This window comes from Bacillus sp. SRL337 (assembly GCF_984799155.1).
Genome location: NZ_OZ481793.1, coordinates 2,758,590 through 3,219,962 on the forward strand (window position 1 = coordinate 2,758,590; position 461,373 = coordinate 3,219,962).

The window sequence follows — 461,373 nt, forward strand, 5'->3', positions numbered from 1 at the left end:
CGATCACCTGAAGATTATCTTTGAGGAACTCCTCCTGCATTTCGTTCCTCTCGACATCACTCATGCCGCCATGATACTTTCCAACGGCTACTCCCTGCCTTTTCAATTTACTGTATAAGGAATCGACTTCCTTCCGGGTCGCCGCGTAAATGATACCCGACTCATCCTCATTGGCTTTTACATATTGCAGCGCATATTTGCTTCTGTCCTGTCCCTTTATGACCTTAAAAGACAAGTTTTCTCTTGAAAATCCAGTGATATAAGTATTCTCTTCTTCAATCTCAAGAGAGGCACATATGTCATTTTGCACTTGAGGTGTTGCGGTTGCTGTCAGTGCCAATACAACCGGGCTGCTCGGAAGTTTCTGCAGCAGGTCACTGATTTTCAAATAACTCGGTCTGAAGTCATGCCCCCATTGCGAAATACAATGGGCTTCATCAACAGCAACCAGCGGTATTGGCAAGTTCTTCAGATACTGAACAAAGTAGGGAGACTCCAGCCTTTCGGGTGCAATGTAAATCAGCTTGTACACCCCCAGCTCTGCTTCACTCAACCTCCGCTCAATTTCTGCTTGTGTCAAAGAGCTGTTTATAAAGGTTGCCGAGATGCCTGCCTGGTTTAATGCATCAACTTGATCTTTCATCAAAGATATTAACGGGGAAACCACGAGGGTGATCCCTTCCATAAGAAGGGCAGGAATTTGATAACAAATCGATTTCCCGCCGCCTGTAGGCATGATTCCAGCTGTATTGTTCCCAAACAACACACTTTGAATGATCTCATCCTGTCCGGGCCTGAAATTCTCGTAACCGAAATATTCTTTTAGATAACTCCTGGCATGAAATATATTCATTGCTTGTAAAACCCCTTATTATAACCAAATCGGTATGTTCTGTTCTTATATAACCATTATAAACCCCAGCGGCGCAGAGGTCGATGGAAGCAGGGAATTTGTTTAATTTTTCAATTGGCCAATGCTTTTCTATTCATTGCTACTAGGTGTTTCTTTCTGCCAGGGAGATCAACTCTTATCTTTGTTGCTTACAGCGATTTGAATTATGACGGGATTAGTCGAAATTCATGTTGCATAAAAAAAAGACCCATTGAACGACTCAACAGGTCTTGCCCCAACATTATTAAAACCAGCGGAAATGCGGTTGTCCGCCTTCTGTTTTCTCTTCTTGTTCTTCTTGTTCTGCTTGTTCTTCTTCCACTTCTGATCTTGGAGTCCCTCTCCAAAAAATATCCCATACATTATGGCTCGGTTTCTCTTCAGCCGAATTAACTTCTTTTTCTATATCAACATTTTTCTTAGACATGGATATACCTCCTTTAAATATGCTTCCGGTATAGGCCGGTAGGTAATCGACATTACATACTATTCAAGAAGAGGCATATCGTTTAGGCAAATGCCTTAATTTTGTTTAATTTCCTCTATTAACATACTTAAAACACTTTTCAAGAAATCCTCATATTTAAAATTGATGTTAATGAAATGGTTCGCTTCAGGATCGTTTTCCATATTCCTGAAATCGGCATACGTGAATCCCTGTGTTTGCTCATCAGTGGAAATGGAGACTTTTTTCTGTATGATCGTGGTGTTCTCCAGGTTGGATAATAAGTACAACGTGTATAAATCATGCAGGGGGACACCGTTCAATCCCGGCTGCAGCTCTTCATATGCCCTTTGATAATAAGTGAATATCGGTTTGAAGATATCCTTGAAAGGATTTTTGCTTTCTTCTGCCAATAACCTGATATGTTCTTCCTTTAACTGAGCATATTGTGTCACATTTAATGGTGCCACATATACTGGCAGGCCCGACTCGAGGACGAAATTGGTGGCGGTTGGGTCTCCATGAAAATTAGCTTCTGCAATTTCCGTCACATTTCCCGGAACCAGGAAAGCTCCTCCCATTAGAAACACTTCTTTTATACTATCTTTGATAAACGGATATAAATTGAAGGATAATGCCATGGATGTGTTGCGGCCGATATCCACGAAATACAAATCATCCTGTTCAGATGTAATATCCAGGATTGAACTGAAAGGCATAGCTTGATACGTAAAAGATTCAGGAATCTCAACAGGCCCTATACCCTCTTGGCCATGAATCTCGGGGTAATAGGGTTCATATTCCCCTGTCAATGGCCTGGAGGCTCCAGTGATGACTGGAATGTCTTCCCTGCCGGCTACAGAGAGGATGTATGCAGCATTTTGGGCTGCATCCTCTTGGCTGACATTGCCAAAACCCGTCACAATTGCCTGCAATTGAATATCTGGACTGCTTAAGGCATAGATGATGGCAAAGGTATCATCTATGCCGGGGTCTGCAAATAGGACAACCTTCTTCATGCCAATTCCACCTTCCGTAGAATTTCCTGATAAATTAGCCTATTCATTGAAATGGGATTTTAACCATAATTTTCTGAAAATGCTACTATCAAAGCAGCCTGGGCATATCCGCGGCTGCTTGAAGTGATAAAGTTTCAGCACAAAATAAAAAACTTCCTACTAAATAGGAAGTTGAATGATCACGGAACTATTTTGTTGTCGGATGAGGGTTATCCACAACTTGAAGAACTTCTGATGAAGGGACCATTTCGCTTTTGCAAATCGGGCAATGAGGTGTTTCTTCACTTTTGAAGTTATCCCTCATCCAGCCTTTGCAATCTTCAGATGAACATTTCCAAATCTTTGTTTCCTCTGTTTTGATTTCTTCTTCATTTCTTCTTCCAAATGCCATCGTGTCATTACCTCCTTTATCATTCCGAGACGGGTCAAGCCACTGTTACAGAAATAGCTACCCTGTTTCTGGCGGGTAGCTATTTTTTAGCATCAGCGTGCTAAAATTATAATTTTACAACGTTAGCTGCTTGTGGTCCGCGGTTGCCTTCAACCACTTCGAATTCCACACGCTGACCTTCGTCAAGAGATTTGAATCCTTCGCCAGTGATTGCACTGAAGTGAACGAATACGTCGTTTTCGCCTTCAACTTCGATGAATCCGAAACCTTTTTCTGCATTGAACCATTTTACTGTACCTTGTTTCATGAGTAGAAACCTCCAAAAAATAAAAAAAATTTTAATATGTTACTTTTTAAAATAAAAATTCACATATTATAAAAAGTACCGGCTGAGAAAGGCGATCACTTTTTATAATATGTGAATAGCTTTCAATTTTGCGGTGTGACGGTTATTAATTCTGATACTCCTATTATAGTACATTAATTGATTTTGTCAAATATGTAAATGGTAATGGTTTCCGGTTCAGCCGCAAAGGAACCGAAGAGCATCAGTATAAGTCGATGAAACGGAAGGAATGCGCCATCCTTATTCACGTCGTGATTTCGTCATGCTGTTATTTATATTTACTTAACCATCTCACTCTCGCACGTGTGGAATAATTTCCACACGTGCGAGAGAATTCAATAGGAAATCCTTTCGTTTTAGACCGGCAATCCCACTACCTATTTCTTATTTCTTTTTCTTGAAGACTCAACCTGGATTCCGCCAGGAAGTTCACTAGTTGTTGTGCCCTGCCCTTCAACTTGTGCAGAGCCCAGTCCTGCTTTTGATGTGTCTTGTTTCTTTTTTGCCATTTTATCACCTCAAGATTAGTATGACAAATTCCACACTTCCTTATGTCATCTATTTTTCTGAAGGTGTCTTCACTTTCCACCCGTCGATTGAAAAGCCGCCCATCTTGGTCAGTACATGGCTGCTCTGTCTTTTAAAAGTCAGAAACTTTTCTTCTCTCCCAGAAACGTTCAACGCTTGCAGAAATAAGCTTGAAAATTCTTCGTCAGGAAAAGGAACTTTTAAATATTTTTTCAAGTAGCTTTCTTCACTCAAGTATGAACCGATTTGATAATAAGGAATTTGCTCAACTGACAGGAATTTACAGTACTCGTCAAAAAGGACCCTCAACGAATTGTGGTATACGAACTCCCATGCATCCGCTCCTTTATCATAGAGATCTTCAAGATTATCAAGAGTATCCCAGAGCCCGTATTTCATGAGTTCCAGTCCTGCTTCACCATTTTTTTTAAACGGTTTTTCCAGCCACTTCCCTGCCTCTTCCTTTAAACCCAAAATGGTCCCTTCCCTGTCCATCACTATTTCACCAGTTGCAAATTGAACAGCAGCATGTGTACTTCTTTCTAGATGATCCTCTTCAAAATATTTATGTATTTGAGCAGGGGGATTACAGAAATACTCAATCAAATATCCATCAATGATCCGATTGCCGCGCTCCCTCCACTCCTCTCCTTCATTCAAAACCAAATGCACATCAATATCCGAGTGCTCGGAAGGGTTTCCTGTAATATAGCTGCCGCAGACCAATACTCCTTGCAACTCATTAAGATATGGCCATTCTTCCAGAAATCGTTCAAGTGCTGCTCTCCAGTTCTTCATGACTCTCCTGCTTTCTGTTTTATATTCCAAGAAACAAACGGTCATATTTTATGTTTTCCTGGACAAAATACTAAAAAATTCTAGTTAAGGGTGTTTGGGCATGGTATTCAAGTGGCGTGAAAAGAAACGAAGAGAGGAAGAAAAATCGATTGCCCACAGCCTCAACCTCGAAGATCTAAAAGCCGAACTAAAAGATTCCTTAAAACAAAGTGATGACCTCGCCTTTCATGAAATTGAAAAAGAGCATCACCATATCTTGATCGTCTATTTAGAAAATATCATAAATAACGACCAACTTCATCAACATATTGTCAAACCGCTGGAACGGACAGCAGATGAAGCGGACCCCAAATCCATCGCAAATAATATTAATATCGGGGCCATTTCCATAACCAACCGCCTTATTGATATAACGGAGGCGATCATAAATGGAAATGCCTATATCTATGTGGAGGGTCAGCCATGCGGTGTACTGGCTGATATTTCCGAGAAGGCCAGCCGTTCTTTAGAGAAGGCCGAAACAGAATCACTTGTCTTCGGCCCAAAAGTTGCGTTCACAGAAAGTTTGTCAACGAACATGAACGTCATTCGGACTAACATCAACGACCCGAATCTTTGTGTTGAAGAATTTATTCTTGGTTCAAGAGTCAAAACCAAAACATACCTTATCTATATTAGTGACATCGCCGAAGAAGAAAATGTGAATACATTCAGACAACGGATGAAAGATCTTGAAGTGGATAGTATTATTGACAGCTCCGTCCTGGCACAGATGATTGAAGATAATTCGTATACTGTGTTTCCGCAGCTGGTCACAACTGAATTGCCCGATCGTTTCAGCATCTCCCTATTACACGGCAAGATCGGGATCCTGGTAGATAGAAGCCCCCAGGCCATCATCGGTCCTTCTACATTCCTGAATTTCTTTGAATCAACCGAAGACATATATATGCGTTGGAACATGGGAACCTTTTTGAGGATGCTGAGATTCATAGCCATCCTCCTCTCGGTCCTTTTGACACCTGCCTATGTTGCCGTCTTAACCTACCATTATGAAGTCATCCCGTCTTCTCTTCTGGTTTCACTGGGAGAGTCACGTTCCAAAGTACCGTTTCCGCCAGTGTTTGAAGCCCTTCTGCTGGAATTCATCATCGAATTGCTTCGGGAGGCAGGTGCACGCTTGCCTACCAAAGTCGGACAAACGATGGGTATCGTAGGAGGTATCGTAATCGGGCAGGCAGCAGTGGAAGCCGGCTTTACCAGCAACATTTTAATCATTATCATCGCCATCAGTGCCTTGGGTTCTTTTACAGCCCCAAGCTATGCAATCGGAACTGCGGTCCGGATCATCCGCTTTCCCATCATTATTATGGCAGGATTATATGGCGGTGTTGGAATTGTGTACGCCTTTTCTTTCTTGATGATTCATCTACTGAAGCTGACGACAATCGGCCGCCCTTATTTATCACCGATATACCCGCTTTCTATATCTGATTTGAGGTACAGTTTAATTAGAATGCCTTTTCAATTCATGGGCAAACGGCCGGAAGCCAATTCGACCATCGATTCTGAAAAAATGAAAGCTAAAAAGAAAACCGAAAAGAAAGATGTAGACGAATAAAAAAAGGATTGTGTCTATGAAAATTAATGTAGATCCCCCCAAAGCTTTAATGTTCAACTCATTTTTCATTATGTTTGTCATTCATGTTGCACAAACTGGTGTTGGCATCGCCGGCCTTCCGCGAGTCGTTTTTATTGAGGCAGGGTATGATGCCTGGATTTCCGTATTACTCTCCGTATTTGTCGTTGCCACTTCGACAATCTGCATTATTCTCTTATTAAAGAATTATGACAGCGCCGACTTGTTCGGGATACATAGGGACATATTCGGAAAGTGGATCGGTTCCTTTTTAAGCATCATTTATATGGGGTATCTGTTCGTAATTGCTTACCTCGTGATCATGCATTATACCGAAATGGTACAGGCGTGGATATTCCCGCAAATGCCCACATGGCTATTATCGGGCCTCCTTATTTTCCTGGCTGTTTATGCAGTATTAGGAGGAGTCCGAATTCTCGTGGGTGTCTGTTTTATCACATTCATCCTGACGGCATGGCTTGTGTTCATCCTTTCTGTCCCTCTTCAATATATGGATTACACGCACTTCTTTCCTATCTGGAACCACAGCTTAAAAGAAATCGGCATGGGTGTCTATAAGACCTCTTTTTCAGTGATAGGATTTGAACTGCTGCTATTTTTTTACCCTTATATTAAAGACAAGAAGAAAGTGATGAAGTATTCATTATTCGGAATTGGTTATACGACATTGCTTTACTTTGTTGTTACATTTGTTTCCATTGGCTTTTTCTCTGAAACCGTTCTGGAAAGGACGATTTGGCCAGTCTTGTCGATGTTCAAGATCGTTAGAATTCCGAACTTGGAAAGGTTTGAATTCATTGCCGTTTCTTACTGGATGCTCATTGTCCTTCCAAATATATGTCTGTATTTTTGGGCAGCTACGAGGGGGATCAAAAGAGTATTTGGCTTCAAACAGAGAAAAATGATTTATCTGTTTGCAGTAGTAATATGGTTGGGTAATTTCTTCATTGATCAAAGGGTTGAAATGAACACCTTCACCGACCGAGTGGCAACATTTAGTTTTGGTTTGACATTCGTCTATCCAATAGTACTTCTTGTCCTGGTCTTCGGAAAAAAAATCTTCAAGAAACGAAAAGGGGGTTCTGCATGAGGAATTTAACTCTTTTATCCGTTGTCTTTTCCGTCTCCCTCCTGCTTGGCAGCTGTGTTCAAACACGGTATCTTGAAAAACAGGGTTTAATCACTGGTATTGGTTACGATAAGTCAGAGAAGGAAAACAAGATTTCCGGAACCATTGTGTTCTATCAGTTCAATCCTTCCATGCAGAATCTGACAACGGTCATTACAGGAGAAGCGGATACAAGTAAGGGAATCAGAATGTCCGCAAATATGGAGACTGACCACAATCTGGTTTCAGGCCAGCTGAGGGTAGCTTTATATGGCGAAGAGATAGCCAGGAAAGGAATCAGTTCATTGGTTGACTCCCTTTCAAGGGACGCTGCAATCGGGAATATGACTTATTTGGGAGTAGCGGATCCCAGCGCCAAAGACATTTTATCCTACCAGCCAAAAAGCCAGCCTACCAATATGGGAACTTATCTCTATAACCTTGTTCTCCTCAACATCGAAAATGAAGTGATTCCTAATCCGACTCTTCAGGAATTCATGACAAGCTACGGATCAGTAGGGAAGGACGCCATTCTCCCCTATTTTTCAATTATAGAAGACAAAGTGGGAATAAAGGGATTTGCCCTATTTTCAGACGACAAGCAGGTCGGCATTTTGGAAAGAGAAAACATTTTCTACGTTCGATCTTTGATGAACAGCATCAAAACTGGCAGTGTAGAGGTGAAAGTCCCAAAAGAAACCTTTAAAAAGGAAATTCATGAAGCTCAAAACATTGAGGTGGATGAGGATGATGAAGTGGAACAAATGCACGTAACCCTGGATAATATTAAAAATGGGTATAAAATCAAGCTGACAGATAAACAGAAACCTTCCTTCGACATAAAGCTTACACTGGAGTCAAGGATTCTTGAAATGACTGTCCCCCTTAATTTATCAGAAGCACCCGTGCTTAGAAAACTGGAAGAAGCCATGGAAAAATCAATCGAAGAAAAGGGCATGGAAGTCATTAAAGAACTACAAGAATCAGGTTCAGACCCAATCGGCTTCGGCTCTTACTACAGGGCTTCCATAAGGGACAAAGAAGTGACGAAGCAGATGTGGGCGGAAAAATATCCTTCAGCTGAGTTTAATTTCGATGTGAATTTAAAAATTGTCCGGACCGGGATCATTGATTAAAAACCCCAGGAATATCTTTTTTGTATACCAAACCTCAGATTTTGCATTATAATGACTTAAATAGCAAAATCCCGGAGGACTATATGGCTCTATTTACTGCCTTTCAAAGAAGGATGTTCTTTAATTATCTGATTGGCTCGCTCATTGCAGTGCTTGGTGTAGGATCGATTTTCATCTTTCAGACTCTCGACCTTTCCGGCAGTCAATCCATCTACATGATTTTAATCATATCCGTCTCACTCCTGTTTATGTTTGTCACAGAGTATCTGGTCTACAGCAGACACCTGGCTCCATTGAAGACCATTTATCGAGAGCAGGACCAATCAATTGAGATGTTGAATAAAGCCTTCATTCACAGCTTGAATTTCCCTGTCCTGACTGTCAGGAGAATCATGCTGCCACACTTCCTGGGACTGGCAATCCCGGCAACCACTCTTAGTTATTTCTTGATTAAAGATGGACAATTAAGCATCCCTTATTCTTACATCGGATTTGCTTGGGCCGGAGCTTTTCTTATAGCTTCTATGCATGCACTAATTGAATTCCATCTTACATTTAAGACTGCTGCACCTATTTCATCCGACCTAGCTGAGAAAGCATTGAAACTGCACAATATTGATCTATTGAAAAACAAGCAATTTCACCTAAGTTTAAAACGAAAACTCTTGGCAGGTTCAATTTTCCTTGCCCTATTCCCGGTACTATTGTTCAGCCTTGCTTTGCAGGTCCGTTTATCTATCACACTAGATCCTCAAACTGATTATTGGAACTGGGCCGGCCTTCTGATCTTCATCATCCTGATCCTGGCTGTTTCCAGCACTGTACTCATTTTCAGAAGCATTGAAGATCCAGTAAAAGAGTTGCGGGAAGGCTTTCAAAAAATAGAACAGGGAAAGCCTGAGCAAATGATCAATCCATATACAGATGAATTCTCCGACCTTTTCAATGGCTTTAATAATATGGTTGCCTCTCTTCAGGAAAAAGAAGCGAAAAACGAACACTTGATCAGCAGCTTTTTCGATGTCATTGCAGCTACCCTGGATGCACGTGACCCATATACCGCCGGCCACTCCCAACGTGTTGCTGACTATTCTGTTAAAATCGCGAAAAGGGCAGAATGGCCTCGTTCCAAAGTGGAATTACTAAAAAAGTCAGCCCTGCTTCATGATATCGGCAAAATTGGAATTAGAGATGAAGTTCTGTTAAAAGATGGCAGACTTACGGATGAAGAGTTTGCCCAGATTAAATTACACCCGGTTATTGGTGCAAATATATTAGAGGGAATAGATCTTACAGAGGAACTCCTCCCCATCCTTCCCGGCATAAAATATCACCACGAAAGAATCGATGGCAAAGGATATCCCGATGGGCTGCATGGTATGAATATACCCGAGTTCGGCAGATTGATCGCTGTGGCGGATGCTTATGATGCCATGACATCCGACAGGCCATATCGAAAAGGGATGAGCCCATCGAAAGCTCTTTCGATCCTGGACGCGGGGAAAGGGACTCAATGGGACCCCGGCTATGTTGAACACTTTATGTCCATTCAGCAAAACCAATCCGAAACCCTGAAGAAACAAGCTTCTGCCTCCTGGTAGAAGCTTGTTTCTTCAGGGAAAATTCACCGTTTTAGTTTTAATGAAATGATTAAAGAGAATATACAAATGAAAGAGACTCATTTAAGGTCTTTTCAATTTTATTTAGGAGTGAAATTATGCCGGAAGGAAAATGGTTTCGAAGAGGGTATGCCCTGGCACTAATACTGCTGATCATTTATTTAGGAACACTAGTTGATTTTATTTTCAAACCGGTTACAGTCCTTGTGACTGCTTTATTCGGACCGATTGTGCTCGGCGGTATCTTTTATTATCTTTTGAGGCCGCTGGTGGGCTTATTAGCTAAGAAGATGCCAAGATCGGTTGCCGTACTTCTTCTCTATCTTGCCGTCATCGGGGTCATTACCGGAGTGATATTCTATGTTGGCCCAATTCTTCAGAGGCAGGTCAACAGCTTGATAGACAACACCCCGCAGCTCATTGAAAAATTCAGGGCAACTTTATTAAATCTTCAGCAAAATGAATGGGTTTCCCGGTTCCAGGAAAGTGAAAGGTTTTCGCTTGAGACTATTACCAACAGGCTGACAGACTATTTAAACGAAGCCGCTTCGAACCTTGGGTCGAACCTGATGAACATCATCAGCACAATCACCAATATTGTTGTATTAATCATCCTGATTCCATTCGTTCTGTACTATATGCTGAAGGATGGGAAGAAGCTGTCAGGAAAAATCTTAAAACTGGTGCCAGAAAAACATGAAAATGAAGGCAAAAAAGTCCTGAGCGATATGGATGAGGCTTTGAGTTCCTATATCCAGGGACAGGTCATTGTCAGTTTCTGTGTAGGGGTTCTCGTTTATATTGGTTATCTGATAATCGGACTTGATTACTCCCTTGTCATCGCCATCCTGACGATGCTTACAAATGTCATTCCTTTTATCGGGCCTTTCATCAGTTCAGTACCTGCAGTGATCGTCGGTTTCCTGCAAGAACCCATCATGGCTTTATGGGTGATCATTGTCATTCTGATCGTTCAGCAAATCGAAGGAAATCTTATTTCTCCTCAAGTAATGGGCAGAAAACTGGATATCCACCCACTGACAATCATTTTGCTGCTTGTCGCTGCAGGAAAGTTCGCCGGATTCCTCGGGTTGCTGTTGGCTGTGCCAACCTATGCCATTTTAAAAGTCATTTTCACACATGTGTATCGATTCATTAAGTTGCGTACCAACCTATAGCTGTTCGAAAAACAGGGACAACATCTCATCGGCTGTTGTCCCTGTTTTTTTGAAACAAAAAAACCAGCCCCAAGAGACGAGGCACTGAAAAAGTCCAATAAAGTTCTAAAAGGCAGAATCGCTTACTTCAAAGAGCGATTCTGCCTTTTTCACTTTATGTTTTACGAAAAAAAGTTGATTTCCGTTCCAGGTACGCGACTCCGCGGGGCGGGCGTTGAGCCTCCTCGGCTTCATAAAAAGCGGAAGCGGCCGTTCAGCGACGTACAGATTGGAAGGCTCTCGTATGAGATAAAGGAAACACGACGAACATAGTGAGTCGATGCTGACTTATCGCAAGAAGAGAGTCCGAAATCTGCTAGTCGCTGGCCGCTGGAGCTGGCTTCGCCTGCGGGGTTACGTTCCATTGGTACGTAAGCTTGGTCTCACCTGTCCCGCTAGTCCCGCAGGAGGCCGCGCACCTTCCACTCCAATCAACGTTGAGAAAAAAGAACACTACCCGCTATTAAATCCTTACTTTATAATAGAACTAACAATATAAGTGGGTGGTTTCCAGTGATTCACAACAACAAACAATCATGTTCAGTAAGTATGAAGGGCCTTATGATATCGTCGTTCCTCAAGACAATCTGTTACGGAGAATAAACGATTTAATCGACTTCTCCTTTATTTTGTTTTTGATGAATTAAAGAATAAATATTGTCATGATAATGGGCGAAATGCGATTGATCCTACTCGTATGTTCAAATATCTGTTTCTGAAAACCATTCACGATGTATCAGATGTCGATATTGTTGAACGATCTAAAAAGCCAACCCTTCTTCCTTTTATAGGAAGAAGGGTTGGCTTTTTCTTTATTAATTATATTTATAGTTTAGAAATCGGCAGATTTTCAGTGCCCCCCAAGAGACCGGCTTCTCCTCATTCTGTTATTTCAAGCACTTCTGCAAGCCTTGCTTTTTCTTCATCTGTAAAGACTTTTGGTTTGTTTCCCTCCATGAGGATAAGACCATGATATAACTGCAGATCATCATCGCACGCTTCGCAAAATGCTTTTTCATTCTCACTCCAAAAGGCGACGGTATTCTTTTTTTGCTTTTTATGTTGATATTTATAGGTAAGGTCCTGAACGAGAGCAATGAATTGTTCAAAAGCTTCCTTTTCATCATGATATTCCAGCTTCTCGGTAATATCTTTTTCCCAGTCAGTAAAAAACCACCAAGGTTCAGCTTCCCCTGATATTCTGACGACACTGAACGATGCCATACGATCACACCTCCAAATAAATTGTACAAGATTCTCTTTCCAATACAAAATCATCTGCATTTTTTTCAATAATAATCTGTGCCAAATTCACATTTTAGACAAGTTATCGATGGACCAGGCATATAGTTGTACTAGTTAAAGGAGGTTGTCTGATGAAATTTATTGTATTGAAAAAAGGCTCTCTTATCTTATTTATTATTGGATTTGCGGCATTATCACTGGGTGCGGCCTGGATGTTGATGCCTAAAGAGTCTTACCCCACCGTGACCATGAATGGCGATAATCCCAATGTTCAAGTCATCGAACTGGTTACGGGAGTATTTTCTTCCGAGATGGAGGATGGAAAAAAAATAGAGTCCTACAGATGGGATCCCGGGACAATCGTTGTCGATAAAGGAAAAGAAGTTCAATTCCGCATCTACGGGGTCAACGGGAAAGCCCATCCGTTTCATATTGAAGGAACAGATGTAAAAGGTACAGTAAAGAAGGGAGAAGAATCCGTCTTCAATGTGACGTTTGATAAAAAAGGCACCTATAAGCTTGTCTGTGACACCCACGATACTATCGAAAAAAACGGCCCGATGATCGGCTACATCGTCGTAAAATAATGAAAAGGCTGCCCGTCATAAGCGAGGGCACTGAAAAAGTCCAATAAAGTTCTAAAAGGCAGAATCGCTCACCTCAAAGAGCGATTCTGCCTTTTTTACTTCAGATTTTACGAAAAAATGTTGATTTCCGTTCCAGGTGCACGACTCCGCGGGGCGGGCGTTGAGCCTCCTCGGCTTCGCCTGCGGGGTCTCACCTGTCCCGCTAGTCCCGCAGGAGGTCGTGCACCTTCCACTCCAATCAACATTGAGAAAAAAAAACACTACCCGCTAATAAATCCTTACTTTATAATAGAACTAACAATATTAAGTGGGTGGTTTCCAGTGATTCAACAACAACAAACAATGATGTTCAGTAAGTATATGGACCTTTAAAAGTAAGACGTATTCCGTTACTATAAAGTCCGATCAGCACTCCTCCCAAGCAAAATTCCAGGAAAGCGAGTATTTTAAGGAAAAGGCAAAAGAACGATATAAAATTGAAGCGAAAAATAGTGAACTAAAACACAGACACGGGTATGATGTAGCAGAATCCTCGGGTCTAATTGGCATGGAATTACAAGGTGCCATGGCTATATTTGCGGTAAATATTAAAAGGATCCTAAAACTAATGTGATAATAAAGGGCAGCATATATGTTTATATCCAAGAAAAAGCCACCCCTTCTTCCTTTTATAGGAAGAAGGGGTGGCTTTTTCTTTATTAATTTTAGTTATAGTTTAGAAATCGGCAGATTTTCAGTGCTCTCTCATAAGCGAGGCAGCCTTTCTATATGAGTACTATTTCAATCACTAAACCCAAAAATGCTGTCATTAACCCTCCGAAATAACTGAAAGCCAGATACAAAAAAGCGTTCTTCCCCTCTCCTGCTCTCTTCAGGTTTAACACTTCCACCATAAAAGTCGAATAGGTAGTAAAAGCACCTAGAAACCCAACGCCAAAGAATGCGTATCTCACCCCTTCTACTCCACGGCCTATTAGCATTCCCAAAAGAAAGGCGCCTGCCAGATTAACAACCAAGGTTGAAAAAGGGAATTTAGTGTTGAGCTTGCGTTTAATCAAGCCGCCTGCTGTATAACGTGCAATCGCACCAACAAATCCACCGGAGGCTATCGCCAATAGAATCAACATTCACTGCCCCCTTTCAACTTACCTATAGTAAGCCCTGCCCAGGCAAACCCCAAACCGCCTGCTGCGCTGAAGAAAAAGTAGAGAAAGGCCAAAATAATCTGGCCTTGTCTTAAAAGGCCTATCGTTTCTACACTAAATGCGGAAAAGGTGGTAAATGATCCGATCAACCCTGTCCCTATCGCCGCGGCCACTCCAGCAGGCAGCCTGCTATCCTTCAGGCTGTTTTCAGTCAGCAGCCCCAAAAGAAAAGATCCTGCCAGGTTGGCTGTAAGAGTCCCAAACGGGAATGCAGCAGGATGAAGACCCATGAGGAAATTCCCCAGCAAGTATCTCAATAGACTGCCTGCGGCTCCCCCAATCCCTACAAATATATAAATCATTTCCGTCACACGTCCTATATGTATAAGTAAAAAGCACACTTCTCTATTCTACCCCTGCAGGGTAAAGATATAAAGAAGTGTGCCTATATGCAAGTCTTACTATTGTCTTTTGATTCACTTTGTATGATTCACACACCGGATCAATCATTGATAAATTACCCTAACACAATGAAAGCCCTTCCTCTCGATCATCCTTATGGCTCCTAGGCCATGCCAGTGAGAATTAGGGGAAATTCTAGCAATAACAATAATCATACAATCTTCATTCTGGTATCGGATGAGTCTCAGCTTTTTTGCTGGATTGAAAAAAGCTTCCTTAGTCCTCAGCGGATTCTCTAAACCCAGCTGGATAAGGATTTAAAAAAATCGATCAAGCTTGGTTGATCTTCAGAAGAATTATTGATGTACTACTACGGAGATTAGTAGTCAGTAAGACCTGACTGTTATGTGGTTTTCATATCCACAATTGTTAACTATACATGATTTCATTTCCTTTGTCAACATACCGAGTCCAGGACTTATATATATAGGTCCCGCCTTGCTGGCGGTTGACATCAAACTAATACCAGTCGCTCCGCCAGCGAGGGACATCGAATGAAATCCATTCTTATCGTAAGTCCAACTATACTTACTTATACAAAGGATATTTTTCTATGCTCTCTTCTTTCTCATTACAGCAGTTCCAGCGATAAGAAGGAGAGCCGCATACAAATAGACCGGGTATAAGACGAGCTGGCTCTTTACCATGCTGGTGTCTTGCTCCTTTTCAGTTTCATTGTATTCCGGTTTTCCAGGAACGAGCCCCAGTTCACCTATCAGCTGTTCCTTTCCGTCCATCAGGTGCAGCAGTCCTCCATTTCGGTCAACGGAAATCTCGTTTTCTTCACCTATAAGGCTTGTATACGTGATTTCATTGCCTAAGACATATTCTTTATCCCCAGCCTTATACACTTCCCCTGCAGGAATAACCTGGTGTGTGAACTTGTTCAATCCATAGTTCAATAAAGCATTGGTATCTTTATAAGCAGCTGACTTGGACTGTGCTTTCAATAATACGACCGCAACCGAGAGATTCTCGTTGGTGGCAGTTGTCACTAGAGTATGCCTGGACTCCTCGACAAATCCATTCTTTCCTCCAGTCACTTCCGGGTAGGCTATTTCACCTTTTACCATTTTATGATGGTTAAAAAGGGTCGTGTCCCAGCCTTCCCCGTTCCAATCAAGTTCTTTTAAAGAAAATAGTTCTTTAAAGGAATTGTTTTTGATTGCATAGGATGTGATGAGGGCCATATCCTTTGCAGTTGTATAATGGTCTTTCTCATAAAGGCCATGCGGATTTGTGAAATGAGTATTCTTTACACCGGCCTTTTCTGAGAGGAACTTATTAAGATTTTGACTGAACTTTTCAACGGAACCATCTAAGTGTTCCGCTATCGCCACAGCTGCATCGTTTCCAGAGTTGATCATCATCCCTGCCACCAGCTGTTTCAGGGGAAGTTGTTCTCCCTCCAGCAAATAAACAGAAGATCCTTCAGTTTCAGCTGCGTTCCTGCTAATGGTCACCATGCTGTCCAAATCACCTGTTTCCACAGCGTATATAGCTGTAGCTATTTTTGTGATACTGGCAGGCGGCATCCGTCTGTTAGCATTTTTCTGATAAAGGATTGATCCTGTATCCGTATCAATCAGGACCGCGCTTTCGCTGAAGACCGATTTAGGCTTCTGGCCATACTCAGAACCGGCTGAGGCCGTTTGTCCTGTTATGAATAATAATATGATTGCAATGAAAAACTTTTTCACAGAAGGAACACCTTCCTTAGCATTATTTAAAAGACACTAAACATTTTAACAAAAAAGTTTGTTCTTCAACCATTGAAATTAAAATTTAACAGAACAGTAATTTGTTTGCTTTATAACAAAGCTGCAGGCACCTCTTCTCTCTGTATTCGGCTGCCTTTGGGACTCTAACTCCTAGAAGCCTTTCCTATCTGAATCCAACTACCTGACTTTAGAACTGTTCCAGACACCCTTTCTCTCTGAGTCCCAATCACTATTGGATTCTACAGCCCTCCTAGGAACCATTTAACCAGCCGCACAAGATTAAGTCCGTGTAGGATAGGGAATAAAAATAACGACTCAGTTCCAGGAGGTATATCATGAACAGAAAAGTAAGTTTAAATGTTGAAGGCCATGTACAAGGGGTCGGATTCCGCTGCTATACGAAGAACAAAGCGGATGAACAGGACATCACTGGCTGGGTGAAGAATCTCGATAATGGCTCTGTTGAAATTGAAGCACAAGGGGAGGCTTCCGCCATTGAAGAATTCGCTACGTTTGTAAAAAATGGTGCCAGCCCCGCTTCACGTGTGGATGTTTTCCATATTCATGAAATGGAAACAGAAGAAACTTCATCCAATGACTTTAAAGCTCTTTAAACCTGTAAAAAGATTAAACAATAGGACTGGCCTATGACAGGGTCAGTTTTTTATTGTCGGAAATTATCAAAATCGTAAAGTTCGACTAAACTATTTAAGCGCTTTTTGCAGGATTTTTGAAACTTTTATAGTATAGAATCGTAATAAATAGTAATGAGGTTATCATTAACGATTTAAGGAGTAGATGACATGAAATCAATACCTCTTACATTTCTAAAATTGTTTTTAGGAATTAACGGGTTCTTTATCACCTTTCTCGTGTTGATTTTTGGATTCGAGCAATCATTCCTGATTGGAACAGCCGGCGGGGCTGCTGTCGCTTACCTTGTTTCTTCCACAGGAAAATGGGTGTATACAAAAAGGTTTTTGAAAAAGCACGGTATCACTCTACAGGATTACCGTTATATTAATAAAAATTTAAAAGAGGCACAATCCAAGATTAAACGCCTGCAGAAGACTCAATTTCAAGTCCGTTCCCTCGGTGCGTTCAAACAAATCCTGGAGCTTAACAGGCTCGCTAAAAGAATTTACTCGCTCGTCCGTAAAGATCCGAAAAAGTTCTATCAAAGCGAACAGTTTTTCTTTTACCATTTGGATTCTGTCGTCGAACTGTCCGAGAAATATACTTATCTTGCTACGCAGCCAATTAAGAATGACCAGGTGTTCCAGTCAATAAAAGATGCCAAGCGCACCTTGCACTCCTTGGAGGATTCGCTCCAGGAAGATCTTATGAATGTCCTATCCAACGATATCCAAACCCTGGATTTTGAATTGGATGTTGCCCGTAAAAACAAAAAATAACAAAGGAGCACTCTTATGAACTCAAATAATTCAACCGACTATAAAAATGATGATCTAGAAAGTCTTTTGGCAGATCCCTTTGCGAGCAGCACTTCGAACCCAAGTGATGTCGCCAGTGCACCCGTTATGCTTGCCGAACGGCTGTCACCTGAACACAAACAGAAAGCTCAGGAAATAGCAAAACAGATTGACATGCACAACAGCCAGGCTATATTGGAATACGGAACGGCAGCCCAGACGCAAATGTCAAATTTCTCCCATTCGATGCTGGATCATGTCCAGAAAAAAGATGTCGGTCCTATCGGAGACGTGTTAAATGATTTAATGAAGAGGCTTAAGGAAATGAACCCTGAGGAGCTTAATGATCAAAAGAAAGGATTCGTGAAAAGATTATTCGGTAAACTGTCAAGCTCCATCTCTGAAGTACTTTCCAAGTATCAAAAGATAGGCAGTCAAGTGGACAGGATTTCAGTGAAATTGGAGCATTCTAAGAATGTCCTTATAGACGATAACCGTTTTCTTGATGAACTATATGAAAAGAACAAGACCTATTTTCAATCGCTGAATATTTATATAGCAGCAGCGGAACTGAAGCATGAAGAGCTGTCATCTGTAACAGTTCCTGCATTAAGAAGGAAAGCTGAATCTTCACAAGATGATATGGCTTACCAGGAAGTCAATGATGCCCTTCAATTCCTCGACCGTTTGGAAAAAAGGATCCATGACTTGAAGATCAGCAGGCAAATGACTATTCAGACTGCACCGCAAATCCGCTTGATTCAAAACACGAACGGCGCTTTGGCAGAAAAGATTCAATCATCGATTCTGACAAGCATCCCGCTTTGGAAAAACCAGATTGCAATTGCTCTCACTCTGTTTCACCAGAAAAAAGCTGTACAGGCACAGAAGCAGGTGTCCGATACAACGAATGAGTTGCTGTTGAAAAATTCAGAAATGCTTAAAACGAATAGTATAGAAGCTGCCAAAGAAAATGAGCGGGGTATCATTGATATGGATACCTTGAAAAAAACCCAGGAGAACCTCATTTCTACAATCGAAGAAACATTGAGAATTCAGCAAGAAGGACGTTCGAAGCGTCAGCAGGCTGAAAAAGAACTCGTCTCAATGGAGAACGAATTGAAGAACAAGCTGCTTCAATTGAAATAACCCCAATAAAAAAAGGCTGATCACAGCCTTTTTTTGTTGGGGTTAAAGCGGTCCGCCGCCGCTGCTGTTATTGTAACGATTTACTTCTGACATGCTTTGCGCTTGAGCATAATCCTGATTGTCGGTGGTACTCCTATCGGTTGAATACGGCTTCTTCTTAAGGTCGTGATAAATGGCGTAAATAAGGACAAGTACGAATGGAATCGCGAAGTATATCCAAAACATATCCCTGCCTCCTTTCCCTTATTATACCATTATTACCCCTAATGTTTACCTTCTAGTTTGATGATGGCATCCGTTATGCGCTCATGTTCTCTTTCAGCTATTTCATTTGAGATAATTTCTTCCCTGAGAAGGTTATCGATGGCTTCATGTTCAGCATATAGAGTATGCTTGACAAGCGTATTCATTTGATCCTCTTTTAAATCAGGGACCTTCTCAAACAACTCATTTATTTGGGCCTTCAGCATATCCAGTCTTCTTTCGTAGGTATTAATCAATTCTTCCGAAACTGGATCTGTGATATATAGCTTTTGTTTCACCCTGTGAATTTCTGTAATGGCCGTTTCATAACGATGGAGCTGAGCTATGAGTTTCGCAAACTCTTCCGCCCCTTCTTCTTTTGGTTTCACCCCGAGCCAACCAATCAAGGGTTTCAGGGACAATCCTTGTACAACCAACGAGAATAATACCACGCTGAAAGCAAGGACCAGTACATCTTCCCTGCCGGGGAAATCACGGGGAAGACTAAGGACAAGGGCCACAGAGAGGGATCCTTTCAACCCGCCCCAATTTAAAATATGCTGCCATTTAATCGGGAAGCTTTTGATGAATGCTAAACTGGAATAGACGGCAAAGCTTCTCGCTATAAGAACAAGGGGTATGGCTGCAAGGATGAGCTGCCACTTGTCCACCAAGTCAATTCGTGTGATTTCGAGTCCTACCATTAAAAAAACCAGCGAATTGGCCAGCAATGCTGCAACATCCCAGAAGTTGTTGATGTTCAGTTTCGTCGTTGGACTCATACCAATCCTGCTGCCGTAATTTCCAAAGATCAAGGCTGCGACGACAACTGCAATGACTCCGGAAGCATGGACGCTCTCCGCCATTAAAAAAGAACCATAAAATAAAATGATACTAAAGATAATTTCCAATGGATAGTCATCAAAGTACTTAGTCAAAATGGAAAAGCCGAAACCGAGCGAACCCCCAATGATCAAGCCAAGTGAAACCACCCTGATGAATTCCCAAAGACCGCTTCCAAGTCCACCCCACCCTGCATCCAAGTAGGAGAGCAGGTAGAAAGCTGAGATATTAAAAAGGACGACTGCCAGCCCATCGTTAAACAAACTCTCTCCTTCGATAACGACTGCCAGTCTCTTATTGACCCCGACACTTTTAAAAATGGAAAGGACACTCACGGGGTCCGTTGCACTCATAAGCGCTGCGAAAACAAATGCTGCAGGTACAGAAAAATCAAATAAGAAATAAGTACTGAATCCAATAATTAAATAAGACAAAAAGGTACCGGCAAAAGCCAAAGAAAAAATCGGCTCTTTATTTTCTTTTAAATGTGAAAAAGGAAGCTTCAGTGCTGCCTCTCCCAGCAGCGCTGGCAGGAAAAGAGTGATGATGACAAAATTAAACACTTCCCCTTCTGTGATAAATAATTTCAACGGCTGAAGGACCGGGATATCGAGAAGGCCAATCAACGCGCCGATGATGACCAACGCAATCGGATAAGGCTGTTTTACCTTTTTTGCTATAGCCGTAATACCGGCAGCAATCATCACCAATACCAGTCCAAGTTCAAAAATATGATGCAAATCCAATTCTTGCATACAATAACTCCCCTTCTTTAAAGCCTGATAGAATATGTATCCCTCTGGTCTTTGTGACTTCATTCTTTTCTGTCATATCTATTTATAATAACCATTACAGCAGTCGGTAAAACACAAAAAGCCTGCCGCATGTCAGCAGCAGGCATCTATACTTATCTCTTTAGATACTTTTTATCAATAACCGCCTCAATAGCGGGAACAAGACATCAGGAAGTTGTTCTACATCAGAAACAAGGATACTGAACTTTCCATATATGTTTTCAATCATTTTTCTTTCAGCCTCTGTAATGTCATCATTGGAAAGAAACACATTGATGACTTCAATCCCCTGTTTTCTCGCTTGTAACACAGCTTCATGTGTATCCACTACTCCATTTTGCTCGTAATCAAAGGCAGCAGGTTCACCATCTGAAAAAACCAGAAGGAATTTCTGCTTTTCGCTTCGATGCAGAAGCCTTTCTGTCATAAGCCTGATGGCAAATCCGTCCCGATTGTCTTCTTCTGGCTGCAGGCTCATGATTTCCGGGCCGCTTCCCGGCTTCAGGCTGCTACTGAAATCGAGTGCCGCCTTCATATAATTGGGCTGCCTGGTTTCAGTCGCATGGTTGGTATCCTCCCAGAAACCCACTACTTCATGGGGGACTCTGACCGACTTCAACGATTCGTGGAACAGCGTGATTCCCATCTTGGTTTGTTCCATTTTGTCATACATGGAGGCTGAACAGTCCACAAGCAATGAGAAAACGGCATCGATTTCTGATGAAGGATTCTGTTTTTTATAAAACAGCCTTGGATTGTCGTCAGTAAGGAATCTCAAAAGCTTTTTATTCAACCGTCCAAAATGGAGATCACTTCTCGGTAGGATTTTTTTATGTTCCAACGTTTTTTCGATCATCTTTTGGAGCTTTTTCTGATATGGTCCAATCAAGCCTTTATTGATGTCATAAGCTTTGATATCTTCAAACCCCGGAAGATCTGGTTTCAGGAATATCGGATAGGCGTGCCGGTTTTCTTTTCCATACTCCGATTCTCCCCCGCCCTGATCATCATCCCTGTCCTGCCGGGCCGCTTCCATTTGCGAATAATCCTTATTCGCTGTCTCCTCAGAAGATCCCTGGACCATTCCCAGAGCCTGGTCCCCTTCATCTCCTTCTCGTACCCCATTACCCATAAGATCTGACTTCGAGCCCTGGTCAAGGTCAAATTGGAGGAAAGAATCGCCTTTATTGCTCGTTTCCCGGTGCCATGTCCTCATCTCTTCTTCAAAAACTTCTTCTTCGCCCGTACTTTTCTCATCCAAAGTATCATCGTTTTGAAGAGGGTCTTTCCTTTTTAAGTCCTCTACGGTCAAGTCCTTTTCATCTGGAGCATAGACTTTTTCCGGCAAATGAAAATACTCATTTAACATATCTTTTTCGAGGATTTCTTCAAGAACCTCCATTAAATCAAGGCACACCTTGCTCACGTCCTTGGTAGAACGGGCTTCAAAAAACGTTGAAAGTGAATCCTTTATAAACGGCATGGCCCTATCAATTCGGTGATTAATGGAAATCTCCTGTTCAAGCGGTGACTGCGCATTAAGGATTAAATACATACTATTAAATAATGCATCTGTAAACACACTTTTCACCAAATTCACCTTTAATTGAGAGTGGAAGTGCTGTCTGTACAATTTCCTGCGCGTCCCAAAGGCTGCTTTGGTACCAGGCCTTTCACGTTTGCAGATTTCTTCCAGGCGTATATCTTCTCCCAGAACAAATAACTGCTTTCCAATGCTGGGAAGTTTTGATGTTTTTACTTTTTCTAAATATCTGGCGGTCTCGGAGATATTGGTATGTTTTAAATTCCCGATTGTCCTGAGAAAGATATCGCTTTTCAATCCATGTATCTCTTCCATCCTGCTTCTATGATCCCAAAAATGGGTAACATAGACTTTATCATCCCTAAGGTCCAAATAGGAATGCGGGCCATAGTCAAGTTCCATATCCCCATTTTTAGACAGAGTCTTGGCCAGATCAGTCAGTTCCATAAATAAAAAAGAATCGATTTGTTCATCATTAAACTGTATAAATCGGCGCATACAATCAATCCTTACTCAAAAAGAGTTTCTGCGATATTAAGAATGGCTGCTTTTTCTCTGTCATCCTCCAGCTTATCAATGATTCCACGCTGAATTGCTCTCAGCGGCGGAAGATACACTGCAAGGTCACAAGCATCAATCAATGCCCGGATAGATGCAGCTTCTTCAGAAATTTGACCATTTCTGACTTGAACCAGCAGATCAGAAGACAAAGAGATAAACTTCTCCACCAGCTTCACATCCTCAATCCGGCTCTGTTCCATTAGGACTGATTTCAATGTCTGGCCGCTGATATAAGGCACATCAATGACAACAAATCTGTTTTTCAAAGCTTCATTAAGGGGAACCGTTCCAACATATCCTTCATTGATGGCTGCAATGACTCCGAACGTTTCCGAGGACTTGATGACATCCCCTGTGAATGGGTTGGTGATCATCCTGCGATAATCCAGAACCCCATTCAAGATCGGCAGGGTTTCTGGTTTCGCCATATTAATTTCATCAATGTAGAGCAGATGGCCTTTTTTCATCGCTGCGATGACCGGGCCTTCGATAAATTCAATTGTGCTTTTTCCGTCTCTATCTGCAATGGTTTTGTATCCCAGCAGAGCTTCCGCATCCATATCGACGGAACAGTTAATGCTGTGCATCGGCTGTGAGAAGATAAATGAGAGTGTTTCTGCGAGCTTCGTCTTTCCTGATCCGGTCGGCCCCTTCAATAAAACGTTCTTCCCCATTGCCAGTGCGATGACAGCATCTTCAAGGATTGCAGTCTCTTCTGCAGTATATCCTCCTTCACCGATCAGTGATTGATAGTCACTTCCCACAAATTGCGCTTTTCTATTGGTTAAAATGCCTGATATGGCTTCAGGTAATTGGTTTTCTAAACTCATGGTTATACTTCCTTCCTAAACGAAAATTGTACACTAGAAACCATTCTACATGTAAAAACGTTTTCACTGCAATGATTGTCGTCCAGAAGTAGTCATCGGTATTGGGTGATGGTTTCGCGATGCTTATCACTGTGGGCTGGGGGCGTCCTTGTAAAGCGGTATGTTCACTTCAAAATCTGTCCTTTCAAACCACATTTCTCTCCTATTCGTGCCCCTTCAAACGAAAATTTCACTTCTAGAGCACAGTGATCTCCGGATCTACCTCTTCAGTCGATCACTTCAATCTGCAAAAAAAAAACGTGAATGCCCATAGCATTCACCGTTTTAATCCTTATTTGGCTTCCTCAAAGTAATCCTTATAGAATCCGCCCATTTTTCCGCTGTCATCAATTACGAAGAAATAATCCTCAGATTCATTTTTCACCTCATATTTCTTTCCTTCTGTTAATACATTTTCAACTTTATACTTTGCTGCATTTGTATGTACACATTTCACTGTCTTGATGGCAGGACGGTCTGTCCAGTCACGATGGATCATTATTCTGTCTCCTTTCTAAATCTTTCTCTTTCTCATTAGTATATTCCTCCAGGCCGAACACTTCAATAGCAACTTATTTCATCCTGCCCTTTACCATCTTCATTCCCTCAAACGATACCACGACTATAAAAAACGAACTATCTCAATTGGTATTTAGATGGTATAGTAGGAATATATATTTTGAGGTGAATACGATGAAAAAACTATTAAACCGATTGCTGGCAGTTGCAATTTTCCTGTTAATGGTTTACTCAGCAACCCACCGTCCCAATGAAGAAGATTTCAATAAATGGATGCAAAATAAATATGAAATATCCTGCGCCTCCGTATCCTGCACAATGAAAGAGGATGACACCGGGGAATCACGCACTCTTATTGTCATTGGTTCAAGGACCAAAGAGGGATACCTTCTTTTTAATACCGTTTCAAAAACATTCGAGGGAAAAGAAGGTAAGCACACAACCATTAAAGCAATTGGCTTTTTGGGACATTATTATACCATAGTTGAAGAAATGGACCCTCCATTGGAGCAAGGCTGAGTTCATTCCCCTCTTTTGATCACTGAGCTGCCTGACTGCTTCTTCTTTTTATAGTAGAGGTATCCGCCTGCGATAACAATTATCGCTATGATTACAGTTGTGAGTGCAGTTGAGAGATTTTCAATGATAGAGGAAAAGGTGGATGGAAAAAATCTTCCTATCTGAAAATATATCATACACCAGACCAATGCCGCAGGGTAGGCTGCCAGCATGAATTTTCCGATTGAGATTCCAGAAGCACCAGCTATATAGGGCATGACTAGTCGTATCCCTGGAATGAAGTAACTAAAGGAAATCCCTGCTGTCCCATATTTACTCAGCCACGCCTGCCCTTTCTTTATGAGTATCTTTGATTTCGCCTTCTCAAATCTATGTAATAATCGTGTTTTCGCTACCTTACCCATTCCGTATCCAAATGTGCCGGAACTAATGACACCAAGATAAGTTGCTGTAAATGCAATGAAAGGTGAGTACCCCCTCCATTCTGTTAAAACTCCGGAAAAAGCAGCTGCTGCTTCATTCGGAAGCGGAAACCCGATAAAGATCAGCCAACTGAAAATAAACATGGCAAAATAACCTAAATCATTTACAAGTTCAATTAAAAAAGCCATGCCCACCCTCCCGTCTATGACAATAGATCCTTTATTTATTATATACCCAATAATCATACGTTGAGTATTTTAAGAAACCCAGTTTTTTCAGTACAGGAGAAGAGTGGCCTTGTCTGGCTTGGCAGGTGGCAAGTTCTGCTCCCATTGATTTTGCAAGCAGCAAACGAAATCTCACCATATCCGAATAAATGCCTTTATGGCGGTATTCCGGCAATACCCCGCTTCCATTCATATACATTGTTTTTCCATCACTGCTGAACCTGTAGTTACTGTAGGCAACCGCCCTCCCATTTTTAATACCTAGAATATATCCCCCTTTACTGTAAGGAGAAGTTATGTAGCTTTTTCTTTGATCAAATATGGATTTCCGCTGTTCCTCGGCGTACCCCCAAATCACTGAAGATACATCGACAAGCATCCGGATTTCCTCATCTTCTTTGACCTCTATATACTTTATGTTTTTATTTATTGTTTCCTCGGCTGCAAATTCTTCAATCTTGAAAGCTACACCGTCATATTTGTCTGTGATTTGATATCCGTCCTCTTCCAAAAAAGGATAAAGCCTTTCACTTTGCACACTTTCCAGCCAGAGACTGAAAGGCACATCAGCAAAGAATTCTTTTACCTGTTTCCATTTCTGCTCTGCCAGCTGCATTTCTTCAAATGAAAAATCAACTACCTTGTTGCTTAACACATTGTGCATTCTGGGATTTTTGGTTGCTCTTAATCCATACTCATCGATTGTTTCAATATAAGAGGGGATCCATTCCTTTTCATAATCCCAATGATGATCTTCAATTGCTTCAATAATTTTTTGTGTGTCCATTTTCTCTGCCTTCCTTTGTGGTTACTTAGATTCCAAGAGGTTTTCGACCTCATCTTCAGACATCCCCAGCAGCAGCAGCTGCTTTTTCAGTTTTTGATGATACTCCTGGCTTACAAATGGCTGCGACCCTCTTAGAATTTCGCGGGCATAATGGGCAGGAGGACGTGTTTCCTTCCCTCGGTGATTGACAATGAAGGTCAGAACGTTGGGGATCAAGATGCCATTCACCACAACATTCACAAGAGCTGCACGATACCATCCAGGGACGACTCCTTCCCTATTATATAGATACTCCACTGCATCAAAAGGAAGCCTGTATACAACACCTTCCGTTCTACCCCCATCTTCCACGATATCTCCTCTGCCTCCGTCATTGACGACAAAGGTATATTTCATTGAATACCTTTCCAACGTCCCTTTTCCAAGCGGTTCCTGAAAATGATGGTCTACCCCTGCAAGCTTGAATCTTTCCAGATCCATGCAAGATCCATAGGCAAAATAAAGAAGCGATTCCGGCTTTTCCTCCATGAATGTATGAAGCGTCCAATCCCCGGAAGCAATGCAGCCTTGAAACAACGATGGTTGAAATCCTGTGTAATAGATGACATCAACCGGTCCTTTATCTGTTTGGGCTTGAGCCGCCTGCCTTAAATAAAGATTGTCATCATGGTTTTCTTTATAATCTTCCAGTTCATCTATACTGGCAAGTACTGTCTGGTTGATTTCATAAATTTCACCATATACCCGGTCATTTCCTTCTTTAAGGGCAGGGTATCCCTCCCCTGTGTCATATAGTTCACCTTTTATCCAAGCCTGTTCAGATATAAGCATACAATCTTCCAAATAGTAATGATACTTTTGATTTCTCCTTAATGAGCCGTATACAAAAATCTTCATTTTCTCTCTGTAATCCTCCTTGCTGTTTTATATGATTCTACTTCTCTGTTTGATCGTAATACAGTCCGCCTGCCCCCTTAATAATTCATTCTACATCCCTTTCACCATCTCCTTTTTTTCCATTTTACCCTGCAGACAAAAAAAGCGGGCGTCAATCACCTACCCGCTTCAAAAGCCCTTCCTTTACCTGTATAATACTTTTTTCTCCGCTTCTTCCCTTAATTTGAACTTCTGTATTTTGCCAGATGCAGTCATCGGATAGGCATCTGTGAATTCGATATAGCGGGGAACTTTATGCCGGGAAATTTTCCCTCTGCAATACTCACGAAATTCATCCGCTGTTGCTGTCTGATCTTCTTTTAAGATAATCCATGCCATGACTTCCTCTCCATAAACCTCGTCAGGAATTCCCACGACTTGCACATCCAGCACTTTAGGGTGTGTATAGATAAATTCTTCGATTTCCCTTGGATATATATTCTCCCCGCCCCTGATGATCATGTCCTTCAAACGGCCGGTAATCCTGCAATATCCATTCTCATCCATGACAGCCAAATCGCCTGTATGCAGCCAGCCATCTGAATCAATCGCATCAGCTGTTGCTTCCTCATTATTATAATAGCCCTTCATTACATGATACCCTCTTGTACAAAGTTCTCCCTGCACTCCAAATGGTACCTCATCATCGGTGCCCGGCTGGACAATTTTCACTTCTACATTGGGCAGTGCCCGTCCAACTGTTTCAACCCGTATCTCAATCGGATCGTCTGTTCGTGTCTGTGTTATTACAGGTGACGATTCAGTTTGACCGTATGCAATTGTGATTTCATTGGCACCCATCCTTTCAATCACCCCTTTCATGACTTCTATGGGGCAGTTGCTTCCTGCCATGATTCCTGTCCGAAGGGATGAAAGATCATATTGATCAAAGTCAGGATGATTCAACTCAGCGATGAACATTGTCGGAACACCGTGCAATCCGGTGCACTTTTCATCCTGTACCGTCTGGAGCACTTTTTCCGGGCTAAACTCCTGTACTGGTACCATTGCTGCTCCCACAGACACACAGGCCATCGTTCCGAGGACACATCCGAAGCAATGAAAAAATGGCACAGGTATACAAAGCCGGTCTTCATTAGTCAATCTCATACATTGAGCAATATTGTATGCATTGTTTACAATATTGCTGTGGGTCAGCATGACGCCTTTTGGAAAGCCTGTAGTTCCTGAAGTATACTGCATATTAATTACATCATCAGGATCAAGGCTGCCCATCCGCTCTTCAAGCTCAGTTTCCTCAATGGTATCTGCCATTTGCAGTATATCTTCCCAGTTGTATGTACCCTTGTAGCGATCTTCACTTAATACAATGACATTTCGAAGGGATGGAAGCCGTTTGCTTTCAAGCTTTCCAGGTTCAGAATCCTTTAATTCGGGACAAATTTCATACAGCATTTCAATGTAAGAGGCATCCCTGTATTGATCCATTAACAAAATGGTTGTTGCTTCTGATTGGTTCAACAAATATTCAAGCTCAGAAGTCCGATAGTTGGTATTGACTGTCACCAAGACAGCACCCATTTTCCCTGTCGCAAACTGGGCATAAAGCCATTCGGGCGTGTTTGTTGACCAAACAGCCATATGCTCTCCCTTCTGCAGACCTAGCCCCATCAAGCCTCTTGCAACTCTTCGACAATGGAGATTAAAATCTTCATAAGACAATCTTAAATTTCGATCATTGTAAACAACCGCGTCCCTTTCCCCTTGCAGTTCCGCCTTTTTTTCCAATAAACTGCCTACTGTGACATTCAACAAGTTCGACAACCCACTTCCCCCATTCAAGTAAAATGTTTTTCTTATGGAACAACAATGACCTGCGTAACCAGATATCCTCTTCTCCACATCATCCGCCTATATATTATCATAAATTTTAGAATTTTTAAAATATATACATAATGGTTTGGTAGTTTCCCTTTTACATGTAAAATTTTTCTTGAAATTTTTTTATATATCCCCTTTTCAATCCTGACTTTTAAAGGTAGAATATATAGAAAATATAGAACATTCTATATTTTAAATTCTCCTGGGAGGTTTTCCATGAAGATTATGAGTAATGAACAATTGGTTGCAGCGTATCGTGACGCCGAGAAAAACGGTATTGACCGTGACTGGATTCAGATGCTTAAGAAAGAGATTCATAGTCGAGGGATGAAGCCTGTTAGGAAAATTTGAAGAAAGTCCTACTTATGACCTTGCCAAATAGTTAATTGAACACTGACTAACAAAAAGGAGAAAGCCGGTTTCATCGCAGGCTTTCTCCTTTTTGCTGTTTCTCCCGGCTTAATCAGTCAGATCCTGATTAATACATATCAAATGTTCTTCCTTCCTTTTTTGATATGTTTTACCGGGCATTCCAGGACACCCTTCTTTCTACCGTGAAGGTGACACCTTTCCCGATTTAATTTATAACATCCTCTGTTCCTTTTCATATGATGTACCTTTTCTGGCCATTTCATATATCTCCGGCTTTCCCTACCGATTGGTTCACCAATATCATGCTCCAAGCTGGAATCGCATCATGCAAATTTGAAATCCACCTTATCCACTGACTGGTCAAAAAAAAAATAAAAAAACCAGCAGAGTGGACTCCGCTGGTTTTGCTCATTATCAGTATTATCCTTCAAGCAAAAGGTCTTCAGGATTTTCCAAAAGAGTTTTAATCATTGAAAGGAAGCCCACTGCCTCTTTACCATCGATGATACGGTGATCATAAGAAAGTGCAATGTACATCATCGGACGGTTTTCCATAGTATCTTTATCAATCGCTACCGGACGGAGCTGGATTGTGTGCATTCCCAGAATACCCACTTGAGGTCCGTTCAGGATTGGTGTAGATAGCAGGGAACCAAACACACCGCCATTTGTAATAGTGAAAGATCCGCCTTGAAGGTCACTCAAAGCCAATTTGTTGTTTCTCGCTTTCGTAGCCAGTTCCATGATTTCGCCTTCAATTTCTGCGAAGTTCTTGCGGTCACAGTCCCTTACAACAGGAACAACGAGACCATCATCTGTAGATACGGCTACGCCGACATCATAATATTGCTTTAAAACGACTTCATTGCCGTCAATTTCAGCATTGACATATGGATACTTCTTTAATGCTGCAGTAACAGCCTTGGTGAAGAAAGACATAAATCCAAGTCGTACATCATGCGCCTCAAAGAATTTGTCCTTTTTGCGTTTACGCAGTTCCATAACCGCTGACATATCGATTTCGTTGAAAGTCGTAAGCATAGCTGCAGTTTGCTGTACTTCTACTAAACGTTTTGCAATTGTCTGGCGGCGGCGTGACATTTTTTCACGTACAACCGGTTTACCATTGTCCTGTTTAGGAGCAGCTGGTTTGCTTTCGGATGCTGCCGGTTTAGAAGGAGCAGACTGAGGCTTATTCTCAAACGATTCAATATCCTGTTTGCGGACTCGGCCCAGTGGATCAGTCGGTACTTGAGTTAAGTCAATTCCTTTTTCACGCGCTAATTTCCGGGCAGCCGGTGAAGCAATGACCCGTTCTTTCTTGTCTTCCTGCTGGGCTTGTTCAGGGGAAGCCTCCTCTTGTTTTGCTTCTGCTTTAGGAGCTTCTGCCTTTTCTTCATTTCCACTGACAGAAGATGCAGGCTGCTTTCCGCCTTCACCGACAATGGCAATGACCTGGCCGACCTCGACCGTGTCGCCTTCCTCAGCTTTTAATTCCTGGATCGTGCCAGCCTCTTCGGAGATTACTTCGACATTGACCTTATCTGTTTCCAGTTCAACAATATATTCCCCTTTTTCTACGTAATCACCCGGTTGCTTCAGCCACTGGGCAATTGTACCCTCTGTAATGGATTCTGCTAATTCTGGTACTTTAATTTCTGCCACTTTGTCTTCCTCCTCCTGATTATCTTGTCAACGCTTCACTGATAATTCTTGATTGCTCTTTTTTATGGACTGTCGGCTCCCCTTCAGCAGGACTGGAACGCCTTCTGCGCCCTGCATAACTCACCTCGACACCATCTGGAGCGATATCACGCAGGCGAGGCTCTGCAAACGTCCAGCCGCCCATATTCTTAGGCTCTTCCTGAACCCATAACAATTCTTTCAGATTCGGATACTTTTTAAGGATTTCCGAGATATCTGATTTAGGGAAAGGATATAGCTCTTCAACTCTCAGGATATGCAGCCAATCCAAGCCTTCTTTATCTTTTAGGCTTTCTTCCAGATCGATTGCCATCTTTCCGCTTGTAAGGACGATTCTTTCTACATTTTCTTCTTCGTTCCCAAGTCCAGGCTGTTCAAGCACTGATTTGAATTGGCCATTTGCCAATTCGTCTGCAGTAACGGCTGCAAATTGGTTTCTTAAGAGGCTTTTCGGAGTCATGATGACCAACGGCCTTACTTCCTCCTTCTGAAGAATCGCAGCCTGCCTGCGCAGGATATGGAAATACTGGCCGGCAGTTGAACAATTCGCCACTGTCCAATTATATTCTCCAGCCATTTGCAGGAATCGCTCCAGTCTCGCACTGGAGTGCTCAGGTCCCTGTCCTTCATAACCATGAGGCAGCAGCATGACAAGCCCAGACTTTTGTCCCCATTTTGCTCTGCCGGCAGTAATGAATTGATCGAACATTACCTGTGCGGTATTGGCAAAATCACCAAATTGCGCTTCCCAAAGAACAAGCGTTTCAGGTGCAAAGACATTATAACCATATTCATATCCGACAACCGCCGTTTCGGTCAGCGGACTGTTGAATACAGCAAAGGATGCGTTTGTATCTTTCAATTCATGAAGAGGAATCAATTCTTCGCCCGTTTCGTGATCGTGGAGTACCAGGTGGCGCTGTGCGAATGTTCCCCGCTCAGAATCCTGGCCGGTAAGCCTGATCGGTGTCCCTTCTTTAAGGATGGTTGCGAATGCAAGTGTCTCGGCATGGGCCCAGTCAATCTTGCCTTTGCCTGAGAATACGCCTCCGCGCCGCTGAAGGATTTTTTCCAATTTCTTGAATGGCGAGAAACCTTCCGGCCATTTGAGCAGTTCATCATTCAATGCATGGAGCTGCTCAAAATCAACGCTTGTATCGATATGAGGGAATCCGTTTGTTACATCTTCAGGCGGATTCATGACAATATCCGGATTCTCATCCTTCGTAGGAACTTTCTCATACGCAGCTTTCAGCGTTTCCTCAATATCCTTCTCCATCTTTGCTGCCTCATCTTGTGTAACGACACCTTCTGAGATCAATCTATCTTCATAGATTTTACGTGGAGTCGGGTGATTATGGATTTTGTTATACATTAACGGATTTGTCACCATTGGTTCGTCCATTTCGTTATGGCCGAATCGTCTGTAGCCAATCAGGTCGATAACAAAATCTTTGTTGAATTTATTTCGGTATTCATATGCCAATACAGCAGCTGCAAGGCATGCTTCCGGATCATCTGCATTGACATGGACGATTGGAACTTCAAATCCTTTAGCCGTATCAGATGCATACTTAGTAGATCGGGAATCATAGCTCTCTGTCGTGAACCCGATCATATTGTTCGCAATCAAATGGATGGACCCGCCGGTATTAAATCCGCGAAGGCCGCTCATATTGAATGTTTCCGCTACAACGCCTTCCCCTGGGAAAGCGGCATCACCATGGATCATAATGGCATAGGAGGTTTCGGGATTTTGTTCAGGATACCCTTTTTGTTCCCTTTCTTCCTGTGCAGCTCTTGTATACCCGGCAACAATAGGGCTGGCCACTTCCAAGTGACTTGGGTTGTTAGCTAATGTTACACGTGCGCGTGCCGTATCGCTGACACCAATATTCCGGTCCGCACCAAGATGATATTTCACATCTCCCGTCCAGCCGTAGGTGATGCCGATTGACCCTTCAGACGGGATTAAATCTTTGCTTGGTGCATGCTGGAATTCTGCGAAGATCATTTCATAAGGCTTCCCGATCACATGAGCCAATACATTCAGGCGTCCGCGGTGGGCCATGCCGATGTTAATGGTCCTTGCTCCATTTTCTACAGAATAGCGGACAAGTTCATCCAGCAGAGGTACCATATTATCCAGGCCTTCGATTGAAAAACGCTTTTGCCCGACAAATGTACGGTGGATGTATTTTTCAAACCCTTCTACTTCGGAAAGGCGTTTCAAGAGCGCGCGTTTCCTATCATGGCTATAGCCGGTGAGAATCGATCCAGACTCGATTTTCCCTTTAAGCCAGGTTTTCTCTTCCATTTCATGTACATGTGCAAATTCATAAGCGAGCTTGCTTGTGTAAACCTTCTTCAGGTGATTGATTGCTTCCAGCCCGTTCCTGACATGGGAAGGTGCTTCAGGCAGGACAAATTCAACAGGCACATTCTTCAGGTCTTCCTCAGTAAGGCCGTACTCTTCCAAATCAATTCTTCTGCTGTCTTTATCGCGGTCATTCAAAGGGTAGATATCCGCTGCCAGATGTCCATATGTACGAATGTTATCAGCCAGATTCACTGCAGCTACAACTTTCCCTAAATCATGACTCCCGCCCGGTAAGCCGGACAGCTGCAAAGTTTGACCTCCTCCTGCTTCGGCAGTTGAAGGAGGGCCCCACTGCTCAAAAAGCTCCTTGAGTTCAGGGTCAACTTCTTCGGGATTCTCTAAATAAACTTCATACACTTCCATTATATAACCGAGGTTAGGGCCGTAAAAACTTTCCCATGGTCCAGCCTGGTTTGTTGATTGTCTTTTCACTTTGAAAAACCTCCAACCATTTCGCCATTCTAATTTTTAGTATAAATATTGGAATACTATGTAAGTATAGTATTTTAAAAGAAATATAAAACGCTTACAGCAATATTTTATCACTCTAAAGTGAAGAGATAAAGCATTTGTGACAAATTCTTTAAAAATTCGTCAACAGTAAAATCAAGAGTTCACACAAGAATGTTATTCCTAATCTGTTAGTGAAGTCTAAATTTTAGATTATTCTGAAATAGTAAAATGAGTGGATTTTCATAATAATAATTATTTCTTTTTCATCATTACCATTTTTCATAAACCATCTTACTACTGTTACCTTAAAAAACCAAATATTTTTTTTGATTTTATTCACTTTTTTGTCTATTTTTTTTAATGATTGTTTCACCAGTGTTTCTAAGTGATTTTTTCCTTCATATTTAATAATTCTCCTTTCTGTGTCTCATGTTTATTTTTCTTATCCCTACTTGACCCCCCTTCAAACATCAACGCCTGGATATACGCCGGGAACCCCTGGGCGGATAGGTGCATACACTAAAAAAGGAATATACTGTTTACAAAAAAAGAGGTGGAAGTCGATGTTTCCTTGGAACTCATTTTTTCCTTTTAACAAGAACATGAAGGATATGATGAAGAATATGAATCCACAGGATGTGGATCAATACGTAAAAGGTGTAATGGGTGAAATGTTTCCAAAAGACTGGCAAGGGATGCAGAACCCTGGAGATTTCATGAAGAATATGGGCGGCATGATGACTGGGATGAACGGCATGGAAGGAACAAATGGAAACTCTACCCAACAATCCCGGCAAGAGCATGAAGATCATCATCCTGTTGAGAAGATACCCGTAAACATATTTGAAGCACTTGAAAGCGTCTATATACAGCTTAAAATTTCAGACGAAGCTCTTGTAAAAAACATGAAGATTTTCCACACCTCTAATCAGGCGATTCTTGAAAACATCCCTTCTTCAGGAGAAAGACAGGTGATCACCCTTCCCTCACTTGTAAAGAAAAAAGGCTCATCCGCACAATATAAGGACGGGATACTGGAAATAAAGATCCCTAAAAGTATAGACCTTCAATTTACAGAGATAGACGTTTCAGAAAGGTGATGGAACGTCTTCTTTCTTATCCTTGGAGTTAAACACACACGTTCTGGTTTACATATGCACGTTATTGTTCCTCAAATCAACTGAATGAAATTTGTTATTTTGATAACAATAAGCTCAGTGATTCATTTTTGAATTTGGAGGAACTTCCATGGAGCAGAAAAAAAAATGGGACTTATTTGCACTTTCATCTATTCCGCTTGTGATGACATTGGGCAACTCTATGTTGATACCAGTACTCCCCACTATGGAAAAAAAGCTGGGAATTAGCGGATTCCAATCCAGCATGATCATAACGGTTTACTCTCTTGTGGCCATCCTCCTGATACCGATCGCAGGATATTTGTCTGACAGATTTGGACGAAAGAAAATCATGATTCCGAGCCTCATCATTGCCGGAATTGGAGGAATCATTTCCGGGTGGGCTTCATGGCAGATGAACGACGGTTACTGGATCGTCCTGCTAGGGCGTTTTGTACAAGGGATTGGTGCTGCTGGTGCTTTCCCAGTGGTTATTCCGACCGTAGGGGATATGTTTGAAGATGAAACGGAAGTAACAAAAGGCTTGGGATTAATTGAAACATCCAACACCTTTGGAAAAGTTCTCAGCCCTGTTCTGGGCTCGCTTCTGGCCGCTTGGATCTGGTTTATACCCTTTTTTTCCATACCGGTTTTTTCTCTTATTGCCATCACACTGGTATTTCTTTTAGTAAAAGTTCCTAAAAAAGAGAAAAAAGAGGAAAAGGGCCAGACAATAAAGGAATTCACAAAAGAAATCAAAGAGATTCTCGGGAAGGAAGGAAAATGGCTTTCAGCCATTTTTATTATAGGGATTGTGTCGATGTTCATTCTTTTCGGATTTCTTTTCTTTTTATCAAATGTCCTGGAGAGCAAGTATGATACAGATGGAGTGATAAAAGGTCTTTATTTGGCTTTGCCTCTATTATTTTTATGTGCTACCTCTTTCTTGACAGGTAAATTCATCGGGAAAAAAAGAGTACTGATGAAATGGGCCATAGTAGTTGGGATGCTGTTAGGAGCCGGGGCTCAAGTACCCATCTTCTTCTCTGATGGTAAATGGATGCTCCTGATATTTTTATCGCTGGCCAGCATCGGTATTGGTGCAGCACTTCCTTGCCTGGACGCCTTGATTACGGAAGGAATAGAGAAAGAGCACCGCGGAACGATTACATCGATTTACAGCAGCATGCGCTTTATCGGCGTTGCTGCCGGCCCTCCGATTGTGGCTTTGCTGTCAAAAGGAGTTACGTTTATGATTTTGATTGGCATCAGCGCCATATCTGCATTCATCGCTTTGATCCTTATTAAGCCTGAACCGGAGGAATCAGAAGGAATGCAGCCGAAGACCACATAAAAACGCATGGGGTCATTTCGGTGCTTCCCCCCAAAGTTAGTTTCTCAACTGACTTTCAGGGGCGGCACCTTCTCCCATGCGTCTATTCCATTCTTCTAGGAAACAGGAGCTTTATGCCTAGCCGCATCTATTAGTTCTCTGATTTCATCCAACTTATCACTTTGCAAGTACTCAATGATGCGACTTCCGACTACCACACCGTCCGTGACAGCAAGAAACTCCCTCACATGTTGTGGAGTGGATATTCCGAACCCAGCAAGGACCGGTACACCGCTAGCGTTTATTAATTGCTGAAAATGGTCTTTCAAAGAAGACTTGAATTGCTTGACCGCCCCAGTTGTTCCATTGATTGTTACTGCATAGAGAAAGCCTTCAGAAGAACCAGCAATTTTCTCCAGCCTTTCCTTTGAACTGGTCAATGAAGCGAGCTGGATCAAGGCTATGTCCTTTTTCTGTATATACGGGGTCAGAAGGCTGTTATGTTCCAAAGGCAAGTCAGGAATGATCAGGCCATCCACCCCTGCACTGGAACAATCTTCAGCAAATCGTTCCAATCCGTATTGGAGGACGGGATTAAAGTATGTCATGAAAATCAGCGGTATGCTGATTTTTCTCCTTTCCTTTTTTAGCACTTCAATGATCCCTGACAGGGTGGTTCCATTTTGCAGTGCCCGCTTCCCTGCTTCCTGTATGACCGGCCCATCTGCTGCAGGATCAGAAAAAGGAATACCGATTTCAATAGCGGAAGCTCCTGACTGTTCCAGAAAGGACAGGTGATCAATGAGGGTTTCAAGCCCACCATCCCCTGCCATGATATAAGGGATGAATATACCCTGGCCATCTGTTTTTAATTGATTTAAAGACTCTTCAAGAAATTTTTTACCCATGGTGATGCCCTCCTATTCTAGACTTGACTGTTTCAACATCCTTATCTCCTCTGCCCGACAAACAGATGACAAGGCTCTCATCCATTCTCATGGATTCCGCCAATTTCATCCCGTACGCCACAGCGTGAGAGGATTCCAGTGCCGGGATGATACCCTCTTCGACTGAAAGCATTTTGAAAGCCTCCAAGGCTTCCTGGTCGGTGACAGCAGTATAGGAAACGCGCTCTGTCTCTTTTAAGAGGCTGTGCTCCGGTCCGACACCAGGATAATCCAACCCCGCTGAAATCGAATGTGCTTCCTGGATTTGTCCGTGTTCGTCCTGGAGGACATACATCATCGCTCCATGCAGGACGCCCAAGGATCCCTTTGTCATAGTGGCTGCATGTTTGGTAGTATTCATTCCCGCACCGGCAGCTTCTACACCATACAGCCTTACCCCTTCATTCTCAATAAAAGGGTAAAACATCCCCATAGCGTTACTCCCGCCGCCTACACATGCCACAACCGCATCGGGAAGTGTGCTTTCCTTTTCATAGAATTGCTTCTTGGTCTCTTTACCTATCACGCTCTGAAAGTCCCTGACCATCTTAGGAAAAGGATGCGGCCCCAATACTGACCCTATGATATAATGGGTGTCGTCAACATGCGAAACCCAATAGCGCATCGCTTCATTTACGGCATCCTTGAGCGTGGCACTGCCTTGTTTGACACTGATGACTTCCGCTCCAAGGAGCTCCATTCTGAACACATTTAATTTTTGGCGCTGGATATCTTCTTCACCCATAAAAATGACACAGTCGAGATTAAGCAAAGCACAAACAGTTGCTGTCGCAACACCATGCTGTCCAGCCCCTGTTTCGGCGACAATTTTCTGTTTGCCCATTCTTTGGGCAAGCAATGCCTGCCCGATTGTATTATTGATTTTGTGAGCGCCTGTGTGGTTGAGGTCTTCCCTTTTTAAGTAAATCTTGGCCCCCCCTGCACGCTTGGTAAGATTAGCCGCTAAATAAAGAGGCGTTTCCCTGCCGATGTATTCCTGTAGATAATATTGAAGTTCCCGCTGGAATTCCAGATCATTGACCGCTTTCTCATATGCCTCATTCAGTTCCGCTACTGCACCCATCAGAGATTCTGATACAAATTGTCCTCCAAAACGACCGAAAAGCCCTTTTTGATCCGGTTGTGCATAAATCATTTTCCTTCCTCCTTCTTAGTGCTGCTGTTTTTCACTGTGAGTATAAAATCTTTTATTTTTTCGGGATCCTTAACTCCATTTGTCTCGACCCCGCTTGAAACGTCGACCATGTAAGGATTCACTTTGGTTATGGCCCTTTTGACATTTTCAGCGTTCAATCCGCCAGCCAGGATCACCTTTTTATCAAGAGAAATTCTTTCAAGATACGACCAGTCAAAGGTTGTTCCATTTCCTCCCCTTGCTGCACCATGGCCGCTGTCTACCAAAATAAAGCTGCCGGGGAAATGTTCAATCCCATCCAGATCATTTTCTTTCGTGATGGACAGCGCTTTATATGCCGGAATTTTAAGCGATAAGATAAACTCCGGTGTCTCATTTCCGTGCAGTTGTATATAATCGAGGCCAGTTTCCTCAGCAATTCTCTCTATTTCCTCTTTGCTTTCGTCAACGAATACACCAATTTTCATTATTGAATCTGGTATGGTTTTGCAAATTCCTTCAGCTGTTTCTGCAGATACTTTTCTCCGACTTTCTGCAAAGATAATTCCTATCGCATCAGCCCCGGCAGCGACAGCAGCTTCTGCGTGCTCCACTGATTTGATTCCGCATACCTTCACCTTAACCACGTAATGCAGCCTCCTTGTCAACGGTAAATGAGCCAATGGCTTTTCCGGCATTGCCGCTTCTCATAAGTGACTCGCCGGCCAGGATTCCATCGGCACCTGCCACTGCAGCCCTCCTCGCATCTTCCGTTGTTTTGATGCCGCTCTCACTGATAATCACCCTATTTTTGTCATTCAATAACGGTGCAAGCCTTTCTGTAGTAGCCAAATCCACCTCGAATGTTTTTAGATTCCGGTTATTGATTCCGATGATGGCTGCTCCGAGTGCTGCAGCTCTCCGGCCTTCCTCTTCATCATGTATTTCTACCAGCACCTCGAGTCCCTGGGAAACCGCATAATGATATAAGTCTTCCAGTCTCTCCTGTGACAAGGCAGCTACAATGAGGAGAATGATATTGGCACCCGCATCTTTCGCTCTGTCTATCTGAATTTCATCGATGAAAAAATCCTTGCATAACAACGGGAGGTCCACTTCAAGCCTGACCTTCTTGAGATCTTCTATCGACCCTTTGAAAAATTCACTGTCGGTAAGGACAGAAATGGCTGCTGCCCCCCCGTCTTTATAACATCTTGCCTGGACAGCAGGCTCGACCTCCAAAGCAATATCTCCTTTTGATGGGGATGCCCGCTTAATTTCAGCAACGACTCTTAATGATGTCGAGGAGAGAAGGAACTCCAATAATTTATGTTCCGTTTCCTTATATAAGCAGGCTTTTTCATACCCTGCCTTTTTCAACTGAGCTACCTCCAGCTTTTTATGGTCAATGATTCTTGTTAAATAATCCTCCATTTACATAACCTTCTTTCTGCTTCGTTGAGAAAATTCCACTGTTTGCTGAAGTTTTCCATATGCAGCTCCACTGAAGATGGATTCCCTTGCCATCTTGACACCCTCTGCTGCTGTTGTGGTACGGCCATTGGCCAAGAGGGCTATCCCGGAATTAAAAATGACTGTATCGAGATTAGGACCTTCCTTTCCCTTAAGGACTTCCAAAAGAATTTGCGCATTTTCCAGGGCATCGCCTCCACGGATCTCGTCATTCGAATGTACAGGAAGCCCAACTTCATCGGGATGAATCGTGAACTTCGTTGTCCGGCCATTTTCCAGCAGGACTAAGTGGTTCTCTCCAGCCAAGGATGCCTCATCCATGTAGCCGGACCCGTTCAAAACGATTGCCCTTTTCCTTCCCAATTCATTCAGGACGGAAGCCATAGTTTCCAACATATCCCGCCTGTAAATCCCTAATAATTGAGTATCGATACTCATTGGATTTGTAAGGGGGCCGATCATATTGAAGATAGTCGGGATTTTCAATTCCCCCCTTACTTTCATGATTTTTTTCAAACGGGTATGGACATATGGAGCGTAAAGGAAGGCAAGTCCATTTACGTCCAGCATCTCGTTGATCTCTTCGCTGTTAAAATCCAGGGCAATGCCGAGATGCTCAAGGACATCCGAACTCCCTGTCCTGCTCGATACACTGCGGTTGCCGTGTTTGGCTACCCTGACCCCGGCACCAGCCAATACAAAGGCGGTTGTCGTACTGATGTTAAAGCTTTGAGATCCGTCTCCCCCCGTACCGCAAATATCCATAATGTTTTCTGAAGGAGCCGCATGAAAGTCTGCATGCTCACGAAGCAGTTCAACCAGCCCTGAAATTTCCTTGACTGTCTCCCCTTTCATTTTCAGGGCTGTCAGGAATGACGCTACTTCGCTTTCGCTTGTTTGCTCCTTTAAAAGAAGGTCGACTGCGGCTTTCATTTCTCCTTTCTCAAATGAAGTCCCATCAAATAATTTCTGCAGAAATTCTTTCATTTCTGTCTTCCTCCTTTAAATCAATAAAATTCTTAAGCAGCTTCTTGCCCCATTTCGTTCCAATGGACTCCGGATGGAACTGGACTCCGTAGACGGGATATTGAAAGTGCTTGAAAGACATAATTTCGTTATCATCCATTGATAAGGCAGTAGTCGTTAGTACTGGAGGCAGGGTTTCTTTTCTGACTACTAGTGAGTGATACCTCATCACTTCGACTGGCTGCGGAATGTATTGAAACAACCCGCTATTATTGTGTTTGATCAGTGAGGTCTTTCCATGTTTGACAGCCGCTGCCCTGACAACACCGCCCCCAAAGGCTGCAGCGATTGCCTGATGCCCCAAACACACACCGAGAATCGGGATTCTGTCAAAAAGGGTTTGTACAAGCTCGATCAATATCCCGGCGTGTTCCGGTCTTCCTGGGCCAGGAGACAGGATGATCGCCGATGGATTCAGTTCAACAACATTTTCAACAGTCAGTTCATCATTTCTCTTGACCAGGACATTCTCCCCAAGCTCGGATATATATTGATACAAATTAAATGTAAAGGAATCATAGTTGTCTATTAACAGAATCATTCAGCCACCTCGATCAGCGCTTTCGCTTTATTGATTGTTTCTTCATATTCCGATTCGGCTTTAGAATCGCAGACCACTCCAGCCCCCGCCTGTACGTATGCATAACCATCCTTGATCACCATAGTCCGGATGGCCAGGGCTAAATCGATATCCCCGTTCACAGAAATATAGCCGACAGTCCCCGAATACACGCCGCGTTTACTCTTTTCCAGCTCATTGATAATTTTCATCGCTGCTATTTTCGGTGCCCCGCTGACTGTGCCGGCTGGAAGGCAAGCTGTAATAACATCAATACTTGTGTACGATGGATCAAGCCTTCCCTCCACCTCTGATACCAGATGCATTACGTATTTGTATCGTTCAACAAGCATGTATTTTGTCAACGAAATGCTCCCTATCCTGCAGACTCTCCCAAGATCATTCCTGGCAAGGTCAACAAGCATCCTGTGTTCAGCTACCTCCTTCTCATCCGCAATCAGGTCTTTCTCCAATCCAGCATCTTCCTGCTCATCATGCCCCCTTCTCCTCGTCCCGGCGATCGGGTTGGAAATGACGTTACTGCCACTGACTTTTATAAAGCTTTCAGGCGAAGTTCCGAGCACGATATAGTCTTCAAAATCAATATAAAACATATAGGGAGAAGGGTTGGTCTGCCTCAGCTTCCGGTACAAGTTGAATGGCCCGCCTGTGAATGGTGATTTAAAGCGCTGTGATAACACAACTTGAAATATCTCCCCATTCAAAACCTGCTCCTTTGCGTCATTCACCATTGAAATGAATTGCTCCTTCGTTACCTGAGATTCAAACTCAAGCTTCCCAAACTCCGGCTCATGGTGAGAAGTATCGCTTTGCCTGATGGTTCTTTCCATCTCATCCAGGATCTCTTCAGGATGTTGATCGGAATCTTGAGTAAAGCCCTGTAAAACCAGCAAAATCACTTTATTCTCTAAATGATCGAAGATGACCGCTTTCTCATAAAACATAAGGTGAATATCCGGCATACCAAGCGAATTTTCAGGAACATCCCCAATCTTTTCAAAGTGGCGGATATTGTCATACCCCATATAGCCAACCGCCCCTCCTGAGAAAGGAAAAATCTGCTCTGCTTTTGTCATCCCTGAAAAAAAGTCGTTCAGCCTGTCAAAAGGGTTTCCTGTATAGGTCACTAAGGTTTCCTCTTTAAAATCAAATTCAATAATATGTCTGCCGTCCGCTTTGAACTCTAGAAAAGGATTGCTTCCAAGGAAGGAATACCTCCCTGCCTTTTCATGCTTTAACGAACTCTCCAGCAAAAACTTCCGCCGGCCGGCAAGCTTCTTAAAAACACTTATCGGGGTCAACTCGTCTCCATTCAGTTCTCTCGTGTAAAACCTCATCTCTCTCGTCTCGTTCATTCTCGTCTCCTCCTTATATTGGTGACAGTCACTCCCTGAAATTTGTCAAAAAAAGTCCTCCACGAAACAGGGTCACTGTTTCATGGAGGACGATTGGAATCGCGGTGCCACCTCGCATTGAAGTTCTTATTAGAACTCCCGCTTTTTTCAGGTACAGGAATGCTGTCCATTCCGATACCCTATCCTTTTAACGGCGGAATCCCGGGCTTCCCTACTCAATGTTCAGGCCGCCTCTCACAAGTCCATTCGGTATTGACCCTCGTGCCGGATTCTCATCACCGCCGGCTTTCTGTAACGATTTTGTCCATACGTACTACTCTTGTTCAAAGATTTATAATCATGAAGTTTAACTGAAATAAAAAAGGCCCCCATCCTAAAAAATAAGGACGGGAAACCCGTGGTGCCACCTTCATTGGCTGTATAACAGCCCGCTTAGCCATATCAGAGATCATTCCTTCTCGAATATGTGTCTCTTGTATCGATGAGACGTTCGTCAAATCCTACTCTCACTTGTTAAGCAATTTCAGTTTGAAGGCTCAGAAGTCCATTCACGTCCATAATCCACACTAGTTCGCACCATCCACTAGCTCTCTGAAGTGATTATCGGAAGCTACTCCTCTTCGTCAACGCCGTTCCGTTCTTTAATTATTGTCTATCTTAATACGAAGCACGGGGTGAAGTCAATGGGTTATTGTCAGAATTTTTTTGTTTATCAATCAGAGGCGTGATGAACTTAATAAGAGGAAGCCTGAACAGCCCTTTCATCTGGCTCTCCGAACAAGTACATGTAGGCTGTTTCCATACCACTGAGTCATGTACTTGAACCTGCCTTTCAAGAAATTCGATTCCACTGGGTAATGGCGTTGAAGAGATTGCCTGTAACAGAGTTCACTTCAAAAATTTCGCTTTATATTTACTCAGCGTAATCAACGGCCAAATATAGTTATAACTATGATAATAAATATAAAATGTCCCCGGCAGGCCAGCTCCGGTTGGATACATCGTTTTCCAATTTTCTTTGTTCAACATACCAAGCAGAGCCTTCACGCCCTGATCAATTTCGCTGGTCGAAGAATCACTGGTTGAGATTAAAGCATCCAATGCCCAAGCCGTTTGGGCAGGGGTACTGGATCTCAGTGGAATGTACCTTCTCTCTTTGTCACTACTGCAGGATTCACCCCATCCTCCATCGCTGTTCTGGATAGTACAGAGCCACTTTTTCGCCTTGAAAACTGTTTCATTATCATCTGGAATACCCACGGCGTTCATTCCAGTCAGCGCCGCCCACGTACCATAAATGTAACAGATTCCCCACTTTCCATACCAGGAGCCGTTCCCTTCCTGGTTTTTCATCAGCCACTCCACCCCCTTTTTTATTCGAGTGTTTTCAAGCCCCAACCCAGCATCCTTACCTAAAAACTCAAGAGTCCTTCCTGTTAGATCAGCACTGGATCTGTCAAGGGCGGCATCTTCGGCTCCATCCATCGGCACCCATGATAATATTTCCTTCTGTTTATTCTTCTCAAATGCCGGCCAGCCGCCATCTTTATTCTGCATGGAAAGAGCCCATTTCACCCCTCGGTCCCATGAGTTGCGTTTATCTGAATCATCAGAAGCCGCTCCCTTTAAAGCCCTCAATGCGGCCGTCGTATCATCGACATCTGGATTGATTGTGTTGCTGTGTGAAAACCCCCATCCCCCAGGGGCTGTCAGGGGGGCTTCCACAGACCAATCTCCTTTTTTGGTATGCTGGCGATGAAAAAGGTACTGCTCAGCCTTCAAAATTTGCCGATGGCTGCTGCTCACTCCCGAGAACTGCAATGCATAGCTGATGAGTGCTGTATCCCAAACGGTCGATGTAGAATTTTGGATATGAGGATATCCAGCCCCTTGACATTGGTACGAAATCATTGCCTTGACAGCATTGACAACCAATGGATGCTTTCTGGAATAGCCTTGTGATAAGAGAGCAAATACCATGTAAAAGCTAGAGCTGAAATAACTGTATAGGCTGCCATCTGGTTCCAGCCTTGCCAGCATGTAATCCAACGCCGTTTTTTTGGCGGTGGCATGTAAGTTAAATGAACCTGATGCCAACGCCTTTATTCCTTTTGTTACTGACTCAACGAAAGACCTTTCCTCTTCCCGGAATAATAGACAATCCCCTTTTTCTATCAACAAACCTGACAAGTCAGGAGCGGAACGGCTTTTCCGAATGAATTTCTCACTCTTCATGAGCAGCATCGGGGCAAGGTGAACTCTTGCATACCCGCTGAAATCCATAAAGCTTACCGGGAAATAAGATGGGAGCAGGATCATTTCAACCGGAACTGGAAAAAACCGGTTCCAAGGGTATTGCCCGTGAGCAGCGAGCATGAATTTTGTCATGGAATGGACCTTATCCAGTCCGCCTTTGGAAAGGATATACTCCTTTGCCTTCACCATGTTCCCGTCGTTCCCGTTGACCGCACCGCTCCACAGCAGAGCAAAATACGCTTCAACGGTAGCGGACAGATTCCCACCTTCCTCGTCTTTGTGAATTTTCCAAAATCCTGCATCCTCCTGCTGAGCTAAAAGCCTATTAGACAGCTCTTCTGCCATCCTTTCTTTCTTTATTCCCAGAGACCTGATGAGCACGATCATATAGGCATCTGTCATTAAAGTGTTCTCAAAGCAGTAACGCCAGGTGCCATCTGGAAATTGACTCTCTAGTAATCTCTGCTTTAGACTCGATATCTCTGAATTAATCAAGGCTTCCACCTTTACACCGCCTTTTTTGCAAGGGTATCATACCTTACTATATTCAGGATATCCAAGGTCATTCCGCTCCATTTCCCTGCAGGAATTTCTTGGATTATACATATTTAAACGAGTTGTTTCTTTCCTATATTTGTATAATGGAAGTAAACAAGAAGAATCGTGGGAGGTTGTTTTATGGTTGAAGCTAAAGTCAAACCCAAAAAGAAATGGTTATTGTTTCTTTCTCTTACAGCATTAGTACTAATCACCAATTTCTCAGTCTACCACCTTGACGATTTCCCAAAAGGGATGGCTATCGGCTCCATTATTGACTTTATGATCATCATTCCCCTGATGGCCTATTTTTTCATCATTCGCCGCAATCACTCTGCAAAGGCAATTTCATTGGTCATTGCCGCAGGTTACGGAACAGCATGGCTGATCATTCCAAATGAACATCTTGCCATGGTTCCTTTTTTCAACTACTTTTTAATTGCTGCCGAGGGAGCATTTTTGCTGCTGGAGTTATATCTTGCCTTCTATATCATCAAAGCCGTTCCCAAGGTGTGGAAATATACAATAAACCGTAAACTTGACGGAGAAGACCTGTTCCCTGATCGACTGGAAACCGCCGTTCAGCAATATATGACTGCTCCTCTTTTCTTAAGAATATATTTAACTGAAGTAAATCTGTTTTACTACAGCTTGTTTTCCTGGAAGAAGAAAACGCGAATCACTCCAGACTCGTTTACCATCCATCAAAAAGGGAGCTCCATCGCCCTTTATATCATGTTGATTCACGCTCTCGTCATCGAGTCAATCGGGCTGCATTACTTTCTGCATATGTGGAGCCCAATCATCTCCTGGATTCTATTATTTCTTAACTTATATACAGTGATGTTTTTCCTGGCCCAAATACAGGGAATCCGGCTTAATCCCATCAGAATTTCCGAAGAAGAGTTGGTCATCCGCATCGGAATGACCAGCAGGATTAACATCCCGCTGACGAACATAGCATCCATCTCCCACTATCAAGGACCAGAAAAACTTACTAGAACCCAGGAAAAGGTCACCTTTTTGGCCATCGCTCCAGACTTGATACCAGAAAAAGCACAGCTGGAGATTAAACTACACGAGCCCCAGACAGCTCATTTCCTCTACGGTTTCACCAAAACAGTATCACAGGTGCTTATTAAATTGGATGAGCCTGCTTCGTTTCAAGCTTCCCTTCTCAAAAGACTGGAAGAGGAAACGTGAAATGACCCTTTATACAGACTGCCTCTTACTGGGCAGTCTTCTTATTTATGTTAAAATATAATCAAGATTTCAGAATGTTTGTATGATTGGATGTGATTTCATGAATTTTACCATTTATCCGCTGGGTGATTCAGCTGTTTTAATAGACTTTCAGATAAAAGATGAAGAGAAATGCTTACATACCATAACTTCCCTTACTCATGCGCTGACCAAATACAAATGCAAATACAACGCCATCATCGAGGCAGTGCCTGCATATAAAACGGTCACTGTCCACTATAATCCTCTGAAAATTCATTCTCCTTCCCCCTTCAGCATGATAAAGGATATAGTGGCTTCTGAAATAGAAGCGTTGGTGTTAAACCATGAACCAGCCAGTCAAAAGGTGCTAACGATTCCGGTTCTATACGGAAAAGAGGCAGGACAGGACCTGCCATTTGTTGCTGAACATAACAACTTAAGTGAAGATAGAGTGATCAAAATCCACAGCGAACGAATCTACACTGTCGCGTTCCTTGGATTTTCACCCGGATTTCCTTTCCTTAGAGGGATGGATTCTTCTATAGCTGCACCTCGCAAAAAAGAGCCCCGTATCCGAATAGACGCAGGCTCTGTTGGAATTGCAGGTAATCAAACAGGCATTTATCCCCTCTCTTCGCCAGGGGGCTGGCAAATCATCGGTCAAACTCCTCTTAAGCTGTTTGATCCGAATAATCCAAGCCGGCCATCGCTGCTTTCTCAAGGAGACAATATACGATTTTCTCCGATTACAGAAATAGAATTTCAACGATTGGAGGAAAGCTGAATGGGTTTCATAGTCGTGAAAAGCGGCCTCCTGACAACCATCCAGGACCGTGGAAGGATCGGTTACCGGGATATTGGCATGCCGGTCAGCGGGCCAATGGACGAGCTGGCATTCCGCGCCGCCAATCTTTTAGTCGGCAATCATGAAGGAGATACGGCTGTAGAGGTGACCCTCCAAGGGCCCGTCCTTCACTTCACTGCCGATACCATTATTGCCATTTGCGGTGCAGATTTGAACCCTTCCATAAATGAAGAACCAGTACCAAATAACAAACCTTTATTGATCCACCAAGGGGACGTCCTGCGCTTCGGAATGGCGGCTGCAGGCATGCGTGCCTATGTATCATTTAGAGGCGGCCTGCATATTAACAAGCAGTTGGGCAGCAGCAGTACCAATATACTTGCCAAAATCGGGGGGTATGAAGGCAGAGCCTTAAAAGCAGGAGACAAAGCTGCCCTGAACACAGAAGGTCATTACGGGATGGAAACGCATCATTGGTCCTTATCTCAAACTGTTTTCTCTTACCTGGAAAAAAAGGAAGTAAGGGTCTTAAAAAGCAGTCAATGGGACTGGTTTACAGAAGAAGCAAGATCCATTTTTTTGACAGAGAGCTTCAGGATTTTGCCAGACTCAGACAGAATGGGCTACCGACTGAGTGGACCGGCCCTGTGGTTGGAAAAGCCTCAAGAACTCTTAACAGAAGGAATTGCCAAGGGTACAGTCCAGGTTCCATCCAGCGGCAAGCCAATCATTCTGATGGCAGACAGCCAGCCTACCGGCGGATACCCCAAGATTGCAAACATCATTACAGCAGACCTGCCCATCATTGCCCAATTGAAACCCAGCGAAGCAATATCCTTCAAGGAGGTAACGTTGGAAGAGGCTTTTACAGCCCTAAGGGATACTGAAGAAAAAATGAAAATGGTGAAAGCGGCCATCCGCTTGAAAACCAGGGATCAGTGACAACAATCCCCGGCCCTATGACAAAGTAATTGCGAGAGGAGGAAATTCACCATGCAAATTGATTTGAATTGCGATTTAGGAGAAAGCTTTGGAACTTATAGTAAAGGGAATGATGAAAAAATCCTGGAACACATAACATCGGCTAATATCGCCTGCGGTTTTCATGCGGGGGATCCGCAAATCATGCTGAAGACTGTCCAGCTGGCCATAAAAAACAACGTGAAAATTGGTGCTCACCCTGGATACCCTGATCTTCAAGGATTTGGCCGGCGGATTATTGAAATCCCCCCGGAGGAAGTCTATTCTTTGGTTCTTTACCAAATCGGTGCTTTGAGTGCGATTGTCCAATCGCAAGGAGGACGGTTATCCCATGTCAAACCCCATGGCGCCCTCTACAACCGTGCTGCAAAAGACAAAGAAACTGCAAGGGCGATCGCCAAAGCGGCAGCTGATTTTGATTCCGGGTTAACCTTGTTCGGGCTGGCTAATTCTGAACTGATTACGGCCGGCCGGGAAGCAGGACTGAGTACTGCCAGTGAAGTCTTTGCAGACAGAACGTACCAAAGTGATGGATCCCTAACGCCGCGATCACAAGAAGGAGCGGTGATCCATGATGAGGGGCAAGCATTAAAACAGGTGGTAAACATGGTAAAAGAACATAAAGTGCTCAGCGTGGATGGAACCGAAATTAAAATCGTCCCCGACACGATTTGTTTACATGGGGACAACGAAAAAGCCTTGATCTTTGCTGAGAAAATCATTCAAGCCCTAATATAGAGCAAAGAAAAGCTGGCTCCTTATTTCGAGGGCACTGAAAATCTGCCGGTTTCTAAACTATAACTATAATTAATAAAGCCAACTCTTCTTCCTATAAAAGGAAGAAGAGTTGGCTTTATTCTTGGAAAGTCACCGTATATGCTGCTCTATTTATCACATTAACTTAAAATTCTTTTAATGTTTACCGCAAATATTGCCATGGCACCTTGTAATTCCATGCCAATTAGACACGAAAATTCTGCCACATTATACCCGTGTCTGTGTTTTAACTCACTATTTTTTGCTTCAATTATGTATCGTTCTTTTGCCTTTTCTCTAAAGCATTTCTATTTCCTGGAATTTTGCCTGTGAGGAATGCTGATTGACTATAAGGAAAGGGAATACATCTTACTCTTCGTTCCTTCCTTATAACACCACTCTGAGAGAGTGCATCTTACATTTTTTTACATTTGTCTATTCTTTTCTTCTCTTTCCTAGCTTTTCGTATAGCCATATGTCCTGCCTTGCAGACATACCCTACTTATTATTGAACTCAAGTTCGTCCTCTTTCTTACGAGCAGCCTGAGTGATGAGAGGGTTTAATTTTGAAACCAACTTAATCCCATTTCCCTTGCTATATTCAATGTTATCTTTTTCCGAATAGGCCGTATCCCCAATAACCGCCTCAACTTCCATGCCTGCACTTTTACTTTTTTCAATGAATGTCTGGAGTTCTTTTCCGTCACTTTTTTCTCCGGTGGTAATGGTTGCGGCACTAATTATACGCTCTTCATTCATCGCAAGATGGGTTTTGTAGCCAAAGAAGGAGGAGTCAGCTGTTTTGTGCCCCACTTTGGCATCCGGATCTTTCATGGACCGGAGTCACTCAATACCGTCGGCAACCGTTTCTTTCAGGAGATTAAGCTGTTCCTTTACTTTTGGTTATTCTAAAAGGGTTTCTTACTTTTCTATCACCCCAATCAGCTTTTGTGAGTAGGCGATTTCATCTTCCAGCACATCACTGGTGGGTTTCAAAGGGAATTTGTCTTTCATATTTTCGTTTATCTTATAAATCAATTTCCTAAGGTTCTTCGATCGCTCCACAAGAATTTCTTTTGGTTTCATTTGATTATAGCGTGACTTGGTATGGGTGGCATCTACAATAATGGATTATGATTTGTTTCTCTATGGCAATCTCAACCGTCTTGTTGACAAGCATGTCTAATAAGTTCATGTCCTTTAATCTCAGCTTACGAAACTTAATCAGAGAACTTGAATCAATGAGGGCCTCTTCTGGGGCCATATATAAAAAATACTTGAAAGACATATCATATTTAGACCGCTCAACAATATCGACATCTGATACATCGTGAATGGTTTTCAAAAACAAATATTTGAACATGCGAAAAGGATCAATCGCATTTCGCCCATTATCATGACAAATTTATCCTTTAATTCTTTAATTCATCAAAAATAAAGGAGAAGTCGATTAAATCGTTTATTTTCCTTAACATATGGTCATGAGGAACGACGATATCATACAGGTCCATATACTTACTGAACATCATTGTTTGTTGTTGTTGAATCACTGGAAACCACCCACTTATATTGTTAGTTCTATTATAAAGTAAGGTTTAAATAGCGGGTAGTGTTCTTTTTTCTCAACGTTGATTGGAGTGGAAGGTGCGCGACCTCCTGCGGGACTAGGGGACAGGTGAGACCAAGGTTACGTACCCACTGGAACATAACCCCGCAGGCGAAGCCGGCTCCAGCGGCCAGCGACTAGCAGATTTCGGTCTCTCTTCTTGCGATAAGTCAGCATCGACTCACTATGTTCGTCGTGTTTCCTTTATCTCATACGAGAGCCCTCCAATCTGTACGTCGCTGAACGGCCGCCCCGCGGAGTCGCGTACCTGGAACGGAAATCAACATTTTTTCGTAAAACATGAAGTGAAAAAGGCAGAATCGCTCTTTGAAGTGAGCGATTCTGCCTTTTAGAACTTTATTAGACTTTTTCAGTGCCCTCGTATTTCAAGACCAGCTTTTTTGTTTCACTTTTTCTCTTGTTGATCAGGAGTTATATTAAATGGGAGCTTTTCTGCAGCAGCCTGCAGGATTTTATTATTCTTCACATTCTCCATTAAGAACTCCGTATAGTCATCATCCCTTGAGAGCGCACCCGAAAATTCTTTTTTTATATGATTTTCGGCTTCCTGGAAAGTCTTGAAGTTCCCTTCAGAGACACCGTTGTATTCGACCACCCAGCCTTCTCCATCAACCGGATATACAAACATTTGATCATCTTGCCTGTTCTTATACAGTGAACCGTTAGGCGATTCCTTTAAATTGTAACGGTTCTTAGGTGCGTCGATCGGCATAGATTCTATATCGTAGACATCGGTCACAAAAAACTTAAAAGCTTCTGGTGTCAGGTTACAGCCAGAAGCTTTGGCATGGCCGCCGCCCTCAAACTTCCCTGCAATTTCCGACACATCAACATCATCGTGAATCGTCCTCAGGCTGATCCGTTTTCCGCCTACACTGATTATCGCTATATAATCAAGGTAAGGATTGTCTTTCCCGAGTTCATTGCCCAATTCTGAGTGATAGGATTCTGCATGGACAATCCCGACACAATACTCATCAACGAATGATTTTGTCAGTTCCCGCCTTTTTCTCCAGATGTACCTCTCAATCTTGCCCTCTTCCATTTCGAGAATTTTCTGTTCAAATTCATCAAAGAAAAACTTTTTGTGATTCTGGAGACGATCGAGCATCTTTTCTTCAAATTCTTCCAACGTGAGCAAGAAAAACAAATCATTCAACCTTTTAGCCGTTGTGTTATTGTTCACATCCCATTCCCACGTATCATACTGTCTCACAAGTTCAACAAATTCATCCAGTATCGGTGTCGGCTCAATTTCACCTTTCTTCTGTAGGTCTTCATACAACAAGGATGTGGCGGAAGCCAACCTTCCGTCTTCATACTGCACGGTAACAGCTGCCCAATCGTAGTCGTTAAAATGTTCTGCGCTGCGATGATGGTCGATCAACTCCACTTGGCCATCTTTCTTATAATAATCCTCTATCGCTTTCTCGTTCTCTTTATTTACCGAGAGGTCAGTGATAATCAACTTGGTATCTTTATGGGGCTTCCTTAAAAATTTTGCCACTTGAAAGTTCAGGCCGCCAATGGAATTATAGCGTACTTCAGCTTCTTCTCCCCAGGCAATCTTTGCGATAATGCCGCATCCGACACCATCTAAGTCATTATGTGATAATAAAAAACGTTGCATATTTGGCCTCCTAGGCTTTCTCTATGTATTCATTGTTCTATTTTTTGTCATTCCCCTGCTAATATACAGCAAAAAGTGGAGCGTGTTAAATAAAAAGCGAATCGTGCCATTCATTGTGTACAAACCGGACTGCTTATTCATGGTATACATGCTCTCAACCAACAGAGTGAATTGATAAATTGGATTTACGTGAATCAGACTGATAGAGACATGCAGCACGGTCGATAACTTTGTTCCTTGGTTAATATAGGCTATGACAACCGGCAGCTTTGGCTTACTATCAATCACGCTCCAGCAGCCGGCGTCTGGGGAGAATCTCGGTTTCTTTTCCTAGCCGGATCCAGGACCTGGTTCAAGATACTTCCCGACTCTGCTTTGGGCTGTATCCCATCGTGCAGCAAATCACCTCTAACGGTCTCATAAATATCTCTATAGGGCATTATTTTCACAAATCCGAAAATACACAAGAACCCCCCGATAGGACGTTAATGATGATACGAAACTGAAACTAACCCCACAAGGACCCTCTAGAGAACTATGAATTAAACTCCCCTTTTATTCCCCCACACATAGGTATGAAGCTGCGGCAGCACTCTGACATTATTGAGCCTTTCACTTTGAGTCACAACATCGATCAACTTCTCATATTCCGCTATAAGCCCGCTGACCAAGCTGCCTTCATTTCCATCGGAAAGATTGCGGTTTCCCACTTGAAGAAAGAACGGGACCCCAGGGTATCTCTCATGCAGGTGTATTGCATAGTCGAGATCGTCGTTATCAAAGATCACTACTTTTAAACTGTAGCCACTATGGGCACTCAGCTCATTTAAAATAACATCCAGTTTTTCGATATCTGTCTTCATTCCTGAACTTGGCGGCTTTGGCGAAAGCGTCAGCTCATCGATGTCCATAAACCAGTCCTGCCACCTGCTCCCCTGTGTCTCCAGTGCGGACTGAACACCCTGGTCTTTGAAAAGAACGAGAAGATCTTCTATGGCTGCAATAAGCGCTGGATTGCCTCCGGAAATGGTTACATGGTTGAACCTATTGCCTCCGATGTTTTTGAGTTCTTCCCAGATTTCGCGTGCAGTCATCAGGCGGATATCGTCTTTGGCAGATCCGTCCCACGTAAAAGCGGAATCACACCAGGAGCATGAGTAATCACAGCCTGCCGTTCTTACGAACATGGTTTTCTGGCCAATCACCATCCCCTCCCCTTGAATCGTCGGGCCGAAGATTTCCAATACGGGTATTTTTCTCATTGTGCCTGATCCTTTCTTGGACGGAAGATACAGTAACTTGTCGGTGTTTCCCGTAAAAAAACCTGTAAACACATTGCTTGATTGCCCTGCATATCCAAATGGGTTTGAATGATACTGTAAATAAGCTCCGCCATGACTTCTGTAGTCGGGAATTTCTCCTGATTCTCAAAAAACAATGGATCTTCATTCAGCATTGTGTGATCAAAGCGGTCATGGATAAGCTTTTTTATGGTTGAGAAATTGATGAGAAAACCAGATTCATCCAGCATGTTTCCCCCGATTGTAATATTGGCAAAATAGGTATGTCCGTGGACTTTCCGGCATTTACCGGCAGCTTCTGATGGAATGTAATGAGCAGCCGCAAACTGGAAGTCCTTATTCAGTTCATAAGAAAAGGAGTGCTCCGGTACAGGATAGATTTGTCCAATCATGATTCTTCTCCTCGCTTTTTGGAAGATAAGTAGTCAGAGAGACCTTTGTTCCTCAATTTGCATGATGGACAGGAGCCGCATCCATCACCTCGAATACCGTTATAGCAGGTAAGTGTCTGTTCACGGACATATTGGAGCATCCCCATTTCATCCGCCCATTTCCATGTTTCTTCTTTGTTCATCCACATCAGCGGGGTATGGACGACGTAGCCTTCATCAAGCGCCAGGTTCAATGTGACATTGAACGATTTGACAAACATATCCCTGCAATCCGGATATCCACTGAAATCCGTTTCACATACACCCGTAATGATATGTTTCGCCCCGAGGTTCCTGGCAAGCACCCCTGCAAATGATAGAAACAGTAAATTTCTTCCCGGAACAAAGGTTGACGGAAGTTCCCCTTCTTTTTCTGTGATCTCTTCATTTCTTGTAAGGGCACTCGGGGCAAGTTGATTTAGAAGGCTCATATCCAGTATGTGATGACGCACATTGAATTCTTCACAAATATCTTTCGCACATTTCAGTTCCTCCAGGTGCCTCTGCCCGTAATTGAAAGTAACAGCTTCCACCTCTTTAAATTCTCTTTTTGCCCAAATCAAGCAGGTGGTGCTATCCTGTCCCCCGCTGAATACTACAAGTGCTTTCTCATTTTTCATATAAAATCTCCTCTCTCTCCTAAGGCATACCTGCCAGATACAAGAAGAAGGAAGTTCATACTGATTCTCTATAAGTATTTAAATACGAAACAAACAAACAGAAAAAACGGCACCCAAGGAGATGCCGTTTCCTTAGTTTTTTATAGAGGGTTAAGCTAGAACCTCTCCTGCCTGTATGCAGAATTCTTCTATTCATTATGCTACTTTACCATAGAGCAGGACACCTGTCATCTGCCGATTGCTTTAATTTCGCAATAAAGGCATTGAACAGCACCGGAATGACCCGCCTGATTTTATAATTTCAGAAAAGTCGACTTCAATGACCTCATAACCATTATTCTTCAGTAAATGATTGACTACTTTATTTTGCGGCAGGCTGAGGACTTTATTATTGCCGATGGATAACACATTCGTTCCCATTGTGAATTGTTCCTGTTCATTCACTTCAATCAGATTATAGTAAGATTGCAGCATCTTCAGTTCTTTCCGCTTGAATGCCGGTGAAAATACGAGTGCCTCATCCGGGGAAAGAATGTTGAAAACACAGTCAAGATGCAGGTACTTTTTCTGAAACGGGACAGGGATGACTGTAAAACCTTCAGCATGCGCCTGCAGTTGGTTGATGGTCTCCAGGTCTGTTCGATGGCTGATCCCGACAAATACCTTGTCTTTATCAACTATCACATCTCCACCTTCAATACTGCTGCAATCGAGCTTTTGATAGTTACGGCCGTTACTTTCAAGCCAATTGGTCAATACCTCAACTTCCCCTGCACGTATAGTGCTGCCCATTTCAGAAACATACACTGTATCTCCAATCGTAAAGCCGATGTCTCTAGTGAATACCTGTTCTGGAAGCTGCCGGTCCGGTGTCAATTGGATGACTTCCGTACCACTGTCCCGCATTGCTTTAACAAAGTTCTCATGCTGATTTACTGCTGTTTGAATATCTATATTTTTTTCAAGGAAATGTTTTTGCGTCTCATTAATGACTTCTTCAATTTTCATGTAACGAGGCTGGCAAACGATGACTTTTTTCAACCTGTCATATTCACTGTCACAATATTCTGTTTGCTGTTTTCGAATCGTAGTAGCCATTTTAACCCTCCATCTTCTTTACCTTTTATGAGATTATTCCCATTGCTGCAGGGATATTAAACTCTTTAGTAGAGGGGGGAAAAGCCAGCCCATTTCATTCGATGCATAAAGATTAACTTCATGCAGTAGATACTGTATTTTTATTCTCGAGTCTACTTGTTACATGTAAATTCCTGAATGAATATTAGTTGGTGACTTTTTCTGCATAGATTAAAATTGATGCTTTTGACCTAGTTGAGGTCCTTTCTAAAAGCAAAGCTTGACTTCTTGAACTTCATTGCTTCTTCATAAAAGCGATGGGCATCCTTTCTTTGCAGGCCAGAATCCAGACCAATCATTCCGCATCCTTGGTGTCTGCCCCATTCCTCTACATATTCAAGGAGCTTTCTTCCATATCCCTTTGAGCGGGCCGACTCGGCAGTTACAAGATCATATACAAATACATGGCGCTGAGCATAAAAGTTGGTCCTTATAATGACGCCGGCAAGTGAGACCAAATCCTTCCTCTCATAGAGGCAGAATACTCTGTATCCTTCATTCTTCATATCTTTCAAAAAACCAATATATTCCTCTTTGGACAGTTCAGTCCGCAGCTGAATCAACAGGTCGTAAACCTGATCCCAATCCTGTTCCGTAACCGCTTCGCTAATTTCCATTTTCATTACTCCCTTTTGACATAATCTGAACTCCCTGACTACTATTCTTCGTCATACTATTTAATTCCTTCAACCGGAAAAATCATACTGTTTTAGGAATGCTTGTTGGGTTACCATGAGATATACCGACGCCGCTGGCTCCATAGAAATTATGATAAGAGGAAGCGTTCGCTTCGTTCTGCATAGGTATGAGGGCTCTAGACTATGACATCAGAATCACGGTATACCAACAGCGGTCGGTGATGACTAATCAGAAGGAGAGAGACCGATATCTGTCAGGCACTGGCCGCTGAAGCTGAAACCGCGATAATCCGGCAGGAGCTGCGGCCATATTTCACTTCATTTCTCCATTAGCATGCTAGATGGATGTTACACTCATTCCCTTTGATGGAGGATTTTAAGAAGAAACTAACCTAACAGTTGATCACAGCAGACCATTTTGTCACGACCAAGTTCTCGAAAGGAGAGTAAGATGCGACAGCTTTGGGGGATCCATTAAGAATGTATGAACAAAAAATAGAACCCCAGCTCATTGGAGTGGGGTTCTACAATCTGAGAGACGCTCTCAGTGCTACTCTAGGAGTTCACGACATTGCCTTCTGCCGGGATCGGATGGTCTTTCAGCATTTTTGCAAAGTGAATCAGGTTATAGGCCATGATTTTGGTGTTCTGCTTGGTAAAATCATTTTTAAAGCCATCAGCTTCGAGGAAAGAAGGGCCGGGACCTGCTTCACCAACCCAATAAGAATCTACATTCGGCGGAATGGTGAAGCCAAGGTGGGACATACCATAAATAATATCCCTGGCAGCGCTTTTGGCTCCGTCTTCATTTCCAGTAACGATGGATCCTGCGACTTTATTGTAGTAAAGGTACTGCCCTTTATCGTTCGTCAAGCTGGCACCTCCGTTGATCCGTTCGATTACACGCTTGGCTATGCTGCTTTTCTCACCAAGCCAAATCGGTGTGCCTATGACCAGGATATCTGATTCCTTTACTTTTTCAAAAATGTCCGGCCATTCATCTCCGATTCCCTCGTCCGGAGTCATTCCTGGTGCAACATTATAGTCTGCAATCCGGATTGTTTCAGTATCGACACCTTCATCCTGCATGATATCGATGACTTTGTCCATCAACCCCTGTGTATTTGACGTTTCAGGACTTTTCTTTAAACTGCAATTCAGGAATAAAGCCTTTATTTTCAACATACATACCTCCTCCGAAATAGTTCTCTTATTTATTATCCTTTAACAGCATGAGTCAAACTAGCTTGGGAGATTTAAAGCTTTAATTGAAGGAGTAACGCACTTTCTATTTTCATCTCTTTTTATAGGTAATGGTAACCCTTCTTTTCATTTCGTTTCTGATCATCCTGATATATTCTTCTGAAAGATTTTGTCTTTTGGCATGCCTCCATACAGTCATCAATTGTTTATTGCTTAAATGCCTTAAGGTTGTGGGATTCATGAATTCCTCCTAACGAAAAGAAGAACATTCAAACTTGACAAAAGCTGTTTCAGGATTTTTACCCTTTTTTTTCAGTTTATAACTTGTTAATGTTCTAAAGTTAAAATGCTGCAACATAGACGGGAAATCCCGGGTTGTTGCAGCACTCATCGTTATCGTAAGAAACCGCCGTCCGAGTGAATGACCTGTCCTGAAATCCACTGTGCTTCTGATGAAACTAAAAAGACGATGGGTGCCCCCAGTCCACCCAACCTGCTGGCGTCTGTCACTACAGCAATCCTGTTCATCCCCTCAACTCCTTCAGTTGACAAAGGACTTCCTGATATCGGGCTTCAAGCAAAGCAATATCATCAGAAGGAGAGGGAATGCTCAAGCGGCTGATGAGTTCAGTCATCCTTGTTTCAAGCTTCAACAATTTTTCTTCATTGTCATCAGCACCCTGAGGCTGTCTGCTGCACTCCTCGAACTGCTGTAAACCTCCATCGAACATGGTTATGACCCCGTTTTGAAATCTCCAAAGTTTATCGGCCACGTTTTCAACGAATGTTCGATCATGGGAGATGACGAGAACGGTTCCCGGATAATCGCGCAAAAGTCCCTCAATCGCCTGCAGTGTATCAAGATCAACATGATTTGTCGGCTCATCAAGAATTAATAAATTGTAGTCGCCGACCAGCAGTTTAGCAAGGGAGGTTTTCACACGTTCCCCTCCGCTGAGGACATGAATGGGCTTATGGACATCCTCTCCATAAAATCTTAACCGCGCCAGAATGATCCGGATGATATGCTGCGGCAATATGCTGCCTTCTGTGACATATTCGAGGATTGTAGAGTGTTCAGGAAGATTTTCCAGTGTTTGTTCAAAGTAGCCTGCCTTTACATTTTGAGCAAGCTCTAGTTGTTCGGGATACTCATGCAGCAGCTGCCTGATCAATGTCGTTTTTCCACAGCCATTTCGGCCGATGCAAGCAGTCTTACTACCGGTTTTCAATCTAAGATAGCGGCTCAGATAAAGTTTCCTGCCATCGATCACTTTTTCAATCTCTTTTGCGGTAAGCAATGTCCTTCTATGAATGGGCGTCTGCAGTTTATACTCCATTTTTATGGAATCCCATTCGAATGGTTTTTCCACCTTCTCCATCCTATCAATCCGCTCCCTAATCACGGTTGAAACACGTTCAACTTTCGCCCTCTTTCCCTTGGCCTTCCCTTTATACAGCTGCCACTCGGAATTTCCCATCCGTGAAGGAGGTTTATCCATTCCTTGGGCTTGCTTCTTCTTTTGTTCATACCTTTCCATCAACCGCTTTTTTTCTTTCATATACATTTCATATTTCGCTTCTTGTTCTTTCTTTTGCCGGTCCTTTTCTTGCAGAAAATCATCGTAGTTTCCCTGGTATTCTGTCAGTTTACCGTCCTCAATCTCCCAGATTTTCGTGCAGACAGAATTGAGAAGAGACCTGTCGTGGGATGCCAGGATAAAGCTGCCATTAAAAGACTGCAGTTGATGTTGAAGCTCTTCGATTCTTTCCCAATCGAGATTGTTTGACGGCTCATCCAACAGCATCAATTGGTGATTTGCGGAAAATAGGGCATCCAGCTTTTTGATCGTCATCTCTCCTCCGCTTAAATAGATATCGCCGGCAGATTGGCCAAGCTGTTCAAAATAGCCGCTGCTGCAATACCAATCCACTTCAGGAAGCGAATCCGCCAAACCCTGGAGGTACTTAAGGAGAAGCGATTTCCCCTCGCCGTTCTTGCCTATCAAGCCGCTTTTATCCCCCTGATAGATACGTAATTCTTTTTCATCAAAAAACATTTTTTCGCCGATCGTATAATGAACATTTTTAGCTCTCATTAATAACATTAAAAAACCTCCCCGAAATGCTCCGGAAAGGTTAGTATATATTCTATGCTCAATATCCAAAAAAGTTATACGTACAGAAAATAATCAAGAAATTTCCACAAGAAAAATTCTTGAAGGCTGAAATATACTTTTTTGAGCAAAGTGTCCTTTATTGACAATGGACATACTTATCCTATCCGGAACGAGTTTATTTTCGCAAATATACTTTTGTTCATTTCTCGTTTGAGTGGGATAGGTAATTACTTCATTGCTCAAAAATTCAGTCCTTTCTATTTTAACTATTTTCAGTATATTGAAAAACATTGTAAGTTGCAACTAGTACTAGAAATTCTTATCCTCTGCTGAGTCTTTTTTCCTTGGCGAACAGCTTCCTGATCAGCCTGATCTGTCCTCTGTGATTGATTTCGTCTTCAAACACATGAAACCATTTAAAAAAGTTGTTTCCTTTTTTGCTGTACCAAAAATCCGTCTCACGGTAAAGCCAGCTTTCATCAAGTGAGGCAAATGTTTCTTCTGTGATCTTTCTGACCGCCTGCAGTTCATCCAGATAGTGCTGCAGGGGCTTACCTTTAATGACTTCCGCCTCTTCCCCCAATCCCAAGGCAGGCTCAAGGGTATCTGCATAATCATTAACTCCTTCCTCATCAAGTTCCTCAAACGTGATTTTTTGATAAACTTTTTCGACGGCAGCCAAATGGGCAAGCAGCATGGCGATTGAGTTGAACTCATCGTCATGACGGTAATCCACCTCATCCTGTGATACATCCTTTAAATCAGCCAGAGTCGTGAACCTTGCATAGTTCATCATTGAAATTAAGATAGAGAAGTCTTTTTTTAAACCTTCTTTTTCCTTGATTAAAAACATATTATCATTGATTTCCATAATTCCAGCCCCCTTTTAACTCCTTGCTTGTTTACTGACTAATACTATCATACTAATTAAACTAACTATCTCATATATCGGTAATATAAACTGCGGTCTCTTCAGATTGTACACGGATTCGGTTTACGGCCAGCTCCCTGACAGGCAGGGTATAGTCATCAAATTTCGCTAATTCGTCAATAGGTATCCATGCGACGTCCAGTAAATCTTCATTTTCAGGGAGGGTTGTATCCAGGTGCAAATCTCCTGAGATGATTTTTGCAAGGAAGGAGTATTTACCCGAAGACACGTGCAACTCTTCAATGGCTTCGGTCCAGTATCCTGTCTCTTCATGCACTTCCCTGATCATCGCCTGCTCGGGAGTTTCCCCTTCTTCAATCCCCCCACCTGGAAAGTTCCACACGATGTCTCCTCTTTGAACGAACTGCTTTACCATTAACATCTTATTATCTCTGATGATAATTCCTTGTGCTATCAACCGGACCACCCTTTACTTTTTCTTATGTATCTATCTTATCTCATTTCAACTAAAGTATAAATCTGGTAAAATGGTTTTTCCATAATAGAAAGGGTGTGATCGATTGGGTTATCCAATCAGGGTCAGGGCAGGAGCATTGATTATGAAAAATCAAAGAGTTCTTCTTGTCAAGTTCAAGGATGAAAACGGTGTTCACTACAATCTTCCAGGCGGTGGAGTTGAACAAGGCGAATCGACTTCAGAAGCTGCAATGAGAGAGGCACGGGAGGAAGCCGGCGTTGAAGCAGAGGTTAATAACCTCGCTTTTATTTATGAATATACGCCGCATCAAAATGAGGAGTTATATGGACTTACACCGACCCTCAGCTTATTCTTCGACTGCTCTATAATCGGCAGCAGCAAGCCTTCCATGCCAGATGCACCTGATGTGAATCAGACGGGTGTGGAATGGGTTCACCTCACAGAGCTGGAATCAATCCTGCTCTATCCGAAAATACAAAAACAAATAAAAGAATACGCCTTGGGACATTACGAAATGGATTTAATTGAAGAATGCAAACTCATGAAAGATTGAGTTTGAACGTACCTGCACTTTATATGGTAGTATGTAAGAAAAATGCAAGAAGGATGTGTAGAAATGTTGGTAATGAAAATGGCAAAAGAGGAACGTGAAGAAATCATAAGCCGAATCCAAACCTTCCATTATGAACAGCACGGAGAAGAACTCGGCATGATCGGAGCCGAAAACCTTTTTGAATTTTTCATGAAGGAGTTGGGTCCTTACTTTTATAACAAAGGCATTATGGACTCCAAGGAAGTTTTGATGGATAAAATGCTGCAGATGGAAGATGACTTGTACGCGTTGAAAAGGCCTGTGGAATAAAATAAAACGTTTTGGAAACTTCAAACGGGGAAGGCATCCAAAGGACATGAAGATACTGTTTGATTCGGCGAAACCATCGTTATACCCTTTCGATCGGACATCGAAAAGAGAAAAAGGTCTGCCATTCTTCTAAGAAGAAGCTTTCTAGAACATGAACGTGCTAAAGAGCTTCCAAGCTTCCTTTATAAAGCTTATCAAAGATATGAACTCAGAAATATATAACCTAGCATGACTAAGCTGCGGTTAGCACTATAGCTTTTCCTGCAATTAAGAAATCCCTCCCTTGTGAAGAGGGCACTGAAAAAGTCCAAATAAGTGCCCTCGTTCCTCGTGAGGGGTATTTCCTATTCAACTGTACGAATCTCTTCTGAGGCAAATACTTTTTTCTCATTAAGTACATCGATTTCCAGAGCATCTTCTTCCTCATCTTCAATGATTTTTCTCAATTCATCTTCTGAAATAGGTTTTGCAAGCGCCATGGACTCATCAATTTCAATGATTTTCGACTCTTCCCCTTCTTTATGACTGATATATTCTTCATTTAATACAATTAGGTCTGTCCCCAATGCCTGGATGAGTTTTCCATTCCTGGTGAAAAGCCTGACCTGGAAGGAGGTTTCCGGTTCTTCCATCTTTTCATCATCCAATGTGATATGGATTTCCAACTGCTTACCGTCTTCTGATAAAGAAACACTGGAGCTCTCAATCATCTCAATCTTCTTATTTCCGCAGCCTGCCATTATGCTCAAGAAAACCATCAAGAGTGCTGCCGCATAAAATTTCTTCACTATTGTGTCCCCCGCTTCTATTTCTGTCCTCATTTATAATACTATAATGGCAGCGGACAGGAAAATTGAAACTTCTATCGGGTTCATAATGCTCCTTGCTATCACCATGTTCAGGTGAATATCGGTATCAATAAACCGGCTAATAACAGAATCAATGCACCTCCCAATCTGGAAGAAATTTGGGCAAATGGCATGAGTTCCATACGTTTGGAAGCGGATAGAACAGCTACATCACCTGTTCCTCCCATATTTGCCATGCATAATCCCGCTGTAATGGCCGCTTCGATAGGGTAAAACCCAACCAATCTGCCAAGCAGGGCTGCTCCGATGACCGCTCCCAACACCACGCCAAAGACTGTAAGGATGTATTGCAAGGTAAGTGCTTCCAGTACTGTTCCAAGATCTGTATAGGCTACCCCGATACCAAACAGCAATGCAAATGTCCAGTTTTCAGCCACGAACTGGTACCATTGGCTAGCACCTTCTACTACTGAAGCAGGAATGACATTCGCTACTTTCGCAGCAGCAACCAGGATAATCATAATGGCATAAGCATGCAATGGAATGAATGAAGCTAGTAACGTGCCCAATGTAAAGAATGTCAGTGCTGCCAGAAGACCTGCACCCATTTTTTGAATATCATACGTAAACTCAGGTTTTTCGTATTTAAAACCTTGTATCAATTGTCCGTTTCCAGTAAGTGGTGGATACTTCCTTCCAATGATATCCAAAATACTGGCAAGGACAATGGCGAATACATTACCAAGCGCCAAAGCCGGAACCAGCATCGAAATATAGTAGCTTGGCTCATTGCCAAGAAGCTCAGAATAGACCTGGCTCATCGGGACAGCCCCGGCCCCCATTCCACCGCCCATAATGGGCATGGCGATAACAAGTATAGCTTCCTGTAGAGTGAACCCGACCAGTGAACCCAGCAGAGCTGTAAGGACAATCGCTCCGATAACAGCTCCGCCGATCGGAAGGAAATAACGCAATCCAACTTTCACAAGGATCTTTGAATTCATGCCCAGGATACTACCAGTTATCAACGCTGCGATATAGAAATTAAGAAATCCTCCAGTCTTCATAAAGTCAGTGACGGACGTTGTAATGCCTTCAGGAAGCCATCCACTGTATACCATGTAAGCGGAACCAAAAATTGCCACAATTGCTCCCCCGCCAAGGAATGTCTTTACAATAGGCAGTCTGTCTCCGACAAAACCAAATAACTCTCCAAGAACAATCATCACTAGTAAACTTCCGATCATACCGCCGGGAAGATTACCTGTATACATACTGATCAAGGTAATGACTGTAAAAATTCCAAACCATAGAATCGGCGTACGAAAGATCGTCACTTTTTCTTCTTTTGCCCCTGTCAGAGTAGGATTGCCCGATTTCTTGTTTTGATTATCTTCTGTAAGTTTTCTTGCTGGTTCTCCCAAATGTTTTCCTCCTCCTATCCTATCAGGAATTCCCTGTTTTCAGGAAACCGGAAATTCGATTTTATCACTGCGAATTCCCCTGAGTCCTGCCAAATAATCATGATTATTCAATCTCTCAGGTTGCATTGTGATATTCCACCTTCTTTTTTCGTAATCGCTTACATAATGTATGTACATCTTATTGAATATGGAGAAGGATAAATAGATTTTGAAATTAATGCATCCTTTTTGAAATTAAAAAAAAGCAGAAAGACCAAGAACCATAACTGGTTCCTGGTCTTATAGATATCCTTCGAGTGATTTGCCATTTCCTTTATATGAATATTGATAAACAGGGCGGCCGATTCCGTAGACAAGCGTTTCTTCGAGGATGTTGATTTCCGTAAGAAACACCAGGTACTTTCTAACCGAGACCCTGGATATGCTGGTTTTCTCAGCTATCTCATCTGTTGAGAAGCTTTTTAACTCCTTCACAGTTTCAATAATGATCTGCAGGGTACTCTTCGTGAGTCCTTTGGGCAACGACTTTTCCATTGCCTTTTCACGGCCTTCCGGCTCAAATAATCGCTGATCGATTTCTTCCTGGCTGAGAGTTTCGTTCTTATGAAGTATGGTATTTTTTTCTTTATAACGGAGCAAAGCTTGTCTAAACCGCTCGAACTCAAAAGGCTTGATCAAATAATCAATTGCACCGAAACGAAGGGCAGACTGGATTTTTCCGGTATCTGATGCAGCTGTAATTAAGATGGCGTCAACGGCCAATCCCATTTCCCTGACCTCCCGCAGTAAATTGAGACCATTCCCTCCCGGCATAAATACATCCAGGAGCAACAGGTCCACTTTTTGCGTTTCCAGAATGGCTTTGGCTTCTTTGGTTGTTTGAACAGCACCGACTAATGAGAATCCGGCTACTTTTTCAAGATAACGCCTATTGAATTCAGCTACCATCGGGTCATCTTCCACTATTAGTACATTAATCATCTTCTATCCCATCTCTCGTTGTTTCATATAGTATTTCTCCATCAAAAACAGTGCCGTCAGGAGTCGAATGGACTTTCAGACTGCCATTAAGCAGCTCAATACTTCTTCTGACTAAATAATGGCCGAATCCCCGGTCTTCTCCTTTTGAAGAATACCCTTTCTCAAAAATGGTTTCTTCGCTTTATCGTCGATACCCGGGCCAGTATCTTTCACTCTAATGGACAGACGGCCATCATGATCTTTCAATCTTAATTCTATTATTTTCTTCTGGCTCTCAGATAATGCTTCAATTGCATTATCAATTAAATTTCCGATGATGGTAATCAATTCGTGTGTGATTTCCGCTTCGAAAATGTGAGGTATTGTTGTATTGCTCTTTACGCTCAATTGAACATTTTCTTCACGGGCATAGCTTATTTTCCCTATCAAAAATCCGGCCAGAACCGGGTCTTTAATGGTATTTGTCACCATATCGATTTCCTGATTGTTATGATCGACCAATCTCCGGATGAATTCCAGCAATTCATCATATGCTTCCAGTTGAACCATACCAAATATGACATGCAAACGATTCATGAATTCATGCGATTGCGCACGTAATGTTTCGGCATATGTCCGGATACCTGTCAGCTGTTTGGCCAGGTGATTGACTTCGGTCATATCCCGGAAAGATGATATCGCTCCAATAACACGGTTATCGACAATGATTGGTTCACGGTTTACCAATATGGAAACACCATTCAGGATTTGTTCTTCGTCCCGTTCAGCTTTCCCTGTCTTCAGCACTCTGTCCAGCTTGGTACTGGGCATATACTCAGGTATTTTCAAGCCAACGGGTTCTTCTGATAATCCTGCCTTCTTAAATATCTTGAGAGCCGACTTATTGACCAGTGTAATATTTTTCTCCTCATCAACTGCCACGATTCCTTCATGTACTGACTGTAACATGGTACTTCTTTCTTCCAACAATTTTGAAATCGCATATGGCTCCAACCCGAAGAGCATCCTCTTTATATACCCAGCCAGCAGAACAGCTCCCAAAATACCAGCAAATATTCCTAATACAGTGCCTGTTATGATATTACGATGGCCTTGGGACAGAGCAGATTTCACCTGTGCCAATGAGATACCTACGGCAACTGCTCCGATTTGATTATTTTCATCATCATATATCGGTGTAAAAGCCCTCAATGAATCACCAAGCGTCCCCTTGGAAGTGGAAATATGTTCGTTTCCTTGTAAAACCTCTTTATCATCTCCACCAACAAATTTCTTTCCTATTAATTCAGGATTAGGGTGTGACATTCTGATTCCTTCCATATCCATGACCACTATGAACATCATATCCGTAATGGCCTGCACTTCATTCGAATATCCCTGAATTGCTCCGGCATTTTCTTTTGAAAGCAATCCTTCCTTCACTATCTCAGATTCAGCTACAGTCCTCGAAACAATCTGTGCCTTTTCTTCCTGGTTATCCTTAATCCTCTCAGTAGTGGTATTGCTGATCAGCAAATCTGTGATTAATAGGGATGAAAGTACAACCAGGCAGACAAAAAGAATGATGATAGTGGATAACTTATATGGTTTCTTAGACATTGTATCCCTCCAATCCCTAAACATTATAGCAAATAGAATGAAATCCTTTTTTAAAATGAAGTTCTTTTCTTAAACGTTGCTGCTATTACATCTTCAAAACAATGGCCATCATTCATCTGAAAAAAATTTTGGTGAGCAAGAAAGAAAAAATCTCTTTTCCTTTGGCTCTTTTCGTAAACTTTGCTGCTATTTGATAATAATTCCGGAAAATTGTGGAGTAATGAACACCGGAAAATTCCCTTTTTAGCAAGTGAGAAAAGAGCTTCTCTCTTCGTTCAGAGCGAAAAAATTAGTATACAGGGGAAAAATCCGGCTCTTGGGATTTTTCCTAAAGCGACAATCTAAGCGAAAGCAGCCATACATTTTCATAATAGAATGTTCTAAGCATGAAACTTTATGTATTTTTTTCCGTTTTCCAAAACGACGTCCATTTTAGCGTTTCAGTAGGGCGACTATGGTAAACTATAGTATGCTATATAAATTGAAGGACGTGATTTCATTGACTAAGAGAATGGCTGTTGTAATTCCAGTTTCCATCCTGGTCTTTATATTATCTCTCTGGTTTTTATCAAGAAGCTATGGTGATATCGACCAGATGACAAGAATACTCATCTCGATTGGCGGAATGCTCGTGTCTGGTGTGATAACCTATTTCCTATTTCCAGAAAACGAAAAAGCAAAGTAAAAATCCCTTGTCACTAGTTTGTGACAAGGGATTTTTCAGTCTGAATTTCTAACTTGAATGGGAGGCAGTACCTGTTCAATGGCCGTCCTTTGCGATTCAAACCGAGAAGGAAGTTTCAATGCCTGCCCCAACTCTCCCATTGGCTCGTCGATGGCAAATCCAGGGGGATCCGTGGCAATTTCAAAGAGTATATCTCCATGTTCTCTGAAATAGATGGCGTTAAAGTAGTTCCTGTCCTGAACAGGGGTCACTGGGTATCGATTTGTTTCCAGATGTTCTTTCCATGCCACCTGGTCTTGGTCATCATCTGCCCGCCAGGCGATGTGGTGAACGGTACCCACTCCCATTCTGCCGCGGGGAACAGCCTCCATTTTCAAATCAATAACATTTCCAATATCTGAAGATGATTGAAACCTGGTCATCCCTTCATCGTTTCCTATCAACTCCAGCCCCATAACTTCCACAAGTAACTGGGCAGTCAGTTCGGGACTTGCAGACAAAAGGGAGGCTCCTGCAAATCCTTGAATGGCGACATCAGACGTTATCCTGCCAACGCTCCACACATCGGTCTTCGCACCTACACGTTCAACTAATTCAAGCTGAAGTCCATGAGGGTCGTTAAACTGCACGTAAGTTTCCCCAAATCGTTGACTCTTTTTATAGGTAATGTTAAATTCATTCAGCCTGTTTTCCCAAAATGAGAGTGCACCCCCAGGGACTGCATAAGAAGTGGTTCCTACCTGGCCGCCGCCGATTCGCCCCTGGTGGGCACCGTCCCATGGAAAAAAGGTAATGATGGTTCCCGGGCTCCCCTGCTTATCTCCAAAATATAAATGATAGGTACCCGGATCATCAAAATTGACTGTCTGCTTGACCAGCCTCAATCCCAAAACACCCCCATAGAAATCGACATTCTCCTGGGGATTACCGACAATTGCTGTAATATGATGTATTCCCTTTGTTTTCTTGCTCATCTTATCACTCCTATTTTTACAAAGAATCATTGCAGAATTTTTGGTATATCCATTATAAGCTAAAAGGAGGCGATCAAAAAACAGTACAGCTTCAGAAGTTATCCTAGAAAAGGACTGCATCAAGGGCATATTGGCCGGGACCAGTCAATGCAAGCCCTACAGCCACTGCCAAAAGGGCAAGGTTGTATTCATATCCATTATTCGTTGACCAGTAACCATTAGCATAATGGACTTTCACAATGGCCAAGAACATTGTAATTGCGATCATTATCCCAGCGAGCGGCGTAAGAAATCCCAATACGAGCAATATCCCTCCGGCGAACTCAGCAAGGCCGGCTATGATGGCCATCGCCACACCAGGCTTCAGGCCAAGGGACTCCATCCAACCCCCAGTATCTTTTAAGCCATATCCTCCGAACCAGCCAAATAATTTCTGTGCTCCGTGTGCAAAGAACGAGATACCTATAATCAATCTAATGATCAATAACCCTGCATCCAGCATAGTAAAAACCTCCATAATATTTAGTTTGAAATCGAGATAGTATACCAAAAAAGTTCTATTACCTTCCTCCTTCGTATCCTACAGAGGGCTGATGAAAATATCTTGAATTCGAGATAATTTTATAAGTTCCTCCCCTGGCTGTCAATAGCTAAAATTATAATTATGCTGGATACCCCCATTATGTGCCTTTTTTATTGAAGATAAATGTAAACTTTCAAAGAAAGCAGGAATTTTTCCTAGTTGTCGAATTATATATATAAGTAAAAATCTGTCCAATTGGAGGTTCACATTAAGATGACGATAGAATACGAGAAGTTTGACGGCCTCGGGTTGGCGGAACTCATTAAAAAAGGGGATATTTCGCCTGGTGAGTTGATGGAGGCAGCGATTAACAGGATAGAGGAACTGAACCCTTCCTTAAATGCGGTCATTCACAAGATGTATGCCTCTGCTGAGAAATACTTGGAGACCCTGGATAAATCACTGCCGTTTGCCGGTGTGCCCGTCCTGCTGAAAAATGCACAGCAGGAAGTCAAGGGACACCCCCTGACACTTGGTTCCAAAGTGTTATCAAATTATATTAGTGACGTCGATGCGGAATATGTTGCCCGTCTAAAGAAAACGGGAGTTGTCATACTCGGACAAACTAATGTCCCTGAATTTGCCTTGCTGGCTGTAACCGAACCCCTTCACTACGGCCCTTCACGAAATCCCTGGAACCTGAACCATACACCAGGAGGCTCCAGCGGCGGGTCGGCAGCAGCTGTAGCTTCAGGTATGGTCCCGATAGCGGGCGGTAATGACGGAGGAGGTTCGATTAGAATCCCTGCAGCGTTCACTGGTTTGTTCGGGATGAAGCCAACCAGAGGAAGGACTCCAGTCGGTCCTCTAAAGGGACGGTCATGGCAGGGGGCTTCCGTTGACCATATCTTAAGCAAAACAGTAAGAGACAGTGCTGCAATGCTCGATGAAACTCAAGGGTATGAACGGACAGCCGCTTTTCATTTTCCCGATTTCAACGGCTCCTATTCTAACTTAATTGACACGCCGGTGGAACGAACGGTTAAGATAGCCTTTTCGTATGAATCGCCACTACAGACTCCTGTCCATCTTGAATGTAAAAAAGCGGTTCTGAATACAGTTAAATTGTTGGAAGAGATGGGATTTAAAATCGATGAAACATCACCTGCAATTGATGGAAAGAGACTTGCTGAAAGTTACATGACTATGTATTTTGGTGAAGTTGCAGCAACATTGGCCAACATTGAGAAAATCATTGGTCGCAAGGTCACGATGAAAGATGTTGAGCCAGCAACCTGGTTATTGAATCAATTGGGAAATCAGGTTTCAGCTGGAGAATTTGTCCAGGCATTACAGATGTGGGACCATTCTGCCTTTACAATGGAAGCCTTTCATGATGAATACACTTTTTACCTCACACCTGCAACAGCTTATCCGCCTTCACGAATTGGTGAATTAGATCAGACCCCCGGTGAAAAGTTTTTGATGAAAGCCGTTGGGCTGATGAATGCAGGAGGCCTTTTGAAAAAAAGCGGATTTGTCGATGAACTGGCCGCTAAAAGCTTGGAAAGAACCCCCTTTACTCAATTAGCCAACCTTTCTGGACAGCCTGCCATGTCCCTCCCTCTCCACCTGACAGAAAATAACCTGCCCTGCGGTGTCCAAGTAATGGCAGCACGAGGAAGAGAGGATTTGTTATTCCGGCTGGCGGGAGAACTCGAAAAAAGTCCTCTTTGGCTCCGGCGATGAAACTTACGTATCGGCAGTTCCTTCAACTGCTTTAAGTCGCAGACACCCCCACCCCCTGCCGATTGGTAACCCGTTCAGTACAGAGGGAGAAACCAATAAATTGAAAGGTAATTTGCGGTACAATTTGCATAGCATTTTGTATCGGTTTTGTTATCCGCATATCAATGGTTTCGGTGTTTTTTCGCTTATTGCTGCATACTGATTTGCAGGCCAATTTGCACTACCGCATAAATTTATGTGGTGTTGCAAACTGGTCTGCATTTTATGTTACAAATTTGTCCGCGGATTCGTTATTGCCAGATACAATAGAGGGGAAGAGAAAGGGGGAGTAACGAGTGATAGAAAAATAAGGGGAGATTTTACCGTTAGATGTAGAGTAGACGTGGTTTTTGCGTAAAATAAGGGGAGTTTTTCCCTTTATACAAAGCAAAGCTGCCTATTTTCACGTTTTTTGAGTCAAATAAGAGGAATTTCTCCCTCTATTTAAGCTGTTTTCAATACGATTTGCTAATTAAGGGGAATTTTTCCCTCTATAAGCCTCAATTAGCAAAAAAACCTAGTTTCATTGCTGAAGAATGCAAAGTTTAACGGGAAACCCGCTGTTCAACCGATCTGGGGCTTAATTGAATAACGCATAATAGAAGTGAGGAGCTGCAAGGTCGTTGGCAGCTCCTCTTTTTTGTGTAATTTTTCATACATATTACACTTCAACGCAGCCTGCAAAAGTCTTTGTATTTTAACCCGCAAAACCACCAGCAAATAGGCATTTTCTCCCTCTCAACTGAACGAGTTATGCCGTACTTTTTTAAATGACCGGAATTCCTTCCTCTCTACTGGATTGGTTGTTTTTAAGTTTGGAGTGTGGTGAGAGAAGAAACTCATTCATTTTACGAATCCATAGATTGGCGGTGTACTAGATTCAGCATTTGATAGAGGAGCAGAGCGAATGCTTATTTCAGTGAGTCTGAAGTCAAAATCAGGTGAACATACAAATATGAATAAAGATGACCGAACGGAAGTCTAGTTTCCTTTTTTAATGATCAATTTTCTAAATAACAAGTACAGCGGCACGTAAATGATCAAGAAAATATTGAAATCAGCCAATAGTGCTGATACTTCGAACCTATCAGTACAAATTATAATCAGTACCGAATAGAGAATGTATCCAATCGGAAACAATTTCAGCTATCAATAGACTAAATATATTTATTACAAGTTCCCCCAAGAGCATCACCCCCTTGCAAAAATCAGCTTTCATTCTCCAGCCATTATTGTTTTATCAAAAAATTCACAATTTAACTATACCTTTTTGCATTAAATACCATTAGTTAGTGAGACAGCCAAAGAATTATTTTTCCTATATATTCCCAGATTCCCTACTAAGCTTTGAGATGCCTCAGTCAGCCATATGCCTGTAATTGAGCCGGGCCTTGCCAGGAAAATATAAACTACAGTTATTCAGATCTTATTGTTGGTCATTTTTAGTAAGATTTGAAACTTCGGGTTGTAAAATGACACCAGTGTCGATATAATAGAAATAAAACGACACTGGTGTCAATTTAAAAAGCTGAGGGATTCATATGGAAAAACGATTGAGTCAGAATAAAAATTTCATTACACTTATGGCTGCACAGGCCATTTCCAGTTTGGGAGATTGGTTAAGTATTGTGGCAATCATTACGCTTGTTGGGTTAAAATGGGAAGCAACACCATTTCAGATGTCATTTATCATTTTAAGTCTGGCCCTGCCGATGGCGTTATTGGGTCCGATATCCGGAGTTGTTGCAGACCGGATGGAGCGGAAAACTTTGATGATCATCTCGGATATTGTCCGGGGAGTCCTCATCTTGTTACTGTCATTGGCAGACAATGTGTGGATGGTATACGCATGCCTTTTTACAATTGGTGTTTTTTCATCCGTATTTGTTCCAGCGAAGAATGGACAATTGAAAGAATTAGTCAAAGATGATCATATCAAAGGGGCAATGTCGGTCACTTCCATGATCGATTCCGGAACAAAAGTATTCGGCCCACTCGTAAGCGGGATGTTGGTAACTGCAATCGGAACGTATAATGTATTTTATATCGACTCTGCAACCTTTTTTCTATCGGCAGTATTGATTCTCTTTTTACCGAAAACAGCAGATGCAGGAACCACTAACCAAACCAAATCCAGGATGGAAAACTCCTTCAAACAAGAGATGGTGGAAGGAGTGTCTTTCATCAGGCAAAGCAATTATTTAATGTACGGCTTGTTCTTGCTCGGCATCAGTTTACTCATTTTGCAATTGTCGGATTCCCAAATTATTGTCTTGCTTCGCCAGCTAACGGATGTATCACCAGACCTTTTCGGCTATGCCGTTACCGGTTCAGGACTGGGGATGCTCTTCACTGGTATCTTCCTTTCAAAGAAAACAGAATATAATGCTTTTCTTTATATGTGCCTGGGTATTCTGGGAATAGGATCGGCCTTTGGATTAATGGCTTTGCTCACGTACTTCGATCTCACATCTTCCATCATATGGGTGCCGGGATTAGGCCTTCTTGCAGGGGCAGCAGCAGGATTGGTATTTATTCCTTTTCAGGCAGCTGCGCAGGAAAAGACACCTGTTCATATGACTGGAAGAGTGTTCGGGGTCATTAACAGCACAACAACAACTGCAACGATCATAGGTCCGCTTGCAGGAGGAGCACTCGCCACTTGGATTGGAATCATCCCTTCCTTCCTCGTCACTAGTTCGTTGCTGATCATTCTATTCTTCGTATCTATTCTATTGAAAAATAAAGTTGGACAGGAGGAGCTTCATGTCACCGAAAGTCAGCCGGGAACACAAGGAGCTGCGCCGAGCTAAACTGATCGAGGCAGCAGCAGCAGTATTTATGGAACATGGCTATGAAAACACCACGATGAAACATGTAATGGAAAAGGCAGCTGTAAGCCGTGGAGGTTTGTATCAATATTTTGAAAATAAAGAAGATCTTTTTCACGCCGTAATAGAAAACCAGCAGAAAGAAATTATAGAAGACTCTCTCGAGAAACTGTTACAAACGCAGGATTCCTATTGGGATGCACTGCTTACCACTTTTTTGGGAGAAGGAAAACAGCCTAATGATAAAATGGATCCCCTCTCGCCTTCCAAGCTTGAGTATTTCATTACCGGCCGGAATGAAATAGACAGACGGGAATATGCACAGCGGAGATATCATCATGCTATTGACTTGACCTCCCGCATACTTGAAGAAGGAGAAAAATCAGGTGAATTTTCTCCCCGTTTTGAAAAACAAGTCATCGCTAAATCCATACTCTCCCATATTGACGGACTGGCACTTGGCAATGCAATATTAGACAGCGCCACCATTGAATTAAAAGAACAGACTGAACTGTTAGTCCGTTTTCTGAGATGGTCACTGGGATTGGAAGAAAGATAGCAGGAAATGGGGCGGGCAACTGCTTGCCCCTAAAAAAAACAAGGCTGTTTTCGCATATATTGTTGCTTTCGGAAAAATCCCAAAAGCCGGAGTTTCCCCTGCATACTACGTTTTTCGCTCTGAACGAAGAGAGAAGCTCTTTTCTCTCGTGCTAAACAGGGTTTTTTCCGGTTCATTACTCCACTATCTTTTGGAATTATTATGAGATAGCAACAAAGTTTACGAAAAGAGCCAAAACAAAAACCGCTTCATATAAGCGGTTACCGAAAAAGAGTCTTATTCTCTTCTATTTTTCCCTCTGACAAATCGATAAGATAAATAGGCAATGTATAAAGGTGCTGCCACGTATATCAAATAAGGAAATTTTTCATATGTCCCTCTGTAAATCACAAATAATAAACATCCAATGAAAACGGTCACAATGGTTCCATACTTAGGCAGCGGAATCTCTTTGAAACTCGGGATTCGTATCCTGCTTACCATTAAAAAGCAAAGAGCGGTGAATACCACTGTTGTTAATATATTCGGAATATAGTTACCGAAAAGAGTCAGTAACGCCAATATCCCCCCTGCTGCTGTAATCGGCACCCCGATGAAATAATTCAAGCCTGTTTTGTCAGAACTGACATTGAACCTGGCAAGCCTGAAGGCCCCAAATAAGGGAAATAAACCAGCGACAGCAAACCCTAACAAATCGAATTGATAGAAGTATGTATAATATACCAAAAATGAAGGTGCAACACCAAATGTAACAATGTCAGCAAGCGAGTCGAGCTCCTTCCCTAAAACACTGTCTGCTTTGAGCATCCTTGCCAGCCTTCCATCCATGCTGTCCAGCATCATACCGATCAGTATCAATATTGCGGCATTTTTGAATTCGCCGCTTGCTGCAAAACCGATTGATAAAAATCCACAATATAAATTACCCAGCGTAAACATGTTCGGAATGCTCTTCTTTAACCGCATTATGTTATCTTCACTCTCCGTAATTATCTTTCTGATTTCTACTATTATACCATTAAAAAGTATAATCTCACCTTCTTTCTTGAGATTTGCTATTGCCCTTCCCCTATTTTATGATTGTGATGAGTTCTATTGGTATTCATGGAAAGGTGGATCAGAATGGAAACAAAAGAAGAATTGCAGGCAGCTCTTGAAGAAACGGACCGTTGGATAGAAGACCAAAAAAAGGTCTGGTTCTGGGAAAGATGGACGAGACTTCCATTTAAACTTTTGGATAAGATCACTCCTGAGTTTGTACATAAAAAAGTCGGAACCCTTTTGGATGAAATGGGGAGCTATATTCAAAACGGCGGAAAATATTTAACTTCACAAAAGCTGCTCTTCAAATCAATCGAAAAAAAGACCGGCACCACAATAAAAGGCATGGAAGATATCGCAGCATTGAGCCTAGAAGATATGGATAAGATCAGCCGTAACCTGGCAAGCAACAGACGAAAGACTGCTGCTGTTCAAGGAGCCACCACAGGGATCGGCGGCCTTTTCACACTTTCCATCGATATACCTGCATTACTTGGGATATCCCTGAAGACCCTTCAGGAAATCGCTATAATCCATGGATATGACCCAAATGATAAAAAAGAAAGGATTTTCATTATAAAATGCTTACAATTTGCTTCGGCCGACATTGTTGGAAAAAGAGCCATTCTGGATAACCTGGCATCTTATTTTGATGGAGAAGCTTCTTCCCGTGAAGTCATGGCGCAAATCCAAGGATGGCGGGAAGTTGTCTATACTTATAGAGATCAGTTCGGATGGAAGAAATTATTCCAGATGGTACCTGTAGCAGGCATTATATTTGGAGCTTTTACCAATAGAGCCATGGTAGGAGATATAGCTGAAGCAGGCTCCATTCTATATCGAAAGAGAAGGATCATCGACAGGCTGTATACAATGAAAGAGGACTTATAAGGAAACCCCCTTCAATATGGAGGGGGTTTCCTTTACTCATGGACGTCGGCATGGGATAACTCAGAACGTTCGACCTGGAATGTGGTGTGGTTAATATGAAATTGTTCTCCGATGAGATCTATTGCCTTCTGTAACACTAACTGGTCATCTTCTTCATCTTCAATTAATATATGACAGCTCAATGAATTCATTCCGGAAGTAATCGTCCATATGTGAAGATCATGAATATTTTTGACGCCCGGAATGCTTTCCAAAGAAGCTCTCACCTTTTGCGTATCAATTCCCGCCGGTGTACCCTCCATTAATATATGGACAGTGTGTGAAATGATGCCCCATGCACTTTTTAAAATCAGTAAAGCCACTAATACACTAATGACCGGATCTGCCCAATACCATTCAAAAAACAGCATGACAGCACCTGCAAGAATGGCTCCCACCGATCCAAGGGCATCCCCCAGAACATGTAAATAGGCACTCCTTAAATTGACATTGTCTTTTACATCACCCTTATTGATCAAGGCCCACGCACTCAGCAGATTTGCAAGCAATCCTATAAATGCGATGAACATCATAGTTCCGCCTGCTACAGTCGGCGGTTCAAAAATCCGCTCATATGCCTCATATACAATAAATGCAGCAATGATAAATAAGGTAATGCCATTCAATAATGCAGCTACTATTTCGAAACGGTAATATCCAAAGGTTTTTCCAGATGTCGCCGCCCTCCCTGCTATCCACATAGCAGCCAGACTTAAAGCCAGTGAGCCGGCATCACTGAGCATGTGTCCGGAGTCTGATAAAAGAGCGAGGCTGTTCGTCATCAATCCTCCGATGAATTCCAGCAGCATAATGCCTGTTGTAATGACCAAGGCAATAAGGAGGCCTTTTTTATTCCCTTCCCTTGAGTGATCGTGATCATGGCCGTGATGGTCATGACTGTGTCCATGATGATGGTGCATTGAAATCCCTCCTAATCATGTAGTGAATGGTTGATAACTTGTTTCAAAATTTCAATTACGTGATTATCATCATAGCTGTAATAAAAAGACTGTCCATCCCTTCTCGCTTTCACAAGTCGTTGATTTTTCAAAAAGGAAAGTTGATGAGACACTGCCGACTGAGATAGATTGAGCACCTCGGCAATATGTCCAACCGAGCATTCTTCCTGAGTAAGCAGATATAAAATACGTATGCGTGTCGGATCGGAAAGCGCCTTGAAACTCCTTGCTACCTTTTCAACAGTGTCTGCAGTCAAAAAGTCATGTCTGCTTCTATTCATGAATGAATCCTCCTTTTCCGTTTATGTATTTTATTATATGAACAAATGCTCATATGTTGATGGATTAAATATACCATTTTTTCCTTATCCACACAAAGAGTTCGATGGATATTTCAGAAAAAATAAGGTTCTACGTCAAATGTTGGGGTAGGAGCACTCGCTCCTTATCCCACATTAATTCCTTTTGATTTAAATTGGTGATGCAATAGTACTCTAAGTCTAAAACGGTCGTATCGTCTAAACCCAAAGGCATTTCTTTTAATGACCTTCGTTTGATTGTTTAATCCCTCGACGAAACCGTTATTATAGTTGAAGGCAAAGCTATTTAATACTTCAGTCTGCCAGTTCTTTAAGGTCTGAATAGCCTGGTGAAACTCCTTTAAGCTTGAATTTTCAACCTGTCGGTAAAAGTTGTACAATCCCTCTTTAACCTTATTGGGAGCTGACGTACCAATTTCCTTCGCCTCTTCAAACCATAACCTGTAGGCTTCTTTTAACGCAAAAGCTGTGCGCAGCTCTTCAGACAAACCAAGATACCTTTCTAAATACCAGTGTTGCCGATCATTTAATTGGCTATATGGCTTATGAAAAATGTGCTTCATTCTTTTACATTTCTTGCGGTCATATGGATGAAAATCTTTTTGGACACGCCTTCTCACGCGTTCTAAAGCCCAATGGATATAGCGGGAAAAGTGAAATCTGTCCGCCACAATAATAGGCGAACCCAATGCTTTTTGAACCGCAGATTTAAAGGCATGGCTCATATCCATCACGACCAATTGAACTTCTGAACCCTTTTCCCGAAGGTATTTCTTAATGGTGCTTACTGAGCGGTTTGGAAGTATATCCAATGGCTCTCTAGTCTCCCCGTTAGCTATAATTAACTGGTACTTTCCTGCATTGGTATCTCCTTTGTACTCATCGATCGCAATCACAGGTGGGAGCTTTTCAACCTCTTTTAACTGAGAGGCAGAAATATGATCAAAACGCCTGATTACTGTGGCCTGAGATGTGCGGAACTGGCAGGCTGTATCTTTGAAGTTCTTCCCTTGAATCACCCGGAGGCCTAAGGCTTGGTTCCATTCAATGGTATGTCGTTGATACCGTTGGACAAAACGATTATCTTCGGCAAAGCGTTTGCCGCAGTGGCAGCTGTACCTCCGTCTTCGATAGAACAAGTAAGTAGTCCTTTCGAAGAGCTTAAGGTGTTGAATCTTTTGAAGACGATAATCATGTACCTTGGTCGTTTGATCACCACAAGCAGGACACATATGTTTCCTTTTGGGCAATTCAATATGCAGGTGGTATGCCTCCCCTATTTCCTCAGCTTTCAAAATCCTAACCTCTTCTAATCCAGGTAAAACCATGTTAAAATGCATGTACACGCAACTCCTATCTTTGTCTTGTTTCTAGTCAACTCAAGTGTAAAAGATTAAGGAGCTTGCGTGTATTTTTTTGCCTTAAAACCTACCCCAACAAATATAATAGAGCCAAAAATAAAAAGGCGCCTGTCCGAAAACAGGCGCCTGCGTATTGAGGCGAGAGACCGTGCGCCACATCGCACGTTTAGCTTCGAAAGCTTGTCTGTCGACTTACACAATTCAGCTCATCGCATAATTAATATAACATGGACAAATCTTTTTTGCAATACCCTTTGTGATTTATACAAATCAACCATTCAATATCGGCAATATCATTGTGAAAGTTGTTCCATTCGTGTCACTTGAAACGGCCATATCCCCGTCATGATTTTCAATGATTTTTTTACTTACAGAAAGGCCCAGGCCTGTTCCATCATCTTTGGTCGTGAAGAAAGGATCAAAGACATGTGGAAGCATAGATGGTTTTATTCCTGGTCCATTATCTTTAAAGTAAATCTCAATGTTGGAATTCTTCTTTATAGCATGGATTGTAATTTCCAGCCTATCTTTACAAGCTTGAAAGGAATTACTGAACAAGTTAATGAAAACCTGAAGAAGCTCTTCTTTATTTCCGCTGATAAAACATCCTTTCGCCTCCTCAGAGATGATGCATGTGAAGGAAATGTTATACAGTAGAGCTTCACTGTTTAGGAACTTCCCAATATAGTCCTTCATCAAGGTTTCCATTTCCAGTTTTTCCGTCAACGTTTCCAGAGGTTTAGCTATCCTCAGGAAATCCGTGATGATCTTGTTGGCTCTGTCAATTTCAGGGATTAACAAATCTTTAATAAGGGAACTGGTTTCAGAATCTGCCTTAGTTTGCAGCAGCTGCAGAAAACCTCTTACTGTGGTTAAAGGATTTCGTATCTCATGGGCTATCCCTGCAGCAATTCTGCCTGCCAGACCTCTTTTTTCAGCTTCTTTGACACCGTTCAAAAATTGAAAGGTTCCTGCAACCCTCAGTACGTCCCCGTCGATATTCCTGATGATCAACGTGTTGTTGATTCCATAATTTTTATCTAACACTTCACGGTCGACTATCGGCTTTTCTGTTCTCAACGTTTCAAGCAGATTGATTTTGGAATCGGGAAGGCCCAGCAGATCTCTGATATGCTTCCCGGTAACTTCATCCCGGTCCACACCAAGATCATTGGCAGCCTGTAAATTGCAGAGGGTGATGGTCCCCTCTTTATTAATAAAAACAATATGATGGTGAACCAAATCAAAGAACGGGCTCAGGAATTGTTCCATTTGTTCGAAAGGGATATCCACCCCAGATAAGGTAAGTGAATTTTCCCCGCTTGATAACACCTGCAACAAAGAATGGCCATTCCCTGTGTTGACAATCCTTTCCCCACGTTCGTGCGATTCATTCTCAGGAAATGGCAAACAGCTATCAAGAACCATTCCCTTGTAATATTCTAATTCTTTTTCAAGCTTTTCTATCTTTGCATTCAAAACTTCTATATTCTTTTCCATACCATCGTCCTTTAATAAGGCTTATGCCAATTTATTACATAATCTCATTATATCTTTCTCGCAATATGTAAACAATAGCCATATCTGTATTTATTAACGCGTTAAAGCACTAAAAGGGACAGTCCCCTGTTACTTTAACGTATTAAAGGACCCCTTACATAGGGGCCCTTTAGAGGTTATCCTTTTGTTTAAGTTTTGTGAACGAGGCTTTTTTCCTCAAGAGTTTAAACAGGACAAAACTGATACTGATTGTGAGAAGCAGTCCGTTGATCACCCATTGAACACTTTGAAAACTTTCTTTCATCACACTTAGATTCCCTATGCTTCCCAAATAGAGCATCACCATGGCTACAGGAAGGATCCCTATAAACGTGAGAAATCCGTATCTGGCTGGTTTAATGCTGCAAAATCCTCCAATATAGGCAATATAGCCCATTCCAAGTACCCTTCCCATCGCTATTGTCCAGTCACCGTATTTCCGATTCCACCGATCAAACTTATCCTGCTTTTTTTCAGACAGCTTGCTTCGGATTCTGGACTCATATCTTAAACTCAGCCAATATGGCACATAGCTGACCAAGACATAAAATAAGCTTACCGCCAGCCCGTAAAAGATGACTTCCAGGGGAGCCGGCTTCAAAATATATCCGTAAATCAAGATGAACAAGGCTGCGGGAAACGGCAGGGAAACCGCTTCTATAAAAATACCCAGTAGTAAGCCCCAGATTCCCAATCCGACCATAAACTGCATTATCGGTTCGATTTTCCACACACCCTTTGAGTTCCGATTTTAGTAGTCCTTATCATACCCCTTTTCTTCAAGGTGAAAACTAGAGAGGAGTAACCTTGCTGAAGGCTCCATTGACGAAAGATGCTCATTTCACTATACTGAGTAAAGCAAATCTAGACGAACAGGGTGAATGGCAATGGATTTTGAAATTAAATACCTGTCTTTTTACGTTGTTGAAGTAGAGGGAAAAGGTGAAGGTGTCGAGAAACAGTTTAAACATTTTCAGACTCTTGATGAACAGGGCTATGAAAATAATCCATTAAAAGATTTCCTTGATGGTGAATTAACCAAGATCGCCAAACGGAAAGTGGATAGACACAGCAAATCAGAGGGGGCCCCCACAAAAATTGGCCGCTTCATTGTAGAACCAGGACATGAATTGGATTCCAATCCGAATTATAATTTATTTCACCGTGCAAGGCATCCTGAATCGATTGATGCTTTCAAAGATGCCTCATTGCAGTTTGTCAATGCTTATGTGGATGCCAGTGCTGTAAGAGGCGGTGTTTTTATCGTGGCACTTGCGAAGCTGCGTAAATATTTCGATGACCCATTTCTTTTTGTCATGAAGTGTGACTTCGAACCTAAAGTTGCCCGGATTACCGACGAATCGACATTGATCCACAATGTTGAAATGGCCATCACCACCAAGAATATGAAATCCATTCAGTACCCATTCATGCCGGAAGAAGGAATGATGGACGAGACTGAACTGAAAATCCATCAAGCTTCTCACGCCCGTTACTTTGAAGATTTTCTTAAATTCGTAGAATATGAGAAATCTATGCCGGAGATTATGCGTACCCATGTCATGGGGATGGTCCAGGAACATATAGAAGAATCCTATGAACCGGAAAGCGAAGAACGAGTGGAATTTGAGTCAGCGATGGAAACCTGGTCCGTCAGTCCAAAGCGGGAACTGCAGGAAAGGTTCACAACTGACCAAGTCGTCGAAGCCGCTTCACAGATTGTCGAGCAGTCTCCTGAAGTCGAGCTGAAAATGAAACTTGATCATGTGGATGTCAAGGCCATGCTGTCAGATTTCGGGGATACCATTCACATGGCGAAAGTAAACGGCCGCTATATGCTTCTGATTGAAGCAGAAGCGATTCAATTCGAGAAAGGCGCATCTCCCATCGAATTTCTAATGCCTGATGACCTGCAGGATGTCATTGAACGGATTCAAAGAAAAAGTGAACAGTAAGTTTGTGAGAACCTTTACCTCTAGTGAAGGTTCTTATGTTCAATGCAAAAAAATCAGAAATTTCCTGCTTTTTCTGCTGAAGAAGCCTATAATGAACTCATAGTTTATATTTTACGGAGGAGTCACATATGCTTACCGAACAACAACTACATGATATAGAACAGCTTCAAAAAGTATGTGAAAAACAAGGCGGCTATCAGTTGAAATTGAATGATGACATGCTCAGATCCAGAAAGCATGATCAGGACGATTATTTTCATTACCAAGAAAAGAGACTAGTAGGGTATATCGGCTTATATGGGTTTGGCAGCAGTTATGAGCTTTGCGGCATGGTCCACCCTGACTTTAGAAAAAAGGGGATTTTCGCTGGCCTTTTTCAGCGTGCATTGAGATCATTAGAGGAACGCCGGATAAAGAAACTACTGATTAATTCCCCGGGATCCTCTCAGTTCGGTAAGGCATTCATCGAAAGCCTGCCTGCACATTATTCTTTTTCTGGGTACCAATTGAAATGGGAACCAAGAAACCTCCCGGCAGAAAACAAGGATATCCAGTTGAAACCTGTGACAAAAGAAGACCAGCAGTTTATTCTTGAATTGGATGACCTCTGCTTCAATGTAAAACGTGAAGACTCTCTTGAATTCCTGGAGACAATCAATAAAGATGAAGGAAATATAAGCTTTGTGATTGAACATAAAGGGGAAAAGGCAGGCAAAATCCATATACAGCATGAACAAGAAAAAAGCTTTATATTCGGATTTGCCGTCCATCCATCCCTTCAAGGAAAAGGAATTGGAAGATCAGTACTGGAAATGGCCCTACGGACTGAAAGCCAATCCAATAAAAGTATTTTCCTGGAAGTAGCTGCAAACAATGAACAGGCTCTAAAGTTATACGAAAAAACAGGCTTTGTTTCTTATCAGATTCAGGACTATTTTGTGTATGAAGGATTATAAAGCTTAGGGCAGGCGTTTTTATTCGCCTGCCCTTGCTTTTTATCCTTGTTTGTCTTTGAAAAAAATGTGGCGAGAACTAATTTCCTTGTCTATCTCCAGGATGCCAAATGAATACAGCGGCTGTTTCCGTTTATCCGTTGCTGACCCGGGATTGAATAACAGTACACCTCGCATGAACCTCACATACGGAATATGAGAATGTCCGAATATGATGATGTCAGGTTTTTCTTCGAAAGCTTCCAGCACCCTCTTTTCGGTGGTCTTGCCCTTGCCGTCGCCATGGACAACCCCTATGGAAATTTCACCTGCATATAGAACTTTTTTCTTAGGAAAAGCTTCCTTGAGTTCTTGTTCATCAGTATTTCCGTAAACCCCTTCCACAGGCGCATATTGCCGCAGCATTTCATAGAGGGCCATCGTATTCCAATCACCTGCATGGATGATCAGGTCTGCCCCCGTCAATTCATCAACCAATACAGAAGGAAGTTCCTGTCCCCGGTTCGGCATATGTGTATCGCTGATCACGATGATTTTCAAGCCATCCCTCCTCTATCCAGTGTTCTTTTTACCCCAGTTTAGCCCGTTCCCAATCAATTCGCTCTTCTGGAATTCTTGTGAATAGTGAATGATGCCCCGAAACAGTAACCTCTAAGGGGATACTGAATAAATTCCATGACGGTGATTCTTTCAGGAGAAATTGTTTCCTGATCTCCTCTGCCGTAAACGGAATAAAAGGTCCTAATAAATTGGCAAGATTGATACTGAGGTAAAGACAGCTTTCGAGAATGAACTTTGCCTGAACCCGATCTTCTTTGATCACCCTCCAAGGCTGTTCATCGTCGAAATATTTATTGCTCCAGCGTACAAGCTCAAAAGCCCTTTTAGATGCTTTCCGGCATTCCCCTCTTTCAAGAAGATCTCCCGTCTCCTTGAAGCATAAGGACAATTCTTCCAACACCTTTGGGTCAATCGTTTCCAAGCGGGCACTTTCTCCAAACTCTCTTTGATAAAATTTTGTTGTTCTCTGAATGAAGTTTCCCAAACCGCCTAACAGGTCGCTGTTATGTTTGGATACAAACTCTCTCCAGGAAAAATCAGCATCTCGTTTATCGGGATATTGTACACTGAAATAATACCTTAATGTATCCGGATGATATTCTTTTAAAACATCCGGAAGCCAAACTGCCCAATTATTACTCGTTGAAATCTTTTTCTTTTCCAACGTTACATACTCACTCGACACAATCCAATCCGGCAGAGTGCCATTCTCCAACCCTATCAGTATTGCCGGCCAAATAATCGTGTGGAAAGGGATGTTATCCTTGCCATGTACATAGTAAGATACTGTCTCCTTACTCCAATACGGCCTCCAGTCCTTGCCCTGAATTTCTGCCCACTCCATGGTACCCGTTAAATAACCGCTTACAGCTTCTATCCAGACGTATATCTTTTTGCCCTCATAACCTTTTACCGGTACATCTATCCCTGTTCCAATATCACGGGTTGCCGCTCTGTCACGCAGGTCTTCTTGTATATACCGTTGTGTCAGCGCGACAGCATTTTCCCTCCATCTTCCATGGCTCTCATCCACATACTTTTCCAGTTCTTTCTCAATCGCTGACAAACCAAGGTAAAAGTGGGAAGTCTCCTTCAAAACGGGGGCATTCCCACAAAGTTTACAACACCTGTCATTCAATTCGACGGAGTTTAAAATCCTTCCGCACGAATCACACTGGTCGCCTCTTGCCTTGTCCCCACAGTTCGGGCAGCAGCCTTCCACAAACCGGTCCGGCAAAAAGCGGTCACATTGAAGACAAAAGGTTTCTTCAGTTGTTTTCTCATATAAGGAGCCATTTTCCTTCAATTTCAGGAAAATCCTTTGAACCTCATGATGATGTTTTGTGGAATCAGTCCTGCCATAGTGGTCAAAGCTGAAGCCCAATTTATGAAAACAGTCTAAAAACTCCTGATGATATTTGTCTGCAATCTCCCGGACCTTTACCCCCTCTTGATTGGCTCTTATCTCAATTGGTGTCCCGTTGCAGTCGCTTCCTGATACATAAAGGACATCCTCACCCTTAAGCCTGTGATACCTTGCCAAAATATCGCCTGGCAGCAGTGCCGCCAGATGTCCGATATGCAGCGATCCGTTTGCATAAGGCCATGCGCCTCCAATAAAAATCCTCATTGTAATCTCCTCCTAAATGGTATGGCAATATAAAAACCCCCTCGTCCAAAGATGTAAAGACATCTAAGGACGAGGGGGTCAGCTCGCGGTACCACCTTAGTTCACTGAGGGCTCACGCCAACAGCCTCAACAAGTACGAAATGCAGAAAAAACACATTCTTATACTGTGGCATTGATAACGGATGCCAAATCCCGTTCCACCCTACACCCAAAGGTTCGAATAGACTGCTCAGAGACCATCTTCAACCAATTTTCACCTTGCTTCTTTTCAGCTCCCGAAGCTCTCTGGGTAAGGTTCATCATTGATTTACTCTTCTCTTCAACGCAAATGTTTATTGATTCCTATCTTATTCCAACATTAGAAAATTTTCAAGTATTAGTTTCATTCCCTTACTGGGTTACCATAAAGTACCTTACGCTGCAAGGCATGGGTTGACAGCTTATTTCTCTATTACTCTTCAGCGTTCTCCTATTATCTTAACCCTTGCTGCTAAGCCCTCTGCCGTCATCTTTTCACCCTAATCGCTTCTTTTTAGAGATGCACTACCTGTATAACTTATATGATATTTTCATCTGAAAGAGGGACTTAACCTGCCTTTCCTCTAACCTTCAAATATTTTTACAGAAATTTCGAATTCCTTTATAATCACTTCTCTTAAGAAGGAAGCATAATAAAAGCCCCTTCAGCTTTTACAGAAGGAGCCATTCTTTAGTTGATGTTAATCATCATAGAATCACACACAGGCTTGTATCCGATTTCCATATAGATTTTATTGGAAGTCGGGTTATCAAGGTCTGTATAGAGAGTACAGAACTTGTTTGTTTCCAGCAGCATGCTGCTCAGCTTTGCGACAACAGATCGGCCATACCCTTTGCGGCGGTAACCCTTTGGCGTATAGACAAAGTTTACTGTAATTCCGTTATCTGTTTTCCTGGCTCTCCTCGCCATGGATACTGGCACCCCATCTACTTTCCAGAAGAACACAGACTTTTCTTCCAGCATCTCCATTGCCCGCTTACAGGCATCTTCTTTTGGTATGGGTGTTTCCGGGGTGTCCTCGGTGAATCCCATCAGCCATTCTGTTACCAGATTAACATCTCCGGTATCAGCCATTTCCATCTTCCCTTCGCTGATACTGATGTCATTTAGGTGATCAAGTCTGTATATCCTTTGCCTCATATTTACATCATAAGGCAAACTTGTTTTTTCACTCCAAAATTCAGCAAGCGGCACTGTAGCCTTTTTATTTCCGATAAATCCAGGAAAATGAATTCCATGAGAGTCGATATAATCCCAAAGGATCTGGCCGATCTCCTCAATTTTTTCCTCCCCGAAAACTGTAACAATCAAGTAGTGCGGAGGGGTCCTGACCAATACAGCAGCAATGGTGTCTTGCTCTTCGAGAACAGCTAAAAACGGATCTTCATATCTACCTACTATTATTTGATCCAGCAACCCCACAGGCAGATTATTCTCGGCTTCTTCTTTAAGGAGCACTGGACGTACCAATTTGTCAAATTTCCGGGCGTCTGTAAACACATTTAAATTCATTTCCCTTCACCTCTCAAGGAAAATTCGACACTTCTTTCATTATTCCTGCCCCTATCCCCCAATAAAATAAAGAAAAAAAACCGGGAAAATCTCCCGGTTTAAGTAGCAGGCTTTGTTTTTTCTGCTTTTTGGTTCTTGCTTCCTGCAGACAATTCCTTTGAAAATTCCTCGGAAGTCAAGGACTTGGCTGACTGCAGGCCAGATTTTGTCTTTCTGTTGCGTTTCGTCATTCTGCATCTCTCCTTTCTCTATTTTAGTGTTTACGCTCTCTTGTCGTTTATCCGCTGATTTACACTGTGTATGTTCAGGAAAAATAATGTAGCCCTATTGAAAACTTTCCGATATAATACTAAACATTTAAAGGAGGTAGCTAAAATGATGATTCGGGAATTAACAGCCAAAGATGCAGAGGAATACTGGAATCTCCGGCTGGAGGCATTACAAAATAATGGAGAGGCATTTGCCGTAACCTATGAAGAATCCCTTGCCAGGATCAATCCAATCGAAGGCGTCCAAAAAAACCTTACTTCAGAGGACAGCGTCACATTGGGAGCGTTTAGTGAAGAAACGTTAGCAGGCAATGGTACCCTTTTATATAACCGGCATGAAAAGATGAAACATAAAGCTTCAATCGTGGCGATGTATGTATCACCTTCTTTCAGAAAAAGGGGGATCGGCCGGGAACTGCTTGCCGCAGCCGAGAGAAAGGCAAGCGAAAAAGGAATTGAACTTTTGCAGATAACTGTTGTAACCACGAACACTTCTGCTGTAAACCTCTACCAAAATTTTGGGTTTGAAGCATTTGGCATCGAAAGACATGCCATGAAACAAAATGGAGAGTATATCGATGAAATGTGGATGAGCAAGCAGCTTAAGAATAGTTAAATCAAAAAAGAAGTGAGAGCGGCTGTGCTCTCACTTCTTTTTCTTAAACCTTACATCACTCTCATAAGAGGGGGAATCTCTTGTCACATCATTGAGAATGATTTTCAATATCATTTTATTCTATTTTTATATCGATGTCAACCTCATTTGTTTTCATGAAATGAAAATTTTCTATATTTAAAAATTGTGGTAAAATTCAAAATTGGAGAAACAGAAAAACTATTTGGGGGTTATTATGAAAGAGAAATTAAAAGCTTTTGGACTGCCTTTTATGATTATGCTGGCTCTGATTGGTGTACTCTATTTTCAGCAGCTGCAAACATTGACTGAACTGCCAAATAAAAACTGGAGCCGTTCCATCCCTTTAAATATGGAGACAGCCGAGAAACCAATTGTGTTCCAAAATGGAAATGATGTATTTTTCAGTGAAAAAGATAAAGTTCATCATTATACCATTAGTAAGGGCTTGGATGTTAAAAATGAGGGGAATATTCCCTTCACTGTACCGCGGGGATACCCCTTTTGGACAGATGGCCGGCAGTTTGTCACGCTAAGCCAGGGGGCCCTCAAACTAAGCGGTGAGAAGGAAAAAGTCATCGCTGAAAATGTGGCTGGTACAGCTGCCCATAGCGGGAAAATTGTGTACTGGCAAGGCGGGGATGTTCATGAAATCAACCCTTCCACTATGGAATCGAAGAGTATTCATAGTTTCTCAAGCGAGGTATCTAATGTCTTCTTCGGCAATGATGGAAGTTATGTAGTTGCCCAGCAAATCGATGATGTGAATGCTGGATTGTATTTTGTATCTGTTGACGGAATTGTTTCAGAGAAGTCATTCCTGAAGGTTGCAAATAACAAGAATAACAAGCTTGGAAAGATGGCCTATTTTATTCAAGATGCTGAAATCACTTTTATTTTTGATACCCAGATGCGTTCACAGGGTGTGCTTTCCTATCGCCTGCAAATGGCTAAAACGACCTTTAGTGATTTAGGTAATTCCGAGCTTAAACCAAACAATATAACGATTCTTAATGAGGCTAATGGTGCCAGACTTGAAACACCGCGTTATGTTCAAATCATGCAATCAAAAGAAACTCCTACCCTCCTCTTTACTGCTGAAGGACAAGGGATCGGCAACGGTAATGCTGTCAGTCTCTATACTGGAACTTTTGACAGCAGCACTACTGCCAGCGCTTCATCCCTGACGACCACTGATGGCATTACTCATTACCCAGTGGAAGCAAGTGATGGTTCTGTCATATGGCTTGATTATCAAGGCGGAAATTACGAGCTGTATGGTGCCTCCGAGTCAGCAGAAGTAAAAGCATTAAGCACCGAATTGGGATCGCATACATATAAAGAAGCAGCTATTAACACTGTCCTGCTGCTGGCAAGCAGTCTTGTCACCTTCTTGGTTTCTTTCTATTGGATCCTCCCGTCACTTTTACTCTTAATTGTCCTTCATATGGCAAAACCGAACATTTTTGAAAAAGAAGAAATCAACTGGGTTGAATATGTATCCATTGCCATTTTTGCGGTCATGCCTTTCACTTTCGTAGATAAGGCAATGAATAGCTACTTCTATGAAATCGCACCATCTTACCTGACTTTCAGTGGCAGCGGTTGGGTCCTCCTCCTAATCATTACAGCGGTCTCTGCAGTTGTTTGGAAATTCGGGCGGAATCCTGATTGGGGAACGTTCGGCGGCGCTTTCTATTTTATCGGCATATACATCCTGCTATACATCACAAGCATCGGAACATATGTGTTTAATTTGTTCTAACAAGATAAACGGGCTGGGATTATTCCAGTCCGTTTTGTCTTGTTCTGCTTATTTCCCTCCATGGCCTTGCCCCTTTGATGAACGTGTACACAAGAATTGAAAATGCAAGCCATACTCCTCCTGCCGAGAATCCACCAAGAATATCACTCGGGTAATGGACGCCGAGATAAACTCTGCTGGCACCGATTACTAACACAAGGCAGAGCAGGGCTGCGGCTCCGATATACTTTGACCATTTATGGTCATATAGCCTGAATACCGCAAATGCCAAGGCACCATAGAAAATGAACGAACCCATCGAATGTCCGCTAGGGAAGCTGTATCCCCCTTGTTCCACAAGGGCTTCAATGGCCGGTCTCTGCCTTTTAAAATACTCCTTGAGCAGCCAGTTAAAACCTCCGCCCAAAGCAACAGTAATCAACAAATAAAGCCCCAAAGAATACTTTTTGAAGACAAGGAACAAAAGCACAGCAGCACCTGTCAATATTGTAATCCATTTAACTCCTCCAAGAAAGGTAATCGCCTTCATGAATTCCGTGACACCTGGAGAAATAAACGGATTGACCGCCGAATAGACAGCTGAATCGAAGGCTTCGATCTCCTGCTCCCTCCACTCATCCACTATCGCAATAAATCCCGCTGTCAACAAGGCAATTATGCCAAGTCCTATTACAAAAAATATAGTCTGCTTCCAGTCAATCTCCCTCTCTCTCATAACCTCCCCCTTCTCCTTCAAGTAAAGGGTTACTGAGCCTCTACCTTTTTGGATGTTCTTTTCTTTTTCTGGATTTTGGCAGCCGGTGTTTTTGCCGCAGGTTTCTTATCCGTCTGCGGCTTCGTCTTATCAATGGAAGCCTGAAGCGCTGACATTAAATCGGTCACATTGGCAGCTGGTGCTTTTTCTTTCGGTGTAACAAACTTTTCCCCCGTTTGCTTGGATTGAATCAATTCCATCAATTTTTGACGGTAATCATCTTCATACTTTTCCGGTTCAAATTCCGTTGAAAGCTGGTCGATCAACATTACCGCAGTATCGAGCTCTTTCTGACTGACTTCATCTTCCGCAGGTACGTTCGGCACATCTCCAATTTTTCGGACTTCATCAGGAAAATGGATCGTTTCCATCACCATCGTATTTTGATAGACCCTGACGACCGCAAGCTGCTCTTTGGATCTCATGACAATTTTGGCAATCCCGACTTTGTTCGATTCCGTCAATGCCTTCCTTAAAAGGCTGTACGCTTTTTTTCCGCCTTCATTTGGTGAGATAAAATAGCTTCTGTTGTAGTAAATCGGATCAATCTCCTCGATTTTGATGAAATCGACAATCTCAACCGCCTTTTCCTGGCTTGTATCTCTTAACTCTTTTATTTCCTCATCTTCAATGACGACAAACTTTCCTTTTGCAATTTCATATCCTTTTACAATGTCCTCGTATTCCAAATCCTTTTCGCAGACAGGACAAATTTTTTCATATTTAATCGGGGTATGACATTCACGGTGCAGGGATCTTAATTTAATATCTTTATCTTCCGTGGCAGCATGCAGCTTTATCGGTATGTTGACCAATCCGAAACTGATGCTTCCTTTCCATATCGTGTGCATAGAATATATCCTCCCATAACTTTGTCTTACTCTTAATTTGGGTTAATCTGCTATTCGCCTATCCTATAAAAGTTCTGGAAATACTTCTGGATTGTCTGGTTAAACTAAAGATTATCTTGTATTAAGTGGTGATTAAGCGATGAAACCGATGCTCCCGACCTTATTTGATGAAACACCGGAAAAAGGCGTTTGGAGGTATGAGGTGAAATATGATGGGTTCAGGGGACTGCTGTCCATCAACTCAAGGGATGATATCTCGCTCTTATCGAGGAATGGAAACGACCTGCTTCCTCAATTCCCGGAAATCAAAGAGTATGTTATAAAAATGACAGAAGAAGATACGTGGACATTGCCGGTTCTCTTGGACGGGGAAATTGTGCTTTTGGAAAATGAATTTAAAAGCAACTTCGGGAGTCTGCAAATCAGGGGAAGGATGAAGACACAAGGAAATATCTTGAAAACAGCAACTAAGAACCCTTGTACATTCCTCGCCTTTGATATTCTCCTTTCTGCCGGCAGAAAAATCACAACTCTCCCCTATTCAGATAGGAAGACGGAATTAGAAACCATGTTTAAAAAGGCGGAACTCCCTACAAAACCAATGTATGGATCCTCGGCGAGAATCCAGATGATCCCATCCTTCAAAGACAGCCACATTGTATGGTCTCATGTCAAGGCATTTGATGGAGAAGGACTGATTGCCAAATCAAAAGACAGCCCATGGGAAGAAGGAAAACGGACAACTACCTGGCGAAAAATGAAAAATTGGAAAACAGCTAATTGTTTCATCCTTTCCCACGACAGCCGAAACGGGTACTATGAAGTCGGTGTATATGATGGTAACCAGATTATTCAAATTGGCGCATTTTATTTTGGGATCAGTCCAGAGGAAAAACAAGCCCTGAATTCAATCATTAAAGAGAATGCCTACAAGACTGAAAATGGCAAATCCATTGTAGATCCCGGCCTGTGTGTGCAGCTTCATTACTTGGAGTGGTACGAAGATCAATTAAGAGAACCGCATTTTCATGAATTTCTTTTTAACGTTAAACCTGAAGAGTGCACCTGGTCACAATTCATGCAGGATGAAGCGTCACTCCCTCCCTCTATTGAAATCACCCATCCTGAGAAACCCCTGTGGGAATCGCCATCTATTGATAAGCTGGAGTATATCCGTTATTTAAGGAAAGTATCACCAAGGTTACTATTCTTCCTTCACGACCGTCCCTTGACGGTGATCAGACTTCCGCATGGAATGTTCGGAGAATCCTTTTATCAAAAGAACTGTCCTGATTATGCTCCAACATTCGTAAAAACAATAAAAAAGGAAAATATCGATTATATTCTCTGTAATGACCTGGAAACAGTTTTATGGCTTGGCAATCAACTTGCCATTGAATTTCATATACCTTTTCAGAAGCATGAATCTCCTTATGTAAATGAAATTGTGTTTGATTTGGATCCGCCTTCAAGGGATGATTTCCACCTGGCCATTAAAGCAGCAAAGGAAATGAAGAAAGTATTTGATCAATTAAATTTAATCAGCTTTATCAAGACATCAGGAAATAAGGGTCTCCAGATATATATCCCGTTAAAGGATGGGTACTCATGGGATGACACCCACCTCTTTACAGAGTTCATGGCCAATTATCTAATCAACCTTCACCCTGATGACTTCACAATTGAAAGATTGAAGAAAAACAGAAATAACCGATTATATGTGGACTACATCCAGCATGCTGAAGGGAAAACAATTATATCACCTTATTCTTTAAGAGCGAATGAAGATGCACTCGTTTCAGCACCGCTTTTCTGGGAAGAGGTGACGGATGAATTGAGACCGGAAGCCTTCACCATGAAGACAGTGACAGACAGGCTGAGGAAGCTTGGATGTCCGTTCGCCGGCTTTGAAGAAGCAAAAGAAAAACAAAATTTCAAAGAAATTCTTTCCTTCCTGGAATCGAATAAAGGAAAATAAAAAGACAGGAGCATCCTCATGCACCTGTCTTCACTGTTGAACCCTGTTTAAGCTTTTATAAAACGTTCTTTTCCACAACTTCTTTAGCATGTTCCTGAAGTTCTGAATAGCTATCCTCTTCATCAAACTCCTTTTGTTTTACTGTACGGTAGCTTTCCGGTTCCTTTACGTCCACTTCAAGCTGATAGCAACTTATATATGTCGCATTTCCGATTAGATCCATCGAGAACTTCCCCTCATTTTCATGGACAATGACCCGTACTTTCCCCCCATTGTTATACACATCAATTTCCTTTTCGTACTCATTCAATCCGGCAAGACATGTCACAAGGCTTGAGGCAGACATTGCTGTACCGCATGCATTTGTGAAACCGACCCCTCTTTCAAATGTCCTGACATAAATCCCCTCTGTTCCAAGAGACTGTACAAAGCTGACATTGACTCCATCCGGGAACAAATTATTAGGCCCGTTCACCGCCTCGGAAATGCTTTTTTGTTCGTTTGAAAGGATATGTTCATTTTCAACAATGCTTATTAAGTGTGGATTCGGCACTGCAACTGCAGTAAAGGTCAGTGAATCAGAAATTTCAGGGACCTTATCAGCAATCAGCGTTTTCCTGTCAAGGTTCATTGGTAAATATCTCAAACCAAACAACACTGGTGAAATCTCAACCTTATATGTCGGGATTTGTGAGTAAATCGATGGTTCTTTTGAAACAGCGAGATCGGCTTTCATTGTTTCAATGGTAATGATCTCTTTTCCCTTTAAATCTATCACATACCGGCCGACACACCGTAAACCATTCCCGCACATGGAGGCTTCGGATCCATCCGCGTTAAACACCCGCATCTTCCCATCACATCTATCACTGTTCAAAACGAAAAGAATCCCGTCTGCCCCGATACCCTTTTTGCGGTCGCAAAGGGCAATGGCCAAATTCTGGCGATCCTTCTCTGAAAAATTATACGTTTCGGTTATTTCATCGATCAACAGAAAATCATTGCTTGATCCATGACATTTAATAAGATTCAATTCCATATAAAACCCTCCAGGGAGTAACTTGTTGAAGGCGGATCACGAAATGGATATCCCCCTATCAATCTACATTATTCGTATCATTAGCTTGCCATATCCAAGCCCATTTCGCAACAGAAATGTGACGAACCCCCACCTGGCCAATCATAGTCAGAAGCTCAATCAGTTCAGTTATACACCAGAAAACGTTATTATTAGAAAAATAGTTTCTATATCATGCTGGTGGAGGATTGTAAATGTCTGAGGATTACAAGTTCTTTTTCAAGGTTAAAAAAGTAGTTGTAATAGAAGATGCCGGTAACATAAAGGAAGTGCTGGTACATACAAAAATAAAAAAAGGCAGGGATGAAATCTGCCTTGAAAGTGACTTCCCTGTCAGAATCACGGAAATCGGGATCTTTCCGGTACCAAAAGCCATTGCGGAAAAGGTCGGCAGTCCCACTCTGCGCAGGCTGCTGCCTTTTGAATTAAAAAGGTACATCAAGCCCCAGAAACGATTTTTGGAACCAGGTGATTATGATTGATTTTTCAACGTGCCTGGAAGTGAGGATTCTTTTAAATATTCAGCCCTTAGGAGGCCCTCAGCCCATTGACAGGAATCGGCATAATACTGATTGATCTCGCTTTGAGACAACCCGATATCCAGCCCATGCTTGATTGCGTTCTCCCATTCGGCTCTTTCTATCGCGACAACCAGGTCCAGCACTTTTTTCAAGGTATTGTCTCTTCCTTTTAAAGCATCACAAATGTCATCCTGCAGAGGCATATCCTTCAATATGTTTTCAATTGGCTGGCCGATGATGGATTCCATCAGTGAAAACATTCCTGCCAGAAAATAGCTGGAGGGGAGTTCATCGGGAAAGGTCCTTGTAGAAATCAACTCACACATTTTTGCACGGGTAAGACAAAGTTTAATGACCTCATCTGACATTTGTTTGACAGTACCTGTCATATCCCTGATCGCCAGGACATAGATCCACCTTTGTATCTCAATCAAACCTAACAGAATGATGGCCTGCCTGATGGAATGGATCTTCTGTTTTGGACGATAGGCCGGTGAATTAATCAGTTTAAGGAGTTTATAGGACAGTGAAATATCCTGTTCGATGAGCTGAGATATTTTCTCGATGCTGGGCTCACTCATCTCAAGACTTTGTATTACTTCATAATAGGAATGAAAATAAACCGGCACATCATAAGTGCTCAGAATGATCGGCTTACTGAAAAAATATCCTTGAAAAAGGGCGTATCCCCGAACTTTAGCTTCTTGATAGTCTGCCCTTGTCTCTACCTTCTCCGCCAGCAATTTTATGTCGAGCAGCCGGGCAATCAACTCTATTTCTTCCCGCTTTTTTTCCGATGTTGCCAGCATGTCGACCTTAATATAGTCTGCCTGCTTCATCAATTCCCTGCAATACGGATCTTCCTTATCAAATACAAAATCATCCAAAGCGACCTTATATCCCAGCTGCCTTAATTCCCTGCAGATAGCAATGATTTCTGGTGACGGCTGTACCGTCTCCAAAATCTCTACTACTATTTCCCGCGGCGGGAAGTAAGTCGGCACCTTCAGCTTCAGGAGTGTTTCTGTGAAATTGATAAAACATGGCCTTCCCCCGGAAAGCTGATCAATTCCTATGTTCAAAAAACTGTTGATGATCACATCCGCAGTTGCCCTGTCACCATTAATATTAGGGAAAATATTTTCCTGATTATTTCGATATAATAACTCATAGGCAATCGTTTCTTCATTTTCATTGAAAATAGGCTGCCTTGCCACGAAAACTTCCATTATGTTCACTCCTATGAGAAGATCATTAAATCTGTTAGTTCATAACTATCATTAAAAAGGATAAATTTTGAAGATTTACTCTACTAGAATACCAAGAAACATGCCATAAGTCTATCAAAAATCCAAGTTGCACTTCACCGCGTTAAAGCGATGAGGGACAGTCCCTCATCGCTTTAACGCGGTGATACAGCAAACAAAAAAAAACAGCACCAGGAACCTTTTCCTGATGCTGCTTGGTTAATGGACTGAGTGTACAAAGAAATTAATCAAAAACAGCCCTGCAATTATATATAAAGTGATCGAAACATCTCTAGCCTTTCCATTTGCGACTTTCAAGATAGGATACAATATGAAGCCGATTGCTATGCCATCAGCAATACTATAGGTGAACGGAATCATAGCAATAATGAAAATGGCAGGAAACGCCTCTGTTAAATCGCGTAAATCCATATGACGGATATTTTGAATCATCAACCCACCGATTATGATCAATATCGGGGCAATCGCATGATCTGGGATCCACTTGAGATATGGAATGAACAGTGAAGAAGCTAGGAATAATACACCGGTTGTCAAAGATGTCAATCCTGTTCTTCCCCCAGCTGCAATTGCGGCAGCACTCTCTACTGTGGAAACTGTCGGACTCGTTCCAAACACACCGCAGGATGCAGCTGAAATTGCATTTGCCTGAAACGCTTTTGGATACTTTTCCGGAGTTCCTGCCATATCTGTATGGCCATTGACCAATCCGATATTTTCAAAAACCAAAACCATGGTGACCGAAAAGGCAGCAATCCAAAATGGCAGTTCGACTATTTTAGAGAAAGACATTTCTGCAAAAACAATACCGTATTCTGATAAACTGAAACCAGAACCGCCTGTTTCCGGTTCTATTCCAAAAAGGAAACCTAGCAGTGTCCCAAAAACAATGCTCCATAAGAATCCGCCCTTAACGTTTCTGATAAACAGAAAAATTGTGACTAGGAATGTCAATATGGTCGCAATGACACCAATGTCACTGATATCTCCCAAACTGATTAAGGCACTTGAGCCTCTTTCGACGATACCGCCTTTTTCGAGTCCGATCAGCATCAGAAACATTCCCAACCCGACCGTTATTGCCTCTTTAAGTGTTTTTGGAATCGCTCTTGATAAAATACTCGATAACTTCGTAAATGCAACCAGCATGAATAACAGTCCCGAGATAAATACAACTGCCAGTGCTTCCTGCCAAGAAAGCCCCATCGATTCTACCAGTGTAAACGTGAACATCGCATTAATTCCCATTCCGGGAACAAGTAAAATCGGCGCATTTGCCCAAAATGCCATCACCAGGCACCCAAAGAACGAGGCAAGGATCGTCGCCATAACGGCTCCCTCAAACGGCATGCCTGCTTCAGAAAGAATCATGGCATTGATAGCGATGATATACACTATTGTAAAATACCCGATGGCTCCTGCTGTCACCTCTTTTTTGACTGTTGTTCCGTGCTGCTTTAAACGAAAAATACCTCCTGTTGTTTTCATAATATCATGTCCTCACGACATAGCCCTCTCCCTACCCGCTTACCCTGAAAAAGGGAAGCCACAAGGAATAATTGTAGCAGATGTACGTACCTTTGCCAATATGTATCAAACGATTTGATTGTAAACAGGTAAACAGCTCCATTGCATCTGAAGTTTTGCCCGATTTTCTGATTGGAGATTCCGCGGATATGATTTGTTAGTCAAGTAATTTCGTGTATCCTGATTGACTATTTGATACATAGCTGGATTCACCAAAGTATTCCATGCTAGTACTTCGATATCTGGGTACATGGATTACTTGGTTCCCTTCATTCCATGCTGTCATTTCGATACAATGAGTACATGGATTTCCTGTTTCTCTTCATTTCATGTTGTCAATTCGACACTTTGAATACATGGATTTCCTGTTTCCCTTCCTTCCATGCTGTCATTTCGACACTTTGAGTACATGGATCTCCTGGTTTCCTTCATTCCATGCTGTCAATTTGCCTCAATGAGTACATGGATTTCCTGGTTTCCTTCATTCCATGCTGTCAATTTGCCTCAATGAGTACATGGATCTCCTGGTTCCCTTCATTCCATGCTGTCAATTCGCCTCAATGGGTAAATGGATTTCCTGTTTCCCTTCCTTCCATGCTGTCACTTCGGCACTTTGTATACATGAAAATACTTATTCAGACAATTCCATGTCGTCAATTCGGCACTTTGAGTATATCTTTTCTTCTTGCTTTTTGAGGTATACCTGTTCAATAAGGCGATATGGAAAAAAGCTTACGAAATAAGTCAAAAAAAAGAGCGGAAAAGATTCCGCTCTCCTCACTTTACTGATTGATTTGTCGGATTAAATTAGCCATTTCAATGGCACTGACAGCTGCTTCCCATCCCTTGTTTCCGGCTTTTGTTCCCGCACGCTCGATTGCCTGCTCAATCGTATCTGTGGTCAGAACACCGAAGATGACCGGAACTTCTTCTTGAAGGCCAACATTCGCGACACCTTTTGCCACTTCTCCGCTGACATATTCAAAGTGTGCTGTAGCGCCTCTGATGACGGTTCCTAACGTGACGACCGCATCATATTTTTTAGACGCAGCCAATTTTTTCGCAATGACAGGGATTTCAAATGCGCCTGGTACCCATGTCACTGTTATATCCGCTTCATCAACTCCGTGGCGTTTAAGTGCGTCTTCTGCACCGCCGAGAAGTTTGCTAGTGATGAATTCATTAAAACGTGCAACTACAATCGCTACTTTTAATCCAGAACCTACCAAATTACCTTCATAGACTGTTCTCATTGAATTAGATCCTCCTAAAATTGAAGCAAGTGTCCTAACTTACTCTGCTTTGTCTTTAAGTACTTTTCATTTTCTTTTTTCGACGGCATTTGGATGGCCACTCTTTCTTCGACCAAAAGTCCATAGCCTTTGACACCCGTGATCTTGCGGGGATTGTTCGTCAGGAGCCTCATTTTGGAAACGCCAAGATCCTTTAAGATTTGGGCTCCGATCCCATAGTCACGCAGGTCGGCACCAAAGCCAAGCTTATGATTGGCTTCCACTGTATCCAAGCCTTCTTCCTGCAGCTTATAGGCTTTCAGTTTATTGACCAGGCCGATCCCTCTCCCTTCCTGTCTCATATACAAAAGAATCCCCTTGCCTTCCCGTTCGATCTGGGAGAGGGCAGAATGAAGCTGTGGACCGCAGTCACAACGATTGGAACCGAATACGTCGCCGGTCAGGCATTCAGAGTGAACCCTGACAAGAACTGGCTCATCAGGAGTTATCTCTCCTTTCACGAGTGCAATATGCTCCTTGCCTGTAAGTTTTTCTGTATAAGCCACGGCTTTAAATTGCCCGAATTCAGTAGGAAGCTCAATCTCCACTTCTTTCTGAACCAGCTTTTCTTCTTTTCTTCTATAAGCAATCAGATCCTGAATCGTAATCATTTTTAAATTAAACTTATCAGCGATTTCCTTCAATTGAGGTACTCTTGCCATGGTTCCATCAGGATTCATAATTTCACAAATGACTCCTGCCTTTGCCGCACCAGACAAGGCAGCCAGATCAACCGCAGCTTCAGTATGTCCGGCACGTTTAAGGACCCCACCATTTTTGGCAATCAACGGGAAGATATGCCCCGGCCGCTTCAAATCACTTGGCTTCGTCCCCTCTTTGATCATTTCTATAATGGTTGTGGAGCGCTCAAAAGCACTTATTCCAGTTGTCGTGTCCACATGGTCGATGCTGATAGTGAAAGCCGTGCCGTAGGGATCAGTGTTTTGGTCCGTCATCGGATTCAATTGAAGTGCTGATGCTTTTTCAACTGTAATCGGAGTACAGATTAGACCCCTTCCTTCCGCGGCCATAAAATTGATGACTTCAGGTGTCGCTTTTTCAGCGAGGGCAACAAAGTCCCCTTCATTTTCCCTGTCTTCATCATCAACAACGATGATCACTTTACCAGCTTTTAAATCCTCAGTTGCTTCTTCGATTGTATTGAACATTGTCTGTACCTCCTCCTGCTGAAGATCCTCATCCCATAAATCCATGCTGGGTAAGAAAATTGGTTCCAATATCAGTTTTTTGCGGCTGCTCAGCCCTGCCGCCGTTGATGAAGTTGTAAATATATTTTGCCATCATATCGCATTCCACATTGACGATATCCCCGACTTTTTTATCTCCCAGGATCGTATCATGCCTCGTTTGCGGGATAAGTGAAACCGTAATGGCATTACTTTCAGCTTCAAAGACAGTCAGCGATGTCCCATCAAGGCATACAGAACCTTTGTTAATAAAATAGCGGGATATGTCCCCGGGAATATCAATAGTAATGTAAAGCGCATTTTCAACGAAACGAGTCGATGCAATTGTACCCGTACCATCAATATGTCCAGTCACAAAATGACCTCCGAACCGCCCATTTGCTGCCATTGCTCTTTCAAGGTTCACCTTCGCACCCGCTCCAAGTGATTTCAATGACGTATTAGCAAACGTTTCAGGCATAACATCCACCGTAAAGGAACGGCTGCTAAAGGAAGTGACCGTCAGGCAAGTTCCGTTAACTGAGATACTGTCCCCCAGTTTCACATTTTCCAATACCCTATTTGCTGAAATTGAAAGCACCATGGAAGCGGAAGATTTTTTTATGCCTTCAATCAACCCGATTTCCTCAATGATCCCAGTGAACATCTTGTCACTCCTTTCTCAAAGGCTTTGCTATAATCTTAATGTCATTTCCGATTTTTTCTATAGAAGTGAAGTGCAGTTCCCCACTTTCCGCAATGGAAGGGAAGCCTTTTCCCCCAAAACTGGAGAAGGCTTCCGATCCCCCGACCAATTTAGGAGCAATATACGTAATTACTTTCTGATAGGCCTTTGCTTCTAAAAAAGAGAAATGTACAGCCGAACCTCCTTCGACAAATAGCGAAGTAACATCCAACTCGCCAAGACGTTTTAGAACCGGTTGAATCTGCAGCTTAGCAGTAGCCAGCTGTTCAACTTTCACCCCTTTATCCAGAAGAAGGCGTTTTTTCTTATCAGACGCTTCACTTCCGCAGAAAACCAATGTTTCAGCATCATCTTTCAGTAAAATATTACTTTCAAAGGGGATTCGTAAATCTGAATCCAACACAACTCGAATGGGATTTTTTCCACCGCGGGGCAATCGGGTGGTGAGAAGAGGGTTATCTTTTATAACAGTATTGACTCCAACTAAAATGGCATCGTGCATATGGCGGTATTTATGTACATCCAGTCTTGATTCTTCAGAAGTTATCCACTTGCTGTCTCCAGTAAATGCTGCTGTTTTCCCATCGAGAGTCACAGCTGACTTAAGGGTGACATAAGGGGTCCTCGTCCGGATATAGTGAAAAAAGTGTTCATTTAATTCCAGCGCCTCTTCTTCACAAATACCTGTCCTTACTTCTATTCCGGCCTTTTGGAGGATTGAGATTCCTTTACCGGCCACTAATGGATTGGGGTCCACGCTTGCTATAAAAACGCGCTTCAGTTTTTTTTCGACGATAAGATTGGCACATGGCGGTGTCTTGCCAGTATGAGCGCACGGCTCCAACGTGACATAAATGTCGGCTCCTTTTGCTTTTGAACCAGCCTGGCGGATGGCATGGACTTCTGCATGCGGTTCCCCTGCCTTCAAATGTGCACCCATCCCAATGATTTCTCCATCTTTTACGACCACAGCGCCTACTGCCGGATTAGGTGAGGTCTGTCCTCTGGCCGCAGCTGCGAGAGATAAAGCTAATTTCATGTATTCTTTTTCCTGCAATTACAGTATCCTCCTTTCAAATACCAACATATCCCCAAACATATTGAAAAATATAAAAACCCTGAGTCGTTGGAGCACTCAGGGAGAAAAGCCATAATTAAATAAGCGTATAAAACATATGTTTTTTACGCACCTCTTCCTTCTCCCATCCAGACTTTCACTGTCGGCTTTGGAGTTTCACCAAATCCACCGCCATTTCTGAAAAATGACGGGTCACGGACTAAGAACTGTATAGTTCATCACCGCCGGTAGGGAATTTCACCCTGCCCCGAAGGAATAAATATTCGATTGTGTTTACTATACCATAATAATAAAGGAGGTGCATAATCGAATGCCTGAAAAACTACAGGACTAATTTATATTTTAAATCATATAAAAATCTTCCATGATCACCACGATGAATAACAACGCCAAATGTCTTGAGAGGGACTCAACATCCTCGAAGTGAATAACTGTACTTGAAGGATCAAATAATTCCTGTTTTTGGAGCGGCATCTTCCCCTTTGTCAAAGAACACACTTTTGCCTTATTAATGGAAAGGTCCCACCCTTCACCTGTTTTCGAAAAAATGATATGGTTTCCTCGAGTATCTTTCCAAGCGGACCTTCCTCCAGTAAAAGTATGTTGATGTTTACCTTTTAGCGACAACGTGATTGAATGATTTTTTATTTTCATACTTGCAATTTCATTCTCTTTTTCTAGTTTCCACATTCCTTTTTTATGAAATGCACGAGCTTTCATTCTTCCGTCGAACCCGAAGAAGCAATAGGAGTTTTCTATTCTATTGATAACAAGATGACGATTCCCATTATTTGAAAGAAGTGTCAATCCTTTACTTGAACGGGTTACTTCCTTCGAATAGATAAAATACATACACATAGATGACATTCCCAAAAGAATCAGCACCAAATAAAAAAGAATGTGCAGTCCTGGAATAAACAGGCTCAATAACACACCCAGAAGCAGTAATGCCAATGCTCTTTTAAAATATCTCATGCTTATTCTATGATAAAATAGGGTTACATTCATTAGAAGTTGTCACTCCTTACTAGAGGTATTTTAATAGTATGACAATAGTAGAGATTATAGAACTCTAGTAAGATTGGTGTGTAATGCAATTAATCTGGCAGAAGGAACTTACATAAGTGGACCTTATATCAATCGTGCCTCTTTTCTTTCGCTATTTAATTCCTGAAGGGAAAATATTTGATGGCGCTCCAGGTCTGAAAGGATTTCGTCTGGGAGGAATTCCCTCAGTCGTTCAGCCTTTACCCAGTGAAAAGCACTATGTTCCCCCGATAAAGCAACCTTCTTTGAATCAGTCCTGCAAAGATAAGTCAGCAGCACTACCTGCCGGCTAGTTTGTGTATTAAAACTTATTGCATATAAAATCCTTCCAACTGCTGCGTCAATATTCGTTTCTTCTTTGATTTCCCTCATCAATGCACCTTCCAAATCTTCACCAAAATCAATCTTACCTCCGGGAAACTCCCAGGTACCTGCCCCCACTTCATCATCCGGGGCACGCTGGACAATCAGGATTTCCCCCTCACCGTTTAGCACCAACCCCTTCACTGCTACAACGGTTTTATTTGATTCATCCATTTTCAACACCACTTTCTTATGTATTGTTTACTATTTTGCTATATATGCTTAACATTCGCAAATCCCAAATATATCTGTGTTTTCACTTGCTTTCGGACGGCGATGAGCGGCGAATTTCTTCGTCCGAGCTGTGCTCTTGATTAAAGGCCGGAACTACACAAACTGTTCGTTCTTCTGATTTTTTTCGCACAAAAAAAGAGCACCCCTTTGGGTACTCTTTTGGTCGCCTGGCGACGTTCTACTCTCACAGGGGGAGCCCCCAACTACCATCGCCACTGCAGGCTCGGACGGCGATGAGCGGCGAATCTCTTCGTCCGCTTCGCTCGTTCACATCCTCATGGGCAGAGCCCACTCCGGTGTTCTCTCCCTCGCGTCCTTGACCTTCTTGCTCCTCCCCGTCCGAGCTGTGCTCTTGAATCAAAAGTCAGAACTAAACACTCTGGGTTTATTCTCCTTTTTCTCCATAAAAAAGAGCACCCCTTTGGGTACTCTTTTGGTCGCCTGGCGACGTCCTACTCTCACAGGGGGAGCCTCCAACTACCATCGCCACTGCAGGCTCGGACGGCGATGAGCGGCGAATCTCTTCGTCCGCTTCGCTCGTTCACATCCTCATGGGCAGAGCCCACTCCGGTGCTCACTCCCTCTCGTCCTCGACCTTCTTGCTCCTCCCCGTCCGAGCTGTGCTCTTGAATCAAAAATCAGAACTAAACACTCTGGGTTTATTCTCCTTTTTCTCCATAAAAAAGAGCACCCCTTTGGGTACTCTTTTGGTCGCCTGGCGACGTCCTACTCTCACAGGGGAAGCCCCCAAACTACCATCGCCACTGAAGGCTCGGACGGCGATGAGCGGCGAATCTCTTCGTCCGCTTCGCTCGTTCACATCCTCATGGGCAGAGCCCACTCCGGTGCTCACTCCCTCTCGTCCTCGACCTTCTTGCTCCTCCCCGTCCGAGCTGTGCTCTTGATTAAAGGCCGGAACTACACAACCTGTTCGTTCTTCTGATTCTTTTTTACACAAAAAAAGAGCACCCCTTTGGGTACTCTTTTGGTCGCCTGGCGACGTCCTACTCTCACAGGGGGAGATCCCCCAACTACCATTGGCGCTGAAGAGCTTAACTTCCGTGTTCGGTATGGGAACGGGTGTGACCTCTTCGCCTTAGTCACCAGACTGTATGAAGTTGACAGAACATCGTTCTCTCAAAACTAGATAAAGGTCATGAAGAATCTGAAAGGGTTCCGAGTTTCGCTATTTTGCAATCCAGCGCAGGCGGCTATTAAAAGCCGCCTGCGCTTTTTAACGTGGTTAAGTCCTCGATCGATTAGTATCTGTCAGCTGCACGTGTCGCCACGCTTCCACCTCAGACCTATCTACCTGATCATCTTTCAGGGATCTTACTCACATAAAGTGATGGGAAATCTCATCTCGAGGGGGGCTTCATGCTTAGATGCTTTCAGCACTTATCCCTTCCGCACATAGCTACCCAGCGATGCCTTTGGCAAGACAACTGGTACACCAGCGGTGCGTCCATCCCGGTCCTCTCGTACTAAGGACAGCTCCTCTCAAATTTCCTGCGCCCACGACGGATAGGGACCGAACTGTCTCACGACGTTCTGAACCCAGCTCGCGTACCGCTTTAATGGGCGAACAGCCCAACCCTTGGGACCGACTACAGCCCCAGGATGCGATGAGCCGACATCGAGGTGCCAAACCTCCCCGTCGATGTGGACTCTTGGGGGAGATAAGCCTGTTATCCCCGGGGTAGCTTTTATCCGTTGAGCGATGGCCCTTCCATGCGGAACCACCGGATCACTAAGCCCGACTTTCGTCCCTGCTCGACTTGTAGGTCTCGCAGTCAAGCTCCCTTGTGCCTTTACACTCTGCGAATGATTTCCAACCATTCTGAGGGAACCTTTGGGCGCCTCCGTTACTCTTTAGGAGGCGACCGCCCCAGTCAAACTGCCCACCTGACACTGTCTCCCACCCCGATCAGGGGCGCGGGTTAGAAGTTCAACACAGCCAGGGTAGTATCCCACCAGCGCCTCCACCGAAGCTGGCGCTCCGGTTTCCAAGGCTCCTACCTATCCTGTACAAGCTGTGCCAAAATTCAATATCAGGCTACAGTAAAGCTCCACGGGGTCTTTCCGTCCTGTCGCGGGTAACCTGCATCTTCACAGGTACTATAATTTCACCGAGTCTCTCGTTGAGACAGTGCCCAGATCGTTGCGCCTTTCGTGCGGGTCGGAACTTACCCGACAAGGAATTTCGCTACCTTAGGACCGTTATAGTTACGGCCGCCGTTTACTGGGGCTTCGGTTCGCACCTTCGCTTGCGCTAAGCACTCCCCTTAACCTTCCAGCACCGGGCAGGCGTCAGCCCCTATACTTCGCCTTACGGCTTCGCAGAGACCTGTGTTTTTGCTAAACAGTCGCCTGGGCCTATTCACTGCGGCTCTCTCGGGCTTGCACCCTACCAGAGCACCCCTTCTCCCGAAGTTACGGGGTCATTTTGCCGAGTTCCTTAACGAGAGTTCTCTCGCTCACCTTAGGATTCTCTCCTCGCCTACCTGTGTCGGTTTGCGGTACGGGCACCTTTTTCCTCGCTAGAGGCTTTTCTTGGCAGTGTGGAATCAGGAACTTCGGTACTATATTTCCCTCGCTGTCACAGCTCAGCCTTTATGGTGACGGGATTTGCCTCATCACCAGCCTAACTGCTTAGACGCGCATATCCAACAGCGCGCTTACCCTATCCTCCTGCGTCCCCCCATCACTCAAACGGAAAAGAGGTGGTACAGGAATATCAACCTGTTATCCATCGCCTACGCCTTTCGGCCTCGGCTTAGGTCCCGACTAACCCTGAGCGGACGAGCCTTCCTCAGGAAACCTTAGGCATTCGGTGGACAGGATTCTCACCTGTCTTTCGCTACTCATACCGGCATTCTCACTTCTAAGCGCTCCACCAGTCCTTACGGTCCAGCTTCTCAGCCCTTAGAACGCTCTCCTACCACTGACACCAAATGGTGTCAATCCACAGCTTCGGTGATACGTTTAGCCCCGGTACATTTTCGGCGCAGAGTCACTCGACCAGTGAGCTATTACGCACTCTTTAAATGGTGGCTGCTTCTAAGCCAACATCCTGGTTGTCTAAGCAACTCCACATCCTTTTCCACTTAACGTATACTTTGGGACCTTAGCTGGTGGTCTGGGCTGTTTCCCTTTCGACTACGGATCTTATCACTCGCAGTCTGACTCCCATGGATAAGTCTTTGGCATTCGGAGTTTGTCTGAATTCGGTAACCCGATGAGGGCCCCTAGTCCAAACAGTGCTCTACCTCCAAGACTCTTACTACATGAGGCTAGCCCTAAAGCTATTTCGGAGAGAACCAGCTATCTCCAAGTTCGATTGGAATTTCTCCGCTACCCACACCTCATCCCCGCACTTTTCAACGTGCGTGGGTTCGGGCCTCCATTCAGTGTTACCTGAACTTCACCCTGGACATGGGTAGATCACCTGGTTTCGGGTCTACGACCACATACTCATTCGCCCTATTCAGACTCGCTTTCGCTGCGGCTCCGTCTTTCCGACTTAACCTTGCATGGGATCGTAACTCGCCGGTTCATTCTACAAAAGGCACGCCATCACCCGTTAACGGGCTCTGACTACTTGTAGGCACACGGTTTCAGGTTCTATTTCACTCCCCTTCCGGGGTGCTTTTCACCTTTCCCTCACGGTACTGGTTCACTATCGGTCACTAGGGAGTATTTAGCCTTGGGAGATGGTCCTCCCAGCTTCCGACGGGATTTCTCGTGTCCCGCCGTACTCAGGATCCACTCAAGAGGGAACGAAGTTTCGACTACAGGGTTGTTACCTTCTGTGACGAGCCTTTCCAGACTTCTTCGTCTACTTCATTCCTTTGTAACTCCGTATAGAGTGTCCTACAACCCCAAGAGGCAAGCCTCTTGGTTTGGGCTAATCCCGTTTCGCTCGCCGCTACTCAGGGAATCGCGTTTGCTTTCTCTTCCTCCGGGTACTTAGATGTTTCAGTTCCCCGGGTCTGCCTTCCATACTCTATGTATTCAAGTATGGATACTGCACCATTACGTGCAGCGGGTTCCCCCATTCGGAAATCTCCGGATCAAAGCTTACTTACAGCTCCCCGAAGCATATCGGTGTTAGTCCCGTCCTTCATCGGCTCCTAGTGCCAAGGCATCCACCGTGCGCCCTTTCTAACTTAACCATCGGCGAACGATAAGCTTCGGATTGCGGCGTTGCCTTCGTTTCTTCCGCTGCTCATGTACGGTAAGGTACACTCCGCTGCTCAGAAACACGGGCGCCTTGCACTCCTCGCTTCTCCTTCACCTTAGTTTAAAACAATATCTCATAAGAGATATCCTAAAATGGCGAATTCTCGGTTCTTTCTTGACTTTCTTCATGACTATCTTTATCTAGTTTTCAAAGAACAATGTTTGATGGTGGATTTGTTTGCTTTCGCAAAAAATCTTATTGAACCATCAAAACTGAACAAAACAAAATCAACGCGTCACGTCTCATATATCCTTAGAAAGGAGGTGATCCAGCCGCACCTTCCGATACGGCTACCTTGTTACGACTTCACCCCAATCATCTGTCCCACCTTAGGCGGCTGGCTCCAAAAGGTTACCTCACCGACTTCGGGTGTTACAAACTCTCGTGGTGTGACGGGCGGTGTGTACAAGGCCCGGGAACGTATTCACCGCGGCATGCTGATCCGCGATTACTAGCGATTCCAGCTTCATGCAGGCGAGTTGCAGCCTGCAATCCGAACTGAGAACGGTTTTATGGGATTTGCTAAACCTCGCGGTCTTGCTGCCCTTTGTACCGTCCATTGTAGCACGTGTGTAGCCCAGGTCATAAGGGGCATGATGATTTGACGTCATCCCCACCTTCCTCCGGTTTGTCACCGGCAGTCATCTTAGAGTGCCCAACTGAATGCTGGCAACTAAGATCAAGGGTTGCGCTCGTTGCGGGACTTAACCCAACATCTCACGACACGAGCTGACGACAACCATGCACCACCTGTCACTCTGTCCCCCGAAGGGGAACGCCCTATCTCTAGGGTTGTCAGAGGATGTCAAGACCTGGTAAGGTTCTTCGCGTTGCTTCGAATTAAACCACATGCTCCACCGCTTGTGCGGGCCCCCGTCAATTCCTTTGAGTTTCAGTCTTGCGACCGTACTCCCCAGGCGGAGTGCTTAATGCGTTAGCTGCAGCACTAAAGGGCGGAAACCCTCTAACACTTAGCACTCATCGTTTACGGCGTGGACTACCAGGGTATCTAATCCTGTTTGCTCCCCACGCTTTCGCGCCTCAGCGTCAGTTACAGACCAGAAAGTCGCCTTCGCCACTGGTGTTCCTCCACATATCTACGCATTTCACCGCTACACGTGGAATTCCACTTTCCTCTTCTGTACTCAAGTCCCCCAGTTTCCAATGACCCTCCACGGTTGAGCCGTGGGCTTTCACATCAGACTTAAGAGACCGCCTGCGCGCGCTTTACGCCCAATAATTCCGGACAACGCTTGCCACCTACGTATTACCGCGGCTGCTGGCACGTAGTTAGCCGTGGCTTTCTGGTTAGGTACCGTCAAGGTGCCGCCCTATTCGAACGGCACTTGTTCTTCCCTAACAACAGAGCTTTACGATCCGAAAACCTTCATCACTCACGCGGCGTTGCTCCGTCAGACTTTCGTCCATTGCGGAAGATTCCCTACTGCTGCCTCCCGTAGGAGTCTGGGCCGTGTCTCAGTCCCAGTGTGGCCGATCACCCTCTCAGGTCGGCTACGCATCGTCGCCTTGGTGAGCCGTTACCTCACCAACTAGCTAATGCGCCGCGGGTCCATCTGTAAGTGGTAGCCGAAGCCACCTTTCCACCCTTCCTCATGTGAGGAAAGGAACTATCCGGTATTAGCCCCGGTTTCCCGGAGTTATCCCAGTCTTACAGGCAGGTTACCCACGTGTTACTCACCCGTCCGCCGCTGACTTTCAGGGAGCAAGCTCCCATCCGTCCGCTCGACTTGCATGTATTAGGCACGCCGCCAGCGTTCGTCCTGAGCCAGGATCAAACTCTCCGAAAGAAGTTTGACTTGCTCATTTGCTAATTAAAGTGTTAGCAACTTTGTAAGAATCAAGTTCTCACTAGATTAACGTTGACGTTTTGTCTTGTTTTGTTCAGTTTTCAAGGTTCAATCTGTCAGAAGTTTATCATACCATTTAATTTCGCTTATGTCAACTTCTGCGAAGTAATTTTTGTTTTCGCTTTGTTGTTCCAGCGACAATTAAGACTATACTATCTTTTTTCGTAGAAGTCAACTTCTTTGTAAAAGTAATATCAACTTCTTTTTTAAAGGGGCTTCCTTTTGAAGGGAAGAATACTAGGATACCATTTATATCGAGACAGATTCAACAGGTATTTTTTTCCTGAAGAGCCCCCAAGAACAGATCTTTCATCTTGAGGACTTTTATCTATTAAACAGTTACCAATTGAGAATGGATCTCTTTCCATGCAAAGAGATCCTTAAACTTTGTTTGAGCATCCGAATAACCTTGTTTATACAAATCCTCTAGTTTTTTGGGATTGCGTTCAATTCTTCCTACTTTTAACGGCGACTGCGGCCGTATGATAAAGACATTTCCTTTCTCTTCTTCCCTTTCAAGGTAGTCCACCGTGTCATTATAAAGTTTATATCGTTTCATCATCGCATGACATAGCCCTGGATATTGAGGGTATTTTCGTTTAATCAAATAGTTAAACCTGGATGGGCTCTTCTTATATTCCTTATTTCTGGTCAGGACAACGACATTTCTTTTAAATCCATCCAGTTCGGCTTTTTTTACTGGGATAGGGTCGCTTATTCCTCCATCGAGCAGATGCCTGGAGTTATATTCCACTACCGGAGCGACAAATGGAAGTGAACTGGATGCACGAATTGGTGTAAGGACATTTTCAGCGTAATCATTTTTGTAGTGATAGACCGGTTCACCAGTGTGGCAGTCCGTTGTACCGATTACAAATTCAGCATTATTTGAGTGAAAAGCTTTATAATCGAATGGAACGATTTTGTTGGGGATTTCATCGAAAACAAAATCCATGCCGAAGAGTTCCCGGTTTTTATAATAATTTCTCCAAGACAGGTATCGTGGATTACCGGCAAATCCAATATTCACCTTTTTGTTTCGTCCTTTTTGCTTCGATAAAAAAGAAGCAGCGATACACGCTCCCGCCGATACACCTATTACGTACGGAAATTCAACATCATTTTCGAGCAGATATTCCAACACACCTGCAGTGTATACTCCTCTCATTCCGCCGCCTTCCAATACAAGCCCGGTTTGTTCGAAAAGCATGACATTCACCTTCTTTATATTAATTCCTTCATTATATGTTTTTAAAAACATGTAGTCATTGTCTCATAAAATGGAGTTAGTGTGTACTAAACCGCTCTGAATGAATTCAAGGGAATCAATGTTGCTCCGCATTCTTTTTCATAGTATTCGATCGGTCCTGCTTCTCCTAAAACGATATAAGCATAACCTTGTTGCTTCATATCTGAAAGAGCTTCATGAAGAAGTAAACTTCCGAGCCCCTTCTTTCTTTCTGTCTTTACCACTCCCATTGGACCATAGATCCCTTTTTGGTCACGGTACACATCGTAGGAAGAGAAGCCGACGATATTCCCGTCTTTCCTGGCAAGGAATATAGGAATCACTCTTTTATGGAAACCATTTTCAATCGTTTCTGTCCAGCCTGCTCCAAAATGTTCGGAAGCAAAACTCACAAGAATTTGTTTATCTTCTATTTCAGCTCGTTTAATAGTAACTTCAGGATAGGTCATGTCCTTTTTGGCGTATGTATTCAATGAAACAAGCAAATCCCTGGCTGTGGTCACGGTTTCTTTTATTCTTTCATGAGGAAGACTTTGAAGGAACTCTTGCTCTTCTGCAGACCAGCATTGATAAAAAGCTTTTAGTACGTGCCCTTCATTCAAGTAAATCTGATTATACTTGTTCATGATTTCCAATGCCCTATTCCAAAGGCTTTCTACACTTTTCGAGACAGGCAAGGAAAAATCCACATGAGTGACGCTTATCTCTTCCCTTGCTCTGTTTAGAACCAGAAGGTCATGGAGTTCGTCTTCAATCATCAGGTACATTTCCAGTAACGTTCCTTTTTTCACAAGTGCAGCACCGAGAAAAAGGTTAACAGGTTCAACCGGTCCTTCACTGATCTCTTCCGCAAATTTTATTAATTGTTTAACCTTGTCAGTCAGAAAATACGATTGCACTCTCATTCCCCCTATAGTCAAAAGACCGATTCTTAGATAAACCGGTCAGGATTTCTTTCTTTATATATTCTACAAAAGTTCGATTTTCCCTATTATAACTCCCTTTTTCCGAAGATTATTGGAGATGATACTATCAGCAAAACGATGATCATAATTATCACTAGCATTATCATGGGCAATTTCCAGCCAGCAAAACTACCGCCGCATAGGGAGACCAGATAGTATTCTCCTTGAAGATGACCTGTTTAAACCTGCCAACATATTGGTTGTCTCGATTTACCTGCACCGTTCGGTTTAAGTAATGCTGTACCTCTGCCTTAACAACGTTGAAACTTCACATTTACGACTGCTCATTTTCCTTTGTTTCTTTACCTAAATCCTCAACGATAGTGCATACATCCAGTTTGTCTCCTTTTCCGTTAACCAAGTAGATGACCGGAAAGAGGATATTGATAACTAAGAAGATTAAAACCTAAAGCCACTTTGGCCAATTGTATCCTTTATTCTTATGAAATCATGAGGACGGTTATCATAAAAAGGCAGAGAGATATTAATTAAGAAGGGACTAATCCTCAATTCACGGATTCCTATGATGTAATTCTGCCATCACAACTCCTCCTCCTGGTGCTTTGTTGTTGCTTTTTCAATGATAACACGAAGAAGCTGCTTATCTTGTTCACTCTTTTCTATGAGTTTCTTCGTAAAAAAGCAGTCCCCTTTACCCGGTGGGACTGCTTCTTCTGAATTACAGCTTTTTTATTTTGCTTTTGTTTTTTCCACGAGGGAGGGGAGGAAGGCACTTTACCCTGGCATGCGGAAACTGCAGCATCCTCCAGCAGCCTCCTCTCATAAAGCTCAATCAGAACATAAAATGTCCGATATCTCTTTAAACCAGCTCAAGTTCTTCATCCGTTAGTTCTCTTAATATCTCCATCAGCTGAAGCCGTCTTCCTATATTATTTACATGTTCCACTCTATTCTCCTACCTCTCATTCTAGCAAATTCGGGAAAGGATACATGAAAAAGAAAACCGGCTGAACCCGTCAATGAATTCCAGGCGGTTTGGCTCCCTTTAACACTGTGAAGCGTGTGGGGACAGTCCCCGGCTGCGGTGAAGCGTTAATTCACTAAAATCCCTTTTACTTTAGGATGCGGAAGATGGTTGGTATCCGGTAATATTCCCCTTCATAAGCCTTTACTGCTCCCATTATTGTAAATATGAATCCGAGCAGGCCGACGATCGGCGCCAGAATAAATCCGATCAGGACCAACATTAACAGCGAGCTGATGACCCCATATATGAAATAGGAAATAAGAAAGTTGATATATTCTTTCCCATGGTGGTCAATGAATTCAGATTCGTCTTTCTTAATAAGCCAGATGATCAGTGGTCCGATAAATACAGTAAAGAAGCTGATAATGTAAATGAAGGCAGCCAGCAGTCTTTCGTCTTTTGTCGATTTCATCCTGTATCCCCCTCTAAGTATGATGCTTTCTATTTATCTATACGAACGATAATCAGAAAAGTTTCTCGTATTTAAAAGATTACACATAGTACTTTACCGCTTTAAAGCACTGGGGGACTGTCCCCCAGTGCTTTAAAGCGGTAAAGAATAGGTCTTCTTCCGGCTTTCCTGAATATATGTTTATAGAGAAACCTTGTCCAGGAAGGATGAAAGTATATGATGTCAAAACTGGAAGCATTTATATTAGGGGTCATTCAAGGACTGACGGAATTTCTGCCGATTTCCAGCACCGGCCATCTTTATTTAGGAAGGAAGGCTTTTGGGCTGGAGGAGGCCGGGCTGTTTCTTGATACGATGCTTCACTTGGGTACATTCCTTGCCGTTCTCGTTGTCTATCAGAAAGAATTGCTGCATATGATCCGCCACCCCTTCAGCAAATTAAGCCTTATCCTTGTTATAGGAACGATACCGGCAGTAATCATCGGCTATTCCTTTGAAGATTACTTTGACCGGATTTCCACTACAGGGAGCACGATTGGCTGGGAGTTTCTCCTGACAGGTTTAGTCATGTATATTGCTGATGGAGTAAAGGATGGCTATAAAAAGCTTGAAGACATCTCTTATACGGACGCATTTGTCATCGGCAGCTTTCAGGCAGCAGCCATCTTCCCTGCCCTGTCCAGGTCTGGTTTGACAATAGCTGCAGGTCTTTTCCGCAGACTCGACCGCCAGACAGCAGCCTATTTTTCCTTCCTCCTCTCCACTCCAGCCATCCTCGGCGGACTGCTCATGAAAGGAAAAGACCTTTTTACCGGACACGTGGAGGCAGTTTCCCTTACCGCATTAATGGTCGGTACGGCTGCTTCCGCTCTATTTGGGTACTTCGCAATTGTTGCTATGATTAATTTTCTGAAGAACCGATCATTAAAAATCTTTTCTTATTATGTATGGGGTCTGGGCTTCCTAATACTGATCCTTCAATGGTCAGGAACCTTTTAAGGAGGGAATGAAGTGGGACAAGAATGGATTAATGGTTTGCTTCAGCTCCTTTCTGACTGGGGGTATTTCGGCATTGCTTTTGGGTTGATGATTGAAGTGATCCCAAGTGAGCTGGTATTAAGTTATGGCGGGTTCCTTGTTTCCGAGAATAGATTGCATTTCCTTGGAGCGCTTCTTGCAGGTGTCCTCGGCGGCACTGCAGCTCAACTATTTTTATATTGGCTCGGACTTTATGGCGGGAGACCGTTTTTCGTAAAATGGGGAAAGTTTCTATTTATAAGCGAAAAGCATCTTGAAGCTTCTGAGGAATGGTTCAGCAGGTACGGTACATTCGTCATCTTCTCGGCACGTTTTATACCCGTGGTGCGACATGCGATTTCAATTCCCGCCGGAATCGGGAGAATGAAATTTTCTTTATTCTTTCTCTATACCTTTGCAGCAATGATTCCATGGACAGTATTGTTTCTTCTAATTGGAATGGAGTTAGGAGATCACTGGGAGCAAATCGAGGTCATTGGCAGCCAGTACGTAAAGCCGATTGCCTTTTTTGCCTGTTCAGGTATAGCTTTGTATTTCGCCATACATCTCTGGCGGGGAAATCGACGGAAAAAATAAAATGATTTTTTTCTCAGGCCAAATTAGAAGGGATACGCCATCATGCAAAAATTCATTTTTAAGAATGCAACTTTATATACGATTACTTCCGGCATTGTTTATAACAGTCATGTTTGGGTTGAAAAAGGAAAAATCAAAAAGATATCTTCAGCAACAGTTGAGGGTGTGCAGGATGCTGCAGTAATCGATTGCAGAGGGAGGCCACTTCTACCCGGATTCATTGATGTCCATACCCATCTTGGCCTTTATGATGAAGGAACAGGCTGGGCTGGAAATGATGCAAATGAAACCATTGAACCGATGACTCCACACATCCGGGCTTTTGACGGAGTTCATCCTTTTGACCCGGGCTTTCAGGATGCACTTAAATACGGTGTGACGACAGTGAATGTCATGCCGGGCAGTGCCAATGTCATTGGCGGTACTACAGCTGTAATTAAAACCTTCGGCAAAAATATCGCACAAATGCTCGTCCGGGAAACGTCTGGACTGAAGCTTGCCCTTGGTGAAAATCCCAAAAGAATCCACAGCAATGGAAACAAAGAGTCCATCACCCGCATGGGAATCATGGGAATGTTAAGGGAAGCCTTCCATAATGCCAGGTACTGCATTCAGCCTGAGGAACTAAGGGTTGCCCCGCTCGTGTTGGCTTTAAAACGAGAAATCCCTGTCAGGGTTCATGCTCATCGTGCTGATGATATCCTGTCTGCTGTCCGCCTTGCACAGGAATTCGATTTGGACTTGCGGATCGAACATTGTACAGAGGGACATTTAATCGCCAAAGAACTCCGTGATCTTTCTTTGAAAGTCTGTGTCGGCCCGACATTCACCCGCCGTTCTAAAATAGAATTAAAAAACAAAAGCTGGCTGACGTATCAAGAGCTGTCGAATAATGGCGTTGAAGTATCCATTACGACGGACCATCCCTATACACCAGTCCAGTACCTGAATATGTGTGCTGCTGTCACTGTCAGAGAAGGATGGGATCCTGAAAAAGCCCTTGAAGCCATTACAATCAATCCAGCAAGAAACTTAGGCGTAGACCAGCGTCTCGGAAGTATCGAAGAGGGGAAAGATGCCGATCTTGTGCTCTGGAGCCACCATCCGTTTCATTTCATGGCCAAACCTCTGTTGACAATGATAGATGGAGAAATCGCTTTTAAAAACTTGTAGAAAATTGGTGAATTTTTTCATAAAAAATTAACGTTTTACCTATTTCATTTTATGATTTTTTTTAGTATGATACGAACAGATGATATATTCCATTATATTGTTCATTAGCCGAGCAATCTGAATATATATTGGCTTATGTAATGGAGGGAAGGCAAATGGTGCGCCACCAGTTTCTTGACTGGTCTTAGTGGGTTCGATTCCCACCCCGAAATTTTTTATGTGTTTTATGAAAAATTTCGAGGGTGGGGTCTTACGCTAAAAGACTGCCCTCATGGAGGGATACGAATGATCAAGAAACGTGATCTGCAGGACTGTCATGTTCTGTTCGATTTGATGGTGCACCCTGAGGTCTTCCCTTTTGTGCGTCAAAAAGCGAATTCCTATGAGGAATTTCTGTTTATGTCAAAAAGCACAATTGAAGCCGAAGAGCGCGGAGAATTAATTTCACGTACAATTGTTGATGAGTGGGGAAACCCAATCGGGACAATTAACCTGTTCGACATTGAAAACAGTGCCGGTTTCCTCGGCACATGGATCGGCAAACCTTTCCACGGCAAAGGCTATAACCAGCCTGCTAAAGAAGCTTTCTTCCAAGAGCTTTTCTATGAACTTGGAATGGAAACCATCTTCATGAGAATCAGGAAAGTCAACATCCGGTCACAAAAAGCTGCGGAGAAGCTTCCCTATGTTATTAAAGCAAATGAATTAAGGCCTTCCATCTATGAGCAATTGAATGCCGCTGGAGATGTTTATGATTTGTATGAAATCCCGAAAGATCTATATACAATGCACCTCTACAATACTTCTCAAGAAGAAGAACAAGCGTTAGAGGCATAAGAAAAGGTTTGGATCCAATGCAATTGGGATCCAGACCTTTTTGTTTAATTATAAGCAGCTCTTTATGATGTGCTTTTCAGAGGCATGGAAGACAATCTCTTAAACCATCCATTACTTGTTCTCCGTTTCCAGATAGGAATCGAACCTTTTTCATACACCATATCCCGTCTTCTCAACTTTCGTAAACCTTTAGAATCCCTTATCCTGCACATGGTTTTCTCTATAGCTTTTAATAAACTTATGTTTAAGCTGCAAAAAAAGCCCAGTAAAAGTACCGGGCATTACGTGACTATTTCGATAACTTGGAAAGCTCATTGAATATATCTTCAATGGTGTACGATGATTTATTCTTTTCCATAGCTGTAATCATCTCACCGCTGTTTTGCTCTAGGTCATCCAGTTTATCCTTGAACGTTGCGGGCGTCAATTCTTCCTCTTCCAGCTTCATTGCAATCCCCTGCTTTACAAACGAATCGGCATTGATGATTTGGTCTCCCCTGCTCGCTTCCCTCGAAAGCGGAATCAGAAGCATCGGAATCTTAAGGGCTAAAAATTCAAAAATGGAATTGGACCCTGCACGTGAGATGACATAATCCGTCATAGCTAGGAAATGTGGAAGTTCTGTTGATACATAATCATACTGTTGATATCCCTTTTGCTTCAAAGATGCATCACTATTTCCCTTGCCGCATAAATGGATGATTTGATACCTCTGAAGAAGTTCCTGCAAATTCCCCCTTACAGCTTCATTGATTTTGCGGGAACCAAGACTGCCGCCCATGATCATTAGAACCGGTTTGTCTTCATAGAATCCCGTCAGCCTCTTCCCTTCTGCCATATCTCCTGAAAACAATTCTTCCCTGATGATGGCTCCTGCACAAATCGCTTTCTCAGCCGGCATGCTGTTCAACGTTTCCGGGAATGTTGTGAAAATCTTGGTTGCAAACGGAACCGCCAGCTTATTCGCCAACCCTGGCGTAAAGTCCGATTCATGAATGGCCGTTGGAACCCCGGACATTTTTGCCGCCATGACGACCGGTACTGAAACAAATCCGCCTTTGGAAAAAATGACATCCGGCTTTGTTTTCCTAATGATGTTCAATGCTTCCATAAGGCCTTTCATGACTTTGAAAGGGTCGGAGAAGTTCTTCCAGGAAAAATACCTTCGCAGCTTTCCGCTGGAAATGCCGTGATATGGAATTTCGGGAAACTGCTCCGTAATAATTTCATTCTCTATCCCATCTTTTGATCCTATGTATGAAACCTTCCATCCCTGCTTTTTGAAAAAAGGGATAAGGGCAGCGTTTACAGTGACATGCCCGGCAGATCCACCGCCGGTGAAAAGTATATGTTTGCTCATCTTCAAGCTCCTATCCATTAAGTATCCTTTATCATTATACACGGTATTTGCTTAAACATTATCAAAAATATATATTAACACGTAAGCCCTTGGCTTTCGAGCAGAAATTAACCTTACAAACATTCTCTCCCCTCATACAGAATCAAGTATGATATAATTCATTAGTTCATTATCTTCATACGTTAATGCCGCTGCCGCTGCTTAAATCAAGCCATTCAACCTAGCGGGGGCCAGGCAGCTCAGAGCAATAACAAAAACACCAATTGATTGGAGGGAAAGGCACCGATTCCTGGGGGATAAGCGGGAATGGTGAGACTCCTCTGGCCAATCCAGTTCCTGCTGACAGCGCATAGCAGATTTAATAAGTCTCCAATGCCTTTTACACTCTTCGTGTTTCCTTTATATCATCGAGTTCAGTCCAGTCTGTACACTGCTAAACGGACCTTTCTGCGTTTAGTGATAAATCAACAAGTTCAGTTTGCACTGAATTCAGAGTGTTATCTTATCACCCGTTCATTCAAAGAGAAATGAAAAGCAATTCACATTGTTCGTTGGGTCCCTTTATCTCATCCGAGAGCCCTCCCATTCATACCGCGCTAACAGCCTTCTGCATTTATTCAGCAAAGGGAGGCAGCTTTCCGCATGACTGGAATGGAAACCAACGCCCATGTTTACTAAGGTACTAAATAATCTTTTTTGCGAGGCTAAACACATGAGACAAACCACAACATTACAAGATAAATTCAGGCAGTTCTTAGTCGTGCTCGTGCCTATCCTGGTTACACAGTTAGGAATGTTCAGCATGAGCTTTTTTGATACGATGATGTCAGGCAAGTTTTCTTCCACCGACCTGGCAGGCGTTGCAATCGGCTCCTCACTGTGGGTTCCTGTGTTTACAGGACTGAGCGGAATATTGCTGGCCATCACGCCGATCGTGGCGCAGCTGGTCGGAGGCGGCCGGCATAAAAATGTGGCTTACTCTGTTATACAAGGAGTTTATGCTGCAGTGTTTCTTGCCTTTGTCGTAATCCTGGCAGGAGTTTTTTTATTAGATCCCGTATTGAATAATATGAACCTTGAAGAACATGTACGGTCAGTTGCAAAGAATTATCTGATTGCTTTGGCTTTTGGTGTCATTCCTGTATTTGTTTACAATGTGCTCCGATCATTTATCGACGCTCTCGGAATGACCCGCATCACCATGTATGTCACGTTGACTTCATTGCCGATCAATATTTTCTTTAACTACGTGCTGATCTTTGGGAAATTCGGCTTTCCGGAGCTTGGAGGAGTCGGAGCAGGTGTTGCTTCATCAATCACCTACTGGCTGATCACTCTTATAGCTGCACTTGTCATTCAAAAGCATTATCCTCTAAGAAGATACAGTGTCTTTGGAAAATGGTTTGCGGTATCTCTGGCGAAATGGAAGGAAATTCTGTTGATTGGGGTTCCTATCGGCCTTTCTATCTTTTTTGAGGTAAGTATTTTCTCTGCCGTTACATTGTTCATGAGTGGATACAGTACGGAAGTTATTGCTGCCCATACTGCTGCCATCAATTTTGCTTCTTTCCTTTATATGATTCCTTTGAGCATTTCCATGGGCTTGACCATTGTCGTGGGATTTGAAGTCGGTGCAAAGAGACTTCAGGATGCCAGGACCTATAGTTTAATGGGCATTTCAACGGCAGTTATACTTGCTGCCGTCTATGGTGCCATCCTGCTTCTTTTCAGGGAGCCAATTTCCACCCTTTATACAGATAACCCCGAAGTCAGCGCCCTGATCGTTCACTTCCTGCTATATGCAGTGTTCTTCCAGCTTTCAGATGCAATTCAGGCACCTGTTCAGGGAGCCTTGCGCGGCTACAAGGATGTTAATATTACGTTTTTGATGGCGTTAATATCCTATTGGATCATCGGCCTTCCACTCGGTTACCTCTTGGCAAGACACACTGATTTTGGTCCGTATGGCTTTTGGATAGGACTTATTTCAGGTCTGACTGCCGGCGCCATCACGTTATCATGGCGCTTGAAGATCGTTCAGAGAAAGGCGAAATTAAAAATCAAAAATTTATAGGAAACCCAAAAACAGGTCCCGTTACTCCGGACCTGTTTTTTCATCTTCCATGACCTTATCAAAAGTAAAGAAGGGATTCTCTTTTCCCATAAATTGAATCTCACCGGCCTGTTGAAAACCATTCTTTTTAAAAAGGGCTTGTGCTTTTTCATTAAGAGAATATGTATCAGTGCGAATATAAGAAACATCGTGGTCTTTTGCCACTTTTTCTGTCTGTTTAATTAAAAGAGAAGCTATCCCTTTTCCCCGGACTTCCGGATCTACTACCAAACGGTGGAATAAGTACGCAGGGCCAGCTTGTCTCCAATCGGAACTTGTATATTCTGCCGGTTGATTTTGATCGATTGTAATACTCCCAGCAACCTTGTTTTGTTCATCCACCGCTACATAAAGGGAGCCATTCTCTGAATCCTTCAAAAAATCCCTTGAAAGCGGGTACTCATCTGTCCATTGGTCGATATTTTCACTCTCCATTATCTCTATGGTTGTTCTAACGATTCTCATAATATCTTCTATATCTTCCTTATTTCCTTTTCGTACATGATAGGACATAGTGGTCACTCCTTCTTACTGCTGTATCTGAAATCTCAGGTCATTCATCTTATCAAATTACCACTAAAGTTTTTCCAGTTCAACTGGAGGGACTTACACCCATACACGCAGGCTTAGAGTATCCGGTTTAAGCGTTTTCCATTCAACCAAGGAAGGCAACGTAAAAAGGGAAGGCCCGAATGTTCAGGCTTTCCCTTTTCAAGTACTCTATTATTTACCTATAAACATTTGAGTCCAGTAGTTGCCATTTGCATTGTGGCCAACACCAATGTGAGTGAAGTTGCTGCTAAGGATATTTTTGCGGTGTCCTTCACTGTTCATCCACGCTTTCACTACTTCTTCAGGTGTACGCTGCCCCATGGCGATGTTTTCGCCAGCCGCACGGTAATCAATCCCAAATTGTTTCATCATATCAAAAGGAGAACCATAAGTTGGGCTTGTGTGTGAGAAGTAATTTTTAGCTTTCATATCATTTGATTTTTCACGAGCTACCTTGCTTAATTCTGTATCGATCTTTAATGCAGGAAGACCATTTTTCGCTCTCTCCTGATTCGTCAGTTCAACTACTTGTCTTTCGAACTGACTGAGTGTCCCGCTGGCTGCTTCAGTCGTTTGCTTTCCTTCTGCTGCCGGCTGCTTAGATGCGGCAGGTGCTGTGCCTTCTGGTGCAGGTGTTTTTACAGTTGGCGTTTCAGCTTGTACAGGCTGTTCTTTAACAGGTTGTTTTTGAGCAGGCTGCTCTGCTTTTTGCTGAGTGTTCCACTTGATGTTGTATTTTGACATTATATCCTGGAACCATTTATTGAATTCTTCATTGTTGCCGGATAATTGATAGGTATATACCTTTGTTTCTGTTTGGATCTGGCTGCCGCTTGCTGCTTCGGCATTATTAAATAATGGTGCTGCCATTAATGAAAAAGCAGTAGCTGCTGATACGATGATTTTCTTTTTAGTATTCATGGATGTTCCTCCTCTGAAATGTGGTTGCTGTGTTGCACACTCAAATCATATCATCGGATTCTTTGTCATATTTATGGCTAAAAATGTAAGAAGGAAGTCTATCTCCATGTTTTTACAAATACCGTAAGCAAAACTCATATCATTATTGGATTCTTTCTGCTTAGCTGGCGCTTACTATTTTGGTTATTACTAGAAACCGATCTTCTATTTACCAGGTTTAAGGTATTGACAGACTTATAAGACTAAATGGTTTTTATCAAAAATAACATTATGATTTCAAGCGTTAAATTTATAGTTTCATCCGCAGTTCATTCAATGCGGATGTGTAATACGCAATCAGCCTGTATTTATCTTCGACTTCTATTGATGACGCTGTAATTCTTTTAATAGCAAAGTAGAACTTCTCCTCTTGGGATTTTCTTACCCTCGGGTGGTTGTTTTCATCTTTCAGTTCCCTCACCACCGCTTCTTTTAAAATGATAGAAGCATCTGTTCCAGCTGAGCGAAGTTCCCTGTTATTCCATATTTGCTTATATAACTGAAGCAGAAGTTCATAATTCGTTTGCATTTCCATTCCCCTTTACTGTCAATACATATTTCCATTTTGTTTTTCTCATACTACTCTTAAATACGAAAGGATGGTGCATGGTAATAAATACTCCATATCGTTGTCCCAATTGTAAAACCAACCGATCTCGTTTCAACATTATACAGCAGGTCCCACAAAGTGTGAAACTCGATCCCCAATCCGGTGAAGTAATGCAGCAATATGAAAGCAGCAACCTTGACCCTTTCCATATTCCATATAAAGGGCCAGAATATAAGGTCCAGTGCGGAGCTTGCGGACTGGTTGAAGATGAACGGACATTCAAGAAATTCGGGGAAAGCTGACCTTCTCAGCTTTCTTTTTTTTACGCCTTTAACACTTTAAAGCAGCAGGGGACAGTCCCCAGCTGCTTTAAAGTGTTAAATTATTTGAGCGTACCTATTTAAAAAGGGCTGTCACCCTGGGGCATGCACAGTGTCTTTAAATGAGTGGATGCATATGTTAGTAGCATGAAATTCATTTAAGGAGGCAGTTCTAATGGGCGATGAAGTTTCTAAGAAAAAGACCAATCCTATCCCTTCCTCGGTAGTAGATTTATTAATCAGCGATATTTTCCATAAAAATGGTGTGAAGGAAAAAGACGTAAAAGGGAAATTATCCGATGAACAAAAGAAGTGGATCAAAGATATGGTAGAAGATTTAAGCGGCCAGGTTAACTCACTGGTAAATCCCAATGATAAAAAAACAGAGAAATAACAAAAGGCTATCTTCCCATTCTTTTTTTAAGTTGCCTGTTTAGGGCGGCTTTTTATTTTCCCTGGAAAACTTCCACCCCTGCATGACAGCGGAAAAAATGGTCATTTTATTCAGTCAATATGCACACTCCTTAAGGACAAGAAAACAATACTATATACCATACCACTAAAAAAGGAGTGCTAAATGATGAATAAGAATTACAGCTACAACAATAGCTATTGCCCTGGAGATGATTATGGGAACAGTTATGGGTATGAAAACAATTATAACCATAAAGATGATGCCCTTCTTCTCCAAGATGGTACACAAGTTTCAATAAATGACCAGGAATCTGATGAACTCATCTGGATTAAGGATTCTTGCAATGTCAGTGTCCAGACGACAGATACTCAAGCTGCTGTATCCCTCCAAATCGGCCTTCAATTGGCCATCGCATTAGTTGTCAGCATCACTATCGGTGACTCAGAAAAGGGTAAATATATTGCCCAGGAACTCTTCCAGAAGTTCGATGCTGAACAAACAAACTACCAAAAAATCTATATAGACAACTCAAAAGATGTTAATGTAACGACTACTGACACTGACCTGGCAGTCAATATTCAGGCATTGCTTCAGATTCTTGTTGCCCTTGTTGTTAAATTGGATGTTCTATAATCAAAAATTAAAATGAGGTGAATGACAATGGAAGAAAAGAAATGGAGAGCATTGGATCATCATTGCGGTGATGACAATGGTGCAGACTTGGAACAAGATGGCGAACAGGTTGTTAAAAGCGAACAAAAGTCTTACGAATGGATTATCATTAAAGATTCTGAAGGTGTAGATGTACAGACTACAGATACACAGGCCGCTGTTTCTCTTCAATTAGGTATCCAGGCAGCAATCGCAGCAGTCATCAGTATCACAATCGGTGACTCTGATCAAGGTAAAGCAGTAGCGCAGGATATCAAACAGTTTATCAAAACAAGACAAAGCAACAAACAAAAGACAATCATCGAGAATTCCAAAAAGGTAAGCGTAGTGACAACAGATACTGACTTGGCTGTAAATATTCAAGCGCTTCTGCAAATCCTTGTAGCGATTGTAGTAAAACTGGACGTACTCTAAGGGGGGCACTTCAGATGGCAAACGATCCTAGCGAGCTGGTCAAACAGCTCAAGGAAATGAACCAAGGGTTACTTGAAAATCTTATGACCACTCAGCAGAGAAAAAGAAACCAAAAGAAAGCGGAAGAAGATTTCAACAAGAATCAAGAATCGGTGAAAGAATCACTGAAAGAACTTCTTGATCTACCAGATGAGGCTGCCTTGGCAGACCTTCTCAATAAACTAAAATAATTCATCGCCCTGCGCTGTTCAGTGGCGCTTGTCTGTTTAAGAGACCATCCTGTTACTGGATGGTCTTTGTTCTAATCTTATAATTTGGCAGATTGTGATTCTGTGCTTTCCTGTTTCAGCTGCGCTTCTTTATTTGACATACGTAAAGGTATTTCTCTCAAAAAGAATGTAATGAGGAACCCTGCAGACATGATGACAGCACCTATTAAAAACACATTGGTCAGCGAATAACTCAAGGATTCCCTGACAATTTCCATCATCTTACCGAACAATACCTGCATTTCCGGAGAAAGCGATGCCTGTATATCCTTCAGTTTCTCTCCATCCATTAAGCTTTGCGGACTTTGCAGAGTCTGTAATTGAGCTGCAGTTTCAGCAGGGATTGATTCCAGGTCAACAGAATTCTTCAGTGAAGATAGTCCTCCAGTCATTTTTGATGCCATGGAGTTGTTCATGACAGTCCCCATGATTGCGACCCCAACAGTGCCGCCGATTTGCCTGAACAACTGCGTGGCTGCGGTGGCAACCCCCAAGTATTGATGCTGTACAGCATTTTGGACAGTCAGTGTGAAAACAGGAAAGCATAAGCCCAGACCTGAACCGACAATAATCATATTGAGGACAGCCGTCGTATTGGTCGTTCCGGTATCCATCATTGAAAGCAATGCCAATCCGCTTCCCATGATAAACAGCCCTACCAGTGCAATCAGTTTGTATTTTCCTGTCTTTGTAATCAGCTGCCCCCCGATGGCAGATGCAAAAACCATACTTAATGTCATGGGCATCATCACAAATCCCGATTTGGTTGCTGAAGTCCCTATGACTCCCTGAATAAAGAAGGGCATATACATAATTGCACCGAACATTCCCGCTCCAAGGATGAAACCTATTCCATTCGAAAGCGTAAAAATGTCATTTTTAAATAGGTGGAGGGGCAATACCGGATTCGCCGCACGCTTTTCTGTCACAATGAAGAAAACCAGGGCTGCTGCTGTTAAGGTGAATAAGCCAAGGATCTGGTAAGAAGCCCACTCATAGTCGTTGCCTCCCCAGGTAAAAGCCAACAACATTGGAACGATTGTAAGGGACAGCATTAAGGAGCCAAAGTAATCGACTTTCTTTCTCTCCTGAACAGGTTGTGAAGGAAACAGCCGCCAAATCATCAGGAAGGCAACCAAACCAAAAGGCAGGAATACCCAGAAAACCCAATGCCATTCAGCATTGTCGACAATCCAGCCGCCCAACGTCGGACCGAATACACTTGCAAGACCAAAAATCCCGCCCATTAGGCCCTGCCATTTCCCCCTCTCCCTTGGCGCGAATAAATCACCTACGGCAGTAAAAGATGTCGACATGATCATCCCTGCACCGAACCCCTGAATCCCTCTGAAGGCGATCAATTCAATAATCGAACCCGAAAGTCCATTTAAGAATGAACCGATTGTAAAAATCCCTATCCCAATCAAGATAAACGGTTTTCTTCCATACATATCTGAGAGCTTACCAACAAGTATAGCCGTGACAGATGAAGTAAGCATGAAGATGGTAAACACCCAGCTGTAATATTCAATCCCCCCCAGTTCGGAGATGATAGTCGGCAGGGCTGTACCGACAATGGTCTGATTCAAGGCAGCAAACAGCATTGCCGACATGATGGCCATCATAATCAAGATTTTCTTTTTTGGCTCTAAATGTTCCATGAACTATTTCACTTCCTTTAATCCATAAATATTTAACCTGATTAACTTTTATACAAAAAAAGGGCAACTTTCTTAATAGAGAAAGTTATCCCTTCTAATTCGAGGTGCAGCTTATTCCTTTTTATATAGCTTGTTGAACAAGGTAATCAACTGTTTCAGTTCTTCCTCGGAAAAAGAGTCGAATTTCTGCTGGAAATACTCCAATTTCATCTCCAGGCATTCATCCAAAATCTGTTTTCCTTTCTCAGTAAGTGCCAGGTCCACTACCCTCCGGTCAACCGTCGATCGTATACGAGTCATGTATTCTTTTTCAGTCAAACTGTCCGTTACGCTGGTTATATGGCTAGCCGAAACATTCATCTTTTTGGATAGATCAGATGCTTTCATGGCACCATGTTCTGATAGGTATTTCAAGACCAGGAGCTCACTACTGGATAAATACTTACCATACAACCTTGTAATATCTTGTTTCATCATACGAAATACATTCCGGAATAATTCTTCTAATTGAAACATTTCACTTTTCAATACTATCTTACACCTTTCAGAACACAAAATAATCCAGTACGTTACCTATTTCATTTTATGTCACTTGTAACACAGGGTCAATCCAGTTTGTGTCCTTTTTCATTATTCTCTAAATCTTTCAACTCTTTTTCAAGCTTTGCCTCGTCAAGCTCCTCACCGATGATGACAAGTGTCCTTGGCAGGTTCATATCTTCAGGGAATAGCAGCGGCATGCCATAAGAGTACTGAAACAAATAAGGATATTTCCGTCCGCTGAAAGGAACATATCCCTTCATCCTATAGATAGTATCCGGGAGTGTTTTCATCCACTTCTCAAAATCGGTGTGTGAAACCGAACCTGCAAAACGATGAACATAGGCTCTTAAATGGAGCTGGTGCCCGATTGCGCTCTGTTCCCTCTCCCTCGATACCGGTTTCCCCTCCAGATTTAGCAAATCAGCATAAGATACCTGGCTGTAATTGGTGATGATAAGCTTTGCGTTGGGATTAATCTGCTGGATCTCAAATAAGGCATTGCCTTTTTCCATTTCAGATAACAAGTCTTCTTTATTGAAAATAAGGAGGTGGGCATGCCTGATTTGTTCTCTCATTAATTGAAGAACCTGGGGGCTGTATGCACCTCTAGAAATCCATTGCTTCGCATCCACCACCGTAGTGATTCCTTTAAAATGAAACCGATCTGCGAATAATGGAGACATGACTGCATCCACAACTTCAACGGGATGGGCTGCCCCTGTGGTTTCGATCACCAATACATCAAACTCATCATTAAACAGCAACTCCTGCAGTTGAGACTCCAGCTTATCTTGAATCGAACAGCAAATGCACCCGTCAAGAAGTTCCTTCAATGGGGTCCCTTCTTCTACTTCCTGTGAATCTATTGAAACACTGCCTAACTCATTCATTAATACGGCAGGTCTTAAGTTTTGCTCCTTTAAAGCTGTAATCACGTTTTTAAGCAAAGTCGTTTTACCGCTTCCTAAAAATCCGGAAAGCAGGTAGACATCTTTTTTCATCCTTCAACTTCCTTTCTGCATACTACCTTCTTAGCCCATTCTAGATGAACTAAGCTGCTAATACAATCTTCGCGAAGCTTTTGGTATAATGATTACACATAAGGAGGCGTTGCTTTGCTTGATTTAACAGGAGAAAGAGTTATACCTGAGAAAATGGATCCATTAAACGGAATGCTCCTTGAACATCTGGCGAGATATTATTTTGCCATTGAGCTTGTTGAAGGAAGAATACTGGATTTAGCTTGCGGAACAGGATATGGCTCAAAAATCATCGCCAAAGCTAAAAAGTCAGTCCTAAAAGAAATCATAGCTGTCGATAATGATGAAGCGACCTTAAACTATGCCAGGGCAAAACATTATCATCCGCTGATCCAGTATAAAAAGATGGATGCGGAAGATACTGACCTGCCCGCAAAGCTTGGCACATTTGATGTAATCATAAGTTTTGAAACCCTGGAACATCTGACTCAGGAAAATGTCTTTATGAACAACCTTTATCATATGCTTAAGCCAGGAGGCACATTGATCATTTCCACGCCGTTCGGTGCCGGGAGAGGAATTCAGACAAATGAACCTTTTCATGTCCATCAGCTCACAGAAGCTGAATTTATCGCCCTTTTTGTTGACTATAAAGAAAAAGAGTTCTACCATCAAAGAAGTGTTCTCGTCGAGCCCAAAAGAGAAGGAAAGCACTATCCATTTGGGATAGCTGTCTGTAAAAAATAAATCGCACAATAAAGCGGAGGGGATATCCCCTCCGCTTTATTGTGCTGACGTTTTTCTCTAGTCTGTTTAATATTCCGTCTCCAAAAAATGAACTGCAGCTTTTGCATTTTCTTCAGTGTCAAATTCCAAGACCAATCCATTTTCTTCGGTCATTACATTTCTATACGAATCTTCCACAGGAATACGGAGAGATTCAAAAGATTTCACTGGCTTAAGCATAGATGCCATGCCTAATCTAAGAAGGTCTGAAAGTTCGAGATCAGTTTCAACTGCCTTCTTCCCTTCTTTCATCAGACTTGAAACCGTTTTGATACCTTCTGCGCTGGAGAGTTTCTCCATCAGTTCAGCTTGGACTTTCCCAAGAACCTCCTGTTGTCTGGCCACCCTGCCGAAATCATTCTCACTATCCTTACGAAACCGTACATAATTTAAAAGCTCTTGTCCATGAAGGACATGTTTCCCAGGATCCAAGTCCCATTTCCAAAAGTTGATCATTGCCTCCGGCACCTCAACCTCGACCCCTTGTGGCAGCACACTGTCTATTATGGTGACAAATCCCTGAAAATCAATATTGACAACATGATCAGTCTTAACCTGAAAGTTTTCTTCTATGGTCTCTCTCAAGAGTTCATCACCTCCCCACGAATAAGCGTGGTTGATCTTACTTTTCCCATGACCTGGAATGAACACGTAAGAATCTCTCATTATGGACATGACCTTGGCTGTTTTCGTACCTGGATTGTACTGGGCAACCATAATCGTGTCGGCTCTTGAAGCCTCACTTTCCCTCTGGTCTGAGCCTATAAGCAGTATGTTCATGGGCTCACTCTCTTCGCCAAAGAGTGTTAGTCCTTTTTTCTGTCCTTCGCCATCTTCCTCACGATTCATTAACGCCTCATCCAAAGTTCCCGATTTAATATCCTGATTCTGTTGATCTTCAACAGTTCCTTCTTGCTTATCCCAGTCATCAGCACACCCTTGAATGATCAAAAAACAAATGGCCACCTGAATGATTCTTCTCGCTGTTTTCAATGAAATCACCTTCTTAACCCATTGTTCTTACCATTGTCGGCCAGTTAAACGCGCTCTATACATATAAAGCGGAAGCGGCCGTTCAGCGCCGTACAGATTGGAGGGCTCTCGCATGAGATATAGGAATCACGAAGAGCGACAGTGATTCGATGATGACTAATCGCAAGGAGAGAGACCGAAATCTGCTAGGCGCTGGCCGCTGGAGCTGGATTGACTATAAAGCGCAAGCGCCTTGAACAGCCCCGACAGGCATAAGACGAGCCGGCGAGAAGGTTGCTCTTTAACCTTCTTGACGGATGGGCTTATGACCCCGAGGGGCTAGGCGCTGGAGCTGGATTGACTATAAAGCGGAAGCGGCCGTTCAGCGCCGTACAGATTGGAGGGCTCTCGCATGAGATATAGGAATCACGAAGAGCGACAGCGATTCGATGATGACTAATCGCAAGGAGAGAGACCGAAATCTGCTAGGCGCTGGCCGCTGGAGCTGGATTGACTATAAAGCGCAAGCGCCTTGAACAGCCCCGACAGGCATAAGACGAGCCGGCGAGAAGGTTGCTCTTTAACCTTCTTGACGGATGGGCTTATGACCCCGAGGGGCTAGGCGCTGGAGCTGGATTGACTATAAAGCGGAAGCGGCCGTTCAGCGCCGTACAGATTGGAGGGCTCTCGCATGAGATATAGGAATCACGAAGAGCGACAGCGATTCGATGATGACTAATCGCAAGGAGAGAGACCGAAATCTGCTAGGCGCTGGCCGCTGGAGCTGGATTGACTATAAAGCGGAATGGCCCCGATCAGCGGCGTACAAACTGGAAGGCTTCCGCATGAGATATAGGAAACACAACGAACACCGTGAGTTGATGTTGACTAATCGCAAGGAGGAAGACTGAAGTTTGATAGCCGTTGGGGCCATGAAGCTGGATTGGTTATAAAGCGCAAGCGCCTTGTTCAGCCCCGACAGGCATAAGACGAGCCGGCGGGAAGGTTGCTCTTTAACCTTCTTGACGGATGGGCTTATGACCCCGAGGGGCTAGGCGCTGGAGCTGGATTGACTATAAAGCGGAAGCGGCCGTTCAGCGGCGTACAAACTGGAAGGCTTCCGCATGAGATATTGGAAACACAACGAACAACGTGAGTTGATGTTCATTTCCCTTTGAACGAGAATGAACACTAAATTAATGCCAATTGATAACAGAAAAAATCCAGAACCTGATTTTCTCTGGAACACCTCTCTGGATTCAATGCGGGAATGAACTTGAAGACTTATAGCAAGAAGGAGTCGGAAATCCGCCGGCAGGTGGCCACGCATGGAGGAACACTGAAGTTCGACAGCTATTGTGGCCGACGTGGGACGGAATTTAAATAGGTGTATTTTCACGAAAAAAACCGGCTTTACAAGGAAACCCTGTAAGCCGGCTTGGAAAGAGCTTTACTTTATTTTTTTCGATAAGACTTCAATCGCTTTATTGACCTGCGTGTCATTCTTTTCAATAAGGTTTCTCAAGTTATCCATGAGTTTCAGGATGCTTTCACTGTTCAGAGTGCCAGTCACTTCCAGGCCTTCCTTTCCTTGGAATGCCTTAACGGCTTCTGTTGTTTTTTCATCAAAGAAGCCATCCGCGTTTCCAGTGTCATACCCTTCAGCCTTCAACATTTCTTCAGCTGCCTTCACTTGGTCGGATAAGTCAGATTCTTTTAATTCCTTGTCCGGATTGATATACGGAAGCTCTGCATAGGCAGGCAGAGAAACCTCATGATCCGGTTTGATGCCTTTTTCATGTATCCAAGTGCCATCAGGCGTCAACCATTTAGCAGTGGTGAATTTCATGTTTGAACCATCTGTAAAGCCTTCGGATGTCTGTACCGTCCCTTTACCGAACGAATTGACACCAATCAGAGGGATATCAGCAGATTCACTTACTGCTGCTGCAAGGATTTCAGAAGCACTCGCACTGCCTTTATCGATCATCACGGTTACAGGAACATCAATTTTCTGTCCGCCTTCTGAAACAATCTTCTCTTTATTTCCTTGTTTATCTTCTACTTGGAGAAGAATATCCCCCTGCGGTACAAATAAGGAGGAAATCTTAATAGCCTGATCAAGCAGTCCGCCTGGATTTTGACGAACGTCTATGATGAGTCCCTTCATTCCTTCCGCTTGCATTTCTTCTAGCGCCTTCGTCAATTCTGTGTAAGTATCATCTGAAAAGCTTGTAATCTGAATCTTGGCTATCCCGTTATCAAGCATTTCAGGATAGACCGTTTCCAACGGAATTTCATCTCTCGTAATTGTCACTTTTGTCGATTCGTCAGCACCAGGTCGCTGGATTGTCAAAGTGACTTTTGTGCCTTTTTCGCCCCTGATCTTCAGAACAGCGTCTGTGACACTTAATCCTTGGATACTTTCTCCATCAACTTCGAGGATTTTATCGTTTGGACGCAATCCTGCCTTTTCAGCAGGGGAGCCTTTGATTGGGGAAACAATCGTGATATGCCCATCCTTCTCCTGGATCTCAGCCCCTATCCCTTCAAACGAAGAGGTGATGCTTTCTTCAAATCGCTTAGCTTCATCCTGGTCCATATAATCTGAATATGGATCTTCCAGCGATTCAAGCATACCGTTAATCGCCCCGTTCACAAGGTTTTCCTGTTTCAGATCTTTATAGTATTGGGAGTCCAAAGCATCGTAAGCTTCATATAACTTCTGGAACTCGTCCCTTTCCTGTACACCGACATTTACGGCTTTCTCGTCTCCGAAAGCTAATGCAAAAGTCGTTATTCCAGCGGTTGCAAATACCAAAACGAATATTAACATTACAAATTGAAATTTACGTATACGGATGAAACCGGAGTTGTTCTGTCCTGTGGATTCATCTGTTTTTTGTTTCTGCTCATTGTCCATCAACCTTCACCACTTTCATTGCAAGTCTTGCTAGCATATTTTCCTTAGAATAGCATGTTTCATAAATTCTGAACACTTTTTTTACATACGATGCACTTTGTCCACAAAACAAGCATGGTAAATTACACCTTACTCATTTTATCAGTTTTTAAAATTTATCTAAAGGAATATCCCTTTCGGTTTTTATTATGAGTTAAAAGGGCTGTAAAAAACCCCACAGTACTGACAGCAAGCAGGGAATGAAAAAATGAATAGGCACCAATGAGAGCGAACCCTCCCAACAGGACCACTGTATCAATGATAAATATGATGATGCCGACATTCCACCCGGTGCTTTTCCCAATAATCTGCGCCAGCAAATCGGTTCCCCCCGTTGCAGCTTCTGCAAGGAGCATCAACCCGATCCCTATGCCTACAAAGGCTCCGCCAATCAATGCAGCCAATAGGGGAACCATGTGCACGTTTGCAGACAGAGGCGCGAGCATATCAATCAATAATGAGGACAACCACAAGCCGTGTATGCTTTTATAAAATAAACTCCGATCAAAAAAGAAAGCCAGCAAATAGAGGGGAATACTTAAGACCACCATGGTCAAGCCCGGTTGAAAATCAAGCCAATAATGGCTAATTAAACCAATCCCGATCATTCCTCCATCCAAAAAATGTTGAGGGACAAAAAATGCATTAATGCCAATCGCCACTAAAAGACTGCCGAGGACTATCTGAATATAAACCTTGAACATCCCTTCTCCCCCTACTGCTTTTTCAAGCATGTCCTTCTTACTAACTTATATGTATTAACGTCTGATTTTATTTATTTCCATCAGAAAAGACCTGAAAGGAATACCTTCAGGTCTTAGCCACACTATATTTTTTTCACATTTTTAAAATATTCTTCAAGGGTCCAGTCATTTTCTTTCATGACCTGAGCCGGCTCTTTTCCGACAAAGCGGAAATGCCAAGGTTCATATTGATATCCAGTTATGTCCTCTTTTCCTTTGGGATATCGTAAAATGAATCCAAACTTATATGCATGTTCCTTCAGCCATTTGCCTTCAGGTGTATTTTCAAAAGGAATGCTAACTTGAAAGCCATTGCTCTCACTGGATATATCCATTGCAAGGCCTGACTGGTGTTCACTGTTACCTGGTGGCGCGACTGCTTTGACTGCCTTTTCTTCCCCAAATTGCTTGATTTCCCTTTGAAGGAGCATATCTTGGTACTGGTAGGAACGATACCCGGATATCGCCGTTAAATACTGACCATCTTTTTGTGCGGCAGCAAACATTTCTTCAAGAGCCTTCGCGGCTTCTTTACGAATATAAGCTTTTTCAAGGTCCTGATTTCCAAACACAAAAGGAACATCCGGCCTGACAAGGTCTGAAGGCTTGTATTCACTCAATCCAAACTCTTTATTGACCAACGCCAACGTATTCGACGGATTCGTAATGACCTTTTTACCTTCCACTGTTTTTACTTCATTGAAGAATTGCGACTCCAACTGCAAGGCCGGAGGTATAACTTCTTCTTCATTTTGCTCAGGATTCTCCTGGTTATCATCAGCAGGCGCTTCCCCATTGTCCTGGTCGGCAGCAGTTTCCCCGCTGCTTTCCTTTACATCCTCTTGCTCTTGTGGAACAGATTTATCAGAGGAAAATAAATCTTTTGTCCATTCTTCTGCCTGCTGACAGCCTGAAAGCAGTAAAACAGCGGCTGGTATCAAGAATCGTTTCTTCATCTTTTCTTTCACCTTCTCTATCTTCGTCTCAATCATCATATCACTTCTTATTCAATCTGTAATCAAGGTAAACATTTCTTATAAATGATCCATCCCCGCAACAAACAAATAAAAGGCTGCCGAAAAACCGGCAAGCCTTTAGACCCATTTATTTGACTGCTGCTTCAAGAGCTACTTCAATCATGTCATTGAATGTTGTCTGTCTTTCCTCTGATGTTGTCTCTTCACCTGTTAAGATATGGTCGGAAACGGTTAACACAGATAGTGCATTGCGACCATGCTTCGCTGCCAAAGTGTACAGGGCAGAAGTTTCCATTTCCAGGGCAAGTATGCCATATTGAGCCCATTTCTCATGTTCTGCATTATCATTGTAGAACATGTCTGCTGTGAAAACATTTCCGACTTTCAAGTTAAGTCCTTTTTCCTCACCAGCATCGTAAGCTCTTTTTAACAGTGAGAAGTCCGCTGTCGGTGCATAATCGATACCGTTGAAAGTCAAACGGTTCATCTGGGAATCAGTTGAAGCACTCATTGCCAGGATAACATCTCGTACCTTGACATCCTTTTGGATGGCACCGCAGGTTCCGACACGGATCAGGTTTTGGACATTATAGCTCTGCATTAGTTCATTGATGTAAATGGAGATGGATGGTACACCCATGCCGGTGCCTTGAACGGAAACCCGCTTTCCTTTATACGTACCTGTGTACCCGAACATGTTCCTTACCTCATTATAACAAACCGGATTCTCCAAAAATGTTTCAGCAATGTACTTTGCACGTAAAGGGTCTCCTGGCAGCAGGACCGTTTCTGCAATTTCATTTTCTTTTGCACCAATATGTATGCTCATTACTATTCCTCCAATTCATTTTTCAAGTAGCAATTTTGCCCATTCCTTAGATTACTTCTGCATCTTAAGGCTATGCATGAACATTGTAAGCTTTTTTACCAATTCATGCAATGAGTTCATACCAAGGATAACAAAGATGGAAGTGGCAAAACTAATCGTCAAGGAGGGATTATCATGGCTAATGAAAAAATGAGCAAGAAGCTTCGCCAGGCAGTGGAATATGCCAACAACACAAATCCATCTTCACGTTCCAGAAACCAGCCAAACTCTTCTAAAACTGAAAGATTCAACAGCGGGAGGTAACTGATTTGGGAAAAAAACACCGAGCACGCATTAATGCACCAAAGAAAAACAATCACATTCCACCGGAAGCAATCGTTGCCGAACACGATGCTCATAACAAAGAACATTCAGGCCGCAAGCGTAAAAACGCCCCGGGACATAACGAATAAAATCATTATTGATGGAGAGCTGACATGTTTCAGCTCTCTTTTGCGTATGGTAATTCTACCTTTTCGCAATCCCGCTGCTTTTCTGGCATTCTTCCAACCCAACTAGCCTTTAAACATCAACAAAAAAAGAAAACCCCAGCTAAAGGAGCCGGAGTATGTAACGTCATCTGATAATCATTCTATTTACCTCATTCCACCCGCCGGGCTCAAGCCTGTAGTAGTAATGGCCCCTTCTCCCTTCATCAATAAAGACAATATCTCCTGTAGTGAGGTAGCGGCCATAATAATCATTTGGCATTCTATCCGGAACATTGAACAAGCGGAAAGTTTGATCCAGGGCTTGCAACCTATTCTCTGCAGGAACAGCCATACGATAAACTTTTTGGTAGCCTTTCCTCTGGCCGAAATCAGGTGTCTGAAAAATAGTGACATCAAAAGTCTTTGTATAGGATTTTGGACGAATGATTTTTTCGAGCAATGCCATAAGAACCCCTCCGTTCGGTTTGTTCTTATAGAATTAGATCTTGTCCATGTCGAATCCTTCATCAGAAAAAGACTGCTTTTGTCGAAGGAAAAAAATTCAGGAGAATCGGTCCAGCAGTTTTGTGATTCTTTCATCAATAGACTGTATTTCGGCTGCAGATACTGACAATTTCACCATTGATTCATCCGTATCCAGGGCCTCTGCAAGAAATCCCCCCAAGCCTCTTGCCTTACGGTCTACCTCAAACAAAAGATCCACGGAATTCAGACTCTGGCTCATGAAAACGACTTCCAATTCATCCAGCCTCCTGCTATACCTGCCGGTAACCGGAACAAACTCAAATTCCTGCACAAATGGATTTCTGCCCCGCAAATGCCGTGATGCCTGTTCGCAGTCTGCCTTTCTCAGCTTAAATCCAAGTCTGCCCAAAGATGAAAAAACAGAGTTCATCATCTCGTTCGGGGAAATTTCAATATAATCCTTATCACTGGGATCCATCGCATTCTTGATATCCAGTCCTGTTGCTACCCAAACGCGGGTACTGCCGACAGTCACAGGGGTGTCGAATGGAAGCTCGAAGCTTACAGGGAACTGTTTCACTTCATTTGCTTGTATGACAAACGGCTCCGTTATCTGAATCTTTTCAATGCATGCACTATCTGTATACTTTTTATCATCTGATTCCCTGATATAAGTCGTATACAGCTTCAGGTAGATAGAATCAACCTCCTGTTCAACATTTCCGCCTTTCACTTCAACAACGCCCGATACTCTTTCGCCAGCCGTATATCGCTCCTTTTCCAATTTTGTATCCACTGAAGCTGCACCAATTCCTACAGATGCAAATACCTTATTAAAAAATGACATCGCGATTCCTCCCATTACTGTTTAGCTTTTTGAATTGCATTTTCTAAAGAATTCATCAAAAGGCTTGAGTTTTCAAATGGTTTCTCAATCTGAAGCAGTCTACGTAAGATGACTTTTGTGTGTGCAGACACCCCCAGTTCTTCTTCCCAGCTTTTTTCCTTTTTCCCGCCACTATTATAGGAAGAGTACAAAAGGAAGAGCAGGAAGTGTCCCAATGCATAATAGTCAGCCCTCACACTTTTCTCGCGCATATAGTCTCTATGTTTGAGCATCGCTGTATCATTGCTCGCTATATTGGCCGCAAGCCCAAAATCGATAATTTTCATTTTGCCTCCACTGTCAAGGATATTCGGGATTCTCAAATCTCTGTGAACAATCCCCTTTGCATGAATTATCCTGACAAGCTTCATCACTTCTTGGACAATAAGCAACGATTCTTTTTCGTTAAAGGTTTTTCCTTCTTCAAAAATCAGCTGAGCAAATGTTCTTCCTTCAAAATACTCCATGACAAAGTAGGGCACGTTCTTATGCTTGCCGGTTGAGATAAGTCTGGGAAAGTGGACGCCGTCGAGATGTTTCAATACATCCGCTTCCCTATTCAATAATTTCCCGTTGTGGTCAATCAGCCTTTTATAGGTACGCTGCCTTTTCAGCACAGCAAGACTGCCATTCGATTTGTCTGTCACAAGATAAGCGGTGCCATAGCTTCCTTTGCCCAATAAGGATTTCACTATATAATTGCCAACCCTGAAGCCGGGCTTCCATTCTTTTTCAAAAAAATTGACCGCTTCTCTCCAGATGCCCATTTAGCTCAGCTGCTGAAAAAGCTCGAAAAACTGCTTTTATACTTCTTTTTATAATGATGATGCCCATAGTGCTTATGTTTCTGAGATTTATAATGCTTCCAGGAATCACTGGATGAATAATATTTCTTGTGTGATTTACTTTTTAATAAATGTTTGATTATTTTTTTCAGCAAAGTCATTCCTCCTTTGTTTTTATACGGTAAAGTAACATAAAAAGTTTCATTGTGGGGTGATATTTATGGTTTTATCCTTACTCGGGAGTTTCACCAAATCAAAGGAGAAATTAATCCCGCTATTAACCGAAAATGAACTTATCAAAATCAAATCACTGATTATGAAGAAAAGCGATCAGCCTCTTGCCATTCTGCCGGATGAAAGAAAGATCATAGAAGGGATCAAAACGGAAACATCACGCAAAAATAAAAATAATTGTACGAGAACCAAAGCATACCTTGACTATTTCCAGAGAAATAAGGAAATCGAATGGTCTTTCCTTGCTCATATGGTTTCGAGAAATGCAGGGTACCATATGACAGATCTAAAAGCAGATTTCCTTCCCTCCCTCCTTCAGGAAAGGGAAGCCAGGAACTTTTATTTGTTTCTTGAAAAAGCTAATGCCTCTATTTTTCATGACGCCTTTCCCCAACTCCTGCTTTACCGGAAAAGTGTTGAAAAAAAGACACCCTTATTTCACTTGCTCCCTGCTTTTGGCGTTTCTCGGGCAATGGCTGTTTTCTGGGAACGGTTTTGGATGAGCGGAGATAAAACAGAAATGACACTTGCCTTAATCATAAATGAACAAAGTATGCTGCAACGAAGGGTCATTTCCAAGATCAAAGAAAAGCACCTTTATGAAAAATTATTATTTCTGATTCAAGACAGAATGGAACTTACAACCGTTCTCTTTCCCTATAGAAAAAGGAATAAGAGTAAAAAACCTTATTCTTTGGCTGGAACGAGTATCTCTCATTTTGAAAATGCGCAGAACCGTATAGACATCGGGAAGAAGCTCTATGCCATTCTGCTTATGAAAAAAAATATTTATCATTCTTCTTTTGAATTTGCTTCCATAACTCCTCATACAGGTTCAAGGAGCGATTACTGGCCAGAAAGTTATTCACTCAACAAAATGAATGGCCAAAAAGTATTCAGTCCGCCACTGACTGCTGTCTTGGACGATCTTGAACAAACATATTCCCACGAAGATTGGGTTCATCAAAATACAATTCAAAACGTCGATGCGCTCAATTCTATTTTCATTCCTAAGCATTTTGATGTATCACTCCAGGCGCGAATTCTTATCAAAATGGCTGCTGAATGGATTCCAACTTAAAGCAGACTTCCTCGCCAGGAAGCCTGCTTCGTTTGTATGTAGCAGAGACAATATCTGCCTCATGTGAAATTAATACTCATCATCGTTCGGTTCCTCGTCAATAATGCATTTCTCTATAAGATATTCAAACGTAATATCGGCTATTTCCTCCAGTTCCTCTTCTGAGGGTACATACCCTCTGCGGACAAGCTCCTGAAAGAAAAATTCAGCAATTTCTTCCGTATCGATAAACACTTCGATTTCACGCATAGTATCGCCCCCTTGTACTTCAATCTATGAACAGCAAAAGAAAGTTATGCAAGTTGAAAAAAGTTTTCATACACCTGCTTGGACAAGCATAAAGTGAGGAAACAAAGCAAAAAATCTTATCTTTACATGCTGGAGGAGAGGTAAAAATGGAAACAGTCAAAACACTGAAAAGTTTCTTGGAAGAAGATATCATGAAGGATGATGGAATGATCATTAAGGGAATGGAACGCTTGCTGAATTGGATGTTGAAGGCGTTTGTCATCTTGAGCTTTCCAGTGTTCCTTATCTGTTTGCTTTGAATCAGTCTTTACCGATGGCATCAGAATTTGAACTCAGGTGACTCTTCAGCTGATCGACGATGGTATTCATCTTTCGTTTATATTTCTTATCTTTAAATAGATAATACAATACTTTTAGGTCGTTGTATTGGTCAAGAAGCCGGTCCACATAGCTGTCATCCTGATATTTCGGAGAAGGTAACACTGCCTGGTTCTTTTTGGCAGGGAGCATGATTCCGTATTTTTTAATGAAGGTTTCGGCCTGATCATAATCTGCAATAAGGGTCAGTTCCTCTTCATCTGCCTCAAGCCATTCCCCGTCCGTGATTCTGGTCAACTCGTAAATGACATCTTCCCATGAATCTTCTTTATATCTCCAAATTTCTGTTCGGAACCCGACGATTTTGAAAATATCCTGATCATAGCCTTTCACTTTTACCAGATCGCCAAAAAGGAATTTATATTCTATATCAATCTGCTCCTGTTCCAGCAAGTAGCCGTCATATTCATCCAGCAGCCTCAAACAATCTTCCTTGAACAATCCTTCACTTTCATTGACTTCGTAAACATATTCTCCCTCTAAAAGCTTAATATTTGTCACCTTTCCGACAGTACCATAGATTGTTACCACAACAGTATCCCCTGTCTTGAATTTTGGCTGTTTCCGCTTGCCCATCTTCTCCCCTCCTCTTAAGCTTATTTGTTAATATCATATGCAGGCCATGAAATAACGCTAATAAAGGAAGCCTATTATGGAGGGGAATTTTTATAAAAGAGCGCAAGCGCCTTGTAAAGCGCAAGCGGCCGTTCAGCTCCGTACGAACTGGAAGTCTCCCGCAAGAGATATAGGAATCACGACGAGCGAGATTAATAACGACTGTTAAAATACTGCAAGGAAGACAAACATCGATCATCAATGGCTATCCACTACAACATGGGGTGCTGCCTTTATCAGTTTATAAAAAGCGAAAACGCTCTCCTTTTATAAAATATTCAAAATACAAATAGGTAGTTGAAGGCAGGTGCACGACCAGCTGGATTAGGGGGACAGGTGGACAAAGGTTAATAATAATGTAGATTATCATATTAAGTCGAACGGCTCGTAAATTAAAATAGCTCAAGTGGGTACACAATAGTTAACGCCAATCAACTAAGGAGTGTTCCCAAATGAGCTATACCCATATCGTACCACAGGAACGTGTATTAATCGAAAGTTATTGCCTGGAAAAGAAATCGCTGTCTTACATTGCCTCACAGTTGAAAAGAAGCAAAAGCACCATTCATTACGAGCTAAAACGCTGTAAACCTTATAATGCCCTGCAGGCTCAGCTCGACTACGATGCCAAGAGGGAAAACTGCGGTTCTAGACGCACGGTCCATCAAGAAGATATTGACTATATTTTGACCAAACTTAAGCTAGGCTGGTCGCCTGAAAGCATTGTAGGCCGGTATTGTAAAATGCATAAGAACCCTTTTCCAATCAGTGTATCAAGCATTTACCGGTACGCTGCCCTCGGTCTGTTTAAGCTGTCCCAAAAGCTTCTGATTCGAAAAGGGCGGAAGTTAAAAAACAACATGACGGAAACGCGAGGCAAGATGCCCCGTCTTAAAAAAATTCATGCTCGTAGTGCGCCTCGAAGCCAAGTCGGGCATTGGGAAGTCGATACAGTCATTGGCAAGTCGCACAAAAGTCAGATTCTCACGTTGACCGAACGTACCAGCCGGTTTGAGATTATCTATAAACTGTCAGCAAAAACGGCGAGTGAAACCGCCCAGTCCATCATCCATGTGTTGAAAAACTTGCCTAAAAAAGTGGTGAAGTCCATCACCGCAGACCGTGGCAAGGAATTTCATCTTTGGGAAGAAGTGGAGAAAGGGCTGGAAGTTCCCTTTTACTTCTCGGATCCCGGCAAACCAGGTCAGCGTGGTACCAATGAAAATAGCAACGGCCGCATTAGGCGCACATACCCAAAAGGAACTGATTTCAGCCGGATGACCCAGAAGGACATTATGGACTTTCTCTTGACGTTTAACCAGGTCCCCCGGAAAGTGCTCAATTATAATACGCCATTTGAGGTATTCATGAATTTCTTGCCGTGTTCGACTTGAGTTGACAATTTATATAAAAAATAAGCTTGCAGAATTTATCCAGAGATGGACTTTGTCTGCAAGCTGAAGCCGCCTGAAACCTCAGGCGGCTTTGAAAATTATTTTTCTTCAATTTGATACCTTTCCCACACTTCATCAAATACTCTCATGCTCTGAAGATAATGGCCGTTCAATTCCAGGTAGGAACTGACTTCGTTATACTCTTCTGCCTGCTTGGGGAATGCAAGGTCGTCGTATACACTATTGGCGAAAGCCGTGAGCTCATCGCGATCGGTGGGTTGTCGGTATTTCATTAAAAAGTGGTAAAATGATTTTCTCATTATAATCTCCTGCCCTGTAAAAACTGATTGATCATTGAATTTCTGTCTTTATTTTTCGTCTTTGTTTAAGAATACAAAAACAAAAGGGCGGCGTAAAGACCTGTTCAGTCGAATCGGAAATAATTCCTTTTTAGTTTTCTCTCGAATTTCATTAAATCGCGATAGGAAACTTTATCTTCCAGTAGTTTCGTGTCAATAAGCAGCAACTGGTCTTCAATTTCAACTGTAACCGCTTCCTCAGTGAAGACAATACCACAGCTGCTGCAAAACACCTGGGGAGTACCGAATATCTCAATTGCTTGGGAACCGTCAGGAAGTTCCCAGAAAACCGGACCGCTGCTTCTATATGCTCTTTGTTCCCCGCACCATGTACATTCAAACATTTCATTCATCATCAGACTCTGCCTTTTCCATCTTCTTCAGCTGTGCCTGATATTTCTTTTCCTTCAAAGAATCTCTCTTTTCACGGAAATCCTTCAATGATTTATGCTCTGGATTTGTTACGTAGTTCTTTCTTCGATTCAATCTGTTCAACCCTTCAGGAACCAGGGATGATTTCGATTCGTTCAGCAGGCCATTGATCCCGATTTCTGATTTAAAGGCCCCGGTGGGATAAATAGAGCTGAAGTAGTCATCCGCTCTGCCTGCAGTATAGCTTTCCGGCTCAGGATACGTTGTGATCACTCCTTCGAAATTACGTAAAACGACCTTATCGGCACTTTGAGAGATAAGGTAATTCGGCTGAAGGGCAATCTTGCCTCCCCCTCCCGGTGCATCTACCACAAAGGTAGGGACTGCGTACCCTGAAGTATGCCCCCTCAGTCCTTCAATAATTTCCAGCCCCTTAGAAACGGGAGCCCTGAAGTGACCGATTCCTTCTGAGAGGTCGCATTGATAAATATAGTATGGACGGACACGGATTTTGACAAGGTCATGCATTAGCTTCTTCATGATCGGTACACTGTCATTGATACCTGCCAGGATCACTGCCTGGTTTCCGACAGGCACTCCTGCATCTGCCAGCATTTCGCAAGCTTTTTTTGATTCTTCGGTAATTTCAATAGAGGTGTTGAAGTGAGTATTCAACCATACCGGATGATATTTTTTCAATATCTTGCATAAGTTCTCTGTGATTCTCTGAGGAAACACTACAGGCGCTCTTGTGCCGATCCGGATAATCTCCACATGAGGAATCTCCCTTAGATTTTTAAGGATGTATTCGAGAATTTTGTCATTGATTAAAAGACCATCCCCGCCAGAAAGGAGTACATCTCTCACTTGGGGAGTTTCACGAATATAATTGATGGCTTCGTCAAGCTGCTTTTTAGGCACCCCCATGCCGATTTGCCCTGAAAACCGTCTGCGTGTACAGTAACGACAGTACATCGAGCATTGATTCGTGACAAGGAAGAGGACTCGGTCTGGATATCTATGTGTCAAACCCGGGACGGGAGAATCCTCGTCTTCATGCAGGGGATCTTCCATATCATATTTCGTTTTATGGATCTCTTGCCCTATTGGCACAGACTGCATTCTGATTGGACAGCGTGCATCCTTCTCATTCATTAACCAGGCATAATAAGGAGTAATGTTCAGCGGGATCGTTTTGGTGGAGATCCTGACCCCTTCTTCTTCCTCAGGGGTTAAATCGATCACTTTTTTCAGGTCATCCAGTGTCCTGATAGTGTTTGTCAATTGCCAGATCCAATCATTCCATTGTTCTTCTGTGACATCCTTCCACATTTCTATGTCCTTCCAATGCCGCTTGGGTTCATATAGATCATTCAACATTTAAGACACCAACCCTTCTCCATCATTTCACTAGACTGACAGCACTTTCAACACAAGTATTCAGTTTTCAGTTACTTCTAGGCTATGATGGGCCAGGAAAAATGGTCTCAAATTTTCATCCAGAAAAAAGAAATCCGTCAGTCTTCACTTAAATCCTTCCACCAGATATTCATATCTTCCATCTTGTCATAGATGTAACAGTTGTTCACCAGCCTTCCTCCATAGTGGTATCCCAGCTGTTTGAAGGCTGCATTCATTCCAAAAGAAAGTGATCTGGCTATTGTATAGACACAGAATATCTGCTGTTTAGCCAACTCCTCTTCCAATCCGCTGAGCAGCTGCTTCATCAAACCGCCTCCTCTGTAAGAAGGCAGTGTAGCACAGTCTGTTAGTTCAGCATTTACCTGTTCTGCGTTAATTTCTGCTGAAGCAGCGCTTATGATTTCCTTCTCCTTCTCAACGAAAAGGAAAATTGTTCCATTCTCCATTGATTTCCGGATGTATTCCGGTTGTTGCAATGGTACTGGATAGACAGGAAATACTTTTCCATAAAGAGCTGCAAGCCTTTCAGCATCGGCTGATCCTGCCTTTTGAATCTTGAATTTATGAAGGGGATTTCTCGACTCTTCCGAAAGCTGTTGAACATCAGAGAAGATTTTTTCTGTTCCCTTCCACTGTGAGGGCAGTTTTCTCGCATCTGTCATGAATCGTGCCAGGAAATATCCATCACTTCCTCTAAATAATCCTTTTATGACGGCTTCAAGCTCAAACCCTTTTTCCAAGAAGTAGAGGAGCTGCTCACTCCTCGCCTTTATAATGACTTTTTGAGCAGAATGTTCGTCAGCTGATTGTTGTACTAACCGTATAACCTCGTCCTGGTTACCCGAATATTCATCTACTCTGATTCTTTCATTAAAATGGTCAAAATAGACTTTCAGTTTGGCTTTCTTCCCCGAAATTTGTTTTGTGTATTGCATGGTTTCCCTTCTTTCTTTCCCATTACAATTATTTTATTTTTCTACTTCACACCATTCCATGATAGCAGATACAATAACTTCTGCTGATTGAAGAATTCGGGGCACTTCAATATACTCATTCGCATCATGGGCAGATTCGGTTGTTCCAGGTCCAAAAATAATGACAGGTATATCCCCCCCCTTTTGAAAGGATGCCACCGTCCGTACCCCATGGAGATGCTTCAATCACTGGAGGTGAATGGAAAACCTGTGTGTAGGCTTCACATACAGTTTCCATGAATGGATGATCACTCTCGAGACTGCCTGGCTGCCACCTGCCGCCAAACCATTCCAAAGTGACCGGATGCTTTCTAAACCAACTGTCATTTCCTGCAAGCCCTTCCAGGCAGGCTTGCATTTCTTTTTCCACAGCTTCCATCGTCTCATGAGGACCAACGCCTATTCTTCCCTCGATCACAGCAAGATCCGGCACAGAAGAGGGCCACTTTCCACTTTCAAATTTGCCGATATTAATCGGAAATGGAATAGGTATGTTCCTATAGAGAGGATCCTTTATATCTTTATTTCTTCTTTTCTCCAAGTCTTGCAATGCGTTCAGAACTGCAACTCCCTTTTCAATGGCGTTGATTCCCTCATACCTTGTTCCCCCATGGGCTTGTTTGCCCTTCACCAAGATCCTGAACCACATGGACCCCTGCTGTTTGGGAAACAGCTTCAAGTTGGTCGGCTCCGGAATGATGGCAGCATCGGCACTATACCCTCTAACTAAAGCTGCCAGTGTCCCTGTTCCACCGCTTTCTTCTTCGATTACACTTTGAAAAATGACGTCGCCTTTCAGGTGGACACCATTTTCTTTCAAAGCTTCAATAGCTAATAAAAGAGCAACTGTTCCGCCTTTCATATCTGTTGCTCCTCTTCCGAACACCTTTCCATTCCTATACTCACCGCTGAATGGATCCATATTCCATGCGGTTTTATCCCCTTCCGGGACAACATCTATATGGCCATTGAGAATGATTGACCTGCCTCCTCCTTTTCCTTTTAAAATCCCGATTACATTTGGATTTCCTGAGAAATCTTCACGGTCACAGCGATAGAATGGGTGATTCATAACATCCTTTTTTTGTATTTCCCAGATATCAAGCTTCAGCCCGATTTCCCTGCATTTTTCAATGATGACAGCCTGCGCCCTCGACTCCTGCCCCCGAACACTTTTTTCCTGAACTAGTTTTTGCAAGAGCAGGACAGCTTGCATTTCCTGGCGGTGAATCCACTCTTTAACTGCAGTATGTTCCATTTCCTTCACTTCCTTTTCGTAAAGTGATTTCAAAGGAGTTTTTTGTAAACATTGCACTATAACCATCATTTCCGCTGTGCCTGACTATAAACCGGAATGGCCCGGTCAGCGTCATAAGAACTGGAAGGATACCGCATCAGTTAATGAAAAAAGGATGTGCAGAGCAATTCGATGCTGACTTACCGGAAGGAGCAAGGCTGAGTTACGGTAACGGCTGGTGCCTTGAAGCTGGATTTACGGATGCCATCTATCTCCTAGCTCTGCAAAAATTTGCGCTCCTCCAACCCCACTGCCTAACACGACTCATTATTGAAAGACAATTGTTTCTGGAAAAATCCCATGGATACTTGGCCATTTCCACCTGAATGGAAGAGCAGCGCTTTCTTTCTTACTTTTTGAGATGGTTCTGGTGAAATAGGGCGATATTTATTGCCGTTATTAAATAACAACAAAGGTTACGAAATCACCAATTGATAAGAACAACTTCAATTTACAACCAACAGTTCTAAATGATTTTAATGGTTTCTGAGATTTCAAATCCTGCTTCTGTATTTTTCTTGAGATCATCCAGTGTATAAGGGCTGAAAATTTCTGTTAGTTTCAGACCTTTATTCGTAATATTATAGACTCCCATATCGGTAATGATGATGTCCACACAGGTTTTTGCAGTCAGGGGAAGGCTGCATTTCTTTACTATTTTGCTTTTTCCATATTTATCGGATTGAGCCATGACGACAATCACCTTTTTTGTTTTCATGGCCAACTCAGTTGCCCCTCCCATCCCAGGCACTTTCTTCCCTGGGATAATCCAGTTGGCAAGGTCTCCTTTTTCACTGACTTCCAATGCACCAAGGATGGTAAGGTCGAGCAGCCCTCTTCTGATGATGCTGAAGGCAATCGAACTGTCAAAATAACAACCACCGGTTTCCAGTGTTACAGGGAACCCTCCAGCGTTGCATAGATTTGCATCCTCTTTTCCTTCAACCGGAGACTTGCCAATCCCCATGATGCCGTTCTCTGCATGGAAGATGATATCTGGAAGTCCCTTTAAATGGTTCGGAACAAGTGAAGGGATTCCGATTCCTAAATTGACAACCATCCCTTCTGTTATTTCTGCCGCTGCTCTGGCCGCCATTTTGTTTTTTTCTGCTACTCCCAAGCCCACTTCCAATCAACTCCTTCTGAGAGAACGATTTTATCCACGAAAACGCCTGGAGTTATGATTTCTTCGGGCTGCAGACTTCCCGGCTTCACAATTTCCTCAGCCTCGACAATCGTGACATCTGCTGCCATGGCGACTAGCGGGTTGGTATTCCGGGCACTTTTATCATATATGAGGTTGCCGTGTGTGTCCGCCTTTTTAGCATAAATGATCCCCACTTCTGCTGTAAGTGCTGTTTCAACCAGATATGTTACTCCATTCAGTTCAAGCTTTGTTTTTCCCTTATTCAAGTAGGGATCTTCAAGCCCTATATCTGTAATGATCCCTTTCAGCCCGCTTCCTCCCGACCTGATTCTTTCTGCCAGTATTCCTTGGGGAGAAAATTCAACTTCAAGCTCACCTTTGCTCATCATGTGCCCGGCGACAGGATTGCTTCCTATATGGGAGGCAATCACTTTGACTGCCCTGCCTTCTGCAATAAGCTGTCCAATCCCGATTGAAGGGAACCCTGTGTCATTTCCGATCAATGTCAGATCTTTCACTCCCCATTGAAGAAGGCGGCGGATAAGGGTAGGAGGCGAACCAACTCCCCCAAACCCTCCAAACATCAACGTCATACCGTCATAGAAAAATGATTTCACCTCTTCGTAACTGCTGACCTTTTGTACCCCCATTATCTTCCCTTCCTTCGTTTCATATCCCCGTTAGAACTTCAAAGGTTTTTTCCAGCCGAACAATCAGTTCATTAAGCTCAGCAGCAGTAGTTGTAAGCGGCGGCGCAATTATAATCGCAGATCCGCTCCTTCCATCCAGTCCTGCTGCAGCAGGGTAAAGAAGGAGACCTTCCTTTTTTGCTACGTCCACTACCAAAGAGGTAAAGGAGGAGTCGATCGTTTTTCCCTTCAATTCTCCTGTAAACTCCACCCCTATCATCAAGCCTTTTCCGCGCACATCGCCAATAAAGGTGAAATTCTTCTTTAATTCGTTCAGCTTGGCTCTCAGGTATGTCCCTTTTTCACCTACCCCTTCAATCAATTTTTCTGATTTGATAAGCTTAAGGACAGCAAGTGCAGCAGCACTGGATAACGGGTTTCCACTGAAGGTGTGTCCACTCATAATTACCTGGGTTCCTTCCATGATCGGCTCCATCACTTTTTGGGAGATGAGCGTTGCGGCAATGGGAGCATACCCTGCACTCAATCCTTTTCCAAGAACAGCGATATCGGCCTGGACACCCCAATGATTCAATGCCAGGAAAGCCCCTGTTCTTCCACATCCTGTCATGACTTCATCTGAAATCAACAGAATTTCATACCTTTCACAGATTTCCTTGATGATTTGAAAGTATTCTTGCGGAGCATCAATTGCTCCTCCCGCTGCCCCGATGACTGGCTCAGCAATGAATGCAGCAATGTTACCCTCCCCTATCCTTCTAACAACAGTTTCAAGCTGTCTGGCACAGTGGACATTGCATTCAGGATATGTTTTGCCAAATGGGCATCTGTAGCAATAGGGAGGTTCAACTGCCGGCCAGTCTCCGACAAATGAATCAAACCTCTCTCTCCTTACAGGATGCCCTGAGGCTGATAATGCCCCAAACGTGATTCCATGGTAACTCAACCAGCGTGATAGAACTCTCCGTTTCGCCGGCCTCCCTTTTTCCTGCCAATGCTGGATAGCAATTTTCACTGCCGTTTCAACTGCCTCAGAACCGCTGTTAACGAGAAAACACCATTCCAGACCAGTCTCATCGGAAAGCATGTCAGCAAGTTCTTCACTGGGTCTGTTCGTGAATTGAGAACGGTAGACAAACGACACCTGCCGGCCCTGTCTGTAAATGGCCTGCAATATCTCTTCAATGCCATGACCAATATTGGCCGTCACAGCGCCGGAACAGGCATCTAAATATTCAACCCCTGCCTTGTCATACAAAAATACACCTTTGCCGTAATCAATTTCAGGATACTGTTCCAGAAGCATCGGCTTGATTAAGTGAGAATGAGGCACACTACCCCCTCCTGATCTAAGTGGAGTTTTACTCTTACTAATACTTATGTAAATTTAAGCGAATCTTTCTTGAAGAAAGGAAGATCATGAAAAAAGACCGATTTTCATCGGCCTTTTTACTGTACAGCAACTTATGATTTTAAATTAACATTTAGGAGCATAGCAAACTGCTCCGATGATGATTAACAGGATAAACAACACAACTATCAACGCAAACCCGCCATTATAGCCTGCACCACCAACTGGTGCGGCAGGATAAGCATAGTAACAACAATCGTCATAACCGTAATGCATTCATATCACTCCTCGTTTTTTCTGTTTCTCCATACTGTATGTATCAACCGCCTAATTTGTTTATGTCTCTGCCCAAAATAGGCGGGAGTGAGTGGTGGTTCATGCACTGCCTTTGCCTTACCAAAATGAAAAAGCATTGTGTGCTTCTAGAGGTAGATAAATCGAAAGCTTTCATGATAATATGTACAGTTTCACATTGGAGTCCTTTAGACTTCCTCGTGAGGTATTGGCCTTAGCCTCAAGTTAAAGTATTTTCGTGAGCTTGGTGGGTTCATGCAAGGGGCAAGAGCCCAATGAAAAAAGAGCTGAATTCTCAGCTCTTTTTTCATTTAACCGATATGGTCATGACCTGGCTTTGGCCAGCCGTTACGACCCCTGCTTCTTCTTTTTCAATCTCCCTAAAGTCATCGCCATTGGTAAGAATGACGGGAGTGATGGTGCTCTTTGCTTTTTCTTTTACGAGGTCCATGTCAAATGTTACGAGGGGATCTCCTGCCTTCACTTTCTTCCCTTCAGAAACATGTGCTTCAAATCCCTCACCGTTTAGTGACACCGTTTCCAGACCGATATGGATCAACAGTTCTGCTCCGTTTTTCGCTTTGATTCCAACAGCATGTTTTGTCGGGAAGACCTGGACAATTTCCCCGTCTACTGGAGAAACCACTTTCCCTTCAGCGGGGTCAATGGCAATTCCGTCCCCCATCATCTTCTGAGAGAAGACAGGGTCCGGTACTTCATCAAGACTCAGCATTTTTCCGCTGAGCGGAGAATGGACATTAATGGAAGCAGGTGTTTCTTCTTTTTTACCAAATAGTTTTTTTAGCATTACACTCAGCCTTTCTTCATCAATACTAGATTGTACTTAGTCATTCAAAGAGTTTATTATATTTGCTGTATCCTTCTTTTTCAAGGTCTTCTTTTGGAATGAATCTAAGCGCGGCTGAATTAATACAGTATCGAAGCTGCGATGGACCAGGGCCATCATCGAAAACATGCCCAAGGTGTGAATTGCCGGATTTGCTTCTGACTTCTTTCCTGACCATGAAATGGCTGTAATCCATTTTTTCCTCGACTTCTTCCTGAGTTATAGGCTTTGTAAAGCTTGGCCATCCGCAGCCTGCATCGTATTTATCCTTACTGCTGAATAAAGGCTCTCCGGAGACGATATCCACATAAATTCCATCACCAAATTCGTCCCAATATTCGTTTTTGAACGGCGGCTCCGTTCCGTTGTTTTGGGTTACTTCATATTGCATCGGTGTCAATTCTTTTTTCACATCTTCTTTTCTCTTCATTGCTTCTTCCCCCAATGCTCCTGAATATATGCCTTTCTTCCTGAACCTAGACTGTACCTTTGATAATGGGATGGGTTCTTTTTATAATAATGCTGATGATAGTCCTCAGCTTCATAAAATTCTTTTGCAGGCAGGATCTTCGTCACAATGGGTTTTGAAAATTTGCCGCTTTTCTCAAGGGCTTCCTTGGATTTTTCTGCCGCAAGCCGTTGATCTTCATCATGATAGAAGATAGCGGTCGTATAGGACTCTCCCCTATCAAAGAACTGTCCTCCCGGATCTGTGGGGTCTATTTGCTGCCAAAATAGCTCAAGCAGTTTCTCGTAAGGAAACGTTACTGGATCATAGGTGATTTGGACCGCTTCATAGTGTCCGGTCGTTTCAGAGCACACCTCCCGATAGGTCGGATTCTCTTTATGGCCGCCGGTATAGCCGGAAACCACTTTAATAATTCCCGGCATTTCATCAAAAGGCTGCACCATGCACCAAAAACAGCCGCCGGCAAATGTCGCTTTCCTTGACTCAGGGGTCTCCTTCAATACTCTCATCCTTTCTTATTTCTCCATATCAATATTCCCTTTATTGAATAATTCTAACGTGATTTTGGAGATAGGTAAAAGAATAAGATTATTTACGGCTCGACCTGTTTTGGCCAATCTTTTTCCACTTTTTCCTTTCCAATGATTGAAGCCGTTTGTCGGCTCTTCTCTTGGAGTATTCAATTTCCCTTAACAGCTTTTGATATCTCGTATATCTTTCCGCTGATAATGTTCCTTGACCAATTGCCTCCCTGATCGCACAGCCGGGTTCATCTTCATGCTGGCAATCCCTGAACCTGCATTTCTCAGCATATTCTTCAATATCTTTGAACTGAGTTGATACCCCTTCGTTTCCTTCCCATATCTGAAGTTCTCTCATGCCAGGTGTATCAATTATGAAGGCACCGTTTTCAAGAAGGAACATCTCCCGATAGGTGGTCGTATGCTTACCCTTGCTGTCCTTCTCCCGGATTTCGTTAACTGTCTGAACATTCCTGCCCATCAAGGTATTTAGGAGGGTCGACTTCCCAACGCCTGATGATCCCACTAATGCGACAGTTTTTCCTTTAGTCAGATATTGACTCAGTGCGTCCATCCCGCTTTGTTCAAACGATGAGACCGGAAAGATAGGCACTCCCAATGCCACTGATTGTACTTCAGATACTTTTTCCTCCAGATCAGCAGATAAATCAGCTTTGCTAAGGATGATGACTGGACTTGCCCCGCTTTCCCAGCAAAGAAGGAGATATCGTTCCAGCCTGTTCAAGTTCAGGTCCCCATTCAAAGATGAAACAATGAATAGATAGTCGATATTGGCGGCGATAATCTGCTCCTCTGCCTCATCCCCGGCTTTTTTCCTTGAAAATTTACTAGTGCGTGGCATCAGGTTCTCAATCATGGCTTGTTTATTGTCCAATGGCTTGAATGTCACCCAATCACCCACTGCCGGTAATTCTTCAGTAGTATGAGTTTGATAATAAAACTTTCCTGTCAACTTTGCATGAAACTCCCCCTGCAAGGATAAAAGGGTATATATTCCTTTTTGCTGAGAGATCACCCTTCCAACCTCAAGGGCAAAGTCATTCAAATCATTGATTTTTTCTTGAAAAATAGTTTGTAGTTCGTTCAAACTGTTTCCTCCTCATTCATTCAGGTGTCCCTGAAAATTGTATACAAAAAAACCATGGCACCTGACACGGCCATGGTTCATTATGCATATCAAAGAAAACAGTAGAGCATTCTACTTCAACTGGTTAATAAGATATATCCGCACATTGAAAACTGGCCGTGTCACAAGAAACTGCAACAAAATAGACTATTGATTTACTCATAACACATCACCTGCTTTCTTTATTGTTAAGTATAGTATGGATTACTTTTCCACTAGTTGCAATAGTTTTTTTTATCAAATGAAAATTTTTAAATAGCAAAGACAATAAAGCCTGGCTCCCGCACCCCCATTTTCAACCATAGTGATTCTCTGTGCTTGCTCACTTTAGGTTTTCCTTTACCTTAGCCAAGCTGGATGCAACCGAAACACTCTGAGGGAGCCGCTAATTCTTTCCTTTTAACTAGGTGTTTTCACCATTTTCTTCCTCTGAGCATAGTGTATTGGAGAAAATTCAAATATAGGAGAGAGATGTATGACTCACAGAGATGCCCATCTTCAAAAAGCTGGAATGTACGATTTACTATCTATGTACTATAAGTACTCTGATCCACGCCTGCACATCCATTATTATCAAAAACACTTAAAGTATATGAATAAAGCCATCCATAGCCCGGGAATACGACTCCAGGATCAGCCAGCGCAGGTCCGTGTCCTTCACGCTGTCCCTAACGCACCAGATGTAGACGTTTATGTTAATGGGAATAAAATATTGAGTGATATAGCGTTCAAGGATATAAGTGGATTCATGCCGCTGCCCGCGGGATCCTATCATATCGATATCTACCCGGCAGGTACGAGTGTGAGTACAATCATCAGCAAGAAAGTAACGGTCGAAGAAGGAAAGGTCTATACCCTTGCTGCCGCAGGAAAAGGCAGCAAGCTCCAGCTTCTGCCTTTTGTTACCGATCCATTCATACCATCCGGAGAAACGAAAGTAAGATTCATCCACTTAGCGCCCAATGCTCCAGCTGTAGATATTGCTGTAACAAAAGGCGATGTCATCTTTCCTAAAGTTTCCTTTAAACAGGCAACTGAGTATCTTGGACTTACTCCAATGACAGTTAATCTTGAAGTGAGAGCTGCCGGTACAAAGGATGCCGTCCTGCCGGTACCGAACGTGACCCTTAAACCAAACCAGGTATATACCATCTTTGCGGTTGGTCTGCTGAATGAAACCCCTGAACTGGAAGCTCTTTTGGTAAAGGGTTGAACCTTTAAAAAAGACAAAAACCTGTCTACCCAATTGTCCATAAGACAATTGCGGGACAGGTTTTCAATTTTACATCCACTTTTTCATTGAACGGGGACCAGCATATCGAAAACGATATCATCGTTTTTCAGATCAAATGTCTCTGCCCGGACCTGCAAGTCACTTTTCATTTCCAAGTTTTGCAGGGACACATAGATCAGTTCATCATTGGGCTGGATTTTGACCCATTCAGGAAAATTGTAAGAATCCCTTATAATTTTTAATACATGCGAAACAGGAAGCTTCAAAGCCCCAACCGAAATGGAATTTTGCTTTAGAAGCAAATCCCCGTTATCAAGTGCCTTTGCTTCAAAAGTCATCTTGAAATTGATTTCACTGGTAAAGACTGGGACAGACCCATTTAGTTCGACATTATCATTCAAGACTACCGAGTAGTCAACGGGACCTTTAAATCCCTCTTCTTCAATATAATGATCAATCATTTGATTTAAATCAGCCTTGGTCGCTCTTATCTGAAAGGCTACATTTTCTCTCTCCTCAAGATCATCTTCAGGCAGTTCTTCATCTTCAATTGGGATCATCAACAAAACGGCCGCAAACAGAAGCACCAAAATGTTAAGTCCAAGAAGAGTGAAAAAGCCTGTTTTCCATTTGTTTCTCATTATTACAGCCCCTCTTCTCTGACAATAAATTCACTTTGAGTTAACTCTGCTAACGTTTCCCGTTCTGTCAGCTCCTCAAACATCCTTTTTGCCATTAGTTCATAACCTTCATCATTGGGATGAAAATAATCTTCCTCAAAAAGGAGGTTTTCTTTGCCTTCGATAAATATGTCATTTATGGTTATAAAGGCAGCTTGGTCATATCCTGCTAGAACATCCTCGCTCAGTTTGTTCCAATTCAAAATAATTTGATCTACCTCTTTTATCTCAGAAAACCATGTGTTAAAAGGATTATATATTCCTATTAATACAATACCTGTATGCGGATTATATGATCGGATGAGATCTAAAAGTCCGGAGAGGCGGTCCCCGTATTTATCCATTTCATGATTGAATACTGCCAGATTTAAATCATAAATATTTTCCTTGAAGACCTTCATGACATCATTTCCGCCAATCGTGATGAACACAAGGTCCGATTCACCAATCGCTTCTCTAATATCATCATTCTCCATTCGTTTTAATAACTGATCAGTCCGATTCCCTCTAACACCATAATTGGAGAACTCGGCCTCCCTGACAGAATCAAGATTCTCAAGACTTTCCTTCAAATAAGGGACATAGCCTCCGCTCTTTGTACTATCACCTACACCCTGTGTCAATGAATCTCCTATTGAAACAATTTTCAGGTTTTTGGGAATGAAATCAGCAGGAGGCTGTTCTTTTTCCATCAGCGTGCGGGTCAATTGAGGATGTGCTTCAAACTCAGAACCAGAACAACCAGAGGTGAGAAATATGATTGAAAAGAGAGAGAAGAGCATTTTTTTCATTAGAACATTCTCCTCTCATATTTACTATTATTATATCATGAGAGCAAATTGAAATCTGTTCTTTTCACTTTTTAACAAGAGGAGTCCCCTTGTGACTAGCTATAATTCTTGACGTTTTGGAGGATTTTTAAACGCTTGGAAAACATCTTCAATAAAGTTTCGATAATCAAAGTTGACAGCAACATTGTGAATTTGCCAGTCTTCTTTTTCACTGCTTTCCCTGAAATCCCCTGTACTCTGCCCGAATGCCGTTCCAATGTGCACTTCAATTTTCACTGGTACTTGAACGAACTCCATACCCGCATCGGGTTTCAGAGCCCAGATTGCAAGAAGGTCATGCAGCGGACTACCGGTAATTGCCGGATAGGTTTTCTTGTAAAATTTTTGGTAATAGTCAACCAGCGGCTTAATGATCGTTCCCGCTTTATCACCTGTTTGCTTAAAATATCGGTCGAGATCATTAATCATTTGAGGGGTAAAGATCGCATACTTGGTTACATCCAGAGGAACGATGTAAACAGGTTTGGGTGAAAGCTGCAGAACAATATTAGCCGCAAAAGGGTCACCGTAAATATTCGCTTCCGCTGCAGGAGTAATATTCCCGGGAACACCAAATGCACCGCCCATAAGATAAAAATCTTTCACAAGCTTCATTGTTTCCGGATACAGGATAAAAGCTGTCGCTAAAGAAGTAAGCCTGCCAGCACTAAAGATTGTGATATCATGCTGATACTTGGTGATGATTTCCCTGACCTCAAAAAAGTTTTCCAGCAAGGTCTCGCTTGCTGAATAATTGTCAGGAACAATGGGACCCAGACCGGCAACCCCATGTATCTCCGGAAAATGCTGCGGCAATTCTCCAGTTAAGGGAGAGACCGCACCTCCGATAACCGGTCTTATTTCCCCGGTCAATCGCTGCAGATATTCCACATTCTTTAACGCAGACTCCTTGGAAACATTCCCATAGTCTGCCACCACTCCCACTATCTCAATTTCTTCCGTGTAATAAGCGTAGAGAAGGGCGATCACGTCATCCACCCCAAAATCTGAAAACAGCAGTACCTTTTTTCCCGGCATTCCATAACACTCCCAACATTTAAATATATCAATACCTTTATTTTGATTCTCCATATGCTGGAAAACTATTGAACAATTAACTATTCCCATCCCCTCTATAGCCAAAATCAACTTTGATATTAACAGTAAGAAAAGGGAGGGAGTGATATTTGTGCAAAAAGGGATAGCTTTATATATTGTTAGTCTGGCAGTGCTTAGGTTATTCATAACTGGCTCCAGTTACAAGGAAAAAAATTCCACTTAGCAATCATCAGATAGTGATTTAAGAAGAAACTCCTTGCGGGGAACATCTCCACCTTTTTTCTAAGCCTTTTGTCGCTATTTGGGACGTATTTCGAAAAATAACGCACAACTCATATAAAAAAGACCACTGGTATTTTCACCATTCAGAAGGCTGTTTTTTCGCATGGATTATTAAAAATCACAAATCATGATTTTTCACAGGGTACCAGGGGTTCTTTTGCCCAACCGGAAGAGCAGCTCTTTCTATTCTGGATGTATCATCCATGAATCGAGGATAACAAGGTCCTTCGGTATAATTTTGGCCCACACAATGTTGTTTTATGGAAAATAATGAATGATCAGCACAAAGAAAGATGCAAAATACCACTCCGCCACTTACGCCTATAGGAAATCAATGTAAAAAGGAAGTGGCCGCCTTGACGGACCCTTCCTTTTATCTTTATTCCGTGTAATACATGAACCCGATAGCCCCTGCTCCTGTATGAGTACTGATAATCGGCGTCGTGTCCACTATTTCGATCGCATCATACCCTGTTAATTCAATGAGCCTGCTCCGTAATTTCTGTGCAAGATCCATTCCGTCAGCATGCACCAAGCCGACTCCCCGGATTGTTTTCCCCTTCACATCTTCCACAAATTGTGCAGCCAGGTATTTGACCACTTGAGAATGGCTCCTTACCTTTGTAACCGGTGTATACTCTCCACCATCCAATGAAGCGATCGGTTTAATATTGAGAAGCGATCCGATTAAGGCTCTGCCCTTCCCGATTCTTCCGCCTTTAACCAAATTCTCGAGTGTGTCAACGACTACGAACAGATTGGTTTCACTTCTGATGTGTTCCAGCCTTGTGAGGATCTCTTCAAGGCCCTTTCCCTCTGCAGCCATTTTTGCAGCCTCGATAACTTGGAATGCAAGAGCTTTTGATATAAACCTGGAGTCAATTACTAGTACATTTGATGAGCTCATTTCAGCAGCACTTTCAGCCGACCTAACCGTCCCGCTCATATTGCCGGTCATGTGTATAGAAAGCACTGTGCTTCCATCGCTGCCCAATTCATCATACAACTTAGCAAACTCCCCTGCCGGAGGCTGAGAACTTTTAGGAAGTTCATTGGAGTTCTTCATTTTCTCCATAAACACTTTTGGGGTTATATCGACTCTGTCTAGGAATGTTTCCCCTTCAATGGAAATGGAGAGCGGCACGACGTGAATTCCGTACTTTTCAATCTCTTCCTTTGAAAGATCGACTGTTGAGTCTGTTACGATTTTAATTCCTTTCATTTCGACACATCCTTGTTTCACATATGCTTGTATTATACCTTGTTATGCAACCGTTTTAAAATATTTTCAAGAACCAGTCTGCCTCCTTTTTACTCATTTGGAGCATTAAGGCGCTTTTTATTCATAGAAATGACACGATTGCACCCTCCTTAAACCTTTCTTCTTAAATAAATGGTATGGATTGCTGCTTCTGGAAAAATCCCATTGGCCTGATTTTCACCTATTTACTAGACTTCTACCTGAATGGAAGAGGGCTCTCTTCTCTTTCTTTTCAAGATGTTCCTGGTGAATCATGGCGATAGAATACGTCTACATATTGAATACAACATTGTTTATGGATAAGCCTTATAAAAAAGGCTCTTTTCGTAAACTTTGTTGCTATCTGATATTCATTCCGAAAGATAGTGGAGTAATGAACCAGAAAAAACCCTGTTTAACAAGAGAGAAAAAAGCTTCTCTCATCGTTCAGAGCGAAAAACGTAGGATGCAGGGGAAAAATCCGGCTTTTGGGATTTTTCCGAAAGCACCAATATATGCGAAAACAGCCATAAAAAAAGAAGCAGCAGTTCCAGACTGCGCTTCTTTCCCATAACATCTTATGCATTATTTTTTAATTCCACGGTATGATAGATACTTTGGTATTCAGGCCACTTTAAATTCTTTTTTAAATAGTCGCGGAAACTGAACACTTTTTTCTTTGGATTTCGATGAACTTCCGAGATGAAAAGCTGAAGCCTTCTACTGACTTTAAAGTAAAGCGGGTTATCCTCGGTCATAACTGGAATCTCTGAGATCCTTACCTTCTGTCCATAACAATTTTTGAACTCAAGGCTTTTTAGTAACAAAATATCAATCCTCTTTTTCACCCGTTTATAATATTATTATACCTTATATCCTGATTAAAAAGGTTGAATTGTTTTATCTCCTCTCTAAATTTCTTATGACAAATTCTGTAATGGTTCTACACAAGATTGGAAATCATTTTTGGGTGAATTGACCTCTTCGGAAACTTTATATACTGTCATTTCCTCAGCAGAAATCGGTTTTAACAAGTGCTTTATCTCACTGAACCGATACTCTCCAGTTGACAGCCACTTACTAATACTATCCTCACCCTTAAGAATGACAGGCATACGGTCATGAACCGGACTTACCAGCTCATTGGCTGTTGTTGTTATGATTGTAGCTGAAACCACTGATGAGTCATCGTTTTCCTTCCTATCCCAGAGTCCTGCAAAAGCAAATGGTTCTTTGTTCTTTAACATAAAACGATGTGGTTGTTTCTTTCCGTCTTTTCTTTCCCATTCATAGAAGCTGTCAGCCAATATGGCCGTTCTCCGTTTGTTCAGGAGATGTTTGAAACTCGCTTTCTCGTCTAATGATTCACTTCTTGCATTAATAAGGGGTTTCCAGGTCCGCTCGTCCTTAACCCAGAAAGGAACAAGCCCCCATTGAATGGGGCCGGCTTTTCTCTTTCCGCCGCTCGAGATCAATGATAATACGATTTGGGACGGTGCCACGTTAAACCGCGGTTCCCACTCATTTACCACTTCATCGATGAGGAACTGTTCCTTCACCTCTTCAAAAGGCACTGTCAGAGTAAATCTTCCACACAAAATAACCGCCTCCCTTGCTTCCTATTCGTTAAGCACACTCAAAGTACAATTTGTATTTATTTATATATATAACACATATTATATAAGAATTTACTGAGCAGACCTACTAATGCATGAGGAGTGTATGACGAATGGAGTATGAACTGAAAGCTGTGGATAGTGAGTTACCTGTCCTGATAACAATCGATCCTGATAATGGTATCTATACCATACGGAAAAGCGATACAAGCGGTGAGGTATTCAATACGGCGGAAGAACTTCACACATGGTACAAGACGCATTTCAATCCTGTCCATTTCAGCTCCCAAACTGAATATGCCCAGGGATTGGAATGGATAAAAGAAATACTTTCCCACGAATCATAAGTTCCATTGACTCTCTATTATTTGCCATAATTCGACCGGCATATTATGATGAAACAAGAATGAATAAGGAGGTACAATTGATTGGCCTTTGATTATACAAATTGGAAAGAAGAAATTGCCAATGCCATCACACATGGAATCGGTTTTCTCCTCAGTATTCCTGCACTCGTGATGCTGATTTTGGCTGCAGTAGAAAAAGGAACTGCCTGGCACATTGTAAGCTATACCATTTTCGGTGTATCCATGCTTCTCTTATACTTATTCTCTACGATGCTCCATAGCTGCAGGCCATCCAAACTGAAAAAGCTGTTTGCCATTCTCGATCACTCAGCGATTTACTTACTCATTGCCGGAACCTATACACCTTTTATGTTAGTCAGCTTTCGCACACCTTTAGGATGGATAATTTTCGGGATAATATGGGCTTTAGCGATAGCCGGCATTGTCTTTAAATGTTACTTTGTTGATAAATATCAAATCATATCAACGCTCGTCTATTTATTAATGGGCTGGCTGATTGTTATTGCTATAAAGCCTCTTTATGAAATCTTGAGCCCTTCTGGATTTTCACTGCTGCTGATAGGCGGGATCTTCTATTCCATCGGAGCTGTCTTCTATGTTTGGAACAAGCTGCCCTTCAACCACGCCATTTGGCATGTATTTGTATTAGCCGGAAGCTCCTTCATGTATTTCTGTGTATTGTTTTATGTATAAAAAAGAAGCCCGGTGAGGACGGCTGTGCAGTCCTCAAGGAGCTTCTTTTTTTGTTTCATTAGGATACGAGTTTTACAAGCATGTGGGAAAGCATGTGCTGCTCTTCTTTGTCCCCTGCTTTCCAAAGTTCATATAACAGTTTTTCTTCACGGTTCTTGGGTTCTTCATGGTTAGCCAGATAATCTCCGACCTTTTGGGCTGCTCTTGCCTTTTGTTCTTCATTCAGCCCTAACTTATCTGCTTTTTCAACCTTGTCGCCTAAATACGATTTGAAGCTTGCGAAGTTGGACAGAATGTCTTCTTTTTTATCCTCTGACATGTTTGAAAGACGATCATCCACTTTGTTCCCCATCTTGCTGTCATTTGTATTGTGTTCCATTCTCTCTCATCTCCTTTTGATTAATTGATACAGTGTCTATATTCCCCGTGTCCAAGAGGTTAAACCACTGGGAACACATTGAGGACAGTGACTTGGAAATGAACATTTTGAGATATAGAAACCATTTTTACTCCCTTGCTTATGAATGCGGGGCCATTCCTAAGGAGTAGAACCATATTATTATTCCCGATCTGGGGAACTGGTACATGAGCGGGGTATTGCCCCCCCTTTTCCTGTTTGCCCGCCAAATGCGGGGCAGTGGATAAGATCAATCGCATTCCGTCCATTATCAAAACAATAAATCTTTTAACTCCTCGAGAATAAAGGAAAAGTCGATTAAATCATTTATTCTCCACTAACATATTATCTTGAGGAACGACGATATCATAAAGCCCTTAATACTTACTGAACATCATTGTTTGTTGTTGTTGAATCACTGGTAACCACCCACTTATTTTGATAATTCTATTATAAAGTAAGGCTTTAGTAGCGGGTAGTGTTCTTTTTTCTCAATGTTGTTTGGAGTGGAAGGTGCGCGACCTCCTGCGGGACTAGCGGGACTCGTCTAGCTTCAGCGGCCAACGACTAGCAGATTTCAGACTCCCTCCTTCCGATAAGTCATCATCAACTCACTTCGTTCGTTGTGATTCCTTTATCTCATACAGGAGCCTTCCAATCTGTACGTCGCTGAACGGCCGCTTCCGCTTTTTATGAAGCCGAGGAGGCTCAACGCCCGCCCCGCGGAGTCGCGTACCTGGAACGGAAATCAACACTAATTCGTGAAACCTGAAGTGAAAAAGGCAGAATCGCTCTTTTAAGTGAGCGATTCTGCCTTTTAGATCTTTATTGGACTTTTTCAGTGCCCTCGTAACGGCCTGCCGATTTTTGTAGACTTAAGCTTTTTTCTCATATATTTCAAAAACATAGTGATACGGATTTTGCTCGTTTTGTACTCCTTGTTTCTTGGAAACCAGTTCGTACTCATCCCAATTTAATTCAGGAAAGTACGTATCGCCTTCAAAGGATTCATGGATCCGGGTTACGTACAACTTGTCAGCATAGGGGATGAATTTCTTGAATATCTCTGCCCCGCCAGTCACCATGACCTCCACTTCGGTTTCCTCTGCATGATGCAGTACTTCCTCCATTTCATGATAAACGACACAGCCATCAGCTTCATAAGAAAGATCCCTTGTCAGAACGATGTTTTCCCTGCCGGGGAGCGGTTTCCCAATGGATTCGAACGTCTTTCTTCCCATCACTATCGGGTGGCCCATCGTCGTTTCTTTAAAGAACTTCAAATCAGCTGGAATTTTCCATGGAAGCTTGTTCTCATGTCCAATAACACCGTTCTCATCCATTGCCCAAATAAAAGAAATCATATACTTACCACTCCTTTGATATGTGGATGGGGATCATAGTCTTCCAGTGTAAAGTCATCAAAGCTGTAACTAAAGATATCCTTCACATCCTTATTAATGTGTATGGAAGGAAGGGGACGAGGCTCTCTTGTAAGTTGAAGTTTGATTTGTTCCATATGATTTTGATAGATGTGTACATCGCCAAATGTATGAACAAACTCCCCAGGCTCAAGATCGCAGACATTCGCAATCATCATCGTCAATAAGGCATAAGAGGCGATATTGAATGGAACACCAAGGAACACATCGGCAGAGCGCTGGTAAAGTTGACACGATAATTTACCGTCTGCCACGTAGAACTGGAACAGACAGTGACATGGAGGGAGTGCCATTTTTTCAATTTCCCCTACATTCCATGCATTGACGACCAGCCTTCTGGAATCAGGATTTTTCTTAATGTTTTCAATCAACTCGGAAATCTGGTCGATCGTTTCTCCGTTAGCTCCTTGCCAGGAACGCCACTGTTTACCATAAACAGGGCCTAAATCTCCTGTTTCATCAGCCCATTCATTCCAAATGCGGACACCATTATCCTTAAGGTATTTAACATTTGTATCTCCATCAAGAAACCACAGCAATTCATGGATGATCGACTTCAAGTGGAGTTTCTTTGTTGTCAGCATCGGGAACCCTTCGCTCAGGTCGAACCTCATTTGATAACCGAAAGTGCTGATCGTGCCAGTGCCGGTACGATCTCCTTTTTCTGTCCCGTTTTCCAGAACATGTTCACAAAGTTTAAGATATTGTTTCATGTCGTTCCCCTTTTACATAGATTCCAATTCTTCGAAAAATTGGTGTGTGGCAGGCGCTTTTTCTTTTAATGCTTCTTTAGTTTTCAAATTCAAGTAGTACATGGCGAATGTTTCGGCGAAGTACTCTTCTTTGTACTTCAGGAAATAGTCTTCTCCTGGGAAGAGGATCTCAGATTCCTGTTTCCAAACAACAGTGAATTTCATTTTATAATACATTTCATCCAGGATATATCTATCGATGCTGTGGGCCAATTCGTGGAGTTCCAAGTTTACAGACCCATGGCCGGCACCTTTTTCGCTATGCCCGATTTTCACCAAGACGAGTTGGGAACCCCCTATTCCGGGGACTTCATCCCAAGTTCTTTCTGTATTAGTGTACCCTCTCGGAGTGACTCCTTTCAAGTGTTGGGTCGTGGGGAAATTTGTTAAATTGTCCTGAAATAGACGTACCATTATTCCTTCCGCTTTCACCTGTTTCAGGAGACTTGCCGGCAAGTGGTCTAATCTGTAGATGATCAGTCTGGCTTCATCCTCATCATAAGAATCTTCCGGCAGTAATATTATTTCATCAAGAATATCAGAATGTAATGTAAGATCTTTATTTATCGGGGCATCTTTGAGCAATATACCTGGATAATCAGCAGAAGTTTGCTGCAAAACAAAAAAGACTCCCGCACAGATAGCCGTGAGGAGTAATGAAATTTTCAGATACATTCAGGCTGCCACCCCTTCCGCTGCATGAGGCAAGTGTTTTTTCCGTTCATTTCTTCTATGAAACTATTATAACATATATTACAATAATATTATTCTGAAAGTTTTTAGAAAAATCAATTTAAATTGGTTGCTTTTAGCTTAAAATCAATATTTTAGAATAATTTTTACTTGAAAACAAAAAAACAAGGATAAACATCATCCTTGTTACTAGTATTCTATGAAAGCCCACTCCACTGCGGAGGCACATTTTTGTCCCAATAGATATCCCCAAGGCTGTGATGCTCCTGAAAATGATCATGGCTCGTGTGGTAATGGAAATTAAAATAGTAACCATCCAAAGGAGGGTGGTCCCGTCTGACATGGAAACGGATAACATCCTCCCCGCTGCGTTCATCATAGATATGGAAAATTTTCTCACTTTTTGCATAATCCGGGACTTCCGAAATCGTTAGATAGGAAAGCTCGTTTCCGTTGAATTTCTTTGTCGTCTCTTCTATGGCTGCTTGAATTTTCGGCAGAATGATGGATTGAAATTCATCTTCTATCACCGGTTTGATTTTACTCCCAAATTTAATGTATGCCTGATTCTCTGCTTCATCCAGCATCTGCTGGACGAAAACTTCATGGTCGACTTCAGCTTCTTCTGCAGCCTCCGTAACCTCGGTCAGGCTGTGAAGGCTCGAAGGTGCTTTGCTGTCAGATTTATTTAGATTTTCATTTTCATTAAGAAATGCTTGTGAAGGAGTAACCAAGCCGAACGTTAAGATCGATATCAGAACGACAAATGATTTCCTCATCCAGTTAGACATAAGGAATCTTCCTTTCTCTATGTATCTCTCTTTTTCCATTATACATATATAGACGGTTAAAAGGTCAAAAAGGTTTCGAAAATTTTATGAAGGATATTAATTGGGGAATATGGTACTATATTAAAAGAACTTGTAAAGAGGAGGAGTATCATGAGTGTCGAAATAATGGTTACGATCGGCTTCTTGCTTTTGCTGTTATATTTTGTTTCCCTTACCATTACAGATTGAACAAAAATACTTAACAAGTAACGGGATCACGTATAATACGGGGATCCCGTTAGTTCTATATCTCCACAGAACCATAGTGAAATTTAGCTGATGGCCTTCTGTTTACTTCGAAGCCCAAATCTTCGAATAGCCGCGAGTTAAAATGCTCCTTTAAAATCACTCTTTTCTTCGCCACCCGCTTTGCTTCTTCAATTGTTATTTCATCAATCGATTTGTAAACTGCCCACTTCCGCAGTGGGTTGATTCCCGCAGATGACTCGATTGGATCCCCAAACATGGGATCAAAATAGACGACATCATAACTGTTATCCTTTACCCTTCTTAAAAAATCCAGTCCCGTTTCGCAGACAACCTCAATCCTTCTCATTGCCGCATCGATTTCCTTAACCCCTGATTCCCATGTATCCAGACCATTCTTAATGATATGGAAGACTGCCTTGCTTGCTTCGATGCCTGTTACCTTGCCATGCTGTCCGACTGCGTGGCTTGCAACAATACAGTCGGATGCCATCCCCATTGTACAATCCAAAATGCTCATGCCTGGCTTCAATCCAGCAGCTTCAATAAAAGGATCTCTTCCACCCTTCAACATCCTCTTTACACGAAAGGAAGCAGAATTAGGATGAAAGAAAAAGGGCTCATCAGACTCCACAGAAAACAATTCCAACCGTTCCTTGCCAACGACCAAAATATCTTCTGCGTAACGTTCCCTTAATCCTTTAACGGTTCTTTTTTCCCGGTGGATATAAGGCAGCTTCAATTCCTCGGCAATTGCTTTTGCTTTCTCAATCATTTCATGATTTGTTCTGCCTGCTGTGGTTACTAACAAATTGCTGGCTCCCTCCGATTAAGCTAAAAGAAAGTCCAGGGTGACATCTAATCAGTCTGTCTCCCTGGACATTTTGCTTACGATTATTTCGTCTTTTCGAGTCCTGTCTTGATTTCGGCCATGATTTCTTCGATTGAATGATCTTCAATGTTTTCTCTTGGGATGAAGTGGATAACATCTTTGCCTTTCATAATCGCCATTGACGGGGAGGATGGTTCATATCCTTCGAAGTATTCACGCATCTTCACCGTTGCTTCACGGTCCTGACCCGCAAAAACCGTCAGAAGCTGGTCAGGCTGGACCTCGGTGTTTAATACTGCTTGCGTCGCAGCTGGTCTTGCCAGCCCTGCAGCACAACCGCATACAGAGTTCACGACCACGAATGAGATGCCTTCTGAGTTTTCCATCGTCTGCTCAACTTCTTCTTCCGTTAAGAGCTCTTTAAAACCGGCTTGAGTCAGTTCCGCTCTCATAGGTTTCACGACTTGCTTCATATATTCTTCATATGCCATTGACATGGATATCCATCTCCTTTTTAACATTATATAAAAAAGTGTTCATTTGATTTCCGTTAGAGGAGCAAGACTCCTCAGGATGGGCAGTGGACATGCTCAGCTGCGCCTGCGGATTCTCACCTTTTCAAACACGGGAAAGGCCAGTTAGCGTCGTCCGGACTGGAGAACTCCTTTATCAGTTAGGGAATCCCAACGGACAACATGAGTTTATGATGACTTCTTGCAAGGACCGTTGGAGCTAAATGTGCCCGCTGGTCCCGCAGGAATTCGTTCACACCCCACTTCAAACGAATAAAATGATTGGCAGACAACCTTCGCTCCCTCTTAGTTAAAGGCTGTTTTCGCATATATTGTTGCTTCCGAAAAATCCAAAAAGCAGGATTTTTCCCTGCATCCTACGTTTTTCGCTCTGAACGAAGAGAGAAGCTCTTTTCTCTCATGCTAAACAGGGTGTTTTTCTGGTTCATTACTCCACTATCTTTCAAAATTATTATCAGATAGCAAAAAAGTTTACGAAAAGAGCCTAGTTAAAAGAGGAATTAACTACTGTTTTCTTGCTTCCGTCATTTGCTTCCAGACGGATCCTTTCGCTTCTTTTCCGCCTTCAATCCTTTCAATGGCCATTTTCACCTGAAGTTTCACTTCAAATTCAGGGTCGTCCTCTGCTTGTTTTAAAGCAGGCAGGACACTTTCGTCCCCTTCTTCGTAAAGGAACATGGCAGCCCGCCAGCGAACCAATTTACTCTTATCATGAAGAGCCTCTGCCATTTCACCCATCGCCTCATTAAAGCCAAGATCTGACAGGCAGTCTCCTGCTGTTCTTCTGACTGTCACCGTTTTATCTTTCAGCCCTTTATATAGTAAAGGAAGGACCTTCTTGTCCTCGATCATTCCGATATAGACCACTGCAAGCCTGCGGATTGATGCCTTCTCATCTTCCAAGGCTTTCTCCAGAAGAGGAAGGTCATCGATATCCGGATCTTTCATGCTATCCAGAAGTTGATACCTTGTTTGCCATTCTGGTGCATCGAACTCCTCCAAGGTAACTTTCCTTCCAGGTCTTGACGTTTTTTCATCATTACTTTCCGGATTCTGTGCTTTTTTAACAAGCGAGTCGATTCGGTCTTGAGGATACGCTGCCATCAACTCTTCCACAACACTTCCTCCAATATCGTCCAAATCCCCGTAACGTGCTCCCTGATCCTTCCACTTTCTCAGAAGAACAACATTGTCTCCTTCCAGTTGCGCTTCCCCTACTGCCTTTACAAATCGTTCCGGCAGCGAGAACCTCTTTTCATCGGAATCTGTCGCCAGCTTGACTTGCATTGGGATACCTTTGAACTCCTGGACACTCACCGCTACTTCACCAAAGTGATCATCTGCCTGTGCTCTCTGCCCCTCGGCTTCGGCTTCTTCGCCAAATGCTTTTCTTACTCTTGGAAGAAGTTCCTGCCAGTCAAATTTGGCATTTCGTTCAACGGCCAGAAAATCAGCGACATGATATACACCTTTAATTCCTTCAATCTCCAGAATATCCCTGATGCGTTTTGGCGCTGATGCCGCATCTTCTTTTTTGTAATTATTACTTTTCCCGCCAGCCATTTCTTCATCTAAAATAATTTTCATTGTATTAGGACTTGGCGTTGGTTCAATTGATTTGATTCTCATACATCCTGCCCCTTTCTAGTCCCTTTTTATCTTTCTTCATTTTAACATAGACTTCATTTGAACCTAATGGATGTGCTTAGCTCTCCTCAATTTCGGAGAGATAGGACCAGCGCTCGATCAATGTTTCCAACAGGGTATTGCATTCCTCTATCTGTTCCATTAAACTTTGTGCTTTTTCAAAATCACTTCCGACCGCTTCAAGCTGCTTCTGGGCAGCTTCCAGCTTTTCTTCGGTATTGGCGATTCTTTCATCAATGGTTTCCCATTCTCTTTTCTCGTTATATGTCATCCGCTTTTTCTTTTCTGGTGCAGCAGGCTTAACGGGTGTTTGTTTATCAGCTGATTTCTTTTCTTTCGCTTCACTTTGTTCCTCTGGTCTTTGAGCTAGGTACTCAGTGTATTCACCCAAATAAGTTCCTATGCTGCCCTCCCCTTCAAATACAAGAAGCTGGGGGGCTGTTTTATCAAGGAAATATCGATCATGGGAAACAGTGATAACCACCCCCGAAAACTCAGAAATATAATCTTCGAGAACCGTCAATGTTTCCGTATCAAGGTCATTGGTCGGCTCATCCAATAGAAGAACATTCGGTTTGGTCATCAGAAGCTTTAAAAGGAACAGCCTTCTCTTTTCCCCACCGGAAAGCTTTCGGATCAATGTTCCATGAGAGTGGGGAGGGAAAAGAAAACGTTCGAGCATACTTGCTGCAGATATCTGGTCACCGCTGTCTGTCGTGATCATTTCTGCTGATTCCCTGATATACTCAATCATTCTCATATTTTCATCAAGCTCTTCATGCCCTTGTGTATAGTAAGCAATTTTAACAGTCTGCCCCTGATTCAGCTCGCCTGAATCAAGCGCATCCTTGCCTGCAAGAATGTTCAAGAATGTTGATTTTCCACTTCCGTTTCGTCCTACTATTCCAAGCCTGTCACCTGGTTTGATGAGATAATTGAATCCATCAAGTATGATCTGACCTGGATATCTCTTGGAGGCCTCTTTAAATTCAAACACCTGCTTGCCAAGACGGCTGCCTGATAGGGACATTTCTATACCTTCGTTTGCAGAAGAAGAGGCCATATTTTCCTCCAGGTGGTCAAATCGCTGAATCCTGGCCTTTTGCTTTGTACTTCGCGCCTTGGCACCACGCCGCATCCATGCCAGCTCCCTGCGATACAGGTTTCTTTGCTTCTCAGCGGTTTGTTTTTCCTGCTCATTTCTCTCAGCCTTAGCCTCAATGAATGCCTGATAGTTCCCTTTATATGAATAAAGATTGCCTCCGTCGAGTTCGAATATCCTGTTGGTGACTCTGTCCAGGAAGTACCTGTCATGAGTAACAAGGAGGACGGCACCCTTATACCTGGAAAGGTAATCTTCAAGCCATTTTATGGACTGGTAATCAAGGTGGTTGGTAGGTTCATCAAGAATGAGCAAATCAGGAGTTTCAATCAGGACCTGGGCAAGAGCGACACGCTTTTTTTGCCCGCCTGAAAGTTCGCCTATCTTCTTTGAAAATTGGGAGATTCCCAGCTTTGTCAATACAGCTTTGGCATTTGCATTGGCATCCCACGCATTATGGATCTCCATCTGTCTTTGAGCATCAAAGAGCTTCTCCTGGTTGCGTTCATTTTCAGGATCCGCCTCTAATTGAAGCAGCGCTGTTTCGTAGTCACGCATGACTTTGATCACTGCAGCATCACTTTGAAAGACCTGGCCGATTACTGTCATTTCCTGATTAAGTTCCGGTTCCTGAGCGAGGTAAGAAATGACATAGTCATTCGGCTTCGTCATTTCCCCTGAGTCTGCATCATCCAGTCCGGCAATAATCTTCAACAGGCTGGATTTCCCTGTTCCATTGACACCGATCAATCCTGCCCTTTCCTTCTCAGTTATCGTGAAGCCAATATCTTTGAACAGGGTCTTTTCCCCATACGATTTAGTAATAGTTTCAACCGTTAACATTCTCATTGCTGACCATTCCATTCTGTATAAAATTGCTTTAGAAAAAGTTCCATGAATTGATGGCGTTCTACTGCGATCTCGCGTCCGGTCTGTGTACACATAAGATCCTTGAGCAACAACAATTTTTCATAAAAATGATGTATAGTAGATGTTTTGCCATTCCGGTATTCTTCCTTCGTCATATTTCCTCTGACTTGTAATGAAGGTTCAAACATAGGATTACCTTTCATTCCACCATATGCGAAGGTACGGGCAATCCCAATCGCCCCAATGGCATCAAGCCTGTCGGCATCTCTTACAGCCATTGCCTCAAGTGAATCAAGCCTGGCATCATTACCTCCGTGGTAGGAGATTTTCATTACAATATCGATAATTTTCTCTTTTTCTTCATTATGTAATTCTATCTTATTTACTATGTTATGTAACCTATCCTGCCCTTCACGTTCACTGGCATTCAATTTATCATCTGGTATGTCGTGCAAGAGTGCCGCAGCTTCAATTCTTCCCAAATGGAGGCTTCCTTCTTTTCTTCCTATATACAAGGCAAGATTTCGCACCCTGTCTATATGATACCAGTCATGGCCGCTTGGCTCCTCAGCATGGACCTCTTTTACACGTTTCTCAATCATTTCGATAGTTGGTTTATCCATAGTTCAGCACCCCCTTTTCTTCTTATTTTAACAGAAACACAGTGGAATCGGAGGGAGCTTAGCCGTTCCATTGAGGAGTCTATTTTCAAGCTGTTATTTAATAGTCCAGTATGTTTATGACTAATCCCCTTATTAACTTTGAAACTCATCTCTAACATCGTATTTTTTGTTAAACACATTGCGAAATAACCTGTTTTCTTGACTAATCACCCTGTTTTAACTCTTTCATCCACGCACTTATCAGGAGGCAAGTATTAGTCTTTTCTTTCCTTATCAAAAGCAAAAAAGAGGGAAGCATCCCTCTTTCACTCTGCAAACCAGCTGATTCCCAATGTATTCTCACCGGCATGCACACCAATGACTGCACCCAGTTCATGAGAGGAAAAGGCAATTGCCGGGTATCTGCCAGACAATTCGCCAACCCAGGAATCTGCTTCTTGTTTATTTAAGCCATACAGAATATAGACTTCTTTTATTTCTTTGTTTAGAAGAACCTGATCCAAATAGTCTTTCATCCGGCTGTATCCTTTTGTAATACTTCTTACTTTCTCTTCCACTTGGAGTTTTCCATCTTTGATCGCTAAGATGGGTTTGATTTTCAGCATCGAACCAAGAAAGAACGAAAGTCCGTTCATCCTTCCACTTTTATGAAGCTGCTCCAGGCTGCCTACCATTACAAACGTTTCGCCGGTATTGATTCTTGCCTCAAGATATTTCTCAATTTCTATAGTGCTCGTTCCTTTTTCTGCAGCTGCAATTCCTTCTAATATCAATTTCGTCAGTGGAAAGGATAAAATCTTCGAATTCATTACAGTTACAGGGATATCGACAAGCTGGGCAGCCTGCTGGGCGGAGGAAAAAGTCCCGCTGAAAGCTCCTGAAACATGGATGGAAAAAATATGGTCATATTCACCCTGAAGACTGGTATACAGTTCTTGAAAAACTCCGATAGACGGCTGTGACGTCTTGGCATCTGCTCCATTTTCTTTTAGTAGCCGGAACATCTCGCAAGGGAAAAGATCAACACCATCTTTATATTCTTTGTTTCCAATCAGGATGTTCATTGGAACAGTATAGATATCTTGATTATTCTCAAACTCCACTGTCCTGCAGGCTGTACTGTCTGTTACCCAAGCTATTTTCAAATTCCTCATCCCCTTTTACTACCATATGTATGTCTATATTTCAGATGTCTATGTCCATCTCAAACTAATTCCACCAAAGAATTTTCTATATGTACCACCACTTCTTCGAGTTCATCGACCATATCCTCTGTAATTAGCCGGTTGAAACTAATGATCCCCTGGTGTCGAAAGGACTCAAGGGTTGAAGAAATTTCCCGCCACTCTATCGTACGGCGAGGCCCCCACCAGCCCTCCAAATTGGTGATGAAAGTTTCCTTAAACCTGCTTCCTTCTGATTGATATATAATCTGAAGCATGGCTCCCGGCTCACTTCCCGATTTTGGAAGTGCTTCGGCGCTCCACTCCTTTATGCCAGCACTCAAGATCACTTTGACAGTGACTTCTGTTTTTGTCGGGTTGCAAAGAGCCAAGGAGAATTTCCTTTCCAAGCTTGCCAGGTCTATGACATCCTGTCTGCTAAGCACCTTTAGTGCCCCAGTCAATTCCAGCTCATACAATGCACCCTGAAGAACCACTTTCAAGTTTTCATAAGCTGTTGGATCAAACATTACCGTGCATCCCCTTTCAGAAATCTTAATATAACCCTTTGACCGTTCCATTTTCCTCGACATCCATTTCATATGCTGCAGGTTTCTTCGGCAGTCCCGGCATTGTCATGACCTCTCCTGTCAGTGCCACGACAAATCCCGCTCCAATCTTTGGCCTGAGCTCTCTGATATGAATAGTAAATCCCCTTGGCCTGCCAAGTTTCTTAGCATCATCAGACAGAGAGTATTGGGTTTTGGCCATGCATACAGGCATGTCTCCCCAGCCATGACCTTCAATTTCTTTCATTTGTTTTTCCGCTTTTCCAGAGAATTTTACATCACTGGCTCCGTACACATTGTATGCAACTGTCCTGATTTTATCTTCAAGCGAAATTTTCCGGTCATAAAGTCTTTTGAAGGATTTACTGCTATTTTCTATGACACTGATTACTTTTTCAGCTAAATCTTCTCCGCCTTTTCCGCCGTTCTCCCAGACTTCTGTGAGAGAAACCACGACTCCATTGCTATCACACCATTTGGATAGAAAGGCAAGTTCAGCTTCGGTATCCGTCACAAATCTATTGATCGCTATAACAAAAGGAACACCAAACAAGCTGAGGGTTTCCATGTGTTTCTCCAGGTTTTCCAGACCTTTTTCAAGTGCAGAAAGGCTTTCCGCAGCCAATTCCGTTTTCTTCTGTCCCCCATGCATCTTCAAAGCCCTTACAGTCGCCACCAATACCACTGCATCAGGACTCACACCAAGGGCTTCAGTTTTGATATTGAGAAACTTCTCGGCACCCAAGTCAGCACCGAATCCTGATTCAGTGACTACATAATCTGAAAGTTTCAACGCTGTACGTGTAGCTATAACTGAATTGCAGCCATGTGCAATGTTTGCGAATGGCCCTCCATGTACAAGTGCCGGGGTATGTTCGATCGTTTGGACAAGGTTTGGCTTTAATGCATCCTTCAGAAGCATGGCCAGCGCCCCTTGTACGCCAATGTCCTTCACGGTTACAGGCTCTTTATTTATCGTATAGGCAACTACCATTCTGGCCAGGCGTGCCTTCAAATCAGCCAGGTCATTCGCAAGGCATAAGACTGCCATGATTTCTGAAGCGACAGTAATATCAAATCCGTCTTCCCTTGGCACTCCCTGGACAGGACCACCCAATCCGATGACAATCTGCCTTAATGCCCTGTCATTCATGTCCAGAGCCCTTTTCCATGTAATTCTTCTTTGATCTATTCCGAGTTCATTTCCATGATGGATATGATTGTCGATCATGGCCGCCAATGCATTGTTTGCCGTAGTGATGGCATGGATATCCCCAGTAAAGTGCAGATTGATCTCTTCCATGGGAAGAACTTGCGCATACCCTCCCCCGGCAGCCCCGCCTTTGATTCCCATTGTCGGCCCAAGCGAAGGTTCCCTTAAAGCAATCATGGCCTGTTTGCCGATTGAGTTCAAGGCGTCCCCCAATCCCACTGTAACGGTTGATTTGCCTTCCCCTGCCGGTGTGGGATTGATGGAGGTCACCAGAATCAGCTTTCCATTCGGGCTGCCCTCAACGTTTTTCAGTGCTTCATATGACAATTTAGCTTTATGCCTTCCATATAGCTCTATATCTTTTTCTTTAAGTCCCAGTTTATTAGCTATGTCTGTTATGGACAGCATTTCAGCCTGCTGGGCAATTTCGATATCCGACAGTACTTTTTTATGTTGCATTTGTAACTCCTCCTATATGAATAAGGATGTTGTACTTTACCTATGTATAAGGTTTTCCTAATTTCAAAAAAATTTCCTTAGCTACATTTATACAGAATGACTATTCAAAAGTCCATCTATTAAAGGGGTAACCAACCATGCTGGATTTTTTATAGCAGAATAACCCCTCCCGCTCAGGAAGGGGTTTTCAAGGGAGAGAATTCTTGGCGTACTGATAGCTTAACCACTGCTTTCTTCAAAAAACACGCATACTCCTCCTATTTTATTTTTTTATGATTGCTGTTCACTATAATAAACTTCTTCAAAAGGTTGAACGACAACAAATCCTTCTCCTTCAAATTTCATTTGAACGGATTCCCCGCTCCCTCTGCCAAAGAAGGTTTTCAAGGATACATCTGTAACGAAATCAGGCTGTAACTCTCCTGACCATGCCACAGTAGCATTCGGATCTGTATAAACAGGACTGTCCGGTTTCACCAGTAATGTCAGTGGTTCGTAATGTGAAGTGATTGCTGCCATGCCTGTTCCTTCAATCCGCACATTGAACAGGCCGCCTGCCATCATGCCAGCAACCCTTCTCATCAGCTTGATATCCCATTTCAATCCTGGTTGAAAGGCTAGCAGATCATTTCCATTCACATAGATCGCTTCATTGTTAAGATGTAGAATGGATATCTTCTTTCCTTGATCGGCCAGGTAGAGTTTGCCTTCACCGTTTGCTTTCATTAATGCTGTCCCTTCACCTGTCAGTGCTTTTTTAAATAGTTTGCCTAGTCCGTGCTCAAGGACTCCTTCCCTTTCAAATTTGATTGCCCCCCGGTAAGAAACCATGGAGCCCATCTTCGCCCATACCTCTCCATTCAGATTCACCTCCAGCATTCTGGGAGTTTCCAATTCAAATAAACCTTCTCCTTTTTCTTCCTGCTGAGTTTGTTTAATGAATTCATCGATTGAGAAACGCTGGTTCATTTTATCCCTCCATTTAGTGTTTTCCTGAACATGAAAAGCGTCATGAAAGTCAGTGCCTGTTTCAGTTCCAAAGACAGATTTTCTGCAAGGGTCGAAGGGACATTCTTCTTGTATACCCAAACTTCGTCCTCTTTCACCATTCCATGATCAACTGCAAGTTTCTCGAGTTCCCATGGCATCATGGTGTTGCAGATAACCTCTTTCCCGTACAGCCTGGGGAAGGAATTTTCCCGTGGATGGGCTGTAGGGCCAAGAACACCAATGCATAATTGGCCGTCCACTTTAATAATTTCTGATACTTTCTTTAAGGCATCGAAAGGATCCTGCGTCCATTCCAGGGAATTGATTATCATGACAGCATCAAACTGTTCCTTTTCAAAAGGAGGAGCCGAAAGATCTCCTTGAATGAAGCTCAACCCTTTTTGTTCATGTTTCCTTGCAAGCTCCACCATATTCCCGGATAGATCCATCCCAGTAACATCATAGCCTTCACTGTTCAATAAATAGGAGCCAAACCCATCACCGCAGCCTAAGTCTGCTATACTGCTGCCAGTGGGGATATTTCTTACCATGAACGGGAGGATATCTTTTCTGCTTCCTTTCGTCCACATATCCACACTTCTTCTGTGCCAGTCACTGGCATTGTAATCCCAGCGCTGCCGGGCGCTATCGTGCCATTCCTTGCTAGTCATACTCCACCTTCTTTGCAATGTGTTAGGTACTTAATCCTTATAGATAATCTTTTCTCATTGGACTGCGAAAAGTCCTGCTTTTACAAGCGAAGTTTAAAAGAATATTTCAGAGAGAAGCAATATCACCTTTAGAAACTGTATTTTTTGACCATACTAGGGATGAGAATTTTTGTAAAGGGGCATGCAAATGGAGGAAATCATTAAGGTTCAACATCATGATAATGGACAGATTATCAGCTTTCAAACATCAACAGGGAGAATCATCTCCTATCAAAAAGCTGTTATGGAAGCTCAGGATGGTGTCTTATCAGGGGTAAGTGTTGATTATGACCCAGAGGGTTTATCACAGCTCGCTGACACCTTTAGTGGGGAAAGTACCTTTTCTGATCTTCCTGAAATCTTTTAATGCATTATCAGGTCAAATAAACATAAAAAAGGACGATTGCCTCAATCGTCCTTTTTACTCATTTTCATTTTTGGCCTGTATATCTCTGAGGCTTTTTAGAAGGTCCGCATTTTCTTCAAACAATTGGACAAGATCGCCAATCCTGTCAATCGAATCCCAGCTTAAGTGATGTTCGATCCCTTCAACATCTTCGTAAACATTTTCTTCCTTCACTCCGATTATATTCAGGAATTGCTCTAGCAGTTCATGCCTGAAAACAAGCCGCTTTCCTATTTTGTTCCCTTTGGAAGTCAATATCAGACCCCTGTACTTTTCGTACACAAGGTAATCATCTTTATCTAATTTCTGTACCATTTTGGTCACTGAGGAGGGATGGACGGACAGTGCATCAGCAATATCTGAAACTCTGGCATATCCTTTATTATCGATCAATAAATAAATCTGTTCTATATAATCCTCCATACTTGGCGTTGGCATATATTGAACCCTCCACATTGGTAAAATATCATTAAAATTTTACTATATATAATGGTTGAATACAACTGAAACCCATCCTTCTGCGTTTTTGGAAGAAAAAAGCACCTTTTTTATAGCGTGTCAGGTGCGGTGTAACAGCAGCGAATGAAACCGTTTAAATTTTCTTACAAAAACCAGGCTAACTTCCTTGACTGCACTTTACCCCTTATTGTATATTTAAGACATCATTAACGGAATTCTATGTCCTCGGATCAGAGTGACTTAGTATCCCTATAATGATAATATTTCCATGAGCACAAAAATGTGCTTGAAAGATTTAGGAGGAACAGTATTATGCAAAATGGTAAAGTTAAATGGTTTAACAACGAAAAAGGTTTTGGATTCATCGAAGTTGAAGGCGGAGACGATGTATTTGTTCACTTCACTGCTATCCAAGGTGACGGATTTAAATCATTAGAAGAAGGTCAGGAAGTTTCTTTCGAAATCGTAGAAGGTAACCGCGGACCTCAAGCTGCTAACGTAACTAAACTATAATTTCGACTAAAATAGATAAAGGAAGCTGGCATCCCCAGCTTCCTTTTTTGTTATGTTAAATTTTTTCCCAATTCTTTGATCTTCTGTCCGACCGTACATTGTTCAATGCAAAACCGGTGGGCATATTTCTTGCCGTATTCTTTTCTGAAATGTGCTTTTAACAAACAATCTTCACAATAAGTTGCCAGAATCTCATCCAATTTTCCAATCACTTGAATCCGCTCCAAAAAGTTTCATCACCTTTCTACCTCTGCAGCATTTCAATACTTCGAATGACTGTGGATAAAAGTATCTTGTAATGCTTGATTCGCTAACTGATCTGCTTCTTTATTTTGCTTTCTATTAATTGGTTCATATACCGGCTTTATCCCCATGGTCTTCATTTCTGCCTCAATTCGATCCAGCCAGCTGTTAAGCGTATCTTCATAGCATGGCCATTCTCCTTCAAGTTGTTTCAAGACCACCTGGGAATCACCTTTTATAATACAAGGCATATTACGGACTCCAAGCTCATCCAGCAGCTGGATACAGGAATAAAGGGCTGCATATTCAGCTTCGTTATTATTCTCCAGCTCCTCAAGCTTTTTATTTTTGCGGACCCTGTAATTCACTCCGCCCTTTTGATAATAAATGACCATACCCAAACCTGCAAGAGCCTTTTCTCTATCATATCCACCATCAAAGTAAACGGTGATATCCTCAGGTTCCCGTTCCAGTTCTTCACTGAGTTTAAGGAATTCCTTTCTGGTCCATTCATTTTCCATTTCATCGCGGATGACAATATTACCTGCTCTTCCTGTCTTCGTGAGATCCTCGATAAGATAATCAACATATCGCCGGTTCATCCATTCCGACTCAAAGGTTATTTTATCAGGTATCTTTCCACTGTATGTCCAGATCACTTTCATTTTCATCATTGCTCCTCCTTCCAATCACTTCTGTTGTTCATTTCATCCATTCTATGTATAATGAACAAGGTCTTTTTATTCATTCTAGCGTAGACCAACACGGATGCGTAAATAATATACCAGAGTCTTTCTTTAGTATATGCATTATCTCACTATATTTTCAGGGAGGAGACAATATGTTTAATGAATGGTTTGGCCTTATATTTGTACTTGTCAATTTCGCCCTCGTTCTTGCCATGTATAGAATCTTTGGCAAAACAGGTCTGTTTGTCTGGATAGGCGTCTCAACTATATTAGCCAATTTACAGGTGGTTAAAACCATTGAGATTTTCGGGCTGACAGCTACGTTGGGAAACGCCATGTACGGGACGGCCTTCCTCGTTACAGATATCCTGAACGAGAAGTATGGAAAGAAAGAAGCACAAAAAGCTGTATGGCTGGGGTTCTTTACCTTGCTGGTGATGAGCATCATCATGCAGATGGTTCTTATGTTCAATCCTCATCCTGATGACTTTGCCCAGGGTTCACTCGAGACCATTTTTGGAATGATCCCCCGCATAGCTATAGGAAGTCTTGCTGCTTATCTCATCAGCCAATTTACGGATGTATACATTTTTACTTTCCTAAAGAAAAAATTCCCGAAGGATTCTCATTTCTGGATCCGTAATAATGGGAGCACTATGATCAGCCAGCTTCTTGATACCCTGGTCTTTACCACTATTGCATTTCTTGGTGAATTTCCGTTTGAAGTATGGATCCAAATTGTCTTCACAACTTATGTATTGAAATGGATTGTTGCCCTGTTCGACACCCCGTTTGGATACCTTGCCAAACGGATGGATGTAAAGGAATAAGAAATTTAAGAGCCTGAAACGGGACTTAGACTTGTTTCAGGCTCTTTTCTGTTTTTAAAAAATTCAGTTTAAAAAATTGATGTTTTCTCCATTTCTGATTAGACTAATAAATAGTTTAATTTGTTTTGAGGTGAAATCATGGTTGAAGTATACATAGACGGAGCAAGCGCAGGGGATCCTGGAAACAGCGGTGCCGGAATTTTCATCAAAGGCAGCGGCGAAACCTTATCCTATTCTATTCCGCTGGGAGAGAAAGAAAATCATGAGGCCGAATATCTAGCCTGCATCAAAGCATTGCAAATCTGCAAGGAGAAAGAGTTCACAATTCTCTCGTTCAGAAGCGATTCGCAGGCCGTCGTCAATGCTGTAGAAAAAGAGTATGCCCGAAATAAGAAATACAAACATCTATTAGAGCAGATTCTGCACCTTTCAAAGGAGTTTGATTTATTCTTTATTAAGTGGATTCCCAGTAAGGAAAACAAAAGAGCAGATGAACTGGCCCGTAAAGCAATCCATTTAAATCAGGGCGGCGCAGATGAATAACAAAAAATGGGCGGCCGATTTTTCCCTTCTGACAGTGGCATTTATCTGGGGAACCACTTTTGTTATCATACAGAACGCGATCTCATTCCTCCCTCCTTTCACATTTAATACTGTACGGTTCTTTTTGGGAGGAATTTCTCTTCTGCTGCTTTTGCTGCTTAAAGAGAAAGGCAGAATTCGGTTCACCCGCAGCAGTTTAGTGCCAGGCGTTATACTGGGATTGTTTCTTTTCCTGGGGTATGGATTTCAAACTTTTGGCCTGCTCTACACTACACCTGCAAAAGCCGGATTCCTTACAGGGTTGAGCGTAGTCCTTGTTCCATTTATAGGTATCCTGTTCCTGAGGCAGAAGCCGCTCGCCGCATCAGTGGCAGGTGCTTTGTCTGCCGTTCTCGGCTTGTATCTATTAGCAGCCGGCCATACTCAATCTTTAAATATAGGTGATCTGCTTGTCATGATCTGTGCTTTGGGATTTGCCATGCATATCATTTTCACAGACAAATCCACCAAGTCCACCTCCGCACTGCAACTAACAGTCATTCAAATACTGACAGTGGCTGTCCTGTCATTTATCTTCATGCTGCTTTTTGAGGATTGGAAGACCGCAATGTCTATTTCCACATTACTCAAAACGGAGGTGCTTTCTGCCTTGCTTGTGACATCCCTGCTCGCCACTTCAACTGCTTACCTTATACAAACTGCTGCACAAAGATATACCACTCCAGCAAGGGTCGCGGTCATCCTGACAATGGAGCCTGTTTTCGCTGCCCTCTTTTCATATATCTGGATTGGTGAAAAGTTGTCTTCTTTTGCTGTTGCAGGCTGCTGTTTGATCTTTCTAGGCATGCTGTTGGCAGAATTACCTCAGATGGTAAAAGTTCTGGTGAAAAAATATTCCTATGGAAAGACCTTGTAGAGTCCAAAAGCAAGGGCAAAGGTGTCCGAAAATCCTTCCCAAGCACATACGGACCAATTACGCAAAGCTAAAGCTAAAAAAGCAAGGCTGTTCTCGAATAGATTGTGGTTATTTTAAACGTAATGGATTTCCGCTCCAGGCGCACGACTCCGCGAGGCGGGCGGTGAGCCTCCTATGTAAAAATGGGGAGGCGGATAATAAATCATCCAAAAGCAAAGACAACACTACACTGTCTTTGCTTTTACTTATTCACAACACTATTTGGCCGCGCATCTCTTAGCCGTGTGAGCTTGAACATTATAGAGTTTTAGAAATTATCACCTATGCGAGCAATTTTATGCTCTTTGCATATTTCCACGCTTCCTGTCGTGTTTTGATGTTATTGGAATGCAGCGTTTCCAGTAAAGACATATAGAAGCTGTTATCAAATCTTTTTTGTGCTTTTAATGTTAATTCAATTGCAGTATTGATAATTTCATCTGAAACGTTCACTGATCTCTTGCCAAAGTAAATAAAGCCAATGGCGTCTTCACCGAACTTGAACCCTTTGTTCTCTAAATACATAAGAAAGTCTTCGGTTGTTAGTTTATTATAGTTCACGCATTTCCCTCACCCTGTAGTAAAAAGTTCTATCTTCAGATTCGAATTCAAACGCAGGTGACCGGCCCCCTTCGCTTTTGGTTCCGGCTGACTATGTCGGCCAGCTCCTAGCGGATTTCGGTCTCTCTCCTTGCGAATCCAGCTTCAAGACCCCAGCGCTATCGCACTTCTGTCTTCCTCCTTGCGATAAGTCATCATCGAGTCGCTTTCGCTCTTCGTGATTCCTTTATCTCATACGGAAGCCTTCCAGTTCGTACACCGCTGATCGGGGTCTATCCACTTTTTAAAGATAAGTCATCATCGAATCGCGAAAGCTCTTCGTGATTCCTTTATCTCATATGAGAGCCCTCCAATCCGTACGGAGCTGATCGGCCGTCTTCGCTTTTGGTTTCCGGCTAGCTACGACGGCCAGCTCCTAGCGGATTTCGGTCTCTCTCCTTGCGAATCCAGCTTCAAGACCCCAGCGGCTATCGCACTTCTGTCTTCCTCTTTGCGATAAGTCATCATCGAATCGCTTCGCTCTTCGTGATTCCTTTATCTCATACGAGAGCCCTCCAATCCGTACGGAGCTGATCGGCCGTCTTCGCTTTTGGTTTCCGGCTAGCTACGACGGCCAGCTCCTAGCGGATTTCGGTCTCTCTCCTTGCGAATTCAGCTTCAAGACCCCAGCGGCTATCGCACTTCTGTCTTCCTCCTTGCGATAAGTCATCATCGAATCGCGAAAGCACTTCGTGATTTCTTTATCTCATACGGAAGCCTTCCAGTTCGTACGCCGCTGAACAGGGTCTATCCACTTTTTAAAGATAAGTCATCATCGAATCGCTTCGCTCTTCGTGATTCCTTTATCTCATATGAGAGCCCTCCAATCCGTACGGAGCTGATCGGCCGTCTTCGCTTTTGGTTTCCGGCTAGCTACGACGGCCAGCTCCTAGCGGATTTCGGTCTCTCTCCTTGCGAATCCAGCTTCAAGACCCCAGCGGCTATCGCACTTCTGTCTTCCTCCTTGCGATAAGTCATCATCGAATCGCCAAAGCTCTTCGTGATTCCTTTATCTCATACGGAAGCCTTCCAGTTCGTACGCCGCTGAACGGGGTCTATCCACTTTTTAAAGATAAGTCATCATCGAATCGCTTCGCTCTTCGTGATTCCTTTATCTCATATGAGAGCCCTCCAATCCGTACGGAGCTGATCGGCCGTCTTCGCTTTTGGTTCTATCTTACAAAAAATCTTCCTTTTTGCCTATCTTTTTTTCCGAGGAGGTAGCTTGTCCCTCCAATCATAAACCCGAGGATTCCTCCTCCTATTACTTCTACTGGCTGATGCCCGAGCATTTCTTTTAGTCTTTTGGGTTTTTCTTCAAACGGGATCGGCTCATCCTCATGTGCTTTTCGAACCAATTCATCGAGGGAATTGACTTTTAATGTGAGTTCCCCCGTTTGCCGGCGGATTCCCTGGGCATCATACATGACAATCAGTCCGAATATGAAAGACAAGGCAAAATCTATTGTGGAAAACCCTTTTTTTAAGGCGATGAACGTTGTCAATGAAGAAACACCAGCTGAGTGGGAACTCGGCATGCCTCCAGTCTGAAAAAACAGCATCGGATTCCATTTTCCTGTTTTAATAAAATGCAAAGGAATCTTGAGTGCCTGTGCTGTAAAAATACTCAAAAGAGCTGTAACGACTCCTCTATTCATCTGTTTTACCCCCTGAAATCTGTTTACCTTGCCACACAACCTTAATCATAGTGTATCCAATTGATTTTTTTACATTAAAAGCGCAGGTGATGGTGAAGATAATAGTGGAGGTGACAACATGAGCAAAAAACAGAACAAAAACAGAGGCACGGCAGCACCGGGTGTCAACCCTCAAGGGTTTGCTCAAGACGGCACGGCCACTCCTGATCCTAAATCAAAGCTGGAGGACAGGGCTAAAAGGTCCAATACAAAAATATAATTACTTGACCAGATTAAAAAACAGGGACTTATCAAGAGCATTCCGCAACTGATAAATCCCTGTTAATAATCCACTACTATCATGCATGCTGGCTGAGCAAATGATCCTTGCCTATCAGGAATCGACGCAGTGCCCTCAGCTCCATTTCATCCATCAGTGAAATGGCATCAGGTGCAATCGCTCCCCATTTGGCTGATTCCAATTGAAATTCAAGCGGTACATCGCATTTTATCTCCGCAAGCCTGCGTGAAAGATGAAGCATGTCCAAGTCAGCTTCGATTTTTTTCCTTTGGGAAGGTGTCAGGAGATGGAGGCTTTCCAATATTCCCTGAATATGCTGATGCTCCTGGATCAATTTCACTGCTGTTTTTTCACCGATTCCCTTAACACCTGGATACCCATCGCTTGTATCTCCCATCAATGCTTTCACATCGATGAATTGTTCCGGCGTCAATCCTTTTTCTTCCATAAAGTAATCTTTCGAATACGTCAGATAGTTCCCAAACCCCTTTTTCAAAAGCACGACATCAATATTGTCGTCAAGAAGCTGCAGCAAGTCCTGGTCACCACTCAAAATGGAAACTTTCATATCTTTTGGCGCCGTTTTGGCAATTGTTCCAATACAGTCATCTGCCTCAAAACCGCTCATGCCGATATTATATAGGGCAAATCCCTCTGCCACCTCTTTTGCAAGGTCGAATTGCGGAATCAATTCAACTGGTGGAGCATTCCGATTGGATTTGTAGTCTGAATAAATTTCATTTCTGAAAGTAGCACTTCCCATATCCCAGCAAACAGCTGTATGGGTAGGATTGATATGTTCAACAGCCATCAACAGATGTTTCATAAATCCCTGCACTCCATTGGTAGGCTGTCCTTTTGAATTTATCATGAATTGTCCTGAAACGGCTGTCGCAAAAAAAGAACGGAATAACAAAGCCATTCCATCGACCAATAATAAATGTTCGCTGTGTTTTTTCACATTTACCACTCCTTTGTCCAATTAGCATTATAACATATTTCAGTAATCTTTTTTCATGAAATTCTTAGGAGGACAATACGGATTCCCCCCTGTATTCCATGGAATTCCCCTCGAAAAAGGGAGTGTAGCTCTTTTCTTTCATGCTTACAAGAGGTTATCCGGTGAATGTTCCATATATGAGCTGACATTCATATCGAATAGCAACAAAGGGTAGGAAAAGAGTCATTCATAGACAGAAAAAAAGATGAAATCCGCTATAGATTTCACCTTGCCGTTCTTATATAAAAAATACTCCCCTGGTGGTTTCCAATCAACCGCAGGGAAAGGAATCCTTCAACTCCTTTTTGGTTTCCACTTTGTGTTTTTCATAGGAAATCCAGTCGCTGTAGCTTCCTGGGTAGAGCTTGGCATTTTGATGGCCGGCAGTCCATAAGGACAGGATATTCGGGGCAGCAGTTATCCCTGATCCGCAATAGACGATAAGCGGCCTTCCCTGGTCAATCCACACCCACCTTTTTTGCTGTTTTTCCCTGGATAGGAAGCTGCCATTTTCAAGCGACTCTGTCCATTCTTGATTTACAGCTCCAGGGATATGGCCGGGTATTTTATCAATTGGCTCTACCAATCCCAGGTATCGGTCCCTTGCTCTTGAATCGATAAGGATCCCTTCTGCTTCTTTAGTGGAGACTTTTCTCACCTCATCCACCGTGGCAACCATATCTCTTTGCACCACTGGGTGATAGTCTGCTTTCTTATAGACGGGGACATCTCTTTCAACAGGCAGCCCCTGCTTCATCCACCCTTGGTATCCACCGTTTAGAACAAAAGCATTCTTGTGGCCGATATATTTAAGAAGCCACCAGCAGCGTGAAGCGAAAGCCCCCTCACCATTGTCATACATTACGATGTTTGTGTCGTTTCCAATACCAGCCATTTCAAGTTTGCGGACGAACACTTCAATATCCGGAAGCGGATGTCTGCCTCCATGCTTTTTAATTCTGCCTGTCAGATCCTCTTCCAAGTCAAAATAAACGGCTCCCGGAATGTGATTTTGTTCGTAAAGTTCTTTTCCATGTTCTGGTTCCCCCAGTTGAAAGCGGCAATCTATGACTCTGACCTGGCTGCAGAGGTAATTGGATTCCAGCCAGGAAATTTCTTTAGTGTTCTCCATTGTCCCTGTCATCCTCCTTCTTCATCAAGTCTCTGATATGGTCCTTTGGATTCCAGCAATTAAATTGATAGTCAGGCCTCGTTTCATATCCCAGCCTTTCACAATGGTACTGCATTTTCCCATCCACTCTCTCCGCTGAAAAATGTTTGCAGGTCGCGCATGCATGGTAACGGCTGTTCTTCATTTTCTCCTCCCGTACCCTTATCCTTCAGCAGCTAGCCTTGAATAGATATTTTTCCAGTTATCCAGATTTTCGGTGGATTGCAATGCATCCAGCCATGAATCGATTTGTGCTGCTGATTCTGACCGTATCTCTTCTGTCATCAGCTTGTGTTCTTCTTTAAGGAAGTCTATTGCCCACTCAGTGATTTGCTGTTTGGAGCTTTCCAAATAGTTGTCAGCGGGACCTTGTAAAGCTTCATTCAGGTTTTCCATCATTTTTTTCTTGCTGTTATTTTCAAAAAAATCCTTTGGGTTTTTAAATTCTTTCAATGCTGGCTGGAACCGTTCCCTTTCAAGTTTTGAGAAGGCATTGGAAAAGTTGGTTTCAACCGGCTTACCTGTTTCATAAGGAGAGAAGGTGAAGCTCTCTTCCATCTTCTTGATTTTTTCAGTATACATTTCAAATTGTGAAACCAATTGCTTTTCGGCAAATTTCTCAGTTCTTAATGTTGTTGCCCGCATTTCCTGGGCAAAATCAAACCCTATGGAGTCCAGCAGTTCTTCCAAGGATGCATGTAACGCAGCTTTTGGGGAGGAATGCTGTGAGAAAACCGCTGGATGGAATGCTTCCTTGAAAAAGTCCGAGAAACGAAGAAACACTCTTTGCTTCACATAATGGACTAATTCTTTTATCTCTTGTGAGACACGAAGCTGAAGGCTTTCCGGTGCCTCGCTATTCAGGAATGTATGAATGTTTTCTTTTACCTGCTGTAATTCGTCTATTCTTGCTTCCCGGTTTTTTTTATTCATTGATGAATTCTCGATCAGAGCCTTCAGGCGGCTGAGACCCCTCTTCCATTCAGCTTCTGCAGATTGGGCAGCCATCAGCTTCAGCTCCCCGTCAATAAAATCTTCAAAATCCTTCTGAAAGGAATCAATTCCCGACTCGATTCTTTTCGCCGGTTCCATTGCCTGTTTGGAAGATACTCCGAAAATTCGAGGGAAGCGGATGCCATACTCTATTAGTTGTCCTTGAACATAGTCAATAACATCCCGTTTTTCTTCTTCATCCTTTGCTAAGTCCACAGCATTGACAATGAAGAACATTTTATCCATCTCAAAAGCATCCTTGACCCTTCCAAGCTGGATCAAGAATTCACGGTCAGCTTTTGCAAATGCGTGATTATAATACGTTACGAATAGTATCGCATCTGAATTTTTAATATATTGGAAGGCTACACCAGTATGCCGGGCATTGATGGAATCAGCACCAGGAGTATCAACAAGGGTAATTCCCTGCCTGGTTATCGGAGAGTCATAGAATAAGTCAATGGACTCCACGTAACATGACTGGTTCTCATTAGCTACGAATCCTCTGAATTCTTCCATATTGACCTTCAATACCTCTCCAAGCTTCGAGTGATATTTCCCGTATCCGTTTGAAAATGCTGCAAGAAATGAAAGGTGAATCTTTTCTTTTCCTTCTCCATCATTCCTATTTAGCAAATCAGGAATACGCCGTGCGGCCGCCTCCAATGATTCAGCCTGTTCCCCGAATACCTCCATTGAATTCCGGACGTCATTCAGCAGCTGCTGTTCTGTCTTTAGGTACACTTGAGCGGTACCGTGTTCCTGTCCATCCATCGGCGGCCTGATTCGATTAATTGAAGCTGTAGTCGGGTTGGGACTCACCGGGAGCACTTTGCTTCCGAGAAGGGCATTGGCGAAAGAAGACTTGCCTGCACTGAAGGCTCCAAATAGAGCGATCGTGAAATGCTGGTCCTTCAGCCTCTCTGCCTTATTTTTCAATGTTAGAGCTGTCTGCCTTAGGCCGCTGATGCCTTCATAGTCCTCCGCCATCTCATTCAAGCGTCTTATCAATGGCAGCAGTTCGATGGACCGGCCTTGACTCTCATCAGTCATCACTTCTGTTTCAGTCCGTGATGTTGTTACTGCGCTTTTGTCGTCAATTACGTCTGCTTCCGAATAAAGGATATAATCCTGCTCGTTTTCTTCCCACTTGCCATCCCATTGATTGACCGTCTCTTCCGAATTTACATTTACTGAACCTTCTGCGATGCTATTGAGATTGCTGATTTTAATTTCCGCATCTTCGTTATAGAATTCAAGCTGTTTGAGAGCATCTGCTTTCTCTTTTATTACTTTATATTGCTCTTCAAGCACTTCGTTTTCTTCGCCCTTTTCCGCATCTGAAAGTTCCACCAGGCGTTCTTTCAGTCTTTCTGTCTCTTTCCGTGCCTTCCTTTTAATTCGCCCAGATAGCTCTTCACAATAATTCAGTACATATTCGCCTGTTACCCTGGCACCGGCTTTTGCTGTTTCCTTAAGATCTGCTTCCGTCACCACGACCGACAATCCCTCTGACTGAGCCATCAAGCTTTCATCATGGAAGCCCGCCTGCTTCATCATGTGGCTGCCCAGCCCTCTTAAATGCCACTCCAGCTGGGATTCAATATTGCTGGTCAAGCTCTGCAAAAAGTCCTTTGCACGCTGCCGGCGCTCTTCTTCGGTCTTTTTCCTTGAGAAGAACATCCCCACTTTAAAATCATCCTGTAGAGATTCAAGATATCCTTTACCCAGCTCCCTCGTTTCAAAAGGCATCAAATAAGCGTTCTCAAGTATTTTTTCCCTTTCTTCCTCAAACGTCAGAATATACGCCTTAGCGCTGTTTTCAGCCATTTTCTCCCGTAAATTTCTTTCCTTTTGAATTACTGCTTCTCCGTTTTCAATCTCTTCATTGGAGATAATTGCAGATAGTGAATCCTGCTGTTCTTTTAAATTTTCCTTCACCCACTTCTCATGCTCACTGACTAAGCGGCTCATACCTGCAGCGAAAGAACGCTCCAGCAGTTCATCTTTATGCTGAAATTGGCTGTTGATCAAGTCTCTGACTTCGGAAAATTCATTATGTGGATTCGTTCCATCCCTTAACGTCGTGAAAAAAATCCTTTCCGGTTTCACTTGCCATGCCGCAAAAGACTCCGAAACAGATAGCTTGAATTGTTGAAATGAAAGTTCCTCATCATTATGCTTATCAATCTGATTCACGATTAAATACAGACGAACACCATGATTAGCAAGTTCCCGGGTATACTCAAAATTCAATTGTGATTGTACATGATTATAGTCCATTACATAAAACACAATGTCAGCCAGGTGAAGTGCTGACTCCGTTGAAATCCTGTGTGCATCATCTGTACTGTCCACTCCCGGTGTATCAAGGACAGTCACACCATCCGGAAGCTTTGTATGTTTCTTCCCAATTTCAATACTCTGGACATTTTCGCCATCCTTGCAGTATTTTTTAACTATATTAAAGTCATACGCTCCGTCAAAAATGACAGGTTGTTTGTCATGATAATGAACCTTGGCAAAATCAGAATCGGCCTGATGCAGCCTCACAAGGTTTGCTGAAGTTGGTATCGGGCTTGATGGAAGCAATTCCTCTCCAGCCAGCGCATTAATCATGGTCGATTTACCGGCAGAGAAATGTCCGCAGAAACCAGCAATAAATTCATTTTTCCAGAACTTATGCGCAAGAAGTTCTGCTTTGGATGCAGCTTCTGTATCACCGCTTTCCCTCAGAGTTTCATATAAAGCAGCGAGCTTTCGTATTTTCTCATTGAATGTTGTCTTTGTATGTGATAGCGATTGCAAAAGAACCTTCCCCTTACACCATTAAGTTATATTTATCATTTTTATGCCACTTTTATTTTATCTTATAATTCTCTCCATTCCTATTAAAACATGGCTGAAATCGGAATCACGATACAAAAAAGGACTCAACATTCAAGCTAATCCTTGAACGTTCAGTCCTTTTTTGCAAGCCATCCATTACCGCTCATACACTGGAACAAGTTCTGATGATTTCTCTGCAGCCATTTTCCCTTCAGCAGCCATAACTGTTTTGCGTCTAGTTACAAATATATTCGATAGTACATACTTCATTAGCAAGCCATAAACAACAGCTGTCAGGATAACCAAAAGCACTGTCATACCGGAAACCCCTCCCTTTCATGCACGTCTTGAGAATAATTTTCATCTTCAATTAGAATCTTATCAAAAATGATAATCATTTTCAATGATTGTTTTAAAATCATTCAGTCAATTTCCCCTTTTCTTATAATCGGAATATACCCTTTCTTCCCTTGGTGTATTTCCTGGTAATCGGTCGTCTCTGTCAACGCCTTTTCTTCAACCGGAATTCGTATTGATAAGATAAATTGATTGAGCAGGGCAAAAATGAATAATGTCCAGTAGGCATTAAACATAAGCGGAATCACGATGAACTCGATTGTCACTATAAGGTAATTGGGATGCTTGATGAACTTGTAGGGGCCTTTGGCAATCACATCCGCCTGCGGCAGAACAATGATTTTCGTATTCCAATAACGCCCGAGTGAAGCAATGACCCATACCCTTCCAGCCTGGGCAGCCAGAAACAGGGCAAACAACAAGACCCAGTACTCACTGACCTGCTGCCTTCCCCCTATGTTTTCAACTAACAGGGAAGCAAAGAAAAGTAAATGAATCGTTACCATCAGCCTGTAATGCTTCTGACCATATTCTTTTGCCCCCTTAGCTTTCAGCCACTTTTCATTCCGTTTGGCAATCAGCAGTTCAATAAGCCGTTGAATCGCAATCACCATAAAAAGTAAATAAAACATCATTCCCACCTCATTAACAGCAATTCGGAACTAAATCCCGGCCCTAAAGCAACACCAAGCCCTATCTCTCCAGGCTTAATATCTTTATTTAAATGATCTTTTAAGACATATTGAATGGTAGCTGAAGACATATTCCCGAACTTTTTTAAGATGTCCCTTGAACTATCGAGTAACTTTTGATCAAGGTCCAGGGAAGACGAGTACGCATCAAGTACCTTTTTCCCTCCAGGGTGGGCTATAAATTGCTTGATATCTTTCAAGGACAAATCATACTGATGCAAGAATCTTTCGACATTTGGCTTCAGCCAGCTTTCAACGATTGTCGGTATGTCTTTTGAAAAGACGACGAAGAGGCCATCATCTTTGACTTCCCATCCCATTACATCCAGAGAGTTTTTCATTGTGGTCGATTGAGTGCCTAAAATTGCCGGCAGAGGCTTGTTAACATTCTTTAATACCGGACTATCATCCCCACAGACCAGGGAGCAAGCTGTTCCATCGGCAAATAATGATGTTCCTATCAGATTGCTTTTGGATCGATCACCATGTTGAAACGTCAAGGAACAAAGTTCAATCGTCAATACAAGCACATTCGCTTTTGGAAAAGCAAGGCAATATTCATACGCTCGTGACAGTCCGCTTGCCCCTCCTGCACACCCAAGACCCCAAATCGGGATTCTTTTTACATGTTCCGGGAATGGGAGGTGGTTCATAATCCTCGCTTCCAGGCTTGGAGTCGCAAGACCGGTTGTACATATGGTGAAAATTGCATCAATATCGTCATAGGCCACAGATGGATTGCTTTCGATACATTTTTTTACCGCTTCTGTCCCTAATTCCACTGCTTTACCTACAAATGAAGCATTTTTCTCCTGAAAAGTCCGGGGACGCTTAAACCATTCAAGATCGTGAACGAAGTGTCTGGCCTCTATTTCCCCATTTTGGAAAACAGGCATGAGCCGTTTAATATCCCTGAAGCTTTCCGAAAATAGATTCTCTGCGAATATGGCTGTTTTCTCCTGCTTAACACAAAAGGGTGGAATCGCCGTTTCCACCTTTAGGATTTTTGGCATAAAAATCTCTCTCCTTACATCAATAAGGATATCTTTTCCATTCATTTCAATTTCATGCATGTTTTCGAAATATCAAACTTAAACAGATTATCATCACTGCCGATAAAAGAAATATAATCACATTTACTCATCAGCCAGGCATTCCTTAAGAACTAAAGGAAATGAATGATAAGTTACAAAAATTAAAAATAATCATTCTTTTTACCTAAATTGTATGCTAAGCTCAAAAAGACAAAATATTGGAGGATTCGACATGACTACAACAACAAAAAGTGTAACCGATATCTTAAATGGTACGATTCAGTCTATTAGATCGGTCATTCCCCTCACTGTAGAAGTTGATCAGCCTGCACTCATTACAGGGCCGGTAAAAATACATAATATAGGCGTTCTAATCGGACTTACCGGCGATATTCGAGGTCAGATCATCTTTGACGGAGATGTAGAAGACTTTCAAGGACTCGGTGCCTCCATGTTTGGAATGCCGCTTGAAGGGGAAATGCTTGAATCCTTTGCAGGGGAACTTGGCAATATGATAGCCGGAAATCTTTCCACACATATTTCACAGCTTGGCCATTCAATGGATATCACTCCGCCGACAGTCATTGTTGGTGAGTCGAGATTATCAGGGTTTGACCGGGCATTAAAGCTTCCTTTAACCTTAGAGAACGTTGGAGAGTTCATCGTCATCATCATGGTGGACCTGGTTTAATCCCACATGACAAAGAGAGAAGGCATACGAATCATCATTCGCATGCCTTCTCTCTTTGTTTATTCCTCTATTAAAATCCCTGAATGGTCATGCCTCCGTCAACAAAGAGCGTCTGGCCGGTAACATAGTTCCCTGCAGGCGATGCCAGAAATACAGCGGGACCAACAAGCTCTTCCAGTTCCCCAACCCTTTTGAGAGGAGTGACGGCTAAAATGTCATTCACATACTGCTCATCCTGCAGAAGCTTTTCTGTGAGAGGGGTTTTAAAGTACCAAGGTCCGATACTATTCACATTGATATTATACTTGCCCCATTCAAATGCAAGCACTTTCGTCATCTGAATCAACGCAGCTTTGGTAGCTGCATATACGACACCAGTCCGCAGCGCAACCTGCCCTGCAACTGATGCAATCGTTATGATCTTCCCGCTGGTCTGTTCCTTCATGATTTTCCCTGTTTCCTGACTCATCATGAATGCAGACTTCAGGTTGGTATCCATAATCTTCTGCCATTCTTCGTCTGTTACATCCAGTGCTTGTGAGCGGATATTCATGCCTGCATTATTGACAAGGATGTCAATTGCCCCTGCCTGTTCCTTTACACTTGCAACTGCCCTTTCAACATCTTCCCTGGCTGTAACATCTGTTGGTATTATGTATGCTGTTCTTCCAATTTTCTCAATATGTGAGGCTGTTTCTTGCAGATCTTCCTCAGTTCTGGATAAAAGCGCTATATCGGCTCCAGCCTCAGCCATGCCAATCGCAATCGCCCGTCCAATGCCTCTGCCTGCACCCGTAACTATTGCAGTTTTTCCTCTAAGATCAAATGATGGTAAAAACATGTCAATCTCCCCTTTCAATCGTTACCTTATTTTAACACATGCCCGATCCTTTTCAGGGGAGATTGCCTCCTAATATCATTCCTCTTTTTGAGGGGATTTCTGATATAAGTTCTGAATCGTTATTTTTTTCGTTACCAACCTGCAAATATCACAGAGGTGCTCCTGCTCAAACAGCCGCCTGCAATGTTCACAATAATACTTCTCCATTTTAAAAACCTCCAAGAACTCGTTCTTCTATCATATGTTCAGAGGCTGGATTTGGTGATGAAAATTTTTGGTGCGGGAGATATGGCTCACTGTCTAATCGTATCCTTTGATTTATAATCCTTCTTTTGTAAATCACGCGTTTTGCTTACCCTACCCTTTGTCCCCTGGATTCCTTCACAAGCTGCAGACTTTCCGCTGCAAAGTAAAGAATGGTATCCTTTGCAATTGAAAACAGTTTTTTTCACTGATTGCCACTTCCAAAAAGTCCTAATTGCGGTTTTTTAACTGAATGGAAGAGCAGCTCTTTTCTTGCTTTTCGAGACATTTCTTGTGAATGCATTTCGCCCATTATCATGACAATATTTACTCTGTAATTCATCAAAAATAAAGGAGAAGCCGATTAAATCGTTTATTCTCCGTAACATATTGTCTTGAGGAACGACGATATCATAAAGCCCTTCATACTTACTGAACATCATTGTTTGTTGTTGTTGAATCACTGGAAACCACCCACTTATATAAATAGTAACCCGTTCAGTAGTGAGGGAGAAACCAATAAATTGAAAGGTAATTTGCGGTACAATTTGCATAGCATTTTGTATCGGTTTTTTTATCGGCATACCAATGGTTTTGAAGTTTTTTCGCTTAATGTTGCATACTGATTTGCATACTGATTTGCAGGCCAATTTGCACTACCGCATAAATTTATGTGGTGTTGCAAACTGGTCTGCATTTTATGTTACAAATTTGTCCGCGGATTCGTTATTGCCAGATACAATAGATGGGAAGATGAAGGGGAATAACCCAGTGGGAGAAAAATAAGGGGAGATTTTACCGTTAGATGTAGAGTAGACGTGGTTTTTGCGGAAAATAAGGGGAGTTTTTCCCTTTATACAAAGCAAAGCTGCCTATTATCACGTTTTTTGAGTCAAATAAGAGGAATTTCTCCCTCTATTTAAGCTGTTTTCAATACTATTTGCTAATTAAGGGGAATTTTTCCCTCTATAAACCTCAATTAGCAGAGAACCTGGTTTCATTGCTGAAGAAAGCAAAGTTTAACGGGAAACCCGCTGTTCAACCGATCTGGGGCTTAATTAAATACCGCATAATAGAAGTGAGGAGCTGCAAGGTCGTTGGCAGCTCCTCTTTTTTGTGCAATTTTTCATACACATTACACTTCAAAACAGCCTGCAAAAATCTTTGTATTTTAACCCGCAAAACCACCAGCAAATAGGCATTTTCTCCCTCTTAACCGAACGAGATAATATAAATAGCGGGTAGTGTTCTTTTTTCTCAACGTTGATTGGAGTGGAAGGTGCGCGACCTCCTGCGGGACTAGCGGGACTCGTCTAGCTTCAGCGGCCAACGACTAGCAGATTTCAGACTCCCTCCTTCCGATAAGTCATCATCAACTCACTTCGTTCGTTGTGATTCCTTTATCTCATACAGGAGCCCTCCAATCTTTACGTCGTTGAACGCCGCTTCTGCATTTGATAGGTGAGACCAAGGTTACGTACCCACTGGAACGTAACCCCGCAGGCGAAGCCAGCTCCAGCGGCCAGCGACTAGCAGATTTCGGTCTCTCTTCTTGCGATAAGTCAGCATCAATTCACTATGTTCGTCGTGTTTCCTTTATCTCATACGAGAGCCCTCTAATCTGTACGTCGCTGAACGGCCGCTTCCGCTTTTTATGAAGCCGAGGAGGCTCAACGCCTGCCCCGCGGAGTCGCGTACCTGGAACGGAAATCAACATTTTTTCGTAAAACATGTAGTGAAAAAGGCAGAATCGCTCTATTAAGTGAGCGATTCTGCCTTTTAGATCTTTATTGGACTTTTTCAGTGCCCTCATCCAGCCCTCCGGGGTTTCTTTATCTTATTCATTAGCACGATTCTCTATGATTGTATTTGAAGTTCATGAGTTTTTAAATCGAATTTATATTTTTTGTTGATTCTCTGTGCAATATTTTTTAAAAATTTCTGAACAGTAGTTTTCTCCACTTTCCTTGTATACCAAGCTAATTGTGCACCCTTAGATACTCCATCTGAGTACACTTTAAATGGCATATACGCTTCTGTTGAATAGGTATAATCAAATTTAATTAATAATTCACTGCCATCAGGGCACTCCAACTTCACTTTATAAATCGGATTTTTATGTTCAGGCAAAAGTTTTACCGCTTTAATTTTTGCTAGCATACGTGAACTCCTCCAATATACATATTTGAATCTACTTTAATCATACCAGAGATTTCCACAAAAGGGTAACTTGTGGCGAATTTAACATCTGTCGTACGTCAAATCCTCTTCGCAAAACCTCCTCGGAATACTTAAACGCTTTAATATCCATCCTTTGCAAGAGTATCCATAGCTGGTTTTGAAAAAATATATTTCCCGGCCGCTCGTTTCGACTCATCCTTGCCCCTGACACCGCTGGATACGGCGTAAACTCTACAACATATGAGAAACCTCCATCTATACCTGCCGTGAATGAGGCCCATTTTGCTTGGAATTGACTTCTCGAATAACTGAAAAACAATAAGACCAACCACAAAGGATTCAATCTAATCTTTCATCCCACTAGGTTTACTCTTTGCAGTGTTTCTCTTATCGCCCCCTCCTATTACGAAAAAATACGCCATCCCACTCTCTACTTCCTAGAAGATGACGATGGCGTATTGACCCCTTTCAGCCGTTCCTGTGGTGGGATTTCGACTATTCTTTAGGAAGCTTTCTGTCCAACCACTTTTATTGCTCTTTCTGAGCTACTTACATTGAAAACGATGTTTAGAAGAATGGCCGTTAAACTTCCTGCCACAATTCCGTTGCTGGTCAGGATCTGCAGGCTGCCCGGCAGCTGGCTGAACATGTCAGGCACTACTGTAACCCCCATTCCCATTCCAACAGAACATGCAACAATCAAAAGGTTTTCCTGTGAATTGAACTCGACACGGCCCAGCATCTTGATTCCGTAAGCAACTACCATTCCGAACATGGCAACCATCGCTCCACCTAACACGGCTGAAGGAATGATGGTTGTCATAGCGCCAATCTTCGGCACAAGACCAAGAGCCATCAGCATACCGCCAGTCAAATAAATGACATTTTTCGTTTTCACCCCTGATAATTGGGTTAATCCGACATTTTGTGAGTACGTTGTATATGGGAATGCGTTAAACAACGCTCCCAGAACAATTGCCGCTCCCTCTGCACGGTATCCTCTCGCCACGTCTTCCTCGTCAATTTCTTCTTCGCAAATATCACTAAGCGCAAAGTAAACCCCTGTGGATTCTACTAGACTGACCATCGCTACCAGAATCATCGTCAAGATGGCAGTCAAATGAAATTCGGGCATTCCAAAATAAAATGGCTGCGCCATATGAAACCAGGAAGCTTCCATGACAGGGGCAATGTCAACTTTCCCCATGAACGCTGCAACCACTGTCCCCCCAAGGAGACCTAAGAGAATCGCAACGGCTCGTACAAAGCCTTTGAATAAACGGAACAATAGTATAATGAATACCAGGGTCCCAAAAGCCAAACCAATATTAGACAGTGAGCCAAAGTCAGCTGCACCTTCTCCCCCTGCCATATTGTTCATGGCAACAGGTATCAGTGTGATCCCAATAATTGTTACGACAGAACCTGTCACGACAGGAGGAAAGAAACGGATCAGTTTTCCGAAATAACCCGCTATCAGGATAACAAATAACCCTGAAACCAAGATTGACCCATAGATTGCAGGTATTCCAAATTGTCCACCAATCGCTATCATCGGGCCAACCGCAGTAAATGTACAACCCAATACTACAGGCAGGCCGATACCGAAGAAACGGTTCTTCCAAACTTGTAAAATAGTCGCGACACCGCACATAAGGATATCAATCGATACAAGATACGTTAACTGCTCACCTGTCAGTCCAAGTGCACCGCCGACAATCAAAGGAACTATGACCGCTCCTGCATACATGGCCAGTACATGCTGGATAGCCAGTGATGATAATTTCAGCCGGTTCATACTAATACCTCCTCTGAAAATTCAACTCTGCCATTTTGTAATGTTTGAATCCTAGCAAGGGATTCAACCCAGTAACCTTTTTCTCTCAACATTTTACCGCCGTCCTGAAATGCTTTCTCTATCACGATTCCTATCCCTGCAACCGAAGCCCCAGTCTTTTCAACTATAGAAATCAAGCCTTCAGCAGCTTGTCCGTTGGCAAGAAAATCATCAATGATGAGCACGGTGTCATCTTCTTTTATATATTTTTCAGAAATGGTAATGGTATTGGTCTCTTGTTTTGTGAATGAGTAAACCTCGGCAGTCAGCAACCCCTCCTGTAAGGTAAGGGATTTGCGCTTTCTGGCAAATACAAGGGGAACATTAAGTATCAGGGCAGCCATCACTGCCGGTGCTATTCCGGAAGATTCAAGTGTGACCACCTTGGTAATGCCTTCTCCAGCAAAACGGCTGGCAAACTCCTCACCTATCTCTTTCATCAATACAGGATCAACCTGATGGTTCAAGAAGGAATCGACTTTCAGAACTGAATCAGATAGCACGCTGCCTTCTTGGGTGATCTTCATTTCTAACATTTTCATTTCCAATCTCCTCCTTCTGCCCTTTCCTCCATAAAAAAGGCTCAAGGGCATCACACTCACAACATGAGTGAGACAATGCCTTTGAGCCTTTTTAAAAAACCAAAGAAAAACAGAGTGGAAACCATTCCGTTCATTGCTCACTCATAGTCAGACAATTTACGGTCATCCGGTAGAAACTTGCGGGCCATATTCCCGCGATTATATGAGTAAGTGATATGAATTTAATTACTAGTATATCAGTTCATTCTAAGAATTCAACCCTTTTTTTCAATTAACCCGAACAATAAATTGTTTTATCATAAAATCATTCGTCAAAAAGGGTTTTCGGGAGACCTTCATCTTCACACATTCTTCACAAATAACCATTAAAGGTGTGACATTTATCACAGATTTTTATTCTGTTCATCCCTATCATAGGTAACAAGATCATGTAACTCATGAAAGGAGTGACCGGCATGGCAAACCCGCAGTTGAACCATAACCCAAAAGGAAAGCATGAGGAGTATTCCTCATTGAAAGGCACGTTGACTGCCGTATTGATTCTTGGGATATTTCTTATTTTCAGCTGGTTTGGAGTTTTTTATATTTTCATAGACCGTTTCTAAGTGGAAGGAGAAGATTGTTATGCATATGCACCGTTACGAAAAATGGTGGCTTGCTCTAGGTACTGGCTCTCTTATTATTTTCTTATTTATTTTGGGTATCAGCGCATTTCATTCAGGTCATACCCCTCCAAGCGCTCAAGCGTATATCGATCCGGAGCAGGTCGATCAAATTGCTCCATTCAGTGAACCCGGCTTGAAAAAAGTTGAAGGCAGGGAATGGGATTACGAGCTGGTGGTCGTTGGCTCTGCCTTTTATTACTTCTCGGGAGAAGAAATAAAGATTCCTTTAAATTCCCGCGTAAAAATTATCGCGACTACAAAAGATGTCGTGCACGGATTTGAAGTGGCAGGAACCAACATTAATATGATGCTTGAACCAGGATTTATCAGTGAATATGTTACAACATTTGATAAAGCAGGTGAATACCTCGTTTTATGCAATGAGTACTGCGGAGTCGGTCACCATACGATGAAAACAATGATTAAGGTGGTGGAATAAGATGCTGGCTAAAGTTGATTGGAAAGATGCGCGTTTAGCAATGGCTCATATATATGTGGCCTTTATCGCACTGGCATTAGGGGGGCTGGCAGGATTGCTCCAGGTTTTGGTCCGGTCAGGCAGATTTACTCTTCCAGCGAACATTGGTTACTATCAGGTATTGACGGTTCATGGCGTTCTCTTAGGACTTGTACTTACTACCTTTTTTATAATAGGGTTCCAACACGCGGCCATTTCACGGACTTCAGGTATGTATCGTAAACGCTCAAGGATAACTGGTTGGATTGGATTTTGGATCATGCTGCTTGGGACTGCCATGGCTGCAACAATGATTCTTTTGAATGAAGCAACCGTCCTTTATACTTTCTATGCACCCCTTCAAGCTCACTGGATTTTTTATCTCGGCTTAACCTTTGTGGTTGTCGGAAGCTGGATTGGCGGAGCAGCAATGATTGCAGAATATATGAACTGGAGAAAACTTCACCCCGGGCAGCCTAGTCCGCTGTTGACATTCATGGCAATCATCAATATCGTACTATGGATTGTAGCCACATTGGGTGTAGCAGGAACAGTTTTATTCCAGTTGCTTCCATGGTCTCTTGGCCTTGTATCTGAAGTGGATGTCCTGATCAGCCGGACATTGTTTTGGTACTTCGGCCATCCCCTTGTTTATTTCTGGCTGCTGCCTGCATACATGGCTTGGTATGTCATCATTCCAAAAGTCATTGGGGGAAAGATTTTTTCAGACTCTCTTGCAAGGATGTCTTTTATCTTGTTCCTGCTCTTCTCAATTCCAGTAGGATTTCACCATCAATTGGTTGAGCCGGGCATTGATGCTTCTTGGAAGTTCCTGCAGGTTGTACTGACATTCATGGTTGTGATTCCTTCATTAATTACAGCATTTTCCCTATTTGCTACATTTGAAATATACGGGCGTTCCAAAGGAGCAAAAGGATTATTCGGCTGGTTTAAAAAGCTGCCTTGGGGAGATGCAAGATTCTGTGTTCCATTCATCGGGATGGCTGCTTTCATCCCAGCAGGTGCCGGCGGACTGATAAATGCATCCAACCAAATGAACCAGGTTGTCCATAACACAATCTGGGTAACGGGCCATTTCCATTTAACACTGGCAACATCGGTTGCCTTGACGTTCTTTGGTATTGCCTACTGGCTGGTTCCTCATTTAACTGGGCGTGTTCTGACAAAAGCTATGAACAGACTTGCAATCATTCAAGCTGTCACCTGGGCAGTCGGCATGAGTATAATGTCAGGCGCCATGCATGCAGTAGGATTGCTGGGTGCTCCCAGACGTTCTTCTTTTTCAACTTATGGAGATGCACAACAAGCTTTGGACTGGATTCCTTACCAGGTTGCACAAGCAGTCGGCGGAACAATTCTCTTTCTTGGCATCATCCTTATTCTTTATATCTTTATCAATCTGGCATTCTTTGCCCCTAAAGGCGAACAAGATTTCCCTGTTGGTGAAACTGCTGATGAAGCTGAAAAAACACCGATGGTTCTGGAAAACTGGAAGATCTGGCTTACCGTTTTGACTGCTTTGATTTTAGCAGCCTATACGATTCCATTTGCCGAAATGATTCAAAACGCACCTCCGGGATCAAAGGGATTTAAATTGTGGTAACCATAAAAAAGGCACTCAATCTTTAATAGGGTACTGAAAAAGTTCAACAAATAATGCAAAGGCAAAATCGTTCACTTCACTGAACGATTCTGCCTTTTTTACTTCAGGTTTTGTTGATTTCCGTTTAGGTGGGCGCCTCTGCGGGCCAGACGTTGAAGTGAAAAGCAGGGTCTGCCGTTCAGCATACAGTTCCGAAGGCTCCCACATGAGATGTAAAGGAAATACACCAGACAAAGAGAGCTGTTGTTGAATTATCGCAAGGAGAGAGACCGAAATCTGCCAGGTGCTGGCCTCAGGAGTTGAATCGGCTTCCGCAGCTTCGCTTGAGTGATTTCATTCCTCCGGCACGTAACCTAGGATTTTTCTGCCCCGACACCTTCCACTCTAATCAACGATGAGAAAAATTCTACCGCACACAAAGCCTTACCTTCTCTTACAACCATTAAAGTAAGGGGTTAGTTTCCGGTGATAAAAAAAAGCCGACAGCATTCAAACGGCCGCCGGCTCTCAGTTTAAGACAGGTTGTATACACTAGAATATTTCTCTGTCAGGTAGTTTACAAGGTGAGTGGCATTCAGTCCTTCTCCTGTCACTTCTGTCAGGATCTCAAGTGGTTTTTTCATTTTCCCCCACTGATGGACATTTTCAGTCATCCATTCTCTGATAGGTGCGAGGTCACCTTTTTCAAGCAATGAATCATACTCAGGAATGTCTTTGATCATGGCCTGCTTGAATTGAGCCGCATACATGTAACCAAGTGCGTAGGATGGGAAATAACCAAAGCTGCCTCCTGCCCAATGGACATCCTGGAGGACACCTTTTGCATTGGTTTCAGGGCGGACCCCAAGGTATTCCTCATATTTATTATTCCAGATTTCCGGAAGGTCCTTTACTTCGATTTCATCATTAAAAAGGCCTTTTTCAATTTCGTACCTGATCATGATATGAAGCGGGTATGTCAGTTCATCCGCTTCAATTCTGATCAATGAAGGCTTTGATTCATTGATGGCACGGTAAAACTGGTCAAGCTCTACATCATCAAACTGGCCATTTCCATGCTCTTTAAGAAGAGAGTAGTTCTTTTCCCAGAATGCATAGTTTCTTCCGACGAAATTCTCATAGAATAAAGATTGTGATTCGTGAATTCCCATGGACGTTCCGGTAGCAAGCGGAGTTCCTGTTAAGTCACTTGAAATATTTTGCTCATAGAGGGCATGGCCGCCTTCATGAATCGTTCCAAAAATGGCAGTTCTCCAGTCACCTTCATCATATTTCGTGGTTACCCTCACATCGCCCGTGTTTAGGCCGATGGCAAATGGGTGGACCGTTTCATCCAGTCTGCCAGAATTGAAATCATAGCCCATTTGCTCAAGAATCTTAAGGCTGAATTCTTTTTGATTTTCCTTTGGGAATTGCTCATAGATGAAGTCTGTTTTTGGTTTATTGCTGGTTTCGCTGATACGCTGCACCAACGGAACGATCTTTTCACGAAGTTCCCCGAACACTCTATCCAAGACTTCGACTGTTATACCTGGTTCATACATATCAAGCAAGGTATTATACTTATTGCCCTCATATCCCCAGTAGCCGATGAATTTCTTTGTGAATTCTACTAACTTTTCTAAATAAGGCTGGAAGGAATCGAAGTCGTCCATGGCTTTTGCATCTTCCCACGCGCTTTCTGCCTTGGATTGCAGTACAACATATTCCTTGTATTCATCTGCAGGGATTTTTTTATTCCGGTCATATTCTTTTTGGCATTCTTCCAAAACCTTGAGAACCATTCCTGAAAGTTCATCTTTATGTGCAGATAATTTTGCTATGTATGCAGCCATTTCTTCACTTGTTGACATCTCGAATACATCAGATGACAACATCCCGATGACTTCGGATCGCTGTTCAACTCCATTTTTTGGTGCCCCTGTTCTTAAATCCCAGAAGATCAGGCCTAATGCTTCGTTATAGGCTGACATCCTTTTTACATATTCTAAAAAGTCACTTTCAATCTCTTTAATTGCTGTTGTCATATTACTCCCCCTAATCTCTAGCTACTTTCCAATTTTATCATATTTTTCTGAATAATACTCGTAATATACTTACTGAAAAAGCGGAAGATACCTGAAGCATCTTCCGCTAATAGTGCCATTCTATTTACTTAAAAAGGAAGCACAGCCTTTATCTGCTGTGTAAATGCTGTTTCATTGTCCTTAAGCAGGATGGAGACCTTTCCTTCGTCTTCAGAACTCCTGATCAGGCGGCCGATTCCTTGTTTGAGGCGGAGCAGCATGTATGGCAAGTCCACTTCTGCAAAAGGGTCGGCTGCATGATTTCGTTTCGCATCGAACACTGGATCTTTCGGCGGGAATGGCAGTGAGTATACCACTACCTGGGATAATGATTTTCCCGGAATATCGAGACCTTCCCACAAATGATAGGAACACAGCACACTGTCCACTTCATTTTGGAATCGTTCAACGGTTAAACTGATTTCCTCATCCCCTTCGAAATAAACCGGGTACGGAAGTTTTTTATCCTCCAGATAATCTTTAAAGGTTTCAAGTTCACCCTTCGATGAGAAAAGAACCAATGTTTTTCCTTCGTTTTCCTTTATTTTTTCATAAGTACACAAAAGCTTCTCTTCCGATAGTTCAGAAGTGAATAAAGGTATATCAATCACCATTTTTTCTTCATAATCAAATGGTGATTCCACCATGAAAGATTCATAATGATCAATTCCAAGACTGTTTGCCAAATACGAAAAATCTTTGTTATTTGACAGTGTTGCGGAAGAAAAAATGAACGGAATGTTTTGGTTGAATACTTTTTGTCTGAGGATTTCCTCTACCAATCTCGGCATGATGACAAGTGTTTCATTTCCACTATTGGTTTCCAGCCAGTTAATTCCTTTGTTCTCTTCCAAAAAGAGCTTCAAGGAATATAGTATTTGTTCAAGATATTCTTCAATCACTTTTAGTAAATATTCGTCCATCACATACATCTCAGATTCAAACACTAGTTCTTCGGTAAGTTTCTCAATCAAATCAATCAACTTGCGCCCTTCTATCACGACATTTTCTGTCTTTTCCACATGAAGGCGGAAAGCATCTTCTTCTTTTCGGGATGCCTGATTTAATTCATGGAACCATTTCTCATTCTGTGTAATGATATCTTCGATAAGATACATGGTATTTTCACGCATATCGCTTGCTGTCATCTTTTCCAGCAGGCTTTCCAGTGTTTCTTTTTGGATTCTGTAGGTCAGTGCCTTTTGGGAAGCAAATTCAAGCAAGTGCCCCTCATCAAATATAACAGAACTTGCCTGAGGGAGCAGAGGAAGCTGCCCTTCTCTCACTCGGGAATCCTTCGTCCAGATATGTTCCATATAAAAGTCATGGGAACAAACAATCAAATCAGCAGCCTCACGGTAATGATCTCGGTTAAGGGTTTGTCCACAGCGGTGGCGCTGGGAACAAGACATACAATCCTGGAGATTGTCCCAGCCAACTCTTTCCCACTCTTTATCAGTCAATTGACTGTATTCTTTACGGTCACCATAGCGATGATATTTTGTCATGGACGACTTTCCGTGAACGAATTCTGGAAGAGCATTGAATACGTCCATATATTTATCTTCTTCAAGCATTTCCCCTTCAAGTTTCTGCAGGCAGAGGTACTGCTCCCTGGACTTGGCCAACCTTACATCCACTTCCAGATTTAACGCCTGCTCAATTTTCCTGATATCTCCTTCTTTTTTAACAATCTGTTCAATCAACGTTTCATCTGCGCAGGCAATGATCGCCGGTTTCCCTGTATATCGTGCATACGCGAGCGCATAGAGTAAATAGACCAATGTCTTTCCCGTACCGACCCCTGCTTCTGCAAATATTACTTTCTTTTCTTTATATGCTTTCAAAACTTGAAAGGCCATATAAATTTGTTCATCACGCAGTTCAAAACCTTTTTCAGGGAGAATGTCATAAAAAACGTCTCCGATCCAGTCGCCAAGCCCTTCATAGAAAGACTGCTCCTTTGATAATGCAAATGGAATTTTCCCTCTCATAACTTCCTCCAACCTTTATATTGTTTCTATTAATTCTAGCTGTGCTAGTTTATGAATAATCCAAACAACAAACCATAAGTAATTAATTTTATACTTCAACAGCAGAAAACGCAAGCATGGTCTGCTTGCGTTTTCTGCTGATTTTATTCTGATTGTAGTTTTCCGCCTTACAGTTGGTTCCGCGGATTGCTGTAAAAAAGTTCATAAGCAAGGGCGTTGGTCAAGTCTTCCTTCGCTGTCATCAAACCGCCAATAACCTGACTATCCATCTTTGCCTTTTCTTCTTCAATCCTATCCATGGTAAACTGTAATGCTTTTGAGATACGAAAAAAGTCTATTGACGACCTATGCACTGCATTTCACTCCCCGAATCTGTATAACCGTATTATACGCAGATTCCGTGGCTTTTATGACTGGAACAAGAGTCTTTTTACCGGGTAAAATAAACCGTTCCGAAAGAAACGATAAACAGGACCACCAGGATAATCGAAGCTTTTATGACCCCTCTTCTAGTCAGAGAGCCATCTTCCCCTTTTTCACCTTTAGCCGCAGCCAAGGAAACAAGCACACCTGTAATGATCATTACCGGAAAAAACCACACCATTTCACCAGCCTCCTTTCCCAAATGGAATATCCCCCGGCTCCTCAATAAATTTTTGAATAGACCACAAACGTCACGAATACTGTAGATATCACCAATGCAGTGAGAATTTGGATAAGCTCAACCGCTGTTACTTGTAACACCCCTATTTGAAGACTGAGATTTAAAAAAATACAATAGACCATTAGTGAAACAAAGGCCGCAAACATTCCTTTTTGGCGTATCATCCTCATTCGTTCATCCTTTTGTTTGAATTGAGGGTACAGATAACTGAGGCAAAAACTCATGATTGCCATTGATACGAACATATATGAAGCGGGAGGTGGAGCAGACTCAGCCATAACGCAGGCAAACAGAATGAAACCAACCAAGCAAAGAAAGAGCACTCCCAAAATAAAGAAAACCTTTCTATGGTAATCCATCAACATCTCCCCTTTTCATTCTTTTTCTATACCTTCATAAATAAATAATTCCTCAATAGTAGTGTTAAACGTCCTCGCCAGTTCAAAAGCTAGCGGAAGAGATGGAAAATATTTCCCTTTTTCTATCGATATTATCGTCTGCCTGGATACGCCAAGTTTGGCAGCAAGCTTATCTTGTGAGTATCCAAATTGTTTCCTGAAATCCACAAGCATGTTTTTCAAGCGCTTCACCTCTTCATAGTCCTATTATATTGTCAAGTAAACTTTACGTCAAGCAACCTTTACACTTATACACCAGATTCATTCCCGGATTCAGTAGACGCTAGTTCCCTTCATCAAATTTCGTCCATTATCTGTTCCATCAGACAAATCCCCCTGCCAGCACTTAGAACTTGGCTTATTCTTCAGATTAATGGCCAACTCTTCTTTAGCTTGCAAACTTGTTGGTTAATCCCGTCTCATCCAACTCCGGCACAACAGCATAAAAAAAACCGCCCAGAAACAGGCGGTCCACCATAGCTTTATTGGTCTTTCCTCGGAGGTCTCGGCCCCCAATATTGATAATAATCTGTCCTGATGAATCCATTGAACAGTTTGCGTTTTTTCGTAGCTTTTTTGCCATATAATTCTTCAAAGCCTTCATGGGAAGTCATGATATATTTCGACCACGTTTCCATTTTATCGAAGGCTTCCCCCATCGCTTTGTACATCTGCTCGACTTCTTTACGTTCCCCGATCCTCTCTCCGTATGGCGGATTTCCGACGATGACACCATAGCTCTTGTCACTATGAAAATCTTTCACCTGCATCTGTTTGAACTGAATCAATTCACCCAGCCCTGCCTCAAATGCATTGTTCTTTGCTACTTCGACCATTCGGTGATCAATATCGGTTCCCATGATTTCAAGCGGCTGATCATATTTAGCAAGATCTTCTGCTTCCATTCTCACGTCACCCCAGATTTTTTCAGGCATCCATGGCCACTCTTCGGAAAGGAAATCCCGGTTGAATCCGGGAGCGATATTTTGCCCGATGAGCGCAGCTTCGATAGGAATCGTCCCTGAACCGCAGAATGGATCGGCAAATGGTCTGTCCGGGTTCCAGGTAGTTAACTGGATCAATGCTGCTGCAAGAGTTTCTTTTAATGGAGCTTCCCCCTGGCCGATCCTGTAACCGCGCTTATGCAGCCCTTGCCCGCTTGTATCGATGGTCAGTGAGGCTACATCTTTATGGATAGCGACCTCCAGTTTAAATACTGCACCGCTCTCCTCGAGCCAGCTGGTCCGATGATAAGCAGATTGAAGCCTGTTAACAATGGCTTTTTTGACAATGGCCTGACAATCGGGAACACTGTAAAGTTTCGATTTAACCGATTTCCCCTGTACAGGGAATTGGGCATCTACCGGCAGATAATCTTCCCACTGAAGAGCTTTCGTTTTCTCGAATAATTCATCGAACGAATAAGCCCTGAATTCACCGACTAGTATCTTTACGCGGTCGGCTGTACGGAGCCACATGTTTGCACGGGCAATCGCTTTCCCATCGCCTTCAAAGATGACTTTTCCGTTTTCCACTTCACATTCATAGCCAAGATCTCGTACCTCTTTGGCTACAAGAGACTCCAGGCCCATCGCCGCAGTGGCAATCAATTTGAACTTCATTATTAATTCACCCTAACTTTATCATTATCATTTCAATTTGCCCCCATAGGTTAAAGGCAATTCTTATGTATTTCCATTCTAAGTGTAACCATTGGAGATGACTTTAAGCAACAGATAGACAGAATCTTATAAACCTGATCCTAAGAGAGAATATCCCTTTCAAAAGGCCTTTTTCGTAAACTTTGTTCCTATTTAATATAAACGGAGAAGTATATGCCCTATTTCACCATTTATATCTCGAAAAGCAAAAAGAAAAGTACTGCTCTTCCAGTCAGATAGAAAAGCCCTAGTATCAAAGCTGAAAATCCGCTCCTTTAGATTCTCCTAAAGCAACAATTAATACGAAAAACAGCATTCAAAAAAACAAAAGCTCCCCTATGAAGGAGAGCGTCGTTTATCAATTATTATTCCCCAAAATAACATTCTGTAAGCCATGTTTTGTTCCTTCGTACTGCAAGCGATGGGTAATCTCGTACTCCGGCGGCAATCATCTATCTACGAAACAATTGTTTCGTCCTTCTTCTCGTTCAATTCCTCAAAGAAGGTGCCCCTACCATATTTTGGGTTTCTCGCTCGTGGGGTTTACCTCGTTCCACTCTTACAATTTCTTGCAAGACTCCGTCACTGTGGCACTTTCAAGGTATTCACACCATATCCGAAAGACTTAGGTGTTTTCCCTGCCGTCAATCTGCGAATGCAGACTGCCCTAGCTTATGAATTGGCTAGGCACGAACACTACAGGCATCTCAGCACCGTGCGAGCATGGACTTTCCTCTACAACAGACGTTGCAGCGATTACCCGAATGTTATTATTAGTATATCCAAAAAGTAATTATACACTACTATTCATGATAGTACAAGAGGTACTAAATACCAGGATCTCAATCGTACAATTTGTTTCCAAAAACATGTTTCTCAAGGTTCGATAGTCTTTTCAAGATGTCAAAATTAGTCGTTCCTGTTTGCTGCTGTTGTGAAGGCGGACGGCGATTCGATTCTTCCAGCTGCTTTTTCAAGCGCAGATTGTCTTGCTGCAGGTCTTCCATTTCCTGATGGAAAGTTTCATAGTCTTTAATGATTAAATCCAGAAATTTATCAACGTCTTCTTGCTTGTAGCCGCGCATTCCAGATTTGAATTCTTTTTCAAGTATGTCTTTTGCAGTTAATTTCACTTTATCAGATATCATATTTTCACCTCTAAATTCAACCTACATCAAGTATATTTTTTCAAAAAAAGCTTTATTTGTCAATTTTTCTTTCATTCAATAGTATTGAACTGTTCTTCTTCCACTATCCATTGCAAATCCATAAATGTAATCTGATGGATTTCCAAAGGGTGACTTTCCTTATATTCCTTTGCTGCTTTATAAAAATATTGAGGGGAGCCTTCTTTCTCTTCATCATAAAGAATGATGACAGCGTCACTCTTATGTAAGAATAACTGATCCCTGTTCCTGAACTGGGCAGGACTGGTATATGGCTTTTTGGAAACACTGTCTACAAAATCGGCTTGGGAAATAATCATTTCATAATATTCTTTATTGTTTTCATTCCACTTTTCTTCCTGTTCTAAAAAGGGAGTCAAAACAGCCAGCTTCAAGTCAGGATACTCAAGCTGGAGGTCAAAAACCACCTCTGCTGCCCACAATTCCGTTCCCATCTGTCCACTGATCAAAACCCACTCAAGTCCGCTGTCAAGAAGGGACTCCAGCTGTTTCTGAATGGCTGCCTTAATAAATTTCAACGCCGGTTCATCATCTTTGAAGATACCAAGCTCAAATGCTTTATATCCTGTTACAGCTGCAACAGTGCCCACTTCCAGACCTCCTTGCAATTAAGATGTTCTCTCCACTATAATCAATTCTGAGTCCTTTGTAAAATAAAAACAAGGACACATATTGTGTCCTCGTTGGTAAGGCGTTACCTTCCTGGTCCGTAAGGTCCAAATCCAGGACCGCCCATTGGCCCCATAGGTCCCATTTGTCCGGGAGCCCCTCCTGGTCCAGGTCCCTGGCCGCAATTGAAGTGCTGATGGGAGACACTGTCCACCATTGATTGGCTCTGCGGAAAATAATGCTTATGCTGATACATCTGGTTATTCACTATCGTCGTATGCTGTGGATGAACATGAGGAACTTCATAGGTTGAAAAATTATCCACCTTACAGCATTTAGTTGGATGCATAACGGTCGGAAGAACTTGATTAGGTCTGCAATGCATACTAATTTCTCCTTTCATCTTTGTATCGGTACATTAACAGCCTATGATGAAAGGAGGGAACATGTACTAATGCAAACACCTATTTTTCAAGGCTTTCGCTTATGAAACTCCGTTCGACATTAAGGACAGCCGATCAGAGAAATGTATAAGAACCGTCTTTCAAGTTTGAAAAGATGAAAACGGTTAAGCATATGACAACAAAAAATAGAAAAACTAAAGCTCTACTCATCATATTTCATCCTATCTTCTTATTTTTAGAATCAACGAATTTCAACACAATTCAACATTTTACAAAACTAAAGAGGATTCCTCAATAAGAAATTCTTGGATTTCGTGAATTTTTTGTCAATTATCAAAGAAAATAACGAAAACTGCGGTTACCTGGGAAATTTTCGTCTATTTCGCTAATTTTCTTTCCAGACGTTCCATCCTTTTTGTCAGACCTGTTAACATCTTCTCATTTTTGAATTCTTTTTTTACCAATTCCTCATACGCTTTTTCACTAAACATCATGGCTGTTTCCAATTCCTTGAATTGATGTTCCGTCAGTTTGGCAAGTTCAATACAGGCTTCCAATCTCAATTCTTCCGGTCCCACCTCAGATACTTCAATCCAGTAATCAAATGCCGCGGTGTATTTCTTTAACCGCTTATATTGATAGGCGAGGGAATGTTTGGCCGCTATTGACTCGTTTCCATTTGATTCTCTCACCAGCTGCTCCAATCTAATGACTGCCTGTTCCTTATCCCCAAGGTAATCAAACCATTTCCCGACAAGCAGCTTTTCTTCGGAACCTTGATCAGAATCAATCCCAAGAATCTGAAAGCTGAGGTGACTATATAGGACAACCAATGAGAGAATATCCAATTCATTATGCAAAAGCACCTTGAGCATACCTTCCGGATCTTTTCTTTCCACAAAATCAAAAAAGATCATCGGAGCCAAATAACCAGGTACGTCATCTGTCCGGTGAAAATCAAGAATTTCCTTTTCCACATTGCTCAATTTAACAGAATCCATTTTTGACTTCCAGAGCCTTCTGCTCCCATGAAACAAATCAAAATGACCAAATGAAGGAAGTCTGGGAACATGTTCCCTGATCAATGTGTGCCGTGTTTTCACCTGAGGCCAGTCAAATGCTTTTCCGTTATACGTGACAAGTGTATTATAGTCCACCTTTTCAAGAAAGCTGTGATAAAGGGGAATCTCACTTCCCGGCTGAGGAAGGATATGCTGCCTCAGAATGAGCTTATCTTCCATGATCCGGGCATATCCCAGCAGGAAAATGGTGTTGCCGGCTCCGCCCCCGAGTCCTGTGGTTTCGGTGTCAAAGAAAAATAAATCTTTAACAGTCATTCCTTTAGATGATAAGGGGTGGCTGCCTTCAAACTGATTCCATGCCTGTAGCGCTTCCCTGACCTGCCCCAGCTGATATTTCCCGTGATAATCTGAAAGGTTATATACTTTCTCCTTGATTAAACAATAGTCGTCATCAAGATAATAAGGTATGACCCCTTGGCTGGACCATGTATCCATATATGGAATATCCATCTGCCTTACTGGCTCGGCCATCTTCGGCAAAGAGTTTTCTGGTTCCCTTACAATATGGCTTTTCATACGGTTCAGCTTGTTTTTCAGTGACATTTTCACCCCTCCTATCGTTTTAATGCTGACTTTGCAGGAACATATCCAGTAATCTCACTGAATCATCTTTCGCTTCTTCTGAAGAGATATCTGTACCGATGCAAGACGGACAGCCGCTGTTACAACGACAGCGGGCAATCATCCTTCTTGCCTCAAGCAGGATTTCGGACATCTGGTCATAAACCTTCTCACTGAGGCCGACCCCTCCGGGATACCGATCATAAATAAAGATTGTCGGCTTTTCATTGTGGGCTGCTTTTACTTGGGGAACAACAAAAACATCACTTGGGTCACACATGACGAACAGAGGTACGATGGCCTTAAGGCTCTGGGCAAGACCGATTAATCCCTGTTCAATTCTGTCGGTGGAAAGATCGATCTCTTTCTTTAATGATACCCATGTTGAATTGGTATGCAGCTCTTCTTCCGGCAGATGAATCGGCCCCGACCCAATATTCTCATGCGTATCGAACTTGATCTTTTTAAAAATAGTTGCCATCGCCTGGACTGTTACATCCCCATAGGCTGTTTCTGCCGCATCATTGCTCTTTGACTTATCTTCTTCAAGCACTCTAAGCTGTACGGCCAGATTCGCATCAGTAAAGTAATCGACATCGACTTCCCTTACAAAAGCTTTCTTTTCTTCCCAGTCAAGCAATTCCACTTGATACTGTATGCCTTGATGTAAATAGATGGCTTCGTCATGAAGCAGCGTCATTGCAGAGAACCTGTCCATTTCCCCGATGACCTTCACGTTTGCTACATCACTCTGATCGATGATGATGACATTTTCCTGCGAAGCCGATCTCAGACTGATGTTATGGGCCGGAAATGAATCGTTCATCCAATACCATTTTTGACCATTTTTGTGGAGGACCCTCTCCTCGGATAGGAAGTCCAGGATGTCTTCAATGTCCAAACCGCCAAACTGCTCTCCTTCCGTGAAAGGCAGTTCATATGCTGCACATTTCAAATGGTCGATCAGAATGATAAGATTGTCCGGGTTGATCCTGGCGGTTTCCGGTGAGTTCTCGAAAAAATACTGTGGGTTTTCAATTATATATTGGTCCAGAGGGCTCGAACTGGCAACCATGATGACAAGGGCTTCATCCTGCCTTCTTCCCGCCCGTCCTGCCTGCTGCCATGCACTTGCAATTGTTCCTGGATATCCAGTCATGACACAAACCTGCAGCTGGCCGATATCGACCCCAAGTTCCAGTGCATTCGTACTGACCACTCCGTATATCTCTCCGTTGCGCAGACCTTTTTCGATTTCTCTCCGCTGCGTCGGCAAATAGCCGCCGCGATATCCGCGTATGGATTTCGGTCCGAGCTGGGATTTAACCAGTTCCTGCAGATAAGTCAGAATGATTTCCACCCTTACTCTGCTTCGCGCAAACACAATGGTTTGAATTTTATTTTTTAGAAGAGATCCGGCAATATCCCTCACTTCCAGGGTAGCACTTCTTCTGATGTTCAGGGGCTTATTGACTATTGGAGGATTGTAGAACACAAAGTGTTTCCTCCCGCTTGGGGCGCCATTATTGTCAATCAAGGCCATTTCCTTCTCTGTCAATCCTTCAGCCAATTCTTTTGGATTGGCGATAGTCGCTGAAGTACAAATGAATATTGGGTCACTCCCATAGAATCTGCAGATTCGTCTCAGCCTTCTCATCACGTTACTGACATGGCTGCCGAATACTCCCCGGTAAATATGAAGCTCGTCTATGACGACGTACTTCAGGTTTTCGAAAAGCGAAACCCACTTTGTATGATGAGGCAGGATCGCGGAATGAAGCATATCAGGATTGGTGATGACTATATGTCCTGCCTTTCTGACTTTTTGGCGTATGTTTGCAGATGTATCTCCGTCGTATGTATAACTGTTAATATCCGCATCCGCTTCAGCTATCATTTCATTGATTTCACTTTTCTGATCCTGTGCCAGTGCTTTCGTTGGAAAGATATAGAGTGCTCTGGTATTCTTGTTCTCCAGAATCGACTGCAGGACAGGAAGGTTGTAGCAGAGTGTTTTACCAGATGCAGTAGGGGTTACAGCTGTAAAACTTTTTCCTTCCATTGCAGTGTCAAAAGCAGTTGCCTGGTGGGTATAAAGCTTTTCAATCCCCCTTTTCTCAAGTGCTGATTTGAGCTTGGGGTGGAGTCGCAACGGCAGTTCTTTATGCTGTGCCTTCTTTTCTACGATTGTATGCCAATGGACAATTTGCCCTTTATGTTCTGAACGATGTTGAAACTGATCAATCATTTCTTGTAAGTTTCTTTTCCGAAGCATCTTTTTCACCTCTATTCCTATTTTAGCGAATAAACGTTCGAATAAAAAGAGAAAAAAATGCCAGGCAATAATTGGCTATCAGCCAACACGCCCGGCAATTCGCTTATTCATTATCTAAAATGAACTTTTTTATCTCCAGTGACAATTTCTCTGGTTCCTCGTAAACCCCCATATGTCCCGAGTTTTCAAGGACAACTTTCTTGATATGGTTTCCATCTGCTGTAAACGTTTTTTCCTGCGGCACTATAGAATCTTTTGCTCCTGCAACTAATAAAATCGGAAGCCTGCTGTCTTGGACAATCTTGCTGAGGTCTCCTCTGCTGCGCATGGCTTTTAAGGTTTCCTTCGCACCCGCCGGGCTGGTGTTATATCCAATTTGTTTGGCTTTTTCTATTTCTTCCTCGTATTCTTTCAGTCTTTCCTGGTTGAACAGACTTGGAACGAGGTTATCTATGAAGGTCTTCATTCCTTGTGAATCAACTTGTTTGATGGATTCCGTTCTCTTGTCTTTCCCTTTTTCGTCATCCGGCAATGGGGTCGAATGGATCAACCCAAAACCCTTCAGCTTTTCAGGGAATCTTTCTGCAAGGGACAATGTAACATATCCCCCAAGTGAATGGCCAAACATATAAACGTCTTTAAGCTGTTTCTGATCCATGAAGTAATTAATATCCAAGGCCATATCATCTATGGTATAACCACCCTCAGGAATCCCTGATTCTCCGTGGCCTCGGAGGTCGACGGTAATTACACGATAATGATCAAGAAGAGGCATGACCCTTTCCCAATAATCCGAACTTCCGCAAAAGCCATGCAGGAGGATAACCGTTTCCCCTTCTCCATGGTCTTTGTAAGCAAGTTCATTTACGCCGACACGCTGAGTATCCATAACTAACCCCACCCTTATTGAGAATCTATTCTCTATATTGCCTTTATCGAGATCGAATAAACGCAGTTGGACATTTAACACTTTATTTCCTTTTACATAAAATAATAGGTGAAAACGTTCTGAAAGGAGACAAGTATAATGGAAGGTAATCTGCCTGAGAAAAAGAGGCCGAAGTTCGGTGAATTAATGGATTCGTTTTTTCAAGAAAAGCCGGTAAGGGGCATCCTGGAAAGTATCGATGACTTTTTTTCCTCCCCATTCCCTTATGGCGGTTTCCCTATTGATCTTACGGAATCAAAAAACAACTATACTATTACAGCAAAACTTCCCGGCGTAAAAAAGATCAAATCGACATCGATGTCTTTCAAAATCATGTAACCATCTCGGTTCTAAACCAGGAAAGCCAAACCACTCAGGATGAAAAATCCAATGTCTTATTCCAAAAACAGCTGAAACAACATAACTCCAGAACCATCCCTCTGCCCGTAATGGTGGACGAAAGAAAAGTAAAAGCGGTGTATGAGGATGGATTATTGACACTTAAAATTGGAAAACTAAAAGGGAAAAAGGTTGAACTTTAAGAACAAAAGCGCAAGCGCCTTGATCAGCCCCGACAGGCATAAGACGAGCCGGCAGGAAGGGTGCCCTTTACCCTTCTTGAAGGATTGGCTTATGACCCCGAGGGGCTAGGCGCTGGAGCTGGATGATACTAAAGCGCAAGCGGCCGTTCAGCTCCGTACAGATTGGAGGGCTTCTGCATGAGATAAAGGAAACATAACGAGCGTAGTGAGTTGATGTTGACTTATGGCAAGGAAGAAGACCGAAATCTGCTAGGAGCTGGCCGCTGGGGCTGGATGAAGAAACCTCCATTACTTCCCCCACCTCACGCCTTTTATCATCCCTATACAATCAGAAAAAGCTCAGGGGGACGCCCCTGAGCTTTTTCTGATTCAATCCTTATACCTTGAACATCCCACCCAGCCCCTTTACCATCGAAGAAACCTGGTTTACTGCACTCATCATTTGTCCTGCTGTATTCATCATCTTGTTAAAATCAAGTGAACCATCTTGTGACTTGAATGATTTCATGATGGTTCCTACACCCGATGACTGCGGCTTCACCATAAAACTCCCCTTTGGATAAGGATTCGTCATGCCCTGGTATTCGTTATAACCACCTTGCTGTGTATAATAACTGGTTTCTTCCGGCTGCAGCGGATTTTGAAAATATTGATGGCTGTATGGAGATGGCTGAGAATAAAGCCCATAATGGCCTTGCTGGTTCATGTAATCTGGGGCTGGGCTATACGGAGCGGGCGGACCATACTGCATCTGCTGGTACTGCTGTCCATTTTGGTATGGTGAAATAGGCATTGAACCAGGGTAACCAGCTGGGTATCCATTAAAACGGGTCGTCGAAAACCTTCTATTAATATAGTGGTTCATTCCATTCATCCTCCTGACAAAGGAATCTCTACTACAAAATATGTTTCAGACAGAAAAATGTGCAGATGCCCGGTAAAGAGCAGGAAATGATATCACTACACAATTCGACAAAACACCGTTTTTTGTCGGAAGTTCCATTTTTCTTACAACTTTAAATATTTTAATTCCATGTTAGTATTACGGTATAAGGGGAAGCGGGATAAACCCGCCTTATACAAACGTATCCAGGGGAGGAATCATAATGAATTTAGAAGAATTCCAGCAACTATTTCATGAGAAATACCATTTTAAACCTGCCACGTTAAATGAACTATTGACCTTTGCCCGAAAAAGTTACATTTTGAATGATATTAGCATCAATGATTACAGGCAGCTCGTAAAGGAAATAGAAGCAGCATATCCACTGCCTGAATCTCCAACCGTTTCTCAATAGAAAAAAAGCAGATAGACAGAGGGACAAGATCACAATGATCTTGTCCCTCTGTCATTTGAACCATCAGCTTTACCGGGAATGCCTTCTATTAGTTGCACAACTGATCAAGAGTAGTCCTTAATACGTAATGAATCGATTGTGAATGACTGATAAACTTTTTATAACTTGCTTTAGGAAAGAATGCTTGAATGGATATCATCTCCAGATTTTCGGCGGTGTTGATTATTTGGCTGGGATGCAGATTCTTTGGTCTATCTTCTTTCATCCATTGAAGTGCCGTTTTGTGCCAGAGGTCAATTCTTTCTTTGGCATTGTCTGCAAATGGCTTGACTTCTTGATAGAAGTCCCCTTCTTCGCCGCTTTCTCGAGTTTCTTTATATATTCTTAATATCTCCCCATTCAAATCAAGGAGTTCAGAAGTTAAGTGTTTAAGGTTTGTCACTAGTCCCCCTCCTAAGCTTTTAAAAACTATATAAACGATGATAGAAAAAAAAGCAGCTTATCAGCCACTTCAATCACTCTTCATTTTATGTGGTTTTATAAGATAATTCAAGATTATCGAAACGATTCGCCTTATCCAGCGGTGTCTCTCCATACAGGCTCAACCTTAGGAGGATCCTGGTTTCTGCCTTTGTATACTTCTTTTCCGCTCTTGACACTTTAAGTTTCCTTTCTGATAGTAAAGCATTTCGTTCTTCATTTACCCTGACATTTATCTTCTCTTCCAGATCATTCAATTGACTTTCGATATCAGACAACAGCACGAGCAGGTCATTATTATTCGCCATACACACAGCCTCCTCAGATTTTGATTACTTAAGGTATTCTCCCTCCATTTCCAACTACCTTCACGCCTGACAAAACTAGTACTCTTTCGGCAAAGAAAGTCGCAATAGTACATTCTGCATAGAGATTTTCGACACAAACACTGCATGAAAATGGTGCCGATTTAGAACACTATAAATAGGAGGTGTTATGAAATATGGCAAAGAACGATAGTAAAGAACAACGCATTCGAGAAACAAAGCGCAAGCAAACAAAAGCAGGACAGGGAAATCCTAAACTAGAAGGTCCTGACCGTCCTTCAACTTAATATACCTTTGGCTTAAAAAGTGCCGGTGCATGCTCATTGACAGAGTGTACCCGGCACTTTTTATCATTTACGGAAAAGTTCTTCCATTTTGATCATCTTTTGCAATTGTCTTTGTTTGTTAAAATACCATCCGTTCAATTTGACAGGTTCTCTAACCACTGATCGTTTGAACCACTTTTCCTTCACCTTTCTTTTTTTTGTCCAGTCAACCAATGGATTGCGAATATGGTGTTCCTTCACTTCAAATGCTGTTCTCAAAATGGGTGTTCCAGTATAAGGGGCTTCATAACAAAAGCGTTCATAATCTCTTCTGGATCCGGTATGCTCAACAGAAAAAGCAAACTTGTTGAAATATCGGTACAAATCTTCATGAAAAAGTATTTGAGACAGCCTGTTTCCAAGTGATATGCGGCTATCCAGCTTTCTGAATTCACTTACACTGGCTCCAAAAAGGCTCCCTCCCATCGTTGGGAAGATTACTGAACTGAAATGTAAGTGGTCCTCCAAAAAAAAGAACCAGCTTTTAAAGACCTTCCGTTTATAAACGGGGTGCTGAATCACCGGTTCGTTGATTACATTTTGTTCATTGATGATCAAAGATTGCATCAGCCTGTCCTTGTCCCCCTCCTTCCAAAAACGGTTCCATTCTTTTTGCATAAATGCAGACACAAAAAATTCACGAAAAAAGTGAAACATTTCTATATTTAATTGCGTCATATAATGATGGATCAGCAACTGAGGAAAAACATCATGGAAGATAAGCCAATTCGCTCTTTCGTATGTATAGAACAGCATGCGTCGTGTCTTTTCGTCCATAATGGCCGGAAGCCAGGCTCCCTTAAGGTCGCACATATTCCAACCTGCATTGCGTGAGACCATCGAGGCTAAAAAAGACCATTTTATTTCCGGGTGTAATAGGTAATACTCTTGATAAGCCTTTGTTCTTGATATATTATCCAAATTATACTGAAAGGTCTTTTCCCGGATGACCTTGATTAGTTGTTCAGAAGTTTCAACAAGCGAGCAATCGGGTAAAAACGGTTGAAAAAATGATTTTTTGTTCATAGAAACCGCCTCATTAGTCATTATAGGGTTATCATGACGAGATTTAGGCAAATTTATTCACCCATCTTCTTGACGTATCTGATATGATATAGATTAGTTTGTGAGGTGTGAATATGAAGTTCCATTATCCGAATGGAAAAAGATTTATTCCAGGTGCTTCCTCTGCGGGAAACAAACCAGCTGAAAAGAAAGTATCCTACAGTAACCGAGGCATGACCCTGGAGGAAGATATCAATGAAACAAACCAATATTATCTGGTGAACGGAATTGCGGTTATACATAAGAAGCCGACACCGGTGCAAATCGTCGATGTGCATTATCCCCAGCGAAGCGCTGCTGTCATTAAGGAAGCATATTTCAAACAGCCTTCGACAACAGATTATAATGGTCTCTATAAAGGAAGATATATCGATTTCGAAGCAAAAGAAACAAAGAATAAAACTTCCTTTCCCTTGCAAAATCTCCACACTCACCAGATCAATCACATGAAACAGGTGGATGAGCAGGATGGTATTGCTTTCATTTTAATCCGTTTTGCCTCGACAGAAGAAATCTTCTTCATGAAGTTCAATGAGCTTTTTAAATATTGGGAGAGAATGGAACGCGGCGGAAGAAAATCAATCAAAAAAGAGGAAATCGAAGAAGATGGGGCCAAAATTGGTTTAGGCTTATATCCCCGTATTGATTATCTTAAAACCGTGCAATCTTTATATTTTTGAAATCTTGTCATCTCTTGTTCAAGCCGTATGACTAACTACTTAAGCGGCTGAAGGTGAACAAAAGAGATAGATGAAAGTGAGGAAACAATCTATGTCTGGTCAATATAAATCCAGGGAAGAAAAACGCCTGGCACAACAAAAAGCTAAAGGAAAAGGAAATAAAAAAGGCAAGGGCAAGAGAAAATCTTTTTTCGCCAAGGCATTCATCAGTTTATTTATCATTGGAATCATCGGGATGCTTTCAGGTGCCGGGCTCTTCGCCTATTATGCAAGCAAAGCTCCAAAGTTGGATGAATCACTGCTGAAAGACCCAATTGCATCGGAAATTTATGATATGAACGGTGATTTGATCACTACCGTAGGGACGGAGAAAAGGGACTATGTCAATTACGATCAAATTCCTCCTCTAATGGAAGATGCCATCCTTGCCACGGAAGATAACCGCTTCTATAAACATAACGGAATAGACCTGATCCGTCTGGGCGGCGCCGTGATTGCCAACGTCACGAACGGATTTGGATCAGAAGGTGCCAGCACCCTGACACAGCAGGTCATCAAAGGTTCATTCCTGACCCCTGAAAAAACCCTTGAGCGTAAAGCACAGGAAGCTTGGCTTGCAGTTAAGTTAGAACAGGAGTATACAAAACAGGAAATCTTTGAAATGTACTTCAACAAAGTTTATATGTCATCGGGAATCAATGGTTTTGGAACAGCTGCAACCCACTACTTCGGGAAAGAATTGAAAGATCTTGAGCTTCATGAAGCAGCCTTGTTGGCAGGGATGCCGCAAAGCCCTAATAACTATAATCCGTTTGATTACCCCGAAAAGGCTGAAAAAAGAAGGAACATTGTACTTAGCTTAATGAATCAGCATGGAAAGATCACCAAAGAAGATATGGAAAAGGCTCAGGCAGTTCCTGTAACAGACTCACTTGTTTCAGAAGAGACACGTGAAGAACGTTCTGTTGATAAATATGAGGCATTTGTTGATGTGGTCATTGATGAAGTTGCCGATCTAGGTGACTATAACCTGTTCACTGATGGATTGAAGGTCTACACGACAGTCGATCCTAATGCTCAACAGCGTGTGGAAGCAATTCTTGCGGGAGAAGCGATTGATTTTGCTTATCCTGAAAGGTTTGATGAATTAATGCAGGCCGGGATTACCCTGCTGGATACACAAACAGGGGAAATTCGCGCCATTGGCGGAGGAAGAAATTATGGAGAAGAAAATAAACGCGGGTTTAACTTTGCTGTAGATGCTAAAAGGCAGCCAGGCTCCACCATCAAACCCCTGTTGGACTACGGGCCTGCTATTGAAAATCTTAAGTGGTCAACCTATCACCAAATTAAAGATGAACCTTATCAATATACCGGAACAGATACCAATATAAATAACTGGGATAAAAGATTTAAAGGAAACATCTCGATTCGTGAAGCACTTTGGGATTCACGAAATGTACCTGCAGTAAAAGCACTTCAGGAAGTAGGCCTGGAAGAAGGAGGAAGCTTCCTTCGAGGCTTAGGGATCAACTTTGAGGACACCTTTGAAGCGTATGCCCTTGGTGGTACACCAGGAGTCAACTCGGTCCAAATGGCAGGAGCCTATGCTGCATTTGGTAATGGTGGCGTGTATACTAAACCGCACTCTGTTTCGAAAATTGTCCTTAGAGATGGGGAAACCGAAGTAACCGTGGACCCTGAACCGAAAACAGCAATGAAAGACTATACAGCCTATATGATCACGGATATGTTGAAAGATGTACTGAAACCAGGGGCAACTGGTGTCTACGGCAATGTGCCAGGTTTGGCAATGGCAGGTAAATCCGGGACGACCAACTATACCGATGATGACAGAGCTAAATATAATGTCGCAACGAATGAAGCACCTGATTCTTGGTTTGTAGGTTATACGACGAACTATACCGCTTCAGTCTGGACGGGTTACAGCGATAGAAAGTACCCACTGAACCCACAGGAACGTCATATCGCCCAGTTTATTGTGAAAGACTTGATGAGCTATGTTTCTCAGGATATTGATACTCCTGATTTTAAAAAGCCAAAGAGTGTTGTGGAAGCACCTGTCGAGAAAGGCTCTAATCCAGCCCGTCTCCCTAGTGATTACACACCTGAAGACAAAATCACTTATGAACTATTCGTTCGCGGAACAGAACCAAGCAAGGTATCTGAACAATATGATAAGCTGTCTGGACCTACAGGCTTAAAAGCAGATTTTGATGATGATAAGAAAACCATCACCCTTACCTGGGATTATAAAAACGAAGATAAGAAGCCAAACTTTGAAGTTACCGGCTCCTTTAATGGTGAGGATGCAAAAGTCCTTTCTACCACTTCTGAGAAAGGGCTGATTGTTGAAAACATTGCCGCAGACGGCACCTACACATTCACAGTTACCGCTGTAGATGGTGAACAGCGCAGTGAACCGGCAACTGTGACCTACACTGTCCAAAACCAGGAAGAACCTGAAGAAGAACAAGAAGATGAAGGTGCAGAAGGTAATCCTGAAGATGAAGAAAATCAGGATGGAAATAATGAAGATAACCAGAATGAAGATGGGGACGGAACCGGCGAAGGTGACAACAATGAGGATGAAACAACCCCACCTGCCAATGAAGATGCCGGCAATGGAGATAATGAAGGCAATGGCGAAGTCCAAAGCCAGAATAATGGTAATGGTAATGGTAATGGCAATGGCAATGCCGGTAACAACTCCGGAAATAACAACTCAACTAACCAACAATAAAAGAAAACAAAAACAGCGTCTGAACTTAGCAGACGCTGTTTTTTCTATCTCTGTTTCCGAATCGCCATATGCTTAGCATATTGTTTCATTTGCTCAATAAATAATTGATTCAACTGCTTATATGAGTGGAACAATGACGGCTGAATCATGACGAAACCCAATCTCTCTTCTGCATTCACCGGCTTGATTGACATTCCTTGTAATTCTTCCATCCACAGGGAAGGTTTTGCAGGCATTCCGTTGGTCCAGAATAAATACATCATAAACTGGGCTATGGCCTTGATCATTAATGAATTTATTTCCTTTCCTTCCCTTGCTGTAAAGGCTCTTTTCAATTCCTCGCTAATCCCACTCCATTCCACTTCCATCGTTTTAATGTGTGAAGCGGCTTCCCATGGAAACGCTGCTCCTAAGATCTCGTTATAATAAAGAATTTCGTAAGAAAAAACAGGGTCTAATGAATCCGGATGCTGATGATTCACTGCTATCCTCACATCATTCTCTGAGAAAAAAAGAGGATGCTTGACCTCTTGAGGAACAGGCAAGAAAATATGCTTATCCATTACTTTTCCTCTTCATCCGCTTTTGTCCTTCCCGGCATAACTCAAGGAGCGGACAAATCTCACATTGCGGAGATTGAGCTTTACAATGATATCTTCCAAAGAAAATCAATCTGTGATGGGTATCGGTCCATTTTTCCCTGGGGATTTTCCGCATCAAGGTCTTCTCAACCTCTAATACACTGTCTTTCCATCGACAGATTCCAAGGCGTTTACTCACCCTTTCGACATGGGTGTCAACTGCCAAAGCAGGTTCCCCAAATGCCACAGAAACTACCACATTGGCGGTTTTACGCCCTACACCCGGCAGTTTGACAAGCTCATCTCTCGATTGAGGCACTTCCCCCCCGTATTCTGTCAAAAGCAGTTCACAGAGGCTTCTGATATTCTTAGCCTTATTTCTATACAGCCCGATGGACCTTATATCTTGCTGGAGCTCTTCTAAGCTGACTGAAAGATAATCCTCAGGGGTCTTATACTTTTCAAAAAGGCTTCTCGTCACTTTATTGACCAGCACATCCGTACATTGGGCTGACAATAGCACGGCAATAACCAGATCAAATGGATTGCGGTGATTCAATTCACAATGTGCATCAGGAAACATTTTTTCCATTTCCGTCAGGCAATACTCTATTTGACTTTTATTCAACATATATTTTCACCACTGATTCAGTTATATATTTTTGTATGTATCCTTATTATAGGCCGGTTACAAAAACAGGGAATGTCATGTTCCTTATGACATCCCTTCTTTGCTGAATATTCTTTGTTGTTTCAGAAGATGTCATGCCTTGCTGTTGCTATTGTTCCAGCCAATTATAAAAAGGAACTGTTTTTTTATCTGATTTCGATGCCTGTGATGCCGACTGCACTTTTTGATGCGGCCGGAACCTCTCACCATGCTTTTTCGCCTGTTCAATGGTTTTGACACCGTTCTTCTTCCATTCAAACAAGATGCGGTCAATGTATCGAAAATTTAATTTACCGGAAATAACAGCTTCCCGCAGTGCTGCTTTTATAATATTGACATTATGTTCATCCTGGTCAATCCACATGGCAAGCGTCTCGCATTCCAAAGGAGAAAGCGGCCTGCTGAACTCTTGTTCGAATACAGTGTACAGATCTGTTTCTTCAAGCAGGTTTTTTTCCATATTTTCCGCTTTGCTATCAGACAAGATAAACTCTGCCAGCTTGTTCCATAGCGGTTTTAATGAATACTTTTCATAAAGAATCCCGCTGGAGGAATTACCTTCTTCTATTGACATATATTGATTTTGAACGAGCCTTCTCAGTATCGAAGAACACTCCTCACTGGAAAAACTCATCTTGGCGGAAAGTTCTTCAGGAGTAGGAAAATCGTTTCCTTTTTCAATAAAAGAATATACTTGGAGCAGCAAAACAAATTCAGATTCACTTAAACCAAGCTTATTATAATTGGAAAGCAGCAGTTGAGGAATGCTGACAGTGCCCTCTTCCACCCAACTGACCATCAATTGTTTATAATCCATAATACGCCCACCTCACCTAATAGTATATCATGATGAAAGAACCACTGAACATGGAAAAGACTAGATGGTATAAAATGATGTATTTTTAAAAAGAATGATTGGTTCCCGGAGCGAAAATCAACTTATTTCACAACAGCCAATGTGAAAACATAAAAAATGGCCAGGCATCAGCTACTGACCATACTTTTATAAATAACATTGTTTTTCCGGCTGCGATTAACTCAACCATTTCGTTTGTAAATGAGACGTGTGTACTTCAAAACAGAACCCGTTTATATCTTAGTAATGCCTTTTTTTATGTCCCTTTGACCTTATCTTTGGTGAAAATGGCTGGATCGCTTATGCTGTATTTCCACTGGTTAAAAATGACTGACTGCCTTGATACGTTGCAAAGCAGCCGGGATATACTCGAGTCCATGTTCCGCTCTTCTGATCCATGCTATATTTCTCCCAAGGAAAGACCAATGCGGAAGTAAGGTACAAATCCGTCCAGCATGGTATGATGCTGAGGCGTACAAGTGGTATCTGGAATTATGCAAAGCCGCAGCACCCCTTATATTAAAACAAGCGGTAACAGAATAAACTGTCACCGCTATGATATTTAGTTGGCTTCTTTAATTTTTTGCTGGACAAAAGAATGGATTCTCTCCAATGCTTTTTCAAATAGATCAAGGGATGTCGCGTATGATAACCGGATATTATCTGGCGATCCGAATCCAGAGCCAGGTATGACGGCTACCTCTGCCTCTTCAAGCAGAGCCTTTGCAAAAGCATCCACTGAATCGTAACCGGATAGCGAAACAGCCTCCTTCACGTTAGGAAACAAATAGAAGGCACCTTGAGGTTTGATACAATGGAAGCCCGGGATGGCATTTAGCTTGTCAAAAACAATATTTAATCTCTCTTCAAAAGCCTTTCTCATATCTTCAACAGGTTCCTGAGTCCCGTCATACGCAGCAATGGCCCCATGCTGTGAGGTGGTGGTAGGATTAGAAGTCGAATGACTCGCCAGATTTGTCATGGCTTTTATAAGCTTTGCATCCCCAGCTGCATAACCAATCCTCCATCCTGTCATGGAATGTGATTTGGAAACCCCATTGATGACAATGGTCTGCTTATTCAACTGGGGGGAAATCTCTGCAATTGATACATGCCTGTTCCCTTCATACACCAGCTTTTCATAGATCTCATCTGAGACGATGAGTATATCTTTCTCAAGGCAGACCTCTCCGATCGCTTCTAATTCCTGCTTGCTGTAAAGCATGCCTGTGGGATTGCTTGGTGAATTGATGATCACTGCCTTGGTTTTTTCCGTAACAGCTTCCTTTAATTGTTCAGCGGTGATTTTGTACTCATTTTCTTCCTTTCCTTCAATGAATACTGGATTGCCTCCTGCCAATTTCACTTGTTCAGGATAACTCACCCAATATGGAGTGGGGATTATGACTTCATCCCCCTCATTGAGAAGAACCTGGAACAAGGTATATAAAGCATGTTTCGCTCCGCTTGTGACTATCACTTCTGCAAGGTCATAGGCAATGCCTTGATCACGCTTAAATTTATTCATGATCGCTTCCTTCAATTGAGCCAGGCCGCCGGCAGGAGTGTATTTTGTATGTCCTTCATCCATTGAAGCAGCGGCTGCAGAAATGATATGCCCAGGAGTATTGAAATCCGGCTCTCCTGCCCCTAGAGCAATTACATCTACCCCTTTTGACTTCATTTCTTTGGCCTTTGCAGTAATAGCAAGGGTAGTTGAAGGGGTTAATGCACTAACCCTATCGGCTAATTCCCATTTCATACGCATTTCCTCCTTAGAGATTTTCAATCTTTCTCCACCACTCCCCGCTTTCAAACAAGAGGTAGTAATAGTTCAAATGCTCATTTTCATCAAGATAGGTCAGTTCCCAAACAGGACCGACGCTTTCCATTCCTAATTTAACCGAAAGGATTTCACTTACATCGTTTTCTTCCTTCAGTTTATTAATCGCTGCCTCTTTCGAGATACCATCAGCCCACTTTTTCACAATGATATCTCTATCTTTTTCTGGAACCCATACGACGATTTTTTCATCTTCCGAATTTCTTCCAGTGATAACCACATACGATTTATTTCCATTGTACAGGGATACATCTTCGGTTGAGGCGACATCTGCTTCCGCTTCTGCTCTTTGAATGGCTGCTTCCGCTCTGTCGTTAACAGGTGACCTTGCTTTCAAAAAAATGGCCGTGATGCCTGCAATGACCAAAATAGCTGCTAATACTACAAAAAATATAATTTTCTTCATTTCATCACTTCTTTATGTACGATATATTGTGAAGACTGCCTTCTCCTGGTCTTCAGGATCCAACGCCAGTCCAAACATCAGATCTCTTTCCTTCAGTGTGCGGTTTAATGCATCGACCACCTTATAAAAATCAGGTGAATGCTGAATCTTGACTGTCGATAACACTTCAATTTTGCTTTCCAATGATAATCCCCCTTACATCACAAATATTGTTATAAATATTGAGTCAGGATTATGACACAATAACAATAGAACCATTACCCATTATACCAGCATTCAAGCGTAATCCGAACACATTCAAACAAAATTAAATTCTATTCCACACACACTTCTTCAGAGGGCTGCCCCGGCAGTCCTCTCGTATTGCACCTGATTATCCAAGGACTTGATTTTCCTCTGGAAAGGTAATCACTTCGTAGTTATTTTCATTGAATTTAATGGTGATAAGCCCGTGACGACCAGTAAAATATACATCGATCCAGCTTTCATGAAACAGTTCCAGTAAATCTGTATGATTGAATTTTTCCTTTTCACGATAGAAAATGGCTGTCTGCGGGTCAATATGATTCAACAACTTTTCAGATAGCAACTCCGTGTTATCATACAACGGTACCTTCAGGATGTTAACATCGCTTAACTGTTCATGCATCAATGAATCTTCCGCTGAAGGAGAATGGGACGTCAGCCACAGAAAACGATGCGGCAGAGCCGTTACCGTAAAATCAAGCCCTTCATCTTCCTGATTTCCTTCAAATATAACATCCAGGGTAACCTCCGCATTCAAAGAAAGCCTTTCTCCTTTGTCAAGAGCATGCACATTCATACCCTGAAGCTGAAGGTCTTTCGCGAGATTGGAACCTGTGAGGATTTCTTCCACTTCCCATTTATCAATGACTGCTCTGAGGGAATCAGGCTGATATTCCGTCCGATCGGTAATAAAGACTCCCTTGATTTTTCTGATGCCGAATTTACCCAATACAGTGTCAAGATTCTTTAATTCATTGAGTTCCCCTGTATTGACTAAATAGTCTACTCCGCCAGGGAGATGTATGATAGCAGCTTCACCCTTTGCAAAAGGCAGGAACGACAAGGCAAACTCATCAGGTTTCAGTTTCAAATCCACCTGGGGACCTGCTGCTTGTATATTCCCTTCTGCAGACAGAAAAAACATCGTTAAAAAGACTGCCATTATAACGTTTTTCATGATCTAACATACCTCCCGTTCACTTCTACATATAGAGTACGTAAATCATGAAAATTTATCCGGTCCGGAAATCAGCATTGCTTATTAAAACTACAGCCACTCCTCAATCAATTCCACCATTTCATGGAGTTCTCCCTGTTTTACAGGCATATCAGGAATGGAACCAAGAAAAGCCGTGCCATATCTTGCGGTAATGATCCGCCTGTCAAACACGATGACGATTCCCCTATCTGAATTTCGCCTGATCAGCCTTCCGACTCCTTGTTTAAAACGGAGGATCGCTTCAGGAAGCGAATAATGAGAAAATGGATTTTTGCCTTCATTCTTTAAAAATTCACTTTTAGCCTGTGCCACTGGTTCATCTGGCGGGGAAAAAGGCAGTCTTACAAGAACTAGGCAAGAAAGGTCCTCGCCAGGAATATCGACCCCTTCCCAGAAGCTGCTTGTCCCAAACAGAATCGCCTTATCAAACCTTTGGAAATTCTTTGTCAGCCTTGTCCTGCTGCCACTTGAAATCCCCTGGGCCATCAGGACAAAATCCTCCAGGAGACCACTGTCCTTCATTAAATCATGCGTTTTTTTCAGCATATCAAAGGCGGTGAACAATACGAGCATTCTTCCTTTGGTAGCCTGTGCTACTCCGATTAAGTGAGCAGCTATTGCTTCAACATATTCATCAAGAGATACATTTTGGATCTCGGGTATATCAGTCGGGATGAACAGCTTGGTCATCTCACTATAGTTAAACGGTGAAGAAATACGGACCGTTTTTGCTTCATCATGTGATAAACCCACTTCCTCCAGGAAATAATTGAATGAATTCTGGACAGTCAGAGTCGCCGACGTCATTATCACAGATTCCTTTTGATTAAAGAAAGATTGTTTCAACTTTTCCCCTACTGAAGCCAGCTGTGATTGGATCATCAGGCTATTGGGCAGAGAACGCACATCCCCTTCAAGCCAAATGACATCCTTTTCATCAGGAGATAGAAATATGTCACGGAAATTAGATCTCAATTCACTCCATTCACCCAGGAAACTATGGAATTCTTCAAGAGATGCTCTTTCCGAGTCATTAAGGGAACTTTCTTTCTCCTTCAACTTTTTCAAACGGGTATCCATTTCCTTTTCAATCTTCTTCATTTGAGAAACCACTCTTTCGACACTCATGACCGCCGGCATCCATTCTTTTGAAGTTAACTGGGAGTTCGTCAGCCTCATTTGAATCTTTTGAATTCCCTTTCTCCTTTTAGATTGCCTCAAGAAGAGGGATGTAATGACCGAAAAACATTCCTCTATTTCTCGGTAAAAATCAGTTACTTCCTGATCCAACTCAAAGGAAGGAAGATCTGGCTTCACAGAATGGTGTTCCATCATATTTTCCAATCTATAAAACAGCTGTCTTTGATCGAGCATCCCCAATTGGCCGATGACAAACTTAGCAGATAAATAATCAATAAGCCTTCCGAAGTGGTTCCTTGCCGACTTTTCCAAATGATGAGCCTCATCTATTATGACCGTCTCATAAGCGGGCAGCAATTTCCGGTCATTGACCAGATCAGAAAGCAGCATGGAGTGGTTCGTGACGATTAAATCTGCTTTTTTAGACATATTACGAGCATGAAGATAGAAGTCCCGCCCTATCCAGGGATCTTTTTTTATATGCCAGCCATCATGTCTGATCCTGTTCCAGAACAATCTTCCGCCGCTGGTCAAATTCAGTTCATCCACATCTCCGGTTTCAGTCGCTGTCAGCCAGACGAGGATCTGCATTTTTGTGAGGGCGATATCGTAATGATTTTCATCCTCCGTTAAAGACTGCTCGAATTTAAACAAATTAAGGTAGTGGTTCTTCCCTTTCAACAAAACGGCATTGAAAGAAAAACTAAGCATCCTTTTTAAAAAATTGATCTCTTTATCCAAAAGCTGTTCCTGAAGTTGGATTGTGTATGTACTCAGAACCACAGGCTGTCCTGTTTGTTTACTATAATAGACAGCCGGAAGCAGATAACCTAAGGATTTGCCAACACCAGTACCTGCTTCGATGATAATATGCTCATTCTCTGTCATTGCTTCATACGCCTTATCCATCATTAAAAATTGGCCGTCTCTTTTTTCAAATGATGCTAAGGAAGATGATAATAATGCAGTCTTTTCCTTATCATCAGCAGGATACTCAGAACCCGCCATTTCTGTGTCGTTCTGCGGAAGATCCGGCTTCTTTTTCAAAGCAACTCCCCTGAATACTTCAAGATCCGGTCCGATATCCGAAATCGATTTCCTCTTCTCTGCAAGAATAGTAGAGAACAACAACGATAGGTCACTTTTCAACCAGGATGACAGCATTTCCAATTGTTCCAGTGTCACCATCGGCAGTTTTGCAAGCTTTTCAATAAAATGAATCAACAGTTCTGCTGTTACGAGTGCATCACTATCCGCTTGGTGGGGCCGGCTATGGTTGAAGGAGAACCGGTCGGACAGTTCTGTAAGCTTATAGCTGTCGGCCGTCGGCAGGGTGATTTTTGCCAGTTCAACCGTATCAAAGGAAGGACCCGAAAATGGGTTATACCCTGCTTCTTCAAGTTCAGATTGTAAAAATCCTAAATCAAATTGAACATTGTGGGCACAAAAAACAGCCCCGTCCAGCAGCTCCAAAACTTTTGGAGCTATCTCGGAAAACACAGGGGCATCTTTAACCATTTCATCATCGATGCCTGTCAATTCTTCTATAAAAGATGGAATTAACATACCGGGATTCACAAATGAGGTATACGAATCTTCAACAGCACCGTCCTGGACGACCATTGCAGCCAATTGTATTATTTTATCCCCTTTCTTAGGGGAATTTCCTGTAGTTTCCAAATCTACTACAACTATTTTATGAGGTACCATGAAATCACACAGCCTTTATTTTCTCTGTTTTTCTTCACAAGTGTACCATAATTCCTTGTGGCAGAGCCAGAACGGGATACAGATGGAACACTCTGCAGAGCGTGCGCTGAATTAAAAAGTGGAAACAGCCGTTCAGCGACGTACAGATTGGAAGAACCTCGAGGAGTGATGGCGATTCGATGATAACGATCGCAAGGAGAAAGACTGAAGTTCGATAGCTGATGGGGCTTGGAGCTTGGTTAGCTGGGAGGGGGACGGAATTCTGCTGGGAACTGGCTTCGCCTGCGAGATCTCACCTGTCATGCCGCTCCGTTTCGACTCGAACCCCTTTTTTTCTCACTTTTTCTTATTGGCATTCAGCATTCGCTTTTATATGCTTTGAATCAAAAAAAGCAACGGATGGTCAACCAACACCTTTTGTCATAGCCTCTTTCAAAATACGGTAAAAAATTTGTTCATACAAGTCAGTATTGTGGAATCGGCGTTTTTTCCGGAGGTGGAAAAGTGAGGTCTCTTTCCGTAAAGGAATACCCAATAAACGAGCGATGAGCAACGTTGGTTTCAATCTCTTTGATGGTTTGACGCATGGTGTCAATACCAGCTAAGTTTAAAAAGGGTTGTTTGGAGCGGAAGGCGTACGATCTCCTGCGGGATTAGCGGGATAGGTGAGACCCCGCAAGCGCAGCGTGGGGGCTAATCCGGCGCCTGCGGCCAACGACTAGCGGATTTCGGTCTCCTTCCTTGCGAATCCAGCTCCAAAGCCCAGCTGCTAGCGTACTTCCCAGCTCCTCCTTGCGATAAGTCATCATCGAGTCGCTCCATTCTTCCTGATTCCTTTATCTCATATGTAGCCAGTCCAATCCGTACGCAGCTGAACGGGCCTTTCCGCTTTTTAATGATAAGTCATCATCAACTCACTAATGTTCGTTGTGATTCCTTTATCTCATACAGAAGCCCTCCAATCCGTACGTCGTTGAACGGTCGCTTCCGCTTTTTAGTCAATCCAGCTCCAGCGCCTAGCCCCTCGGGGTCATAAGCCCATCCGTCAAGAAGGCAAAGTTCAGCCTTCCCGCCGGCTCGTCTTATGCCTGTCGGGGCTGATCAAGGCGCTTGCGCTTTTTAGTCAATCCAGCTCCAGCGCCTAGCCCCTCGGGGTCATAAGCCCATCCGTCAAGAAGGCAAAGTTCAGCCTTCCCGCCGGCTCGTCTTATGCCTGTCGGGGCTGATCAAGGCGCTTGCGCTTTTTAGTCAATCCAGCTCCAGCGCCTAGCCCCTCGGGGTCATAAGCCCATCCGCCGAGAAGGCAAAGTTCAGCCTTCCCGCCGGCTCGTCTTATGCCTGTCGGGGCTGATCAAGGCGCTTGCGCTTTATAATAAAAAAAGCCCGTAGATATGGTCCATATATTGGACTTTGTCTACAAGCAGAGAAGGAGTGGTCATCACTCGAGCTATCTTAAGTTTTAATATACTGTTGCTTCAGGTTCGGTTCCAAGCATTTCAACAATTTTGTTGTTTTCATCCATGATGGCGACTTTCGGCACATGGGAATGAATGTTTTCTTCCGCGACAAGCTTGTACGAAATGACTATGATGACATCTCCCGGCTGAACCAGTCTGGCAGCTGCGCCATTCAAGCAGAATACCCCGCTTCCTCGTTCACCTGGGATGATGTAGGTTTCCAGCCTTGCACCGTTGTTATTATTAACGATTTGGACTTTCTCGTTTGGCAGCATACCGACATTATCCAGGATGTCCTGATCAATCGTAATACTTCCAACATAGTTCAAGTTCGCTTCCGTCACTGTTGCTCTGTGGATCTTACCGCTCATCATCGTTCTAAACATTTCGCTTCTCCTCCTGGCTCTTCTTGATGATTAGATTATCAATTAGACGGGCTTTCTCAAATTTAACTGCCAGTGCAATGATAAACTCACCTTGTAATTCTTTAATTTTTTGTAATTCCGGGAAGGAATAGATTTCTATATAATCAACAATACCGCTTGTTTCTTCTTGTATCCTGGTTTTTATATGTGAAATGATCGTTTCAGGTCTTGACTCGCCTTCTTCAATCAACGTTTCTGCATCTTGAAGACTGCTGGACAAAACTGGTGCCTCAGCTCTTTCTTCAACCGATAAATAAACATTCCTTGAACTTTTGGCAAGGCCGTCATCTTCTCTTACTGTCGGGACCCGGACTATGTTTACCGGAAAATTCAAATCGTTTACCAATCCTTCAATGACCGCAACCTGCTGCGCGTCTTTCAAACCAAAGTACGCATTGTCAGGGCCGACTATATTAAACAGCTTGGAAACCACTGTTACCACGCCGTCAAAATGCCCTTCTCTCCTGCTCCCGCATAAAACGTTCGTACGTTCTGTTACATGCATCTTGATTGAAGTTCCAGAATACATTTCATCAGCTTCAGGGAGGAACAATACATCCACTCCAACTGATTCGGCAAGTTCAGCATCTCTTTCCGGATTTCGCGGATAACTTTCGAAATCTTCATTTGGCCCGAATTGCAGCGGATTCACAAAAATACTCATCACCACAATGTCATTTTCCTTCCTTGCCGCTTCAGCAAGTGTCAGATGGCCTTCATGAAGAAAACCCATTGTAGGGACAAAGCCTATTTTCTTCCCTTCTCGCTTCTCTGATAGCAGATACTCCTGGATAGAGGAGATTTTTGTCATTTTTTTCATTAGTTGTTTCCTCCATAGAGTGATTGAAGTTCTTCTTCTTTCATAGTGAAGGTATGCCCGGCTTCAGGGAAACTTCCTTCCTTCACCTCACTATGGTATTGCGCCAGACCGGCGAGAGCGGCCTCGTTAAAATCACCGTACTTTTTAACGAACTTTGGAATTCTTTCAACTCCATAGGTCATAATGTCGTGGAAGACAAGCACCTGGCCATCTGTATCACTTCCTGCACCAATCCCAATGACAGGTATGGTTACGCTCTTTGAAACTTCAGCAGCAAGCTGGCGTGGTATGCATTCGACTACCAGCGAAAAGGCACCTGCTTCTTCACACCTTTTTGCTTCCTCGATGAGCTTGGCAGCAGACTCAGCTGTTTTCCCCTGGACCTTGTAGCCTCCCAGGACTCCAACCGATTGTGGTGTCAGACCTAAATGGGCAACGACCGGAACACCAGCTGTTGTTAAATCGGCGATCGTATCGATCACCTTTCCCCCGCCTTCTATCTTAAGGGCATTGGCCCCGCTTTTTTGAACGATTTCCATAGCGGCCTTCAGCGTGTCACGCTTTGAGAGATGATAGGTCATGAACGGCATATCCGTCACAACGAATGTGTCAGGTGCCCCTCTTTTGACCGCCTTTGTATGGTGAATCATGTCTTCAAGGGTCACTGCAACGGTAGATTCATATCCCAGTACAACCATGCCCAGGGAGTCCCCTACCAAAATCATATCCAATCCGGCTTTTTCAACAAGCTTTGCAGATGGATAGTCATATGCTGTCACCATCGAGATTTTTTCGTTTTCTCTTTTCATTTTAATGAAATCGGAAGTGCTTTTCATTTTCGTTTCCTCCTTTTTAATCAGAGGCGGCGAAACATGCATCATGAATGGCTATTTTCGAAAACTTGTTATAAGGAAGTTCAACAAGATTTACGAAAAGAGCCTCCACAAAAAGGGACCCTTCAAAATAGGCAGAAGGATCCCGTTAAAGACATTTGTAAGTTTCGACCCTCCGTCCCTGTCCAATTGGATCAAGGCAGACATTTGCTGATCATTATTCAGTTAAAAATCACGGTGCAGTTCGTATAAGATACTGCCCTTCACTAAACGATTATAACAAATGGAACCTGGAATTCAATAGAAAAAAGATTAAAAGAATAACGGCTTCCCTACTTCACTGCGAAAAATCAAGAAAAAAAAGGAGTGATAAACAATGCCATTTTTCACTCCTTCTGATGGGCAATTTCTATTGTATACCCGAAACCAGATCCGTCACTAAAAAAGATCATTTTCACCTTAATTCAATATCAGCTGAATAAACTTCATGAATAGTTCCTTCTCCATCTTCAATCATTAAAACACCGTCGTCGTTGATGCCCAGAGCTTTACCATGAATGCTGCCAGTAATGGTTCTTGCTGTGATTTGTCTTCCTATACTGATGGCGTAACTTTCCCAAAGCAATTTTAGCGGAGTAAAGCCTTTTTCCATGTATAAATTATAATACAATTCCAGCTTTTCCATTACTTTTTGGATCAGCTTTACCCTTGATATCTTCTCTTCCTTTTCCAAGGCGAGAGAAGAGGCCAAGGATTTCAGTTCTTCCGGAAAATCAGCTGCACTTTGATTGACATTCATACCGATTCCGATAATGATGGAATTGATTTTGTCTGCTTCGGCCTGAAGCTCTGTTAAAATGCCCGTTACTTTCCTGCCATTAAGCAAAATATCATTCGGCCATTTTATTTCCGGGCTCAAACCGCACACTTCTTCGATGGCCTGTACGACTGCAACGGCAGCGATCAGTGTGAATTGAGGCGCTCTCTGGGGAGGGAGTTGAGGTCTGAGTATAATGCTCATCCAAATTCCTGTCCCTTTGGGGGAGTACCAGCTTCTCAAAAGCCTTCCTCTTCCTTCTGTCTGTTCCTCGGCGATGACAGTTGTCCCTTCTTCCGCTCCTTCTTGAGCCAGGGTATGGGCTATTTTCTGTGTCGAAGGTACAGACTCAACATATTTGATCACTTTTCCGATAGACCGCGTCTTTAGACCTGGATTTATCTCTTCTCCACTGACCCTGTCAGGTACTTTGACAATTCTGTAGCCTCGTTTTTTAACAGCTTCGAATTCGAATCCCTCTTTACGCAGGTCTTCTATATGCTTCCATACTGCTGTTCTGGAGCAGCCGGCAATATCAGCCAAGGCTTGTCCCGACAGGAACTCTCCATCAGCTTTTGTAAAAGCATGCATTAATTTCTTTCTTATCGGTGATTTCACAGCCCTAACCACTCCCTTATGGTTGATTTTTGATTGGGGATTTTGCTTGTGATGACGGCTTTTTCTGTTTCTTCCAGGAGCTCTTTTATCCACGGGCCCCCTTTTTTTCCAGTCCACTCCATTAAATCATTTCCAGTCAGATCCAATTGACCAATGTTTTTAATCGGCAATTGTTCATACATCTTTTCTAACGGTTCCTGATCGATAGTATCAAGAGGGTTAAGAGCATGGTATGCTTTTTCGACATCCGATGCTATTGAGAGTCCTGCAGCATATAATGAGTACTGATCCCATTCCTTTTTCATTCTTTCAGCAAGAAAGACGACTGCCTTTGAAATATATCTCACCTTTTTTAAAGGCAGCCTCCAATACTCGATTACCTCTTCGTTCGAGAGATAACAAAGCAGAACCCACATTTGTTCGTTGGTCAGGTCATTTATAGGAGATTCTGTAAGTGTTTGTAAAGTTTCCCCTTTTAATCCAGGCAGAAAATTATAAAGTCCCGTCTCTTTGAGAGCCTCTAAAGATGCCTTTTTAAATCTTCCGTCCAGCAGCTTTTCAAATTCAGCAGACAGCCTTTCAATTGCGACGTACTTAATATTGCTCCCATTTTGTTTGATGCTCTCAAACGTGTCTGCTTCCATTCTAAAACCGAGCTGTGCCATGAAACGGACAGCCCTCATCATCCTGAGTGCATCTTCTTTGAAACGCTCCTCTGCAGACCCTACCGTCCGTATCACCTGTGCTTTTATATCTGATTCTCCATAGAAAGGATCATGGATTCCGCCGGAGCTGTCCATAGCGATCGCATTGATTGTAAAATCCCGTCTTTGCAAATCCTCCTTCAAAGAAGTAATAAACGTAACGGATTCTGGCCTTCTGTAATCCTTGTATTCTTTTTCACTTCGGAAGGTGGTGATTTCATATGGTGTATCGTTATGAATCACCACTACGGTTCCATGTTCAATTCCTACATCGATGGTTTTCGAAAAAACAGCCTTCACCTCTTCAGGACGTGCTGACGTAGCGATATCAATGTCATTCGTCGGTCTGCTCAAAAGGAGATCCCTGACGGCGCCGCCAACAAAATAGGATTGATAACCGGCAGTTTCAAGTTTCTTCAAAACAGGCAGTGCCTGCTTAAACAGAGTTGGAAGCATTTTCGTCACCTATCTTTCAGCTGTTAAGCTTCCTGTATATTTGTTCATACTGATCGACAACTTTACTGGAATGGAATTTTGTCCTGGCGGTCTTCAATGCATTTTCAGAGAATTTCTCATATAGTTCTTCCGATTGCAGGAGAGACACTGCTTTCTCTGATACTGCTGCCACGTCCCCAAGAGAGCAGATAAAGCCATTTTCCCCATCTTCAATCACTTCGGGTATGCCGCCAACGTCCGTGCCGATACACGGCACACCGCATGCCATCGATTCCAATGCCACTAGCCCGAAGCTTTCCTTTTGTGATAGTAACAGCATCAGATCACTCAATGAATAAAGTTCTTCAAGACTGTCCTGTTTCCCGAGGAAAAGGACTTTCCCCTGCAGCCCGAGTTCCTTTACGAGCTGGCAGATGACGGTCATTTCAGGCCCATCCCCGACCAGCAGCAGCTTCGATGGAATTTGTTCATTGATCCTGCTGAAAGCTTGAACCACATCCTCCACCCTCTTGACGGCCCTGAAGTTTGAAACATGTATAATGACTTTTTCTTCAGGCAGGATGCCGTATTCGTTTCTCAAGTGAGAAGAATCCACCTTGCGATATACACGTTCATCTATAAAATTGTAGACCGTTTCAATATCCTTGTCAGGTTTTATAAGGCTATGTGTCTGATCAACAAGTGCATGCGACACGGCTGTTACATGATCGGAATGTTCGATACCGAAACGGATTGCTTCCGTTAGTGAGGGATCATACCCCAATACTGTAATATCTGTTCCGTGCAGGGTTGTGACGATCTTGAGTTCGGTATCTGCCATTTGTTTGGCCAGTATGGCGCATACTGCATGAGGTACGGCATAATGAACATGCAAGATATCAAGTTTCTCTCTTCTCGCTACAACAGCCATTTTATTTGCCAGCGCAATATCATACGGAGCATGCTGAAAAACAGAATATTGATTTACCTCGACCTGATGGTAGTAAATATTAGGGTACATTCTGTTAAGTCTGAATGGGACACTGGAGGTAATAAAATGAATCTCGTGCCCTCTTTCAGCAAGCAGCTTCCCCAGTTCTGTAGCCACTACGCCAGACCCACCGACTGTCGGATAGCAGGTGATCCCTATTTTTAATTTCATAAGCTACTCTCCTAATAAGTCCTTGTCTACAATCAAAGTGGTGTGGGCAAGGAATCCTTCGGCAAATGCAAGCCCGGCTGATTTCCCCATAATTCTTTCCCTTGCTTCGACCGATTCCAGATACCCTTCTGTCAGAGGGGTTTTCACACTTCCTTCTGAACTGGTAAATTGGCTTTGATATGCTTCCAAGCTTTTTATTTTTGTATTTATGTAGTCCTCTATATTTATGACGAAATCAGGATGATGAAAACCATTTATCATATAAAAATATAACGCCATCGGTTTATGGAACTCTCCCAAAGAAGCCGCACCGTACTTTTTTATCCCTGCTGAGAAATAAGCTTCTTTGACAAGGGCCGATGCATTCCCGTGATCTGGATGCCTGTCAACTTCGTAAGGAGCAAAAACAGCTCTTGGTCTGTAAAATCTGATTGTACGTACAATTTCATCAATATATTCTTTTTGTATGTATAACCCACGGTCGGGCAGCCCTAAGTTTATCCGTTTCTCTACCCCAAGTATGGCAGCAGCTTCTTCAGCTTCCTTTTCCCTCGACTCTGGTGTACCATTTGAGGACATTTCTGCCTTTGTCAGATCACAGACGACGATTTTCTTTCCTTCGGCTGCATACTTGGCCAGTGTCCCGCCCATACCGATTTCAACATCATCAGAATGGGCTCCGAAGGCCAGGATATCAACCTTCATTCCGATTCTTCTCCCCATTTTCCTTCTGGATTTCACGCCAGTGGATATCTCCGCGCTCAAGGCCTTTAATAATGATTTCGGCTGTTCCCATATTGGTAGCCAATGGAACAGAATAAACATCACATAACCGGATCAGGGCGGAAACATCCGGTTCATGGGGCTGTGCCGTTAACGGATCGCGGAAGAATATGATGACATCCATCCTATCATTGGCAATATAGGATCCAATTTCCTGGTCTCCGCCCAAAGGTCCTGATTTGAACCGGTGAAGTTCAAGGCCGGTTTCTTCATTTATTCTTTTGCCCGTCGTTCCTGTTGCATATAGGCTGTGTTTTTGGAACGTTTCTTTATAGGCTATGACGAATCGGATAAGGTTATCTTTCTTTTTATCATGTGCAATTAATGCAATGTTCAACACGACCACCCCTTCTTATTGAAAAGGATGCCGGCTCTTATTAAAAGCCGTATCCTCAATATTATGACACGGTGTATCCCAGTTATTAATCCAATATATTCTCTAATCCATAAACCAAGGTATCAAGCCCTATGACTGTTTCAATACAAACCTTCACCCCCGACATAAAGGAAGCTCTGTTATAAGAATCATGGCGTATCGTCAATGTCTGGCCGTCGGCACCGAACATAACTTGCTGATGGGCGATCAGACCGGGAAGACGGACACTGTGAATATGCATGCCTTCATAATCTGCTCCTCTGGCTCCTGTCAAGGTTTCCTTTTCTCCCGGGTGCCCCTGGACTTTTGGATGCCTTTGGGACGCAATCATCTCAGCAGTTTTCACGGCAGTACCAGAAGGGGCATCAAGCTTTTGGTCATGATGGAGTTCAATGATTTCGACATCACCAAAATATTTTGCTGCCATTTGTGAGAACTTCATCATTAAAACCGCCCCCACAGCAAAGTTAGGGGCTATGATGCAGCCTATTTGTTTTTCAGTGGCAAGGTCAGTCAATTCCTCTAATTGTTCTGAGGAAAACCCCGTCGTGCCCACTACCGGCCTCACTCCATATTCCAAAGCCGTTTTTGTATGTATATAGCCTGTCTCAGGAGTGGTAAGGTCAATTAATACTTCCGGTGTCCCGGCTTCAAAGCATTCATTAATATCTGTATAAATAGGTACTTCATAATCCGTAAAGCCCTCTAAATCACTAAGACTCTTTCCATTGTGCTTATTATCAAGAACACTGATCAATTTGAACCCCTCAGCATCCTGAACCATCTTGACAGCTTCTCTGCCCATCCGTCCCCTTGGTCCGGCTATTGTTACGTTAATTGATGCCATGATTGTCTTCCTCCTCCTTGCGTGTCCAACGGTCCTTATCTCTTGTATTAAATTTATTCATCACTGTATCATGGGCTTTTTCCAAATCAATTCCCAAAGAATTCGCCAGACAGGCAACCACAAATTGTATATCGCCAAGTTCTTCTTCAATGGTGTTTTCTTTCTCTGTAGTCTTCTTCGGTTTTTCTCCATAATAATGGTTTATTTCTCTTGCCAGTTCACCCATTTCTTCCGTTAACCTGGCCATCATTGCCAGGGGGCTGAAATATCCTTCTTTAAACTGGCCTATGTATGTATCCACTTCCTGCTGCATTTCTTTGATGGTTTTATGATCTCCCATATAAACACCTCGCTAATTTCTTATTTTATGTTAGCTAAGAAATCGGTTTTTGACAAATAATTAACTTATATCCATCTTGATCGTTCCAAATGCCTCTCATGTCAATTATACCAGTAAACCTGCCAATCCCAACTATAATAGAAAGGGCCTTATTGATAGTTTTTTAAGGTTCCGATATAATTGCTCTGGTGTAATATTCTTTTAAAAAACTTAGCTGGAGCGGCTGTTCAGTTTCGTACAGCTTGGAGGGCTGCTGTATCGCTATAGAAATCCCGCGGAGCAAAGCGTATCGATGATGATTTACCACTAAAGATCCGAAACGAGTAATATCAGATTTCGCATATATACCCGAGAGTATTTACGAATCTGCTACTGGAATTATGCATTTTTTGTAACAAAAGTGATCGGAGGAAGTTAAACATGATATTCGGACTCAGATTCAAAAATATATTCTTCATCCTGCTGGGTTCAGCCATCTTTGCATTTGGACTGGTTCATTTCAACATGCAGAATGAACTTGCAGAAGGCGGTTTTACAGGTATTACGCTGCTATTATATTTTCTTGCCGGGATTGATCCTTCTTATTCTAACCTTGCCTTGAATATCCCTATCTTTTTTATCGGGTGGAAGTTTCTAGGGAGACGTGCTTTTTTCTATACCATTATCGGAACCATCAGTCTCTCTGTTTTTCTCTGGATCTTTCAGAGGTACCAGATGAGAATTCCATTGGAAGGAGATTTATTCTTGGCTGCCTTGTTTGCCGGCGCCTTCCTAGGGATAGGACTAGGGATTATTTTCAGGTACGGCGGCACCACTGGAGGCGTTGACATCATTGCAAGGCTGGTCCATAAATATGTGGGCTGGAGCATGGGGAAAACGATGTTCATCTTTGATGCAATTGTCATCTCGGCATCCCTTATTACATACCTCGGCTACAGAGAAGCAATGTATACGCTGGTGGCTGTATTTGTCGGGGCACGTGTGATTGACTTTATGCAGGAGGGTGCCTATGCAGCCAGAGGGGCCATGATCATTTCTGACAAACATGAAGAAATCGCTGACACCATCATCGAAAAAATGGATCGGGGAGTAACTGTCCTTAAAGGTCATGGTTCTTTTACAAAAGCAGACCGAAATGTCCTCTATTGTGTAGTGGGGAAAAATGAGATTGTCCGTTTAAAAAACATTATCAGTTTTGTAGATCCTCATGCTTTCGTATCAGTCACAGTCGTTCATGATGTATTAGGTGAGGGGTTCACGCTCGATGCAAATAAGAATCCTCTCGAAGATAAATGATTCACCCATAAAAAAAGCTTCCCAAAATCCGGGAAGCTTTTTTTGATTATTCCTCTCCTTGCATACCTGTAAAGATAAGGACCAGACGAAGCAATTCGATTATGGCAACCGCAGCAGCGGCAACATAAGTCAAGGCAGCGGCATTCAGCACTTTCTTAGCATGGCGTTCTTCTTCATTTCTAATCAACCCGAGGGAAACGATTTGATCCATTGCCCTGGAAGATGCATTGAATTCTACTGGCAAAGTAATCAATTGGAACAAGACTCCGGCAGCCATCAAGACAATTCCTAAGAGAAGCATTCCAGAAAGTTGACTAAAGATCCCTATCATAATAAAAACCCAAGATAAATTCGAGCCTATATTCGCAACAGGAACAAGAGCATGTCTGAACCTAAGGAAACTGTAATCCTGGCTGTCCTGAATGGCGTGGCCGACTTCGTGCGCAGCAACAGCAGCACCAGCCACTGAATGTCCATGATAATTATCAGGTGACAGCGCCACCGTTTTATTTAAAGGGTTGTAATGGTCACTTAGAAATCCGCGGCCTTCAACCACTTTCACTTCATACAATCCATTTTCATCCAATATTCGACGGGCCATTTCAGCCCCGGTCATTCCGGATGTTGTAGCTACTCTTGCATATTTGTTGAATGTCTTTTTCACATTCATGCTCGCCAGTATTGGAATAAGCGAAATCAAAATGAAATAAAGGATTATGCCTCCCATTTCATACCTCCATCTTGTTGTAGTTACTAAAATTTTATCTCCAGCACAAATGGTTGTCAATCCTTTTGCCTTTCTGACTTGGACTGTTGAGATTCTCCTTTATATTTTCTCCATCCTACATAAGATAATGTAAGGATTATAATACTGCCCATGATAGTAATCACCCACCAAAGTGAAGGATCGGCATCATCCTCTGTCAACCCATCGAACAAATCTTCCAAATCACTTTCCAGTGTATTCAATTCATTCATCGTTTCCTCACTGCTGCCTGCTTCGTTTCGGTACCGGTCAATGAAGGTGATCCTCGAATCCAGCTGCTGTACTTTTTCGACGGGGATGTCCAGCTTGATGCTTGGCTGAATGATACTATATTTTGTCAAAAACTGATTCAATGTGGATTGGTACTCCTCTGAATTCCCGGAATCCGCAGCAGCCTGAACCTGTTGAAAGGCTGACATGATCGGCTTTTCCATCTCTGTCCATAGAGGCTGATGCTGAGAGGATACGGTATCCATAACAAGCCTGAAGGTAATAACTGAATCGATCCTTCGTTCAATAGATTCAGAAGAATTAGCTAGGGATTGTAAGGCGCCTTCGTGGGAAACGGTAAGAATCCTCAGTTCATCCATAGTAAAAGAACGGTCATTCGCATTCACTTGAGCGAATTTATCCGAAAAATAGTGTAATAGCTGCTTTGCTTCTTCAAACCGCCCAGATTTCGCCATCTGCAAGGCCTCATCCGCGATGCTGTCCAACTCTGACAATGATGTTTCTTCAGCAGAGGAATGTAAAGGTGAGCTTATCAAAAATATGAGCAGCACAATAAAAACCGATCTGAATAATTTCATACTTGTCCCCCCTCGAACTACTAATAAATTGTATGAGGGCTTGGACAAGAGTAGACCTTAAACCTTAGAATTCGTTTATATTACACTACATTCTTATATTAAGGCTGTTTTCGCATATATTGTTGCTTTCGGAAAAATCCCAAGTGCCGGATTTTTCCCCTGTATTCATAGGGTTTTACTCTCGAAAAAGAACGGGCAGCTCTTTTCTTTCCTGCTCACCGCGGTTTTAACGACGATTTACCAGGATATTAGTTGAAATTTATATTGAATAGCAACAAAGTTTACGAAAAGAGCCTATATTAAATACCGCCTGTCCACTTTTCTTGTAAAATAGTAACAGAGTATAAGCGAAAACAGGCTTAACCAGAAGGTGAAATAACCAATCTCTCTTATGTACAGATGAAGCTGAGAATAGATAGGATACTGCATGAACACATAATCAATGATATCATTGTGCAGCGTCCACACCGCAGCCGCCAGTATATGCCATATTTTCACCCTGTAATACGGTGAGTAGAGAATACCCTGAACAGCCATTGCAAAGTGAGAGCCTATCAGCATGTAGCCCTGCCAGGACAATTCACCGGAAACTGCCAATGTGAGGAGATTCATGACTACTGCCCAGATGCCATATTTAAACAAAGTCACCAACGCAAAAGCTTCCATCAGCGGCCAATTCTTCTTCATCAAAAAGGCTGCAACAACAAAGCAAAAGAAAAGGCTGGCTGTAGGGCTGTCAGGTACAAAGATCATAAAATGGGGTTCTGTTATTTCCAATTGCGGAATATACCATATATATCCATAAATTGTACCGAGAATGTTAATGATCAGAAGCAGAATAAGAAAAGATTTATGAGTTAGGTAAATATATAGTTGATTCATGCTTTCTCCTTTAAGATACAATTTTTAATAAAAATATATGCAGGTATATCAAATTATAAAGAAAACCGGAAAGATTATCCACAAAACTGAAATTAAAACAAAAAAAAGATCCAGCATATGCCGGATCTTTTCATATTATTCTCCTCCGAGTTCAGAGATGAACGTTGCAAGCTTATCAAGCTCTTCTTCAGAACCTTTGAACTGGCCGGCAGGCATTCCAGGCGGCTTACCGTTTACTGCAATATCAGCAATTTCTTCCGGTGTATGGTCAGTACCAACAAGGGAAGGTGCAGCTGCTCCACCTTGAAGAGTGTCACCATGACAGTTGATACAGCCGTTTTCCTGATAAATTTTGTAGCCTTCAGCCTCCGTATCGACTTCAACTTCCTCAACGATCTGTCCTTGCTTTTCAGCTGCTTCCCAGTCATGGTTGACAACTGATTCCCAAGTAAGGAATACTGTCGCGGCAAGAGCCAATAGCATGAACCCTGTCGCAAAAGGACGTTTAACCGGACGGCGGTGTGGACCGCGGTCGAGGAATGGAGCTAGAAGAAGCGCTCCAAAGGCAAGTCCTGGAATTACAAATGCCCCGATGACATTGTAAGGCCCGGATGCATAAGTATACTTCAATAATTGATAAAGAAATAAGAAATACCAGTCAGGTAATGGAATATATCCCGCGTCCGTTGGATCGGCAATTCGTTCTAACGGCGATGGATGTGCAACCGTCAAACAGAGATAACCGATTAGGAATACTGCTCCAACCAACCATTCTTTCAAAAGGAAGTTTGGCCAGAAAGCTTCCGTTTTTCCAGGGAACTCGGAATAATCTTTCGGAATATTAGGCTTACGTTCTGCAGGCACACGAGAGTCGCCGACGAACTTCATCCCTTTTCCTCTATGCATAGTGTCCCCTCCTTATTAATTAAGGTGATTCAATCAATTTCCTTGTTGAATCGAATATCTTACAATGGGCCTGAAATCCCTTGTTTACGGATCATCAAGAAGTGAGCTCCCATTAGTCCAAGCAATGCTGCAGGGAGGAAGAACACATGGATGGCAAAGAAACGAGTAAGCGTCTGCGCCCCGACAATGTGAGGGTCGCCGGCAAGAAGAGTCTTAACCTGTTCCCCGATAAACGGTGTTGCAGCTGCGATTTCCAGACCAACCTTTGTCGCAAACAGTGCTTTCATATCCCATGGTAATAGATATCCTGTGAAACCAAGACCAAGCATAACGAAGAAAATCAGTACTCCGACAACCCAGTTCAATTCACGAGGTTTTTTGTATGCTCCTTGGAAAAAGACACGTAACGTATGTAAGAACATCATTACAATTACCAGACTTGCTCCCCAGTGGTGCATACCGCGGACGATTTGTCCGAATGCCACTTCATTTTGAAGATAATATACAGATTGCCAAGCGTTTTGAATATCTGGAACATAGTACATAGTCAGGAACATTCCAGATAGGATCTGAATGACTGTCACGAAGAAAGTCAATCCGCCAAAGCAGTAAACGAATGCAGAGAAATGATGTGCAGGGTTAACATGCTCAGGCACTTCATGATCAGCGATGTCCCGCCATAAAGGCGTAATGTCCAAACGCTCATCAACCCAATCATACATTTTGTTCAGCACGGATTACGCCTCCTTTACTTTACTAGATTATTTGGTTCTGCTTTTCCGAGGTATAAGATACCGTCTTTTACTTGTGTTGGAAATGAATCCAGTGGTGCTGTAGGCGGTGTTCCAGGAATATTCTTCCCATTCTTTTCATACATACCGCCATGGCATGGGCAGTAGAATCTGTTCTGATGATCCGGATTACCATTCCAGTTCACTGTGCAGCCAAGGTGTTTACATACAGGTGAAAGTGCAACAATTTCATCTTTTTCATCTTTGTAAACCCAAGCCGTCTGAGTCACCTCAGAAGTGTACCATGCATCTACTTGTTCGTAGCTGTAATCAACACGTACAGGTTCATTTGTCAGTTCATCTACTTTTTGTTTCGTTGCAATGAAATCCCCTCCAGCTTCCGCTTTCAAAACAGGATCCACCGCGAAACGAACCATCGGCATCAACATTCCGGCAGCCATGAAACCGCCTACACCAGTTAGCGTATAATTAAGGAATTGACGTCTAGATACACGTTGTTTGCTCATCCTTATCCCCCCTCTATCGTAAGGTCAGTCCGACGGACATTTTTCGCACAAATATAAAACTAGGACATAATAATGATATATTAATCTCTCTATGAGGTCAATAACTCGACCTTGAAAAAGATGTCAACTATGTGACTTTTTTAAAGGCTCTCTTCGTAAACTTTGTGGCTATTTATTGTAGATTTTAAAAAACAACCGCCATTCAGCTGAAAAACCTTTGTTAACAAGAAAGAAAAGTCCTTGCTGTTGAGAGAGAAAACTTCCAGTATCCAAGGGGAAAATCCGGCTTTTAGGGATTTTTCCGGAAGCACCCTTTTAAGTGAAAACTGCCTTATTAAATCAAGCTTCAACCTGCCATTTCTTGACGATTACATTCAACAGCTGCTTTACTTGATCTTCCATAATGGAATGCTTATATTTTTCATCCATGGTATCAAGAGGAATCGAAGGGAGCCACATAAGACTTCGCTCAAGCTCCTCATTGCTGAAACGCCAGTCACTATCGGACGTAAGGAAAAATACGTATTTAAATCCTGCATCTCTCATTGCTGATTTCCAATCATCCAATCTTTTCTCTGCCATTTCTTTGTCTTCTGAATTTAAATAAGTGAATGCCGGGAATAACATCAGCCTCCCTTTAAATTGATGTTCCAAATGCATGGATAGTAGAGAGATGAACTCTCCTTGGGCAGCAAAAGTTTTCATAGCTTCTTCAAACCCTATTGGAAGAAGCGGTATAACTGCCGTATCAATATACTGTTTTTCTTTCATGTAAAGCTCTACTTCTTTGCCAATCCAATTCACTATTCTACACCTCTTATTTAACCTTATTCCCGATTATGATATCACTATATGGTTTAGGATGAAAGTGTAGAGGCAGCAGCAAAGCCTGGTCTCTATTTCTATTTTATTGCTTAGTATACTCAGACTCTTTTAGATGATTCATTAACTGGCAACAGATACGCATTTTCACAACTGGAAATAAAGGCATCTTTGAAAGGGTTTTGTCATTTTACTCTTGGTATAGCAGGAGTTGAGAGAAAGGGAGGCCATTCCCCGCCGGACTGATGGGAATTCAGCGGCCGGTATCGAGGGAAATTTGGTGTACTCCTTGCGAATCCGGCTCCAAGGGCCGGCAGCTATCGGATTTCAGACTCACTCCTTGAAATAAGTCATCATCGAATCGCTTGACTCTTTGTGATTCCTTAATCACATGCAAGTGTCCACAATCTGCTCGCTGAACGGCCCTTTCCACTTTTTGATGATGAGTCGACCAATTATTTCACCACTGAAACCAGATTGTCCCTGGAAAAATCAGGACTTGGGTTTCTTTTGTTATCAACTCAATTTCAAATAATGGTCATTCTTGTCTAAGGGTTATGGACATTAACTCACTCTGTTCGTGTGTTTCTTTTATCTCAATGATGTAATGCTTCAGACTCTACGGTGCTGAACTGATGCTCCCGCTATTCAATGCAACACCCTCACAGCGGTGCCCTTTGCTGCAGAAATCAACACATAGCCCAACCTCCGGCAATGTTTGCGAAACATCCAAACAAAAAGAGCTGACTACAAAGTCAGCTCTCAGCTTGTAGACAAAGTCCAAGATTTGGACCATGTCTACAAGCTTTTTTTGTATAATTAAGTTAACTACTACTTAACTAAAAACTTGGGTGGTTGGAATGAATAGTTGATTTCCGCTAAAGGCGCACGACTCCGCGGGGCGTGCGGTGAGCCTCCTCAGCTTCGCCTGCGGGGTCTCACCTGTCACGCTGATCCCGCAGGAGATCGTACGCCTTCCGCTCCAATCAACCTTTTGTGAATTAAATCTGGTTTTGACACCAAACATAAAAAATCAGGCTCCATTGGATGAAGAGATTAATATCGTTCGCGAGGAACATAGAAAAAAGCCCTTCCCCCCACAGAATAAAGAAGAGACGAAAGAAATCAAGGTTAGTACCACAGACCCTAAAAGTGGTATGTCAAAGAGGAACGTGAGAAACTATTTGCTTATTCATTCCATACAGCGAGTGATTCGCGTTGACCTACTTCAATCAAAAGGTTGAAGTAGGGTTTGTCTACGGTCTGAGAGCTGACCACAAAGTCAGCTCTCCCGGTTTATTAACCTGGCATATTTTTTAATTGTAAGGTGAGACTTTTAAATTCTTCTTTATCATTCCGGTCCAATGCTTCATCGATCGCATCAAGGAGTTTCTGCTTTTGATAGGTTTCTATACTGCTTTTCAGGAACTGCTCTGCGATGATCCTGTCCTTTTCATTAATCAGCAGATATTTCGGCATGAATGGATTTTCTTCCAGCACCGCTGCGTATTGATAAGAAGCGTTGGATTTGCTGAAGTTCAGTTGGATATAGATATCCTCATCCTTATTCAGTCTGATATCATGAAAGGATTTTTCCGCATCAGTCGTCATTATATTTTCTTTATAAAACCTGAATGGCACTTCCTCTACACAGTGGCTGGACATGATCAACCCTCTTGGGCAATACTGCGCTTCCTCGACAAAGTGTACTTTCTTCATTAATTGGTCGTGACTCATAAGGTAATTTAATATCCAGACACATTCGCGTCTCTTCAGCTGATATCGATTCAAGAACCACCGGATGAAATCCTTTTTCTCGTTGACAGATACAGGGGTCTCCATTCTTTTCCCTCCTCTGCGTATTATTACCCGCCAAAAACCTGTGTGCTATTCTTCCAGCCTTTGGATGACCATCGCCCATTCTTCATTAGAAGGGTCATTCTTTAATAGTTCAGTAAATACTTCTCGTGCGTCTCCGTGTTTTCCTTCTTCAATAAGGAAATAACCATATTCCTGAAGAAAATCTGGATGTTCTTTAAAGAAAGTATATGCAAGACGGTATTGTTTTAATGCTTCTTTATAATTCTCTGTTTTCTCAAAAGCAATGGCTGCATCCCAATGGAGCTGAGGCTCTTCCTCCCCTTCACTCTCCATTAACTTGATGATTTCCAGGATATCCTCGTATCTTCCCTGCTTCAGGAAAAGTTTATTAAGTGTTAAGGCTGCTTCCATATACCCTTGGTCAAGAGCCAATGATTCACGGATGAATTGTTCTGCCTCCGATTCATTTCCGAGTTTCAGCGAAATCTTCCCCCCGTAGAAGAGGAGCTCTTTGTTGAACTCGTCATGTCCAATTCCTTCTTTCACTGTTTCCAGGCTTTTTTCTAGTTCTTCCTCATGCTCATAGGCCTTGGAAAGGAGCAGGTAAACCGAGGTATAGTCAGGGTCCAATTCTTTTACTGCTTCCAGCTTTTCGACTGCTCTTGCATAATGTCCCGCTTGATAGGCTGTAAAGGCATATCCGAACAATGTATTGATTTCCAGGTGCTCATCCAATGCTTTTTCATAATGGCCAAGCGCCTGTTCGAAATCTCCACCTGCACTGAGTGCCTCTCCCATCCTTTGATGGACATCCACACCCCCGACATTTGTCTTTCCTCCCTTGAGCACATTTTCATATGACCGGATTGCCTCAAGAAACTTTCCTATTTCAAGATAGAGCTCCCCAAGGGCAAAATCAATCACTGGCTCATCCGCCAGAATGGTCTTTGCTTGAATCAGCTTTTGCTCACTGACTTCAAAAAGGCCCTGCATTTGAAACAAATCAGCCTGCAATAACAATGCCCGCGGGTAATCCGGGTCTGCGGCAGTCATCTCAGACAGCAATTCAAGTGCCCCTTCTTCATCATCAAGCTCAACCAGGACTTCAGCGACCATCACAATCAATTCTCCCTCTCCCGGATATTTTGCCAAAAGGATTTCCAGCAGCTCTTTTGCCTCTTCCAAAAATCCCAAGTGATAGAGATTCTCTGCAAGAGTAAATTTCTCTTCATCTGTACCTAGATTCTTAACCCACTTGAAATGTTTTTTTGCATTTTCCAAATCTCCACTTTCTAGTGATGTAAGCATTTCTTCTGCATAGTTCATATCAAAAATTCCTTTCTTCTACAACAACTTTATAGAAGGGTTTGTATAGGATTTATATCAAGTAATGATCAAGTTAAAAAGCCGGGTGTTTTAACAATCAATTCTTCCCCTATTCCCGGTTGAAAAAAACATTGGCCATTAGACATAAGTACTTTACCCTTGTTTACTGTAAGAATTAACATATGATAATCATAAAGAATTGACTGGCTTTCATCAACTATTTCAGAGGCTGGGCTTTTATATAGGTTATAACTAATTTCTCCACCCACCCTGAAATTCCCTTTAAGCGGATAAATGCCAATTTTTTTCAAAAACTGCAAAGGCAAAGGTTTCTTTGCTGATAACGGGACATCACTATGGGGAATACCTTCGGTTCGTAGAATTTCCTGCCATCCTTTCAACAATTTTGTCCTTTCTTTCTTGTCGATTTCTGCAGGAATAAGGGGACAAAAAACCACTGGATAACCATATAATGATTGTTTTATCCATCCCCACGCCATGTTTTCAAGCTCTTCAACCGCTGAAAATTCAACAAACACAGCCGGTATTTTGTTTCTTTTCATACGTCTCATGAGCTCGGGTGAAAGCAAAGCTGCCTTGCATTTCAGCACGAGGCAATAATCAATTGGACAATTAAGCAATGAAGTCCTTTTTCGGCTGAGATGGTCATGAAATTGGGAAAGATACTCTAAAGAAAATGAAGTTATAATCGTGGTGCAGCCTCTAGTAATGAATTCAGTTGTAAAATAAGATTTAAAATGGTTGAATTCCAGGAATTCCGGCAGATCGAGATCTGCCATAACATGGACAGGTGACATTACAAACGGGGATATGTTCATTCGCGGAAATGCATAACGTTTATAATTCAAATTAATCGATTCTATCTGGTTATCCTTAACCAGGATGGAAATTCTTCCTTGCCGGTCATATTCAATGCAGGGAACATCATCAATTATATAGGTCATTTCGAATTCTCCCTTCCGCTCTTAAGACAAGCTATGAAAAAAAAGGAGGGAAAATGACAAAAATAGTAGTTATCATGATAAATCCAAAAAGGTATTTCTAATTCAAAAGTGAAAAAGAAATACCTTTCTTGTCAGCCTTGTGATAATGAATTCAAATCTGAATAAAAGGACGGGTATGAAATGTTGACTGCCCCCGCATTCTTCAGGAACACTTCATTTTCGCAAATAAGGGCAGCTACCGCAAGTGTCATACCGATTCTATGGTCCCCAAGTGAATCTACTGTTCCGCCCTGCAGCGGCGTTGGTCCATTAATGATCATACCATCTTCAGTACTCTCAATGTCTGCACCAAGTATCTTTAACTGAGAAACAATTGCATCAATGCGATTCGTTTCCTTCACCTTCAGCTCTTCAGCATTTTTAATGATGGTCCGGCCTTCAGCTTGTGTGGCGAGAAGGGCAATGACAGGGATTTCATCAATCAAGGTGGGTATGATTTCACCGCCGATCTCAATACCTTTTAAGGTCGAACTTTTTATATTAACCGTGCCCTTAGGCTCATATTCCTCAGCATTATCATACTCAACTGAAATTGTTGCGCCCATCTCTTTCAATACTCTTACAATCCCCGTTCTGGTGGGATTGAGCCCTACCCCGGGGAGGGTCAATACACTACCCGGAACGATAGCGCCTGCAGCGAGGAAGAATGCAGCAGAGGATATGTCACCCGGGACTTCAATTTCGGTTCCCTGGAAGCTTTGGCCACCCTTCACCCTGATTTCTCCGTTCTCACTTGAAATTTCCCCGCCAAATTTTTGTATCATTGTTTCCGTATGATTTCTGGTAGGGACTGCCTCGGTGATGATTGATTCACCGTCAGCTTGCAATGCAGCGAAAATGAGGGCTGATTTCACTTGGGCACTTGCAACAGGCAATTTGTATTCAACAGCAGAAAGCTTTCTTCCCCTTATGGACAAAGGTGTATATTCCCCATGATTTCGACCATCAATAACAGTGCCAAAGAGGCTGAGAGGGCCGGTTACCCGTTTCATCGGCCTTTTAGCAATGGATTCATCGCCAACAACGACTGAGTGGAAAGAACGACCTGCCAATATACCAGACAGCAAGCGGGCAGTTGTCCCTGAATTGCCGACATCCAAGATGCTTTCCGGTTCCATAAGGCCATCCCATCCCTTTCCATGGACAACCACTTTATCGCCATCTTCCTTTATTTCCACGCCCATTTTCTTGAAGCAGGCCATGGTACTTAAACAATCATCTGCTTTTAAGAAATTATGTATAATGGTTGTGCCCTTTGCGATGGCACCAAACATGATGGAACGATGTGAAACCGATTTATCGCCGGGCACCTTTATGTGCCCTCTCAACCCTTTGCTCTTTATTCCTAACTCCTTAGAATCTATCATAGCAACCACCCTTACATTCGTATTCGTCATCTATTTCAAAATACTTCAAATAGAGTTTCTTTGCTTAGAACCGATTTTCCTTTTTCAAGATCGGCATTGCTTTGAAAACTGATGACAAGTCTGCCGACAGTATCTTCCCTCATTTCCACTACCCTTATATTCGTTATGCTTATTTCGTTTTTGGCAAGAATAGCGGTGATTTCTGCAATCACACCAGGATGGTCAGGGATGTCTACATACAGATCATAAAAAGCGGGAATGGCTCCTTTGCTCTTTATTGGGAGACCGTCCCTGAATGCTTTGGCTTCAGAAAAAAAGCGGTAGGTCTTTTCGTAGTCCTTATCCTCGATGATTTTCATTAATTCATCCGTATTATCTTTCCATTCCTGCAGCAGTTTAATAAGAACCTCGCTATTTTGCAAGGTGATATCGCTCCACATTTGCGGATCGGCAGAAGCGATCCTTGTCGTATCTTTGAAGCCGCCTGCAGCCAGCCTTGATATATAAGGGAAGTTCTTCTGTGCACTCTTTGCTGTATGGACCAAAGATGAAGCAATCAAATGCGGGAAATGACTGACGGCGCCTGTCAGTTCATCATGTTCCGCAGCATTCATTTCTAGGAACTTAGCCCGTGTCCCTTTTAACCACGATTGCAGTTCAGCCAGCTTATCTGCAGCGGTGTCTTCGCCAGGTGTAAGGATGTAGTAAGCATTTTCAAATAGAAGGTCTTTGGCCGCCTTTACACCGCTTTTATGGGAACCAGCCATCGGATGGCCACCTACAAATGAAATCCCTCTATTCCGCAATCGTTTGGAAGCATTCATTATAGGGCTTTTCACACTTCCAGCATCGGTAATTAAGACATTTTCCTTTACATCAATTAGTTGAAGGGTTTCAAGCAATTTAATGATTTGTATGACAGGCACTGCCAGAATAATTAAGTCCGCAGCTGCTGCTCCCTGTTCGAAAGAGGCTGCCGCTTCATCTATGATTCCCAGCCCACGTGCAAGAGACATCTCGCTTGCACTCTTATCAAATCCGATAATGTTAGCTTCTGGATGTTCTTTTTTTATACTGATGCATAGAGAGCCCCCGATTAATCCTAAACCGGCAACCAGAACTGTCCCTCTCAACAGGCTTCACCTTCTTTTTCCGTATGTCTTCATCAGCCGGAACTCTGGGAAATTATTTCTTCATATCCAGATAGCTTCTGATTGTTTCGATTAAACCCCTATTTTGTTCAGGTGTCCCAATGGTGATCCTGACAGCCGTTGGATAGCCAAGAGCCTTACCTGACCGTACGATATACCCTTTGCTTAGCAGATATTGAAAAACTTCGTCGCCGTCAATCCCGAAGTCTATCACAATGAAATTACCCTGGGATGGAAAATACTCGAGACCTGTTTCTTCACATAAATCATAATACATCTCCATGCCTTTCCGATTATCAGTACGGCATCTATCAATGAATTCTTGATCAGTCAATGCAGCGGCGGCAGCTCCTTGGGCAACAATGTTATTATTGAAAGGCTCTCGTAAAGGTTCAAGCTTGGAGATGATACCTTCGCTTGCAATTCCGTAGCCCACCCGAAGTCCTGCAAGCCCGTATGCTTTTGAGAACGTCCTGGTAACCAGCAGGCGCGGGTACTTTTCTATCAATTTAATTGAATCATAATAATCATCAGCTATAACATATTCAAAATAGGCTTCGTCCAATACCGTCAGAACGTGGGATGGTACTCTATCAAGAAAAGAGGTCAATTCAACCTCCCTGATATATTCACCGCTTGGATTATTTGGACTGCAAAGCCAAACTACTGTTGTATTTTCATCGATGGCTGCGAGCATATTTTCCAGGTCGTGCTTCCCACTCTTATCCAATTCAACTTCTTTCACCCCTGCCCCTTCAATCACGGCATTATGTTTATATTGCGGGAAGGTCGGTTTTGGCATAACTGTATTCGTTTCTCTTCTCAGCAATCCTCTGGAAATAATTTGTATGATTTCATCCGATCCATTCCCGAGAATGATCTGTTCTTCCGCAACCCCATAGTGTTCTGAGAGGGAAGTTCTCAACGTTTTTGCATACCCATCAGGATAGATGGAATAGGTGAAATCAGCTTTACTTAAATATTCTTTGACCCGGACTGAAAACCCGAATGGATTTTCATTTGAAGATAATTTTACAATGGATTCCAATCCATACATTCTCTTAACATCATCGATTGTTTTCCCTGGCTGATATGCTTTTAAGTTATCGATCTCTTTTTTCCAGTTCACCTTAGTTCCACCCTTTTCTTCAGTTCTCTAATGCGTTATCACGTTAAAGCGTCATAAGGTTATCCTACCATACTTTCCTTTATTTAATCTACAGCAAGATGGTAGCTTCGATGAATGATTAGGTCATTATTAGTAGCGGGCTCATAAATCTGGTTCTAACTCGATCTTTTTAAGTATATTTCACCACGAACTCTCCTATAATTACACTCCTTGAATTGCCGTAACAAAATCATGAGCTTCCCTCAGGTCCTTATAGCCGGCCTCCATTAAGACAGGCTGGCCAATAGCACTGAGCAGGATAAACTTCGGAATCTTATTGCTGGCCTTTTTATCTCGTGTCATGACTGCATATATTTCGTCGAATGAATAATTCTTTGAAAAAGACAGAGGATACCCAAGCTGCTTTGCCCATATAATGAATTGCGAAAGATCAAAGCAGAGTCCCGTCAGCTTTTTACTTAAAAAGAGGGCGTAAACCATCCCGGCCATTACAGCTTCACCATGGGATATTTCTTTATAGCCCGCAAGGTTTTCAAGAGCGTGGCCATAGGTATGGCCAAAATTCAAAAAAGCCCTTATACCCTTCTCCCTTTCATCACTTTCGACTATCCCCGACTTGATGGTAATTCCCTGTTTTAGACAGTTGATTAGAAAGGCTGGTTCAATGACAGAGAGTGTCTTGAGACTTGTCATCAAGTTTCTGTAAAACTTTTCATTGGAAATTAATGAATGCTTGATGACCTCTGACATCCCGGACCTGATTTCTTTTAATGGAAGACTTTTAAGAAAATCAGTGTCATATATGACTGCTTCAGGATGATGAAATTGTCCGATGAGATTTTTGCCAAGCTTATGGTTCACCGCTACTTTACCGCCGACAGAGCTGTCGTGGGCAAGGATCGTTGTCGGTACGCCTATAAACCTTATCCCCCTCATATAGGTCGCTGCCACAAAACCTGCCAAATCTCCGCATGCCCCTCCGCCAAAAGCCAAGATACAGGATTGGCGATCCAATCCTTTTTTGATGGCAAAGGTCATGCAATCATCATATACCGCTATCGTTTTTGCATCTTCTCCAGCAGGAACAATAAATGTGAAAATATCCATGGTTTCAGGTAAATGCTTCTTCAGCGTTTCCCCATGCAGGCCATGAACCGTTTCATCTGCAATTATCATTACACTTGAAATTCCTTTTTCTAACAAACAAAGGGTGAGTTGATTTAAGATGCTGCTTCCTATGTAAACAGGATATTGTTTTGATTCAGTTTTGATTTGGAGAATATCCACTTTTAAAACTCCTTTGATTCACGTCGGTACTCATCCAGTGAACTTTTCAGACTGTCGAATTGATCACTGTTGAACTGTTCCGCCAAGGCGTTTGCAAGCTCCCATGCCACCACTGATTCAGCTACCACACTCGCAGCAGGGACTGCACAGCTGTCAGAGCGTTCAATACTTGCCGTGAACTCTTCTTTGCTGTCTATATCGACACTCTTTAACGGCTTGTAAAGAGTCGGAATCGGCTTCATGACCCCTTTTACAATGATCGGCATTCCCGTGGTCATTCCACCTTCAAAACCGCCAAGACGATTGGATTTACGGTAGTAGCCGCGTTCACGATCCCAAGCAATTTCATCATGGACTTCACTACCCGGTTTTCGTGCCATCTCGAACCCCAGCCCGAATTCCACTCCCTTGAAGGCATTGATACTCATGATCGCCATGGCAACCTTGGCATCAAGCTTGCGGTCATAATGCACATAGCTTCCTATACCAGGAGGCATCCCCTCGACGACGACTTCTACAACTCCTCCGATAGAATCGCCTGCCTTCTTTGCGGAATCAATTGCAGCCATCATCTTATGGGCTGCCTCTTCATCCAAACATCGTACAGGGGAATTTTCCGTTTTTTCTATCAGTTCTTCAATACTTCCGAATTGAATATCTTCAGCTGTGATCCCCCCTATCTCCCTTACATGCCCGGCAACTTTTATACCAAGAAGGCTCAAAAGCTTTTTAGCAACAGCTCCTGCCGCCACTCGGACAGTTGTTTCCCTGGCTGAGGATCTTTCCAGCACATTCCTTAAATCGCGGTGACCGTATTTAATGCCGCCGTTCAAGTCAGCATGGCCAGGCCTCGGCCGTGTAATTTTTCTCTTGATTTCCCCATGCTCATCCTCTGTAATTGATTCAATCCCCATGACTTTCGTCCAGTGAGTCCAATCCTTATTTTCAACAATAAGAGCCAGCGGGGATCCGAGAGTCATTCCATGCCTGACACCTCCGGCAATGTTGACACGATCCTTTTCTATCTGCATTCTTCTTCCGCGTCCATACCCTTTCTGCCTTCTTGCAAGTTCATGATCAATGTCGTCCGCACTTAGCGGCATCCCGGCGGGAATTCCCTCCAATATGGCTGTAAGTTGCGGACCATGTGATTCTCCAGCTGTTAAGTATCTCATAAAGTCTTCTCCTTTCCCGCGCTTCAATATTTTTGTAAACCAATATAACACATTCCGGACACGAGTACATAGAAGATTCGCTCTATTACCTTAAAGAAAAAAAACACCGGGAGATTTTCCGGTGCTTACTTTACTATTTTTTCCTGTAGAAGAAAGTGTCTTCTGTCTCCAATCCATATTTTGCAGGATTGAATATCTGCTCGGTACTGCCCACAAACAGGACGCCTCCCGGACGGAGTGCTTCGCTGAATTTGTGATAAATTTTTTCTTTCGCTTCTTCAGTGAAATATATCATAACATTCCGGCAGACAATTAAATCATGGCTGGAATCATACTGATCTGCCAAAAGGTTATGTTTTTTGAAGGCAACCCGATTTTTGATTTGCGAAGACACACCGTAAAAATCCCCATCTTGACAAAAATATTTCTTCTTGGCTGTTTCCGGCACTTCATTCAAGGAACGCTCCGGATAAACCCCAAGCCTGGCTTTTGCGATTGCATTATCATCAATATCTGTTGCTTTTATGGTAATCTCCGATAGAGGGAGATAGTTCGAAAGAACCATGGCAATCGTGTATGGTTCTTCACCCGTTGAACAGGCAGCACTCCAGATTTTCAGGTTTTTATTTTGCTTCAGGAGTCTCGGGAAAATCTTCTCTTCAAGGACGGCCCACCGTTTCTCGTTTCTATAGAATTCTGTAACGTTGATGGTCATCCTATCTAGAAATTCATTCAATAACTGCCTGTCTTTGTCTATCGCTGTGTAGAAATCTTTGAAATTTGAATACCCTTTTTTTTCATAGAGCGAAGTCAATCTCCTCTTCATCTGTGCTTCCTTGTACAGAAAGAGATTGATTCCCGTTTTCTTAAATATGTCTTTGGTGAAATGTCCATAATCATATACCATCTTTTATACACTCCAACATTCGAATATACCTTGCCTATCTAGTATATCGGACAAAACAGGCAGAAACTGAACCAGATTGAAAAATATAATTACTATCGCTGATGTCTCATGGACAAAATCCAGAAATACAACCTTAATCCCACTCAATCCAGATTCAGTTGATCAGGAACACAGTGGAAATCCGCTATCTTGTCTGAATTAGCTTCAGTGCTCACGCTGTGGCGGGATACCGTCTGTCTATCTTCTGAATTCAATAGAGCTTTCTGTGATGTGTTGGGAAACCACTCCTATTCCATCAGGGACCAGCCCAAACAGCCATCAGTTATGGATACCCTCTATAAAACAGAAAAAAAGCCCGACTCCCGAAGATTCTCCTCCGAAGTCAGGCTTCTTATGTTTAAATCATTAATTAATAAATCCACTCATTCATAAGCTTAGAGTACTCTACCAATTCCTCTTCTTTGAAAAATAGGCCGATTTCTCTCTCTGCACTTTCAGAAGAGTCAGAACCATGGATGACGTTCTTCCCTACAGTGATGCCGAAGTCACCGCGGATTGTTCCTGGAGCAGCATCCTTAGGGTTTGTAGCACCCATCATCTGACGTGCTGTACCAATGACATTCTCACCTTGCCATACCATTGCAAATACAGGGCCGGAAGTGATAAAGTCCACAAGCTCCCCGAAGAATGGACGCTCTTTATGTTCACCATAATGCTCTTCAGCCAGTTCTTTAGAAATACTCATTAGCTTAGCGCCGGCAAGCTGGAAACCTTTCTTTTCAAAACGAGAAACAAATTCAGCAATCAAACCGCGTTGTACGCCGTCAGGCTTTACCATTAAAAATGTCTTTTCCATTAATCCCACTCCTAGATATGTATGTATGGGGCTCAATTTGAATGCCCACAAAAAATGGTATCATTGATTTCAGGTTTTGGCAACGTTTCCATTTGAAATTTTCTAAAATTTTCGCTTTCCGATAAAGTTTGCGATATCCCTCAACGTTTTGTTCGCACCATTCTTTGGAAGCCCCTCGAGTTCTTTCAATGCCTTTTTCAAATAACGGGAACTCATTTCGTGGGACTGCGCAATCGCTCCGCAACTTGTGATATCTTCTATTACCGTCTTTAAATAATCCCTATCAACTTCCTCATCAATCTTGATGATTTTCTCTCTCAAACGGGGATCATTCATGGCATATAAAACAGGCAATGTGATATTTCCTTGCAGGAGGTCGCTTCCTGCTGGTTTTCCCAATTCTTTCTCACTGGCGGTAAAGTCAAGGATATCATCAGTGATTTGAAAAGACATGCCAACATAATAGCCGAACCTGTATAATTTTTTATGTATTTCCGGAGAAGCACCCGCAGCGATGGCCCCAAGCTGGCAGCTGACAGCAATCAACAACGCAGTCTTCCTTTTGATTCTTCTCAAATAATCTTTTAATCCCTGCTCAAATCGGTATTTATCCTTGATTTGTTCTATTTCCCCTACAGTGAGCTCTACAATTGCATTAGAAAGGATTTTGTGGGCTTCCTCGTTTTCAATTTTGGCCATGAACTCCAAAGAACGTGCAAATATATAATCCCCTGTATACATTGCCGTCTTGTTATCCCATTGAGACTTGATTGTAGGCTTTCCCCTTCTCAAATCAGCATCATCAATCACATCATCATGAACGAGAGATGCACTGTGGATAAGTTCTAAAGCAACTGCTACATTCTTGATATTCTTGATGTCATAATCCCCAAACTTGGCAGACAGCAAAACAAATACAGGGCGGATTCGTTTTCCGCCAGCTGACAATAAGTGAAGTGATGCTTCATTTAAAAGTGGAGAGCGGGAATCGATAGCCGTCTTTAATTCTTTTTCAATGAGGTCAATATCCGATTTCAGAAACGAATATATCATTTTAAACTTCATTTCATTTCCACCCAGTTATTATTTTTATCTTGATTAATTCTTTTTGAACCCCATATGCATGGCTGCTACCCCGCCGGTATAAGGCTTGTAAGTCACCTTCTCAAAACCTGCATTAGTGAACATGTCCGCCAGTTCTTTCATGCCTGGAAAATCTTTCGCTGATTCCTGAAGCCAGGAGTATTCATTGTAGCTTTTTGCAAATACCTTGCCGAACATAGGCATCAGGAATTGAAAATAAAAGTAATAGGCCTGACGATAACCAAACATTGTTGGTTGGGATGTTTCTAAACATACAGCCATCCCGCCCGGTTTCAGGACACGGTTCATCTCTTTAAGTACATGGAGGTAATCCGGTACATTCCTCAGACCGAAACCAATTGTGACATAATCAAATGTATCATCTTGAAATGGCAGCTCCATCGCGTTCCCATGAATCAATTCCACTTGTTTCTTTCCTGATTCCTTTACCTTCTGCTCACCAATCTTCAGCATGTTCTTACTGAAGTCCAGGCCTTTGATAGTGCCTTTTTCTCCAACAGCATCCGCCAAAGCCAAGGTCCAGTCGGCAGTGCCGCAGCAGACATCCAGTGCAGATGCACCCTCTTCGACCACCATTCTCTTCATGGTATCTTTCCGCCATCTCTTATGCTGTTGAAAACTGATAAGCGAGTTCATCTTGTCATAATTGCCGTAGATTTTCTCAAAGACCGTATGAACTCTCTGCTCTTTTGACTGGTTCATCCATTAACCCTCTTCCGCAAAAATTTTCGTATATGACCTCGTCTGTTCTAACAATGAGAGGATCCGGTTTTCATTGAACCGGACGTCAACGGATTCGCTTCTCAGCATTTCTGCAATCTTATCTCTCGATTCTATAATATATCCGGTAAACAACCTTCCCATCTCCTGTTTCTGTAATAAGGACAGGGAAGAACCAGTATCACCGGAAAATAAAGCTGACGTCAGAGAAGGGAGAAGCGGGGTGATGATCCCTCGTTCCAGCATTCTCTCCTCATAAACCATCCTCCGTAAAAATAAGACTTCGCTGACCAGCTCCTGCCAATTAACTGTTCCATAATGGGCAAGAAAATGGTTAATGACAGCCGACTCAGTAGTCTTAACGCTTTCCATAATCTGTTGTACATTGAAAAATTCATGTTTATATAATGATATCTTGCTTTCATTCACCGTCTTTATTGCTTGTGCCAGAAGGGCAATCAAGTTGACGTTTTCCAGTTCCGAAAGGATTTTATAGTATTGGCCGCTGAAATAAACGCCAGCTAATACCGTCAACTGCCTTTCCTTTAGTGAATCATCAGGTGAGTTAGTTACTTTTTCATGGGTATCGAGGCCGATTTGGATCAACATGACTGTTGAAATTACTCGAATGATTTCTTCATCTTCCATCGCGTTCTCCCCTTTTATAAAGGGGAGGAGCAAAAAGCTGATCCTGTCTTCATCGATTTGCGGAGAATCAATATACTTTTGCAAATAAGAGTAGGATAACTTCTCTTCGACATAGTGTTTTATTGATGCTTCAAGATGAAAACAGTCCAAATGTTTCATAAACCTAAATCCCCATTTCGTATATGTATCTACTTAGTCGTTTCAGCAACAAATATTATAACATAATAAGCTTAAGCGGGCGAATACAACAACTCTACCAAGTAAGAAAGAAGAAATGGCCGCCACTCCAGGCTTCCGGCCCCGCTGGGGATGGAGGCGGTAAACTAAAAGCGGGAGCGGCTGTGCAGCGCCGGACAGATTTGAGGGCTCTCGCATGAGATATAGAAATCACGAAGATCTTCAGTGATTCGATGATGACTTATCACCAAAACGCGGAATGGCACGGTTAGCTGCCATCCGGTCTGTAATGGCTCCGGATGAGGTAAAGGAAACACAACACATGAAGGGAGTTGATGTCATTTCCCTTTGAACAAGACTGAACACTGAATCTTATCGAACGGAGGATAGAAAAAAATTTAGAAGCTGTATTCGCAAGGAGGAAGACTGAAGTCCGAAAGCCGCTGAGGGCCTTGAATCCGAATCAGCAAAGAAAGTGACTCAGATTCGTCAGCCGCTAAGATCATTCCAGTAGGTACGGCCCCTTGGCCGCTGGAACCTGATTGGCCCCCTCGTCCAGGCTGGACCTCATGTTGAGCGGGGACTCCTATGACATGAGCTTTACTTCTCTTTCATTTCACTTTCGATTTCACCATTGCTTGTGATAATTTTCGCTTTCCCGCGGACTTTGATTGCAGAAGTGTGTTCTGTGAATTGAGCGATCATGACTTCACCTTTATCAAGCTTTTCGGAATGGTGGAATTTAGTATCCGTTCCTCTGGTCAGTCCAATTACATTCACGCCATCCTCAGTTGCTTTTATAACTATATAATCTGATTGGCTGTTTGCCATCTTGTTCACTCCAGTCATCAAAATTTTTAGAACCGGTAAAAATGGAAAGGTCCCGCTTACTATTGTATCAAAGAATGATATCTTTCATAAGCTAAATGGCTTTTTGTATGTTTGCATCCTGTTCATGGGCAATACAGCTTAAGCACCATTTTCTTCTGTCATTCAATGAACTCAAATGAAAAAAGAGCCGCATTCTATGCAGCTCTTTTTTACGCTCAAGGTATGTAATTATTTTACAGCATCTTTAAGCGCTTTACCTGGTTTGAATGCAGGTACCTTGCTAGCTGAGATTTCGATTTCTTCGCCAGTTTGCGGGTTGCGGCCTTTACGGGCAGCGCGCTCGCGTACTTCGAAGTTACCAAAACCGATCAATTGTACTTTATCACCATTTGCCAGTGCGTTTTGAATACTTTCAAAAACGGCATCAACTGCTTTTGTAGCGTCCTTTTTAGAGAGCTCAGCAGCTTCCGCAACAGCATTGATTAGTTCTGTCTTGTTCATGCCATTCACCTCCTCCCAAAGGAAATGTCTCAGTCATGATTCATATAACTGTCTTGTTACATTTGTGAACATAACTTTCGGTTTCTATACATGCAACTACACAAAAACCGGCAAAAACGTTGTAGAATCAATGTTCGACATCAATTCTGTTAAAAGATTATCATATAAAAATAAGGTTAGCAAGAATAATTCAATAAATAATGGGAATCTTTTCTTTTGCAGGGGTTAAATTCGTTTTTAAGAACAAAAATTGCTGTTATTTTCAAGAATACTCCTCTTCTCCTCTTCCAAAATCCCTTTATAGAAGGGGTTATAAAGTGCATAAGCTTTCTACCCTATTTCTCAATAAAGTAAAAAATGCTTTTAAAATGAATCGATTGTGACCTATAATTCCCTTATTTATAAAACGGCTGAAAAGAACAAAAGCGGGAGCACCATGTGATGGACAGACTGCGTAAGACGATGCGTGAAGGCTGCCCTACCCTTCTTGACACCTCGTCCTAGGTGGCCCTTCGGCTTGGCGCTGGAGGTGGATGCAGAAATCAATTTTTATATTTTTACCCAAACAAAAAAAGACTCTCAAAAGAGAGCCTACTACAAAATAATGGCTATCATACCACCTGAACCTTCGTTAATGATTCTTTCCAATGTGTCCTTTAGTTTATATCGGGCATTTTCCGGCATCAGCGAAAGCTTTGCCTGTATTCCCTCCCTGACGATGGAGCTCAAGCTGCGGCCAAAGATATCGGAATTCCAAATTGAAAGCGGATCATCTTCAAAGTCCTGCATCAAGTATCGGACCAATTCTTCACTTTGCTTTTCTGTTCCGATAATCGGTTCAAATTTGGATTGGACATCCACTTTAATCATATGGATGGATGGAGCCACCGCTTTTAAACTGACACCAAAGCGGGAACCTTGACGGATGATTTCCGGCTCATCCAAACTCATATCATTTAATGATGGAGCTGCAATTCCATAACCGGTTTGTTTCACCATTTTAAGTGCATCGGCTACCTGGTCATATTCACGCTTGGCATGAGCAAAATCCTGCATCAACTCAAGCAGATGATCTTTGCCGCGGATTTCTACTCCTACAATTTCTTTCAGAACTTCATCATATAGTTCATCTGGCGCATATAGATCGATTTCAGCAACACCCTGCCCCATTTCAATCCCTGCTAATCCAGCTCGTTCGATATATTCAAATTCGCTGAAGTAATGGACTACACGGTCTACATCCCTTAAACGCTTAATGTCTTTGACTGTTTCTTTCACAGCTTCCTGGTAATTCTCCCGCAGCCAATGGTCTTCATTCAACACCATTACCCAGCTCGGAAGGTTAACATTCACTTCCAATACAGGGAACTCAAACAGTGCTTCCCGAAGGACATTCAGAACATCTGAATCTCTCATACTTTCAACACTCATGGCGATTACAGGTATATCATATTTTTCCTGCAGCTTAAGACGGAGTTCTTCTGTTTCCGCCGCATGCGGCTTGACGGAATTGATGACCATGATAAATGGCTTTCCAACCTCTTTCAGTTCTTCTATTACTCTTTCTTCTGCAACCAGATAGTCACTTCTTGGAATTTCACCAATGGACCCATCTGTCGTGACCACTACACCGATTGTTGAATGCTCCTGAATGACCTTGCGTGTACCAATTTCTGCTGCTTCATGGAACGGGATCGGTTCTTCGTACCATGGTGTATTAATCATTCTGGGGCCGTTCTCATCCTCATAGCCTTTTGCACCAGGGACCGTATATCCGACGCAATCAACAAGCCGGATATTTACATCTAAGCCTTCATCTACATGAACTGAAACGGCCTGATTCGGCACAAATTTCGGTTCGGTTGTCATGATTGTTTTTCCAGCTGCACTTTGAGGCAGTTCATCTTGAGCACGTGCGCGTTCTGACTCACTTGAAATATTAGGAAGGACGACGAGTTCCATGAATTTTTTTATGAATGTCGATTTCCCAGTTCGAACGGCTCCTACAACACCTAGGTAAATATCTCCGCCGGTTCTTTCTGCAATGTCTTTGAATAGATCTACTCTTTCCAAGAGATTCCCTCCAATCTTTATCTTCCAGGGATGTTTCATCCGGTTAGCTGTTTGGACATTCTATATTTATGATGTTGTCCCAATTACTTATGACTATTAATATGTTTTTTTTGCCTCCTTATTACTAAAAAAGAAAAATAATATGATGGAGACAAAAAGTTGAGGACAGAAATGGGAATAGGATAATGAAAAAACCCCTTTCCTTACAAATATATTTTGCAGGAAAGGGGTTATGCCTATTTCATCATAAAGACTGGTTCATTATCTTCATTTACAGTATAAGGGGGGGAATATGCAGGAACGAAAGCAGAGTGTTCCGTCAGGATCGGCCGGATATCCTCACCCGTTTCAACACTGTCACCGTTTTCCTGAAGCACCTTGTTTAAATCATTTCTGTAATCCACAAAAATTTCACCGCTCCCTTTAATTAACAGCGGGAGGCGCTGATTGGAGTATGGACTGACAACATATGGTTCTTCATCGTAGCCGATTTTGGAATAATCGAGTGTATAAACATTGTCTGCAATACTTTCCTTAAATGGCGGATATCCCGTTGATTGGATTCTGATATTGATTTCGCGAATCTGCTCTGCTATCCTTAAATCAAAAATTTTGACGGTGGGGTTTTCTTCAACATCAATCAGTACATATTGAAATACGCCGCCGTTTTCATAAGCATTTCCAGGAACCTCGGAAAGGAAGATCCCTTTTAATTTATTAAAATCAATCGGGTATTTTATATAGATAGGTGTATCTTCATCTCTTGTTTTAATGGGGAGGATCCCGCCATTATCTGACTGGAACTTTTCAACCGCAGACTGAACCGCCTCAATCTGATCCTCGTATGGGATTTGGTTTTTTTGAAGCTGTTCATCAGGATATAAACATCCTGCCAGGAGCGAGGCTGTAAGCACTATCACGAGCACAAGTTTCATTTTTTTCAAAATAACACATCCTTAAAGCATAGCTTGTCTAATTCGTCGGTCCGCTTAATACAATATAGGCCATCATCAATCCGCCGGATATCATTAGGACATAAGCAATAAGTGCGGTAATAAAACGGAAAAAGCCTTTTTTCAATTTATATCTGCTCAGGTAGATCGTTAATATGGCAAGAATCATGAAACCCATAGAGGCAAATGAAACCCACATTTTCATCATCGAAGACATTGGACGTCCCTCCTTATTTGTCGAAAGTATTATATCACACCCATCGAGAAAGTTAATAGCGTATAAAAACAATTCACTTTTATGTCTTTTTTTAGATATACACGGGCGCTCTTTAAGTAGCGAAAGAGGTTGGCACCTGAATTGTAATGCACCTTAAGGCTTGTCCTTCTGTAACAAGCTGTAGGTTCCTATATTTCCCTTCCGCTTTAAACGTCCAATAAAGACATCTGTAAACCAAAAGGGTCTTTTCGTATAGTCTGCTGCTATCAGGATAAGTTCGTTGATTTCCGCAGGGTGTACGACTCCCATTGGCGTGTGGTGAGCTAAAAGTGCAAGCGGCCGTTCCGCGCTGTATGGATTGAAAATCTCCTGGATGGGAAAAGGAATCAGGGAACGGCATAAGTTGGTGTTCATTCCCTTTGAGCTGAGCACTAAAATTTCCTGTGGATAACAGAAAAAATCCAATACCCGTTTTTTCCCAGGACAAATTTCTGAAATTAGTGAGGAAATGAACTTGATGCCTTTCCTCATATAGTGAGACTACAATGCACCAGGCGCCTGCCACTGAAACTGGATGAGTCCCGTTAGTCCCGCATAAGATCACACACCTTCCACTCCAATCGACCTTTCGCAATAAAAAAAAGACTGAAGCAAGGGGAAATCCTTCCTTCAGTCCAAAGTGACAGCTACCCATCCATCTTTAAAGCTGTTTATGTTCCATTCATCGTATGCAACAACAGGATTTTTGCATCGTCGAATGCCCATTCAAACAAATTATTCGGTCATCTTTTCGCCTAATATATTAAAAAGGTCTTCCATTTCATGGGTCTTCATCCGCCCCATGAGGGAATCAACAGCCTGTTTAGGAGGAACATCGTTAAAAAGCACCTCATACAAGGCTTGAGTAATAGGCATCTGGACATTATACTTCTGCGCAAGCTGATGAGCAGCTTTGGTTGTCCTGACACCTTCCACGACCATTCCCATTTCATCAAGCACGTTTTGGAGTTTCATTCCTTTGCCAAGTTGGTTTCCGGCTCTCCAGTTTCTGGAGTGGACACTAGTACAAGTAACGATTAGATCCCCTATTCCAGTTAAACCTGAAAAGGTCAGTGGGTTGGCACCCATTTTGCTGCCCAGTCTTGCTATTTCAGCAAGACCCCTGGTTATAAGCGCCGCCTTTGCGTTATCTCCATATCCAAGCCCGTCAGTGATCCCGGCTGCAAGAGCAATGATATTCTTTAACGCCCCTCCGATTTCCACACCTACGACATCAGGATTTGTGTAAACCCTGAAATGTTGATTCATGAAGAGATCCTGCACATGCTCAGCGGCTTCCATGTTTTCAGAGGAAACGGTCACAGTCGTCGGATGCCTCAAACTCACCTCTTCTGCATGGCTCGGCCCAGAAAGCACGACAACCTCCTTAAGTGAACGATTATCCATTTCCTGCTCGATCATTTCGGAAATCCTCAATAACGTATCGGGTTCGATTCCTTTACTTACATGTACAATTATCACTGGACTCGACACCGTCTTCTTCACCATTTGAAGCACTTCCCTGACGGCTTTGGTCGGAACTGCCAGAATGACGGTCTCCACACCTTCCAAAGCTTCTCCAAGGTGTGAGAACCCTTTAATCCCTTTTGGAAGCTGGATGTTTTTCAGATACTTCTCATTCGTATGTTTGGAGTTGATTTCTTCCATTTGCTCATGGTTATGTCCCCAGAGATTCACAGTGTGCTGATTATCAGCAAGGACCATCGCGAGTGCCGTTCCCCAGCTTCCCGCTCCCAGTACAGTAATTGTTTTCACTTTCTCACCCTCCAGATTTATTTTCGTGCACGCGCGATTATACGGATTGGTGTTCCTTCAAAAACAAATGCCTCTCTTATCCGATTTTCTAGGAAACGTGCATAGGAAAAGTGCATTAATTCTGGTTCATTCACAAAAACAACAAAGGTAGGAGGCTTGACTGCCACTTGAGTTGCATAGAATACTTTAAGTCTTTTGCCTTTATCAGTAGGTGTTGGATTCATTGCCACCGCATCCGCAATGACTTCATTCAAAATACTGGATTGAACCCGTAACGCGTGATTTTCACTCACCTGGTTAATTGCCGGGATCAGTGTGTGGATTCTCTTTTTCGTTTTCGCGGACAAGAAGATGATCGGAGCATAATCAAGAAACAGGAAGTGCTCCCTGATATTCTGCTCAAAATTTTTCATCGTTTTTTCATCTTTTTCAACTGCGTCCCATTTATTGACGACAATAATGACACCGCGTCCTGCTTCATGGGCATAACCGGCAATCTTCTTGTCCTGCTCGATGATCCCTTCTTCACCATCTATAACGACCAGAACAACATCGGAACGTTCAATGGCCCTCAGAGCGCGAAGGACACTGTATTTTTCAGTTGATTCGTACACCTTGCCTTTTTTCCTCATGCCGGCTGTATCAATGATGACATACTCCTGCCCATCAACCTTCAGCTTGGAATCAATGGCATCACGGGTTGTTCCGGCAACATTGCTGACAATGACGCGGTCTTCTCCAAGCATGGCATTGACCAATGAGGATTTTCCAACGTTCGGACGCCCAATAAGTGAAAATTTGATGACATCTTCTGCATAGGTTTCTCCAGAATCTTTATTGAAGCTTTTGGCCACTTCATCCAGCATGTCTCCAAGACCGATTCCATGAGATCCTGAAACAGGGAACGGTTCCCCAAACCCTAAAGAGTAAAAGTCATAGACAAGTTCTCTCATGTCAGGATTATCAATTTTATTCACTGCCAACACAACCGGTTTTTTGGAACGATAAAGTATTTTGGCTACAATCTCGTCAGCAGCCGTTACACCTTCACGCCCGTTTGTCAAAAAGACAATGACATCCGCTTCATCAATGGCAATTTCAGCTTGCTGGCGGATTTGTTCAAGAAACGGCTCATCCCCGATTTCAATTCCACCGGTATCAATAATATTAAAGTCATGCGTCAGCCAATCAGCTGAACTGTAAATCCGGTCTCTCGTCACTCCCGGTACATCTTCCACAATGGATATTCTCTCACCGACTATTCGGTTAAAGATGGTGGACTTCCCAACGTTGGGACGCCCTACAATTGCAACAACTGGTTTTGTCACATTGTTCACCCTTTCTATTTGTTTAGTACATTAAAGGCCGTTTTCTCATGCTTCGTTTTTTTAAAAGAAGAATTGCTTTCTATGTTAATTGCAGGCTTTTTCTAAGTAAAGCAGCGTTTTTGGATCGCCAATTTTTATCAATCATTCAGGAAAAGCCTGATTCTCAATCATCATATCTTCAACGATTCACAATGCTTGTCTTCATTTGACTTCGGCTTATGTTAAATGCATCCTCCTAGTATGAGGATAAATGAAAGACTGACCTTTTAAGGTATTTTTCTCCTTACAGGCCAGCCCCCTTAACTTCGTTATTTTATCAGTAAATGCAATTTCTAGCAATTAATCTTCAGTGTTTCCTGTATAAGTTACAGATTCATCGGAAAGCCGCCGCATTTGAGGCATCACTAATGCCTGACGATAATGAACAATCCCTCGTCTAATTCATGCGCAATCCCATCCAATATCGCTTCAAGGTTTCCCGATACCTTTTCCAGCTGCTCTTGAGTCTTGCAATAAAAGACAGCCGTTCCGCTTGGTATCTTCTCAGGATAGGTCGTTACAGCTGCAAGAATAAACTTATCAACAGTACTCATTTAAGCTTTCTCCCCTTTTCATTTGCTTTTGACTCTGTGGGCATGCGAATTGCATTTTCAAGGGTTGGAACCTGTCCAAGTACTGCTATCGCTTTTTCAACATCCTTCTTCTGAGGAAGGACAAAAACTCCTACTCTTCCATCATCAAGATCCCTTTTGGCAAGGGGCGTCAGTGCCGGAGTCCCGGAGTCCTTATAAATCCCGAGCGTTGTGGAAACATCATGCAAAATCGCTTGTCTTTGGCCAAGGTTCGCGATGGTCGATCTGGAATCAAATGATTTTGGGGTAAGCAGGAAACCCATTCCGTATCTTAATATTTCTTCTTGCCTGGCAGGCAGACCGATATTCATAATATAGATATTATCGACATACAGGCCGGCACCATCGAAATGGGGCTCTTTGAACTCAATTTCCACGATATCCTTTAATTTCCCTCCAGCCATCAGCCTGTGAGCCAGCAGGATGCTGATGATGCCCACTACGAGTGCCCCCCAAAAGTTAACAATCAAATAGGCTAGAGTTGTAAGCAATGAAGTAAAGATGACAAGGTAATTCCTGCTCTCGAAAGCAACGGCTATCCCTTCAATATACGTAGCACCACGGGGCACAAGCTCAAAGGCATCCAGTTCAGTCAATGTATTCCTTTCCATATTCCTCACATCCCTAAACTGGGAAGCAGCCACTGTTAAAAAAGTGATGGCTGTGAAATTTTCTTCCAATAAAGCCGGCACAGCGATAGTGCCCAAACCAGCTGCAATGAAGCCCAGAGCAATGTGAATGATTTTTCCATGCAAATATGTAGGGTACTGTCTATAATCTGTCCTGAGCATGTAAATACGTGTTAACGTTCCAATTAAGACACCAAATACAACAGGGTAAACATATTCATTCATATATTCTTGACTTCTCCTTTTTTGAGTGCAGATTTGATGAGATTCGATTGTGTATTTGTTAAAGATTGGACCAGATGCACGCAACATCCGCTGACCACTAAAATGGAAAGCATGTCAAGAAAAAGATGGCTCCCTATTTGATAAGGTAAATTTGTCTGCATAAAGACGGTTCCTGTTAAAAATTCTCCCGTTATCATACCGACAATCATGGCAATAATCCTCTTTTGAGAGAATTTCATCCCTCCGTACATCAATATTGAGAGTACAAGAATGATGGCAGCCGTCATGATTCTTTTATCGACAATCAAAATAATTGGATCATAAACCGATAAAAGAGTGAAACTGGAGTATGCCATCGCTATGATAAAGCTGCACAAGAATAAATACAGCTTTTCAGATAGGGGAAATTCTTTAATGAACATCATTGTACTAAGAAAGATAAGGACTGCTGTAACCCCTGTCTGAAATCCTGACAGACTGATCCCGTACGGAAAACTGATTATAAAAATAAGAGCTGCCGCTGAACACCTGAGCCGCCAGTAATGCTTTTTTTCCAGCATAAACGTACTAATGATCCAGCCGGCCCACATCAGCCACAAGAAAAATAAACCCTCCATGTGCACCTACCTCCTATTATTCCATTATGGAAAATCTTTATGTAATCCATTCATGTATACTTCAAAACTTTTAGAAAAAATTAAAAAGACAGGAGGTGTAAGTAAAATGGGAAAAGATCGCCAGGAAAAAAAACGTAGACAAAGCGGCAGAGTCGAGTCAGACAGGGATCAAACACTTGAAAAAGCAGGTGCTACTCGACTGGAAAGTCCGGACGAGTCCAGACGGAGACAGAGATAAACCACACAAGCAAATGACCCCCGGTGCTTTGCATCGCGGGGTTCTTTCTACATTATCCCGAAATAATATGATGGACATTTTGCAGCTCTTTAATTTCTATTTACAAAATTCCCTTGGTTTGATTGCAGTTAATTTTTGAAATGTGTAATAAACAACCATAAATTCTACCAATTGGGCCAAAAAAAAGATGGGTTCATTAGTTCCACTCTTTTCAAACACAAAAAGCCGGCCAATTTCCGGCCGGCTTTTTGCACATTTTTATTTTTTGAAGTTTTTCAATTTGTCGCCGATCATATCACCAAGCTGGAAGCCGGTGTTTTCTTCCGGCATCTCATAATTATCATATTCTTCAGCAGGCTTTTCTTCCAATTCCTTAATGCTCAGGGATAAACGCTGTTCGTTTCCATTGACATCAAGCACTTTGACTTTAACAGTCTGGCCTTCTTCAAGAACTTCATGAGGAGTTCCAATATGTTTATGAGAGATTTGGGAGATGTGTACAAGTCCTTCCACTCCAGGGAATACTTCAACGAAAGCCCCATAAGAAACAAGACGTTTCACTTCTCCTTCGAGCACTTCACCTTTTGGCGCTCTGCTCGCAATATCATTCCAAGGTCCAGGGAGTGTTTCTTTAATGGAAAGTGAAATTCTTTCGTTATCGCGGTCGACTGACAATACTTTCACGTTCACTTGTTGTCCTTCTGAAACTACATCAGACGGCTTCTCAACATGCTCGTGTGAAAGCTGGGAGATATGGACAAGCCCATCTACCCCACCGATATCAACAAAAGCACCGAAGTCAGTAAGGCGCTGAACTGTTCCTTCAAGCACTTCGCCTGTTTGGATTTTGTCCAGGACTTCTTTCTTTTGCTCTTCCTTTTGCTCCTCCACAACTGCCCGGTGAGAAAGGATCAAGCGGTTTTTATCTTTTTCTAATTCAACAATTTTAAAAGTCAGTGTTCTTCCTTTGTAATCACTGAAATCTTCAACGTAGTGATCTTCAACCAGGGAAGCAGGAACGAATCCGCGTACACCAAGGTCAACCACAAGGCCGCCTTTAACGACATCCTTCACTTCCGCTTCGAAGACTTCTCCACTTTCAAAACGGTTCTGCATTTCGTCCCATGCTTTTTCAGCGTCAACTTTACGTTTGGAAAGGACCAGAAGCTCCTCTTCCACTTTTGTTACGATTAAATCAAGTACATCGCCTTCCTGGCATGCATCAGAAGCTTTTTCAATATGGAGGCTGGATAATTCACTAATCGGAATAATGCCGTCCACTTTACTGCCTTCCACATCAACAAGGACTTGCTTTTCTTCTACTTTCGTGACTGTTCCTTTAACCTTGTCACCTACTTCAAGGTTATTCACTTCCACTTGGTTCATGTCTTCTACCATATGTACTCCTCCTTAATCCTTGACTGCTAATCATTTTAAAGTGATTGAATTCACTTATCTTTAAAAATATTCTTTCTACTAACTTCTAATAAATAGTCTGATTTGTCAAGCAAAAAACCTTACTGATGCTTATCCAAAAGTTTTTGGATTTCACCCATGATAACCGCGGTTACAGCCTCTGCATTTGCCTTTTCTGCCTTTGGTCCCTCAAGGTCTACCGGCGGTCCGAATACGACCTTCAATTTTCTGAAAGGTTTATAAGAACCGATAATCGCACATGGGACTACGACTGCATCGGTTCGCATGGCAAAAAATCCAGCTCCTGCCAGGCCTTTTCCTAATGTACCGGTTTTACTTCTAGTACCCTCCGGAAAAAGACCTAAAACATTATTTTCCTTCAAAATTTTCATCCCTGTCCTTAATGCCTCCCTGTCGCTCATCCCGCGCTTTACGGGGAAGGCATGGACATGGGGAAGAATTGTTTTCAGGAAAGGTGCTTTGAATAGTTCTTCTTTTGCCATGAAGGCCACTGGTCTGGGACAACTGATCCCTACCACAGGGGGATCAAGGTTATTAATATGATTGCTGCAAAGCAGGACACCACCGTCTTTTGGCAAATGCTCTGTGCCCTGGACCTCGATCCTGTATAGCGGTCCAAGGATGCTTTTCACGACACCTCTTGCAAAATAGTAAAACTTCATTTAAGAGCCAGTCCTTTCTGCTGCCAGAGAAAGAATCTTGGCGGCCACCTCGCCTATCCCCAGCGAGGTCGTGTCAATCTCAACGGCATCACTCGCTTTTTTCAGCGGAGAGACCTCCCGTTCAGAATCAAGCTTATCCCTTTGGGCAATTTCTGATTTTAACTGTTCCAAATCAGACGGTATATTTTTTTTCATATTTTCACTGTGTCTTCTTTTCGCCCTCTCTTCCACACTCGCCAGGAGAAATACTTTCACTTCCGCATCAGGAATCACGTGGGTGCCGATATCACGGCCGTCCATGACGACTCCCCCTTCATCGGCTAATTCCTGCTGCCTTTTGACCATCTCTGTACGGACAAGACGGTGTTTGGCTGCGATCGATACCGAATTGGTAACATCATTCTGCCTGATTTCCCCTGTTACTTCCTGCCCGTCCACATAGACAAGCTGTCCGTCCGGTCCAGGAGCAAGCTCAATCTTTGTATCCATAAGAAGGTTATAAAGGTTTTCTTCATCATTTAAATCTACGTTCTCCATTATAGCTTTATACGTAATAGCACGGTACATTGCTCCTGTATCGATGTAGATATAAGAAAGTTTTTCCGCCACGATTTTGGCCACAGTGCTTTTCCCTGCAGCTGCCGGGCCGTCGATTGCAATTCTTAGTTTGTTTTCCATAATAATAAAACACCCACTTTATATTCTATAGCTTAAATCCTGCGTATATTTTATCATAAAATAAGAATTTGACACATAGAATGTTCATTTAACTGACTTTATCCGAAGACCATTGTCTTCAGCAAGAAAAAAAGAGAGAGCATTCAATCTCCCTCTGGTCCCGTCCCGGTTTGGGCATTCAGGACATCTACGATTTCCGTATGTTCCTGCTTGTTTACCCCTTCATAAAATGCCAGTTTATTAACTTCAGGCAGAAAATCCAATCCGTGAAAGGCAACTTGAGCAATGATTAAGAGGACGAAATGAAACACCGCCAGTTTGATGAGTATCTTTTCAATTCTATTCAATTTCATCTTCCATTCTATTAGCAACTTACTAAAAGTATGGGTTGTCCCGGCCTCTTTTATTCTTATATCCATTCATAATCCATGCATTTGTTAAACTTTTCATTCAATTAACCCCTTATTTCTCAAAGCAAGCTGCTTTTCGAAGCAGAAACGCAGAATCGTTTGCTGCTGCATGTCTTTCAATTGCTCGAACTCCAGAGAGGCAATTTTGTGCGTGCCCCTCTCCCAGATTCTCACAACCTGCCCCGGCACGTTAAAATATTGGTATCCCCCTGTCTGCATCGGCAGAACCAGCAAAATTTCAACTTCCATACCTGCTTCATATACCTGCTCCTTCTGGACTTTGACTGCACACCCCCCGGCACTGATATCAGTTGTTATGGTCGGGTAGGGACCTCGGGGGGTAATGATGGCGGCATCCACTGTCGCATCCACCCTGACAAACTGCCTTCTCTGCACTTTTATAAGTTCATCGTCTCCAGGATAGTGAAGGGCGATCATCGGAATATTGCTTTTTTTTCTGCCGGTCACTTCCGTTTCGAATGAAAAGACAGTCGTTTCATTATGCACGAAACTTACTTTCAACTGAGTTCCGTCAATCAAAAACACTGTCCTGTCTGTTTCTGTATGTACAGGATAATCAATATATATTTTTGAGTCCTTCTGCTCCACCAACTTACACCTGTATTTTTCGGCCTTGTCCGCCCGAACAGGCTCCAGCGTAAGAATCATTCCAATTTTTAACATAAATACACTTCCTATATTGTTTGCATATCAAGCAGTGATGAAATTTTTAAAAATTCAACAAATATGTATATAGGTATATTATGGCATGATTTTCTAATTTCGGCTATAGTTTTTATATGTTTTGGCCATCGAAATTGGACCCAGCAGCCAAAATCCTGGTTTCGTATTCATTAGCTGCTAAAGTATTCCCATTGCCTAATTCCATTCAATAAAAAAAGGGTGAAAACACCCTACAACAGCTTTCTGGTTAAAAGCAAAAAGACAGGCACCGGTTTTAAGTGCCTGCTGCCTGTTTTTCTATATGCTTATACTGTTTCTTCAAAAATCTGCTCTGCATTTTTAAGTTTTTCTACTTTCTCTTCAACGGCGCTGTCAGCGTTTATATAAATTCGGTACGTATCATTGCCGAGCATTCCAAGGAATTCGTAGCATAATACCTCTTCGTTCAGCTCATTGACGATGACTGCCAAACGGCTTTCCATGATCTTGACTTTCGGATTGATTTTCCCTTTTGCATCTTCTTCACTGACTGCAGGTTCAGGGATATCCCGAACTTGATTGTTCTTCAGATACTCTTCAGCAGCAAAACCTATAACTTGTCCGTCGTCCAGAGCGACTTTCAGTTTCAACGCGTCAGGATAAATTCTCACCCCGTTTACAACAGTGACAAAGGTAAAAGTTCCGATATTATCATACTGAGCACTTTCAAACAATTCAAGATCTTTAAATTTATTTTCTTTCAGAAATGCCGTTGCTTTATTTGCTGCCTCATTCAATCCGATATTGCGTTTCTCCACCTCGCGATTGTGAATGAAGTAAATTGGATAACCGCCTTTCTTGGTTACATCCATAGTTGCCTCACTTTTTCCATTTTGCAGTGAGACACTATAGAACCCAAAGTTTGACCCTTTTCCATTTTCTGTTACTTTGACCTCTTTTACATCTTCGACCCGTGTATACTTTTTCATGATTTCAACTGCTTCTTCTTTTGAAATCGATTCTCCCTGTAAATTCTTATAATCATCATTTTTCTTTTGAGTATTAACGAAGGTCGGACCGCCAAAATTTGCTTCATCGTATCCGTCTACGGTTTTCTCGACTGTTTTGAATCCATCAATGATCGTATTATCCGCCTGCTCTTTCCCTGTCGCCAGTGCCATTTCTACATCCATCCAGCGCAGATTATTCTCCAGGACAAGATGCTGTACCTTTCTCAGCTCCTTTTGGATATCTTCACTTTGGCCATACAACTGCTGTAAATTGTTGTACTCCTCATCAGATAAAGGCTCTTTATCCAGATCTCTTACCGCAACCCGGTAACTGAAATCCCCTATGTTAGCCAGGAATTCCTCTGTTTTGTTGAAAGGAAGTAATGTAAGCGGAAGCTGGCCCACATCACTATGAGCTTGAGAAGTCAATCTCCAAACGTCAGCAAGTTCAGGTGAAAGTGACTTCTTTGAGTTCATCGCCAGTGTTGTTCCTATTTTATCGTGCAGCAAATCCATTTGATAGGTCAACTCATGGAATGCACGCTGATAGTTATTTTCTGCATTGATAAGTATCGCGTTTTTCTCTTGATGTTCCTGATACCCCCAGTACGCTGTACCTGCTACTCCAATGGCCAGCACTGCAATCAATATACCTCGTATCAACCTGATCACCCCTTAATTACAGAATATATGTTTTCCAATTTTCTTGATTTGTGGTCTGCTCCAAATCCATTTACTTGTAGCGGTAGCAGGGTTGAAGTAGTATTGGGCATTTTGTGATGGGTCCCAGCCCTGAATGGCATCCATTACAGCTTCCTTGGCTTTTTCATTAGGAGTCAGCCATATTTGGCCATCTGCTACTGCTGTAAACGCTCCCGGCTCAAATATTACTCCAGATGCTGTATTGGGAAATGACGGACTGTCTATCCTGTTCAGAATGACGGCAGCAACTGCCACCTGTCCCTCGTATGGTTCACCTCTCGCTTCACCATATACTGCGTTCGCCATAAGCTGGATATCATTCTGGGAAAAGCCATTTGGAATATTAACGGCTGTCGGCTGTTTTGGCGCCTGGTTTTGTTCAGGGGCCGTTCCCTGATTGGAAGGTGTTCCGCCGCCCCCTCCTTCAGACTGTTTTTCTAAATCGGTCCCCCCGTAATGAGAGAAATCTTTTCCTTGGTTAATTTGTTTCTGCACATATTCCTTATTATACTTTGAGGCTTTTACCAATTTATCCTTTGTTTCTTGGCCTGCCAAACCGTCAATCGGCAATGCGAATTCATACTGGAAATTTCTGAGTGCCCAGTAGGTTCCCCAGCCGAATACTCCATCGATATTACCATTGTAAAAACCGATATATTGTAAGCGGGACTGAAGCTCGATCACATCTTCTCCAGTTGCACCTTTCTGGATCACCTGGTTAGAAAAAGCTCCTGCGTGATCGTTTTCATTTGTAAATGATAAAGTTGATAATATAAGCACCATGAGCAGAAATACTGTTAACAACTTGATGCGTTTTTTCATCATGCTTACCCTCCAAATCATGTATTAACATTAAACCTAGTTTCTGTACTGAAATCCATTTTATACATGCAGCGGGAAGGATAAGGAAGAAAAAAACAGGCACCAAAAAGACCCCTCATTCCTACTTTCTTTAAATGAAGGGCCTAAATGGACATTTTCTTATTCAACTTTTCTTGATCATAATGGGTGGAGGTCAGGCGATGCGCACTCTTGATTTTCCGGATACCGGTCCACCAAAGGAACAGCATGAATGGAATCATGTAGATGATCCAATTCCTTCCGGTACTAAGGATGAAATCATAGGTCCCATGTAAAGCAAAAGGAATCAGTAATGATATGCAAATCCGTTTCAGCTTCATCTGTTGGTCTGCAAACTTGGATTTTCCTAGATAGTAACCCATCACGACGCCGAATAAGGCATGTGCCGAAACAGGCAGCAGCGCTCTTCCAATTGCAAATTCAACACCGTGGGCTACAAGGTAAAGAATATTCTCAACCGTTGCAAAACCAAGGGAAACGCTTGCACCGTAAATAATCCCATCATAAGGATCATTAAATTCAATATGTTGGTAAACAGCAAAGAATAAAATGAACCATTTGAAAAATTCTTCCAGAAAACCTGAGGATAAATAAGCATTCATCCATGGAGAAGAAATAATTTGTTCAGCTTGCAAAACATATTGAAGGAACATGATTGGAAAGGTCAATACAGCACCATATACAAATGTCTTAATAATGAAAGAAACAGGCTCTGATTCAAATTCATCACGAAGGTAAAAATAGCTGAGCAAAGCCAGCCCCGGTGCAAAACCAGCTGATAAAATCACCAGCATAAAATTTGTCCTCTTTTCTTTCTGTTTTCTTAATCGTATCATGTAAAAGAGAGAAAGAAAATAACTGATTACAATTACAAGTATATTCAAAGGAGTGACGATTATATGAAAAAACGCATATTAATCATACATACAGGCGGAACGATTTCCATGATGGAAGATGCCTCTACCGGTGCCGTTCAGCCCGGAGAGAAAAATCCACTCTCAGAACATTCTTCATCCCTCAACCGCTTGGCGGACATAACCGTGAGAGAAGCATTTCATCTTCCCTCACCTCATATAACACCCGATCACATGCTGCAACTGAAACAGATCATTGAAGAAGAATATAGGAAGGAAAAGTTTCAAGGTGTCGTCATCACACACGGGACAGACACATTGGAAGAAACGGCATATTTTCTGGACTTGACTGTAGATTTACCCCTTTCCGTTGTAGTCACCGGCGCTATGCGCTCAAGCAATGAAATTGGTGCAGATGGCCTATATAATCTTTTATCTTCCATACAAGTTGCTGCAAATGAAAATTCACTGGATAAAGGGGTCCTGGTCGTCCTTAACGATGAGATCCACTCGGCCAAAAATGTGACCAAAACCCATACAAGCAATGTTTCCACTTTTCAAAGTCCGCAGTATGGTCCAATCGGAATCGTCACCAAACGAGGGGTTATTTTCCATCATAAACCAACTTCCTCAGAAAAATATTCAGTGCAAAGCGTTTCAAAGAAGATCGCTCTGATAAAAGCCCATGCTGGCATGGACTCTGCTCTACTCTATGCATTAAAGGAGTTTCAATTTGATGGGGTCATTCTAGAAGCTCTTGGACAGGGAAATCTTCCTCCTGCTTCGGTCGAGGGAGTTGAAGCCCTTATCAACGCTAAGATTCCGGTTGTCCTTGTATCAAGATGCTTCAACGGCATTGCCCAGGATATATACGGATATGCCGGCGGCGGGAAGCAGCTGAAGGAAATGGGTGTGATCTTTTCAAACGGTCTCAATGGACAGAAAGCAAGGCTTAAGCTTCTGGTTGCCCTGTCAACACCAAGGCAAACGCAGCTGAATGATCTTGAAGAGATTTTTAAAAATTGACTTGGGATTTAGAGGTGTTATACCTTCCTTTTAGACCAAAGCTCTATTTAGAAATTACATAAAATACTCATGACTTGCTTATCCCAGCCTGTAGGAACACTCTATTATTGATGTGCTTAATGCGCTATAATAGGGTGTTTTTTTCAAGGAAACCACCAATAAGATGGCCGCGGCATAAAATTTGGTCGAATTAATTCAGGAATGCACCAAACGTTTGACTCTTGAGGAGAATTTTACTTAAACATCCTTGTGTAAAAGGATATTTCCTCCTATAGTGTTGCTTCCGAAATAATCCCAAAAGTCGGATTTTTGCCCTGCATACTAAGTTTTTCGCTCTGAACGAGAGAAGCTCTTTTCTCTCTTGCTAAACAAGGGGTTTTTCTGCTCAACATCATAACCGGGCATCTTTCTTTTAATCACCTTGTTCTCATCCCGGCACCACCCCATAACAGGGGATTTACCTTTATAATCACCTTATTATAAGAAGCTCACCAAGCTGTAACCGGGGGAGCTCTGCGTAACATACCCATGATATGGACGCCCTTCCAAATCTAAACATAAAAAAGCCCTCGAAAGTTTCAGCAAAACTTACAGGGCCTCCATTAATATCCTTATTTAGATGTATCGTCTCTTTGCGTAATCGCCTCAGCTATCAATCCGCCATGAAAACGGCCATTTTCTATGAAAATTTCATTCGCATTATTTCCTGCAGCAATGACACCTGCTATAAAAATTCCCTTTACATTCGTTTCCATTGTTTCAGGATTAAATTCCGGACGCCCTGTTTCCTTATCAAGTTTGATCCCCATCTTTGTCAGAAATGAATGATCAGGATGATAGCCAATCATCGCAAAAACAAAATCGTTTTTGATTTCATTGATTTTTCCTGCCACAGAGTATTTCACTCTTTCTTCGGTGATTTCCTCTACTTCTGCATTAAATTCCATCTTGACCTTTCCGTGTTTTACCAAAGCCTCAAACTCCGGGAGAATCCAAGGCTTTATGCTGCCGGAATAGTCACTTCCCCGATAAAGGACGGTTACACGAGCACCCGCTTTTTCCAGTTCGATTGCTGCATCAACAGCTGAATTCTTTCCGCCAATGACCACGACATCTGTGTCAAAATAAGGATGGGCTTCTTTAAAATAGTGGTGTACTTTTTCTAGATCCCCTCCTTTTACGTCTAGTTTGTTATGGTGGTCATAGTAACCAGTGGCAATGATGACACGCTTTGTTTCATATTCCTCTTTTGCAGTCTTGACAATAAAACGGTCATCTTCCAGTTTGGTTACGCTTTGGACCTCTTCGAACCGGTTGATTCTTAAATCATTCAGTTTTGCGACCTCTCTGTAGTAGACCAAGGCTTGATTTCTCTTTGGTTTATGCTGCTCGATGATAAACGGCACATCACCGATTGCCAGCTTTTCACTTGAGCTGAAAAATGTCTGATGTGTCGGATAATTGTAAATGGCATTAACGATGTTTCCCTTTTCAATGATCAATGGATTGATACCGATTTGTTTCAGTTCTATAGCTGCAGACATGCCGCAGGGACCGCCCCCGACAATTATGCACTCTTCTTGTCTCATTGCCTTCACTCCTCTAGATCTTCACTTATATACATATATCTTTATAATGCCAATTTTGTTCGATTATAAAAATTCTCCCACCATAATATGATAGGAGAATTTTTTAGAGGATGCAAAACATTAGCAGCCGGAAATGCCATGTTTTATAAAAAACCAAGAAAATGCCGGTTTGAGGTCTTGAAAATATTTTTATTGATTTTTCACGCCGTAGTTGTTTCCCTCTGCAGGTAAGGCTACTGGGAGAGGTGTGTCAAGGAGCGTTCGCCTCCGCTAAGCACACCGTACGAATTGGAGTGTTCCTTCATGAGCTGGAGGTTCACAACCAACGCAGTGGGTTCAGGTTCATTTCCGTTTGAACGAAGACTGATTAAATCGAGCTGTTGACAGAATAATGACTCACTGGATTCTATACGGGAATGAACTTGTTGCTGTCATAAAAAAAAATAGAAAGGCACTTCAGCTGCTTAGAGCCGGGACTGGCTCGCCACTAGCACTAGACAAAGGACACACAACGGACCCAATGAATTGATGCGACCTGCCACAGCGATGTGCCGTGAATTACACTGGCAGCTGAACCCTGGGGCTGGATTTGCAAGAAAAAAACCTGAAACGGGTAGTCATTGGCCCATAATTTCACCCGGGTCCTGCTAGTCCAGCAGGAGATTGCCCATCTTCCGCTTCTTACAAGTAAAGGAGTAAGAATTTTACACCCTAATGGTTGTTAAAACCTGTAGTATATTTTCAATAAAAAACAGAGGCCCAAGGGAACCTCTGAAGGATTATTAGATCCAGCCTCTGAATCTACTGGCTTCAGCCATTTTTCTGACCCCTACCATATAGGCAGCAAGCCTCATGTCCACTCTGCGGTTCTGAGCCGCTTCATAGACATTATTGAAAGAAGAAACCAGGATTTTTTCAAGTTTTTCTTCGACTTCTTCTTCCGTCCAGTAGTAGCCTTGGTTGTTTTGCACCCATTCAAAATAGGAGACGGTTACACCTCCGGATGATGCCAAAACGTCTGGAACCAGCAGGATATCACGCTCTGTCAAAATCTTTGTGGCTTCCAGGGTAGTTGGGCCGTTTGCCGCTTCCACAACAATGCTTGCCCGGATATTTTCTGCATTTTCTTCCGTAATTTGATTTTCAATGGCTGCAGGAACCAAGATATCACAATCAAGCTCCAATAGTTCTTTATTGGAAATTGTATTATTAAAAAGTTTCGTCACAGTTCCAAAGCTGTCACGTCTATCCAGTAAATAATCGATATCCAGCCCATTAGGGTCATGGAGACCACCATAAGCATCCGAAATGCCAATTACTTTCGCTCCTGCATCGTGCATGAACTTTGCAAGGAAGCTTCCTGCATTACCGAATCCTTGAACTACAACTCTTGCGCCAACAAGGTCAATGCCTTTTTTCTTTGCTGCTTCTCTTATACAAATCGTTACACCTTTAGCAGTTGCTGTTTCCCGACCATGTGAACCACCAAGTACGAGAGGTTTTCCGGTAATGAAGCCTGGTGAATTGAATTCGTCAATGCGGCTGTATTCATCCATCATCCAAGCCATGATTTGTGAATTAGTGAAGACGTCCGGGGCAGGAATGTCTTTAGTCGGTCCGACAATCTGGCTGATCGCTCGGACATATCCCCGGCTTAACCTCTCAAGTTCCCGAAATGACATGTCACGGGGATCGCAGATGATACCGCCTTTTCCTCCTCCATATGGAAGATCTACAATTCCACATTTCAAACTCATCCAGATAGAAAGGGCTTTTACTTCTTTTTCCGTTACATTCGGATGGAAACGGATACCGCCTTTTGTAGGGCCGACCGCATCATTATGCTGAGCGCGATAGCCAGTAAATACTTTTATTTTTCCATCGTCCATTCGGACAGGTATTTTAACTGTAAGCATTCTAACCGGCTCTTTAAGAAGCTCATAGACTTCATCTGAATATCCCAGCTTCTCAAGAGCGAGCTGAATCACTGTTTGTGTCGATTTCAATACATCATTTTTGTCTTCAGGATTGCTGCTTGCTGCGTCTTTCTCGGCTACCATTAGTAAACCTCCCAGTTTGATTCACTGTATTACGGAACATGTCCGCCTTTACAAGCAATAGTATACACGTTTGAAATGTTGTTGCAAAGATACAAAAATAAAAAAAGTCCGTTTTTCTGAAAACGCTGTCACTTTCAATATAATCTGATATTTCCTGCAGTTTCTTCCATTCTTTTTTTACCCGAATACCTTCTCAGTATTCATTGAAAAGGTACTTTTTACTGCATTTACTTACGCGCGGCTCTTGACTCAAGGAAAAGAGGACAGTATCATGCTGTCCCCTTTCCTTTAAGCCCCAAAGTATTCTGTTAAAACTTCCCTGCATCTCTTATCTATTACTTTTCTGCCATACTCCCTTATCACATGTATGGTTTCTTCCGGTTGTTCTCCATATTCACCGGCCAGGGAGGCAAGCCTTTGGCTCCACTTTTTCACCTCGATATAATATAAACCTTCTTTAGAGTATAGGGAGATTTCTTCATAATCGGAATATTTCAGGCGCCGCACAAATGACAAAATGTCCTCAAACAGTTCGAACTTATAAAATAGACATCCTTCGCTGACTGCCTTTCCTTCCAAGAAAGGGTCATCCTCAAAGCTCTCGTCTTCACTCAAAGTCAGTATGAGGACCATCTCACTCGAATTGACTGAATTGATTTCGACGGTTATGGTGCTTTCAAGGTCAATCCCATACTCGGTATACATTTCATCCATCAATTCTTCGAAGAATTCGTGCCATACCAATGAGTCCTTCCATTGATCATCCTCGAGTATCCCTTTCATCTCCAATTCAGCAATGCTAATAGAAAATTTCACCGTATTACTTGATAACCGCTCAAGCTTCATATTTCCGCCCCCTGAGTACGAATGGTTACCAACATACTATGTAACGAACAATAGAAGGTTCTTTTTCAACTGAAGTTTACAGGAGCAGGAATTATTCGGGCTTACAACAAAAAATGCCCGAACAGAATAACTTCCGTTTGGGCGGTGAGTACTTCTATAAATTGCTTTTAAGCCAAGTATCCCAGTCTTCTTTAGTGGAACCTACCAGATGATTTTGATATTTATCTTTTATATGCACGGGCAGTGAGTTGACAGCAAGCCCGCCTACTCCGACATGCAGAAATCCATTTTCTTTCTGAAGCTGGTCGATGATGCCCAGTGTTTGGTCGATATTTTCCCTCATCGTACAGGATAAAAATAAAAACCGCGGCTTAACCGTATCGATAACCACCTCGATATCTTCTTCCTTTATACTTGAACCAAGGTAGATGACTTCAAAGCCTTTGCGGCGGACATATACAGTGAATATCAGCAAGCCAAGTTCATGCATTTCACCCGGTCCGCATACTGCCACTACCTTGGGCAATATCCCATTATGGGGGAATGTCTGCATGAGGGTTGAAATCCTCGCTCTTAATACTGATGAAGCAAAATGTTCATGGGCTGTCGTGATTTCATTGTGTTCCCAAAGATCCCCTATCTTCACGAGCAGGGTTCCCAGGACATCGATTACCACCTTATCAATTGTATAAAGCGAAAACGCTGTATTCATAATCTGATGAGCTTTTGTTTCATCAAACTGCAGCAATGCTTGTAATAACTCTTCCCCAAGATCATGCAGCCGATTCCCAGTCTGGCTTTCCACACTCAACTCTTCTGTAAGTTCTTGCTTGTCCAGCAGTGAAACCGCCTGACTGATGGTAAAGCCCTGCTCCACCTTTGAAACGAGCCATTTCAATATTCTTAAATGTTCATCAGAATATAAACGATGGCCCGAATCATTTCGGACTGGAGCAATCATTTTGTATCTTCTTTCCCATGCTCTCAACGTACCTGGCTGGATTCCGAGCACTTTGGAAATTGCTTTAATATTATATTTTCCTTCGGATTGGTTTGTCATTTTAAATCCTCCAACTGTACCCTGTACTAAAATTATAATGGAGTGATTTACAACTGTAAAATATTGAACGCTTCAAACCCTCCGTCATTTTCCTTTTATTGTAATAAAATGCGTCTCTGGATGAGCCCCCAGCCTTAAGGGCAAAGCCGTCGTTCCATAACCATTGCTGACCAGAACCACAGTGCCCGCTATCTTGCTGAGACTTCCTTTTTGGTACATGCCAAACCCGAAAAATCGAATTTGTCCCCCATGAGTATGGCCGCTGAGCATTAAACTGACATTATGTTCTTTCCTCAATTTTTTTATGGTGTCAGGATTATGCGCCAAAAGAATCCGAAAAGACTGTTCAGGCAGGCCGCTGAATGCCATTTCGACATCATCCCTGCCTAAACTCATATCCTCTACCCCGACTAAAGCAATTGGATGGCTTTCATTTCCTTCAAGCAGCAGGAATGAATTTTCGATCAGGATGACACCATTGCTCTCTAGCAGCTCCCGAAAGGCATCTTCATCAACCTCATAATCATTATTTCCCCAAATAAAGTATACAGGTCCAAGCTCCTTTAACTTCAGAAGGTTGTCTTTCACCCGATCAAAGGAAACCCCTCTCTCAGCCAGGTCTCCCCCAATCACCACCAGATCCGGTTTCCCATGGATTTTGGATAATAGCTTTTCAGATAATTTCCTTCTATGCACATCGGAAAGGAAAAAAATGTTCAGCGGTTTGGCTGCCTGAGGATATTCAGCAAATTTGATTTCTTCGTATTTAATATTATTTTGGAATGCTTCTCTCATCATGTAGATAAGCACGAACATGCTAACACCTATAATCAAGCCAAGTAGTTCTATCATGACGTCCTCCTGGTTTTCCCTGAGAAATCTACAGAAATCATACCATAAATAAGGGCTAAACATAAGAATAACATTGTCTGCCATAAGCCAAGTGTACTCAAGAAGTAAAGACCTGCAATATGTATGGGAAAGACCAGCGCTTCTGAAGGGAAAGGCCTATGCACAATGTTCATGACCATTGCAGCCTCCTCTTTAAAAAGTTCTGCATTTAGTAAGATGCCTGCCATCAAAGAGATGGAAGATGCAAAAAATTTCACAGGGCTCAATACAAGTTGGACGATGATGTCGGACATGCTTACTAACTCGATTACAGGACACCATTTAATGAATAGGTATCCTGATATCAATGACATTGCAATTCTAAAAATAGTCAGCAACAAAAAAATCCCTCCCATAAATCATATGAGAAGGATTTTGTTTCATGATCTTAGTCTTCGTTAATATCTAAGATCCGGAAGCCCGATTTCTCAAGCTTCTTCAGGAATTTATCTACATTATCTTTCTTTTCAATCTTCAATACAATTCGGCGCAGCATCCTGTCTGTAGCATCAAATGTAACCAAAGATATCACCGACTCATGGTGCTGTTGTATGATATCACCCAATCGGGCTATGCGGCCTTCCGTTTCTACGGATGTAAAGGCAATCCTTATCCCATCACGCTGCATTCCAAATGCACTTTGGAACTGCTCCAGAACATCATACCTTGTTACAAGACCAAGAAAATTACGATCTTCATCCACGACAGAAAGAATCGGGAAGTCCTGAAGCTCGACAAGTGTCTTCTCAAATATTTCGTCTCCTACAAGGTACTTATCTTTATGGGCAGCAATATCTTTCACCAGCGTTTCCTTAATAAAATCCGCTTTTAATTTGTCTGATTGAAAGAAGTTCTGATAGATATTATACCTTGTCACCACACCTGCATATTTATCCCCTGAAAGAACCGGCACCCCGTCAATTTGGTGGTGCTCCAGCACATCCAACGCCTTTCCTACTGAATCATTTTCCTGTACCACATAACATTTGTGTTTCGGTATCATCGCACTCTTCACAAACATTCTAATCACCCCATTGAAATTTTACTATAATATTATAATTCCACGTTTATTGTATTAATACCTGCTTTTTCAAGTGCTAAAACAAATCTTTTGGAATGAATCCATTCAGAATTCATACAATTGAATGACAAATTAAAATCTGGAGGGACCCGAGAAATGCATAGTTTGTATAAGAGCTATAAACCCTATGTATCCCCTTTCGATCCATGTCCGCCCATTACAGTGAAAACCTATTCCACTCCGCCGAATCTCTATCTTGGCTATCAGCCTCCTGATCTTCCTCAATTCACTCCAAAAGAGGCATTGAGGGCAGGAACTTTATGGAAGGTGTTCTACGACCCTTATTACAGCCCCTATGAAAAAAATAAGGAGTGATGACTATGAAACAGATGCCTCCTGAATACTATCAATTACTGGAAGATCTCCAGACGGCGGACTTTGTGATTCTAGAGCTGACTCTTTACCTGGATACACATCCGGAAGATTCAAAGGCCATACAGCAGTACAATCAATTTGTAAAACAGAGAAAACAAATCAAAAAAGCATTTGAAGAAAGGTTTGGCATGCTCACCAATTTCGGCTACAGTTATTCACATTATCCATATGAATGGCCAGAAGCACCATGGCCCTGGCAGGTTTAATCTATTTCACAAGAAAGGAAGGTGTAAGCAGATGTGGGTTTATGAAAAAAAGCTTCAATATCCAGTAAGGGTGAGCACATGCAACCCCAGACTGGCAAAGTACTTAATTGAACAATATGGCGGCGCGGACGGGGAACTTGCAGCAGCCCTTCGTTATTTGAATCAGCGTTACACTATCCCCGATAAAGTTATAGGCCTGCTCACAGACATAGGAACCGAGGAATTTGCCCACTTGGAAATGATTGCGACCATGATCTACAAACTAACCAAAGATGCTACTCCGGAAATGATTAAAGAAGCGGGAATTGAGCCTCATTATGTGAACCATGACAGCGCTTTGTTTTATCAAAATGCCGCAGGAGTTCCATGGACAGCCAGCTATATCCAGGCAAAGGGAGATCCGATAGCTGATATTTATGAAGATATTGCTGCAGAAGAAAAAGCCCGGGCTACCTATCAATGGATCATCAACATGAGTGATGATCCGGATTTAAATGACGGACTTAGGTTTTTAAGAGAAAGGGAGATTGTGCATTCCCAAAGATTCAGGGAAGCAGCGGAAATGCTTAAAGAAGAAAGAGATCGAAAAAAAATCTTCTAGGGTTGGACCTGCAACTTATTTGCAGGTTTTCTCTTTGTAATTCCTTATGTTTCTAAGCACTCTACTTACTTACATGATAAAGATTGATATCCCAATGCTTCTTCAGCAATTCATAGACCTGGTGCCGTTTCTTCCAGGAATCTTCTTTCCACAGATCCTTGCTGCGGTCAATGATTTCACTCCTAAGAGCGTGGTATTCCTTCTCTGCCTTTTCCTTTTTGTGGTAGAGCACTTTTACCGCACCAAACAGTCCAAAGATAAGCAGAAGTGCGAATAGATGGCTTTCTTTAGAAAAAAAAGCAGAAAATACAGCTTCAAATGAATAGGAGTACGGACCAATGATTCTATTGTAGAAGTAGTAGATAAAACAGAAAGCAAGAAATACAGAGCTCCAAAGAAGCATGAGATGAAGCTGTTTGACCTTGTCCCACTTCCGCTTCTTTTCAATTACATTTTGAAGCATTTGCTTGGTGGCAAGGTCTGTCCAATCATCGAGTTCCGTTATATGAGAATGCATTTTCCATTCACCTCAGAGTCGCTAAATTTCTACTATTATTATATGAACCTGTCCCTCAAATTAGAATAGTGAGTGTGAAAATTAAACATCATAAAAAAGTGAAAAATGCGTTCCGTTCCATGCACACGACTCACAGAGGGAGGCGCTAAAGCCAAATTCAAATCTCCTCCAACCTTGCACTTTTGGTCATCCAGCTCCAGAGCCTCGCCCCTCGGAGTCATAAGCCTATCCGTCAGGAAGGTTACATCAAAAAAAGCCTTATGAAGCTTTCACTTCATAAGACTTAAAATATACGTATTAATCCACTGGCAAGGGGATTTCGATTACTTGTCCTGCTTGAAGATCATTACTTTTTAAATTGTTCCATTCTTTTATTTTTTCCAATCCTGCTTGAGATTTATAATAATTCATAGCTATCCTGAATAGCGTTTCTTGAGGCTTTACAACATGTTCAATGACTTGTACATTTTCTTGGTACTCTGTCTTCTGAACAGTTTCATCCTGTTCTGTCAATTGCACAAGGCTCTCTTTATCCACTTCTTCGTCTGGTGCTTCCTCCTGAACAGCTTGTTTCTTTTCTTCTCCAACCGGAGGATCGGTTGCAGGATCCGTTTCTTGATTGGAAGTCTCCTTCTCTCCATCCGAGCTGGTCCCACTCTTGACATCTTCTTTGATATCACGGGTTTCATAGGTTACTTCTTCACGCTGCCCCTTCTCAGTCACGATACTTCTATTTTCATTCGGGCTAAGATCTAAAAATGAATAAATGCCAAATATTATAATAGGTAAAAGTACAAAAAATGCGGCCATCCCTTTAATCAGGGGATATTTGATTTTCTTCTTTTTCTCTTGATGAAGGTCACTTCGTTTTGGAAGTGTCCTGCTTCGTTCCACTTCCTGCTCAGGCATTGGCTCTACTCTTTCAATTTTTTGTCGAAGCTTTTCGGCTTGAGCTCGATAAGGATCTCTTTTCATAAAACATCCCTTCTTTTTTCTTGATTAACTGCTTGATACTTGATGGCAAGGCCGAGCAAAAAATCGATGATAAAATGCATCACCATTGTTACTCCGAGATTGACTGTCCACTCATACACAAGCCCTATCCAAAGACTGAGGATGAGGATATTCAGGACCAAAAACCAATTTCCCCAGTACCTTATATGAATGATGGCAAAAATTATCGTTCCTGCCATTAATCCAAAATGGTGTTGGATAACACCACGGAATAATAGTTCTTCACAAACAGCGATGACAGCCGCAAGTATCGCTATATGAAGAACGCCCCTATTCCGAAAAATCCTTTCATTGATTCCGCCGTCATCATGATACTTCATTGGCAATACCTTCATGAAAAGCAGATCTGCTCCCACAATGATGATTCCGCTGCTAACACCATATGTCAAGATTTGACGGTTCCAGGCAAACTGTTTTAAAAAAGACGAAATATCGTCATATAAAAATATACCTAAAATAATCGAAACAGTTAATAGGACCATTTGAGTAGCATACAGGTGAAACGTCAATTCCCGGTCCGATATTTGCTTAATGATCTCTTTTTGCTTTTGTCTCATAGCATCACTTATTCAGCAGCATTCTGGACAGCTGCTCTTCCCATGACAGTATTTCTTCTTTCACACCAGTAAGAGTGGCCTCATTAAATAGACTGTAATCCAGACCGCAGACATCACAGCACATATCATTATGCTCATGGTACGTATCACCGAACATATGAAGGATTCCGCTTCTTCTGCATCCTTTACCCATTGCCCACTCTGCCATCAAGCCAATCTTCTTACGCTTGCTCTCCAAACGAAGGTCTCTGACCTCTTTGACGAATGGAGCCAAACCTTTATCACTCGGCGGTAAATTCTTGGTCTTATTTATATATACCTGCTTATAAAAGTTTAAAAACCTGATATGGACTTCATTTAAACCATATCTGTCCATCATGTCCTGCTCTGATGACTTTCCAGCGTCCATATAATACTCCTCAATCTGAAAATCAGAAGGCATTTCATGATCCATTATCTGATACGACAAGCCTTCATCTCCTTGTGAATAGAGAAGCAGCGCCAAACTCCTCTGGCCATCTCTCCCTGCTCTCCCTATCTCCTGTAAATAGCTTTCGGCACTCGAAGGAAGATGAAAATGAATGACAAATCTGATATCAGCTTTATTGATCCCCATACCAAATGCACTGGTTGCACAAATGATATCCAGGCGGCCATGGAGAAATTGCTGTTGGATGAGTATCCTTTGTTCCTGTTCCATTCCCCCATGATAATAAGCTGTCTTATGAAGACCGTTCTCCTTAAGCCAGCCCGCTGTATCTTCAGCCAGTTTTTTACTGGAGAAGTAAATAATACCCGGTTTTTGATAAGTAGATACTGCCTCCAGAAGCGCCTCCATCTTCTCTTGAAAGGTAGCAGCGCTTTTTATTGCCAGACTGATATTCGGCCTGTCTGCTGAATGGACAATTTCCCTGCATTTTCTCATTTGCAGTGTCCTTTTAATGTCTTCCCGCACTTCATAATTGGCAGTAGCGGTCAATGCAAGTGTAACAGGAGACCCGAGAGAAGCCTTGATTTCTCCCAGCCTTTGATAGTCCGGGCGGAAATCATGGCCCCATTGCGAGATGCAATGAGCTTCATCCACCACAAACAAGGAGACGGACAGTGATTGCAATTTCTCAATGATCTTCTGTCCCATGAGCATTTCTGGAGAGATGAAAACAAAGCGGTATTTATTAAGGTTTTGCAGAATATAATTCTTTTCCTGAAAGACCAGAAAGGAATTGAGGGCAACCGCACTTTTCTCCCCCATTACTTTCATGTGCTCTACCTGGTCCTGCATCAATGAAAGCAGAGGGGATACCACCACGACAGTACCACCAGTAATATATGCCGGAAGCTGGTAACACAGTGATTTGCCCGTCCCTGTAGGAAGCATGGCAATGGTATCTTGTCCTTCAAGGATGGATTGAATCACTTCCTCCTGTCCTTGCCTGAAATCATTATACCCAAACCACTTATGCAGTTCTTTAAGCAAATTCATAATCGATCACCATATCTGGCTAATGTAAGCCTGATTTGAAAATAAGAAAGCTGGGGAAGAGCATCCTTTATGGGTTTCAGCTTTCGCTTGTTCACTTCTTTTGCTTTTAGGATAACATTCTTGATTTCTGCTGCTGGTATAAACTCATCGATAGAAAACGCATTGTCATTCAGGGCGATTTCGACGACATGATCTTCAATCGTACTTTCCTTCAGCCTCCTGATGCGGGCAATTCGTTCGATGCCAAGCCCCTGCTTTAACAGCTTATAGGTTTCTTCACTTGACTGGGTCAGGGAAATCTCAGGAACCAGATCAGACATCAGTGAATACATTACAGGATAGCCAGATTTATTTTCAATTATTTCATTCATGGAATAATGCAGTACATTCAAAAACCTGAACCAATATTCATCCTCACTGAATTTAAACCTTTCTGCGGCCTGACCTCTGGTAAGGCCTATATATTCTCCCCCCGTCAGACGGCAGATCAGCAATTCAGGATTATCCGGGAAGCGGTCATGTTTCGCAAGGGAACTCATTTCTTTAAACAAGAGCAAATTGAGATTCGTTAAAGGAACAGGCGGTGCAGACAAAAACCTTTTGATCCACTTTTGGATTTCCCGTTCCCGCTGAACTGGATAGTATCTTTGCTCCGCCCTTATGTAGTGGGATAAGACTTGAACTAAAAGAGAGATCCTTTTCCATAGGATTTCGACAGAATTCCCATAAAGCCAGCCGCTTAATGAAGAAGGAAATGGGTGCAATTCAAAGAATTCATCCAACTGGCGTATCCCCTCCTCAGTAAGGATATATCGTTCAGTTTCTGACTCGGTAATCCATTTCTTTTCATATAGTCCATAAGCCAGGTTTTCAAACTGATTTCGTTCTATGATTGGATAGGAATAGAATAAGGATGTCAGCGAATATAGATGGGCATCCTGTATAGTTTGTGAAGACTTCTTTCCTTTAAGCAAATGGTAAATTGAAAATACAGTTCTTTCACCATTGATTTTTTTAAGGCAATAAAGAACGACGGCTTCAAGATAAGTCATAAATTTACTCCTTTTTGGCATCTGTTCTTATTTAAATTATTGTATCACGAAACCGACACTTTGCGACTTATTCCTGCTTAACTTTACAGGATATTAGATATAAATTATCGTCAATGGGAACCTTAACTATTGAAAGTTTTATGAATCACCATTAGAATAATAATATGAATATTAGTACACTTACCGGAGCAAGTGTATGATACTTAACAATATCGACCATTTTCAGGAGGTTTTTTCATTGCCAAAGTATACGATTGTTGATAAAGATACATGCATTGCATGTGGAGCTTGCGGTGCAGCCGCTCCAGACATTTATGATTACGATGATGAAGGTATTGCTTTTGTGGTTCTTGACGATAACGCAGGTACTGTTGAAGTACCTGATGTTCTCGAAGATGATATGATAGATGCTTTCGAAGGCTGTCCAACAGACTCCATCAAGGTTGCTGATGAGCCATTTGACGGAGATGCCTTGAAATTCGAATAGATCTCTTTAAAAAAACGGCTGGAATTAGACATTCCAGCCGTTTTTCATATTCCTTCCTGCCATATAATAAAAGCGGCTGATGACTTCATCAGCCGCTTCTTATGCTAAGCACGCTTAAATGCGAATTGTTTATTAAGCCATACATGCATCCTTGTGAACAATAATGCAAACACTGCTGCAATCAGGATGCCTTTCAAGATATTGAATGGAAGAATTCCGGTAACGATAATGGTTGTCGGCAGTTCTAAATTCAAGAAATATTTATAAGCGGGCAAAATGATAAAGTAATTTAACACACTCATTAACACTGCCATGGCAACTGTTCCTGTAACCAGTCCGGTCAACATTCCTTTCTTTGATTGGATGCGGTTATAAATATAATAAACCGGTAAGATGAAGGAAATTCCCGCCATGAAATTCGCAAAGTGTCCGATCGGCACCCCGGTATCACTTCCAGTCATTACATAGTCCAGGACATTTTTCAATAATTCCACCAAAATCCCTGCTACCGGCCCTAAAATGATGGCTGCTATCAATGCAGGTACATCACTAAAGTCAACCATTAAAAAGCTTGGAAACGGCGGTATCGGAAAGTTCAGCAGCATTAGGACATAAGATACTGCGCTCAACATCCCAATCAAGATAAACCCTCTGGTATTCAACTTCTTCATGCTTCCTCTCTCCTTCTAGTGACTCATCTCACGTTAGAAGAAAGGTTTTGCCTGAGCAACCTAAAAAAACTCAAGAGAATCTCTTGAGAAGTCCAAAGGCATGCCCAAATAAACGTCCAAAGCTGTTCCTTTTGAACGCGGCTCAACCTTCATCTCCTCCCATCCAGACTGTACTGTCGGCTTTGGAATCACACCAAATCCTGCCCATAAAACAGGCTCGCGGGCTTAGAATGAATACTCTCACTCATCACCGCCGGTCGGGAATTTCACCCTGCCCCGAAGACGAATCTTAAATTTTTGATACATCATCATTATACAGAATAACTTAGGATGTGTGAAGGGTTTAGCTCGAATTCGAGATAAATTAATACATACCTACTCCCGCTGAACTACTAATTCCTGGAATGGAATGATCGGTTCACTCTTCTTCATATCATTCCAGCCAATCAACTCCTCAACAGAAACATCGTATTGCTTCGCTATCCCAAATAGCGTTTCCCCCTGTTGGACCCTGTGGACCTTTCCAGAGGTGTCTGGTATAACCAATTCCTGGCCAGAGATGATCGTAGAATCAGGGAGGCTGTTCTCAACGAGTACACCCTCTACGCTGACTCCATAGGTTTTGGCTATTCGCCAAAGGGTTTCCCCAGGTTTCACGGTATGTACTTTACTTATAGATCCCATCTGATCTGCGGAAGACGCAGCTGGGTTTTCTTTTTCTAAATGGTTTATCTTAAGTGCAACTTCACGAACCTGGTAAGGATCATGTTCATTTGCAAAAACCGTTTGTCCTGTTTCCCCTTCCCCATAGACAACGTACGGGTCTATCGCATTGTCTTTTGTGATCGTCCATTCTCCCTTATGGATCTCAAAATGCAGATGAGTCCCTGTCGACCTACCCGTGCTGCCCATGCTCCCGATTCTTTCCCCTTTTATAACAGCTTCTCCCTCGGCAGCTTCCCTTTCTTGTAAATGTGCATATACCGTTTCAAATCCATTTGGATGCTTTACAAATATCACATGGCCATAACTGGAGGAGTAATAAGATTTCGACACCACTCCATCCTCTGCTGAATACACCGGCGTGCCGTCTCCGCCGCCAATATCCATTCCTTTATGATTCCCCCCCCTTGTCCCAAAATGGTCGGTAATGTATCCATCAACAGGGAAAACCCAAGAAGAAGTATCATTTCCTTCCGCTTGAGCGATAGTCCCGCTTATAAACAGCAAACTTACACATAGAGCAAGTAAACAAACGATCAAAATTCTTCTTATATAATCAACCATCCATATCCTCCTTCATTTTCGGGTACGCTTTAAAACTATGAAAACGTGTACCATGATAGAACAAAAGCTTGTTTTTCCTTCCAAAAAATACTCTGATTCAATAGATAAATTAGCATTTTTTGTCTTGCAAATTCCCCTAGATAGCATTTACATATTCTCTTAATTTATGTACAAACACAAAAAAACCAGGGCAAATGGCCCTGGTTACAGACCGTAGACAAACCCTACTTCAACCTTTTGGTCAACCCGTTCGGATGAGAGAGAGAAAATACCTATTTGCTGGTGGTTTTGCAGGTTAAAATACAAAGACTTTTGCAGGCTGTTTTGAAGTGTATTATGAATGAAAATTGCACAAAAAGAGGAGCTGCCAACGACCTTGCAGCTCCTCACTTTTATTATGCGTTATTCAATTAAGCCCCAGATCGGTTGAACAGCGGGTTTCCCGTTAAACTTTGCATTCTTCAGCAATAAAACCAGGTTCTTTGCTAATTGAGGTTTATAGAGGGAAAAATTCCCCTTAATTAGCAAATAGTACTGAAAACAGCTTAAATAGAGGGAGAAATTCCTCTTATTTGACTCAAAAAACGTGAAGATAGGCAGATTTGCTTTGAATAAAGGGAAAAACTCCCCTTATTTTCCGCAAAAACCACGGCTACTCTACATCTAACGGGAAAAACTCCCCTTATTTTTCTCCCACTGGTTATTCCCCTTCATCTTCCCATCTATTGTATCTGGCAATAACGAATCCGCGGACTAATTTGCACCATAAAATGTAGACCAATTTGTACTACCACATAGATTTATGCGATAGTGCAAATTGGCCTGCAAATCAGCATGTAAAATCAAGCGAAAAAACACCAAACCATTGGTATGTCAATAAAAAAGGCGATACAAAATGCTATGCAAATTGTGCCGCAATTCACCTTGCAATTTATTGGTTTCTCCCTCTCAACTGAACGGTTTGACCTTTTGGTTGAAGTAGGGTTTGTTAATTTTTGAGGAAAAAGCCCATAAACATTACACTGGACATGGCCCTCGCCATGTCCAGTTTGCTAACTTCTTAAGATTCATGGCAGCAAACGTAAGCATCGCCTGCATTGAAACTTTTTTCAGACCTCTCAAGGTCGTCCAACGCATGCCATGCTTCTCTTTCGCATCAGCAAAAACTCTTTCGATTGTTTCTTTGTGCTGCGCATAAAGTGTTTTATTAAAATCAGTGTGCCTCAGATGTTCAACCTCGTCTATGTAATCCTGCCAAATGTGTCTATGGATCATCTTTGTATGATTATGGCTCTGAGTACATTTTTGTAATAATGGGCAGTCCTTACATTTTAAAGGATTAGAAGCATACTTTTTGTATCCATCTCTTGTGGTGGTGCGGTAAGGAAGTATTTGTCCTTCCAGACAGATATAGCAGTCGAAATGTTCATCATAAACGTAATCGTATTTCTTTAGGTAACCCTCTTTCGTTCGGGGACGAGTATAGGGCATGACCGGTCTGATTTCTTGGTCTATTAAGAACTTAGCAATATGGGGCGTCTTATATCCAGCGTCAACAGCTACAGAAGAAGGTTTTCCAACTTTATTACTGACTAGGTCCACAAGTTGATCCAGCATCCGACTATCATGGACATTTCCACCCGTGACAAGGGAGCCTAGAATAAACCCACGCGAATCACTCGCTGTATGGAATGAATAAGCAAATAGTTTCTCACGTTCATCTTTGACATAGTATCCACTTTCAGGGTCTGTGGTACTTACCTTTCGTCTCTTCTTTATTCTGTGGGGGGAAGGGCTTTTTTCCGTGGTCCTCACGATCGATATTAATCTCTTCATCCAATTAAGCCTGGTAACTCCTCGTTTCAACTCGAACCATTTTTTTCTCGAATTTTTTCTTATTGGCATTCGCTTTTACATGCGTTGAATCAATGAAAGCAACGGATGGATCTACCAACCCTTTTGCCATAGCCTCTTTCAAGATACGGTAGAAAATCTGTTCAAACAAGTCAGTATCGTGGAAACGACGAACGTAGTTTTTGCCGAAGGTGGAAAAGTGGGGTATCTTTTCCGTAAAGGCATACCCAATAAACCAGCGATAAGCAACGTTGGTCTCAATTTCTTTAATGGTTTGACGCATGGAGCGAATGCCGAACAGGTATTGAATGAATACCATTTTAATGAGAACAACAGGGTCGATACTCGGTCTTCCGTTGTCGAGACAGTATTTATCTTTGACCAAGTCATAGATGAAATCAAAATCAATGGCTTGTTCAACCTTCCTAACTAAGTGGTTTTGCGGGACCAACTGGTCCAGGGCAACCATCTCAATTTGATTTCTTCCATCTTCTACATGTCTTGATAACATAGTGCATCCCCCACAGTTTTTTTATGTTTGGTGTCAAAACCAGATTTAATTCACAAAAGGTTGATTGGAGCGGAAGGCGTACGATCTCCTGCGGGACTAGCGGGACAGGTGAGACCCCGCAGGCGAAGCTGAGGAGGCTCACCGCACGCCCCGCGGAGTCGTGCGCCTGTAGCGGAAATCAACTATTCATTCCAACCACCCAAGTTTTAGTTAAGAAGTAGTTAACTTAATTATACAAAAAAAGCTTGTAGACATGGTCCAAATCTTGGACTTTGTCTACAAGCTGAAACCAGGGCAAATGGCCCTGGTTACCAGTTCAATATTTTCTTATTCGGACCTATTGGCACCTTTACCGGCTGGGAAAAATCGAAGCCTTTCCAAGATGTGTTTTCAATATTGTTAAACAAAACCTCTTCAAATTTAAAATCCTTTGCCGTCATTAAGATTCCTTCAATCAACAGCATACCTTCAGGTGTGTCGTCCAAGGTGAGTTCTTCATCAAAAGATATGGTTATGAGGTTGTTCTCTGTTTTTATCTCAAATTGTATATCATTTGAAATTACCGGTTCATAAAAACTGCCGGGAGGAGACTTCATGGCTGTCAGGGCATCTTTTATTGATGAATAGCTTTCTTCACCGGGCATAAGATAAGCATCGCCGCTCTCTAGGGTATATTTATAATATCCCTTATTCCCAGGGCCGCTTTTATTGATTTCCGATACCTCACCAAGATGGGAAAAGGATGGAGCAGAACCATCCGGTTTCTTTAACCTTATCTTCTCAAAAGTTGACGTTTGCAGGGTCATGATGAGGGAGTCATAAAAAAGGTCCTCACTTCCGCCGCTGAGTCTCTCCAGCTCTTCATCTGTTAAAGTATAAACCAATTCATTTAATTCATTATCCACACTAAGTGAACCAGAGAGTGGATGATATTCATTAAACCCCCATTCTTCCTCCGGGATATCTTCGGCTGCCTCTTCAAATTTCTCCGGCCACTTACCCTCAGCCGATTTGTCCACCAGCACACTCACAGGTACTGCGAAGGCATCAGGTGCTGCCAGTCCAAAGGTAAATACATCGTATTGAAGCAAATCTTCTTCATACACGTTTGTCTTTTCAGAAGCTGTCCTATTCATCATTATTGTATCACCTTTATTTTCCGGTTCCTTCAGGCTGCTGCTCCCTGCATCCAAATTTTCCTCCCTCTCCGGTAACGCCTCGATTTCCTGTCGAACAGAGCCTGTATCAGCAGATTCCTCTACTGCCATATCAGAAGCAGAATTTTCATATTCAGGATGATTGAGCGAGTTAAATAAAGAAGGAGCAATCAGGGCAAGGATCAACACCGCAGCTGTTCCGGCAAGAGCAGGGTAGCCCCAGGATTTTGGTTTCCTGACTGCCTTGGACCTGGTGACAGCTTGATAGATTTCATCCCGGCTTCTGTTGTCTTTCAACGAGGGCATGTCTCTCAATAAATGTTCAATTTCTGTTTCGTCCCATTCGTTTTTCTTCATCGAAGGTACCCTCCTCTCGTCCTTGCTCCCCCATCATTCTTTTCAATGATTTGATGGCCCGGTGCTGAGTTGTTTTCACTTTGCTTTCTGTCCAGTCCAGTACTTCTGCTGTTTCGGAAATTGATAAATCCTGGATATACCTCATAGTTATGACCATTCTTTGGTCTGTTGAGCATTTTTCAATGCATTGATACAAGTCTCTTACTTCTTCTTTCTGCATAGCCACTTCTTCAGGAATATCATTTTCATCTTTTATTGGCTGGTTCCAGTCGAACTTCTCTAGAATCCTGCCTCTCCATCCCTTTTGTTTTCTGAAGTGGTCGATAGCTACGTTTTTGGCTATTGAAAAAAGCCAGGTCTTTTCCGTACTTTTCCCCTCAAAGTTCTTATGGGATTTAAGGACCCGGATATATACTTCCTGTACCAGATCTTCTGCAAGCTGGCGGCTCCTTACTGTATATATCAAAAACTGGAATACATCCTGGTGGTATTTAGAGTACAGCTCTTCAAAAACGGAGTCCATTTCTTCCCCTCCCCGTTCATACGATTAGACGGTTTTTAAATATATAAGTTACACCCTCAACTATATTATTAATCATTTGAAAATGGAAGGCGGTTTGGAAAACAATAGAAAAAATGTTCATAGGGATCTCCGTTTCATCTCAAACGGGGATACATACACTCCATTATGAGGGCAGCAGTGTTCTATGAATGGGCAGATATCCACCAAAACGGTCAGTGGCTAATGAGAGGTCCTTGAAAAAGTGCACCAAAAATTTAAAAGGCAGAATCGTTCATTTCAAGAACGGTTCTGCCTTTCCAATTTTATATTTTATGATCAGGCTTTTTTCGCATTAATTATCGCTTTCGGAAAAATCCCAAGAGCCGGATTCCCCCCTGTATTTCAGAGGATTTTCCCTCGAAAAAGGAAGATCAGCTCTTTTCTTTCCTGCTTACAGGGTTTATACGGTGGATGACCAAAATAGTATTGAATAGCAACAAAGTTTACGAAAAGAGCCTGTGATTAAGTGTTGATTTCCGTTTCAGGTGCGAAACTGAGCGGGGCTGGCGGGTGAACCTCAGCTCCGCTTGCGCGTCTCACCTGTCAAAAGCGGAAGCGGCCGATAAGCGCTATACGGATTGGATGGCTCTCGCACGAGATAAGAAATCAAGAAGAGCGGCAGTGATCTGATGGTGATTTATCGCAAGGAGAGAGACAGAAATCCGCCAGGCGGAATTGTCTGCCTGCAGCGAAAATCAACAATTTCGCTTCAAAAAGAAGTTGTTGAAAAAAATTAGTATGCTATGTTTCCCGTGTAACAAGATTAATCGTCATCAATCTCCAGCATAGGACGGTCAAACCTGTTGCCAGGAGAATTATTTGGCGATTATTGAGGAAGGAAGAAAGAGAACGTCGTACCTTGTTCCACTTTACTGTGAACACCAATCTGGCCATTGTGGGCTTCAATGATATTCCGCGCTATCGCCAAACCTAGTCCTGTTCCAGACTTCCCGCGGGTCCTTGCTTTATCAGCCTTATAGAACCGTTCAAAAACAAAAGGCAGGTCTTCCTCAGGGATGCCGGAACCTGAATCACTGACCTCAACCAATATCCCTGTTTTGGATGGTTTATAATCGACCGAGACACTTCCCTTTTCCGGGGTGTGCCTTAATGCATTATCAATTAAATTTGTCAGCACTTGTTCCAAGCGGTCCGGGTCAATGTACATATCATGTACCCCCTTACCGGAGACCTGTCCATTGAAACTTAACACGATATTCTTTTCTTTCGCTAACCCCTGAAATTTATTGGTCACACGTTCGAGAAATCCAGGCAAATCTGTTCTTTCTTTATTCAGGGTAATATGTCCCGCTTCCATGCGTGCCAGATCCAAGAGATCGTTAACGAGCCTTCCCATACGAAGGGATTCATCATAAATAATCCTCGCGATTTCCTTTTTCTCTTCTTCTGACCCGGCAATATCATCAACGATGGCTTCACTGTATCCCTGAAGCATTGCTATCGGAGTCCGAAGCTCATGTGAAACATTAGCGATAAAATCTTTTCTTAACTTGTCGAGCCGCCTTTCCTCTGTCATGTCCCTGACTACAGCCACAGCTCCCCTTACATATTCTTCATTATAAAGTGGACTTACTATCACGACATATGAACGGCCCTGAAGGCTTACTTCTCCTGTCTGTTCGTTTTCGAGGAGAATGACTTGTTCAAGAAGTTCCTTCAATGTCGTTGGAATGGCTTCCTGGTCATTGCCCTCTTGTTCATAGTACCATTGCTGTAAAAATCTTTCCGCAGGAGGGTTGGTAATCAAAATCGTTCCATCTCTGTTGAAAGTGATGACCCCATCAGCCATGCTGCTTAAAATGCTGGACAATTGTTCTTTCTCCTGGCTGAGGGCATGCAAATTAAAATTCAATTGTTTCCCCATCTGATTAAAGGCGGTTGCCAATTCACCAATTTCATCATGCGTTAGGATCGGCACCTTGGTATCGAATTTCCCCCGTGCGACTTCAAAGGCTGCTTCTCGCATTTTTCGGAGCGGAGCCGTAATACGTGTCGATAAGAAGAAGGCAAAGATTGTTGTCAGGATGATGGCAATCCCTGCAGCAAGAAGAATTAATTTGGTCGTCTGCCTTGTCGTTTCTTTTATTTCTTCCAATGACTGAAATATCAAGACTGCCCCTGATGTTTCGCCGATTTGTACCGGTGCCCCGACAACTACGATATTCTCATACAGATCAGAAACATATTCACCGTTTAAATGGAGCTCCTTAATAAACGGCCTATCCTGTTGAAATACAGCCTTGACTTCTTTTTCATCGAGGATTTCCTGAATAAGCAGCTGATGTTCTGCTGTACTGTCTTCTGCATAGTATAACTTGTTCCGACTCTCGGCAATGATTAAATTGTGGGGATCATCCACTATTTCTTTTGAAATCTGCAACCCCATACTTAAATCCTCGTGGTTTTCCACAACAGACGCTATCTTCTCAGCTGTATCGGATAAATCATTCTCGACCTGCTCCAGATGGTAGTTTTGGAAGAATTCAAGCTGAAGAATCGTCAGTATAAAAAGGACAAATGCTACTAATAGAAGGATGGTGATCCATAGTTTACCTACAACACTGCGCCATAGCCTCATTCATTATTAACCTCAAACTTATAGCCTACTCCCCAGACGGTCACAATCATTTTCGCTGCCTGCTCGGAAACTTTATTCAGCTTTTCACGAAGCCGTTTCACATGAGTATCCACAGTTCTTAGATCTCCGAAGAAATCATAATGCCATACCTCTTTCAATAGATGCTCCCGATCGAAGACTTTATCCGGCGCTTTAGACAAGAAGTAAAGCAGTTCATATTCTTTCGGGGTAAGGTTGACATCTTTCCCGTCTGCTGTGACCCTATGTGCATCGTTATCGATTGTCAGGTGAGGATAAACAATCATATCTTTCGTCTTTGTGTCTGTATGTATATAGCTTGTCTTGGATGACCTTCTCAAGAGAGCTTTAACCCTGAGTACCACTTCCCTTGGAGAAAACGGTTTCACAATATAGTCGTCTGTTCCAACCTCGAATCCCTGAACGCGATTGGCCTCTTCACCTTTTGCTGTAAGCATGATCACAGGTGTGGATTTTTTCTGGCGGAGTTCCTTGCACACCTCTATTCCATCCATTCCAGGCATCATAAGATCAAGCAGGATGCAGTCATACTCATTGGTCAAAGCCAGTTCAAGAGCACTCTCGCCATCTTCTGCTTCTTCAATGATATAGTTTTCCCTTTCCAAGTACATTCTCAAAAGCTTCCTGATACGATCTTCATCATCAACTATCAAAACCTTTACGTCCTGATCCATGGTTTTATCCCCCTTCGGATATAGTTAATCTTTTGCTCTTACTTCTTATTTTAGTAGAAAAAAGCCTCCACTAAAAGCGGAGGAGTTATCTTTTTCAGATCTTTTTCAGAAGGGAAGCAGCCACGCATTGAATGCTTCTTTAAACTATGCTCCCTGTCTGATTATGCATAGGAATGAAGTCCTGCAATGATCAAGTTGACAGCAACAAGGTTAAACATGATGATGATGAAACCAATCACTGCCAGCCAGGCTGACTTTTCCCCATGCCATCCTTTTGAGAGGCGGAAATGCAGGAAGGCTGCATAGAATAAAAATGTAATAAGCGCCCATACTTCCTTTGGATCCCAGCCCCAGAAACGGCTCCATGCTATCTGGGCCCATATCATTGCGAAAATCAAACCGCCTAATGTAAATACAGGGAAGCCGATCAGCACAGAACGATACCCTATTTCATCCATCAAGTCCAGGTTCACATTTTTCATATGCTTCTGGATCCATAAACTGATCTTCTTTCTTGCTATCAGACGCAAAATCCAATAAACGCCGGTTCCAATGATTAAAGACCAAAGCACTGTATTCAGTTTGCGTGCATTAATGTAGGACGGCATTTCCACTGCTGGTTCCAGCTTATCAGCTGTCACCAGTTCTCCCTCATTCGGAGCAACAAGAGCGGGCATCGTGTATTTTTCCACAGCTTCCTGGCCGGTCTGGTTAACATATTGGAATTCCGCACTATAATCCAGGAGAGTAAACGTTGTTGAAGCGGCGATGAACCCAACGACAACGACCAATCCAAACATAACACTTTCAAGCCAGAAGGACTGCTTCTTATCCCGGTCATGATTTACTTTTTTCAAAAGATAAATCAATCCTGCTACAAAGCTGATTGCCAAGATCGCTTCACCTGCCGAGACTGTCGTTACATGAATTTTCAACCAGTCACTTTGCAGTGCAGGAATAAGAGGGCTTACCTCTCTTGGGAACATACTTGCATACGCAATGACCAAAAGAGCGATAGGCAATGCGAAGAGGCCCAAGATTGTCGATTGATATAAAAAATAGATGATAATGAATGCGCCGACAAGCATCATCCCGAAGAACGTTGTGAATTCAAACAAGTTGCTGACTGGAGCATGTCCTGCAGCAATCCACCGTGTGAAAAAGTATCCCAGCTGGGCAGCAAAGCCAACCAGCGTCATACCCATCCCGATTTTGCCCCATCGGTTTACACCTTTCTGATCTGTCTTTTTATCACGGATGGAACCCCCGAAAAAGAGTGTTGCAATAAGGTAGAGAATAAAGGCAATGTATAATAAATTACTGCTCCATTGAGCTAAATCCGTCACAGGAAATCCTCCTTTTACAAACAGCCTCCGTCAAAAAGCCTGATACTAAGCCTCTCAACGGCAGCCGTAAGATATTTATCACATACTTTAAACTGCTTTGGTTTCTGTCGTTTCCTTCTGCTGTTGTTGATCCTGAGGTTCGTTAATACCAGTGTCTTCCAGAACATACTGGATTTCTTTCTTCAATCCATGCCAGTTTTTGTTGGTATGGCCGGCAACGATCAAGCCGCCTCCGGACCTTCTGACCCAAATCCTTCTATGATTCCAGTAAGCTCCTTGGACAACTCCAATCATGAAGATGGCTCCACCTATGCCGATCACCCAGAGAGTCAGGTCTTTTCTGACTGTCAGAGCGGATACATCACGTGTTTCCAGACCGGCAAAATTCATTTTATAGACATTTTCCCCCAACGGCTCGAGGTTTTGCTGAATTCCGACAAAACTTATTTCACCATCCGGTTTTTCAGGTGAGAACATCTTAAATAGAAAGGCAGGATTATTTGGCAGCGGAGATTTTGTTTGAGGCTCCCCTTTATCATCAAATCCTGAAAAATCTGGGTAATACCCCATCAATTCTACCTTGTGTCCATCTTCCAGTTCATACATTCCTTTCGGATCAAACAGGTCGACTGTGAACTTTCCAAACTCTTCTTCAGACGTTTTATTGGAGAGAGTAAACGACATGGCTTTAAACTCATCCAATTGATAACTGGTCTGATAGATTGCATAGGAACCAAATTTCAGCGGCTGGTTCACCTGGATCGCTTTCTCTTTCTCTTCTTTCATTTCTGCCTTTTCACCCGCAACATCAGATTCTTCCGCGCGGTACAGGACAGCATCCGTTTGATAATTTTTGGCAATGATACCATTCTTATCGATGGCTTCATCAAATACTTCTTTGTCGTTCCCTTTGTCATAATTCTCCAGTGTAAACCCTTTATTTTCCAGATAGTATTCTTTGTCGGTACCTGGAATGGCACGGGTTTCCCCTTCTCTTATCCAGAGCACCTCATCTACGTACATGCCTGGGACAAAACGAAGCATCGCACCAATCAAAAAGATGATCAATCCGACGTGATTGACATACGGACCCCACCTGGAGAATCTGCCCTTTTCAGCCAGCAGATTTCCGTCTTCTTCGCGTACCTTGTACCTCTTTGATTCCATCTTCTTTTTAATTTCCTGCATCTTGTGTTCAGGGTTTGCCAACTCTGTCTCACTATACAACCTCTGTCTTTTCAGGAAACCTTCATGCCTTGACACCTTTTGTTTCTTCAGGGCCCTGTATAATGGAATGACCCTGTCGAGACTGCATATAACGAGGGAAATCCCGATAGAGGCAATCATCAATAGGAACCACCAGGATCCATACATATCATGGAAACCGAGAGTATAATAAAGCTCGCCAAACCAGCCATATACCTCTGAATAATATTCTTCAGGAGGTGTTGTAGTCGGGATGTACATTTCCTGAGGAAGGATCGTTCCCACGGCTGAAGCTATTAAGGTAATCAATATCAGCCAAATTCCAACTTTGACTGATGAAAAGAAGTTCCAGATTTTGTCGACAATGGATTTGTTATAGGTTTGTGAACGCCTTGCGCTTCCTTCGTATCTCATATCATGGAGCTTGTCTTTTTTTGCTTCTTCTGTCAAAGCCCTTCCACATGATTCACAAAGGATCGTTCCATGTGGGTTTACATGACCACATTCACATTTGATTTCCTTCATGCTAAAACTCCTCATTCTTCTGGCCGCGATTCCCCGTAAGGGACAGGCCGCCGTTAATTAGGTTTAATGCTTTCCATGTGCTGTTTAATGTCAGATTCCGTCATTTCTCCTGTCAGGATTTTTTCAATCTTTCCTTCAGCATTGACAAGGAGTGTAGTGGGCAATGGCTTGATGCCATAAGCATTTTGCACATCCCTCTCTGAATCTACTACGACAGGGAAAGTCAGATTGTGTTCTTCAATGAATTTGTTCACCTGAAAGTCTGATTCACCCACATTAACAGCTAATACCTGTACTCCTTGGTCTTTAAATGCCTGGTACTGATTTTCCATATAAGGCATTTCTTTCTCACAAGGTTTACACCAAGTGCCCCAGAAATTAAGGAAGACCCCCTGGCCCTTGTATTCAGATAATCGGTGACTGTTGCCTTCCATATCACGGAGTACAAAGTCAGGTGCCTGGTCCCCGGCTTGCAGGACTCCCCTGTCATCCTTAGTGAAATTTGCATATAAGGTATATATGACTGCTGCAGCCAGCACAATCAGAATAATTGTGCGGATAAGCAAGCGGCGCTTCTTTTTGTCCATCTTCCAAATTGCCTCCTTGCATGTGACTGTTTTTACGCCAAACGAAAGGGACAATATGATTGTCCCTTCACTTGAATTGATATATTCCCATCTATTATAGCATTTTTGCTTTTTTCATCATCTACATGATTATGAAGGAAGTGTGACACTTTCTCCAGCTTTGGACGTATAGTTTATAACAGATTGCCTGTTTCAGCGAGTGCTCGTAACTGTTTCACTTCGTGGGGAGTAAGTTCCCTTGATTCACCTGCATTCAAGCCATGAAGATCTAAAAACGCGAACCTTTCCCGTTTCAGCTTTTGAACCTGATAGCCGATGGCTTCAAACATCCGCTTCACCTGTCTGTTTTTGCCTTCATGAATGGTGATTTCCACTATGGATTTATCTTGTTTTTTTTCAATATTTAAGATTTTCACTTTAGCAGGGGCTGTCTTTCCATCTTCGAGCGTAATGCCTTTTTCCAGTTCTTTCAGTTTGAATTTAGGTGGAATCCCCTTAAGCCTGGCAACATAGGTTTTGTCTATATTATAACGGGGATGAGTCAAAAGGTTGGCAAACTCACCATCATTCGTCAGAAGGAGCAGGCCTGAAGTGTCATAGTCAAGCCTTCCAACCGGGTATATCCGCTCTGGGATATGAGGGAAGAAATCTGTCACGACTTTACGGTCTTTGTCGTCTGTTACGGCAGAAATGACTCCTCTTGGTTTATAAAGGAGATGGTATACTTTGTTTTCCCTTTCAATCTGTATACCGTTCACCTCGATTTTGTCTGTTCCAGAAACTTTAGTTCCTAATTCTCTTTCTGTTTTGCCATTCACTTTGACTTTCCCTTCGAGAATCAGCTCTTCCGCTTTTCTTCTTGAAGCTACACCAGCGTGTGCAATGACTTTTTGTAAGCGTTCCATTCATTTCACCTCTTAATTAAGTACGTGTTATGTTGATTTCCGCTCCAGGTGAACGACTCCGCAGGGGTCCCTGTGAACCCAAACGCAGAAACGGCTGTTCCGCGCTGTACGGATTTTCGGGCTCCTGCATGAGATAAAAGAATCACGAAGAGCGATAGCCATTCAATGGCTTATCACTAAAAAGCACGAAGACCCTGTTCAGCCGGGCATGGGCTGGAACTGACTTTTTCACCTGTCGGTTTATTCCGGCAGGAGGTCGTTCACCTTCCGCTGCATCAACACCGTTTTCATTCGAATATGATTCGTTTCAGATTTTATATATTTAAAGTCCGTAAGTACATCATTCGGCTGAAATTCCTTCACATGAATGAATTATCACATATAAGCTGTAAAATGCAAAGGGATTGTCCTTTATTAGTATTGGTAATGCAGTGTTTTTTAAACTTCCAGGCAATTTTAATAATAGGTAGCTGCTATCCGTTCCACGATTCTCATCTCTACAGGGCAGGCGTTGAACCTCATCGGCTCTATAATAGGCGAATGGGCCGTTCAGCTCGGTACGGACTGGAGGGTGCCTGTATGAGAAAAAGGGATCATAACGAACACAGTGAGTTGATATGGACTTATGACGAATGGCGTTTCTGTCGCAGGGCTGGCCTCTCTACACTTCCAGAGTGGAAACAAACTGAATGAAACAGAACAAATGAAGGCGAAATCGTGTAGGATTTCGCCTTTTAAAGATGATTTCTTCCTGAGTGGGACCTTTCCGCTTTTTATTCTCCCCCGGGATAGTTACCTGGGTCACCAGCCTAATGCAGACAAGTGAATCTCCTTCAGGATCAGAATCCAAACGAACGGCATCCTTTTCGCAGATACGCCCCCCTTTTGGCCATCCACTTTATTTGCTTGAACTACTCTTGTTAGGTTTAAAGTGATATTGTGTGCCCCTTTCACTTCCTGTCATCTCCAAATCCATTTCTGAGAGAAGTTTGCCTGCCGCTGTACGTGAAGTTATTTGAAGTAACTCTCTTGCCTTCTTATTAGTGATGGTTGGACCGAATAGAAGAGAATATTCATAGAGGGTTTGGAGGCGGGTGTTCTTTGAGGTATTCTGACAGGTTGGACAAAACCATTTTCCTCTTTCTCTTTTCACTGGGATAAATGAGCATCAAGGCATTTCCCACCCATTTTCACCTCATTGCGGATAGCCCGTAACCCACTAGAATGTCGGGGATATGCAGTGTGTGTTGCATTTGAAGCTGCCTCCCCATTCTCTTGATTATTTTATTCTCCAATAATGGCTGACCTGAAGATGACCTCTCCAGACTTTCAAGCTTTGAAAGGAGTTGATTGGTATGGCATACAGCCTGAAAAAGATTTGAATCCCGGGAAGCGGATTTTATAATAGTGGAAGGATTGCTGACGATTACAAAGCATTTAATGGGAGGTAGGCGGAAATTGTTTTTAGACAGCCATTTAGAAAGCTGGAATCTCTGGCGGCGCATTTGGGTGATGGGGTTCTCAAAGCCTTTCTCAAGATCATCTTTTATTCTGATTAGCTGATTGGACGGATCTCCAAAAACCACGATGCCAGATATGTTTTTAATTTCAAGGAGAATGACTCGTTTAGGGGAAATCAGGAGGATATCCATTTGAAAGTATACCTCTTCTGCGGAAGCCTGAGACTCTGGAAAATACGGTACTCTTTTTCTGGCAATAAACTTAGATAGTAATCAACCGAGCATTCGCCTTTGTACCCGGTTAGCCTTTTGGATAAATCCTCCTGAATAAGCTCTATTTTTGGATGCTGAGGGACCAATCTAGCCAAAAATGCTTCATTTTGTTGAATACTGGGAGGAACAGTTCTCTTCTTTCAATCAATTTATCGCTCCTTTCTTTCGTTTGCTATACATTCTATCAAAGCATCAATAATCCTTCTTGATAGTATCAATTTTAAACGAAAAAATGGTTATGCGTCTGAATGGAAAGTTATGCACGAAAAGAAGGTGGTTTGCATCTAACTTTTAAGTTACCAAAACTTTTTTTACTAATCTAACCGGACTCCCCGCGCTACGCCTCCAGCCTTCAGGCTAACTGCTTCCTCAGGGAGAACCTAGTTTAAGTGACATACATCAAGGATTTTCATGGGCAGCCAATTAAGTGAAAAGTATTGTGGCGGCAGGGACCTTTTCATGTGCTTTTCGAACCGGGGCATCGCCATCTTGTGTATAATTGCATACGATAAGCTTGTCATGAGGTTCGCTACACATGCAGGCGTAAGCGGTGATGCCTCTAAGTAATAAGAGAGACACCACCTTACCTTAAGCATCAAGAATGGGCCCGGATAGGTGATTCTTGAAGGTGCTTGCTGTTTTTCACCATGCAGTTTCAAGAAAACATCAAGGTCACAATCACGATGGCGGCCACAATACCGATTAAATCTGCAAGCAGGCCTACTTTTAAGGCATCACCCATTTTTTTGATGCCGACAGCTCCGAAATATACGGTCAATACATAAAAGGTGGTGTCTGTGCTGCCTTGAAGGACGGAGGCCAGTCTGCCAATGAATGAGTCGGGACCATGAGTGGCAAGTAAATCACTTACCATCCCCAAGGCGGCGGTGCCGGATATAGGGCGGATGAATGCCAAAGGGACAATTTCCGCTGGAATTCCGATTGCATGCAGCATCGGTTCCATTAAAGATACAAAGAACTCCAAGGCTCCAGAAGCTCTAAAGATAGTGATGGCCACCAGCATCCCTATCAAGAATGGGATAATCGAAACGGCGATCTTGATTCCTTCTTTCCCGCCATCCACGAAACTCTCATACGTAGGGACCTTCTTGTATGTTCCATATAAAAGGATGACTCCAATGAGCACCGGTATCAGCCATAACGATATTGTCGATATTATCTGCATATCACTTCACTCCATTGCGGATTCTTCTGTGATAAAAATAACGGTCAATCAAAATTGCACCCACTGTCGAAAGAAAGGTCGCAATCAGGGTCGGGCCGACAATTTCAGTCGGTGATGCAGATTCATAGTTCATCCGGATGGCAATCACTGTTGTTGGAATGATGGTCAAACTCGAAGTATTAATGGCAAGGAAGGTGATCATCGAACGGCTTGCATAATCCCTTCCCCCGTTCAATTCTTTAAGCTGTTCCATGGCTTTGATTCCTAAAGGAGTTGCAGCATTTCCCAGTCCAAACATATTGGCCATCATATTGGAAAGAATGTATCCCATTGCAGGGTGGTCTGCAGGCACTTCCGGGAACAACCTTTTGACAATCGGACGGAACAAATAAGAAAGCTTATCCAGCAGACCGGAATCCTGGGCGATTCTCATGATCCCAAGCCAGAATACCAGAATACTGATAAGGCCGATACAAAGGGTGACTGCTTCATTGGCGGATTGGAAAATCGCTTCATTTACTTCCTGCATTTTGCCATTCACGGCTGCAAAGATCAATCCAATGATTGTCAGCGCGACCCAGATATAATTAACCATGAGTTCTCACTCCGAGAACAGAGATAAATGATTGTTTCCAGAACATCCACCAGCTCTTTTTCTCTTTCACCTCTTGACTGAAGTACAAAGGTACTGTGTCTGCCTCCTTGTCGCCCATATAAATGACGGCTTTCCCTACCACTTCAGGGGCTGTTGTATCTTTCCATGAATCTTTGGGTTTCAGGAGTTTATATTCTACTTTCACGCTGTCTTCCTCTTCCTTTTTTAAAGCCAGCAAGACGTCTCTTTTTATATACACTTTCCCATTATAAAAGGTGTCCTTGATGTCTTTAACTTTCCCCTCGGAAATAGCGATCACAGTGTCAAAATTCTTAAAACCATATTCAAACATCTGAATATGATCATTCCAGTCATCCGGCCCATTCAGGGTGACTGCAATCAAGTTTTGTTCGCCTTTGGTGGCAGTGGTGACAAGTGTCCTCTTTGCTCTTTTGGTATATCCGGTTTTGCCTCCTGTACAATACTTATATAATTCTGTGAGGAGCCGGTTTTTGTTCTTCCACTTTCTGTCCCAATCATTTTCCGGATCGGGAGATGTATGGACTTTTGTTCCGGCAACTTCGATGTACTTCTCATTTTGCATTGCATACCTTGTCAAGACAGCCATATCATAAGCTGTAGAATAATGCTCTTCATGATCATCCAGGCCATGCGGATTGGCAAAGTGAGTGTTCATCATCCCGATTTCTTCCGCTTTCTTGTTCATTAGGTACACAAAACCTTCCAAACTACCTCCGACATGCTCGGCAATCGCCACAGCAGAATCATTCCCTGACCGAAGCATCAATCCATACACGAGGTCTTCGAGTTTAATTTTTTCACCGGGTTTCAGATAAATCGACGACCCTTCCGCTTTTACCGCGTTATCACTGACTTTCACGGTTTCGTCCAACTTCCCTGATTCAATGGCCAGAATGGCGGTCATGATCTTCGTAATGCTGGCAATTCTGCTTTTGGTGTTTGCATCTTTCTCATACAAAATCCTTCCTGTGTCCTGATCTATGACTATAGCCCTCTGCGCACTGACTGAAGGCGATGCTTCGGCTGTACCGCTAAAAGAAGAAAAAATGACCGAAAGTATGAAAACCACACATATGTAGGCTTGAATTCTCCTCTTCTTCATAGACATCTACTTCCTTTCCTTGTCCATAACTGTTTGTACAAGTCTATGCTTGAGAGTAGTAATTATGATTTTTAAAAACCTGTTTACCAGCAGATTTTCAGGCAAACAAAAAAACAGCAAGCGACAGTGCCGTTGCTGTTTAGAGCTATTTCATCCCCGGGATTGGGTAATTTTCGTCCGGAAATCTGTTTCATAATATTCAAGTTCTTCCCTTGTCTGTTGGAATCCGCTTTCCGCTGAAGTCAACAGTTTAACAATACTTTCAGGGAGCTCCTGGCGAAACTTGATTGAATTTTTCCCTGTATAGGCCGACCTGCTGTCTTCATACCATAAATCGTATCTTGGCGAGAAGAATTCTTCTATACATTGGTGATAAATTTTGTAAAGGGTTTTTTCTGCAGCTCTTTTAAGGAATGGTTCATTTTGTAAGACGATATGGCACGAATCAAGGCCTTCCTCGCAATGCACAAGCAGCCTTCTGATATTTGAGAGAACTCCTTCATAGTAAGCTCTATCCCCATGCTGCTCCTGCAGCAGCTGTTCAATGGTAACGTTGTTAAGATAATTCTCCAGGTTGGTAACGGTCTTTTCAAGGAAAGTATGTACTTCTTCAACTTGTGATTTAACGATAGGATTGCTCATAAAATCCCTCCATATCTTTCGATTGTTAGTCATAAAATAGGCTGCTTTCTTCCCTTATCATTTTTATGATGGTAAACCAATTCAATACCTGCCAGCGATAAATTTTCGAACTTTCTGAAAACAGAATCCAAGAAAAGCTGATCTGCAGAAACAAAAGCGTCTCCTTCGATCAGCTTGTATTAATAGTACCATAATGTCAGGATTGAGAATCCAGCGTTTCCTGAAATTTTTCAAAAAATAAATCTGCATCTTCCGACAAGAATTCTTCATCGATGTTTTCAGGGAGCGGAGGGAGCTCACTTATATCTTTCAATCCAAAATAATCCAAGAACTCTTTGGTTGTACCATATAATATCGCACGGCCTGTCCCTTCCGCACGCCCTACAGCCTTTATCAGCCCCTTCGATGCCAGGGTGCTGAGCGGCCTGTCGGTTTTCACACCTCTTATTTCCTCGATATCAACTCTCGTGATCGGCTGTTTGTAAGCTACGATGGCAAGCGTCTCGAGCGCCGCCTGTGAAAGGGAATTTACATTTGGAGATTCAACAAGTTTTTTCAAGTACGGGGCATGCTCTTTTTTCGTCACAAGCTGGTAAGTCCCCGCAAGTTCTATAAGTGTTATCCCCCTGCTTTCATCCTTGTTATATTCGGTGAAGAGAGTATTTATGATTTCTAATGCCTGGTGTTCTTCCACATCCAGGACTGCGCAGACTTGTTTAAGAGAAAGCCCTTCATCTCCTGCTGCAAAAAGCAAGCTTTCCAATATGCCTTTCCAATTAATGATTTCCAACAAGTTCTGCCCCCTCTGCTGACTGAACAGTAAAGTCGTCAAAGTTTTGGTCCTGCCTTACCACGATCTGCTTCCTTTTCATAAGCTCCAGGACAGCAAGGAATGTTACCACAATATGTTCCCTGTCCTCATAAGGAAACAAGGAGAAAAATTTTTGCTTCTTCCGCGTTCCTTTCAGATGGATCAGGATCTCATCCATTCTTTTTTCAATCGGGATTTCCTGCCGCGATATTTTGGTCGTAACAGGTTTTTGTAATTTCTTCCTGCGGAGCAGCTTATTGAAAGCCCCCAGCATATCATAGATCGTGACATCCTGATCCAGCATGCCTGTAACCTTCTCATCCGCAAACTCAGATAAGTCACTAGGAGGCTTTGTATACATTTGGCCTCTCTCTTCTTCCCGGCTCTTCAACTCTACAGCAGCTTCTTTATATTTTTTATACTCTATTAATCGATCGACGAGTTCTTCACGGGGATCTTCTTCTATCCCAAATTCGTCTTCATCATCTATTTCTTCGTGTTTTGGCAGAAGCATCTTGCTTTTGATTGCCAGTAAAGTAGCGGCCATTACGAGGTACTCACTTGCTACATCAAGTTCCAACTTTTTCATTGTATGTATATATAATAAGTACTGTTCTGTGATTTGCGCCATCGGAATGTCGTAAATGTCAATCTCCAATGAATGAATCAAATGCAATAGCAGATCCAATGGACCTTCGAAGGCATCGATTTTCACATTATATTCCATCATATCACCAATTCTTTATAATACGCTTTTTCAGACTAACTTCTAGTATAGTAGATTATAAGACATTCTCCAATAGTAAATTTAGGATTACCGTTTTCTTTGTAAAGAATCAATATGGTAAAATCATTTGAAGAAAGGGTGAGACTCCTATGGACTATCCTAAAGAATACCTGGATTACCTCCTTTATTTCCATTGCGACAGAGACTACTTTGAATGCCACGAGGTTTTGGAAGAGTACTGGAAAGAGACAGATGCCGGCAACAAAGATTCTGTCTGGGTCGGCTTGATTCAAATCGCAGTGGGGTTCTATCATTTTCGGAGAGAGAATAGGAAGGGTGCAGCGAGGATCCTGAAGAGAGGCCTGGTCAACCTGAGACATCATTCGCGATCTCTTCAAAAACTGGGGATCGACCCAGTGAATTTACAAAACACCCTTGAGCAGACAGTACAGGACATCAACTCTGAAAAAAAGTATAAAAGTATAGAACTTCCGCTCAATGATGAGTTGAAGCAGATGCTTCAATCAAAATGCAGAGTCCCGGGAAATCAGCAAACCATTCCTGCGTCCATCATTCACCGTCATTCCCTCCGTGATCGCACAGAAGTGATCAGGCAGCGGGAAGCAGCACTGCTCTCCAGACAACGACAAAAAGACTGACATTAACGGATGTCAGTCTTTTTGTTGTATAACAGAGTCCAAAAGAACTCCAACTTTATATATCCCGTTCTTTGTTATCCAGATCACATTTCTCAAAAAATGCAGCGGTATGTTCATTCGGCTTTACCGTTTTATTGGAATAGATATCGCTTATTGTCCGAAGCATGGCTTTCCCTATTCCCTCATGGCGGTGCGAAGGATTGACCGATATATGCCTTACCTCAATTGCTTCTTCGCCAATGACGACGCCGATCAAGCCGACAATGTCTTCATCCTTCCACAGAAATAACTGCCAGTCATTTTCCTGCTCATAATTCAGCATTGTCTGCTGCAGCTTTTTCAAATCCTTTTCCTGCGGCATAAAAGACAGCAACCCCATAGCAATTTTCTCAAAAGCTTTTTTGTAACGTATAAGCATAAAAGACCCCTCGTTATAATTTGTGCAGATTTTGCACAAAGTTTATTCATTCCGTGATCATCTTAATCGTTATAATCTTACTAAAATTAAGCAAAAGATTCAACATTATTCGTTTGAATGCGTCAAAACCAGCTTTGCATCAACCAGCCAAAAACATCCAATAAATGACTCCCCAACCCAATGAAAGAATTAGAAACAGGATGAATAATAGTATATTTTTCTTTCTCATCATTTGTGCAGCTCCTTTGGTACAAACTTATAAAATGGTGTTTTTTTGAAAAAGTCATATATAATTTCCGCTCCAGTGTCGTCCATTGGAGCTCCTGCATGAACCAAGTAAGATGATGTTGATTTATCACAACAAGGAGCCGGGGAGTTGTCTCCCGGAACTGATCAGCAAGAAGCGAGCCTGGGGACCTCCTTGACCGTGGGCAGATGGTTTCAGATTGATTCCCAGGCGACCGCACTCCTTCCACTCCGAACATATAGCAAACTCCTTATAAAAAACACCAAGGTCTTCTTGAGCAATTATGCTGTAATTGTAAAAACACAAAAAAGACAGACACACATTGGTGTCCGCCTCTACTATAAGGTATTAATCATGAAGGGGCAAGTCCAGCTTTACCAGGTCTTCAAAACTCTCCCTTCTTACAACAAGCTTTGACTGGCCATTTTCTACGAATACTACCGGCGGTCTTGGTATCCTGTTATAATTATTAGCCATAGAATAGCCATAGGCGCCTGTACAGAAAACGGCCAGGATATCACCCTGTGACGATTCAGGCAGCGGCAGATCCCAGATCAACATATCTCCGGACTCACAGCATTTCCCCGCTATGGATACCGTTTCCTGGATGGGCTGCCCTGCTTTGTTTGCAAGGAGGGCTTCATACTTCGCTTCATAAAGTGCAGGGCGGATATTATCGCTCATGCCTCCATCAACAGCCAGGTACTTCCTGATATTGGGTACCTCTTTGCTGGAACCAATACGATATAAAGTAGTTCCGGCATCTCCGACTAAGGAACGACCCGGCTCGATCCAAATCTCGGGCATGTTCAAATTATATTCTTCAGCCTTCTTCTTCACTTCTGAAATAATCTCCTCAACATATTGAGAAGCCGGAATCGGATCGTCTTCAGTTGTATACCTGATGCCGAAGCCTCCTCCAAGGTTTAAAACTTCTGCAGAGTAATCGTGCGTTTCTTTCCATTCAGCAAGCTTTCCAATGATTTTGCTGGCGGCCAGCACAAAGCCGGTTGTTTCAAAAATCTGGGAACCAATGTGGCAGTGAAGTCCAAGAACATTTAAATAAGAAGACTTAATAGCTCTGAGTAAAGCATCTTCCGTTTGCCCGTTCTCCAACCCAAATCCAAACTTAGAGTCCTCTTGGCCAGTCAAGATATAGTCATGGGTATGAGCTTCAATCCCCGGGGTCACCCGGATCAGGATATCCATACTTTTCCCCATATCTTCGCAAACACCTTCCAGCAGCTGTAATTCATGGAAGTTATCGACCACAACACAGCCAATCTGATGGTCCAGTGCCATACGGAGTTCATCTTCACTCTTATTATTTCCATGGAAATGGATTCGGTCTGCCGGAAAGCCAGCTTTCATTGCCGTAAATAGTTCTCCACCGGAGACCACATCCAGCGACAATCCTTCTTCTTTCATCAACTGAAAGACGGCAACCGATGAAAATGCCTTACTGGCATATGCCACCTGGGCCTTGATTCCTAGATTTTCAAAGGTATCTTTAAAGCCCCTTGCTCTCTCTCTGATCAGCTCGACATCATAAACATATAGAGGTGTACCATATTCTTTTGCCAATTCGATCGTATCGACCCCTCCGATTTCGAGGTGATCACGGCTGTTGATATTGCCTGTTCCATTTAAATGCATTCTTCTCTCATCCCTTTTACTTTATCGCTTTAGTAATTAAAAGTAATTTATCACAGAATGAAGAGGGTTGCAATCCTAACGGGATTTTGCCGGCTGCTTATATTTGTTTCTAGGCTGTACAATGCTCGGCCTGATCTTTGATCCCGGCACTGCCCTTCTGACAATAATCTGCATAAAGGCCTTTGGACTGAACGGTAAGAACGGCCATAGATAAGGTGTGTTCAGTGAACGTATATGAATCAGGAAAAGGAGAAATACAGTCGCTCCAATCATCAACCCCGGAACATGGAACAACGCTACTACAATCAATAAAGCTAGCCGGAAAAGTTTGTTGGCTACGCTCAGTTCATAGCTGGGTGTAGAAAAGGTTCCTATAGCAGCAACTGCGACATATAAAATGACCTCAGGAACAAACATCCCTACATCAATGGCAATCTGTCCAATCAATACAGCTGCAATTAATCCCATTGCCGTTGACAGTGGTGTCGGAGTATGAATCGCGGCGATCCTCAAAAATTCAATACCCATGTCAGCAATCAGCAGCTGTGCTATTACCGGTATATTGGTTTCTTCATTCGGTCCAATGAACTCCAGCGGCGGCGGGAGAAGAGATGGATCCATCACAAATAAGTACCATAGAGGCAGAAGAAATAAACTGGCTAGGACCCCTATAAATCTTGCCCATCTAACAAAGGTTCCTACAGCTGGTGACTGCCTGTATTCTTCAGCGTGCTGAAGATGATGGAAAAAGGTGGTAGGAGTGATGATCACGCTAGGAGAGGTATCAACAAAAATGAGCACATGCCCCTCAAGCAGGTGTGTTGCTCCGATATCCGCCCGCTCTGTGTACCGTACCAGAGGGTAGGGATTATACCCCTGCTTTACGAGAAATTCCTCGATCGTTTTATCTGCCATAGTCAATCCGTCAATTTTGATATCTTTCAATTCTTGTTTGATCACCTTGATCAGCGAGGGATTGGCTACATCTTCTATATAGGCAATGGAGATATCGGTCTTGGAACGTTCACCGATCCTGAAAATCTCGAACCTCAGCCTGGGATCTCTTATTCTTCTTCTCGTCAAAGCGGTATTGACAATGATGTTCTCCACGTAGCCGTCACGGGAACCCCTTACTACTTTTTCTGTATCGGGTTCTTCCGGCTGTCTGCCAGGGTAACTCCTCACATCGACGATCAGGGCTTCTTGTTGCCCCTCAACCAAAACAGCGATAAGACCGGACAATACTTCATCCACCATCTCCTCAACTGTTTTGACAGGTTCGACAGACTGATGGGGTATCCGGTTGTGTACGATTTCATATAATTTCGAAGGCAAACGTTCATGATCATTGACCTCGACAAGATTCTCGACAATCTCTATAAGAAACTGCGTATCACATAAACCATTGATATAGTATATATGGACATCCTTCTTAAGGATTTTAAGTTTTCTTACTCCAAGGTCAAAGCTTTTTCTCAACCCTGTCGTTTCGATCAATAATTCTTCCAGTTTTTTGAGATCCTCCGGAATTGGTGTTTTTTCCCTCTTCATACTAGGCATGGTAACCGCTCCTTTCAAGTATGATTTCAACTGCCTTTTTAGTTATAGGAGCCCCTCTTGAAAAATGGTCTTTTTTCGCCATTTTTCCGATATCTCCAATGCCGACGACAATCGGCAGGTGCAATTGATCCAGGCAGTATACTGTATCACCATTGATTCTGCCGATTTCATTTTCAGGGACGCCAAACTTATCAACACCATAAGGAGTCAGTTCTCCAAACTTGTCAATACAAACGTCAACCTTGGTCCACTCAGCCTGTCTGGTTTTGGATGCAACCGCAATGGCACCAAGAATAGTAAAATCCCTGCAGGCCGCAACATATTTCATGGCTGTCTCCCCGCTTCCTTCTCCAAGAAATCCGCTGTCATCAAACATCACAAATACCAAATCTCCTTTGGCGGTCTTAATTAATTCAACAATTTCACTGCCTTTTAGAACCGAAGGATTTCCTTGGGACCTTGAAATACAGCGGGCACCATATTCCTTTGCCGCTGCTTCGATCGCTTTTCTGGCATATTCATCTCCATCGGTCACGAGTATTATATTTTTCTTCCCTGCCATACCAAGCTCTCCTTTCAAGCTTATAAACGGACAAAATAAATCCAGTGAAACAGTGAGCCAAGAACTTTCCCCAGGACAATAGCCATCAAAAGAGTGATAATGCGGTCATTAATTCCTATCCTTTTTGTCAGGATCGGGAGAACATTCAACACTTCCGTCAATGCAGCAGCAAGCATTCCTACAAAAATACCGCTCAATAATCCCATCGGCACCAGGATATAAGGTGTGAATCCGAGGGTAAATGAATTAAGGCTGAAAACACTTCCGATTATTGCCCCGAACACAACCGCCCATTCATAAAAGTGAATCATTTTCATTGTCTTGGTTAACTGCGTCAGGCGGGGAATAATCCCAAGCACTGTTAAAAAAGCCACTAACCCCGAACCCACAGCAAGTCCTCCGGCAAGCCCGACAAACCCTAATATTAGAATATTAATCGTCATCGAGGTGCTTCATGCTTTCTTTATTTTCATGCATAATGACGTATTGATCGAGATCTTGCTGGTAATTGAACATTTCAACTTCAAGGGGACTGGGCTCTTCGTTGAGCCTTTTCCGGAACACATGATTGAAAAATAAAATCATTCCCAAACCTAAGCCGAAGGAATATGGAACTTGAAACAACAATGGATGCGGGTCTTCCTTGCCAGTCATCATCAGGTAGAGCCGCTGATGCACTGCCCGCATACTTACATCCTCATGAAAATTCATGATAGCCATTGCTGCGCCAATAAATAGTAATAGCCAGACAGCAGCAAACAATGCTGGTGAAACCTTCTTCCGCTTATACACCACTTCCACAATTGTCTGAGAGGGACCGATCGTTTGAACATCCACATTGGGAAGCACCATTTTGATTTGCGAAATCACTCTCATAAGGTCAAGTATGATAATATTCTTATCCTCTTTGGTCACCTTATGAAGAACGATCTTCCGAATGGCCTTGAGATAATGTTCAGGGGCGATGATCTGGGCAGTATTTTCTAGCAGGATACTGCTTTCCGGTCTTACTTGCAGCCTGTGCCTAAGCCGAATATATACTGAACCTTCCATCCTTCTCACTTCCTGGTCAACATTATTTTCCTGCTTATTTAAATAGTATGGATTTCAGACAAAAATTTCATGAAACCAATAATTGCTAACTGTTTTTCTAACAGGAGTTTTCATTGATATCACAAGGTTTTAACCTTAATCGTTTGTGTGCCGAGGATTTACTTTGTGATTATATGGTTTTAGGGATCCACATCTTTTATAACCCGGTGGTTCTCTTTGGTTCGCTTGGTTTTAGAGCTTCACACTGTTTATAAGCCGGGGTTTCTCTTCTTTTCACCTGGTGTTAGATCTCCTCATCGTTTATAACCAGGTGGTTTTTTTCTATTCACATGGTTTTAAAACATCACACCGGTTGTAACCAGGGGCTTCCCTTCTAATCACATGGTTATAGAGATACTCATCGTTTACAACCCGGGGTTTCTCTTCTTTTCACATATTTTTAGATCTCCTCATCGTTTATAACCAGGTGTTTTTTTCTATTCACATGGTTTTAGAACATCACACCGGTTATAACCCGGTGTTTCCCTTTTAATCACTTGGTTTTAAACCTCCACACCGATTATAATCCGGGGTTTCTTTTCTATTCACCTGGTTTTAGACCTCAATACCGTTTATAACCAGGTGTTTCTCTTCTATTCACCTGGTTTTAGACCATCACACCGTTTATAATCCGGTGTTTCCCTTTTAATCACATGGTTTTAAACCTCCACACCGGTTATAACCAGGTGGTTCTCTTTTAATCACATGGTTTTAGACCTCCTCATCGTTTATAACCCTGTGTTTCTCTTCTATTCACCTGGTTTTAAACCTCCACACCGGTTATAACCAGGTGGTTCCCTTCTAATCACCTGGTTATAGAGATACTCATCGTTTATAACCCGGGGTTTCTTTTCTATTCACCTGGTTTTAGACCTCAATACCGTTTATAACCAGGTGTTTCTCTTCTATTCACCTGGTTTTAGACCATCACACCGTTTATAATCCGGTGTTTCTCTTTTAATCACATGGTCTTAAACCTCCACACCGGTTATAACCAGGTGGTTCTCTTTTAATCACATGGTTTTAGACCTCCTCATCGTTTATAACCAGGTGGTTCTCTTCTTTTCACCTGGTTTTAAACCTCCACACCGGATATAATCCGGTGTTTCCCTTCTATTCACCTGGTTGTAAACCTCCACATCGTTTATAACCCTGTGTTTCTCTTCTATTCACCTGGTTGTAAACCTCCACACCGGTTATAACCAGGGGTTTCCCTTCTAATCACATGGTTTTAGACCTCCACACCGGTTATAACCGGTGGTTCTCTTCTTTTCACCTGGTTTTAGACCATCACACTGTTTATAACCAGGGGTTTCCCTTTTAATCACATGGTTTTAAACCTCCACACCGATTATAATCCGGTGTTTCTTTTCTATTCACCTGGTTGTAGACCTCAATACCGTTTATAACCAGGGGTTTCTCTTCTTTTCACCTGGTTTTAGACCTCCTCATCGTTTATAACCCGGTGTTTCCCTTCTAAATCACATGGTTTTAGACCTCCACACCGTTTATAACCAGGTGGTTCTCTTCTTTTCACCTGGTTGTAAACCACCACATCGTTTATAACCCAGTGTTTCTATTCTATTCACCTGGTTGTAAACCTCCACACCGGTTATAACCCGGTGTTTCCCAAATCAGCTGTTGTATAGCGGGATCAATCGCATTGATTTTGAAGAAGGCGATGATCATGAATGGAGCAGGAGATAAACTGAAGGCTTAATTTTCTCGGGTTACCTACCGTTTTTGGGGGCATCAAGCTCATGGGGGGAATTGATTTTTCAACTCATGCCTCGAAAACAATGGTCGCTGACCGGCTGCACATCAAAAAAAGCAAACCGCCTGAAGCGGTTTGCTTATCCTTACGTCAAATTCATTTTTTCTTTCATATTATGCAGGATTTTTTTCTCCAGCCTTGAAACCTGCACCTGGGAAATCCCAAGGCGGTCGGCGACTTCGGACTGGGTCTGGTCCTTGTAGTATCGGAGATAGACAATCAGCCGCTCCCTTTCATCCAATTCCCTGATGGCTTCTTTTAAAGCAATCTTATCAAACCACTTCTGGTCTGAGGTATCGGAAATTTGGTCCAGGAGTGTGATCGGGTCCCCATCATTTTCATATACGGTTTCATGAATAGAGGAAGGTGCCCTGCTCGCCTCTTGTGCCATGACGATTTCTTCTGGGGACAGTTCAAGATGGGCGGCAATTTCATTGATGGTAGGAACCCTTCCCAATGTTTTTGACAATTCATCTCTTGCCCGGCGAACCCGGTTGCCGGTCTCTTTCAATGACCTGCTTACCTTTACCGTGCCGTCATCCCGGATAAACCTTTGGATTTCCCCGATGATCATGGGAACTGCATAGGTTGAAAACTTAACATCATATGACAAATCAAATTTGTCCACTGATTTCAATAATCCTATGCAACCGATTTGAAACAGGTCGTCAGGTTCATATCCCCGATTCAAAAACCGCTGTACAACTGACCATACGAGTCTCATGTTTTTTTGGACAATCAAGTCCCTGGCTGACTGGTCACCTTCCTGGCTTCGCTGGATGAGTTCTTTAACCTCTGTATCCTTTAAAAAACTCTGCTCTTTGTCCTTCTTAACTTCCACATCCATTAGCACAGCTCCTTAATTGCATAGCGCTTTACTGTTAGCTAAATGCTTTTTTAAACGAACGGTTGTGCCTGCTCCAGGGTGCGAACTCACTTCTATCTCATCCATAAAGTTTTCCATGATTGTAAAGCCCATACCTGAACGTTCAAGCTCGGGTTTGGTTGTGAACAGCGGCTGGCGGGCTTCCTCTACATCCTGTATGCCAATACCATCATCCCTGATTTCCATGTCAATACAACCGTCTTCCATCTTGACTGTGATATAGACGAAACAGTTTGGGTTGTTATCATAGCCATGTATGATGGCGTTGGTAACCGCTTCTGAAACGACAGTCTTGATTTCCGTCAGTTCATCCATTGTCGGATCAAGCTGAGCAATAAAGGAAGCTACGGTCACACGAGCAAACGATTCATTTTCGCTCACTGCACTGAATTGAATGTTCATTTCATTTTTCATTTTCAGGCAACCCCCAGACTTTGTAATGCATATTCTTCAGACGGCTCTAAACGAATGATCTTAAAGAGGCCGGACATCTCAAATAGCCGCTTGACTGCCGGGGAAATTGCACAGACCACCATTTCTCCATGCTTCTGTTTAATTTGCTTATATCTCCCTAAAATCACACCGAGACCAGAGCTGTCCATGAATCCAAGAGCTTCCATGTTCAGTACAATGTGCTTGATTCCGTGTTCTTCAATCAACTGAGAGGCTTGCTGCCTCAATTTTTCTGCTGTGTGGTGATCAAGTTCCCCGCTTAGTCGAATGCAAAGAACATCACTTTTAACTTCTAGACCAATAGTAAGACTCACTATCACAGGCCTCCTTCTCTGTCGTATAGTGAGTCAATTCTATTCTGTATTCCCAAATTCCTTCTACAAGACAAAACTAGAAGTATTTAGACAATTTATGCTGTTTTTTTAACAAAAAAACTTGTGGTGACCCTTGCCGTTTCACACCAAAGCGAAGGAGGATGAATGCACAAACAACAATGGTAAGAAGACAATAAATTAATTACCGCTCTTCGTAAACATTCCAAAAGCACGCTTATACAACTGCCAGAAGCTTGCCTGTGGAACATCCTGTTTAGCTATAAGCTGAGTTTCAGACAGTGGCTTCCCATCTTTTTCAATGACAAGTTTACCGATTTTATCTCCCTTTTTCACTGGAGCTTTCAGCTTATCTAATTGTACCTTTTTCTCAACACCGTCAAGCTTTTCGCCTTTTTTCGCAAGCAGGGAAACCGGCTCGTTCGTCATTGCATCAACTTCTTTAACTTTTCCTTTGGAAACTTTCGTCTTGCCTACGCTCGCCCCTTTTTCAAAAAGAGGTTTTGTCTGATATTGACTGAAGGCATAGTCGAACATCTTACTGACCTCTGCATTCCGGTCTTTAGGTGTGGGTTCCCCGAAAACTACCGCAATGACCCTCATGTTGTCTTTTTTGGCCGTTGCTGTCAGGCAGTACTTTGCCTCATTTGTAAATCCGGTTTTCAACCCATCCACTCCTGGGTAAAAACGGACCAGTTTATTTGTATTCACCAGCCAGAATTTCTTATCTGTATCTTCACGCAAGTAAGATTCATAAGTTCCCGTGAAATTTGTGATTTCTTGATGTTTCAACAATTCCTTAGCCAACATGGCCATGTCGTGTGCAGAACTGACATGATCACTTGCCGGCAGACCTGTCGGGTTCTTGAAATGCGTGTCGTTTAATCCCATATCCTTGACTTTATTATTCATTTTCTCTACGAAGCCTTCTTCGCTGCCTGCAATATGCTCTGCCATCGCAACAGACGCATCATTTGCTGAACCGATCGAAATGCCCAGCAGCATTTCTTTGACTGTCATTTCTTCACCAGGCTCCAGGAAAATTTGAGAACCGCCCATGGAGGCTGCATATTCACTTGTTCTGACTTTGTCTTCCCATTTGATCTGGCCCTTTTCAATGGCTTCCATAATCAAGATCATGGTCATGATTTTTGTCATGGATGCCGGCGGGAGCTTTTCATGGCTGTTTTTATCATATAAAACCGTTCCCGTATCTCTTTCAATCAATATCGCAGATTTAGCTGTTTCCGCTAATTCTGTTTTCTTCTCCTCTGCCGAAGCAAACGGAGCCAAAGTGGATGAGATCAATACTAACATAAGGATGGCCGATATCATTCGTTTCATTCCTGGTCCTCCATTCAATGTAAGAATTTCATTACATGCATAGCCCCATTTTTTCCATCCTTATCTTTTTTATACAGGGATTTCCAATGAAATTTTCACTATTATTCGTTCACCATTTAAGGAAGACAGCTCATTTATAACAAAAAAAGACAGATGATCTTGAAGATCACCTGCCTCTTTATGTTGACCAGTCACTTTGGTTATTTGGTTTCTTTGATTTCCCCGTGAATGAGTACAGGGGCATCCACTTTGCTTTGAGTAACTTTGATGCTTTCATAAAGCTTATTCTTTACGTCATCAATTTCTTCACTGCTGCTATGGATGCTCACCAAGGATTCACCCTTTTGGACTTTATCACCAATTTTCTTTCTGAGTTCCAGTCCTACAGCCAAATCGATTTCGGACTCCTTTGTCGCCCTTCCAGCACCAAGCCACATAGCTGCAGTTCCGACTGAGTCAGCAATAATTTCCGAAACATAACCATCTTCTTTTGCTTCCAGTTCAAAAACATGCGCTGCTGTTGGCAGTCTTTCCGGTTCGTCCACTACGGATTCATCCCCTCCTTGGGATTTCAAGAAAAGCTTAAAGCTGTTCAAGGCTGAGCCGTCCTTCATTACTGTAACAAGCTTTTCACGTGCTTCTTCAAGGGATGCGGCTTTTCCGGCAAGATAAACCATATGGCTTCCCAGTGTCAAACATAGCTCGGTTAAGTCTTCCGGTCCCTCACCTTTTAATGTATCAATTGCTTCTTTTACTTCCAATGCATTACCGATCGCAAATCCAAGCGGCTGGCTCATATCAGAGATTACGGCCATTGTTCTGCGTCCGACATTGTTTCCGATGTTGACCATCGCCTGTGCCAGTTCTTTTGAGTCATCAAGCTCTTTCATGAAAGCTCCAGCCCCTGTTTTCACATCAAGGACAATGGCGTCCGCGCCTGCAGCAATTTTTTTACTCATGATGGAGGATGCAATCAGTGGAATACTGTTCACCGTCGCAGTTACATCACGCAGGGAATATAATTTCTTGTCAGCCGGAGTCAGATTACCACTTTGCCCGATAACGGCAATTTTATTTTCATTTACAAGACGGGTAAACTCATCATTGTCGATTTCTACATGAAAACCAGGTACTGCTTCCAACTTGTCAATTGTTCCGCCTGTATGCCCGAGTCCTCTACCACTCATTTTGGCCACAGGAACCCCGACCGCGGCAACTAGCGGTCCAAGTACTAAAGTAGTTGTATCGCCGACACCGCCCGTGGAATGCTTGTCGACCTTGACTCCTTCGATTGCCGATAAATCAATTTGGTCCCCGGATTGAACCATTGCCATCGTCAGATCCGCTCGTTCCCTTTCAGACATGCCCTGGAAGAAAATCGCCATTGTCAGCGCACTCGCCTGATAATCGGGAATGCTTCCATCTGTGTATCCCTCAACAAAATAATTGATTTCTTCCCCTGTCAGCTCTTTGCCGTCCCGTTTCTTTTCGATTACATCAACCATTCTCATTTCTAATCACCTCAAAACTTAGTCATCATGCAGAATATTGCATGTATTCATTCGTTTTTACATCGATTTGACGATAGCTTTTACATAATCAAGGAAGTCTTGCCGAACCTTTTCGGTTGTCTCGATTACTTCATCATGAGTAAGAGGCTGGTCAAGGATGCCTGCCGCCATGTTAGAAATACAAGAGATACCCAGCACATCCAAACCTGAGTGCCCGGCAACAATAACTTCAGGAACAGTCGACATACCTACCGCATCTCCGCCAAGGGTTCTAAGCATACGTACCTCTGCAGGCGTTTCATATACGGGACCGGTATTTCCAACATACACACCTTCTCTAATGTTGAGTGAAAGCTTTTCTGCTACCGACCTTGCCAGTTCACGAAGAGGTTTGCTGTACGCTTCCGACATGTCAGGGAAACGGGCACCAAGCCGGTCATCATTAGGACCGATCAGCGGATTCCCCCCCATATTATTAATATGATCGGAAATGATCATCAAATCACCCGCCTGAAAAGATTCATTAACCCCTCCGGCTGCGTTTGTAACGATCAAGGATTCAACGCCGAGCTCTTTCATAACTCTGACAGGAAATGTCACCTTGTCGAAGCCATAGCCCTCATAGTAATGGAATCTCCCTTGCATGGCCACGACTTCTTTTCCAGACAATTGACCGAATACCAGTTGGCCGGCATGTCCGGCAACCGTTGAAACAGGGAAATCCGGTATTTCTTTATAAGGCACTACGACCGGATTTTCGATCTCTTCCGCAAGGACACCGAGTCCCGAACCTAAAATGAGTCCAATAGTCGGTTTCCCTGTATATTTGTTATTCAAAAAGTTTGCTGCATTCTCTATTTGTTCAAATTTCATATTAAGACTCCTTAGCGATTTCGTTTAAAAAGCTTTTTCCGTATTTAGGAAGTTTCACGTTGAAGTTTTCTGCCACTGTCGCCCCTATGTCGGCAAAAGTTTTGCGGACCGGAATCTCTTTCCCGCCGCTCATTCGTTTCGAATAAACAAGAAGTGGTACATACTCCCTTGTATGATCTGTCCCATAATGTACCGGATCATTACCATGGTCAGCCGTAATGATCAATAAATCATCCTCTGTCATTCTCTCAAAGACTTCCGGCAGCCTTGCATCAAACTCTTCCAGGGCCTTTCCGTATCCTTCAGGGTCGCGGCGGTGTCCAAACAATGCATCAAAGTCCACCAGGTTCAAGAAACTAAGACCGGTAAAATCCTTTTCGAAAGACTTGACCATTTGATCCATTCCATCCATATTATGCTTGGTCCTGACAGACTCCGTCACACCTTCACCATTGTAAATATCAGAAATTTTGCCCAGGGCGATGACATCAAATCCTGAATCTTTCAGTTCGTTCATGACTGTCCGATCAAAAGGTTTCAATGCATAGTCGTGTCTGTTTGAAGTACGCTGGAAGTTACCCGGTTCTCCCACAAATGGACGTGCGATGATGCGGCCAACGAGATATTCCTCGTCTTTTGTCAATTCACGTGCTATTTCACAGATTTTATACAATTCATCAATCGGCACAATCTCTTCATGCGCAGCAATTTGAAGGACAGGATCAGCAGATGTATAAACGATCAATGCACCGGTTTCCATATGCTCTTTACCCAGTTCCTCAATAATTGCCGTTCCGCTTGCCGGCTTATTGCCAATAATAGGTCTTCCTGTTCTTTCTTCAAGTTGTTTCAATAGCTCTTCAGGAAATCCATCAGGATACACTTTAAAAGGCTGGCTGATATTCAGCCCCATGATCTCCCAGTGTCCTGTCATGGTATCCTTTCCTACAGAAGCTTCTTCCATCTTTGTGTAATAAGCCATAGGCGTTTCCTGTTTTTCAATTCCTTTTATTTCACGGATGTTTGATAATCCGAGCTTACTCATATTAGGCATGTGCAGCCCATTCATGCGTTCGGCGATATGCCCTAATGTATCCGCCCCTTCATCGTTGAAATCCTTAGCATCAGGAGCTTCCCCGATTCCTACTGAGTCCATGACAACAAGGTGAACTCTTTTGTATGTATAATTGCTCATTTGTCTCTTCCTCCTTCATTGTTTTTTTGCTTCTCTTGGTTATTTCCAACTAATCGTTGTTGTTACCCGCTGCTGGTGTGCCGCTCCGCTTGGTCGCTGAACTGAAAAGCTGAGGCAGCCGGTCAACCGATATTGATGGGAGTCGGATGCTGCAGATATTGACACTTACGCAGGAAGATCTGTCAGGCTCTGCCTGCTGAAGCTGGACGCGCCAGTACAGCAAGAGGTCACACCCCTTCTGCTTCAATCAAAGCCCTATTCAAAAACAAGGTTAATAGGAAAGAAGATGGTTCAAAGTTTAGTCCTCTTGATCCCATTTTATATAATCATCAAATACAGCTATATATAAGGATATATTACCCCGTTTGGCAGCCAGTAACCAAAAGAACATTCGTCAGAAGTCAGACAACCTTATTTTAAAGCTGCTGTCTTTAAAATACAAGCGTTTACATATATAATCTTCTCCTTCTAACTTTACGGACAATAAAAAAACGCAGGCCACTAAGCCCGCGGGTGAAATTTTGAATAGACATCCTTCATTCTCGTTTTTGTCACATGGGTATAAATTTGGGTAGTGGATATATCCACGTGGCCAAGCATTTCCTGCACCGCTCTCAGATCTGCCCCGTTTTCCAGCAGATGCGTTGCAAATGAGTGTCTCAGGGTGTGGGGTGTCAGCTCCTTGGAAATCTTTGCTTCGGCAGCCAACCCCTTTAAGATTTTCCAAAACCCCTGCCTCGATAACCCCTTGCCATGGTGATTCAAGAAGAGGGAATCATCTTTATGCTTTTTTCTTACCAATTTCGGACGGCCATCCATGAGGTATTGTTCCAGCACTTCAATTGCTGTCTTTCCAATAGGTATGATCCGTTCCTTATTTCCTTTTCCGATACAACGTACGAAGCCCATTTTTAAATGAACATCCTCCAGTTGAAGCCTGATCAGTTCAGACACACGGATTCCTGTTGCGTAAAGTACCTCCAGCATCGCCTTGTCTCTGATTCCAAGCGGAGTGCTTTCTTGCGGAGCTTCCAGTAAGGCTTCCACTTCGCCTATACTGAGTACTTTCGGAAGGGAACGTTCCATTTTTGGCGATTCAATATGTATAGATGGGTCCTGTTCAGTTACTTTCTCCCGAAGAAGAAACTGATGAAATGACCGGATGGAAGCTACATGCCTGGCAATTGTCTTGGCAGACTTCCCTTCATTTTTTAAATGGCTGAGAAATCCGGTGATATTGACCCTTTGCACTTCATCCCACTCTTTCGCTGAATCCACATTTTGAACGAATTTCATGTAATTCCTCAAATCACGTTGATAGGAGTCTATCGAATTCTTGGCCAGCCCCCTCTCAACAATCAAAAAATGGATAAAATCTTGTAGTCTGCTCTCCAAGCTTATTACTCCCCATTCATATAAAAAAGTAACAGCCGGTCAGTCCAGCTCCGCTCCTCCTCCGAAACAGTCTGGAACACTTTTACAGCAGCACCTTCCGGCTCATCGTATCTGTGATAGCTTTCATACTCTTCACTTATACACATAATACCATAGTAAAAAAGAATCGTAGAGCCTGTAAACAATATAAATACTTTTATAGTGTGCCAAATCGTCTTCATCCCTGTTTGAACCATACGCCTGTCCTCCATTAACGTTCTTTCTAACAAGCTATGACGAAAATGGCGTGAATTATACCAGGGAGCTGTAAAAATCTTTGTTTTAACGTATGCAGCTGCTGGCCAATAGGCCTTTTGCTTACACAGAGGCTCGTTGCTTCAAGTCACATAGGACTGGTCATGACTCCCTCCAAAAATAAAAGAACTGACTACATGGCGGCCAGCTCTGTGATTTCTAGTCTTTATTAGGTTCATCTGACTTTTCCTGGCACCTGTAACATATTCCATGGAATGTCAAACGGTGATCCTTTATTTTAAACTTCCAATCTCTTTCTACAATTGCTTCCACATCTTCAAGCAAATCTTCCTGGATTTCATCAACAGCTCCACACTCTATACACACCAGGTGATGGTGAAAATGAGCCGCGCCTTCTTGACGGAGATCATACCTCGATACACCATCGCCGAAATTTATTTTGTCTACAATTTTCAACTCTGTCAGCAGTTCCAATGTCCGATAGACAGTCGCCAATCCAATTTCGGGAGATTTTTCTTTAACGAGGAGGTATACATCTTCTGCACTAAGATGGTCTTCTTCATTTTCCAATAATACTCTCACTGTCGCTTCTCGCTGTGGTGTCAGCTTGTAGCTGGCAGAAGAAAGCTGCTTCTTTATACGGTCAATCCGGCTTTCCATAATCCGTCTCCCTCCCTCGTCAGTGTCTACATTATTATAACAAAAAGGGAGGAATAAGCAAAATAAAATCATTATAAAGAAGATATTATAATTTGTATTAAATAATAATTATTATTTATTAGAAAGGTTGACCATTGTCTTCATCAGATTGGGAGAGATATATGCTTCAATACCAGCTGCTACAGTTATGATGGCTATCGCTAATACAAAGGCGAGTACATATCTTGACAGCAACGGAGCCATCGGGACCTGCAGATGCGAGGAAAGCTTCATAAAGATTTTCCGAATGAGCGTTAAAGAAAAACTGACACTGATCACCCCTATGAAGATAAATGCCGGAATGATCACAATATTTTGCGGCAGGACCGTAGCAAAGGACAGCAGAAATCCATTCCAGCCCATTTGATTCACTAAAAAACCTACTGAAAAACCGATGACAACCCCTTTCATAAATAAAAGGATAAAGATGAGCGGCAGACCGATAATCGATATGCCGAGGATCCACATTAATCCTAAATATTTTACATTATGAAGAAAACTCTGCTGGAACAAGTCTTCCGCAGAAGCAATTTTTCCGTCCGCAATTTCTCCAAAAAACTGTCCCAGATAAAAGTATAGATCTTCTTTTTGAGTAAACGAGAGGCTGTTCACGACCACCGCCCCGAAAATGACCCCCATTAAGAATAGAGTCAGTATGAATAGATAGATAGAGGAATGTGATTGTACATGTTCAATAATTGGATTTTTGGCTGAGATTCCCTTTCGCATCGGTTTTCCTCCTAATCGAGTATTACTAGATACTATGTTGTGAATCTAGTAAATATGTCTAAGCACTTTTGGATTCCTAAAAAGATCTTTGGAAAGTGTGTTGTCGCCAGGCAGTAATTCAGATATAATTTTCAGAAAAATCAGGAGGAGATTCTATGGAAAACAAGATACTGTTTGACTTTCCAGACCTAATCGAAACCAAGCGTCTTTATATAAGCCCCTGCAAACCAGGGGATGGAAAAATCGTTCATAAGGCTATCAATAGCTCTATTAAAAATCTGTCACAATGGATGGGGTTTGCCCAAAAAGTGCAGACCATTGAGGAAATAGAAGAAGGAATACGGATGTCATATGCCCAATTCATTTTACGGGAAGATATCAGGCTGCATATATATAAGAAAGATAGCGGTGAGCTGGCAGGGTCAACGGGATTTCATCGTATTGATTGGGACACTGGCAGTGTAGAGATCGGATATTGGGGAGTTTCTTCCCACGGTGGAAATGGCTACATAACAGAAGCTGTTAAAGAGCTGACCTGCTTCGCCTTTGAACATTTGGCCGTCAATAGAGTGGAAATCCGCTGTGATGAGCTTAACCATTCTTCCAGGCGAATCCCTGAACGGCTTGGCTATACACTTGAAGGGACCCTCCGCCAGAATGCCTTAAGTGCAAATGGACAGGAACTTAGAAATACTTGTGTGTATTCTATTCTGGCGGAAGAATGGAAACACCATCCTCATTAATATATAAACTTTCGGTCTCTATATGGTTTCATGCCCCGAACGGACATTATCACCAGGGAATATAATGGAATCGACTATTACAACTGGAAAACCGGGAAAGGAGGGATTATCATTTGGGTGCCATAAATGGAAAACAATTTATCAATCGGCTTGATCAAATGAATACAGAAGTTTGGTTCGATGGCAAGAAAATCGAAGGTAAAATTTCTGAGCACCCTGCCTTTAAAGGGATTATCCAAACTAAGGCTGCTCTCTATGATATGCAGACCGATCCAGAGCATAGAAAGGTTATGACATACCGGTCCCCGATTACGAACGAGCCAGTGGGACTTTCCTTTTTACAGCCAAAGTCGAAAGATGATCTGCTTAAGCGCCGAAAAATGATGGAAGGATGGGCAAGGAAAAATTGCGGGTTAATGGGACGCAGTCCTGATTACCTTAATACAGCGATGATGAGCTTTGCTTCATCGGCTGCTATATTGCAAGGAAAAGAGAATTGTTTCCCAGAACATTTTCGATTCATTTATGAACTGGCCAGGGAAAAGGACTTATCATTTACCCATACATTTATAACACCGCAAGTGAACCGGTCACAATGCTACTTTCACGATGAGCCCGATGAACCGATATCTGCAAGAGTGGTGGAACAAAATGACGCTGGCATAGTTATAAAAGGTGCCCGCCTCCTTGCCACACAGGGAGGGTTAAGCGATGAAGTACTCGTTTTCAGTGCACCGAGCAAACTCTTATTTGAAAAAGGAGAAGCTTTTGCTTTTTCCATACCATCAGACACAATGGGACTGAAGTTCATCTGCAGAGAGTCTTTTGTCGGCGGGGAATCTACTTTTGATCACCCACTAAGCTCCCGTTTTGAAGAAATGGATACAATCCTTGTTTTTGATCATGTCTTGGTCCCTTGGGAACGTGTATTCTTCTTTGATAACCAAGAAGCCTCTAACTCCCTGGTATTGCAAAGCTCTTTTCACCACTTTACTATTCACCAGGTCCTTATCAGACAGATTATAAAGACGGAATTCATACTGGGGATTGCAGAATCTCTTATTGAGCTGATCAATGTAAGGGAATATCAGCACATTCAAGAGAAAGTATCAGAAATCATTATCGGGCTGGAAACGATGAAAGCACTCCTTGAAAAGTCAGAGCACGATGCTGAGCTGGATGAATGGGGGATTATGCGGCCTGATATCACTCCTCTTCGTGTCGCGAGCAATATTTTCCCTAAAATTTACCCGAGGTTCACTGAAATCATTCAACTGATAGGGGCAAGCGGGATGGTTACTTTACCTACAAATGACGCCTTCCGCTCTGAAATAGGGGCAGACTTGGGACTCTACCTGCAAGGAGCAAACCATTCGGCTGAGGATAAAACCAAACTATTCCGCCTTGCCTGGGATCTTACAATGAGCTCCTTCGGCACCAGACAAACTCAATATGAGAGATATTTTTTTGGCGATCCAGTCCGTTTATCCGGAGCACTGTATCATACCTATCCGAAACAAGGCTGCATCAACATGGTGAAAGACTTTCTGGACGCAAAGAGAGGACAATGATGAGTCACTGTCCTCTCTTTTAGTTCTTGGATACTTTCCCATATCTTCCACCCCCGCCTGCATTGATAGCAAGTCGGCCTGTTCGGGCTTTGTGGATGGCTTCTGCCAGCTGTTCCTTGGTCACTTCCGCGAGCTTGCCTTTAGGTACATGATGCAGAACATCCATCTCAGTCCCAAAATGATCAAGCAGCTTTTCCATGGTTTTGGGTCCGAGGCCTGGGATATATTCCAAAGGGACCTGGGGAATATATGGCGGCCTGACAGGCGGAGGTATATTTTCTGCTAAATCTGCGATCCGGTGCTTCACGCCCCGGATTTTCTTAACATGGCCGCAATCAGGACATCGTTCAGCACTATCCGGGATTATGACACTGCAGCTGCTGCAGGTTGTTTCATAGTACTTACCCAATAGAGGATCAAGTCCGTAGTTGGCCGCAATCCTCCGCCCACCCTCGTTCTTCAGAGCTCTGGCAAACTCTTTAAATGACGGAGATTTCATCATGATCGCATTATACTCACGAGCGATTTTTGCAAGTGAGTGAGCATCTGAATTCGTGAGAAAGGGGTATTTATGGAGCTCCGGGATCCTGTTCGCCATCGAAGTATTGCTGCTCAACCCAAGTTCGACTGCATCTATCATCTCAGGTGAAAAAACCTCAACCAGCGATTTGCTCACACCTTTTCCATAAAGACTTTTAAAAGGTGTGAAGATATGAGCCGGGATAAAAAGCCCCCCCAAGCCCTTCACTGTCTGCTGAAGTTCTCTACCCTCCGCATAAATCCTTTGTGAGCTGAGATGAATGTTTGTCACTCTGCTGCTCAGCCAGCCAGAGAACGATTTCAGAGAATGTAAATCTGGAAAATAAGCAAGGACATGGATCGGTCCTTTGCAGTTTTCATCATTGATTTCGAGTTCACTCCCGGGAAGCAGGACTAACCCATTCTCATGCTGAAAGCCGCCGTCCTCCAACTCTGTTAATTCGCCCCTTCCAACCAGACCCTCTATCTCCAGAATGACTTCCGGTGAATGACAGTCAATAATCCCGAGCATATGCAGACCTTTCGGGTAACCAGAATACCTCAGGATATTCGTTAAAGTCAGGGTTCGAGATCCTGTAATTTTCACAGGGCGTCCGCTTGCAGTCCTTCCAATATGAACATGCATATCTGCAAAGTATTCTTTCATTATTCCTTCATTGCCTCTTTTAATTGCAGGTATTGAACTGCGTAAGCTGTTTTTGCATCGAAAATCCGCTTTTCCTCTATCATCTTTTGAGCTTCCTCTAGAGTGACCTCAATAAGCTCAACAAATTCATCTTCATCAGCAGCACTTGCATTTTCCAATCGATAAATATCCTCTGCAATAAAAAGATGAACCAATTCATCCGCAAATCCAGGTGAAGTATAGAAAGAGATGAGAGATTTCATATTCTTACACCCGTAACCAGTTTCTTCTTCAAGCTCCCTTTCCGCGGTTCTCACAGGTTCTTCACCAGGTTCCAGTTTCCCTGCCGGTATCTCCACAATCGATTGTTCCAAGGCTTTGCGATACTGTTCAACCATAACGATTTTACCTTGCGGGGTCAAAGCTATGACAGCAACCGCACCGGGATGTTTAATCAGTTCACGTTTAGACGTTTTCCCATCAGGGAGGCTTACCTCATCAACTTGTAAATCAATGATTTTCCCTTTATAGATCTTTTCTGTTTTCAGTGTTTTTTCTTCGAATTTTTTCATCTTTTTCACTCCTGTCTGATTGAACACTGATGGTTATTATATCAAATTCTCTTCTTTTACCCTTCCTTCATGCTTTCACTCATATTCTTTCCATTTTTGAATATAGATTAACACTCTAAACATCTTTGTGTGTGTTTTTCGGTCCTGATACTAAATTATCTCGCGGAGGTTCAAATATGAAAGTCATCATTCATCCCAAAGGAGTTATTCTTCAGGGGAAAGCATGGGAAATCAGAGCTAAGCTGAAGGAGTACAGTTATAGTTACGAATATATCAAGGAGTGGACCAAATCTGCCGGCAATGAAAAACAGTAAATTTGGTTTCCTTTGTCTATTTCCGGTACAATATCCTTAATTAATGTGAAGGAAAGGACGGGGAGATCATGGAAAAGCGCAGAATAGGAAAATCTGACCTGTATGTAAGCAAAATGGGGTTGGGCTGCATGTCCCTTGGGAATGACCCCAAGAAAGCGCAGCCGATTATCGAAGCAGCACTGGACGAAGGAATCAACTATTTTGATACAGCAGACCTTTACGATTTCGGCCAAAACGAACAGATTGTCGGAAAGACTCTAAAGTCTGTAAGAAATGAGGTCATCATTGCAACAAAAGCAGGGAATCGCTGGGATGATGTCAAGGAAGGATGGCATTGGGACCCTTCAAAAGACTATATAAAGGAAGCAGTAAAGCGAAGCTTAAAAAGACTTGGGACGGACTACATCGATTTGTTCCAGCTTCACGGCGGTACGATGGATGATCCCTCGGACGAAACAATTGAAGCATTTGAAGAGCTGAAGCAAGAAGGACTCATCCGTCACTATGGGATTTCCTCCATCCGCCCGAACGTCATTAATCGTTTTGCCGATTCTTCCAATATTGTATCAGTGATGATGCAGTACAGCCTGCTGGACAGACGGCCAGAGGAGATATTCCCGCTGCTTAAGGATAAAAAGATCAGTGTAGTCACCAGAGGACCTGTTGCAAAAGGACTGCTCAGTGAAAAAATGCTTGAAAAAGCCTCTGCAAAAATGAAAGAAGAAGGGTATCTCGGCTATTCATACAATGAACTTGCGGAAGTGCTCAGCAGTATACAGGAGAAACTGTCAACAGGCAGATCCATGAATGAGCTCGCCCTTCAATATATTCTCAGCCATGATACAGTCTCAGCTGTCGTTCCAGGTGCAAGTTCAGTCGAACAACTACATGAAAACGCTCAGGCAGTCAACGCATCCCCTCTTTCAAGCAAGGAAATACAGGTATTAAAGGATATCACCAAGCAGAATATTTATGAGCATCACCGCATATGAAACTTTCTCTCCATCCCCGAAGCACGGGGATGGTTTCTTATTTTACATAAATCAGCCTTTCCTCCTGCTGCAAATCTCCTGCAAAGGACCTGACCGAAGAAATTTCAGGATATTCTTCTCTGGCCATCAGAAAGAAAAAATAGTGCTTCTTTCCTCATTCTGTAACAATTCCGCTATAAAAATAAAATATCCAGTCAAAATGCAGCATCTGAGATACCTTCGCCAGGAACTGATGCAAAGGTTTCATCATCTGCTTTTCTTTTTTCTTCCATCTAGTGATAAAGTCATATCCCACTTCTACCGACTGCAAATAAAACGGGATACCCACCCCTTTTATTCTTTCGGGCATATTATACAATTTGAATATTTATGCGAAATAGGACATTTTTCTAGAATTCAAATACCTCTCCCCCCCTTTCTATCCAACCTCTCATTTTTTAAAACCATCAAATAACTAATGCACAAAAATACTACTAAACTCCCTGCAATTGTTTTACGTTAAACCGTTATATTCCTGAAGTTATAAAAAAAACACTTCTAATTACCTATGTAAAATCCGTTGTGCTGTAACTTCCTATCCATTTTCTGAATATTCAAAACATATTCGACATTATAATACAACATTCGACTCGAGTTATTGGTTATCGTTGGGTTACCATCAACTATTTTCCAGATGGAATCCAAAAAAGGGAGGACCGGCACTACCATTCCAAACATTATAGGAGGGAAATGAATGTCAGGAAAAAGAAGGAACGTAAAATGGTTGTCCATTGTATTGACCCTGATCATGTTTATTCCATTAATGTTTCCACCAAATGCAGGAGCAGCTGCTACCACACAACCAGCTACACAGAAAGGAAAACCTTCTGTTTCAGCAAATGACACAGCAAAAATCAGTCCACAATCCAAAATCACATCAAAGCTGCAAGATCAATTCAAGAAGGATAAGCACGTCACATACTTAGTGAAGTTCAAGGAGCAGGTAGACACTAAGTCTGTAGAGAAAAAAGCAGCTGATCAAGCAAAAAAGCAAAAGCTTTCTGCAAACAGCAAAAAATTATTAAAACGAAACTTGGTTGTTTCCGAGCTGCGTTCTACAGCCCTTGAAACTCAAGCAGAAGTGAAAAAATACTTAAATAATGAGAAAAAGTCCGGTGCTGTTAAAGAAGTCAAAGGCTTCTATGTTGTTAACGGCATGGCTGTAACAAGTACAAAAGAAGTCATGGAAAAAATCGCAAACTTCCCTGAAGTTGAGAAGATTTTACCAAACGAAACTCGTCAGCTGATTCAGCCTGTTAAAGTTGATTCCTCTGGGGCAAGCGTAATGCCTAAAGCAAAAAAAGCGGATAATCAACCGGCTAACGTTGAATGGAACATCGACCGTGTCGGTGCGCCAGCCGTATGGGATATGGGAATTGACGGAGCAGGAACTGTTGTCGCCTCCATTGATACGGGGGTCCAATGGAATCATCCTGCTTTAAAAGAGAAGTACAGAGGGTTTGATCCTCAAAACCCTGATGCACCAGATAATGAATTCAACTGGTTTGATGCAACTGCAGGCCAAGGTACCCCTTACGATGACCAGGGCCATGGAACCCACGTTACAGGAACAATGGTCGGTTCTGAGCCAGATGGAAACAATCAAATCGGGGTCGCTCCAGGAGCTAAGTGGATAGCCATAAAAGCATTCACTGCTGATGGAGGAAGTGATGTTGATTTGCTGGAAGCAGGTGAATGGATCCTTGCTCCAAAGGATGCTGAAGGAAATCCGCATCCTGAAATGGCGCCTGATGTCGTAAACAACTCATGGGGCGGCGGACCAGGTCTTGATGAATGGTATCGCGAAATGGTCGCTGCTTGGAGAGCCGCAGAAATTTTCCCTGAATTTTCTGCAGGAAATACGGATCTCTTCAATCCCGGCGGCCCCGGTTCTGTAGCTACACCGGCAAACTACCCTGAATCCTTTGCCACTGGTGCAACAGATATCAATGATAATCTTGGCAGCTTCTCTCTTCAAGGTCCATCTCCATATCAGGAAGTGAAGCCAGAGATATCTGCACCAGGTGTGAATATCCGATCATCGGTTCCGGGAAGCAACTATGAAGGCGGATGGAACGGAACATCAATGGCTGGCCCGCATGTATCAGCCGTTGTTGCGTTACTCAAGCAAGCCAATGCTGGACTAACCGTTGATGAAATTGAAGAAATCTTGATGACAACCGCTGTTCCTTTAACTGATGGTACTTTCCCAGAAACGCCAAATAACGGCTATGGCCACGGCCTGGTCAATGCATTTGATGCGGTTTCCTCAGTTATGAACGGCCTTGGAAAAGTAAAAGGGCAAGTATCAAAAGAAGGCGATGATACTGAAGCGCCTGTTATCACTCATCAAGCACCAGCTGAATCATTTAAAGGAATGAACCTGTCACTCCAGGCAGAAGCCAGTGATAATGTAAGCGTGACAAGTGTTACGCTCCACTATCAAAATGCTGACGGTGAATGGGTTGCAGTCGATGCAGCCAAAACCTCGGGTGACTTCAAATCCGGTACCTATGAAGCCGGCATTCCTGGTGAAGCCTTGACCGCTGATAGCGTAACTTACAAATGGAGCGCGGTTGATTTTGGCGGCAATGATGTTGAGACTGAAGAATATTCTGTTACACTCCTTCCTGGGATTTCAACAGGTTATGAACAGGATTTTGAATCCAGTCCAGCTGGTTGGACTTCTTATGGAGATGCGGACAGCTGGGAGTGGGGAGTCCCTGTAAACGGTCCTGGCAATGCTGCTTCTGGTGAGAAGGTATATGCAACAAGCCTGGCTGGAAATTATGCCAGCAATGCGAATATGTCATTACAAATGCCTCCTGTTGATTTGCCGGAAGGAAACAGCTTCCTTCAATTCAAACAGTGGCACGAACTTGAAAACAATTATGACTACGGCCACGTCTTTGTCTCCACAGATGGCGAGAACTGGACACAAGCCCTTCGTGTCAATGGAAGCACAAATGGCTGGGTTGACGGTGAAGTTGACTTAAGTGAATATGCCGGTCAGCGAGTTTACATTGCTTTCAACGTAACGACAGATGGAAGTGTTGTCAAACAAGGCTGGTACCTGGATGATGTGAAATTAAGCACTGACTCTATCCTTCCGGCTAAGAAAAAAGAACTTGGCTTTAAATCAAAAAATGAGAAATCAGCTTCTGTTGCTAAAAAACCTAGTGTCAATCCAAATAAAATCAAGTTAGCTAAAAACACTGCAAAAGAAGCACCGGGACAAGATAAAAACCCTGCACCTGTACTGCTGCCTTTACAAGCAGAAGTAAGTGTTCTTGAGACAGGACGTTCCGTATATACCAATCCAGCTAATGGATCCTATGAAATGACTCATGCGGCAGGCGAATTCACTTTACAAGCTGCCACATATGGGTACAGATCACAGACTCAAAGTGTAACAATCGAAGAAGATGGTACTTCCACTGCCAACTTCACACTTGAGGAAATTCCTAGTGGAAATGTGACTGGCACTGTAACCAATCAGGTCACCGGTGAACCGGTTGAAGGCGCTACGGCGTTCCTGCTTGAAGATGCAGTAGTGGAGCCTGTCGAAACAAATGAAAACGGGGAATTCGACTTAGAGGCATATGAAGGTGAATATACATTAAAAGTCGTTGCACCTTATTTCTACAGCCAGGAAGTGAGTATCACGATTGAAGGCGGAGAAGTCACCACTGCGGATATCGCATTGGAACCTTTCATCGGATATCCTGGTGAAATCGGCTATGATGACGGCACTGCTGAAAATGCCCATGCATTCTATGATGCCGGAAACGGCTGGGCGGTCAAGATGTCCCTCGAAGAAGGAAATGACACTGCTTTGGTCACAGGCGGCCTATTCCGATTCTGGGATACTGAATGGCCTGTACCAGGCGGAACAGAATTCCAAGTAGCCGTTTATGATGCATCCGGTACTGACGGTGCACCTGGAAAGAAAATTGCCGGTCCTTTTGATGGCACAGCATTACGTAATGGTGAATGGACACATGTAGACTTGAGCGAGCATGGCATCATGGTCGACGATGACTTTTACATGGTGTATATCCAGTCCCAACCAAACCCGAATACACCTGGGCTTGGAACGGATGAAGACGGCGAATACGCAGCAAGAAGCTGGCAGCTGGTTGGCGGAGCATGGTCACTGGCACCAGAAGAAGAAGGTAACTATATGATCCGTGCAACGGTGAATTATGAGGTTACAGCTCCGGTGATCACGTCGCCTAAAGATAATTCTTTCACTAATAATGAGACAGTGACAGTGGAAGGCACATCAGCTCCATCTACCAATGTTCACCTGTTCAACGGGGATGAGGAAGTTGCTGAAACTGAAACCGCAGAGGACGGCACTTTCTCTGCTGACGTCTCCTTGCAAGCCGGTGAAAATACGATCACAGCGAAGGCGGCAACTGAACAAGGAATGACTGGTCCTTCAGAGCCGGTCACCATCACTCTTGACCAGGATAAACCTGAATTGCAAATCACCTCCCCTGAGGAAGGATTGAAAACCAATCGCGAGGCGATTACTGTAGAAGGCAACATCACGGATGAGAACCTTGCTTGGGTTAAAGTGAATGGTGAGAAAGCTTCTGTCAAAGACGGAAAGTTCACTCACAGACTGCTTTTGGATGAAGGAGAAAACGTCATTCAGGTTATCGCTAAAGACAAGGCTGGAAACAAAAAGAAACAAAGCGTTACCGTCCACGCCAAGTTTGGCGACATCGCCATTGACAACCTTCTTCCTGCAGAGGATAAGGAACTGAAGAAAGGTGAATCTGTAAAAATTGAATTCGACAGTGAGCCTGGTCTGGATGCGGCATTCGTGATCCATATGCCGCTGACAAACGCTAAATCGTCAGTCTCCAATGCGACTGAACTTCCGATGATGGAAACGTCAGATGGACACTATGTCGGATACTACACTGCTACTTCCAATGTGAAAGCACCGGGAGCCGTGGTTGAAGTGAAAATCTCGGATGAATTCGGAAATGTAACCACAAAACGCGCTGAAGGTAAATTGTATATTAACTCGAAGAAATAAGCTGTAAAGGAAGAAGAGTTGACCTCGGTCAACTCTTCTTTTTCTGATCAGTCAGGTACATCCTGCCCCATTTTACGGCTCTCTTTTCCAACTCTTTCACAAATTCATCTTTCCCTTGTATGTATGCATCAATATCAGTTGGGAATTGGGCAGCAAGTTCACTTTTTAATCGGCCGTATCTTTCAGCTTCCCCTTTGAATGTTCTCAAATAATGACGAAAGGCCAGATGCCTCGCAATTTCTTCACTGTTTGATGCGTAGATGTGAACATGGTACAGCCTCTTTCCTTTTTCATTTTCATATTGAAAATAACGGCGGCCCTTTATTCCGTTTTCTCCTTTGGCTGTATACCCCCTAGCCTCTAAAGAGGGAGTTCTTTCATCCGCGAGATAAATATCCGGCAGCTCGATCAGAAAATCAATGATTGGTTTGGCTGCCAACCCTTCAACAGACGTCGACCCAATATGGTGAATCCTGGCATTGCATCCTTCAAAGACCTTATTAAGCCTCTTTTTTTCTTGATGGAACTCTTCTTTCCATAGTGGATTATAAGTAGTGACTTCCACTTTTCTTGTCATTACTTGAAGTCCTTCCAATTCATGCTGCTTTCTCCAAGAAGCTCTTCAAATGATTTGTTTTTTTCACGCTGTCTGGCTTCTTCTCTTTTTCTTTCGGCTTCCTCTTCTTTACGGACGGTTTCTTCCTTTTCAAGCTCTTTCTTTTTAGCTTTCAACGCTTGGAATACATCCGATTGCAGTGTATCTTTAAGTGTCACATCTTCATTTTTCTTTGATAATGGGCGCTTCGGCTGTTTTTGTTTTTTCTTCATGGAAGTTCCTCCTTTATTCAGTACTTGATGTATTAGTTTTCTTTCCTGGATTGTCGTTTGCCGCATCTCCAAATTCGATGCCTTGAAATAGCAGCACCTCGATGGCCTGATTCGTGGCCACTCATGACAAACAGTTATGTGAACTTATTTTATCAAAAATATAAAAAAAGAGAAGCGCAGTGCTTCCCTTCTGTAGACCTATTAAAATGCATCTGTTATCAGGTTATCGTCAATGATCAATTCTGGTTCTGTTGTAGATGTCACATCTTCGACTGTGTAGCCCTTGGCCACTTCCCGGAGGACCAAACCGTTTTCCGTCACATCAATGACTGCCCTGTCAGTAATGATTCGGTCCACAACCCCTTCACCCGTCAGCGGCAGGGTGCATTCCTTCAGGATTTTACCCTCACCATCTTTATTTACATGTTCCATGATGACAATGATTTTCCTGGCACCGTGAACAAGGTCCATGGCTCCGCCCATCCCCTTGATCATCTTGCCCGGGATCATCCAGTTGGCCAGGTTCCCATTCTCGGAAACTTCCATTCCGCCCAGGATGGCCACATTGATATGGCCGCCGCGGATCATCGCAAAAGATTCCGAACTATCAAAGTAGGCTGATCCAGGAATAGCTGTTACTGTTTCTTTACCGGCATTGATCAAATCGGCATCCACCTTATCCTCTGAAGGGTACGGCCCGATTCCAAGAAGTCCATTTTCCGATTGAAGGACAACTTGCTTGTTATCGGATAAATAGTTGGCAACAAGGGTCGGCATACCGATTCCAAGGTTCACGTAAAAACCGTCTTGTATCTCTTTTTCTGCTCTTCTGGCTATTTTCTCTCTCATTTTTGCACGATCCATTTTTCCCTCTCCTTTCCGGATGCTCCAAGTTATTGGCTGACTGTTCTTCTTTCTATCCGTTTTTCCTGCTCCGCCTGAATGATGCGTTGGGTGTAGATACTCGGTGTATGGATATCATTCGGGTTCAGATCACCAGTCTCAACCAGTTCTTCCACTTCAGCGATCGTCACCTTTCCTGCAGCAGCAATCATCGGGTTGAAATTCCGCGCTGTTTTGTTGTAAAGCAAATTCCCCATTTTATCGCCTTTCCAGGCACGGACAAGGCTGAAGTCAGCTGTATAAGCTTCCTCCAGCAGATACTCCTTGCCGTTGAAAGTGCGGGTTTCTTTGCCTTCTGCAATTGGTGTGCCGACGCCTGCTGGTGTATAAAAGGCTGGGATGCCGGCCCCCCCTGCACGGATTTTCTCGGCAAGTGTTCCCTGAGGCACCAATTCAACCTCAATTTCCCCTGAGAGCACTTGTCTTTCAAACTCTTTATTTTCTCCTACATAGGACCCTATCATTTTCTTGATTTGTTTATTTCGTAAAAGCAGCCCCAGTCCCCAGTCATCGACCCCGCAGTTATTGGAAATGACGGTTAAGTCCTTCACACCTTTGTCAACAAGAGCAAGAATCAGGTTCTCCGGGATACCGCACAGCCCGAATCCTCCGACCATCAATGTAGCACCGTCTTGAATATCTGCAATCGCCTCATTAAAAGAAGTATATACTTGTTTCATCCCTTTTCCTCCTCCGCAAAAAGTTTTACGCCTTCTCCACTACTGTCGCAACTCCCTGGCCGCCGCCGATGCATAGAGTTGCCAGTCCCCTTTTGGCATCTCTTCTCCCCATTTCATGGATGAGGGTGACCAGGATTCGTGTACCGCTTGCGCCAATTGGATGACCTAATGCAATCGCTCCACCGTTTACATTCAGCTTCCCCTTATCAAATTTCAATTCACGGTCCACGGCCAGCGATTGGGCTGCAAAAGCTTCATTCGCCTCAATCAGGTCGATATCAGCCAGTGAAAGGCTGGATTTTTCCAGTACATTCTTAACCGCAGTGACAGGTCCGATTCCCATTACCGCCGGGTCGACCGCAGCATTGGCATTTGCCCTGATAGTGACCAGCGGCTTTATGCCGAGCTCTTCCGCCTTCTCTCTTGACATCACTACGACTGCTGCCGCTCCGTCATTGATACCCGATGCATTTCCTGCTGTTACGCTTCCTTCCTTTTTAAATGCAGCCCTCAAGCCTGAAAGTTTTTCCGCTGTTGAGCTTTTCCGCGGAAATTCGTCGGTTTTAAAAATATGAGGATCTCCTTTTCTTTGAGGAATTTCGACCGGGACGATTTCACTTTCAAATCTTCCTTCTTCCATTGCGGCCGCTGCCTTTTCCTGGCTCCAAGCCGCAAACTCATCCTGCTCTGCCCTTGAAATCGAGTAGCGGTCACACAGGTTCTCAGCCGTCATTCCCATATGATAATCATTGAACGCACACCACAACCCATCTGATATCATGCTGTCGACAATCTTACCGTCTCCCATCCTGTAGCCGTTCCTTGCATCTTTCAGCAGATATGGCGCCTGGCTCATGTTCTCCATTCCACCTGCAACGACAATATCTGCATCTCCTGCGAGGATGGCCTGTGCAGCCAAATGAACCGTCTTCAGACCGGATCCGCATACCTTATTGATGGTCAACGCAGGAACGGTTTCCGGCATGCCGGCTTTCAATGCTGCCTGCCTTGCAGGGTTCTGGCCAAGGCCTGCCTGCAAAACATTCCCCATGATCACTTCATCCACTTCACTCGCCGACACCCCGGCTTTTTCCAGTGCGTCTTTGATTACCGCTGCTCCCAGCTCCGGTGCTGAGATATCTTTTAAAGATCCGTTGAAGCTGCCTATGGCAGTACGGACTGCACTCACGATCACTACCTCTTTCGTCATCTCTTTTGTCCTCCTTGTCATGCAGAACTTGCTAAAAAATGCAGCAAGCTGCCATGCATTTCACCTCTACTTATAATGGTTTCTATGTAAGCGTTTAAATTCCTCTTAATTCGTCAAAAAATTTATAGTTGATTTTTAAATCTGAATCTTTCTACAATAGTAGTAGACCTTACTATGAATCTGGAGGAAATTCCAATGGACTTGCCAAAAAAAGTCACGATGATTGAAGTCGGCCCCCGTGATGGCCTGCAAAATGAAAAAAAGTTTGTTCCTACCGATATTAAAATCCAATTCATCCGCGCACTGAAGGCTTCGGGTTTGAAAGAAATGGAACTCACTTCCTTCGTTTCGCCTAAATGGGTGCCGCAAATGAAGGATGCCGGCGAAGTTGTCGAAGCCTGTCTCAACAGCAGCCGCGACATTGTGCTTGCCCCGAACCGAAAAGGAGTCGATCGCGCCCTTGATACCAAAGGGAAGGCTGTCGCCGTTTTTGTCGGTGTCAGCAATACTTTCAATAAGAAGAACATCAATAAAACGACATCTGAAAGCCTTGAGGAACTAAGACCGATCGTCAAGGAATTAAAAGAAAAAGGCTGCTTTGTCCGCGCCTGTATCTCTACCTCATTCTATTGCCCTTATGAAGGAAAAATACCTCCAGAGGAAACACTGCAGCTTTGCAGGGAATTTGTTACAATGGGCGCAGATGAATTGAGTGTCGCAGATACAGTCGGGATGGCTAATCCCAAGGAGGCTTTTGAGCTCTTCTCCTTGCTGAAAGAAACACTTCCTGACGTTTTGTTGACAGCCCATTACCATGATACCCGCAAAATGGCACTGGCCAATATCCTTGCTTCCCTGCAGGCCGGAATTGATCGTTTTGATACCTCCGCGGGCGGGCTTGGCGGCTGCCCTTTCGCACCAGGGGCTTCAGGCAATGCAGCTACAGAGGATGTTGTCTTTATGCTTGAACAAATGGGGATTGAAACCGGCGTCGATCTTGACGGCCTGGTCGCAGCGGTCAAGATTGTCGCACCTCACCTTTCCCGTTCCATCGATACCGGTTATTATAAGCTGCATACACCTGCACACTAAGCTGAATAGCCTTGACTTCCTTGTGCATCCTAAGCTTATATCTTATTTAGGAAAGGAAGAAAAACATGAGCCAAAAACGCGAAAAGGGATTCAGCCAAAAGGGGAAACCTACTGCTGATACTGTACAGAATGTCATTTCGAAAGAAGAGCTTGAAAAAGCTGTTCATCCAACCAACCGCCAGAATTCCGAACAGTAATCCTCGCTGCGTCATATTTTTTCCGGGCTGTGCAATTTACGGCCCGTTTTTTTTATGACTGATGACGTATCCAGTGGTAAACTATAGAAAACGTATCGTTGGAGGACATTACTATGAAAAAGTGGGTGCCGGCAGTCGGTGGAGCTCTTGCAGCCGCCGCAGGTCTCGGTGTTTTTTTAACCAACCAGTTTATGTACCTTAAGAAGAAGGACGAACAGGTCATACTGCAGCGGGAAATATCGGCTGGACGTCTGAATCTTGAGGAGTATGAGGCGCTGCCAAAGGAAGAAGTAAGTATATCCTCTCCTTTTGGCTACAGCATCAAAGCCGTTTTCATTCACCCGAATCCAGGCAATAAATATATGATATTCTGTCATGGGGTCACTGAAAACAAGCTGAATTCCTTAAAATATATGAATCTTTTTTTGAAAAGAGGATTTAACGCGGTGGTATATGATCATCGCAGGCACGGGGAATCCGGGGGCAGTACCTCCAGCTATGGATTCTTTGAAAAGCAGGATTTGAAAGCAGTCGTTGATGAGCTGATCAAGCGCCGGGGAGAAGATGTCTACTTTGGCATCCACGGTGAATCAATGGGAGCGGCCACCACCCTTCTTTATGCAGGCTCCGTTGAAGACCGGGCTGACTTTTATATAGCAGACTGCCCTTACTCAGACTTTGGCGAACAGCTTTCCTACCGGATGGCAAGAGAGGTCAAGCTGCCTGTCGGAAGGCTGCTGCTGCCGCTTGCCGATTTATTCCTCAAGCTCCGTGAAGGGTATACTCTCAAGGATATTTCCCCGCGCTCTGTGGTAGAAAATATCCGCAAACCGGTCTTATTCATCCACAGCATCCCGGACGACTACATCCTGTCATCGATGACACAGGAGCTGTTTGACAAAAAGAGCGGAAGCAAAAAGTTATACCTTGCAGCCAATGGGCTTCATGCACAATCTTATAATGACAATAAAGAGGAATATGAAAAAGCGGTAGATGAATTCCTTGAAGAGATTGGGGCCGCTGCCGTGCACCACGTTTCGTAAAATAGAAAGGATGGAGCCTTGATGGCACCATCCTTCTTATCAGCGAATGAAAAAATTCATCCGCCCATTCAAAATCTGACCGGGACTTTTCAACTGAAACATTTTGGCTGATGTGGAAAAATCGATTCTCAAATCTTTATCATAAAAAACCTGTTTTGACTTCTCGACCATAACGGGAATCGAACCGGTGTCGATTTCAATATCATCGCCGCCTGTTTGTTGAACATATTCCAGGACAGGGATCCCGCTCATTACACACCCGCAGCCTTCAGTTTCGTATTTTATCTTTAAACAGCCTTCTTTATCGCCTATTCTATTCTTCAGAACTTTTTGTGCCTCATCGGTAATCGTGATGTTCATTACTGGGCCTCCCTAACGTTTCTGTATGACCTGATTTTATCACATAGAAACGGGAAATTCATTGTTTTGGATTGGTTGCAGCGGATAGAAACGGTTGCATTTTTTCCGCCTTCCACTTACTATCAAAGTGGGGAATCTTTGTTACATATGGAAAGGATGGTTAGATGTCAAAAGCACAAATTAAAGTGAACGATAATGGATCATTGAAGGTGACAGGCGATGTTGAGCTTGTAGATGCAGAAGGCAACGTTTTTCCAACAAAGAGCGTATTCTCTCTCTGCCGCTGCGGGCTGTCTTCGAGAATGCCGTTCTGTGACGCTTCTCATAAAGGCAAGTTTGAATCATGTGTTCGTGCAGAAAAAGTCCTTGATGATAAGGAATGAAGAACAAAAGCACAAGCGCCTTGGTCAGCCCCGACAGGCATAAGACGAGCTGACAAGAAGGCTGCTTTTCAACCTTCTTATCGGATTGGCTTATGCCCCGAGGGGCTAGGTGCTTAGAGCTAGATGCAGAATGAATCTTTATTATCTGCACCTCAAGAATTTTATAGCTTTCCATACAAACAAAAAGCCTGAACCAAGAGGGATCCCTCTGTTTCAAGCTTTTTTTTTAACGGCTCTACTTGAACTTGCTGCTGCATAATATGAATTACGCAAACATGAAGGAAAAGAGCTGCTCTCCTTGTTCAGAAAAAAGATCCCCAGTATCCAAGGGATATCCGAAAGCAGCAATCTAAGCGAAAACTGCCTTTACAGTTTAATGCTCTTACTCTTCTGTAAAACGAATATCCACTATATCTTGGATGGACAGATAGGATGTTTTTTCAAAGCGGTCCACTACATGAATCTTACTGTTCAGCCCATCGTAGTAATGAATCCGGCCGATGAGCAATTGATGGCGCTGCCCGGCATAATGGGTGATGGTGACCAGGCGGCTGAACTCCATGGCTTCTGCTGTAACTTCATTCAATTCCTCAAGATGCTGTTCGTCGATCTTCTTCCGCTGTTCAAAGCTGTCTTCTTTCGCCCAGTCCCTCAGCACCTTCACGTGCTCCGGGAGCATCATGGAGGTCCACTTGATTCTTCCACGGTCGCGGTTCATTTTTACCACCCTCCCTCTTTTTTTCTTAGTGGATTTAATCTTCCCAGCCCGGCCTGCCGCCTCTTATGCCTTATGCCCTCCCAATAAGGTCGCACGATGCTTGGCAGTTCCGGCAGCAGTATAGGAAATCGCGCGAAGCAAGGAACCTGAACCGTATTTATGGCGAATCTGGTCAACGACATAGCCCAGCTCCCTCTTCTTCCAGCGGTCCGGCTCAAATAAGCTGATCTGCATACTTTCATCCGGGAAGAGGTTTCCCAGGCTGATGGAAATGCTGCGGACGGTTTTGCCATTATAGTTTTCTTTAAAAAGATCGAGGCAGACTTTATACAAGTCCATGGTGATGTTCGTAGGCTCCTCAATGGACCTTGACCGGTGGAAGCCTCCTCCAAATTCCTCCTGGCTGTAACCGACGCCAAAGCTGATCGTCCGTCCTGCCTGCCGGTGATTCCGTGTCCGCCGGGCTACTTCTTCACACATTTCAAGAATCACACTTTTGATTTCCTCTTCCTCTTTGTAGTCGCGAAGGAGGATCTGGCTTTTTCCAAAGCTGACCTGCCCTTCCATGATCGGTGCCCCGATTTCGGAAAGGTCGACCCCCCAGGCGTGATAGTAAAGCTGATTGCCCATGATCCCGAATTTGCTTTCTAATTTCTCCAGGTCGTATCTGGCAAGCTGGCCGACATTGAAAATCCCCATCCGGTTCAAGGTCCTTTCAAGCCGCTTGCCGATCCCCCACATTTCGCTCAGCGGAGACACCGTCCATAACTTTTCCGGGACATCTTTGTAAGTCCATTCTGCAACCCCATGCTTTTTTGCCTCCAGATCCAGGCAGAGTTTTGACATGAGCATATTCGGACCGATTCCGATGGCGCAGGGGAGCTGGAATTCCCTTTCGATGTCCTGTTTGATTTTCCATGCGATAGTATGGGCATCACCCCAAAGGCTGGATGTTCCATCTATCTTCAAAAAGCTTTCATCGACACTGTAGGTATGGATGGCTTCTTTGGGAACATACCGATGAAATAAACGGGTAATTTCAGTGGAAATGCGGATGTAGGTGGCCATGGCGGGTTCAACCACCAGGATTTTGGGGTCCTTTGGCACTTCAAACAGGCGGGAACCGGTTTTGATGCCGAATTCCTTTTTCACTTTTGGGGAAGCAGCCAAAATGACGCTGCCCGGACGATCCAGTTTCCCTGCCACAGCCAGGTAACATTCCAATGGATCAAGTCCTCGCATGACAGCCGAGCAGCTTGCATAAAAACTCTTCATATCGATGCATAAAATCTTCTGGTCGGGAAGCTCACCGTATTCGACAGTCATTATTTCCGCTCCTTTCTCTTAGGGAACATTCGTTCTATTTTATCTAAAATTGTATACGAATATACGTTCGTTTTCAAATATTATTTGTTGGTACAAAGAGAAAAATTTTGAGATTATGGTCAAAAAAGGAGAATCAGCACATAATGGACAATTGAGGTTAAAGGAGGAAAATAGTGAAATGAAGGCTTTGGCAGAATGTGTTATATGGGTTTTTGATCGGGTGATCGCAAGGATGGCGGTGTGCCCCTGCAGGTGCGCGGCTATTATGTAAGCGGATCTCCTTCTATAACCGGGGTTTCCTCGCTAATCACCCCATTCTAAACTGGATCTCCTTCTATAACCCGGTGTTTCTCGCCTAATCACCCCGTTCTAAACTGGATCTCCTTCTATAACCGGGGGTTTCCCGCCTAATCACCCCGTTTTAAACCGGATCTCCTTCTATAACCCGGTGTTTCCCGCCTAATCACCCCATTCTAAACTGGATCTCCTTCTATAACCCGGTGTTTCTCGCCTAATCACCCCGTTCTAAACTGGATCTCCTTCTATAACCGGGTGTTTCCCGCCTAATCACCCCGTTTTAAACCGGATCTCCTTCTATAACCGGGTGTTTCCCGCCTAATCACCCCGTTTTAAACCGGATCACTTTCTATAACCGGTGTTTCTCGCCTAATCACCCCGTTCTAAACTGGATCTCCTTCTATAACCGGGTGTTTCCCGCCTAATCACCCCGTTTTAAACCGGACCTCCTTCTATAACCGGGTGTTTCCTCGCTAATCACCCCGTTTTAAACCGGATCACTTTCTATAACCGGGTGTTTCTCGCCTAATCACCCCGTTTTAAACCGGATCTCCTTCTATAACCCGCGCTAATCACCCCGCTAAACAACAACTCTCTCTCTATAACCGGACGTTCACACGCTAATCACCCCGTTATACAATAACTCACTCTCTAGAACCGGGTGTTTCTCGCTAATCACCCTGTTTTAAACCGGATCTCCTTCTATAACCGGGTGTTTCCCGCCTAATCACCCCGTTTTAAACCGGATCTCCTTCTATAACCGGACGTTCACACGCTAATCACCCCCGTTATACAATAACTCACTCTCAAGAACCGGACGTTTCCGCCTAATCACCCCATTATGGAACACGCATTTCCAAAAACCATCCGAATAAACAAACATCCACGACCAAAAAACAAACAAAACCAGCCCCGGATTCTCCAAGGCTGGCCGTAAAATTTATTTCTTAAAGAAAGCATTTTTTCCGAGACGCTCCACAATTCCCGGAAAAAGGGTATACAGGACGCTGCCGGCATTCATCCAGCGGGGCAGATTAATTTCGCGCGTATTGGTCAGCATCTTGTCCACAATTTTTTCAGCGACTGCATCGGGATCCAGCATGAAGCGTTCCACATTTTTAGCATAGGTGCCGGAGCGGTCTGCCACATTGAAGAAATTGGTGGCTATAGGGCCCGGGTTGACCGCCGTTACATAGATGCTGGAAGAGGCGGCCTCCATCCGCAGGCTGTTCGTAAAGCCGAGAACAGCATGCTTGGAGGCAGAATATGCACTCGATTTTGGAGTGGCAAGCTTGCCTGCCTGGGATGCAATGTTAATGATGTGTCCCGAGTTTCTTTTTTTCATGATCGGCAGTACGTGTTTCGTACAGGCGATCAGTCCGAGGACATTGACCTCAAACATTCCTTTGATGTCCTCAAAGCTTGCCTGGTCGGCCTCATCAAAAATTCCATAACCGGCATTATTGACAAGGATATCGACATTCTCAACCTCTCTATAAATCGACTGAAAAATCGACGGAAGGGATTCAAAATCCGATACATCCACACTGTGGACGAAGGCTTTCACCTTATATTTTTCCTGGACTTTCAGCTGAATCTCTTTAAGACGTTCGCCATTGCGGGCAAGCAGCACGATATTTGCTCCCCGTTCTGCTGCTTTGAGCGCAATCTTTTCTCCTATTCCCCCGGATGCTCCTGTGATGACAATATTTTTATTCTTTAAACGCTGATTCACCGTTTCACCTTCTTTTTAACAATAATAGAACAAGACGCCGTCCCGCTCTTCCCGGAAGATCTCCTGTCTTGCTTCCAAATAATCAATTTGAGCCTGTGTTTCGGACAGAGTCAGCCCCAATTCTTTTTGGTACACAGTTGGGAACAACTTTTGGCAAACAGAAAAGAGAGTCTGAGGATCATTTTTTACTAATTCTTTTACATGCATGGCCCGTTCATGCTGTTTTTTCAGCCGCTTCCGTATAAGAGGATGAACCTCCGTTATTTCTTCTCCATGACCTGTATAGGCGATGCTGATGTCCATTTGCAAGAGTTCCTTGAGAGAACGATTATATTGAAGCTGAGGCTTCGGTCTCTCCTCCCCCTCTTTTTCTGGAGGTTCAATCAGCGGATTTGGGGAAATGTGTGCCAACAGATGGTCCCCGGCAATCATCATTCCATCCTTTTCACGCCAAAAAGAGATATGGCTTTGGGCATGGCCCGGTGTATCCAGGACAGTCCATTCCCCCATCCCGGGAATAGGATTCCCCTCTTTGAGCACAGAGGTCAATCCCCTGTTTCCCATAAACTTCAGGGGAGACCTGATTTTTTTGATAAATGGTAAGTACTCCTGAGGCAGTCCGGCCTGCAAAAATAATTTTACATAAAACCGGTCATGCTCTTCAAAAAAATCATCCCGCCTCACCAGCCATCTTTCATTGGCGGGGTGCCCGATGATGTCAATGTGATCAGGCATCCAATCCAGCATTCCCGCATGGTCCGGATGATGGTGAGTCAGTATCACCTGTTCAATATCCCCAATCGAATATCCCAGTTCCATAAGGTTCCTATCCAGGATTTCCTTTGCTTCTTTGGTTTGCGGGCCGACGTCGATGAGGCTCAGCGCCTCTCCTTTCACGAGGTAGACATTGACATCCCCGACTGCAAAGGGAGTCGGCAGTATAATTTTCGCTATATCTCCAGCCCAATTGGCATTCATATCCATTCACCACTTTATATGTATTTGAAAATGAATGATCATTCATTCCTTTATTTTACTCCTTTTCTTAACTATTGTCATGGAAAACCCGATTTTCCCCGTAATGCAGTGAGGATAATGACAAAACACTGCATATCGGATCATGAATTGCTACAATAGAGGGTAATCGCAATTAATGCATGGGAGAAGTGATCAATGCTTGTCACATTACTGATCGTAAATAGTATAGGATGGCTCATTTTAAGCTCAAATATATACTGGGGACTGCGAAGAATTGATTCATTGGAGAAAGCGGATGCAGTTCATGACGGCCCTCTCATTTCCATTATTATTCCTGCCCGCAACGAAGCACATACCATCGGAACGAGCATTCAGACACAGCTTCAGCTGAATTATAAAAACATCGAATGGATCATCGTGAATGACCGCTCGACGGATAGTACCGGTGAAGAAGTGGAACGGGTTGCCCAAATGGATCACAGAATTAAAACACTGCATTTGACAGAACTCCCGAAAGGATGGCTTGGAAAAAACCATGCGCTTTATCAGGGATATCTTCTCTCTGAAGGGAATCTGCTTCTATTTACCGATGCCGATGTGCATTTTCATCCGGACTCGGCCTCAAAAGCAGTTAGGATGCTGGAGACAAAAGCAGCGGATCATTTGACGGCAGCGCCTTCTTTGACTGCCAAAGGTTTTTGGCTGAAGACATTCATCGCCTTTTTCCTGTTTGGGTTCACCTATTACAAGAGGCCATGGAAGGCGAATGATCCAAGCTCCTCTATCGGAATGGGAATCGGTGCATTCAACCTGATCACACGCAAGGCCTATGAAACCATTGGAACGCATGAAAGTTTACGAAACAGGCCGGATGATGACCTCCAGCTTGGAGCTAAGATAAAGGAACATCAATTAACTCAGAGAATGGTAACCGCCATCAGCCTTCTCAGCGTGGAATGGTATCCGACCTTGCAATCGGCCTTACAGGGCTTGGAGAAAAACACCTTTGCAGGTCTGTACTACCGTTACTCAATGGTGATCCTGGCAGTCGCAGGAGTATTCTTTTCTCAGGTCTTTCCCTTTTTGACCCTCCCGGCCGCGGACCCTGCTGTACGGTTGCTGAGTTTAACGGTGATTGCCCTGATTTGTTTTAGCTATATGCTGGTGATTAAAAAAATGACAGACTTCCATCCAACTTTATTTTTCGTGCTGCCTATAACGGCCCTGATCTTCATTTTCAGCATCATCAGGGCCGTTGTCCTTACATTTGTACGCGGAGGTGTCATTTGGAGAGGCACCAAATATTCCTTAAAAGACCTTCGCAGCAAAATCGATGAGTAAGGCAAAATTCTTTTTCAGAAAATTCCCTGCTGATATAATAAGCGTGTATTTAGGAAGGCGAAATAGTAAAAAGGAGCGGATACAATGTCAGCCAAATTATTTGAACCATATAAAATCAAAGATATTACCTTGAAAAACAGAATTGTGATGGCGCCAATGTGCATGTACTCTTCCCATAACGAGGATGGAAAAGTCGAGAACTGGCATAAAACCCACTATACAAGCAGAGCAGTCGGCGGTGCAGGGCTTATCATCCAGGAAGCCACTGCCGTCACGCCTCAGGGACGTATTTCCCCCCAGGATCTAGGCATCTGGAGCGATGAACATGTCGAGGGACTGAAAGAACTTGTCTCCCTCATGAAAGAACAAGGAGCACATGTAGGGATACAATTGGCTCATGCAGGCAGAAAGGCTGTGCTCGAGGGAGACATCATTGCCCCGTCAGCAATTCCATTCAATGAGAAAATGAAAACTCCTCAAGAAATGAGCCAAAAAGATATACAGGAAACTGTGGAAGCCTTCAAACAAGGAGCAGAAAGGGCCAAGAAAGCTGGTTATGACGTTATTGAAATCCACGGGGCACATGGATACTTAATCAACGAGTTCCTTTCCCCTCTTTCCAATAAACGCAGCGATGAATATGGCGGCTCTGCCGAGAATCGATACCGTTTCCTCAGGGAGGTCATTGATGCCGTCAATACTGTGTGGAACGGCCCTCTTTTTGTCCGTGTTTCAGCAAAGGATTATGCAGACGGCGGGTTGGATGCGGAAGATTATGCTGTCTTTGCCTCATGGATGAAAGAACAGGGAGTCGACTTGATTGATGTAAGCTCGGGAGCAGTCGTCCCTGCAAGAATCGATGTTTACCCGGGATACCAGGTAAAGTTGGCTGAAACCATCAAAAACAAAGCAGAAATCCCAACCGGTGCAGTTGGCTTGATCACCACCGGTATTCAAGCAGAAGAAATCCTCCAAAATGAACGTGCAGACCTCATTTTGCTGGCAAGGGAACTCTTGCGTGACCCTTACTGGCCAAGGACAGCGGCCAAAGAACTCGGAATGGAAATCCAATCCCCGAAACAATATGACAGGGCTTGGTAAATTAAATAAACAAAAGGGCGCGCTCAGCACCGCAAAAAACAAAAAGTCCAGACTTCAGCAATAGTCTGGACTTTTTGTTTATTCTTCTTTCCAAATCCGCCTTATAGAAGGTGAATCGTTCTCGAGATCAATATGATACACATCTGGATTCGTTAACTCCATTAATTCTTTAAAGCCAAAGCGGTCAGCGAAAAATCTGAGAAGCAGAGTCGCCAGGTTTCCATGGCTGACTGCGATGATGTTTTCATAATCAGTATTCAAGATATCCTTAATAAATGAAGAAGCCCTTTCAAAAGCTTCACGATTTGATTCTCCTCCAGCAAGAACATAGTCAAAATTTTCAAAGCTTATTTCGAGATGGTTCATCCAATCATCGAGTGGGGTACCGCTCAGAATTCTCTCACCCAGGCGTTCATCTTGAACGATGGGAAGCCCTCTTTTATCGGCAAGGGGTTCAATGGTCTTTATTGCCCTTAAGAACGGACTGCTGTACACTGCATCAACCTTTTGGCCTTCAAAAAACTTCACCAATGATTCTGCTTGTACTTCTCCAAGGTCCGTCAATTCCGCCTCAGGAGGCTGGCCTTCAGCCTTTGCATGGCGTATGATATACAAGTTCTTCATCTGATTCGTCCTCTCCTTTCTACATCAGCGGTGGCAGTACTGAGCTGGCACCCGGAAGCGTACTAAATCGATTATTTCGTTACAGAAAACTCAAAGAAATCGCTCGCAATATAGCTCTCAGAGAAATTCTCCCTGGCTTCCTGCTCCAGCTCAGGCCACTCGGTTTCAGTAAATCTTGAACTGATATGGGTCAAAAGCAATTTACTGGCGCTGGCAGCCGCTGCTGTTTCAGCAGCCTGCTTTGTTGTAGAGTGGAAATAATCATAAGCCATCTGTTCCTGGTCCTTCGCGAAGGTGGCTTCATGGATGAGAACATCCGCATTTTTAGCAAGCTTAACGGCTGCAGGGGAGGGCCTTGTATCACCAAGAATGGTGACGACCCTTCCTTTAATAGGCGGTCCCAGAAAATCGATTCCATTGACCACTCTTCCGTCGTCCAATTCCACTGTTTCCCCTTTTTTCAACTTCTTAAAAATGGGTCCCGGTTTAATCCCTAAGTCTTTCAGCTGCTCAGCCTGTAGAACACCCGGCTTATTTTTTTCCACTACCCTATACCCGAAGCAAAGGAGGGCATGGTCAAGTCTCCGGGCTTCCACTGAAAACTGGTCATCTTCAAAAATGATTCCCTCGTCGATTTCTTCAATATGTAAAGGATATCTCAGATGGGTTCCGCTGATGGCTAAAGAGACGTCGATAAACTCCTTTATCCCAGGAGGACCATAAACCGTCAATTCCGCTTCGCCTCCCTGAAAAGACCGGCTGCCCAAAAATCCCGGCAGGCCGAAAATATGATCCCCATGAAGATGAGTGATAAAGATCTTTTCAATCTTTCTCGGTTTCAATGATGTATGTAAAATTTGATGCTGGGTCGCTTCTCCGCAATCAAACAGCCAGACAGCATTCCTTTCTTCCAAAAGCTTTAAAGCAATTGAAGTAACATTTCTTAATTTGGCAGGAACGCCTGCACCTGTGCCCAGAAAGAGCAGGTCCATCACCTTCACTCCTCTCCTGATTTTCTCATTTCATCATAGCATAAATCGAATGTCCTGCTGATATATAAGGACTGAACACCGTTTTAAAAAATGCCCGCCATTCTGTAATAAGAATACGGATTGGAGACAAGCTAATGAAGACATAGGCTGGTCATTCAGGATGCCTTATTTTTCGAATTAGTATGTCACTAAAGCGAATTATTGTGTACTATATAATAGGCTCTGTCCCAAACCTGACAGCATATGATTTGCTAAATAGATAGTAAGTCTTTAAAATTAAGTACTTGTATGGAGTTCTTTTCAAAAGGCTCTTTTCGTAAACTTTGTTGCTATTCAATATAAATTTCAACTAATATCCTGGTAAATCGTCGTTAAAACCGCGGTGAGCAGGAAAGAAAAGAGCTGCACGTTCTTTTTCGAGAGTAAAACCCTATGAATACAGGGGAAAAATCCGGCACTTGGGATTTTTCCGAAAGCAACAATATATGCGAAAACAGCCTTTCAAAAAAAGGATACAGCAAAAATTATACTATTGCTGATTTGTTATGATTGGTATCTTCGGTCTGACTGGCAGTCATCAAACATACGAAACAGCTATCATAATAGGAAAAAAGTGAGGTCTTAGCAGTGAAACATAATGATACACCATCTACTTTACTAATGATTTTCGGTGCAACTGGAGATTTGGCCAAAAGAAAGCTTTTTCCTTCTCTATATCACCTCTTCAGAAAAGGAAAATTCGCTAAAAATTTTGCTGTCATCGGCGTTGCCCGCCGTGAGCTGTCAAATGAAGAATTCCAGGCACACGTCAAGGATTCTGTCCTTACATCCATTGGGAAAGATGAGAACATTGAAGAATTCGTTTCTCATTTCTATTATAAATCCAATGATGTTTCTGACAGTGATTCATACATAGAATTAAATCAGCTGGCAGCTCAATTGGATGAACAATATCAGCTAGAAGGCAACCGGATTTTCTATCTTGCCATGGCACCTGAATTCTTCGGCACGATCACTGATCATTTGAAACAGGATGGATTGACAGATACTAAAGGCTTCAAACGCCTTGTCATTGAAAAGCCGTTCGGCCATGACCTTGAGTCTGCAGAGGTTCTCAATAATCAAATACGCGCCTCTTTTTCAGAAAAAGAAATCTATCGTATTGACCACTATCTCGGAAAAGAGATGGTTCAAAACATTGAGGTCATCCGGTTTGCCAACGCCTTGTTCGAACCTTTATGGAACAACCGCTACATTTCCAATATCCAAATCACTTCGAGTGAAGAGCTTGGTGTAGAAGAACGGGGCCGCTACTATGAGAAGAGCGGTGCATTAAGGGATATGGTACAAAACCATATGATGCAGATGGTCGCACTTTTGGCAATGGAACCTCCTATTAAACTGACGACGGATGAGATCAGAAGTGAAAAGGTCAAGGTGCTGAGAGCCCTTCGGCCGCTTAAAGATGCAGAAGTGAAAAATTACTTTGTACGCGGGCAGTACGATTCTGGTTCAATTCACGGCACAGAGGTACCAGGTTACCGTGAAGGCAGCAATGTCGATACAGAATCAAATACAGAGACCTTTGTTGCCGGAAAATTGATGATTGATAATTTCCGCTGGGCCGGGACGCCATTCTATATCCGTACAGGAAAACGAATGGAAGCAAAATCTACCAAAATCGTGATTCAGTTCAAGGATATCCCAATGAACCTTTATTACAACACGGACAAACAATTATCACCAAATCTTCTCGTCATCCATATCCAGCCGGAAGAAGGCATTACCCTGCACTTGAATGCCAAAAAGACAGGAGAGAACATTGAAACCACACCTGTGAAACTTAACTTCGTCAATAACGGCGTCGACGGTATGAATACGCCGGAAGCCTATGAAAAACTTCTGCATGACTGCATGCGCGGAGATGCCACAAACTTCACTCACTGGGATGAAGTGAAACTTTCCTGGGCATTTACGGATACAATTTCAAACGTTTGGGAAAACACAACAGAAGAAGAATTCCCTAATTATCAAGCCGGATCAATGGGTCCATTGGCAGCAGACAAGCTTCTGGCACAAGACGGATTCTTCTGGTGGCCATTCTCTGCACTCGAAGTGGATGAATGCTAATAGGGGTGAATGTGAAGTTCTACAATTACTTCACCACACTATAAGGGGATCCCGGTTTATAAGAACAAGCCGGAAATCGATACGAACACTAACGGCATGTTATTGAGTTGAGAATCTCCATGGATGTTCATACATGAACCCATATCGATCTCCTCTGCACATGATCAATGACGGCGACACCATTGAAACGATTGATATCCTGCAACTTGTTGTCCGTTCAGTAAAAGTGTTGGATCTGCTGACCTCAGTGGAAGAAAAAATTTCAAAGAAGGATATCGAAAACCATGATATCCAGGAAAATGATTTTTCTTCTGTTCAAAACCAGGAACTCCTGGGACACAGAGTTCAACTTTGACTTCATTTATGCAGCAGAAGATGCTGCGGAATATTTGAAGGAGAAGAAAATTGCCGGAACAGGCATTGACTCCCCCGGTATAGAAAGAGCCCAGGAAGGCCATCAGTTGAAGACATTGAAGAAGGCACCTATACTTCATGGTGGCTGCACCGTTGAAAATCCAAGGGACCGATGCATCACCACCAGCACGCATCATCCTGATGGATGAATAAATTGAATAAAACGAAAGACTCGTCAGCTGACGAGTCTTTTTTATGGCCAACCGAGGCAGCCGGCTATGAAGAAGTAACTGGATTATATACATCCACCTGATTGTCCGCTACGGACCACCTTCTGTAGATCTCCAGATTCCAGCCTTCCATTTGCCTCTGGTACCCCCTTTCATCCAGCCATTGATGCAAATGAGAATATATACCAAAGATTTGAGAAGCATGACCCTCGAAATGAAGAACACCGTATTCTTGAGCAGGGATTACCAGGCTCACCATACCCTCGGGAACTTCCTCTATTTCCTTCACTTCAAAGCAAACCCAATACCCATCGTCTTCCTGCGGGGAATCTGTCACTTTAAAGGCACCTATAAGTTTAACTGGATCAACCAAATGCTTAATCCCCTCTCTGTGCTCTTCCAATGAAAGGAAGGTTTTAGGAATTTCCCTGCTATAGCCATCTGTATCTTCGCAGACCACCCGGAAACCGACTAATTTCATTTCCCCCAGCCCTGTTACTCCTTTAACAACATGGGATTCTGCTTTTTTCATTCATCTGTTCTCCTCTCGTCATTCAGCTTATAGTTATCTAGTTCCACAAAGAGAAAGGAAATCCTTTAAGGATCGATGAACCATCGCCATCACCCTGTTCTTTCCACTGCCTTCTGAGAAACTGGAGCAGCTGAAAGGCAGCCATAATACTTTGTCAGTGGAAAGATGAGGCTGACAGCTGCAAGGCAAAGACCTCCTGCTGTAACAGCCCATAATGGTCCAAGAAATGAAGCCAGTGCTCCTCCCAGGAACAGCCCTCCAAGCAAACTGGCATTGAAGCCGGCAGTAAGGATTCCTGTTATTCTCCCAAGTGCCCCATCAGGGACCCCTTGCATCAGCATACTGTTCAAGGGAACATTGATGAAGGGGTTGGAAACACCCAGCAAACTCATCCATATATAAAGAGAAACCAGCGGGACCGTTTTATGTAAATCGTAAACTGGAATGATTACAGCTGCTAAAATCCCTGAAAATCCAAATGAGATCATTATGAGCGTTTTATTTTTCATCTTTTTCATGAAGAATGGAACAGCCAGCGCACCGGCTATACCAAAAATACCGTCAATGGATTCCAACAGCCCAAAGTGAACCTGGCTAACTTTAAAGACATTCAGGATAATGGCGTATGCATTGGCACTTATAATACTCATCACAAAAGCTCCAGACATAAGAAGAAAAAAAATTCCGGTGATGAATCTATCACTTGAAACTGCCTTTAAGCCCTGCTTCAAGGATAATAAGTAAGACTCTCCCTTATTCTTCAACTGATCTTTCCCCTTTTCGTGAAGCTTCATCGCAAACAGAATCAACCCGGAAATGAAAAAGGTTGCCGCATCGATAATGAACATCAGAGAAATAGATTCAACAAGCAGCAGAAAGCCTCCAATGGAAGGAGCAATGATCATCATCGTCATATACGTTGACTGAGAAAGACTGACGGCGGAAGGGATATCATCCTTTTTTATAATAGTGGGAATAACAGCAGATTTAGCCGGCTCAAAAAATACAGAGCCTATACCCTGCAGGAAGATAAGGATAAGCAGAACAGAGATGGACGATTGGCCGGCGATCATCATCAGTACAATCAAAAACCGGTAGATGTCCGCGCCAACCATTACCCATTTTTTAGAATATCGATCGATCAGCGGTCCAACAAACGTCCCAAACAATATGCCCGGTAAATGGCGGGCAATCAAAATGTAAGCAAAGACCATCGGGTTATCTGTCAATCTTGAAGCAAGATAGATGATTAATAAATGCGAAAGACCATCCCCAAATTCCGATACCACTTGCGCGGACCATAAACGCCTGTAAGAACTATTTCTGAGTAGTTGAAACACCGAATCACCTCTTCATAAATTATTTTTATCGTTAAAATAATTTTAAATGATAAAAATAATTTTGTAAATAATTTCTTTTTACGCTCAAATTTTTTTTAACGATGAAATGTTATAATGGATGTGTGAATAAAGAAGACGAGGTGAACTCATTTGAATATAGCGAATATAGATAATCTTGAAGTCGCAAAAGCCATATTTGACCCAAAAATGGAGAGGATCATTCGGAGTGTCAAGCACCGCAGCAAAACCGTAAAAGAGATTGCCTCAGAACTGGAAGAAAAGCAGTCCCGCCTCTACTACCCTATCCAAAAGCTGTTAAAGCTTGGACTTGTCATGGTTGAGGAAGAAAAACTTGTGGGGAATATCATTGAAAAATATTATACTTCCAAGCATTTGCTTGAAAATGACATAAGCTTCAGCTTTGAAGGTGAATTTGCGAGACAGCACCAGGACTTCCTTCTTTCCACATTGATGTACAAATTTAATAAGGGATTCAACCAATTGAAGAATGATTTAATAGCAGAGCCATCCCCTGCAGAATCAAGCGCGATGTTTACGGAATACTCCCTGAACTTAACAGAAGAAGAGTTGCATCACTTACATAAAGAAATTGAAAAGGTAATGGAAGGCTATGACAGGAAGAGGGAAACCGAAGGAACAACATCATACCGGATGATGCTTATGACTTATAAAGATGAAGATGAATAATATACGCTGTCCTGGCGATATTGGCAGGACATTTTGTCTGAAGAGATCGCGGGAGACTTTCTGGGTATTGTGTATGCTTAATTTTATAAACTAATAAGAAAGATATAGACTTATAATCCATAAAGTCTGATAGGAGTATTTGCCCCCTGACTTTATTACAAACAAAGAAACGTCCCATTTAACGGGACGTTTCTTTTTAATACTTATTTGGACATCCACTCAGTGTGGAAAATCCCCTCTCTATCCGTTCGTTCATACGTATGGGCACCGAAGTAATCACGCTGCGCCTGGATAAGGTTTGCAGGAAGTGTTTCCGTACGGTAGCTGTCATAATAAGAAAGAGCCGCAGAGAAGCCTGGTACCGGTATACCATTTTGCACTGCAGTAGAAATGACATCGCGAAGGGCATATTGATAGCTTTCAACAATCTCCTTGAAGTACTCATCAAGAAGCAGATTGGACAGGTTTGAGTCTCTGTCGTATGCCTCTTTGATCTTTTGAAGGAATTGAGCACGGATGATGCAGCCGCCGCGGAAAATCATCGCAATTTCTCCATATTTCAAATCCCAGCCATACTCTTCTGAAGCAGAACGCATCTGGGCAAACCCTTGTGCATAAGAACAGATTTTGCTCATGTACAGCGCTTTTCGGATGGATTCAACCAATGCTTTCTTGTCGCCTTCAAATGGTTTTGCTTCAGGACCTGAAAGAACTTTGCTGGCTTTCACTCTCTCATCCTTTATGCTTGAGATGAAGCGGGCAAACACTGATTCCGTGATGATAGGAAGAGATACGCCAAGGTCAAGCGCGCTTTGGCTTGTCCATTTTCCTGTTCCTTTTTGTCCTGCTTTATCGAGGATCACATCCACCATCGGCTTCCCTGTTTCTTCATCTTTCTTGGTGAAGATATCAGCCGTGATTTCAATCAGGTAGCTGTCCAGCTCCCCTTTATTCCACTCAGCAAACGTTTCGTGCAGTTCTTCTGCACTGAATCCCAATACATGTTTCAACAGGAAGTAAGACTCTGAAATCAGCTGCATATCACCATATTCAATCCCATTATGCACCATTTTCACATAGTGGCCAGCACCGTCGGGACCGATATAGGTTGTACAAGCGTCTCCATTTACTTTTGCAGCGATATCTTTAAAGATTGGCGCCACAAGTTCATATGCTTCCTTCTGTCCGCCAGGCATGATGGATGGTCCTGTAAGGGCACCCTCTTCCCCGCCGGAAACACCCGTACCGATGAAATGGATACCTGATTCGCTGAGTTCATGATTTCTTCTGCGTGTATCTTCGAAGAATGTATTGCCTCCGTCGATCAGGATATCCCCTTTATCAAGATGGGGTTTCAGCTGTTCAATTGTTGCGTCCGTAGGGCCGCCCGCTTTCACCATCAGCAAGATTTTACGCGGAGTTTCAAGAGATTGAACAAATTCTTCAATACTATATGTACCAACTACATTTTTTCCTTTTGACTCATGAAGCATTTCTTCCGTTTTTTCACGTGAACGATTATAAACAGACACTGAATATCCTCTGCTCTCGATATTCCATGCCAGGTTTTTACCCATTACTGCAAGGCCGATCACACCGATTTGTTGTTTCGACATGTTCATACGTCCTTTCATTTTGTATTTAGTTTAGTTAAGTAAACAATCCTTATCAATTTAACAAAGATTTCTATTGCAGTGCAAACAATACACCTCGTCATTAGTTTGACATTGTGCAGAGTAAAATACTCAAGAAATAAATCTTCTATTTATCATCCCGCAAAAAATCCTTGTTAAAACTCGTGTCATTGTGAGGATCGCGCTTCACCTTTTTTATAGAGAATCCTTTTTGAATCACTTTCTTCCCAAACTTGTCCTGCAGCTTTTCAATCGTCTGGTACAGCGGTTCCTTCTTGGCATGTTCTTCAAATGAAAAGATATCGAGCTGGAGGGCCGCACCATTCCGTTCCACAAGGTCCTGGCCTGTCACTCCCAGGAGCCTGATCGAATTTCCGTTCCAATGTTCGAGGAACAAGGCTTTGGCGGCAGCAAAAACCTCTTCCTGTGCTCCTACAGGATTCCTTAATTTCTTGCTCCTGGTTATGGTCTTCCGGTCCTTGAACCTCATGGTAAGCATCACGGTGGAGGCAAGGGTATCTTTGGTTTTCATCCTTGCAGCCACTTTGGCAGAAAGCTGGTTCAATGTGTTCAGCAGCTCTTTTTGATTGGCCGTGTCCCGTGGAAGGGTGGTAGAGTTTCCTACGCTTTTAAAATCATATACCGAATCAGGATCAACCGGCCTGTCATCCTGGCCATTTGCCCGGGCTTTCAGCCTCAGTCCGTTGATACCCAGTTGGGATTTAAGGATGATTTCATTAGCCTTTGCAAGATTGCCTATTGTCGGGATTTCCATTGAATATAACTTTTGAGCTGTCTTTTCCCCGATTCCGTGCATTTCTTTTACATCCAGCGGCCATAATCTTCCCGGTAAATCTCTTTTCCGCAACACGGTTATGCCCATGGGCTTTTTCATATCAGATGCCGTCTTGGCCAAAAATTTATTGGGGGCGACACCGATGCTTGATGGCAGGTCGATCTGGGAAAGAATTTGATTTTGGATGGATTCAGCAATAAACAACGGACTGCCCAGCGAATAGCTCTCTGTAATATCCACGTATCCTTCATCGATGGAGACCGGCTCAACCAGCTGGGAGTACTGCCTGAGAATATCAAACATCCCTTGGGAAGCAGCACGGTACCGGTCAAAGTTCGGCCTCATGATAATGAGCTGGGGACAAAGCTTTTTCGCTTCCCATAAAGGCATTGTCGTTTTGACACCGAAACTCCTTGCTTCGTAGCTGCAGGTTACAATAATTCCGCGTCTTTCATCAGGATTCCCCGCAATAGCAAGCGGTTTGCCTTTCAGTTCAGGATTGTATGCCGCTTCCACCGATGCGTAAAAGCTGTTCATATCAACATGAAGAATAACTCTTCCATTTTTAGGATAATGAGGATGCATGTACACCAGCCCTTTTTCCGTATACTCGTTGAAGGAGCTCATATCCCCTTCCCTCTCTACTAGTGTACTACATAATAAGCCAGAGCACTAAAAAGCGGAAGCGGCCGTTCAGCACCGTACAGATTGGAGGGCTCTCGCATGAGATATAGGAATCACGAAGAGCGACAGCGATTCGATGATGACTAATCGCAAGGAGAGAGACCGAAATCTGCTAGGCGCTGGCCGTTGGGGCTGGATTGACTAAAAAGCGCAAGCGCCTTGATCAGCCCCGACAGGCATAAGACAAGCCGGCGGGAAGTCGGCACTTTGCCTTCTCGGCGGATGGGCTTATGACCCCGAGGGGCTAGGCGCTGGAGCTGGATTGATAAAAAGCGGAAGCGGCCGTTCAGCGCCGTACAGATTGGAGGGCTCTCGCATGAGATATAGGAATCACGAAGAGCGACAGCGATTCGATGATGACTTATCGCAAGGAGGGAGACCGAAATCTGCTAGGCGCTGGCCGCTGGGGCTTGGAGCTGGGTTGATAAAAAGCAAAAGCCCCAATCAGCAGTATACGGATTGGGGGCCATCGCCAATAAAATAAAGGACGAAATAAAATGCATTTTCGTCCTCGAACGCTGTATGATCTATTGGTCAATGAGCAATGACTCTGTACACCCTGCAGCTTATTTTCTTATTGATGGGCTTTCATATAATCCTGGATTTCTCTGATTCCTTCGAGGCTTCCTACTAAAATGTCAGGATCTATCATAGTGATGAGCCTGTTTTCAAGATTAATGACGCCAGAGAAGTACTTTGTCCTGGAATACGCCATCAATCCCACTTGAGTTAAGGCTCCTTCAGGAATGTCCAATATTTCTTTCGCTTCATGAACGACAATTCCAAGCGAGAGGACTTCTGATTTTAAAACAATCAGTTTCCCAGCAGCTGCAGATTCCTGCTGTCCATAGAGGATAGTGGAAAAATCAATGACTGGAACCAGCTCTCCCCTCACTTTTGTAAGGCCCAATACATAATCAGGCAGTTGAGGAATGGCGGTGATGTTTTCAGGTTTTTCGATTGATATCACATGACCGACAGGAATTGCATACTCCTCCTTGCCCGCATGAAAAATGACAGCTTTATTATTGATATCCATGTTAACGCTCCTTCAATGTCAAATATATGTAGTTTAGGAATAAGACTAATGTACCATATAATGTGCATTTTGTATCTTCTAAAAAGTCGTGCATATCCTCTCATCATATTTATCGGCACCAATTGATAAATTTACATTTGTTGACGTTAAGAGCTGATATTCAATAAATAAAAAAACAGGTCCCGCTTTTACACACGGAACCTGCCATAAGATAAATTACTCGCCTGCAACCTCTTCAACGATGGCAATCACCATTTCAGCAAGCTTGGAAAGCTCTTCAACAGACATTCTTTCATTTTTCGTATGAATTTCTTCGTACCCTACTGCAAGGTTGACTGTCGGCACGCCGAATCCGGCAATGACATTCGCATCGCTTCCTCCGCCGCTTGTCAGCAATTCGCTGGGACGTCCAATCTTTTGAGCTGCTTTACGTGCAACTTCAACGACATGATCGCCTTCACCAAATTTGAAGCCAGGATACATAACAATCACTTCGACTTCTGCAGTGCCGCCCATTTCAGAGGCAGCAGATTCAAATGCATCCTTCATTTTAGCTACCTGTGCTTCCATTTTTTCCGGAATCAATGAACGTGCTTCAGCAAGGATGTCCACTCTGTCGCAAACGATGTTTGTTGCACCGCCGCCTTCGAAACGCCCGATGTTTGCTGTTGTTTCTTCATCAATTCTGCCAAGAGGCATTCTTGAAATTGCTTTGGAAGCCATTGTGATAGCAGAAGCACCTTTTTCAGGGGCCACTCCAGCATGAGCTGTCTTCCCATTGATGGTCGCTCTTACTTTGGCCTGTGTCGGCGCGGCGACGATGATATTTCCGACTTTACCATCACTATCCAATGCAAAGCCATATTTTGCTTTCACTAATGATGAATCAAGTGCCTTCGCACCAACAAGTCCGGATTCCTCACCAACCGTGATGATGAATTGAATTGTGCCGTGCGGGATATTTTGCTCTTTCAAGACACGGACCGCTTCAAACATAGTTGCAAGGCCAGCTTTATCATCTGCACCAAGGATTGTCGTGCCATCAGAATATACGTACCCGTCTTTTACAGAAGGTTTGACGCCTACTGCTGGAACAACTGTATCCATATGGGATGTGAAGTAAATCGTATCTGCGCCTTCTTTTGTGCCTTGGAGTGTACAAACAAGGTTACCCGCCCCATGGCCAGTCTGTTCCATTGTGTCATCTTCAAAAACCTCTACTCCAAGGTCTTCGAATCTTTTTGTAAGAACCTTCGCGATTTCCGCTTCATATTTCGTTTCGGAATCAATCTGTACCAGTTCCAGGAATTCATTCAGTAAACGTTCATGATTAATCATACTTTTACCTCCAGTTATGTAGTCACTAGAATAGTATATCGCTTCTAGTGAAGGTCTACAAATGTTTGCAATCCTGCTATTAAAGTGGAATATTGCCATGCTTCTTCTTCGGGCGTTCCTCTTTCTTGTTTCTCATCATTTCAAGGCCTTGGATCAATTTGATTCTTGTTTCACGGGGATCGATGACATCATCGACCATTCCCCTCGCTGCCGCAACATAAGGGTTGGCAAATTTCTCTCGGTATTCTTCAATTTTCTGCTCCCGGACCTCTTCCGGGTTATCACTGTTCTGGATTTCCCTCGCAAATATGATATTGGCTGCCCCCTGAGGCCCCATGACAGCAATTTCAGCATTGGGCCAGGAATAAACCAGGTCTGCACCAATTGATTTACTGTTCAAAGCAACATAAGCACCGCCGTATGCTTTGCGGAGAATGACCGTCATCTTCGGAACGGTGGCTTCAGAATAGGCATAAAGAATCTTTGCGCCATGGCGGATGATACCGCCGTGCTCCTGCTTGATTCCAGGGAAAAAGCCTGTGACATCTTCAAATGTAATAAGGGGAATGTTGAAGCTGTCGCAGAATCGGATAAATCGTGAAGCTTTATCGGAAGAATCGATATCGAGACCTCCCGCCATCACTTTTGGCTGGTTGCACACCAGGCCGACCACTTCGCCTTTGATACGGGCAAGACCGACGACAATGTTCTTGGCGAACTCTTTTTGAACTTCCATAAAGGAGCCTTCATCCACAACCTGTCCAATGACCTTTCGAACATCATATGGACGGATTGCATCGAAAGGAATCAAATCTGTCAATTCTGGACGGTAGTCGTCTTCCTCATCCGCTTTCAGCAGTGGGGGTTTTTCTTCATTGTTCTGCGGAAGGTACGACAGCAGATCTCTTACCGAATGAAGAACCTCTTCTTCGGTTTCTCCCCTGAAATGAGCATTACCGCTGATTGTGTTATGTACTTTCGCGCCGCCGAGGTCCTCTGAACTGATTTTTTCTCCCGTTACGGTTTCAATGACCTTGGGCCCGGTAATGAACATCTGACTTGTTTTATCCACCATAAAAACAAAATCAGTGATAGCCGGCGAGTATACCGCTCCTCCTGCGCACGGACCCATGATAACGGAAATCTGCGGAATCACCCCTGAATAGATTGAGTTCCGATAAAAGATGTGGCCATAGCCATCCAGAGACACGACTCCCTCTTGAATCCGGGCACCGCCCGAGTCATTTAGGCCGATAAAAGGAGCACCATTTTTCACAGCCAAATCCATGACATTCGCTATTTTCTTTGCATGCATCTCTCCCAGTGCGCCGCCAAACACGGTGAAGTCCTGCGAGAATAAGTAAATGGGCCTTCCATTTACTTTTCCGTATCCTGTAACGACTCCATCTCCGGGACCTTTAATTCCATCAAGGCCAAAATCTGTGCTTCGATGTTCAATAAATGGGTTAAGCTCAACAAACGAACCTTCATCAACCAGGAAGTCAATTCGCTCCCTTGCTGTCAGCTTCCCCTTTTCATGCTGCTTTTCAATCCTCTTATCTCCTCCGCCAAGTTCTACCTCTCTGCGGCGGTCATATAGTTCATTAATCTTTTCATAGATATCCACGCTTACTCCCCCTTGATGGTATTCTTATCACAAAGCTCATATAATACGCCATGAGCCGATTTCGGATGCATGAATGCTACTTGTGCACCCCCTGCCCCTGGCTTCGGCCGTTCATTGATCATGTTGATGCCTTTCGCTTTCAGTTCTTCAATTCTTTCCTGTATACCATCTACTCCAAAAGCAACATGATGGATGCCTTCGCCTCTCTTGGCAATGAACGATGCAACCGGGCTTGCTTCATCCATCGGCTCCAATAATTCCAGCTTTACGTTTCCACCATCTATAAATGCTACCTTTACCTTTTGAGATTCCACCTCTTCAATTTGAAGAAGGGACAGGCCGAGAGTCTGGGTGTAAAAAGGCAGTGCCTCCTCCACAGACTTTACAGCTATCCCAATATGATCTACTTTGTTCAAAGATATCTCCCCTTTATAAAGAAGCTTAACATGTACTATATTCGCCAAGATTATGCTTTTTCCTGCAAAAAACCCAAATTTACGTAAGCGATTTCACATCACTGAGGGGTTGTCATCCTGGGCGAGGGGAGATAAAATAAGATGGTACATGATTTTTCTCTACGGGAGTTGAAAAAATGAGAAATAGAAAACTTCAAAAAACGGTTGTGTATTTAATGTTATTTGCGATGATTGCATCAACTATCATGATGGGACTAACCATGTTCTTATAAAAAACGTAAAAAAGCCCCCCCATTTTCTTGTAAATAACCCGTTCGGATGAGAGAGAGAAAATGCCTACTTGCTGGTGGTTTTGCAGGTTAAAATACAAAGACTTTTGCAGGCTGTTTTGAAGTGTATTATGAATGAAAATTGCACAAAAAAGAGGAGCTGCCAACGACCTTGCAGCTCCTCACTTCTATTATGCGTTATTCAATTAAGCCCCAGATCGGTTGAACAGCCGGTTTCCCGTTAAACTTTTGCATTCTTCAGCAATGAACCCAGGTTCTTTGCTAATTGAGGTTTATAGAGGGAAATATTCCCCTTAATTAGCAAATCGTATTGAAAACAGCTTAAATAGAGGGAGAAATTCCTCTTATTTGACTCAAAAAACGTGAAAATAGGCAGCTTTGCTTTGTATAAAGGGAAAAACTCCCTTATTTTCCGCAAAAACCACGTCTACTCTACATCTAACGGTAAAATCTCCCCTTATTTTTCTATCACTCGTTACTCCCCCTTTCTCTTCCCATCTAGTGTATCTGGCAACAACGAATCCGCGGACAAATTTGTAACATAAAATGCAGACCAGTTTGCAACACCACATAAATTTATGCGGTAGTGCAAATTGGCCTGCAAATCAGTATGCAGCAATAAGCGAAAAAACTTCAAAACCATTGGTATGCCGATAAAAAAACCGATACAAAATGCTATGCAAATTGTACCGCAAATTACCTTTCAATTTATTGGTTTCACCCTCTGTACTGAACGGGTTATTCTTGTAAATGGGGGGGACTTTTTTATGGGTTGGTTTGCTTTCCAGGCCGTTTCGGGCTAGATTTCCGCTGCATTCAAATATTGTTGCGGTTCGTTTTTAAGACATTTTTGGGCTGGTTTTCTGGTGTTCCTGTCCTTGAAATCGGCTCTCAAGACAATTTGGGACGGGTTTCTCGTGGTCATGACCTCGAAGGATGCTTTCAAGACACTTTGGAGCTGGGTTTCTGGCGGTCATGTCCTATAGAACGCTTCTCCACCAAACAAATCTTCCCAAACCAGCGGGATATTTATTGCATCGCTCCATACTCCTTCGCAAGCACTTCAAACGACTCCCCGCTCTTTACAATCAACACCTTTGTTCCCTGAGGAACCTTGTCAAAAAGAGCCTCCGCTTCAGAATTAAGCATCCTGATACAGCCATTGGAAATATACTTCCCGATACTGTCAGGGGTGCTTGTACCATGAATGCCGTAAATTCTTCCGTCTGTTCCTTCTGCATCAAATCCCATCCAGCGGGTTCCAAGCGGATTATCAGGATCTCCCCCTGGTATGTCCGTCTTCCGGTAATAAGGCTCTTTCGCTTTCACAGTTATTGTAAAAAGCCCCTGTGGCGTTAAGTCATCCGTTTTTCCAGTGGCAACCTTGTACTGATTCTGTATTTTTCCTCCCTGCACATAGGCAATCCTATTGATCTGTTTGTTTACAATTACAAACGGATCTCCCGGTAAAGGGTTTTTACCGAGCGGCCATATCGGGGAGACGATTAAAAAAAGGGAAAGAAGCAAGCGCATTCCTTTCACATCCTTTCAAGGATTCCTTGGAATTAGTTTGCTTCTTCAGGCTCCATCTCATTCTCTCTGCGGGCTCTTATGCCTTTAAAGGAACTTTTAATAAGAAGATAATCCTCCATCTCCCTCAAAAACTGAAACAATGCCGCTCTCGCTTCAAATTCCTCTCTTGTTTGCGGAAGCTCCATTTCCTCAAATTTCACTCTCATATCGTAGAGTTTCTTCAGATACAGCAAGGCGGTATTACCTGGATGGATATGTTCACTCAGTTCTTCCATGAAATCAGCAACCATTTTCCCCTGCTCGACCTTCAGAGAAATCGAGGTAACAAGGGGAAGCAGCCGCTGTAAGATATCAAATTGTTTTTCTCTCATTTTAAAATATAGATAATAAAGGTTTTCATGACGGAGAAAGTGATTTTCAACATCTTTGAATGCCAAGGTTTTGGCTCCATTAAGCAGCTTTTCCAACTCAGTGATTTCTTTTCCTTCCCAGCCCCTGTCTTCATTCGTCCTCAAATACCGGACAATTTCTGTAAAGATCCGATGAAAATTCTCTTCTACCTGTTCCTGGTAGGCGGCTAATTTCTTTTCCACACTTGGCATATAAAGATTGGCAAGCAGTGCAATCCCGATCCCGACGGCTATGATGCCGAGCTCATTCAAAATCAGGTCAGCTGTAACATTATGGGCTGAATAGACATGAAGGATGATGACACTGCTTGTGACAATGCCCTGAGTGATCTTCAGCGTGACGGTTACCGGGATGAAGAATAACAGCAGCAGCCCTATGATGATGGGATGATAAATAAGCAATTCAAAAAGAATGGAAGCGAAAATCATGGCCAGTACACAGGCAAGAAATCTGCTCCAGGCTGCTTTCAGCGACTTTTTCTTCGTGTCCTGAATGCAGAGGATGGTCAATATCCCTGCAGATGCAAAGTTTTCAAGACCGAACCATTGCGCAACTAATATTGCGACTGCCGTTCCCACAGCCGTCTTGGCCGTACGATAACCGATACGAAACATAAACAGCAGCTCCTGTTATTAAGATTATTTATTAACTAGTGTTTCCGAATTGAGTAGTTTAACGTAAAAAACCTATGTAATCCATATCCCTTTTCTAAGAAGATATAAACGGCAAAAGAAAAAAGAGTGAATGGATCACTCTTTTTTCATCACCTTATACCTCTTCACAATACTCGTCGAAGTATCCTTGCAGTTTATTGACAACTGACATAGGATCATGGCCTTCAATTTCATGGCGCTCGACCATCGTTAAGATTTCTCCATCTTTCAATAATGCAAATGATGGGGAGGAAGGCGGATACCCTGTGAAATAGCTGCGTGCTTTTGCTGTCGCTTCTTTATCCTGCCCGGCAAAAACAGTAACAAGGTTGTCAGGGCGTTTATCATAATGAATGGCATGAGAAGCAGCCGGACGTGCAATTCCGCCTGCACATCCGCACACTGAATTGATCATGACAAGGGTTGTCCCTTTTTGTCCAAGAGTCCCTTCCACTTCCTCTGCAGTTGTAAGCTGCTTATATCCTGAAATCTCCATCTCTTGACGAGCCTGGCGAACAACATCATTCATAAACAAGTCGAAATCCATTTCCATGTATATTCTCTCCTTTTTCTACAGTATAGCATCGTTAAAAAGATTGTTACTAGTACGGTACTTCTATCATATCAATTTTACCGCCGCGTTATCAATCAAATGATCTTTTCAGCCTTCAAAACCCAATATCTTTCCTGCATGCCCATTTATTCACTAAAAAATACAAACTTTAGGTTTAGTAAATCCTATGCCGGGTACTATAAAAATACATCTAGATCCATACCCCTAAACTCCCTAGATGGTGGATAGCTCTTAAGCGGGCTATCCTCTTTTTTTGGTTTTTCCGCATAGATTGTTGCTTTTGGAAAGATCCCAAAATCGGATTTTCCCCAGAAATACTGGAGATTTCCTCTCAATAGGGAGAGCCGGTCTCTTCTTTTTCGCTTACAAAGTTACTCAGATAACTGATGGCCATATTTTTTGACAACGTTTTAAACAGAAACAAGTTTTACGCAGCCTGTACAGAGAAAAAAAGACGAAAGCATGAAGCTCCCGTCATTCTTCAGTTACTCTGAAGCTGCGACTTCTGAGACTTCCACTTTAATGGTCCGTATCCTGCGGTTCTCAACTTCTTCGACGATCACTTTCACATTTTCATATTCAAAGGTTTCGCCTTCAGCAGGAATTTCTTCGAAACTTTCCACTACCCATCCGCCTATTGTGTGGTAAGAACTCTCAGGCTCGGGCAGGTTCAATAGTTCAGTAAAATCATCGAGTTGGAATTGAGAATCGAACGTATAAACGTTGTCGCTTATTTTCGTCATGGAATGAAATTTTTCATCCTGTTCATCCCAGATTTCCCCTACTATTTCTTCCAGAATATCTTCAAGTGTAATCAGCCCGGTCGTACCTCCGAATTCATCCACTACAATAGCCATATGAACTTTATCTTTTTGCAGCTTGGAAAGCAAAGTTGATATCTTCGCTGATTCAAACACAAACATCGGCTCCCGGATCAATTCCCGGATGTTCACCTCGCCATACTTAAGCAGATGAGTAAAGAACTCTTTTTCCGACAAGATACCAATGACATTATCGATATGATCTTCGTAAACAGGGATCCGCGAAAAGCGCTCTTCAAAGAACATTTCCTTTATGTCTTCAACCGGCTGGTTTACTTCAACAGCTTTAACATCTATTCGAGGTGTTAAAACCTCGGTTACCATAATACCGTCAAAATCCATTGATCGATGAATTAATTCTCTTTCTTCCTTGTCAATTACGCCTTCTTCCTCACTGATATCGAGCATGACCTTTAACTCTTCCTCAGTCACGGATGGCATCGAATCATTTTTGGAAAAGATCTTGGAAACCCATTCCTTGAGTTTAATAAAAAAGAAGTTAACAGGTGTAAGGATTTTAATAAGCAGGTAAAGGATTGCGGAGATGGATAAAGCATACCTTTCCGCATTTTCTTTTGCCAAAGATTTTGGCAGGATTTCACCGAAAATGAGAATGAGCAGCGTCATGGCAAACGTACTGATCACCAAACCGGTATTTCCTCCAACCAGGTCGGTTGCCAGTTTTGCTGATATACTTGCCGCCGCAATATTCACGATATTGTTTCCTACCAGAATGGTAGATAGGGCACGGTCAAAATTTTCTGCTATATAAAGCGCTTTTTTGCTACCTCTCTGCCCTTCACTTTCAAAATTCCTTAACCGGATTTTGTTGACACTGGAATAAGCTGTTTCTGCCGATGAAAAAAAGGCAGACAGCAGAATTAAAACACCTAATAGAATCAATGAATACAGTGGTAAATCGTCCAAGAAAACGTCACTCTCCTAAAATATTGGTCATCTATATGAACGTTACATCAACCCGAAAACATGACGAGTGACTGTAACAGCGCTGCCGCTTGAGGGGAAATCTTGTGCAGCATTTTCTTCTTACCTTCATCTCCAAGTGCATCTGCAGCCTGAAGAATATCTTTTATCTCGTCATTTAGATGGTCCATTTCATTTTTGATATGCTGGACCTGTTTCTCTAATGAGCTGTGGTCTATATTATCCACTTTCTTTAAGGTCAATCTTTGTTTAATTTCATTCAGGGTCATATGCAGTTGCTGACATTGTTCAATCACTTTTAAATGATCAAAAGCACTGGTGTCATAGTAACGATAATTACTGTTGGACCTGGTACATTCCAGCAGGCCGATCCTTGTATAATAATCGATGGTGCGTTTGGATACCTTGCTAAGTGCCGCGAGTTCACCTATTTTATACAACTTCCCACTTTTATCACCTCGGCATAAGTATACTCTCTTTCTATAAAAGTGTACAGTTGAACGTGACGGTTTAAGGCTGCTTTAATACTCTGAGATACTCCACCCAGGGTCCGACGTCCTGCCGGTACCTTTCAGCCAGGATACGGACAATTTGGGAGATATGGGTTAGATCATGGACAACCCAGGTGGAAAAGAGTTCTCTGACTTTCACTTGACCGAAAACGGGGTGCACTCCGGTACATTCCAATACAGATTCAGACTTGATCAGCTGGTCTATTTTCAATATGTTCTGTTCTCTTATCCTTTTAAACTCCTGAAACCTTTGACCAAGCGAAGCTTCGGTACTTTTATTCAAGTGAGCGAATCTGTCAAACGGTGGAAACCCCTCATCTTCGCCCTTATGGACCATCACTTCAAGCCTTGGGATCCAATTGCTTAGTTCCGCTTCTATAAGGTGATCAATGACCTGTATTACATTCCAGGTTCCCTCCCCTTCATCTGCATGAAGCCAATTATCCGACAGCCCCGTGAGAAAACATTCAAGAGTCTGCGGGGTCCGTTCCAGTATTTCAATCGCTTCCTTCATTTGAAAGTTCATTGCTATCCTCCCGTTCTCCTATCTACTAATATGATATTTCAGCGCCTTCATTTTAGAATCACGGCCATTATGCAAAATTCCACAATAGAAGCCGGATGTATAGGTGCACAACCTGCATGGTCTCGAGCTGTGGGTTCTAAAGTGATTTGCTTAACCCATAAATTTTTCTCAAATCTCAATCAGCAGAATAACTTCAATAAATCACGGAAACCGCTTATTGCATGGTCGTATTCCTTAACACTGCCAAATCCGTACCCGGCATAAACAAAAGGAATGCCTGCATACTCCGCTGCCTGGCGGTCCCCTTCTGTATCGCCAACGTATACAGGGCTTGATAGGTTGTTCCTTTTCATGATCAGTTGAATATTCTCCCCTTTGGAAAGCCCGGTTCTTCCCGGGTTCTCATAATCGATAATATAAGGATGAAGTTGGTGATATTTATAAAAAGCCTCTATGTATCCATCCTGGCAGTTGCTTACAATAAACAATTTATATTTCTCAGAGAGAGCCTTCAGTACGGATTCAATGCCGCCGTATAACTCTCCTCCTTTCTCCCCTAGATATTCATTTTCGAGGGCACAGCATTCCTTCAGGAGCTGCCGCCTCTCCTCTTCATGTAAAGAAGGAAAAAGCATTTCTCCTATTTCCTGGATTTGCAAGCCCATTGTTGATCTGAAGTCCTCGCTGGCCAGCTCCCTTTTTACCTTTGGATGGTCCTTTAAAATACTGTTCCAGGCCGTCAGAACGGTCTCTATTGGATTCCACAGTGTTCCGTCTAAATCAAATATAATGCTGTCCATTAACAGTAATCTCCTTTTCCTTGTATAGGTTGACTCTTTTAGCTATTCGCCCCTCTCTTCCATTTTCCTTTTTTCTTTCATCAAGAAGGTTTTTGAATTATAAAAGGCTGTTTTCGCCTATATTGTCGCTTCCGGAAAAATCCCAAAAGCCGGATTTTCCCACTGCATACTACGTTTTTCGCTGTGAACGAAGAGAGAAGCTCATTTCTCTCTTGCTAAACAGGGGTTTTCCGGTTCATGACTCCACTATCTTTCGGAATTATTATCAATAGCAACAGCGTTTACGAAAAGAGCCTTATAAAAAAAGCACTCCTAAAATAAGAAGTGCCAAGAATAAATATGAGCTCGCTCACCCTTTTAATTGATTCAAGACTTCATCGGTGGTCACGATGGCGGCAAATTCTTTGTTCAGCATGACTAGTTCTGTCTCATGAATCGTTTCTGCTGAATACCTTTTCCCTTTCTGATCGGTGGTTTCAAAAGCCGCTGTAGCATCGGATACGAGGTATGTCTGATAACCAAAGTTGCCGCTCATCCTGGTGGTCGTCGAAACACAGTGCTGGGTGGACAAGCCTGTAATAATAATGGTCTTGATTTGCTGTTGATCCAAGTAAGACTGAAGTTCTGTACCTATGAAGGCGCTGTTGACGTTTTTAGTGAAAACCTTTTCTCCTTCTCCAGGTTGAACCATGTCTTTAAACGCTGTTCCCATTGGATTACGGTGGTAAAGCGGGGATTTCGGCTGCAGCGATAAATGTTGTGAATAAATCACCGTTCCTTTTCTGCTTCTCCACTCTTTGAGCAACCTGGATATGTTCTGCTCTGCCTCATGGTTATTCCGCTGTCCCCAGTAAGGATCATCGAAACCTTTTTGTACATCGAGGATGAGTAAAGCAGGCAGCTTTATTAAACTTGTCATTTTCATTCTCCTATCAAGTGAGTTGGCCTTTACCTTAAGTTCTCCACTAAGAATGATTTTTATAAGAAAAGCAGCTTACTCAAGTCCCTGAAAGAACTCTGAGTAAACTGCTGATTGTTACTTTCCATATAGGTCCATTAAGGTTTCAACAGCCTGTGAAGCCGTTTGGTTTCCTGCCATTACAGAGGATTCGAGCTCCGGAAAGCTGCTTTTGATTATAGGGTCATGAAAGAAACGGTTAAGGACACGGTCAGAAATCATGGAATGAAGCCACTCTTTTGTTTGGGATTTTCTTCTATCAGCAAACACCCCGCTGTCCTTCGTTCTCTTTTCAAACGCAGATATCATTTTCCATATCTCTGCAATCCCGGTTCCGTTCAGGGCAGAACAGATTAGCGACTGTGTTTCCCACCCTTTTGTTGCAGGCTGTAAATAATGAAGAATTCCCTTATATTCCCGCCTTGTTTTCTGGGCAGCAGGCAGATTATCTCCATCCGCTTTATTGACCACGATCAAATCAGCAAGCTCCATAATGCCTTTTTTCATCCCTTGAAGTTCATCACCTGCTCCCGTAATCACGAGGAGCATGAAGAAATCGACCATTCCCCGGACAATGACTTCACTCTGGCCGACACCGACGGTTTCAACCAGTATGATGTCATAGCCGGCAGCTTCACACAACAGCATGGTTTCCCTGGTTTTCCGGTGAACCCCGCCCAGTACACCTCCTGAGGGAGACGGCCGGACAAATGCATTCTGGTTCCGGGAAAGATTTTCCATCCTCGTTTTATCACCGAGGATGCTCCCCCCTGTCACAGTCGAACTTGGGTCTACTGCCAATACCGCTACTTTATAGCCCTGTTCGCATAGCGATTCGCCGAAGGTTTCAATAAAGGTGCTTTTTCCAGCGCCAGGCACACCGGTAATGCCGATCCTGATACTGTTCCCTGTATAAGGCGTCAGTTCTTTCAACAGCTCCTGACCGTGTTGGAAATGTTCCTGGGAATTACTCTCTATCAAGGTGATTGATCTTGCTAGATCCCTCCTTCTTCCGGCCCTTACGCCATCGATGAGTTCATTGATGGGCTGAAGATCTTTTGATTTTTTCCTGAATTTTCTCGTCGATTGTTCCTGGTTAAAGGAGTCCGGCATCTACTTTGTCACTTCCTCATACCCTAATCTGCGGTAGATTTCTTCAATTACTTTTTGCGCAGCCATAGGGATCACTGTACCAGGTCCAAAAATGGCAGCTGCTCCATTATCTAAAAGGAATTCGTAATCCTTCGGAGGTATGACTCCGCCGATGACAATGAGGATATCTTCCCGGCCCAGTTTTTCAAGTTCGTTCACCAAGGCCGGAAGCAATGTTTTATGTCCTGCCGCCAAGGAACTTACACCAATGACATGGACATCATTTTCCACTGCCTGAAGTGCTGTCTCTTCAGGTGTTTGAAACAGCGGTCCGATATCTACATCAAACCCCAAGTCGGCAAAAGCCGTGGCAATGACTTTGGCTCCGCGGTCATGACCATCCTGCCCCATCTTGGCAATCATGATCCTCGGGCGGCGCCCTTCATTTTCACTGAATTCCTCTGCCATCGTTTTCACTCTTGTAATCTCCTCCTCATTGGAGAAATTCGAACTGTAGACACCGCTGATAGAACGGACCACCGCTTTATGGCGTCCTGAAGCACGTTCAATGGCGTCAGAAATTTCTCCAAGCGAGGCGCGCTCGCGTGCAGCCGACACTGCGAGTTCAAGCAGATTGCCTTCCCCTGTCTGTGCTGCATGGATCAGTGTTTCCAGTGCAGCCTTTACGTTTGAATCATTACGTTCGGCTCGCAGCTTTTCCAACCGTTCAATTTGCTTGCGGCGGACCTCTGTATTATCGATATCGAGTACATCAAGATCATCTTCTTTGTCAAGCCGGAATTTGTTGACACCTATTATGACTTCTTTCCCAGAATCGATTTTTGCCTGCCTCTCAGCCGCAGCTTCTTCGATCCTCATTTTCGGCAGGCCGGTTTCTATCGCCTTCGTCATCCCACCTAACTCTTCAATTTCTTCAATATGATCCCAGGCTCTTTCCATCAGTTGATGTGTCAGGCTTTCAACATAGTAAGAACCTGCCCACGGATCGATGACATCTGTTATTCCTGTCTCTTCCTGCAAGTACAATTGTGTGTTCCTTGCAATCCTTGCCGAAAAGTCTGTCGGCAGCGCTATCGCTTCATCAAGGGCATTTGTATGCAGTGACTGGGTATGCCCCATAGCAGCGGCATGGGCTTCAATCAACGTTCTGATGACATTGTTATACGGATCCTGCTCTGTCAAGCTCCATCCGGACGTTTGCGAGTGAGTCCTCAGTGCCATCGATTTTGGATTTTCAGGCTCGAAGGATTGCATCATGCTGGCCCATATCCGTCTGGCTGCCCTCATTTTCGCCACTTCCATGAAATAGTTCATGCCGATGCCCCAGAAGAACGACAGCCTTGGAGCGAATTTATCTATTGGAATGCCTGCTTTCAGACCAGTCCTGACATATTCAAGACCATCGGACAGGGTGTAGGCCAATTCGATATCGGCCGGCGCTCCCGCTTCCTGCATGTGATAGCCTGAAATGCTGATACTGTTGAATTTCGGCATATTCCTTGAAGTATATTCAAAGATATCCGCGATGATTTTCATCGACATTTCAGGCGGATAAATATAAGTGTTGCGTACCATATACTCTTTTAAAATGTCATTTTGAATCGTACCCGATAATTTTTCAGGAGGAACTCCCTGTTCTTCTGCCGTTACGATATAGAAAGCAAGTATGGGCAAAACCGCTCCATTCATCGTCATCGACACCGACATTTGATCAAGAGGGATTCCATTAAACAAGACTTTCATATCAAGAATTGAATCAATCGCAACCCCTGCTTTTCCGACATCCCCGACAACACGGGGATGATCTGAATCGTAGCCTCTATGTGTAGCCAGGTCAAACGCTACGGATAACCCCTTTTGTCCCATAGCAAGATTCCGGCGGTAAAATGCATTGCTTTCCTCAGCTGTTGAGAAACCGGCATATTGCCGGACTGTCCAAGGCCTGTTCACATACATCGTCGGGTACGGCCCTCGAGTGTAGGGAGCGATGCCTGGCAGATCATTCCCATGTTGAATATCCTTTGTATCCTCTACACTGTAAAAGGGTTTAACAGGTATTTTTTCATTGGTTTGAAAAGACGGTTCTGTCTCTCCTGGTCCGCCTGAAGGCGCTGTTGACTTCAGGTCAATATTTTGAAAATCCGGTTTACTGCCCATTAGGTCTCGCCTCCCATCTGCTTAAAAGTCCTTCCAGTTTTTCAAACATGTCCTGGCCGGAATATAGATTGCCGCACAGTCCAGCATTCTTTAATTCTTTCATATCTTCTTCTTTTAATTTTCCAGCTATGTCCACGATTATTGCTTCCCTTTCTAATGAAGACAATATGTCTTTTCCCAGACCTTCATAATCTTCATCTCGGCCGCAGATCACAAAGTAATCCGTATCGGCTTCCCTTATAAAATGGACAGCGTCTTCAATAGACAGGCACTCTGAGCTTGGCAGGACCTCAATACCGCCAGCAGCCAGGAAACCAGTCACAAAGTCAGCTCTCACTTTGTGGTTTTTGATTTTGCCGAGTAAAATTAAGCCTGCCTTTGGCTTTGCCTTAAGCCGGTCTGCCCTCACACGAAGATTTTCAAAGCTTTTCGATAATCGCTTGGACTGCAGTCCAGGTATATGTTCTCTGCTATTTCCCAAAGTTCCTTTAAGTGGAATTTCCTCCAGATTGGCATAAACATTTGTTCCAATGATCCTCTGTTTTCTTACAGCTGTATTCTGCAGTCTTTTTTCGAATACCTGCCGGATCTCATCTTGAAAATCCCCTGCCTGCAAAGCCTTTACCAAACCACCTTCGCGGTCGATCTCCTGGACCTTTGTCCATGCCTCTTCCGCTAAACTGCTGGTCAATGACTCTATATAGTAGGATCCTCCCGCCGCATCACTCACTTTATCAAGATGCGATTCCTGGCTGAGGATCAACTGAGTATTGCGGGCGATTCTCTCAGAAAAAGAAGAGGTATTTCCTGATGGCTGATCATAAGGTGAAACATGAATATAATCCGCTCCCCCAAGTACGGCTGCAAACGCCTCGTTACCGGATCTCAGCATATTTACATAAGGATCAAGCAAGGACTTAGTAAACTCAGACGTTTCAGTTGAGATAACCGCTTTAGATTCACTTAAGCCATATGCTTCGGCAACAGTATTCCAAAGAAGCCTGAATGCACGGAGTTTACTGATTTCGGTAAAGAAGCTGCTTCCAATCGAGAAATTAAAAACCAGCTTGGAAGCCGCTTCTTCAGCCGTCCACTCCTTGCCCTTGAATAACTCGACCAGTGCTATCCCGGCAGTAACAGCATATGCTAGTTCCTGTACTGCATTTCCCCCTGCTTCGTTCACTATTGAAGCGTCCACCATGAGAGTCCGTATATCAGGTGCATTTTTCTTTAAATGTGTAATGCTTTCAAGCCAGGATTCAAGGTTTTCTATAGAGTCACCCTTTTGCAATAATGGAATCGGATCAGCCGCGAAAGCACCGTGGAGCTTTGGGAATCCCTCTTTCAATACTTCAAATCCTTCTGATGAGATGCATGTGTATTGAAATAAAGGTTTCGCTTCTGCTTCAGCAAGGGTGAATACCTTTTGCAGGATTTCCTTATTGACTTTTCCATCGCTGTCGGCAAAGGATACGGTGTCCTGTCCCCTGGATAAGGCAGTTGCCAGCAGCTCGGGGAGATCTTTGGGATCAGCTGCTTTGATCCTCTGAGCAATTTTCCATTCTCTTTTCGATGCATCACGGCATGCTGCCCATGCAGTTTCTGTATCTTCCTTCGTATATAAAGGCTTTAATGTTATGCCTTCGTATGTCTTCTTATATAGTTTCTCTATCGGCTTTCCTTTTAGTGACTCTTCAGCTTTCGCCTTCCAGTCATCAAGACCCGCTGAGTCAAAAGATGCCTTTTTCATTTCATTCATATTCATACATTCGCTTAACGCTTCCCCCTCCCGATTAATGTAATCGGTTTCATAAAACCTCTAGACTATTCAAAATTGTTATACTAATGCTATTTCAGTATATAAAAAAAAGCCCTCGACTTCAATGAAAGCAGCAAAAACTTCAAAAGTAACGCTTCACCCCTTTAAAGTGATGAGGGACTGTCCCCTGTTACGTTAAAGTACTAAAGTAAACGACATAAAAAAACCGGTTTGCATCTTGCAAACCGGTTTGGTCCTTCTATTAATAGATAGACGTATTTTCTTTCGAGATGTTTTCAATGATTTCCTTGACACGCTGCAAGAAGCGTCCGCATACTAATCCGTCGAGTACGCGGTGGTCCAATGACATACACAGGTTCACCATGTCACGGACGGCAATCATACCATTGTCCATGACGACTGGCCGCTTCACAATCGATTCGACCTGAAGAATGGCTGCCTGAGGATAATTGATGATACCCATGGATTGAACGGAACCGAATGAACCAGTATTGTTCACAGTGAACGTCCCACCCTGCATATCTTCGGATTTCAGCTTGCCGCTTCGTACCTTACCGGCAAGTTCCGTGATTTCACGCGCAATGCCTTTGATTGTTTTTTCATCAGCATTTTTGATGACAGGAACGAACAGCGCATCATCAGTTGCGACAGCAATGGAGATATTAATGTCTTTTTTCTGAATGATCTTATCGCCAGCCCACATAGAGTTAATCATTGGGAACTCCTTAAGTGCCTGAGCAACTGCTTTTACAAAGAAAGCAAAGAATGTCAGGTTGTAACCTTCACGCTGCTTGAATTCACCTTTAATTGTATTGCGGTAATTCACAAGGTTAGTTGCATCAATTTCCATCATTGTCCAGGCATGCGGAGCTTCGTGCTTGCTGCGGAGCATGTTGGCCGCAATCGCTTTCCTTACTCCGGTTACAGGAATCTCGACATCACCAGGCAAAACTGGAACATTTGGGGCTGGTGCAGCCGGTTTTGAAGGCGCTGCCGCTGATGGAGCTTCTTGGACAGGAGCTTGCTTAGGCTCTTCCTTCTCAGGTGCTGCAGACTTTGCCTCCCCAGCTTTAGGAATATTCCCTGAGTCAATCAACTTTTGCAGGTCTTTGCGTGTGATTCTTCCTTCTCTTCCTGTACCTTCAACTTGATCAAGGTCTATATCATGTTCCTGTGATAATCGCAGAACAGCAGGAGAGTAGCGGACTTTTCCTTTTTCCGCCTTTTTCACCGGCTTCTTTGCATCTTGTTTTTCTTCTGAAGCTGAAGTGTCAGTGCTGACTGGATCTTCCTGGGCAGGAGCTTCTTCTGCGGAACCGCCGCCTTCGACTTCAATTGAGCAGATGAATTCACCGACTTCTAATGTGTCCCCTTCTTCAGCAATTAATTCTTTGATAGTTCCTGTGAAAGAAGATGGAACTTCTGCATTTACTTTATCTGTGTTCACTTCAGCGATCGGATCGTATTTGTTAACATGGTCTCCAGGACCCACCAGCCATTTGCTGATTGTACCTTCTGTAACACTTTCCCCAAGCTGAGGCATTTTCATTTTTTCAATACCCAAAGAGGAGCCCTCCTTATTGCATTTTTTATATTTAACCGAATTAAAATTCCGCTAATTCACGCATTGCTTTCTCTACTTTATCAGGGTTCACCATGAAGTACTTTTCCATTGTTGGTGAATATGGCATTGCAGGGACATCAGGACCAGCAAGGCGCATGATTGGCGCATCCAAGTCGAACAGGCAGTTTTCAGAGATGATAGCCGCCACTTCTCCCATAATGCTTCCCTCTTTATTGTCTTCAGTTAATAGCAGGACCTTACCTGTTTTAGAAGCAGCTTCGATGATTGCTTCTTTGTCCAATGGATAGATGGTTCTCAGATCAAGAATTTCTGCCTCGATCCCATCTTCTGCAAGCCTTTCTGCAGCCTGCTGGGCGAAGTGTACGCAAAGTCCGTACGTGATGACTGTCAAATCTTCTCCTTTACGCTTTACATCAGCTTTGCCGATTGGTAGAACATAATCGTCATCCGGAACTTCGCCTTTGATCAAGCGGTACGCACGTTTATGCTCGAAGAACATAACCGGATCATCATCACGGATGGCTGCTTTCAATAATCCCTTGACATCATAAGGTGTCGAAGGCATGACGATTTTCAGGCCTGGCTGATTCGCAAATACGGCCTCTACCGATTGGGAATGATAAAGGGCACCATGGACACCGCCGCCATATGGTGCACGGATAACCATAGGACAGTTCCAATCATTGTTGGAACGGTAACGGATGCGCGCTGCTTCCGAGATGATTTGGTTTACTGCAGGCATGATGAAATCTGCGAACTGCATTTCAGCAATTGGGCGCATTCCATACATTGCGGCTCCAATTCCTACACCTGCGATAGCAGACTCAGCAAGAGGAGTATCTAAAACACGATCTTCTCCAAATTGATCATAAAGACCGCGGGTGGCACCAAACACTCCACCTTTTCTACCAACGTCTTCACCAAGCACAAATACTTTCTCGTCTCTTTCCATTTCTTCACGGATAGCCTTTGTTACTGCATCAATATAAGAAATTACTGCCATGAACTATTCCCCCTTACTTCTCTTCTGCGTAGACGTATTTAAGCGCGCTTTCCGGCTCTGAATATGCTGCATTCTCTGCATAGTCCGTTGCTTCATTGACAATTTTCATTACACGGTCATTGATTTCTTTTTCCAGTTCGTCATTCATGACGCCAGTTTCTTTCAAGTAAGCACCGAATGTGATGATTGGATCTTTTGTTTTCGCTTGTGCTACTTCATCTGGTGAACGATAGCTGCGGTCATCGTCATCCGAGGAGTGAGGTGTCAATCGATAAGAAACCGTTTCTACCAAAGTCGGGCCATCGCCTTTGCGTCCGCGGTCTGCCGCTTCTTTTACAGCTTTATACACTTCTAACGGATCATTTCCATCTACCGTAACACCAGGCATGCCGTAACCAATCGCGCGATCAGAGACTTTTTCACAAGCCAATTGTTTTTCAATAGGTACAGAAATGGCATATTTGTTATTTTCACACATGAAGATGACCGGAAGTTTATGTACTCCCGCAAAGTTGGCGCCTTCATGGAAATCCCCCTGGTTGGATGAACCTTCACCGAATGTAACGAATGTCACCAGGTCCTTTTTCTCCATTTTTCCAGCAAGTGCAATTCCAACAGCATGCGGTACTTGAGTTGTTACAGGAGATGAACCTGTTACAATATTATTTTTCTTCTGTCCGAAGTGGCCAGGCATTTGGCGTCCGCCGGAATTTGGATCTTCCGCTTTGGCAAATCCTGAGAGCATCAATTCTTTAGCCGTCATACCGAATCTCAAGACAACCCCCATATCACGGTAGTAAGGAAGGGCGTAATCCTTCTCAGGATCCAAGGCGAATGCAGCACCGATTTGGGCAGCTTCCTGCCCTTGACAGGAAATAACGAAAGGGATCTTGCCGGAACGGTTCAACAGCCACATGCGTTCATCGATACGACGTGCCATTAACATAGTTTCATACATTTCTAATACATTCTCGTTGGATAAACCAAGAGCTTCATGACGATTTTCAGCCATTTATTTTTACCTCCCAATCATATAGGGGGAGAACCTTCTTAGGCTCCCCTTTTCAAAAATAAGTGCTTCACATTCAAGATGAATGTGTGATATAACCAATCTGCCAATCCTATGAATGGATTGCTTTTCCGTCAACAGCCAATGCAGCTTCACCGATTGCTTCACTTAACGATGGGTGAGGGTGGATGGTATGGGCAACTTCCCAAGGAGTCGCATCCAATACACGGGCAAGTCCTGCTTCAGAAATCATATCCGTAACATGCGGCCCGATCATATGGACACCCAGAATGTCATTCGTATCTTTATCTGCAACAATTTTCACAAACCCATCTGATTCACCGTATACAAGCGCTTTTCCGATTGCACGGAAGGAGAATTTGCCGACTTTCAGGTTGTATCCCTGTTCCTTAGCCTCATTTTCAGTCATACCTACACTTGCAATCTCAGGATTGCTGTAGATACATTTTGATACAAGGCTGTAGTCTATAGGTTCAGGATTTTCATTCGCCATGTGCTCCACAGCAGAGATTCCTTCATGAGAAGCAACATGTGCCAGTTGAAGACCGCCGATTACATCACCGATTGCATAGATATGTGACTCTTTTGTCTGCATATGTTTGTTGACCTTGATGAAGCCTTTCTCTATCACAATATCGGTATTCTCTAGACCGATACCTTCTGTATTGGCTTGGCGGCCGACAGAAACAAGCAGCTGATCTGCTGAGAATTCTTTTTGATCACCTTTAATTTCAGCTTTGATCGTTACCCCGCCGTCCTTTTCGATTGTTTCAGGAAGCACTTTTGCTCCAGTAACAATCTTGACGCCTTTTTTCTTCATCAAACGCTTCATTTCCTTGGAAATCTCATGATCTTCCGTCGGTACGATTCTGTCCGCATACTCAATGACAGTAACCTCGACATCAAAATCAGACAGCATGGAAGCCCACTCGATCCCGATTACACCGCCACCGACAATGATGATGGACTTCGGAAGGTTCCCGAGTTCCAGTGCTTCATCAGAAGATAGAACAAATTTCCCGTCAATATCAAGTCCAGGCAATGTTCTTGGACGAGAACCTGTAGCCACGATGACATTTTTCGGGATAAGCATTTCGTTTTCTTCCCCGTTATTCATTTCAACAGAAATCGTACCAGGCATTGGAGAAAAGATTGACGGTCCAAGGATTCTTCCTGTTCCTTCGTAAACATCAATTTTCCCCTGCTTCATCAAATGTTGAACCCCTTTATGAAGACCTTCAACGATTTTTTCTTTTCTTTCCTGGACACGTGTAAAGTCCAGCTTCACATCATTGATCATCACTCCAAAGGTATCGGCCTCTTTTGCAGTGGCAAAAACTTCTGCACTGCGGAGGAGAGCTTTACTGGGGATACAGCCTTTATGAAGACATGTACCGCCCAATTTTCCTTTTTCGACAATCGCTGTTTTCAGTCCCATTTGAGAAGCGCGTATAGCAGCAACATAACCGCCTGTACCGCCGCCAAGGATGACCAGATCATATTCTTGAGCCAATGGTATTCCTCCTTCTGTATATTAAACTGTTGCTTTTGTTTTCACATTACCAGGGTAATTTTTTTCCTGCTCTTCGCCTTTAAGGACACGAAGTGCACCTTCAGCCAGAGCTTGAAGCTCATTTTCACCGGCGTGAATGATGACATCTGCTATCCAGTTGACTCTTTCACTGATTTGTTTAACAAACTCTTTTCCGTAGGCTAAACCACCGGTCAAAACGATTGCATCGACTTTGCCTTCGAGCGCGGCACTCGCTGACCCGATTTCCTTAGCGATTTGGTAAGCCATGGCATCATAAACCAACTTTGCTTTCTCATCGCCACTTTCAATCATCTTCTCTACTTTCACCGCATCGTTCGTTCCAAGGTAGCCGACAAGGCCGCCTTGTCCAACAAGCTTTTTCATGATTTCATCACGATAATAATTGCCCGAGAAGCACATGTCGACTAAATCACCAGCCGGGACTGTCCCTGCACGTTCGGGACTGAAAGGGCCGTCTCCATGCAAACCGTTGTTCACATCAATAACCTTCCCATTCTTATGGACACCGACTGTAATGCCCCCGCCCATGTGTGTGATGATAAGGTTCAGGTCTTCATATCTCTTATGCAGGTCTTTCGCTACCCTTCTCGCAACCGCTTTCTGGTTGAGTGCATGAAAGATGCTCTTTCTTTCTATCTGGGATACCCCTGAAATCCTTGCGATGGGAGCAAGTTCGTCTACCACAACAGGGTCAACGATATAAGATGGGATGTTAAGGGCAGAAGCAATTTCAAAAGCCAGGATCCCGCCCAGGTTTGACGCATGCTGCCCTGAATACCCTTCGCGCAAGTCTTTCAGCATTTCTTCATTTACGGAATACGTCCCGCCTTCGATAGGCTTCAAAAGCCCGCCGCGGCCGCAGACTGCACTCAGCTTGGAAATATTGATACCCTCTTCATCAAGAGTTGCGAGGATCGTTTCTTTTCTAAACTGATATTGATCAATAATACTGTCAAATTCATTGATTTTTTCAGTGTCATGTCTCAATGTCTTCTCAAAAATTGAGATGTCATTATCAAACACACCAATCTTTGTAGATGTAGAACCAGGATTGATGACTAGAATTCGATGTTCTTTCGCTTCCAATGTTGTTACCTCCAATTCAGAAAAGCATTTGCCTTTCATTAGTGGCCCCTTTTTTCTAGATCTCCGCACCCCTTGTTTGCTATTGAAAAGATTGTTGGTTTCCTATCCATGATTCACGGCCCGCGGGGCAGGCGGTGAGCCTCCTCTGCTGCCCCTACTGAAAAGCGAAGCGGCCGTTCAGCACCGTAAAGATTGGAAGGCTCTTGCATGAGAAAAATGGAATCACGACCAGCTGGAGTCAATGATGACTTATCGCAGGGAGAGAGATCGAAATCTGCCAGGTGCCGGCCGCCGGAGTTAAACGAGTCCCCCTGCTCCCGCAGGAGGCTGCCGCTTCCTGCAGTTCCGATCAACCTGCTTAAAGATCAGAGGTCCGAATTGAAAAAGAAGTGTACCCTTCTATCATGGGACTCTCAAAAGCATGATGCTCTTTACAAAGAAAGAAACAGAATGCAAATTCATCTTTTTCACATCATTTGACAGCCTTCCCTTAAACGGAGAAACGCTTCGCCTCTAGGAAGCCAAGCGTTTCTTGCCGGCAGATTAGCGGTAGCTCAGGATATGCTTTCCGTTTTGCAGGAACTGGCTGCGTGACTTACGGTTTCTTTGAATTCGTTCTTCAGCCATGCGGTCAGCTGCAAGATATGTCGGGATATTGTCACGTTTTGCAATTTCAATGACACGCTCTACGTTGTTGTAAATCTGCTCTACTTTCTTCATAGCGCGGTCACGGTTATAACCGTATAACTCATCAGCTACGTTGATAACACCGCCGGCATTGATGACATAGTCAGGAGCATAAACGATTCCCATTTCATGGATCGTATCACCGTGCGCAGTATCTTTAAGCTGGTTATTTGCAGCACCTGCAATTACTTTCGCTTTAATTTGAGGAATTGTCTCATCATTGATTACCGCACCAAGTGCACATGGCGCATAGATATCACAGTCCACACTGTAAATTTCGTTAATGTCCACTGCTTTTGCACCGAATTCATCCACTGCACGCTGAACTGCTTCTTTATTGATATCTGTAACGATCAGGTTGGCACCTTCTTCATGCAAGTGACGGCATAGTGTGAATGCCACATTACCTACACCTTGAACTGCAATTGTCCTGCCCTCAAGGGAATCGGTACCGAAAGCTTCCTTCGCAGCAGCCTTCATTCCGCGGTATACCCCGTATGCCGTTACAGGAGAAGGATTCCCGGAAGAACCGAATGCTGGTGAGATACCCGTCACATAATCTGTTTCTTCATGGATGAGGTCCATATCCGCTACTGTAGTACCTACATCTTCTGCTGTTATGTAGCGCCCGTTCAAGCCTTGGATGAAACGTCCGAATGCACGGAACATTTCTTCGTTCTTATCCTTGCGCGGGTCACCGATGATAACCGTCTTACCACCGCCAAGATTAAGGCCGGCAGCAGCATTTTTGTAAGTCATTCCTTTTGCCAGGCGAAGTGCATCTTCAATTGCTGCTTCTTCTGAGTCATATGTCCACATGCGTGTACCGCCAAGGGCAGGTCCCAATGTTGTATCGTGGATCCCAATAATCGCCTTTAATCCAGAATTCTCATCCTGACAGAAAAGTAATTGCTCATAATCGTATTTTTCCATATAAGTGAAGATTTTCATTTTATATTCCTCCCTGAGTAAATGTTTTTACGTTTATTTTGAAACAGTACAAATGGCAAGTGCGAGTGAATATAATTTACTCTCAGCACTGTCAGATCTCGAAGTAAGGACAATTGGCGCCTTAGCTCCCGCAATGACAGCCCCTACTTTCGCTCTTGCAAAATAGATGAGTGATTTATAAAGTGAATTGCCTGTTTCTATATTTGGAACAAGCAGGATATCAGCTTTTCCTGCAGCTTCACTGCGAATCCCTTTATGTTCTGCGGCTTCAAGTGAAACAGCGTTATCCAGTGCGAGGGGGCCATCGACTACACAGCCTCTAATCTGACCTCTTCTATTCATTTGTGTCAGAACCGCCGCATCGACTGTAGCCTGCATCGCAGGATTGACCACTTCAACAGCGGCTAAAGGGGCCACTATCGGATTATCCATCCCGATTCCATTCGCCACTCCAACTGCATTGTTGATGATCTGTACCTTTTGCTCCAAATCTGGAGCTATATTCATGCCGGCATCCGTTAAAATCTTCAGTCGGTCATAGCCTGGTATTTCAAAAACAGCCACATGCGATAGAGCATTGCCAGTCCTGAGCCCAAACTCCTTGTTCAGCACTGCTTTAAGGATGACCGATGTGGATATATTACCCTTCATCAGGGTAGTTGCCTCATTATTCCTGACAGCCCTCACAGCAGATTCCGCAGACTCTTTTATACTAGTTGAATGCAAAATGGATATCGCTGGGTTATTGACAAGATGCGGAGAGACATCTTCCAATATCCCATTTATTTTTTCACTGTCCCCAAACAGTAAAAATTTCGCCATGCCGCGTTCAACCGCCATAGAGACAGCTTCGAGCACTTCACTATCTTCCGCTGCAGCCACTGCAACTGTCGCATCTTTCAAACGGGTTGCCTGTTCTATTAAGTGATCTAACTTCATAAGTTGTTTCAACCCCTTCCCTCAAAACTTTCTATCCACTTTAACAACACGCAAGAATCATGCCAACTCAAAAGTGCTGAAAACGCTTTATTAGCCAAGAAAAAACATGCAGGTTTTTTCTTAGTCTGCAAACTTTTGCATGCTATTCGTTTCAATTTTATATTTATCGAGCTTATAGTATAAATTTCGAACAGATACATTCAGAGCTTTGGCAGCAGCCGTTTTATTTCCTTTATTATGCTCTAAAACCTGCTTAATAATATTCTTTTCATACTCCTCAATCAGTGACCCCAGATCCCGGTCGCTCGTTCCACCGACTAGTTGCGCTTCCTGATTACTTGCCGGTAATTTCTCCATGAATGGAAGATGCTCAGGTTCAATCATTGTCTCATTGTATTTCATGAAGATAATGGCTCTTCCCAGTATATTTTCCAATTCCCGCACATTTCCTGGCCAATGATATTCCATCAGCTTGTCCATCGCAGAAGGTTGGATCCCTTCCACATTCCGCCCGTAATCCTGATTGATCTTTTCAATCAAGACTTCGCATAATAAAGGAATATCCGTCTTTCGCGTATGTAACGGCGGGATTTGAATCGGCATCCTGTTAAGCCTGTAATATAAGTCCTCACGGAAATTACCGCTGGAAATAGCTTTTTCCAGATTTACATTAGTGGCTGCAATGACCCGTACATTGATACTGATGGATTTCGCACCGCCAACCCTGACAATTTCATTTTCCTGCAGTACACGCAAAAGTTTCGCCTGCGTATCCGCTTTCAATTCACCTATCTCATCCAGAAAGATACTGCCATTATTGGCTTCTTCGAACAATCCCTTTTTTCCGCCTCGTTTCGCACCGGAAAAAGCTCCATCTTCATATCCGAAAAGCTCGCTTTCCAACAGGTTTTCAGAAATGGCTGCACAGTTGACCCGTATGAATTTGTTGTATTTCCTGTCACTTGCATTGTGAATGGCATGGGCAAATAACTCCTTGCCTGTACCGGATTCACCTCTCAGCAAAACCGTCGCAGGGGTTTTTGCCCCCAATTTCGCCTGCTCGACAGCCAGTTTCATTTCTTCAGAAGTACCGATGATATCATCAAATGTATATTTTGCTTCCAATGTCCTGATAATCCGTCTGGCTCGGTCAAGTTCAGTAGTCAGAGACTGAATCTCCGATACATCATGAATAACACCGACACTGCCTTTAAGCTTCCCATCAACAATGATAGGGGCGACATTGACAATAACTTCCTTCTTATTGGGACCGACTCTCATCTTGCTTCCCCTGATGGCCCTGCGGGTTTGAAGCACCTTTAAATGGATACTTTCCCCTTCTGAAATATCAGCAGTCGCCGGCTTTCCGATGATCTCTTCTTCAGCCAGTCCGGTTATCCTTGTATAAGCCGGGTTGATCAGCATCCCTTTTCCCTCTTCGTCTACCACCGATATGGCATCATCACTTGACTGGATGATTGCCTGGAGCATTGTTTGTATTTCTTTTAAATTAGTTATCTCCTCGGCAAGGTTCACCACTTCCGTGATATCCTTGAACACTGAAAAAGCACCAATGACCTCCTGATCCTCAGTAATCATCGGTATCCTGTTGGTAATGATTTTCAAACCATTTTCCAATATCAGTTCTTTGTTTATCTCATTTCGTCTCGATTCGAGCACCCTGGGCAGCTCGCTTTTTGGAATAACTTCATAGATATGCTTTCCCAATGCCTCATCAGCAGAAATCCCTATCATCTTTTCAGCACTGCGATTGAACAGGATGATCGTTTCACTGGTATCGATACCTACCATCCCGTCATCAGTAGAATTAAGGATGAGGTTCCGTTTGAAGTTTTCATTCTTCACTTCATCAATCAAGTGCTCTTTTTCCTTAAGAAGGTTTGCCACTAAAAAGGCAACACTACCCGGGATTACAACTGTATTCCTGCCTCTTGAGTCCCTTAACTCCTCAAATACCTTTTGATCTCCAGTTACTTCAATGATGATATTTATTTCTTCACTCAGAAAGTCTCTCCATTCTCTTCCGTAAGGAATTCCATTCTCCTTGGCATAATCGATGCCCGGACGATCCTCATTCAAGTCGCAAACAGCAGCCACTTCCAAAACCGAGGATTCCTTAATGATTTTAAGAATGGCGATTCCACCTTTTCCACCGCCTACTAATAATACCTTTTGCAACTTCTTTCCACCTCTTGGTATTGAGATTGCAATATCTTTCATACTCATTATTGTAGCGTAAGTTCCTTTAGCTGACAAATTTCAACTATGATATAATGACTGGTGAACAACGATATGAGGAGAATACAGGTATGCAAAGATTGATTGCTTTAATCATCATGCTGATTCCAGGAATACTGGCTGCTCTGGGGATCAAATTAATGAGAGACATGCTGTTTGGAATCCTGCAGCCGCCCTTTCCGGCTTTATGGCTGCAATTCATCGCCGGACTTCTGTTTTTTTTAGGCGGATTGGGCTTTATAGCAGGTTTCATACTTCATAGAGATCGAAAAAGAAATAAGGTGCAAGACCGGTTTAAGGATAATTAGAAAGGCACACCGCTTAAATTTTGTATATGGATTTTTAAATAATTTCTTACTAATCCATATGAGAATCCTTATAAGCAAGAAGAATGAACATAGCTCTCCTCCCTGTCCAGACAGGGAAAAACTTTTGGGACTATTCCCCAAAGCGGCCATTTAAGGAGCTGGACAAATAAAAAAATCTATCCCGTTCACCTGGATAGATTTTTTGTGTTGAAACAACAAATTTTCTTCAAACATCAGACCGGCCTTAAGCCCCTTAGTGCAACTGCTTTCTCAGGGTAGTCAGTTATAATCGCTGAGCAGTTAATATTGAAGAGTCTTTTCATCAAGGCTTCATCATTGATGGTATATGGCCTCACATCAACTCCAGCTTTCATGGAATCAACGATGAGCGCATCCGGCGCTACCTTTATATTAGGGTGAATAGATCGGGCGTGGATGGACTGTGCGTAAACCCAAGGCATAAACAGACCGTTGGAATACAAAGGGGCAATTTCGATATTTGGATTAAGCCTGTAACATTGAACGATTGAATAATGATTAAAGGAAGAAATGATTGTCCTGTTTTGATAACCAAATTCATTGATCAGCGAGATTACTTTTTCCTCAAGATGAGGATAAGGAATGACACCATTTTTCAATTCTATATTGCAAACCATGCCATTCGCTGCCATCCACTCAAAAACTTCCCGCAAAGCAGGAATCCTGGCTTTTTTCAGGAACTTTTTGTATTTAAAGCTGGCATCGAGTTTTCTAATTTCTTTCCAACTCAGATCTTTAATGAATCCCTTCCCATTCGTCGTCCTGTCGACAGTTTCATCATGAATGACCACAATTTCCCCATCTTTAGAAAGTTGGACATCCAGCTCAAGCCCGTCAGCTCCAACGCGTTCTCCTTCTTTAAAAGCTTCCATTGTATTTTCGGGATGTGTTCCCGCCGAGCCCCGGTGTGCAAAAACAAAGGTCATACTAACACTCCATTCAGTTCGAAATTATAGTTGGATAACGGTCACTACCGTTTATACCTTCCTAACCTATAATACGAAAATAAAACCTGGTAAACCAAATGATTTACCAGGTTCTGCTCTTTCTTTTCTGTGGGCTCTTTTCGTAAACTTTGTTTGCTATCAATATGAATGGCAAATTCATTTTGGTCAATCACCGGATCCGCCCCTGTAAGCAGGAGAGAAAAAAAGCTGCTCTGCCTGTTTCGAGGGGAAATCCATGGAACAAGAGAAAAATCCGGCTCTTAGGATATTTCCGAAAGCAACAATGAATGCGAAAACAGCCTTTCTGTATAAGCAAAATAAGTGCGTTTACTCCTCACTCTTTCAAGAAGCTTTATGTTCCAGGCGAAGCTTATCCGCAACCATCGCGATGAACTCACTGTTTGTCGGTTTAGCTTTGCTCATGCTTACTGTATAGCCGAACAAATTAGAAATAGAATCGATGTTTCCGCGGCTCCATGCGACCTCAATCGCATGACGGATGGCACGCTCCACACGGCTCGCGGTAGTATTAAACTTTTTGGCAATATCAGGATATAGGACTTTAGTAATGGATCCAAGCAGTTCAATGTCTTTGTAGACCATTGAAATGGCTTCTCTTAAATAAAGATAGCCTTTAATGTGAGCAGGAACACCAATTTCATGAATGATGCTTGTAATGTTGGCATCCAGATTCTTAGGTTTCGATTCTGCAGCAGATCGTGACATGGAAGAAGATTTTTTAAATACCGGACTTGATTTCCCACTAACTTGACGGATATGGCTTACTAGGTTTTCCATATCAAAAGGTTTCAAAATGAAGTAAGAAGCACCTAAATCCACAGCTTTTTTCGTTACATCTTCCTGCCCAAAAGCAGTCAGCATAATTACATTAGGCACAACAGAACGTTCCCTGATCCTCTCAAGGACAGCCAGACCATCCAGGTGAGGCATAATAATATCTAATACAATGACATCCGGTTCAACCTCATCCAAAAGTTCCAGGCACTCCTGACCGTTATGAGCTACCCCGACAACTTCCATGTCTGTCTGGGATGAAATATATTCCTCCAGTAAAGATACTAGTTCCCGATTGTCATCTACTACACAAACTTTAATTGAATTCACTAATTTTCCTCCTCGATCCGATATTATCCATATCCAAGCTCTATTGTTTATTCTAAAGTAAATTTTCGACAAAGCAATAAGAAATCCTCTTATTTTTCAAAAAAAACTCAAAAATTAAATGTTTTCTTTGATTTCCTTTAGTTTTCTTTTAATTTCGACCATATTCGATATTAGGTTTATTAGTTTGTCGAAAAATCTTTACAGGCACATTTTATCAGATTCTGAATGATAAAAAAACACGAGCTCATTGGTTATTAGTAAGCAGGTGCTAAAACTGTTCCCCCCTCTTGCTCAGCCCTTTCCAAGTGTATCTTTGTCTCGGAGTATGTGTATTCTACAACACAAAGTGCTTTTCCTCCTTTTTAAGAACAGGTTTCTCCTCACGCCTTTCAGATTGGGATGACTCCTTCTGAGGGCTCGTTTCCTTTAGTCGTTTCAACGCTTTTCCACTTCGTGCCGTTTTCCTCCTGGTAATTACGTTCTGACCATTCTCCCCTTCAAACGAGCCTTCACTGTGCTCGCGGGGACCACAAAAAAACAGACGGTATCACCCGTCTGTCAGCTTGCTTGCTTTCTTTCTTCTTGATAAATGTCTATTCCGGCTTCATTCAGCATCCATTCAATATGAACACCGTAACCAGAAGTGGGATCATTAACAAAAACGTGAGTGACTGCTCCAATCAGCTTGCCGTCCTGGATGATCGGACTTCCGCTCATACCCTGGACAATCCCCCCCGTTTTTTCTAAAAGGTCTGGATCGGTCACCTTTAGAACCATGCCCTTAGTGGCAGGAAATTTTTGCGGAACCGTACTCACGATTTCAATATCGTAAAGTTCCACTTCTTCCCCATCAACAACTGTCAATATCTGGGCAGGACCTTCCTTAACTTGGTGGGACAATGTAATCGGCAATGCCTTATCAAGCATGCCATTTTGTATATCCCTGTTGAGTTTTCCGAATATTCCAAACGGGCTGTTTCGTGTAATATCTCCGATGACATCTTTTTCACCAGTGAATCTTGCGAGCTTTTCACCAGGCTTACCATTGCTGCCTTTTTCAATTGACGTGACCGTGCTGTGAAGAATTTCGCCATTTTCGACTACAATTGGTTTCTTTGTATCCATATCTGAAATCACATGACCAAGGGCTCCATATTTCTTCGACTTTGGATCATAAAAAGTCATTGTACCTATACCTGCTGCCGCATCGCGTATATACAGGCCCAGCTTATAGGAATTTTCATTACTGTCCTTCATTGGCTGCAACTCTGTTTTAACCTCTTCTTTATCCCTTCTTAAGACAACCTCTAGAGCATCCTTCTTTTCTCCTGCCTCTTGAACAAAAGGTGCCACGTCTGCCATCTTTTCTATCTTTGTCCCGTTTATTTCAGTGATCATATCTCCGACTTGTATTCCTGCCTTCTCACCAGGGGATACCTTGCCATCTTCTGTCTGGACTAAATGATGCCCTACAACAAGGACACCCAGAGTATTGAGTTTCACTCCAATGGACTGTCCTCCAGGAATAACTCGAAAGTCTTTAATGACTTCTACATCAACCTTTTTTATCGGTACACCCGCCAGTTCAAGCAGGACCTCTTCTTTACCGACATTGTCACCATGAATCGTTAAGGCATTCCGTGTATCACTCAAAGCCAATTTCGAATGGGGTGCTGCCATTGCAGATACTGAAGCTGCCTTAGGAAGTAGAACTTTTTCACCCTGCGTCATGACTATTTTATTTGGCAATTGTATATATTGTTGAACAGGTTTTATAAAACCTATGAAGCAAAGTGAAACAAGGAGAATTCCACCAATCAATTTCCTGAATAAATCTGAATTCATTTTTTCACTCTCCTCGCTTCTAATCCACACACACTTTCTTCTTGGCTACAGTTTTAATTTTGCCTTGATACTGAACATTTATAACCTGCGGCAAAGAAAAAAAGCTACCCATTTTGGATAGCTGTGGGAATACTGTAAAAGGTGAATAGTTATTTTGGAATCATACATAATAAAGTTAAATTTACACAGATGATGTTGTTTTATACATTTTCCTTATAACAAAAAAGCCCCAGAACCTTAATAGTCCTGGAGCTGATCGTTTCACTTGCTTTTAATTGACTCTGCAAGAACCAGCAGTTCCTTGGCATGCTCTCTTGTAAGCTCCGTAATTTCCACACCTGATATCATGCGGCCGATTTCGCGTATTTTCTCCTCTTGGTTCAATGCGGTCACAGACGTGCTTGTCCGCCCGCCTGTTGTCTTTTTAGCAATGTAGAGATGTGAATCTGCCATTGCGGCAACCTGTGGAAGATGGGAGATACACATTACCTGTGAATTAATTGAAACCTGATGGATCTTTTCCGCAATCGCTTGGGCAACCCTGCCGCTGACACCAGTGTCCACTTCGTCAAAAATGATGGAAGTAATCCCCTGGTGTTTAGAAAAGATTGTCTTCAAGGCCAGCATGACTCTCGAAAGCTCTCCGCCGGAGGCGACTTTTGAAAGAGGCTTTAATGGTTCACCAGGATTGGTGGAAATGTAAAATTCTATCTGATCTGCCCCATCTTTTCTATATTTGAACGGTTTCGTCTCTGAAGGCTCTTGCAAAAAACGAACTTCAAAGGTGGTCTTATCCATGTATAGCTCTTTCAATTGTTCATGAATCCGGGCAGTGAGTCTTTTGGCAGCTTTCCTGCGTATTCCCGAAAGCTGTTCGGCCTCTAAATATAGGTCTTTTTCCAACGACTTTAGTTTCTCCTCCAAATCATGAATCACCATATCTTTATTGGTCACCGTTTCAATTTCTTCTTCAATTTGGGCGCTGTACTCCAGGACTTCTTCAATTGAATTTCCATATTTTCTTTTTAATGTGTTAATTTCATTCAGACGGCTTTCTATACTATTCAGCCTGTCCGGTTCGAATTCAAGTTCATCCAATTCCGAACGTACAGACGCCGCTGCCTCTTCAAGCAAATAATAGCTGTTAGAAATCGTCTCCATAAGGCGATCATATTTGGAATCTACGCCTGCAGCACCCTCGATATGGCTCATGGCCAGGCCTGCCCAATCAAGCCCCCGTCCCTCACCTTGTATGCTGTTATAACAATTTTGCAGGGACTCAAACAACCTTTCGAAATTCATCAGCTTATTTTTCTCTTCTAAAAGTGCCTCATCTTCACCAGGCACCAGCCCTGCTTTTTCAATTTCAGAGAGCTGAAACTGAATCAAATCAAGCCTATGGGCCATTTCCTGTTCATTTTCGTTATATTTTCTCAAACGGGTTTGTACTGCCTCAAATTCTTTGAATACCTCTTTATAATTTTGAAGGGAAGACTTTAGTTCCCTTGAGGCAAATTGATCCAGCAAGGTAAGATGGAGTGTTTCGTTCATCAGTTCTTGATGTTCATGCTGCCCATGGATGTCAATAAGAGTGGAACCTAGCTCCCTGAGGATTGCGATGGTCACAAGCTTGCCGTTAATGCGGCAGACACTCTTTCCGCTGCTGGAAATATCCCTTCTCAGGACAATCATTCCTTCTTCAATGTCGATGCCAAATTCAGCTGCTTTTTTATAACAGGGATGTGATCCCTCTTCTAAGGTAAATAATCCTTCAATCTCAGCCTTTTTTTCACCGTGCCTGACGAATTCGGATGAGCCCCTGCCTCCTACAAGCAAGTGGACTGCATCAATGATGATGGATTTACCTGCACCCGTCTCGCCAGTGAGAACAGTAAGGCCCTCCTCAATGGAGACGGTCAGTTCGTCAATGATCGCAAAATTTTTAATCGAAAGTTCCTGTAACAATACTGTTTCACCTCAATTAGAGCATATCTAGAAATTGCTGCGAAATTTTTTCTGTATCTTGTTCAGTCTTACAAATAATCAAACATGTATCATCACCGCATATCGTTCCAAGAATTTCTTCCCAATCCAGGTGATCAATCAGGGCACCGATGGCATTTGCATTTCCCGGCAGCGTTTTCATTACAAGCATATGCCCTGCTGAATCAATTTTAACAAACGCATCAGTCAGTGTTCTTTTCAGTTTCTGAAGCGGATTGAACCTCTGGTCTGCAGGCAGGCTGTATTTATAACGGCCGTCCATCAGTGGAACCTTCACCAGATGAAGTTCTTTGATATCACGGGATACGGTGGCTTGCGTGACATTGAAATTAGCATTCTTCAACCGGTCGACAAGTTCATCCTGGGTTTCTATATCATGGTTGGAAATGAGTTCCCTGATTTTAATCAACCTTTGCCCTTTATTCATCATAACTCCCACACCTCTTACTTGTTTAGCTGTATATTTATACTTCTATATTCATGTTAGCTTATTTATATTATTATCACAATAAAAAACAATCCATATGAGAATTTCCTCTGCAGGTGGTGAATTAAAAAAAAAATGGGTCCCGCGGAATGGCATAAGGACCGGAAGGCAGATAAACGAAAACAGAACGAACAGAGGCAATCGATGCTATTGCATGGAGAACGACTGAAGTTTAAAGCAGTTATACCACGAAGCTGGATACGGAAGAAGGAGCAGGGAAGTGCGCTAACAGACTGGTCATGATGCTCGATTCAAAAGAACGAATGCTGAGTTCTTTTGCGCAATAGTCATGGAGCTTTCCAGTCTTTGCCGGCTGAACTGGTCTCAGGCTGCCGCAGCAGGAAATGTGCACCTTCCTCTTGATCCAACTAAATTCTCAGCATCAGTTGAAAAAAATAATTCTTCGTCAATCTGTCTTTCTATTTTCCACCACTAAAAAGAAAAAGAATAAACGAGGTGTTTATTCTTTCTACTTTGATTTAAATTCATTTTGGGCTTCATCTACTACTGATTGGATGGAGTATGCCAGGTGGTTTTCGCCTGCTTCTTTCTCACCATGCCACGATAAGTGAATGAGAAATTCGATATTTCCCTCACCACCGGTTATCGGGGAATAAGAAAGATCCCTTACATCGTAGCCTTCGCGGATGGCAAGCTGGACAATTTTCTCGATCACTGATAAATGGACCTTTGGATCCCTCACGATCCCTTTTTTCCCCACTTGTTCTTTACCTGCCTCAAACTGTGGTTTGATCAATGCTATAACGTCACTGTCTTGAACAAGCAATGTTTTCAACACAGGCAAAATGAGAGAAAGGGAAATAAACGAAACGTCGATTGTAGCAAAATTCGGGAGGGCAGCAACCAAATCTTCCGGTTTTACATACCGGAAGTTGGTCCTTTCCATAACGACGACTCTTTCATCCTGCCTCAATTTCCATGCGAGCTGATTGTATCCTACATCGAGTGCGTAGGACAGTGCCGCCCCATTTTGAAGGGCACAGTCCGTAAACCCACCGGTAGAGGAGCCAATATCAATCATGGTCTTCCCCTCGACACTAAGCTCAAATTGCTCCAAAGCTTTCTCCAACTTTAATCCGCCTCTGCTTACATACGGGAGAACATTTCCTTTTATTGTAAGGGGAATATCTTCGTTGACCTTTTCACCTGGCTTATCGAGCCTGGATTCCTTGGTGTATACCAAGCCTGCCATCACAGCTCTTTTAGCTTTTTCTCGTGTTTCCGCCAGCCCCCGTTCTACCAGGACTACGTCTAATCTTTGTTTTTTCACTTTCATCTTCATGCCCTTTTTTGTTTTTTTGGTGTCATGGTGTGAATCCGGTCGACGACATTCTCTGTCGTCATTCCGATTTCCTTTAGCAATTCTTTAACACTGCCATGCTCAATGAATTTATCAGGTATGCCGATACGTTCAATTGTTACTTCCTTAAAACCATGGTCATGCGCATATTCAAGGACTGCACTGCCAAATCCACCTTGCAGTACCGCCTCTTCTATTGTTAATATCGGCATATTTTCACTCATTATGCCGGAAAGCATTTCTTCATCCAGGGGTTTTATGAAACGTGCGTTTACGACCTTAACCGAAACTCCTTGCTTTTCAAGCTGTTCTGCCGCTTCAAGGGCCATCGGTATGGTTGTACCGAAGGTCAGGATGGCCGTATCGTTTCCTTCTCTTAATACTTCCCATTGACCGATAGGGATAGTCTTTAGATCCTTATCCATTTCAACTCCCAATCCATTGCCTCTAGGGAACCTCAGTGCAATAGGACCTTCGTCATACTGGATGGCGGTATTGACCATATGCTGCCCTTCGTTTTCATCTTTTGGCATCATCAAAACGACATTAGGCAGGTGGCGCATGAAGGAAATATCGAATACACCCTGATGTGTTTCCCCATCGGCCCCGACAAGGCCTGCCCTGTCAATGCCGATGAAAACATTCAGATTTTGGCGGCAGATATCATGCAGCACTTGATCATAAGCTCTTTGCAGGAATGTGGAATAGATGGCAAGGAATGGTTTCATGCCTTGTGTCGCAAGCCCTGCTGAAACCGTGGCAGCATGCTGTTCGGCAATCCCGACATCAAACATCCGGTCAGGAAATTCACTCGCAAACCCTTCTAATTTGGACCCAACCGGCATAGCCGGAGTAATGGCCACAATTCTTTCATCATCCCTCGCAAGCCTGCGGACGGTTTCACTGACCAACCCGCTCCAGGAAGGAGGTGCATTTACTGGTTTGATTAAATCACCTGAATCCATCTTGTATGGACCGGTACCATGCCATGTCCCTTTTTTATCGGTCTCAGCGGGTTGAAAGCCCTTCCCTTTCTTGGTGATGACATGCAGAATCACCGGGCCTCCAGTCTTTTTCGCATACTGGATATTCTCAAAAAGGTCATTATAGTCATGACCATCAATTGGTCCAAGATACGTGAAGCCCATTTCCTCAAAAAACATCCCTGATACAAATAAATATTTCAGGCTGTCTTTTACTCTCTCAGCCGTTACAGCCAATTTTCCGCCGACGGCAGGGATTTTCTTCAGGATATATTCCAACTCATCTTTTACCCAATGGTACTTGCCCGCTGTACGCAAACGGCCAAGTACATTATGAAGGGCACCAACATTTGGCGCAATGGACATTTCATTATCATTCAAGACAACGATCATATCTTTTTGCTCATGGCCGATATGATTCAGAGCCTCTAGCGCCATACCGCCCGTGAGCGCCCCATCCCCGATTACCGGCACAATGAATGAATCCTCTTTCTTTACATCCCTTGCAATGGCCATTCCCATTGCAGCAGATAAAGAAGTAGAACTATGCCCTGTTTCCCATACATCGTGTTCACTTTCCACCATTTTCGGAAACCCGCATAAACCTTTGTACTGCCTCAGGGTTCCAAATTGCCCTGCGCGCCCGGTCAGGATTTTGTGTACATACGATTGATGCCCGACATCCCAGATGATTTTGTCTTTTGGACTGTCGAAACATTTGTGCAGGGCAATGGTGAGCTCAACTACACCAAGGTTGGGTCCGATATGCCCGCCCGTATTTGATAACGTCTCTATTAAAAATTTTCTAATATCCTTGCTCAGTTCTTCAAGCTCTTGCTGTGATAACGACTTTAAGAAGGAAGGGTCTTTAATTGATAACAGATCCATCCAGTTCACCAACTTTCAACTAAATGTTTTGTTTCAATTTTAACGTTTTTTTCGGTTTTTATCTTTTTTGTCTTTTTTGTCTTTAATTATGCTAATGTGAAATTTATCCTCAACAAATTGTAACACTTTTCCTACTTGAAAGATAATATCCTTGGAGTATTGGATCGCTAACGTCTTACCGAGAGCTTTCCCGCCTACTGTCAAAGCTGCTATCAAGCTTGTCAGGAGGACATTGAAGGTATATTCTACCGGCGATCCGCTGTTAATCTGTAAATCAAGTGTCAAGCCGACTAGCACAATCGCCGCTGCAGCACCACTTATGATTCCGGATATATCTCCGATTACATCATTACAAAAGCTCGCGAAACGGTCCGCATTCCGGACAATCCTGATGGACTGCCTGGCCCCGTATACCTTTTTAGCTGCCATCGCATGGAAAGGGGTCTCATCAGCGGCCGTGGCAGCTATTCCCAGCATATCAAAAAAGATACCTATAAAAACAATGATAAGCACTACGATCAGGCCGATCACCCAGGTAACTTCATTTAATATCAAGTTGGAAAAGATTGAAAAAAGAGCCGCTAACACAAACGTGATAACGGCAATGCTAATACTCCATTTTATTGAGTTTTTCATTACATCTTTCATCAGGTACTTACACACCGTTTCTTATTAAAAATCTATGTTATATTAATATCCCGGATTTCATATGTAAAGGGATGGTCATACATTGAGTAAAAATTGCAGCTTAGGTCCAGTAGGTTTTCCCAATCAGGTACCGGATGTCGCCATACCGGCGGTTTCCCTTTAAACCCGACTTAACTGTGTCACCAGCAGTTAGACTGGATTACCACTTAGTCCGCACCATAATCCTCAAAGTATGTCACAAATGGAACAGTCTAGGAGTTTTCCTCAGCAACCTTTAACCAGGTTCTTAGCCTCTTTTGCAAAGTGGATTTCATATGGGCGAAAAAGCACATACCAATGGCCAACTGATGTGTACCTTGTAACCATAATCCCCTCACACTTCACTCAAGGCAGGCTACGCTGCTAGCGGTTGCTGCCGCATTGCAGGTCTATACTCCGTCCTGATTGCTCATGCATAATGCCGGCCTGAACGGAACCTCCGCGGTGCAAGGGTCAACGCCCACATGCCATTGTGGATCGCCCTTGCACCTTACTCCCAGCTTCGACCCAAGGCTGGGCGCCTCAAGCCGAAACAAGGAACTTCATCGATGTGCCCTTTAGTGGATTTTTAGGCCCACCTTCGGAACTGGTAGATTGACTAGAATACTGCACCATCCCTATTCAATTACCTTGATTATAGCATAAATCAAACAAATTCTCAAATAGGCTGATTAATGGTCACGAGAGGCAATCATATCGGCAATTTGGACGAGAAGATCGTTTTCCAAATCGGATGCAGCAAGGGCAGCCTTGCTTCTATCCAAATGAAAACGCAGCTTTTCTTTAGCACCATTCAGGGTTAAAAGCGCCGGATAGGTGCTCTTGAACTTGGTTTCATCACTTCCGACCGGCTTGCCGATTTTTTCCACGCTGCCCTCCACATCCAGTATATCGTCCTGTATCTGAAATGCCAGGCCGATATGGAAAGCATACGTTTCCAGCAGGTCTATCTGCTCCTTGGTGGCGTCTGCCAGAATGGCTCCTGCCATTACACCGTAAGCAAGAAGCCTGCCGGTTTTGTTTCTATGGATGTATTCCAGTTCTTCTACCGACAGCGATTGGTTTTCTCCCTCCATATCTGCTGCCTGTCCTCCTACCATTCCTTCGGGGCCTGCAGCTTTCGCTAACAATGAAATCAGCTGAAGGCTCTTTTCAGCATATACCTCCTTTGTAGTACCCGCAAGCACTTCAAAGCTGTAGGTTAGGAGACCATCTCCTGCTAGTATGGCCGCAGCCTCACCATAAACCTTATGATTAGTCGGTTTCCCCCTCCTCAAATCATCATTGTCCATGCTTGGCAGATCATCGTGAATAAGAGAATATGTATGAACCATTTCAAGGGCCGCCGCTGCCTCCAATCCGATCTTTGGATCCTTTCTGAAAGCTTGCAGTGTGGCAAGCAGGAGAATGGGCCGTATTCTTTTCCCTCCAGCTTTCAGGGAATAATCCATTGCCTCCTTCACTTTCTCCGGAGCCTCCAGCCTTTGTACCAGCTCATCAAGCTTGTTTTCAACCAGTCTTTTATACGTTACGGTAAAACATTCAAGCGATAGAGCGGTCACGAATTCTCCTCCTCAGATAAAGAGAACTCTTTTTCTCCTTGATCAGTCATTAACTTCGTCATTTGTTTTTCGGCATGTCTTAATGTATCGTGACAGTATTTTGACAGTTCCACTCCCTGTTGATACTGATTGAGTGCTTCTTCCAGCGGGACTTCTCCCTCTTCTAGCCGCTGAACAATTCTTTCGAGTCTTTCAATTGCTTCTTCAAATGACATTTTCTTCTCTTCAGCCATCAATTCTCACTCTCCTCAATAGTATTGACGTGGCAATGCAGTTTTCCATCTTGAAGGTGTACCGTTATTTTATCCCCTTCTTTGACAGTCTTTTTTGTTTTGACCAGTTTTTCATTTTCAGAATAAACCAAGCTGTATCCCCTATCCATGATTTTCAATGGACTTAATGCCTCCAAGGTGGATATCGTCCTTCTAAAGTCATTCTGCTTGTTTTTCAATATATTTGTAAAATTAGTTTGCAATTGTTTAGCCAAACGACGGTGATGATCCTTTTTCTGTTCCCATAGCCTTTCCGGATGGACCCTTTTTAGACTGGAAGCTAAATGGGCCAATTTATCCGTTTGGGTTTGCATCCTCACTTGCCGGGCTCTATTCAGCTGCTCGGTCAATCGATCAACTGCCTCAATTTTCTGTTCATATAATCTTCGGGGATTTCTGAACACCATTGAAGTGCTGATATTTTTTAATTTCGCCCTTTCACTGTCCAATCGTGCCTTCATACCTCTTATAAGCAGAATCCTTCGGCTCAGCACCCGTTCCAAAAGCTCATCAATATGAGGGACAGCCAGTTCCGCGGCAGCCGTAGGGGTAGGAGCTCTCATATCCGCAACGAAATCGGCAATTGTAAAGTCGGTTTCATGGCCAACAGCAGATATGATCGGGATAAAGGATTCGGCAATTGCTAGTGCGACCCGTTCTTCATTGAAAGCCCACAATTCTTCTATTGAACCTCCGCCCCGGCCAACAATCAATACATCGATATCTTTATTTTCATTTGCTGTCTTTATACAATCAGCAATTGACTGGGGTGCACGTTCTCCTTGAACCAACGCAGGATATATCAAGATCTCGCCAACTGGATATCGCCGTTCAATTGTAGTAATGATATCTCTGACCGCAGCACCTGTCGGCGAAGTAATCACCCCGATTTTACGCGGGAATTTCGGGAGCGGCTTCTTTCTGGCTTCATCAAAAAGCCCCTGATTTTCCAGCTTTTCCTTCAACTGCTGAAAAGCGAGGAATAGATCACCTATTCCATCCGGCTGCATTTCTTTAACATAAATTTGATACTGGCCGCCAGCCTCGTAAACGGAAATGTCCCCCCTGACTAAAACCTTCATGCCATTTTCAGGAGTGAATTTCATGGAGGCATTGGCAGAAGCAAACATTACAGCCAGTATCCTGGCTCTTTCATCCTTAAGAGTAAAGTACATGTGACCGCTTGAATGTCGTTTGAAATTGGAGATCTCCCCTTTAACATAGACGCCTGAAAGGTGGGGATCTTTATCAAACTTTCTTTTTATATATTTCGTCAACGCCTGGATTGTCAGGTATTGAGGATTTTCCATCACTTTATCCATCTCCCCCTCAGCCGATTATACGTGTCTCCAAAGGCGGCATTTCAATTCATATCTTTATGTATGATCCTTAACAAAAAGCTGCTTCCTTTGTCGGGAACGCAGCCTTTAGTTAAGGATCATTATTATTTTAACAAATAATACATCTGAATGTCCTATACAATTACTTTAAGGTGTCGCGGGCACTTTTCATGGTGTTGAACATAAGCATTGTAATGGTCATTGGACCTACTCCGCCTGGTACCGGTGTAATATAACCAGCAATATTCCTGGCACTGTCAAAATCGATATCTCCACAGAGCTTCCCATCTTTGTCTCTGTTCATCCCTACATCAATGACAACCGCACCCGGCTTAATATCATTCCCGTGAATAAACCCCGCTTTTCCTGCAGCAGAAATCAATATATCGGCAGTTCTCGTATAAGAGTACAGGTTTTCCGTTTTTGAATGGCAATAGGTCACGGTGGCATTTTCCCTTAGCAGAAGCTGGCCTGCCGGTTTCCCGACAATATTGCTGCGCCCAATGACGACGGCATGTTTTCCTGCAAGCTTGATATTTTCAAATTCAAGCATCTTTAAGATTCCATAAGGGGTACATGGCAGGAATGTATCTTTTCCAATCATCATCCTTCCGATATTGACAGGATGAAATCCATCGACATCTTTTTCCGGAGAAATCTGTTCAATGACCTTTTCCGTCTGGATTCCTTCGGGAAGGGGAAGTTGTACAAGGATACCGTGGATGGAAGGATCGTGATTCAACTCGTCAATTTTCCCCAATAGCTCATTCTGGCTCACATTATCGTCATACTCAACCAATACAGAGTGGATGCCCATTTCTTCACAGGTCCTGCGCTTCATCCTCACGTAGGTTTGCGATGCAGGATTTTCACCTGCCAGGATCACCGCCAGACCGGGGACTACACCCTCTTGTTTTAATTGCTTCACTTCTTCGGTGATGGAATTTCTATAATGGTGGGCAATCTTCTTTCCATCAATTAATTTTGCGGGCATCGAATTCCCCCTTACTCGGCCTGTTCTTCAATCGTCGAATTCACTTTCGAAAGCACGCCATTAATGAATTTGCTTGATTGGTCGTCCCCATACGTCTTGGCAATTTCAATTGCTTCATTGATGACAACTTTATTCGGTACGTCATCAGCTTCCAACAGTTCATAGACCGCTACCCTCAGGATATTTTTATCAACTTTCGCCAGCCGGTCAAATGACCATTTTTCAAGATTTTCTTTGATTAATCCATCAATTTTCGCTTTATGCTCTGTCGCACCTTTTACCAGTGCTTCAAGATATTCATCAGAAGCTGCTTCTTCATATACATTTGTCAATGCTTCATCGGCAGTCATTCCGGACATGTCCATTTGAAATAACGCTTGTAAAGCTTTTTCACGCGCTGTACGTCTTTTCATTACTTTATACTCCTTTAATCTTATCAGATTTCATCATATCAATGATAATAGCATAACTAAGCCTGTGAAAGCACGCAAACACCAATTAATCCTCTATTCAGAAAATTATCCATTTATAAATCCTGCAGCGTGAAAAAATATTGCATTATTTTATCTCAGCCGCAGGTACCGGAGATCGGCATGGCCGGCGGTGATGCCCTGCAGGATTTCACCTGTCCCTCTATTCCCACAGGAGCAGGGAAAATGAAAAACAAATGCGGGATCCACTCTTTGGAACCACTGGAGCTAATAGTCAAATGCTTTAAAACCAAATATGGCTGTAAGGTTGGTGTTATGTAAAAACACCACAGGTTGGATTGGCAAGAAATAAACAAACTTGAGGCACTCTGTCAATATTGAGCTTCCAAACAAAAAACCAAAGGCCTGGGCCTTTGGTTTTTTGTTTACCAGTATTGAACTGCACAAGACTTACTGTTCTTCTTCGAGGTCCTGTTCAATCTTTTGGTTTTCAAATTGCACACCGACAACATGGATGTTGACTTCTTCAGCTTCCAGCGCAGTCATATTAAGAAGCGCTTGTCTGATATTATCTTGAATCTTTTGAGCGGTATTGGGGATCGAGACGCCGAATTGCATGATGCAGTAAACATCCACCTGGATGCCTTCCTCTGCAAGTTCGACCTTGACTCCCTTACCATGGTTTTTCTTGCCCAGTCGTTCAACTACACCGCTGGCAAAATTACCGCGCATTTGAGCAACGCCTTCAACCTCTGACGCCGCAATGCCTGCAATGACTTCAATTACCTCGGGTGCTATTTCAATTTTACCTAAACCATCTTTCCCGTGAGACATTTGCAGCAGGGCTTGGTTTTGGTTTTGATTTTCAGCCATGAATGTACACCTCCACTGATTTCGCCTTTATCATATTTCTATTATAACACAGCATTGATTAGGACTTCATTACCTCATGTAATTCCAGGAATTTCGTGTTGAAATCACCGCTTACGAAGGTTTCGTTGTCAAGGACCTTCAGGTGGAAAGGAATCGTCGTGTGGACACCTTCGATAACGAACTCGCTTAATGCCCGCTTCATCCTTGCTATGGCTTCCTCCCTTGTCGCCCCGTACGTTATCAGCTTGGCAATCATGGAATCATAGTATGGGGGAATGGTATAACCCGGATAAGCAGCAGAGTCGACCCTTACTCCAAGACCTCCTGGAGGCAGATACAATTCAATTTTCCCTGCAGAAGGCATGAAATTCTTTTCAGGATTCTCTGCATTGATACGGCATTCCATTGACCAGCCGTTGAATTCGATGTCTTCTTGTTTCAGCGACAGCTTTTCTCCGGAGGCAACCTTTATTTGTTCTTTGATTAGGTCGACACCCGTAACCTGTTCTGTCACAGGATGCTCTACCTGGATACGGGTATTCATCTCCATGAAATAGAATGTATTGTTGACATGGTCAAAAATGAACTCCACTGTGCCGGCTCCTGAATAATCAACAGCCTCTGCCGCTTTCACGGCCGCCTGTCCCATCTGCTCCCTTGTTTCCCCATCCAGTGCAGGAGATGGTGTTTCTTCAATTAATTTCTGAAGACGCCTTTGAATGGTACAGTCCCTTTCGCCGAGATGAATCACATTTCCGAAGTTATCTCCCAGCACCTGGATTTCAACATGCCTGAAATCCTCAATGAACTTCTCAATATAGACACCCGGATTACCGAAAGCTGTTGCCGCTTCCTGCTGGGTGATATTCACACCTTTAATAAGGTCCTGTTCTGTTTTTGCTACTCGGATTCCTTTTCCTCCGCCTCCGGCAGTTGCTTTGATGATGACAGGATATCCAATTTCCTCTGCCAAGGAAACAGCTTCAGCTGCATCTTTCACGATTCCTTGTGAACCCGGCACGATTGGCACTCCTGCTTCTCTCATCGTCTCTCTTGCTACATCCTTAGTCCCCATCTTGGAGATGGCTTCCGGTGAAGGTCCAACAAACGTAATATTGCATTCACGGCATAACTCTGCAAAATCGGCATTTTCAGCCAGGAATCCATAACCAGGATGGATGGCGTCACAATCCGTCAGTTTGGCCACACTGATGATATTGGTAAAGTTCAAGTAACTGTCTTTACTTGCTGTAGGTCCGATACAATAAGCCTCATCCGCTAATTGAACATGCAGTGCTTCCTTGTCGGCTTCGGAATAAACAGCCACACTTTCTATTCCCATTTCGCGGCAGGCACGGATTACACGTACAGCAATTTCTCCTCTATTTGCGACTAACAGCTTTTTTATCATAATGATCGCTCCTTATTCAGGCTTAACCAGGAATAACGGCTGACCGTATTCTACCAATTGTCCGTCTTTCACTAGGATTTCTACAATTTCACCTTTTACTTCTGCTTCGATTTCATTGAATAATTTCATGGCTTCCACTATGCAAACTACAGAATCTTCACTGACTTTGCTTCCAGGTTTTACATAGGCATCGGCATCCGGGGATGGAGATTGATAGAATGTACCAACCATCGGTGATACAACCTTTTGAAGGTTTTCATCTGCTGCAGGTGCTGCAGGCGCTTCTTCCTTGGCAGGTGCTTCTGCTGCTTTGGCGGACTGAACAGGCGCCTGTGCAGCTTGCGTTGACAATACTTCTTCCGCTTTATGTACGTTGTTATTATGGATTGCTGCTTTTTCTTCAACATAGGTAACAGCCTTATTTTTTTTCATTTTGATTTTAGAACCATCAAGTTCATATGAAAACTCATCAATGCTTGATTGATCAACAAGTTTAATCAACTCGCGTATTTCTTGAATCTTTAACATAATGACACCCCTTAGAGTAATTAATCAAAATTAGGACTAGCTACTAATATCATACGATAAGACCTTGTAAGAATTCAATATGAGAATTAAACTAATCTTTTGATATCCTGCTGTATTTAGTAGATTGCCCTGTTTCTATTGTAAGCTTCTTTTGGATTTTTTCAAAACATAAGGGCAGGCAATTTTATAGGCAGGCTCTCTGTGCACCCTTGACTGCATGGCGGAATTGCACCAATTCTTCTGGAATTAACGCTTTTTTGCTCCATTCCTTAATAGAATCGTCCAACCCCTTCGGCCATCCCCCTTAAGGGTCACCTTCCTTCTAATTCGCTTCAGTTCTTTTACTTATGCTCTTTTCGTAAACTTTTTTGCTATTCAATATGAATGTCTAATACTATTTAGGTCATTCACCCTTTTTCGAGGGGAAATCCATGGAATACAGGAAAAACCCGGCTCATGAGACTTTTCCGAAAGCAACAATAAATGCGAAAACAGCCTTTACTTAAGGCTTGCCTGCCAGCTTGTTCATCTCATAAAAAAGCCCGCAGCGCTAAAGCTGCGGGCTGATTCGTATATTAGTTTGCCGGCTGGAACTGAACGGCCACTTTTTGCATGGAGCCAATTTCATCTGTTACAAGACGGATGATTTTGTTTGCTTCTGCAGCTGAATGTTCTTTTGCTTTAACCGTTACGCGGACCTGCTCTCCATCAGCTCTGACCAACGCGTCTTCATAGCCCATTGTTTTGATCATCGTCTCAAGTACTGTTTCTGTTGTTGCAAGTTCCTTAAGTTGATCCATTTGCTCAATAGCCTCATTTTTTTCCTCGATGGAAATGTCAGCGGAAGCTATTTGGGTCTCAAGGTCCTCTCTGCTCTGGGAACGCTGGTCCATGAATTCCATTCGCAGCGTTTCAAATACTTCATCGCCTGCAGCTTCCGTTACAATATCAACATCACCCTCAGCAGCTGTTTCTTCGCCTTTGCCGGCTGCATCTTCACCTTTGGAAGTTTCTGTCGATGATTCTTCACCTTGTGCCGGGCTGCTCTCGTCTACATTTGCCATATCGGCTGCTTGCTGTGTCGGTGAGGTAATGTAGTACACTGATAATACGATCACTAGGCTCAACATTGTCAATAACCATACCGTTTGCTTTTTTAATAACATATTTCATTTCCCCCTTAATTTTTAGGCATTACCGCTACACGATGGCTGGGAACGTCCAGCACCCGCGTCACAGATTCAATGATCCATTTTTTTACTTGTATATTATCAGCACCCTTTGCTACTACAAGAACGCCGCTGATTTTAGGTTTTTTCGTTTCGAGAATAATAGGAACCTCTTCTTCGCCCTTTCTGATGATGACGAGCTGCTCATCCGAAGATTGATCTTCGATTGAACGATTCCCCCCTTCCCGGTCGGTTTCTTTTGTCACCTGAGTCTGAGACGAGTTATTTTTTTCATATACCTTCCGCTCGGTTGATTCAACATTGACAACTATGGTTGGATCACTTACGCCGGCTATTTGTTCAAGTGCTTCCTTCAACTGATTTTCATACCGGTCCTCGTAATCTTTCATTATTGAATCTTTAGAATCTTTATTCCCGAAGGCAGGCACTTCATCCTGTCCCGTCTCGTTTTCGGTTTTCATGACCATCGATGCATCCTGATCTGCGTTCCCCCACATATCACTGATAATCATGAATGCAACACCAAACAGCAGGACGATTAGAAAATAGTGGAGCTTACCCGGCTTTTTTCCAGGTGCCGCTGTCCCTTCTGATTCTTTCATGAAGAGCTGCTGCAGTGATTTAAGCGGACCTTTATCAAATTTCATTTCTCTTTCCTGCACCTCCTTCGACCATGATCACTAGTTTGTCCTCTGGTATATTCCATTTTTTTGAAAGTGTGTTTGTTATGCCGTTGTTGCTTTCATTCTTTACAGGAATATTTTTGCTCGTATCGATTTCTACTGGTTTCACTACAGTGCCTGCTTCTTCCCGGGAGGTATCCAAATGGATTGAGACTGACAAGATGCTCTCCGGCAGCTTTTCAAGATCTTCCGCTTCCAGCTCGATATGTTTTACCGTTAAACCATATTGCTCTATCATCTCCTTTTCTACATCATCTTTCATTTGGACAGCCATCTGTTCTAAAATATATGCACGTTGTGAGGCTTGTATTTCTTTTTTCTTTAATTCTACTGAATTTTCTACTGAAGCTGTTTTGACAGTGCCTTCGAAGTCGATTCCTGCAAGGGCTTCTTCAAAGTCAGTGGTAAACAATTTCATGATCGGAGTGAGGATGATCGTGATGAGAAGGAGTCCGGTAACAATTTTCGTATATTTCTGCATATTGGAACTTGGGAGAAGCATATCAACCACACTGGCCAGCAGAACAAAAACAATAATATTGGTTATCCACTCTGTTAAAAATGACATCTTCTCCCTCCTTATCTCACCATTAATGTGATATTCCCAGCCGCTATCATGATTGTGATGCTGAGAAAGAACATAAATGAAACAATAGCCAATGCAGCAAAAACATAAATGACACTTTTGCTTATCGTATCCAGACACGTAATGACAGGACCTCCGCCCAACGGCTGGAGTAATGCAGCCGCCAGCTTATAGATCAAGGCAATCATCAAAATTTTCACAGCAGGGAACGCAGCAATCATCAAAAGGATGGCAACACCTGCGATTCCGACTGTATTCTTAAGCAGGACAGATGCACTGATGACCGTATCTGCAGCATCCGTAAACATTCTCCCGATCACAGGTACAAAGTTTCCTGTAACAAACTTTGCTGTTCTTACCGTTATGCCATCGGTCACAGCAGCTGCAGCTCCTTGCACTGATATGACACCAAGGAATACTGTCATGAAGATGCCGAGCAAGCCAATACTCCAGTTTCTGAGCAGGTTGGCAAGCTGTGTCACTTTATATTGTGGCGACAAAGTGCTGACAATGCTCAGCAAGGCAGATAGAAACAATAACGGCAGGACAATATTTTGAATGAGAAGCCCGCTCGTATTCATCAGGAAAATGATCACTGGATGGAAAAAAGCAGCCGATATCATTCCCCCCGACGAAGCAATCAATGCCAGAAGCAGGGGGATCAAGGCAATGATAAAGTTGATCATCGTCCCGATTGCTTCTTTCGTATAATCGATCGCCACATGAAAACTGTTGAGGGCAATGATGATCAATACCATGAATACAATTGCATAGGCGACTTTGCTGACATTCCCTCCTTCAAAAGAGTTTTGCAGCGATTGCAAAAACATGCTGAAGATCGTCAGCAATATCAAGGTTCCGAGCAGTTTTCCATTTGTAATCAGCTCTTGGAAAGCAAAATGAAAGATTCCGGAAAACCAAGCTTTGAAAGAGAATTGCTTGTCCCCTTTAATAAAGTCAACCAAACTCCCCTTCTGGCTTTCAGGTAAATAACCTCCATATTGAGTCAGTACATCTTCCCAATAAACCTTCAGTTCATTGATTTCCAATTTCTCCAATTGGTCCTCCAGCAGCTTTTCTCCCACAGGTGTCTTCTGTTCTGCGTCTTCCCCTTCAGCTTGAACGGCGGTTGTTCCAAGAATTAGATAAAATAGAGTACAACATATAATGATTAATAATCGACGCATCTTTTCACCTCAAAAGGCAGCAGCTTGCCTAACCATTCGGTATCATATTGATGATTGTTTCGATGATGACAGTCAGGATCGGTACTGCCATTGCTAATATTAGAATCTTTCCTGCTAATTCCACCTTTGCAGCCAGGGCACCCTGCCCCGCATCTTTCGTAATATGTGAAGCAAATTCCGCTATGTAGGCAATCCCTATTATTTTCAGGATGGTTTCCACATAGATCATGTTGATATTTGCATTGGCAGCCAGTTTTTCAATCATTCGAATGATTTCATAGATCTGATCCACCAGGAACAGGAAAATTGCACAGCCGACAAATACCACCAGCAAAAAAGCAAAATTAGGTTTTTGCTCTTTAATGATCAAAGCGAGGAAAGTCGATACCAAGGCAATCCCGACTACTTGTATGATTTCAATGGCCTATTCCCCCTCTCACCCTTGGAAGAGAAATACTGATTTGATTTTTTGGAATAAATCATCGACGATGGAAGCCACCATAAATAGAATGTAGATAAATCCGAACAGTGTAACCCACTGCGCATACTCCTTTTTCCCTACCTGATCCAGAATGGTGTGAAGAAATGCAACCACAATCCCGACACCTGCTATTTTGAATATAATATCGACTTCAATTCCCATCTTTTCCCCTCCTGATCCTTACAGCAATAAAATGATGAGAAGCAGGCCTGAAAGAACCCCTAAACTCTTCGTCATTTTTTCATACCTCTTTTGTTTTTCCAGCGCCTCTGTTTCTTCTCGTTCCAAATGTGTGAGTGTCAGCAGAATATGTTTTTGCTGTGTTAATCGGTCATGCTTTCCGAGGCTCTCGCCAAATTGAGTAAGAATTTCATATTCCCTTGACTTGAAAGCGGTCATCTTCCATACTTCTTTCAGACTTGCTTCCCATGCCTCACTGACTGTCGTCTCTTCAGTGGTGATCCTTTTGGAGAAGGCTTCAAAGAACCAGGCAACCGGACGCTGAAGCTGTTTGGATAGCTTGCGCGCAGCTTCATGAAGAGGGGTATGTCCATACATGATTTCTGCTTCCAATGACTGCAGAGCTGATTTTAAAATCCTTATTTGACGCGGTCTTTCACTCAAGTACCTTGAAGCTTCAAAACCCGCCCATGAAGTTGATAAGATGATAAAAACCGCACCGATGATTTTGATCATTTATGTCACACTCACTTTTCCCAGCAGTGAATCCCCCGCTTGATTTTTGATATCCCTAACCAGTCCTGGATTCTCCCCTCTGGATAATTCAACAAATCTTTCTATCACATTCATTTCGATTATTTCTTTGAGGTATGGACGATTCGAAATTTCTTCCAGTGAGCGGCCGTGGGTTGTCATTATAAGCGTTATCCCCGCATTCACCGCTTCCAGGATGGCTTGGCCATCCTCCTGGCGGCCGATTTCGTCAACGACGATAACATCCGGGCTCATCGACCGGATGAGCATCATCATCCCTTCTGCCTTCGGACAAGCATCCAGCACATCGACCCTCGGCCCAAACTCAAGCTGAGGTACTCCATGGACACAGCCAGCAATTTCAGAACGTTCATCCACGATTCCCACCTTGTATGGGGTCATCTTCTCTTCAGGAATTCCTGTCGAGGCAATTCTCGCAATATCCCTTAACATGGTCGTCTTCCCTGTCTGCGGCGCCCCTATTATCATGGTATGCTTCCAGCGGCTGTCATACAGGTGCGGAACCAAAGGTGCAGCGATTCCGATTGCTTCTCTTGCCACCCTGATATTAAAGGATGCCAGATGCCTGATCGCCTTCACCTTGCCTCCCTCGAGGATCACTTTCCCGGCAAGACCTACCCTGTGTCCGCCTTCAATCGTGATGTATCCCCTTTTCAGTTCCTCTTCCAATGTATAAAACGAATGGTTAGCCAACTTATTAATCAGCAGCTCCCCATCTTTCTTTGTTACAACGTATGGAAGAAAATATGGTATGCCCCTGGCTGTAACCTCCAGCGGCCTGTCGACCCTAATTCTTATTTCTTCAATCAGCGGCAGGATATGGGTTGGCATTACTTGGATTTTTTCAGCGATAGTTGATGGAACGATAGAAAGGATCTCTTCCATATTCCCTCCTCCTCAATTAACAGTTAACAATTCCAGAGTCTTTGGTACATGCCTATTGATATTAAAATGTATTCGGGGAAAAGAAGAATATGACTTTATTCGGGGAGAAAACGGGGAATTGCACTTCCCCCCCGAGAAATAAAAAAAGCTGAAGGGCTAAGCCCTTCAGCTTTAAAACGCTATATATTACGCACGGGATACATAAGAACCATCTGTCGTGTTGATGACCAGAACGTCACCTTCATTTACGAAGAATGGTACGTTTACAGTCAGTCCTGTCTCTACTGTAGCCGGCTTTGAACCGCCGGAAGCAGTGTCACCTTTAATTCCTGGCTCCGTCTCCGTAACAGTAAGTTCCACTGAATTCGGAAGCTCCACACCAAGTGTTTCCCCTTGGTACATGATGATTTGCACTTCCATGTTTTCCTTCAAGAACTTCAGCTCATACTCAATTTGAGAGGCGTTGAGTTCAATTTGTTCATAGGAGTCTGTGTCCATGAATACATGCATATCGCCATTTGCATAAAGGTACTGCATCCGGCGGTTATCAATTTGTGCTTTGCCTACTTTTTCACCTGCACGGAATGTTTTTTCCTGAATTGCACCTGTACGAAGGTTTCTTAATTTAGAGCGGACAAAAGCTGCTCCTTTACCGGGCTTCACGTGCTGGAAATCCATAACACGCCAAATCCCATTATCTACTTCAATTGTAAGACCTGTACGAAAATCATTTACTGAAATCATGAGTGTTCCTCCTAAAAATGTGAATAGCCATGGACTGGCTACTTAGTGCATGTTTATTATGCCATATTTTATCCTGCTGAAATAGTTTTATTAAAGAATGATCAATTCTTTTGTTGAATGTGTAAGGGTTTCATTGCCATTCTCAGTGATGACGGTATCATCTTCGATACGTACCCCGCCGACACCTTGGACATAAACTCCAGGCTCTACCGTGACTATCATGCCTGGCTGTAATACAGTTTCGGAAAGGTGGGATAATCCTGGACCTTCATGGACTTCCAAACCGATTCCATGACCAAGCGAGTGGCCGAAGTTATCTCCATAGCCTTTTTCTTTGATGTAATCCCTTGCAATCGCATCTGCCTGCGCTCCTGTCATGCCCGGCTTGATTTCGTCCATTGCTTTCAGCTGGGATTGAAGGACAACATCATAGATTTCCTTCAGTTTATCTGCAGGCTCACCTACAGAAATCGTTCTTGTCATATCGGAGCAGTAGCCTTTGTAATATGCACCATAATCAAGTGTGATGAAATCGCCTGTTTCAATAACTTTGTCGCTTGCCACTCCGTGAGGAAGCGCTGAACGGGTTCCTGAAGCAACAATGATATCAAATGAAGAAGAGGCTGCTCCGGCATTTCTCATAAAGAATTCCAGTTCATTGGATACTTCCAATTCCGATTTTCCTGGCGTAATGAAATCCAGGATATGTTTAAATGCAGCATCCGCGATATCAGCAGCATCTTTGATAATGTTCAATTCTGCTTCTGTTTTAATCAAACGGATATCTTCAATCATACCGCTTACAGGAACCAGTTCAGCCCCGACCTTGCTTCGGTAGCTTTCGAATGCGGAGTATGTCAGATAGTTCTTTTCAAAACCAAGTCTTTTAATTCCAAGTTTCTCCACTTGAGTCGCAACTTCATTCGGAATCGGTCCCTTATGCTGTACAATCTCGAAACCTTGTGCCTGTTCTGCCGCCTGTTCTGTATAACGGAAGTCTGTTATGAATACTGCATTATCAGCGGTAATCAATGCGACCCCTGAAGAACCTGTAAAACCTGTCATATAACGGCGGTTGTATGTACTAGTAATCAGTATCCCATCAATATCATTTCCTGAAAATTTCTCTCTCAATTTATCAAGCTTGCTCATCCTCTTCATCTCCCTTATGTTTTTTTATAAGAGCCTGCAGGGCAAGTTCATAGCCAAATAACCCAAGACCCACAATCTGTCCTTCTGAAACTTCCGCCAAGACAGAGTGATGTCTGAAGGCTTCTCGTTTATGAACATTGGAAATATGGACTTCTATCACGGGCAGATCAATCCCGGCGATGGCATCTCTTATCGCATAGCTGTAGTGAGTGAAGGCACCTGGATTAAAAATGATTCCGGCGCAGCCTTCATCTTCAGCACGATGCAGATAGTCGATAATGATGCCTTCGTGGTTGGATTGCGCCGCGTCCAGTTCATATCCCTCCGACAGGGCAGCTTCTTTCATTTTCTTTTCGAGTTCCCCCAGCGTTGCTGTACCGTAGATATGCGGTTCCCGCTTACCTAAACGGTTGAGGTTCGGTCCATTAAGCAGAAGAATCTTATGCATATGTATTCACCCATAAAAATAGAATGTTCAACATGAACATTCTAACACAAACGAATTGACAAACATACTACATTGTCTGAATATTATTGACTTGCTTTCTCTTCTTTTTCAAAATGATGTTGAAGTTCATTTTCTTCATAAGAAATAGAATAGCCGATGAATACTCCATAGAGAATATAAATGCAGGCGATTGTACTCAATGTCGTGTAATCCGTTTGTAAGATTCCTTTCATACTTGGGAATAGCGGGTTCAGCACAACAAAGACAACGAGCATTAAAGCTATGCCATAGCCAGCTCCGACCCACATAGATTTCAGCTTCCTTAATGCTGCATAGTAAACGAGTGCAACACCAATGGAGATTAACCCATATGCCAGAATGGAAATGACGATCCCCAGCCAGGTCTCCCTCCAGTCACCGACAGCCCAGGGTTCCAGGATGATATTCGGCTCGAGTTTGGTGAACGAGAACATATAGCAGATATACGCGATCCCGCTCCATAGGATTCCGCCGGTGAATCCGGTTGCGATGACCATGCCAATGAACGATAGCGGCTTTTCCTGTTTATTTTGTTCCAGATTTTTATCACTTGATGGTTCTTGCTCTCTTGCAGACATCTGAACACCTCCTTTGGGTAGTATTATCCATTTCCATGAAAGTATTTCATCGATGCGCAGGATTGCGTACTTTCATCAGGTTTTAGTAAAATAAAAATACTTCAATGAAGGTACCTGCACAGTCTCTCCAGAAAGAGACAAATATGGTTTAAAATAAATCAGAAACACGGTTAGAATGGACGGTTTTAGTCTAAAATATAGGTAAAGGCCATTACGTTCTTAACTCGGTTCCAAAGGAGGTGACCTTCTTGAATGCTCGTTTCATAATTGCAGGAGCTGTTATTCTTTTAGCCTCTATCGGATTGTTGTCCACTCTTATGGGAGATCCTTTGGCTCTTCTTCAACGAATACTCGTTTTTGCAGCCATTGCCGGAATCATCTATTTTATATTCCGGAGAGTGATGATGGGCGGGAAAGGCAAAAACAAGGATCAAAAGGCTTTCCTGAAGGCGGCAAGACAATCCAAGAAGCGGTATAACAAGAAAACAACTGCTGTGAAAGCAAAAGCCAGTGCGCCAAGCCCGTTCCGCAAAAAATCCCATCGGAAAAAATCGCAAGCTAATCTTACTGTCATTGAAGGCAAAAAAAATAGAAAAAATCGAGCATCTCTCTAAGCTCGATTTTTTTATTTCTGTCATCACCCAAATCCCCATCCTTTTAAAAATTCTATTGCCTTGATGTAACCATAATCAGCGAGCTCCCTCTTCTTCTCATCAGTCAGTTCAAATTCTGTTGTCAGCACTCCTTCAGTCGGGATAAAGATAATATTGGTCGCATGCTTCCTCGAAATATAACGGGAATCATGAGCATCTTTCATTGTTTGGAACAGGGCTTCATACATACGGACAGCATTTTGTATTTCTTTTTTTGGGCGTTCCTGGATACTCGGGCTCAGCTTTATCCCCAGGACTGGTCTTACTTTCTTCATATTTTCTTTATCAAACAACCACATGGGAAAATTGCTTAATACTCCTCCGTCCACTACAAGGCTTAGCCCATCCAATGATTTTAATCTTACAGGTTCAAAAAAGTAAGGCAGGCTTGCACTCATCCTGATCGCCTTTGCAACCGGAAAGGTTTCTTTCGGTATACCGTACTTATCGAGATCATCCGGCAGGACTATAAGACGGCCATTCGTTAAATCTGATGCAATGACCCTTAATGCTCCAGGAGCAAGATCCGCAAACGTATAAATACCCCTTACTCGTAATTTTTCTTCCAGCCATTCCTCCAAGGCATCTCCCTTGTAAAGGCCCAGTTTCCAATAAACCTTGAGCCAGCGCACAAAAGGAAGAGACAGATGAAATGCATTCTTATCCAACAGATCGGTTAGTTCAATTTCATCCATTACCTTGATAAGATCTTCACTTTTGTAGCCTGCTGCAATAAATCCCGCAATGATCGCGCCGGCACTTGTACCGGCAAGCCGTTTGAACTTTAGTCCCTTTTCTTCGATTGCCTGATAAGCCCCGATCATGGCAAGGCCTTTGATTCCACCACCTGAAAATACGCCATCGATGTTCATGGAACCATTCCCTTCCTATTTCCCTCTTTACATTTTTAATTCAATGTGAAGGGTTTTAGAATGAAAAAATGCCATTATCGGGCTGCCCCCTAAAACTTTTAGTGCGTTAAAGCGATAAAAGGGACTGTCCCTTCTCTCGCTTTAACGCACTAAAGTGGAAAATCAAAAAAAGAAGGAGAAAAATTCTCCTTCATCTGTAGATTTATAATCCGCATTTCAGCTGAGCACCGCAGTTTGTACATGTGTTGCATCCGCCCATGTCTTTTACCGTCCCTTTGCGGCAGACCGGACATGTATTACCGACTTCAGAACCAATGGTAACATCTGTTGAACGTACATCCTGTATGGTGTCTACGAGCACTACCGGCTTCTTGCCTTGTGCTGCCGGCTGTTCAGTTTCTTCTTCATCGAAACTGTTTTCTTCTGCTTTCAAGGTCAGAACCTGTGAATCACGGCTTCCATCTACATAGACAGTACCGCCTTTCGCTCCTCCTTTATACAATCTTTCATAAACGCCTTGCACCTGATCTACCGTGTAGCCTCTAGGAGCATTGACTGTTTTAGAAATCGAACTGTCAATCCAGCGCTGGATGACGCATTGTACATCTGCATGAGCTTCAGGAGCAAGTTCCATCGAGGATACGAACCATTCCGGAAGGGCGTCCGCATCAACTTCAGGATGGCGGCCAAGGTATTCTTGAACAATTTCAGCCTTTACTTCTATGAATTTACCAAGACGGCCGCTTCTGTAATAAGTAAATGAGAAGTATGGCTCAAGCCCGGTTGCCACCCCTACCATTGTGCCGGTGCTTCCAGTTGGAGCAACTGTCAGCAGGTGAGAGTTTCGTATTCCGTCCGCCAGAATGGACTGCCTGACATCTTCCGGCATTTTGCTCATATACCCAGTATTGATGAATGCCTCTCTCAGTCGGTTTGTCTCATCCGCGTTTTCCCCTTGAAGGAACGGAAAGCTTCCTTTTTCCTTCGATAACTCTACAGAAGCACGGTAAGCCGTCACAGCAATCGTTTCAAAAACCTCATCCACCAGCTTATTGCCTTCGTCTGATCCATATTCTTTTTCACAGTAAATCAATAAGTCAGCAAGCCCCATGACACCTAAGCCAACCCGGCGCTCACCAAGTGCCTGCTTTTGATTCTGTTCAAGGAAGTAAGGAGTTGCATCGATGACGTTATCCTGCATACGCACTCCGACTTCGACGGTCTTCTTCAATTTTTCAAAATCAACGGTCTTGTTCTCTTTATCTGCAAATTCAGCAAGGTTGACTGCTGCAAGATTGCAGACGGAGAATGGTGCTAATGGCTGTTCACCGCACGGGTTCGTTGCAACCACTTTTTGTCCGTACGCTTTAGCATTCGTCTGGTCATTGGCATTGTCGATAAAGAAAATGCCCGGTTCCGCAGAGTATGTTGCACAGACATTGATCAGGTTCCATAACTCTTTCGCACGCATTTTTCTGTAAGTACGGACTTTGTATCCCATTTCTTCCCACTCGCGGACGTCACCGACTTCATGCCAGTTTTCATTATAGAATTTCATTTCCTCTTCATCATACTTTTCTACATCAGGAAAGCACAGGCTGTATTCTTCATCTTTTTCTACCGCTTCCATGAAGTCGCTTGTCAGGCAGACGGAAATGTTGGCGCCAGTAAGGAACTCCGAGTTATGAACCGAGTAGGTACCGCCGGTCCTTAACTTTTCTTCTGCATCTTTAATGATCTTATCAGTGAAGCCGCCAAGGCCTGGAATCTGCTTGTAGTTGATGATTCCTTGATACATATCCTTTTCCTGTTCGGTAAGCGGTGTGAATTTCAATTTATCTTTTGCTGCTTTTTTAATTTGCTCATCTTGTGTATTTTCAAGAAGATAACGCAGAATCCGAGGATTTTGCATCTTCGAGATGATGAACTCGATGATATCCGGATGCCAATCTGCCAGCATGATCATTTGTGCTCCACGTCTTGATCCACCTTGCTCCACAAGATGTGTCAACTTTGCGATATCATCCAGCCACGATACAGATCCGGATGATTTCCCGTTGACGCCCCTTGCCAATGTGTTTCTCGGTCTCAAAGTCGATCCGTTCGTTCCGACGCCACCGCCGCGGCTCATAATTTCCATTACTTGTTTGCGGTGGTCGGAGATTCCGTCCCTTGAATCCTTCACAAATGGCATGACATAACAGTTAAAATAAGTAACGTCCGTATCTGCTCCTGCTCCGTACAATACTCGTCCGGCAGGAACGAAATTCATATTAACAAGTTCATGGTAAAACTTTTCGAACCATTCATGGCGTTTTTCTTCTGTCGTCTCGACACTAGCAAGTCCTGTCGCATTTCTCTTGGCAATTTGCTCATAGTAGATTTCAAGCGGTTTTTCAATGACATCCAACGACCGTTTAACAATCGCAGTTTTAGCTTCCTCTGGGTTATCGATCGAGCTTCTATATTCTTCATCAATCAATACCTCTGCCTGCTTAGTCTCCCAGTCAAGACTCTTTATGAAGCCGAGGCCCCTTGCAGGGAATTTGGGGTCTTCCTTAATCGTTAATACGACGAAATCTCCCTCAGTGAGTGTGATCTTTTCGGTGTCTTTAAATGAGTAACGGTCAATCATGACGAGGCGGGATACACCTTTATGGGTAATGTGCATATCCGGGGTAATTGGATGGACCTGCGGAAACAAACCGATTGCTTTATTCAAACTCTCTCTGTTAACTTTCATTTCTTGTTTCGATACGACAGACATAGATACAACTCCTTAAACTACTATATTGAAAATTTTTATGATTCTATCATGGTTGGTAAATTCAAAAATAAACTTATCACAGCTAAATTTGAAAATCAACCAATATACACTATATATAGTGTATAAAATATTTTTCGACACACTATATGTTGTGTTTAGTTCATGATAAATCATTTTTGTCAAACGGAAAATAGGCTATAAAAAGGAGAAATCAGAAGGGAACAATAGATTAGCAGGCGTGAATCAACAAAACCCGACAATTTTCAAGGTTGAAAAAAATCTACACTTCTTCAGCCATTGGTAAAAAGCAAAAAAGCGACTCTCATCGCTTTTTTTGAAAATAAAAAAAGTATATTCACTTCTATAATAAAATTATCTTTTAAAATTCCAGTCGTCGGATTCGTATCTTCTTTTTGCAAGGCTTTCTACATATTGTGTTTCTTCTGCTGATAATGCATACGGCTCAAGCTCAATACCCAGCCCCTGCTCAAATCCTTGCTTGAAGGCGGCTTTTGCCATTTCCAGAGTCACTTTTTCTTTACTGATTTCATTCACCGCGACCGCCTTGCTTTTGAAAGCGCGCTGCATCCTTTCTTTCACCCGGTCATTGGGATATTTGAACAAGCTGAATAATTTATCTTCGTCCAAATCCAGCAAGATCGAGCCATGCTGTAAAATGACACCTTTCTGCCTTGTTTGGGCACTGCCGGCTACCTTTCGGCCTTCCACTACAAGCTCATACCAGCTTGGAGCATCAAAACAAACAGCTGAACGAGGATTTTTCAAGCCTTGTTTCTCTTCTTCCGTTCTTGGAACCGCAAAGTAGGCTTCTAGCCCAAGCGCCCTGAACCCCTTCAAGATGCCTTCCGATATCACCCGGTAGGCTTCTGTGACGGTTTTGGGCATTTCAGGATGCTCTTCAGTGACAATCACACTATATGTAAGTTCATGTTCATGCAGGACACCTCTTCCGCCTGTCGGCCGCCGAACAAAGCCCAGTCCATGTTCCTTCACAGCATCCATATTGATTTCTTTTTCAACTTTTTGAAAGTATCCTACCGATAATGTTGCAGGATCCCATCCATAAAATCGGATGACCGGCGGAATTTTCCCTTCACTGTGCCAGTCCAGCAATGCTTCATCCAAGGCCATGTTATAAGATGGAGAACAGTTCCCCGAGTCAATGTACCACCATACTTCCTTCGTCATACTGCATACCCTCTTTTACTCTTTATAAGTCGATTTCTAGTCTATCAAAGTCTCTCAAAAAAACAAAGAAGAAACACCTTCCACTAATCTTCCGGCCCAATGAAAAAGAATTCTTGTCCTGCCCATTTTTCAACTATATAATAAGATTAGATTTCTTTTGATTCTGCAATAGAGAGAGAATATAATAGAGATTAGTGAAGCTTGAAAGGGGTTTGAAGTTTTGACAGGTTTATATTTTTTATTAATTGTTCTAGGTGCCATCGTTGTGTATTCAATCCTTACGTTTTTCATGCAGAAACGTATTGTCAATAACCTGACGGAGGATGAATTCCGTGCAGGATATCGTAAAGCCCAGCTGATCGATGTAAGGGAACCGAACGAGTTCGAAGCTGGCCATATCTTAGGGGCCAGAAATATCCCATTGTCCCAGATGAAACAAAGACAGCAGGAAATCCGAAATGACCAGCCTGTTTACCTGTACTGCCAAAGCGGCATGCGCAGCGGAAGAGCCGCCCAAATGCTCCGTCGCAAAGGCTACAGAGACCTTCATCAACTGCAGGGCGGTTTCAAAAAGTGGTCTGGAAAAGTTAAGAAGAAAAAATGACTTTAGAGAGCCGAATCTTAAACTGATTCGGCTTTTTTCCTTTATGAAGCCATTTCCCCTTCGTTGGAAATCCCTCATTCCCCAGCCTTGATATCAACTCGTCCTGGCAGGGATCTTATTGTTTCATCAAGGACCCACGCAAAGTGCACAAAGATTACGCCAGGCCGAGCCAGCGAAAACTACTGTCGGATAATCGTATGTGCCAGGAACCAGCCGGTTAGAGATCCAGATGGCATCCCCGCTGCTCAAAAGAATACTGACACTGCAATGGAATTCACCACCTGCTCCCACTTCCCCAATCGGAATCTTCTCCTGCTTCTTCTATTCAAAACCTAAATATCACAAAAAGGATGCCCCTTCTAGGACATCCTTTTGCACGATTAAACTTCTTTTATATAACGCAGCACAGGTTTGCGTGCAGCCAATGTTTCATCAAGACGCTTGATGACAGTGGTGTGAGGCGCTTCCTGAACGATCTCAGGATTCTCTTCCGTTTCTTTAGCAATTTGAATCATTGCATCGATGAACGCATCGATCGTTTCCTTTGATTCTGTCTCAGTAGGCTCTATCATCATGCACTCTTCTACATTCAATGGGAAGTAGATGGTTGGCGGATGGTAGCCGAAGTCAAGCAGGCGCTTGGCGATATCCAGCGTACGTACACCCAATTTCTTCTGGCGCTTGCCGCTGATGACAAACTCATGTTTGCAGTGACGGTCATACGGCAGGTCGAAATGAGGAGCAAGTCTTCTCATCATGTAGTTTGCATTGATGACTGCATTTTCCGTTACTGCTTTTAAGCCGTCAGGACCCATTGTACGGATATAAGTGTAGGCACGGACATTGATTCCGAAGTTGCCATAGTATGGCTTCACCCGGCCGATCGACTGCGGACGGTCATAATCAAATAGATACTCCTCATCACGCTTTACAAGGACAGGTTTAGGTAGATATGGCATCAAATCCGATTTGACTCCGACTGGACCGCTTCCCGGACCGCCTCCGCCGTGAGGACCTGTAAATGTTTTGTGAAGGTTAAGGTGAACTACATCAAAGCCCATGTCCCCTGGACGCGCTTTTGACATAACGGCGTTTAAGTTTGCTCCGTCATAATAAAGCTTACCACCGGCCTCGTGGATAATGGCAGCCATTTCAAGGATATTTTCCTCAAAAAGCCCCAGGGTGTTAGGGTTTGTCAGCATTAATGCTGCAGTGTCGTCACCAACTACGCGCTTCAGGTCTTCCATGTCAACAAGACCATTTTCATCAGACTTCACTGTCACTGTTTCAAAACCGGCAACAGTTGCGGAAGCAGGGTTTGTACCATGGGCAGAGTCCGGTACAATAACTTTTGTACGGTGGGTATCACCATTTGCTTCATGATAAGCACGAATCATCATCAAACCAGTCCACTCACCATGAGCTCCTGCAGCCGGCTGAAGAGTCACTTCATCCATGCCTGTTATTTCTTTCAGGTGCTCCTGCAAATCGTACATCAATTCCAATGCACCCTGAACTCCTTCTGTTTCCTGAAGAGGATGAAGATGTGCGAAACCATTGAACCTTGCTACATTTTCATTGATTTTCGGATTGTATTTCATCGTACAAGAACCCAGTGGATAGAAACCTGAATCCACTCCATGATTCCGCTTTGACAACGCCGTGTAATGGCGCATGATATCCAGTTCAGATACTTCTGGCAGTTCAGGCGCTTCGTCACGTGTATACTCTGCCGGAATCAATTCTGACAAGTCAACTTGCGGAACATCAATCTCAGGCAGGCTGTAGCCTGTACGTCCTTCTTTTGATAATTCAAAAATGAGAGGCTGATCGTTCTTAAGCATGATAATCCCCCAATTCTTTAGCAAATGTATCGATTTCTTCTTTTGTACGAAGTTCTGTAACCGCTACAAGCATATGATGAGTCAAATCAGAATCCACAAGGCCGAGATCGTATCCTCCGATGATTCCTTTTTGCAGCAATTTTGAATTGATTTCTTTTACAGGACGATTTGTTTTAATGACAAATTCATTGAAGGAAGATCCTTCAAATGCCGCCTCTACACCGTTTTGCTTAAGGACTTCTTTTGCATAGTGCGCTTTTTGGATATTCTGGACAGCCATTTCCTTTACTCCGCTCTTGCCTAAAGCTGTCATGGCAACAGAAGCAGCCAATGCATTCAGTGCTTGATTGGAGCAGATGTTGGAAGTGGCTTTGTCACGTCGGATATGCTGTTCACGTGCTTGAAGGGTCAAAACGAATCCGCGCTGCCCATCCTCATCAACCGTCTGGCCGACCAGGCGTCCCGGTACTTTACGCATCAGTTTTTTCGTTACAGCAAAATAACCACAGTGAGGTCCGCCAAATGCAGTTGGAATTCCAAACGGCTGGGCATCCCCGATAACGATATCGGCTCCAAGCTTTCCAGGAGGTGTCAGTACCCCAAGCGCCAATGGGTTGGAGGATACGACAAACATCGCTTTCTTGTCGTGGACGATGCTTTCCAGCTTGGCCAGTTCTTCAATCCTTCCAAAGAAGTTAGGGTATTGGACGATGACGGCTGCAATTTCATCAGACATCAACTCTTCCAGCGCCTTCTCATCAGTCACTCCATCGTTATGAGGTATCTCCACAACTTCGATATACTGACCTTTTGCATAAGAGCGTAAAACCTCGCGCGATTCAGGATGGACCGTACTGGAAACAAGAACTTTCTTCCTTCTCGTCTGCCCTGCACTCAGCATGGCCGCTTCTGCTAGTGCCGTCCCCCCGTCATACATGGAAGAGTTGGCTACATCCATACCAGTCAATTCACAAATCATTGTTTGGAATTCGAAAATTGCCTGCAATTCACCTTGAGAGATTTCAGGCTGATATGGTGTATAAGCCGTATAAAATTCAGAGCGGGATAATACGTGATCAACAATGACAGGCATGTAGTGATCGTAAACACCCGCACCAAGGAATGAAGAATTCGAACGCAGATCGGCATTCTTGGCAGCCATCTGACTTAATTCCATCATCAATGTTGTTTCAGCTTTCGCTTTCTTAATGTTGTATTCACCTTTGAATCTTACTTTTTCAGGAATGTCTTCGAACAGCTCATCTACAGAGCTTACTCCGATAGCTTCCAGCATTTCCCTTTGGTCTTGATCTGTCATTGGTAAATAACGATGCTTCATAAGGAATCCCCTCCCTGCTACTTCTTTGGTCTTTTATAAAATGGTGTAGGTACAACTTTCGCTTTCAGCTTCTTATTGCGGATTTCAACGAATACTTCCGTATCAAGTAAGCTATGCTCCGCCTTGATCAACGCAAGGCCGATATTCTTCTTTAAGGTTGGCGACTGCGTTCCGGTCGTTACCTCTCCGATTTCTTCATCATTCAAGAATACCTTATAGCCGTGGCGCGGAATGCCGCGTTCAAGCATTTCAATACCAACCAGCTTCCTTGGCGCCCCCTCTTTCTTCTGCTTCTTCAGTGTGTCTTTTCCAAGAAAGTCAGCTTCTTTATCAACTTTTACAGCAAAGCCGATTCCGGCTTCAATTGGAGTAATGTCGGCTGACAACTCCTGGCCATAAAGGGCAAGGTTCGCTTCGAAACGAAGGGTATCCCGGGCACCAAGGCCGCATGGGAGGATTCCCTCGGGCTCCCCTGCTTTCAATATGTCCTTCCATAGAGCTGCAGCACTTCCTGCAGGACAATAAATCTCAAAGCCATCTTCCCCGGTGTAGCCTGTTCTGGATACAAGGGCTTTGATTCCGTTTAGTTCCAGTTCATCTTGAAACTTAAAAAATCCGATATCACTTAAAGTGCTCTTGCCTGCAAGCTTTTGCAGAATTTCTTCTGCTAGAGGGCCTTGAATGGCCAACTGGGCATAATCTTCGGATAGGTTCTTTAATTCAACATTTTCAACCACATGATCTTGCAGCCATCTATAATCTTTCTCTATGTTTGCTGCATTTACAACCAGGAGGTAATGGTTGTCCTCAAACTTATAAACCAGCAGATCGTCGACTGTCCCACCATTTTCATAACACATGGCAGTGTACTGAGCACCGCCGTTCTTGATCCGTGAGATATCATTCGTCATCATTTTCTGAAGGTAGTCCAGAGACCCGCTTCCTTTGACTTCAACTTCTCCCATATGTGATACATCAAATAAACCAGCTTTGGTACGAACCGCTTCATGCTCTTCTTTAATGCTTGAGAATTGAACCGGCAGCTCCCAGCCGCCAAAATCAATGCATTTTCCGCCGTTATCTTTGTAGACGTCGAATAAAGGCGTACGTTTCAGTTGTGCCATTGTATTTCCCCCTTTGCTGATATCTTCATTCTATGAACCTTCTTTACTAGTCCCGACCGTTAAACAAGAGATGCCATTCGAACACACAAAAAAGGACAGAGCACCCCCTTGTTAAGAGATCCTCTGTCCTTTCACCTGAAAGTTTAACCATCTGATGGCTTTCTTCTTGGGTGGCTTCGTATAACTGAAACACTCTCCAGAGATGCGTCCGGCAAGAGTCTTTTTGCCTGAGAGATTCACAAAGAATTGCTTGCTCCTTCGGCGCTGTCATCCAACAGTCTCTCCTCTTGCTTTCATTCGCCAATATTCATTGAATAAATTGGTCATACTAACAATATAAAGAATTCTGCTCGAAATAGAATGTTCGCTTTTTTACAAATTTCTAAACTTTAAAAATCTACTTACATCCTATCATTAATAACACATATTCGGCAATCATTTTTATGATGAAAAATAAGGAGTGTTTTCATGAACGTTGAAGTATTGTTTGATGACAGCTGGAGTGATGAATTAGACTCACATATCGAGAAAGACGGACCATGGGCTGATTGGGATCTGTTCAAACTGGCAGTCGAGGTGGAAGAGCATACTGTGATTCCGAACTTTGAAGGCCTCCAGGCACCGAAACATTTGTCTAACTTAACGCCGCTGCCGCATCAGCTCGAAGTAGCAAAACAAGTTGTCGAATCTATGAACGGCAAGGCGATACTGGCAGATGAAGTGGGGCTTGGGAAAACGATAGAAGCCGGGCTTATATTAAAAGAATACATGATTCGGGGGCTAGTAAGGAAAGTACTGATCCTCGTTCCAGCTTCACTGGTGTCGCAATGGGCCATTGAATTGAACTCGAAATTCTTCATTCCTGCTGTGGCACAGAAAAAAAGTTATGTATGGGATCAATGTGATATTGTCATTTCTTCTATCGACACAGCCAAAAGAAGCCCACACAGGGAAAAGGTATATGAACAAAACTATGACCTTGTCATTATCGACGAAGCGCATAAACTTAAAAATCACAAAACCAAGAATTATGAGTTTGTCCAAAACCTTAAGAAGAAATTTTGTTTGCTGCTGACCGCCACCCCTATCCAAAATCGTGTAGAGGAGATTTTTCACCTTGTATCCCTACTGAAGCCCGGGCACCTTGGTAACGAATCGGCTTTTTCGGAAAAATATAAGAAAGGGGCACGGTCTGTCGGGAACGATGCCCATCTGAAAGAATTGGTCAATAAGGTAATGATCCGGAACCGCAGAAGCGATACAGGAATCGAATGGACGAAGCGCCATGTTAAGACCGTCCTCATTGATTTCACGGAAGAGGAAAGGGCTTTGTATGACAGCTTTTCAATCTTGAAGGGACCTTATGATGAATGGGTATCGAGTTCATTCTCTCTCCTGACACTCCAAAGAGAAGCCTGCAGCAGCCGGGAAGCCGTTTTTTATACTTTGAAAAATATGCTCGAACGTGCAAGTGAACCCTCACCCCTTCTGACTAACAGCGTAAATGCTTTGATGAAGAAGGTCGAGCTGGTCCAATCGAATTCCAAGGCCCAACAAGCCTTAAAGATCATTCAATCCGTCAATGATAAGGTGATTATATTTACAGAGTACAGGGCAACCCAGCTCTACCTTCAATGGTTCCTCAAACAAAATGGCATTACTTCAGTGCCATTCCGGGGAGGGTTCAAACGCGGAAAGAAAGATTGGATGCGGGAATTGTTTAAAAATCATGCTCAGGTCTTGATTGCAACCGAAGCTGGAGGGGAAGGAATCAACCTTCAATTCTGCCACCATATCATCAATTTTGACCTGCCATGGAATCCGATGAAGCTGGAACAGCGAATCGGCAGGGTCCACAGGCTGGGGCAGACTGAGGACGTCCACATCTATAATTTTGCCACTCGGGACACAGTCGAAGAACACATCTTGAAACTTCTCTATGAAAAAATAAATCTGTTTGAAAAGGTAATCGGCCAGCTTGATGATATCCTGACGAAGCTTGATTTTGGCAGGTTTGAGGATCATATAGATGATATCTTCACCCGTTCACGTTCCGAGGGGGAGATGAAAATCAAGATGGATAACCTAACGGCCATGATTCAATTTGCAGAAAATATGAAGGAGGAACAGCGAAATGCAGCAAGCCGAAATTCATCAATTTCTTGAGCGCTACTTCACCGCCAATCAATGTGAAATCGTCGAAAATTCCCCTGGGTGTATGAATGTACAATTGACCATCGATATGGACAAGGAATTGATGAACAGGCCATTTTACTGGCATTACCTTGAGAAGACAGGCGGGGTCCCCAATCCAATGAAGCTTTGTTTAATAACCAATCCGGAAATAGCACCTGAAAATATAAAAGGTGAAGTCCTGCATTTCGGGTCACCAAGGCTGCATCAGTTATTCAGCTCCGCAAGAAAGCTTGCAAGCTATACACGTCTGTATGAGAACAAAACAGCGATACCAGGAAGGCAAACACCATTACAGCCCTGGCTTGGTTTGAATATTAAAGTTTCGCACCAATGCGATCTCAAAAAGGATCTGCTCAAATCAATTGGCCTGAATCTTATCAATGGAATGATGAAAGAAGAATTCCACCGTGAACTGATGGAAAAGACCCTAACACCCAAAATACCGGATTTCTCCTTCACTTTGACACCGATTATCAAACCAAGAAGCGGGATTGCCAGAATAAGGACTCAAATTCAGCAAGAATTGCAAACCCAGCCGACAGATTGGGCAGAGTCCGCACGGAAGAGATGGAAAGAGGACTTGGATTTGCTTGATCAATTTTATGACGGATTGGAGGAAAAGCCTGAATCGTATTATGTTGAGAAACAGGCACTCGCTGAACAGTACGAACCTAAAATAAAGGTGGAAATTATTAATGGGGGACTATTCTATCTCAGTCCATAAACTCTACAAAAACGAAAAACGGGATGGGAACCAAAGGAGTTTCCATCCCGTTTCATTTCCTCTTGAATAAGAGCATCAACGCATAAGGTATGACACCAAACCAACGAAACAGAAAAGCCGGTCTTTCATTCTTCCTTGTTTCTTTGATTGTCTTTCTTTCCTGAGGAGATTTTTCAAAATGCTGGACAACCGTCTGGGTCATATATTTCACATAATCATTGATTGACATAGAATCCACCATCCTTAAAGCTTCATCTATTAGTTTCACCATGAGAATCATTCTTTAAACTAGAAAGGATTTCTTTAACGATTTCATCAACAGTCAGTCCTGATGCCTCGACAGCGTAATCTGCAGCTGCTTTATAGACAGGCAGCCTTTCCTCAAATAAGACTTTCATTCCATTCAATCCTCTTTGGGTGACAAGCGGCCGTTCAACATCGCCCGCAATCCGTTGAACCAGTTTCTCAAAGGGGCAGTCCAACCAAATGACCTTCCCTTTTTCTTTCATTAAGTCACGATTGATTTTCCTGCCGGCTGATCCTCCACCGGTCATAATCACCATTCGTTCATCCTCTAGATTTTGAATGATCTCAGTTTCAATTTCTCTGAATCTTGTTTCACCATATTGCTCAAAGATCTCTTTAATAGTCATATTGAACTTCTTTTCAATCAAATCATCAGTATCTGCATAAGCGCATCGAAGTTCCTGTGCCAGGGCCTTTCCGACTGTGGTTTTCCCTGAACCCATAAATCCGACCAAAAAAATCATACTAATCCCTACTTCCAATCCAAAATATCTTTTGTGTCATTCTCAAATGTGACATTGACTGAAGTATAGTTCTTATCTTCTGTCTCAAGTGTCAGTATCAGCCTCGTTACTTCAGCATCTTTCTGTACCTCATATCGTACTATACCTTCCGTATAGGTAAAAGTACCAGTCACTGATTGATCTAGCGAAAGCTGCCTGTCTACTGCATCGACTATCAAGCTTTCCCTCTTATAACCTTGCTCCATTGTCTTCAGATAGGAATACCTGGATACAAAGATTGCCGATACCGATACCGACATCAGTAGGATCGATGCCGCCAATATCATCGCTAAAGGGAGAATATATCCTCTTTCATTGCCCATAAGTAAAGAACCTTCCTGTCTGCGATTCCCCTTCAGCCCCCATAAGTATTTCCACACCATTACGGACAGAATGCAGCTCCAATTCATCCAAGGGGCCAAGGACAATTTCATGACCTTTCTTGTTTACCCTTCTCCTCAAATGGTTTCCATATTTCTCATATAGAATTTCTTCACCATTCTTAGTGAACGTAATCGAGGAGTTTGTGACCCCGATATCCTCTGCCCCCCTGAATTCCAGCCTGAACTGATGGATGAACAGGTTCCATTCATAGTCTATTGACGGATCAAGCTTCCTTTCTATCATAGAAAATCCTGTTAATACCGCAGGAATAGAAGAAGCAACCACCAAAAAAATACTAAGAGTAAACAGCGCATGAAGAAGAGTATATCCCTCTTGATTTTTCACTCAATCTCCCTCTCTTTCAAGCAGCTGATTTGCTGATCTCCCGGATATATTTCATATTGGACGCAGGTTGTCCCTTCCGTCTTGATTACTTGATATACCGTCCCCTGCCTTTGATAGATACTGTTTTCAGCTTTACCTGAAAAGACTTCTTCTTCTAAATGTTCATAGAGCACCCTAGCTGCAGAAAGGGAATTCTCCTGTTTTTCCAACACAGATAACATTCCTATAACCATGGGAATAAACATTCCCATTACCATAAAGACAGCAGTGACAGCTACAAGAGCTTCAGCGGTTCCAAACCCTTTATCATTCTTGAACATAGAATCTTCCTTGTCCTATCTGGAATGAGACTTTTATTTGGTCCTCACCGGACATAAAATAAATGCTTCCGAATCTGTCGGTATTTCCATTAGGATAGAATGTAATGCTGTTTAGGGAATTGGATGTTTGTGAAATGCCTTCTGGCAGATTCCGCACTAACAAGTTCTTCCCTCCAATCACTTTCGCTGAATATTTGGCTTCATAGGGATAGAATTGAAGCATTACCCTTTCATTCTTGTTAAGGGCGTAGCTTTGAAGATAATACAGGTCGGCCTTCAATAGGGATATAAAGTTCTTTTTTGTGAGAGTTTCTTGAAGCGGAAGGATGCTGATTGAAGAAAGAAATAGAAGAGTGATTGAAATGGCCAGCACCAAAAGCATTTCAAGCATGGTGTTACCGCTTTGTGCCCCTCTGCCTTCACTCCACAATCGTGACGGCTCCCTCACCGTCTATGGCAAGCACCCTGCCATCAGGGCATTGCTGATATTCATCATTTAAATATCCGGCATCAGCCAGCTCCTGCAGGTCCTCCGGAATTTTTCGTTCTTCCATGCGATAAGCCTCAACCTGCCCCTCTACCATATTTTTAAATGCCTTACAGCCTTTGCTGTTAATGGATGTCCCCTGCTTTGTCACATTTGGAATGGTGATGAACAGTAATACTGAAATTACAAGCAGGACAATCATCATTTCGATCAATGTAAACCCTTTTTCATTTTTAAACAAAGATACTCCTCCTTTAATTTAAACTGCATCAGCCCATGGATTGCATGACCTGAAATAATGGAATCATGATAGAAAAGTAGATGATAAGGATAAACGCCCCTATAAACAAAAATACAGCCGGCTGGATGACGGCCAAAAGTTTCTTGCCGCTGAACTCCATGGTTTCCAAGCAGAATTCACTGTACGTAAAAAGTTCCCTGGGCAGTTCCCCCCGCCTTTCACCATGCCTTATCACCTCCAGTAATCCATCTGTAAATAAATCAAAGTATTCCACAGATTCAGGAAAGCTTTTGCCAATTCTTAAATCTTGGATCATCCGTTCAGCCATTTCTTTAAATAAAGGTCTGTATGCTTGGCTGCTGACTTCGGTCAATGCCTGGTTTATGGACATTCCGCTATTAAGAAGATAACTCATTTCACGGGAAAAAAATTGAGTGTAGAATAATCTCATATAATGGGAGAGTATGGGAAACCTAAGGAGAAACTGTGCTTTTTTTATGGGAGTATGGGACTGATATCGATAGAAGAAAGTGCTGGCTGTAAGTGTTGAAAAAATCAGGAATGCTGCTGCCAGGAGAGGCAGCCTGTCAATGAAGAAGAGGAAGAAACCTACACCACCACCAGGTGTATATCCAAGCGAAGAATAGAGAACCTGAAACTGAGGAAACAATACATTTTTCAAAAGTATCATTACACCTATTAGAATAAAAATCAACACAAGGGGATAGGTCATGACTTTCTTTAAAGCCTGCCGATCCTTTTTCCTCGCAGTAAGGTAGTCACCGGCGCTGATTAACGTCGCCGCCATATTTCCATGCTTTTCTGCAAAATATATCTGCGAGCATACGTGCAACGGCAATCCAGCGTACCTGAGGGTTTCTGAAAGACTTGCCCCGTCCTGAAGCTGTGAAAGAATGGTTGTCTTCAGTGTTTCCTTTCGTTGATAATGACCAATAAAGACAAACTCAATCGCTTCTGTTAAAGAATAGCCGTTTGCCAGAAGTTCACCGAGCCGCGTTAAGAATGTGCCTTGATCTTTAATGCCCCTCTTCATTCCAACTTCCATCTTTGCAATTCTTTAGTCGGAATATACCCTAACGCATATCCCTTTTTGAGCATTTGGGTCAGTGTGGGATATGCGTAGTCGGCCAACTCTCCTTTTGCTTCTCTCAAAACCTGATCCAGTGCTTTTCCGCTTAGAATTTCATAGATGGTGGCTCTTTTTTCTTCCGGCTCTCGGACACACGATTCAAAACATGCCTCTCCACAGACTGGACAAACCAGATTGATGAGCCTTTGGGCGGACACCGCAATCAGGCTTTGCTGGATTTCATGCCACTGAATACCTAATTCCATCAATCTGTACACCGCTCCCTTTGTATCTTTGGAATGAAGCGTTGAGAGTACTAAATGCCCTGTCAATGCCGCTCGAATGGCCACCTCAGCAGTTTCCTCATCACGTATCTCCCCCACCATGATTATATCAGGGTCATGTCTGAGAATTGCCCTCAGGCCGGCAGAGTAGGTTACCCCTGCTTTTTCATTAACTTGAACCTGTACCAATGAGTCGTTGAATTTTTCCACCGGGTCTTCCAATGTGACGACATTCCTTTGCATGGTTGATGAACAGTGCTCAACCAATGAATAGAGTGTCGTTGTTTTGCCGCTTCCAGTCGGCCCTGTGAATATGATTAATCCATGGGAGTTCATTAATAATGCAAGTAGTTTACGGGCAGAATCTGGATATAAGGCTAATTTTTCAATGGGAAGACTCTTTTGTTGAGGGAGTATGCGTATGACGAGGCTTTCTTTTAAGCTTGTTGTAGGTAATGTGGAGACTCTGAGGTCAAGCGGCTGGTTTGAGAGGCTGATGGTAAAAGATCCGCTTTGAGGCTTTCTCTTTTCCCCTATATCCATGGATGCCATGAATTTGAAGTGAGATATTAATCTTTCTCCTTCCGGAATTGGAATGCTTACATTTGGGGTGAGGATGCCATTGTTTCGATGCTGCATGAGGTAATCATCTTTACGGGGAAATAAGTGAATATCGGTGACATTCTTGGTTACTGCCTTTTTCAGTATAGAATCGGCTAAAGCTTCAATGGAATAATATATAAGCTGCACCACCTTTCAGTTATTCAGTAATACATTTCGACAAATTTTTATTTTCCCCTTCTTTTTTTTGCATATTTTTTATTTTTTTTTCCATACTAGTATTGTAACTGGTAATCGATGGGCTATAGCCAAGCGGTAAGGCATCGCACTTTGACTGCGACATGCGTTGGTTCGAATCCAGCTAGCCCAGTAAGAAAAGCGGAAGCGGCCGTTCAGCGCCGTACAAACTGGAGAGGCCATTCCTAAGATAAAGGAAAACACGAAGAGCAAAGCGATTCGATGTTGACTTATCGAAGGGAATGGCCTTGAAGTTTGCTAGGCGCTGGCCGCTGGAGCTGGACAAAGAAAAGCGGAAGCGGCCGTTCAGCGCCGTACAAACTGGAGAGGCCATTTCTAAGATAAAGGAAAACACGAAGAGCAAAGCGATTCGATGTTGACTTATCGAAGGGAATGGCCTTGAAGTTTGCTAGGCGCTGGCCGCTGGAGCTGGACAAAGAAAAGCGGAAGCGGCCGTTCAGCGCCGTACAAACTGGAGAGGCCATTCCTAAGATAAAGGAAAACACGAAGAGCAAAGCGATTCGATGTTGACTTATCGAAGGGAATGGCCTTGAAGTTTGCTAGGCGCTGGCCGCTGGAGCTGGACAAAGAAAAGCGGAAGCGGCCGTTCAGCGCCGTACAAACTGGAGAGGCCATTCCTAAGATAAAGGAAAACACGAAGAGCAAAGCGATTCGATGTTGACTTATCGAAGGGAATGGCCTTGAAGTTTGCTAGGCGCTGGCCGCTGGAGCTGGACAAAGAAAAGCGGAAGCGGCCGTTCAGCGCCGTACAAACTGGAGAGGCCATTCCTAAGATAAAGGAAAACACGAAGAGCAAAGCGATTCGATGTTGACTTATCGAAGGGAATGGCCTTGAAGTTTGCTAGGCGCTGGCCGCTGGAGCTGGACAAAGAAAAGCGGAAGCGGCCGTTCAGCGCCGTACGGATTGGAGGACTTCCGCATGAGATATAGGAATCACGAAGAGCGCTAGCGAATCGATGATGACTTATCGCAAGGAGGAAGACCGAAATCCGCTAGGCGCTGGCTGCTGGAGCTCGACAAAGAAAAGCGGAAGCAACCGCCTATAAATGAAACGAGAAGACGATGCGATTGCATCATCCTCTTCTGTTCGTTGGAATATTAATGACAAGAATCTGAAATCTCTTGATGAAGAATAACGATAGAGGCTTATGAATGGGAATTAGACTGTCAGCTCAAAGGCCGACCTTTTGTTTGTTAAGCTTCTCAGTCCTTCTGGATCATATCCCACGACCAGCTTATTTCCATCGGTTACTAATGGCCTTCGAAGCAACTTGGGTTCGTTTGATATCAGTTCTACAACTTCAGACAGGCTAAGATCCTCAATGTCGACATTCAGGGCTTTATACTTCTGGCTTCGGGTGGCAAGAATTTCATCCAATCCGTTTGTTGTCAATGATAAAAGGTTAATGATTTCTTCTTGAGTCGGAGTTTCCCGGAAGATATGTCTTTCTACAAAATCAATAGAATTGGCGCTCAGCCACTTTTTTGCTTTTCGGCATGACGTACAGCTAGGATACGTAAAAAAAGTCAACTTCATCATGATTACTCCCTCCTTCCTAAGTACTTATATGTTATATATCGATTGTATACCACCTGTATAACTATTGTACACATTTTTGTTCACTTTTTTAGTTCCTGAATATTCATTTACAAACTTTTCACGTGAAGCAGCCTACTGCAATAGGAAAAAGAAGGGTAAATCTGTTAGAAAGGTGGTATATTATAAGTGTAGTTTTTGGATTTAATGTCAGTTGCCATCTATTTACTGTATTCGTCACAAACTGGTTACAAAGATTATTTACTTTTGATGGATTTTTCCTTTATAATGTTTATTGATGGACTGAGGGTGCAAAGGAGGGATACATATGGATCGTATGTACAGAGTATTGGGATTCTGGACTGGAATTTTCGCAGTCTTTTTTTTCCTTGGTGATATGAAAACAACTTCACTGATCTTTTTAGGACAAACAGGATTCTTCATTCTACTGGGTTATTTGAAATTATCTGAGCGTATGTATATTTATATTTTCTTCGGATACTTAACTGTTTTCTTTGCCGGCTTCACTTATTGGACAGTGTTCATGATGACGCCTGGCGCAGCGCACTAATAAAAAAACCTTAAAGCTTATGGCTTTAAGGTTTTTTTATGGTTCAATTCAGATATAGTTTTAAAACCCATTCAAAAACGGATTTGAGTCCATCTCATGACCAATCGTTGTCTCCGGGCCATGTCCTGATAAGACGATGGTTTCCTCAGGTAAGGTCAAAAGATAATCGTGGATGCTGTTCAATAACTGTTTGTGGTTGCCCCCGGGCAAATCCGTTCGGCCAATGCTTCCCATGAACAAGGTATCTCCGGCAAAGACAATCTGTTCTTCTTCATAGTAAAAAGAGAGGCTTCCTGGTGAATGTCCGGGTGTTTCATACAATTTAAATGTAAACCCCCCTACCGAAAGCGTTTTTTTATTCCCCAATGTATACTCAGCCGGTTTCAGCCTAATTAGTTCACTCATCGAAAATAGCTGTGAGCCATTTAACGAAGGATCCAGCAACCAACTTGCTTCCTTCTCATGTACATAAAGGGGAATTTCAAAGGCTTCCCTTACCTGGTCGACAGCACCTATATGATCAAAGTGCGCATGGGTCAGCAATATTGCCAGAGGCTTCAATTCATTCTTATTCAACCAGTTTATAAGCTTCCCGGCCTCTTCTCCAGGATCAAAAAGCACGCATTCCTTTTCTGCATTCCAAAGACAATAACAATTTGTCTGTAACGGGCCTAATGGCAATCGTTTCCAATTCATGTTTGCCACCTCCAAAGTGATTTATTACTTATTGTACCATTCCTGGTCGAGTTCTAAAAAAAATACCGAGCCCCCGGGTTTAAAAGGGGATTGAATTGGAAAGATAAAAGTTATATGATACTCTGTTTTTAATAATGTCAGTCTTGAATTAGACAAAGAAGTGTCAAACATTTGAACTGTACAAACGCACTAAAAAAATATAAAATAAATGTAAGTGCAATTTATTACATATGCTACTATTATTATCCCGCTTTTGGGAATTGTATTAAAAGGGGATTGATTGAAAGGAGTTTTGACCGATGGGTTTGGTAATCATTACAGCTCTAGTCACTTTGCTTGCTTTGTTTGCCAGCATAAGTGCATTAAAAAACAAAAATGCTCTAGGCATTCTTTTCGGATTGGGAACACTTGGCGTTTTTGGCTGGTTTACAATCATGACTGTCCTTCATTCAGGTTATCCTGGCGGACACTAAAAAAATGGAGCCCCTTGGCTCCATTTTTTAATTGGGCTTTCCGTTAGGAGATCCTGCCATTCAAAAATTTCTAAAGTTTACTTTGAACAGATGCCAGTTTATCTTCCATCTTCCTTTTCTTATCCCTGCGGTCATCAATCCTGATGTTTGTCGCCACCCTGTCGATTCCCTTATTAAAAGGGGCTTCATGAATCTCCTGCACAACACGGAATAAGTCAGTAAGCTCCCCTTCAATTAACGTACTCATGGGAGTAAGCTTAAAAGAAACGGTTCCTTCATCTTGATGTTTTTGGAGAATCCTCTGCACGTCAGCTACATAATCACTCACACTTGGTGTCTCAGTTCCAATAGGTATTACCGTGACATCTACAATTGCCAAATCCATTTCATCCTTCCTACTTTATGATAATCAAGTCTTTTGCCTCTTTTTTTCTCATATCAACTGCTGTTTTTAATTCATACCCTGTTAAACAGTATGCACCATCGGGAGAACATTGAAGTGGTTCATTTTCAATCCCCGTCAATATTTCCTCACGATCGCCTGTTTCAATATTCCATCTTTCCAATGTGAACTTATCCTTATAGGTATCGGCAGGCACTGATTTTTCAGCAGTCAAAGAGATTAGTACCGCTTCGGAGTCTATTTTATCATAATAAGGGATCAGCCAGTTAGAATAGCTGCTCAACAATGGCTGGGAAAAAGTCGACGAAATCGTACCTTCCTCGGTTATAAACTCGTACACACCCGTACCTTCCGTCCCACCCTTGGATGAGATGGATAATATATAGGGATTCACCGAATCAAAATGAATCGTTCCTTCCTCAACCAGGACCCTTTCTTTCGAATATATATTTTGAGAATAAAGAGGAGCTGACAAGTCAATGCTTTCTTCCGGCCAATCCTGGTACAAGAAGCTGTTTTCCTGATGCCATTTGATAAATGGCTGTGGCGAGGACACTTCACTTACTGTATCATTTGCAATATCAGCCAGCAGCGTCTTAAAACTCCAATCTTCGGCAAAGCTTGTTATCAGCAGTAAATCTGTATTATAATCGTTCCACTCCAAGGCAGTCTCATAGGAGTCAATATCCTCCTGAAATAAGACTTCACCATTCATATCAATGATAGTCACTGCAGCCGAATAGGTAAGAGGAGCAGTATGGATCAAAATTCTATTTCGATCAGGATCTAACTGTACATCGACTATGTATTCGGGATCTTTATATACCACCTTTTGCTCACCGGTAAAGACATTATATTGAAGCAGCTGATTTTCATCTTCCCCTTTGGATATTATCAACACTCTCTCAGAATCAATCCAATCAATCACCTTAATAAAAGCATTCTCCTTCATTGTCAAAGGCAAAAGTTCTTTTTCTTTAACAACAGGCTGTTCAGCAACTTGTTCTTCTATCTTTGGTTTGTCATGCTTATCATTCTCAGGAGCATTTCCACTGCAGGAGGCTAACAATAAGGTGCATAGCAAAATAAAAAAAAGCATATGTTCTTTCTTCATGTTATCCCTCCCCTTGTATAATCTCCCTACTAATTAGTACGTTTATATTATAAAAATGTTTCAAATTTATAGAAAAATAATCGACTCGAAGTTTTACTGTTTTTTCCTTTCAGATAGAAACATTATTTATAAACCCAAGCTACAGGCAGTCAGGCGGCATGACATACTCAAAAAGGTTGTCAGGGAATTCCCGCCTGAACAACCTTTTGTCATGTGAAAAAATTACTATATTACATTTTAACTCGCCATTCCATTTTTAACAAATGAATTTTTTCATTTCTCTTTATCTGTAAATGGCAACAAGGAAAATTCCCAGGACTGATTCATAAATTTGATTGAACTGAGATAAAGGCAGCGGATTGATTCCTTTACCAAGCTCAACCGTAAAACCCGGCCGGCGGAAGTCTTTAATAAACCAATCTTTATATCCTGCATAGCTGTCTATATATCGTACAGAACGATACCCGCTCACGCTCTCAAACTCCTCGGCAAGAATTTCTGCCTCTGGAGGCTCCAATCCCTCATATCCCCAATAAAACTCTTCACCCTGCGTATGCAGGGCAAGCACCCTGTCCAGATTTCCGTTCCTTGCAAGCTCTGCCATCGCCATTGACTCTGGTTCTGATAAAGGTTTATAGCCTGGGAAATCACGTGGAGCAGGGCTCTTCTCCTCTTTTCTCTCCTTTTCCAATTCCCACTTTGCTGGAAATTGGTTATTTAAATCAACACCATTAATATTAGCTTTCCAACCTGAAAAATCTGTACTTCCTTTGTTGATTTCAATCACCCGCTCCCTCAAAGAAGCAGGTGGGCCTGAAATGACCAAATCCACTCCATCAGGGTTCACCATTGGTACCAGGGAGAGAGTTACATTATTATATAGCGGTTCTGTTACCACTCCCCTGATCGCCCCCCTATTCACTAGTGATAATAGGTAATCATTCATGAACCTCATTAAAACAGGGGTAGTAATCCATTCATTGGCATGAAATGATGCATCCATATGGACCTTCTTCTCTCCGTTTCCAATAAGAATTTCATAAAGCGGCTTTCCTAATACACTTTCCCCTATTGTGTTGACCCTTACAAAAGGAAACGCGTATTTCAACCGGTTTAAATCATTTTCCATCACTTCAAAGGAGTAGGCTTGCTGACCATTCACGACCGGCTGCGTAATTCTAAGCGGAACCTCAATGACCGCACCGGCCTGGAGCGAATTCGGATTAACATCCTGATTCAGCAGCAGCAGTGCGTCCACGGCAAGGTTTCTGCTTCTCGCAATTCCCCAGAAAGTATCACCTGGCTGAATCGTATATTGACCAGCATAAAAACCTGGGATTCTTATAGTTTGACCAATTTGTAAGGTACTGCTGTCTGTTTCCGGGTTTGAATCAGAAAGTAACGGAAGGGGTAAAAAAAATAATTGACTATAATAATAAAAGGTATCGCCTCTTCGGACCCTTACATCCATGCTTATCCCTCCTAAACAAAAACTCTCTTACTACATTTATGTTTCAAATAATGTTTAATGACAAGAAAAAGCCTGCGGCATCCGCAGGCTTTACATGTGTTCATTTATTCTGTTTTCGGAGAAATCGTTCCATTCTTTTGTTCATAGAATCGAAGCAAGTCTCCATAAATAATCTGATCTGAATAATTCAGCTCTTCTTGTGTTCGGTCAACAAATGGTTCACAGAATTTCGTGTCATCAGGCTGTTCTGTTTCTTTGTTATAACATACACCCTCGGTATAAACATGGTCCTCTGTGATAAAGCTTCCATCTCTCAAAATAGCCAGGTCTTCGTGATCTTTGGAGAATAAGTCAGAACCGAACTGGATATCACCTTTCGAGTCTATTCCAAGAAGGTTAAGAAGTGTAGGTCGAAGGTCGATTTGGCCGCCAACCTCTGTCATCGTTTTCCCTTCTTGACCAGGGATATGGACGATCAGTGGTACACGCTGTAATTGAGTGTGTACAAAAGGATCCACTTCTTTCCCTAGATATTGGCTCATGGCTGCATTGTGGTTTTCTGAAATCCCATAGTGATCTCCATACATAACAATCACAGAATCCTCATATAGACCACTGTCCTTTAATTCTTGTATAAACTCCTTCACTGCTTCATCCATATAACGTACAGTTTGGAAATAGCGGTTCAATGTACCTGAATTTGAATCGAACTCATCAATATACTTATCTTCTTCATCAAGATGGAAAGGATAATGATTTGTCAAAGTGATCATCTTTGTGAAAAATGGTTTTTCCATTTCCTTCATATGTTCTACTGACTGAAGGAAGAATGGAGTATCCTTCATTCCCCAGTTAACAGAGTTCTCATCCGTAATCTCATAATCCGTCATTGAGTAGAACTTTTCATAACCAAGTGAATCATACATAATATCACGATTCCAGAAGCTCTTGTTATTTGCGTGCATGACAGAAGTGAAATAACCTTCTTCATTCAGGCGTTCAGTCATGGATTGGTATTCATTTCCAGCGTGTGTAAAGAACACGGCACCCCGATTCAGCGGATAAAGCGAGTTATCCAGAATGAATTCTGAGTCAGATGTTTTCCCCTGCTGAGTCTGGTGGTAAAAATTCTCGAAGTAGAAGCTGTCTTTAATGAAATCATTCAAGAAAGGAGTGACTTCTTCGCCATTCATTGTGTTATTGATTGGGAAGGATTGCAGGGATTCCAAGGAAACAACAATAAGGTTCTTTCCTTTTGCAGCCCCAAATAAGTCTTCATTCGGCTCAATCTGATTCGCACGGACATAGTTATCAATATCAGCAAGTTCACTGCCGTCAGCAAGTGCCCTCTGTGCAGATGATTTGGACTGCAGAAACGCATCATAGATATGGTAATTATAAGTCCCGATATTCTTCACCAAAATCTCTCTGTCAAAGGTACGAGTTAATAATTGCGGTCTTTCAGCTTCTGCAAGACCAAGATTGAAGAAAGTGAGAGCGATCGCTACGAAAAAGTATGCTCTTCTGTTCACTCTGCTGAATGTATTCACTTCAAAAACAGAAGGCTTGAATTTTACCAGCAGGGCAAGAATAATTGTATCAATGAAATAAAGGGAGTCAGACCAGCTGACAATTTCCCCTGCACTTGTACCAAGATCAGCGAAGTTGCTTGTCTGCATCAATACAGGCAAAGTAAGGAAATCATCAAAGAACCGGTAAAAGGCTACGTTTCCATAAAGAACCAACGAGAGGATAAAACTTGTGATAAGAATGTACCTGACCCTGGACTTCTCTTTTTTCATAAATAAGCTTACACCAAAGATAAACAGCAAAAAGCTTAAGGGATTGATAAACAATATGAATTGCTGCATTACATTTTCAATTTTCATATCAAAGCTAGTTTGATAGACAATATACGTTTTTAACCACAGTAGCACTGAAGCGATAATAACCAGTGATACTTTAGGCAATTTAAACTTTTTCATCTTTTTACCTCCTTGCTGCGTAATCCTGCGCAACAGCTTTCTGATGGAAGATATTGGTTGTTTTTTACATTATCAGGAATCACCATCTGATAATCATTCAATATCTTAATACTTTTTTTACATTCCGTCAATTGTTAGTTAATTAAGACATTGTATACTGGATTGAATAGGCTGATTAACATTTCCCTTATATAAGACGAGCCAAACCGGCAAAAGTTTCAATTAATAATGATTTTCTTAAAAACGTTACCTTTTACCCACTATAATCAGCGGCAGCCTTGCACTACATATATAACGGATATTGTACCCGTTTTATGAAACATTTATCCTGGTGAATCCAGCAAATAAATGATGCTCACCATGTTACTCCATTATTCCGTAATAATCTATAACAAATTTATCCATTCATTATACATAGCTTTCCATCACGATAAAATCGCTCTTTGTTCCCATTTTTTATATGCTGGATTCATTAGGGATTTCTTTTCTGGAATACTGGCAATCTATAACTTTATGCAATATTGAGAATGAAAAAAGAAGCTGAACAACTTCAGCTTCTTGACTGGCAATCCCTGTATCAAATTCAAGGCAGTTTATTTTTAACCAGCCAGGCGGCTCCGATGACTCCCGCGTCATTCCCAAGAATGGCAATGGAAAGGGATGTGGAAGCAGCAACTGTAGGAAAGGCAAAAGAGTGGAAGTATTTATTGACGGGATTCAGCAGTACCTCCCCGGCTTTCGACACTCCCCCGCCAAAGACGATCTTGTCAGGATTTAATGCGTTTCCCAGGTTGGCAGCTGCGAGGCCAAGGTAAAACGAAAGTCGATCTACAATCGAAACCGCAAGCGAATCCCCTTCACGTGCTGCATCAAAAATCGCCTTTGCGCTGAGGGAACGTTCTGCTTTCAGACCTGAACGGAGAACTGATTGTTCCGTGCTTTCTTCCAGTGCTTTAACGGCCAGCCTAACGACGCCTGTTGCAGAAGCCACTGTTTCCAGACAGCCCTTCTTTCCGCAGTTACATTGAAATCCACCTTCAGGCATAACTGTGATATGCCCGATTTCGCCGGCAGCTCCCCTGCTTCCATGTACGATGTCTCCATTGGTAATGACACCGCCGCCTACCCCGGTTCCCAGTGTAACGGCTACGATATCCTTTGCGCCATTGCCCGCGCCTTTCCACATTTCACCCAAGGCTGCGCAATTCGCATCATTATCAATAACACACGGAAGTCCGGTTTCCACTTCCAGCAGATCTTTCAGCGGTGTATTCTTTTCCCATCCAAGATTGACCGCTTCATATATAATACCGTTTGCCATATCCACCGGACCGGGCGCCCCCATTCCGATACCTCTAAGTTTCCCTTTGGATACTCCCAATTCTTCTAGATGATGATCAATTGATTTTGCGATATCAACGATAATATTCTTTCCATTCAGAGAAGTATCAGTAGGGATTTCCCACTTATGTATGATTTCACCGTATAAACTAATAAATGCCAATTTAGTGGTTGTTCCTCCTAAATCCACGCCAACCAGCCATTGATCCGCCATTTCTTTCACCCAGTTTCTATTTATTGTTTTCTTTTGAACGTTCACTTCGGAGAATCAAGGTGCAAGACTGAAATTCACCAGGAGTGATCAAACCAGATTGATAAAGTTCCCTCACTTCTTCCTGCATCATTTCCAGATCTGCCATTCTGTCACCTAAATAAATGAATATTCCATACTTTTTTAACATTTGCTGAACATCGTACATGTTTTTCATTAGAAGCGCCCTCTTTCAAGCTTTGCTAACCCTTACAGTATAAAATAAAGTCCATTTCTTCACAAGAACCATACGTTTTCTGTTTTCGTACAGATTGTGGCTTTTTGAAAAATCCCAATGGCCGGATTTCCCCCTTGGGTACTGGGCTTTTCTATCTGAATGGAAGAGCAGTTCTTTGCTTTCTGACTTTTCGGGATTGAAAAAATTTCACAACTCCAATTAAATAGCAACAACGTTTAGAAAAGGGCTTTATGTAAAAGGCTGTTTTCGCATAGATTGTGGTTATTTTAAAAGGAATGGATTTCCGTTCCTCCTACGTAAAAATGGTGAGGCGGATAATAAAGCACTAAAAGCAACAATCTTTAGAAGAGAGCCCTGTAAAAAGAGGCTGTTCCCTAAAAAGAGCTTCCACTTTTAACAAGACGAGGTAGACCCCTGCCATACTTCCGAAATTCTTGAACCATGAGAAAGGGGTCATAGAAATAGACACCTTTACATGAATCCCGCTAACATTTTGTCATAGTCCTATAGATTCCTCTTCCTGCGCTTTCCTTTGCTGTGTCTTAAAAGTGTTCTTCCCCCACTTATTTTCACTAAAAAAACGACGAAATCTTTTTAGATTCCGCCTTAAATGATGTATTTCCTTTTCTTCATCTTTTTCCCGCCTTCTACTAAGACACTCTACTTCAAATCAACGGTCAGGGTCTTGCGGATTGAGGAATCGGGGACGCCTGTTTTTCAAGGGCATCGGCGACCTGAGCAGCACATCCCTCATGGCTCTGAAATTGAATGGAATGAATGGCCACATATATGGGACACCAAATGACTTGATACTCGACAATAGCAGAACCCAAACCGCAACGCTGATGACCAGTCCATAAATACCAAAGAGTGCTGTCATTATCAGCATGGCAATCCGTATGATTCTGTTAGCCAAGCTCAATTCATAACTTGGTGTCGAGAAGGTGCCAATGGCGGCAACTGCCAGGTATAAAATCACTTCATTGACGAATAATCCCACCTCAACAGCCACCTGGCCAATCATTAAGGCAGCGACAAGTCCAAGGGCCGTAGCCAATGAGGTCGGCGTATGTATGGCCGCCATCCTGAGCATATCTATACCTATCTCAACTATCAGGAATTGAAATATCAACGGAACTTCCCCCACATCATCTGGTCCGAAATAATCGAAAGCAGGCGGAAGCAGGTCCGGTTGTATGGCAAACAAATAATAAAGCGGCAGCAAAAAGATGGACGCCCATACCGCTATAAAACGGACTAATTTCAAATACGCTCCAACCATCGGTTTATTCCGGTATTCTTCAGCGTGCTGCAAATGATGCCAAAATGTCGTTGGAGTAATCAGTACACTCGGGGAGCCGTCAACCATGATACACACGTGCCCCTCGTATAAATGGGCTGCAGCCGTATCAGGCCTCTCCGTGTATCTGACCATAGGATAGGGATTCCAGTGTCTGCCCGATATAAACTCCTCGAGGGTCTTTTCCCCCATAGGGAGACCGTCAGTATCTATTTTCGACAAATCTTTTTTTATCCGTTCCACTAATTCAGGATCTGCAATGTCTGCCAGATAACAGACGACAATATCTGTTTTGGACCTTCTGCCAATTTGCAGATATTCCATTCTTAATGAACGGTCCCTTATTCTTCTTCTGGTTAAAGCTGTATTAAACACCAGGGTTTCAACAAACCCGTCTCTGGATCCCCTTACAACCCGCTCCATATCAGGCTCTTGAGGACCCCTGACTGGATAGGTCCGCGCATCGATCAGGATGACTTTATCAATACCATCTACCATTAAGGCTGTCGGGCCAGCGAGGACCATGTCACCCACTTTGTTCAGATCGTCGCTTTCTTCCACTTCCACATAGGGGATATAGGTTTTCATGAGCTTTTGAAGTGTATCTCCATCAAGCTGTCCTTCATCCAAGTCGGCAAGTAACCTCATTAGGTAATGCATAATATCATCTTTGACAAAACCATCTACGAGATACATGGCCATATTTCTTCCAGCATAAAACAAATCCAGCTGTATTACGTCAAAGCTTTTATCCACGGCCAGATAATCCTTCAGGTAGTCAGTATTCTCCTTCAATGAAGTAGATACCGGTTTCTTCTTATCCGTCACGAGTCAGTCACCTCATTCTATATAACACAAACTTGTCGATATCGGTCACCTGCTCATCCGATTGACACTTGTTCTATGTAAGGAATCATATTTACCATCCTAGACATCCGCTTTGGAATTCATACATTGAGAACATAATATTTTCGCTTGTCTCATAGAATGGCACTAAACGGGACAAACCTGATTAAGTAGGTGAATGGATGAAACGAAAATCTTTATTTCATATCATTTTAGGTTCGGCAGCCGCCCTCCTCGTATGGTGGCTGTTTACGATTGCTGCCCCCCCGGTTCGGGAGAGCATTATTTTTTTTCCACTAAATGAGACGGCCCAGTATCAATCAGCAGATACACTTTTAACGCTGCATAATAAGAAAGTGAACAACTTATATGAAGTAAAATGGAAAATATCTTCCGTTCTTGACCAGGATGCTTATTTAAGGCAGGATATAGGATTCCTCTATGTGAATGGAAGATTGAAGTCAAAAATGAGTGAATGGGAGCAGAATACCGACAGGATAGTCGAGGAGGATACCTTCCGGGGGAAAGAGAGCAGCCTTCTGCAGGCGATTTCTTTTCACTATTCAGAAATACATGATAACGATGACACTTATACAAGCGCTCAAAGAATGTCGGATGATCAACTGTATGTCATAGATTCCAGCTTCAGTCCTTTAAGTTCATTCAGAAAGGCTGATAGTGACGCCGAAATAGAATGGAAGGCGGTTTTGGACAGGGTGACAAATCAGCAGCTTGAATACAACTGGGAAAAAGCCATGAAGGAATTCACTATTAATGGAAAGGAGTATTTGCAAATACCATTGATTGAGTTACCGCAATACAGTGTGACTCCACCGGAGGGATTCCAGAGCGAACAATGGAATAAGCTTGTGGGAAATTTATGGGAGGGGCTTTATAAAAATTATTTTTTGGGTATCAAGACCAATTCAGGTAAAGTCGTTGACCCTGCAGACAGTTCGATGCCTCTTATCTTGGTTGACAGAAAAAAAGGTTCCGTGCTCGTCCTCATGACCACACATGAGGGCGAGCCGGCACTACTTAAGCAATCTTTCCCTGTTCAATAATCCTGCAGCCGCTTGTATAACTCTTCAAATTGTTCATTGCTTTTTTGAAGTCGATAAGCTCTTTCTGCGTGAGGCTTTGCTTCCCCTTCTTTTCCCCTCTCGACCAGGAGGACTGCAAGGTTATAATGAGCTTCAGGAAAATCGCCGTCACGTTCCAGTGCTTCATGCAGCAGAGCTTCAGCTTCAGAATACCGATCATCTTTAATTTTCACAATGGAAGATAAAAAGTAAGTATGGGCGTCCCCCTTATCACTTTCTATGACCTCATTCAGAATGGAAGAAGCTCCTTGAATGTCACCATCATTAATCAACTGCTGAGCTTCAGCGTTACTAATCGAGGGATCGAAGAATACCGGGCCCTTTTGGTAACCATACCACAGCATGGCAGGAATCAAAGAGGCTGTCACCAGAGCAGCAAACCATTGAACTGCGAGTCTTCTTGCCCGAGGTAAATGAACAATTGCGGCTGAAAGTGTGCCTCCTGCCAACCCGCCTATATGGCCGGCATTATCAATTCTTGGAATCGTAAAACCAAAAGCAAGGTTAATTCCTATAACCACCAGGATATTGGTGCCCATTGTCCTAAAGAAAATCCTTGGATGGGCTGTGCCAAAATACAGCAATGCGCCAAAACAACCAAAAATAGCACCACTTGCTCCCGCAGATAACGAGTTGGAGAAAACAAAGCTTGCCAAGGTGCCGCTGAACCCGGCAAATAGATAGATGAACAGGAATCTTTTGCTCCCAAATATCCGTTCTACAGCCGTACCGAGGAAATAGAGGGCAAAGGTATTCATCAACAAATGAAGAAAGCCGATATGGATGACTATCGGGGTGAAGAATCTCCACCATTCTCCCTCCGTTATTAACGGATTGTACTTAGCACCAAACCTGATTAAGTTTTCTGTATTCTGCGTTCCGCCTGTCATTTCCATGATGAAGAATATCAGGAGCTGCAGGGCAATGAATATATAGGTGAAAAAGGGTTTGCCACTAGTGAAAAGGGATTGTTCTTTTTTTGCTGACTTAGCAGCAAATGACAAAACCCCCTCCTTTAAGGCATACACCTCCATCTCATCTGCATCTTCTTTGAATTCCCATTTTTTCTCTTCATTTAAAAAAGCCGATAGTTTGCTTACACCACTTGTAATATCATCCGCTGTGATGATAGAGGACTGCACGCTTGTTTTAGGTGCCTGAGGAAGGATAAAAGCTTCGGAAATCAATCCTTCATATTCATCAACCGGAGAATAGCTGCTTATATATATATTTTCAAGAACCAGTTTGTTTTTCTTCAAGGCTCTTCTGATTTTTTCACCATTCATGGCTGTTAAATGCACGTCCCGTTTCATCCTGCTGCCCCAATCTAAATCTTGACGCAGAAGCCTTATGACTGGTGCTCGTTTATAAGAAGCATTTTCCAGCCATAGCTGTTGTTGGTCTTGTGACATATTGATGATCCGAAATCCTTTTTCTACTATTAAATAATGCGCCATCTTCCAGAACATATAATTAAGATTGGTATTCAAAAATTCTCCTCTGCCTTTATTGTTATTTTTGACTTTCTTCTACTAAATCACCATCCGGGACAAAAGTAAAGGTATATGATTTTCATCACACCAACGAATACTTTCATCCAAAATAAAAAAGATGTTCACCAATAATGAACAGTCCATGCTCCAGCCTCAGTTTGTCTGGAAATGCAACTGTGTTATTGGTAAACACCTTCTTATTTCTTGCCTTTTCGAGTCAACGAAAAGCCGTATTGAGAAACTTTGAGCGCACCCAAGGCATGCTCATCGTCGCTCTGACCACCAGTCTCCTGATAGTGAAATTTCCAAGGATGACATTCAAAAGTTTGTAACGATATTGGTAGAACACAGAAACAAAGCTGGCAATGATTATCCATTTTATAATTCCGTTCATAGTCATCAGCCTCCTCGTTCTATGTTGTGTAAATCCACAAAGTTTTATTCTATTTCTTTGTGAAGTTTTTATAGTAAGATCACTGTTGCAGCTCCAGCAAAGAAGCTTGCCAAAAAGTTAACCATCTCATTGTTTACAAGTTGGATTCCTTTCACTTTCTTGCATTTCCCCCCACAATGGATGGATGCTTCCGTTTTCAAGCCGCACGTGGGGCATTTATACTCTACTTGAATAAAAGCCCCCAGCAGGGTATCGATGAGACTGCCTAAAAATCCAGTCCCGGCTACCATAGCAGCAGTTTTCCAACCTGCCTCCTGGAACAGCCATGCAGATACCAATCCAATGGTCACAGCTCCCAAAAATCCCGCAGCCGTTCCGAGGAGGGAAACAGCTCCCGACGTTCCCCTCTCAACGCTCCTCCATGTCCTTATTGAAATTGGAGCACCTTTGCTTAAGGTGCCTATTTCTGATGCCCAGGTATCTGCATTGGCTGCTGAAAGGGAGGCACACATGCCTGCTAGATAACGAATATCCTTCGTCCATATATATATAAGAGAGAAAAGAACAGCACTCCCTCCATTAGCTATTACCTGCTGCCAATCTCTCTTTGAAGTCTTAGCAAGCTTTTTCTCTGCTTCTGTTTTATAGCTGCTTTTGTATTTAGACCAAAAACTTGATGTACCAAAAAACACTCCCAGCACGAGCAGACCCTTCCAGCCAAAAGCCAATGCAATCGCAGCACCTGTTATTACTGCTGCTGCGGCCCCGCTCCCGCTTAAATGATGGGTTTTCCATCCACCCATGCTTACTATCAAAATAATGAATAATAGCAGAATAAGCTGCTCACTCACATTCCATTACATCTCTTTCGCTGATAATCTTTTCAACTGGGACATCAAAGTGCTCTACGGGCACCTCTTCTACCAGTTGTTCTTGGAAAGCCAGCGAAACTGTCCTTCCTTGAAAGCTTTCCAGGAAGCGGTCATAGTATCCGCCGCCGAACCCCAGCCTGTAACCTGTTGACATAAAAGCGAGTCCCGGAACAATGACCAGGTCGATAGCCATTGGATCTGCGAGATTATTTCTTTCGGGGCAAGGTTCCAGAAGACCATAGAACACTTTTTCCAAACCAGCAAATGAGTCCAGGTAGTAAAAATCAAGTTGTTTCTCTTTTGGTCTGCACTTGGGAACCACTATCCGCTTTCCCTCCTCCCAGCCTTTTCGAATAATTTGCCATGTATCCACTTCAGGAAAGTTCGAAACTGTTACAGCAATGGTCCCGGAAGTTTTCCACTCCTCTGATCCATAAAGCCGACTGGCTATAAGGAAGGATTTATGTTCATAAATATGCCTCTCAAAGGAAGTGAGCAATGCTTTCTGTTTCTGCCTGAGATCTTTCTTTTCCATTCACAATGCACCTCACTTTTGTCATTTTCGAGCACAAAAAAAGCAGCAGGAAAAATCCCGGCTGCTTACTTTGTTTCACGATGCACTGTAGTGCGTTTTTCTCTAGGGCAATATTTTTTTAGCTCTAAACGGTCTGGGTTGTTACGTTTGTTTTTTGTAGAAATATAGTTACGCTCACCGCAATCAGTGCAAGCTAAAGTAATGTTTACACGCATTGTTTATTTCCCTCCAAACTTAGCTATCTTCATCTATCCATACGACTTTTCTATAATATCACTTTTTCAGATGAAATGCTAGTCTGTTTTTCAAGTGTTTGTGTAAATTTCGCAATTCCTCTCTGGACTCTCCTTCAACCCCTATGATTTGGCCTTGCATCTTCTGCAAAGGATTGAATAGTAAATCAAACGAAACCACTGTTAAAGCTGGTCCTTTCAGAAGCGGCTGATAAGGAATTGATCCGGTTTTCAAGGTTTCCTTCCAGTGAAAGATCCCTCTCTCGGTCAGCGGATAGATTGACCTTCTGGGTATCCCGCTTTTATTATTCACCTGGTAATCTACCAGCGAATATCTGGTGGAAGAATAATGATATACCAGATGATCGTCAGGCGATATGAAGCTGAGCCTTTCATTGCCTTCTGTTTTCCAATCCAGAAGAATGAAAAGTTTTAAACGGCGATGAAGCTTCTTTCGATTTTCTGCCGAAAAGGTGAGGATGCTTCCTTCTGGCAGTACTTCCTCATTCATAACCAAATTGAAATCCTTCCAATTCGAAAAATTGGAAAGCTGCTGGTACTCAATCCTATTGCTCTCATCTGACCAGGCAAAAATCTCATAGTTAAACCGATTGACAGGACAGCTAAACGTCTGGGTATTCGATAAATTTGTTTTCATCTTCATCTCTACACCTTTTGCCATTGTTTTATTTTATTGAAATAATAACCTGCGAACTCCTTGGCAAGATTCCGCCGCTCTGCTTTTGAATAAATGATAAATCCGTTGCTCGGCAGATCGACAATTCTGGTCCAGCCGCCAAGACTGTGGGAAATCAAAATTCCATCAAGGTTCAATTTCGGTGTTTCTCTTTGTTCCTCAACCAGTTTATTAATGATCTGTTGTTTTTGATGATCAGGACAGGTCACCATCATCCGGGTCAGATATTTCAGAGTACTTGCCAGCTCTTCTTTAGCCGAAGCAGGGTCCTCAATAAAGTCCGCTCCAAACTTCTCTTCTCTTTGCTTCATTTTACCGTTCAGGAAATCTTCCCTTGCCAGTTTATATTGTTCAGGGTTACCGATATCCCGCCAATGGTCTTCTGTTTGAAAGACATAAATATCTTCCCGCTCCATCAGCAGCCGCGGAAACACATCCCTGCTGAAATCTGTGTAACCTTCAAAATGGTACTTCTCCAGTAGTTCTGGCTGAATGATATAGATTCCGGTATTCACTACATTACTGATGACCAACTCTGTTTCAGGTTTTTCTGCAAATTCGACCAGCCTTCCTTCAGCGTCTGTCCGGCATACACCATAACCTCGCGGATTTGCCATTTCTTTTCCGACAATCGTCAGCGGGGAGTCTTTTTCCTGATGAAATTGAATGGCTTCATGCAGTGCAAGGCTGGTAAAAGCATCTCCGCTGATGACCACGAACGGCTCATCGAGGTACCGGCTGGACTCAAACACTCCTCCCGCCGTTCCCAGAGGCGAATCTTCATGAATATACGTAATATTCACACCAAATTTGCTTCCATCACCAAAGTAGTCGGATATCTTATCGGCTTTGTAGCAGGTGGTAATCAGGATGGAGGTGATGCCGCTGACTTTGAGCAAATCAATATTATATTCTAGGATAGGTTTATTCATAATTGTAACCATTGGCTTTGGAACGGATAAGGTATAGGGCTTTAAGCGAGTGCCCCTGCCGCCTGCCAGAATGACGCCTTTCATAAAAGTGAACCTTCGACTTTATGCTGAAGACTCAGTTCCTCGTATATCTGAACCGTTTGCTTCGAGATCCGTTCCCAACTGAACATCCTCTCGGCCATTTTATAACCATTTTCACCCATTTCATTTTTCATTGTTCTGGATTGTTCAAGTGTTAGGATGCATGATTTCAAACTTTCTGCGTGGCCAGGGTCAAAAAGCAGTCCTGCATGCCCATGTTCCACGAGGGCTTTCAGCCCCCCTGTTTTGGATGCAATTACAGCTTTCCTGGCAGCCATCGCTTCCAGAGCAACAATGCCAAAAGGTTCGTAGATGCTTGGAAAAATAACGGCTTCACTATGGAACAAGAGAGTGTTTCGTTCTGCATCACTTACATACCCAACAAAATGGACATAGTCATCCAACCCTTTCTCCTTAACCTGACGGCGATATTCTTCAAGCAGGGGACCCTTCCCCGCAATGACAAAGTGAATATCCTTTTCCTTACTGATGAGCAAAGCAGTTTCCATAATGGTCTCGAAACCTTTTTCGTGGACGGTCCTCCCAATGGAAAAATAATACCTTCTGCCATTATACCTTTCATTTAAAGGATTCCGTTTATCCTGATAAACACTAGTAAGGTTGACTCCATTAGGAATGATTGATACAGGGAGATTATCTCTTGGCTCAAGCAGGAAAAGTTCTTCTTTCATATGGTTACTGCATATGATTACATGATCGGACAAGGCAACCAGTTTTTTCTCTTCTTCATGAATCTTCACCTGCAGCTCTGTGAAAATCCCCTGGTTACGGCCTGCTTCTGTAGCATGTATAGTTGATAGCAGAGGAACATGGTAGTGGCTCTTCACCACTTCGGCTGACTTCCCAACTATCCAGTCATGAGCATGGATTAGATCAATATTTTCTTTGATGAAGATTTCACCGGCCTTTTCAATAAATGAAAGGTTCAGCTGAAAGACCCAGTGAAGAAAGTCTTCTTCCATCGGGTGAAGAGGTCCGGTCCTGTATACTAATACACCTTCATCCTCCTCGAATTCAGGAACACCTTCGGTAGAAGCAGTAAGGACAATAACTTTGCAGCCCTTCTTGACTAACGATTTTGAAAGATCATGCACATGCCTTGAAAGGCCGCCTACAATATTGGGAGGGTATTCCCATGAAAGCATCAGCACCGTCTGCTGTTTGGATGCAGAAGGCTTATCCTTAGCTTGAGGTACTCCATGCTGTATCGGCAGGTATTCAAGACCTTCTCTATATCCCAATAGATGGGTGTCCTCTGAACGCTGCCGTGGATCGGACAGTTCCTTGAAAGCCTGTAAACATGCTGAATCCACCTCTCGATTGTTTGCCATATCATGCAGGCAGAAGTTCCATTCTCTTATCAGCTGCTTCAACACTCTGGGAGGAAATTCTTTTGAAGCAGATAATTCTTTCATCACCGGCTCCATCGCATGAAGTTTCCGCATGTTCACAAGTACCTGATCTGACAGGATCTCCTCACCATGATCCATGCCCTGGTAGCCAAATCCGGCTCTAGTCAGGCTATCTTGTTGATTCAGCATATCCTCTTCAACAAAAGGTACGATTGTAAAACCATTATCCAGGAATTGATCAATTTGCTTCTCGACATTGCCTTGAGAACCGTCTGTAATCCTGATATGAAAATCTTTTGTATTTATATTTACTGGAAAAAGCTTAAGCCCCCGTGGAGTCCTGAGACTGGAAGTACTTCTATCCTCTCTCTCACTGTATTCAAAGGTTGTTTTTGATACAAATGTATAATCGATTCCCTGTTCTGTTAAGAAAAGATCAATTCCCGGAGTATAAGCACACTTGGGAAGCCAAATTCCTCTGGCGTTTTTTTCAAAATGCTTATTATATAGATGTAATGATTGGGTGAGCTGCATTTCTATCGACCATCCGGTTAGCAGATGAGTCACCGGGAAGTTTACCAATAACGAAGGAATGATGGTGATTCCCTTTTCCTGCTGCGCTTTATTCAGAGCTGAAGGGATGTCACCATCTATTCGCTTCCAAACAGAATACAACTCTTTCATTTTTTCATTTATCTTATTTCTATTTTCCCGCATAGTCTCGATAAAAAATTGTTCAAGAAGCTCTTTCGCTTCCTCGGTCGCGAGCCAATCAACAATGAGAGGATTTACTACATAGACACTGCCTGAATATTCTCTTGGTCCTTTGTTGATCATTTGCAGGCATTCATTCAGTAATGGATAAAGATGCTCTCTATTTTTCATAAAATCCGAAGGGAACCGGGAAAGTGTATTTGACAGGACCAAAAAGGATAGGGGTTTATTTTCCATGACTTCCTCCTAATTTTTCACATAATATGTGTATGTACTGACATGCTCAACCCATTGAGGCTTCTTTGATTTACCGGTTTCAAATTCCTGAAGTTCCTGGAGCTGATGGTACTCTTGATCATCTCCGGTCCTCGGTGTATGGAAGACACATGAGCGGGCGATTCCAGTAAATCTGCCGTTCTCTTCCACAATCCCGTACTCTGCACAATAAGCACGGTTTGGTTTAAGGCTGTTGATAAACCAATGAACTGAATGGTGCGGGAGCAGGATATCGGTATGACTATGATGATTATGACCATTAAAGGAAATTGAAGTGATATCAAATACTCTCAGGCAGTAGTGGATTTGTTCTTCTTGAAGACCGTGAAACTCTCTTACTTGCTTCATGATTGAATAAGGTATATCCCAGCAGCAAACGACCCTGGCCGGATGAGAGAACATGACAATCAATTCTGATTTTAACGGAATAGGTTTTTTCTTTATTAAGGTAACCCTTCCTTTATAACTCCCTTGGCGCTTAGGATTTC

At 42.9% G+C, this 461,373-nt stretch carries 457 protein-coding genes, 1 tRNA gene, 3 rRNA genes, 1 other RNA gene, 12 pseudogenes, 6 riboswitches and 3 other annotated features (2 of these 483 running past the window's edge); of the genes and pseudogenes, 101 read left to right on the forward strand and 373 right to left on the reverse strand.

Going from position 1 to position 461,373, the window contains the following annotated elements:
- The 7 genes from recQ to AC4E8A_RS14100 all read right to left on the reverse strand — a co-directional run.
- Positions 1-853 carry the 5' portion of a DNA helicase RecQ gene (gene recQ, locus AC4E8A_RS14070; RefSeq protein ID WP_490193769.1) on the reverse strand. It extends 1,271 nt beyond the left edge of the window, so only the first 853 of its 2,124 coding nucleotides appear in the window; it begins with the start codon at positions 851-853; the stop codon falls past the left edge of the window.
- Between the two features lie 283 nt (positions 854-1,136).
- Entirely contained in the window at positions 1,137-1,319 is a 183-nt protein-coding gene (locus tag AC4E8A_RS14075; protein WP_490193770.1) for a hypothetical protein, read from the reverse strand.
- Between the two features lie 95 nt (positions 1,320-1,414).
- On the reverse strand, positions 1,415-2,356 hold the full coding sequence (locus tag AC4E8A_RS14080; protein WP_490193771.1) for a nucleoside hydrolase: 942 nt from the start codon (positions 2,354-2,356) through the stop codon (positions 1,415-1,417).
- 187 nt (positions 2,357-2,543) lie between these two features.
- A complete protein-coding gene (locus tag AC4E8A_RS14085) occupies positions 2,544-2,747 on the reverse strand; it encodes a cold-inducible protein YdjO-related protein (RefSeq protein ID WP_119546426.1) in 204 nt (67 codons plus the stop codon).
- A 106-nt stretch (positions 2,748-2,853) separates the two neighbouring features.
- Positions 2,854-3,054, reverse strand: coding sequence for a cold-shock protein (locus AC4E8A_RS14090; RefSeq protein ID WP_006834898.1), 201 nt, complete (start codon positions 3,052-3,054; stop codon positions 2,854-2,856).
- 416 nt (positions 3,055-3,470) lie between these two features.
- A complete protein-coding gene (locus tag AC4E8A_RS14095; RefSeq protein ID WP_490193772.1) occupies positions 3,471-3,602 on the reverse strand; it encodes a YuzL family protein in 132 nt (43 codons plus the stop codon).
- A 49-nt stretch (positions 3,603-3,651) separates the two neighbouring features.
- The gene (locus tag AC4E8A_RS14100; RefSeq protein ID WP_490193773.1) at positions 3,652-4,419 is read right to left on the reverse strand and encodes a nucleotidyltransferase domain-containing protein; all 768 of its coding nucleotides are present in this window, start codon (positions 4,417-4,419) and stop codon (positions 3,652-3,654) included.
- A gap of 100 nt (positions 4,420-4,519) precedes the next feature.
- Here AC4E8A_RS14100 and AC4E8A_RS14105 point away from each other — a divergent pair, with 100 nt between their 5' ends.
- The 6 genes and pseudogenes from AC4E8A_RS14105 to AC4E8A_RS14130 all read left to right on the forward strand — a co-directional run.
- Positions 4,520-6,040, forward strand: coding sequence for a spore germination protein (locus tag AC4E8A_RS14105; RefSeq protein ID WP_490193774.1), 1,521 nt, complete (start codon positions 4,520-4,522; stop codon positions 6,038-6,040).
- Between the two features lie 16 nt (positions 6,041-6,056).
- Positions 6,057-7,169, forward strand: a complete 1,113-nt coding sequence (locus tag AC4E8A_RS14110; RefSeq protein WP_490193775.1) for a GerAB/ArcD/ProY family transporter — start codon at positions 6,057-6,059, stop codon at positions 7,167-7,169.
- Positions 7,166-8,323 carry a Ger(x)C family spore germination protein gene (locus tag AC4E8A_RS14115; RefSeq protein WP_490193776.1) on the forward strand — a complete coding sequence of 386 codons (1,158 nt, stop codon included), beginning with the start codon at positions 7,166-7,168 and terminating at the stop codon, positions 8,321-8,323. The genes AC4E8A_RS14110 and AC4E8A_RS14115 overlap by 4 nt, the downstream gene beginning before the upstream one ends.
- Before the next feature lie 83 nt (positions 8,324-8,406).
- The gene (locus AC4E8A_RS14120; protein WP_490193777.1) at positions 8,407-9,924 is read left to right on the forward strand and encodes an HD domain-containing phosphohydrolase; all 1,518 of its coding nucleotides are present in this window, start codon (positions 8,407-8,409) and stop codon (positions 9,922-9,924) included.
- 116 nt (positions 9,925-10,040) lie between these two features.
- Positions 10,041-11,120 carry an AI-2E family transporter gene (locus tag AC4E8A_RS14125; protein ID WP_490193778.1) on the forward strand — a complete coding sequence of 360 codons (1,080 nt, stop codon included), beginning with the start codon at positions 10,041-10,043 and terminating at the stop codon, positions 11,118-11,120.
- Positions 11,121-11,695: 575 nt separating this feature from the next.
- Positions 11,696-11,925: pseudogene (locus AC4E8A_RS14130) on the forward strand (transposase); the annotation flags it as partial.
- Positions 11,926-12,038: 113 nt separating this feature from the next.
- On the opposite strand, the gene AC4E8A_RS14135 reads toward AC4E8A_RS14130, so the two are convergent.
- Positions 12,039-12,383 (reverse strand): DUF1033 family protein, encoded by a 345-nt coding sequence (locus AC4E8A_RS14135; RefSeq protein WP_490193779.1) that lies wholly within the window; start codon positions 12,381-12,383, stop codon positions 12,039-12,041.
- Between the two features lie 152 nt (positions 12,384-12,535).
- Between AC4E8A_RS14135 and AC4E8A_RS14140 the strand changes: the two genes are divergently transcribed.
- Both AC4E8A_RS14140 and AC4E8A_RS14145 read left to right on the forward strand, forming a co-directional pair.
- Entirely contained in the window at positions 12,536-12,991 is a 456-nt protein-coding gene (locus tag AC4E8A_RS14140) for a cupredoxin domain-containing protein (protein WP_490193780.1), read from the forward strand.
- 370 nt (positions 12,992-13,361) lie between these two features.
- Positions 13,362-13,604, forward strand: a pseudogene (locus AC4E8A_RS14145) (transposase); the annotation flags it as partial.
- A 151-nt stretch (positions 13,605-13,755) separates the two neighbouring features.
- Here AC4E8A_RS14145 and AC4E8A_RS14150 read toward each other — a convergent pair.
- From AC4E8A_RS14150 to AC4E8A_RS14160, 3 genes are all read right to left on the reverse strand, one after another.
- Positions 13,756-14,118: a fluoride efflux transporter FluC gene (locus AC4E8A_RS14150; RefSeq protein ID WP_490193781.1), complete on the reverse strand. Its 363-nt coding sequence runs from the start codon at positions 14,116-14,118 to the stop codon at positions 13,756-13,758.
- A complete protein-coding gene (gene crcB, locus AC4E8A_RS14155; RefSeq protein ID WP_490193782.1) occupies positions 14,112-14,498 on the reverse strand; it encodes a fluoride efflux transporter CrcB in 387 nt (128 codons plus the stop codon). Before crcB ends, AC4E8A_RS14150 begins: the two co-directional genes overlap by 7 nt.
- A gap of 651 nt (positions 14,499-15,149) precedes the next feature.
- The gene (locus AC4E8A_RS14160) at positions 15,150-16,298 is read right to left on the reverse strand and encodes a D-alanyl-D-alanine carboxypeptidase family protein (protein ID WP_490193783.1); all 1,149 of its coding nucleotides are present in this window, start codon (positions 16,296-16,298) and stop codon (positions 15,150-15,152) included.
- A 356-nt stretch (positions 16,299-16,654) separates the two neighbouring features.
- Between AC4E8A_RS14160 and AC4E8A_RS14165 the strand changes: the two genes are divergently transcribed.
- From AC4E8A_RS14165 to AC4E8A_RS14175, 3 genes are all read left to right on the forward strand, one after another.
- Entirely contained in the window at positions 16,655-16,933 is a 279-nt protein-coding gene (locus tag AC4E8A_RS14165) for an acylphosphatase (protein WP_490193784.1), read from the forward strand.
- A gap of 189 nt (positions 16,934-17,122) precedes the next feature.
- A complete protein-coding gene (locus AC4E8A_RS14170; protein WP_490193785.1) occupies positions 17,123-17,734 on the forward strand; it encodes a 5-bromo-4-chloroindolyl phosphate hydrolysis family protein in 612 nt (203 codons plus the stop codon).
- 15 nt (positions 17,735-17,749) lie between these two features.
- Positions 17,750-18,901, forward strand: a complete 1,152-nt coding sequence (locus tag AC4E8A_RS14175) for a toxic anion resistance protein (RefSeq protein ID WP_490193786.1) — start codon at positions 17,750-17,752, stop codon at positions 18,899-18,901.
- A 42-nt stretch (positions 18,902-18,943) separates the two neighbouring features.
- On the opposite strand, the gene AC4E8A_RS14180 is transcribed toward AC4E8A_RS14175, so the two are convergent.
- The 5 genes from AC4E8A_RS14180 to AC4E8A_RS14200 form a co-directional block, all read right to left on the reverse strand.
- Positions 18,944-19,126 (reverse strand): hypothetical protein, encoded by a 183-nt coding sequence (locus tag AC4E8A_RS14180; protein WP_490193787.1) that lies wholly within the window; start codon positions 19,124-19,126, stop codon positions 18,944-18,946.
- A gap of 38 nt (positions 19,127-19,164) precedes the next feature.
- A complete protein-coding gene (locus AC4E8A_RS14185; RefSeq protein ID WP_490193788.1) occupies positions 19,165-20,742 on the reverse strand; it encodes a cation:proton antiporter in 1,578 nt (525 codons plus the stop codon).
- 160 nt (positions 20,743-20,902) lie between these two features.
- The gene (locus tag AC4E8A_RS14190) at positions 20,903-22,822 is read right to left on the reverse strand and encodes a vWA domain-containing protein (RefSeq protein WP_490193789.1); all 1,920 of its coding nucleotides are present in this window, start codon (positions 22,820-22,822) and stop codon (positions 20,903-20,905) included.
- Between the two features lie 11 nt (positions 22,823-22,833).
- A complete protein-coding gene (locus AC4E8A_RS14195) occupies positions 22,834-23,715 on the reverse strand; it encodes an ATP-binding protein (protein WP_490193790.1) in 882 nt (293 codons plus the stop codon).
- 331 nt (positions 23,716-24,046) lie between these two features.
- Positions 24,047-24,253 (reverse strand): DUF6501 family protein, encoded by a 207-nt coding sequence (locus AC4E8A_RS14200; protein WP_490193791.1) that lies wholly within the window; start codon positions 24,251-24,253, stop codon positions 24,047-24,049.
- Positions 24,254-24,447: 194 nt separating this feature from the next.
- Here AC4E8A_RS14200 and AC4E8A_RS14205 point away from each other — a divergent pair, with 194 nt between their 5' ends.
- Positions 24,448-24,792, forward strand: a complete 345-nt coding sequence (locus AC4E8A_RS14205) for a hypothetical protein (protein WP_490193792.1) — start codon at positions 24,448-24,450, stop codon at positions 24,790-24,792.
- A gap of 2 nt (positions 24,793-24,794) precedes the next feature.
- On the opposite strand, the gene AC4E8A_RS14210 is transcribed toward AC4E8A_RS14205, so the two are convergent.
- The 4 genes from AC4E8A_RS14210 to AC4E8A_RS14225 form a co-directional block, all read right to left on the reverse strand.
- Positions 24,795-25,403 carry a DedA family protein gene (locus tag AC4E8A_RS14210; protein WP_490193793.1) on the reverse strand — a complete coding sequence of 203 codons (609 nt, stop codon included), beginning with the start codon at positions 25,401-25,403 and terminating at the stop codon, positions 24,795-24,797.
- 31 nt (positions 25,404-25,434) lie between these two features.
- A complete protein-coding gene (locus AC4E8A_RS14215; RefSeq protein WP_490193794.1) occupies positions 25,435-26,229 on the reverse strand; it encodes a GNAT family N-acetyltransferase in 795 nt (264 codons plus the stop codon).
- 21 nt (positions 26,230-26,250) lie between these two features.
- Positions 26,251-27,126, reverse strand: a complete 876-nt coding sequence (locus AC4E8A_RS14220) for a gamma-glutamylcyclotransferase family protein (RefSeq protein WP_490193795.1) — start codon at positions 27,124-27,126, stop codon at positions 26,251-26,253.
- A 183-nt stretch (positions 27,127-27,309) separates the two neighbouring features.
- Entirely contained in the window at positions 27,310-28,950 is a 1,641-nt protein-coding gene (locus AC4E8A_RS14225) for an AMP-binding protein (RefSeq protein WP_490193796.1), read from the reverse strand.
- Positions 28,951-29,223: 273 nt separating this feature from the next.
- On the opposite strand from AC4E8A_RS14225, the gene sda (AC4E8A_RS14230) reads away from it, so the two are divergent.
- Entirely contained in the window at positions 29,224-29,358 is a 135-nt protein-coding gene (gene sda, locus AC4E8A_RS14230; protein ID WP_490193797.1) for a sporulation histidine kinase inhibitor Sda, read from the forward strand.
- A 441-nt stretch (positions 29,359-29,799) separates the two neighbouring features.
- Here the strand turns inward: sda (AC4E8A_RS14230) and odhB are convergent, their stop codons facing one another.
- Together odhB and AC4E8A_RS14240 are read right to left on the reverse strand one after the other, a co-directional pair.
- Positions 29,800-31,044 (reverse strand): 2-oxoglutarate dehydrogenase complex dihydrolipoyllysine-residue succinyltransferase, encoded by a 1,245-nt coding sequence (gene odhB, locus AC4E8A_RS14235; protein WP_490193798.1) that lies wholly within the window; start codon positions 31,042-31,044, stop codon positions 29,800-29,802.
- A gap of 19 nt (positions 31,045-31,063) precedes the next feature.
- Positions 31,064-33,895 (reverse strand): 2-oxoglutarate dehydrogenase E1 component, encoded by a 2,832-nt coding sequence (locus tag AC4E8A_RS14240; protein WP_490193799.1) that lies wholly within the window; start codon positions 33,893-33,895, stop codon positions 31,064-31,066.
- A 584-nt stretch (positions 33,896-34,479) separates the two neighbouring features.
- Between AC4E8A_RS14240 and AC4E8A_RS14245 the strand changes: the two genes are divergently transcribed.
- Together AC4E8A_RS14245 and bcbE are read left to right on the forward strand one after the other, a co-directional pair.
- A complete protein-coding gene (locus tag AC4E8A_RS14245; RefSeq protein ID WP_490193800.1) occupies positions 34,480-35,016 on the forward strand; it encodes an Hsp20/alpha crystallin family protein in 537 nt (178 codons plus the stop codon).
- A 148-nt stretch (positions 35,017-35,164) separates the two neighbouring features.
- Complete coding sequence (bcbE, locus tag AC4E8A_RS14250) at positions 35,165-36,388, forward strand: bacillibactin exporter BcbE (RefSeq protein ID WP_490193801.1); 1,224 nt, start codon at positions 35,165-35,167, stop codon at positions 36,386-36,388.
- 95 nt (positions 36,389-36,483) lie between these two features.
- Here the strand turns inward: bcbE and trpA are convergent, their stop codons facing one another.
- From trpA to AC4E8A_RS14290, 8 genes are all read right to left on the reverse strand, one after another.
- Complete coding sequence (trpA, locus tag AC4E8A_RS14255; RefSeq protein ID WP_490193802.1) at positions 36,484-37,275, reverse strand: tryptophan synthase subunit alpha; 792 nt, start codon at positions 37,273-37,275, stop codon at positions 36,484-36,486.
- On the reverse strand, positions 37,268-38,470 hold the full coding sequence (gene trpB, locus AC4E8A_RS14260; RefSeq protein WP_490193803.1) for a tryptophan synthase subunit beta: 1,203 nt from the start codon (positions 38,468-38,470) through the stop codon (positions 37,268-37,270). Before trpB ends, trpA begins: the two co-directional genes overlap by 8 nt.
- Positions 38,467-39,096, reverse strand: a complete 630-nt coding sequence (locus AC4E8A_RS14265; protein WP_490193804.1) for a phosphoribosylanthranilate isomerase — start codon at positions 39,094-39,096, stop codon at positions 38,467-38,469. Before AC4E8A_RS14265 ends, trpB begins: the two co-directional genes overlap by 4 nt.
- Entirely contained in the window at positions 39,089-39,883 is a 795-nt protein-coding gene (gene trpC, locus AC4E8A_RS14270) for an indole-3-glycerol phosphate synthase TrpC (RefSeq protein ID WP_490193805.1), read from the reverse strand. The genes AC4E8A_RS14265 and trpC overlap by 8 nt, the downstream gene beginning before the upstream one ends.
- Positions 39,884-40,909 carry an anthranilate phosphoribosyltransferase gene (gene trpD / locus AC4E8A_RS14275; RefSeq protein WP_490193806.1) on the reverse strand — a complete coding sequence of 342 codons (1,026 nt, stop codon included), beginning with the start codon at positions 40,907-40,909 and terminating at the stop codon, positions 39,884-39,886.
- Positions 40,881-41,489, reverse strand: a complete 609-nt coding sequence (locus AC4E8A_RS14280; protein WP_490193807.1) for an anthranilate synthase component II — start codon at positions 41,487-41,489, stop codon at positions 40,881-40,883. Before AC4E8A_RS14280 ends, trpD begins: the two co-directional genes overlap by 29 nt.
- Entirely contained in the window at positions 41,486-42,883 is a 1,398-nt protein-coding gene (trpE, locus tag AC4E8A_RS14285; protein WP_490193808.1) for an anthranilate synthase component I, read from the reverse strand. The genes AC4E8A_RS14280 and trpE overlap by 4 nt, the downstream gene beginning before the upstream one ends.
- A gap of 82 nt (positions 42,884-42,965) precedes the next feature.
- Positions 42,966-43,219, reverse strand: a binding site (T-box leader).
- Between the two features lie 43 nt (positions 43,220-43,262).
- Positions 43,263-43,519: a binding site (T-box leader), on the reverse strand.
- A gap of 252 nt (positions 43,520-43,771) precedes the next feature.
- Complete coding sequence (locus AC4E8A_RS14290) at positions 43,772-45,643, reverse strand: terpene cyclase/mutase family protein (protein ID WP_490193809.1); 1,872 nt, start codon at positions 45,641-45,643, stop codon at positions 43,772-43,774.
- 174 nt (positions 45,644-45,817) lie between these two features.
- Here AC4E8A_RS14290 and AC4E8A_RS14295 point away from each other — a divergent pair, with 174 nt between their 5' ends.
- The 4 genes from AC4E8A_RS14295 to AC4E8A_RS14310 all read left to right on the forward strand — a co-directional run bounded on the left by AC4E8A_RS14295 (position 45,818) and on the right by AC4E8A_RS14310 (position 49,424).
- The gene (locus AC4E8A_RS14295; protein WP_490193810.1) at positions 45,818-46,879 is read left to right on the forward strand and encodes a hypothetical protein; all 1,062 of its coding nucleotides are present in this window, start codon (positions 45,818-45,820) and stop codon (positions 46,877-46,879) included.
- Between the two features lie 100 nt (positions 46,880-46,979).
- Positions 46,980-47,684 (forward strand): 5-oxoprolinase subunit PxpB, encoded by a 705-nt coding sequence (gene pxpB / locus AC4E8A_RS14300; RefSeq protein ID WP_490193811.1) that lies wholly within the window; start codon positions 46,980-46,982, stop codon positions 47,682-47,684.
- Complete coding sequence (locus AC4E8A_RS14305; RefSeq protein ID WP_490193812.1) at positions 47,685-48,647, forward strand: 5-oxoprolinase subunit C family protein; 963 nt, start codon at positions 47,685-47,687, stop codon at positions 48,645-48,647.
- Positions 48,648-48,698: 51 nt separating this feature from the next.
- The gene (locus AC4E8A_RS14310) at positions 48,699-49,424 is read left to right on the forward strand and encodes a 5-oxoprolinase subunit PxpA (protein WP_490193813.1); all 726 of its coding nucleotides are present in this window, start codon (positions 48,699-48,701) and stop codon (positions 49,422-49,424) included.
- 158 nt (positions 49,425-49,582) lie between these two features.
- On the opposite strand, the pseudogene AC4E8A_RS14315 reads toward AC4E8A_RS14310, so the two are convergent.
- From AC4E8A_RS14315 to AC4E8A_RS14380, 14 genes and pseudogenes are all read right to left on the reverse strand, one after another.
- A pseudogene (locus AC4E8A_RS14315) lies at positions 49,583-50,992 on the reverse strand (IS1182 family transposase).
- A gap of 462 nt (positions 50,993-51,454) precedes the next feature.
- Complete coding sequence (locus tag AC4E8A_RS14320) at positions 51,455-52,699, reverse strand: DHH family phosphoesterase (protein WP_490193814.1); 1,245 nt, start codon at positions 52,697-52,699, stop codon at positions 51,455-51,457.
- A 21-nt stretch (positions 52,700-52,720) separates the two neighbouring features.
- On the reverse strand, positions 52,721-52,987 hold the full coding sequence (locus AC4E8A_RS14325) for a hypothetical protein (RefSeq protein WP_490193815.1): 267 nt from the start codon (positions 52,985-52,987) through the stop codon (positions 52,721-52,723).
- 254 nt (positions 52,988-53,241) lie between these two features.
- A complete protein-coding gene (gene queE, locus AC4E8A_RS14330; RefSeq protein WP_490193816.1) occupies positions 53,242-53,961 on the reverse strand; it encodes a 7-carboxy-7-deazaguanine synthase QueE in 720 nt (239 codons plus the stop codon).
- A complete protein-coding gene (queD, locus tag AC4E8A_RS14335; protein ID WP_490193817.1) occupies positions 53,958-54,392 on the reverse strand; it encodes a 6-carboxytetrahydropterin synthase QueD in 435 nt (144 codons plus the stop codon). Before queD ends, queE begins: the two co-directional genes overlap by 4 nt.
- Positions 54,389-55,051, reverse strand: coding sequence for a 7-cyano-7-deazaguanine synthase QueC (gene queC, locus AC4E8A_RS14340; protein WP_490193818.1), 663 nt, complete (start codon positions 55,049-55,051; stop codon positions 54,389-54,391). The genes queD and queC overlap by 4 nt, the downstream gene beginning before the upstream one ends.
- Positions 55,052-55,177: 126 nt before the next feature.
- Positions 55,178-55,222: riboswitch (PreQ1 riboswitch) on the reverse strand.
- Positions 55,223-55,294: 72 nt separating this feature from the next.
- Positions 55,295-56,149 carry a dimethylarginine dimethylaminohydrolase family protein gene (locus AC4E8A_RS14345; RefSeq protein WP_490193819.1) on the reverse strand — a complete coding sequence of 285 codons (855 nt, stop codon included), beginning with the start codon at positions 56,147-56,149 and terminating at the stop codon, positions 55,295-55,297.
- 230 nt (positions 56,150-56,379) lie between these two features.
- The gene (locus AC4E8A_RS14350) at positions 56,380-56,805 is read right to left on the reverse strand and encodes a GNAT family N-acetyltransferase (RefSeq protein ID WP_490193820.1); all 426 of its coding nucleotides are present in this window, start codon (positions 56,803-56,805) and stop codon (positions 56,380-56,382) included.
- A gap of 576 nt (positions 56,806-57,381) precedes the next feature.
- The gene (locus AC4E8A_RS14355) at positions 57,382-58,011 is read right to left on the reverse strand and encodes a flavodoxin family protein (protein ID WP_490193821.1); all 630 of its coding nucleotides are present in this window, start codon (positions 58,009-58,011) and stop codon (positions 57,382-57,384) included.
- A gap of 109 nt (positions 58,012-58,120) precedes the next feature.
- Positions 58,121-58,270 (reverse strand): sporulation histidine kinase inhibitor Sda, encoded by a 150-nt coding sequence (gene sda / locus AC4E8A_RS14360; RefSeq protein WP_490193822.1) that lies wholly within the window; start codon positions 58,268-58,270, stop codon positions 58,121-58,123.
- Between the two features lie 152 nt (positions 58,271-58,422).
- A pseudogene (locus AC4E8A_RS14365) lies at positions 58,423-58,557 on the reverse strand (hypothetical protein); the annotation flags it as partial.
- Positions 58,554-60,137 carry a ribosomal protection-like ABC-F family protein gene (gene abc-f, locus AC4E8A_RS14370; RefSeq protein ID WP_490193823.1) on the reverse strand — a complete coding sequence of 528 codons (1,584 nt, stop codon included), beginning with the start codon at positions 60,135-60,137 and terminating at the stop codon, positions 58,554-58,556. The pseudogene AC4E8A_RS14365 and the gene abc-f, both read right to left, overlap by 4 nt.
- Positions 60,138-60,468: 331 nt before the next feature.
- A complete protein-coding gene (locus tag AC4E8A_RS14375; RefSeq protein WP_490193824.1) occupies positions 60,469-61,020 on the reverse strand; it encodes a DinB family protein in 552 nt (183 codons plus the stop codon).
- A 70-nt stretch (positions 61,021-61,090) separates the two neighbouring features.
- Positions 61,091-61,498: an NUDIX hydrolase gene (locus tag AC4E8A_RS14380; RefSeq protein ID WP_490193825.1), complete on the reverse strand. Its 408-nt coding sequence runs from the start codon at positions 61,496-61,498 to the stop codon at positions 61,091-61,093.
- 103 nt (positions 61,499-61,601) lie between these two features.
- Here AC4E8A_RS14380 and AC4E8A_RS14385 point away from each other — a divergent pair, with 103 nt between their 5' ends.
- Together AC4E8A_RS14385 and AC4E8A_RS14390 are read left to right on the forward strand one after the other, a co-directional pair.
- The gene (locus AC4E8A_RS14385; protein WP_490193826.1) at positions 61,602-62,072 is read left to right on the forward strand and encodes an NUDIX domain-containing protein; all 471 of its coding nucleotides are present in this window, start codon (positions 61,602-61,604) and stop codon (positions 62,070-62,072) included.
- Positions 62,073-62,135: 63 nt separating this feature from the next.
- Entirely contained in the window at positions 62,136-62,381 is a 246-nt protein-coding gene (locus AC4E8A_RS14390; protein ID WP_490193827.1) for a DUF2164 domain-containing protein, read from the forward strand.
- Positions 62,382-62,725: 344 nt separating this feature from the next.
- Here the strand turns inward: AC4E8A_RS14390 and AC4E8A_RS14395 are convergent, their stop codons facing one another.
- The 4 genes from AC4E8A_RS14395 to dcuS all read right to left on the reverse strand — a co-directional run bounded on the left by AC4E8A_RS14395 (position 62,726) and on the right by dcuS (position 67,194).
- On the reverse strand, positions 62,726-63,169 hold the full coding sequence (locus tag AC4E8A_RS14395) for a hypothetical protein (RefSeq protein WP_490193828.1): 444 nt from the start codon (positions 63,167-63,169) through the stop codon (positions 62,726-62,728).
- A gap of 110 nt (positions 63,170-63,279) precedes the next feature.
- Entirely contained in the window at positions 63,280-64,614 is a 1,335-nt protein-coding gene (locus AC4E8A_RS14400; RefSeq protein ID WP_490193829.1) for a 2-hydroxycarboxylate transporter family protein, read from the reverse strand.
- A 279-nt stretch (positions 64,615-64,893) separates the two neighbouring features.
- Entirely contained in the window at positions 64,894-65,595 is a 702-nt protein-coding gene (locus AC4E8A_RS14405; RefSeq protein ID WP_490193830.1) for a response regulator, read from the reverse strand.
- Between the two features lie 111 nt (positions 65,596-65,706).
- Positions 65,707-67,194, reverse strand: coding sequence for a DcuS/MalK family sensor histidine kinase (dcuS, locus tag AC4E8A_RS14410; RefSeq protein WP_490193831.1), 1,488 nt, complete (start codon positions 67,192-67,194; stop codon positions 65,707-65,709).
- Positions 67,195-67,648: 454 nt separating this feature from the next.
- On the opposite strand from dcuS, the gene AC4E8A_RS14415 reads away from it, so the two are divergent.
- Positions 67,649-67,879 (forward strand): histidine kinase, encoded by a 231-nt coding sequence (locus AC4E8A_RS14415; RefSeq protein WP_490193832.1) that lies wholly within the window; start codon positions 67,649-67,651, stop codon positions 67,877-67,879.
- Positions 67,880-67,914: 35 nt separating this feature from the next.
- Here AC4E8A_RS14415 and AC4E8A_RS14420 read toward each other — a convergent pair whose 3' ends face one another.
- Positions 67,915-68,853 (reverse strand): ring-cleaving dioxygenase, encoded by a 939-nt coding sequence (locus tag AC4E8A_RS14420; RefSeq protein ID WP_490193833.1) that lies wholly within the window; start codon positions 68,851-68,853, stop codon positions 67,915-67,917.
- 103 nt (positions 68,854-68,956) lie between these two features.
- Positions 68,957-69,355 carry a DoxX family protein gene (locus tag AC4E8A_RS14425; protein WP_490193834.1) on the reverse strand — a complete coding sequence of 133 codons (399 nt, stop codon included), beginning with the start codon at positions 69,353-69,355 and terminating at the stop codon, positions 68,957-68,959.
- Between the two features lie 294 nt (positions 69,356-69,649).
- Between AC4E8A_RS14425 and AC4E8A_RS14430 the strand changes: the two genes are divergently transcribed.
- From AC4E8A_RS14430 to AC4E8A_RS14440, 3 genes are all read left to right on the forward strand, one after another.
- Positions 69,650-71,125, forward strand: a complete 1,476-nt coding sequence (locus AC4E8A_RS14430) for an amidase family protein (RefSeq protein WP_490193835.1) — start codon at positions 69,650-69,652, stop codon at positions 71,123-71,125.
- 1,580 nt (positions 71,126-72,705) lie between these two features.
- Entirely contained in the window at positions 72,706-73,977 is a 1,272-nt protein-coding gene (locus AC4E8A_RS14435; protein ID WP_490193836.1) for an MFS transporter, read from the forward strand.
- On the forward strand, positions 73,931-74,554 hold the full coding sequence (locus AC4E8A_RS14440; RefSeq protein ID WP_490193837.1) for a TetR/AcrR family transcriptional regulator: 624 nt from the start codon (positions 73,931-73,933) through the stop codon (positions 74,552-74,554). Before AC4E8A_RS14435 ends, AC4E8A_RS14440 begins: the two co-directional genes overlap by 47 nt.
- A 276-nt stretch (positions 74,555-74,830) precedes the next feature.
- On the opposite strand, the gene pssA is transcribed toward AC4E8A_RS14440, so the two are convergent.
- Positions 74,831-75,520, reverse strand: coding sequence for a CDP-diacylglycerol--serine O-phosphatidyltransferase (pssA, locus tag AC4E8A_RS14445; RefSeq protein WP_490193838.1), 690 nt, complete (start codon positions 75,518-75,520; stop codon positions 74,831-74,833).
- A gap of 156 nt (positions 75,521-75,676) precedes the next feature.
- Between pssA and AC4E8A_RS14450 the strand changes: the two genes are divergently transcribed.
- Entirely contained in the window at positions 75,677-76,486 is an 810-nt protein-coding gene (locus AC4E8A_RS14450) for an EcsC family protein (protein ID WP_490193839.1), read from the forward strand.
- A gap of 32 nt (positions 76,487-76,518) precedes the next feature.
- On the opposite strand, the gene AC4E8A_RS14455 is transcribed toward AC4E8A_RS14450, so the two are convergent.
- The 5 genes from AC4E8A_RS14455 to AC4E8A_RS14475 all read right to left on the reverse strand — a co-directional run bounded on the left by AC4E8A_RS14455 (position 76,519) and on the right by AC4E8A_RS14475 (position 81,437).
- The gene (locus tag AC4E8A_RS14455) at positions 76,519-77,445 is read right to left on the reverse strand and encodes a cation diffusion facilitator family transporter (protein WP_490193840.1); all 927 of its coding nucleotides are present in this window, start codon (positions 77,443-77,445) and stop codon (positions 76,519-76,521) included.
- 11 nt (positions 77,446-77,456) lie between these two features.
- Entirely contained in the window at positions 77,457-77,765 is a 309-nt protein-coding gene (locus AC4E8A_RS14460; RefSeq protein ID WP_490193841.1) for an ArsR/SmtB family transcription factor, read from the reverse strand.
- Between the two features lie 164 nt (positions 77,766-77,929).
- Positions 77,930-79,150, reverse strand: a complete 1,221-nt coding sequence (locus AC4E8A_RS14465) for an ISL3 family transposase (protein ID WP_490193842.1) — start codon at positions 79,148-79,150, stop codon at positions 77,930-77,932.
- A gap of 285 nt (positions 79,151-79,435) precedes the next feature.
- Positions 79,436-80,665: a two-component system sensor histidine kinase NtrB gene (locus tag AC4E8A_RS14470; protein ID WP_490193843.1), complete on the reverse strand. Its 1,230-nt coding sequence runs from the start codon at positions 80,663-80,665 to the stop codon at positions 79,436-79,438.
- Between the two features lie 169 nt (positions 80,666-80,834).
- Positions 80,835-81,437 (reverse strand): DedA family protein, encoded by a 603-nt coding sequence (locus AC4E8A_RS14475; RefSeq protein ID WP_490193844.1) that lies wholly within the window; start codon positions 81,435-81,437, stop codon positions 80,835-80,837.
- 154 nt (positions 81,438-81,591) lie between these two features.
- On the opposite strand from AC4E8A_RS14475, the gene AC4E8A_RS14480 reads away from it, so the two are divergent.
- Both AC4E8A_RS14480 and AC4E8A_RS14485 read left to right on the forward strand, forming a co-directional pair.
- Complete coding sequence (locus AC4E8A_RS14480) at positions 81,592-82,659, forward strand: DUF3900 domain-containing protein (RefSeq protein WP_490193845.1); 1,068 nt, start codon at positions 81,592-81,594, stop codon at positions 82,657-82,659.
- Positions 82,660-82,787: 128 nt separating this feature from the next.
- Positions 82,788-83,615: a GNAT family N-acetyltransferase gene (locus AC4E8A_RS14485; RefSeq protein ID WP_490193846.1), complete on the forward strand. Its 828-nt coding sequence runs from the start codon at positions 82,788-82,790 to the stop codon at positions 83,613-83,615.
- Positions 83,616-83,654: 39 nt separating this feature from the next.
- Here AC4E8A_RS14485 and AC4E8A_RS14490 read toward each other — a convergent pair whose 3' ends face one another.
- The 4 genes from AC4E8A_RS14490 to AC4E8A_RS14505 form a co-directional block, all read right to left on the reverse strand.
- Positions 83,655-84,152, reverse strand: coding sequence for a metallophosphoesterase family protein (locus tag AC4E8A_RS14490; protein ID WP_490193847.1), 498 nt, complete (start codon positions 84,150-84,152; stop codon positions 83,655-83,657).
- Positions 84,153-84,180: 28 nt separating this feature from the next.
- Entirely contained in the window at positions 84,181-85,803 is a 1,623-nt protein-coding gene (metG, locus tag AC4E8A_RS14495) for a methionine--tRNA ligase (RefSeq protein WP_490193848.1), read from the reverse strand.
- A 62-nt stretch (positions 85,804-85,865) separates the two neighbouring features.
- Positions 85,866-86,135, reverse strand: a binding site (T-box leader).
- Between the two features lie 377 nt (positions 86,136-86,512).
- Positions 86,513-87,355, reverse strand: coding sequence for a GNAT family N-acetyltransferase (locus AC4E8A_RS14500; protein WP_490193849.1), 843 nt, complete (start codon positions 87,353-87,355; stop codon positions 86,513-86,515).
- A gap of 98 nt (positions 87,356-87,453) precedes the next feature.
- Positions 87,454-87,585 (reverse strand): hypothetical protein, encoded by a 132-nt coding sequence (locus tag AC4E8A_RS14505; RefSeq protein WP_490193850.1) that lies wholly within the window; start codon positions 87,583-87,585, stop codon positions 87,454-87,456.
- 148 nt (positions 87,586-87,733) lie between these two features.
- On the opposite strand from AC4E8A_RS14505, the gene AC4E8A_RS14510 reads away from it, so the two are divergent.
- Positions 87,734-88,240: a GNAT family N-acetyltransferase gene (locus AC4E8A_RS14510; protein WP_490198877.1), complete on the forward strand. Its 507-nt coding sequence runs from the start codon at positions 87,734-87,736 to the stop codon at positions 88,238-88,240.
- Positions 88,241-88,475: 235 nt separating this feature from the next.
- Positions 88,476-90,023: a hypothetical protein gene (locus AC4E8A_RS14515; protein ID WP_490193851.1), complete on the forward strand. Its 1,548-nt coding sequence runs from the start codon at positions 88,476-88,478 to the stop codon at positions 90,021-90,023.
- A gap of 19 nt (positions 90,024-90,042) precedes the next feature.
- Here the strand turns inward: AC4E8A_RS14515 and AC4E8A_RS14520 are convergent, their stop codons facing one another.
- Together AC4E8A_RS14520 and ku are read right to left on the reverse strand one after the other, a co-directional pair.
- Positions 90,043-90,738 (reverse strand): phosphatase PAP2 family protein, encoded by a 696-nt coding sequence (locus tag AC4E8A_RS14520; RefSeq protein WP_490193852.1) that lies wholly within the window; start codon positions 90,736-90,738, stop codon positions 90,043-90,045.
- A gap of 29 nt (positions 90,739-90,767) precedes the next feature.
- The gene (gene ku, locus AC4E8A_RS14525) at positions 90,768-91,628 is read right to left on the reverse strand and encodes a non-homologous end joining protein Ku (RefSeq protein ID WP_490193853.1); all 861 of its coding nucleotides are present in this window, start codon (positions 91,626-91,628) and stop codon (positions 90,768-90,770) included.
- A 139-nt stretch (positions 91,629-91,767) separates the two neighbouring features.
- On the opposite strand from ku, the gene AC4E8A_RS14530 reads away from it, so the two are divergent.
- Positions 91,768-93,606 carry a DNA ligase D gene (locus tag AC4E8A_RS14530; RefSeq protein WP_490193854.1) on the forward strand — a complete coding sequence of 613 codons (1,839 nt, stop codon included), beginning with the start codon at positions 91,768-91,770 and terminating at the stop codon, positions 93,604-93,606.
- A gap of 55 nt (positions 93,607-93,661) precedes the next feature.
- Here the strand turns inward: AC4E8A_RS14530 and dapF are convergent, their stop codons facing one another.
- Positions 93,662-94,645: a diaminopimelate epimerase gene (dapF, locus tag AC4E8A_RS14535; RefSeq protein ID WP_490193855.1), complete on the reverse strand. Its 984-nt coding sequence runs from the start codon at positions 94,643-94,645 to the stop codon at positions 93,662-93,664.
- A 233-nt stretch (positions 94,646-94,878) separates the two neighbouring features.
- Here dapF and AC4E8A_RS14540 point away from each other — a divergent pair, with 233 nt between their 5' ends.
- Complete coding sequence (locus AC4E8A_RS14540; protein WP_490193856.1) at positions 94,879-95,166, forward strand: diaminopimelate epimerase; 288 nt, start codon at positions 94,879-94,881, stop codon at positions 95,164-95,166.
- Here AC4E8A_RS14540 and AC4E8A_RS14545 read toward each other — a convergent pair.
- The 14 genes from AC4E8A_RS14545 to AC4E8A_RS14610 all read right to left on the reverse strand — a co-directional run bounded on the left by AC4E8A_RS14545 (position 95,157) and on the right by AC4E8A_RS14610 (position 113,632).
- Entirely contained in the window at positions 95,157-96,434 is a 1,278-nt protein-coding gene (locus AC4E8A_RS14545) for an EAL and HDOD domain-containing protein (protein WP_490193857.1), read from the reverse strand. The two genes, AC4E8A_RS14540 and AC4E8A_RS14545, sit on opposite strands and share 10 nt — an antisense overlap.
- A gap of 237 nt (positions 96,435-96,671) precedes the next feature.
- A complete protein-coding gene (locus tag AC4E8A_RS14550) occupies positions 96,672-97,961 on the reverse strand; it encodes an NCS2 family permease (protein WP_490193858.1) in 1,290 nt (429 codons plus the stop codon).
- Between the two features lie 821 nt (positions 97,962-98,782).
- Entirely contained in the window at positions 98,783-99,253 is a 471-nt protein-coding gene (ribH, locus tag AC4E8A_RS14555) for a 6,7-dimethyl-8-ribityllumazine synthase (protein WP_490193859.1), read from the reverse strand.
- Between the two features lie 14 nt (positions 99,254-99,267).
- On the reverse strand, positions 99,268-100,506 hold the full coding sequence (locus tag AC4E8A_RS14560; protein ID WP_490193860.1) for a bifunctional 3,4-dihydroxy-2-butanone-4-phosphate synthase/GTP cyclohydrolase II: 1,239 nt from the start codon (positions 100,504-100,506) through the stop codon (positions 99,268-99,270).
- Positions 100,490-101,146 (reverse strand): riboflavin synthase, encoded by a 657-nt coding sequence (ribE, locus tag AC4E8A_RS14565; RefSeq protein ID WP_490193861.1) that lies wholly within the window; start codon positions 101,144-101,146, stop codon positions 100,490-100,492. Before ribE ends, AC4E8A_RS14560 begins: the two co-directional genes overlap by 17 nt.
- 4 nt (positions 101,147-101,150) lie before the next feature.
- The gene (ribD, locus tag AC4E8A_RS14570; protein WP_490193863.1) at positions 101,151-102,242 is read right to left on the reverse strand and encodes a bifunctional diaminohydroxyphosphoribosylaminopyrimidine deaminase/5-amino-6-(5-phosphoribosylamino)uracil reductase RibD; all 1,092 of its coding nucleotides are present in this window, start codon (positions 102,240-102,242) and stop codon (positions 101,151-101,153) included.
- Positions 102,243-102,375: 133 nt separating this feature from the next.
- Positions 102,376-102,522: riboswitch (FMN riboswitch) on the reverse strand.
- Between the two features lie 83 nt (positions 102,523-102,605).
- Positions 102,606-103,271 carry a hypothetical protein gene (locus AC4E8A_RS14575; protein WP_490193864.1) on the reverse strand — a complete coding sequence of 222 codons (666 nt, stop codon included), beginning with the start codon at positions 103,269-103,271 and terminating at the stop codon, positions 102,606-102,608.
- Positions 103,272-103,394: 123 nt separating this feature from the next.
- Positions 103,395-103,847, reverse strand: coding sequence for an NUDIX hydrolase (locus tag AC4E8A_RS14580; RefSeq protein WP_490193866.1), 453 nt, complete (start codon positions 103,845-103,847; stop codon positions 103,395-103,397).
- A gap of 1,051 nt (positions 103,848-104,898) precedes the next feature.
- A 5S ribosomal RNA gene (gene rrf / locus AC4E8A_RS14585) occupies positions 104,899-105,015 on the reverse strand.
- Between the two features lie 131 nt (positions 105,016-105,146).
- A 23S ribosomal RNA gene (locus AC4E8A_RS14590) occupies positions 105,147-108,082 on the reverse strand.
- A gap of 324 nt (positions 108,083-108,406) precedes the next feature.
- Positions 108,407-109,958 (reverse strand): 16S ribosomal RNA (locus AC4E8A_RS14595).
- Together the 16S, 23S and 5S rRNA genes form the textbook arrangement of a ribosomal RNA operon.
- A gap of 391 nt (positions 109,959-110,349) precedes the next feature.
- A complete protein-coding gene (locus AC4E8A_RS14600; RefSeq protein WP_490193869.1) occupies positions 110,350-111,228 on the reverse strand; it encodes a patatin-like phospholipase family protein in 879 nt (292 codons plus the stop codon).
- An 86-nt stretch (positions 111,229-111,314) separates the two neighbouring features.
- Positions 111,315-112,166 (reverse strand): GNAT family N-acetyltransferase, encoded by an 852-nt coding sequence (locus tag AC4E8A_RS14605; RefSeq protein ID WP_490193871.1) that lies wholly within the window; start codon positions 112,164-112,166, stop codon positions 111,315-111,317.
- A 1,139-nt stretch (positions 112,167-113,305) separates the two neighbouring features.
- A complete protein-coding gene (locus tag AC4E8A_RS14610) occupies positions 113,306-113,632 on the reverse strand; it encodes a DUF4870 domain-containing protein (RefSeq protein WP_490193873.1) in 327 nt (108 codons plus the stop codon).
- Positions 113,633-113,851: 219 nt separating this feature from the next.
- Here AC4E8A_RS14610 and AC4E8A_RS14615 point away from each other — a divergent pair, with 219 nt between their 5' ends.
- The 4 genes from AC4E8A_RS14615 to AC4E8A_RS14630 all read left to right on the forward strand — a co-directional run bounded on the left by AC4E8A_RS14615 (position 113,852) and on the right by AC4E8A_RS14630 (position 117,256).
- Complete coding sequence (locus AC4E8A_RS14615) at positions 113,852-114,631, forward strand: undecaprenyl-diphosphate phosphatase (protein WP_490198878.1); 780 nt, start codon at positions 113,852-113,854, stop codon at positions 114,629-114,631.
- Between the two features lie 12 nt (positions 114,632-114,643).
- Positions 114,644-115,246 carry an undecaprenyl phosphate transporter UptA gene (gene uptA / locus AC4E8A_RS14620; RefSeq protein WP_490193875.1) on the forward strand — a complete coding sequence of 201 codons (603 nt, stop codon included), beginning with the start codon at positions 114,644-114,646 and terminating at the stop codon, positions 115,244-115,246.
- Positions 115,247-115,288: 42 nt separating this feature from the next.
- Positions 115,289-116,419: an amidohydrolase gene (locus AC4E8A_RS14625; protein ID WP_490193877.1), complete on the forward strand. Its 1,131-nt coding sequence runs from the start codon at positions 115,289-115,291 to the stop codon at positions 116,417-116,419.
- Between the two features lie 285 nt (positions 116,420-116,704).
- On the forward strand, positions 116,705-117,256 hold the full coding sequence (locus AC4E8A_RS14630) for a GNAT family N-acetyltransferase (RefSeq protein ID WP_490193879.1): 552 nt from the start codon (positions 116,705-116,707) through the stop codon (positions 117,254-117,256).
- Between the two features lie 289 nt (positions 117,257-117,545).
- Here the strand turns inward: AC4E8A_RS14630 and murG are convergent, their stop codons facing one another.
- A complete protein-coding gene (gene murG / locus AC4E8A_RS14635) occupies positions 117,546-118,616 on the reverse strand; it encodes an undecaprenyldiphospho-muramoylpentapeptide beta-N-acetylglucosaminyltransferase (protein ID WP_490193881.1) in 1,071 nt (356 codons plus the stop codon).
- A 712-nt stretch (positions 118,617-119,328) separates the two neighbouring features.
- Here murG and AC4E8A_RS14640 point away from each other — a divergent pair.
- A complete protein-coding gene (locus AC4E8A_RS14640) occupies positions 119,329-120,690 on the forward strand; it encodes an MATE family efflux transporter (protein WP_490193883.1) in 1,362 nt (453 codons plus the stop codon).
- 21 nt (positions 120,691-120,711) lie between these two features.
- On the opposite strand, the gene AC4E8A_RS14645 is transcribed toward AC4E8A_RS14640, so the two are convergent.
- The 3 genes from AC4E8A_RS14645 to AC4E8A_RS14655 all read right to left on the reverse strand — a co-directional run bounded on the left by AC4E8A_RS14645 (position 120,712) and on the right by AC4E8A_RS14655 (position 122,770).
- Positions 120,712-121,242, reverse strand: coding sequence for a GNAT family N-acetyltransferase (locus tag AC4E8A_RS14645; protein ID WP_490193885.1), 531 nt, complete (start codon positions 121,240-121,242; stop codon positions 120,712-120,714).
- A 210-nt stretch (positions 121,243-121,452) separates the two neighbouring features.
- On the reverse strand, positions 121,453-122,202 hold the full coding sequence (locus tag AC4E8A_RS14650) for a CAP domain-containing protein (protein WP_490193887.1): 750 nt from the start codon (positions 122,200-122,202) through the stop codon (positions 121,453-121,455).
- 289 nt (positions 122,203-122,491) lie between these two features.
- Positions 122,492-122,770 (reverse strand): hypothetical protein, encoded by a 279-nt coding sequence (locus AC4E8A_RS14655; RefSeq protein WP_490193889.1) that lies wholly within the window; start codon positions 122,768-122,770, stop codon positions 122,492-122,494.
- A gap of 83 nt (positions 122,771-122,853) precedes the next feature.
- Here AC4E8A_RS14655 and AC4E8A_RS14660 point away from each other — a divergent pair, with 83 nt between their 5' ends.
- The 5 genes from AC4E8A_RS14660 to AC4E8A_RS14680 all read left to right on the forward strand — a co-directional run bounded on the left by AC4E8A_RS14660 (position 122,854) and on the right by AC4E8A_RS14680 (position 124,842).
- On the forward strand, positions 122,854-123,093 hold the full coding sequence (locus AC4E8A_RS14660) for a DNA alkylation repair protein (protein WP_490198879.1): 240 nt from the start codon (positions 122,854-122,856) through the stop codon (positions 123,091-123,093).
- A gap of 193 nt (positions 123,094-123,286) precedes the next feature.
- Positions 123,287-123,505: a spore coat protein gene (locus AC4E8A_RS14665; RefSeq protein WP_490193891.1), complete on the forward strand. Its 219-nt coding sequence runs from the start codon at positions 123,287-123,289 to the stop codon at positions 123,503-123,505.
- Positions 123,506-123,691: 186 nt separating this feature from the next.
- Positions 123,692-124,159 (forward strand): spore coat protein, encoded by a 468-nt coding sequence (locus tag AC4E8A_RS14670; protein WP_490198880.1) that lies wholly within the window; start codon positions 123,692-123,694, stop codon positions 124,157-124,159.
- Positions 124,160-124,186: 27 nt separating this feature from the next.
- Positions 124,187-124,612 (forward strand): spore coat protein, encoded by a 426-nt coding sequence (locus tag AC4E8A_RS14675; RefSeq protein WP_490193893.1) that lies wholly within the window; start codon positions 124,187-124,189, stop codon positions 124,610-124,612.
- Positions 124,613-124,626: 14 nt separating this feature from the next.
- Complete coding sequence (locus AC4E8A_RS14680) at positions 124,627-124,842, forward strand: hypothetical protein (protein ID WP_490193895.1); 216 nt, start codon at positions 124,627-124,629, stop codon at positions 124,840-124,842.
- A 77-nt stretch (positions 124,843-124,919) separates the two neighbouring features.
- On the opposite strand, the gene AC4E8A_RS14685 is transcribed toward AC4E8A_RS14680, so the two are convergent.
- The 3 genes from AC4E8A_RS14685 to AC4E8A_RS14695 all read right to left on the reverse strand — a co-directional run bounded on the left by AC4E8A_RS14685 (position 124,920) and on the right by AC4E8A_RS14695 (position 128,086).
- Positions 124,920-126,542, reverse strand: a complete 1,623-nt coding sequence (locus AC4E8A_RS14685; protein ID WP_490193897.1) for an MDR family MFS transporter — start codon at positions 126,540-126,542, stop codon at positions 124,920-124,922.
- Positions 126,543-126,653: 111 nt separating this feature from the next.
- Complete coding sequence (locus tag AC4E8A_RS14690) at positions 126,654-127,070, reverse strand: MarR family winged helix-turn-helix transcriptional regulator (RefSeq protein WP_490193899.1); 417 nt, start codon at positions 127,068-127,070, stop codon at positions 126,654-126,656.
- A gap of 77 nt (positions 127,071-127,147) precedes the next feature.
- Positions 127,148-128,086, reverse strand: a complete 939-nt coding sequence (locus AC4E8A_RS14695; protein ID WP_490193901.1) for a CobW family GTP-binding protein — start codon at positions 128,084-128,086, stop codon at positions 127,148-127,150.
- Positions 128,087-128,200: 114 nt separating this feature from the next.
- Here AC4E8A_RS14695 and AC4E8A_RS14700 point away from each other — a divergent pair, with 114 nt between their 5' ends.
- Positions 128,201-128,812, forward strand: coding sequence for a class I SAM-dependent methyltransferase (locus AC4E8A_RS14700; protein ID WP_490193903.1), 612 nt, complete (start codon positions 128,201-128,203; stop codon positions 128,810-128,812).
- A gap of 66 nt (positions 128,813-128,878) precedes the next feature.
- Here AC4E8A_RS14700 and AC4E8A_RS14705 read toward each other — a convergent pair whose 3' ends face one another.
- The 5 genes from AC4E8A_RS14705 to deoD all read right to left on the reverse strand — a co-directional run bounded on the left by AC4E8A_RS14705 (position 128,879) and on the right by deoD (position 135,334).
- The gene (locus AC4E8A_RS14705; RefSeq protein WP_490193905.1) at positions 128,879-129,844 is read right to left on the reverse strand and encodes an LCP family protein; all 966 of its coding nucleotides are present in this window, start codon (positions 129,842-129,844) and stop codon (positions 128,879-128,881) included.
- A 1,429-nt stretch (positions 129,845-131,273) separates the two neighbouring features.
- Complete coding sequence (locus tag AC4E8A_RS14710) at positions 131,274-132,746, reverse strand: lmo1851 family serine protease (protein WP_490193907.1); 1,473 nt, start codon at positions 132,744-132,746, stop codon at positions 131,274-131,276.
- Positions 132,747-132,901: 155 nt separating this feature from the next.
- Positions 132,902-133,489 (reverse strand): YitT family protein, encoded by a 588-nt coding sequence (locus tag AC4E8A_RS14715; RefSeq protein ID WP_490193910.1) that lies wholly within the window; start codon positions 133,487-133,489, stop codon positions 132,902-132,904.
- Positions 133,490-133,611: 122 nt separating this feature from the next.
- Entirely contained in the window at positions 133,612-134,484 is an 873-nt protein-coding gene (locus AC4E8A_RS14720) for a M15 family metallopeptidase (RefSeq protein WP_490193912.1), read from the reverse strand.
- Between the two features lie 148 nt (positions 134,485-134,632).
- Positions 134,633-135,334: a purine-nucleoside phosphorylase gene (deoD, locus tag AC4E8A_RS14725; RefSeq protein ID WP_490193914.1), complete on the reverse strand. Its 702-nt coding sequence runs from the start codon at positions 135,332-135,334 to the stop codon at positions 134,633-134,635.
- Between the two features lie 174 nt (positions 135,335-135,508).
- On the opposite strand from deoD, the gene AC4E8A_RS14730 reads away from it, so the two are divergent.
- Positions 135,509-135,637: a hypothetical protein gene (locus tag AC4E8A_RS14730; protein ID WP_276310261.1), complete on the forward strand. Its 129-nt coding sequence runs from the start codon at positions 135,509-135,511 to the stop codon at positions 135,635-135,637.
- 5 nt (positions 135,638-135,642) lie between these two features.
- On the forward strand, positions 135,643-135,786 hold the full coding sequence (locus AC4E8A_RS14735) for a hypothetical protein (protein ID WP_490193916.1): 144 nt from the start codon (positions 135,643-135,645) through the stop codon (positions 135,784-135,786).
- Between the two features lie 163 nt (positions 135,787-135,949).
- On the opposite strand, the gene AC4E8A_RS14740 is transcribed toward AC4E8A_RS14735, so the two are convergent.
- The 3 genes from AC4E8A_RS14740 to AC4E8A_RS14750 all read right to left on the reverse strand — a co-directional run bounded on the left by AC4E8A_RS14740 (position 135,950) and on the right by AC4E8A_RS14750 (position 137,943).
- Entirely contained in the window at positions 135,950-136,270 is a 321-nt protein-coding gene (locus tag AC4E8A_RS14740) for a hypothetical protein (RefSeq protein WP_490193918.1), read from the reverse strand.
- Between the two features lie 96 nt (positions 136,271-136,366).
- Positions 136,367-137,137 carry a sporulation protein gene (locus AC4E8A_RS14745; RefSeq protein WP_490193920.1) on the reverse strand — a complete coding sequence of 257 codons (771 nt, stop codon included), beginning with the start codon at positions 137,135-137,137 and terminating at the stop codon, positions 136,367-136,369.
- 14 nt (positions 137,138-137,151) lie between these two features.
- On the reverse strand, positions 137,152-137,943 hold the full coding sequence (locus tag AC4E8A_RS14750; RefSeq protein ID WP_490193922.1) for a serine/threonine protein kinase: 792 nt from the start codon (positions 137,941-137,943) through the stop codon (positions 137,152-137,154).
- A gap of 238 nt (positions 137,944-138,181) precedes the next feature.
- Between AC4E8A_RS14750 and AC4E8A_RS14755 the strand changes: the two genes are divergently transcribed.
- Positions 138,182-139,276, forward strand: a complete 1,095-nt coding sequence (locus AC4E8A_RS14755; RefSeq protein WP_490193924.1) for a DUF2515 family protein — start codon at positions 138,182-138,184, stop codon at positions 139,274-139,276.
- Between the two features lie 69 nt (positions 139,277-139,345).
- Here the strand turns inward: AC4E8A_RS14755 and AC4E8A_RS14760 are convergent, their stop codons facing one another.
- Positions 139,346-139,525, reverse strand: coding sequence for a YozD family protein (locus AC4E8A_RS14760; protein ID WP_421378986.1), 180 nt, complete (start codon positions 139,523-139,525; stop codon positions 139,346-139,348).
- A gap of 146 nt (positions 139,526-139,671) precedes the next feature.
- Between AC4E8A_RS14760 and AC4E8A_RS14765 the strand changes: the two genes are divergently transcribed.
- Entirely contained in the window at positions 139,672-139,824 is a 153-nt protein-coding gene (locus tag AC4E8A_RS14765) for a hypothetical protein (RefSeq protein WP_490193927.1), read from the forward strand.
- Position 139,825: 1 nt separating this feature from the next.
- Here AC4E8A_RS14765 and AC4E8A_RS14770 read toward each other — a convergent pair whose 3' ends face one another.
- Positions 139,826-140,479, reverse strand: a complete 654-nt coding sequence (locus tag AC4E8A_RS14770) for a hypothetical protein (protein ID WP_490193929.1) — start codon at positions 140,477-140,479, stop codon at positions 139,826-139,828.
- Between the two features lie 491 nt (positions 140,480-140,970).
- Between AC4E8A_RS14770 and AC4E8A_RS14775 the strand changes: the two genes are divergently transcribed.
- Complete coding sequence (locus AC4E8A_RS14775; protein WP_490193931.1) at positions 140,971-141,912, forward strand: IS30 family transposase; 942 nt, start codon at positions 140,971-140,973, stop codon at positions 141,910-141,912.
- Positions 141,913-142,010: 98 nt separating this feature from the next.
- On the opposite strand, the gene AC4E8A_RS14780 is transcribed toward AC4E8A_RS14775, so the two are convergent.
- From AC4E8A_RS14780 to rsgA, 13 genes and pseudogenes are all read right to left on the reverse strand, one after another.
- Entirely contained in the window at positions 142,011-142,232 is a 222-nt protein-coding gene (locus tag AC4E8A_RS14780; RefSeq protein ID WP_490193933.1) for a YozE family protein, read from the reverse strand.
- A 104-nt stretch (positions 142,233-142,336) separates the two neighbouring features.
- A complete protein-coding gene (locus AC4E8A_RS14785) occupies positions 142,337-142,615 on the reverse strand; it encodes a YokU family protein (protein WP_490198882.1) in 279 nt (92 codons plus the stop codon).
- Between the two features lies 1 nt (position 142,616).
- The gene (gene kamA, locus AC4E8A_RS14790) at positions 142,617-144,023 is read right to left on the reverse strand and encodes a lysine 2,3-aminomutase (protein ID WP_490193935.1); all 1,407 of its coding nucleotides are present in this window, start codon (positions 144,021-144,023) and stop codon (positions 142,617-142,619) included.
- 137 nt (positions 144,024-144,160) lie between these two features.
- Positions 144,161-145,000: a putative beta-lysine N-acetyltransferase gene (gene ablB / locus AC4E8A_RS14795; protein ID WP_490193937.1), complete on the reverse strand. Its 840-nt coding sequence runs from the start codon at positions 144,998-145,000 to the stop codon at positions 144,161-144,163.
- A 33-nt stretch (positions 145,001-145,033) separates the two neighbouring features.
- Positions 145,034-146,297, reverse strand: a pseudogene (locus AC4E8A_RS14800) (peptidase).
- Positions 146,298-146,802: 505 nt separating this feature from the next.
- Positions 146,803-147,462: a 3-oxoacid CoA-transferase subunit B gene (locus AC4E8A_RS14805; RefSeq protein WP_490193939.1), complete on the reverse strand. Its 660-nt coding sequence runs from the start codon at positions 147,460-147,462 to the stop codon at positions 146,803-146,805.
- On the reverse strand, positions 147,447-148,133 hold the full coding sequence (locus AC4E8A_RS14810) for a 3-oxoacid CoA-transferase subunit A (protein ID WP_490193941.1): 687 nt from the start codon (positions 148,131-148,133) through the stop codon (positions 147,447-147,449). Before AC4E8A_RS14810 ends, AC4E8A_RS14805 begins: the two co-directional genes overlap by 16 nt.
- A 19-nt stretch (positions 148,134-148,152) precedes the next feature.
- Complete coding sequence (locus tag AC4E8A_RS14815; RefSeq protein ID WP_490193943.1) at positions 148,153-149,466, reverse strand: aspartate aminotransferase family protein; 1,314 nt, start codon at positions 149,464-149,466, stop codon at positions 148,153-148,155.
- Between the two features lie 144 nt (positions 149,467-149,610).
- A pseudogene (locus tag AC4E8A_RS14820) lies at positions 149,611-149,703 on the reverse strand (YjcZ family sporulation protein); the annotation flags it as partial.
- A gap of 382 nt (positions 149,704-150,085) precedes the next feature.
- Positions 150,086-150,586, reverse strand: a complete 501-nt coding sequence (locus AC4E8A_RS14825; protein ID WP_490193945.1) for a PTS sugar transporter subunit IIA — start codon at positions 150,584-150,586, stop codon at positions 150,086-150,088.
- A 40-nt stretch (positions 150,587-150,626) separates the two neighbouring features.
- Positions 150,627-151,055: a peptide-methionine (R)-S-oxide reductase MsrB gene (msrB, locus tag AC4E8A_RS14830; RefSeq protein WP_490193947.1), complete on the reverse strand. Its 429-nt coding sequence runs from the start codon at positions 151,053-151,055 to the stop codon at positions 150,627-150,629.
- On the reverse strand, positions 151,052-151,603 hold the full coding sequence (msrA, locus tag AC4E8A_RS14835; protein WP_490193949.1) for a peptide-methionine (S)-S-oxide reductase MsrA: 552 nt from the start codon (positions 151,601-151,603) through the stop codon (positions 151,052-151,054). Before msrA ends, msrB begins: the two co-directional genes overlap by 4 nt.
- 79 nt (positions 151,604-151,682) lie before the next feature.
- Complete coding sequence (gene rsgA, locus AC4E8A_RS14840; RefSeq protein ID WP_490193951.1) at positions 151,683-152,723, reverse strand: ribosome small subunit-dependent GTPase A; 1,041 nt, start codon at positions 152,721-152,723, stop codon at positions 151,683-151,685.
- A 514-nt stretch (positions 152,724-153,237) separates the two neighbouring features.
- Here rsgA and AC4E8A_RS14845 point away from each other — a divergent pair.
- Positions 153,238-153,975 (forward strand): DUF4397 domain-containing protein, encoded by a 738-nt coding sequence (locus tag AC4E8A_RS14845; protein WP_490193953.1) that lies wholly within the window; start codon positions 153,238-153,240, stop codon positions 153,973-153,975.
- Between the two features lie 83 nt (positions 153,976-154,058).
- Here the strand turns inward: AC4E8A_RS14845 and AC4E8A_RS14850 are convergent, their stop codons facing one another.
- The 4 genes from AC4E8A_RS14850 to AC4E8A_RS14865 all read right to left on the reverse strand — a co-directional run bounded on the left by AC4E8A_RS14850 (position 154,059) and on the right by AC4E8A_RS14865 (position 158,069).
- Positions 154,059-154,637 carry a YpmS family protein gene (locus AC4E8A_RS14850; protein ID WP_490193955.1) on the reverse strand — a complete coding sequence of 193 codons (579 nt, stop codon included), beginning with the start codon at positions 154,635-154,637 and terminating at the stop codon, positions 154,059-154,061.
- A gap of 2 nt (positions 154,638-154,639) precedes the next feature.
- Entirely contained in the window at positions 154,640-155,467 is an 828-nt protein-coding gene (locus AC4E8A_RS14855) for an SGNH/GDSL hydrolase family protein (RefSeq protein ID WP_490193957.1), read from the reverse strand.
- Positions 155,468-155,566: 99 nt separating this feature from the next.
- Positions 155,567-156,544: a nucleoside hydrolase gene (locus AC4E8A_RS14860; protein WP_490193959.1), complete on the reverse strand. Its 978-nt coding sequence runs from the start codon at positions 156,542-156,544 to the stop codon at positions 155,567-155,569.
- 682 nt (positions 156,545-157,226) lie between these two features.
- Entirely contained in the window at positions 157,227-158,069 is an 843-nt protein-coding gene (locus tag AC4E8A_RS14865) for a DegV family protein (RefSeq protein WP_490193961.1), read from the reverse strand.
- 316 nt (positions 158,070-158,385) lie between these two features.
- Between AC4E8A_RS14865 and AC4E8A_RS14870 the strand changes: the two genes are divergently transcribed.
- Positions 158,386-158,661, forward strand: coding sequence for a hypothetical protein (locus tag AC4E8A_RS14870; RefSeq protein WP_490193963.1), 276 nt, complete (start codon positions 158,386-158,388; stop codon positions 158,659-158,661).
- A 4-nt stretch (positions 158,662-158,665) separates the two neighbouring features.
- Here the strand turns inward: AC4E8A_RS14870 and AC4E8A_RS14875 are convergent, their stop codons facing one another.
- Together AC4E8A_RS14875 and AC4E8A_RS14880 are read right to left on the reverse strand one after the other, a co-directional pair.
- Positions 158,666-158,914 (reverse strand): DUF2535 family protein, encoded by a 249-nt coding sequence (locus AC4E8A_RS14875; protein ID WP_490193965.1) that lies wholly within the window; start codon positions 158,912-158,914, stop codon positions 158,666-158,668.
- A gap of 93 nt (positions 158,915-159,007) precedes the next feature.
- Positions 159,008-159,685 (reverse strand): SOS response-associated peptidase, encoded by a 678-nt coding sequence (locus AC4E8A_RS14880; RefSeq protein WP_490193967.1) that lies wholly within the window; start codon positions 159,683-159,685, stop codon positions 159,008-159,010.
- A gap of 131 nt (positions 159,686-159,816) precedes the next feature.
- Here AC4E8A_RS14880 and AC4E8A_RS14885 point away from each other — a divergent pair, with 131 nt between their 5' ends.
- Complete coding sequence (locus tag AC4E8A_RS14885) at positions 159,817-160,050, forward strand: hypothetical protein (RefSeq protein WP_490193969.1); 234 nt, start codon at positions 159,817-159,819, stop codon at positions 160,048-160,050.
- 81 nt (positions 160,051-160,131) lie between these two features.
- Positions 160,132-160,764, forward strand: a complete 633-nt coding sequence (trhA, locus tag AC4E8A_RS14890) for a PAQR family membrane homeostasis protein TrhA (RefSeq protein ID WP_490193971.1) — start codon at positions 160,132-160,134, stop codon at positions 160,762-160,764.
- Positions 160,765-160,822: 58 nt separating this feature from the next.
- On the opposite strand, the gene AC4E8A_RS14895 is transcribed toward trhA, so the two are convergent.
- The 15 genes from AC4E8A_RS14895 to AC4E8A_RS14965 all read right to left on the reverse strand — a co-directional run bounded on the left by AC4E8A_RS14895 (position 160,823) and on the right by AC4E8A_RS14965 (position 175,757).
- Positions 160,823-161,143 carry a DUF3243 domain-containing protein gene (locus AC4E8A_RS14895; protein WP_490193973.1) on the reverse strand — a complete coding sequence of 107 codons (321 nt, stop codon included), beginning with the start codon at positions 161,141-161,143 and terminating at the stop codon, positions 160,823-160,825.
- Between the two features lie 893 nt (positions 161,144-162,036).
- Positions 162,037-162,525 carry a dihydrofolate reductase gene (locus tag AC4E8A_RS14900; RefSeq protein ID WP_490193975.1) on the reverse strand — a complete coding sequence of 163 codons (489 nt, stop codon included), beginning with the start codon at positions 162,523-162,525 and terminating at the stop codon, positions 162,037-162,039.
- Positions 162,522-163,316, reverse strand: a complete 795-nt coding sequence (locus AC4E8A_RS14905; protein WP_490193977.1) for a thymidylate synthase — start codon at positions 163,314-163,316, stop codon at positions 162,522-162,524. The genes AC4E8A_RS14900 and AC4E8A_RS14905 overlap by 4 nt, the downstream gene beginning before the upstream one ends.
- 12 nt (positions 163,317-163,328) lie before the next feature.
- Complete coding sequence (locus AC4E8A_RS14910) at positions 163,329-164,030, reverse strand: anthrax toxin lethal factor-related metalloendopeptidase (RefSeq protein ID WP_490193979.1); 702 nt, start codon at positions 164,028-164,030, stop codon at positions 163,329-163,331.
- A 215-nt stretch (positions 164,031-164,245) separates the two neighbouring features.
- Positions 164,246-164,839: a YpjP family protein gene (locus AC4E8A_RS14915; RefSeq protein ID WP_490193981.1), complete on the reverse strand. Its 594-nt coding sequence runs from the start codon at positions 164,837-164,839 to the stop codon at positions 164,246-164,248.
- 283 nt (positions 164,840-165,122) lie between these two features.
- Positions 165,123-165,896 (reverse strand): class I SAM-dependent methyltransferase, encoded by a 774-nt coding sequence (locus AC4E8A_RS14920; protein ID WP_490193983.1) that lies wholly within the window; start codon positions 165,894-165,896, stop codon positions 165,123-165,125.
- An 83-nt stretch (positions 165,897-165,979) separates the two neighbouring features.
- Positions 165,980-166,414, reverse strand: a complete 435-nt coding sequence (locus AC4E8A_RS14925) for a BrxA/BrxB family bacilliredoxin (protein ID WP_490193985.1) — start codon at positions 166,412-166,414, stop codon at positions 165,980-165,982.
- Positions 166,415-166,954: 540 nt separating this feature from the next.
- On the reverse strand, positions 166,955-168,079 hold the full coding sequence (locus tag AC4E8A_RS14930; RefSeq protein WP_490193987.1) for a conserved virulence factor C family protein: 1,125 nt from the start codon (positions 168,077-168,079) through the stop codon (positions 166,955-166,957).
- Positions 168,080-168,155: 76 nt separating this feature from the next.
- On the reverse strand, positions 168,156-170,048 hold the full coding sequence (locus tag AC4E8A_RS14935) for an ABC-F family ATP-binding cassette domain-containing protein (protein ID WP_490193989.1): 1,893 nt from the start codon (positions 170,046-170,048) through the stop codon (positions 168,156-168,158).
- Positions 170,045-170,692 (reverse strand): HD domain-containing protein, encoded by a 648-nt coding sequence (locus tag AC4E8A_RS14940; RefSeq protein ID WP_490193991.1) that lies wholly within the window; start codon positions 170,690-170,692, stop codon positions 170,045-170,047. The genes AC4E8A_RS14935 and AC4E8A_RS14940 overlap by 4 nt, the downstream gene beginning before the upstream one ends.
- 305 nt (positions 170,693-170,997) lie before the next feature.
- Positions 170,998-171,846, reverse strand: a complete 849-nt coding sequence (locus AC4E8A_RS14945; RefSeq protein WP_490193993.1) for a DegV family protein — start codon at positions 171,844-171,846, stop codon at positions 170,998-171,000.
- Positions 171,847-171,896: 50 nt separating this feature from the next.
- Complete coding sequence (locus AC4E8A_RS14950; protein WP_490193995.1) at positions 171,897-172,385, reverse strand: hypothetical protein; 489 nt, start codon at positions 172,383-172,385, stop codon at positions 171,897-171,899.
- Between the two features lie 25 nt (positions 172,386-172,410).
- Positions 172,411-174,096 (reverse strand): formate--tetrahydrofolate ligase, encoded by a 1,686-nt coding sequence (locus AC4E8A_RS14955; RefSeq protein WP_490193997.1) that lies wholly within the window; start codon positions 174,094-174,096, stop codon positions 172,411-172,413.
- A gap of 270 nt (positions 174,097-174,366) precedes the next feature.
- Complete coding sequence (locus tag AC4E8A_RS14960; RefSeq protein WP_490193999.1) at positions 174,367-175,065, reverse strand: AIM24 family protein; 699 nt, start codon at positions 175,063-175,065, stop codon at positions 174,367-174,369.
- On the reverse strand, positions 175,062-175,757 hold the full coding sequence (locus tag AC4E8A_RS14965; RefSeq protein WP_490194001.1) for a class I SAM-dependent methyltransferase: 696 nt from the start codon (positions 175,755-175,757) through the stop codon (positions 175,062-175,064). Before AC4E8A_RS14965 ends, AC4E8A_RS14960 begins: the two co-directional genes overlap by 4 nt.
- A 187-nt stretch (positions 175,758-175,944) precedes the next feature.
- On the opposite strand from AC4E8A_RS14965, the gene AC4E8A_RS14970 reads away from it, so the two are divergent.
- The gene (locus AC4E8A_RS14970; protein WP_490194003.1) at positions 175,945-176,163 is read left to right on the forward strand and encodes a DUF3892 domain-containing protein; all 219 of its coding nucleotides are present in this window, start codon (positions 175,945-175,947) and stop codon (positions 176,161-176,163) included.
- 54 nt (positions 176,164-176,217) lie between these two features.
- Here AC4E8A_RS14970 and mntR read toward each other — a convergent pair whose 3' ends face one another.
- Positions 176,218-176,640, reverse strand: a complete 423-nt coding sequence (gene mntR, locus AC4E8A_RS14975; RefSeq protein ID WP_490194005.1) for a transcriptional regulator MntR — start codon at positions 176,638-176,640, stop codon at positions 176,218-176,220.
- A 333-nt stretch (positions 176,641-176,973) separates the two neighbouring features.
- Between mntR and cspD the strand changes: the two genes are divergently transcribed.
- Positions 176,974-177,174: a cold-shock protein CspD gene (gene cspD, locus AC4E8A_RS14980; RefSeq protein ID WP_119547134.1), complete on the forward strand. Its 201-nt coding sequence runs from the start codon at positions 176,974-176,976 to the stop codon at positions 177,172-177,174.
- Positions 177,175-177,224: 50 nt separating this feature from the next.
- On the opposite strand, the gene AC4E8A_RS14985 is transcribed toward cspD, so the two are convergent.
- Together AC4E8A_RS14985 and AC4E8A_RS14990 are read right to left on the reverse strand one after the other, a co-directional pair.
- Positions 177,225-177,401, reverse strand: a complete 177-nt coding sequence (locus AC4E8A_RS14985) for a zinc-finger domain-containing protein (protein WP_490194007.1) — start codon at positions 177,399-177,401, stop codon at positions 177,225-177,227.
- Between the two features lie 33 nt (positions 177,402-177,434).
- Positions 177,435-178,091, reverse strand: a complete 657-nt coding sequence (locus AC4E8A_RS14990) for a reverse transcriptase-like protein (protein WP_490194009.1) — start codon at positions 178,089-178,091, stop codon at positions 177,435-177,437.
- Positions 178,092-178,258: 167 nt separating this feature from the next.
- Between AC4E8A_RS14990 and AC4E8A_RS14995 the strand changes: the two genes are divergently transcribed.
- The 3 genes from AC4E8A_RS14995 (at position 178,259) to AC4E8A_RS15005 (ending at position 180,395) form a co-directional block, all read left to right on the forward strand.
- Positions 178,259-178,936, forward strand: a complete 678-nt coding sequence (locus AC4E8A_RS14995; protein WP_490194011.1) for a queuosine precursor transporter — start codon at positions 178,259-178,261, stop codon at positions 178,934-178,936.
- 138 nt (positions 178,937-179,074) lie between these two features.
- Complete coding sequence (locus AC4E8A_RS15000) at positions 179,075-179,479, forward strand: reverse transcriptase-like protein (protein ID WP_490194013.1); 405 nt, start codon at positions 179,075-179,077, stop codon at positions 179,477-179,479.
- A complete protein-coding gene (locus AC4E8A_RS15005) occupies positions 179,472-180,395 on the forward strand; it encodes a DMT family transporter (protein WP_490194015.1) in 924 nt (307 codons plus the stop codon). The genes AC4E8A_RS15000 and AC4E8A_RS15005 overlap by 8 nt, the downstream gene beginning before the upstream one ends.
- A gap of 321 nt (positions 180,396-180,716) precedes the next feature.
- Here AC4E8A_RS15005 and AC4E8A_RS15010 read toward each other — a convergent pair whose 3' ends face one another.
- Both AC4E8A_RS15010 and AC4E8A_RS15015 read right to left on the reverse strand, forming a co-directional pair.
- The gene (locus AC4E8A_RS15010) at positions 180,717-180,995 is read right to left on the reverse strand and encodes a DUF6123 family protein (RefSeq protein WP_490194017.1); all 279 of its coding nucleotides are present in this window, start codon (positions 180,993-180,995) and stop codon (positions 180,717-180,719) included.
- A 1,211-nt stretch (positions 180,996-182,206) separates the two neighbouring features.
- Positions 182,207-182,692 (reverse strand): divergent PAP2 family protein, encoded by a 486-nt coding sequence (locus tag AC4E8A_RS15015; RefSeq protein WP_490194018.1) that lies wholly within the window; start codon positions 182,690-182,692, stop codon positions 182,207-182,209.
- Positions 182,693-182,810: 118 nt separating this feature from the next.
- Here AC4E8A_RS15015 and sspL point away from each other — a divergent pair, with 118 nt between their 5' ends.
- On the forward strand, positions 182,811-182,951 hold the full coding sequence (gene sspL / locus AC4E8A_RS15020) for a small, acid-soluble spore protein L (protein WP_490194020.1): 141 nt from the start codon (positions 182,811-182,813) through the stop codon (positions 182,949-182,951).
- Positions 182,952-183,030: 79 nt separating this feature from the next.
- On the opposite strand, the gene AC4E8A_RS15025 is transcribed toward sspL, so the two are convergent.
- The 7 genes from AC4E8A_RS15025 to AC4E8A_RS15055 all read right to left on the reverse strand — a co-directional run bounded on the left by AC4E8A_RS15025 (position 183,031) and on the right by AC4E8A_RS15055 (position 191,027).
- Positions 183,031-183,894, reverse strand: coding sequence for a 5'-3' exonuclease (locus AC4E8A_RS15025; protein WP_490198883.1), 864 nt, complete (start codon positions 183,892-183,894; stop codon positions 183,031-183,033).
- 349 nt (positions 183,895-184,243) lie between these two features.
- Positions 184,244-185,104, reverse strand: a complete 861-nt coding sequence (locus tag AC4E8A_RS15030; RefSeq protein ID WP_490194022.1) for a sulfurtransferase — start codon at positions 185,102-185,104, stop codon at positions 184,244-184,246.
- Positions 185,091-185,288, reverse strand: a complete 198-nt coding sequence (locus AC4E8A_RS15035; protein ID WP_490194024.1) for a hypothetical protein — start codon at positions 185,286-185,288, stop codon at positions 185,091-185,093. The genes AC4E8A_RS15030 and AC4E8A_RS15035 overlap by 14 nt, the downstream gene beginning before the upstream one ends.
- 17 nt (positions 185,289-185,305) lie before the next feature.
- Positions 185,306-188,944 carry a dynamin family protein gene (locus AC4E8A_RS15040; RefSeq protein WP_490194026.1) on the reverse strand — a complete coding sequence of 1,213 codons (3,639 nt, stop codon included), beginning with the start codon at positions 188,942-188,944 and terminating at the stop codon, positions 185,306-185,308.
- Positions 188,945-189,121: 177 nt separating this feature from the next.
- Entirely contained in the window at positions 189,122-189,283 is a 162-nt protein-coding gene (locus AC4E8A_RS15045; RefSeq protein ID WP_490194028.1) for a hypothetical protein, read from the reverse strand.
- A gap of 104 nt (positions 189,284-189,387) precedes the next feature.
- Entirely contained in the window at positions 189,388-189,957 is a 570-nt protein-coding gene (locus AC4E8A_RS15050; protein ID WP_490194030.1) for an isoprenylcysteine carboxyl methyltransferase family protein, read from the reverse strand.
- Positions 189,954-191,027, reverse strand: a complete 1,074-nt coding sequence (locus tag AC4E8A_RS15055) for a type III polyketide synthase (protein ID WP_490194031.1) — start codon at positions 191,025-191,027, stop codon at positions 189,954-189,956. Before AC4E8A_RS15055 ends, AC4E8A_RS15050 begins: the two co-directional genes overlap by 4 nt.
- Positions 191,028-191,280: 253 nt before the next feature.
- On the opposite strand from AC4E8A_RS15055, the gene AC4E8A_RS15060 reads away from it, so the two are divergent.
- Entirely contained in the window at positions 191,281-191,739 is a 459-nt protein-coding gene (locus AC4E8A_RS15060; protein ID WP_490194032.1) for a chemotaxis protein CheX, read from the forward strand.
- A gap of 70 nt (positions 191,740-191,809) precedes the next feature.
- Here AC4E8A_RS15060 and AC4E8A_RS15065 read toward each other — a convergent pair whose 3' ends face one another.
- The 5 genes and pseudogenes from AC4E8A_RS15065 to AC4E8A_RS15085 all read right to left on the reverse strand — a co-directional run bounded on the left by AC4E8A_RS15065 (position 191,810) and on the right by AC4E8A_RS15085 (position 197,383).
- Positions 191,810-192,580 carry an SDR family NAD(P)-dependent oxidoreductase gene (locus AC4E8A_RS15065; RefSeq protein WP_490194033.1) on the reverse strand — a complete coding sequence of 257 codons (771 nt, stop codon included), beginning with the start codon at positions 192,578-192,580 and terminating at the stop codon, positions 191,810-191,812.
- A gap of 542 nt (positions 192,581-193,122) precedes the next feature.
- Positions 193,123-193,287 (reverse strand): annotated as a pseudogene (locus AC4E8A_RS15070) (transposase); the annotation flags it as partial.
- A 1,393-nt stretch (positions 193,288-194,680) separates the two neighbouring features.
- Positions 194,681-194,983: a hypothetical protein gene (locus tag AC4E8A_RS15075; RefSeq protein WP_490194034.1), complete on the reverse strand. Its 303-nt coding sequence runs from the start codon at positions 194,981-194,983 to the stop codon at positions 194,681-194,683.
- Positions 194,984-195,506: 523 nt separating this feature from the next.
- On the reverse strand, positions 195,507-196,802 hold the full coding sequence (locus AC4E8A_RS15080) for a nucleobase:cation symporter-2 family protein (RefSeq protein ID WP_490194035.1): 1,296 nt from the start codon (positions 196,800-196,802) through the stop codon (positions 195,507-195,509).
- A complete protein-coding gene (locus AC4E8A_RS15085) occupies positions 196,799-197,383 on the reverse strand; it encodes a xanthine phosphoribosyltransferase (RefSeq protein ID WP_490194036.1) in 585 nt (194 codons plus the stop codon). The genes AC4E8A_RS15080 and AC4E8A_RS15085 overlap by 4 nt, the downstream gene beginning before the upstream one ends.
- Positions 197,384-197,507: 124 nt before the next feature.
- A riboswitch (purine riboswitch) is annotated at positions 197,508-197,609 on the reverse strand.
- A gap of 229 nt (positions 197,610-197,838) precedes the next feature.
- Between AC4E8A_RS15085 and AC4E8A_RS15090 the strand changes: the two genes are divergently transcribed.
- From AC4E8A_RS15090 to AC4E8A_RS15100, 3 genes are read left to right on the forward strand one after another with little or no spacing between them, the layout of a single operon-like run.
- A complete protein-coding gene (locus AC4E8A_RS15090) occupies positions 197,839-197,988 on the forward strand; it encodes a cytochrome c oxidase subunit 2A (protein WP_490194037.1) in 150 nt (49 codons plus the stop codon).
- A gap of 19 nt (positions 197,989-198,007) precedes the next feature.
- On the forward strand, positions 198,008-198,487 hold the full coding sequence (locus AC4E8A_RS15095; protein ID WP_490194038.1) for a cupredoxin domain-containing protein: 480 nt from the start codon (positions 198,008-198,010) through the stop codon (positions 198,485-198,487).
- Position 198,488: 1 nt separating this feature from the next.
- Positions 198,489-200,129 carry a b(o/a)3-type cytochrome-c oxidase subunit 1 gene (locus tag AC4E8A_RS15100; RefSeq protein ID WP_490194039.1) on the forward strand — a complete coding sequence of 547 codons (1,641 nt, stop codon included), beginning with the start codon at positions 198,489-198,491 and terminating at the stop codon, positions 200,127-200,129.
- Positions 200,130-200,641: 512 nt separating this feature from the next.
- Here AC4E8A_RS15100 and AC4E8A_RS15105 read toward each other — a convergent pair.
- From AC4E8A_RS15105 to AC4E8A_RS15170, 14 genes are all read right to left on the reverse strand, one after another.
- Positions 200,642-202,156: a carboxypeptidase M32 gene (locus AC4E8A_RS15105; RefSeq protein ID WP_490194040.1), complete on the reverse strand. Its 1,515-nt coding sequence runs from the start codon at positions 202,154-202,156 to the stop codon at positions 200,642-200,644.
- Positions 202,157-202,284: 128 nt separating this feature from the next.
- Positions 202,285-204,189: an ATP-dependent DNA helicase gene (locus AC4E8A_RS15110; RefSeq protein WP_490194041.1), complete on the reverse strand. Its 1,905-nt coding sequence runs from the start codon at positions 204,187-204,189 to the stop codon at positions 202,285-202,287.
- A 167-nt stretch (positions 204,190-204,356) separates the two neighbouring features.
- Entirely contained in the window at positions 204,357-204,542 is a 186-nt protein-coding gene (locus AC4E8A_RS15115) for a hypothetical protein (RefSeq protein WP_490194042.1), read from the reverse strand.
- A gap of 77 nt (positions 204,543-204,619) precedes the next feature.
- Positions 204,620-204,793: a hypothetical protein gene (locus AC4E8A_RS15120; RefSeq protein ID WP_490194043.1), complete on the reverse strand. Its 174-nt coding sequence runs from the start codon at positions 204,791-204,793 to the stop codon at positions 204,620-204,622.
- A gap of 41 nt (positions 204,794-204,834) precedes the next feature.
- On the reverse strand, positions 204,835-205,212 hold the full coding sequence (locus AC4E8A_RS15125) for a permease (RefSeq protein WP_490194044.1): 378 nt from the start codon (positions 205,210-205,212) through the stop codon (positions 204,835-204,837).
- A 15-nt stretch (positions 205,213-205,227) separates the two neighbouring features.
- On the reverse strand, positions 205,228-205,425 hold the full coding sequence (locus AC4E8A_RS15130; protein ID WP_490198884.1) for a helix-turn-helix transcriptional regulator: 198 nt from the start codon (positions 205,423-205,425) through the stop codon (positions 205,228-205,230).
- 308 nt (positions 205,426-205,733) lie between these two features.
- Positions 205,734-206,876: a THUMP domain-containing class I SAM-dependent RNA methyltransferase gene (locus tag AC4E8A_RS15135; RefSeq protein ID WP_490198885.1), complete on the reverse strand. Its 1,143-nt coding sequence runs from the start codon at positions 206,874-206,876 to the stop codon at positions 205,734-205,736.
- A 419-nt stretch (positions 206,877-207,295) separates the two neighbouring features.
- Positions 207,296-207,680: RNase P RNA component class B (gene rnpB, locus AC4E8A_RS15140), an RNA gene on the reverse strand.
- Positions 207,681-207,754: 74 nt separating this feature from the next.
- Positions 207,755-208,060, reverse strand: coding sequence for a cell division regulator GpsB (gene gpsB / locus AC4E8A_RS15145; protein WP_490194045.1), 306 nt, complete (start codon positions 208,058-208,060; stop codon positions 207,755-207,757).
- Positions 208,061-208,131: 71 nt separating this feature from the next.
- The gene (locus AC4E8A_RS15150; RefSeq protein ID WP_490194046.1) at positions 208,132-208,689 is read right to left on the reverse strand and encodes an SLOG family protein; all 558 of its coding nucleotides are present in this window, start codon (positions 208,687-208,689) and stop codon (positions 208,132-208,134) included.
- 104 nt (positions 208,690-208,793) lie between these two features.
- The gene (locus tag AC4E8A_RS15155) at positions 208,794-209,093 is read right to left on the reverse strand and encodes a CotD family spore coat protein (protein ID WP_490194047.1); all 300 of its coding nucleotides are present in this window, start codon (positions 209,091-209,093) and stop codon (positions 208,794-208,796) included.
- A gap of 396 nt (positions 209,094-209,489) precedes the next feature.
- A complete protein-coding gene (locus tag AC4E8A_RS15160) occupies positions 209,490-210,737 on the reverse strand; it encodes a ribonuclease H-like domain-containing protein (RefSeq protein WP_490194048.1) in 1,248 nt (415 codons plus the stop codon).
- Positions 210,738-210,756: 19 nt separating this feature from the next.
- Positions 210,757-213,030, reverse strand: a complete 2,274-nt coding sequence (locus tag AC4E8A_RS15165; protein ID WP_490194049.1) for a DEAD/DEAH box helicase — start codon at positions 213,028-213,030, stop codon at positions 210,757-210,759.
- Between the two features lie 103 nt (positions 213,031-213,133).
- Positions 213,134-213,919, reverse strand: coding sequence for an alpha/beta fold hydrolase (locus tag AC4E8A_RS15170; RefSeq protein ID WP_490194050.1), 786 nt, complete (start codon positions 213,917-213,919; stop codon positions 213,134-213,136).
- A gap of 138 nt (positions 213,920-214,057) precedes the next feature.
- Here AC4E8A_RS15170 and AC4E8A_RS15175 point away from each other — a divergent pair, with 138 nt between their 5' ends.
- On the forward strand, positions 214,058-214,297 hold the full coding sequence (locus AC4E8A_RS15175) for a hypothetical protein (RefSeq protein WP_490194051.1): 240 nt from the start codon (positions 214,058-214,060) through the stop codon (positions 214,295-214,297).
- 2 nt (positions 214,298-214,299) lie between these two features.
- Complete coding sequence (locus tag AC4E8A_RS15180) at positions 214,300-214,500, forward strand: Hsp20/alpha crystallin family protein (protein WP_490198886.1); 201 nt, start codon at positions 214,300-214,302, stop codon at positions 214,498-214,500.
- 376 nt (positions 214,501-214,876) lie between these two features.
- Here the strand turns inward: AC4E8A_RS15180 and AC4E8A_RS15185 are convergent, their stop codons facing one another.
- A complete protein-coding gene (locus AC4E8A_RS15185; RefSeq protein WP_490194052.1) occupies positions 214,877-215,365 on the reverse strand; it encodes a YppG family protein in 489 nt (162 codons plus the stop codon).
- A gap of 241 nt (positions 215,366-215,606) precedes the next feature.
- Between AC4E8A_RS15185 and yppF the strand changes: the two genes are divergently transcribed.
- Positions 215,607-215,798, forward strand: coding sequence for a YppF family protein (gene yppF, locus AC4E8A_RS15190; RefSeq protein ID WP_490194053.1), 192 nt, complete (start codon positions 215,607-215,609; stop codon positions 215,796-215,798).
- A gap of 88 nt (positions 215,799-215,886) precedes the next feature.
- On the opposite strand, the gene AC4E8A_RS15195 is transcribed toward yppF, so the two are convergent.
- From AC4E8A_RS15195 to AC4E8A_RS15205, 3 genes are all read right to left on the reverse strand, one after another.
- Positions 215,887-216,240, reverse strand: a complete 354-nt coding sequence (locus AC4E8A_RS15195; RefSeq protein ID WP_490194055.1) for a YppE family protein — start codon at positions 216,238-216,240, stop codon at positions 215,887-215,889.
- An 85-nt stretch (positions 216,241-216,325) separates the two neighbouring features.
- Positions 216,326-216,586 carry a hypothetical protein gene (locus AC4E8A_RS15200; protein ID WP_490194056.1) on the reverse strand — a complete coding sequence of 87 codons (261 nt, stop codon included), beginning with the start codon at positions 216,584-216,586 and terminating at the stop codon, positions 216,326-216,328.
- 368 nt (positions 216,587-216,954) lie between these two features.
- Entirely contained in the window at positions 216,955-217,956 is a 1,002-nt protein-coding gene (locus AC4E8A_RS15205; protein ID WP_490194058.1) for a DUF2515 family protein, read from the reverse strand.
- A 113-nt stretch (positions 217,957-218,069) separates the two neighbouring features.
- On the opposite strand from AC4E8A_RS15205, the gene recU reads away from it, so the two are divergent.
- Both recU and AC4E8A_RS15215 read left to right on the forward strand, forming a co-directional pair.
- On the forward strand, positions 218,070-218,675 hold the full coding sequence (recU, locus tag AC4E8A_RS15210) for a Holliday junction resolvase RecU (RefSeq protein ID WP_490194060.1): 606 nt from the start codon (positions 218,070-218,072) through the stop codon (positions 218,673-218,675).
- 91 nt (positions 218,676-218,766) lie between these two features.
- Complete coding sequence (locus tag AC4E8A_RS15215; protein ID WP_490194062.1) at positions 218,767-221,439, forward strand: PBP1A family penicillin-binding protein; 2,673 nt, start codon at positions 218,767-218,769, stop codon at positions 221,437-221,439.
- 44 nt (positions 221,440-221,483) lie between these two features.
- Here the strand turns inward: AC4E8A_RS15215 and AC4E8A_RS15220 are convergent, their stop codons facing one another.
- The 19 genes and pseudogenes from AC4E8A_RS15220 to AC4E8A_RS15310 form a co-directional block, all read right to left on the reverse strand.
- Positions 221,484-222,002 (reverse strand): YpoC family protein, encoded by a 519-nt coding sequence (locus tag AC4E8A_RS15220; protein WP_490194063.1) that lies wholly within the window; start codon positions 222,000-222,002, stop codon positions 221,484-221,486.
- Positions 221,995-222,651 carry an endonuclease III gene (nth, locus tag AC4E8A_RS15225; protein WP_490194065.1) on the reverse strand — a complete coding sequence of 219 codons (657 nt, stop codon included), beginning with the start codon at positions 222,649-222,651 and terminating at the stop codon, positions 221,995-221,997. Before nth ends, AC4E8A_RS15220 begins: the two co-directional genes overlap by 8 nt.
- 148 nt (positions 222,652-222,799) lie before the next feature.
- Positions 222,800-223,507, reverse strand: coding sequence for a DnaD domain-containing protein (locus tag AC4E8A_RS15230; RefSeq protein ID WP_490194067.1), 708 nt, complete (start codon positions 223,505-223,507; stop codon positions 222,800-222,802).
- 601 nt (positions 223,508-224,108) lie between these two features.
- Positions 224,109-225,308 (reverse strand): pyridoxal phosphate-dependent aminotransferase, encoded by a 1,200-nt coding sequence (locus AC4E8A_RS15235; RefSeq protein ID WP_490194069.1) that lies wholly within the window; start codon positions 225,306-225,308, stop codon positions 224,109-224,111.
- A gap of 13 nt (positions 225,309-225,321) precedes the next feature.
- Entirely contained in the window at positions 225,322-225,795 is a 474-nt protein-coding gene (locus AC4E8A_RS15240; protein ID WP_490194071.1) for a cell wall elongation regulator TseB-like domain-containing protein, read from the reverse strand.
- 12 nt (positions 225,796-225,807) lie between these two features.
- A complete protein-coding gene (locus AC4E8A_RS15245) occupies positions 225,808-225,978 on the reverse strand; it encodes a YpmA family protein (protein ID WP_490194072.1) in 171 nt (56 codons plus the stop codon).
- A gap of 190 nt (positions 225,979-226,168) precedes the next feature.
- Positions 226,169-226,999 (reverse strand): ComEC/Rec2 family competence protein, encoded by an 831-nt coding sequence (locus tag AC4E8A_RS15250; RefSeq protein WP_490194074.1) that lies wholly within the window; start codon positions 226,997-226,999, stop codon positions 226,169-226,171.
- A gap of 90 nt (positions 227,000-227,089) precedes the next feature.
- The gene (dinG, locus tag AC4E8A_RS15255; RefSeq protein WP_490194076.1) at positions 227,090-229,891 is read right to left on the reverse strand and encodes an ATP-dependent DNA helicase DinG; all 2,802 of its coding nucleotides are present in this window, start codon (positions 229,889-229,891) and stop codon (positions 227,090-227,092) included.
- 406 nt (positions 229,892-230,297) lie between these two features.
- Positions 230,298-230,490: pseudogene (locus tag AC4E8A_RS15260) on the reverse strand (transposase); the annotation flags it as partial.
- A gap of 860 nt (positions 230,491-231,350) precedes the next feature.
- Positions 231,351-231,734: an aspartate 1-decarboxylase gene (gene panD, locus AC4E8A_RS15265; protein ID WP_490194078.1), complete on the reverse strand. Its 384-nt coding sequence runs from the start codon at positions 231,732-231,734 to the stop codon at positions 231,351-231,353.
- Entirely contained in the window at positions 231,727-232,593 is an 867-nt protein-coding gene (panC, locus tag AC4E8A_RS15270; RefSeq protein ID WP_490194080.1) for a pantoate--beta-alanine ligase, read from the reverse strand. Before panC ends, panD begins: the two co-directional genes overlap by 8 nt.
- Positions 232,593-233,429: a 3-methyl-2-oxobutanoate hydroxymethyltransferase gene (panB, locus tag AC4E8A_RS15275; RefSeq protein WP_490194082.1), complete on the reverse strand. Its 837-nt coding sequence runs from the start codon at positions 233,427-233,429 to the stop codon at positions 232,593-232,595. The genes panC and panB overlap by 1 nt, the downstream gene beginning before the upstream one ends.
- Before the next feature lie 451 nt (positions 233,430-233,880).
- Positions 233,881-234,861 (reverse strand): biotin--[acetyl-CoA-carboxylase] ligase, encoded by a 981-nt coding sequence (locus AC4E8A_RS15280; protein WP_490194084.1) that lies wholly within the window; start codon positions 234,859-234,861, stop codon positions 233,881-233,883.
- Complete coding sequence (locus AC4E8A_RS15285; RefSeq protein ID WP_490194086.1) at positions 234,858-236,021, reverse strand: CCA tRNA nucleotidyltransferase; 1,164 nt, start codon at positions 236,019-236,021, stop codon at positions 234,858-234,860. The genes AC4E8A_RS15280 and AC4E8A_RS15285 overlap by 4 nt, the downstream gene beginning before the upstream one ends.
- 16 nt (positions 236,022-236,037) lie before the next feature.
- A complete protein-coding gene (gene bshA, locus AC4E8A_RS15290; RefSeq protein ID WP_490194088.1) occupies positions 236,038-237,162 on the reverse strand; it encodes an N-acetyl-alpha-D-glucosaminyl L-malate synthase BshA in 1,125 nt (374 codons plus the stop codon).
- A 3-nt stretch (positions 237,163-237,165) separates the two neighbouring features.
- Positions 237,166-237,867, reverse strand: coding sequence for a bacillithiol biosynthesis deacetylase BshB1 (gene bshB1, locus AC4E8A_RS15295; RefSeq protein ID WP_490194090.1), 702 nt, complete (start codon positions 237,865-237,867; stop codon positions 237,166-237,168).
- A complete protein-coding gene (gene mgsA, locus AC4E8A_RS15300) occupies positions 237,857-238,282 on the reverse strand; it encodes a methylglyoxal synthase (RefSeq protein WP_490194092.1) in 426 nt (141 codons plus the stop codon). The genes bshB1 and mgsA overlap by 11 nt, the downstream gene beginning before the upstream one ends.
- 85 nt (positions 238,283-238,367) lie before the next feature.
- Entirely contained in the window at positions 238,368-239,168 is an 801-nt protein-coding gene (dapB, locus tag AC4E8A_RS15305; protein WP_490194094.1) for a 4-hydroxy-tetrahydrodipicolinate reductase, read from the reverse strand.
- Positions 239,155-239,508, reverse strand: a complete 354-nt coding sequence (locus AC4E8A_RS15310) for a nucleotide pyrophosphohydrolase (protein ID WP_490194095.1) — start codon at positions 239,506-239,508, stop codon at positions 239,155-239,157. The genes dapB and AC4E8A_RS15310 overlap by 14 nt, the downstream gene beginning before the upstream one ends.
- A 420-nt stretch (positions 239,509-239,928) precedes the next feature.
- Between AC4E8A_RS15310 and AC4E8A_RS15315 the strand changes: the two genes are divergently transcribed.
- On the forward strand, positions 239,929-240,804 hold the full coding sequence (locus AC4E8A_RS15315; protein ID WP_490194097.1) for a YitT family protein: 876 nt from the start codon (positions 239,929-239,931) through the stop codon (positions 240,802-240,804).
- Positions 240,805-240,850: 46 nt separating this feature from the next.
- On the opposite strand, the gene AC4E8A_RS15320 is transcribed toward AC4E8A_RS15315, so the two are convergent.
- The 7 genes from AC4E8A_RS15320 to AC4E8A_RS15350 all read right to left on the reverse strand — a co-directional run bounded on the left by AC4E8A_RS15320 (position 240,851) and on the right by AC4E8A_RS15350 (position 246,229).
- A complete protein-coding gene (locus AC4E8A_RS15320; protein WP_490194099.1) occupies positions 240,851-241,531 on the reverse strand; it encodes a zinc metallopeptidase in 681 nt (226 codons plus the stop codon).
- Between the two features lie 56 nt (positions 241,532-241,587).
- A complete protein-coding gene (gene ypjB, locus AC4E8A_RS15325) occupies positions 241,588-242,379 on the reverse strand; it encodes a sporulation protein YpjB (protein ID WP_490194101.1) in 792 nt (263 codons plus the stop codon).
- 294 nt (positions 242,380-242,673) lie between these two features.
- Positions 242,674-243,261: a lipoprotein heptaprenylglyceryl N-acetyltransferase LhaT gene (gene lhaT, locus AC4E8A_RS15330; protein ID WP_490194103.1), complete on the reverse strand. Its 588-nt coding sequence runs from the start codon at positions 243,259-243,261 to the stop codon at positions 242,674-242,676.
- Between the two features lie 135 nt (positions 243,262-243,396).
- Positions 243,397-244,167 (reverse strand): c-type cytochrome, encoded by a 771-nt coding sequence (locus AC4E8A_RS15335; protein WP_490194105.1) that lies wholly within the window; start codon positions 244,165-244,167, stop codon positions 243,397-243,399.
- Between the two features lie 59 nt (positions 244,168-244,226).
- Positions 244,227-244,901 (reverse strand): menaquinol-cytochrome c reductase cytochrome b subunit, encoded by a 675-nt coding sequence (gene qcrB / locus AC4E8A_RS15340; protein WP_119547195.1) that lies wholly within the window; start codon positions 244,899-244,901, stop codon positions 244,227-244,229.
- Positions 244,902-244,915: 14 nt separating this feature from the next.
- Positions 244,916-245,425, reverse strand: coding sequence for a QcrA and Rieske domain-containing protein (locus AC4E8A_RS15345; RefSeq protein WP_490194107.1), 510 nt, complete (start codon positions 245,423-245,425; stop codon positions 244,916-244,918).
- 339 nt (positions 245,426-245,764) lie between these two features.
- Positions 245,765-246,229 carry a YpiF family protein gene (locus AC4E8A_RS15350; RefSeq protein WP_490194109.1) on the reverse strand — a complete coding sequence of 155 codons (465 nt, stop codon included), beginning with the start codon at positions 246,227-246,229 and terminating at the stop codon, positions 245,765-245,767.
- Positions 246,230-247,290: 1,061 nt separating this feature from the next.
- Here AC4E8A_RS15350 and AC4E8A_RS15355 point away from each other — a divergent pair.
- Positions 247,291-247,466: pseudogene (locus tag AC4E8A_RS15355) on the forward strand (IS5/IS1182 family transposase); the annotation flags it as partial.
- Between the two features lie 80 nt (positions 247,467-247,546).
- On the opposite strand, the gene AC4E8A_RS15360 reads toward AC4E8A_RS15355, so the two are convergent.
- From AC4E8A_RS15360 to AC4E8A_RS15475, 24 genes are all read right to left on the reverse strand, one after another.
- Positions 247,547-248,089, reverse strand: a complete 543-nt coding sequence (locus AC4E8A_RS15360; protein ID WP_490194110.1) for a ReoY family proteolytic degradation factor — start codon at positions 248,087-248,089, stop codon at positions 247,547-247,549.
- 45 nt (positions 248,090-248,134) lie between these two features.
- Entirely contained in the window at positions 248,135-249,394 is a 1,260-nt protein-coding gene (locus tag AC4E8A_RS15365; protein WP_490194112.1) for a tetratricopeptide repeat protein, read from the reverse strand.
- Positions 249,395-249,462: 68 nt separating this feature from the next.
- Complete coding sequence (locus AC4E8A_RS15370) at positions 249,463-249,957, reverse strand: hypothetical protein (protein ID WP_490194114.1); 495 nt, start codon at positions 249,955-249,957, stop codon at positions 249,463-249,465.
- A gap of 533 nt (positions 249,958-250,490) precedes the next feature.
- Positions 250,491-251,786, reverse strand: coding sequence for a 3-phosphoshikimate 1-carboxyvinyltransferase (aroA, locus tag AC4E8A_RS15375; RefSeq protein ID WP_490194116.1), 1,296 nt, complete (start codon positions 251,784-251,786; stop codon positions 250,491-250,493).
- A gap of 35 nt (positions 251,787-251,821) precedes the next feature.
- Positions 251,822-252,919: a prephenate dehydrogenase gene (locus tag AC4E8A_RS15380; RefSeq protein WP_490194118.1), complete on the reverse strand. Its 1,098-nt coding sequence runs from the start codon at positions 252,917-252,919 to the stop codon at positions 251,822-251,824.
- Between the two features lie 52 nt (positions 252,920-252,971).
- The gene (hisC, locus tag AC4E8A_RS15385; RefSeq protein WP_490194120.1) at positions 252,972-254,066 is read right to left on the reverse strand and encodes a histidinol-phosphate transaminase; all 1,095 of its coding nucleotides are present in this window, start codon (positions 254,064-254,066) and stop codon (positions 252,972-252,974) included.
- A gap of 201 nt (positions 254,067-254,267) precedes the next feature.
- Positions 254,268-255,353 (reverse strand): 3-dehydroquinate synthase, encoded by a 1,086-nt coding sequence (gene aroB / locus AC4E8A_RS15390; protein ID WP_490194122.1) that lies wholly within the window; start codon positions 255,351-255,353, stop codon positions 254,268-254,270.
- A 2-nt stretch (positions 255,354-255,355) separates the two neighbouring features.
- Entirely contained in the window at positions 255,356-256,528 is a 1,173-nt protein-coding gene (gene aroC, locus AC4E8A_RS15395) for a chorismate synthase (RefSeq protein WP_490194124.1), read from the reverse strand.
- Positions 256,529-256,661: 133 nt separating this feature from the next.
- Positions 256,662-257,435: a CheR family methyltransferase gene (locus AC4E8A_RS15400; RefSeq protein ID WP_490194126.1), complete on the reverse strand. Its 774-nt coding sequence runs from the start codon at positions 257,433-257,435 to the stop codon at positions 256,662-256,664.
- 409 nt (positions 257,436-257,844) lie between these two features.
- On the reverse strand, positions 257,845-258,291 hold the full coding sequence (gene ndk / locus AC4E8A_RS15405) for a nucleoside-diphosphate kinase (protein WP_490194128.1): 447 nt from the start codon (positions 258,289-258,291) through the stop codon (positions 257,845-257,847).
- Between the two features lie 102 nt (positions 258,292-258,393).
- Positions 258,394-259,356 carry a heptaprenyl diphosphate synthase component II gene (hepT, locus tag AC4E8A_RS15410; protein ID WP_490194130.1) on the reverse strand — a complete coding sequence of 321 codons (963 nt, stop codon included), beginning with the start codon at positions 259,354-259,356 and terminating at the stop codon, positions 258,394-258,396.
- 33 nt (positions 259,357-259,389) lie between these two features.
- Positions 259,390-260,097: a demethylmenaquinone methyltransferase gene (menG, locus tag AC4E8A_RS15415; protein WP_490194132.1), complete on the reverse strand. Its 708-nt coding sequence runs from the start codon at positions 260,095-260,097 to the stop codon at positions 259,390-259,392.
- Between the two features lie 3 nt (positions 260,098-260,100).
- On the reverse strand, positions 260,101-260,922 hold the full coding sequence (locus tag AC4E8A_RS15420) for a heptaprenyl diphosphate synthase component 1 (protein WP_490194134.1): 822 nt from the start codon (positions 260,920-260,922) through the stop codon (positions 260,101-260,103).
- 618 nt (positions 260,923-261,540) lie between these two features.
- On the reverse strand, positions 261,541-261,771 hold the full coding sequence (gene mtrB / locus AC4E8A_RS15425) for a trp RNA-binding attenuation protein MtrB (protein ID WP_490194136.1): 231 nt from the start codon (positions 261,769-261,771) through the stop codon (positions 261,541-261,543).
- 228 nt (positions 261,772-261,999) lie between these two features.
- Positions 262,000-262,272, reverse strand: a complete 273-nt coding sequence (locus tag AC4E8A_RS15430; RefSeq protein ID WP_113928653.1) for an HU family DNA-binding protein — start codon at positions 262,270-262,272, stop codon at positions 262,000-262,002.
- 594 nt (positions 262,273-262,866) lie between these two features.
- Positions 262,867-264,345, reverse strand: a complete 1,479-nt coding sequence (spoIVA, locus tag AC4E8A_RS15435; protein ID WP_490194138.1) for a stage IV sporulation protein A — start codon at positions 264,343-264,345, stop codon at positions 262,867-262,869.
- Between the two features lie 236 nt (positions 264,346-264,581).
- Positions 264,582-265,280, reverse strand: coding sequence for a YphF family lipoprotein (locus AC4E8A_RS15440; protein WP_490198887.1), 699 nt, complete (start codon positions 265,278-265,280; stop codon positions 264,582-264,584).
- A gap of 37 nt (positions 265,281-265,317) precedes the next feature.
- Entirely contained in the window at positions 265,318-265,515 is a 198-nt protein-coding gene (locus tag AC4E8A_RS15445; RefSeq protein ID WP_490194140.1) for a DUF2768 domain-containing protein, read from the reverse strand.
- A gap of 153 nt (positions 265,516-265,668) precedes the next feature.
- Entirely contained in the window at positions 265,669-265,929 is a 261-nt protein-coding gene (locus AC4E8A_RS15450) for a hypothetical protein (protein WP_490194142.1), read from the reverse strand.
- A gap of 360 nt (positions 265,930-266,289) precedes the next feature.
- Complete coding sequence (locus AC4E8A_RS15455) at positions 266,290-267,330, reverse strand: NAD(P)H-dependent glycerol-3-phosphate dehydrogenase (RefSeq protein WP_490194144.1); 1,041 nt, start codon at positions 267,328-267,330, stop codon at positions 266,290-266,292.
- Between the two features lie 17 nt (positions 267,331-267,347).
- Positions 267,348-268,658, reverse strand: coding sequence for a ribosome biogenesis GTPase Der (gene der / locus AC4E8A_RS15460; RefSeq protein ID WP_490194146.1), 1,311 nt, complete (start codon positions 268,656-268,658; stop codon positions 267,348-267,350).
- Positions 268,659-269,062: 404 nt separating this feature from the next.
- Positions 269,063-269,251, reverse strand: a complete 189-nt coding sequence (locus AC4E8A_RS15465) for a capping complex subunit for YIEGIA (protein WP_490194147.1) — start codon at positions 269,249-269,251, stop codon at positions 269,063-269,065.
- Complete coding sequence (locus AC4E8A_RS15470) at positions 269,248-270,144, reverse strand: YIEGIA family protein (RefSeq protein ID WP_490194149.1); 897 nt, start codon at positions 270,142-270,144, stop codon at positions 269,248-269,250. The genes AC4E8A_RS15465 and AC4E8A_RS15470 overlap by 4 nt, the downstream gene beginning before the upstream one ends.
- On the reverse strand, positions 270,141-270,761 hold the full coding sequence (locus AC4E8A_RS15475; protein WP_490194151.1) for a YphA family membrane protein: 621 nt from the start codon (positions 270,759-270,761) through the stop codon (positions 270,141-270,143). The genes AC4E8A_RS15470 and AC4E8A_RS15475 overlap by 4 nt, the downstream gene beginning before the upstream one ends.
- A gap of 106 nt (positions 270,762-270,867) precedes the next feature.
- On the opposite strand from AC4E8A_RS15475, the gene AC4E8A_RS15480 reads away from it, so the two are divergent.
- Positions 270,868-270,999 carry a YpzI family protein gene (locus AC4E8A_RS15480; RefSeq protein ID WP_490194153.1) on the forward strand — a complete coding sequence of 44 codons (132 nt, stop codon included), beginning with the start codon at positions 270,868-270,870 and terminating at the stop codon, positions 270,997-270,999.
- Between the two features lie 258 nt (positions 271,000-271,257).
- Here AC4E8A_RS15480 and rpsA read toward each other — a convergent pair whose 3' ends face one another.
- From rpsA to prsW, 8 genes are all read right to left on the reverse strand, one after another.
- Positions 271,258-272,397, reverse strand: coding sequence for a 30S ribosomal protein S1 (gene rpsA / locus AC4E8A_RS15485; RefSeq protein ID WP_490194154.1), 1,140 nt, complete (start codon positions 272,395-272,397; stop codon positions 271,258-271,260).
- Positions 272,398-272,516: 119 nt separating this feature from the next.
- A complete protein-coding gene (locus AC4E8A_RS15490) occupies positions 272,517-273,098 on the reverse strand; it encodes a lysophospholipid acyltransferase family protein (protein WP_490194155.1) in 582 nt (193 codons plus the stop codon).
- Positions 273,099-273,776 (reverse strand): (d)CMP kinase, encoded by a 678-nt coding sequence (cmk, locus tag AC4E8A_RS15495; protein ID WP_490194157.1) that lies wholly within the window; start codon positions 273,774-273,776, stop codon positions 273,099-273,101.
- Positions 273,777-273,919: 143 nt separating this feature from the next.
- Complete coding sequence (locus AC4E8A_RS15500) at positions 273,920-274,195, reverse strand: YpfB family protein (RefSeq protein WP_490194159.1); 276 nt, start codon at positions 274,193-274,195, stop codon at positions 273,920-273,922.
- Between the two features lie 27 nt (positions 274,196-274,222).
- Positions 274,223-274,870, reverse strand: coding sequence for a flagellar brake protein (locus AC4E8A_RS15505; protein WP_490194161.1), 648 nt, complete (start codon positions 274,868-274,870; stop codon positions 274,223-274,225).
- Positions 274,871-275,175: 305 nt separating this feature from the next.
- Positions 275,176-276,522: a germination protein YpeB gene (gene ypeB / locus AC4E8A_RS15510; protein ID WP_490194163.1), complete on the reverse strand. Its 1,347-nt coding sequence runs from the start codon at positions 276,520-276,522 to the stop codon at positions 275,176-275,178.
- A gap of 12 nt (positions 276,523-276,534) precedes the next feature.
- Positions 276,535-277,383 (reverse strand): spore cortex-lytic enzyme, encoded by an 849-nt coding sequence (gene sleB / locus AC4E8A_RS15515; RefSeq protein ID WP_490198888.1) that lies wholly within the window; start codon positions 277,381-277,383, stop codon positions 276,535-276,537.
- Positions 277,384-277,526: 143 nt separating this feature from the next.
- Positions 277,527-278,216: a glutamic-type intramembrane protease PrsW gene (gene prsW / locus AC4E8A_RS15520; RefSeq protein ID WP_490194165.1), complete on the reverse strand. Its 690-nt coding sequence runs from the start codon at positions 278,214-278,216 to the stop codon at positions 277,527-277,529.
- A 105-nt stretch (positions 278,217-278,321) separates the two neighbouring features.
- Here prsW and AC4E8A_RS15525 point away from each other — a divergent pair, with 105 nt between their 5' ends.
- On the forward strand, positions 278,322-279,302 hold the full coding sequence (locus AC4E8A_RS15525; RefSeq protein WP_490194167.1) for an asparaginase: 981 nt from the start codon (positions 278,322-278,324) through the stop codon (positions 279,300-279,302).
- 611 nt (positions 279,303-279,913) lie between these two features.
- On the opposite strand, the gene AC4E8A_RS15530 is transcribed toward AC4E8A_RS15525, so the two are convergent.
- The 8 genes and pseudogenes from AC4E8A_RS15530 to AC4E8A_RS15565 all read right to left on the reverse strand — a co-directional run bounded on the left by AC4E8A_RS15530 (position 279,914) and on the right by AC4E8A_RS15565 (position 286,769).
- On the reverse strand, positions 279,914-280,891 hold the full coding sequence (locus AC4E8A_RS15530; RefSeq protein WP_490194169.1) for a YpdA family putative bacillithiol disulfide reductase: 978 nt from the start codon (positions 280,889-280,891) through the stop codon (positions 279,914-279,916).
- A gap of 782 nt (positions 280,892-281,673) precedes the next feature.
- Positions 281,674-282,951, reverse strand: coding sequence for a Glu/Leu/Phe/Val family dehydrogenase (locus tag AC4E8A_RS15535; protein ID WP_490194171.1), 1,278 nt, complete (start codon positions 282,949-282,951; stop codon positions 281,674-281,676).
- Positions 282,952-283,239: 288 nt separating this feature from the next.
- Complete coding sequence (locus AC4E8A_RS15540; protein WP_490194173.1) at positions 283,240-283,797, reverse strand: adaptor protein MecA; 558 nt, start codon at positions 283,795-283,797, stop codon at positions 283,240-283,242.
- Positions 283,798-283,951: 154 nt separating this feature from the next.
- Positions 283,952-284,287, reverse strand: coding sequence for a cobalamin-dependent protein (locus tag AC4E8A_RS15545; RefSeq protein ID WP_490198889.1), 336 nt, complete (start codon positions 284,285-284,287; stop codon positions 283,952-283,954).
- A 75-nt stretch (positions 284,288-284,362) separates the two neighbouring features.
- A pseudogene (locus AC4E8A_RS15550) lies at positions 284,363-284,857 on the reverse strand (MerR family transcriptional regulator); the annotation flags it as partial.
- 84 nt (positions 284,858-284,941) lie between these two features.
- Complete coding sequence (locus tag AC4E8A_RS15555) at positions 284,942-285,709, reverse strand: metallophosphoesterase (RefSeq protein WP_490194175.1); 768 nt, start codon at positions 285,707-285,709, stop codon at positions 284,942-284,944.
- Positions 285,706-286,089 carry a hypothetical protein gene (locus tag AC4E8A_RS15560; RefSeq protein WP_490194177.1) on the reverse strand — a complete coding sequence of 128 codons (384 nt, stop codon included), beginning with the start codon at positions 286,087-286,089 and terminating at the stop codon, positions 285,706-285,708. Before AC4E8A_RS15560 ends, AC4E8A_RS15555 begins: the two co-directional genes overlap by 4 nt.
- A gap of 47 nt (positions 286,090-286,136) precedes the next feature.
- The gene (locus AC4E8A_RS15565) at positions 286,137-286,769 is read right to left on the reverse strand and encodes a CBS domain-containing protein (protein ID WP_490194179.1); all 633 of its coding nucleotides are present in this window, start codon (positions 286,767-286,769) and stop codon (positions 286,137-286,139) included.
- 156 nt (positions 286,770-286,925) lie between these two features.
- On the opposite strand from AC4E8A_RS15565, the gene AC4E8A_RS15570 reads away from it, so the two are divergent.
- The 3 genes from AC4E8A_RS15570 to AC4E8A_RS15580 are packed head-to-tail and all read left to right on the forward strand — an operon-like array spanning position 286,926 to position 288,011.
- On the forward strand, positions 286,926-287,144 hold the full coding sequence (locus AC4E8A_RS15570) for a spore coat associated protein CotJA (RefSeq protein ID WP_490194181.1): 219 nt from the start codon (positions 286,926-286,928) through the stop codon (positions 287,142-287,144).
- Positions 287,145-287,149: 5 nt separating this feature from the next.
- The gene (locus AC4E8A_RS15575) at positions 287,150-287,410 is read left to right on the forward strand and encodes a spore coat protein CotJB (protein ID WP_490194182.1); all 261 of its coding nucleotides are present in this window, start codon (positions 287,150-287,152) and stop codon (positions 287,408-287,410) included.
- A gap of 31 nt (positions 287,411-287,441) precedes the next feature.
- The gene (locus AC4E8A_RS15580) at positions 287,442-288,011 is read left to right on the forward strand and encodes a manganese catalase family protein (protein ID WP_490194184.1); all 570 of its coding nucleotides are present in this window, start codon (positions 287,442-287,444) and stop codon (positions 288,009-288,011) included.
- Between the two features lie 61 nt (positions 288,012-288,072).
- Here AC4E8A_RS15580 and AC4E8A_RS15585 read toward each other — a convergent pair whose 3' ends face one another.
- The 5 genes from AC4E8A_RS15585 to AC4E8A_RS15605 form a co-directional block, all read right to left on the reverse strand.
- A complete protein-coding gene (locus AC4E8A_RS15585) occupies positions 288,073-288,528 on the reverse strand; it encodes a YpbF family protein (protein WP_490194186.1) in 456 nt (151 codons plus the stop codon).
- Between the two features lie 297 nt (positions 288,529-288,825).
- Positions 288,826-289,503 carry a LysM peptidoglycan-binding domain-containing protein gene (locus AC4E8A_RS15590; protein ID WP_490194188.1) on the reverse strand — a complete coding sequence of 226 codons (678 nt, stop codon included), beginning with the start codon at positions 289,501-289,503 and terminating at the stop codon, positions 288,826-288,828.
- Positions 289,500-290,099: a CPBP family intramembrane glutamic endopeptidase gene (locus AC4E8A_RS15595; RefSeq protein ID WP_490194190.1), complete on the reverse strand. Its 600-nt coding sequence runs from the start codon at positions 290,097-290,099 to the stop codon at positions 289,500-289,502. The genes AC4E8A_RS15590 and AC4E8A_RS15595 overlap by 4 nt, the downstream gene beginning before the upstream one ends.
- 4 nt (positions 290,100-290,103) lie before the next feature.
- Complete coding sequence (locus tag AC4E8A_RS15600; RefSeq protein WP_490194192.1) at positions 290,104-291,582, reverse strand: RecQ family ATP-dependent DNA helicase; 1,479 nt, start codon at positions 291,580-291,582, stop codon at positions 290,104-290,106.
- Positions 291,579-292,634, reverse strand: a complete 1,056-nt coding sequence (locus tag AC4E8A_RS15605; RefSeq protein WP_490194194.1) for a YpbB family protein — start codon at positions 292,632-292,634, stop codon at positions 291,579-291,581. Before AC4E8A_RS15605 ends, AC4E8A_RS15600 begins: the two co-directional genes overlap by 4 nt.
- A gap of 238 nt (positions 292,635-292,872) precedes the next feature.
- Here AC4E8A_RS15605 and AC4E8A_RS15610 point away from each other — a divergent pair, with 238 nt between their 5' ends.
- Positions 292,873-293,121 (forward strand): ferredoxin, encoded by a 249-nt coding sequence (locus AC4E8A_RS15610; protein ID WP_421379319.1) that lies wholly within the window; start codon positions 292,873-292,875, stop codon positions 293,119-293,121.
- A gap of 104 nt (positions 293,122-293,225) precedes the next feature.
- Here AC4E8A_RS15610 and AC4E8A_RS15615 read toward each other — a convergent pair whose 3' ends face one another.
- From AC4E8A_RS15615 to AC4E8A_RS15700, 18 genes and pseudogenes are all read right to left on the reverse strand, one after another.
- A complete protein-coding gene (locus AC4E8A_RS15615; protein WP_490194196.1) occupies positions 293,226-293,792 on the reverse strand; it encodes an ECF transporter S component in 567 nt (188 codons plus the stop codon).
- Positions 293,793-293,939: 147 nt separating this feature from the next.
- Positions 293,940-294,080: riboswitch (FMN riboswitch) on the reverse strand.
- A gap of 87 nt (positions 294,081-294,167) precedes the next feature.
- Positions 294,168-295,079, reverse strand: a complete 912-nt coding sequence (locus AC4E8A_RS15620) for a peptidoglycan DD-metalloendopeptidase family protein (RefSeq protein ID WP_490194198.1) — start codon at positions 295,077-295,079, stop codon at positions 294,168-294,170.
- 1,017 nt (positions 295,080-296,096) lie between these two features.
- A pseudogene (locus tag AC4E8A_RS15625) lies at positions 296,097-297,444 on the reverse strand (IS1182 family transposase).
- A gap of 308 nt (positions 297,445-297,752) precedes the next feature.
- Positions 297,753-298,958, reverse strand: coding sequence for a hypothetical protein (locus AC4E8A_RS15630; protein WP_490194200.1), 1,206 nt, complete (start codon positions 298,956-298,958; stop codon positions 297,753-297,755).
- Positions 298,924-299,481 (reverse strand): RNA polymerase sigma factor SigX, encoded by a 558-nt coding sequence (gene sigX / locus AC4E8A_RS15635; RefSeq protein WP_490194202.1) that lies wholly within the window; start codon positions 299,479-299,481, stop codon positions 298,924-298,926. Before sigX ends, AC4E8A_RS15630 begins: the two co-directional genes overlap by 35 nt.
- Before the next feature lie 865 nt (positions 299,482-300,346).
- Positions 300,347-302,119: an ATP-binding protein gene (locus tag AC4E8A_RS15640; RefSeq protein WP_490194204.1), complete on the reverse strand. Its 1,773-nt coding sequence runs from the start codon at positions 302,117-302,119 to the stop codon at positions 300,347-300,349.
- Entirely contained in the window at positions 302,116-302,832 is a 717-nt protein-coding gene (locus AC4E8A_RS15645) for a response regulator transcription factor (RefSeq protein WP_490194206.1), read from the reverse strand. The genes AC4E8A_RS15640 and AC4E8A_RS15645 overlap by 4 nt, the downstream gene beginning before the upstream one ends.
- A gap of 161 nt (positions 302,833-302,993) precedes the next feature.
- Positions 302,994-304,178, reverse strand: coding sequence for a c-type cytochrome biogenesis protein CcsB (ccsB, locus tag AC4E8A_RS15650; RefSeq protein WP_490194208.1), 1,185 nt, complete (start codon positions 304,176-304,178; stop codon positions 302,994-302,996).
- Positions 304,179-304,265: 87 nt separating this feature from the next.
- Positions 304,266-305,909, reverse strand: coding sequence for a cytochrome c biogenesis protein ResB (gene resB / locus AC4E8A_RS15655; RefSeq protein WP_490194210.1), 1,644 nt, complete (start codon positions 305,907-305,909; stop codon positions 304,266-304,268).
- A 53-nt stretch (positions 305,910-305,962) separates the two neighbouring features.
- The gene (gene resA / locus AC4E8A_RS15660; RefSeq protein ID WP_490194212.1) at positions 305,963-306,496 is read right to left on the reverse strand and encodes a thiol-disulfide oxidoreductase ResA; all 534 of its coding nucleotides are present in this window, start codon (positions 306,494-306,496) and stop codon (positions 305,963-305,965) included.
- A 173-nt stretch (positions 306,497-306,669) separates the two neighbouring features.
- On the reverse strand, positions 306,670-307,401 hold the full coding sequence (locus AC4E8A_RS15665) for a pseudouridine synthase (protein ID WP_490194214.1): 732 nt from the start codon (positions 307,399-307,401) through the stop codon (positions 306,670-306,672).
- A 1,190-nt stretch (positions 307,402-308,591) separates the two neighbouring features.
- A complete protein-coding gene (locus AC4E8A_RS15670; protein WP_490194215.1) occupies positions 308,592-309,053 on the reverse strand; it encodes a nuclease-related domain-containing protein in 462 nt (153 codons plus the stop codon).
- Between the two features lie 736 nt (positions 309,054-309,789).
- Entirely contained in the window at positions 309,790-310,320 is a 531-nt protein-coding gene (locus tag AC4E8A_RS15675; protein ID WP_490194217.1) for a spore maturation protein, read from the reverse strand.
- Between the two features lies 1 nt (position 310,321).
- Positions 310,322-310,915 carry a nucleoside recognition domain-containing protein gene (locus AC4E8A_RS15680; RefSeq protein WP_490194219.1) on the reverse strand — a complete coding sequence of 198 codons (594 nt, stop codon included), beginning with the start codon at positions 310,913-310,915 and terminating at the stop codon, positions 310,322-310,324.
- The gene (locus AC4E8A_RS15685; protein WP_490194221.1) at positions 310,908-312,059 is read right to left on the reverse strand and encodes a D-alanyl-D-alanine carboxypeptidase family protein; all 1,152 of its coding nucleotides are present in this window, start codon (positions 312,057-312,059) and stop codon (positions 310,908-310,910) included. Before AC4E8A_RS15685 ends, AC4E8A_RS15680 begins: the two co-directional genes overlap by 8 nt.
- 150 nt (positions 312,060-312,209) lie before the next feature.
- Positions 312,210-312,701, reverse strand: a complete 492-nt coding sequence (locus AC4E8A_RS15690; RefSeq protein ID WP_490194223.1) for a YpuI family protein — start codon at positions 312,699-312,701, stop codon at positions 312,210-312,212.
- Positions 312,702-312,897: 196 nt separating this feature from the next.
- Positions 312,898-313,491 carry an SMC-Scp complex subunit ScpB gene (gene scpB / locus AC4E8A_RS15695; protein ID WP_490194225.1) on the reverse strand — a complete coding sequence of 198 codons (594 nt, stop codon included), beginning with the start codon at positions 313,489-313,491 and terminating at the stop codon, positions 312,898-312,900.
- The gene (locus AC4E8A_RS15700; protein ID WP_490198890.1) at positions 313,478-314,239 is read right to left on the reverse strand and encodes a segregation/condensation protein A; all 762 of its coding nucleotides are present in this window, start codon (positions 314,237-314,239) and stop codon (positions 313,478-313,480) included. Before AC4E8A_RS15700 ends, scpB begins: the two co-directional genes overlap by 14 nt.
- 149 nt (positions 314,240-314,388) lie before the next feature.
- On the opposite strand from AC4E8A_RS15700, the gene AC4E8A_RS15705 reads away from it, so the two are divergent.
- Entirely contained in the window at positions 314,389-314,898 is a 510-nt protein-coding gene (locus AC4E8A_RS15705; RefSeq protein WP_490194227.1) for a DUF309 domain-containing protein, read from the forward strand.
- A 55-nt stretch (positions 314,899-314,953) separates the two neighbouring features.
- Here AC4E8A_RS15705 and AC4E8A_RS15710 read toward each other — a convergent pair whose 3' ends face one another.
- From AC4E8A_RS15710 to spoIIM, 18 genes are all read right to left on the reverse strand, one after another.
- Complete coding sequence (locus AC4E8A_RS15710; RefSeq protein WP_490194229.1) at positions 314,954-315,316, reverse strand: GNAT family N-acetyltransferase; 363 nt, start codon at positions 315,314-315,316, stop codon at positions 314,954-314,956.
- Between the two features lie 595 nt (positions 315,317-315,911).
- Positions 315,912-317,219, reverse strand: coding sequence for a diaminopimelate decarboxylase (gene lysA / locus AC4E8A_RS15715; RefSeq protein ID WP_490194231.1), 1,308 nt, complete (start codon positions 317,217-317,219; stop codon positions 315,912-315,914).
- 75 nt (positions 317,220-317,294) lie between these two features.
- Entirely contained in the window at positions 317,295-318,770 is a 1,476-nt protein-coding gene (locus AC4E8A_RS15720) for a spore germination protein (RefSeq protein ID WP_490198891.1), read from the reverse strand.
- 1 nt (position 318,771) lies between these two features.
- Complete coding sequence (spoVAEA, locus tag AC4E8A_RS15725; RefSeq protein ID WP_490194233.1) at positions 318,772-319,341, reverse strand: stage V sporulation protein SpoVABEA; 570 nt, start codon at positions 319,339-319,341, stop codon at positions 318,772-318,774.
- A 20-nt stretch (positions 319,342-319,361) separates the two neighbouring features.
- Positions 319,362-319,784 (reverse strand): stage V sporulation protein AB, encoded by a 423-nt coding sequence (locus AC4E8A_RS15730; RefSeq protein WP_490194235.1) that lies wholly within the window; start codon positions 319,782-319,784, stop codon positions 319,362-319,364.
- Positions 319,774-320,394, reverse strand: coding sequence for a stage V sporulation protein AA (locus tag AC4E8A_RS15735; RefSeq protein WP_490194237.1), 621 nt, complete (start codon positions 320,392-320,394; stop codon positions 319,774-319,776). The genes AC4E8A_RS15730 and AC4E8A_RS15735 overlap by 11 nt, the downstream gene beginning before the upstream one ends.
- Positions 320,395-322,292: 1,898 nt before the next feature.
- On the reverse strand, positions 322,293-323,054 hold the full coding sequence (gene sigF, locus AC4E8A_RS15740; RefSeq protein WP_490194238.1) for an RNA polymerase sporulation sigma factor SigF: 762 nt from the start codon (positions 323,052-323,054) through the stop codon (positions 322,293-322,295).
- Between the two features lie 12 nt (positions 323,055-323,066).
- Positions 323,067-323,507, reverse strand: coding sequence for an anti-sigma F factor (spoIIAB, locus tag AC4E8A_RS15745; protein WP_490194240.1), 441 nt, complete (start codon positions 323,505-323,507; stop codon positions 323,067-323,069).
- Between the two features lie 2 nt (positions 323,508-323,509).
- Entirely contained in the window at positions 323,510-323,860 is a 351-nt protein-coding gene (gene spoIIAA / locus AC4E8A_RS15750) for an anti-sigma F factor antagonist (protein ID WP_490194242.1), read from the reverse strand.
- 198 nt (positions 323,861-324,058) lie between these two features.
- Positions 324,059-325,222: a D-alanyl-D-alanine carboxypeptidase family protein gene (locus tag AC4E8A_RS15755; RefSeq protein WP_490194244.1), complete on the reverse strand. Its 1,164-nt coding sequence runs from the start codon at positions 325,220-325,222 to the stop codon at positions 324,059-324,061.
- A 200-nt stretch (positions 325,223-325,422) separates the two neighbouring features.
- Entirely contained in the window at positions 325,423-326,733 is a 1,311-nt protein-coding gene (locus AC4E8A_RS15760) for a pyrimidine-nucleoside phosphorylase (protein ID WP_490194246.1), read from the reverse strand.
- Positions 326,734-326,790: 57 nt separating this feature from the next.
- Positions 326,791-327,606, reverse strand: a complete 816-nt coding sequence (locus AC4E8A_RS15765; RefSeq protein ID WP_490194248.1) for a purine-nucleoside phosphorylase — start codon at positions 327,604-327,606, stop codon at positions 326,791-326,793.
- Between the two features lies 1 nt (position 327,607).
- On the reverse strand, positions 327,608-328,801 hold the full coding sequence (gene deoB, locus AC4E8A_RS15770) for a phosphopentomutase (protein WP_490194250.1): 1,194 nt from the start codon (positions 328,799-328,801) through the stop codon (positions 327,608-327,610).
- A gap of 49 nt (positions 328,802-328,850) precedes the next feature.
- A complete protein-coding gene (locus tag AC4E8A_RS15775; protein ID WP_490194252.1) occupies positions 328,851-329,024 on the reverse strand; it encodes a hypothetical protein in 174 nt (57 codons plus the stop codon).
- Positions 329,025-329,302: 278 nt separating this feature from the next.
- The gene (xerD, locus tag AC4E8A_RS15780) at positions 329,303-330,196 is read right to left on the reverse strand and encodes a site-specific tyrosine recombinase XerD (RefSeq protein ID WP_490194254.1); all 894 of its coding nucleotides are present in this window, start codon (positions 330,194-330,196) and stop codon (positions 329,303-329,305) included.
- Between the two features lie 5 nt (positions 330,197-330,201).
- Positions 330,202-330,432 (reverse strand): YqzK family protein, encoded by a 231-nt coding sequence (locus tag AC4E8A_RS15785; RefSeq protein WP_490194256.1) that lies wholly within the window; start codon positions 330,430-330,432, stop codon positions 330,202-330,204.
- Positions 330,433-330,649: 217 nt separating this feature from the next.
- Complete coding sequence (fur, locus tag AC4E8A_RS15790) at positions 330,650-331,111, reverse strand: ferric iron uptake transcriptional regulator (protein ID WP_490194258.1); 462 nt, start codon at positions 331,109-331,111, stop codon at positions 330,650-330,652.
- A gap of 111 nt (positions 331,112-331,222) precedes the next feature.
- The gene (gene spoIIM / locus AC4E8A_RS15795) at positions 331,223-331,879 is read right to left on the reverse strand and encodes a stage II sporulation protein M (RefSeq protein WP_490194260.1); all 657 of its coding nucleotides are present in this window, start codon (positions 331,877-331,879) and stop codon (positions 331,223-331,225) included.
- Between the two features lie 155 nt (positions 331,880-332,034).
- Here spoIIM and AC4E8A_RS15800 point away from each other — a divergent pair, with 155 nt between their 5' ends.
- Both AC4E8A_RS15800 and hpaB read left to right on the forward strand, forming a co-directional pair.
- The gene (locus tag AC4E8A_RS15800; protein ID WP_490194262.1) at positions 332,035-332,622 is read left to right on the forward strand and encodes a GNAT family N-acetyltransferase; all 588 of its coding nucleotides are present in this window, start codon (positions 332,035-332,037) and stop codon (positions 332,620-332,622) included.
- A gap of 113 nt (positions 332,623-332,735) precedes the next feature.
- The gene (hpaB, locus tag AC4E8A_RS15805) at positions 332,736-334,193 is read left to right on the forward strand and encodes a 4-hydroxyphenylacetate 3-monooxygenase, oxygenase component (RefSeq protein WP_490194264.1); all 1,458 of its coding nucleotides are present in this window, start codon (positions 332,736-332,738) and stop codon (positions 334,191-334,193) included.
- 19 nt (positions 334,194-334,212) lie between these two features.
- Here the strand turns inward: hpaB and AC4E8A_RS15810 are convergent, their stop codons facing one another.
- Both AC4E8A_RS15810 and AC4E8A_RS15815 read right to left on the reverse strand, forming a co-directional pair.
- Positions 334,213-335,379: an endonuclease Q family protein gene (locus AC4E8A_RS15810; protein ID WP_490194265.1), complete on the reverse strand. Its 1,167-nt coding sequence runs from the start codon at positions 335,377-335,379 to the stop codon at positions 334,213-334,215.
- Positions 335,379-335,930, reverse strand: coding sequence for an NUDIX hydrolase (locus AC4E8A_RS15815; RefSeq protein WP_490194267.1), 552 nt, complete (start codon positions 335,928-335,930; stop codon positions 335,379-335,381). The genes AC4E8A_RS15810 and AC4E8A_RS15815 overlap by 1 nt, the downstream gene beginning before the upstream one ends.
- Positions 335,931-336,106: 176 nt before the next feature.
- Here AC4E8A_RS15815 and mciZ point away from each other — a divergent pair, with 176 nt between their 5' ends.
- From mciZ to AC4E8A_RS15830, 3 genes are all read left to right on the forward strand, one after another.
- Positions 336,107-336,244 (forward strand): Z-ring formation inhibitor MciZ, encoded by a 138-nt coding sequence (mciZ, locus tag AC4E8A_RS15820; protein WP_490194269.1) that lies wholly within the window; start codon positions 336,107-336,109, stop codon positions 336,242-336,244.
- A 68-nt stretch (positions 336,245-336,312) separates the two neighbouring features.
- Positions 336,313-337,236: an aldo/keto reductase gene (locus tag AC4E8A_RS15825; RefSeq protein WP_490194271.1), complete on the forward strand. Its 924-nt coding sequence runs from the start codon at positions 336,313-336,315 to the stop codon at positions 337,234-337,236.
- A 733-nt stretch (positions 337,237-337,969) separates the two neighbouring features.
- Positions 337,970-342,328: a S8 family serine peptidase gene (locus AC4E8A_RS15830; protein WP_490194273.1), complete on the forward strand. Its 4,359-nt coding sequence runs from the start codon at positions 337,970-337,972 to the stop codon at positions 342,326-342,328.
- Positions 342,329-342,356: 28 nt separating this feature from the next.
- On the opposite strand, the gene AC4E8A_RS15835 is transcribed toward AC4E8A_RS15830, so the two are convergent.
- The 5 genes from AC4E8A_RS15835 to AC4E8A_RS15855 all read right to left on the reverse strand — a co-directional run bounded on the left by AC4E8A_RS15835 (position 342,357) and on the right by AC4E8A_RS15855 (position 345,949).
- Complete coding sequence (locus AC4E8A_RS15835; protein WP_490194275.1) at positions 342,357-342,905, reverse strand: GrpB family protein; 549 nt, start codon at positions 342,903-342,905, stop codon at positions 342,357-342,359.
- A complete protein-coding gene (locus AC4E8A_RS15840) occupies positions 342,905-343,156 on the reverse strand; it encodes a YqkE family protein (protein ID WP_490194277.1) in 252 nt (83 codons plus the stop codon). Before AC4E8A_RS15840 ends, AC4E8A_RS15835 begins: the two co-directional genes overlap by 1 nt.
- Before the next feature lie 201 nt (positions 343,157-343,357).
- A complete protein-coding gene (locus AC4E8A_RS15845; RefSeq protein ID WP_490194279.1) occupies positions 343,358-344,020 on the reverse strand; it encodes a CoA transferase subunit B in 663 nt (220 codons plus the stop codon).
- A 29-nt stretch (positions 344,021-344,049) separates the two neighbouring features.
- The gene (locus AC4E8A_RS15850) at positions 344,050-344,739 is read right to left on the reverse strand and encodes a CoA transferase subunit A (protein WP_490194281.1); all 690 of its coding nucleotides are present in this window, start codon (positions 344,737-344,739) and stop codon (positions 344,050-344,052) included.
- Positions 344,740-344,764: 25 nt separating this feature from the next.
- Positions 344,765-345,949, reverse strand: coding sequence for an acetyl-CoA C-acetyltransferase (locus tag AC4E8A_RS15855; protein WP_490194283.1), 1,185 nt, complete (start codon positions 345,947-345,949; stop codon positions 344,765-344,767).
- A gap of 195 nt (positions 345,950-346,144) precedes the next feature.
- Between AC4E8A_RS15855 and AC4E8A_RS15860 the strand changes: the two genes are divergently transcribed.
- The 3 genes from AC4E8A_RS15860 (at position 346,145) to AC4E8A_RS15870 (ending at position 348,281) form a co-directional block, all read left to right on the forward strand.
- Positions 346,145-347,041, forward strand: a complete 897-nt coding sequence (locus AC4E8A_RS15860) for a hydroxymethylglutaryl-CoA lyase (protein ID WP_490194285.1) — start codon at positions 346,145-346,147, stop codon at positions 347,039-347,041.
- Positions 347,042-347,106: 65 nt separating this feature from the next.
- Positions 347,107-347,238 carry a hypothetical protein gene (locus AC4E8A_RS15865; protein WP_490194287.1) on the forward strand — a complete coding sequence of 44 codons (132 nt, stop codon included), beginning with the start codon at positions 347,107-347,109 and terminating at the stop codon, positions 347,236-347,238.
- Positions 347,239-347,351: 113 nt separating this feature from the next.
- Entirely contained in the window at positions 347,352-348,281 is a 930-nt protein-coding gene (locus AC4E8A_RS15870; protein WP_490194289.1) for an alpha/beta hydrolase, read from the forward strand.
- 39 nt (positions 348,282-348,320) lie between these two features.
- Here the strand turns inward: AC4E8A_RS15870 and AC4E8A_RS15875 are convergent, their stop codons facing one another.
- Positions 348,321-348,641 (reverse strand): iron-sulfur cluster biosynthesis family protein, encoded by a 321-nt coding sequence (locus AC4E8A_RS15875; RefSeq protein ID WP_490194291.1) that lies wholly within the window; start codon positions 348,639-348,641, stop codon positions 348,321-348,323.
- Between the two features lie 164 nt (positions 348,642-348,805).
- On the opposite strand from AC4E8A_RS15875, the gene AC4E8A_RS15880 reads away from it, so the two are divergent.
- The gene (locus AC4E8A_RS15880) at positions 348,806-349,024 is read left to right on the forward strand and encodes a CDGSH iron-sulfur domain-containing protein (protein WP_490194293.1); all 219 of its coding nucleotides are present in this window, start codon (positions 348,806-348,808) and stop codon (positions 349,022-349,024) included.
- A gap of 382 nt (positions 349,025-349,406) precedes the next feature.
- Here AC4E8A_RS15880 and AC4E8A_RS15885 read toward each other — a convergent pair whose 3' ends face one another.
- The 4 genes from AC4E8A_RS15885 to AC4E8A_RS15900 form a co-directional block, all read right to left on the reverse strand.
- Entirely contained in the window at positions 349,407-349,742 is a 336-nt protein-coding gene (locus AC4E8A_RS15885) for a YolD-like family protein (protein WP_490194295.1), read from the reverse strand.
- Between the two features lie 63 nt (positions 349,743-349,805).
- Positions 349,806-351,068 carry a Y-family DNA polymerase gene (locus AC4E8A_RS15890; RefSeq protein WP_490194296.1) on the reverse strand — a complete coding sequence of 421 codons (1,263 nt, stop codon included), beginning with the start codon at positions 351,066-351,068 and terminating at the stop codon, positions 349,806-349,808.
- A 1,237-nt stretch (positions 351,069-352,305) separates the two neighbouring features.
- Complete coding sequence (locus AC4E8A_RS15895; RefSeq protein WP_490194298.1) at positions 352,306-353,100, reverse strand: SDR family NAD(P)-dependent oxidoreductase; 795 nt, start codon at positions 353,098-353,100, stop codon at positions 352,306-352,308.
- Positions 353,101-353,115: 15 nt separating this feature from the next.
- Positions 353,116-354,078 (reverse strand): MBL fold metallo-hydrolase, encoded by a 963-nt coding sequence (locus AC4E8A_RS15900; RefSeq protein WP_490194300.1) that lies wholly within the window; start codon positions 354,076-354,078, stop codon positions 353,116-353,118.
- A 195-nt stretch (positions 354,079-354,273) separates the two neighbouring features.
- Between AC4E8A_RS15900 and AC4E8A_RS15905 the strand changes: the two genes are divergently transcribed.
- Positions 354,274-355,419 (forward strand): glycosyltransferase, encoded by a 1,146-nt coding sequence (locus AC4E8A_RS15905; protein WP_490194302.1) that lies wholly within the window; start codon positions 354,274-354,276, stop codon positions 355,417-355,419.
- An 84-nt stretch (positions 355,420-355,503) separates the two neighbouring features.
- Positions 355,504-356,520: an NADPH dehydrogenase NamA gene (gene namA / locus AC4E8A_RS15910; protein WP_490194304.1), complete on the forward strand. Its 1,017-nt coding sequence runs from the start codon at positions 355,504-355,506 to the stop codon at positions 356,518-356,520.
- Between the two features lie 78 nt (positions 356,521-356,598).
- Here namA and AC4E8A_RS15915 read toward each other — a convergent pair whose 3' ends face one another.
- Together AC4E8A_RS15915 and rnz are read right to left on the reverse strand one after the other, a co-directional pair.
- Positions 356,599-357,144 (reverse strand): histidine phosphatase family protein, encoded by a 546-nt coding sequence (locus tag AC4E8A_RS15915; protein WP_490194306.1) that lies wholly within the window; start codon positions 357,142-357,144, stop codon positions 356,599-356,601.
- A 71-nt stretch (positions 357,145-357,215) separates the two neighbouring features.
- The gene (rnz, locus tag AC4E8A_RS15920; protein ID WP_490194308.1) at positions 357,216-358,136 is read right to left on the reverse strand and encodes a ribonuclease Z; all 921 of its coding nucleotides are present in this window, start codon (positions 358,134-358,136) and stop codon (positions 357,216-357,218) included.
- 660 nt (positions 358,137-358,796) lie between these two features.
- On the opposite strand from rnz, the gene zwf reads away from it, so the two are divergent.
- Both zwf and AC4E8A_RS15930 read left to right on the forward strand, forming a co-directional pair.
- The gene (gene zwf / locus AC4E8A_RS15925) at positions 358,797-360,266 is read left to right on the forward strand and encodes a glucose-6-phosphate dehydrogenase (protein ID WP_490198893.1); all 1,470 of its coding nucleotides are present in this window, start codon (positions 358,797-358,799) and stop codon (positions 360,264-360,266) included.
- Between the two features lie 24 nt (positions 360,267-360,290).
- Positions 360,291-360,833: pseudogene (locus AC4E8A_RS15930) on the forward strand (cyclase family protein).
- Between the two features lie 63 nt (positions 360,834-360,896).
- On the opposite strand, the gene AC4E8A_RS15935 reads toward AC4E8A_RS15930, so the two are convergent.
- On the reverse strand, positions 360,897-361,382 hold the full coding sequence (locus AC4E8A_RS15935) for a GyrI-like domain-containing protein (protein WP_490194310.1): 486 nt from the start codon (positions 361,380-361,382) through the stop codon (positions 360,897-360,899).
- A gap of 89 nt (positions 361,383-361,471) precedes the next feature.
- Positions 361,472-362,722 (reverse strand): MFS transporter, encoded by a 1,251-nt coding sequence (locus tag AC4E8A_RS15940; protein WP_490194312.1) that lies wholly within the window; start codon positions 362,720-362,722, stop codon positions 361,472-361,474.
- A 150-nt stretch (positions 362,723-362,872) separates the two neighbouring features.
- Between AC4E8A_RS15940 and AC4E8A_RS15945 the strand changes: the two genes are divergently transcribed.
- Positions 362,873-363,430, forward strand: coding sequence for an ArsR family transcriptional regulator (locus AC4E8A_RS15945; RefSeq protein ID WP_490194314.1), 558 nt, complete (start codon positions 362,873-362,875; stop codon positions 363,428-363,430).
- A gap of 203 nt (positions 363,431-363,633) precedes the next feature.
- Here the strand turns inward: AC4E8A_RS15945 and gndA are convergent, their stop codons facing one another.
- Positions 363,634-365,046: an NADP-dependent phosphogluconate dehydrogenase gene (gene gndA, locus AC4E8A_RS15950; RefSeq protein WP_490194316.1), complete on the reverse strand. Its 1,413-nt coding sequence runs from the start codon at positions 365,044-365,046 to the stop codon at positions 363,634-363,636.
- A gap of 145 nt (positions 365,047-365,191) precedes the next feature.
- Positions 365,192-366,445, reverse strand: coding sequence for a DNA polymerase IV (locus tag AC4E8A_RS15955; RefSeq protein WP_490198895.1), 1,254 nt, complete (start codon positions 366,443-366,445; stop codon positions 365,192-365,194).
- A 415-nt stretch (positions 366,446-366,860) separates the two neighbouring features.
- On the opposite strand from AC4E8A_RS15955, the gene AC4E8A_RS15960 reads away from it, so the two are divergent.
- The gene (locus AC4E8A_RS15960) at positions 366,861-367,028 is read left to right on the forward strand and encodes a hypothetical protein (RefSeq protein WP_490194318.1); all 168 of its coding nucleotides are present in this window, start codon (positions 366,861-366,863) and stop codon (positions 367,026-367,028) included.
- A 90-nt stretch (positions 367,029-367,118) separates the two neighbouring features.
- On the opposite strand, the gene AC4E8A_RS15965 is transcribed toward AC4E8A_RS15960, so the two are convergent.
- The 4 genes from AC4E8A_RS15965 to mce form a co-directional block, all read right to left on the reverse strand.
- Positions 367,119-367,583 (reverse strand): chemotaxis protein CheW, encoded by a 465-nt coding sequence (locus AC4E8A_RS15965; RefSeq protein ID WP_490194320.1) that lies wholly within the window; start codon positions 367,581-367,583, stop codon positions 367,119-367,121.
- Between the two features lie 216 nt (positions 367,584-367,799).
- Complete coding sequence (locus tag AC4E8A_RS15970; protein ID WP_490194322.1) at positions 367,800-368,921, reverse strand: tripeptidase T; 1,122 nt, start codon at positions 368,919-368,921, stop codon at positions 367,800-367,802.
- Between the two features lie 79 nt (positions 368,922-369,000).
- On the reverse strand, positions 369,001-370,548 hold the full coding sequence (locus AC4E8A_RS15975) for an acyl-CoA carboxylase subunit beta (protein WP_490194323.1): 1,548 nt from the start codon (positions 370,546-370,548) through the stop codon (positions 369,001-369,003).
- 2 nt (positions 370,549-370,550) lie between these two features.
- On the reverse strand, positions 370,551-370,964 hold the full coding sequence (gene mce, locus AC4E8A_RS15980; RefSeq protein ID WP_490194325.1) for a methylmalonyl-CoA epimerase: 414 nt from the start codon (positions 370,962-370,964) through the stop codon (positions 370,551-370,553).
- 176 nt (positions 370,965-371,140) lie between these two features.
- On the opposite strand from mce, the gene prli42 reads away from it, so the two are divergent.
- Entirely contained in the window at positions 371,141-371,236 is a 96-nt protein-coding gene (gene prli42 / locus AC4E8A_RS15985; protein WP_490194327.1) for a stressosome-associated protein Prli42, read from the forward strand.
- Positions 371,237-372,283: 1,047 nt separating this feature from the next.
- On the opposite strand, the gene AC4E8A_RS15990 is transcribed toward prli42, so the two are convergent.
- From AC4E8A_RS15990 to AC4E8A_RS16085, 20 genes are all read right to left on the reverse strand, one after another.
- Positions 372,284-372,787, reverse strand: a complete 504-nt coding sequence (locus AC4E8A_RS15990; RefSeq protein ID WP_490194329.1) for a L,D-transpeptidase — start codon at positions 372,785-372,787, stop codon at positions 372,284-372,286.
- 32 nt (positions 372,788-372,819) lie between these two features.
- On the reverse strand, positions 372,820-373,812 hold the full coding sequence (locus AC4E8A_RS15995; RefSeq protein ID WP_490194330.1) for an aromatic acid exporter family protein: 993 nt from the start codon (positions 373,810-373,812) through the stop codon (positions 372,820-372,822).
- A 154-nt stretch (positions 373,813-373,966) separates the two neighbouring features.
- Positions 373,967-374,404 carry a BrxA/BrxB family bacilliredoxin gene (locus AC4E8A_RS16000; RefSeq protein ID WP_490194332.1) on the reverse strand — a complete coding sequence of 146 codons (438 nt, stop codon included), beginning with the start codon at positions 374,402-374,404 and terminating at the stop codon, positions 373,967-373,969.
- A gap of 506 nt (positions 374,405-374,910) precedes the next feature.
- Positions 374,911-376,173, reverse strand: a complete 1,263-nt coding sequence (locus AC4E8A_RS16005; protein WP_490194334.1) for a hemolysin family protein — start codon at positions 376,171-376,173, stop codon at positions 374,911-374,913.
- A 47-nt stretch (positions 376,174-376,220) separates the two neighbouring features.
- Complete coding sequence (locus AC4E8A_RS16010) at positions 376,221-376,631, reverse strand: MerR family transcriptional regulator (RefSeq protein ID WP_490194336.1); 411 nt, start codon at positions 376,629-376,631, stop codon at positions 376,221-376,223.
- 70 nt (positions 376,632-376,701) lie between these two features.
- The gene (locus AC4E8A_RS16015; protein ID WP_490194338.1) at positions 376,702-377,229 is read right to left on the reverse strand and encodes a DinB family protein; all 528 of its coding nucleotides are present in this window, start codon (positions 377,227-377,229) and stop codon (positions 376,702-376,704) included.
- 179 nt (positions 377,230-377,408) lie between these two features.
- On the reverse strand, positions 377,409-378,029 hold the full coding sequence (locus tag AC4E8A_RS16020) for an HAD family hydrolase (protein ID WP_490194340.1): 621 nt from the start codon (positions 378,027-378,029) through the stop codon (positions 377,409-377,411).
- Positions 378,030-378,378: 349 nt separating this feature from the next.
- Positions 378,379-378,948: a cysteine hydrolase family protein gene (locus AC4E8A_RS16025; protein ID WP_490194342.1), complete on the reverse strand. Its 570-nt coding sequence runs from the start codon at positions 378,946-378,948 to the stop codon at positions 378,379-378,381.
- A 117-nt stretch (positions 378,949-379,065) separates the two neighbouring features.
- Entirely contained in the window at positions 379,066-380,100 is a 1,035-nt protein-coding gene (gene meaB / locus AC4E8A_RS16030) for a methylmalonyl Co-A mutase-associated GTPase MeaB (RefSeq protein WP_490194343.1), read from the reverse strand.
- Entirely contained in the window at positions 380,101-382,257 is a 2,157-nt protein-coding gene (scpA, locus tag AC4E8A_RS16035; RefSeq protein WP_490194345.1) for a methylmalonyl-CoA mutase, read from the reverse strand. It lies immediately after the preceding gene.
- Positions 382,247-384,016: a methylmalonyl-CoA mutase family protein gene (locus AC4E8A_RS16040; RefSeq protein ID WP_490194347.1), complete on the reverse strand. Its 1,770-nt coding sequence runs from the start codon at positions 384,014-384,016 to the stop codon at positions 382,247-382,249. The genes scpA and AC4E8A_RS16040 overlap by 11 nt, the downstream gene beginning before the upstream one ends.
- Before the next feature lie 262 nt (positions 384,017-384,278).
- Entirely contained in the window at positions 384,279-385,601 is a 1,323-nt protein-coding gene (locus AC4E8A_RS16045) for a dihydrolipoamide acetyltransferase family protein (protein ID WP_490194349.1), read from the reverse strand.
- 40 nt (positions 385,602-385,641) lie between these two features.
- On the reverse strand, positions 385,642-386,625 hold the full coding sequence (locus tag AC4E8A_RS16050; RefSeq protein ID WP_490194351.1) for an alpha-ketoacid dehydrogenase subunit beta: 984 nt from the start codon (positions 386,623-386,625) through the stop codon (positions 385,642-385,644).
- Positions 386,626-386,638: 13 nt separating this feature from the next.
- Positions 386,639-387,637 (reverse strand): thiamine pyrophosphate-dependent dehydrogenase E1 component subunit alpha, encoded by a 999-nt coding sequence (locus AC4E8A_RS16055; protein ID WP_490194353.1) that lies wholly within the window; start codon positions 387,635-387,637, stop codon positions 386,639-386,641.
- Positions 387,638-387,746: 109 nt separating this feature from the next.
- The gene (gene lpdA, locus AC4E8A_RS16060; protein WP_490194355.1) at positions 387,747-389,168 is read right to left on the reverse strand and encodes a dihydrolipoyl dehydrogenase; all 1,422 of its coding nucleotides are present in this window, start codon (positions 389,166-389,168) and stop codon (positions 387,747-387,749) included.
- A gap of 21 nt (positions 389,169-389,189) precedes the next feature.
- Positions 389,190-390,335 (reverse strand): butyrate kinase, encoded by a 1,146-nt coding sequence (buk, locus tag AC4E8A_RS16065; protein WP_490194357.1) that lies wholly within the window; start codon positions 390,333-390,335, stop codon positions 389,190-389,192.
- A gap of 74 nt (positions 390,336-390,409) precedes the next feature.
- On the reverse strand, positions 390,410-390,649 hold the full coding sequence (locus tag AC4E8A_RS16070; RefSeq protein ID WP_490194358.1) for a hypothetical protein: 240 nt from the start codon (positions 390,647-390,649) through the stop codon (positions 390,410-390,412).
- 190 nt (positions 390,650-390,839) lie between these two features.
- On the reverse strand, positions 390,840-391,934 hold the full coding sequence (gene bcd / locus AC4E8A_RS16075) for a branched-chain amino acid dehydrogenase (RefSeq protein WP_490194360.1): 1,095 nt from the start codon (positions 391,932-391,934) through the stop codon (positions 390,840-390,842).
- Positions 391,935-391,967: 33 nt separating this feature from the next.
- Positions 391,968-392,873 carry a phosphate butyryltransferase gene (gene yqiS / locus AC4E8A_RS16080; protein ID WP_490194362.1) on the reverse strand — a complete coding sequence of 302 codons (906 nt, stop codon included), beginning with the start codon at positions 392,871-392,873 and terminating at the stop codon, positions 391,968-391,970.
- Between the two features lie 120 nt (positions 392,874-392,993).
- Entirely contained in the window at positions 392,994-395,072 is a 2,079-nt protein-coding gene (locus AC4E8A_RS16085; protein ID WP_490194364.1) for a sigma-54 interaction domain-containing protein, read from the reverse strand.
- A 131-nt stretch (positions 395,073-395,203) separates the two neighbouring features.
- On the opposite strand from AC4E8A_RS16085, the gene AC4E8A_RS16090 reads away from it, so the two are divergent.
- Complete coding sequence (locus AC4E8A_RS16090) at positions 395,204-395,440, forward strand: DUF2627 domain-containing protein (RefSeq protein WP_490194366.1); 237 nt, start codon at positions 395,204-395,206, stop codon at positions 395,438-395,440.
- Positions 395,441-395,673: 233 nt separating this feature from the next.
- Here the strand turns inward: AC4E8A_RS16090 and AC4E8A_RS16095 are convergent, their stop codons facing one another.
- From AC4E8A_RS16095 to AC4E8A_RS16230, 28 genes are all read right to left on the reverse strand, one after another.
- A complete protein-coding gene (locus tag AC4E8A_RS16095; RefSeq protein ID WP_490194368.1) occupies positions 395,674-396,405 on the reverse strand; it encodes a glycerophosphodiester phosphodiesterase in 732 nt (243 codons plus the stop codon).
- Between the two features lie 363 nt (positions 396,406-396,768).
- The gene (gene spo0A, locus AC4E8A_RS16100) at positions 396,769-397,551 is read right to left on the reverse strand and encodes a sporulation transcription factor Spo0A (protein ID WP_490194370.1); all 783 of its coding nucleotides are present in this window, start codon (positions 397,549-397,551) and stop codon (positions 396,769-396,771) included.
- A gap of 558 nt (positions 397,552-398,109) precedes the next feature.
- The gene (spoIVB, locus tag AC4E8A_RS16105) at positions 398,110-399,396 is read right to left on the reverse strand and encodes a SpoIVB peptidase (RefSeq protein ID WP_490194372.1); all 1,287 of its coding nucleotides are present in this window, start codon (positions 399,394-399,396) and stop codon (positions 398,110-398,112) included.
- Positions 399,397-399,657: 261 nt separating this feature from the next.
- On the reverse strand, positions 399,658-401,361 hold the full coding sequence (gene recN, locus AC4E8A_RS16110; protein ID WP_490194374.1) for a DNA repair protein RecN: 1,704 nt from the start codon (positions 401,359-401,361) through the stop codon (positions 399,658-399,660).
- Positions 401,362-401,377: 16 nt separating this feature from the next.
- Entirely contained in the window at positions 401,378-401,827 is a 450-nt protein-coding gene (gene ahrC / locus AC4E8A_RS16115; protein WP_490198897.1) for a transcriptional regulator AhrC/ArgR, read from the reverse strand.
- Positions 401,828-402,356: 529 nt separating this feature from the next.
- Positions 402,357-403,184 (reverse strand): TlyA family RNA methyltransferase, encoded by an 828-nt coding sequence (locus AC4E8A_RS16120; RefSeq protein WP_490194376.1) that lies wholly within the window; start codon positions 403,182-403,184, stop codon positions 402,357-402,359.
- Positions 403,185-403,186: 2 nt separating this feature from the next.
- A complete protein-coding gene (gene dxs, locus AC4E8A_RS16125; protein ID WP_490194378.1) occupies positions 403,187-405,079 on the reverse strand; it encodes a 1-deoxy-D-xylulose-5-phosphate synthase in 1,893 nt (630 codons plus the stop codon).
- A 39-nt stretch (positions 405,080-405,118) separates the two neighbouring features.
- Positions 405,119-405,715: a hypothetical protein gene (locus AC4E8A_RS16130; protein WP_490194380.1), complete on the reverse strand. Its 597-nt coding sequence runs from the start codon at positions 405,713-405,715 to the stop codon at positions 405,119-405,121.
- Between the two features lie 722 nt (positions 405,716-406,437).
- Positions 406,438-407,328: a polyprenyl synthetase family protein gene (locus AC4E8A_RS16135; protein WP_490194382.1), complete on the reverse strand. Its 891-nt coding sequence runs from the start codon at positions 407,326-407,328 to the stop codon at positions 406,438-406,440.
- Complete coding sequence (xseB, locus tag AC4E8A_RS16140) at positions 407,325-407,561, reverse strand: exodeoxyribonuclease VII small subunit (protein ID WP_490198899.1); 237 nt, start codon at positions 407,559-407,561, stop codon at positions 407,325-407,327. The genes AC4E8A_RS16135 and xseB overlap by 4 nt, the downstream gene beginning before the upstream one ends.
- A complete protein-coding gene (xseA, locus tag AC4E8A_RS16145) occupies positions 407,561-408,910 on the reverse strand; it encodes an exodeoxyribonuclease VII large subunit (RefSeq protein ID WP_490198901.1) in 1,350 nt (449 codons plus the stop codon). The genes xseB and xseA overlap by 1 nt, the downstream gene beginning before the upstream one ends.
- 172 nt (positions 408,911-409,082) lie before the next feature.
- Positions 409,083-409,934: a bifunctional methylenetetrahydrofolate dehydrogenase/methenyltetrahydrofolate cyclohydrolase FolD gene (folD, locus tag AC4E8A_RS16150; protein ID WP_490194384.1), complete on the reverse strand. Its 852-nt coding sequence runs from the start codon at positions 409,932-409,934 to the stop codon at positions 409,083-409,085.
- An 11-nt stretch (positions 409,935-409,945) separates the two neighbouring features.
- A complete protein-coding gene (gene nusB / locus AC4E8A_RS16155) occupies positions 409,946-410,347 on the reverse strand; it encodes a transcription antitermination factor NusB (RefSeq protein ID WP_490194386.1) in 402 nt (133 codons plus the stop codon).
- A gap of 468 nt (positions 410,348-410,815) precedes the next feature.
- Positions 410,816-411,238 (reverse strand): Asp23/Gls24 family envelope stress response protein, encoded by a 423-nt coding sequence (locus tag AC4E8A_RS16160; protein WP_490194388.1) that lies wholly within the window; start codon positions 411,236-411,238, stop codon positions 410,816-410,818.
- Between the two features lie 58 nt (positions 411,239-411,296).
- The gene (accC, locus tag AC4E8A_RS16165; protein WP_490194389.1) at positions 411,297-412,649 is read right to left on the reverse strand and encodes an acetyl-CoA carboxylase biotin carboxylase subunit; all 1,353 of its coding nucleotides are present in this window, start codon (positions 412,647-412,649) and stop codon (positions 411,297-411,299) included.
- Between the two features lie 12 nt (positions 412,650-412,661).
- Entirely contained in the window at positions 412,662-413,177 is a 516-nt protein-coding gene (gene accB, locus AC4E8A_RS16170; protein WP_490194391.1) for an acetyl-CoA carboxylase biotin carboxyl carrier protein, read from the reverse strand.
- A gap of 575 nt (positions 413,178-413,752) precedes the next feature.
- Positions 413,753-414,343: a SpoIIIAH-like family protein gene (locus AC4E8A_RS16175; protein WP_490194393.1), complete on the reverse strand. Its 591-nt coding sequence runs from the start codon at positions 414,341-414,343 to the stop codon at positions 413,753-413,755.
- Positions 414,344-414,357: 14 nt separating this feature from the next.
- Complete coding sequence (spoIIIAG, locus tag AC4E8A_RS16180; RefSeq protein ID WP_490194394.1) at positions 414,358-415,014, reverse strand: stage III sporulation protein AG; 657 nt, start codon at positions 415,012-415,014, stop codon at positions 414,358-414,360.
- The gene (gene spoIIIAF, locus AC4E8A_RS16185; RefSeq protein ID WP_490194396.1) at positions 415,004-415,618 is read right to left on the reverse strand and encodes a stage III sporulation protein AF; all 615 of its coding nucleotides are present in this window, start codon (positions 415,616-415,618) and stop codon (positions 415,004-415,006) included. Before spoIIIAF ends, spoIIIAG begins: the two co-directional genes overlap by 11 nt.
- Positions 415,619-415,629: 11 nt before the next feature.
- On the reverse strand, positions 415,630-416,823 hold the full coding sequence (spoIIIAE, locus tag AC4E8A_RS16190) for a stage III sporulation protein AE (RefSeq protein WP_490194398.1): 1,194 nt from the start codon (positions 416,821-416,823) through the stop codon (positions 415,630-415,632).
- Between the two features lie 28 nt (positions 416,824-416,851).
- Positions 416,852-417,244: a stage III sporulation protein AD gene (gene spoIIIAD, locus AC4E8A_RS16195; protein ID WP_232214260.1), complete on the reverse strand. Its 393-nt coding sequence runs from the start codon at positions 417,242-417,244 to the stop codon at positions 416,852-416,854.
- Between the two features lie 15 nt (positions 417,245-417,259).
- The gene (spoIIIAC, locus tag AC4E8A_RS16200; protein ID WP_490194400.1) at positions 417,260-417,466 is read right to left on the reverse strand and encodes a stage III sporulation protein AC; all 207 of its coding nucleotides are present in this window, start codon (positions 417,464-417,466) and stop codon (positions 417,260-417,262) included.
- Between the two features lie 18 nt (positions 417,467-417,484).
- Positions 417,485-418,000, reverse strand: a complete 516-nt coding sequence (gene spoIIIAB, locus AC4E8A_RS16205) for a stage III sporulation protein SpoIIIAB (protein WP_490194402.1) — start codon at positions 417,998-418,000, stop codon at positions 417,485-417,487.
- Positions 418,001-418,924: a stage III sporulation protein AA gene (gene spoIIIAA, locus AC4E8A_RS16210; RefSeq protein ID WP_490194403.1), complete on the reverse strand. Its 924-nt coding sequence runs from the start codon at positions 418,922-418,924 to the stop codon at positions 418,001-418,003.
- 186 nt (positions 418,925-419,110) lie between these two features.
- On the reverse strand, positions 419,111-419,668 hold the full coding sequence (gene efp / locus AC4E8A_RS16215; protein WP_490194405.1) for an elongation factor P: 558 nt from the start codon (positions 419,666-419,668) through the stop codon (positions 419,111-419,113).
- Positions 419,669-419,758: 90 nt separating this feature from the next.
- Positions 419,759-420,820, reverse strand: a complete 1,062-nt coding sequence (locus tag AC4E8A_RS16220) for a M24 family metallopeptidase (RefSeq protein ID WP_490194407.1) — start codon at positions 420,818-420,820, stop codon at positions 419,759-419,761.
- A complete protein-coding gene (gene aroQ / locus AC4E8A_RS16225) occupies positions 420,807-421,268 on the reverse strand; it encodes a type II 3-dehydroquinate dehydratase (RefSeq protein ID WP_490194409.1) in 462 nt (153 codons plus the stop codon). The genes AC4E8A_RS16220 and aroQ overlap by 14 nt, the downstream gene beginning before the upstream one ends.
- An 83-nt stretch (positions 421,269-421,351) precedes the next feature.
- Positions 421,352-421,885: a YqhR family membrane protein gene (locus AC4E8A_RS16230; RefSeq protein WP_490194411.1), complete on the reverse strand. Its 534-nt coding sequence runs from the start codon at positions 421,883-421,885 to the stop codon at positions 421,352-421,354.
- A 248-nt stretch (positions 421,886-422,133) separates the two neighbouring features.
- Here AC4E8A_RS16230 and AC4E8A_RS16235 point away from each other — a divergent pair, with 248 nt between their 5' ends.
- On the forward strand, positions 422,134-422,499 hold the full coding sequence (locus AC4E8A_RS16235; RefSeq protein WP_490194413.1) for an SA1362 family protein: 366 nt from the start codon (positions 422,134-422,136) through the stop codon (positions 422,497-422,499).
- 23 nt (positions 422,500-422,522) lie between these two features.
- Here the strand turns inward: AC4E8A_RS16235 and AC4E8A_RS16240 are convergent, their stop codons facing one another.
- From AC4E8A_RS16240 to AC4E8A_RS16250, 3 genes are all read right to left on the reverse strand, one after another.
- A complete protein-coding gene (locus AC4E8A_RS16240; RefSeq protein WP_490194415.1) occupies positions 422,523-423,410 on the reverse strand; it encodes a patatin-like phospholipase family protein in 888 nt (295 codons plus the stop codon).
- A 202-nt stretch (positions 423,411-423,612) separates the two neighbouring features.
- Complete coding sequence (locus AC4E8A_RS16245; protein ID WP_490194417.1) at positions 423,613-426,177, reverse strand: vitamin B12-dependent ribonucleotide reductase; 2,565 nt, start codon at positions 426,175-426,177, stop codon at positions 423,613-423,615.
- A gap of 372 nt (positions 426,178-426,549) precedes the next feature.
- Positions 426,550-427,386 (reverse strand): lipoate--protein ligase family protein, encoded by an 837-nt coding sequence (locus AC4E8A_RS16250; protein WP_490194419.1) that lies wholly within the window; start codon positions 427,384-427,386, stop codon positions 426,550-426,552.
- Positions 427,387-427,675: 289 nt separating this feature from the next.
- Between AC4E8A_RS16250 and AC4E8A_RS16255 the strand changes: the two genes are divergently transcribed.
- The gene (locus AC4E8A_RS16255; RefSeq protein ID WP_490198903.1) at positions 427,676-427,990 is read left to right on the forward strand and encodes a rhodanese-like domain-containing protein; all 315 of its coding nucleotides are present in this window, start codon (positions 427,676-427,678) and stop codon (positions 427,988-427,990) included.
- Positions 427,991-428,370: 380 nt separating this feature from the next.
- On the opposite strand, the gene gcvPB is transcribed toward AC4E8A_RS16255, so the two are convergent.
- The 3 genes from gcvPB to gcvT are packed head-to-tail and all read right to left on the reverse strand — an operon-like array spanning position 428,371 to position 432,297.
- Complete coding sequence (gene gcvPB, locus AC4E8A_RS16260) at positions 428,371-429,834, reverse strand: aminomethyl-transferring glycine dehydrogenase subunit GcvPB (protein ID WP_490194421.1); 1,464 nt, start codon at positions 429,832-429,834, stop codon at positions 428,371-428,373.
- Positions 429,827-431,173 (reverse strand): aminomethyl-transferring glycine dehydrogenase subunit GcvPA, encoded by a 1,347-nt coding sequence (gene gcvPA, locus AC4E8A_RS16265; RefSeq protein ID WP_490194423.1) that lies wholly within the window; start codon positions 431,171-431,173, stop codon positions 429,827-429,829. The genes gcvPB and gcvPA overlap by 8 nt, the downstream gene beginning before the upstream one ends.
- 17 nt (positions 431,174-431,190) lie before the next feature.
- Positions 431,191-432,297 carry a glycine cleavage system aminomethyltransferase GcvT gene (gcvT, locus tag AC4E8A_RS16270; RefSeq protein ID WP_490194425.1) on the reverse strand — a complete coding sequence of 369 codons (1,107 nt, stop codon included), beginning with the start codon at positions 432,295-432,297 and terminating at the stop codon, positions 431,191-431,193.
- Positions 432,298-432,418: 121 nt separating this feature from the next.
- A riboswitch (glycine riboswitch) is annotated at positions 432,419-432,499 on the reverse strand.
- A gap of 3 nt (positions 432,500-432,502) precedes the next feature.
- Positions 432,503-432,594: riboswitch (glycine riboswitch) on the reverse strand.
- A 171-nt stretch (positions 432,595-432,765) separates the two neighbouring features.
- On the opposite strand from gcvT, the gene AC4E8A_RS16275 reads away from it, so the two are divergent.
- The gene (locus AC4E8A_RS16275; RefSeq protein ID WP_490194427.1) at positions 432,766-434,463 is read left to right on the forward strand and encodes a DEAD/DEAH box helicase; all 1,698 of its coding nucleotides are present in this window, start codon (positions 432,766-432,768) and stop codon (positions 434,461-434,463) included.
- Positions 434,432-435,217 carry a YqhG family protein gene (locus tag AC4E8A_RS16280; RefSeq protein ID WP_490194429.1) on the forward strand — a complete coding sequence of 262 codons (786 nt, stop codon included), beginning with the start codon at positions 434,432-434,434 and terminating at the stop codon, positions 435,215-435,217. Before AC4E8A_RS16275 ends, AC4E8A_RS16280 begins: the two co-directional genes overlap by 32 nt.
- A 52-nt stretch (positions 435,218-435,269) precedes the next feature.
- On the opposite strand, the gene AC4E8A_RS16285 is transcribed toward AC4E8A_RS16280, so the two are convergent.
- Genes AC4E8A_RS16285 through comGA form a run of 9 tightly spaced genes read right to left on the reverse strand, consistent with a single transcriptional unit; the run spans position 435,270 to position 439,930 of the window.
- Positions 435,270-435,488 carry a YqzE family protein gene (locus tag AC4E8A_RS16285; protein WP_490194430.1) on the reverse strand — a complete coding sequence of 73 codons (219 nt, stop codon included), beginning with the start codon at positions 435,486-435,488 and terminating at the stop codon, positions 435,270-435,272.
- Positions 435,469-435,987, reverse strand: a complete 519-nt coding sequence (locus AC4E8A_RS16290) for a shikimate kinase (RefSeq protein ID WP_490194432.1) — start codon at positions 435,985-435,987, stop codon at positions 435,469-435,471. The genes AC4E8A_RS16285 and AC4E8A_RS16290 overlap by 20 nt, the downstream gene beginning before the upstream one ends.
- A gap of 8 nt (positions 435,988-435,995) precedes the next feature.
- Entirely contained in the window at positions 435,996-436,349 is a 354-nt protein-coding gene (gene comGG / locus AC4E8A_RS16295) for a competence type IV pilus minor pilin ComGG (protein WP_490194434.1), read from the reverse strand.
- Complete coding sequence (gene comGF, locus AC4E8A_RS16300) at positions 436,339-436,755, reverse strand: competence type IV pilus minor pilin ComGF (protein ID WP_490194436.1); 417 nt, start codon at positions 436,753-436,755, stop codon at positions 436,339-436,341. Before comGF ends, comGG begins: the two co-directional genes overlap by 11 nt.
- Positions 436,752-437,075, reverse strand: coding sequence for a hypothetical protein (locus tag AC4E8A_RS16305; RefSeq protein ID WP_490194438.1), 324 nt, complete (start codon positions 437,073-437,075; stop codon positions 436,752-436,754). The genes comGF and AC4E8A_RS16305 overlap by 4 nt, the downstream gene beginning before the upstream one ends.
- Positions 437,062-437,505, reverse strand: coding sequence for a competence type IV pilus minor pilin ComGD (gene comGD / locus AC4E8A_RS16310; protein ID WP_490194440.1), 444 nt, complete (start codon positions 437,503-437,505; stop codon positions 437,062-437,064). The genes AC4E8A_RS16305 and comGD overlap by 14 nt, the downstream gene beginning before the upstream one ends.
- Positions 437,495-437,803 (reverse strand): competence type IV pilus major pilin ComGC, encoded by a 309-nt coding sequence (gene comGC, locus AC4E8A_RS16315; RefSeq protein ID WP_490194442.1) that lies wholly within the window; start codon positions 437,801-437,803, stop codon positions 437,495-437,497. Before comGC ends, comGD begins: the two co-directional genes overlap by 11 nt.
- A gap of 28 nt (positions 437,804-437,831) precedes the next feature.
- Positions 437,832-438,857: a competence type IV pilus assembly protein ComGB gene (gene comGB / locus AC4E8A_RS16320; protein WP_490194444.1), complete on the reverse strand. Its 1,026-nt coding sequence runs from the start codon at positions 438,855-438,857 to the stop codon at positions 437,832-437,834.
- A complete protein-coding gene (comGA, locus tag AC4E8A_RS16325) occupies positions 438,854-439,930 on the reverse strand; it encodes a competence type IV pilus ATPase ComGA (RefSeq protein WP_490194445.1) in 1,077 nt (358 codons plus the stop codon). The genes comGB and comGA overlap by 4 nt, the downstream gene beginning before the upstream one ends.
- 106 nt (positions 439,931-440,036) lie before the next feature.
- Here comGA and AC4E8A_RS16330 point away from each other — a divergent pair.
- Positions 440,037-440,108: transfer RNA gene (locus AC4E8A_RS16330), tRNA-Gln, on the forward strand.
- A 1,047-nt stretch (positions 440,109-441,155) separates the two neighbouring features.
- Here AC4E8A_RS16330 and AC4E8A_RS16335 read toward each other — a convergent pair.
- Complete coding sequence (locus tag AC4E8A_RS16335; RefSeq protein WP_490194446.1) at positions 441,156-441,536, reverse strand: Spx/MgsR family RNA polymerase-binding regulatory protein; 381 nt, start codon at positions 441,534-441,536, stop codon at positions 441,156-441,158.
- Between the two features lie 325 nt (positions 441,537-441,861).
- Between AC4E8A_RS16335 and AC4E8A_RS16340 the strand changes: the two genes are divergently transcribed.
- Complete coding sequence (locus AC4E8A_RS16340; RefSeq protein WP_119548287.1) at positions 441,862-442,104, forward strand: DUF2626 domain-containing protein; 243 nt, start codon at positions 441,862-441,864, stop codon at positions 442,102-442,104.
- A 60-nt stretch (positions 442,105-442,164) separates the two neighbouring features.
- On the opposite strand, the gene AC4E8A_RS16345 is transcribed toward AC4E8A_RS16340, so the two are convergent.
- The gene (locus tag AC4E8A_RS16345; protein ID WP_490194448.1) at positions 442,165-442,800 is read right to left on the reverse strand and encodes an MBL fold metallo-hydrolase; all 636 of its coding nucleotides are present in this window, start codon (positions 442,798-442,800) and stop codon (positions 442,165-442,167) included.
- A gap of 299 nt (positions 442,801-443,099) precedes the next feature.
- On the opposite strand from AC4E8A_RS16345, the gene AC4E8A_RS16350 reads away from it, so the two are divergent.
- Positions 443,100-443,273, forward strand: a complete 174-nt coding sequence (locus AC4E8A_RS16350; RefSeq protein WP_490194449.1) for a DUF2759 domain-containing protein — start codon at positions 443,100-443,102, stop codon at positions 443,271-443,273.
- 70 nt (positions 443,274-443,343) lie between these two features.
- Here AC4E8A_RS16350 and AC4E8A_RS16355 read toward each other — a convergent pair whose 3' ends face one another.
- The 7 genes from AC4E8A_RS16355 to AC4E8A_RS16385 form a co-directional block, all read right to left on the reverse strand.
- Entirely contained in the window at positions 443,344-443,652 is a 309-nt protein-coding gene (locus tag AC4E8A_RS16355) for an MTH1187 family thiamine-binding protein (protein WP_490198905.1), read from the reverse strand.
- Positions 443,653-443,668: 16 nt separating this feature from the next.
- A complete protein-coding gene (locus AC4E8A_RS16360) occupies positions 443,669-444,790 on the reverse strand; it encodes a YqgU-like beta propeller domain-containing protein (protein WP_490194451.1) in 1,122 nt (373 codons plus the stop codon).
- Between the two features lie 283 nt (positions 444,791-445,073).
- Positions 445,074-446,261 carry a M14 family metallopeptidase gene (locus AC4E8A_RS16365; protein ID WP_490194453.1) on the reverse strand — a complete coding sequence of 396 codons (1,188 nt, stop codon included), beginning with the start codon at positions 446,259-446,261 and terminating at the stop codon, positions 445,074-445,076.
- A gap of 104 nt (positions 446,262-446,365) precedes the next feature.
- On the reverse strand, positions 446,366-448,246 hold the full coding sequence (locus AC4E8A_RS16370; protein ID WP_490194455.1) for an LTA synthase family protein: 1,881 nt from the start codon (positions 448,244-448,246) through the stop codon (positions 446,366-446,368).
- A 583-nt stretch (positions 448,247-448,829) separates the two neighbouring features.
- Positions 448,830-449,801: an ROK family glucokinase gene (locus tag AC4E8A_RS16375; RefSeq protein ID WP_490194457.1), complete on the reverse strand. Its 972-nt coding sequence runs from the start codon at positions 449,799-449,801 to the stop codon at positions 448,830-448,832.
- 16 nt (positions 449,802-449,817) lie between these two features.
- Positions 449,818-450,015 (reverse strand): YqgQ family protein, encoded by a 198-nt coding sequence (locus AC4E8A_RS16380; RefSeq protein ID WP_490194459.1) that lies wholly within the window; start codon positions 450,013-450,015, stop codon positions 449,818-449,820.
- A 691-nt stretch (positions 450,016-450,706) separates the two neighbouring features.
- Entirely contained in the window at positions 450,707-452,164 is a 1,458-nt protein-coding gene (locus AC4E8A_RS16385; RefSeq protein ID WP_490194461.1) for a spore germination protein, read from the reverse strand.
- Positions 452,165-452,364: 200 nt separating this feature from the next.
- On the opposite strand from AC4E8A_RS16385, the gene AC4E8A_RS16390 reads away from it, so the two are divergent.
- Positions 452,365-453,246 carry a hypothetical protein gene (locus tag AC4E8A_RS16390; protein WP_490194463.1) on the forward strand — a complete coding sequence of 294 codons (882 nt, stop codon included), beginning with the start codon at positions 452,365-452,367 and terminating at the stop codon, positions 453,244-453,246.
- Here AC4E8A_RS16390 and AC4E8A_RS16395 read toward each other — a convergent pair.
- The 9 genes from AC4E8A_RS16395 to AC4E8A_RS16435 form a co-directional block, all read right to left on the reverse strand.
- Complete coding sequence (locus tag AC4E8A_RS16395; protein ID WP_490194465.1) at positions 453,240-454,775, reverse strand: rhomboid family intramembrane serine protease; 1,536 nt, start codon at positions 454,773-454,775, stop codon at positions 453,240-453,242. The genes AC4E8A_RS16390 and AC4E8A_RS16395 overlap by 7 nt on opposite strands.
- 220 nt (positions 454,776-454,995) lie before the next feature.
- Complete coding sequence (locus AC4E8A_RS16400) at positions 454,996-455,172, reverse strand: hypothetical protein (protein WP_490194467.1); 177 nt, start codon at positions 455,170-455,172, stop codon at positions 454,996-454,998.
- A gap of 68 nt (positions 455,173-455,240) precedes the next feature.
- Positions 455,241-456,023, reverse strand: a complete 783-nt coding sequence (locus AC4E8A_RS16405; protein ID WP_490194469.1) for a DUF92 domain-containing protein — start codon at positions 456,021-456,023, stop codon at positions 455,241-455,243.
- A complete protein-coding gene (locus tag AC4E8A_RS16410; protein ID WP_490194471.1) occupies positions 456,016-456,579 on the reverse strand; it encodes a 5-formyltetrahydrofolate cyclo-ligase in 564 nt (187 codons plus the stop codon). The genes AC4E8A_RS16405 and AC4E8A_RS16410 overlap by 8 nt, the downstream gene beginning before the upstream one ends.
- Positions 456,580-456,644: 65 nt before the next feature.
- A complete protein-coding gene (gene rpmG / locus AC4E8A_RS16415; protein WP_006837007.1) occupies positions 456,645-456,794 on the reverse strand; it encodes a 50S ribosomal protein L33 in 150 nt (49 codons plus the stop codon).
- A gap of 58 nt (positions 456,795-456,852) precedes the next feature.
- Positions 456,853-457,470 carry a hypothetical protein gene (locus tag AC4E8A_RS16420; protein WP_490194473.1) on the reverse strand — a complete coding sequence of 206 codons (618 nt, stop codon included), beginning with the start codon at positions 457,468-457,470 and terminating at the stop codon, positions 456,853-456,855.
- Between the two features lie 8 nt (positions 457,471-457,478).
- The gene (locus AC4E8A_RS16425; protein ID WP_490194475.1) at positions 457,479-458,525 is read right to left on the reverse strand and encodes a nucleotidyltransferase family protein; all 1,047 of its coding nucleotides are present in this window, start codon (positions 458,523-458,525) and stop codon (positions 457,479-457,481) included.
- Positions 458,522-460,846 (reverse strand): glycosyltransferase family 4 protein, encoded by a 2,325-nt coding sequence (locus AC4E8A_RS16430; protein WP_490194477.1) that lies wholly within the window; start codon positions 460,844-460,846, stop codon positions 458,522-458,524. Before AC4E8A_RS16430 ends, AC4E8A_RS16425 begins: the two co-directional genes overlap by 4 nt.
- A gap of 9 nt (positions 460,847-460,855) precedes the next feature.
- Positions 460,856-461,373, reverse strand: partial view of a DUF4912 domain-containing protein gene (locus AC4E8A_RS16435; RefSeq protein ID WP_490194479.1) — the 3' portion only. It continues 223 nt past the right edge of the window; 518 of the gene's 741 nt are visible here — the last part of the coding sequence; the start codon falls outside the window, past its right edge — the gene reads right to left on this strand; it ends in the stop codon at positions 460,856-460,858.

Bases quoted from the DNA above. Each gene is read 5' to 3' on its own strand.
- AC4E8A_RS14075 (WP_490193770.1), bottom strand. From the start codon at position 1,319: ATGTCTAAGAAAAATGTTGATATAGAAAAAGAAGTTAATTCGGCTGAA.
- AC4E8A_RS14080 (WP_490193771.1), bottom strand. From the start codon at position 2,356: ATGAAGAAGGTTGTCCTATTTGCAGACCCCGGCATAGATGATACCTTT.
- AC4E8A_RS14085 (WP_119546426.1), bottom strand. From the start codon at position 2,747: ATGGCATTTGGAAGAAGAAATGAAGAAGAAATCAAAACAGAGGAAACA.
- AC4E8A_RS14090 (WP_006834898.1), bottom strand. From the start codon at position 3,054: ATGAAACAAGGTACAGTAAAATGGTTCAATGCAGAAAAAGGTTTCGGA.
- AC4E8A_RS14095 (WP_490193772.1), bottom strand. From the start codon at position 3,602: ATGGCAAAAAAGAAACAAGACACATCAAAAGCAGGACTGGGCTCTGCA.
- AC4E8A_RS14100 (WP_490193773.1), bottom strand. From the start codon at position 4,419: ATGAAGAACTGGAGAGCAGCACTTGAACGATTTCTGGAAGAATGGCCA.
- AC4E8A_RS14105 (WP_490193774.1), top strand. From the start codon at position 4,520: ATGGTATTCAAGTGGCGTGAAAAGAAACGAAGAGAGGAAGAAAAATCG.
- AC4E8A_RS14110 (WP_490193775.1), top strand. From the start codon at position 6,057: ATGAAAATTAATGTAGATCCCCCCAAAGCTTTAATGTTCAACTCATTT.
- AC4E8A_RS14115 (WP_490193776.1), top strand. From the start codon at position 7,166: ATGAGGAATTTAACTCTTTTATCCGTTGTCTTTTCCGTCTCCCTCCTG.
- AC4E8A_RS14120 (WP_490193777.1), top strand. From the start codon at position 8,407: ATGGCTCTATTTACTGCCTTTCAAAGAAGGATGTTCTTTAATTATCTG.
- AC4E8A_RS14125 (WP_490193778.1), top strand. From the start codon at position 10,041: ATGCCGGAAGGAAAATGGTTTCGAAGAGGGTATGCCCTGGCACTAATA.
- AC4E8A_RS14135 (WP_490193779.1), bottom strand. From the start codon at position 12,383: ATGGCATCGTTCAGTGTCGTCAGAATATCAGGGGAAGCTGAACCTTGG.
- AC4E8A_RS14140 (WP_490193780.1), top strand. From the start codon at position 12,536: ATGAAATTTATTGTATTGAAAAAAGGCTCTCTTATCTTATTTATTATT.
- AC4E8A_RS14150 (WP_490193781.1), bottom strand. From the start codon at position 14,118: ATGTTGATTCTATTGGCGATAGCCTCCGGTGGATTTGTTGGTGCGATT.
- crcB (WP_490193782.1), bottom strand. From the start codon at position 14,498: ATGATTTATATATTTGTAGGGATTGGGGGAGCCGCAGGCAGTCTATTG.
- AC4E8A_RS14165 (WP_490193784.1), top strand. From the start codon at position 16,655: ATGAACAGAAAAGTAAGTTTAAATGTTGAAGGCCATGTACAAGGGGTC.
- AC4E8A_RS14170 (WP_490193785.1), top strand. From the start codon at position 17,123: ATGAAATCAATACCTCTTACATTTCTAAAATTGTTTTTAGGAATTAAC.
- AC4E8A_RS14175 (WP_490193786.1), top strand. From the start codon at position 17,750: ATGAACTCAAATAATTCAACCGACTATAAAAATGATGATCTAGAAAGT.
- AC4E8A_RS14180 (WP_490193787.1), bottom strand. From the start codon at position 19,126: ATGTTTTGGATATACTTCGCGATTCCATTCGTACTTGTCCTTATTTAC.
- AC4E8A_RS14185 (WP_490193788.1), bottom strand. From the start codon at position 20,742: ATGCAAGAATTGGATTTGCATCATATTTTTGAACTTGGACTGGTATTG.
- AC4E8A_RS14190 (WP_490193789.1), bottom strand. From the start codon at position 22,822: ATGCGCCGATTTATACAGTTTAATGATGAACAAATCGATTCTTTTTTA.
- AC4E8A_RS14195 (WP_490193790.1), bottom strand. From the start codon at position 23,715: ATGAGTTTAGAAAACCAATTACCTGAAGCCATATCAGGCATTTTAACC.
- AC4E8A_RS14200 (WP_490193791.1), bottom strand. From the start codon at position 24,253: ATGATCCATCGTGACTGGACAGACCGTCCTGCCATCAAGACAGTGAAA.
- AC4E8A_RS14205 (WP_490193792.1), top strand. From the start codon at position 24,448: ATGAAAAAACTATTAAACCGATTGCTGGCAGTTGCAATTTTCCTGTTA.
- AC4E8A_RS14210 (WP_490193793.1), bottom strand. From the start codon at position 25,403: ATGGCTTTTTTAATTGAACTTGTAAATGATTTAGGTTATTTTGCCATG.
- AC4E8A_RS14215 (WP_490193794.1), bottom strand. From the start codon at position 26,229: ATGGACACACAAAAAATTATTGAAGCAATTGAAGATCATCATTGGGAT.
- AC4E8A_RS14220 (WP_490193795.1), bottom strand. From the start codon at position 27,126: ATGAAGATTTTTGTATACGGCTCATTAAGGAGAAATCAAAAGTATCAT.
- sda (WP_490193797.1), top strand. From the start codon at position 29,224: ATGAAGATTATGAGTAATGAACAATTGGTTGCAGCGTATCGTGACGCC.
- AC4E8A_RS14245 (WP_490193800.1), top strand. From the start codon at position 34,480: ATGTTTCCTTGGAACTCATTTTTTCCTTTTAACAAGAACATGAAGGAT.
- bcbE (WP_490193801.1), top strand. From the start codon at position 35,165: ATGGAGCAGAAAAAAAAATGGGACTTATTTGCACTTTCATCTATTCCG.
- trpA (WP_490193802.1), bottom strand. From the start codon at position 37,275: ATGGGTAAAAAATTTCTTGAAGAGTCTTTAAATCAATTAAAAACAGAT.
- trpB (WP_490193803.1), bottom strand. From the start codon at position 38,470: ATGATTTATGCACAACCGGATCAAAAAGGGCTTTTCGGTCGTTTTGGA.
- trpC (WP_490193805.1), bottom strand. From the start codon at position 39,883: ATGGAGGATTATTTAACAAGAATCATTGACCATAAAAAGCTGGAGGTA.
- trpD (WP_490193806.1), bottom strand. From the start codon at position 40,909: ATGAAAGAATTTCTGCAGAAATTATTTGATGGGACTTCATTTGAGAAA.
- AC4E8A_RS14280 (WP_490193807.1), bottom strand. From the start codon at position 41,489: ATGATTCTGTTAATAGACAACTATGATTCCTTTACATTTAATTTGTAT.
- trpE (WP_490193808.1), bottom strand. From the start codon at position 42,883: ATGAACGAGACGAGAGAGATGAGGTTTTACACGAGAGAACTGAATGGA.
- AC4E8A_RS14295 (WP_490193810.1), top strand. From the start codon at position 45,818: ATGGTTGAAGCTAAAGTCAAACCCAAAAAGAAATGGTTATTGTTTCTT.
- pxpB (WP_490193811.1), top strand. From the start codon at position 46,980: ATGAATTTTACCATTTATCCGCTGGGTGATTCAGCTGTTTTAATAGAC.
- AC4E8A_RS14305 (WP_490193812.1), top strand. From the start codon at position 47,685: ATGGGTTTCATAGTCGTGAAAAGCGGCCTCCTGACAACCATCCAGGAC.
- AC4E8A_RS14310 (WP_490193813.1), top strand. From the start codon at position 48,699: ATGCAAATTGATTTGAATTGCGATTTAGGAGAAAGCTTTGGAACTTAT.
- AC4E8A_RS14320 (WP_490193814.1), bottom strand. From the start codon at position 52,699: ATGCAACGTTTTTTATTATCACATAATGACTTAGATGGTGTCGGATGC.
- queE (WP_490193816.1), bottom strand. From the start codon at position 53,961: ATGAGAAAAATACCCGTATTGGAAATCTTCGGCCCGACGATTCAAGGG.
- queD (WP_490193817.1), bottom strand. From the start codon at position 54,392: ATGATTGGACAAATCTATCCTGTACCGGAGCACTCCTTTTCTTATGAA.
- queC (WP_490193818.1), bottom strand. From the start codon at position 55,051: ATGAAAAATGAGAAAGCACTTGTAGTATTCAGCGGGGGACAGGATAGC.
- AC4E8A_RS14345 (WP_490193819.1), bottom strand. From the start codon at position 56,149: ATGGCTACTACGATTCGAAAACAGCAAACAGAATATTGTGACAGTGAA.
- AC4E8A_RS14350 (WP_490193820.1), bottom strand. From the start codon at position 56,805: ATGGAAATTAGCGAAGCGGTTACGGAACAGGATTGGGATCAGGTTTAC.
- AC4E8A_RS14355 (WP_490193821.1), bottom strand. From the start codon at position 58,011: ATGTTGAAAATAAAGGCTTTATTCCTGAATTGCAGTTTAAAGAAAAGT.
- sda (WP_490193822.1), bottom strand. From the start codon at position 58,270: ATGAATCCCACAACCTTAAGGCATTTAAGCAATAAACAATTGATGACT.
- abc-f (WP_490193823.1), bottom strand. From the start codon at position 60,137: ATGTTATTAATGAGAGCTAAAAATGTTCATTATACGATCGGCGAAAAA.
- AC4E8A_RS14375 (WP_490193824.1), bottom strand. From the start codon at position 61,020: ATGGAAATCAATGATAATATGTTTTTAATCAAGGAAAAAGAAGGTTTA.
- AC4E8A_RS14390 (WP_490193827.1), top strand. From the start codon at position 62,136: ATGTTGGTAATGAAAATGGCAAAAGAGGAACGTGAAGAAATCATAAGC.
- AC4E8A_RS14405 (WP_490193830.1), bottom strand. From the start codon at position 65,595: ATGATTAATGTACTAATAGTGGAAGATGACCCGATGGTAGCTGAATTC.
- dcuS (WP_490193831.1), bottom strand. From the start codon at position 67,194: ATGTCTAAGAAACCATATAAGTTATCCACTATCATCATTCTTTTTGTC.
- AC4E8A_RS14415 (WP_490193832.1), top strand. From the start codon at position 67,649: ATGGTAAACTATAGTATGCTATATAAATTGAAGGACGTGATTTCATTG.
- AC4E8A_RS14420 (WP_490193833.1), bottom strand. From the start codon at position 68,853: ATGAGCAAGAAAACAAAGGGAATACATCATATTACAGCAATTGTCGGT.
- AC4E8A_RS14425 (WP_490193834.1), bottom strand. From the start codon at position 69,355: ATGCTGGATGCAGGGTTATTGATCATTAGATTGATTATAGGTATCTCG.
- AC4E8A_RS14430 (WP_490193835.1), top strand. From the start codon at position 69,650: ATGACGATAGAATACGAGAAGTTTGACGGCCTCGGGTTGGCGGAACTC.
- AC4E8A_RS14435 (WP_490193836.1), top strand. From the start codon at position 72,706: ATGGAAAAACGATTGAGTCAGAATAAAAATTTCATTACACTTATGGCT.
- AC4E8A_RS14440 (WP_490193837.1), top strand. From the start codon at position 73,931: ATGTCACCGAAAGTCAGCCGGGAACACAAGGAGCTGCGCCGAGCTAAA.
- pssA (WP_490193838.1), bottom strand. From the start codon at position 75,520: ATGCGGTTAAAGAAGAGCATTCCGAACATGTTTACGCTGGGTAATTTA.
- AC4E8A_RS14450 (WP_490193839.1), top strand. From the start codon at position 75,677: ATGGAAACAAAAGAAGAATTGCAGGCAGCTCTTGAAGAAACGGACCGT.
- AC4E8A_RS14455 (WP_490193840.1), bottom strand. From the start codon at position 77,445: ATGCACCATCATCATGGACACAGTCATGACCATCACGGCCATGATCAC.
- AC4E8A_RS14460 (WP_490193841.1), bottom strand. From the start codon at position 77,765: ATGAATAGAAGCAGACATGACTTTTTGACTGCAGACACTGTTGAAAAG.
- AC4E8A_RS14470 (WP_490193843.1), bottom strand. From the start codon at position 80,665: ATGGAAAAGAATATAGAAGTTTTGAATGCAAAGATAGAAAAGCTTGAA.
- AC4E8A_RS14480 (WP_490193845.1), top strand. From the start codon at position 81,592: ATGGATTTTGAAATTAAATACCTGTCTTTTTACGTTGTTGAAGTAGAG.
- AC4E8A_RS14485 (WP_490193846.1), top strand. From the start codon at position 82,788: ATGCTTACCGAACAACAACTACATGATATAGAACAGCTTCAAAAAGTA.
- metG (WP_490193848.1), bottom strand. From the start codon at position 85,803: ATGAGGATTTTTATTGGAGGCGCATGGCCTTATGCAAACGGATCGCTG.
- AC4E8A_RS14500 (WP_490193849.1), bottom strand. From the start codon at position 87,355: ATGAATTTAAATGTGTTTACAGACGCCCGGAAATTTGACAAATTGGTA.
- AC4E8A_RS14505 (WP_490193850.1), bottom strand. From the start codon at position 87,585: ATGACGAAACGCAACAGAAAGACAAAATCTGGCCTGCAGTCAGCCAAG.
- AC4E8A_RS14510 (WP_490198877.1), top strand. From the start codon at position 87,734: ATGATTCGGGAATTAACAGCCAAAGATGCAGAGGAATACTGGAATCTC.
- AC4E8A_RS14515 (WP_490193851.1), top strand. From the start codon at position 88,476: ATGAAAGAGAAATTAAAAGCTTTTGGACTGCCTTTTATGATTATGCTG.
- AC4E8A_RS14520 (WP_490193852.1), bottom strand. From the start codon at position 90,738: ATGAGAGAGAGGGAGATTGACTGGAAGCAGACTATATTTTTTGTAATA.
- ku (WP_490193853.1), bottom strand. From the start codon at position 91,628: ATGCACACGATATGGAAAGGAAGCATCAGTTTCGGATTGGTCAACATA.
- AC4E8A_RS14530 (WP_490193854.1), top strand. From the start codon at position 91,768: ATGAAACCGATGCTCCCGACCTTATTTGATGAAACACCGGAAAAAGGC.
- dapF (WP_490193855.1), bottom strand. From the start codon at position 94,645: ATGGAATTGAATCTTATTAAATGTCATGGATCAAGCAATGATTTTCTG.
- AC4E8A_RS14540 (WP_490193856.1), top strand. From the start codon at position 94,879: ATGTCTGAGGATTACAAGTTCTTTTTCAAGGTTAAAAAAGTAGTTGTA.
- AC4E8A_RS14545 (WP_490193857.1), bottom strand. From the start codon at position 96,434: ATGGAAGTTTTCGTGGCAAGGCAGCCTATTTTCAATGAAAATGAAGAA.
- AC4E8A_RS14550 (WP_490193858.1), bottom strand. From the start codon at position 97,961: ATGAAAACAACAGGAGGTATTTTTCGTTTAAAGCAGCACGGAACAACA.
- ribH (WP_490193859.1), bottom strand. From the start codon at position 99,253: ATGAGAACAGTCTATGAAGGTAATTTGGTAGGTTCTGGATTAAAAGTA.
- AC4E8A_RS14560 (WP_490193860.1), bottom strand. From the start codon at position 100,506: ATGGATTTATGGGATGAGGATCTTCAGCAGGAGGAGGTACAGACAATG.
- ribE (WP_490193861.1), bottom strand. From the start codon at position 101,146: ATGTTCACTGGGATCATTGAGGAAATCGGGTTGATTGAAGGCATAAAA.
- AC4E8A_RS14575 (WP_490193864.1), bottom strand. From the start codon at position 103,271: ATGAATGTAACCCTATTTTATCATAGAATAAGCATGAGATATTTTAAA.
- AC4E8A_RS14580 (WP_490193866.1), bottom strand. From the start codon at position 103,847: ATGGATGAATCAAATAAAACCGTTGTAGCAGTGAAGGGGTTGGTGCTA.
- AC4E8A_RS14600 (WP_490193869.1), bottom strand. From the start codon at position 111,228: ATGCTTTTCGAACAAACCGGGCTTGTATTGGAAGGCGGCGGAATGAGA.
- AC4E8A_RS14610 (WP_490193873.1), bottom strand. From the start codon at position 113,632: ATGAAATCGACAAAAGACGAAAGACTGCTGGCTGCCTTCATTTACATT.
- AC4E8A_RS14615 (WP_490198878.1), top strand. From the start codon at position 113,852: ATGTCAAAACTGGAAGCATTTATATTAGGGGTCATTCAAGGACTGACG.
- AC4E8A_RS14625 (WP_490193877.1), top strand. From the start codon at position 115,289: ATGCAAAAATTCATTTTTAAGAATGCAACTTTATATACGATTACTTCC.
- AC4E8A_RS14630 (WP_490193879.1), top strand. From the start codon at position 116,705: ATGATCAAGAAACGTGATCTGCAGGACTGTCATGTTCTGTTCGATTTG.
- murG (WP_490193881.1), bottom strand. From the start codon at position 118,616: ATGAGCAAACATATACTTTTCACCGGCGGTGGATCTGCCGGGCATGTC.
- AC4E8A_RS14640 (WP_490193883.1), top strand. From the start codon at position 119,329: ATGAGACAAACCACAACATTACAAGATAAATTCAGGCAGTTCTTAGTC.
- AC4E8A_RS14645 (WP_490193885.1), bottom strand. From the start codon at position 121,242: ATGTCCTATCATGTACGAAAAGGAAATAAGGAAGATATAGAAGATATT.
- AC4E8A_RS14650 (WP_490193887.1), bottom strand. From the start codon at position 122,202: ATGAATACTAAAAAGAAAATCATCGTATCAGCAGCTACTGCTTTTTCA.
- AC4E8A_RS14655 (WP_490193889.1), bottom strand. From the start codon at position 122,770: ATGCAAACGAATTATGAACTTCTGCTTCAGTTATATAAGCAAATATGG.
- AC4E8A_RS14665 (WP_490193891.1), top strand. From the start codon at position 123,287: ATGGGCGATGAAGTTTCTAAGAAAAAGACCAATCCTATCCCTTCCTCG.
- AC4E8A_RS14670 (WP_490198880.1), top strand. From the start codon at position 123,692: ATGAATAAGAATTACAGCTACAACAATAGCTATTGCCCTGGAGATGAT.
- AC4E8A_RS14675 (WP_490193893.1), top strand. From the start codon at position 124,187: ATGGAAGAAAAGAAATGGAGAGCATTGGATCATCATTGCGGTGATGAC.
- AC4E8A_RS14680 (WP_490193895.1), top strand. From the start codon at position 124,627: ATGGCAAACGATCCTAGCGAGCTGGTCAAACAGCTCAAGGAAATGAAC.
- AC4E8A_RS14685 (WP_490193897.1), bottom strand. From the start codon at position 126,542: ATGGAACATTTAGAGCCAAAAAAGAAAATCTTGATTATGATGGCCATC.
- AC4E8A_RS14695 (WP_490193901.1), bottom strand. From the start codon at position 128,086: ATGAAAAAAGATGTCTACCTGCTTTCCGGATTTTTAGGAAGCGGTAAA.
- AC4E8A_RS14710 (WP_490193907.1), bottom strand. From the start codon at position 132,746: ATGGACAATGAGCAGAAACAAAAAACAGATGAATCCACAGGACAGAAC.
- AC4E8A_RS14715 (WP_490193910.1), bottom strand. From the start codon at position 133,489: ATGTTCAAGGTTTATATTCAGATAGTCCTCGGCAGTCTTTTAGTGGCG.
- AC4E8A_RS14720 (WP_490193912.1), bottom strand. From the start codon at position 134,484: ATGAAGAAACGATTCTTGATACCAGCCGCTGTTTTACTGCTTTCAGGC.
- deoD (WP_490193914.1), bottom strand. From the start codon at position 135,334: ATGAGCATACATATTGGTGCAAAAGAAAATGAAATTGCAGAAACGGTC.
- AC4E8A_RS14730 (WP_276310261.1), top strand. From the start codon at position 135,509: ATGGCTAATGAAAAAATGAGCAAGAAGCTTCGCCAGGCAGTGGAATAT.
- AC4E8A_RS14740 (WP_490193918.1), bottom strand. From the start codon at position 136,270: ATGGCATTGCTCGAAAAAATCATTCGTCCAAAATCCTATACAAAGACT.
- AC4E8A_RS14745 (WP_490193920.1), bottom strand. From the start codon at position 137,137: ATGTCATTTTTTAATAAGGTATTTGCATCTGTAGGAATTGGTGCAGCT.
- AC4E8A_RS14750 (WP_490193922.1), bottom strand. From the start codon at position 137,943: ATGGGCATCTGGAGAGAAGCGGTCAATTTTTTTGAAAAAGAATGGAAG.
- AC4E8A_RS14755 (WP_490193924.1), top strand. From the start codon at position 138,182: ATGGTTTTATCCTTACTCGGGAGTTTCACCAAATCAAAGGAGAAATTA.
- AC4E8A_RS14760 (WP_421378986.1), bottom strand. From the start codon at position 139,525: ATGCGTGAAATCGAAGTGTTTATCGATACGGAAGAAATTGCTGAATTT.
- AC4E8A_RS14765 (WP_490193927.1), top strand. From the start codon at position 139,672: ATGGAAACAGTCAAAACACTGAAAAGTTTCTTGGAAGAAGATATCATG.
- AC4E8A_RS14770 (WP_490193929.1), bottom strand. From the start codon at position 140,479: ATGGGCAAGCGGAAACAGCCAAAATTCAAGACAGGGGATACTGTTGTG.
- AC4E8A_RS14775 (WP_490193931.1), top strand. From the start codon at position 140,971: ATGAGCTATACCCATATCGTACCACAGGAACGTGTATTAATCGAAAGT.
- AC4E8A_RS14780 (WP_490193933.1), bottom strand. From the start codon at position 142,232: ATGAGAAAATCATTTTACCACTTTTTAATGAAATACCGACAACCCACC.
- AC4E8A_RS14785 (WP_490198882.1), bottom strand. From the start codon at position 142,615: ATGTTTGAATGTACATGGTGCGGGGAACAAAGAGCATATAGAAGCAGC.
- kamA (WP_490193935.1), bottom strand. From the start codon at position 144,023: ATGTTGAATGATCTATATGAACCCAAGCGGCATTGGAAGGACATAGAA.
- ablB (WP_490193937.1), bottom strand. From the start codon at position 145,000: ATGCAATACACAAAACAAATTTCGGGGAAGAAAGCCAAACTGAAAGTC.
- AC4E8A_RS14810 (WP_490193941.1), bottom strand. From the start codon at position 148,133: ATGGGGGTACAAAAGGTCAGCAGTTACGAAGAGGTGAAATCATTTTTC.
- AC4E8A_RS14825 (WP_490193945.1), bottom strand. From the start codon at position 150,586: ATGCTAAAAAAACTATTTGGTAAAAAAGAAGAAACACCTGCTTCCATT.
- msrB (WP_490193947.1), bottom strand. From the start codon at position 151,055: ATGAAGAGAAAAGAAGATGTGAAAAAAGAATTGACACCGATGCAATAT.
- msrA (WP_490193949.1), bottom strand. From the start codon at position 151,603: ATGAGAGTATTGAAGGAGACCCCTGAGTCAAGGAAAGCGACATTTGCC.
- AC4E8A_RS14845 (WP_490193953.1), top strand. From the start codon at position 153,238: ATGACTCACAGAGATGCCCATCTTCAAAAAGCTGGAATGTACGATTTA.
- AC4E8A_RS14850 (WP_490193955.1), bottom strand. From the start codon at position 154,637: ATGAGAAACAAATGGAAAACAGGCTTTTTCACTCTTCTTGGACTTAAC.
- AC4E8A_RS14855 (WP_490193957.1), bottom strand. From the start codon at position 155,467: ATGAAAAAAATGCTCTTCTCTCTCTTTTCAATCATATTTCTCACCTCT.
- AC4E8A_RS14860 (WP_490193959.1), bottom strand. From the start codon at position 156,544: ATGCCGGGAAAAAAGGTACTGCTGTTTTCAGATTTTGGGGTGGATGAC.
- AC4E8A_RS14865 (WP_490193961.1), bottom strand. From the start codon at position 158,069: ATGAAAGGAATTAAAATCGTAACAGACTCAACAGTCGATCTTTCAAAG.
- AC4E8A_RS14885 (WP_490193969.1), top strand. From the start codon at position 159,817: ATGGAGTATGAACTGAAAGCTGTGGATAGTGAGTTACCTGTCCTGATA.
- AC4E8A_RS14895 (WP_490193973.1), bottom strand. From the start codon at position 161,143: ATGGAACACAATACAAATGACAGCAAGATGGGGAACAAAGTGGATGAT.
- AC4E8A_RS14900 (WP_490193975.1), bottom strand. From the start codon at position 162,525: ATGATTTCTTTTATTTGGGCAATGGATGAGAACGGTGTTATTGGACAT.
- AC4E8A_RS14905 (WP_490193977.1), bottom strand. From the start codon at position 163,316: ATGAAACAATATCTTAAACTTTGTGAACATGTTCTGGAAAACGGGACA.
- AC4E8A_RS14910 (WP_490193979.1), bottom strand. From the start codon at position 164,030: ATGTATCTGAAAATTTCATTACTCCTCACGGCTATCTGTGCGGGAGTC.
- AC4E8A_RS14915 (WP_490193981.1), bottom strand. From the start codon at position 164,839: ATGTCTAACTGGATGAGGAAATCATTTGTCGTTCTGATATCGATCTTA.
- AC4E8A_RS14925 (WP_490193985.1), bottom strand. From the start codon at position 166,414: ATGTCAATGGCATATGAAGAATATATGAAGCAAGTCGTGAAACCTATG.
- AC4E8A_RS14930 (WP_490193987.1), bottom strand. From the start codon at position 168,079: ATGAGAATCAAATCAATTGAACCAACGCCAAGTCCTAATACAATGAAA.
- AC4E8A_RS14935 (WP_490193989.1), bottom strand. From the start codon at position 170,048: ATGAGAATGTTAACGGTTGAAACTATTACTAAATCGTATGGGGAAAAG.
- AC4E8A_RS14940 (WP_490193991.1), bottom strand. From the start codon at position 170,692: ATGGATAAACCAACTATCGAAATGATTGAGAAACGTGTAAAAGAGGTC.
- AC4E8A_RS14945 (WP_490193993.1), bottom strand. From the start codon at position 171,846: ATGAGGAATTTGAAAATAGCTTGGGTAACAGACAGTACAGCCTGCAGG.
- AC4E8A_RS14950 (WP_490193995.1), bottom strand. From the start codon at position 172,385: ATGTTTGATCCAACAGCTTATGAAAACTTGAAAGTGGTTCTTCAGGGT.
- AC4E8A_RS14955 (WP_490193997.1), bottom strand. From the start codon at position 174,096: ATGCAACATAAAAAAGTACTGTCGGATATCGAAATTGCCCAGCAGGCT.
- AC4E8A_RS14960 (WP_490193999.1), bottom strand. From the start codon at position 175,065: ATGAACCAGCGTTTCTCAATCGATGAATTCATTAAACAAACTCAGCAG.
- AC4E8A_RS14965 (WP_490194001.1), bottom strand. From the start codon at position 175,757: ATGACTAGCAAGGAATGGCACGATAGCGCCCGGCAGCGCTGGGATTAC.
- AC4E8A_RS14970 (WP_490194003.1), top strand. From the start codon at position 175,945: ATGGAGGAAATCATTAAGGTTCAACATCATGATAATGGACAGATTATC.
- mntR (WP_490194005.1), bottom strand. From the start codon at position 176,640: ATGCCAACGCCAAGTATGGAGGATTATATAGAACAGATTTATTTATTG.
- cspD (WP_119547134.1), top strand. From the start codon at position 176,974: ATGCAAAATGGTAAAGTTAAATGGTTTAACAACGAAAAAGGTTTTGGA.
- AC4E8A_RS14990 (WP_490194009.1), bottom strand. From the start codon at position 178,091: ATGATGAAAATGAAAGTGATCTGGACATACAGTGGAAAGATACCTGAT.
- AC4E8A_RS14995 (WP_490194011.1), top strand. From the start codon at position 178,259: ATGTTTAATGAATGGTTTGGCCTTATATTTGTACTTGTCAATTTCGCC.
- AC4E8A_RS15000 (WP_490194013.1), top strand. From the start codon at position 179,075: ATGGTTGAAGTATACATAGACGGAGCAAGCGCAGGGGATCCTGGAAAC.
- AC4E8A_RS15005 (WP_490194015.1), top strand. From the start codon at position 179,472: ATGAATAACAAAAAATGGGCGGCCGATTTTTCCCTTCTGACAGTGGCA.
- AC4E8A_RS15015 (WP_490194018.1), bottom strand. From the start codon at position 182,692: ATGAATAGAGGAGTCGTTACAGCTCTTTTGAGTATTTTTACAGCACAG.
- sspL (WP_490194020.1), top strand. From the start codon at position 182,811: ATGAGCAAAAAACAGAACAAAAACAGAGGCACGGCAGCACCGGGTGTC.
- AC4E8A_RS15025 (WP_490198883.1), bottom strand. From the start codon at position 183,894: ATGGCTTTGTTATTCCGTTCTTTTTTTGCGACAGCCGTTTCAGGACAA.
- AC4E8A_RS15030 (WP_490194022.1), bottom strand. From the start codon at position 185,104: ATGGAGAACACTAAAGAAATTTCCTGGCTGGAATCCAATTACCTCTGC.
- AC4E8A_RS15035 (WP_490194024.1), bottom strand. From the start codon at position 185,288: ATGAAGAACAGCCGTTACCATGCATGCGCGACCTGCAAACATTTTTCA.
- AC4E8A_RS15045 (WP_490194028.1), bottom strand. From the start codon at position 189,283: ATGACAGTGCTTTTGGTTATCCTGACAGCTGTTGTTTATGGCTTGCTA.
- AC4E8A_RS15050 (WP_490194030.1), bottom strand. From the start codon at position 189,957: ATGATGTTTTATTTACTTTTTATGGTGATTGCGATTCAACGGCTTATT.
- AC4E8A_RS15055 (WP_490194031.1), bottom strand. From the start codon at position 191,027: ATGCCAAAAATCCTAAAGGTGGAAACGGCGATTCCACCCTTTTGTGTT.
- AC4E8A_RS15060 (WP_490194032.1), top strand. From the start codon at position 191,281: ATGACTACAACAACAAAAAGTGTAACCGATATCTTAAATGGTACGATT.
- AC4E8A_RS15065 (WP_490194033.1), bottom strand. From the start codon at position 192,580: ATGTTTTTACCATCATTTGATCTTAGAGGAAAAACTGCAATAGTTACG.
- AC4E8A_RS15075 (WP_490194034.1), bottom strand. From the start codon at position 194,983: ATGCTAGCAAAAATTAAAGCGGTAAAACTTTTGCCTGAACATAAAAAT.
- AC4E8A_RS15080 (WP_490194035.1), bottom strand. From the start codon at position 196,802: ATGAACCGGCTGAAATTATCATCACTGGCTATCCAGCATGTACTGGCC.
- AC4E8A_RS15085 (WP_490194036.1), bottom strand. From the start codon at position 197,383: ATGAAAATGTTAGAAATGAAGATCACCCAAGAAGGCAGCGTGCTATCT.
- AC4E8A_RS15090 (WP_490194037.1), top strand. From the start codon at position 197,839: ATGGCAAACCCGCAGTTGAACCATAACCCAAAAGGAAAGCATGAGGAG.
- AC4E8A_RS15095 (WP_490194038.1), top strand. From the start codon at position 198,008: ATGCATATGCACCGTTACGAAAAATGGTGGCTTGCTCTAGGTACTGGC.
- AC4E8A_RS15100 (WP_490194039.1), top strand. From the start codon at position 198,489: ATGCTGGCTAAAGTTGATTGGAAAGATGCGCGTTTAGCAATGGCTCAT.
- AC4E8A_RS15105 (WP_490194040.1), bottom strand. From the start codon at position 202,156: ATGACAACAGCAATTAAAGAGATTGAAAGTGACTTTTTAGAATATGTA.
- AC4E8A_RS15110 (WP_490194041.1), bottom strand. From the start codon at position 204,189: ATGAGAGGGAAAATTCCATTTGCATTATCAAAGGAGCAGTCTTTCTAT.
- AC4E8A_RS15120 (WP_490194043.1), bottom strand. From the start codon at position 204,793: ATGGTGTGGTTTTTTCCGGTAATGATCATTACAGGTGTGCTTGTTTCC.
- AC4E8A_RS15125 (WP_490194044.1), bottom strand. From the start codon at position 205,212: ATGGATTACCATAGAAAGGTTTTCTTTATTTTGGGAGTGCTCTTTCTT.
- AC4E8A_RS15130 (WP_490198884.1), bottom strand. From the start codon at position 205,425: ATGCTTGTGGATTTCAGGAAACAATTTGGATACTCACAAGATAAGCTT.
- gpsB (WP_490194045.1), bottom strand. From the start codon at position 208,060: ATGATATCTGATAAAGTGAAATTAACTGCAAAAGACATACTTGAAAAA.
- AC4E8A_RS15155 (WP_490194047.1), bottom strand. From the start codon at position 209,093: ATGCATTGCAGACCTAATCAAGTTCTTCCGACCGTTATGCATCCAACT.
- AC4E8A_RS15160 (WP_490194048.1), bottom strand. From the start codon at position 210,737: ATGTCACTGAAAAACAAGCTGAACCGTATGAAAAGCCATATTGTAAGG.
- AC4E8A_RS15165 (WP_490194049.1), bottom strand. From the start codon at position 213,030: ATGCTTCGGAAAAGAAACTTACAAGAAATGATTGATCAGTTTCAACAT.
- AC4E8A_RS15170 (WP_490194050.1), bottom strand. From the start codon at position 213,919: ATGGATACTCAGCGTGTCGGCGTAAATGAACTTGCTTACAAAGACCAT.
- AC4E8A_RS15175 (WP_490194051.1), top strand. From the start codon at position 214,058: ATGGAAGGTAATCTGCCTGAGAAAAAGAGGCCGAAGTTCGGTGAATTA.
- AC4E8A_RS15185 (WP_490194052.1), bottom strand. From the start codon at position 215,365: ATGAACCACTATATTAATAGAAGGTTTTCGACGACCCGTTTTAATGGA.
- yppF (WP_490194053.1), top strand. From the start codon at position 215,607: ATGAATTTAGAAGAATTCCAGCAACTATTTCATGAGAAATACCATTTT.
- AC4E8A_RS15200 (WP_490194056.1), bottom strand. From the start codon at position 216,586: ATGGCGAATAATAATGACCTGCTCGTGCTGTTGTCTGATATCGAAAGT.
- AC4E8A_RS15205 (WP_490194058.1), bottom strand. From the start codon at position 217,956: ATGAACAAAAAATCATTTTTTCAACCGTTTTTACCCGATTGCTCGCTT.
- recU (WP_490194060.1), top strand. From the start codon at position 218,070: ATGAAGTTCCATTATCCGAATGGAAAAAGATTTATTCCAGGTGCTTCC.
- AC4E8A_RS15215 (WP_490194062.1), top strand. From the start codon at position 218,767: ATGTCTGGTCAATATAAATCCAGGGAAGAAAAACGCCTGGCACAACAA.
- AC4E8A_RS15220 (WP_490194063.1), bottom strand. From the start codon at position 222,002: ATGGATAAGCATATTTTCTTGCCTGTTCCTCAAGAGGTCAAGCATCCT.
- nth (WP_490194065.1), bottom strand. From the start codon at position 222,651: ATGTTGAATAAAAGTCAAATAGAGTATTGCCTGACGGAAATGGAAAAA.
- AC4E8A_RS15230 (WP_490194067.1), bottom strand. From the start codon at position 223,507: ATGGATTATAAACAATTGATGGTCAGTTGGGTGGAAGAGGGCACTGTC.
- AC4E8A_RS15235 (WP_490194069.1), bottom strand. From the start codon at position 225,308: ATGAAATGGGAATTAGCCGATAGGGTTAGTGCATTAACCCCTTCAACT.
- AC4E8A_RS15240 (WP_490194071.1), bottom strand. From the start codon at position 225,795: ATGAAGAAAATTATATTTTTTGTAGTATTAGCAGCTATTTTGGTCATT.
- AC4E8A_RS15250 (WP_490194074.1), bottom strand. From the start codon at position 226,999: ATGAAAAACGTTATAATGGCAGTCTTTTTAACGATGTTTTTTCTGTCT.
- dinG (WP_490194076.1), bottom strand. From the start codon at position 229,891: ATGGTACCTCATAAAATAGTTGTAGTAGATTTGGAAACTACAGGAAAT.
- panD (WP_490194078.1), bottom strand. From the start codon at position 231,734: ATGTTTAGAACGATGATGAGCGGTAAGATCCACAGAGCAACAGTGACG.
- panC (WP_490194080.1), bottom strand. From the start codon at position 232,593: ATGAAAAAAATGACAAAAATCTCCTCTATCCAGGAGTATCTGCTATCA.
- panB (WP_490194082.1), bottom strand. From the start codon at position 233,429: ATGAAAAGCACTTCCGATTTCATTAAAATGAAAAGAGAAAACGAAAAA.
- AC4E8A_RS15285 (WP_490194086.1), bottom strand. From the start codon at position 236,021: ATGCTTCCAACTCTGTTTAAGCAGGCACTGCCTGTTTTGAAGAAACTT.
- bshA (WP_490194088.1), bottom strand. From the start codon at position 237,162: ATGAAATTAAAAATAGGGATCACCTGCTATCCGACAGTCGGTGGGTCT.
- bshB1 (WP_490194090.1), bottom strand. From the start codon at position 237,867: ATGAAGGTTGATATCCTGGCCTTCGGAGCCCATTCTGATGATGTTGAA.
- dapB (WP_490194094.1), bottom strand. From the start codon at position 239,168: ATGGCATCAATTAACGTAACAATAGCCGGACCAAGGGGACGGATGGGC.
- AC4E8A_RS15310 (WP_490194095.1), bottom strand. From the start codon at position 239,508: ATGGGAGATCATAAAACCATCAAAGAAATGCAGCAGGAAGTGGATACA.
- AC4E8A_RS15315 (WP_490194097.1), top strand. From the start codon at position 239,929: ATGATATTCGGACTCAGATTCAAAAATATATTCTTCATCCTGCTGGGT.
- AC4E8A_RS15320 (WP_490194099.1), bottom strand. From the start codon at position 241,531: ATGGGAGGCATAATCCTTTATTTCATTTTGATTTCGCTTATTCCAATA.
- ypjB (WP_490194101.1), bottom strand. From the start codon at position 242,379: ATGAAATTATTCAGATCGGTTTTTATTGTGCTGCTCATATTTTTGATA.
- lhaT (WP_490194103.1), bottom strand. From the start codon at position 243,261: ATGAATCAACTATATATTTACCTAACTCATAAATCTTTTCTTATTCTG.
- AC4E8A_RS15335 (WP_490194105.1), bottom strand. From the start codon at position 244,167: ATGCATAGAGGAAAAGGGATGAAGTTCGTCGGCGACTCTCGTGTGCCT.
- AC4E8A_RS15345 (WP_490194107.1), bottom strand. From the start codon at position 245,425: ATGAGCAAACAACGTGTATCTAGACGTCAATTCCTTAATTATACGCTA.
- AC4E8A_RS15360 (WP_490194110.1), bottom strand. From the start codon at position 248,089: ATGGAGACCCCTGTATCTGTCAACGAGAAAAAGGATTTCATCCGGTGG.
- AC4E8A_RS15365 (WP_490194112.1), bottom strand. From the start codon at position 249,394: ATGAACTATGCAGAAGAAATGCTTACATCACTAGAAAGTGGAGATTTG.
- AC4E8A_RS15370 (WP_490194114.1), bottom strand. From the start codon at position 249,957: ATGAAAAGAAACAAAATACCGGCTGTGTTTGTTGAATTTTCAGCGGTT.
- aroA (WP_490194116.1), bottom strand. From the start codon at position 251,786: ATGATAGATTCTAAGGAGTTAGGAATAAAGAGCAAAGGGTTGAGAGGG.
- aroC (WP_490194124.1), bottom strand. From the start codon at position 256,528: ATGAGATACTTAACAGCTGGAGAATCACATGGTCCGCAACTTACAGCC.
- AC4E8A_RS15400 (WP_490194126.1), bottom strand. From the start codon at position 257,435: ATGGTATATGATTATGGACATTTCACCAAAGACATATTTAAGAAAACG.
- ndk (WP_490194128.1), bottom strand. From the start codon at position 258,291: ATGGAAAAGACATTTTTAATGGTAAAGCCTGACGGCGTACAACGCGGT.
- hepT (WP_490194130.1), bottom strand. From the start codon at position 259,356: ATGAAGTTTAAAATGATATATTCGTTTCTGAAATCGGATATTGACCTC.
- menG (WP_490194132.1), bottom strand. From the start codon at position 260,097: ATGAACCAGTCAAAAGAGCAGAGAGTTCATACGGTCTTTGAGAAAATC.
- AC4E8A_RS15420 (WP_490194134.1), bottom strand. From the start codon at position 260,922: ATGAAACATTTGGACTGTTTTCATCTTGAAGCATCAATAAAACACTAT.
- mtrB (WP_490194136.1), bottom strand. From the start codon at position 261,771: ATGGCAAACAGCCAATCAGATTATATAGTTATAAAAGCAACTGAGGAT.
- AC4E8A_RS15430 (WP_113928653.1), bottom strand. From the start codon at position 262,272: ATGAACAAGACAGAACTAATCAATGCTGTTGCGGAAGCTGCTGAGCTC.
- AC4E8A_RS15440 (WP_490198887.1), bottom strand. From the start codon at position 265,280: ATGAAACTTGTGCTCGTGATAGTGCTTACAGCCTCGCTCCTGGCAGGA.
- AC4E8A_RS15445 (WP_490194140.1), bottom strand. From the start codon at position 265,515: ATGTCTTCGATGATGAAAATGTGGGTTTCATTTGCCTCTATGGGTTTC.
- AC4E8A_RS15450 (WP_490194142.1), bottom strand. From the start codon at position 265,929: ATGAACACCAACTTATGCCGTTCCCTGATTCCTTTTCCCATCCAGGAG.
- AC4E8A_RS15465 (WP_490194147.1), bottom strand. From the start codon at position 269,251: ATGAGTACTGTTGATAAGTTTATTCTTGCAGCTGTAACGACCTATCCT.
- AC4E8A_RS15470 (WP_490194149.1), bottom strand. From the start codon at position 270,144: ATGAATGAATATGTTTACCCTGTTGTATTTGGTGTCTTAATTGGAACG.
- AC4E8A_RS15475 (WP_490194151.1), bottom strand. From the start codon at position 270,761: ATGGAGGGTTTATTTTTCTTGTGGCTGATGTGGGCCGGCTGGATCATT.
- AC4E8A_RS15480 (WP_490194153.1), top strand. From the start codon at position 270,868: ATGGGAAAAGATCGCCAGGAAAAAAAACGTAGACAAAGCGGCAGAGTC.
- rpsA (WP_490194154.1), bottom strand. From the start codon at position 272,397: ATGGTAGAAGACATGAACCAAGTGGAAGTGAATAACCTTGAAGTAGGT.
- AC4E8A_RS15490 (WP_490194155.1), bottom strand. From the start codon at position 273,098: ATGAAGTTTTACTATTTTGCAAGAGGTGTCGTGAAAAGCATCCTTGGA.
- cmk (WP_490194157.1), bottom strand. From the start codon at position 273,776: ATGGAAAACAAACTAAGAATTGCAATCGACGGCCCGGCAGCTGCAGGG.
- AC4E8A_RS15500 (WP_490194159.1), bottom strand. From the start codon at position 274,195: ATGGATATAAGAATAAAAGAGGCCGGGACAACCCATACTTTTAGTAAG.
- AC4E8A_RS15505 (WP_490194161.1), bottom strand. From the start codon at position 274,870: ATGTTAAAAATTGGAATGATTCTTACGCTGGAGCCTGTTCGGGCGGAC.
- sleB (WP_490198888.1), bottom strand. From the start codon at position 277,383: ATGAAAAAACGCATCAAGTTGTTAACAGTATTTCTGCTCATGGTGCTT.
- prsW (WP_490194165.1), bottom strand. From the start codon at position 278,216: ATGCTGGTGATTTTATCAGCTGGTTTTGCACCGGGGCTGGCTTTGCTC.
- AC4E8A_RS15525 (WP_490194167.1), top strand. From the start codon at position 278,322: ATGAAAAAACGCATATTAATCATACATACAGGCGGAACGATTTCCATG.
- AC4E8A_RS15530 (WP_490194169.1), bottom strand. From the start codon at position 280,891: ATGAGACAAGAAGAGTGCATAATTGTCGGGGGCGGTCCCTGCGGCATG.
- AC4E8A_RS15535 (WP_490194171.1), bottom strand. From the start codon at position 282,951: ATGGTAGCCGAGAAAGACGCAGCAAGCAGCAATCCTGAAGACAAAAAT.
- AC4E8A_RS15540 (WP_490194173.1), bottom strand. From the start codon at position 283,797: ATGAAGCTTGAGCGGTTATCAAGTAATACGGTGAAATTTTCTATTAGC.
- AC4E8A_RS15545 (WP_490198889.1), bottom strand. From the start codon at position 284,287: ATGCATGAACTTGGCTTGCTGATATTCACTGTATATGTCCGCCGCAAA.
- AC4E8A_RS15555 (WP_490194175.1), bottom strand. From the start codon at position 285,709: ATGATAGAACTACTTGGCTTGATTATAGGTGTTAGCATGTTCGTGCTT.
- AC4E8A_RS15565 (WP_490194179.1), bottom strand. From the start codon at position 286,769: ATGTTTGTGAAGAGTGCGATGATACCGAAACACAAATGTTATGTGGTA.
- AC4E8A_RS15570 (WP_490194181.1), top strand. From the start codon at position 286,926: ATGCATAGTTTGTATAAGAGCTATAAACCCTATGTATCCCCTTTCGAT.
- AC4E8A_RS15575 (WP_490194182.1), top strand. From the start codon at position 287,150: ATGAAACAGATGCCTCCTGAATACTATCAATTACTGGAAGATCTCCAG.
- AC4E8A_RS15580 (WP_490194184.1), top strand. From the start codon at position 287,442: ATGTGGGTTTATGAAAAAAAGCTTCAATATCCAGTAAGGGTGAGCACA.
- AC4E8A_RS15585 (WP_490194186.1), bottom strand. From the start codon at position 288,528: ATGCATTCTCATATAACGGAACTCGATGATTGGACAGACCTTGCCACC.
- AC4E8A_RS15590 (WP_490194188.1), bottom strand. From the start codon at position 289,503: ATGAAAAGAGATCCTTATCGAGCTCAAGCCGAAAAGCTTCGACAAAAA.
- AC4E8A_RS15595 (WP_490194190.1), bottom strand. From the start codon at position 290,099: ATGAGACAAAAGCAAAAAGAGATCATTAAGCAAATATCGGACCGGGAA.
- AC4E8A_RS15600 (WP_490194192.1), bottom strand. From the start codon at position 291,582: ATGAATTTGCTTAAAGAACTGCATAAGTGGTTTGGGTATAATGATTTC.
- AC4E8A_RS15605 (WP_490194194.1), bottom strand. From the start codon at position 292,634: ATGACTTATCTTGAAGCCGTCGTTCTTTATTGCCTTAAAAAAATCAAT.
- AC4E8A_RS15615 (WP_490194196.1), bottom strand. From the start codon at position 293,792: ATGAAGAAGTTGAATACCAGAGGGTTTATCTTGATTGGGATGTTGAGC.
- AC4E8A_RS15620 (WP_490194198.1), bottom strand. From the start codon at position 295,079: ATGGTTGATTATATAAGAAGAATTTTGATCGTTTGTTTACTTGCTCTA.
- AC4E8A_RS15630 (WP_490194200.1), bottom strand. From the start codon at position 298,958: ATGAAGAAAAACGAATGGGACGAAACAGAAATTGAACATTTATTGAGA.
- sigX (WP_490194202.1), bottom strand. From the start codon at position 299,481: ATGGACTCCGTTTTTGAAGAGCTGTACTCTAAATACCACCAGGATGTA.
- AC4E8A_RS15640 (WP_490194204.1), bottom strand. From the start codon at position 302,119: ATGAGGCTATGGCGCAGTGTTGTAGGTAAACTATGGATCACCATCCTT.
- AC4E8A_RS15645 (WP_490194206.1), bottom strand. From the start codon at position 302,832: ATGGATCAGGACGTAAAGGTTTTGATAGTTGATGATGAAGATCGTATC.
- resB (WP_490194210.1), bottom strand. From the start codon at position 305,909: ATGAAGGAAATCAAATGTGAATGTGGTCATGTAAACCCACATGGAACG.
- resA (WP_490194212.1), bottom strand. From the start codon at position 306,496: ATGGACAAAAAGAAGCGCCGCTTGCTTATCCGCACAATTATTCTGATT.
- AC4E8A_RS15665 (WP_490194214.1), bottom strand. From the start codon at position 307,401: ATGGAACGCTTACAAAAAGTCATTGCACACGCTGGTGTAGCTTCAAGA.
- AC4E8A_RS15670 (WP_490194215.1), bottom strand. From the start codon at position 309,053: ATGGATATCCTCCTGATTTCCCCTAAACGAGTCATTCTCCTTGAAATT.
- AC4E8A_RS15675 (WP_490194217.1), bottom strand. From the start codon at position 310,320: ATGCAGATAATATCGACAATATCGTTATGGCTGATACCGGTGCTCATT.
- AC4E8A_RS15680 (WP_490194219.1), bottom strand. From the start codon at position 310,915: ATGGTTAATTATATCTGGGTCGCGCTGACAATCATTGGATTGATCTTT.
- AC4E8A_RS15685 (WP_490194221.1), bottom strand. From the start codon at position 312,059: ATGAAGAAGAGGAGAATTCAAGCCTACATATGTGTGGTTTTCATACTT.
- AC4E8A_RS15690 (WP_490194223.1), bottom strand. From the start codon at position 312,701: ATGAGCAATCCTATCGTTAAATCACAAGTTGAAGAAGTACATACTTTC.
- AC4E8A_RS15700 (WP_490198890.1), bottom strand. From the start codon at position 314,239: ATGGAATATAATGTGAAAATCGATGCCTTCGAAGGTCCATTGGATCTG.
- AC4E8A_RS15705 (WP_490194227.1), top strand. From the start codon at position 314,389: ATGGACTATCCTAAAGAATACCTGGATTACCTCCTTTATTTCCATTGC.
- AC4E8A_RS15710 (WP_490194229.1), bottom strand. From the start codon at position 315,316: ATGCTTATACGTTACAAAAAAGCTTTTGAGAAAATTGCTATGGGGTTG.
- lysA (WP_490194231.1), bottom strand. From the start codon at position 317,219: ATGCATTTAAATGGAACAGGCAATATCAACAGCCGTGATCACCTCGAA.
- AC4E8A_RS15720 (WP_490198891.1), bottom strand. From the start codon at position 318,770: ATGAAGAGGGAAAAAACACCAATTCCGGAGGATCTCAAAAAACTGGAA.
- spoVAEA (WP_490194233.1), bottom strand. From the start codon at position 319,341: ATGGCAGGGAAGAAAAATATAATACTCGTGACCGATGGAGATGAATAT.
- AC4E8A_RS15730 (WP_490194235.1), bottom strand. From the start codon at position 319,784: ATGACGATTAATATTCTAATATTAGGGTTTGTCGGGCTTGCCGGAGGA.
- AC4E8A_RS15735 (WP_490194237.1), bottom strand. From the start codon at position 320,394: ATGGAAGGTTCAGTATATATTCGGCTTAGGCACAGGCTGCAAGTAAGA.
- sigF (WP_490194238.1), bottom strand. From the start codon at position 323,054: ATGGATGTGGAAGTTAAGAAGGACAAAGAGCAGAGTTTTTTAAAGGAT.
- spoIIAB (WP_490194240.1), bottom strand. From the start codon at position 323,507: ATGAAAAATGAAATGAACATTCAATTCAGTGCAGTGAGCGAAAATGAA.
- AC4E8A_RS15755 (WP_490194244.1), bottom strand. From the start codon at position 325,222: ATGAAACGAATGATATCGGCCATCCTTATGTTAGTATTGATCTCATCC.
- AC4E8A_RS15760 (WP_490194246.1), bottom strand. From the start codon at position 326,733: ATGAGAATGGTTGATGTAATCGAAAAGAAACGGGACGGCAAAGAGCTG.
- AC4E8A_RS15765 (WP_490194248.1), bottom strand. From the start codon at position 327,606: ATGAAATTTGAACAAATAGAGAATGCAGCAAACTTTTTGAATAACAAA.
- deoB (WP_490194250.1), bottom strand. From the start codon at position 328,801: ATGAGCAATTATACATACAAAAGAGTTCACCTTGTTGTCATGGACTCA.
- AC4E8A_RS15785 (WP_490194256.1), bottom strand. From the start codon at position 330,432: ATGGTTCAAACAGGGATGAAGACGATTTGGCACACTATAAAAGTATTT.
- fur (WP_490194258.1), bottom strand. From the start codon at position 331,111: ATGGAAAGCCGGATTGACCGTATAAAGAAGCAGCTTTCTTCTGCCAGC.
- spoIIM (WP_490194260.1), bottom strand. From the start codon at position 331,879: ATGCGAAAGGGAATCTCAGCCAAAAATCCAATTATTGAACATGTACAA.
- AC4E8A_RS15800 (WP_490194262.1), top strand. From the start codon at position 332,035: ATGGAAAACAAGATACTGTTTGACTTTCCAGACCTAATCGAAACCAAG.
- AC4E8A_RS15810 (WP_490194265.1), bottom strand. From the start codon at position 335,379: ATGAAAGAATACTTTGCAGATATGCATGTTCATATTGGAAGGACTGCA.
- AC4E8A_RS15815 (WP_490194267.1), bottom strand. From the start codon at position 335,930: ATGAAAAAATTCGAAGAAAAAACACTGAAAACAGAAAAGATCTATAAA.
- mciZ (WP_490194269.1), top strand. From the start codon at position 336,107: ATGAAAGTCATCATTCATCCCAAAGGAGTTATTCTTCAGGGGAAAGCA.
- AC4E8A_RS15825 (WP_490194271.1), top strand. From the start codon at position 336,313: ATGGAAAAGCGCAGAATAGGAAAATCTGACCTGTATGTAAGCAAAATG.
- AC4E8A_RS15830 (WP_490194273.1), top strand. From the start codon at position 337,970: ATGTCAGGAAAAAGAAGGAACGTAAAATGGTTGTCCATTGTATTGACC.
- AC4E8A_RS15835 (WP_490194275.1), bottom strand. From the start codon at position 342,905: ATGACAAGAAAAGTGGAAGTCACTACTTATAATCCACTATGGAAAGAA.
- AC4E8A_RS15840 (WP_490194277.1), bottom strand. From the start codon at position 343,156: ATGAAGAAAAAACAAAAACAGCCGAAGCGCCCATTATCAAAGAAAAAT.
- AC4E8A_RS15845 (WP_490194279.1), bottom strand. From the start codon at position 344,020: ATGGATCGTGCAAAAATGAGAGAGAAAATAGCCAGAAGAGCAGAAAAA.
- AC4E8A_RS15850 (WP_490194281.1), bottom strand. From the start codon at position 344,739: ATGAAACAAGTATATACTTCTTTTAATGAGGCGATTGCAGATATTCAA.
- AC4E8A_RS15855 (WP_490194283.1), bottom strand. From the start codon at position 345,949: ATGACGAAAGAGGTAGTGATCGTGAGTGCAGTCCGTACTGCCATAGGC.
- AC4E8A_RS15860 (WP_490194285.1), top strand. From the start codon at position 346,145: ATGGACTTGCCAAAAAAAGTCACGATGATTGAAGTCGGCCCCCGTGAT.
- AC4E8A_RS15865 (WP_490194287.1), top strand. From the start codon at position 347,107: ATGAGCCAAAAACGCGAAAAGGGATTCAGCCAAAAGGGGAAACCTACT.
- AC4E8A_RS15870 (WP_490194289.1), top strand. From the start codon at position 347,352: ATGAAAAAGTGGGTGCCGGCAGTCGGTGGAGCTCTTGCAGCCGCCGCA.
- AC4E8A_RS15875 (WP_490194291.1), bottom strand. From the start codon at position 348,641: ATGAACATCACGATTACCGATGAGGCACAAAAAGTTCTGAAGAATAGA.
- AC4E8A_RS15880 (WP_490194293.1), top strand. From the start codon at position 348,806: ATGTCAAAAGCACAAATTAAAGTGAACGATAATGGATCATTGAAGGTG.
- AC4E8A_RS15885 (WP_490194295.1), bottom strand. From the start codon at position 349,742: ATGAACCGCGACCGTGGAAGAATCAAGTGGACCTCCATGATGCTCCCG.
- AC4E8A_RS15890 (WP_490194296.1), bottom strand. From the start codon at position 351,068: ATGACTGTCGAATACGGTGAGCTTCCCGACCAGAAGATTTTATGCATC.
- AC4E8A_RS15900 (WP_490194300.1), bottom strand. From the start codon at position 354,078: ATGAATGCCAATTGGGCTGGAGATATAGCGAAAATTATACTGCCGACT.
- AC4E8A_RS15905 (WP_490194302.1), top strand. From the start codon at position 354,274: ATGCTTGTCACATTACTGATCGTAAATAGTATAGGATGGCTCATTTTA.
- namA (WP_490194304.1), top strand. From the start codon at position 355,504: ATGTCAGCCAAATTATTTGAACCATATAAAATCAAAGATATTACCTTG.
- AC4E8A_RS15915 (WP_490194306.1), bottom strand. From the start codon at position 357,144: ATGAAGAACTTGTATATCATACGCCATGCAAAGGCTGAAGGCCAGCCT.
- rnz (WP_490194308.1), bottom strand. From the start codon at position 358,136: ATGGACCTGCTCTTTCTGGGCACAGGTGCAGGCGTTCCTGCCAAATTA.
- zwf (WP_490198893.1), top strand. From the start codon at position 358,797: ATGATTTTCGGTGCAACTGGAGATTTGGCCAAAAGAAAGCTTTTTCCT.
- AC4E8A_RS15935 (WP_490194310.1), bottom strand. From the start codon at position 361,382: ATGAAAAAAGCAGAATCCCATGTTGTTAAAGGAGTAACAGGGCTGGGG.
- gndA (WP_490194316.1), bottom strand. From the start codon at position 365,046: ATGTCGAAACAACAAATCGGTGTGATCGGCCTTGCAGTAATGGGTAAA.
- AC4E8A_RS15955 (WP_490198895.1), bottom strand. From the start codon at position 366,445: ATGCATCCTCATTATCCTAAAAATGGAAGAGTTATTCTTCATGTTGAT.
- AC4E8A_RS15960 (WP_490194318.1), top strand. From the start codon at position 366,861: ATGAGATATAGGAATCACGAAGAGCGACAGCGATTCGATGATGACTTA.
- AC4E8A_RS15965 (WP_490194320.1), bottom strand. From the start codon at position 367,583: ATGGATATCAATAATAAAGCTGTCATTTTTCATGCGGGCAAGGAGGAG.
- AC4E8A_RS15970 (WP_490194322.1), bottom strand. From the start codon at position 368,921: ATGATTAATCATGAACGTTTACTGAATGAATTCCTGGAACTGGTACAG.
- prli42 (WP_490194327.1), top strand. From the start codon at position 371,141: ATGAGAAATAGAAAACTTCAAAAAACGGTTGTGTATTTAATGTTATTT.
- AC4E8A_RS15990 (WP_490194329.1), bottom strand. From the start codon at position 372,787: ATGCGCTTGCTTCTTTCCCTTTTTTTAATCGTCTCCCCGATATGGCCG.
- AC4E8A_RS15995 (WP_490194330.1), bottom strand. From the start codon at position 373,812: ATGTTTCGTATCGGTTATCGTACGGCCAAGACGGCTGTGGGAACGGCA.
- AC4E8A_RS16000 (WP_490194332.1), bottom strand. From the start codon at position 374,404: ATGGAAATGGATTTCGACTTGTTTATGAATGATGTTGTTCGCCAGGCT.
- AC4E8A_RS16015 (WP_490194338.1), bottom strand. From the start codon at position 377,229: ATGAACTTTCAAATGAAGGAAGCGATTGAAATACTGGAACGGACCCCG.
- AC4E8A_RS16020 (WP_490194340.1), bottom strand. From the start codon at position 378,029: ATGGACAGCATTATATTTGATTTAGACGGAACACTGTGGAATCCAATA.
- AC4E8A_RS16025 (WP_490194342.1), bottom strand. From the start codon at position 378,948: ATGACAAGTTTAATAAAGCTGCCTGCTTTACTCATCCTCGATGTACAA.
- meaB (WP_490194343.1), bottom strand. From the start codon at position 380,100: ATGCCGGACTCCTTTAACCAGGAACAATCGACGAGAAAATTCAGGAAA.
- scpA (WP_490194345.1), bottom strand. From the start codon at position 382,257: ATGGGCAGTAAACCGGATTTTCAAAATATTGACCTGAAGTCAACAGCG.
- AC4E8A_RS16040 (WP_490194347.1), bottom strand. From the start codon at position 384,016: ATGAATGAAATGAAAAAGGCATCTTTTGACTCAGCGGGTCTTGATGAC.
- AC4E8A_RS16050 (WP_490194351.1), bottom strand. From the start codon at position 386,625: ATGGCAGTAATTTCTTATATTGATGCAGTAACAAAGGCTATCCGTGAA.
- AC4E8A_RS16055 (WP_490194353.1), bottom strand. From the start codon at position 387,637: ATGGCTGAAAATCGTCATGAAGCTCTTGGTTTATCCAACGAGAATGTA.
- buk (WP_490194357.1), bottom strand. From the start codon at position 390,335: ATGAAAGGCAAATGCTTTTCTGAATTGGAGGTAACAACATTGGAAGCG.
- bcd (WP_490194360.1), bottom strand. From the start codon at position 391,934: ATGAAAATCTTCACTTATATGGAAAAATACGATTATGAGCAATTACTT.
- yqiS (WP_490194362.1), bottom strand. From the start codon at position 392,873: ATGAAGTTAGATCACTTAATAGAACAGGCAACCCGTTTGAAAGATGCG.
- AC4E8A_RS16090 (WP_490194366.1), top strand. From the start codon at position 395,204: ATGCAAAGATTGATTGCTTTAATCATCATGCTGATTCCAGGAATACTG.
- AC4E8A_RS16095 (WP_490194368.1), bottom strand. From the start codon at position 396,405: ATGACCTTTGTTTTTGCACACCGGGGCTCGGCGGGAACACATCCCGAA.
- spoIVB (WP_490194372.1), bottom strand. From the start codon at position 399,396: ATGAATTCAGATTTATTCAGGAAATTGATTGGTGGAATTCTCCTTGTT.
- ahrC (WP_490198897.1), bottom strand. From the start codon at position 401,827: ATGAATAAAGGGCAAAGGTTGATTAAAATCAGGGAACTCATTTCCAAC.
- AC4E8A_RS16120 (WP_490194376.1), bottom strand. From the start codon at position 403,184: ATGAAAGTGAAAAAACAAAGATTAGACGTAGTCCTGGTAGAACGGGGG.
- dxs (WP_490194378.1), bottom strand. From the start codon at position 405,079: ATGGATCTGTTATCAATTAAAGACCCTTCCTTCTTAAAGTCGTTATCA.
- AC4E8A_RS16130 (WP_490194380.1), bottom strand. From the start codon at position 405,715: ATGAAAAACTCAATAAAATGGAGTATTAGCATTGCCGTTATCACGTTT.
- xseB (WP_490198899.1), bottom strand. From the start codon at position 407,561: ATGGCTGAAGAGAAGAAAATGTCATTTGAAGAAGCAATTGAAAGACTC.
- xseA (WP_490198901.1), bottom strand. From the start codon at position 408,910: ATGGAAAATCCTCAATACCTGACAATCCAGGCGTTGACGAAATATATA.
- folD (WP_490194384.1), bottom strand. From the start codon at position 409,934: ATGCCCGCAAAATTAATTGATGGAAAGAAGATTGCCCACCATTATAGA.
- nusB (WP_490194386.1), bottom strand. From the start codon at position 410,347: ATGAAAAGACGTACAGCGCGTGAAAAAGCTTTACAAGCGTTATTTCAA.
- AC4E8A_RS16160 (WP_490194388.1), bottom strand. From the start codon at position 411,238: ATGGCTGAAAATCAAAACCAAAACCAAGCCCTGCTGCAAATGTCTCAC.
- accC (WP_490194389.1), bottom strand. From the start codon at position 412,649: ATGATAAAAAAGCTGTTAGTCGCAAATAGAGGAGAAATTGCTGTACGT.
- accB (WP_490194391.1), bottom strand. From the start codon at position 413,177: ATGTTAAAGATTCAAGAAATACGCGAGTTGATTAAACTTGTTGATCAA.
- AC4E8A_RS16175 (WP_490194393.1), bottom strand. From the start codon at position 414,343: ATGTTATTAAAAAAGCAAACGGTATGGTTATTGACAATGTTGAGCCTA.
- spoIIIAG (WP_490194394.1), bottom strand. From the start codon at position 415,014: ATGAAATTTGATAAAGGTCCGCTTAAATCACTGCAGCAGCTCTTCATG.
- spoIIIAF (WP_490194396.1), bottom strand. From the start codon at position 415,618: ATGTCATTTTTAACAGAGTGGATAACCAATATTATTGTTTTTGTTCTG.
- spoIIIAE (WP_490194398.1), bottom strand. From the start codon at position 416,823: ATGCGTCGATTATTAATCATTATATGTTGTACTCTATTTTATCTAATT.
- spoIIIAC (WP_490194400.1), bottom strand. From the start codon at position 417,466: ATGGGAATTGAAGTCGATATTATATTCAAAATAGCAGGTGTCGGGATT.
- spoIIIAB (WP_490194402.1), bottom strand. From the start codon at position 418,000: ATGATCAAAATCATCGGTGCGGTTTTTATCATCTTATCAACTTCATGG.
- spoIIIAA (WP_490194403.1), bottom strand. From the start codon at position 418,924: ATGGAAGAGATCCTTTCTATCGTTCCATCAACTATCGCTGAAAAAATC.
- efp (WP_490194405.1), bottom strand. From the start codon at position 419,668: ATGATTTCAGTAAATGATTTTCGTACAGGTCTTACAATTGAAGTAGAT.
- AC4E8A_RS16220 (WP_490194407.1), bottom strand. From the start codon at position 420,820: ATGAGCAAGCTTGATAAATTGAGAGAGAAATTTTCAGGAAATGATATT.
- aroQ (WP_490194409.1), bottom strand. From the start codon at position 421,268: ATGCATAAGATTCTTCTGCTTAATGGACCGAACCTCAACCGTTTAGGT.
- AC4E8A_RS16230 (WP_490194411.1), bottom strand. From the start codon at position 421,885: ATGTCTGCAAGAGAGCAAGAACCATCAAGTGATAAAAATCTGGAACAA.
- AC4E8A_RS16240 (WP_490194415.1), bottom strand. From the start codon at position 423,410: ATGAACATCGATGGCGTATTTTCAGGTGGTGGAATCAAAGGCCTTGCC.
- AC4E8A_RS16245 (WP_490194417.1), bottom strand. From the start codon at position 426,177: ATGTCTGTCGTATCGAAACAAGAAATGAAAGTTAACAGAGAGAGTTTG.
- AC4E8A_RS16250 (WP_490194419.1), bottom strand. From the start codon at position 427,386: ATGACGAAGGAAGTATGGTGGTACATTGACTCGGGGAACTGTTCTCCA.
- AC4E8A_RS16255 (WP_490198903.1), top strand. From the start codon at position 427,676: ATGCAGAAACGTATTGTCAATAACCTGACGGAGGATGAATTCCGTGCA.
- gcvPB (WP_490194421.1), bottom strand. From the start codon at position 429,834: ATGCTTAAGAACGATCAGCCTCTCATTTTTGAATTATCAAAAGAAGGA.
- gcvPA (WP_490194423.1), bottom strand. From the start codon at position 431,173: ATGAAGCATCGTTATTTACCAATGACAGATCAAGACCAAAGGGAAATG.
- gcvT (WP_490194425.1), bottom strand. From the start codon at position 432,297: ATGGCACAACTGAAACGTACGCCTTTATTCGACGTCTACAAAGATAAC.
- AC4E8A_RS16275 (WP_490194427.1), top strand. From the start codon at position 432,766: ATGAACGTTGAAGTATTGTTTGATGACAGCTGGAGTGATGAATTAGAC.
- AC4E8A_RS16280 (WP_490194429.1), top strand. From the start codon at position 434,432: ATGCAGCAAGCCGAAATTCATCAATTTCTTGAGCGCTACTTCACCGCC.
- AC4E8A_RS16285 (WP_490194430.1), bottom strand. From the start codon at position 435,488: ATGGTGAAACTAATAGATGAAGCTTTAAGGATGGTGGATTCTATGTCA.
- AC4E8A_RS16290 (WP_490194432.1), bottom strand. From the start codon at position 435,987: ATGATTTTTTTGGTCGGATTTATGGGTTCAGGGAAAACCACAGTCGGA.
- comGG (WP_490194434.1), bottom strand. From the start codon at position 436,349: ATGGGCAATGAAAGAGGATATATTCTCCCTTTAGCGATGATATTGGCG.
- AC4E8A_RS16305 (WP_490194438.1), bottom strand. From the start codon at position 437,075: ATGTTCAAGAATGATAAAGGGTTTGGAACCGCTGAAGCTCTTGTAGCT.
- comGB (WP_490194444.1), bottom strand. From the start codon at position 438,857: ATGAAGAGGGGCATTAAAGATCAAGGCACATTCTTAACGCGGCTCGGT.
- AC4E8A_RS16335 (WP_490194446.1), bottom strand. From the start codon at position 441,536: ATGATGAAGTTGACTTTTTTTACGTATCCTAGCTGTACGTCATGCCGA.
- AC4E8A_RS16340 (WP_119548287.1), top strand. From the start codon at position 441,862: ATGGATCGTATGTACAGAGTATTGGGATTCTGGACTGGAATTTTCGCA.
- AC4E8A_RS16345 (WP_490194448.1), bottom strand. From the start codon at position 442,800: ATGAATTGGAAACGATTGCCATTAGGCCCGTTACAGACAAATTGTTAT.
- AC4E8A_RS16350 (WP_490194449.1), top strand. From the start codon at position 443,100: ATGGGTTTGGTAATCATTACAGCTCTAGTCACTTTGCTTGCTTTGTTT.
- AC4E8A_RS16360 (WP_490194451.1), bottom strand. From the start codon at position 444,790: ATGAAGAAAGAACATATGCTTTTTTTTATTTTGCTATGCACCTTATTG.
- AC4E8A_RS16365 (WP_490194453.1), bottom strand. From the start codon at position 446,261: ATGGATGTAAGGGTCCGAAGAGGCGATACCTTTTATTATTATAGTCAA.
- AC4E8A_RS16370 (WP_490194455.1), bottom strand. From the start codon at position 448,246: ATGAAAAAGTTTAAATTGCCTAAAGTATCACTGGTTATTATCGCTTCA.
- AC4E8A_RS16375 (WP_490194457.1), bottom strand. From the start codon at position 449,801: ATGGCGGATCAATGGCTGGTTGGCGTGGATTTAGGAGGAACAACCACT.
- AC4E8A_RS16380 (WP_490194459.1), bottom strand. From the start codon at position 450,015: ATGAAAAACATGTACGATGTTCAGCAAATGTTAAAAAAGTATGGAATA.
- AC4E8A_RS16390 (WP_490194463.1), top strand. From the start codon at position 452,365: ATGAAACGAAAATCTTTATTTCATATCATTTTAGGTTCGGCAGCCGCC.
- AC4E8A_RS16400 (WP_490194467.1), bottom strand. From the start codon at position 455,172: ATGAACGGAATTATAAAATGGATAATCATTGCCAGCTTTGTTTCTGTG.
- AC4E8A_RS16410 (WP_490194471.1), bottom strand. From the start codon at position 456,579: ATGGAAAAGAAAGATCTCAGGCAGAAACAGAAAGCATTGCTCACTTCC.
- rpmG (WP_006837007.1), bottom strand. From the start codon at position 456,794: ATGCGTGTAAACATTACTTTAGCTTGCACTGATTGCGGTGAGCGTAAC.
- AC4E8A_RS16420 (WP_490194473.1), bottom strand. From the start codon at position 457,470: ATGAAAACAAATTTATCGAATACCCAGACGTTTAGCTGTCCTGTCAAT.
- AC4E8A_RS16425 (WP_490194475.1), bottom strand. From the start codon at position 458,525: ATGAAAGGCGTCATTCTGGCAGGCGGCAGGGGCACTCGCTTAAAGCCC.
- AC4E8A_RS16430 (WP_490194477.1), bottom strand. From the start codon at position 460,846: ATGGAAAATAAACCCCTATCCTTTTTGGTCCTGTCAAATACACTTTCC.